General features: G+C 60.5%; 437 protein-coding genes, 10 tRNA genes and 6 pseudogenes (1 of these 453 running past the window's edge). 251 read left to right on the forward strand and 202 right to left on the reverse strand.

Annotated elements, in window-relative coordinates; translation table 11 throughout:
- Position 1 precedes the first annotated feature (1 nt).
- The 8 genes from BMZ57_RS02850 to BMZ57_RS02885 all read left to right on the forward strand — a co-directional run bounded on the left by BMZ57_RS02850 (position 2) and on the right by BMZ57_RS02885 (position 8,005).
- A tRNA-Glu gene (locus BMZ57_RS02850) sits at positions 2–77 on the forward strand.
- A 182-nt stretch (positions 78–259) separates the two neighbouring features.
- A complete protein-coding gene (locus tag BMZ57_RS02855) occupies positions 260–799 on the forward strand; it encodes a TetR/AcrR family transcriptional regulator (protein ID WP_010209050.1) in 540 nt (179 codons plus the stop codon).
- A 15-nt stretch (positions 800–814) separates the two neighbouring features.
- Positions 815–1,648, forward strand: a complete 834-nt coding sequence (locus BMZ57_RS02860; protein WP_069672480.1) for an alpha/beta hydrolase — start codon at positions 815–817, stop codon at positions 1,646–1,648.
- Between the two features lie 39 nt (positions 1,649–1,687).
- Positions 1,688–2,122, forward strand: coding sequence for an acyl-CoA thioesterase (locus BMZ57_RS02865; RefSeq protein ID WP_042571801.1), 435 nt, complete (start codon positions 1,688–1,690; stop codon positions 2,120–2,122).
- A gap of 55 nt (positions 2,123–2,177) precedes the next feature.
- Positions 2,178–3,155, forward strand: a complete 978-nt coding sequence (locus BMZ57_RS02870; protein WP_010209053.1) for a tRNA dihydrouridine synthase — start codon at positions 2,178–2,180, stop codon at positions 3,153–3,155.
- A 564-nt stretch (positions 3,156–3,719) separates the two neighbouring features.
- A complete protein-coding gene (locus BMZ57_RS02875; protein WP_074900387.1) occupies positions 3,720–4,982 on the forward strand; it encodes a hypothetical protein in 1,263 nt (420 codons plus the stop codon).
- Positions 4,983–5,251: 269 nt separating this feature from the next.
- Positions 5,252–6,013, forward strand: a complete 762-nt coding sequence (locus tag BMZ57_RS02880) for a hypothetical protein (protein ID WP_069672438.1) — start codon at positions 5,252–5,254, stop codon at positions 6,011–6,013.
- Between the two features lie 66 nt (positions 6,014–6,079).
- Entirely contained in the window at positions 6,080–8,005 is a 1,926-nt protein-coding gene (locus BMZ57_RS02885; RefSeq protein ID WP_069672439.1) for a hypothetical protein, read from the forward strand.
- Here the strand turns inward: BMZ57_RS02885 and BMZ57_RS02890 are convergent.
- Both BMZ57_RS02890 and BMZ57_RS02895 read right to left on the reverse strand, forming a co-directional pair.
- Positions 8,002–11,298: an EAL domain-containing protein gene (locus tag BMZ57_RS02890; RefSeq protein ID WP_010209058.1), complete on the reverse strand. Its 3,297-nt coding sequence runs from the start codon at positions 11,296–11,298 to the stop codon at positions 8,002–8,004. The two genes, BMZ57_RS02885 and BMZ57_RS02890, sit on opposite strands and share 4 nt — an antisense overlap.
- Before the next feature lie 66 nt (positions 11,299–11,364).
- A complete protein-coding gene (locus BMZ57_RS02895; RefSeq protein ID WP_021491201.1) occupies positions 11,365–12,255 on the reverse strand; it encodes a LysR family transcriptional regulator in 891 nt (296 codons plus the stop codon).
- Positions 12,256–12,395: 140 nt separating this feature from the next.
- Between BMZ57_RS02895 and leuC the strand changes: the two genes are divergently transcribed.
- From leuC to BMZ57_RS02990, 19 genes are all read left to right on the forward strand, one after another.
- A complete protein-coding gene (gene leuC, locus BMZ57_RS02900) occupies positions 12,396–13,814 on the forward strand; it encodes a 3-isopropylmalate dehydratase large subunit (protein WP_010209060.1) in 1,419 nt (472 codons plus the stop codon).
- Positions 13,815–13,824: 10 nt separating this feature from the next.
- A complete protein-coding gene (leuD, locus tag BMZ57_RS02905; RefSeq protein ID WP_069672440.1) occupies positions 13,825–14,469 on the forward strand; it encodes a 3-isopropylmalate dehydratase small subunit in 645 nt (214 codons plus the stop codon).
- 162 nt (positions 14,470–14,631) lie between these two features.
- The gene (locus BMZ57_RS02910) at positions 14,632–15,396 is read left to right on the forward strand and encodes a class I SAM-dependent methyltransferase (RefSeq protein ID WP_069672441.1); all 765 of its coding nucleotides are present in this window, start codon (positions 14,632–14,634) and stop codon (positions 15,394–15,396) included.
- A 53-nt stretch (positions 15,397–15,449) separates the two neighbouring features.
- Positions 15,450–16,532 (forward strand): 3-isopropylmalate dehydrogenase, encoded by a 1,083-nt coding sequence (gene leuB, locus BMZ57_RS02915; RefSeq protein WP_017530190.1) that lies wholly within the window; start codon positions 15,450–15,452, stop codon positions 16,530–16,532.
- A 64-nt stretch (positions 16,533–16,596) separates the two neighbouring features.
- Positions 16,597–17,709, forward strand: a complete 1,113-nt coding sequence (gene asd, locus BMZ57_RS02920) for an aspartate-semialdehyde dehydrogenase (RefSeq protein ID WP_021491198.1) — start codon at positions 16,597–16,599, stop codon at positions 17,707–17,709.
- Positions 17,710–17,960: 251 nt separating this feature from the next.
- Positions 17,961–18,971 (forward strand): aspartate-semialdehyde dehydrogenase, encoded by a 1,011-nt coding sequence (locus BMZ57_RS02925; protein ID WP_021491197.1) that lies wholly within the window; start codon positions 17,961–17,963, stop codon positions 18,969–18,971.
- A gap of 162 nt (positions 18,972–19,133) precedes the next feature.
- Entirely contained in the window at positions 19,134–21,695 is a 2,562-nt protein-coding gene (locus tag BMZ57_RS02930; protein ID WP_069672442.1) for a FimV/HubP family polar landmark protein, read from the forward strand.
- Between the two features lie 141 nt (positions 21,696–21,836).
- A complete protein-coding gene (truA, locus tag BMZ57_RS02935; RefSeq protein WP_010209068.1) occupies positions 21,837–22,661 on the forward strand; it encodes a tRNA pseudouridine(38-40) synthase TruA in 825 nt (274 codons plus the stop codon).
- 64 nt (positions 22,662–22,725) lie between these two features.
- Positions 22,726–23,358 carry a phosphoribosylanthranilate isomerase gene (locus BMZ57_RS02940; RefSeq protein WP_044287553.1) on the forward strand — a complete coding sequence of 211 codons (633 nt, stop codon included), beginning with the start codon at positions 22,726–22,728 and terminating at the stop codon, positions 23,356–23,358.
- Positions 23,359–23,602: 244 nt separating this feature from the next.
- Complete coding sequence (gene accD / locus BMZ57_RS02945; RefSeq protein ID WP_016976632.1) at positions 23,603–24,523, forward strand: acetyl-CoA carboxylase, carboxyltransferase subunit beta; 921 nt, start codon at positions 23,603–23,605, stop codon at positions 24,521–24,523.
- Complete coding sequence (folC, locus tag BMZ57_RS02950; protein WP_010209071.1) at positions 24,520–25,827, forward strand: bifunctional tetrahydrofolate synthase/dihydrofolate synthase; 1,308 nt, start codon at positions 24,520–24,522, stop codon at positions 25,825–25,827. Before accD ends, folC begins: the two co-directional genes overlap by 4 nt.
- Positions 25,811–26,473 (forward strand): SPOR domain-containing protein, encoded by a 663-nt coding sequence (locus BMZ57_RS02955; RefSeq protein ID WP_010209072.1) that lies wholly within the window; start codon positions 25,811–25,813, stop codon positions 26,471–26,473. The genes folC and BMZ57_RS02955 overlap by 17 nt, the downstream gene beginning before the upstream one ends.
- Before the next feature lie 257 nt (positions 26,474–26,730).
- Complete coding sequence (locus BMZ57_RS02960; RefSeq protein WP_003192538.1) at positions 26,731–27,288, forward strand: CvpA family protein; 558 nt, start codon at positions 26,731–26,733, stop codon at positions 27,286–27,288.
- 41 nt (positions 27,289–27,329) lie between these two features.
- Positions 27,330–28,835, forward strand: a complete 1,506-nt coding sequence (gene purF, locus BMZ57_RS02965) for an amidophosphoribosyltransferase (RefSeq protein ID WP_021491193.1) — start codon at positions 27,330–27,332, stop codon at positions 28,833–28,835.
- Positions 28,836–28,900: 65 nt separating this feature from the next.
- Complete coding sequence (locus BMZ57_RS02970) at positions 28,901–30,112, forward strand: O-succinylhomoserine sulfhydrylase (protein ID WP_069672443.1); 1,212 nt, start codon at positions 28,901–28,903, stop codon at positions 30,110–30,112.
- A gap of 11 nt (positions 30,113–30,123) precedes the next feature.
- Entirely contained in the window at positions 30,124–30,888 is a 765-nt protein-coding gene (locus tag BMZ57_RS02975) for an SDR family oxidoreductase (RefSeq protein ID WP_021491192.1), read from the forward strand.
- A 107-nt stretch (positions 30,889–30,995) separates the two neighbouring features.
- Positions 30,996–31,071 (forward strand) — tRNA-Val (locus BMZ57_RS02980).
- A 55-nt stretch (positions 31,072–31,126) separates the two neighbouring features.
- Positions 31,127–31,203: transfer RNA gene (locus tag BMZ57_RS02985), tRNA-Asp, on the forward strand.
- 105 nt (positions 31,204–31,308) lie between these two features.
- A tRNA-Asp gene (locus BMZ57_RS02990) sits at positions 31,309–31,385 on the forward strand.
- A 197-nt stretch (positions 31,386–31,582) separates the two neighbouring features.
- On the opposite strand, the gene BMZ57_RS02995 is transcribed toward BMZ57_RS02990, so the two are convergent.
- Positions 31,583–32,866 (reverse strand): NAD(P)/FAD-dependent oxidoreductase, encoded by a 1,284-nt coding sequence (locus tag BMZ57_RS02995; protein ID WP_010209080.1) that lies wholly within the window; start codon positions 32,864–32,866, stop codon positions 31,583–31,585.
- Between the two features lie 184 nt (positions 32,867–33,050).
- Between BMZ57_RS02995 and BMZ57_RS03000 the strand changes: the two genes are divergently transcribed.
- Positions 33,051–33,127 (forward strand) — tRNA-Val (locus tag BMZ57_RS03000).
- A gap of 258 nt (positions 33,128–33,385) precedes the next feature.
- Entirely contained in the window at positions 33,386–33,847 is a 462-nt protein-coding gene (locus BMZ57_RS03005) for an anti-virulence regulator CigR family protein (RefSeq protein WP_010209082.1), read from the forward strand.
- On the opposite strand, the gene BMZ57_RS29440 is transcribed toward BMZ57_RS03005, so the two are convergent.
- Positions 33,844–34,005: a hypothetical protein gene (locus BMZ57_RS29440; protein WP_010209083.1), complete on the reverse strand. Its 162-nt coding sequence runs from the start codon at positions 34,003–34,005 to the stop codon at positions 33,844–33,846. The genes BMZ57_RS03005 and BMZ57_RS29440 overlap by 4 nt on opposite strands.
- Positions 34,006–34,307: 302 nt before the next feature.
- On the opposite strand from BMZ57_RS29440, the gene BMZ57_RS03020 reads away from it, so the two are divergent.
- Genes BMZ57_RS03020 through pcp form a run of 3 tightly spaced genes read left to right on the forward strand, consistent with a single transcriptional unit; the run spans position 34,308 to position 36,620 of the window.
- Positions 34,308–35,024, forward strand: a complete 717-nt coding sequence (locus BMZ57_RS03020) for a DUF969 domain-containing protein (RefSeq protein ID WP_010209084.1) — start codon at positions 34,308–34,310, stop codon at positions 35,022–35,024.
- Positions 35,021–35,971 carry a DUF979 domain-containing protein gene (locus BMZ57_RS03025; protein WP_010209085.1) on the forward strand — a complete coding sequence of 317 codons (951 nt, stop codon included), beginning with the start codon at positions 35,021–35,023 and terminating at the stop codon, positions 35,969–35,971. The genes BMZ57_RS03020 and BMZ57_RS03025 overlap by 4 nt, the downstream gene beginning before the upstream one ends.
- Positions 35,972–35,978: 7 nt before the next feature.
- Positions 35,979–36,620 carry a pyroglutamyl-peptidase I gene (pcp, locus tag BMZ57_RS03030; protein ID WP_047540622.1) on the forward strand — a complete coding sequence of 214 codons (642 nt, stop codon included), beginning with the start codon at positions 35,979–35,981 and terminating at the stop codon, positions 36,618–36,620.
- A 15-nt stretch (positions 36,621–36,635) separates the two neighbouring features.
- On the opposite strand, the gene BMZ57_RS03035 is transcribed toward pcp, so the two are convergent.
- From BMZ57_RS03035 to BMZ57_RS03055, 5 genes are all read right to left on the reverse strand, one after another.
- On the reverse strand, positions 36,636–36,860 hold the full coding sequence (locus BMZ57_RS03035; protein ID WP_042571793.1) for a hypothetical protein: 225 nt from the start codon (positions 36,858–36,860) through the stop codon (positions 36,636–36,638).
- 126 nt (positions 36,861–36,986) lie between these two features.
- Positions 36,987–38,387, reverse strand: a complete 1,401-nt coding sequence (locus BMZ57_RS03040) for a heavy metal sensor histidine kinase (protein ID WP_042571792.1) — start codon at positions 38,385–38,387, stop codon at positions 36,987–36,989.
- Positions 38,384–39,055 (reverse strand): heavy metal response regulator transcription factor, encoded by a 672-nt coding sequence (locus BMZ57_RS03045; protein WP_010209090.1) that lies wholly within the window; start codon positions 39,053–39,055, stop codon positions 38,384–38,386. The genes BMZ57_RS03040 and BMZ57_RS03045 overlap by 4 nt, the downstream gene beginning before the upstream one ends.
- Before the next feature lie 42 nt (positions 39,056–39,097).
- The gene (locus tag BMZ57_RS03050) at positions 39,098–39,343 is read right to left on the reverse strand and encodes a DUF2790 domain-containing protein (protein ID WP_010209091.1); all 246 of its coding nucleotides are present in this window, start codon (positions 39,341–39,343) and stop codon (positions 39,098–39,100) included.
- Between the two features lie 111 nt (positions 39,344–39,454).
- The gene (locus BMZ57_RS03055; protein WP_044287548.1) at positions 39,455–40,225 is read right to left on the reverse strand and encodes an alpha/beta fold hydrolase; all 771 of its coding nucleotides are present in this window, start codon (positions 40,223–40,225) and stop codon (positions 39,455–39,457) included.
- 207 nt (positions 40,226–40,432) lie between these two features.
- On the opposite strand from BMZ57_RS03055, the gene BMZ57_RS03060 reads away from it, so the two are divergent.
- A complete protein-coding gene (locus BMZ57_RS03060; RefSeq protein ID WP_010209096.1) occupies positions 40,433–41,110 on the forward strand; it encodes an HAD family hydrolase in 678 nt (225 codons plus the stop codon).
- Positions 41,111–41,129: 19 nt separating this feature from the next.
- On the opposite strand, the gene BMZ57_RS03065 is transcribed toward BMZ57_RS03060, so the two are convergent.
- The 3 genes from BMZ57_RS03065 to csrA all read right to left on the reverse strand — a co-directional run bounded on the left by BMZ57_RS03065 (position 41,130) and on the right by csrA (position 42,164).
- The gene (locus tag BMZ57_RS03065) at positions 41,130–41,423 is read right to left on the reverse strand and encodes a DUF1652 domain-containing protein (RefSeq protein ID WP_010209097.1); all 294 of its coding nucleotides are present in this window, start codon (positions 41,421–41,423) and stop codon (positions 41,130–41,132) included.
- Between the two features lie 95 nt (positions 41,424–41,518).
- Positions 41,519–41,758 carry a hypothetical protein gene (locus tag BMZ57_RS03070; protein WP_029529087.1) on the reverse strand — a complete coding sequence of 80 codons (240 nt, stop codon included), beginning with the start codon at positions 41,756–41,758 and terminating at the stop codon, positions 41,519–41,521.
- 211 nt (positions 41,759–41,969) lie between these two features.
- Positions 41,970–42,164 carry a carbon storage regulator CsrA gene (gene csrA / locus BMZ57_RS03075; protein WP_003192511.1) on the reverse strand — a complete coding sequence of 65 codons (195 nt, stop codon included), beginning with the start codon at positions 42,162–42,164 and terminating at the stop codon, positions 41,970–41,972.
- A 262-nt stretch (positions 42,165–42,426) separates the two neighbouring features.
- Here csrA and BMZ57_RS03080 point away from each other — a divergent pair, with 262 nt between their 5' ends.
- The gene (locus BMZ57_RS03080; RefSeq protein ID WP_021491190.1) at positions 42,427–42,792 is read left to right on the forward strand and encodes an SPOR domain-containing protein; all 366 of its coding nucleotides are present in this window, start codon (positions 42,427–42,429) and stop codon (positions 42,790–42,792) included.
- A 30-nt stretch (positions 42,793–42,822) separates the two neighbouring features.
- Here BMZ57_RS03080 and BMZ57_RS03085 read toward each other — a convergent pair whose 3' ends face one another.
- From BMZ57_RS03085 to BMZ57_RS03095, 3 genes are all read right to left on the reverse strand, one after another.
- Positions 42,823–43,512, reverse strand: coding sequence for an endonuclease (locus tag BMZ57_RS03085; protein ID WP_010209100.1), 690 nt, complete (start codon positions 43,510–43,512; stop codon positions 42,823–42,825).
- 4 nt (positions 43,513–43,516) lie between these two features.
- Entirely contained in the window at positions 43,517–43,768 is a 252-nt protein-coding gene (locus tag BMZ57_RS03090) for a DUF1654 domain-containing protein (RefSeq protein WP_010209101.1), read from the reverse strand.
- Between the two features lie 171 nt (positions 43,769–43,939).
- Positions 43,940–45,028: an asparaginase gene (locus BMZ57_RS03095; RefSeq protein WP_010209102.1), complete on the reverse strand. Its 1,089-nt coding sequence runs from the start codon at positions 45,026–45,028 to the stop codon at positions 43,940–43,942.
- A 553-nt stretch (positions 45,029–45,581) separates the two neighbouring features.
- Between BMZ57_RS03095 and BMZ57_RS03100 the strand changes: the two genes are divergently transcribed.
- Genes BMZ57_RS03100 through BMZ57_RS03130 form a run of 7 tightly spaced genes read left to right on the forward strand, consistent with a single transcriptional unit; the run spans position 45,582 to position 52,545 of the window.
- The gene (locus BMZ57_RS03100; protein WP_010209103.1) at positions 45,582–46,538 is read left to right on the forward strand and encodes a sugar ABC transporter substrate-binding protein; all 957 of its coding nucleotides are present in this window, start codon (positions 45,582–45,584) and stop codon (positions 46,536–46,538) included.
- A gap of 57 nt (positions 46,539–46,595) precedes the next feature.
- The gene (locus tag BMZ57_RS03105) at positions 46,596–48,149 is read left to right on the forward strand and encodes a sugar ABC transporter ATP-binding protein (protein ID WP_069672444.1); all 1,554 of its coding nucleotides are present in this window, start codon (positions 46,596–46,598) and stop codon (positions 48,147–48,149) included.
- Positions 48,146–49,123 carry an ABC transporter permease gene (locus BMZ57_RS03110; RefSeq protein WP_010209107.1) on the forward strand — a complete coding sequence of 326 codons (978 nt, stop codon included), beginning with the start codon at positions 48,146–48,148 and terminating at the stop codon, positions 49,121–49,123. Before BMZ57_RS03105 ends, BMZ57_RS03110 begins: the two co-directional genes overlap by 4 nt.
- A 3-nt stretch (positions 49,124–49,126) precedes the next feature.
- Positions 49,127–50,149: a LacI family DNA-binding transcriptional regulator gene (locus BMZ57_RS03115; protein ID WP_010209108.1), complete on the forward strand. Its 1,023-nt coding sequence runs from the start codon at positions 49,127–49,129 to the stop codon at positions 50,147–50,149.
- A 23-nt stretch (positions 50,150–50,172) separates the two neighbouring features.
- Complete coding sequence (gene rbsK, locus BMZ57_RS03120) at positions 50,173–51,090, forward strand: ribokinase (protein WP_010209111.1); 918 nt, start codon at positions 50,173–50,175, stop codon at positions 51,088–51,090.
- Positions 51,087–51,491: a D-ribose pyranase gene (gene rbsD, locus BMZ57_RS03125; protein ID WP_010209113.1), complete on the forward strand. Its 405-nt coding sequence runs from the start codon at positions 51,087–51,089 to the stop codon at positions 51,489–51,491. Before rbsK ends, rbsD begins: the two co-directional genes overlap by 4 nt.
- A 25-nt stretch (positions 51,492–51,516) precedes the next feature.
- Positions 51,517–52,545, forward strand: a complete 1,029-nt coding sequence (locus BMZ57_RS03130) for a nucleoside hydrolase (RefSeq protein WP_021491189.1) — start codon at positions 51,517–51,519, stop codon at positions 52,543–52,545.
- A 33-nt stretch (positions 52,546–52,578) separates the two neighbouring features.
- On the opposite strand, the gene BMZ57_RS03135 is transcribed toward BMZ57_RS03130, so the two are convergent.
- On the reverse strand, positions 52,579–52,791 hold the full coding sequence (locus tag BMZ57_RS03135; RefSeq protein WP_010209115.1) for a hypothetical protein: 213 nt from the start codon (positions 52,789–52,791) through the stop codon (positions 52,579–52,581).
- 170 nt (positions 52,792–52,961) lie between these two features.
- Here BMZ57_RS03135 and BMZ57_RS03140 point away from each other — a divergent pair, with 170 nt between their 5' ends.
- Together BMZ57_RS03140 and BMZ57_RS03145 are read left to right on the forward strand one after the other, a co-directional pair.
- Positions 52,962–53,270, forward strand: a complete 309-nt coding sequence (locus tag BMZ57_RS03140; RefSeq protein ID WP_029529088.1) for a hypothetical protein — start codon at positions 52,962–52,964, stop codon at positions 53,268–53,270.
- Positions 53,271–53,414: 144 nt separating this feature from the next.
- Positions 53,415–53,732, forward strand: coding sequence for an I78 family peptidase inhibitor (locus BMZ57_RS03145; protein WP_010209117.1), 318 nt, complete (start codon positions 53,415–53,417; stop codon positions 53,730–53,732).
- A gap of 73 nt (positions 53,733–53,805) precedes the next feature.
- Here BMZ57_RS03145 and BMZ57_RS03150 read toward each other — a convergent pair whose 3' ends face one another.
- A complete protein-coding gene (locus tag BMZ57_RS03150) occupies positions 53,806–54,018 on the reverse strand; it encodes a cold-shock protein (RefSeq protein WP_003234260.1) in 213 nt (70 codons plus the stop codon).
- Positions 54,019–54,307: 289 nt separating this feature from the next.
- Entirely contained in the window at positions 54,308–54,622 is a 315-nt protein-coding gene (locus BMZ57_RS03155) for a hypothetical protein (RefSeq protein ID WP_021491187.1), read from the reverse strand.
- A 367-nt stretch (positions 54,623–54,989) separates the two neighbouring features.
- Here BMZ57_RS03155 and thrS point away from each other — a divergent pair, with 367 nt between their 5' ends.
- From thrS to BMZ57_RS03200, 9 genes are all read left to right on the forward strand, one after another.
- Complete coding sequence (gene thrS, locus BMZ57_RS03160; protein WP_010209120.1) at positions 54,990–56,912, forward strand: threonine--tRNA ligase; 1,923 nt, start codon at positions 54,990–54,992, stop codon at positions 56,910–56,912.
- Positions 56,912–57,463: a translation initiation factor IF-3 gene (gene infC / locus BMZ57_RS03165; protein WP_169850653.1), complete on the forward strand. Its 552-nt coding sequence runs from the start codon at positions 56,912–56,914 to the stop codon at positions 57,461–57,463. Before thrS ends, infC begins: the two co-directional genes overlap by 1 nt.
- Positions 57,464–57,523: 60 nt before the next feature.
- Positions 57,524–57,718 (forward strand): 50S ribosomal protein L35, encoded by a 195-nt coding sequence (gene rpmI / locus BMZ57_RS03170; protein ID WP_002553160.1) that lies wholly within the window; start codon positions 57,524–57,526, stop codon positions 57,716–57,718.
- A 30-nt stretch (positions 57,719–57,748) separates the two neighbouring features.
- A complete protein-coding gene (gene rplT / locus BMZ57_RS03175; RefSeq protein ID WP_002553161.1) occupies positions 57,749–58,105 on the forward strand; it encodes a 50S ribosomal protein L20 in 357 nt (118 codons plus the stop codon).
- A 108-nt stretch (positions 58,106–58,213) separates the two neighbouring features.
- Positions 58,214–59,230: a phenylalanine--tRNA ligase subunit alpha gene (gene pheS, locus BMZ57_RS03180; protein ID WP_010209123.1), complete on the forward strand. Its 1,017-nt coding sequence runs from the start codon at positions 58,214–58,216 to the stop codon at positions 59,228–59,230.
- 26 nt (positions 59,231–59,256) lie between these two features.
- A complete protein-coding gene (pheT, locus tag BMZ57_RS03185) occupies positions 59,257–61,635 on the forward strand; it encodes a phenylalanine--tRNA ligase subunit beta (protein WP_010209125.1) in 2,379 nt (792 codons plus the stop codon).
- Positions 61,636–61,638: 3 nt separating this feature from the next.
- Complete coding sequence (gene ihfA / locus BMZ57_RS03190) at positions 61,639–61,941, forward strand: integration host factor subunit alpha (protein WP_002553164.1); 303 nt, start codon at positions 61,639–61,641, stop codon at positions 61,939–61,941.
- Positions 61,922–62,278: a MerR family transcriptional regulator gene (locus BMZ57_RS03195; protein ID WP_010209127.1), complete on the forward strand. Its 357-nt coding sequence runs from the start codon at positions 61,922–61,924 to the stop codon at positions 62,276–62,278. The genes ihfA and BMZ57_RS03195 overlap by 20 nt, the downstream gene beginning before the upstream one ends.
- Positions 62,279–62,368: 90 nt before the next feature.
- A tRNA-Pro gene (locus BMZ57_RS03200) sits at positions 62,369–62,445 on the forward strand.
- A gap of 79 nt (positions 62,446–62,524) precedes the next feature.
- Here the strand turns inward: BMZ57_RS03200 and BMZ57_RS03205 are convergent.
- The 4 genes from BMZ57_RS03205 to BMZ57_RS03215 are packed head-to-tail and all read right to left on the reverse strand — an operon-like array spanning position 62,525 to position 64,583.
- The gene (locus BMZ57_RS03205; RefSeq protein ID WP_254668478.1) at positions 62,525–63,688 is read right to left on the reverse strand and encodes a tyrosine-type recombinase/integrase; all 1,164 of its coding nucleotides are present in this window, start codon (positions 63,686–63,688) and stop codon (positions 62,525–62,527) included.
- On the reverse strand, positions 63,574–63,960 hold the full coding sequence (locus BMZ57_RS30100; protein WP_254668475.1) for a helix-turn-helix transcriptional regulator: 387 nt from the start codon (positions 63,958–63,960) through the stop codon (positions 63,574–63,576). Before BMZ57_RS30100 ends, BMZ57_RS03205 begins: the two co-directional genes overlap by 115 nt.
- A 2-nt stretch (positions 63,961–63,962) precedes the next feature.
- A complete protein-coding gene (locus BMZ57_RS03210; protein WP_069672446.1) occupies positions 63,963–64,181 on the reverse strand; it encodes a hypothetical protein in 219 nt (72 codons plus the stop codon).
- A 42-nt stretch (positions 64,182–64,223) separates the two neighbouring features.
- On the reverse strand, positions 64,224–64,583 hold the full coding sequence (locus BMZ57_RS03215) for a hypothetical protein (protein WP_010211486.1): 360 nt from the start codon (positions 64,581–64,583) through the stop codon (positions 64,224–64,226).
- Positions 64,584–64,764: 181 nt separating this feature from the next.
- Between BMZ57_RS03215 and BMZ57_RS03220 the strand changes: the two genes are divergently transcribed.
- Positions 64,765–64,956 carry a hypothetical protein gene (locus tag BMZ57_RS03220; protein WP_254668476.1) on the forward strand — a complete coding sequence of 64 codons (192 nt, stop codon included), beginning with the start codon at positions 64,765–64,767 and terminating at the stop codon, positions 64,954–64,956.
- Between the two features lie 33 nt (positions 64,957–64,989).
- Here the strand turns inward: BMZ57_RS03220 and BMZ57_RS03225 are convergent, their stop codons facing one another.
- Positions 64,990–66,084: a DNA-methyltransferase gene (locus BMZ57_RS03225; protein ID WP_069672448.1), complete on the reverse strand. Its 1,095-nt coding sequence runs from the start codon at positions 66,082–66,084 to the stop codon at positions 64,990–64,992.
- A gap of 169 nt (positions 66,085–66,253) precedes the next feature.
- On the opposite strand from BMZ57_RS03225, the gene BMZ57_RS29695 reads away from it, so the two are divergent.
- On the forward strand, positions 66,254–66,559 hold the full coding sequence (locus BMZ57_RS29695; protein ID WP_074900392.1) for a hypothetical protein: 306 nt from the start codon (positions 66,254–66,256) through the stop codon (positions 66,557–66,559).
- A 371-nt stretch (positions 66,560–66,930) separates the two neighbouring features.
- On the opposite strand, the gene BMZ57_RS03240 is transcribed toward BMZ57_RS29695, so the two are convergent.
- Together BMZ57_RS03240 and BMZ57_RS03250 are read right to left on the reverse strand one after the other, a co-directional pair.
- Positions 66,931–67,569, reverse strand: coding sequence for a hypothetical protein (locus tag BMZ57_RS03240; protein WP_021491178.1), 639 nt, complete (start codon positions 67,567–67,569; stop codon positions 66,931–66,933).
- Between the two features lie 580 nt (positions 67,570–68,149).
- On the reverse strand, positions 68,150–70,243 hold the full coding sequence (locus tag BMZ57_RS03250; protein WP_069672449.1) for a DNA cytosine methyltransferase: 2,094 nt from the start codon (positions 70,241–70,243) through the stop codon (positions 68,150–68,152).
- Positions 70,244–70,332: 89 nt separating this feature from the next.
- Here BMZ57_RS03250 and BMZ57_RS03255 point away from each other — a divergent pair, with 89 nt between their 5' ends.
- A complete protein-coding gene (locus BMZ57_RS03255) occupies positions 70,333–70,890 on the forward strand; it encodes a hypothetical protein (RefSeq protein WP_021491176.1) in 558 nt (185 codons plus the stop codon).
- Between the two features lie 14 nt (positions 70,891–70,904).
- Here BMZ57_RS03255 and BMZ57_RS03260 read toward each other — a convergent pair whose 3' ends face one another.
- The 5 genes from BMZ57_RS03260 to bet all read right to left on the reverse strand — a co-directional run bounded on the left by BMZ57_RS03260 (position 70,905) and on the right by bet (position 74,420).
- Positions 70,905–71,216 (reverse strand): hypothetical protein, encoded by a 312-nt coding sequence (locus BMZ57_RS03260; protein WP_021491175.1) that lies wholly within the window; start codon positions 71,214–71,216, stop codon positions 70,905–70,907.
- 69 nt (positions 71,217–71,285) lie between these two features.
- The gene (locus BMZ57_RS03265) at positions 71,286–71,756 is read right to left on the reverse strand and encodes a hypothetical protein (RefSeq protein WP_069672450.1); all 471 of its coding nucleotides are present in this window, start codon (positions 71,754–71,756) and stop codon (positions 71,286–71,288) included.
- Positions 71,753–71,995, reverse strand: a complete 243-nt coding sequence (locus tag BMZ57_RS03270; RefSeq protein WP_069672451.1) for a hypothetical protein — start codon at positions 71,993–71,995, stop codon at positions 71,753–71,755. The genes BMZ57_RS03265 and BMZ57_RS03270 overlap by 4 nt, the downstream gene beginning before the upstream one ends.
- Complete coding sequence (locus BMZ57_RS03275; protein ID WP_069672452.1) at positions 71,992–73,617, reverse strand: YqaJ viral recombinase family protein; 1,626 nt, start codon at positions 73,615–73,617, stop codon at positions 71,992–71,994. Before BMZ57_RS03275 ends, BMZ57_RS03270 begins: the two co-directional genes overlap by 4 nt.
- Positions 73,614–74,420, reverse strand: a complete 807-nt coding sequence (gene bet / locus BMZ57_RS03280; protein WP_069672453.1) for a phage recombination protein Bet — start codon at positions 74,418–74,420, stop codon at positions 73,614–73,616. Before bet ends, BMZ57_RS03275 begins: the two co-directional genes overlap by 4 nt.
- A gap of 135 nt (positions 74,421–74,555) precedes the next feature.
- On the opposite strand from bet, the gene ykgO reads away from it, so the two are divergent.
- On the forward strand, positions 74,556–74,717 hold the full coding sequence (gene ykgO / locus BMZ57_RS03285) for a type B 50S ribosomal protein L36 (protein WP_069672454.1): 162 nt from the start codon (positions 74,556–74,558) through the stop codon (positions 74,715–74,717).
- On the opposite strand, the gene BMZ57_RS03290 is transcribed toward ykgO, so the two are convergent.
- Positions 74,718–74,909, reverse strand: coding sequence for a hypothetical protein (locus tag BMZ57_RS03290; RefSeq protein WP_069672455.1), 192 nt, complete (start codon positions 74,907–74,909; stop codon positions 74,718–74,720).
- Between the two features lie 207 nt (positions 74,910–75,116).
- Between BMZ57_RS03290 and BMZ57_RS29445 the strand changes: the two genes are divergently transcribed.
- Positions 75,117–75,275, forward strand: a complete 159-nt coding sequence (locus BMZ57_RS29445; protein ID WP_167337371.1) for a hypothetical protein — start codon at positions 75,117–75,119, stop codon at positions 75,273–75,275.
- Here the strand turns inward: BMZ57_RS29445 and BMZ57_RS03295 are convergent.
- Genes BMZ57_RS03295 through BMZ57_RS03310 form a run of 4 tightly spaced genes read right to left on the reverse strand, consistent with a single transcriptional unit; the run spans position 75,267 to position 76,351 of the window.
- Positions 75,267–75,482 carry a hypothetical protein gene (locus tag BMZ57_RS03295; protein ID WP_044287520.1) on the reverse strand — a complete coding sequence of 72 codons (216 nt, stop codon included), beginning with the start codon at positions 75,480–75,482 and terminating at the stop codon, positions 75,267–75,269. The genes BMZ57_RS29445 and BMZ57_RS03295 overlap by 9 nt on opposite strands.
- Positions 75,479–75,916 carry a hypothetical protein gene (locus BMZ57_RS03300; protein ID WP_069672456.1) on the reverse strand — a complete coding sequence of 146 codons (438 nt, stop codon included), beginning with the start codon at positions 75,914–75,916 and terminating at the stop codon, positions 75,479–75,481. The genes BMZ57_RS03295 and BMZ57_RS03300 overlap by 4 nt, the downstream gene beginning before the upstream one ends.
- Before the next feature lie 18 nt (positions 75,917–75,934).
- Positions 75,935–76,132, reverse strand: a complete 198-nt coding sequence (locus BMZ57_RS03305; protein WP_069672457.1) for a hypothetical protein — start codon at positions 76,130–76,132, stop codon at positions 75,935–75,937.
- 21 nt (positions 76,133–76,153) lie between these two features.
- Positions 76,154–76,351 (reverse strand): hypothetical protein, encoded by a 198-nt coding sequence (locus tag BMZ57_RS03310; RefSeq protein WP_074900400.1) that lies wholly within the window; start codon positions 76,349–76,351, stop codon positions 76,154–76,156.
- A 797-nt stretch (positions 76,352–77,148) separates the two neighbouring features.
- Between BMZ57_RS03310 and BMZ57_RS03315 the strand changes: the two genes are divergently transcribed.
- Positions 77,149–77,460 (forward strand): DUF1654 domain-containing protein, encoded by a 312-nt coding sequence (locus tag BMZ57_RS03315; RefSeq protein WP_069672458.1) that lies wholly within the window; start codon positions 77,149–77,151, stop codon positions 77,458–77,460.
- A 49-nt stretch (positions 77,461–77,509) separates the two neighbouring features.
- Here BMZ57_RS03315 and BMZ57_RS03320 read toward each other — a convergent pair whose 3' ends face one another.
- From BMZ57_RS03320 to BMZ57_RS03350, 8 genes are all read right to left on the reverse strand, one after another.
- The gene (locus BMZ57_RS03320) at positions 77,510–78,013 is read right to left on the reverse strand and encodes a hypothetical protein (protein ID WP_069672459.1); all 504 of its coding nucleotides are present in this window, start codon (positions 78,011–78,013) and stop codon (positions 77,510–77,512) included.
- 65 nt (positions 78,014–78,078) lie between these two features.
- Positions 78,079–78,297: a hypothetical protein gene (locus tag BMZ57_RS03325; protein ID WP_010211456.1), complete on the reverse strand. Its 219-nt coding sequence runs from the start codon at positions 78,295–78,297 to the stop codon at positions 78,079–78,081.
- A gap of 197 nt (positions 78,298–78,494) precedes the next feature.
- Positions 78,495–79,082, reverse strand: coding sequence for a hypothetical protein (locus BMZ57_RS29050; protein ID WP_139136433.1), 588 nt, complete (start codon positions 79,080–79,082; stop codon positions 78,495–78,497).
- Between the two features lie 6 nt (positions 79,083–79,088).
- On the reverse strand, positions 79,089–80,153 hold the full coding sequence (locus BMZ57_RS03330; RefSeq protein ID WP_069672460.1) for a hypothetical protein: 1,065 nt from the start codon (positions 80,151–80,153) through the stop codon (positions 79,089–79,091).
- 171 nt (positions 80,154–80,324) lie between these two features.
- Positions 80,325–80,543, reverse strand: a complete 219-nt coding sequence (locus BMZ57_RS03335; protein ID WP_069672461.1) for a hypothetical protein — start codon at positions 80,541–80,543, stop codon at positions 80,325–80,327.
- A 22-nt stretch (positions 80,544–80,565) separates the two neighbouring features.
- Entirely contained in the window at positions 80,566–80,874 is a 309-nt protein-coding gene (locus tag BMZ57_RS03340; protein ID WP_069672462.1) for a hypothetical protein, read from the reverse strand.
- 76 nt (positions 80,875–80,950) lie between these two features.
- Entirely contained in the window at positions 80,951–81,178 is a 228-nt protein-coding gene (locus tag BMZ57_RS03345) for a hypothetical protein (RefSeq protein WP_069672463.1), read from the reverse strand.
- A 4-nt stretch (positions 81,179–81,182) separates the two neighbouring features.
- Positions 81,183–82,016, reverse strand: coding sequence for an XRE family transcriptional regulator (locus BMZ57_RS03350; RefSeq protein ID WP_069672464.1), 834 nt, complete (start codon positions 82,014–82,016; stop codon positions 81,183–81,185).
- A 106-nt stretch (positions 82,017–82,122) separates the two neighbouring features.
- Between BMZ57_RS03350 and BMZ57_RS03355 the strand changes: the two genes are divergently transcribed.
- The 9 genes from BMZ57_RS03355 to BMZ57_RS03400 all read left to right on the forward strand — a co-directional run bounded on the left by BMZ57_RS03355 (position 82,123) and on the right by BMZ57_RS03400 (position 87,658).
- The gene (locus tag BMZ57_RS03355; RefSeq protein WP_074900406.1) at positions 82,123–82,350 is read left to right on the forward strand and encodes a helix-turn-helix transcriptional regulator; all 228 of its coding nucleotides are present in this window, start codon (positions 82,123–82,125) and stop codon (positions 82,348–82,350) included.
- A 50-nt stretch (positions 82,351–82,400) separates the two neighbouring features.
- The gene (locus BMZ57_RS03360; RefSeq protein WP_042570966.1) at positions 82,401–83,015 is read left to right on the forward strand and encodes a DUF8585 domain-containing protein; all 615 of its coding nucleotides are present in this window, start codon (positions 82,401–82,403) and stop codon (positions 83,013–83,015) included.
- A 69-nt stretch (positions 83,016–83,084) separates the two neighbouring features.
- On the forward strand, positions 83,085–83,885 hold the full coding sequence (locus BMZ57_RS03365) for a Rha family transcriptional regulator (protein WP_042570965.1): 801 nt from the start codon (positions 83,085–83,087) through the stop codon (positions 83,883–83,885).
- Positions 83,885–84,679: an LvrA C-terminal domain-related protein gene (locus tag BMZ57_RS03370; RefSeq protein WP_069672465.1), complete on the forward strand. Its 795-nt coding sequence runs from the start codon at positions 83,885–83,887 to the stop codon at positions 84,677–84,679. Before BMZ57_RS03365 ends, BMZ57_RS03370 begins: the two co-directional genes overlap by 1 nt.
- Positions 84,676–85,389 (forward strand): replication protein P, encoded by a 714-nt coding sequence (locus BMZ57_RS03375; protein WP_069672466.1) that lies wholly within the window; start codon positions 84,676–84,678, stop codon positions 85,387–85,389. Before BMZ57_RS03370 ends, BMZ57_RS03375 begins: the two co-directional genes overlap by 4 nt.
- The gene (locus BMZ57_RS03380; protein ID WP_010211443.1) at positions 85,386–85,706 is read left to right on the forward strand and encodes a hypothetical protein; all 321 of its coding nucleotides are present in this window, start codon (positions 85,386–85,388) and stop codon (positions 85,704–85,706) included. The genes BMZ57_RS03375 and BMZ57_RS03380 overlap by 4 nt, the downstream gene beginning before the upstream one ends.
- Before the next feature lie 262 nt (positions 85,707–85,968).
- A complete protein-coding gene (locus BMZ57_RS03390) occupies positions 85,969–86,484 on the forward strand; it encodes a hypothetical protein (protein WP_010211442.1) in 516 nt (171 codons plus the stop codon).
- Positions 86,481–87,116 (forward strand): recombination protein NinG, encoded by a 636-nt coding sequence (locus BMZ57_RS03395; RefSeq protein ID WP_069672467.1) that lies wholly within the window; start codon positions 86,481–86,483, stop codon positions 87,114–87,116. The genes BMZ57_RS03390 and BMZ57_RS03395 overlap by 4 nt, the downstream gene beginning before the upstream one ends.
- Positions 87,113–87,658 carry a hypothetical protein gene (locus BMZ57_RS03400; protein ID WP_044287502.1) on the forward strand — a complete coding sequence of 182 codons (546 nt, stop codon included), beginning with the start codon at positions 87,113–87,115 and terminating at the stop codon, positions 87,656–87,658. The genes BMZ57_RS03395 and BMZ57_RS03400 overlap by 4 nt, the downstream gene beginning before the upstream one ends.
- A 137-nt stretch (positions 87,659–87,795) precedes the next feature.
- Here BMZ57_RS03400 and BMZ57_RS03405 read toward each other — a convergent pair whose 3' ends face one another.
- Entirely contained in the window at positions 87,796–89,571 is a 1,776-nt protein-coding gene (locus BMZ57_RS03405; RefSeq protein ID WP_069672468.1) for a sensor domain-containing phosphodiesterase, read from the reverse strand.
- Between the two features lie 387 nt (positions 89,572–89,958).
- On the opposite strand from BMZ57_RS03405, the gene BMZ57_RS03410 reads away from it, so the two are divergent.
- From BMZ57_RS03410 to BMZ57_RS03445, 8 genes are all read left to right on the forward strand, one after another.
- Positions 89,959–90,192 carry a hypothetical protein gene (locus tag BMZ57_RS03410; RefSeq protein ID WP_044288146.1) on the forward strand — a complete coding sequence of 78 codons (234 nt, stop codon included), beginning with the start codon at positions 89,959–89,961 and terminating at the stop codon, positions 90,190–90,192.
- A 102-nt stretch (positions 90,193–90,294) separates the two neighbouring features.
- The gene (locus tag BMZ57_RS03415) at positions 90,295–90,534 is read left to right on the forward strand and encodes a hypothetical protein (RefSeq protein ID WP_044287500.1); all 240 of its coding nucleotides are present in this window, start codon (positions 90,295–90,297) and stop codon (positions 90,532–90,534) included.
- A 326-nt stretch (positions 90,535–90,860) separates the two neighbouring features.
- On the forward strand, positions 90,861–91,199 hold the full coding sequence (locus BMZ57_RS03420) for a hypothetical protein (RefSeq protein WP_010211438.1): 339 nt from the start codon (positions 90,861–90,863) through the stop codon (positions 91,197–91,199).
- Positions 91,196–91,540: a hypothetical protein gene (locus BMZ57_RS03425; protein WP_069672469.1), complete on the forward strand. Its 345-nt coding sequence runs from the start codon at positions 91,196–91,198 to the stop codon at positions 91,538–91,540. Before BMZ57_RS03420 ends, BMZ57_RS03425 begins: the two co-directional genes overlap by 4 nt.
- Before the next feature lie 162 nt (positions 91,541–91,702).
- Positions 91,703–91,912 (forward strand): hypothetical protein, encoded by a 210-nt coding sequence (locus BMZ57_RS03430; RefSeq protein WP_069672470.1) that lies wholly within the window; start codon positions 91,703–91,705, stop codon positions 91,910–91,912.
- Complete coding sequence (locus BMZ57_RS03435) at positions 91,909–92,130, forward strand: hypothetical protein (protein ID WP_069672471.1); 222 nt, start codon at positions 91,909–91,911, stop codon at positions 92,128–92,130. The genes BMZ57_RS03430 and BMZ57_RS03435 overlap by 4 nt, the downstream gene beginning before the upstream one ends.
- Positions 92,127–92,318, forward strand: a complete 192-nt coding sequence (locus BMZ57_RS03440) for a hypothetical protein (protein ID WP_069672472.1) — start codon at positions 92,127–92,129, stop codon at positions 92,316–92,318. The genes BMZ57_RS03435 and BMZ57_RS03440 overlap by 4 nt, the downstream gene beginning before the upstream one ends.
- Complete coding sequence (locus tag BMZ57_RS03445) at positions 92,315–92,569, forward strand: hypothetical protein (RefSeq protein ID WP_069672473.1); 255 nt, start codon at positions 92,315–92,317, stop codon at positions 92,567–92,569. Before BMZ57_RS03440 ends, BMZ57_RS03445 begins: the two co-directional genes overlap by 4 nt.
- Before the next feature lie 29 nt (positions 92,570–92,598).
- Here BMZ57_RS03445 and BMZ57_RS03450 read toward each other — a convergent pair whose 3' ends face one another.
- Positions 92,599–92,799, reverse strand: a complete 201-nt coding sequence (locus tag BMZ57_RS03450; protein ID WP_069672474.1) for a hypothetical protein — start codon at positions 92,797–92,799, stop codon at positions 92,599–92,601.
- Positions 92,800–92,872: 73 nt separating this feature from the next.
- On the opposite strand from BMZ57_RS03450, the gene BMZ57_RS03455 reads away from it, so the two are divergent.
- The 22 genes from BMZ57_RS03455 to BMZ57_RS03560 all read left to right on the forward strand — a co-directional run bounded on the left by BMZ57_RS03455 (position 92,873) and on the right by BMZ57_RS03560 (position 109,695).
- Positions 92,873–93,496, forward strand: a complete 624-nt coding sequence (locus BMZ57_RS03455) for a putative metallopeptidase (RefSeq protein WP_069672475.1) — start codon at positions 92,873–92,875, stop codon at positions 93,494–93,496.
- Positions 93,497–93,527: 31 nt separating this feature from the next.
- On the forward strand, positions 93,528–94,004 hold the full coding sequence (locus BMZ57_RS03460) for a DUF2280 domain-containing protein (RefSeq protein WP_069672476.1): 477 nt from the start codon (positions 93,528–93,530) through the stop codon (positions 94,002–94,004).
- On the forward strand, positions 93,979–95,304 hold the full coding sequence (locus tag BMZ57_RS03465) for a phage terminase large subunit family protein (RefSeq protein ID WP_069672477.1): 1,326 nt from the start codon (positions 93,979–93,981) through the stop codon (positions 95,302–95,304). The genes BMZ57_RS03460 and BMZ57_RS03465 overlap by 26 nt, the downstream gene beginning before the upstream one ends.
- Positions 95,304–96,764, forward strand: coding sequence for a DUF4055 domain-containing protein (locus BMZ57_RS03470; RefSeq protein ID WP_069672478.1), 1,461 nt, complete (start codon positions 95,304–95,306; stop codon positions 96,762–96,764). Before BMZ57_RS03465 ends, BMZ57_RS03470 begins: the two co-directional genes overlap by 1 nt.
- Positions 96,682–97,794 carry a minor capsid protein gene (locus BMZ57_RS03475; RefSeq protein WP_437436579.1) on the forward strand — a complete coding sequence of 371 codons (1,113 nt, stop codon included), beginning with the start codon at positions 96,682–96,684 and terminating at the stop codon, positions 97,792–97,794. The genes BMZ57_RS03470 and BMZ57_RS03475 overlap by 83 nt, the downstream gene beginning before the upstream one ends.
- Positions 97,795–97,802: 8 nt before the next feature.
- Positions 97,803–98,288: a DnaT-like ssDNA-binding protein gene (locus tag BMZ57_RS03480; protein WP_044287486.1), complete on the forward strand. Its 486-nt coding sequence runs from the start codon at positions 97,803–97,805 to the stop codon at positions 98,286–98,288.
- Between the two features lie 53 nt (positions 98,289–98,341).
- Positions 98,342–99,085 (forward strand): hypothetical protein, encoded by a 744-nt coding sequence (locus tag BMZ57_RS03485; protein ID WP_044287484.1) that lies wholly within the window; start codon positions 98,342–98,344, stop codon positions 99,083–99,085.
- A gap of 87 nt (positions 99,086–99,172) precedes the next feature.
- Positions 99,173–99,910 (forward strand): hypothetical protein, encoded by a 738-nt coding sequence (locus BMZ57_RS03490; RefSeq protein WP_044288145.1) that lies wholly within the window; start codon positions 99,173–99,175, stop codon positions 99,908–99,910.
- 3 nt (positions 99,911–99,913) lie between these two features.
- Entirely contained in the window at positions 99,914–100,891 is a 978-nt protein-coding gene (locus tag BMZ57_RS03495; RefSeq protein ID WP_044287483.1) for a major capsid protein, read from the forward strand.
- A 56-nt stretch (positions 100,892–100,947) separates the two neighbouring features.
- Positions 100,948–101,253 carry a HeH/LEM domain-containing protein gene (locus BMZ57_RS03500; protein WP_044287482.1) on the forward strand — a complete coding sequence of 102 codons (306 nt, stop codon included), beginning with the start codon at positions 100,948–100,950 and terminating at the stop codon, positions 101,251–101,253.
- Between the two features lie 10 nt (positions 101,254–101,263).
- The gene (locus tag BMZ57_RS03505) at positions 101,264–101,641 is read left to right on the forward strand and encodes a hypothetical protein (RefSeq protein WP_044287481.1); all 378 of its coding nucleotides are present in this window, start codon (positions 101,264–101,266) and stop codon (positions 101,639–101,641) included.
- Positions 101,642–101,643: 2 nt separating this feature from the next.
- The gene (locus BMZ57_RS03510) at positions 101,644–102,036 is read left to right on the forward strand and encodes a hypothetical protein (protein ID WP_044287480.1); all 393 of its coding nucleotides are present in this window, start codon (positions 101,644–101,646) and stop codon (positions 102,034–102,036) included.
- Between the two features lies 1 nt (position 102,037).
- Positions 102,038–102,682 carry a hypothetical protein gene (locus BMZ57_RS03515; RefSeq protein ID WP_044287479.1) on the forward strand — a complete coding sequence of 215 codons (645 nt, stop codon included), beginning with the start codon at positions 102,038–102,040 and terminating at the stop codon, positions 102,680–102,682.
- Positions 102,679–103,107 (forward strand): phage tail terminator-like protein, encoded by a 429-nt coding sequence (locus BMZ57_RS03520; RefSeq protein ID WP_044287477.1) that lies wholly within the window; start codon positions 102,679–102,681, stop codon positions 103,105–103,107. Before BMZ57_RS03515 ends, BMZ57_RS03520 begins: the two co-directional genes overlap by 4 nt.
- Before the next feature lie 39 nt (positions 103,108–103,146).
- Positions 103,147–103,806 carry a phage tail protein gene (locus BMZ57_RS03525; RefSeq protein ID WP_044287476.1) on the forward strand — a complete coding sequence of 220 codons (660 nt, stop codon included), beginning with the start codon at positions 103,147–103,149 and terminating at the stop codon, positions 103,804–103,806.
- Positions 103,807–103,815: 9 nt separating this feature from the next.
- Positions 103,816–104,196 (forward strand): phage tail assembly chaperone, encoded by a 381-nt coding sequence (locus BMZ57_RS03530; RefSeq protein WP_044287475.1) that lies wholly within the window; start codon positions 103,816–103,818, stop codon positions 104,194–104,196.
- 17 nt (positions 104,197–104,213) lie between these two features.
- On the forward strand, positions 104,214–104,519 hold the full coding sequence (locus BMZ57_RS03535; protein WP_044287474.1) for a DUF1799 domain-containing protein: 306 nt from the start codon (positions 104,214–104,216) through the stop codon (positions 104,517–104,519).
- Between the two features lie 27 nt (positions 104,520–104,546).
- Positions 104,547–107,603 carry a phage tail tape measure protein gene (locus BMZ57_RS03540; protein WP_069672481.1) on the forward strand — a complete coding sequence of 1,019 codons (3,057 nt, stop codon included), beginning with the start codon at positions 104,547–104,549 and terminating at the stop codon, positions 107,601–107,603.
- Positions 107,603–107,941 carry a phage tail protein gene (locus BMZ57_RS03545; RefSeq protein WP_042572020.1) on the forward strand — a complete coding sequence of 113 codons (339 nt, stop codon included), beginning with the start codon at positions 107,603–107,605 and terminating at the stop codon, positions 107,939–107,941. Before BMZ57_RS03540 ends, BMZ57_RS03545 begins: the two co-directional genes overlap by 1 nt.
- Before the next feature lie 11 nt (positions 107,942–107,952).
- Entirely contained in the window at positions 107,953–108,705 is a 753-nt protein-coding gene (locus BMZ57_RS03550; RefSeq protein ID WP_042572021.1) for a phage minor tail protein L, read from the forward strand.
- A 2-nt stretch (positions 108,706–108,707) separates the two neighbouring features.
- Positions 108,708–109,469, forward strand: coding sequence for a C40 family peptidase (locus BMZ57_RS03555; protein WP_042572022.1), 762 nt, complete (start codon positions 108,708–108,710; stop codon positions 109,467–109,469).
- A 25-nt stretch (positions 109,470–109,494) separates the two neighbouring features.
- Entirely contained in the window at positions 109,495–109,695 is a 201-nt protein-coding gene (locus BMZ57_RS03560) for a hypothetical protein (RefSeq protein ID WP_042572023.1), read from the forward strand.
- On the opposite strand, the gene BMZ57_RS03565 is transcribed toward BMZ57_RS03560, so the two are convergent.
- Complete coding sequence (locus BMZ57_RS03565; RefSeq protein ID WP_042572024.1) at positions 109,679–109,903, reverse strand: hypothetical protein; 225 nt, start codon at positions 109,901–109,903, stop codon at positions 109,679–109,681. The two genes, BMZ57_RS03560 and BMZ57_RS03565, sit on opposite strands and share 17 nt — an antisense overlap.
- Before the next feature lie 462 nt (positions 109,904–110,365).
- Between BMZ57_RS03565 and BMZ57_RS03575 the strand changes: the two genes are divergently transcribed.
- From BMZ57_RS03575 to BMZ57_RS03625, 10 genes are all read left to right on the forward strand, one after another.
- Positions 110,366–110,581: a hypothetical protein gene (locus tag BMZ57_RS03575; RefSeq protein WP_139136434.1), complete on the forward strand. Its 216-nt coding sequence runs from the start codon at positions 110,366–110,368 to the stop codon at positions 110,579–110,581.
- A 79-nt stretch (positions 110,582–110,660) separates the two neighbouring features.
- Positions 110,661–111,011, forward strand: coding sequence for a hypothetical protein (locus BMZ57_RS03580; protein WP_042572026.1), 351 nt, complete (start codon positions 110,661–110,663; stop codon positions 111,009–111,011).
- Positions 111,012–111,072: 61 nt separating this feature from the next.
- Positions 111,073–111,684, forward strand: coding sequence for a tail assembly protein (locus BMZ57_RS03585; RefSeq protein WP_042572027.1), 612 nt, complete (start codon positions 111,073–111,075; stop codon positions 111,682–111,684).
- 58 nt (positions 111,685–111,742) lie between these two features.
- The gene (locus BMZ57_RS03590) at positions 111,743–115,306 is read left to right on the forward strand and encodes a TipJ family phage tail tip protein (protein WP_069672482.1); all 3,564 of its coding nucleotides are present in this window, start codon (positions 111,743–111,745) and stop codon (positions 115,304–115,306) included.
- A gap of 1,024 nt (positions 115,307–116,330) precedes the next feature.
- Positions 116,331–117,371 (forward strand): pyocin knob domain-containing protein, encoded by a 1,041-nt coding sequence (locus tag BMZ57_RS29700; protein ID WP_052806514.1) that lies wholly within the window; start codon positions 116,331–116,333, stop codon positions 117,369–117,371.
- A complete protein-coding gene (locus BMZ57_RS29055; protein WP_139136435.1) occupies positions 117,371–117,751 on the forward strand; it encodes a hypothetical protein in 381 nt (126 codons plus the stop codon). Before BMZ57_RS29700 ends, BMZ57_RS29055 begins: the two co-directional genes overlap by 1 nt.
- On the forward strand, positions 117,738–117,941 hold the full coding sequence (locus BMZ57_RS03610; protein ID WP_139136436.1) for a hypothetical protein: 204 nt from the start codon (positions 117,738–117,740) through the stop codon (positions 117,939–117,941). Before BMZ57_RS29055 ends, BMZ57_RS03610 begins: the two co-directional genes overlap by 14 nt.
- Positions 117,942–117,995: 54 nt before the next feature.
- Entirely contained in the window at positions 117,996–118,529 is a 534-nt protein-coding gene (locus BMZ57_RS03615; RefSeq protein ID WP_044287463.1) for a glycoside hydrolase family 19 protein, read from the forward strand.
- Positions 118,526–119,044, forward strand: coding sequence for a lysis system spanin subunit (locus BMZ57_RS03620; RefSeq protein WP_021491118.1), 519 nt, complete (start codon positions 118,526–118,528; stop codon positions 119,042–119,044). Before BMZ57_RS03615 ends, BMZ57_RS03620 begins: the two co-directional genes overlap by 4 nt.
- Positions 119,045–119,111: 67 nt before the next feature.
- Positions 119,112–119,906 carry a DNA adenine methylase gene (locus tag BMZ57_RS03625; protein WP_021491117.1) on the forward strand — a complete coding sequence of 265 codons (795 nt, stop codon included), beginning with the start codon at positions 119,112–119,114 and terminating at the stop codon, positions 119,904–119,906.
- Here the strand turns inward: BMZ57_RS03625 and BMZ57_RS03630 are convergent.
- The 5 genes from BMZ57_RS03630 to baeS all read right to left on the reverse strand — a co-directional run bounded on the left by BMZ57_RS03630 (position 119,903) and on the right by baeS (position 123,537).
- Positions 119,903–120,583: an SOS response-associated peptidase family protein gene (locus BMZ57_RS03630; RefSeq protein ID WP_044288141.1), complete on the reverse strand. Its 681-nt coding sequence runs from the start codon at positions 120,581–120,583 to the stop codon at positions 119,903–119,905. The genes BMZ57_RS03625 and BMZ57_RS03630 overlap by 4 nt on opposite strands.
- Before the next feature lie 27 nt (positions 120,584–120,610).
- Positions 120,611–120,973, reverse strand: coding sequence for a hypothetical protein (locus tag BMZ57_RS03635; protein ID WP_044287462.1), 363 nt, complete (start codon positions 120,971–120,973; stop codon positions 120,611–120,613).
- A gap of 263 nt (positions 120,974–121,236) precedes the next feature.
- Positions 121,237–121,392, reverse strand: a complete 156-nt coding sequence (locus tag BMZ57_RS29450; RefSeq protein WP_156046228.1) for a hypothetical protein — start codon at positions 121,390–121,392, stop codon at positions 121,237–121,239.
- A 72-nt stretch (positions 121,393–121,464) separates the two neighbouring features.
- On the reverse strand, positions 121,465–122,148 hold the full coding sequence (locus BMZ57_RS03640) for a response regulator (RefSeq protein WP_010209128.1): 684 nt from the start codon (positions 122,146–122,148) through the stop codon (positions 121,465–121,467).
- A 3-nt stretch (positions 122,149–122,151) separates the two neighbouring features.
- A complete protein-coding gene (gene baeS / locus BMZ57_RS03645) occupies positions 122,152–123,537 on the reverse strand; it encodes a sensor histidine kinase efflux regulator BaeS (RefSeq protein ID WP_010209129.1) in 1,386 nt (461 codons plus the stop codon).
- Between the two features lie 144 nt (positions 123,538–123,681).
- Between baeS and BMZ57_RS03650 the strand changes: the two genes are divergently transcribed.
- From BMZ57_RS03650 to BMZ57_RS03665, 4 genes are all read left to right on the forward strand, one after another.
- Entirely contained in the window at positions 123,682–124,866 is a 1,185-nt protein-coding gene (locus BMZ57_RS03650; protein WP_010209130.1) for an efflux RND transporter periplasmic adaptor subunit, read from the forward strand.
- A gap of 2 nt (positions 124,867–124,868) precedes the next feature.
- A complete protein-coding gene (locus BMZ57_RS03655; RefSeq protein WP_069672483.1) occupies positions 124,869–128,003 on the forward strand; it encodes an efflux RND transporter permease subunit in 3,135 nt (1,044 codons plus the stop codon).
- Entirely contained in the window at positions 128,000–129,394 is a 1,395-nt protein-coding gene (locus tag BMZ57_RS03660) for an efflux transporter outer membrane subunit (protein ID WP_010209133.1), read from the forward strand. Before BMZ57_RS03655 ends, BMZ57_RS03660 begins: the two co-directional genes overlap by 4 nt.
- An 85-nt stretch (positions 129,395–129,479) precedes the next feature.
- Positions 129,480–130,181: an MlaA family lipoprotein gene (locus BMZ57_RS03665; protein WP_050544792.1), complete on the forward strand. Its 702-nt coding sequence runs from the start codon at positions 129,480–129,482 to the stop codon at positions 130,179–130,181.
- A 136-nt stretch (positions 130,182–130,317) separates the two neighbouring features.
- On the opposite strand, the gene BMZ57_RS03670 is transcribed toward BMZ57_RS03665, so the two are convergent.
- Positions 130,318–131,358: a zinc-dependent alcohol dehydrogenase family protein gene (locus BMZ57_RS03670; RefSeq protein WP_010209137.1), complete on the reverse strand. Its 1,041-nt coding sequence runs from the start codon at positions 131,356–131,358 to the stop codon at positions 130,318–130,320.
- Between the two features lie 184 nt (positions 131,359–131,542).
- On the opposite strand from BMZ57_RS03670, the gene BMZ57_RS03675 reads away from it, so the two are divergent.
- Complete coding sequence (locus BMZ57_RS03675; protein WP_010209139.1) at positions 131,543–132,025, forward strand: Lrp/AsnC family transcriptional regulator; 483 nt, start codon at positions 131,543–131,545, stop codon at positions 132,023–132,025.
- A gap of 55 nt (positions 132,026–132,080) precedes the next feature.
- Here BMZ57_RS03675 and BMZ57_RS03680 read toward each other — a convergent pair whose 3' ends face one another.
- The 10 genes and pseudogenes from BMZ57_RS03680 to oxdA form a co-directional block, all read right to left on the reverse strand.
- Positions 132,081–132,656, reverse strand: coding sequence for a TetR/AcrR family transcriptional regulator (locus BMZ57_RS03680; protein WP_085989253.1), 576 nt, complete (start codon positions 132,654–132,656; stop codon positions 132,081–132,083).
- A 46-nt stretch (positions 132,657–132,702) separates the two neighbouring features.
- A complete protein-coding gene (locus BMZ57_RS03685) occupies positions 132,703–134,343 on the reverse strand; it encodes an AMP-binding protein (protein ID WP_010209141.1) in 1,641 nt (546 codons plus the stop codon).
- Positions 134,344–134,421: 78 nt separating this feature from the next.
- Positions 134,422–134,706 (reverse strand): annotated as a pseudogene (locus BMZ57_RS30105) (methyl-accepting chemotaxis protein); the annotation flags it as partial.
- A pseudogene (locus BMZ57_RS29965) lies at positions 134,707–135,705 on the reverse strand (PAS domain-containing protein); the annotation flags it as partial.
- An 18-nt stretch (positions 135,706–135,723) separates the two neighbouring features.
- Complete coding sequence (locus tag BMZ57_RS03695; protein ID WP_010209143.1) at positions 135,724–136,983, reverse strand: GTP-binding protein; 1,260 nt, start codon at positions 136,981–136,983, stop codon at positions 135,724–135,726.
- Entirely contained in the window at positions 136,980–137,642 is a 663-nt protein-coding gene (gene nthB / locus BMZ57_RS03700) for a nitrile hydratase subunit beta (protein WP_010209144.1), read from the reverse strand. The genes BMZ57_RS03695 and nthB overlap by 4 nt, the downstream gene beginning before the upstream one ends.
- 41 nt (positions 137,643–137,683) lie before the next feature.
- Positions 137,684–138,277, reverse strand: a complete 594-nt coding sequence (gene nthA, locus BMZ57_RS03705) for a nitrile hydratase subunit alpha (RefSeq protein WP_029529092.1) — start codon at positions 138,275–138,277, stop codon at positions 137,684–137,686.
- Between the two features lie 73 nt (positions 138,278–138,350).
- Positions 138,351–139,865, reverse strand: coding sequence for an amidase (locus tag BMZ57_RS03710; protein ID WP_010209147.1), 1,515 nt, complete (start codon positions 139,863–139,865; stop codon positions 138,351–138,353).
- 189 nt (positions 139,866–140,054) lie between these two features.
- On the reverse strand, positions 140,055–140,921 hold the full coding sequence (locus BMZ57_RS03715) for a transporter (RefSeq protein WP_069672484.1): 867 nt from the start codon (positions 140,919–140,921) through the stop codon (positions 140,055–140,057).
- An 83-nt stretch (positions 140,922–141,004) separates the two neighbouring features.
- Positions 141,005–142,063: an aliphatic aldoxime dehydratase gene (oxdA, locus tag BMZ57_RS03720; RefSeq protein ID WP_010209150.1), complete on the reverse strand. Its 1,059-nt coding sequence runs from the start codon at positions 142,061–142,063 to the stop codon at positions 141,005–141,007.
- A 563-nt stretch (positions 142,064–142,626) separates the two neighbouring features.
- On the opposite strand from oxdA, the gene BMZ57_RS03725 reads away from it, so the two are divergent.
- Positions 142,627–143,562 carry an AraC-like ligand-binding domain-containing protein gene (locus BMZ57_RS03725; RefSeq protein WP_010209152.1) on the forward strand — a complete coding sequence of 312 codons (936 nt, stop codon included), beginning with the start codon at positions 142,627–142,629 and terminating at the stop codon, positions 143,560–143,562.
- A gap of 12 nt (positions 143,563–143,574) precedes the next feature.
- On the opposite strand, the gene BMZ57_RS03730 is transcribed toward BMZ57_RS03725, so the two are convergent.
- From BMZ57_RS03730 to bamA, 12 genes are all read right to left on the reverse strand, one after another.
- Complete coding sequence (locus BMZ57_RS03730; RefSeq protein WP_010209154.1) at positions 143,575–144,573, reverse strand: helix-turn-helix domain-containing protein; 999 nt, start codon at positions 144,571–144,573, stop codon at positions 143,575–143,577.
- Positions 144,574–144,645: 72 nt separating this feature from the next.
- Complete coding sequence (locus tag BMZ57_RS03735) at positions 144,646–146,124, reverse strand: aldehyde dehydrogenase family protein (protein ID WP_069672485.1); 1,479 nt, start codon at positions 146,122–146,124, stop codon at positions 144,646–144,648.
- A 70-nt stretch (positions 146,125–146,194) separates the two neighbouring features.
- On the reverse strand, positions 146,195–147,043 hold the full coding sequence (locus BMZ57_RS03740) for a VOC family protein (protein WP_069672486.1): 849 nt from the start codon (positions 147,041–147,043) through the stop codon (positions 146,195–146,197).
- Positions 147,044–147,065: 22 nt separating this feature from the next.
- Positions 147,066–148,712, reverse strand: coding sequence for a bifunctional 3-(3-hydroxy-phenyl)propionate/3-hydroxycinnamic acid hydroxylase (locus BMZ57_RS03745; protein ID WP_021491098.1), 1,647 nt, complete (start codon positions 148,710–148,712; stop codon positions 147,066–147,068).
- 21 nt (positions 148,713–148,733) lie between these two features.
- Entirely contained in the window at positions 148,734–149,552 is an 819-nt protein-coding gene (locus BMZ57_RS03750; RefSeq protein WP_010209161.1) for an IclR family transcriptional regulator, read from the reverse strand.
- Positions 149,553–149,555: 3 nt separating this feature from the next.
- Complete coding sequence (locus BMZ57_RS03755) at positions 149,556–150,407, reverse strand: fumarylacetoacetate hydrolase family protein (RefSeq protein ID WP_010209162.1); 852 nt, start codon at positions 150,405–150,407, stop codon at positions 149,556–149,558.
- 230 nt (positions 150,408–150,637) lie between these two features.
- Positions 150,638–152,083 (reverse strand): carotenoid oxygenase family protein, encoded by a 1,446-nt coding sequence (locus tag BMZ57_RS03760; protein WP_010209163.1) that lies wholly within the window; start codon positions 152,081–152,083, stop codon positions 150,638–150,640.
- A 35-nt stretch (positions 152,084–152,118) separates the two neighbouring features.
- Positions 152,119–153,300 carry an MFS transporter gene (locus BMZ57_RS03765; protein WP_010209164.1) on the reverse strand — a complete coding sequence of 394 codons (1,182 nt, stop codon included), beginning with the start codon at positions 153,298–153,300 and terminating at the stop codon, positions 152,119–152,121.
- 15 nt (positions 153,301–153,315) lie between these two features.
- Positions 153,316–154,308, reverse strand: a complete 993-nt coding sequence (locus BMZ57_RS03770) for a SphA family protein (RefSeq protein ID WP_021491097.1) — start codon at positions 154,306–154,308, stop codon at positions 153,316–153,318.
- A gap of 218 nt (positions 154,309–154,526) precedes the next feature.
- Positions 154,527–154,946 carry a DUF6691 family protein gene (locus tag BMZ57_RS03775; RefSeq protein WP_010209166.1) on the reverse strand — a complete coding sequence of 140 codons (420 nt, stop codon included), beginning with the start codon at positions 154,944–154,946 and terminating at the stop codon, positions 154,527–154,529.
- 2 nt (positions 154,947–154,948) lie between these two features.
- Positions 154,949–155,383, reverse strand: a complete 435-nt coding sequence (locus BMZ57_RS03780; protein ID WP_010209167.1) for a YeeE/YedE family protein — start codon at positions 155,381–155,383, stop codon at positions 154,949–154,951.
- A 78-nt stretch (positions 155,384–155,461) separates the two neighbouring features.
- Positions 155,462–157,828, reverse strand: a complete 2,367-nt coding sequence (gene bamA / locus BMZ57_RS03785) for an outer membrane protein assembly factor BamA (RefSeq protein ID WP_042571772.1) — start codon at positions 157,826–157,828, stop codon at positions 155,462–155,464.
- 187 nt (positions 157,829–158,015) lie between these two features.
- Here bamA and BMZ57_RS03790 point away from each other — a divergent pair, with 187 nt between their 5' ends.
- From BMZ57_RS03790 to gspD, 24 genes and pseudogenes are all read left to right on the forward strand, one after another.
- Entirely contained in the window at positions 158,016–158,699 is a 684-nt protein-coding gene (locus tag BMZ57_RS03790) for a response regulator transcription factor (RefSeq protein WP_010209170.1), read from the forward strand.
- The gene (locus BMZ57_RS03795; RefSeq protein WP_069672487.1) at positions 158,696–159,979 is read left to right on the forward strand and encodes an ATP-binding protein; all 1,284 of its coding nucleotides are present in this window, start codon (positions 158,696–158,698) and stop codon (positions 159,977–159,979) included. Before BMZ57_RS03790 ends, BMZ57_RS03795 begins: the two co-directional genes overlap by 4 nt.
- Before the next feature lie 57 nt (positions 159,980–160,036).
- Positions 160,037–160,478, forward strand: a pseudogene (locus BMZ57_RS03800) (hypothetical protein).
- 278 nt (positions 160,479–160,756) lie between these two features.
- A complete protein-coding gene (locus BMZ57_RS03805) occupies positions 160,757–161,425 on the forward strand; it encodes a GntR family transcriptional regulator (protein WP_042571771.1) in 669 nt (222 codons plus the stop codon).
- A gap of 77 nt (positions 161,426–161,502) precedes the next feature.
- Positions 161,503–162,309 (forward strand): ABC transporter substrate-binding protein, encoded by an 807-nt coding sequence (locus BMZ57_RS03810; RefSeq protein ID WP_069672488.1) that lies wholly within the window; start codon positions 161,503–161,505, stop codon positions 162,307–162,309.
- Between the two features lie 11 nt (positions 162,310–162,320).
- Positions 162,321–163,097: an amino acid ABC transporter permease gene (locus BMZ57_RS03815; protein WP_010209179.1), complete on the forward strand. Its 777-nt coding sequence runs from the start codon at positions 162,321–162,323 to the stop codon at positions 163,095–163,097.
- A 2-nt stretch (positions 163,098–163,099) separates the two neighbouring features.
- Positions 163,100–163,879, forward strand: a complete 780-nt coding sequence (locus BMZ57_RS03820; protein WP_069672489.1) for an amino acid ABC transporter ATP-binding protein — start codon at positions 163,100–163,102, stop codon at positions 163,877–163,879.
- 36 nt (positions 163,880–163,915) lie between these two features.
- A complete protein-coding gene (locus BMZ57_RS03825) occupies positions 163,916–165,526 on the forward strand; it encodes a gamma-glutamyltransferase family protein (protein WP_044287450.1) in 1,611 nt (536 codons plus the stop codon).
- 84 nt (positions 165,527–165,610) lie between these two features.
- Entirely contained in the window at positions 165,611–168,001 is a 2,391-nt protein-coding gene (locus BMZ57_RS03830; protein WP_010209184.1) for a TonB-dependent receptor, read from the forward strand.
- A gap of 230 nt (positions 168,002–168,231) precedes the next feature.
- Positions 168,232–169,146: a Fe(3+) dicitrate ABC transporter substrate-binding protein FecB gene (locus tag BMZ57_RS03835; protein ID WP_373422424.1), complete on the forward strand. Its 915-nt coding sequence runs from the start codon at positions 168,232–168,234 to the stop codon at positions 169,144–169,146.
- A gap of 2 nt (positions 169,147–169,148) precedes the next feature.
- Positions 169,149–170,138 (forward strand): iron-dicitrate ABC transporter permease FecC, encoded by a 990-nt coding sequence (gene fecC / locus BMZ57_RS03840; RefSeq protein WP_010209187.1) that lies wholly within the window; start codon positions 169,149–169,151, stop codon positions 170,136–170,138.
- Complete coding sequence (locus BMZ57_RS03845) at positions 170,135–171,103, forward strand: iron chelate uptake ABC transporter family permease subunit (protein WP_010209189.1); 969 nt, start codon at positions 170,135–170,137, stop codon at positions 171,101–171,103. Before fecC ends, BMZ57_RS03845 begins: the two co-directional genes overlap by 4 nt.
- 4 nt (positions 171,104–171,107) lie before the next feature.
- Positions 171,108–171,899 (forward strand): Fe(3+) dicitrate ABC transporter ATP-binding protein FecE, encoded by a 792-nt coding sequence (fecE, locus tag BMZ57_RS03850; RefSeq protein ID WP_044287447.1) that lies wholly within the window; start codon positions 171,108–171,110, stop codon positions 171,897–171,899.
- A gap of 316 nt (positions 171,900–172,215) precedes the next feature.
- The gene (gspE, locus tag BMZ57_RS03855) at positions 172,216–173,907 is read left to right on the forward strand and encodes a type II secretion system ATPase GspE (RefSeq protein ID WP_069672490.1); all 1,692 of its coding nucleotides are present in this window, start codon (positions 172,216–172,218) and stop codon (positions 173,905–173,907) included.
- Positions 173,904–175,100 (forward strand): type II secretion system inner membrane protein GspF, encoded by a 1,197-nt coding sequence (gspF, locus tag BMZ57_RS03860; RefSeq protein ID WP_069672491.1) that lies wholly within the window; start codon positions 173,904–173,906, stop codon positions 175,098–175,100. Before gspE ends, gspF begins: the two co-directional genes overlap by 4 nt.
- Positions 175,101–175,113: 13 nt before the next feature.
- Entirely contained in the window at positions 175,114–175,503 is a 390-nt protein-coding gene (locus tag BMZ57_RS03865; protein ID WP_010209194.1) for a type II secretion system protein GspG, read from the forward strand.
- A gap of 7 nt (positions 175,504–175,510) precedes the next feature.
- On the forward strand, positions 175,511–175,936 hold the full coding sequence (locus BMZ57_RS03870; RefSeq protein ID WP_021491084.1) for a GspH/FimT family pseudopilin: 426 nt from the start codon (positions 175,511–175,513) through the stop codon (positions 175,934–175,936).
- On the forward strand, positions 175,933–176,265 hold the full coding sequence (locus BMZ57_RS03875) for a type II secretion system protein (RefSeq protein WP_021491083.1): 333 nt from the start codon (positions 175,933–175,935) through the stop codon (positions 176,263–176,265). The genes BMZ57_RS03870 and BMZ57_RS03875 overlap by 4 nt, the downstream gene beginning before the upstream one ends.
- Complete coding sequence (locus BMZ57_RS03880) at positions 176,262–176,831, forward strand: prepilin-type N-terminal cleavage/methylation domain-containing protein (RefSeq protein WP_021491082.1); 570 nt, start codon at positions 176,262–176,264, stop codon at positions 176,829–176,831. The genes BMZ57_RS03875 and BMZ57_RS03880 overlap by 4 nt, the downstream gene beginning before the upstream one ends.
- The gene (locus tag BMZ57_RS03885) at positions 176,828–177,529 is read left to right on the forward strand and encodes a hypothetical protein (RefSeq protein WP_010209198.1); all 702 of its coding nucleotides are present in this window, start codon (positions 176,828–176,830) and stop codon (positions 177,527–177,529) included. The genes BMZ57_RS03880 and BMZ57_RS03885 overlap by 4 nt, the downstream gene beginning before the upstream one ends.
- On the forward strand, positions 177,526–178,518 hold the full coding sequence (locus tag BMZ57_RS03890; RefSeq protein WP_021491081.1) for a PilN domain-containing protein: 993 nt from the start codon (positions 177,526–177,528) through the stop codon (positions 178,516–178,518). Before BMZ57_RS03885 ends, BMZ57_RS03890 begins: the two co-directional genes overlap by 4 nt.
- A complete protein-coding gene (gene gspM, locus BMZ57_RS03895) occupies positions 178,493–179,095 on the forward strand; it encodes a type II secretion system protein GspM (protein WP_010209200.1) in 603 nt (200 codons plus the stop codon). The genes BMZ57_RS03890 and gspM overlap by 26 nt, the downstream gene beginning before the upstream one ends.
- Positions 179,092–179,610: a type II secretion system protein, XpsN-like gene (locus BMZ57_RS03900; protein WP_010209202.1), complete on the forward strand. Its 519-nt coding sequence runs from the start codon at positions 179,092–179,094 to the stop codon at positions 179,608–179,610. Before gspM ends, BMZ57_RS03900 begins: the two co-directional genes overlap by 4 nt.
- Positions 179,611–179,615: 5 nt before the next feature.
- Entirely contained in the window at positions 179,616–181,727 is a 2,112-nt protein-coding gene (gspD, locus tag BMZ57_RS03905; protein WP_021491080.1) for a type II secretion system secretin GspD, read from the forward strand.
- Positions 181,728–181,894: 167 nt separating this feature from the next.
- Here the strand turns inward: gspD and BMZ57_RS03910 are convergent, their stop codons facing one another.
- Positions 181,895–182,272, reverse strand: a complete 378-nt coding sequence (locus tag BMZ57_RS03910) for a c-type cytochrome (protein WP_106119372.1) — start codon at positions 182,270–182,272, stop codon at positions 181,895–181,897.
- Positions 182,273–182,503: 231 nt separating this feature from the next.
- Here BMZ57_RS03910 and BMZ57_RS03915 point away from each other — a divergent pair, with 231 nt between their 5' ends.
- Positions 182,504–182,896, forward strand: a complete 393-nt coding sequence (locus tag BMZ57_RS03915; protein WP_069672492.1) for a DUF4398 domain-containing protein — start codon at positions 182,504–182,506, stop codon at positions 182,894–182,896.
- Positions 182,897–182,906: 10 nt separating this feature from the next.
- On the forward strand, positions 182,907–183,680 hold the full coding sequence (locus BMZ57_RS03920; protein ID WP_069672493.1) for an OmpA family protein: 774 nt from the start codon (positions 182,907–182,909) through the stop codon (positions 183,678–183,680).
- 45 nt (positions 183,681–183,725) lie between these two features.
- On the opposite strand, the gene BMZ57_RS03925 is transcribed toward BMZ57_RS03920, so the two are convergent.
- Positions 183,726–184,550 carry a 5'-nucleotidase, lipoprotein e(P4) family gene (locus BMZ57_RS03925; RefSeq protein ID WP_010209208.1) on the reverse strand — a complete coding sequence of 275 codons (825 nt, stop codon included), beginning with the start codon at positions 184,548–184,550 and terminating at the stop codon, positions 183,726–183,728.
- A gap of 96 nt (positions 184,551–184,646) precedes the next feature.
- Positions 184,647–186,575 (reverse strand): DUF8600 domain-containing protein, encoded by a 1,929-nt coding sequence (locus BMZ57_RS03930; RefSeq protein WP_069672494.1) that lies wholly within the window; start codon positions 186,573–186,575, stop codon positions 184,647–184,649.
- Positions 186,576–186,672: 97 nt separating this feature from the next.
- Here BMZ57_RS03930 and BMZ57_RS03935 point away from each other — a divergent pair, with 97 nt between their 5' ends.
- Complete coding sequence (locus BMZ57_RS03935; RefSeq protein ID WP_069672495.1) at positions 186,673–187,245, forward strand: hypothetical protein; 573 nt, start codon at positions 186,673–186,675, stop codon at positions 187,243–187,245.
- On the opposite strand, the gene BMZ57_RS03940 is transcribed toward BMZ57_RS03935, so the two are convergent.
- Together BMZ57_RS03940 and BMZ57_RS03945 are read right to left on the reverse strand one after the other, a co-directional pair.
- Positions 187,224–188,432, reverse strand: a complete 1,209-nt coding sequence (locus BMZ57_RS03940; protein WP_042571760.1) for a DUF1835 domain-containing protein — start codon at positions 188,430–188,432, stop codon at positions 187,224–187,226. The two genes, BMZ57_RS03935 and BMZ57_RS03940, sit on opposite strands and share 22 nt — an antisense overlap.
- Before the next feature lie 180 nt (positions 188,433–188,612).
- On the reverse strand, positions 188,613–189,326 hold the full coding sequence (locus tag BMZ57_RS03945; protein WP_010209214.1) for a hypothetical protein: 714 nt from the start codon (positions 189,324–189,326) through the stop codon (positions 188,613–188,615).
- Positions 189,327–189,489: 163 nt separating this feature from the next.
- Between BMZ57_RS03945 and BMZ57_RS03950 the strand changes: the two genes are divergently transcribed.
- The 6 genes from BMZ57_RS03950 to BMZ57_RS03975 all read left to right on the forward strand — a co-directional run bounded on the left by BMZ57_RS03950 (position 189,490) and on the right by BMZ57_RS03975 (position 194,604).
- Positions 189,490–190,167: an ABC transporter ATP-binding protein gene (locus tag BMZ57_RS03950; protein WP_069672496.1), complete on the forward strand. Its 678-nt coding sequence runs from the start codon at positions 189,490–189,492 to the stop codon at positions 190,165–190,167.
- The gene (locus BMZ57_RS03955; RefSeq protein ID WP_045791849.1) at positions 190,164–190,958 is read left to right on the forward strand and encodes an ABC transporter permease; all 795 of its coding nucleotides are present in this window, start codon (positions 190,164–190,166) and stop codon (positions 190,956–190,958) included. The genes BMZ57_RS03950 and BMZ57_RS03955 overlap by 4 nt, the downstream gene beginning before the upstream one ends.
- 190 nt (positions 190,959–191,148) lie before the next feature.
- The gene (locus BMZ57_RS03960) at positions 191,149–191,769 is read left to right on the forward strand and encodes a glutathione S-transferase family protein (RefSeq protein ID WP_047540679.1); all 621 of its coding nucleotides are present in this window, start codon (positions 191,149–191,151) and stop codon (positions 191,767–191,769) included.
- Between the two features lie 18 nt (positions 191,770–191,787).
- On the forward strand, positions 191,788–192,708 hold the full coding sequence (locus tag BMZ57_RS03965; protein WP_010209220.1) for a LysR family transcriptional regulator: 921 nt from the start codon (positions 191,788–191,790) through the stop codon (positions 192,706–192,708).
- The gene (locus tag BMZ57_RS03970) at positions 192,708–193,592 is read left to right on the forward strand and encodes a LysR family transcriptional regulator (RefSeq protein WP_069672497.1); all 885 of its coding nucleotides are present in this window, start codon (positions 192,708–192,710) and stop codon (positions 193,590–193,592) included. Before BMZ57_RS03965 ends, BMZ57_RS03970 begins: the two co-directional genes overlap by 1 nt.
- 79 nt (positions 193,593–193,671) lie before the next feature.
- Positions 193,672–194,604 (forward strand): pyridoxamine 5'-phosphate oxidase family protein, encoded by a 933-nt coding sequence (locus BMZ57_RS03975; RefSeq protein ID WP_044287438.1) that lies wholly within the window; start codon positions 193,672–193,674, stop codon positions 194,602–194,604.
- Here BMZ57_RS03975 and BMZ57_RS03980 read toward each other — a convergent pair.
- Both BMZ57_RS03980 and BMZ57_RS29455 read right to left on the reverse strand, forming a co-directional pair.
- Positions 194,579–195,055, reverse strand: a complete 477-nt coding sequence (locus tag BMZ57_RS03980; RefSeq protein WP_069672498.1) for an Sbal_3080 family lipoprotein — start codon at positions 195,053–195,055, stop codon at positions 194,579–194,581. The genes BMZ57_RS03975 and BMZ57_RS03980 overlap by 26 nt on opposite strands.
- Before the next feature lie 309 nt (positions 195,056–195,364).
- Positions 195,365–195,571, reverse strand: coding sequence for a DUF6124 family protein (locus BMZ57_RS29455; RefSeq protein WP_302622379.1), 207 nt, complete (start codon positions 195,569–195,571; stop codon positions 195,365–195,367).
- 466 nt (positions 195,572–196,037) lie between these two features.
- Here BMZ57_RS29455 and BMZ57_RS03985 point away from each other — a divergent pair, with 466 nt between their 5' ends.
- Both BMZ57_RS03985 and BMZ57_RS03990 read left to right on the forward strand, forming a co-directional pair.
- Positions 196,038–197,378 (forward strand): PQQ-dependent sugar dehydrogenase, encoded by a 1,341-nt coding sequence (locus BMZ57_RS03985; protein WP_069672499.1) that lies wholly within the window; start codon positions 196,038–196,040, stop codon positions 197,376–197,378.
- Between the two features lie 88 nt (positions 197,379–197,466).
- Entirely contained in the window at positions 197,467–197,889 is a 423-nt protein-coding gene (locus tag BMZ57_RS03990) for a RidA family protein (protein WP_010209228.1), read from the forward strand.
- Here BMZ57_RS03990 and BMZ57_RS03995 read toward each other — a convergent pair.
- Positions 197,864–199,351, reverse strand: coding sequence for an aldehyde dehydrogenase family protein (locus BMZ57_RS03995; protein WP_069672500.1), 1,488 nt, complete (start codon positions 199,349–199,351; stop codon positions 197,864–197,866). The two genes, BMZ57_RS03990 and BMZ57_RS03995, sit on opposite strands and share 26 nt — an antisense overlap.
- Positions 199,352–199,587: 236 nt before the next feature.
- Between BMZ57_RS03995 and BMZ57_RS04000 the strand changes: the two genes are divergently transcribed.
- The gene (locus BMZ57_RS04000; protein ID WP_021491066.1) at positions 199,588–200,757 is read left to right on the forward strand and encodes a p-hydroxyphenylacetate 3-hydroxylase oxygenase component; all 1,170 of its coding nucleotides are present in this window, start codon (positions 199,588–199,590) and stop codon (positions 200,755–200,757) included.
- 58 nt (positions 200,758–200,815) lie between these two features.
- Positions 200,816–201,295 (forward strand): annotated as a pseudogene (locus BMZ57_RS04005) (flavin reductase family protein); the annotation flags it as partial.
- A gap of 32 nt (positions 201,296–201,327) precedes the next feature.
- Here BMZ57_RS04005 and BMZ57_RS04010 read toward each other — a convergent pair.
- Positions 201,328–202,650 carry an alginate export family protein gene (locus BMZ57_RS04010; protein WP_069672501.1) on the reverse strand — a complete coding sequence of 441 codons (1,323 nt, stop codon included), beginning with the start codon at positions 202,648–202,650 and terminating at the stop codon, positions 201,328–201,330.
- Positions 202,651–202,867: 217 nt separating this feature from the next.
- On the opposite strand from BMZ57_RS04010, the gene BMZ57_RS04015 reads away from it, so the two are divergent.
- The 3 genes from BMZ57_RS04015 to feaR all read left to right on the forward strand — a co-directional run bounded on the left by BMZ57_RS04015 (position 202,868) and on the right by feaR (position 206,024).
- Positions 202,868–204,367, forward strand: a complete 1,500-nt coding sequence (locus BMZ57_RS04015; RefSeq protein ID WP_069672502.1) for an APC family permease — start codon at positions 202,868–202,870, stop codon at positions 204,365–204,367.
- Positions 204,330–204,896 (forward strand): DUF3156 family protein, encoded by a 567-nt coding sequence (locus tag BMZ57_RS04020; protein WP_021491063.1) that lies wholly within the window; start codon positions 204,330–204,332, stop codon positions 204,894–204,896. Before BMZ57_RS04015 ends, BMZ57_RS04020 begins: the two co-directional genes overlap by 38 nt.
- Positions 204,897–205,082: 186 nt before the next feature.
- On the forward strand, positions 205,083–206,024 hold the full coding sequence (feaR, locus tag BMZ57_RS04025) for a transcriptional regulator FeaR (RefSeq protein ID WP_010209242.1): 942 nt from the start codon (positions 205,083–205,085) through the stop codon (positions 206,022–206,024).
- A gap of 5 nt (positions 206,025–206,029) precedes the next feature.
- Here feaR and BMZ57_RS04030 read toward each other — a convergent pair whose 3' ends face one another.
- From BMZ57_RS04030 to BMZ57_RS04050, 5 genes are all read right to left on the reverse strand, one after another.
- Positions 206,030–206,782 (reverse strand): SDR family oxidoreductase, encoded by a 753-nt coding sequence (locus BMZ57_RS04030; protein ID WP_392397726.1) that lies wholly within the window; start codon positions 206,780–206,782, stop codon positions 206,030–206,032.
- On the reverse strand, positions 206,775–207,575 hold the full coding sequence (locus BMZ57_RS04035) for an SDR family NAD(P)-dependent oxidoreductase (RefSeq protein ID WP_069672503.1): 801 nt from the start codon (positions 207,573–207,575) through the stop codon (positions 206,775–206,777). The genes BMZ57_RS04030 and BMZ57_RS04035 overlap by 8 nt, the downstream gene beginning before the upstream one ends.
- Entirely contained in the window at positions 207,568–208,389 is an 822-nt protein-coding gene (locus BMZ57_RS04040) for a molybdenum cofactor biosynthesis F family protein (protein ID WP_045791852.1), read from the reverse strand. The genes BMZ57_RS04035 and BMZ57_RS04040 overlap by 8 nt, the downstream gene beginning before the upstream one ends.
- Before the next feature lie 13 nt (positions 208,390–208,402).
- Entirely contained in the window at positions 208,403–208,768 is a 366-nt protein-coding gene (locus BMZ57_RS04045) for a cupin domain-containing protein (RefSeq protein WP_010209249.1), read from the reverse strand.
- 136 nt (positions 208,769–208,904) lie between these two features.
- On the reverse strand, positions 208,905–210,203 hold the full coding sequence (locus BMZ57_RS04050) for an NAD(P)/FAD-dependent oxidoreductase (RefSeq protein WP_069672504.1): 1,299 nt from the start codon (positions 210,201–210,203) through the stop codon (positions 208,905–208,907).
- Between the two features lie 207 nt (positions 210,204–210,410).
- Between BMZ57_RS04050 and hpaR the strand changes: the two genes are divergently transcribed.
- Positions 210,411–210,839: a homoprotocatechuate degradation operon regulator HpaR gene (hpaR, locus tag BMZ57_RS04055; RefSeq protein ID WP_069672505.1), complete on the forward strand. Its 429-nt coding sequence runs from the start codon at positions 210,411–210,413 to the stop codon at positions 210,837–210,839.
- Positions 210,840–210,930: 91 nt separating this feature from the next.
- On the opposite strand, the gene hpaI is transcribed toward hpaR, so the two are convergent.
- From hpaI to BMZ57_RS04095, 8 genes are all read right to left on the reverse strand, one after another.
- Positions 210,931–211,731 (reverse strand): 4-hydroxy-2-oxoheptanedioate aldolase, encoded by an 801-nt coding sequence (gene hpaI / locus BMZ57_RS04060; RefSeq protein WP_069672506.1) that lies wholly within the window; start codon positions 211,729–211,731, stop codon positions 210,931–210,933.
- Positions 211,732–211,747: 16 nt separating this feature from the next.
- Complete coding sequence (gene hpaH / locus BMZ57_RS04065) at positions 211,748–212,551, reverse strand: 2-oxo-hept-4-ene-1,7-dioate hydratase (protein WP_010209253.1); 804 nt, start codon at positions 212,549–212,551, stop codon at positions 211,748–211,750.
- Positions 212,552–212,562: 11 nt separating this feature from the next.
- Entirely contained in the window at positions 212,563–213,867 is a 1,305-nt protein-coding gene (locus BMZ57_RS04070) for an MFS transporter (RefSeq protein WP_010209254.1), read from the reverse strand.
- Between the two features lie 63 nt (positions 213,868–213,930).
- On the reverse strand, positions 213,931–214,344 hold the full coding sequence (locus tag BMZ57_RS04075; RefSeq protein ID WP_021491057.1) for a tautomerase family protein: 414 nt from the start codon (positions 214,342–214,344) through the stop codon (positions 213,931–213,933).
- Between the two features lie 15 nt (positions 214,345–214,359).
- Positions 214,360–215,217, reverse strand: coding sequence for a 3,4-dihydroxyphenylacetate 2,3-dioxygenase (gene hpaD / locus BMZ57_RS04080; RefSeq protein ID WP_010209257.1), 858 nt, complete (start codon positions 215,215–215,217; stop codon positions 214,360–214,362).
- Between the two features lie 49 nt (positions 215,218–215,266).
- The gene (gene hpaE, locus BMZ57_RS04085) at positions 215,267–216,727 is read right to left on the reverse strand and encodes a 5-carboxymethyl-2-hydroxymuconate semialdehyde dehydrogenase (RefSeq protein ID WP_044287430.1); all 1,461 of its coding nucleotides are present in this window, start codon (positions 216,725–216,727) and stop codon (positions 215,267–215,269) included.
- A 5-nt stretch (positions 216,728–216,732) separates the two neighbouring features.
- Positions 216,733–217,503 (reverse strand): fumarylacetoacetate hydrolase family protein, encoded by a 771-nt coding sequence (locus BMZ57_RS04090; protein ID WP_010209259.1) that lies wholly within the window; start codon positions 217,501–217,503, stop codon positions 216,733–216,735.
- Positions 217,500–218,165 carry a fumarylacetoacetate hydrolase family protein gene (locus BMZ57_RS04095; RefSeq protein ID WP_021491054.1) on the reverse strand — a complete coding sequence of 222 codons (666 nt, stop codon included), beginning with the start codon at positions 218,163–218,165 and terminating at the stop codon, positions 217,500–217,502. The genes BMZ57_RS04090 and BMZ57_RS04095 overlap by 4 nt, the downstream gene beginning before the upstream one ends.
- 128 nt (positions 218,166–218,293) lie before the next feature.
- Here BMZ57_RS04095 and hpaA point away from each other — a divergent pair, with 128 nt between their 5' ends.
- The 8 genes from hpaA (at position 218,294) to BMZ57_RS04135 (ending at position 227,468) form a co-directional block, all read left to right on the forward strand.
- Positions 218,294–219,154 (forward strand): 4-hydroxyphenylacetate catabolism regulatory protein HpaA, encoded by an 861-nt coding sequence (gene hpaA / locus BMZ57_RS04100; RefSeq protein ID WP_021491053.1) that lies wholly within the window; start codon positions 218,294–218,296, stop codon positions 219,152–219,154.
- A 206-nt stretch (positions 219,155–219,360) separates the two neighbouring features.
- Entirely contained in the window at positions 219,361–221,913 is a 2,553-nt protein-coding gene (locus BMZ57_RS04105; RefSeq protein ID WP_069672507.1) for a putative mucin/carbohydrate-binding domain-containing protein, read from the forward strand.
- Positions 221,914–222,062: 149 nt separating this feature from the next.
- Positions 222,063–222,293, forward strand: a complete 231-nt coding sequence (locus BMZ57_RS29645; RefSeq protein ID WP_010209264.1) for an HD domain-containing protein 2 — start codon at positions 222,063–222,065, stop codon at positions 222,291–222,293.
- A gap of 869 nt (positions 222,294–223,162) precedes the next feature.
- Positions 223,163–224,020 (forward strand): McbB family protein, encoded by an 858-nt coding sequence (locus tag BMZ57_RS04115; RefSeq protein ID WP_010209265.1) that lies wholly within the window; start codon positions 223,163–223,165, stop codon positions 224,018–224,020.
- Entirely contained in the window at positions 224,017–224,823 is an 807-nt protein-coding gene (locus BMZ57_RS04120; protein WP_044287427.1) for a SagB/ThcOx family dehydrogenase, read from the forward strand. The genes BMZ57_RS04115 and BMZ57_RS04120 overlap by 4 nt, the downstream gene beginning before the upstream one ends.
- A complete protein-coding gene (locus tag BMZ57_RS04125; protein ID WP_029529098.1) occupies positions 224,810–226,003 on the forward strand; it encodes a YcaO-like family protein in 1,194 nt (397 codons plus the stop codon). The genes BMZ57_RS04120 and BMZ57_RS04125 overlap by 14 nt, the downstream gene beginning before the upstream one ends.
- An 8-nt stretch (positions 226,004–226,011) precedes the next feature.
- On the forward strand, positions 226,012–226,755 hold the full coding sequence (locus tag BMZ57_RS04130) for a hypothetical protein (RefSeq protein WP_010209269.1): 744 nt from the start codon (positions 226,012–226,014) through the stop codon (positions 226,753–226,755).
- Entirely contained in the window at positions 226,755–227,468 is a 714-nt protein-coding gene (locus BMZ57_RS04135) for an AAA family ATPase (RefSeq protein WP_010209270.1), read from the forward strand. Before BMZ57_RS04130 ends, BMZ57_RS04135 begins: the two co-directional genes overlap by 1 nt.
- A gap of 188 nt (positions 227,469–227,656) precedes the next feature.
- Here the strand turns inward: BMZ57_RS04135 and BMZ57_RS29970 are convergent, their stop codons facing one another.
- The 3 genes from BMZ57_RS29970 to pmrG all read right to left on the reverse strand — a co-directional run bounded on the left by BMZ57_RS29970 (position 227,657) and on the right by pmrG (position 230,289).
- A complete protein-coding gene (locus BMZ57_RS29970; protein ID WP_275671812.1) occupies positions 227,657–227,785 on the reverse strand; it encodes a hypothetical protein in 129 nt (42 codons plus the stop codon).
- A complete protein-coding gene (gene arnT, locus BMZ57_RS04145) occupies positions 227,785–229,440 on the reverse strand; it encodes a lipid IV(A) 4-amino-4-deoxy-L-arabinosyltransferase (protein WP_044287426.1) in 1,656 nt (551 codons plus the stop codon). The genes BMZ57_RS29970 and arnT overlap by 1 nt, the downstream gene beginning before the upstream one ends.
- A 174-nt stretch (positions 229,441–229,614) precedes the next feature.
- Entirely contained in the window at positions 229,615–230,289 is a 675-nt protein-coding gene (pmrG, locus tag BMZ57_RS04150; RefSeq protein WP_010209274.1) for a lipopolysaccharide core heptose(II)-phosphate phosphatase PmrG, read from the reverse strand.
- A 276-nt stretch (positions 230,290–230,565) separates the two neighbouring features.
- Here pmrG and BMZ57_RS04155 point away from each other — a divergent pair, with 276 nt between their 5' ends.
- The 6 genes and pseudogenes from BMZ57_RS04155 to BMZ57_RS04180 all read left to right on the forward strand — a co-directional run bounded on the left by BMZ57_RS04155 (position 230,566) and on the right by BMZ57_RS04180 (position 237,752).
- Positions 230,566–231,234 (forward strand): ABC transporter ATP-binding protein, encoded by a 669-nt coding sequence (locus BMZ57_RS04155; protein ID WP_010209278.1) that lies wholly within the window; start codon positions 230,566–230,568, stop codon positions 231,232–231,234.
- Between the two features lies 1 nt (position 231,235).
- A complete protein-coding gene (locus BMZ57_RS04160) occupies positions 231,236–233,698 on the forward strand; it encodes an ABC transporter permease (protein ID WP_044287424.1) in 2,463 nt (820 codons plus the stop codon).
- Entirely contained in the window at positions 233,688–234,749 is a 1,062-nt protein-coding gene (locus BMZ57_RS04165; protein ID WP_069672508.1) for a lipocalin-like domain-containing protein, read from the forward strand. Before BMZ57_RS04160 ends, BMZ57_RS04165 begins: the two co-directional genes overlap by 11 nt.
- 137 nt (positions 234,750–234,886) lie before the next feature.
- Positions 234,887–235,828: pseudogene (locus BMZ57_RS04170) on the forward strand (hypothetical protein).
- Positions 235,829–235,830: 2 nt separating this feature from the next.
- Complete coding sequence (locus tag BMZ57_RS04175; protein ID WP_069672509.1) at positions 235,831–236,184, forward strand: hypothetical protein; 354 nt, start codon at positions 235,831–235,833, stop codon at positions 236,182–236,184.
- Positions 236,185–236,309: 125 nt separating this feature from the next.
- Positions 236,310–237,752, forward strand: coding sequence for a PPC domain-containing protein (locus BMZ57_RS04180; protein WP_069672510.1), 1,443 nt, complete (start codon positions 236,310–236,312; stop codon positions 237,750–237,752).
- A 48-nt stretch (positions 237,753–237,800) separates the two neighbouring features.
- Here BMZ57_RS04180 and BMZ57_RS04185 read toward each other — a convergent pair whose 3' ends face one another.
- Both BMZ57_RS04185 and BMZ57_RS04190 read right to left on the reverse strand, forming a co-directional pair.
- The gene (locus tag BMZ57_RS04185) at positions 237,801–238,901 is read right to left on the reverse strand and encodes an SMP-30/gluconolactonase/LRE family protein (RefSeq protein ID WP_044287420.1); all 1,101 of its coding nucleotides are present in this window, start codon (positions 238,899–238,901) and stop codon (positions 237,801–237,803) included.
- Complete coding sequence (locus BMZ57_RS04190; RefSeq protein WP_044287419.1) at positions 238,898–239,575, reverse strand: sterol desaturase family protein; 678 nt, start codon at positions 239,573–239,575, stop codon at positions 238,898–238,900. Before BMZ57_RS04190 ends, BMZ57_RS04185 begins: the two co-directional genes overlap by 4 nt.
- A 294-nt stretch (positions 239,576–239,869) precedes the next feature.
- Between BMZ57_RS04190 and BMZ57_RS04195 the strand changes: the two genes are divergently transcribed.
- From BMZ57_RS04195 to BMZ57_RS04220, 6 genes are all read left to right on the forward strand, one after another.
- A complete protein-coding gene (locus BMZ57_RS04195; RefSeq protein ID WP_069672511.1) occupies positions 239,870–240,793 on the forward strand; it encodes a substrate-binding domain-containing protein in 924 nt (307 codons plus the stop codon).
- 63 nt (positions 240,794–240,856) lie between these two features.
- Positions 240,857–242,365 carry a sugar ABC transporter ATP-binding protein gene (locus tag BMZ57_RS04200; RefSeq protein ID WP_010209288.1) on the forward strand — a complete coding sequence of 503 codons (1,509 nt, stop codon included), beginning with the start codon at positions 240,857–240,859 and terminating at the stop codon, positions 242,363–242,365.
- On the forward strand, positions 242,331–243,323 hold the full coding sequence (locus BMZ57_RS04205; protein ID WP_069672512.1) for an ABC transporter permease: 993 nt from the start codon (positions 242,331–242,333) through the stop codon (positions 243,321–243,323). The genes BMZ57_RS04200 and BMZ57_RS04205 overlap by 35 nt, the downstream gene beginning before the upstream one ends.
- Before the next feature lie 28 nt (positions 243,324–243,351).
- The gene (locus BMZ57_RS04210) at positions 243,352–244,431 is read left to right on the forward strand and encodes an alcohol dehydrogenase catalytic domain-containing protein (protein WP_069672513.1); all 1,080 of its coding nucleotides are present in this window, start codon (positions 243,352–243,354) and stop codon (positions 244,429–244,431) included.
- 3 nt (positions 244,432–244,434) lie between these two features.
- Positions 244,435–245,967 (forward strand): FGGY-family carbohydrate kinase, encoded by a 1,533-nt coding sequence (locus BMZ57_RS04215; protein ID WP_010209292.1) that lies wholly within the window; start codon positions 244,435–244,437, stop codon positions 245,965–245,967.
- Between the two features lie 140 nt (positions 245,968–246,107).
- Entirely contained in the window at positions 246,108–246,833 is a 726-nt protein-coding gene (locus BMZ57_RS04220) for an SDR family oxidoreductase (protein ID WP_021492873.1), read from the forward strand.
- On the opposite strand, the gene BMZ57_RS04225 is transcribed toward BMZ57_RS04220, so the two are convergent.
- The 14 genes from BMZ57_RS04225 to BMZ57_RS04290 all read right to left on the reverse strand — a co-directional run bounded on the left by BMZ57_RS04225 (position 246,830) and on the right by BMZ57_RS04290 (position 263,437).
- Complete coding sequence (locus tag BMZ57_RS04225; RefSeq protein WP_069672514.1) at positions 246,830–247,834, reverse strand: LacI family DNA-binding transcriptional regulator; 1,005 nt, start codon at positions 247,832–247,834, stop codon at positions 246,830–246,832. The genes BMZ57_RS04220 and BMZ57_RS04225 overlap by 4 nt on opposite strands.
- A gap of 58 nt (positions 247,835–247,892) precedes the next feature.
- The gene (locus BMZ57_RS04230; protein WP_010209295.1) at positions 247,893–248,756 is read right to left on the reverse strand and encodes a LysR family transcriptional regulator; all 864 of its coding nucleotides are present in this window, start codon (positions 248,754–248,756) and stop codon (positions 247,893–247,895) included.
- A gap of 941 nt (positions 248,757–249,697) precedes the next feature.
- Positions 249,698–251,101: an amidase gene (locus BMZ57_RS04235; protein WP_069672515.1), complete on the reverse strand. Its 1,404-nt coding sequence runs from the start codon at positions 251,099–251,101 to the stop codon at positions 249,698–249,700.
- Positions 251,098–252,366 (reverse strand): Zn-dependent hydrolase, encoded by a 1,269-nt coding sequence (locus BMZ57_RS04240; RefSeq protein WP_069672516.1) that lies wholly within the window; start codon positions 252,364–252,366, stop codon positions 251,098–251,100. Before BMZ57_RS04240 ends, BMZ57_RS04235 begins: the two co-directional genes overlap by 4 nt.
- 13 nt (positions 252,367–252,379) lie before the next feature.
- Positions 252,380–253,075 carry an ABC transporter ATP-binding protein gene (locus BMZ57_RS04245; protein WP_042572037.1) on the reverse strand — a complete coding sequence of 232 codons (696 nt, stop codon included), beginning with the start codon at positions 253,073–253,075 and terminating at the stop codon, positions 252,380–252,382.
- Positions 253,075–253,824: an ABC transporter ATP-binding protein gene (locus BMZ57_RS04250; protein ID WP_010209301.1), complete on the reverse strand. Its 750-nt coding sequence runs from the start codon at positions 253,822–253,824 to the stop codon at positions 253,075–253,077. The genes BMZ57_RS04245 and BMZ57_RS04250 overlap by 1 nt, the downstream gene beginning before the upstream one ends.
- A complete protein-coding gene (locus BMZ57_RS04255; protein ID WP_042572038.1) occupies positions 253,821–254,831 on the reverse strand; it encodes a branched-chain amino acid ABC transporter permease in 1,011 nt (336 codons plus the stop codon). The genes BMZ57_RS04250 and BMZ57_RS04255 overlap by 4 nt, the downstream gene beginning before the upstream one ends.
- Before the next feature lies 1 nt (position 254,832).
- The gene (locus BMZ57_RS04260; RefSeq protein ID WP_021492866.1) at positions 254,833–255,693 is read right to left on the reverse strand and encodes a branched-chain amino acid ABC transporter permease; all 861 of its coding nucleotides are present in this window, start codon (positions 255,691–255,693) and stop codon (positions 254,833–254,835) included.
- A 57-nt stretch (positions 255,694–255,750) separates the two neighbouring features.
- A complete protein-coding gene (locus BMZ57_RS04265) occupies positions 255,751–256,953 on the reverse strand; it encodes an ABC transporter substrate-binding protein (protein WP_010209304.1) in 1,203 nt (400 codons plus the stop codon).
- Between the two features lie 223 nt (positions 256,954–257,176).
- Positions 257,177–257,944, reverse strand: a complete 768-nt coding sequence (locus tag BMZ57_RS04270) for a FadR/GntR family transcriptional regulator (RefSeq protein ID WP_010209305.1) — start codon at positions 257,942–257,944, stop codon at positions 257,177–257,179.
- 107 nt (positions 257,945–258,051) lie between these two features.
- Positions 258,052–258,795, reverse strand: a complete 744-nt coding sequence (locus BMZ57_RS04275) for an alpha/beta fold hydrolase (protein ID WP_010209307.1) — start codon at positions 258,793–258,795, stop codon at positions 258,052–258,054.
- Positions 258,796–258,899: 104 nt separating this feature from the next.
- Positions 258,900–260,303 carry an efflux transporter outer membrane subunit gene (locus BMZ57_RS04280; protein ID WP_045791864.1) on the reverse strand — a complete coding sequence of 468 codons (1,404 nt, stop codon included), beginning with the start codon at positions 260,301–260,303 and terminating at the stop codon, positions 258,900–258,902.
- A complete protein-coding gene (locus BMZ57_RS04285; RefSeq protein WP_021492863.1) occupies positions 260,296–262,266 on the reverse strand; it encodes a MacB family efflux pump subunit in 1,971 nt (656 codons plus the stop codon). Before BMZ57_RS04285 ends, BMZ57_RS04280 begins: the two co-directional genes overlap by 8 nt.
- A gap of 1 nt (position 262,267) precedes the next feature.
- On the reverse strand, positions 262,268–263,437 hold the full coding sequence (locus BMZ57_RS04290) for an efflux RND transporter periplasmic adaptor subunit (RefSeq protein WP_010209313.1): 1,170 nt from the start codon (positions 263,435–263,437) through the stop codon (positions 262,268–262,270).
- A gap of 365 nt (positions 263,438–263,802) precedes the next feature.
- Here BMZ57_RS04290 and BMZ57_RS04295 point away from each other — a divergent pair, with 365 nt between their 5' ends.
- From BMZ57_RS04295 to BMZ57_RS04310, 4 genes are all read left to right on the forward strand, one after another.
- A complete protein-coding gene (locus BMZ57_RS04295) occupies positions 263,803–264,285 on the forward strand; it encodes a sigma-70 family RNA polymerase sigma factor (protein WP_021492862.1) in 483 nt (160 codons plus the stop codon).
- A gap of 119 nt (positions 264,286–264,404) precedes the next feature.
- Positions 264,405–265,742: a lysine N(6)-hydroxylase/L-ornithine N(5)-oxygenase family protein gene (locus tag BMZ57_RS04300; protein ID WP_010209316.1), complete on the forward strand. Its 1,338-nt coding sequence runs from the start codon at positions 264,405–264,407 to the stop codon at positions 265,740–265,742.
- 77 nt (positions 265,743–265,819) lie between these two features.
- Positions 265,820–267,040 (forward strand): putative DNA modification/repair radical SAM protein, encoded by a 1,221-nt coding sequence (locus BMZ57_RS04305; RefSeq protein WP_010209318.1) that lies wholly within the window; start codon positions 265,820–265,822, stop codon positions 267,038–267,040.
- Positions 267,037–267,867 carry a TIGR03915 family putative DNA repair protein gene (locus BMZ57_RS04310; protein ID WP_010209319.1) on the forward strand — a complete coding sequence of 277 codons (831 nt, stop codon included), beginning with the start codon at positions 267,037–267,039 and terminating at the stop codon, positions 267,865–267,867. Before BMZ57_RS04305 ends, BMZ57_RS04310 begins: the two co-directional genes overlap by 4 nt.
- A gap of 3 nt (positions 267,868–267,870) precedes the next feature.
- Here the strand turns inward: BMZ57_RS04310 and BMZ57_RS04315 are convergent, their stop codons facing one another.
- The 7 genes from BMZ57_RS04315 to ctlX form a co-directional block, all read right to left on the reverse strand.
- A complete protein-coding gene (locus BMZ57_RS04315) occupies positions 267,871–268,368 on the reverse strand; it encodes an Lrp/AsnC family transcriptional regulator (protein ID WP_010209320.1) in 498 nt (165 codons plus the stop codon).
- Positions 268,369–268,373: 5 nt separating this feature from the next.
- The gene (locus tag BMZ57_RS04320; RefSeq protein ID WP_010209321.1) at positions 268,374–269,204 is read right to left on the reverse strand and encodes an ABC transporter ATP-binding protein; all 831 of its coding nucleotides are present in this window, start codon (positions 269,202–269,204) and stop codon (positions 268,374–268,376) included.
- A 3-nt stretch (positions 269,205–269,207) separates the two neighbouring features.
- On the reverse strand, positions 269,208–269,921 hold the full coding sequence (locus BMZ57_RS04325; RefSeq protein WP_010209322.1) for an ABC transporter permease: 714 nt from the start codon (positions 269,919–269,921) through the stop codon (positions 269,208–269,210).
- On the reverse strand, positions 269,918–270,619 hold the full coding sequence (locus BMZ57_RS04330) for an ABC transporter permease (protein ID WP_010209323.1): 702 nt from the start codon (positions 270,617–270,619) through the stop codon (positions 269,918–269,920). Before BMZ57_RS04330 ends, BMZ57_RS04325 begins: the two co-directional genes overlap by 4 nt.
- Positions 270,620–270,691: 72 nt before the next feature.
- The gene (locus BMZ57_RS04335) at positions 270,692–271,468 is read right to left on the reverse strand and encodes an ABC transporter substrate-binding protein (RefSeq protein WP_010209324.1); all 777 of its coding nucleotides are present in this window, start codon (positions 271,466–271,468) and stop codon (positions 270,692–270,694) included.
- A gap of 244 nt (positions 271,469–271,712) precedes the next feature.
- On the reverse strand, positions 271,713–272,759 hold the full coding sequence (gene ocd, locus BMZ57_RS04340; protein WP_069672517.1) for an ornithine cyclodeaminase: 1,047 nt from the start codon (positions 272,757–272,759) through the stop codon (positions 271,713–271,715).
- 16 nt (positions 272,760–272,775) lie between these two features.
- Positions 272,776–273,702, reverse strand: coding sequence for a citrulline utilization hydrolase CtlX (gene ctlX, locus BMZ57_RS04345; RefSeq protein ID WP_010209327.1), 927 nt, complete (start codon positions 273,700–273,702; stop codon positions 272,776–272,778).
- A gap of 195 nt (positions 273,703–273,897) precedes the next feature.
- Between ctlX and BMZ57_RS04350 the strand changes: the two genes are divergently transcribed.
- A complete protein-coding gene (locus BMZ57_RS04350) occupies positions 273,898–274,791 on the forward strand; it encodes a GNAT family acetyltransferase (protein ID WP_074900420.1) in 894 nt (297 codons plus the stop codon).
- A 73-nt stretch (positions 274,792–274,864) separates the two neighbouring features.
- Here the strand turns inward: BMZ57_RS04350 and BMZ57_RS04355 are convergent, their stop codons facing one another.
- The 5 genes from BMZ57_RS04355 to BMZ57_RS04375 form a co-directional block, all read right to left on the reverse strand.
- On the reverse strand, positions 274,865–275,884 hold the full coding sequence (locus BMZ57_RS04355) for a branched-chain amino acid aminotransferase (RefSeq protein WP_021492858.1): 1,020 nt from the start codon (positions 275,882–275,884) through the stop codon (positions 274,865–274,867).
- Between the two features lie 124 nt (positions 275,885–276,008).
- Positions 276,009–277,388 carry a dihydrolipoyl dehydrogenase gene (gene lpdA / locus BMZ57_RS04360; RefSeq protein ID WP_010209331.1) on the reverse strand — a complete coding sequence of 460 codons (1,380 nt, stop codon included), beginning with the start codon at positions 277,386–277,388 and terminating at the stop codon, positions 276,009–276,011.
- A 3-nt stretch (positions 277,389–277,391) separates the two neighbouring features.
- Positions 277,392–278,651 (reverse strand): dihydrolipoamide acetyltransferase family protein, encoded by a 1,260-nt coding sequence (locus BMZ57_RS04365; protein ID WP_021492856.1) that lies wholly within the window; start codon positions 278,649–278,651, stop codon positions 277,392–277,394.
- Positions 278,652–279,710 (reverse strand): alpha-ketoacid dehydrogenase subunit beta, encoded by a 1,059-nt coding sequence (locus BMZ57_RS04370; protein ID WP_010209333.1) that lies wholly within the window; start codon positions 279,708–279,710, stop codon positions 278,652–278,654.
- Position 279,711: 1 nt separating this feature from the next.
- A complete protein-coding gene (locus tag BMZ57_RS04375) occupies positions 279,712–280,947 on the reverse strand; it encodes a 3-methyl-2-oxobutanoate dehydrogenase (2-methylpropanoyl-transferring) subunit alpha (protein ID WP_044287408.1) in 1,236 nt (411 codons plus the stop codon).
- 195 nt (positions 280,948–281,142) lie between these two features.
- Here BMZ57_RS04375 and bkdR point away from each other — a divergent pair, with 195 nt between their 5' ends.
- Positions 281,143–281,628: a Bkd operon transcriptional regulator BkdR gene (bkdR, locus tag BMZ57_RS04380; RefSeq protein ID WP_010209335.1), complete on the forward strand. Its 486-nt coding sequence runs from the start codon at positions 281,143–281,145 to the stop codon at positions 281,626–281,628.
- Here bkdR and BMZ57_RS04385 read toward each other — a convergent pair.
- Positions 281,625–282,488 (reverse strand): MBL fold metallo-hydrolase, encoded by an 864-nt coding sequence (locus BMZ57_RS04385; protein WP_010209336.1) that lies wholly within the window; start codon positions 282,486–282,488, stop codon positions 281,625–281,627. The two genes, bkdR and BMZ57_RS04385, sit on opposite strands and share 4 nt — an antisense overlap.
- A 94-nt stretch (positions 282,489–282,582) precedes the next feature.
- On the opposite strand from BMZ57_RS04385, the gene BMZ57_RS04390 reads away from it, so the two are divergent.
- The 5 genes from BMZ57_RS04390 to BMZ57_RS04410 all read left to right on the forward strand — a co-directional run bounded on the left by BMZ57_RS04390 (position 282,583) and on the right by BMZ57_RS04410 (position 288,179).
- Positions 282,583–282,918, forward strand: coding sequence for an ArsR/SmtB family transcription factor (locus BMZ57_RS04390; protein WP_005789341.1), 336 nt, complete (start codon positions 282,583–282,585; stop codon positions 282,916–282,918).
- 50 nt (positions 282,919–282,968) lie between these two features.
- Positions 282,969–284,213, forward strand: coding sequence for an NAD(P)/FAD-dependent oxidoreductase (locus BMZ57_RS04395; RefSeq protein ID WP_010209337.1), 1,245 nt, complete (start codon positions 282,969–282,971; stop codon positions 284,211–284,213).
- Positions 284,214–285,020: a sulfite exporter TauE/SafE family protein gene (locus BMZ57_RS04400; RefSeq protein WP_044287406.1), complete on the forward strand. Its 807-nt coding sequence runs from the start codon at positions 284,214–284,216 to the stop codon at positions 285,018–285,020.
- A 131-nt stretch (positions 285,021–285,151) separates the two neighbouring features.
- The gene (nosP, locus tag BMZ57_RS04405) at positions 285,152–286,297 is read left to right on the forward strand and encodes a nitric oxide-sensing protein NosP (protein WP_021492853.1); all 1,146 of its coding nucleotides are present in this window, start codon (positions 285,152–285,154) and stop codon (positions 286,295–286,297) included.
- Positions 286,239–288,179: a PAS domain-containing hybrid sensor histidine kinase/response regulator gene (locus BMZ57_RS04410; protein ID WP_042572084.1), complete on the forward strand. Its 1,941-nt coding sequence runs from the start codon at positions 286,239–286,241 to the stop codon at positions 288,177–288,179. Before nosP ends, BMZ57_RS04410 begins: the two co-directional genes overlap by 59 nt.
- 146 nt (positions 288,180–288,325) lie before the next feature.
- On the opposite strand, the gene BMZ57_RS04415 is transcribed toward BMZ57_RS04410, so the two are convergent.
- The 6 genes from BMZ57_RS04415 to BMZ57_RS04440 form a co-directional block, all read right to left on the reverse strand.
- Positions 288,326–288,991 (reverse strand): response regulator transcription factor, encoded by a 666-nt coding sequence (locus BMZ57_RS04415; protein ID WP_010209341.1) that lies wholly within the window; start codon positions 288,989–288,991, stop codon positions 288,326–288,328.
- Positions 288,992–289,006: 15 nt separating this feature from the next.
- Positions 289,007–289,555 carry a PQQ-dependent catabolism-associated CXXCW motif protein gene (locus tag BMZ57_RS04420; protein ID WP_021492852.1) on the reverse strand — a complete coding sequence of 183 codons (549 nt, stop codon included), beginning with the start codon at positions 289,553–289,555 and terminating at the stop codon, positions 289,007–289,009.
- Positions 289,556–289,663: 108 nt separating this feature from the next.
- Entirely contained in the window at positions 289,664–290,455 is a 792-nt protein-coding gene (locus BMZ57_RS04425) for an ABC transporter permease (RefSeq protein WP_021492851.1), read from the reverse strand.
- Positions 290,452–291,192 carry an ABC transporter ATP-binding protein gene (locus BMZ57_RS04430; RefSeq protein ID WP_021492850.1) on the reverse strand — a complete coding sequence of 247 codons (741 nt, stop codon included), beginning with the start codon at positions 291,190–291,192 and terminating at the stop codon, positions 290,452–290,454. Before BMZ57_RS04430 ends, BMZ57_RS04425 begins: the two co-directional genes overlap by 4 nt.
- On the reverse strand, positions 291,189–292,148 hold the full coding sequence (locus BMZ57_RS04435) for a YVTN family beta-propeller repeat protein (RefSeq protein ID WP_042572087.1): 960 nt from the start codon (positions 292,146–292,148) through the stop codon (positions 291,189–291,191). The genes BMZ57_RS04430 and BMZ57_RS04435 overlap by 4 nt, the downstream gene beginning before the upstream one ends.
- 30 nt (positions 292,149–292,178) lie before the next feature.
- Positions 292,179–293,351, reverse strand: a complete 1,173-nt coding sequence (locus BMZ57_RS04440; RefSeq protein ID WP_021492848.1) for an ABC transporter substrate-binding protein — start codon at positions 293,349–293,351, stop codon at positions 292,179–292,181.
- A gap of 186 nt (positions 293,352–293,537) precedes the next feature.
- Between BMZ57_RS04440 and BMZ57_RS04445 the strand changes: the two genes are divergently transcribed.
- Both BMZ57_RS04445 and BMZ57_RS04450 read left to right on the forward strand, forming a co-directional pair.
- On the forward strand, positions 293,538–294,800 hold the full coding sequence (locus BMZ57_RS04445; protein ID WP_031291170.1) for a HAMP domain-containing sensor histidine kinase: 1,263 nt from the start codon (positions 293,538–293,540) through the stop codon (positions 294,798–294,800).
- A complete protein-coding gene (locus tag BMZ57_RS04450; protein WP_010209351.1) occupies positions 294,797–295,423 on the forward strand; it encodes a response regulator transcription factor in 627 nt (208 codons plus the stop codon). Before BMZ57_RS04445 ends, BMZ57_RS04450 begins: the two co-directional genes overlap by 4 nt.
- A 38-nt stretch (positions 295,424–295,461) precedes the next feature.
- On the opposite strand, the gene BMZ57_RS04455 is transcribed toward BMZ57_RS04450, so the two are convergent.
- Together BMZ57_RS04455 and exaA are read right to left on the reverse strand one after the other, a co-directional pair.
- Positions 295,462–296,109 (reverse strand): pentapeptide repeat-containing protein, encoded by a 648-nt coding sequence (locus BMZ57_RS04455; protein WP_010209352.1) that lies wholly within the window; start codon positions 296,107–296,109, stop codon positions 295,462–295,464.
- 78 nt (positions 296,110–296,187) lie between these two features.
- A complete protein-coding gene (gene exaA / locus BMZ57_RS04460; RefSeq protein WP_021492845.1) occupies positions 296,188–298,080 on the reverse strand; it encodes a quinoprotein ethanol dehydrogenase in 1,893 nt (630 codons plus the stop codon).
- Between the two features lie 255 nt (positions 298,081–298,335).
- Here exaA and pedF point away from each other — a divergent pair, with 255 nt between their 5' ends.
- The 10 genes from pedF (at position 298,336) to BMZ57_RS04510 (ending at position 309,398) form a co-directional block, all read left to right on the forward strand.
- Complete coding sequence (pedF, locus tag BMZ57_RS04465) at positions 298,336–298,797, forward strand: cytochrome c-550 PedF (protein ID WP_042572089.1); 462 nt, start codon at positions 298,336–298,338, stop codon at positions 298,795–298,797.
- A 3-nt stretch (positions 298,798–298,800) separates the two neighbouring features.
- Positions 298,801–299,676, forward strand: a complete 876-nt coding sequence (locus tag BMZ57_RS04470) for a substrate-binding periplasmic protein (RefSeq protein WP_010209356.1) — start codon at positions 298,801–298,803, stop codon at positions 299,674–299,676.
- A gap of 9 nt (positions 299,677–299,685) precedes the next feature.
- Positions 299,686–300,435 (forward strand): quinoprotein dehydrogenase-associated SoxYZ-like carrier, encoded by a 750-nt coding sequence (locus tag BMZ57_RS04475; protein ID WP_044287402.1) that lies wholly within the window; start codon positions 299,686–299,688, stop codon positions 300,433–300,435.
- A 16-nt stretch (positions 300,436–300,451) separates the two neighbouring features.
- The gene (locus BMZ57_RS04480; protein WP_010209360.1) at positions 300,452–301,384 is read left to right on the forward strand and encodes a quinoprotein relay system zinc metallohydrolase 1; all 933 of its coding nucleotides are present in this window, start codon (positions 300,452–300,454) and stop codon (positions 301,382–301,384) included.
- Positions 301,385–301,510: 126 nt separating this feature from the next.
- A complete protein-coding gene (locus BMZ57_RS04485; RefSeq protein WP_010209362.1) occupies positions 301,511–303,286 on the forward strand; it encodes a PQQ-dependent methanol/ethanol family dehydrogenase in 1,776 nt (591 codons plus the stop codon).
- 121 nt (positions 303,287–303,407) lie between these two features.
- Entirely contained in the window at positions 303,408–304,928 is a 1,521-nt protein-coding gene (exaC, locus tag BMZ57_RS04490) for an acetaldehyde dehydrogenase ExaC (protein ID WP_010209363.1), read from the forward strand.
- Positions 304,929–305,124: 196 nt separating this feature from the next.
- Entirely contained in the window at positions 305,125–305,196 is a 72-nt protein-coding gene (gene pqqA / locus BMZ57_RS04495) for a pyrroloquinoline quinone precursor peptide PqqA (protein ID WP_010209364.1), read from the forward strand.
- 126 nt (positions 305,197–305,322) lie between these two features.
- Complete coding sequence (ercA, locus tag BMZ57_RS04500) at positions 305,323–306,486, forward strand: alcohol dehydrogenase-like regulatory protein ErcA (protein ID WP_010209365.1); 1,164 nt, start codon at positions 305,323–305,325, stop codon at positions 306,484–306,486.
- Entirely contained in the window at positions 306,470–307,840 is a 1,371-nt protein-coding gene (locus BMZ57_RS04505; RefSeq protein ID WP_021492841.1) for an ATP-binding response regulator, read from the forward strand. Before ercA ends, BMZ57_RS04505 begins: the two co-directional genes overlap by 17 nt.
- A 79-nt stretch (positions 307,841–307,919) precedes the next feature.
- Positions 307,920–309,398: a DASS family sodium-coupled anion symporter gene (locus tag BMZ57_RS04510; RefSeq protein WP_010209367.1), complete on the forward strand. Its 1,479-nt coding sequence runs from the start codon at positions 307,920–307,922 to the stop codon at positions 309,396–309,398.
- 184 nt (positions 309,399–309,582) lie between these two features.
- On the opposite strand, the gene BMZ57_RS04515 is transcribed toward BMZ57_RS04510, so the two are convergent.
- Entirely contained in the window at positions 309,583–310,371 is a 789-nt protein-coding gene (locus tag BMZ57_RS04515; protein ID WP_010209368.1) for an SDR family NAD(P)-dependent oxidoreductase, read from the reverse strand.
- A gap of 177 nt (positions 310,372–310,548) precedes the next feature.
- Between BMZ57_RS04515 and BMZ57_RS04520 the strand changes: the two genes are divergently transcribed.
- The 3 genes from BMZ57_RS04520 (at position 310,549) to BMZ57_RS04530 (ending at position 314,038) form a co-directional block, all read left to right on the forward strand.
- Complete coding sequence (locus BMZ57_RS04520) at positions 310,549–311,136, forward strand: TetR/AcrR family transcriptional regulator (RefSeq protein ID WP_010209369.1); 588 nt, start codon at positions 310,549–310,551, stop codon at positions 311,134–311,136.
- A 116-nt stretch (positions 311,137–311,252) separates the two neighbouring features.
- Positions 311,253–312,896 (forward strand): MFS transporter, encoded by a 1,644-nt coding sequence (locus BMZ57_RS04525; RefSeq protein WP_042572092.1) that lies wholly within the window; start codon positions 311,253–311,255, stop codon positions 312,894–312,896.
- Positions 312,893–314,038 (forward strand): HlyD family secretion protein, encoded by a 1,146-nt coding sequence (locus BMZ57_RS04530; protein WP_010209371.1) that lies wholly within the window; start codon positions 312,893–312,895, stop codon positions 314,036–314,038. The genes BMZ57_RS04525 and BMZ57_RS04530 overlap by 4 nt, the downstream gene beginning before the upstream one ends.
- A gap of 110 nt (positions 314,039–314,148) precedes the next feature.
- Here the strand turns inward: BMZ57_RS04530 and BMZ57_RS04535 are convergent, their stop codons facing one another.
- From BMZ57_RS04535 to BMZ57_RS04580, 10 genes are all read right to left on the reverse strand, one after another.
- Positions 314,149–315,009 (reverse strand): aldose 1-epimerase, encoded by an 861-nt coding sequence (locus BMZ57_RS04535; protein WP_083266228.1) that lies wholly within the window; start codon positions 315,007–315,009, stop codon positions 314,149–314,151.
- Positions 315,009–316,289 (reverse strand): TRAP transporter large permease, encoded by a 1,281-nt coding sequence (locus BMZ57_RS04540; protein WP_038453403.1) that lies wholly within the window; start codon positions 316,287–316,289, stop codon positions 315,009–315,011. The genes BMZ57_RS04535 and BMZ57_RS04540 overlap by 1 nt, the downstream gene beginning before the upstream one ends.
- 1 nt (position 316,290) lies before the next feature.
- Complete coding sequence (locus BMZ57_RS04545; protein ID WP_010209377.1) at positions 316,291–316,818, reverse strand: TRAP transporter small permease; 528 nt, start codon at positions 316,816–316,818, stop codon at positions 316,291–316,293.
- A gap of 64 nt (positions 316,819–316,882) precedes the next feature.
- Positions 316,883–317,845 (reverse strand): TRAP transporter substrate-binding protein, encoded by a 963-nt coding sequence (locus BMZ57_RS04550; RefSeq protein ID WP_010209378.1) that lies wholly within the window; start codon positions 317,843–317,845, stop codon positions 316,883–316,885.
- A gap of 51 nt (positions 317,846–317,896) precedes the next feature.
- Complete coding sequence (locus BMZ57_RS04555) at positions 317,897–318,772, reverse strand: SMP-30/gluconolactonase/LRE family protein (RefSeq protein WP_010209380.1); 876 nt, start codon at positions 318,770–318,772, stop codon at positions 317,897–317,899.
- A gap of 3 nt (positions 318,773–318,775) precedes the next feature.
- Complete coding sequence (locus BMZ57_RS04560) at positions 318,776–319,600, reverse strand: NAD-dependent epimerase/dehydratase family protein (protein ID WP_069672519.1); 825 nt, start codon at positions 319,598–319,600, stop codon at positions 318,776–318,778.
- Between the two features lie 232 nt (positions 319,601–319,832).
- Positions 319,833–321,095, reverse strand: coding sequence for an OprD family porin (locus tag BMZ57_RS04565; protein ID WP_010209383.1), 1,263 nt, complete (start codon positions 321,093–321,095; stop codon positions 319,833–319,835).
- A gap of 257 nt (positions 321,096–321,352) precedes the next feature.
- Positions 321,353–322,210: a copper homeostasis membrane protein CopD gene (gene copD, locus BMZ57_RS04570; RefSeq protein WP_010209384.1), complete on the reverse strand. Its 858-nt coding sequence runs from the start codon at positions 322,208–322,210 to the stop codon at positions 321,353–321,355.
- Positions 322,211–322,213: 3 nt separating this feature from the next.
- Entirely contained in the window at positions 322,214–322,579 is a 366-nt protein-coding gene (gene copC, locus BMZ57_RS04575) for a copper homeostasis periplasmic binding protein CopC (protein WP_010209386.1), read from the reverse strand.
- Positions 322,573–323,040: a GNAT family N-acetyltransferase gene (locus BMZ57_RS04580; protein ID WP_010209387.1), complete on the reverse strand. Its 468-nt coding sequence runs from the start codon at positions 323,038–323,040 to the stop codon at positions 322,573–322,575. The genes copC and BMZ57_RS04580 overlap by 7 nt, the downstream gene beginning before the upstream one ends.
- 143 nt (positions 323,041–323,183) lie before the next feature.
- On the opposite strand from BMZ57_RS04580, the gene BMZ57_RS04585 reads away from it, so the two are divergent.
- Complete coding sequence (locus tag BMZ57_RS04585; protein WP_010209389.1) at positions 323,184–323,804, forward strand: TetR/AcrR family transcriptional regulator; 621 nt, start codon at positions 323,184–323,186, stop codon at positions 323,802–323,804.
- Positions 323,805–323,922: 118 nt separating this feature from the next.
- On the opposite strand, the gene preA is transcribed toward BMZ57_RS04585, so the two are convergent.
- The 3 genes from preA to hydA form a co-directional block, all read right to left on the reverse strand.
- Positions 323,923–325,197: an NAD-dependent dihydropyrimidine dehydrogenase subunit PreA gene (preA, locus tag BMZ57_RS04590; RefSeq protein ID WP_010209390.1), complete on the reverse strand. Its 1,275-nt coding sequence runs from the start codon at positions 325,195–325,197 to the stop codon at positions 323,923–323,925.
- Positions 325,197–326,564: an NAD(P)-dependent oxidoreductase gene (locus BMZ57_RS04595; RefSeq protein ID WP_069672520.1), complete on the reverse strand. Its 1,368-nt coding sequence runs from the start codon at positions 326,562–326,564 to the stop codon at positions 325,197–325,199. The genes preA and BMZ57_RS04595 overlap by 1 nt, the downstream gene beginning before the upstream one ends.
- Positions 326,565–326,725: 161 nt before the next feature.
- Positions 326,726–328,165, reverse strand: a complete 1,440-nt coding sequence (gene hydA, locus BMZ57_RS04600; protein WP_069672521.1) for a dihydropyrimidinase — start codon at positions 328,163–328,165, stop codon at positions 326,726–326,728.
- 591 nt (positions 328,166–328,756) lie between these two features.
- On the opposite strand from hydA, the gene BMZ57_RS04605 reads away from it, so the two are divergent.
- Together BMZ57_RS04605 and BMZ57_RS04610 are read left to right on the forward strand one after the other, a co-directional pair.
- Entirely contained in the window at positions 328,757–330,244 is a 1,488-nt protein-coding gene (locus tag BMZ57_RS04605; protein ID WP_069672522.1) for an NCS1 family nucleobase:cation symporter-1, read from the forward strand.
- A 158-nt stretch (positions 330,245–330,402) separates the two neighbouring features.
- On the forward strand, positions 330,403–331,686 hold the full coding sequence (locus tag BMZ57_RS04610; RefSeq protein WP_021492832.1) for a Zn-dependent hydrolase: 1,284 nt from the start codon (positions 330,403–330,405) through the stop codon (positions 331,684–331,686).
- Positions 331,687–331,816: 130 nt separating this feature from the next.
- Here the strand turns inward: BMZ57_RS04610 and BMZ57_RS04615 are convergent, their stop codons facing one another.
- From BMZ57_RS04615 to BMZ57_RS04635, 4 genes are all read right to left on the reverse strand, one after another.
- On the reverse strand, positions 331,817–332,026 hold the full coding sequence (locus BMZ57_RS04615) for a DUF6124 family protein (protein ID WP_021492831.1): 210 nt from the start codon (positions 332,024–332,026) through the stop codon (positions 331,817–331,819).
- Between the two features lie 596 nt (positions 332,027–332,622).
- On the reverse strand, positions 332,623–334,041 hold the full coding sequence (locus BMZ57_RS04625; protein WP_069672523.1) for an efflux transporter outer membrane subunit: 1,419 nt from the start codon (positions 334,039–334,041) through the stop codon (positions 332,623–332,625).
- Complete coding sequence (locus BMZ57_RS04630; protein WP_010209401.1) at positions 334,025–335,194, reverse strand: efflux RND transporter periplasmic adaptor subunit; 1,170 nt, start codon at positions 335,192–335,194, stop codon at positions 334,025–334,027. The genes BMZ57_RS04625 and BMZ57_RS04630 overlap by 17 nt, the downstream gene beginning before the upstream one ends.
- Complete coding sequence (locus tag BMZ57_RS04635) at positions 335,184–338,405, reverse strand: efflux RND transporter permease subunit (RefSeq protein WP_010209403.1); 3,222 nt, start codon at positions 338,403–338,405, stop codon at positions 335,184–335,186. Before BMZ57_RS04635 ends, BMZ57_RS04630 begins: the two co-directional genes overlap by 11 nt.
- Positions 338,406–338,603: 198 nt before the next feature.
- On the opposite strand from BMZ57_RS04635, the gene BMZ57_RS04640 reads away from it, so the two are divergent.
- Positions 338,604–339,014 (forward strand): PA0061/PA0062 family lipoprotein, encoded by a 411-nt coding sequence (locus BMZ57_RS04640; RefSeq protein ID WP_010209405.1) that lies wholly within the window; start codon positions 338,604–338,606, stop codon positions 339,012–339,014.
- On the opposite strand, the gene BMZ57_RS29460 is transcribed toward BMZ57_RS04640, so the two are convergent.
- A complete protein-coding gene (locus tag BMZ57_RS29460; RefSeq protein ID WP_021492829.1) occupies positions 339,011–339,172 on the reverse strand; it encodes a hypothetical protein in 162 nt (53 codons plus the stop codon). The genes BMZ57_RS04640 and BMZ57_RS29460 overlap by 4 nt on opposite strands.
- Positions 339,173–339,457: 285 nt before the next feature.
- Here BMZ57_RS29460 and BMZ57_RS04645 point away from each other — a divergent pair, with 285 nt between their 5' ends.
- Positions 339,458–340,120, forward strand: coding sequence for a C39 family peptidase (locus BMZ57_RS04645; protein WP_031291166.1), 663 nt, complete (start codon positions 339,458–339,460; stop codon positions 340,118–340,120).
- A 156-nt stretch (positions 340,121–340,276) separates the two neighbouring features.
- On the opposite strand, the gene pbpG is transcribed toward BMZ57_RS04645, so the two are convergent.
- A complete protein-coding gene (pbpG, locus tag BMZ57_RS04650; protein ID WP_010209408.1) occupies positions 340,277–341,200 on the reverse strand; it encodes a D-alanyl-D-alanine endopeptidase in 924 nt (307 codons plus the stop codon).
- Positions 341,201–341,407: 207 nt separating this feature from the next.
- Complete coding sequence (gene folD, locus BMZ57_RS04655) at positions 341,408–342,262, reverse strand: bifunctional methylenetetrahydrofolate dehydrogenase/methenyltetrahydrofolate cyclohydrolase FolD (RefSeq protein ID WP_010209410.1); 855 nt, start codon at positions 342,260–342,262, stop codon at positions 341,408–341,410.
- A 279-nt stretch (positions 342,263–342,541) separates the two neighbouring features.
- Here folD and BMZ57_RS04660 point away from each other — a divergent pair.
- The 11 genes from BMZ57_RS04660 (at position 342,542) to BMZ57_RS04710 (ending at position 352,575) form a co-directional block, all read left to right on the forward strand.
- A tRNA-Arg gene (locus BMZ57_RS04660) sits at positions 342,542–342,618 on the forward strand.
- Between the two features lie 32 nt (positions 342,619–342,650).
- Positions 342,651–342,726, forward strand: a tRNA-His gene (locus BMZ57_RS04665).
- A 56-nt stretch (positions 342,727–342,782) separates the two neighbouring features.
- Positions 342,783–342,867: transfer RNA gene (locus tag BMZ57_RS04670), tRNA-Leu, on the forward strand.
- Between the two features lie 77 nt (positions 342,868–342,944).
- A tRNA-His gene (locus tag BMZ57_RS04675) sits at positions 342,945–343,020 on the forward strand.
- Positions 343,021–343,421: 401 nt separating this feature from the next.
- Complete coding sequence (tig, locus tag BMZ57_RS04680) at positions 343,422–344,732, forward strand: trigger factor (RefSeq protein WP_010209411.1); 1,311 nt, start codon at positions 343,422–343,424, stop codon at positions 344,730–344,732.
- 91 nt (positions 344,733–344,823) lie between these two features.
- A complete protein-coding gene (gene clpP, locus BMZ57_RS04685; protein ID WP_021492827.1) occupies positions 344,824–345,459 on the forward strand; it encodes an ATP-dependent Clp endopeptidase proteolytic subunit ClpP in 636 nt (211 codons plus the stop codon).
- A 112-nt stretch (positions 345,460–345,571) separates the two neighbouring features.
- A complete protein-coding gene (clpX, locus tag BMZ57_RS04690) occupies positions 345,572–346,855 on the forward strand; it encodes an ATP-dependent Clp protease ATP-binding subunit ClpX (protein ID WP_010209414.1) in 1,284 nt (427 codons plus the stop codon).
- Positions 346,856–347,029: 174 nt separating this feature from the next.
- Positions 347,030–349,426 (forward strand): endopeptidase La, encoded by a 2,397-nt coding sequence (gene lon / locus BMZ57_RS04695; protein WP_010209415.1) that lies wholly within the window; start codon positions 347,030–347,032, stop codon positions 349,424–349,426.
- A gap of 148 nt (positions 349,427–349,574) precedes the next feature.
- Positions 349,575–349,847: an HU family DNA-binding protein gene (locus tag BMZ57_RS04700; protein ID WP_003174819.1), complete on the forward strand. Its 273-nt coding sequence runs from the start codon at positions 349,575–349,577 to the stop codon at positions 349,845–349,847.
- Positions 349,848–350,076: 229 nt separating this feature from the next.
- On the forward strand, positions 350,077–351,951 hold the full coding sequence (locus BMZ57_RS04705) for a SurA N-terminal domain-containing protein (protein WP_042572097.1): 1,875 nt from the start codon (positions 350,077–350,079) through the stop codon (positions 351,949–351,951).
- Positions 351,952–352,050: 99 nt separating this feature from the next.
- The gene (locus BMZ57_RS04710; protein WP_074900423.1) at positions 352,051–352,575 is read left to right on the forward strand and encodes a GNAT family N-acetyltransferase; all 525 of its coding nucleotides are present in this window, start codon (positions 352,051–352,053) and stop codon (positions 352,573–352,575) included.
- Here BMZ57_RS04710 and BMZ57_RS04715 read toward each other — a convergent pair.
- Complete coding sequence (locus BMZ57_RS04715) at positions 352,522–353,727, reverse strand: MFS transporter (RefSeq protein WP_021492825.1); 1,206 nt, start codon at positions 353,725–353,727, stop codon at positions 352,522–352,524. The genes BMZ57_RS04710 and BMZ57_RS04715 overlap by 54 nt on opposite strands.
- Positions 353,728–353,846: 119 nt before the next feature.
- Between BMZ57_RS04715 and BMZ57_RS04720 the strand changes: the two genes are divergently transcribed.
- Both BMZ57_RS04720 and BMZ57_RS04725 read left to right on the forward strand, forming a co-directional pair.
- A complete protein-coding gene (locus BMZ57_RS04720; RefSeq protein ID WP_010209419.1) occupies positions 353,847–354,746 on the forward strand; it encodes a LysR family transcriptional regulator in 900 nt (299 codons plus the stop codon).
- Positions 354,747–354,835: 89 nt separating this feature from the next.
- Positions 354,836–355,609: a DUF2242 domain-containing protein gene (locus BMZ57_RS04725; RefSeq protein WP_010209420.1), complete on the forward strand. Its 774-nt coding sequence runs from the start codon at positions 354,836–354,838 to the stop codon at positions 355,607–355,609.
- A 1-nt stretch (position 355,610) separates the two neighbouring features.
- Here BMZ57_RS04725 and aceE read toward each other — a convergent pair whose 3' ends face one another.
- Positions 355,611–358,271: a pyruvate dehydrogenase (acetyl-transferring), homodimeric type gene (gene aceE / locus BMZ57_RS04730; protein ID WP_069672524.1), complete on the reverse strand. Its 2,661-nt coding sequence runs from the start codon at positions 358,269–358,271 to the stop codon at positions 355,611–355,613.
- 146 nt (positions 358,272–358,417) lie between these two features.
- Here aceE and BMZ57_RS04735 point away from each other — a divergent pair, with 146 nt between their 5' ends.
- Positions 358,418–358,888, forward strand: coding sequence for a MarR family winged helix-turn-helix transcriptional regulator (locus tag BMZ57_RS04735; protein WP_010209424.1), 471 nt, complete (start codon positions 358,418–358,420; stop codon positions 358,886–358,888).
- 41 nt (positions 358,889–358,929) lie between these two features.
- Here BMZ57_RS04735 and BMZ57_RS04740 read toward each other — a convergent pair whose 3' ends face one another.
- The 3 genes from BMZ57_RS04740 to BMZ57_RS04750 all read right to left on the reverse strand — a co-directional run bounded on the left by BMZ57_RS04740 (position 358,930) and on the right by BMZ57_RS04750 (position 362,435).
- A complete protein-coding gene (locus BMZ57_RS04740; protein WP_010209425.1) occupies positions 358,930–359,946 on the reverse strand; it encodes a transketolase-like TK C-terminal-containing protein in 1,017 nt (338 codons plus the stop codon).
- 333 nt (positions 359,947–360,279) lie between these two features.
- The gene (locus BMZ57_RS04745) at positions 360,280–361,308 is read right to left on the reverse strand and encodes an AraC family transcriptional regulator (protein WP_042572100.1); all 1,029 of its coding nucleotides are present in this window, start codon (positions 361,306–361,308) and stop codon (positions 360,280–360,282) included.
- Positions 361,305–362,435, reverse strand: a complete 1,131-nt coding sequence (locus BMZ57_RS04750) for a carbon-nitrogen hydrolase family protein (protein ID WP_021492821.1) — start codon at positions 362,433–362,435, stop codon at positions 361,305–361,307. Before BMZ57_RS04750 ends, BMZ57_RS04745 begins: the two co-directional genes overlap by 4 nt.
- A 212-nt stretch (positions 362,436–362,647) precedes the next feature.
- Between BMZ57_RS04750 and BMZ57_RS04755 the strand changes: the two genes are divergently transcribed.
- Both BMZ57_RS04755 and BMZ57_RS04760 read left to right on the forward strand, forming a co-directional pair.
- Positions 362,648–364,687, forward strand: a complete 2,040-nt coding sequence (locus tag BMZ57_RS04755; RefSeq protein ID WP_069672525.1) for an NADPH-dependent 2,4-dienoyl-CoA reductase — start codon at positions 362,648–362,650, stop codon at positions 364,685–364,687.
- A gap of 57 nt (positions 364,688–364,744) precedes the next feature.
- Positions 364,745–365,629 (forward strand): 1-aminocyclopropane-1-carboxylate deaminase/D-cysteine desulfhydrase, encoded by an 885-nt coding sequence (locus BMZ57_RS04760; protein ID WP_042572102.1) that lies wholly within the window; start codon positions 364,745–364,747, stop codon positions 365,627–365,629.
- Here the strand turns inward: BMZ57_RS04760 and BMZ57_RS04765 are convergent.
- The 3 genes from BMZ57_RS04765 to BMZ57_RS04775 form a co-directional block, all read right to left on the reverse strand.
- The gene (locus BMZ57_RS04765; protein ID WP_021492818.1) at positions 365,619–366,176 is read right to left on the reverse strand and encodes a cytochrome b; all 558 of its coding nucleotides are present in this window, start codon (positions 366,174–366,176) and stop codon (positions 365,619–365,621) included. The two genes, BMZ57_RS04760 and BMZ57_RS04765, sit on opposite strands and share 11 nt — an antisense overlap.
- A gap of 114 nt (positions 366,177–366,290) precedes the next feature.
- A complete protein-coding gene (gene phnX / locus BMZ57_RS04770; RefSeq protein WP_069672526.1) occupies positions 366,291–367,118 on the reverse strand; it encodes a phosphonoacetaldehyde hydrolase in 828 nt (275 codons plus the stop codon).
- A 28-nt stretch (positions 367,119–367,146) separates the two neighbouring features.
- The gene (locus BMZ57_RS04775; protein WP_044287389.1) at positions 367,147–368,256 is read right to left on the reverse strand and encodes a 2-aminoethylphosphonate--pyruvate transaminase; all 1,110 of its coding nucleotides are present in this window, start codon (positions 368,254–368,256) and stop codon (positions 367,147–367,149) included.
- Between the two features lie 113 nt (positions 368,257–368,369).
- On the opposite strand from BMZ57_RS04775, the gene BMZ57_RS04780 reads away from it, so the two are divergent.
- Positions 368,370–369,230, forward strand: coding sequence for a LysR substrate-binding domain-containing protein (locus BMZ57_RS04780; protein WP_010209434.1), 861 nt, complete (start codon positions 368,370–368,372; stop codon positions 369,228–369,230).
- On the opposite strand, the gene BMZ57_RS04785 is transcribed toward BMZ57_RS04780, so the two are convergent.
- Positions 369,200–370,096, reverse strand: coding sequence for a LysR substrate-binding domain-containing protein (locus tag BMZ57_RS04785; protein ID WP_010209435.1), 897 nt, complete (start codon positions 370,094–370,096; stop codon positions 369,200–369,202). The genes BMZ57_RS04780 and BMZ57_RS04785 overlap by 31 nt on opposite strands.
- A 255-nt stretch (positions 370,097–370,351) precedes the next feature.
- Here BMZ57_RS04785 and BMZ57_RS04790 point away from each other — a divergent pair, with 255 nt between their 5' ends.
- Entirely contained in the window at positions 370,352–371,677 is a 1,326-nt protein-coding gene (locus BMZ57_RS04790; protein WP_010209437.1) for an MFS transporter, read from the forward strand.
- 109 nt (positions 371,678–371,786) lie between these two features.
- A complete protein-coding gene (locus tag BMZ57_RS04795) occupies positions 371,787–372,494 on the forward strand; it encodes a YebC/PmpR family DNA-binding transcriptional regulator (RefSeq protein ID WP_010209440.1) in 708 nt (235 codons plus the stop codon).
- A 116-nt stretch (positions 372,495–372,610) separates the two neighbouring features.
- Here the strand turns inward: BMZ57_RS04795 and BMZ57_RS04800 are convergent, their stop codons facing one another.
- On the reverse strand, positions 372,611–373,903 hold the full coding sequence (locus tag BMZ57_RS04800; protein WP_021492815.1) for a protein kinase: 1,293 nt from the start codon (positions 373,901–373,903) through the stop codon (positions 372,611–372,613).
- Positions 373,904–373,942: 39 nt separating this feature from the next.
- Positions 373,943–375,037, reverse strand: coding sequence for a cell division protein ZapE (gene zapE, locus BMZ57_RS04805; protein ID WP_021492814.1), 1,095 nt, complete (start codon positions 375,035–375,037; stop codon positions 373,943–373,945).
- A gap of 215 nt (positions 375,038–375,252) precedes the next feature.
- On the opposite strand from zapE, the gene BMZ57_RS04810 reads away from it, so the two are divergent.
- The 7 genes from BMZ57_RS04810 (at position 375,253) to BMZ57_RS04840 (ending at position 381,557) form a co-directional block, all read left to right on the forward strand.
- Entirely contained in the window at positions 375,253–375,750 is a 498-nt protein-coding gene (locus BMZ57_RS04810; RefSeq protein WP_010209444.1) for a Csu type fimbrial protein, read from the forward strand.
- Positions 375,744–376,286: a Csu type fimbrial protein gene (locus tag BMZ57_RS04815; protein WP_010209445.1), complete on the forward strand. Its 543-nt coding sequence runs from the start codon at positions 375,744–375,746 to the stop codon at positions 376,284–376,286. The genes BMZ57_RS04810 and BMZ57_RS04815 overlap by 7 nt, the downstream gene beginning before the upstream one ends.
- An 18-nt stretch (positions 376,287–376,304) precedes the next feature.
- Entirely contained in the window at positions 376,305–376,847 is a 543-nt protein-coding gene (locus BMZ57_RS04820) for a Csu type fimbrial protein (protein ID WP_010209446.1), read from the forward strand.
- Positions 376,848–376,849: 2 nt separating this feature from the next.
- On the forward strand, positions 376,850–377,338 hold the full coding sequence (locus BMZ57_RS04825) for a Csu type fimbrial protein (RefSeq protein WP_010209447.1): 489 nt from the start codon (positions 376,850–376,852) through the stop codon (positions 377,336–377,338).
- 25 nt (positions 377,339–377,363) lie between these two features.
- Positions 377,364–378,152 carry a fimbrial biogenesis chaperone gene (locus BMZ57_RS04830; RefSeq protein ID WP_021492811.1) on the forward strand — a complete coding sequence of 263 codons (789 nt, stop codon included), beginning with the start codon at positions 377,364–377,366 and terminating at the stop codon, positions 378,150–378,152.
- A 115-nt stretch (positions 378,153–378,267) separates the two neighbouring features.
- On the forward strand, positions 378,268–380,586 hold the full coding sequence (locus BMZ57_RS04835; protein ID WP_069672527.1) for a fimbria/pilus outer membrane usher protein: 2,319 nt from the start codon (positions 378,268–378,270) through the stop codon (positions 380,584–380,586).
- Positions 380,583–381,557, forward strand: a complete 975-nt coding sequence (locus tag BMZ57_RS04840) for a Csu type fimbrial protein (RefSeq protein ID WP_029529105.1) — start codon at positions 380,583–380,585, stop codon at positions 381,555–381,557. The genes BMZ57_RS04835 and BMZ57_RS04840 overlap by 4 nt, the downstream gene beginning before the upstream one ends.
- Here BMZ57_RS04840 and BMZ57_RS04845 read toward each other — a convergent pair.
- On the reverse strand, positions 381,554–382,291 hold the full coding sequence (locus BMZ57_RS04845) for an anti-sigma factor family protein (RefSeq protein WP_021492809.1): 738 nt from the start codon (positions 382,289–382,291) through the stop codon (positions 381,554–381,556). The genes BMZ57_RS04840 and BMZ57_RS04845 overlap by 4 nt on opposite strands.
- Positions 382,288–382,794, reverse strand: coding sequence for an RNA polymerase sigma factor (locus BMZ57_RS04850; protein WP_010209455.1), 507 nt, complete (start codon positions 382,792–382,794; stop codon positions 382,288–382,290). The genes BMZ57_RS04845 and BMZ57_RS04850 overlap by 4 nt, the downstream gene beginning before the upstream one ends.
- A gap of 167 nt (positions 382,795–382,961) precedes the next feature.
- Here BMZ57_RS04850 and BMZ57_RS04855 point away from each other — a divergent pair, with 167 nt between their 5' ends.
- Together BMZ57_RS04855 and BMZ57_RS04860 are read left to right on the forward strand one after the other, a co-directional pair.
- On the forward strand, positions 382,962–384,044 hold the full coding sequence (locus BMZ57_RS04855) for a catalase family peroxidase (RefSeq protein WP_021492808.1): 1,083 nt from the start codon (positions 382,962–382,964) through the stop codon (positions 384,042–384,044).
- Positions 384,041–384,580 (forward strand): cytochrome b, encoded by a 540-nt coding sequence (locus BMZ57_RS04860; protein WP_010209458.1) that lies wholly within the window; start codon positions 384,041–384,043, stop codon positions 384,578–384,580. The genes BMZ57_RS04855 and BMZ57_RS04860 overlap by 4 nt, the downstream gene beginning before the upstream one ends.
- Here the strand turns inward: BMZ57_RS04860 and BMZ57_RS04865 are convergent.
- Entirely contained in the window at positions 384,482–385,753 is a 1,272-nt protein-coding gene (locus tag BMZ57_RS04865) for an MFS transporter (RefSeq protein ID WP_021492807.1), read from the reverse strand. The genes BMZ57_RS04860 and BMZ57_RS04865 overlap by 99 nt on opposite strands.
- Before the next feature lie 99 nt (positions 385,754–385,852).
- Between BMZ57_RS04865 and BMZ57_RS04870 the strand changes: the two genes are divergently transcribed.
- Complete coding sequence (locus BMZ57_RS04870; RefSeq protein WP_021492806.1) at positions 385,853–386,305, forward strand: winged helix-turn-helix transcriptional regulator; 453 nt, start codon at positions 385,853–385,855, stop codon at positions 386,303–386,305.
- On the opposite strand, the gene BMZ57_RS04875 is transcribed toward BMZ57_RS04870, so the two are convergent.
- Together BMZ57_RS04875 and BMZ57_RS04880 are read right to left on the reverse strand one after the other, a co-directional pair.
- A complete protein-coding gene (locus BMZ57_RS04875; RefSeq protein ID WP_021492805.1) occupies positions 386,302–387,453 on the reverse strand; it encodes a M14 family metallopeptidase in 1,152 nt (383 codons plus the stop codon). The genes BMZ57_RS04870 and BMZ57_RS04875 overlap by 4 nt on opposite strands.
- A gap of 465 nt (positions 387,454–387,918) precedes the next feature.
- Entirely contained in the window at positions 387,919–388,269 is a 351-nt protein-coding gene (locus BMZ57_RS04880; RefSeq protein WP_047540811.1) for a DUF6124 family protein, read from the reverse strand.
- A gap of 132 nt (positions 388,270–388,401) precedes the next feature.
- On the opposite strand from BMZ57_RS04880, the gene BMZ57_RS04885 reads away from it, so the two are divergent.
- Positions 388,402–389,034 carry a LexA family protein gene (locus BMZ57_RS04885; protein WP_021492804.1) on the forward strand — a complete coding sequence of 211 codons (633 nt, stop codon included), beginning with the start codon at positions 388,402–388,404 and terminating at the stop codon, positions 389,032–389,034.
- On the opposite strand, the gene BMZ57_RS04890 is transcribed toward BMZ57_RS04885, so the two are convergent.
- The 4 genes from BMZ57_RS04890 to BMZ57_RS04905 form a co-directional block, all read right to left on the reverse strand.
- A complete protein-coding gene (locus BMZ57_RS04890; protein WP_069672528.1) occupies positions 389,031–390,956 on the reverse strand; it encodes an acetyl/propionyl/methylcrotonyl-CoA carboxylase subunit alpha in 1,926 nt (641 codons plus the stop codon). The genes BMZ57_RS04885 and BMZ57_RS04890 overlap by 4 nt on opposite strands.
- Positions 390,953–391,759, reverse strand: coding sequence for a gamma-carboxygeranoyl-CoA hydratase (locus tag BMZ57_RS04895; RefSeq protein ID WP_010209466.1), 807 nt, complete (start codon positions 391,757–391,759; stop codon positions 390,953–390,955). The genes BMZ57_RS04890 and BMZ57_RS04895 overlap by 4 nt, the downstream gene beginning before the upstream one ends.
- A gap of 61 nt (positions 391,760–391,820) precedes the next feature.
- On the reverse strand, positions 391,821–393,428 hold the full coding sequence (locus BMZ57_RS04900) for a carboxyl transferase domain-containing protein (protein ID WP_010209467.1): 1,608 nt from the start codon (positions 393,426–393,428) through the stop codon (positions 391,821–391,823).
- Between the two features lie 11 nt (positions 393,429–393,439).
- Positions 393,440–394,603, reverse strand: a complete 1,164-nt coding sequence (locus tag BMZ57_RS04905; protein ID WP_010209468.1) for an isovaleryl-CoA dehydrogenase — start codon at positions 394,601–394,603, stop codon at positions 393,440–393,442.
- 151 nt (positions 394,604–394,754) lie between these two features.
- Between BMZ57_RS04905 and BMZ57_RS04910 the strand changes: the two genes are divergently transcribed.
- Positions 394,755–396,389 carry an AMP-binding protein gene (locus BMZ57_RS04910; protein ID WP_010209469.1) on the forward strand — a complete coding sequence of 545 codons (1,635 nt, stop codon included), beginning with the start codon at positions 394,755–394,757 and terminating at the stop codon, positions 396,387–396,389.
- A 681-nt stretch (positions 396,390–397,070) separates the two neighbouring features.
- Here BMZ57_RS04910 and BMZ57_RS04915 read toward each other — a convergent pair.
- From BMZ57_RS04915 to BMZ57_RS04925, 3 genes are all read right to left on the reverse strand, one after another.
- The gene (locus tag BMZ57_RS04915) at positions 397,071–397,970 is read right to left on the reverse strand and encodes a hydroxymethylglutaryl-CoA lyase (protein WP_069672529.1); all 900 of its coding nucleotides are present in this window, start codon (positions 397,968–397,970) and stop codon (positions 397,071–397,073) included.
- Positions 397,971–397,986: 16 nt separating this feature from the next.
- Positions 397,987–398,379 carry a MerR family transcriptional regulator gene (locus tag BMZ57_RS04920; protein WP_010209471.1) on the reverse strand — a complete coding sequence of 131 codons (393 nt, stop codon included), beginning with the start codon at positions 398,377–398,379 and terminating at the stop codon, positions 397,987–397,989.
- Positions 398,380–398,459: 80 nt separating this feature from the next.
- Positions 398,460–399,395, reverse strand: coding sequence for a LysR family transcriptional regulator (locus BMZ57_RS04925; protein WP_010209472.1), 936 nt, complete (start codon positions 399,393–399,395; stop codon positions 398,460–398,462).
- A gap of 151 nt (positions 399,396–399,546) precedes the next feature.
- On the opposite strand from BMZ57_RS04925, the gene BMZ57_RS04930 reads away from it, so the two are divergent.
- Positions 399,547–400,776, forward strand: a complete 1,230-nt coding sequence (locus BMZ57_RS04930; RefSeq protein WP_021492800.1) for an acyl-CoA dehydrogenase — start codon at positions 399,547–399,549, stop codon at positions 400,774–400,776.
- Between the two features lie 130 nt (positions 400,777–400,906).
- On the opposite strand, the gene BMZ57_RS04935 is transcribed toward BMZ57_RS04930, so the two are convergent.
- On the reverse strand, positions 400,907–402,238 hold the full coding sequence (locus tag BMZ57_RS04935; RefSeq protein WP_010209475.1) for a substrate-binding domain-containing protein: 1,332 nt from the start codon (positions 402,236–402,238) through the stop codon (positions 400,907–400,909).
- 188 nt (positions 402,239–402,426) lie between these two features.
- Positions 402,427–403,239, reverse strand: a complete 813-nt coding sequence (gene xthA / locus BMZ57_RS04940) for an exodeoxyribonuclease III (RefSeq protein ID WP_010209477.1) — start codon at positions 403,237–403,239, stop codon at positions 402,427–402,429.
- Positions 403,240–403,407: 168 nt separating this feature from the next.
- On the opposite strand from xthA, the gene BMZ57_RS04945 reads away from it, so the two are divergent.
- The 3 genes from BMZ57_RS04945 (at position 403,408) to BMZ57_RS04955 (ending at position 409,521) form a co-directional block, all read left to right on the forward strand.
- Complete coding sequence (locus tag BMZ57_RS04945; protein ID WP_010209479.1) at positions 403,408–404,058, forward strand: GNAT family N-acetyltransferase; 651 nt, start codon at positions 403,408–403,410, stop codon at positions 404,056–404,058.
- A 64-nt stretch (positions 404,059–404,122) separates the two neighbouring features.
- Positions 404,123–405,850, forward strand: coding sequence for an autotransporter assembly complex protein TamA (locus BMZ57_RS04950; protein WP_021492798.1), 1,728 nt, complete (start codon positions 404,123–404,125; stop codon positions 405,848–405,850).
- Positions 405,850–409,521: a translocation/assembly module TamB domain-containing protein gene (locus BMZ57_RS04955; protein WP_069672530.1), complete on the forward strand. Its 3,672-nt coding sequence runs from the start codon at positions 405,850–405,852 to the stop codon at positions 409,519–409,521. The genes BMZ57_RS04950 and BMZ57_RS04955 overlap by 1 nt, the downstream gene beginning before the upstream one ends.
- An 80-nt stretch (positions 409,522–409,601) precedes the next feature.
- Here the strand turns inward: BMZ57_RS04955 and BMZ57_RS04960 are convergent, their stop codons facing one another.
- The 7 genes from BMZ57_RS04960 to BMZ57_RS04990 all read right to left on the reverse strand — a co-directional run bounded on the left by BMZ57_RS04960 (position 409,602) and on the right by BMZ57_RS04990 (position 421,496).
- A complete protein-coding gene (locus BMZ57_RS04960) occupies positions 409,602–412,088 on the reverse strand; it encodes a fimbria/pilus outer membrane usher protein (protein WP_047540843.1) in 2,487 nt (828 codons plus the stop codon).
- A gap of 85 nt (positions 412,089–412,173) precedes the next feature.
- Positions 412,174–412,923, reverse strand: coding sequence for a fimbrial biogenesis chaperone (locus BMZ57_RS04965; RefSeq protein WP_069672531.1), 750 nt, complete (start codon positions 412,921–412,923; stop codon positions 412,174–412,176).
- Between the two features lie 60 nt (positions 412,924–412,983).
- The gene (locus BMZ57_RS04970) at positions 412,984–413,574 is read right to left on the reverse strand and encodes a fimbrial protein (RefSeq protein WP_010209484.1); all 591 of its coding nucleotides are present in this window, start codon (positions 413,572–413,574) and stop codon (positions 412,984–412,986) included.
- Between the two features lie 84 nt (positions 413,575–413,658).
- The gene (locus tag BMZ57_RS04975; RefSeq protein WP_010209485.1) at positions 413,659–414,303 is read right to left on the reverse strand and encodes a response regulator; all 645 of its coding nucleotides are present in this window, start codon (positions 414,301–414,303) and stop codon (positions 413,659–413,661) included.
- 22 nt (positions 414,304–414,325) lie between these two features.
- Positions 414,326–417,484, reverse strand: coding sequence for a hybrid sensor histidine kinase/response regulator (locus tag BMZ57_RS04980; protein WP_044287376.1), 3,159 nt, complete (start codon positions 417,482–417,484; stop codon positions 414,326–414,328).
- A 51-nt stretch (positions 417,485–417,535) separates the two neighbouring features.
- The gene (gene pvrR / locus BMZ57_RS04985) at positions 417,536–418,723 is read right to left on the reverse strand and encodes a response regulator cyclic di-GMP phosphodiesterase PvrR (protein WP_010209487.1); all 1,188 of its coding nucleotides are present in this window, start codon (positions 418,721–418,723) and stop codon (positions 417,536–417,538) included.
- On the reverse strand, positions 418,710–421,496 hold the full coding sequence (locus BMZ57_RS04990; RefSeq protein WP_010209488.1) for an ATP-binding protein: 2,787 nt from the start codon (positions 421,494–421,496) through the stop codon (positions 418,710–418,712). The genes pvrR and BMZ57_RS04990 overlap by 14 nt, the downstream gene beginning before the upstream one ends.
- Before the next feature lie 169 nt (positions 421,497–421,665).
- Between BMZ57_RS04990 and BMZ57_RS04995 the strand changes: the two genes are divergently transcribed.
- Genes BMZ57_RS04995 through BMZ57_RS05010 form a run of 4 tightly spaced genes read left to right on the forward strand, consistent with a single transcriptional unit; the run spans position 421,666 to position 426,331 of the window.
- Positions 421,666–422,136 carry a MarR family winged helix-turn-helix transcriptional regulator gene (locus tag BMZ57_RS04995; RefSeq protein ID WP_045791922.1) on the forward strand — a complete coding sequence of 157 codons (471 nt, stop codon included), beginning with the start codon at positions 421,666–421,668 and terminating at the stop codon, positions 422,134–422,136.
- Positions 422,136–423,587 (forward strand): efflux transporter outer membrane subunit, encoded by a 1,452-nt coding sequence (locus BMZ57_RS05000; RefSeq protein WP_069672532.1) that lies wholly within the window; start codon positions 422,136–422,138, stop codon positions 423,585–423,587. Before BMZ57_RS04995 ends, BMZ57_RS05000 begins: the two co-directional genes overlap by 1 nt.
- A 15-nt stretch (positions 423,588–423,602) precedes the next feature.
- Positions 423,603–424,802, forward strand: coding sequence for an HlyD family secretion protein (locus BMZ57_RS05005; protein WP_010209492.1), 1,200 nt, complete (start codon positions 423,603–423,605; stop codon positions 424,800–424,802).
- Positions 424,802–426,331 (forward strand): DHA2 family efflux MFS transporter permease subunit, encoded by a 1,530-nt coding sequence (locus BMZ57_RS05010; RefSeq protein WP_010209494.1) that lies wholly within the window; start codon positions 424,802–424,804, stop codon positions 426,329–426,331. The genes BMZ57_RS05005 and BMZ57_RS05010 overlap by 1 nt, the downstream gene beginning before the upstream one ends.
- A gap of 149 nt (positions 426,332–426,480) precedes the next feature.
- On the opposite strand, the gene lpxH is transcribed toward BMZ57_RS05010, so the two are convergent.
- Positions 426,481–427,230, reverse strand: coding sequence for a UDP-2,3-diacylglucosamine diphosphatase (gene lpxH, locus BMZ57_RS05015; protein WP_069672533.1), 750 nt, complete (start codon positions 427,228–427,230; stop codon positions 426,481–426,483).
- Entirely contained in the window at positions 427,227–427,730 is a 504-nt protein-coding gene (locus BMZ57_RS05020; RefSeq protein ID WP_010209496.1) for a peptidylprolyl isomerase, read from the reverse strand. Before BMZ57_RS05020 ends, lpxH begins: the two co-directional genes overlap by 4 nt.
- Positions 427,731–427,978: 248 nt before the next feature.
- Here BMZ57_RS05020 and BMZ57_RS05025 point away from each other — a divergent pair, with 248 nt between their 5' ends.
- Positions 427,979–429,679 (forward strand): glutamine--tRNA ligase/YqeY domain fusion protein, encoded by a 1,701-nt coding sequence (locus BMZ57_RS05025; protein WP_010209497.1) that lies wholly within the window; start codon positions 427,979–427,981, stop codon positions 429,677–429,679.
- Between the two features lie 42 nt (positions 429,680–429,721).
- Positions 429,722–431,110: a cysteine--tRNA ligase gene (gene cysS / locus BMZ57_RS05030; RefSeq protein WP_042572124.1), complete on the forward strand. Its 1,389-nt coding sequence runs from the start codon at positions 429,722–429,724 to the stop codon at positions 431,108–431,110.
- A gap of 211 nt (positions 431,111–431,321) precedes the next feature.
- Here cysS and BMZ57_RS30110 read toward each other — a convergent pair.
- From BMZ57_RS30110 to BMZ57_RS05040, 3 genes and pseudogenes are all read right to left on the reverse strand, one after another.
- A pseudogene (locus BMZ57_RS30110) lies at positions 431,322–431,453 on the reverse strand (DUF6124 family protein); the annotation flags it as partial.
- A 22-nt stretch (positions 431,454–431,475) separates the two neighbouring features.
- The gene (locus BMZ57_RS05035; protein ID WP_069672534.1) at positions 431,476–432,066 is read right to left on the reverse strand and encodes a Type 1 glutamine amidotransferase-like domain-containing protein; all 591 of its coding nucleotides are present in this window, start codon (positions 432,064–432,066) and stop codon (positions 431,476–431,478) included.
- A 123-nt stretch (positions 432,067–432,189) separates the two neighbouring features.
- The gene (locus BMZ57_RS05040) at positions 432,190–432,753 is read right to left on the reverse strand and encodes a dihydrofolate reductase family protein (protein WP_042572126.1); all 564 of its coding nucleotides are present in this window, start codon (positions 432,751–432,753) and stop codon (positions 432,190–432,192) included.
- 112 nt (positions 432,754–432,865) lie between these two features.
- Between BMZ57_RS05040 and lepB the strand changes: the two genes are divergently transcribed.
- Together lepB and BMZ57_RS05050 are read left to right on the forward strand one after the other, a co-directional pair.
- Positions 432,866–433,534, forward strand: coding sequence for a signal peptidase I (gene lepB, locus BMZ57_RS05045; protein ID WP_029529106.1), 669 nt, complete (start codon positions 432,866–432,868; stop codon positions 433,532–433,534).
- Between the two features lie 192 nt (positions 433,535–433,726).
- A complete protein-coding gene (locus BMZ57_RS05050; protein ID WP_047540868.1) occupies positions 433,727–434,509 on the forward strand; it encodes an SDR family oxidoreductase in 783 nt (260 codons plus the stop codon).
- On the opposite strand, the gene BMZ57_RS05055 is transcribed toward BMZ57_RS05050, so the two are convergent.
- Complete coding sequence (locus BMZ57_RS05055) at positions 434,506–434,835, reverse strand: winged helix-turn-helix transcriptional regulator (protein WP_047540869.1); 330 nt, start codon at positions 434,833–434,835, stop codon at positions 434,506–434,508. The two genes, BMZ57_RS05050 and BMZ57_RS05055, sit on opposite strands and share 4 nt — an antisense overlap.
- Positions 434,836–434,936: 101 nt before the next feature.
- On the opposite strand from BMZ57_RS05055, the gene BMZ57_RS05060 reads away from it, so the two are divergent.
- Positions 434,937–435,395: an HIT family protein gene (locus tag BMZ57_RS05060; RefSeq protein ID WP_010209505.1), complete on the forward strand. Its 459-nt coding sequence runs from the start codon at positions 434,937–434,939 to the stop codon at positions 435,393–435,395.
- A 126-nt stretch (positions 435,396–435,521) separates the two neighbouring features.
- Here BMZ57_RS05060 and BMZ57_RS05065 read toward each other — a convergent pair whose 3' ends face one another.
- From BMZ57_RS05065 to BMZ57_RS05095, 7 genes are all read right to left on the reverse strand, one after another.
- Positions 435,522–435,860 (reverse strand): Na+/H+ antiporter subunit G, encoded by a 339-nt coding sequence (locus tag BMZ57_RS05065; RefSeq protein ID WP_010209506.1) that lies wholly within the window; start codon positions 435,858–435,860, stop codon positions 435,522–435,524.
- A complete protein-coding gene (locus BMZ57_RS05070; protein WP_010209507.1) occupies positions 435,857–436,135 on the reverse strand; it encodes a K+/H+ antiporter subunit F in 279 nt (92 codons plus the stop codon). Before BMZ57_RS05070 ends, BMZ57_RS05065 begins: the two co-directional genes overlap by 4 nt.
- Entirely contained in the window at positions 436,132–436,620 is a 489-nt protein-coding gene (locus BMZ57_RS05075) for a Na+/H+ antiporter subunit E (RefSeq protein ID WP_010209508.1), read from the reverse strand. The genes BMZ57_RS05070 and BMZ57_RS05075 overlap by 4 nt, the downstream gene beginning before the upstream one ends.
- Positions 436,617–438,299: a monovalent cation/H+ antiporter subunit D gene (locus BMZ57_RS05080; protein WP_010209510.1), complete on the reverse strand. Its 1,683-nt coding sequence runs from the start codon at positions 438,297–438,299 to the stop codon at positions 436,617–436,619. Before BMZ57_RS05080 ends, BMZ57_RS05075 begins: the two co-directional genes overlap by 4 nt.
- Entirely contained in the window at positions 438,296–438,640 is a 345-nt protein-coding gene (locus BMZ57_RS05085) for a Na+/H+ antiporter subunit C (protein WP_003192163.1), read from the reverse strand. The genes BMZ57_RS05080 and BMZ57_RS05085 overlap by 4 nt, the downstream gene beginning before the upstream one ends.
- Positions 438,640–441,561, reverse strand: a complete 2,922-nt coding sequence (locus BMZ57_RS05090; protein WP_038453379.1) for a monovalent cation/H+ antiporter subunit A — start codon at positions 441,559–441,561, stop codon at positions 438,640–438,642. Before BMZ57_RS05090 ends, BMZ57_RS05085 begins: the two co-directional genes overlap by 1 nt.
- A gap of 210 nt (positions 441,562–441,771) precedes the next feature.
- Positions 441,772–442,701: a DMT family transporter gene (locus tag BMZ57_RS05095; RefSeq protein ID WP_010209516.1), complete on the reverse strand. Its 930-nt coding sequence runs from the start codon at positions 442,699–442,701 to the stop codon at positions 441,772–441,774.
- A gap of 92 nt (positions 442,702–442,793) precedes the next feature.
- On the opposite strand from BMZ57_RS05095, the gene BMZ57_RS05100 reads away from it, so the two are divergent.
- Both BMZ57_RS05100 and BMZ57_RS05105 read left to right on the forward strand, forming a co-directional pair.
- Positions 442,794–443,357, forward strand: a complete 564-nt coding sequence (locus BMZ57_RS05100; RefSeq protein WP_044287368.1) for a helix-turn-helix domain-containing protein — start codon at positions 442,794–442,796, stop codon at positions 443,355–443,357.
- A 154-nt stretch (positions 443,358–443,511) separates the two neighbouring features.
- Positions 443,512–444,272 carry the 5' portion of an SfnB family sulfur acquisition oxidoreductase gene (locus tag BMZ57_RS05105; RefSeq protein ID WP_021492785.1) on the forward strand. Its footprint extends 436 nt past the window's final position, so 761 of the gene's 1,197 nt are visible here — the first part of the coding sequence; its start codon is at positions 443,512–443,514; its stop codon lies beyond the right edge, outside the window.

Genomic DNA, 444,272 nt, shown 5'->3' on the forward strand with positions numbered 1-444,272 from the left:
TGTCCCCTTCGTCTAGTGGCCTAGGACACCGCCCTTTCACGGCGGTAACAGGGGTTCGAGTCCCCTAGGGGACGCCACGATTACCCGCTCTGCGGGATTTTTAAGGGTCATTCAATTATTGAATGGCCCTTTTGTTTGTCTGGCGTTTGGCCAATTCTCTCCTCTTTCCCATTCTTCTCCTCTGACCAACGGTCGCGCGGGTGGCTTGCGGAATATTATTATGGTAATAATATTCAACCCATGAGCATCGGAGGCAATGATGAGCGATAAAAAAGCGCAAACCCGCGAACGCATTTTGCAGGCCGCCAGCGCCGCGTTGATCCAGCGCGGCCCGGCTGAGCCGAGTGTGGGTGAAGTCATGGGCGCGGCGGGGCTGACCGTCGGTGGTTTCTACGCGCACTTCGAAAGCAAGGACGCACTGATGCTGGAGGCCTTCACCCAGTTGCTGGCCAAGCGTCGTGCGTCGATTGATGACATGGACGCCCAGTTGACCGGAGAGGAGCGCAGAAGCCTTGTGGCGGCGTTTTATCTGTCACGCAAACACCGTGACTCAACTGCCCAGGCCTGTCCGATCCCGGCAACTGTCGGCGAGATGAGCCGCCTGCCAGATGAATTCCGCCAAGCGCTGAACGAGCATTGCGAGCTGATGGCCGCGCAACTCGCCGCCAGCCCTGAAGACACCGACAAAGCCCTGGCTGACATGGCGCTGATGATCGGTGGCCTGGCCTTGGCCCGCGCCTTGGGGCCCGGTGAGTTGTCTGACCGTGTGCTGCGCGCCGCCAAGTCGGCCGTGCGCTAGAAGAGGGTTGTCATGATGGGCACATTAACCTGGATTCGTCGCTTCAACGGCACCCTGGGGCACCTGGCGCCGCAAACGGTGGCCGGCAAGATGCGCCGCGCCTTCATGACACCCCGCGACCTGCCGCCGCGTGACTGGGAGCTGCCGCTGCTGGCGCAATCGGAGCGCATCACCTTGCGTTTCGGTTTGTCCGCCTTGCGTTGGGGCCAGGGGCCCGCAGTATTGTTGATGCACGGTTGGGAAGGGCGGCCCACTCAATTCGCCAGCCTGATCACGGCGTTGGTCGATAACGGTTATTCAGTGATTGCGCTCGACGGCCCTGCCCATGGTCGTTCGCCAGGGCGTGAAGCCCATGTGCTGCTGTTCGCCCGTGCCATGCTCGAGGCCGCTGCCGAGTTGCCGCCGCTGCACGCGGTGATCGGCCATTCCATGGGCGGCGCCAGTGCGATGTTGGCGGTGCAGTTGGGCTTGCGTACCGAGGCGCTGGTCAGCATCGCTGCACCGTCACGCTTTCTGGATGTGCTGCGTGGCTTCACCAAGATGGTCGGTTTGCCGGCGCGGGCACGCTTGGCCTTCATCCATGAGGTCGAAATGACCTTCGGCATGCCGCTCAAGCATTTGGATGTGGCCCACTACCAGATGAACATTCCTGGCCTGATCGTGCACGCCGAAGACGATACCTTCGTCCCGGTCAAAGCCTCCCAAGCCATTCACGAAGCCTGGTTTGACAGCCGTCTGCTGCGCCTGGAGAAGGGCGGTCACCAGAAAGTACTGGCCGATCCGCGCGTGATCGACGGTGTGCTGGCGCTGCTGGCCGGCCGTCGTTTACAGGAGCGGCAAACTGCCTGATACACTGCCCCGGTTAAGTTAATCGACCGGGAGCAAGGCATGGGCTGGGATTTGGCAACGCCGTTTATCATCGATCTGCAGGTCGCCCCTGAAGACATCGACGGCCTGGGGCACGCCAATAACGCGGTGTACGTGTCCTGGCTGGAGCGCTGCGCCTGGCGCCATTCCCAGCGGCTGGGCCTGGACCTGACCGAATATCGCCGCCTGGACCGTGCCATGGCGGTGGTGCGTCATGAGATCGACTACCTCGCCGCAGGCTACGAAGGCGATGAGTTGCAACTGGCCACCTGGATCGTCGACTGGGACCAGCGCCTGAAGATGACCCGGCGCTTTCAACTGGTACGCCCGCGTGACGGCGCGACCCTGCTACGCGCGCACACCACCTTTGTCTGCATCGAGCTGTCCACCGGCAAGCCCAAGCGCATGCCCGCGGAATTTCTCGACGGTTATGGCCCCGCCCTGACAGGGGGTTAACGGTTGCTGTGGGAAACCCAGTAAACTGCGCCACGATTTTTGTTGAGTGTTTTCCATGCAAATTGCTTTGGCGCCCATGGAGGGGTTGGTCGACAACATCCTGCGGGACGTTCTCACCCGTGTCGGCGGTATTGACTGGTGCGTGACCGAGTTCATCCGCGTCAACGACCGCCTGCTCACCCCAGCGTATTTCCACAAACTCGCCCCGGAACTGCTCCACGGTGCCCACACCGCTGCGGGTGTGCCGTTGCGTGTGCAATTGCTCGGCTCCGACCCGGTGTGCCTGGCGGAAAACGCCGCGCTGGCGTGTGAGCTGGGTTCGCAGGTCATCGACCTGAACTTCGGCTGCCCGGCCAAGACCGTCAACAAGTCCCGAGGCGGTGCGGTGCTGCTCAAGGAGCCGGAGCTGCTCAACCAGATCGTCGAACACGTCCGACGCGCAGTGCCGGCCCACATTCCCGTCACCGCGAAAATGCGCCTGGGTTTCGACAGCCCGGATGGCGCTCTGGTCTGCGCCACGGCCCTGGCCGAAGGCGGCGCGGCGCATATCGTGGTGCATGCGCGTACCAAGACCGACGGCTACAAGCCGCCTGCCCATTGGGAATGGATCCCGCGCGTACAGGAGGTGGTCAAGGTCCCGGTGTTCGCCAATGGCGATATCTGGAGTGTTGAAGACTGGAAGCGCTGTCGCGAAGTCAGTGGCGCCGAAGACATCATGCTGGGCCGTGGCCTGGTAGCGCGTCCGGACCTGGCGCGGCAGATCGCTGCGGCGCGGGCAGGGGAGGAGGTGGTCGAGATGACGTGGGCAGAGATGCAGCCGATGCTCCAGGAGTTTTGGACCCAGTCGGTGGCGCAACTGACTGAACGTCAGGCGCCGGGGCGTTTGAAGCAATGGCTGGCGATGCTCACCCGCAATTACCCTGAGGCGGTGGAATTGTTTACGCTGATGCGCAGGGAAACCGACCTGGAGCAGGTCGGGCGTTTGTTGGGTATGCCCAGTCGGTGCGAACAGTCTGTGGCGCTGCAAGATTAGGTTTACATATATAAGTGTTTCATCTGTTGCTGTAAGGGGCGCCGAAAGGTGCCTTTTTTTTGTCTGAAAAATATGTTTGGCATCGCCCTGTGCTGGCTGGGCCTGGCTTGGGTTTTTTATTTGTTTTGGGTGGTTGTTGTGGTGTTGCGAGATATATGCAAAGGCGTATGAATGTTTGGCTCAACTGCTACTGAAGTTTAATTTTTTAATGTTCTCGGGTGGTAGGACAGGTACTTGCGCGTGCGCCAATTAACATAGCTTTTGTTTTTTAAATAGCGTTGTTGTTTTCATTAAGTTGCTTTGTTCATGGGGTGTTTCCTCAAGTTTCCACTCTTGGGTGGATGCGAGGCGCGTGCAGTCTGGGTTTTTCTGCGAATGTCCATAGGCGAACGTCTCGGGTGCCCAATTGGTTTCCTTATATAAGCCACGATTATTCGGAACTCATCTCCGTTGCGCCCCACGAATCTTGCGAGTTTGTCGAACTCACCGTTGTTTCACACTTAATGTCAATCGTGGTCTCTCTCCTGCCGGTGCGGGGGTGGGCACAGATTCAGGAATAAAAATATGTCTAATGTCTCGGCCAAGCAGTTCATGCCAACGAACACACATTATCCACAGCTTAACCAGACTTCCGTGCACGCTGATAAATCGCTCGAATTGTCGCCGTCTATGGACAGTATGAATAAGTTTCTAAAGGACAGTAGTCCGACACCAAAAGAAAACAATGTGCCGATGAATAAGGAGTCCCTGGAAAAGTTATTTGCCATGTTTGAGTTCGCGGTCAAAGCGATGCGTAGCATGCTCGCGGGCATGGGGGTGTTGCCCCGCCTGCCTAGTGACCTTGATGCCCAGCCCCCGGTGAAGCCTGGTACCGATGGCAAGAACGTTCCGGATATGAAGGCCGAACACAAGGTCGCACCGGGGGTGGATACCAAGAAGACCGTGCTACCTGGCACCGATACCAAGAACGTGCCGGATGGGAAGGTCGAGCATAAGGTCGCACCGGGGGTGGATACCAAGAAGACCGTGCTACCTGGCACCGATACCAAGAACGTGCCGGATGGGAAGGTCGAGCAGAAGGTCGCACCGGGGGCGGATACCAAGAAGACCGTGCTGCCTGGCACCGATGCCAAGACCGTTGTGGATGCGAAGGCGCAGGACAAGGTTGCACCCGAAGCGGATACCAAGGCACGGGTGAAGCCGGACCCGGAGGTTAAAGTCATGCCGGATGGTCGTACCCAGGTGAGCATTAGGCCTGACGGCAAACTCGATACTCAGCAGGCAAAGCCTCCTCTCACCCCTGTGGATTATAAAAATAAGCTGTCGTCTGATATCAACGTGACGGTGCAGGTCCAAAACTGTCATTGCCCGCATACAGATGAAAAAGTAGCGCCACAACCTCCGGTGACGCCGAGGCTTGATAAGCAGCCGTCTCCACAACCCCCGGTAATGCCGAAGCCCGACGGACAGCCGTCGCCACAGCCTCCGGTCATTCCGACCCATGTGAATCCCAAGCCTGTTACCCCGACCAACGTGAATCCCAAGCCTGTTACCCCGACCAATGTGAATCCAAGGCCGGACATCCCGACCAACGTGAATCCAAAGCCTGATACCCCGATCCATGTGAATCCAAGGCCTGTTACCCCGACCAACGTGAATCCAAAGCCTGATACCCCGGCCCCTGTGAATCCAAAGCCTAATACCCCACCCAATACGGACCTTACATCCCCCGCACCGGATGACTTGGTTGATGATTGCAGCAGCCAATCCCATAAGCGTTTCGACAACCACCGAGCTAACAAGCCTGGCCTCCGTCCACGTTTTTGAGCCCGTTATCTTGACGCGTTGAACATAAATGCTGGTCCTCTGGTCGTTTCGGCCAGGGGGCACTCAATGAGACTTAAAACATGTTATCGATAAGCCATAACCGTGTTGTATCGCCAACTATTGAGCCTTGCCGGACACCAGACCATTCAGTTCGTGCATCGCTCCACTCTGTGCCCAGAGAAAACGTTCGTACTGCAACAGCTGTTCCTCGCTCAGAGGTAAAGTCCGATAGTTTCAGTAATAACGCGGACACTTCGGCCTTGCTCAGCATGTTGGGAGAAGTGTTCAAGCAGTTTTTCACTCAATTGCAAAGCCTCTTGCGTGGAGACGTGCATCCGGTTGAACCGAAAAACAACGATGTACCTGCACCGTCGCCACGCGTACAACCCACTCCCGATACGAGGCTCACCGATAAACAAAACGAACCTATCCCCGAGCTTTCCACTCAGCGTCGAGGTGCAAAGCCCAAAGATATCTTCAGTGGTTTTCGTCAGGGCAGAAATGGTAACTGTGTGACAATCTCCGCTATCAAGGCGGCGATGGCAAAGTTTGGCCAAAGCCCTAAGGATATTTACAAGTCTGTCGAGAAAGGCGTGGATGGATTTAAAGTTGTCATGCGTGACGGCATGACGGTAGAACTCAGCAAGGCGGAGTTGGACAGTGCCATCCGCGGCTCCAACTTTGTTGGAATAAATGATCCTGGCATGCTCAAGGATGCACATTTCCTGTTTGCAGTTTCTGCCAAGCGGGCGCAAATGGAGAACAACGACGGACGGGCAGGCAAAAGTTATGAAGCCGCCATAAGAAGCCTCAACGATGGTGAAGATGAATGGGGCCCTGGGGAGGGGTTCAAACGTCTGGGGCTAAAAGACCATATGAAGCGTGTATCGGTGCGTGAATTCGCTGACAAGTCATTGATTGGCATGGTCAACCGGCGCGGGCACTCAGTGGCTATCGTGGACGGAATTGAAGAGAACTATGGGCGCAAAGGCGGCCGGCCCACAGGCGGCCAAGCCATCGCGTTGATGTGACAACAACGTTTGATCTGATTTTCTTGTCACGAACTCGTCCAACTAATTAATAAAAGAGTTAACGATATGAGTACGTTTGCAATTGGATCTTTCGTGCGTTCTAACCCCATGGCTGCGCAGTTGTCGAGTGCTTTAGGAATATCTCGCACTCCCCCTGTTGATGTGCCGGAGCGTGGCTTCGGTGAGCATTTCAATGCCAGTTCGCACAGCGCCGTCATTAATCTGATGATGCTCACGTTTGGCCCGCGTCCTGCGGATTTTTTCAACGAAGTAAAGGGCAGTAACGATGGGTATGACGTGACCATGAAAGATGGTTACACGCTGCATGTTTCCAAACAGGAGTTGCAGCAGGCGGCGTCCGCGTCGCGTTTTACCGGCCATCACAACGATGCACTGAGCAGTGCCCATTTTGCGTTGGCTGTGTTTATCAAGCGCAAACAATCAGCCAGCGGTAATGCGGCTGATCGGCCTGGTTTTGAGTCGGTCTTGACCCAGTCGTTGCAGGGTGAAACGGCGTTCAACATGCTCAAAGGCATGGGGTTGTCCGGCCATCTCCAATACCGCCCCACTGCAACGGCTATGTCGGAGGGGCTTGCGGGGGTTGCAGACAGCTATGACTCTGGCTCGTCGTTAATTTACGCTGACAAGGCGCATCAGTTTGGTCGGCAACGTTCTCCCGATCGAAGCTATATGTATACGTTGGTGAGCGACAGTGTGCCAACGCCCCGTATTGCCCCTGCCCCCGAAACGCCGACGGTCGTCCCCGAGGTTGAACTGCGCAACAAAAGTGTCCGTCCCGGCGTTGCAGAGGTGTTGCAGGGATTTGCGCCGGTCTCGCGTAGTTTCGGCGAAGTGTTTGATCTGAGCAGCCATGCTGCTGTCATCAAGATGATGATGCTGCGGTTTGGCCGCTCGCCCTCCGACATGTTTGAAACGGTCGAGGCCACGAAAACGGGTTACCGCATCACCATGAAAGATGGGTTTGAAGTGACGCTGTCAGCGCAGGAGTTGCAACGCACCTGTGGAGCCTCACGATTGACCGGCCCTGACGCGCCAATGGGCGCCGATGCCAATTTCATGCTGGCCGCCTTTGCCAAGCGCAAGCAGGTCGAGGGCAATGTTGAGTTTGATGCAGCGCTATCGAGCACCTTGCGTGGGGAGCACACCTATCGCGTGTTGAAAGGCATGGGCCTGATCGGCTTCATACGCGTTGTGCCCCCCGATAAATTGCGTGAGCCAGGCAGCGTCGGCGTTATCAGCACCTTTAACTATTCGGGTGCATTGGTCGCGGATGGCATCAAGCATGATAACGGTGGGCAAGCGGCTGTCAGCAAGGATTATGGCTACCAGCTTGCCGCAGACGTACCGGTCGAACCCAACGGTAAGCCTGCGCAGTTCTCGGCGGTGCCCGTCGGCACAAAGCCTGTCGATATCTGGAACGGTTTCTATCAAGGCGTCGAGGGTAACTGTGTCACGGTGTCGGCAATCAAGGCTGCGATGATGAAGTATGGGCAGAACCCTATGGGGATCTTCAAGCATGTCACCGAAACGCCCGAAGGTTTCACCACCATCATGCGTGATGGTTGCACGGTGCGCTTCACTCACGTCGAGTTGCAAAGGGCGCGAGCGGCTGCCAACTTCCATGGCGAGGACAAGGGCCTGGTTGACGATGCGGTATTCCTCTACGCGGCGAGCGCCAAGCGTGCCCAGCTGGAAAATCATGAGTTCCGCGCCAGTGCAAGTTTTGACGCCGCCCTGAAAACGCTGAACGACGGTGAGATTCCGGGCGATGCGTTGCGTCGCCTCGGCTTATACGCTTTTACCCGCCCCAGTAGCGTGCAGGAGCTGGCATCAGGCGTGCCAGGCACCTTGGCGAACTTCGGGCATTCGGTGGTCGTTGTGGAGGGGGCCATTGATGAATATGGCATCAAGCGCGAGTTGCAAGGTTCGGACTGGATGCAAAAGGAAGGTCACGCCTTGAAACTGGTTTAACCCCGGCCTTCTCCCGCGAGTAAACGCTCGCGGAATCCGATCATGGGCAGCGGTCGGCTATGCAAATACCCTTGGTACAAATGGCAGCCCAGGCCCTGCAGGAAGGCCAGTTGGTCCTGGGTTTCCACCCCTTCGGCAATCACCTCCAGGTTCAGGCTGCGGGCCATGGCGACAATGGCGCGGATGATCTCGGCATCGTTGGGGTCATGGGTGGCGTCACGCACAAACGACTGGTCAATCTTCAGGGCATCCACCGGCAGGCGTTTGAGGTAAGTGAGCGATGAATAGCCGGTGCCGAAGTCATCCATCGCAAAGCTCACGCCGAGTTTTTTCAAGCGACGCATTTTGCTGATGGTGTCGTCCAGGTTCTGGATCACGATGCCTTCGGTAATTTCCAGTTTCAACAGGCTGAACGGCAATTTGTGCTGCTTGAGACTGCGCTCCACCCGCTCCACGAAGTCGTTCTGGCGGAACTGCCGAGGGCTGATGTTCACGCACAGACTGAAATTCAGCGGGTCGACCAGGCCTTCCGCAATCAGTTGTTGGAAGGCCGCACAGGCTTCATCCAGGATCCAGGTGCCGACTTCAAGAATGAGGCCGCTGTCCTCCAGCACCTTGATGAATTCGGAGGGTGACTGCGCGCCCAATTGCGGATGCTGCCAACGCACCAGGGCCTCGGCGCCGACGATGCGGTTGCCGCGCGCATCCACTTGCGGTTGGTAATGCACGCTGAATTCACCGCGCGACAGGGCCAGGCGCAGGTCAGTCTCCATGCGCAGGCGTTCGCTGGCGGTTTTTTGCATGCTGTTGTGGAACATCTGGGTGGTATTGCGTCCTGAATCCTTGGCGCGGTACAGGGCGATATCGGCACGCTTGAGCAGGTCCGCCGGCGTGGAGCCGTGATCGGGAATCAATGCCACGCCAATGCTCGGTGTGACCTGTAAACGATGGCCGTCCAGAAACATCGGCTCGGAAAGCAGCTCACGCAACGTGTCGGCCAGCTCCTGTACCTGGTTGCTGACCTCCGTGCGCGTGCCATCCAGGCCGCTGAGCAACACCACGAACTCATCGCCACCCAGGCGCGCCACGGTGTCTTCCATGCGCACGCTGGCTTCCAGGCGGGCCGTGACGATCTTCAGCACGGTATCGCCCACCGGATGGCCCAGGGAATCGTTGATGTGCTTGAAGTGGTCGAGGTCGAGGAACAACAGTGCGCCGCGCAGGTTATGCCGCTTGAGCAGGGCGATCTGCTGGCTCAGGCGGTCCATCAGCAGGGCGCGGTTGGGCAGGTTGGTCAGTGGGTCGTGGTAGGCGAGGTGGCGGATCTGTGCCTGGGCGTTTTTCAGCAGGCTCACGTCTCGTGCGGTCAGCAGCAAGCACGGGGTTTCGTTCAAGGTGATGGGCTCTACCGAGACTTCCACTGCCAGTAACTCACCGCGCTTGTTGTGCCAGAGCATTTCCAAGTAATTGATACGGCCCTTGATCTGCAATTCGGCCAGGAGCGCGGCGCGTTGGTTCTCGTCGGCCCAGATGCCGATCTGGTAAAGGGTCAGGCCGATGGCCTCCTCGGCGCGATAGCCGGTCAGGCGGCAGAAGCCGTCGTTGACCTCCACATAACGGCCGGTGTCGCGCTCGGTGATGGAAATGGCATCGGGGCTGGAATGGAAGGCTTTGGCGAACTTCTCTTCGCTGGCCTTGAGCGCCGCTTCCGAGCGTTGCTGCTGAGTGATGTCGCGCAAGGTGGTGACGATACACGGCTGGTCACCCACTTTGATCAGTCGGCTGGAAATCACGCAGGTCAGCGCCTGACCGTTCTTGTGATGCGCCACGATCGCCACATTGCTCAACGCCTGCTCGCGGATCACCCGCTCGATCCGTTGCAGACGCTTGCTGGATTCGTCCCACAGGCCGATCTGTTCGGCGCTCTTGTCGATGACTTCGGCGGCCGTCCAGCCAAACGTCTGGGTAAACGCGGGGTTGATCTCGATAAACGTGCCGCCGTCCAGACAGGTGACGCAGATCGGGTCGGGGCTGACCTGGAACAGGCTGGCGAATTTTTCCTCGGAGGCGGTCAGGCGCTGTTCGCGTTCCACCTGGTCAGTGATATCCAGCAAGGTGCCGGCCATGCGCAGCGGTGCGCCCTGTTCGTCACGGTACAGGCGCGCGCGGCTTTCGAGGTAGCGCGAACTGCCGTCTTCCATCGGCACGCGGTAAGTCAGTTGATAGTTGCCGGCTGGGCCTTCGCGCAGGGTCCGATAGGCGTTGCGCATGCTTTCGCGCTCGTCATCGGGCATGCCTTCGAAGAAGGCGTCGAACGACTCATGGAAGGGTTCCGGCGGCAGCCCGTGCAATTGGGCGGCGCGGGCCGAGCCATAGAGCATGCCGGTGGGGATGTGCCAGTCCCAGGTACCCAGTTGCGCCGAATCCAGGGCCAGGTCGAGGCGCTCCTGGCTGTCCTTGAGGGCCTGCTCGGCGTTTTTGCGCTCGGTGGTGTCGAGAAAGGTGCTGATCAGGTAGGCCTCGCCCTCCAGCTCGACCTTCTGTGCACTGAGGGTACCATCGTGGATTTGGCCATTACTGGCGCAAAACTGCACCTCCATGGTGATCGGCTCGCCCTTGCGCTGGGTGGCTTTTACCAGCTGCGCGCGTTGCTCCGGGTGGCGCCACAGGCCGAGGTCCAGGGTGGTGCGGCCGATGGCGTCGGCGAGCGGCCAGCCGAACAGCATTTCAAAATACTGGTTGGCTTCGCTGATCAGGCCGTCGGCCTGGCGGGTCAGCAGGACCATGTTCGGGCACAGGTGGAACAGCGTGGCGAAGCGTTTCTCGGAGTGGCTGAGGGCGTTTTCGCGGTCGCGCTGGTGGGTGATTTCGCGGATCACCCCGATCATGCGGCGCCGTCCGGCCTTGTCCGGCGCCAGGCTGCCGTTGATTTCCAGCCAGTGCAGGCTGCCATCTGGCCATTGGATATGGTGATGCATGGCCTGTTCGAACGGCTCGCCCGCCAGCACCGCATGGAATGCCCGCACTACGCGGGCGCTGTCTTCGGGGGCCAGCAGGTCCAGGTAGTCCAGGTCGTTGGGCAGCGGCTGGCGTGGGTCAAAGCCAAACAGTGCCTGGGTGCCCCGTGACCAGCTGATACGTCCGCTGTCGATTTCCCAACACCAAGCCCCTAGCCGGGCAGCATTGAGCGCTGCCAGCAATTGCGGGGCGCTGTCCCAGCTTTGTTCCGCCGCTTGGGGATCCAGGGCGTAGATGCGGGGCAGGGGTGGCACGGAATCGACGGGGTTGCGCATTATCAAAGGGCCTTGGCTCAATGGGCGTTCAGCGCGGTTCTGTTCAGACCTTGAGGCCGCACGGCTTCATGCCGGTATCCCTGGCAGATCGACCTGTGCATCCAATAGGCTCATGAAAGCCCGCGCAGCGTTCGACAGCGTCCTTTCGGTGTGCACGATATAGCCTAGCTGGCGACTGAGCTGTATGCCCGGTAAAGCGATACTTGCCACCTGATCATCGAGCATGGTGCGTGGCAGCACGCTCCAGGCCAGGCCGATGGACACCATCATCTTGATAGTTTCCAGATAGTTAGTGCTCATCGCGATGTTCGGGGTGAGGCCCTGGGCCTCGAACAGGCGGCTGACGATATGGTGGGTAAAGGTATTACCTCCAGGGAAAACCGCCGGGTGGCCGGCAATATCGGCCAGGCTGACGCTGCCGTTGCTGATCAGGCTGTGTTCCGGCGCCACCACGAAATCCAGCGGGTCATCCCAGACCGGGGTGGCGCGTACCAGGTTGTGAGGATCGGGCGCCAGGGTAATCACCGCCACTTCGGCGCGGCCATGGAGGATTTCTTCGTAGGCCACTTCCGAATCGAGGAACTGAATATCCAGCGCCACATTCGGGTATTCCCGGGTAAAGGTACGTAGCACCGGCGGCAAGCGATGCAGGCCGATGTGGTGACTGGTGGCCAGGGTCAGCCGGCCGCTGACTTCGCCGGTGAGGTTGGTGAGCGCGCGGCGGGTGTCGTCCAGCACGTTGAGGATCTGATAGGCGCGCGGCAGCAAGGCCCGTCCGGCTTCGGTCAAGCCGACTTCACGGCCCAGGCGATCGAACAGGCGCACCTTTAATTGTTGCTCCAGACCGGCGATGCGTTTGCTGATGGCCGGTTGGGTCAGGTGCAGGCGCTCGCCGGCGCCGGAGAAGCTGCCAGTCTCGGCGATGGCAATGAAGGCATTGAGGTTGGCCAGATCCATGGATGTATTCCAGTTGGTAATCCAAAGCATAAAAAATATGAATTTGAGTTATTTAATGTAGCGCCATACCATCAGCCTCACAAGCCAAAGGGTTATTGAAAAGCCCGGCATAAAGAAATACCGCTGATGAGGACCGACTGATGGCCGGCAAAACGCTTTACGACAAGCTTTGGGATTCCCATGAAGTGAAACGGCGCGACGATGGTTCGTCGCTGATCTATATCGACCGTCACATCATCCATGAAGTGACCTCGCCCCAAGCGTTCGAAGGCCTGCGTCTGGCCGGGCGCAAGCCTTGGCGCGTCGACTCCATCATCGCCACCCCCGACCACAACGTGCCGACCACTCCCGAGCGCAAAGGTGGCATCGACGCGATTGCCGACCAGGTTTCGCGTTTGCAGGTTCAGACCCTCGACGATTACTGCGACGAATATGGCATTACCGAATTCAAGATGAATGACGTGCGTCAAGGCATCGTGCACGTGATCGGCCCGGAGCAGGGCGCCACCTTGCCGGGCATGACCGTGGTGTGCGGTGATTCCCACACCTCCACCCACGGTGCATTCGGCGCCTTGGCCCACGGCATCGGCACCTCCGAGGTGGAACATGTGTTCGCCACCCAGTGCCTGGTCGCCAAGAAAATGAAGAACATGCTGGTCAAGGTCGAAGGCACATTGCCATTTGGCGTGACTGCCAAGGACATCGTCCTTGCGGTGATCGGCAAGATCGGCACCGCTGGCGGTAACGGCCACGCCATCGAGTTCGCCGGCAGTGCGATTCGCGACCTGTCTATCGAAGGCCGCATGACCATCTGCAACATGTCCATCGAAGCCGGTGCCCGCGTCGGCATGGTCGCGGCCGACGAAAAAACCGTCGAATACGTCAAGGGTCGCCCATTTGCTCCGCAAGGTGCGGATTGGGACGCCGCTGTTGAAGCCTGGAAGGACCTGGTCTCCGACGCCGACGCGGTGTTCGACACCGTGGTCGAGCTCGACGCTGCCCAGATCAAGCCACAAGTCAGCTGGGGCACTTCGCCGGAAATGGTCCTGGCCGTCGACCAGAACGTGCCGGACCCGGCTAAAGAAACCGACCTGGTCAAGCGCGGCTCCATCGAGCGCGCCTTGAAGTACATGGGCTTGCAGGCCAACCAAGCGATCACCGACATCCAGTTGGACCGCGTGTTCATCGGGTCCTGCACCAACTCGCGGATCGAAGACCTGCGCGCTGCGGCGGTGATCGCCAAGGGCCGCAAAGTGGCGTCGACCATCAAACAAGCCATCGTGGTGCCGGGTTCGGGCCTGGTCAAAGCGCAAGCCGAAGCCGAAGGCCTGGACAAGATCTTTCTTGAAGCCGGTTTTGAATGGCGTGAGCCAGGCTGCTCGATGTGCCTGGCGATGAACCCGGACCGTTTGGAATCGGGCGAGCATTGCGCCTCCACCTCCAACCGTAACTTCGAAGGGCGTCAGGGCGCCGGTGGGCGTACCCACTTGGTCAGCCCGGCCATGGCTGCTGCAGCTGCCGTCAACGGTCGTTTCATCGACGTTCGCGAATTGATCTGAGGAATACCCGATGCGTGCTTTTACCCAACACACCGGCCTTGTCGTCCCATTGGACCGTGCCAACGTCGACACCGACCAGATCATCCCCAAGCAGTTCTTGAAGTCGATCAAGCGCACCGGTTTTGGCCCGAACCTGTTCGACGAGTGGCGTTACCTGGACGTGGGCTACGCCTACCAGGACAACTCCAAGCGCCCGCTGAACAAGGACTTCGTGCTCAACGCCGAGCGTTACCAAGGCGCCAGCGTACTGCTGGCCCGGGAAAACTTCGGTTGCGGCTCCAGCCGTGAACACGCGCCGTGGGCCCTGGAAGAATATGGCTTTCGCAGCATCATCGCGCCGAGCTATGCCGACATCTTCTTCAACAACAGCTTCAAGAACGGCCTGTTGCCGATCATCCTGACCGACGAAGAAGTCGACGAGCTGTTCAAGCAGGTGGAGGCCGAAGAGGGCTACCAACTGACCGTCGACCTGGCTGCGCAAACCGTGACCCGTCCGGATGGCAAGGTGTATCACTTTGAAGTCGATGCGTTCCGTAAGCACTGCCTGATCAACGGCTTGGACGACATCGGCCTGACCTTGCAGGACGGCGATGCGATTGCAGCGTTTGAAGCCAAGCACCGGGCGAGCCAGCCTTGGTTGTTTCGCGATGCTTGATTTTATATAAGCCGGACAGGCCCCTTCGCGAGCAAGTCGAATCGTCGCACCGCCGCTCCCACTTTTGATTGCATTTCAACTGAAGAAACTCGGTCAAATGTGGGAGCGGGCTTGCTCGCGAAGGCGGCAGCAAAAACAACACACGTCCCAAGGAAAGCCACCATGACCACCACCGCCCACACCCACATCGTGCAAAAACAATTCGGCGAACAGGCGTCTGCCTACCTGAGCAGTGCCGTGCACGCCCAAGGCACCGAATTCGCGCTGCTCCAGGCCGAACTGGCCGGGCAGGGCGATGCACGGCTGCTGGATCTGGGCTGCGGTGCCGGTCATGTGAGTTTCCATGTGGCGCCGCTGGTCAAGGACGTGGTGGCGTATGACCTGTCCCAGCAGATGCTCGACGTGGTTGCAGCCGCTGCCAAGGATCGTGGCCTGGGCAACATCACCACCGTGCACGGCGCCGCCGAACGTCTGCCGTTCGCCGATGGCGAGTTCGATTTCGTGTTCAGCCGTTATTCGGCTCACCACTGGAGCGACCTCGGCCTGGCCCTGCGCGAAGTGCGCCGCGTACTCAAGCCGGGCGGCGTGGCGGCGTTCGTCGACGTCTTGTCACCGGGCAGCCCGCTGTTGGACACTTACCTGCAAACCGTCGAAGTGCTGCGCGACACCAGCCACGTGCGCGATTATTCCGCCGCGGAGTGGATGCAACAGCTCAGCGAGGCCGGTCTGCACGTGCGCACTAGCAGCCGCCAACGCTTGCGCCTGGAATACACCTCCTGGGTCGAGCGCATGCGCACGCCAGAGGTATTGCGCGCTGCAATCCTTGAGCTGCAGAAGGCCATGGGCCAGGAAGTGCGCGATTATTACGAAATTCAGGCCGACGGCACCTTCAGCACCGACGTACTGGTGGTCTTCGCCGAACGCTGATCGATTTTTCCCGACCTGCCCACGGGCGGGTCGCTTGATGAAATGAGGAACGCATGAGCAAGCAGATTCTGATTCTCCCTGGCGACGGTATTGGTCCGGAAATCATGGCCGAAGCGGTCAAGGTGCTGGAACTGGCCAACTCCAAGTACAGCCTGGGCTTCGAGCTGAGCCACGACGTGATCGGCGGCGCGGCCATCGACAAGCACGGCGTGCCCCTGGCCGATGAAACCCTGGACCGCGCCCGTGCGGCCGATGCCGTGCTGCTCGGCGCCGTGGGTGGCCCGAAATGGGACAAGATCGAACGTGACATCCGTCCTGAGCGCGGCCTGCTGAAAATTCGCGCCCAACTGGGCCTGTTCGGCAACCTGCGTCCGGCGATCCTCTACCCGCAACTGGCTGACGCGTCGAGCCTCAAGCCGGAAGTGGTCGCGGGCCTGGATATCCTCATCGTGCGTGAGCTGACCGGCGGCATCTACTTCGGCTCGCCACGCGGTGTGCGCGAGTTGGAAAATGGCGAGCGCCAGGCCTACGACACCCTGCCGTACAGCGAGAGCGAAATCCGCCGTATCGCCCGTGTCGGTTTTGACATGGCCCGCGTGCGCGGCAAGAAAGTCTGCTCGGTGGACAAGGCGAACGTCCTGGCCTCCAGCCAACTGTGGCGCGAAATCGTCGAGGAAGTGGCCAAGGACTATCCGGATGTCGAGCTCAGCCACATGTACGTCGACAACGCTGCGATGCAACTGGTGCGCGCACCCAAGCAGTTCGACGTGATCGTCACCGACAACCTGTTCGGCGACATCCTGTCCGACCAGGCATCGATGCTCACCGGTTCCATCGGCATGCTGCCGTCGGCGTCCCTGGACACCAATAACAAGGGCATGTACGAGCCTTGCCACGGTTCGGCGCCGGACATCGCGGGCCAGGGCATTGCCAACCCGCTGGCGACGATTTTGTCGGTCTCGATGATGCTGCGTTACAGCTTCAACCTGAGCGACGCAGCCGACGCGATCGAGAAAGCTGTGAGCCTGGTGCTGGATCAGGGTTTGCGCACCGGCGACATCTGGTCGCAGGGTTGCACCAAGGTCGGTACGCAAGAAATGGGCGACGCAGTAGTCGCCGCGCTGCGGAATCTGTAATCTCTCGGGCCCGCTTGCAGTTCTTGCTGCAAGGCGGCCCACTTTTTAACAAGGTGTAGTTGCGATGAAACGTGTAGGTCTGATCGGTTGGCGCGGTATGGTCGGTTCCGTGCTCATGCAGCGGATGCTGGAAGAGCAGGATTTCGATCTTATTGAGCCGGTGTTTTTCACCACTTCGAACGTGGGTGGCCAAGGGCCGTCCGTGGGCAAGGACATTGCCCCGCTCAAGGACGCCTACAACATTGAAGAGCTGAAAACCCTCGACGTGATTCTGACCTGTCAGGGTGGCGACTACACCAGCGAAGTCTTCCCCAAGCTGCGTGAAGCCGGTTGGCAGGGTTACTGGATCGACGCCGCGTCGAGCCTGCGCATGCAGGACGATGCCGTCATCATCCTAGACCCGGTGAACCGCAAGGTCATCGACCAGCAGCTGGACGCGGGCACCAAGAACTATGTCGGCGGCAACTGCACCGTCAGCCTGATGCTGATGGGCCTGGGTGGCCTTTTCGAAGCGGGCCTGGTCGAGTGGATGAGCGCCATGACCTATCAGGCGGCCTCCGGTGCCGGCGCGCAGAACATGCGTGAACTGATCAAGCAGATGGGCGCGACCCACGCGGCTGTGGCCGATCAACTGGCTGACCCGGCCAGCGCGATCCTCGACATCGACCGCCGTGTGGCCGAGGCCATGCGCAGCGAGGCCTACCCGACCGAGAACTTCGGCGTGCCTTTGGCCGGCAGCCTGATCCCCTGGATTGACAAGGAACTGCCGAACGGCCAGAGCCGTGAAGAATGGAAGGCCCAGGCCGAGACCAACAAGATCCTCGGTCGCTTCAAGAGCCCGATCCCGGTGGACGGCATCTGCGTGCGTATCGGCGCGATGCGCTGCCACAGCCAGGCGCTGACCATCAAACTGAACAAAGACGTGCCGATCGCCGATATCGAAGCGTTGATCAGCCAGCACAACCCTTGGGTCAAGCTGGTGCCGAACAACCGCGACATCAGCATGCAGGAGCTGAGCCCGACCAAGGTCACCGGCACCCTGAATGTACCGGTGGGCCGCTTGCGCAAGCTGAACATGGGCACCCAGTACCTGGGCGCGTTCACCGTGGGCGACCAACTGCTGTGGGGCGCGGCCGAACCACTGCGTCGCATGCTGCGGATTCTGCTGGAGCGTTGATCGCGTAAAGCAAGATGAGAAACCCGCGTTCTGGTGACAGGCGCGGGTTTTTTTATTGTTCTTTCGGGCGCTATCGCAGGCAAGCCAGTTCCCACATTTGATTGCATTCCAACTGACGAAACTCGGTCGAATGTGGGAGCGGGCTTGCTCGCGAAGATGCCATCAGCCACACCACAAAAGCCGGGTTAATTGCCTCACCCCCCACCACCCGGTAAAGTGCCGCTCCCCCCGCAATGCCCGAGGCAGCCCCCATGACCCAGACCTTTGATATCGCCGTGATTGGCGCCACCGGCACCGTTGGCGAAACCCTGGTGCAGATCCTCGAAGAACTGGGCTTTCCGGTGGGCACCCTGCACCTGCTGGCGGGCAGTAACTCTGCCGGTGCATCGGTGCCGTTTCGCGGCAAGAACGTGCGGGTGAGGGAGGTCGATGAGTTCGACTTCAGCAAAGTCCAGCTGGCATTCTTTGCGGCGGGGCCGGCGGTGACCTTGAGTTTTGCGCCGCGTGCCACGGCGGTGGGCTGCTCGGTGATCGACTTGTCGGGCGCGCTGTCGGCCGAACAGGCACCGCAGGTGGTGCCGGAAGCCAATGCCCATGTGCTCGACGGCCTGGAAAGACCCTTCCAGCTCGGCAGCCCAAGTCCATCGGCGACCCACCTGGCAGTCGTCCTGGCGCCATTGCGGGGCCTGTTGGATATCCAGCGCGTGAGCGTCACCGCCAACCTGGCAATGTCGTCCCAGGGGCGTGAAGCCGTCAGCGAATTGGCCCGGCAAACCGCCGAGCTGCTGAATATGCGCCCACTGGAACCGAAGGTGTTTGATCGGCAGGTCGCCTTCAACCTGCTGGCTCAGGTCGGTACACCGGACGCCCAAGGTCATACAGCCCTGGAGAAACGCCTCGTACACGAGCTGCGCGCAGTGCTGGAATTACCTTTGCTAAAGATTTCCGCAACCTGCGTTCAAGCCCCGGTGTTTTTTGGCGATAGCCTGACAGTGTCTCTGCAACTGGGTGCACCGGTCGACCTCGCCGCCGTGAACCGCCTGCTCGACGCAGCGCCGGGAATAGAGCGGGTTGAGGAGGGGGACTACCCAACGGCGGTGGGCGACGCGGTTGGCCAGGACGTGGTCTATGTAGGACGGGTCCGCGCAGGTGTGGATGACCCTGCGGAACTAAATCTGTGGCTGACGTCAGATAACGTACGCAAAGGCGCGGCACTGAACGCCGTACAGCTGGCGCAGTTGTTGATAAAAGGCCTTGCGTAAAAGATACTTGGCGGCAATTTGTAGATTGATTCTAGCCAAGCGCTATGCTTGGCCCCAGGCAGGAAAAGTTGCGCGTCGGTGACCTATCGGCTCGCCATGCCTTATGGCAGCGGTTACCAACCTTCTCGCAGGCCGGGGAGTGTTCAGACAAAGGATGAGGCTATGGTTCAAGTTCGCAAACTGGTGTTAGCAATAGCGGCCGCCTCGGCGCTGTCCTCCGGTATGGCGCAGGCGCTGCAGCTGGGGGAGATGACCCTCAAGTCGAAGTTGAACCAGCCGTTGGCGGTGGAAATCGAATTGCTCGATGTCGGTGGGCTCACCGCCTCCGAGATCACGCCAAGCCTGGCTTCGTCCCAAGCCTTCGTGGATGCCGGCGTTGATCGCCAGGCGTTCCTCGACGACCTGACGTTTACCCCGGTGGTCAATCCCAGCGGCCGCAGCGTGGTGCGTGTGACCTCCAGCAAGCCATTGCCGGATTCCTATGTCCGCTTCCTGTTGCAAGTGCAATGGCCCAATGGCCGTTTGATGCGCGACTACAGTGTATTGCTTGACCCGGCCAAGTTCGACCAGCCGGCACCGACGACCGCCGCGCCTGCGCCGCGATTGGCGGCACCGGCCAGCACCGCGCCGGCCGTGAGCAAGCCGGCACAACACACCACGACGTCTCGCGACACGTTGTGGGAAATTGCCGCGAAGAACCGCAATGGCGGCTCGGTACAGCAGACCATGCTGGCAATCCAGGCGCTGAATCCCGACGCATTTATCGACGGCAACATCAACCGTTTGAAAACCGGCCAGGTCCTGCGCCTGCCGGATCCCGTGCAAAGCACCTCGCTGCCACAACCCCAGGCGATCGCCGAAGTCAGCGCGCAGAATGCGGCCTGGCGCCAAGGCCGACGCGCCGCCAACAATCCCGCCGCGGGCAAGCAGCAACTGGACGCCACCAAGCGCACCCAGGCCGGCAATGCGCCAGCGAGCACCGGCGCCAAGGACAACCTGAGCCTGGTTTCCGCTGAGGCGGCCAAGAAAGGCGTCAAAGGCAAGGCGGGCGATAGTGCGGCGTTGAGCGACAAACTGGCGATGACCCAGGAGCAACTGGACACTACCCGTCGCGACAACGAAGAGTTGAAAAGTCGCGCAGCAGACCTGCAAAGCCAGTTGGACAAGCTGCAAAAGCTGATTCAACTGAAAAATGATCAGCTCGCACGTCTGCAGGCCGAAAAGGGCACCCCGGCCGCTCCGGCCACGGCGGCGATGCCCGCGCAGTTGGCAGGTGAGCCGGTGGCCGCTCCGGCAGTGCCCGACGCCGCCACTGCTACCCCCGCACCTGCCGCGCCGGCGCCTGAGCCGGTCAAGGCGGATGCAACGCCGGCCAGCGCCGAAGGCAAGTTCAATGACCTGCTGACCAACCCGGTCGTGCTCGGTGTGATCGGCGGTGCCGCAGGCCTGCTGGTGCTGTTGCTCCTGCTGTTGTGGGTGCGCCACCGCAATGCGCGCCGCGAGGAGGAAAAACACCTGCGCATGGCGCGCGCGCTGGCTGAAGAGCCGGTATTTACCTCGAACATCGACCAGGATCTGCCACCAGACAGCTTCGAAGGCTTGGAAGTGCCGCCGCCGAACGTCAAATTGGCCGCAGCTCCAACTCCAACGCCTACGGTTGAGCCGGCAGTCGCTGTGCCGACTGTCGCCTCGGTGCTGGCGCCGCTGGCGGTTGCCGTGGCTCCGGTGAACGCCAGCGATGCCCTGGCCCAAGCGCAGTCCCTTGTCGACCGTGGTCACCTGAACCAGGCCGCCGATGTGCTGGAGCAGGCGATCAAACAGGAGCCCAAGCGCAGCGACCTGCGTTTGAAGCTGATGGAGGTCTACGGCCTGCAAAACAACAAGGACGGCTTCGTGACCCAGGAGCGTCAACTGGTGGCCAATGGTGAGAACCATGCCCAGGTCGAACAGCTCAAGAGTCGCTTCCCGGCCATGGCCGTGCTGGCGGCGGGTGTCAGTGCTGCGGTGGCCGCGGCTGCCTTGGACGCTCAGTACGTCAAGGATTTGTTGGAAGACAAGCCAGCGCCTGCGGCTACAGAGCCGGAAGCGTTCGACACCGATTTCGACTTGAGCCTGGACGACCTGGAAGAAGCCTCCCCGGCTGAGGCCAAGGACGATCAGCAGACCTTCGAATCGCTGCTGCAACAGCAGACCGAAGCCAAGGCCGCGCCGGATGACCTCTCGGACTTCGACCTGGACCTGCAATTGGATGGCCCGGCATCGGCGCAATCCGATGACGACTTCCTCTCCGGCCTGGAAGAGCAGATGAAGGATGTGCCGGCCGTCGAGCCGCCCACCCTGGCCCCGACGGCGCTGGATGACTTCGACCTGCCGGAAGATTTCGACTTGTCCTTGGCCGATGAGCCGGAAGCGGCGGCCAAGCCTGATGCATTTGCGTCCGAGCTGGACGATGTCAACGCCGAGCTGGACCGTTTGTCCCAGAGCCTGGAGCATCCTTCCATCGAGCCATCCTTCACCGCAGAAGACGCGGCGCAGGGCGACGATGAGCCGGAATTCGACTTCCTCTCCGGTACGGACGAAGTGGCGACCAAGCTCGACCTGGCCCAGGCCTATATCGACATGGGCGATGCGGACGGCGCGCGGGATATCCTCAGCGAAGTGCTGACCGAAGGTGATGAAGCTCAGCGTGGCGAGGCCAAGGAAATGCTCGGCAGGCTGGTCTGACCGTCAATCGTCAAGGCAGCGGCGACCTTCGGGTCGCCGTTTTGCTTTTGTGGGCACTCACACAAATCGGCATAATGGCCGCCTTTGCGCAACTCATCAGGCTCTCAGTTCTTGGCAAATATAGATAACGCGGCCGCCGAAATGGCGGCCGCAGGCTTTTACCGCATCGCCCTGGGCGTGGAATACAAAGGCTCGCGCTATCGCGGCTGGCAGCGTCAGGCGTCCGGCGTGCTGACGGTGCAGGAAACCCTGGAGAACGCACTGTCGAAAGTGGCTGATTCGCCGGTGTCGCTGATGTGCGCCGGGCGTACCGACGCGGGCGTGCACGCCTGTGGCCAGGTGGTGCACTTCGACACTCAGGCTGAACGGTCGATGAAGGCGTGGGTGATGGGCGCTAATATCAACTTGCCCCATGACGTCAGCGTCACTTGGGCCAAGGTCATGCCAGCGCACTTTCACGCGCGCTTCAAGGCCATCGCCCGGCGTTATCGCTACGTGATCTACAACGACCAGATCCGTCCGGCGCACCTTAACGAAGAAATCACCTGGAACCATCGCCCGCTCGACGCCGAGCGCATGGCCGAAGCCGCACAGCATCTGGTCGGCGTGCATGATTTCAGCGCCTTTCGTGCCGGCCAGTGCCAGGCCAAGTCGCCGATCAAGGAAGTCCATCACCTGCGGGTGACCCGTCACGGCAAGATGATCGTGCTGGATATCCGTGCAGGGGCGTTCCTCCACCATATGGTTCGAAACATTGCCGGGGTGCTGATGACCATCGGCACCGGCGAGCGTCCGGTGGAGTGGGCCAAGGAAGTACTGGAGAGCCGCGTCCGTCGTACGGGCGGAGTCACGGCGCATCCGTTTGGCTTGTACCTGGTGGATGTGGAGTACCGTGACGAGTTCGAATTGCCGGAGCGTTTCATCGGGCCACACTTCCTCACAGGTTTCAGCGAACTTGGCGGCTGACGCCCGGAAAAGCTTTTGTTACCATCCGGGACTTTATCGGTCCAATCCCTGGGGTTTCCACGACATGTCAGCCGTTCGCAGCAAGATTTGCGGGATTACCCGCATAGAAGACGCGCTGGCGGCGGTCGAGGCGGGGGCGGATGCTCTCGGTTTCGTGTTCTATGCCAAGAGCCCGCGGGCGGTGAGTGTGGTGCAGGCGCGGGCGATCATCGCTGCGTTGCCGCCATTCGTGACCACTGTGGGTTTGTTCGTCAATGCCAGCCGCTGCGAGCTCAACGAAACCCTGGATGCCGTACCGCTGGATATGCTGCAGTTCCACGGCGACGAAACGCCGGACGAATGTGAAAGCTACCAGCGTCCGTACCTCAAGGCGTTGCGTGTCAAGGCGGGGGACGATATCGCTGCGGCGTGTGCGGCCTATGGCAGCGCCCGCGCAATCCTGCTCGACACCTATGTCGAAGGCGTGCCCGGCGGTACCGGCGAAGCGTTCGATTGGTCGCTGATTCCCGAGGGCCTGAGCAAGCCGATCATCCTGGCCGGCGGGCTCAACCCCGGTAATGTCGGGGCGGCGATAGAGCAAGTCCGGCCTTATGCCGTGGATGTCAGCGGCGGCGTGGAGCAGGGCAAGGGCATCAAGGATCACAGCAAGATTCGCGCATTCATGCAGGCCGTGCGCAACAGCAGTGACCGGATGTGACGGCTGGCAGTCTGCCGCCGTCCATAACTACCACTGTGTAAAACAGCCCGGCGCCGCCTGAGGGTGGCCCGGAAACGAAGTGGCAACCCTGCGCTGGCAGGTTGTCTGGAAGGCTGAGGATACAGGCGGGAAAAGGCCGGTCGAACGTCTGACCCCGTCCAGCTTGTGTCATCGCCACATATGAATTTAGCTCAAGGGCATACGCGGGGCTGTGTTCAAGCCACCGGTACTGGAGAAAGAAAGCATGAGCAACTGGTTAGTAGACAAACTGATCCCTTCGATCATGCGTTCCGAGGTGAAAAAAAGCTCGGTTCCTGAAGGTCTGTGGCACAAGTGCCCATCCTGCGACGCGGTGCTGTACCGCCCGGAGCTGGAAAAGACCCTGGACGTTTGCCCCAAGTGCAACCACCACATGCGTATCGGCGCTCGCGCTCGCATCGACATCTTCCTGGATGCCGAAGGTCGTAACGAGTTGGGTGCCGACCTGGAGCCGGTTGACCGTCTCAAGTTCCGCGACAGCAAGAAGTACAAGGACCGTCTGGTCGGCGCGCAGAAGCAGACTGGCGAGAAGGACGCGCTGATTTCCGTCAGCGGTAAGCTGCTGGGCATGCCGGTCGTGGTGTCGGCCTTCGAATTCTCCTTCATGGGCGGCTCCATGGGTGCCATCGTCGGTGAGCGCTTCGTTCGCGCCGCCAACTACGCCCTGGAAAACCGTTGCCCGATGATCTGCTTCGCCGCCTCCGGTGGTGCGCGCATGCAGGAAGCGTTGATCTCCCTGATGCAAATGGCCAAGACCTCTGCGGTATTGGCGCGTCTGCGCGAAGAAGGCATCCCGTTCATCTCCGTACTCACTGACCCGGTCTACGGCGGCGTTTCCGCCAGCCTGGCGATGCTGGGTGACGTGATTGTCGGCGAGCCAAAGGCATTGATCGGCTTTGCCGGCCCACGTGTGATCGAGCAGACCGTGCGTGAGAAGCTGCCGGAAGGTTTCCAGCGCAGCGAATTCCTGCTGGAGCACGGTGCTATCGACCTGATCATCCCGCGCGGTGAGCTGCGTCCACGCCTGGGTAACCTCCTGGCACAAATGATGGGCCTGCCTACCCCTGTGTACGTCGCGCCTAAAGTTGAACCGATCGTCGTGCCGCCGGTGCCTGCAAACCTATGACCCAGCGTACCCTGGGCGAATGGCTCGCTTACCTTGAGCAGTTGCATCCGTCCGCCATCGACATGGGCCTGGAGCGCTCGCAACAGGTAGCGGCCCGCCTCGGGTTGGGCCGTCCGGCACCGCGTGTGATCACGGTGACCGGTACCAACGGCAAAGGCTCTACCTGTGCCTTTGTCGCGGCGCTGCTGCAGGCCCAAGGGCTGAAAGTCGGCGTCTACAATTCCCCGCACCTGCTGCGTTACAACGAGCGGGTGCAGCTCAATGGCGTCGAAGCCACGGATGAGCAACTCTGCGAAGCCTTCGCCGCACTCGATGCCGGCCGTGGCGAGATTTCCCTGACTTACTTCGAGATGGGCACCTTGGCGGCGTTCTGGCTGTTCGAGCGTGCGCAACTGGATGTGGTGGTGCTGGAAGTCGGCCTGGGCGGGCGTCTGGACACGGTCAATGTGGTGGATGCCGACCTGGCATTGGTCACCAGCATTGGCGTGGACCATGCCGACTACCTGGGCAATACGCGCGAATCCGTTGCCTATGAAAAAGCCGGGATCTTCCGCCAGGGCAAGCCTGCGCTGTGTGGTGACCTGGATCCGCCGCACACCTTGCTCGACAAGGTGCGCGAGCTGGATTGCCCGTTTTTCCTGCGCGGTCGCGACTTCAATCTCGAGATCGGTGCGCAGCACTGGCAATGGCGTGGGCGCGATGCCCGCGGCCAGGTTGTAGAGCTGTGCGACCTGCCGCTGCTGAATCTGCCGATGGAAAACGCTGCGCTTGCGCTGCAGGCCTATCTGTTGCTGGACCTGCCGTGGAATGCCGAGCAGATTGCCGCCACCTTGTTGTCGACACGTGTGGTCGGGCGATTGGATCGTCGTGAGTTCCAATGGCAAGGCAAGCGCCTGAACCTGTTGCTGGATGTGGGCCATAACCCCCATGCGGCCGAGTACCTGGCGCAACGCCTGTCGCGTACGCCGCCGGTCGGTCGTCGTCTTGCAGTCTTTGGCTTGCTGGCCGATAAGGACCTGGACGGTGTTGTCGCGCCGTTGCTGGGCAGCGTCCAGGCTTGGGCGGTAGCGCCATTGGATACCTCGCGCAGCCGTCCGGCCGCCGAGCTGGAAGTGGCCTTGCAGAACCTTGGTGCGCCGGTAGCGTCGTATGCAAGCGTGACCGATGCCCTTGAAGCACAGTGCGCCGTTGCCACCCCCGACGATGAGATTCTGTTGTTCGGGTCATTTTATTGTGTTGCCGAGGCGCTCGAGTGGTTGGCCCGGCGCTCCACGGAGGAAGCTGCACATGGCATTACTGGATAGCGCATACAAGCAGCGAATGGTCGGAGCCCTGGTTCTGGTGGCGTTGGCGGTGATTTTCCTGCCGATGCTGTTTTCTCGCCAGGATGAAGAGCGTCAAGTGGTCGTCGAGGCGCCGGCTGCCCCACAGGCCCCGGCGGTGCCGCAAGTACAGGTTGAGCCGGTGGTGGTGCCTGAGCCCCAGGCCTTGCCGGAAGAAGAGCCGGTGCCGACCGATGCTGAAGTGGCTGCCCAGCAAGCCCCGTCGATGCCGGTTCAGCCGAGCGTACCGGTGGTCAAGCCGGCACCCGCTGCACCGGTTGCTGCCGCCAAGCCCGCTGCGCCCGCACCTGCACCCAAGCCGGTAGCGCCGCAACCTGCCGCGCCGGGCAAGCCGGACGTGGGGCAAAGCCGTATCGATCCGAATGGGTTGCCGATCAGTTGGTCGATCCAGGTGGCCAGCCTGGGTAATCGCGAAGGCGCTGATGCCTTGCAGAAAAAGCTGCGTAGCCAGGGCTATAACGCTTACATCCGTAGCGCTGACGGCAAGAACAGGGTGTTTATCGGTCCGCTGATCGAGCGTGCCGAGGCGGATCGCCTGCGGGACCTGCTGGATCGCCAGCAGAACCTGAAGGGGTTTGTCACCCGCTTCCAGCCTGAGCGCGGCTGATACCGCCAGCCTCTGGTTGGAATGCAGGCCAAGTGTGGGAGCTGGCTTGCCTGCGATGACGGTGGGCCAATCAACAGGGATGTTGAATGTGCCCGCCCCATCGTAGGCGAGCCAGCTCCCACATTTGTTTTGTGGTGGGCTTGAGATCGGATTCGCTCGCCCCAACTGACTGATTTGCAAGGCACTGACAATCACAGCTTACCGACAGCCCGACGCTCTGCTAAAATGCGCCGCCTTATCTGTCCGTAGGCTCAAACGTGCCATTTACCTGGGTTGACTGGGCGATCGTTGCAATCGTCGCCATCTCCGCTTTGATCAGTCTAAGCCGCGGCTTCGTCAAAGAAGCACTGTCGTTGCTGACCTGGATCATCGCAGGAGTCGTAGCCTGGATGTTCGGCGGTTCATTGTCGGTCTACCTGGCCGGATACATCGAGACACCTTCGGCTCGCGTCATCGCGGGCTGCGCCATCATGTTCATCGCCACGCTGCTGGTGGGAGCAATGGTCAATTATCTTATTGGCGAGTTGATACGTGTCACCGGCCTCTCCGGGACCGATCGATTTCTCGGCATGGCCTTCGGCGCCGCGCGTGGCGCGTTGCTGGTGGTCGTGGCGGTCGGGCTGTTGAGCCTGGGGCCGGTACAGCAGGATTCGTGGTGGCAGGAGTCGGTACTCGTGCCAAAATTTCTATTGGTTGCAGATTGGTCCAAGAACCTCATTCTGGGGTGGAGCAGTCAGTGGCTGGCCAGCGGAATCAGCGTACCCGCTGATCTTCCGTTCAAGGAACACCTCTTACCGGCCAAAACGCCTCAGTAAGCTGTGTTCAGTCAAGATTCATTAAGTAGGGGTTGCGTCGCATGTGTGGCATCGTCGGTATCGTCGGTAAGTCGAACGTCAATCAGGCGCTGTATGACGCGCTAACCGTCCTCCAGCACCGCGGCCAGGACGCTGCCGGTATTGTGACCAGCCACGACGGCCGGTTATTCCTGCGCAAGGACAATGGTCTGGTGCGTGACGTGTTCCACCAACGTCACATGCAGCGCCTCGTCGGGCACATGGGCATTGGCCATGTGCGTTACCCGACTGCCGGTAGCTCGACGTCGGCCGAAGCTCAACCGTTTTACGTCAACTCGCCTTACGGCATCACCTTGGCGCACAACGGTAACCTGACCAACGTTGAACAGCTGGCCAAGGAGATTTACGAATCTGACCTGCGCCACGTCAACACCAACTCCGACTCGGAGGTGCTGCTCAACGTGTTCGCCCACGAGCTGGCCCAGCGCGGCAAGCTGCAGCCGACCGAAGAAGATGTGTTCGCTGCCGTCACCGACGTGCATAACCGTTGCGTCGGTGGTTATGCGGTAGTGGCCATGGTCACCGGTTATGGCATCGTCGGCTTCCGTGACCCCCACGGCATTCGTCCGATCGTGTTCGGCCAGCGTCATACCGACGAAGGCGTCGAGTACATGATCGCGTCCGAAAGCGTGTCCCTGGACGTGCTGGGCTTCACCCTGATCCGCGACCTCGCGCCAGGCGAAGCGGTTTACATCACCGAAGACGGAAAGCTGCACACCCGTCAGTGCGCCGTGGCGCCGAAACTCACCCCGTGCATCTTCGAACACGTCTACCTGGCGCGTCCGGATTCGATCATCGACGGTGTTTCGGTGTACAAGGCGCGTCTGCGCATGGGCGAGAAGCTGGCCGAGAAGATCCTGCGCGAGCGTCCTGAACACGACATCGACGTGGTGATCCCGATCCCGGATACCAGCCGCACCGCTGCGCTGGAGTTGGCCAACCACTTGGGCGTCAAGTTCCGCGAAGGCTTCGTGAAGAACCGCTACATCGGCCGTACCTTCATCATGCCGGGCCAGGCTGCGCGCAAGAAGTCGGTGCGCCAGAAGCTCAACGCCATCGAGCTGGAGTTCCGCGGCAAGAACGTGATGCTGGTGGATGACTCCATTGTGCGCGGTACTACCTGCAAGCAGATCATCCAGATGGCCCGCGAAGCCGGTGCTAAAAACGTGTACTTCTGTTCCGCAGCGCCTGCCGTGCGTTACCCGAACGTCTACGGCATCGACATGCCGAGCGCCCATGAACTGATCGCTCACAACCGTTCGACCCAGGACGTGGCCGACCTGATCGGCGCCGATTGGCTGATCTACCAGGACCTGCCGGACCTGATCGAGGCGGTTGGCGGTGGCAAGATCAAGATCGACCAGTTCGACTGCGCCGTGTTCGACGGCAAGTACGTGACCGGTGATGTCGACGAGACCTACCTGAACAAGATCGAGCAGGCGCGCAACGACTCCTCGAAGATCAAGACCCAGGCGGTCAGCGCGATCATCGACCTGTACAACAACTGAGTGACAACCGGCCCTGAGGGGCCGGTTTTGTATCTTAAATAAAGAATTGAGTAAGGAGTCGCAGCATGAGTCAGGAATGGGATGCCGGTCGGTTGGACAGCGACCTCGATGGCGTAGCTTTCGATACCCTGGCTGTGCGCGCTGGCCAGCATCGCACCCCGGAAGGTGAGCACGGTGATCCGATGTTCTTCACCTCCAGCTACGTGTTTCGTACCGCTGCCGACGCCGCTGCGCGCTTTGCTGGCGAAGTGCCGGGCAACGTGTATTCGCGTTATACCAACCCGACTGTGCGCGCGTTCGAAGAGCGTATCGCAGCGCTGGAAGGCGCTGAGCAGGCAGTGGCCACGGCCACCGGCATGGCGGCCATCCTGGCGGTGGTGATGAGCCTGTGCAGTGCCGGCGACCACGTGCTGGTGTCGCGCAGCGTGTTCGGTTCGACCATCAGTCTGTTCGAAAAGTACTTCAAGCGTTTCGGCATCGAAGTGGACTACGTGCCCCTGGCGGACCTGTCTGGCTGGGATGCGGCGATCAAGGCCAACACCAAGTTGCTGTTCGTCGAATCGCCGTCCAACCCATTGGCCGAGCTGGTGGATATCTCCGCATTGTCCGAAGTGGCACATGCCAAGGGCGCCATGCTGGTGGTCGACAACTGCTTCTGCACTCCGGCGCTGCAACAGCCGTTGAAGCTGGGCGCGGACATCGTCGTGCACTCGGCCACCAAGTTCATCGACGGCCAGGGTCGTTGCATGGGCGGCGTGGTTGCGGGGCGCAGCGAGCAGATGAAAGAAGTCGTCGGCTTCCTGCGCACGGCTGGCCCGACCTTGAGCCCGTTCAACGCCTGGATCTTCCTGAAGGGCCTGGAAACCCTCAGCCTGCGGATGAAGGCCCACTGCGCCAACGCTCAGGCCCTGGCCGAGTGGCTAGAGCAGCAGGACGGTATCGAGAAGGTGCATTACGCCGGCCTCAAGAGCCACCCGCAACATGAGTTGGCCCAGCGCCAGCAGCGTGGTTTCGGTGCCGTCGTGAGCTTTGAAGTGAAGGGCGGCAAAGAGGGCGCCTGGCGCTTTATCGATGCGACCCGTCTGATTTCCATCACCGCTAACCTGGGTGATAGCAAGACCACTATTACCCACCCGAGCACCACCTCCCACGGGCGCCTGGCGCCGCAGGAGCGTGAAGCGGCCGGTATCCGTGACAGCCTGATCCGCATTGCAGTGGGCCTGGAAGACGTCGCTGACCTGCAAGCTGACCTGGCTCGTGGGCTGGCGGCCTTGTGATCGAGTGGTCCATGGAAGCCGCGGCAGCCAGCAATGGGCGCGTCGCGCTGGTGACGGGGGCGGCGCGGGGCATTGGCCTCGGCATTGCCGCGTGGCTGATCAGCGAAGGCTGGCAGGTGGTGTTGACCGACCTGGACCGCGAGCGCGGCTCCAAGGTGTCCAAGGTGCTGGGCGAAAACGCCTGGTTCATCAGCATGGACGTGGCCGACGAAAAACAGGTGGCCCAGGGGGTCGCCGAGGTATTGGGGCAGTTTGGGCGCCTGGATGCGCTGGTCTGCAATGCCGCGGTGGCTGACCCTCGCAACATCACCTTGGAAAGCCTCGACCTGGCTTACTGGAATCGGGTGCTCGCCGTGAACCTCAGTGGGCCCATGTTGCTGGCCAAGCATTGCGCGCCTTACCTGCGTGCCCATGGTGGTGCCATCGTCAACTTGGCATCGACCCGGGCTGGCCAGTCTGAGCCGGACACTGAGGCCTATGCGGCAAGCAAAGGTGGCCTGCTGGCGCTCACGCATGCCTTGGCGATGAGTCTGGGGCCGGAAGTGCGGGTCAATGCGGTCAGTCCCGGCTGGATCGATGCGCGCGACCCTGCTGCGCGCCGCGCTGCGCCGTTGAGTGATGCCGATCACGCTCAGCATCCGGCGGGCAGGGTGGGGACTGTAGAAGACGTGGCGGCGATGGTGGCGTGGCTGCTGTCGCGCCAGGCGGGGTTTGTCACCGGGCAAGAGTTTGTCGTGGACGGTGGCATGAGCAAGAAGATGATTTACAGCGAGTAGGGTGGGTAGCCGTCTTGAAGCAATTTTGTCTTTTTCAGAAAAACTTCAAGCAGGCTATTGACTTAGGTCCGTTACCTGCGTAAATTTCGCGGCCTCAACGAAGCAAAGGGTGATTAGCTCAGCTGGGAGAGCATCTGCCTTACAAGCAGAGGGTCGGCGGTTCGATCCCGTCATCACCCACCACTTCTTGAGAGTTTTGCCTCAGGGCAAGACGCAACGTTAAAGGTTGCACCGACGCGCAGCGGTAGTTCAGTCGGTTAGAATACCGGCCTGTCACGCCGGGGGTCGCGGGTTCGAGTCCCGTCCGCTGCGCCATATTTTCCAGGTCTGATTCGTCAGGCTTGAGATTGAACAGTCAAGGCTGAACGATCAGATGTTTAAAGACGGTTGAGGCTTTACGCACAGCCGGTCAAGCGATACGCAGCGGTAGTTCAGTCGGTTAGAATACCGGCCTGTCACGCCGGGGGTCGCGGGTTCGAGTCCCGTCCGCTGCGCCATATCTGCCTCAAGGCCCACTGAACGCCTTGAAGCACAAAGCAAGCCTCTGGCTACTTTGATCCGATAGCAAAGGCCCTGGTCGAAAGACCGGGGTTTTTTGTGCCTGCGATTTGATAATGCGACCCGTGGGATCCTGATTGCGGGCGATGGCGTCAGTTAAATCGCCATCGACCGCAAGCGGGCTACCGGTTCCGAGTCAGAATCCCAATTTGTCGCGTAGCCCGTAATACCAGGCACCCATTGCCGCAAAGGGCGTGCGCAGCAGTTGCCCGCCCGGGAACGGGTAGTGCGGCAGGTCGGCAAACGCATCAAAGCGCTCTGCCTGGCCTCTGAGCGCTTCGGCCAGTACCTTGCCCGCCAGGTGTGTGTACGTTACGCCATGACCACTGCAGCCCTGTGAGTAGTAGATGTTGTCGCCCAGGCGTCCCACTTGCGGCAAGCGCGACAGGGTCAGCAGGAAATTGCCGGTCCAGGCGTAGTCGATCTTCACATCCTTGAGTTGCGGAAAAGCCTTGAGCATCTTCGGACGGATGATCGCCTCGATATTGGCCGGGTCGCGCGCGCCGTACACCACGCCACCGCCGAAGATCAGGCGCTTGTCGCTGGTGAGTCGGTAGTAGTCGAGCAAATAGTTGCAGTCTTCGACGCAGTAATCCTGCGGCAGCAGGGTTTTTGCCAGTTCGTCACCCAGAGGAGCGGTAGTGATCACTTGCGTGCCGCAGGGCATCGACTTGGCCGCCAGCTCCGGCACCAGGTTGCCCAGGTAGGCATTGCCCGCGACGATGATGAACTTGGCCCTGACCTTGCCCTGCGCGGTGTGTACCACTGGATTTGCGCCGCGCTCGATCCGCACTGCCGCCGATTGTTCGTAGATCGTACCACCCAGGGATTCCACGGCCGCGGCTTCGCCGAGTGCCAGGTTGAGCGGGTGGATATGCCCGCCGCTCATGTCCAGCAAGCCACCTACATAGTTGTCACAGGCCACCACTTCGCGGATACGGCGTTCGTCCAGCAGCTCCAGTTGAGTGTGGCCGTAACGCTCCCACAGACGCTTCTGCGACTCCAGGTGGCCCATGTGCTTGCTGTTGAGCGCGGCGAATACGCCGCCGTCCTTCAGGTCGCACTGGATCTGATATTTGGCTACTCGCTCGCGGATGATCTTGCCGCCTTCAAACGCCATTTGGCCCAACAGTTGCGCTTGCTTGGGCCCGACGCTGCGCTCGATCACATCGATATCACGGCTGTAGCTGTTGACGATCTGCCCACCGTTGCGGCCCGAGGCGCCAAACCCCACCTTGGCGGCTTCCAGCACGGTGACGCGAAAACCGTTCTCCAGCAGAAACAGGGCACTGGAGAGGCCGGTATAGCCGGCACCGATCACACACACATCGGTTTCGACTTCGCCTTGAAGTACCGGGCGAGGCGGAACGGCATTCGCGGAAGCGGCGTAATACGACTGGGGGTAGGGGGTGTTCGCCATCCTGGAACCTCTGTTTTATATTTTTTACGAGTGCGTCGATCCTACCTGAGTTGAAAATTGCCTGCCAGCCACCCGAAATTCACGGGTGTGCTCCCCGCAAATAAAAAATTCGCATATTCATAGGGTTAGCTGCAAAAAAGATGTTGACACCCCTCCGGAATTCCGTAGAATGCCGCCTCACAGCAGGCACGTAGCTCAGTTGGTTAGAGCACCACCTTGACATGGTGGGGGTCGTTGGTTCGAGTCCAATCGCGCCTACCAAACAAAATCCGCTCTGCTGGGCGGTCTAGAAGGGCTCACCGAAAGGTGGGCCCTTTTTTGTTGTCCTGGATTTCTTCAGAACGTTTGCAAGACACCCCTCTCAGAACGCCAAAGTAAAGAACACGACGTGCAGGATGATCTGCAGTCAGGCGCTGCCCTCCGGTTGCCGGACGCAGCGAATAGGGTCGGAAATGCGGAACTAAAATCGGCAATCCCGTCTACATTTCAAGGGGGAGTTCCCTTTCGGAGAAGACGATCATGTTTAAAGCTCGCTCGCTTGTATCCGCGGTTACCTGTCTTGTATTGGCCGTGGGTTCGGTGACGGCCCTGGCCGATCCTGGCAACGGTAAAGGCCAAGGCAATGGGAAAGGCAATTCACAAGGCGGCCAAGGCCATGGCAACCAGGGCAACAAGGGGAAAGGTTCCAGCGCAAGTGATTGGGATCACGGGCCCAGCATTGACCGGGGCGGTGTGCTGGGCGTGATCGGTGGCTATCGTGACTATTGGCGCCCAGGCCCTTCACTGCCACCCGGAATACAGAAGAATCTCGCTAGAGGAAAGCCGCTTCCACCTGGCATCGCCAAAAAGCTGGATGGCCGGTTGCTGGGCAGGTTGCCCCATTACGACGGCTACGAGTGGCAACAAGCGGGCACTGATTTGATACTGGTAGCCATCGCCTCAGGCATCATTTACGAGGTGCTCAACGGAGCGTTCGATTAAGTCGATAAGGGTTCGATTCTCTCCTCGCCAGGGTCTTTCTGGGTGGCGAGCAGGCTTTTATTACGGAATTCCCGCGCCACGTTGTCGGGTGTCTCACCTTCGTGGCGCGGGGGCTTGAGCCAGCTGGACAGCGGTTTGAAGATTGCCACGGCAAGCATGCGGGCAGTGATGCCGACGCACCCCGAAGGACGAGGCCCCTTTTGGTGGGGCGGCAGCCTCAGCCGCTTCCCTCCAGAACAATCCATAACGCTTCAATCACCGACAAAATTTATTGGTTCGCAGCAACAATTTTTCTTGTTGGACACCTCCCGCCCCAGGCAGCAAAGTTGCCGCCACTGACGCTCGACCTTTCGGGTCAACAATAAAAAACCGAGCCGACTGCACGCCCATTCTTGCTGTGAACCCGTTGTTCACATCCTGCTGTAATGGCGCCGCAGCGCGCATTTAAGGACCTCACGCCATGCAAACTGTTGTGAACTTATGGCCGTTGATCGGCGTACTTGTGATCGTGGTTGGCTTTGTCTTGCGCTTCAACCCGCTGTTGGTGGTCACCGCCGCCGCTATCGCTACCGGGCTTGCTGCCCATTTCCCTCTAGAAAAAATTCTCGCGACCATGGGCGATGGCTTCCTTCAGACCCGTGCCCTGCAATTGATCCTCCTGTTGCCCCTGGCGGTCATCGGCCTGCTGGAGCGTCATGGGCTGCGCCTGCATGCGCAGAACTGGATTGCGCGGTTCGAGCGCGCCACGGTGGGGCGTTTGTTGATCATCTATCTGTTTGTGCGCGAGTCCACGGCCGCCATGGGCTTGACCAGCCTGGGTGGACACCCGCAGATGGTGCGGCCACTGTTGGCTCCGATGGCCGAGGGCGCGGCGGAAAAACGCTACGGCAAGCTGCCGGACAAGTTGCGTCACAAGGTGTTGGCCATGTGCGCCGCGACGGACAACGTCGGCCTGTTCTTTGGTGAAGACATCTTTGTCGCCTTTGGCGCGATTGCCTTGATGCACACCTTCCTGCTTGGCTCGGGGATTGATGTGGAGCCACTGCACATTGCGGTATGGGGGATTCCGACGGCAATCTGCGCTTTCATCATCCACGCAATCCGCCTGCATCGGTTCGACCGAAGACTCACCCGTGAGATGACGCCTGCCGCCGCCTCGGTGGAGGCTGTGCAATGATTATTTCCATTCAATACCTGTACTGGCTGGCTGGCGTTCTGCTACTGATCACGGCGGGCATGATTGTGATGGACCGAACCCATCCAAAGCGCTGGTCCACTGCGCTGTTCTGGCTGTTGTTCGCCATTCCGTTCCTGATCGGTGAGCGTCTGCCGTCGGTGGCTATCGGCGCAGGCATCGTGGTAATGGCACTGATCGCCGGCATGGGCGGCGTCGGTCGTGGCAAACATGTCGAACTGCATGACAAGGCATCCCGTGCCAGTGCCGGTCGCCTGGGTCATAAGCTGTTTATCCCGGCGTTGGCCATTCCCCTGACCACCGTCATCGGTTCGGTGTTGCTCAAGCACACAGAGATCGGCGGTGTCCCGCTGCTGGACCCGAAAAACACCACCTTTGTGTCACTCGGCATCGGCTGCCTGATCGCTCTCGGCCTGGCCTGCTGGCTGACCCGTGATACGCCGGTGCAAGCCTTGCGTGAATCCCGTCGTCTGACTGAGGCACTTGGCTGGGCTATGGTGCTTCCGCAAATGCTGGCAATGTTGGGCTTACTGTTTAACGAAGCTGGGGTCGGTACGGCAGTCGCGCATGTCACCACCACCTATATCAACCTGGATTTCAAGTTGGTGGCGGTGATGGTCTATGTACTGGGCATGGCGTTGTTTACGGTGATCATGGGGAATGGCTTTGCGGCTTTCCCGGTGATGACGGGCGGCGTCGGCGTGCCGGTGCTGGTCGGTATCTACGGCGGTAACCCGGCGGTGATGGCGGCGATCGGCATGTTTTCCGGCTATTGCGGTACCCTCATGACGCCGATGGCCGCCAACTTCAATATCGTGCCGGCGGCATTGCTCGAGCTGCCGGACAAGAACGCGGTGATCAAGGCGCAGTTGCCGACTGCGTTGATGATGCTGGTGGTCAATATTGTACTGCTCTACCTGTTGATGTGAGGCCAGGATGCGAATTGTACTGCTGACGGGTTTCGAACCCTTTGATCAAGACCAGGTGAACCCCTCCTGGGAAGCTGTGCGCCAACTGGATGGCGTGCAGTTGGGAAGCGACGTGAAGATTGTTGCGCGCCGGCTGCCTTGTGCATTTGCCACGGCGGGTGAATGCCTGACCCGGCTGATCGACGAGTTGCACCCGGCGATGGTGATCGCCACCGGATTGGGGCCGGGGCGTAGCGATATCTCAGTCGAACGGGTGGCGATCAACATCAATGATGCACGCATCCCCGATAATCTGGGTGAGCAGCCTATCGATACGGCAGTCGTGGCTGACGGCCCGGCGGCTTTTTTCACGACGCTGCCGATCAAGGCGATGGTCAAGGCCGTGCGTGAAGCGGGAATCGCGGCCTCGGTATCGCAGACGGCAGGGACGTTCGTGTGTAATCAGGTTTTTTATCTGCTGCAGCATGCGCTCGCAGGGTCTGGGGTACGCAGTGGGTTTATCCACGTACCGTTTCTGCCGGAACAGGTGGCGGGTTCGCAGCGGCCCTCGATGGCACTGGATGCAATGGTTGCGGGATTGCAGGCGGCTGTACTGACAGCTTGGCATACACCGGTGGATGTCAAAGAAGCGGGCGGGCAGGTCAGCTGACCGGCCCGACGCGTCTCACATTGCAAACAGTCGGGTGAGCCCGAAGGTGATCGTGCAGGCTAGGCCTGTCATTGCGCATGCGGTGGCCACGTACCATTTGATAAGGTTCGTTTCAGTGGTTGCCAGGTCTGCCTTGGACGCGAAGTGCTTATCCATGGCGTCTGCCTTGCTCGAAACGCTGATCAGCTTTTCATTCATTTCAGCCAGCCCCTTTTCCAGTAAACCTAATCGTATTTCCATTCCCGAATCTCCATTTTTTGGCGGTTGCCGGCTCTGCCTTGAGCCCCTTGGGAAGAAAGATTAGTGCGGCTTCAGTCAAACAGTAAGCGACAAACTTTTGCAAAATAACACCGGGCGTTTTGACGCTCAGTCTTCCCGTTTCGGAAAGAATAACTCAAAACATGTCACCCCTGCCTCGCTGCTCACGTCGTAACGTCCATTGTGCAGCTGCATGATGGTCGCCACGATCGACAAGCCCAGCCCATTGGACTGCGCCGAACGTTCTCGTGACTCATCCACCCGGTAAAACCGTTCGAACAGTCGCAGTAAGTGCTCGGCGGCGATGGTTTCGCCTCGATTGCTGACCCTCAGGTGAATGCCCTCGGCACTTGGAACCGCACGGATCTGCAGCACAGTACCCGGCGCACCATATTTGATGGCGTTGGCGCACAAGTTCGCCAGGGCCCTGCGCAGCAGCATCGGCTCCGCCCAGATTACCCCGTCGCCTTCAGCATGAATGCTGATATCCACATCCCCCGCCAGGCCTTCAAAGTACTCGGCGATGCGTTCCACTTCGTCCGCGGCATTCAGTTCCTGGCGTTGACGCAGGGCACTGGCGGGGTCAGTGCGGGCCAGGAACAGCATGTTGTCGAGCATCCGTGCCAGGCGTTCAAGTTCTTCGACGTTGGACGCCAACAGTTGCTGATAGCTCTCGATGCTGCGGTTTTGTTGCAGGGCGACCTGGGTTTCTCCCAGCAGGTTGTTGATCGGCGTGCGCAGTTCGTGGGCCATGTCGGTGGACACCTGGCCCAGCTGTACAAAGCCCTTGGCCAGCCGTTCCAGCATGGTGTTGAACGAATCAATCATCGGCAGCAGTTCTTTTGGCGCGCCGTGACTGTCGAGGCGTTCGGCGAGGTTGCCGACGCCGATGCCCTGGGCGTGTCGGGCCAGACGGCGCAGCGGCAAAAGCCCACGATGAACCAGCAGGTAACCGACCACGGCCAGGATGATTGCGGCAATGCTCGCCAGGATATAAACGCTCAAGCGGTAGCTGGCGAGCACGGCGGTGCGCTCGGTCATCAGGCGCCCCGTGGTGACCTGCAGGCTGCCCAGGTCGCCGGAGTCGATGGACGCGGCGACGGTCGCGAAGGGCACGCCATTGATGCCGGGAAAGTGGTGCACATCGGCAAACGTCAGCTTGTGGTTCTTCGGGACGGGGGGCACGGAGGGCAGGTTGATATTGCCGGGGTTGACCGTCAGCAACGGTTGTTGCCCTGGCGCGGCGATGCTCAGCACTGATTCACGGTTGCCCAGCATGTTCTGGAACAGTTCCGGCTTGGTCTTGATCAGGTCCAGGGTGTTGCTGTCATTGAGCAGGTTGCGCAGTTGGTCGATGCGATAGATCAAGGCGGCATCGTCACGCATGATCAGCTCGCGCTCCAGCTCGCGGTACAACGCCACACCCAGGGTTGCCAGCAAGGCGAAGGCGAGCAGGGCAAAGATCAGCGCCAGGCGCAGGGTCAGGGAGTAATGGCGACGTGTGTTCATGGCTGGGTATCGAAACGGTAGCCGATGCCGCGCACGCTGTGGATCAGCTTGAGTTGGAACGGGTCGTCGATTTTCAAGCGTAGGCGCCGCACGGCGACGTCCACCACGTTGGTGTCGCTGTCGAAGTTCATGTCCCACACCCGCGAGGCGATCAGCGAGCGGGACAGTACCTGGTCCTGGTGGGTTGCGAACAGATGCAGCAGGGCGAACTCTTTATTGGTCAGGGTAATGCGCGTGCCGGCGCGGGTAACGCGGCGCTTCAGCACGTCGATTTGCAGGTCGGCGATCTGCAGCTGTTCCTCGTCCCGGCTCGGGCCGCGACGGGTCAGGGTACGCAAGCGTGCTACCAGTTCGGCGAAGGAGAACGGCTTGATCAGGTAATCGTCGGCGCCCAGTTCGAGTCCCTTGATACGATCGGCAATGTCATCGCGTGCAGTCAGAAAAAGTACTGGCGTGTCAGCTTCCTTGCGTAGGCGGCGCAGCACTTCCCAGCCGTCCATTTTTGGCATCATCACATCCAGCACGATCACGTCGAACGGGGTTTCCAGGGCCTGGTGCAGACCGTCCACGCCGTCGCGGGCGAGACTCACGGAATAGCCCAGTTCCTGCAGGCCATTGAGCAGGTAATTGCCGGCCTTGGGTTCGTCTTCGACTACGAGAATGTTCATGGGAAATGCCCTGTCTCAATGCGTGGCGCAAGTGTAGCCCGATCAATTGTCACTGGCGCAACCGATGCCCTGCACCTGGTAGTCCAGCACGTGTTCGCGGCCTTGGCTGTCGAGGTAGTTGAGGCGTGCGGGGACGATGCCGCATTGGCCGTAGGTGTCGGTGCTCGACAGGACTTTTGCCACGTCCAGGTGGACGAAAAAGCCGGTTTTATCGTGGATCACGGGCTCGGCGGCAAACACGGAACCGGTAGCGAGCAACGCGGCAACGCCGAAGATAAACAGTTTCATGGCGGTATCTCTCTTAATGGGTTGGCTGCCAGGTCATGGCAGTGAGTTCACAGTAACCAGGGGGCCCGAACAGCCAACCAACAGGATGATGACAAGTGTGTAATGCAAGGCTTAAGGCTGGCGGCCCGAGGCTTCGAGGATCAGGTCGGTGATTTCCTTGGCGTGGGATACCAGCGACAAGTGGCTTGATGGCAACTCGATGGTGGTGGCGTTCATGCGTTTGGCAAGGAAGCGCTCCAGGTCCGGGTTGATAGTCTGGTCATTCGCCGACACCGCGTACCAAGACGGCTTGGTGTGCCAGGCGGCATTGACGGTGCGGCCGCTGAAAAGCGTCTTGGTGATGGGTTGCTGCACGGCATACAGCTGCATGGCTTTGGCGCGCGGCACGTCGGCGGCGAAATACTTGAGGAAGGCGTCCTGGTTCAGGGTGAGGTAGCCGCCGTGATCTTCGACGCCGGCGCGCACAGGCATGGTCGGGTACTTGGCCGAGAGTGCAACGAAGTCTTCGTTGGCATCTGGAGCCCGGGCGGCCACGTAGACCAGGGCGCTGACGTTCGGGTTGACTCCGGCGTCGCTGACCACGGTGCCTGCGTAGGAATGGCCGACCAACACGGTAGCGCCGTCTTGCTGATCCAGCACACGGTTGGTGGCGGCGACATCGTCGGCCACCGAGGTCAGTGGGTTCTGCACGGCAGTGACGTGCAGCCCAGCGGCCTGGAGGCGGGTAATCACCTCGGACCAACTCGAGCCGTCAGCCCAGGAACCGTGCACCAGTACTACATTATTGGCTTTGACCGGCGCGACAGTGCCGGCCATGGCGGTGCCAGTGCCCAGCATCAGCAGCGTGGCGGCGATCAGGCAGAGTTTGCTTGCAGGTTTCATGGTGAAGACCCTTTTCATCAGTAGGAAGTGGCGTCATCCGGTGTGGGTGACTGACGACTCCACTGTATGAAGTGAGGGTGGTGACAAGACTTACCGTTTGATTACAAAGCTGTAATGCAATCGGGTCGGGAGCGTTTACAAGCGACGAGGTGATCCGTAGATTGCGTTGGGCCCATCATTTGTCTCCGTCCATGAGGAAGCCGCGCAGTGTCCATCCGAGGTTCAGCCGTATACAACCGCCGTTACCGTGCCTTTCTGTTCGATATGGATGGGACGTTGCTCAACTCCATTGCTGCCGCCGAGCGAGTGTGGAGCATCTGGGCTGAACGCCATGGTCTGGATGTGCGGGCGTTTTTGAAGACCATTCACGGTGCCCGCGCGATCGATACCATCACCCGCCAGGCACTCCCCGGCGTCGATCCCGAGGCTGAGGCGCGGTGGATCACCGAGGCGGAGCTCAATGATGTCGAGGGCGTTGTCGCGATTCCCGGTGCTGTCACGTTTCTGAACAGCCTACCGGGCGATCAATGGGCACTGGTTACTTCAGCACCCAGGGAGCTGGCCTTGCGTCGCCTGCAAGCGGCGGGCATTGCGCCGCCGGCGGTACTGGTGACGGCCGAAGATGTTGCCATCGGCAAGCCGAACCCCGCCTGCTACGTGCTGGGCGCGCAACGCCTGGGCGTGCCGGTGCAAGAGTGCCTGGTGTTTGAAGATGCGACGGTAGGCATCCGTGCGGGAGAGGCCGCAGAGGCGGATGTGATGGTCGTGACCTCGACACATCACACACCAATGGTTACCGAGCATCCATCGATTGACGGGTACGAGCAGCTAAACGTACGGCGTGACGCACAAGGATTGTTGTACGTGCAGAACGCGGCGGGCTGACGCGAAAAGGCCGAGCCCGTTAACGGTCTCGGCCGTGTTCTGCGCTGGATGGATCGGGCGGCTGCATCCGGTCATTCCTCATGCTCTTGCGTGACTGCACCATCTCCCTGAGTATTTCATTGGCCAGCCCTGCGATCGCTTCGGCTCCGCGGTAATGCGCGCGCACGATCCCGGTAATTGCAAAATGGTCGGTTTCCGGCCCGCTGAGCACGACCGAAAGGGTTCCATCCGCATGTAACGTACAGGTCACCTGATAGCTGGGCAGCCGTGCTGCCAGTGCGGATTCGATCTGGGATTTGCTCAGGGTATCCATCTTGCGTCAGTGCCTTTTCCTGATCATGCACGCCCAAGCATAGGTCGTGTTGTGGTGCTGTAAATACCGGCGATCTGATAGCGAATGGTGCCGCTTCAACGGGCCGCTTGCCGGCACAACTTACGCTGCACGGCTTTCTGGATGGGTTGGAGGCAGAACAGCAGCAGGTAGCCGCCGAGCAGCAGTGTCAGGTTCAGCCAGGAGTGGGGGGTGTTGGAGTCGGTGCCTTCGATTGCATGCCTCACGCCATACGCCAGGCCCACAACGATCAACCCGATCAATAGGGCAATTATCCAAGAAATGTAGGAAAAAGGCGGTGCGGTCGTGGGCCTCATCGACGTGCTCCTGAATGCACATGGATGGCTGAGTGTCAGTCAGGGGATTCGGCCGCGAATGAAACAACTAGTTCCAGGCGTGAAGACAGTTTCATCTTTCCACGAAGATGAACACGTTGGCGACGTCTATCACGCAACAAAGATCAGAGCAATCCGAAGAAGTTTTCGCCAGCCATTACAGTGAACGAAAAGGCTGGCTACTGAGGGCGCTTCAAGGCGTCTGGTTTTTGTCCGGTGCAGTCAGGCCAGCCTGGATGCGCTGGTAGATCTCCTCGCGATGCACGGCAACATCTTTGGGGGCGTTGATGCCGATTCGTACTTGCTGGCCGCTTACGCCCAGGATGGTGATCGTTATGTCATCACCGATGTTTATGCTTTCACCGACTTTGCGGGTGAGTATAAGCATGGACTTCTCCTTGATTACTTTTAAGGACACATGTTTCAGACAGGGCAGGTGTCGGATGTGTGTAGCTTACTGCTAAGCGCTTCCCTGTGACTGCCTCTTTTAGGACGCATAGAGGCGACATTAATTCCCATGGCGGCATCATACAGGTCTGCGATACATGATTCGCATTGTTTAAGCCAACGTTTATGACGGCCAGAATAGACAGTGAATGATAAAGTCGCCTCTTTATCTTTTAAGGAGCAGGGCAGTGCGTAAAGTAGCGATGGCAATTGCGGTGTTGGCATTGGCCGGTTGCGGTGAAGGCAAAAGCGTCGATGCGCCCAAGCCCAAGCCTGCCGTGACCGAAAGCCAGCCCCAGACCGGTGCGATTGCCGCCCAGGAATGGGACGTTCGGGTAGGCCCGCCGGACCACAAGTTGCAGGCGATCACCGACCTCACGGCCTGGCTGCTGGAGCATGGTTTCAATTTTTACATCGTGAAAGTGGATGGCAAGGACGAAGTCCTGCTGGGGCCTTTCGCAACCAAGGCTGAAGCCGAGGCGAAACAGACCCTGCTCAACGAGAAAATGGCCCGCGCCAAAAAAACCGACACTGTGTCAGAAATCATTGAGCACAGTGCCGCCCAATAAGGGCCACGTGGGCGGGCGCCCCGCCCACGTTCAACCGCAGGCTTTGAGGTTTACCGGGCCGACAAATTCATTGCCACGCCCCATCACGCACGCCACGGTCTGGTTGCGTTGACGCTCCCAGGCCTGCACCGGGTAAGTCTTGTTCCAGGCTTCATATAGCTGGCGATCCTGTTTTGACAGGCGCAAGCCGTACTGCTTGCTCATGTAGAAATACGTGCGGGCGATCATCCCCCGAATGGAAGGGCGCGGCATGACCTTCTTGGCCTTGAAGTCCACCTGGGTCAGACAAGAGCCGTATTGCCCGTTTTGCACCGGCAGCCAACCAAAGCTGAAGTTGTTACGGTCCCCATTGACCTCGCCGATGCTCGGCACCAGGTTGTGCAGGTCGGCTTCGGCGCGCTTGAACACGTCGTCGTGACGCGTGCAGTTCTTGCGCCCGCCATCCTGCCAGCACTGACGCTGATGCCCGATCTGCCACGCTGGAACGATGTGCTCCCATTCGATGCGTGCGGCGCGGTTGGCGTTTTTGCGTGGGATGTAGCCACAGCCCTTCAAATCCACACGGTTGCCGGTGTATTTGCAACCGCAATAGAACTCGGTGGATTGTGGGGCGTAGAGCTTCCAGGCGACTTTCTTGGCTTCACTGAAGGTTCGGGGCGCCTGGGCGTGGGCGGTGAAGGTGAGAAACAGGCAACACACAGCGATAAAACGGACACTCATTGAATCAATCTTCCTTCGGTACAACCCAGAAAATCTGTACACCGCCGTCGTCCCGATAGGCGAGGGTGACGTTGTCGTTTTCAGCGATTTCCTCCAGCAAGCGCGCCCACTCATCCTCAGGCTCTTCCGGCAAACGGAAGATCAAGGCCGCCTTGGCTTTCTGCGCGTTGGTCGAATTGATGATCTTTTGCACACGAACAGCCAGGCGTTCGTAGGCATCGGGCGGGGTTGGCGCTGCGGAAGAGGACTTTGCCACGGAGTATTCCTTAATATGCTGTACGCACATACAGTATTTAACTGTAGGCGTTTTCGCAACTGCTTAAACTTCAAGAAGTCCGTCTGACAGCAAATCAGGCAATTTCGTGTAGGGCGGGGGCGGGGATTTGTAGGAGCGAGCAGGCTCGCTCCTACAGGACGCGGCTAGGAATCAGTATTCCCAGAACATCCGTTGCAGCTCTTTGCTGTCCTGGGTCTTGGTCAGGGCGACCATTGCCAGGATGCGGGCTTTCTGTGGGTTGAGGTCGAGGGCCGCGACCCAATCGTATTTGTCGTCAGGCTGTTCGGCGTTACGCAACACCATGCCGCCGGCATTCACGTGGGAAGAACGAATGATCTGCACACCTTGTTTGCGCAGTTCTACCAGTGCGGGCACGACTTTGGAGGACACAGAGCCATTGCCGGTGCCAGCGTGGATGATCGCTTTGGCGCCGGCTTGAGCCAGTGCCTTGTAGGCGGTATCGCTCACATTGCCATAGCCATAGGCAATCTCGACATCGGGCAGGCTCTTGATGTTCTTGATGTCGAATTCCGAATCCATGGTGTGGCGCTTGGCAGGCAAGCGGAACCAGTAGGACTTACCTTCAACCACCATGCCCAGTGGGCCCCATGGGCTCTTGAACGCTTCGGTCTTGATATTGATCATCTTGCTGACGTCGCGACCCGACTGGATCTCGTCGTTCATGGTGACCAGCACGCCCTTGCCGCGTGCATCTTTGCTGCCGGCCACGGCCACGGCGTTGTACAGATTGAGCATGCCGTCTGCCGACATGGCGGTGCCTGGGCGCATGGAGCCGACCACCACGATTGGCTTGTCGGTTTTTTCCACCAGGTTCAGGAAGTAGGCGGTTTCTTCCAGGGTGTCGGTACCGTGGGTGATCACGATGCCGTCCACGTCCTTGCTGTCGGCCAATTCGGCGACGCGGCGACCCAGCTGCAGCAGGTTTTCGTTGTTGATGCTCTCGGACGCAATTTGCATCACTTGCTCGCCGCGCACGTTGGCGATCTGGCTAAGCTCAGGAACACCGGCGATCAATTGCTCGATGCCGACCTTGGCCGCCTGGTAGGTGGCACTGTTGGCCGCGCTGGCGCCGGCGCCGGCAATGGTGCCGCCGGTGGCGAGGATCACCACGTTGGACAGTTTGGTCTTGGATTCAACTTCCTTTGCCTGGGCGGCAACGGGGAACAGCAGCAGGAGGGCTAACGCGCCCGGAACAAAGTTTTTCAGTGCAGATTTCATTATTTTTCTCTCTGGTTTTTGATGAGTGCTGTAGCAGGTTCATCTAGAACACCCGGGCGATACTGAATGCCGCGAGGTAACGGGGTAGAGCAGGATTTGTACCATGCTGAGCGTGAATCCATTTACAAATTAAATCTTTGATTTATAACAAATTATATTGAAATTTAATGGCGATTTACCCGGTGGGCGTCCGGCTTTCCGAACATCAGACGACATTGCGTTCGGTTGTCCGAAAGAGCTGGCGCTCGCCGCGTGAAGGTTTGCAGGCGTGACGCAGCACAGTCTGTCGTTTTAGAGAACGATCAAGCGCGCACTATGTTTACAGACGTGATTGTTTGTCGCGGGGGAAGGGTGAGATGAAAGGCTATTTTCAACCGTTGACAAATCTCGACAAGGTTCTCATAGTTTGAATAACGCAAACGTTTGCGAGATGTTTCACGGAACACTCCTGGAGTATCGTGACAGCTCGTTTCAGCCACCCGGGTGGGAAGGCTGCCGAAGTGCCCTTCGGTGCAAGCGTTGCTCACAATAATCATAAGATCGGAGTGAACCCATGAAGCTGCCATTCGCTGGACGTCTTCTTGCTGTCGCTGTGCTTGCCGCCGCATCCGCTGCCCTGCCTCTCTCCTCTGCATTCGCTGATGACGCCGCCAAACCCAAGGTCGGCCTGGTCATGAAATCCCTCGCCAATGAATTCTTTGTCACCATGCAAGACGGTGCCAAGACGTACCAGAAAGAACACGCCGCCGATTTCGACATGATCACCAACGGGATCAAGAACGAAACCGACACCAGCGCGCAGATCGATATCGTCAACCAGATGATCCTCGCCAAGGTCAACGCGATCGTCATCGCACCCGCTGACTCCAAGGCGCTGGTCACCGTGCTGAAGAAGGCGTCCGATGCGGGTATCAAAGTCGTCAACATCGACAACCGCCTCGACCCGGACGTGCTCAAAAGCAAGAATCTCGATATCCCGTTCGTAGGTCCGGACAACCGCAAGGGCTCAAAGCTGGTGGGCGACTACCTGGCCAAGCAACTGGCTTCGGGTGACAAGGTTGGCATCATCGAAGGTGTGCCGACGACCACCAACGCCCAGCAGCGCACCGCAGGCTACAAGGACGCGATGGACGCTGCAGGCATGAAGATCGTTTCCACTCAATCCGGCAACTGGGAAATTGACCAGGGTCAGAAGGTTGCCTCCGCCATGCTGAGTGAATACCCGGACCTCAAGGCGCTGTTGGCCGGTAACGACAACATGGCGCTGGGCGCCGTCTCCGCTGTGCGAGCGGCAGGCAAGGCCGGCAAAGTACTGGTGGTCGGCTACGACAACATCGAGGCCATCAAGCCGATGCTGCAAGACGGTCGTGTGCTCGCCACCGCTGACCAGGCAGCTGCCCAGCAAGCCGTGTTCGGTATCCAGAACGCGCTCAAGCTGGTCAAGGGTGAGAAAGTCGACTCCAAAGACGGCGTGATCGAAACCCCGGTCGAACTCGTCCTCAAGAAGTAATCCTGGCAGTACCCAACAGCGCCCGCTCGTCCTGAGCGGGCGCCTGGAGATTTTCCTATGTCATCTTCCGCCCCGAACGCTGTCCTCTCGGTCAGCGGTATCGGCAAGACCTATGCCCAGCCGGTTCTGTCCGACATCACCCTGACGCTCAATCGCGGGGAAGTGTTGGCGCTGACCGGTGAGAACGGCGCAGGCAAAAGCACCTTGTCGAAGATCATCGGCGGGCTGGTCACACCGACCACCGGGCACATGCAGTTCAATGGCCAGGATTTCCGCCCTGGCAGCCGCACCCAGGCCGAAGAGCTGGGCGTGCGCATGGTCATGCAGGAGCTCAACCTGCTGCCGACCCTGACCGTCGCCGAGAACCTGTTCCTGGATAACCTGCCCAGCCACTGTGGCTGGATCAGCCGCAAGCAACTGCGCAAGGCTGCGATCGAGGCCATGGCCCAGGTCGGCCTGGATGCTATCGACCCGGATACACTGGTCGGCAGCTTGGGGATTGGCCATCAGCAGATGGTCGAAATCGCCCGCAACCTGATCGGCGACTGCCATGTACTGATCCTCGACGAACCCACGGCCATGCTCACTGCCCGCGAAGTCGAGATGCTTTTTGAGCAAATCACCCGCCTGCAGGCCCGGGGCGTGGCGATTATCTACATTTCACACCGGCTGGAAGAGCTGGCGCGTGTGGCCCAGCGCATTGCGGTGTTGCGCGACGGCAAGCTGGTCTGTGTCGAGCCGATGGCCAACTACAACAGCGAGCAACTGGTCACCCTGATGGTGGGGCGTGAGCTGGGCGAGCACATTGACCTGGGCCCACGCACCATCGGCGGCCCGGCCCTGACGGTGAAAGGCTTGACCCGCTCGGACAAGGTCCGCGACGTCTCCTTCGAAGTGCGCGCAGACGAGATCTATGGTATCTCCGGCCTGATCGGCGCGGGGCGGACTGAATTGTTGCGCCTGATCTTCGGCGCCGACCTGGCCGACAGCGGCACTGTGGCGCTCGGTTCGCCGGCCCAGGTCGTGAGCATCCGCTCGCCCGTGGACGCGGTAGGTCATGGCATTGCCCTGATCACCGAAGACCGCAAGGGGGAAGGCTTACTGCTGACCCAGTCCATCAGTGCCAACATTGCCTTGGGCAACATGCCGGAGATCTCTGGCGGGGGCGTAGTCAACAGCCGCGACGAAACCGCCTTGGCCAAGCGTCAGATCGACGCCATGCGCATCCGCAGTTCCAGCCCGGCGCAGTTGGTCTCCGAGCTGTCCGGCGGTAACCAGCAGAAAGTGGTGATCGGCCGCTGGCTGGAGCGCGATTGCTCGGTAATGCTGTTCGATGAGCCGACCCGTGGCATCGACGTCGGTGCCAAATTCGATATTTATGCCTTGCTTGGCGAATTGACCCGCCAGGGCAAAGCGCTGGTGGTGGTGTCCAGTGATCTGCGTGAACTCATGCTGATCTGCGACCGCATCGGCGTGTTGTCCGCCGGTCGCTTGATCGAGACCTTCGAGCGCGACAGCTGGACCCAGGACGAATTGCTCGCCGCCGCCTTTGCCGGCTATCAGAAACGTGATGCGCTGCTCAACGATGCAGTGCTTAGGGATACCCCATGAAAACCACAACTTCCCCCGGCAAGACTGGCGGCAACTTCTACGGCCTCGGCACCTACCTGGGCCTGGCGGGCGCCTTGCTGGCGATGATCGCTCTGTTCTCGGTGCTCAGCGACCACTTCCTGTCCTATGACACCTTCAGCACCCTGGCCAACCAGATTCCAGACTTGATGGTACTGGCGGTGGGCATGACCTTCATCCTCATCATCGGCGGCATTGACCTATCGGTGGGGTCGGTACTGGCACTGGCGGCGTCGGCCGTCAGCGTGGCGATCCTCGGCTGGGGCTGGAGTGTGTTGCCGGCTGCCGTGCTGGGTATGGGCTGTGCAGCCTTGGCCGGTACCATCACCGGCTCGATCACCGTGGCCTGGCGCATTCCGTCGTTTATCGTGTCCCTCGGCGTGCTGGAGATGGCCCGTGGCGTCGCGTACCAGATGACCGGCTCGCGCACTGCCTACATCGGTGATTCGTTTGCCTGGCTGTCCAATCCGATTGCCTTTGGTATCTCGCCGTCGTTCATCATCGCCTTGCTGGTGATCATCGCCGCACAGCTTGTACTAACGCGCACCGTATTTGGTCGTTACCTGATCGGTATCGGCACCAACGAAGAGGCCGTACGCCTGGCGGGGATCAATCCCAAGCCCTACAAGATCCTGGTCTTCAGCCTCATGGGCCTGTTGGCAGGTGTGGCTGCGCTGTTCCAGATCTCGCGCCTGGAAGCGGCGGACCCGAATGCCGGCTCCGGCCTTGAGCTGCAAGTGATCGCGGCGGTGGTGATCGGCGGTACCAGCCTGATGGGCGGGCGCGGTTCGGTGATCAGTACCTTTTTTGGTGTATTGATTATTTCGGTATTGGCGGCAGGCCTGGCGCAGATCGGCGCCACGGAACCCACGAAGCGCATCATTACCGGTGCCGTGATCGTGATTGCCGTGGTCCTCGATACCTACCGCAGTCAGCGCGCCAGTCGGCGAGGCTGAACCATGGCAACGATCAAGGATGTGGCAGCGCTTGCAGGTATTTCCTACACGACGGTGTCTCATGTGGTGAACAAGACGCGCCCGGTCAGTGAGCCGGTGCGCATCAAGGTCGAAGCGGCGATCAAACAGCTCGACTACGTGCCCAGTGCCGTCGCGCGTTCGCTCAAGGCCAAGACCACAGCCACCATCGGTTTGTTGGTGCCCAACAGCCTCAACCCGTATTTTGCCGAGTTGGCCAGGGGCATCGAGGATTACTGCGAGCGTAACGGCTATTGCGTGATCCTGTGCAACTCCGACGACAATGCCGAAAAGCAACGCAACTATTTGCGCGTGTTGCTGGAAAAACGTATCGACGGCTTGATCGTAACTTCGGTGGGCGGCGATGACAGCGGCCTTGCCGCTGGATTGAGCGCGGTACGTACGCCCATGGTGATTGTCGACCGGGCGCTGGATGGCATCGACGTGGATTTGGTGCGTATTGACCACGAGGAGGGCGCCTACCTGGCGACCCGACACTTGCTCGAACTGGGCCATCGAGACATCGCCTGCATCGGCGGACCTGCCCATACCCGTGTCGCGCAAATGCGCTTGGCGGGCTATCACCGTGCGCTGCGAGAGGCAGGCGTAACGGTGGCAGCCAATCGCACCCAGGAAAGTGACTTCACCAGCACGGGCGGTTATACCGCCGCCGTGCAATTGTTGACGGAAAATCCGCCCAGCGCGATTTTTGCCAGCAACGATATGATTGGTTTCGGCGTGTTGCGCGCAGCAGCGGAGCGTAACATCCGCGTGCCGGGCGAGCTGTCGGTGATCGGTTTTGATGACATTCAAATGGGCCGTTATGTCTACCCGGCGTTGACCACGGTCGGGCAATCGATCGTGCAACTCGGCGAGACGGCGGCCGAACTCTTGCTGCGAAGAATTGCAACACCCCACATGCCGATCGATCAACGTATCGTGACGCCGAGCATTGTGTTGCGCGAGTCGACGGCGCCCGTCGCCGGTACATTTGCCCAATACCGCTGAATCGAATTGATGAGTACTGATGTATGCCAGCAAAAGTAGTGGTAGTAGGCAGCTTGAACATGGACCTGGTGACCCGCGCCAGCCGGCTGCCGCGTGCCGGTGAAACGCTGATCGGCCAAACGTTTTCCACGGTGCCTGGCGGTAAGGGCGCGAACCAGGCTGTAGCTTCGGCACGCTTGGGGGCCGATGTTTCAATGATTGGCTGCGTTGGCAGCGATGCCTATGGCAGTCAGTTGCGCGAGGCATTGCTGGTGGAAGGCATCGATTGCCAGGCCGTTAGCACCGTGGACGGCTCCAGTGGCGTGGCCCTGATCGTGGTCGATGACAGCAGCCAGAACGCGATTGTGATCGTGGCGGGCAGTAACGGCGAACTGACGCCTGCGTCGTTGCAGGCGTTCGACGCAGTATTGCAGGCGGCTGACGTGATCGTCTGCCAGCTGGAAGTCCCGATGAATACGGTGGGCTATGCGCTCAAGCGCGGCCGTGAGCTGGGTAAGACGGTGATCCTCAACCCGGCTCCGGCCAGCGGTCCATTACCGGCTGAGTGGTATGCATCGATCGACTATTTGATCCCCAATGAAAGTGAGGCCTCCGCACTCAGCGGCGTGACAGTCGATTCGATTGACGCTGCCAAAGTGGCTGCGACCCAATTGATTCAGGCGGGCGCCGGCAAAGTCATCGTCACCCTGGGGGCTCAGGGCGCGCTGTTTACCGACGGCCAGCGCTTTGAGCATTTGCAGGCGCCGAAGGTCAAGGCAGTCGACACCACGGCTGCGGGGGACACCTTTGTTGGTGGCTTTGCCGCGGCGTTGGCCAACGGCAAAAGCGAGGCCGAGGCCATCCGTTTTGGCCAGGTCGCGGCGGCACTGTCGGTCACCCGTGCCGGTGCACAGCCCTCTATTCCAACGCTGCACGACGTACAAGGTTTTGTGCCCTCATGAAAAAGACACCTCTGCTCAATATCGCCCTGTCGCGCGTGATCGCCTCTCTGGGGCACGGTGACATCCTGGTGATCGGTGATGCCGGCCTGCCGGTGCCGCCGGGCGTCGAGCTGATTGACCTGGCGTTGACCCAGGGCATCCCGGATTTCATCAGCACCTTGCGTATCGTGCTCAGTGAAATGCAAGTGGAGAGCCATGTGTTGGCCGAAGAAATCCTGCTCAAGCAACCGCCGGCACTGGCTGAACTCAACGCACTCACAGAACAGACCGCCCTCGGTGAGCGGCGCCTGGTCAGCCATGAAGAATTCAAACAGCTCAGCCGCAAGGCACGCGCCGTGGTGCGCACTGGCGAATGCCAGCCTTACTGCAATATCGCGCTGGTGTCCGGCGTAACGTTCTAGCGTTCTCAACGACAAGGAGTGTTTTATGCAATGTAGTCTTCCAACCCTGAAAAACCTGTTCCGGAGTGTTCTGCTTTTGTCCGCACTCACTGCTGCAAGCGCCCAGGCGGCGGAAAAGATCGATCTGATCATCGACACCGACCCCGGCGCTGATGACGTGGTGGCCTTGCTGTTCGCCATGGCCTCTCCGGATGAGCTGAACATCCGCGCGCTGACCACCGTCGCCGGCAACGTTCGCCTGGACAAGACCTCCCGTAACGCCCGGCTGGCCCGTGAGTGGGCAGGGCGGGAAGAAATCCCGGTGTACGCCGGTGCGCCGGCACCTCTTCTGCGCAAACCGATCTACGCCGAGAACATCCATGGCAAGGAAGGTATTTCCGGTGTCACCGTACATGAGCCCAAAAAGGGCCTGGCGGACGGCAATGCCGTTGATTACCTGATCAAGACCCTCAGCACCGCCAAGCCTCACAGTATCACCATCGCCATGCTTGGCCCGCAGACCAACCTGGCGCTGGCATTGACCCAGGCGCCGGAAATCACCCAAGGCATCAAGGAAGTGGTGGTGATGGGCGGTGCGCACTTCAATGGCGGCAATATCACCCCGGTGGCGGAGTTCAACCTGTTCGCCGACCCGGTTGCAGCCGAGATTGTGCTCAAGAGCGGCGTAAAGCTGACCTATCTGCCGCTGGACGTGACCCACAAGGTGCTGACCAGCGAAGCACGCTTGAAAAAGATCGCCGACATCAAGAACAACGCGAGCAAGGTGGTGGGCGATATTCTTAACGAATACGTCAAGGGCGACATGGAGCACTACGGCATTCCTGGCGGCCCGGTGCATGACGCTACCGTCATCGCCTACCTGCTCAAGCCTTCGCTGTTCAGTGGTCGTCAGGCCAATATGGTGGTGGATAGCCGTGAGGGCCCGACCTTCGGCCAGACCATCGTCGATTGGTACGACGGCCTGAAGCAGGACAAGAATGTGTTCTGGGTTGAGAATGGCGACGCGCAGGGCTTCTTCGATCTGTTGACTGAGCGCCTGGCGCGCCTGAAGTAAGGGGTTGACCGGTCGGCGTTCGCTGGCCGGTTCTTATTCGCGCTCGGGGTCGTGTGCCCCCATGTGATCGGCCGGATACTTTTCGAATATCTGGCCGATAAACGCTTGCGCCGCCTGCGTGCCCAGTTCCTTGACCAGTAGGTCGATACCAATGATTGCCAATTCCTCTGGGCTGCCAGGACTGTAGGAGCTTTGTCCTTGTGGCCACTTGGCTTTGATGTCGGCTTGGAGCGTTACGGTGGTCATGACTGTCTCGCGGGGTTGAGAGTACTGGGCAATGCGCTGGAACGCGGTTCTTACCGGGCCAGTTAACCATTTTGTACCGCGTTTGGCACTGATACTTAGGCATGAGGCGATTCGGAATGACGGCGACGCTGTGCGACACTGTTCGCCTGTTTAATTGCCGGGGACACCACGTGCAGATCGATTTGAACAATCCCGAGAACCTGACATTGGGAAATGTGCGCCTGCTGCTCGCCAGTGCCAGCGACGACGAACATACCCAGTTGCGCGTGACCAAGGCCGGAATCGCCTATATCTCCTCTGGGAGGGTGGTAGGTGGTGTGGATATCGACGGGCTGCTGTTCCGCCTGGAGACCTGGGCAAAAGGCTCTGGATACGTAGGTAATGTGGCCGCCAGCGATGAAGTCTGGGTGACGCAGATTTTCAATGCGCTGAAGGAAAACTGGCCGAAGCCGGCGTTCGACTACATCGACATCTACTGAACACATTCATATCTGGTCACGATTGACCGGGCGAATGCCTGCCCAGAGTCAGGCAGACTTGCCCAGCGGCGGTTTACGTCTTGAAACCAATCCGCCCAATCGCTGTCGCACGATCTCTGTCCATTTTTTATCATAGGAGGCTTCATGCCTTGGAAGCTCGCATCATTCGGTACTTTGTTGGCAGCGCTCGCGTTGGCGGGTTGCAGCACCCAGGGCGCCTCTGAGCCAGCCAAAGACGCCGTGGCCGATGCCGGTCATAGCCGCTGTGAGTCGAAGGCCGCCGAATTCACCATCGGCCAGAAAGCCTCGCCCCAGTTGCTGGAGCAGGCCCGTACCCGTGCCGGTGCCCAGAACGCACGCATCCTCAAGCCTAACGATATGATCACGCTGGAGTACCGCTCCGACCGCTTGAATCTGAACACCGACGATAACCTGGTGATCACGCGGGTCAATTGCGGGTAAACCGCTCCAGGCTTTAGCAGCGCCCATAAAAAACCCCGTCACATGGACGGGGTTTTTTTAGCTCAGCGGAGAATTACTCGCCGCGAACCTGTGCAGCTTGCATACCCTTTTGGCCTTTCTCAGCCACGAAGGAAACGGTTTGGCCTTCTTTCAGGCTTTTGAAACCGTCGCTTTCGATAGCTTTGAAGTGTACGAACAGGTCGTCACCGCCACCTTGAGGAGTGATGAAGCCGAAGCCTTTTTCATCGTTGAACCATTTAACGGTGCCGGTTTGGCGATTAGACATGGTGTATCTCCAAGAAACATATATTTTCAGTAGTGCTGTGCTGCTCAGGCCAACTGGGCACACCGGGCTATCATAGTCGAAATGTTCGACTTGGGAGCCCCCCCAAGGCATTGTTTGCTAATCAATAGCGTCGCATTAAGTGCTTTGGTCGGCTGAAAGCCCCGAATTACGGGGCTTTGGCTCGAAATATCAGCTAGTAAAAAAAGCCGTAAAAGCTGTGTAATTTGTGCGAAATGGCAGTTTTCGGGCCATTTTTTCGGCAAAACAGCTGTGTGATCAGCCGCAAATCTTACTTTTTCTTCACCACTTTGCAGGACGAAATAGCCGCGACCGCTTTGTTTTTAAGCTCCGGGCTGGCGTTCTGATTGGTCATCAGTTCCTTGATTTCGGCAGTGCTCAATTCGGCGTTGATCTTGTCGGCGCCACATTCGCAGTGGGCTTTGGCAGTTTTGACGTCTACGTTCTGGCTGGCAGCTGCGCTGCAATCGCTGACGAAGCTATCGCGAGCACCGGCTGGCCAGTTGGACGGGGCTGCTGCCTGCGCGCCCAGGGAAAGAACAGTCAGGGAAGCGGCGAGAGCGAGAGTAGAGGTAAAACGCATCATGAGGATGCTCCTTTGGGTCGAGGACGAACGGCGATTCTCAGTGGGTTTGAGGTAGTGCGTACAGCTCAAGTTCACTTTTGCAGCTATAAAGGCCGGATTTTGTCGTTACGCAAGATAGCAGCGCCGCGATGACCGTTCATCTGTGCTAGGATCTTGCGCTTGGCTATTTCCAGGCGCGCCAATTGCCGCCTTGCCATATTCTTTTTAGCTCACTCCAGTCACTCTGGTTCGATTATCGGTTGGCCGAAAGGCTCCTGCCGCTGTAAGGCAGGCGTTCATTACTGAGCGGCCTGGTGTTGGATCTTGTACTGGCTCATCCCAACCCACGTGACCTTTGGTAGGGGTCACCACTAGGAGAGGAGGCGCCATGCCAACTATTACTCTTCCCGACGGCAGTCAACGTTCATTCGATCATTCGGTTTCCGTAGCCGAGGTCGCCGCATCCATTGGTGCTGGCCTGGCCAAGGCCACCGTGGCTGGCAAGGTTGACGGCAAGCTCGTCGACGCCAGCGACCTGATCACTCGCGACGCCAGCCTGCAAATCATCACGCCCAAGGATCAAGAGGGGCTGGAGATCATTCGCCACTCTTGCGCGCACCTGATTGGCCATGCGGTCAAGCAGCTGTACCCAACGGCGAAGATGGTGATCGGTCCGGTCATTGAAGAAGGCTTCTATTACGACATCGCCTACGAGCGTCCTTTCACCCCGGACGACCTGGCAGCCATCGAGCAGCGCATGCATGCGCTGATCGAGAAAGATTACGACGTGATCAAGAAAGTCACGCCGCGCGCCGAAGTGATCGACGTGTTCACCGCCCGTGGCGAAGACTACAAGCTGCGCCTGGTGGAAGACATGCCGGACGAGCAGGCCATGGGCCTGTACTACCACGAAGAATACGTCGACATGTGCCGTGGCCCGCACGTGCCGAACACGCGCTTCCTCAAGTCGTTCAAGCTGACCAAGCTGTCCGGCGCCTACTGGCGTGGCGACGCGAAGAACGAGCAACTGCAACGGATCTACGGCACTGCCTGGGCTGACAAGAAGCAGCTGGCGGCCTATATCCAGCGCATCGAAGAAGCCGAGAAGCGCGACCACCGCAAGATCGGCAAGCGCCTGAACCTGTTCCACCTCCAGGAAGAAGCGCCGGGCATGGTGTTCTGGCATCCGAACGGCTGGACCCTGTACCAGGTGCTTGAGCAGTACATGCGCAAAGTACAGCGCGAGAACGGTTACCTGGAGATCAAGACTCCCCAGGTCGTTGACCGTAGCCTCTGGGAAAAGTCCGGGCACTGGGCCAACTACGCCGACAACATGTTCACCACGCAGTCGGAAAACCGCGACTACGCCATCAAGCCGATGAACTGCCCTTGCCACGTGCAGGTGTTCAACCAGGGCCTGAAAAGCTACCGCGAGTTGCCGATGCGCCTGGCCGAGTTCGGTGCCTGCCACCGTAACGAGCCATCGGGTGCGCTACACGGCATCATGCGCGTGCGTGGCTTTACCCAGGACGACGCCCACATCTTCTGCACCGAAGAGCAGATGCAGGCTGAATCCGCCGCGTTCATCAAGCTGACCATGGACGTTTATCGCGATTTCGGCTTTACCGACGTCGAGATGAAGCTGTCCACTCGTCCGGAAAAACGCGTCGGTTCCGATGAGCTGTGGGATCGCGCCGAAGCTGCACTGGCCGCTGCGCTCGACAGCGCGGGCCTTGCGTACGATCTGCAGCCGGGCGAGGGCGCTTTCTACGGTCCGAAGATCGAGTTCTCACTGAAAGATTGCCTTGGCCGCGTCTGGCAGTGTGGTACCCTGCAGCTCGATTTTAACCTGCCGATCCGTCTGGGCGCCGAATACGTGTCCGAAGACAACAGCCGTAAACACCCGGTCATGCTGCACCGGGCGATCCTCGGCTCGTTCGAACGGTTCGTCGGGATCCTGATCGAGCACTACGAGGGTGCATTCCCTGCGTGGCTGGCTCCGACCCAGGCAGTGATCATGAATATCACTGATAAACAGGCAGATTTTGCCGCTGAAGTTGAAAAAACACTCAACGAAAGCGGATTTCGTGCCAAGTCCGACTTGAGAAATGAAAAGATCGGCTTTAAAATCCGCGAGCATACTTTGCTCAAGGTTCCCTATCTTTTGGTTATCGGAGATCGGGAAGTCGAGATGCAGACTGTCGCTGTGCGTACTCGTGAAGGTGCTGACCTGGGCTCGATGCCCGTCGCCCAGTTCGCTGAGTTCCTCGCGCAAGCGGTTTCCCGGCGTGGTCGCCCAGATTCGGAGTAATTATTATTAAGCGTGAAATGAGACAAGATAAACGAGCTGCACCGAAAGCCCCGATCAACGAGAATATCTCGGCACGCGAGGTTCGGTTAATTGGCGCTGACGGCGAGCAGATTGGCATCGTCTCGATTGATGAAGCGCTTCGTATCGCTGAAGAGTCCAAATTGGACCTGGTGGAAATCTCCGCCGACGCAGTCCCGCCTGTTTGCCGGGTGATGGACTACGGCAAGTCGATCTTCGAAAAGAAGAAGCAGATTGCTGCGGCGAAGAAGAACCAGAAGCAGATTCAAGTAAAAGAAATCAAGTTTCGTCCAGGGACGGAGGAAGGGGATTACCAGGTAAAACTGCGCAACCTGGTACGTTTCCTGAGTGATGGGGACAGGGCCAAGGTATCCTTGCGATTCCGCGGCCGTGAGATGGCCCACCAGGAGCTGGGGATGGAACTCCTCAAGCGGGTTGAAGCTGACCTGCTGGAGTACGGTTCCGTCGAGCAGCATCCTAAGATGGAAGGACGCCAGCTGATTATGGTCATCGCCCCGAAAAAGAAGAAGTAATCAACAGGGCACGGCAGGCCTTCTGATTATGTTTATCAACTGAATGCGGAGTATCCGAACATGCCAAAGATGAAGACTAAAAGTGGTGCTGCTAAGCGGTTTCTGAAAACTGCTAACGGTATCAAGCACAAGCACGCTTTCAAGAGCCACATCCTGACCAAAATGTCGACCAAGCGTAAGCGTCAACTGCGCGGTAGCAGCTTGCTGCATCCGTCTGACGTGGCAAAAGTCGAGCGCATGCTGCGCCTTCGTTAATTTTTGGATCAAGAATAGAGGAAGTAACTCATGGCTCGTGTAAAGCGTGGCGTCATTGCCCGTAAACGTCACAAAAAAATTCTGAAACTTGCTAAAGGCTACTACGGCGCGCGTTCACGCGTATTCCGTGTTGCCAAGCAAGCGGTAATCAAGGCAGGCCAATACGCCTACCGTGACCGTCGTCAGAAAAAACGTCAGTTCCGCGCTCTGTGGATCGCTCGTATCAACGCTGGTGCACGTGTTAACGGTCTGTCCTACAGCCGTTTCATCGCTGGCCTGAAAAAAGCGTCCATCGAGATCGACCGTAAGGTTCTGGCTGATCTGGCAGTGAACGAAAAAGCGGCGTTTGCTGCGATTGTCGAGAAAGCTAAAGCCACCTTGGCTTAAGTACCCCCGACAGTCACCTTGGGTTACGCTGTAGCCCAAGGTGTTAAACGTCATAAATAGGGGAAGAGCCTTCAAGCTCTTCCCCTATTTTGTATCTGGAGTCTGTACATGGAAAACCTGGACGCGCTCGTCGCCCAAGCCCTTGAGGCTGTGCAAAGCGCTGAAGATGTAAATGCCCTGGAGCAAATCCGGGTTCACTACCTTGGCAAAAAAGGTGAATTGACTCAGGTGATGAAGACCCTGGGGAATTTGCCGGCTGAAGAGCGTCCGCAAGTCGGTGCGCTGATCAACGTCGCCAAGGAGCGTGTCACAGAGGTGCTCAATGCGCGCAAGGCGACCATGGAGGAGGCCGATCTCGCGGCCAAACTCGCCGCCGAGTCCATTGATGTAACCCTGCCTGGTCGCGGCCAGGCCTCGGGCGGTCTGCATCCGATCACCCGGACTCTGGAACGTATCGAGCAGTTCTTCACCCACATCGGCTACGGCATTGCCGAAGGCCCTGAGGTCGAAGACGATTATCACAACTTCGAGGCGCTCAACATCCCAGGCCACCACCCGGCCCGGTCGATGCACGACACCTTCTATTTCAACGCGAACATGCTGTTGCGCACCCATACCTCGCCGGTACAGGTCCGCACCATGGAAGCGAACAAGCCGCCGATCCGCATTGTCTGCCCAGGCCGTGTGTACCGCAGCGACTCCGATATCACCCACTCGCCGATGTTCCACCAGGTCGAAGGCCTGCTGGTTGATCGCGACATCAACTTCGCCGACCTCAAAGGCACCATTGAAGAATTCCTGCGGGTGTTCTTCGAGAAGGAGCTGGCGGTGCGGTTCCGTCCATCGTTCTTCCCGTTCACCGAGCCATCCGCTGAAGTCGACATGGAATGTGTGATGTGCAGCGGTAAAGGCTGCCGCGTCTGCAAGCAGACCGGCTGGCTGGAAGTGATGGGCTGCGGCATGGTTCACCCTAACGTGCTGCGCATGTCCGGCATCGATCCGGAAGAGTTCTCGGGCTTTGCCTTCGGCATGGGCGTTGAGCGTCTGGCCATGCTGCGTTACGGCGTGAACGACTTGCGTCTGTTCTTCGACAACGACTTGCGGTTCCTCGCGCAATTTCGCTAGTCGTAACGAATCTTTAGGAGAGCAGGATGAAATTCAGTGAACAATGGCTGCGTGGCTGGGTAAGCCCGCAGGTAGATCGTGACGAGCTGGTTGCTCGTCTGTCGATGGCCGGTCTTGAGGTCGATAGCGTTACCCCGGCCGCCGGTGTCTTCAGTGGCGTGGTGGTGGGTGAGGTGCTGAGCACCGAGCAGCACCCTGACGCCGACAAGCTGCGTGTATGCCAGGTCAGCAATGGCGCGGAAACCTTCCAGGTCGTGTGCGGAGCGCCCAATGTGCGCCCGGGCCTGAAGATCCCGTTCGCCATGATCGGTGCCGAGCTGCCGGGCGACTTCAAGATCAAGAAGGCCAAGCTGCGCGGCGTCGAGTCCAACGGCATGCTGTGCTCCCAGGCAGAGCTGCAGGTAGGCGAGGGCAACGATGGCCTGATGGAACTGCCGGCCGATGCGCCAGTGGGCCAGGACATCCGTGTTTACCTGGAGCTGGAAGACGCCAGCATTGAGGTCGACCTGACCCCGAACCGCGGTGACTGCCTGTCCCTGGCTGGCTTGGCCCGTGAAGTCGGAGCGCTGTATAACGCCCCGGTCACCCGCCCAGTCGTCGCCGCCGTGCCTGCGGTGCACGACGAAGTACGCTCGATCGAAGTGCTGGCGCCCAACGCTTGCCCGCGCTACCTGGGTCGCGTGATCCGCAACGTCGACCTGTCCAAGCCAACCCCTCTGTGGATGGTTGAGCGCTTGCGTCGCGCCGACGTGCGCAGCATCGACGCTGCCGTCGATATCACCAACTACGTGATGCTGGAGCTGGGCCAGCCGCTGCACGCTTTTGATCTTGCCGAAATCAACGGCGGCATCCGCGTGCGCCTGGCCGAAGAAGGCGAGAAGCTGGTGCTGCTCGATGGCCAGGAAGTCAGCCTGCGTGCCGATACCCTGGTGATTGCAGACCACTCCCGCGCCCTGGCGATTGCCGGCGTGATGGGGGGCGAGCACAGCGGCGTGTCCGCGACCACTCGCGATATATTCCTTGAGAGTGCGTTCTTCGACCAGATCGCCATCGCCGGCAAGGCCCGCTCCTACGGCCTGCACACCGATGCATCGCACCGCTATGAGCGCGGTGTGGACTGGAAGCTGGCGCGTGAAGCCATGGAGCGCGCCACTGGCCTGCTGCTGGAAATCACCGGTGGCGAAGCCGGCCCGATCACCGAAACTGTGAACGAGCAGTACCTGCCGTCTGTTGCGCCGATCACCCTGCGTGCCAAAAGTGTCGAGCAGATGCTTGGCCTGGTGATCGAGCCGGCTGAAATCGAACAACTGTTGTCCGCCCTCGGCCTGGGTATTTCCGCAGGCGGGGAAGGGCAGTGGACCGTTGAAGTGCCAAGCCATCGCTTCGATATCAGTCTGGAAGTTGACCTGATCGAAGAATTGGCTCGCCTCTACGGCTACAACCGTCTGCCGGTTCGTTACCCGCAAGCGCGCCTGGCGCCACAACCCAAGGCCGAGGCGCGTGCGCACTTGCCCGAGTTGCGTCGTCTGCTGGTTGCCCGTGGCTACCAGGAAGCGGTGACCTACAGCTTCATCGATCCCAAGCAGTTCGAGCTGTTCAACCCAGGCGTCGAGCCGCTGCTGTTGGCCAACCCGATCTCCAACGACATGGCGGCCATGCGTTCGTCCCTGTGGCCAGGTTTGGTGAAAGCGCTTTCCCACAACCTGAACCGTCAGCAAGACCGTGTGCGCATGTTCGAAAGCGGCCTGCGCTTCGTCGGTCAGTTGGACGGCCTGAAGCAAGAGCCGATGCTGGCTGGCGTGGTTTGCGGCAGCCGTCTGCCGGAAGGTTGGGCACAGGGTCGCGACGCTGTGGACTTCTTCGACGTCAAGGCTGACGTGGAAGCGGTGTTGGGTTTTGCGGGTGCTCTGGATGCCTTCACCTTCGTACCGGGCAGCCATCCTGCATTGCACCCTGGCCAGACTGCGCGCATCGAGCGCGAAGGTCGCCTGGTAGGCTTCGTCGGTGCCATTCACCCTGAGCTGTCGAAAACCCTCGGTCTCGACCGTCCGGTCTTCGTGTTTGAGCTGGTTCTGGCTGAAGTGGCCTCTGGCAAGATGCCTAAATTCAGCGAGTTGTCGCGCTTCCCTGAAGTGCGCCGTGACCTGGCCCTGATCGCCGACCGTGAAGTGGCCGCCACTGCCGTTCTGGAGGTAATCCGTGAAAATGCAGGGGAATGGCTGACAGACCTCAGGCTATTTGACGTCTATCAGGGTAAAGGTATTGATCCGCATAGAAAAAGCCTTGCAGTTGGCTTGACCTGGCAGCATCCATCGCGCACTCTTAATGACGATGAGGTGAATACCACGACACAAAATATCCTCACCTCGCTCGAACAAAGGTTGAACGCCACGTTAAGGAAGTGACGTATGGGGGCTTTGACGAAAGCTGAGATGGCGGAACGTCTGTACGAAGAGTTGGGTCTGAACAAGCGCGAGGCCAAGGAATTGGTCGAGCTGTTTTTTGAAGAGATCAGACACGCTCTGGAAGACAACGAACAGGTCAAATTGTCCGGTTTCGGCAATTTTGACCTGCGGGACAAACGCCAGCGGCCTGGCCGCAATCCAAAAACGGGAGAAGAAATCCCGATCACGGCTCGCCGTGTGGTCACCTTTCGTCCAGGGCAGAAGTTGAAGGCCCGAGTTGAGGCTTATGCTGGAACCAAGTCATAACGACGAGCTACCCGTCATCCCAGGCAAACGCTACTTCACCATTGGTGAAGTCAGCGAGCTCTGTGCGGTAAAACCGCACGTACTGCGCTATTGGGAGCAGGAGTTTCCTCAACTCAACCCCGTCAAACGCACCGGGAACCGTCGGTATTATCAGCGCCAGGATGTGCTGATGATCCGACAGATCCGTGCGTTGCTGTACGATCAGGGGTTCACCATCAGCGGCGCGCGCCAACGCATGTCCGGTGATGAAGCCAAAGACGACACCACCCAATACAAACAAATGATCCGCCAGATGATCGCCGAACTCGAAGATGTGCTGGTGGTTCTGAAAAAGTAATTCCGGCTTTTAAAATACTTCCACATTTCAAAAGCTTGCGGTATATTCCGGATCGCTTCGTCAAGAAGCGTACCCAGTAACACGCCTAGTCGGGGCGTAGCGCAGTCCGGTAGCGCACTAGCATGGGGTGCTAGGGGTCGAGTGTTCGAATCACTCCGTCCCGACCATATTTTTCAATGACTTAGGCCAATGTTCACAGCATTGGCCTTTTTCATGTGCGTGACTTTTGCGTGACTTCTCTATTTTTCACGCCTGCTTCCTCTTCAAAATTGTCAGGACCGGTCCGCGAGAATCGGTTGCTGATACCATGTTCGCAGCTTCGATCAGATGCCCGAGTTCAGCGCCCGAGTAGTGACTGGTGATGCTGCCGTTCTTGTGCCCCAGCAGGGCCTTGCGATCTTCTTCGGTTACGCCTGCTGCACGCAGGCGGCGGCCAAATGTGTGCTTGAGGTCGTGAATCCTTATGGATGCATAACCTGGGTGAGCGGGGCGAAGGTTTTCCTCCTGCCAGAGTTTCGCCGCTCTCACCCGCGCCTTCTTCCAGGCCGAGTCGTTCATACGGTGCATCGCGGTACCGTTGTAAGGGAAAACCCATTCCTTGCTGATACCGCGCTGCTTTTCAATGATCGACCTGGCCACGCTATTCAGCACCACCAGCCTCTCGTCACCGTTCTTGACGCCGGAGCGCTCATGCCGGCCACCGAAGTCGGCCGGTATCAGAAATACGCTGGTGCCCAGTTCCGGTACCGCGATCTCCCAATCCCACCTCAGCTTGCAAACCTCCTGCTCCCGCGTCCCAGTGTTCACCTTGAACAGCGCCATCGTTTGCAGGTGTGCCGGCAACTCTCCAAAAAGAATCGATTGCTCCGGCCACGACATTGGGTACGGCTTGCGGCTCGACTTCTTCTCTTCCAGTTTCGTGAGCATCGGCACGCTATCCAGCCACGGCCTACGCTCATCATCTCGCCACTTCCTGGCACACAACGACAAAACCCGAACAACACGCTCGATCGAGATATTCACCGTTCTGTTGCTGACACCTTTCTTCACCTTTCCGCATTCCAGCTTCTTTGTCGCCAGCCTGTCCTTGATGAAAGGCACAAGGGCCTGGTCATCAATGTGGGTCAGCGGCATGTCGCCAATGAAAGGATCCAGCTGTGAAAGGTGATGGGCAGATAGCTTGATTGACGGCTGGTCTTTGAACTCCAGCAGGAAGCGAGTTGCCGCCTCCCGCCACGTCCTTACCTTCTTTACTCCATACACCTTCTGTTGCCGGATCTGCTCCAACCTATAAATCAGGTAGCGCTCCGCTTCTTCCCGGTCACCAGTTCCAGTGCTTTCGTAAAGTCGTTCTCCGTTGATTTTCTTGTCGATATGCCAGATACCTTTCCTTTGGGAGAGGCCTGTGATCGATTTTCGCGCCATGATTTATCTCCTTTCTGGCGCTCGCTGCGGGGCGATTGTTGCTCCGTTGCGCCTTTTTTATCAATCGCCTTGGCCTCGACATACGCCGTGGCCCAGTCGTCCAGCTCTTGCCGATCAAACCCGACACCTCGGCCACCGATAGGGAATTCACTAACGTAGGGCCGGACGGTCTCGTCGAAAATTGCCCTGCACATACCCAGGTACCCAGGCGCTTCCTTTGCTCGAATGAATCGCGGTATCAGTTGTTGCGCGCCCATGCCTACCTCCCGCCGGCCGTGGGCCGCGCTGTTTTGATGATGTGAACGGCCAGGCCGAAGGTGATGAGCAGCCAGACGCATGTGCCGGCGAAGGCGTAGAGCAGCGCCTCGGTTGTGCCGGTGCCGAGCAGGTCAGGACCGAGCCAGAAGAACCAGCCGATGGTTCCGACCAGGTACAGCAAAGCGCCCAGTACAATCAGGGTGAGTTTCGTTGCGAACATGGGGTGTCCTTGCCGCGCTGGGCGGCAGAAGGTGGTTTAGGATTACGCCGCTTTTCGGGCTTCTGATGCAGCCATGCGCCGCCGCGTGATATGCAGCTGCAAGCGGTACGCTTTGAAGCGTCGGCCGTCCCCGGCACGAATCTCTGGCGCCAGGTACGAGAGGTCTTCTTCCAGCTGGCCGAAGTAGTAGAGGTGCTCACCATCCCCACCCCATTCAGGCTGGGCGGTTGCCCAGGAGCGTGCGGCTACGCAGGACGAGCAAGTTTTGAAGGTGGCCATGTCGCCCTCCCAGCATCCGCTGATGAGCTGGTACTGCTGGCCAGGTTGGATCGGGCCGTAGCATTCGCAGCATTGGTGCTGCTTGCGCGCTACGGGCATGGTTTCCGTTTGAAAGTCGGACATACGAATACCTCGCCCGCCGCTAACCGGCAGGCATGTAGGGGGATGGAGTAATAGCGTTTTGCCTAGATATCTGTGTCGTTCGGATGGGTGTAAAACGAGTATTCATTCCATCCAGCCGCCAGGAGGGCGCGTGCCACACCAACTAGATCTTCCGATCGCACACGCGTACCGGGGGCACACGATGATTCTCAAGTTCGATTGGCGACGTCCGAACGACGACGCACCGGTAGCCGCGAAGATCATCGAGCTCGCACCAATTGACGGCCTTGGCGAAGTTGCTGCTGAGTTGACCGGGCCCTGGCCGGACTATCCAGCCGCACTTGATGAAGCGATGGCCGCTGCTGAGCGCTGGATCGATAGCCAGTTGCCATAGGCCTGCGGCGGCAGGCATTTAGGGGGATTGGGGTTAGGCTGCTGGGTGTTGCGCTGTATCGCGGAAAACATCCATCTGCGCCGCGCCGTCGAGCCAAGCGGCCGCAATCCGGCGTTCAGCCATTGCGGCATATTCCGGGTTCAGCTCGCACAAGATCGATTTGCGACCTTCCTGCATGGCGACCACCGCTGTAGTGCCGGCACCGCCGAAAGGGTCAAGCACGATGCCGCCGAGTGGCGCGCCGGCCAGGATGCAAGGTCTAATCAGGTCCGGAGGGAAGGTCGCGAAGTGCGCCCCCTTGAAACCTTGCGTCGGCACCGTCCACACACTGCGCTTGTTACGAGTGTCCAAGGGCCACGCACTTTCCTCGCGCTCTGGCCGGTGTGTTCCCAGTGACTGCCCTGGGATAGGTTGCTCTCGCTTTGAATCATCGCGCTTGAAACTATCCCGCTTGCTGCGCACCGCTTTCATTGGGCCGTTTGACTTTCCGGGCACTCGATCACTGCCGCGCTGTTGCTCGAGATCCTGAGCCATTCGTGTGATCGAACTCAGCGCTACAGGCTCCCTGATCGCATCTTGGTCATAGTAATAGCGCGGTGACTTGCTCAAGAGAAACAGGTACTCGTGCGATTTTGTGCACCGGTCCCTGGTGGACTCAGGCATGGGGTTCGGCTTGTGCCAAATGATGTCCTGGCGCAGGTACCAGCCATCATCTTGAAGGGCGAATGCGAGGCGCCAGGGGATACCCATCAAGTCTTTCTGTTTGAGCCCTACGGGCGGTGATCGTCGCGTGCCCCGCAGCACCGCGCCGCGCGTAGACTGAGAAACCATGTCGTGCTTACCTGCTGAACCACCAGGTGCGTATCCGCCTGCGATTGATGCGTATGTGTCGCCCATGTTCACCCAAACTGTCCCGTCATTGCGCAGAACCCGGCGCACTTCGCGGAACGCTTCAACCAGGCGCTCGATAAATTCAGCGGGTGTTTCCTCCAGGCCGATCTGGCCGGCCATGCCGTAGTCCCGTAGCCCGTAGTAGGGCGGGCTGGTCACGCACATCTGAACCGACTTGTCTGGCAGCGTCCGCATCGACTCAATGCAGTCGCCGATCAAAACGCGATGTTGTTTCATGGGCGAGTTCGTCCTTGCCGCTATAGCGGCTGAAAGTTGTACATAAAATTTTTGTTCGTACAGATGTTGCGACCAGTTATCAGATACCGTTTCCACACGGTTGCACTTCGTTTGCACGGGTCTAGTTTTGTTCTCTACTGACCATCACATGATTGGGCGGGAGGGCCCTATGAGACTTCGAGGCGATATTTTTTGGGAGTGGGCAGACCCCGAGATCCACAGCCGAACACACGATGAAACTTTCAATGATGGGACTCACATCGATGTGCAGGTCAGACTATCGCGCACCGGTGAAACACAAATGTTCATCGGGATATATGGTCCTGACGGAATGGCTTTGCATGAAGAGGCTGATGACTCACACCCACGCGAATCGATGACCAGGGCATTGGCTTGGGGTGTCGGTCGAGCTCGTAAACTGGCTGCTGACGTAGGCGCTATTTCAAGCCCAGCTCGTCGTCGAAGCAGCGGCTGACCTTGAAGGGGGCGGCTATTCGTATCTAACTACCGGAGTCGGTGACATACTCAGTGCATAGGAATAGCGGCTCGTAGCTCCGAGCCAGCACCTCTCGGGACTGCGTGTCCAAAATGCATACCAGTGATGATTTTCGATTCAAAGCCCATCAACACCTACTTGATCTAGACGCAACCACAAACCAGCTGATGATGCTGGTGGTTGCAGCGGAGGTTTCAGGTCCACGATGGAGCGAAGCTTTGATGCGGCAGAAATTGGCTTATGAAGCTTGGGCTTCGATCCTTACCGGAGTTCAGATAGATCCGATGCCAGCGTTTGATGGCCGACCGGCCGAATCGTTAACACCCTCCTCCGACTAAGGGGGAGGCGAGTTATTGCGTAGCGGAGTACGGATGTACTCCTAATCGGGATTTGGCGCTTCGCTTACGGAACTCGTAAACCATGCTGCGCAGATCCACCAGCGATTCCTGCAGATCGCCGCGGGCGGTATCGATCGCTTCGAAAAACTCGTCTTTGCCGTCGTCGCCACCCTCATCTACGGCCAAGAGGGCCAGGCCATATGCCTGGAACTTCGCTAGGACGTCATCGGCTGACTTGGCCATGTACTCGGCGTGCTCGATGGCATAGGCCTCTGGTGATCGATCGGCCTGCTCGGCGCTCAGCGGGTTAGGCGAATAGCGCAGGGCTGACTTGTATGCGGAGTCGAGCGCGTCATCCAAATCACCGCCCGCCTTCTTGGCCTCGTTGAAGGCAATGATCATCTTTGCCCGAACGTCGTAGCAGCGTTCAACCGGCATATGTGCCACCGGCTCGCCCTCGGGCTGGGCGGCTGGCACGAGGAACGGCACCCACACATAGCCGTCACGTTCTGCACGCTCAATCGCCTTTTTGTCAGGCGGATATGCCACCGCCTGGTGGCCCACGACAAAGCCGTCATGCTTGCGTGTCAGGTTCCAACCTTGTGACAGGCCGGTTGGCTTTGGATCAGCCGGTTTGTTTTCTGTAGGCATGGGGAGTCCTTGCCGGGCCAAGCCCGGGTGTTGGAAGGAAGACAGAGAGCGGTTAAAGTTCAGCGATTACCGGGGAGGGTAGTCATGAGCTGCTATATATGCGGGTATAACGTTGCGCCTATAGTGCTACCGGACGTTGAGGAGTATTCGTGCCCGGCCTGTGGACACTACCGGATTACCGGCACAGCAATTGAGTTGCTTAAGCTGCATCCTTGGGAGTTCGATATATACCTGGCACGTCGGTGGATAGCTGATCAGCAGGATGAGTCCTGCCCCCCATTAATCAATTCGGATATTGTCACCAGGCTTTTATACGTTTAAGCCGATCTCCTATCGACAACTGCGCGTTTCCGTAGACATTGGAAGTCCTTGCCGGGCCATGCCCGGGCGGTGGAGCAGATTGATTTGAACTGCTGATTCCACCGGGTGCCGAAACAGCTACCACCCAGAGGACATAGCAATGACTGAAGAAAAGAGTAAAGAACCCGAGCAAGAAACCCCGGCGCACTCGACTGAGGAAGAGCGGGAGCGTTTGAAGGACTTCAACAAGGACGGAATTCCGCCTGGTTCAAGCTAATCATCAAGCCGCTTGCGATCGGCGTTGTTCCGTTCGCCATGGGTCGTTGGCCCGTGCCAGCGCTGCCATCGGCGGCGGGCTGACGCTGTTGCCGCACATGTGCACCTGCTGAGTCTTGGTGAACGGTTTGCCGTCGGCGCCGTGGCTGATGATGTAGTCCGCCGGGAAGCCCTGTGCCTTGTACAGTTCCGACGGCTTCAGCATCCGCAGGCAGATGTCGACGATCACGTAGGGCGTGCCCTTGACCATCACGGTGACCATCGCCAAGCGGTCCTTGGTGGTGATCGTCGGCGCCGGCGAGTCGCAAGCGCTGATGTTCTCCGTGCCGTAGTAGCTGATCAGGAACGCAGCAACGCGGAGGGCGCCGGCTTCGTGTTCTGGCGAGAGCGTGAGCGATACCAGTGAGCTCTTGCCCCCGCCACCAGCAGTAATGGTTGGTGCTGGATGATCCAGGCCCTGGCCCACGCTGCCGCCGAATGCCCGCTCCATGAAAGCGCTGACCAGCCCGTGGTGCTGGCCGCTGGCGCTTACGGTGTGTAGCGGGTCGTTCACGTCCCGTGCATCGCAGTTGCCGCGCAGGTGCACCAGGTTCGCCGCCACTAGTTGCTGCTGGCTGCCGGTGTTTGTGACCGTGGTCATCGGGTCTTCGATGCTCTTGGCGTCGGTGGTGTTGAAGCCGCCATTCATCTGGGCCATGAACACCGTGGAGATGCCCATAGCGTGAGCGGCACCGGCCGGGCGCTGATAGTTACCGCCGCTGGTGATGGTCGGCAGAGGCTCGTCCAGCGCCTTGCCCGCATCGTTGAATCGGAACTTCACCAGGTGCGCGGCTGCGAGAGCGTGCTTCACGCCGCCAGCGACCACGGTGCCCAGTGGTTGATCCAGACCAGGCACTCGCGGCACCTGGCCAGGCCGCTCGCCGTACCCCGACTGAATCAGTGTGGGGCTGATCAGCGTCAGCTCGCCGCGATTGGCGCAGGTCACCGTCGGCAACGGGTCGAGCGGGTCGTTGATTCGGTCGCTGCCCTGGTGCGTGGCCGGCGCGATGATTGGGCTGACCACCGAGAAGGCGCCGCCCTTCGGGTAGGAAGTGACGGTGCGCAGCGGCTCATCGGCCGACTGCACCGTTTCCCCTGACCAGTTGGCGATCGGCACGATAAATGGCGCCGCGCTGTCGATGACGAACTTCTTCATACCCTTGGCAACTCGGCGCAGGGTGGCCGGGGCCAGGTCTTTCTTGCGGCCGAAGATGCTTTTGCCCAGGTCGCTGAAGTCGATGCAGTCAGCAGCCGTTTTCCACTTCTGCTGGCCCTTGGTGGGGTTCTTGGCGTGGGTCGGCTTCGGCCAAACGATTGGCTGGCCGTCGCACCGGGCGATCATGAACAGGCGTTCCCGGCTGGTCGGCGCGCCGAAGTCGCAAGCCTTGATGACTTTCCACTCAACCACGTAGCCCATGCCTTCCAGCAGGGCCACGAATCGGCGCCAGGTCCGGCCGCGCTGCTTGGGGTCCGGCACCAGAAATTGATTGGAGACGGGAACCTGTTCTCCGGGAGACGCAATTCGATTAGTGGTTTTTCCTTTCTTCGTCGGATGGGGAACCTTATCCAACGTTACGACGCGGCCGGTGGCCTTGTCACGCTTGGCGATCAATCGGCCCCATTGAAGAATCTGCTTCACGTTTTCTAGGCTGATCACTCGCGGACGCTTCATGCCTGCCCACTTGATGCCGATCCATGAAAGGTTTCGGATCTCGCGCTTGCGCGGCTGGCCGCCAGCGGCCTGGCTATGATGTGTGCAGTCAGGCGACATATGGAACCAGCCACAAGCCTTGCCACCGCACTCGGTGTCCGGATCACCGTCGAACACGTCAGTGGTGAAGTGTCTGGCGCTTGGATGATTCACGGTGTGCATGCTGATCGCTTGCGGACTGTGGTTCTTCGCCACGTTTACCGTGCGGCCCAGGCCCATTTCCAACCCGGTACCGGCGCCGCCACCACCACAGAAGAAGTCGACAACGATCTCATCGTCCTGAGGGGTGAAGCCGAGTCCGTATTGGGTTTTGAAATCGAAGGGGTGTTTCTTCTGTTGTGCGGACATAGGGGATCCTCGCCGGCTGGCGTGATTCGTTGATATGGGGTATTACGGGTGACCGGCATGGAGCCGGATGAGTGAATTAGGAGCAGGTAATGGATGGGTGGTGGTGGAACGCACTATCGGCTGTAGGAACTCTTGCGGCAGTGGTAGTTGCGCTGTGGTTTTCCGTTCAGTCTGTCAGGTCAAATGGAAGGTCAGAAAAGGATCGCTCAGAATTGGCTGCTGCGAAGATGCTCAGCCCGCTTATGACGTTAGAGCGTAAAGCGGCTGCCCTATACGCGCACTTCAGTTTCGAAGGAGAAGACTTCGTCGATCAGCATCCGAATGTTCTGCTGGAAATTCAGATGCTTGAGGTCATGGCGAGGTCTATTTCAGTAGAAGATCTGTACCCGCTACTTCATCTCGAAGGTCACGCTGCAAAGAGGTCCGCAAGGGCTTTGGGGTTGATTCAGACTTTCTCCGACGATGCAGTCGCCATACTTCTGCATCCCTCCTGGGACCCTTCAAGAGGGCGTAAAATTATGCACAAAAGGTGGGCTGGAATGCTGGCCGAAGTCAACGATCATCTCTCGATTGCTGTTACGGTTTGCGCAGCGGCAGCTTCGACCGGAGCACCTAGACCTATGGCCGAAGAAACACGTAGCCCTTAATGCTTACGCCCCCGTTATGCTTCTTCGGCGTCGAGTCTTGATGCTTGGCGCTGGCCGATGGCGTAGAGTTCTGCCGCCACATTTTCGTTAACGACGATTTTGTGGCGCGAACGAAGCGCCTCCCGTGCGCCATCGCGGCCGAGTGAGTGGACGTAGCGCAGGGTTCCGGCCATTACCGATGCTTGCTCAGTGTCTTCAGTCCATTCCATCAGGTCGGCGAGCATCTGCTTTTCGCCAGCCCGAACCCGGTGCCGAAGCTCTTCCTCGCCAAGCTCCTTCCGTTTCGCCGCGCTTTTTGCAGATCGCGCTTTCTGATCCATGGCCATGGCCTACCTCTTCTATTCCGCTGGCCGGCAGTGCAGGCCAGGTTTGACGTTTGCGTTGCTGGGTACGGGCTACGCGGCGCATGAATCGACCTTCACCTGGCGCCAGGCGCCGACCGCTTCGAAGATTTGCGCCGCATGGGCTTCGTCCAGCGAGATCGCTTCAGGGATTGCAATCCAACCCGAGGCCACCATCTGGCTTTGGTTTGCCTCGTCGCGCAGCTTCTTGTAGCAATGCTCGATCACGTCTTCCAGGTGGTCGGAGAGGTAAACGCCATCGGGCGCTACCTCCACTGACTTGCTGTAGCGGTCGCCGCGGGCGTCGATGCAGAGGGCGCTGAGGTAGATCGTCCACCGATGGGGAATGCCGCAGACAGCCTGGCCGATCTTCCCCGGCGCGATGTTCTTCAGCGACTTGTAGTTGATCATCCCCTGGCGGCCGCTGGGGTCGATATTGACCACTGCGACGTGGTTGGCGGCCAGCAGCGACCGGCATGACCGGTCAATGCGGGCTTTTAGGTTGTGGGGTTTGCGCTTGCTCATAATGCCTCCGCGAGTTTGCGCAGCGCTTCACGCTCGGCCCGGGTGATGGGCGGCTTGCGGCGCTTGAGGATGGTTGTCGGATTGATGAATTCCGAACGCTTCGCCGGCGCTGGATTGATCGCCGGGCTATCGCCGATGGTGAGCTTGCCGCCGTCGGCCAGGTGCCGACGGACCTGACTGGAAAGCTCCACCGCTTTCTCACGCCGGAACTCGATATCTGATCGGAGGTTGCTGATCATGCTGCCGCCTTGGCCAGCGTCACCCCGGCCATGCTGAAGGTTGATCCCTGCGCCGCGACCATCGCGTCTAGCGCTTCCCAGTTGACCAAGAGGACGGTGATCGGCGCCTGACCATATGCCACGGCTTTCACCAGGGCCTCGAAGTCTGTCACGTTGGCCTGCAGCGCTACCTGCTCCACGGTGTGGCTCGCCGCAGGCTTTGTGGCCTGGCCGACGGGTGCCGCCTGTACCGGAGCGGTGCGGACAGGCTCTGGTGTCGCCACCTTCTCCACGACCGGCTCTGGCTTGATAGCTGCCAGTCGCTGGGCTTCCTGCTCTTCGGCGATGCGCTTCGCGTCGGCCTTTGCCTGCTCCGCCTTCTGGTGTTCGGAGATTCGGAATTTGATCAGCGTCACCAGATCATCGTTGGCCTTGGTGACCAGCTGCTGCACGTCGCTGAACAGGAAGGCATGATCAACGGCGAGCTCTGCCAGACTGGTCAGGTTCAAGCGGATGCTGTCAGCGGCCTGACTTGCATCGATCTTCGCCCGGGCCAGTTCGGTATCGACTGCGTCCTGGAGGCTGGCGATGGTGCGCTTGTTCTTCATGGCGCCGGCGAAGTCCGAAACGACATGAGGCAGAGTGACGTTGCCCAGCGTTTTGTTGATTCCGGCGATGTGATCCGCCAGCGCCAGTTCGGCTTTTTGCTTGATGTTGGTCTTCACCAGCAGCTCTTGGGCCTTCACAAGTTTGTCGACTTTCAGGCGCGTCTCGCGGGCATGGGCACTGATGCGATCCAACGACGAAAACAGTTCGTCGATGCTCTGGGTCTGCGACAGGGCCTGCTTCTTGGCGACGGCGACAGCCTCTTCAACATCGCCGCACCACTTGACTGCTTTCTTCGCGTCGGCGAAGTCCTGGTCGGTAGAGAGTGTGGTTTTCACCGAGTCGATGACAGCCAGCGCCGAGTCTTCAAACACTTTCAGGTTGCTGGCGGTGACCATGCCGGTCAGCTCGATGCGCAGGGCTGGCAGCTCGTCGGGTGCCTTGCCGACGACGATTGAAGGCGCGTCGGCCAGCTCGAAGTTGACCAGGTCTGCCTCGAACTGTTTCCAGCCTTCAATCAACTGGGCTGCGCGCCCGGCGACTGGCCGGTACTCCATGTGCACGAAGTTCTCCGGCGTGCCGTCCGAGCAAACAAAGATGACCCGCTCAGCGCCGCTCACGAGCAGTTGCTGCTCAAGCTGCCAGTAGTAGTGCGGAGCCAGGTCGCCAGCTTTCACCTGGGCCACGACCGACTCATTCCACAGTTTGTGCTCGAACAGTGTCTCGCCGAGCATCGTGGCGCCGTCCATGGAGGCCAGCAGGTTGCCCTCGGTCGCAACGATCGGATAAAGCTCTTCGCCGATCAACGCCTCAGTCAGTGGGCGGGCCAGGGCTTCAGTGGCGTGGCCTTTGTCGAAGATAAACTGCTGAGAAGGCGTGACGTCCGGCGTGATGCCGGTCTTTTTGGCCGCCAGCAGATCGGTGCGGGTCTGGTACTTCGAGACGCCCATCATTGCTGGTGCTTCTGAAGCGGTGCGGTACTGAGCGCGGAGGGCAAGCCACTCGGCGGAGCCCTGAGCTACGTTGTGAATTTTCATACTGCGTCTCCATCGAGAGCTTTGAGGTTCGTGATTTTTTCAATCTGCGCCGGGCTCAGCGTGTACTTGCTGCTGATGGTCGCAATGAGGTGTTCAGGGCTGGTGCGGTTCGAGTCGATCAATGGCTGCCACTTCACGATGTTCTCGGTCAGTAGGTCGTCGGAGTAGGCGGGCAGCGCTTCCGGTTCAGACTGGGCTTGCTGTCGTGGGCTGACATCGCGCGCCGGTTCCTCGAATGCCTTTCCCTCCATCTCATCCGCCGTTGGCGCCGATCCAACTTCAGGGAATGCTTTACGCAGGGCCTGCGCCTCGGCGCATTTGGCGAGCTGGGCAAATGCTCGACGCTTCCACATGGCGTTGGGCGCCGCAGTGTCCTTGCTGGCTGTTGCGTAGTTTTCGATCCAGCGCTCGTTGGCTGTGTATTCGGCCACCATGCCGTTGCTCATCTGCCGCTTGACGGTCACGCGGCACCATTCGGGATACGTGACTTCTACGCCGCTCAGCTTCGCCGTTACTGGAGGGCCATACTCAGGCTCGCTGATTCCGGCGTACTGGCCGGTGCGTGCCGCTTGGATGCGGTACAGGCCGATGCCAGGCATCACTGTGTCCTGCATCTTTTTCGTCTTCGAGTTCCAGATCGGGACGATGTGCACCGGCTTCAACATTGGGTCCAGGTGGGCCGCCTGGCAGTAAGCCAACACCATCACTACAGAGTTCTTTTCTGCGCCGGGATAGAGGCTGCTGCTCAGCACTTCAACGAGCGCGGCCTCCGACATCGCAGGCGTGTTGTCGTCCTGCTTCATTACTGCGGACATGGGGATTCCTTGCCGCGATGCTCGCAGCGATGAAAGGGGTAGGGGAAATATGAGTTGATAAACGTTCTTATTCGTATTTAAGATACGTAATAACATATCGACTCAATGCAAGGAGCCTCACCTATGAAAGTGCTGTCCTCACTCAAAGAAGCTAAAAACCGTCATCGCGACTGCCAGATCGTGAAGCGCCGGGGCCGGATCTACGTGATCTGCAAATCCAATCCTAAATTCAAAGCGCGGCAGGGCAGTGCGAAGAACAAGAACAAGAACAAAGGGAAAGGTTGATCATCTCTGCTGCTCAACCCTATAGCGCAGGACCTGGAGGACGCGACCGCCGTAACCAGGTTCTGCATATTGCTCAATTGGTGCACCGTAGAAGCCGCGGCGCTCTGCCAGGCTGTACGCCTCGCGTAGGTTGTGAGCGCTGATATCCTCAAGCTGCTCGTCGATCAGTGATTGGACTGGTGCAGTAGTCATGGCCTTCTCCTTGTATATGCGCCGCTGATTCTGATGTGCCCGCGAATGGTTTTTTCGACGAGTGACGTGTCTAGATCAATGGTTCTAAGGACATTAGGGGTTGTCACCTCAGAATTTGGTGTTTACTCTGAAAATGTTCGAATTGTTACGAATAATTTCGGAGGCGCCTGTTTGTGAGGCGCGATACTTCAGGACGAGGAACGAAACATGTTTTCACACGAAGGTCCCGCAATAGAGCTGATGGTGTTGGTTTTTTGCCTGGCTGGGCTGCTTCTGGTTGCTTGGTTAATTCACCATCTGTACGAGCGTAAAAATGGGAAAGGCGTTAAAAAACAACAAAATCGTAACGCAGGTCGTTCAACTTAGGATCGTTGCAGTTCTATCCATTTGAGCCAGCCGCTTCCGGCTGGCTTTCAGTAACCAAGCGCTGTAGTGGTGAAATTCATCCGCTGTGAAGGTGCCGCTGGTGAAGTGACACACTATTAGTTCTTCAACCAGTGCCTCTGCAAAAACTGTGGAGTCGGGATGATCCAAGGCGAGCAGGGCGGTCGAAACTTCGACGTGCGGGCTCATAACTCGTCATCCACATCGTCTTCTGCCTCTTCCCGTTCCGCTGCTACAGCGTCTTCGGCGTATGGCCTGAGCAGCGCGATAGCGATCTTCTCGACCGCCTCAATGGGGCGCTGCTGGCCCAGCAAGTCGGCGGCGTGGGACCGGGCGTCACCCTGGCTGCCGAGCATGGCCGACAGCAGCAGCCGGGCAAATGAATCGCGCTGATCCAGGCCGTCGATCTGGCGCTGGTTCAGGTGGCCTTGCAGCACCGTGCAGAACCGGTCGAACGTCACCACCTGCGGCTGGCCGTAGCGGCGCTTCCACTTGATGTCCATGCCGCACACTAACTGTTCCGCCGAGTGTTCCAGCCACTCCTGCTCCGCGCTCGCCTCGCTGACCTCTGGAGGCAACTGAGCGTCGTAACGCTCCTGGCATATCTTCAATGCTGCGTTCATGTTTGCCTCCAGGGGTCGTTATTCGGTGGGGATCGGCTTGAAAAGCTCAATCTCGTCGATTGGGTAGGCGCCGTTTTGCTCGCCGTAAAACCAGCGCTTGCGGTCGTTCGGCCTGGTGACCTCGACGCAAGGTTGCTCAACGCCATCCAAAATCATCAGGTATGAGGCGCCCGGCTTGGCGTCTGGCAGATCCTCAACCTTGATCCAATCGCTCATGGCGACCTCCAGTGTTTGGGGTTAGGCGGATGCGGCGTTGGGCACAGCTTCACGAAAGCGCGACGGGCTCCAGTCGCAAGCCTCATCAGCAGGGATGTGGCCGAACATCGCGGTGCAGCGACGGCAATGCACGCAGTCGCCGCAAGTCTTGCCCTCGGGTAGGTTCATCTGGTCAGCGTTATCCGCCGACCGTGGGAAAGGCACTCTTTGCTCGCTCATGAATGTCTCCGTTGATTCGTTGGTTCACCTGTATTCGTCAACACTCATGCCTCCCGCTGGTTGCCGATGGGCGCGGGGGAGGAGTGCTGACGTAATAGAGGTGGGGAAGAGGGCCCAGGCCCGCTACTGGCGACGGCCTGGGTTTGATGCGTCAGCGGTGTGGCCCGTTGCCCGCTGCTGATTGCAGGGCTGGCCGGTCGTCTTCGGTGTGGGCTTCGAGCTTCCTACTCACAGCGTCAAACAGCATCTGTTCGCCGTGGATCACAGGTCCTTACAACATGCACGCTACAGCTCTGAATGCCCTGGCTGAGTGGGGCAGGGTGCATGAGGTCCGGCGTTCCCAGCCGAGGCTATTGGGATCGCTAATTCAAATCTTTTGGGGCTGGCCGTGACCCGCTACTGGCGTCGGTCACCGGCTTGAATCAAATGTTCTTCCAGCCGCGGGCCTTTCGGCTTGTTCTCCCGCTGGATAACTGTTCTTGGCGCTTTACGCTGCACGCCCGGGTCAGTTGCCAACCCTCTGAACCGTTTAGGCCGGTTCATCGCTGCCTTTGAATCTGGGCCGGTGGTGATCCGGCAAGGGGTGTAACCAAAGAGCGGCGGGCGAAGGCCCTTCGCAGTGGCTGTGTGTCGCTGCGATGGATGAACTATCACGCATCGTGTTTATTTAGTCAACACGATGCGTGATTTATTTTTGCGAATTAACACGGCAGGTCTCGGTTACGTTTTCGGGAAACGTGGGATATGATTCGTTTAAGACTGTATGCATATACAGTATTCAATCGGGAGGTGATTTCATGGCGAAACAGCAGGCGGCACCGGCAGCACGGCAGGAAATGAGTGGCATGGAGCGCCTTGCGCTGCGCGTCTCATCGATGATCAATCACCCGGTAGCGCAGGCGCAGCGCTGGGTGACGATTCATCGCCTGGACACGGACGGGGATCGAGAGTGGGAGCAGGTGCTGAGCGTGATCGCCGAAACTGACGAGCTTGAGTTGACGCTCAATGACGACGGCAGCGTGACGGTGAGGTGGGAGCAGCAGGAGGTCGAGGCGACGGGAAGGGGAGAGGTCAAGTTTGAGCCAGAAGAAGAGGCGGCTCCTTTTTGACAGGCGTGAAAAAGCCCGCACGTAGCGGGCTTAGATATTTATGGGAGGTCTAGTTTGAGAACTTCACCTCGGTCGCTAGGGCCTCTTTGGCTGCCTGGTATGCGGACTTAGCCTGTTGATCTGTGGTGCGGTAGGGACTCATGGTGGTTAGGTAAGCCGACCATTTTGCATACAGGTCTTTGCTCAACTCAGCTTGCCTAGCTGGCAACTTAGCTGTCTTCAGACGGTTCACTGCCTCATCGCCCTGAGCCCTGGCATGCTTGAAGCACTCAATTAGCGAGTTGCTGTACTCAGCTATCGCCAGGCGGTTGTTATATCGAACCGCATAGCTACCTGTCGTTGCCTCGAGGTCACACTGCCATACTGGAAGATCCAACTGGCGAGAGAAGTTAATGGCCTCCGGCGATTTCGGGTCGTACTTGAAATCAATAGGCTTAAACACGTGGGGATACTTGGATGGAGCCGTAGGTGCTGGGCCCTTTTGTTGGGGCGCCACGCAGCCAGCCAAGGTCATCGTCAATGCAGAAAGTAAAGTGCAGGTTTTTAAATGCATGGTATCCCTCCCATAATTGAGCCCGCACCTTACCATTCGTGGCGTGCAGCCACCATTGTTGGGCCTCAATCCGGGCCTTGGGCTTTCAACCTGGCTAAGCCCTGTTTGATGTGCCCGGCATTCTCGCCGATCGTCTCCAAAGCGCCACGTACGTTGCCGCCGACCTCAGCATTGCCTTGTCCTTCGACGAGCAGCGTAAACTCCATTAGTGCAGCCTCCAGGGCGAGTTGGTTCTCATAGATTCGCTCAAGGGTGTCTGGGAGTGAATATTCGGGATGGGGCATAGCTTTGGCTCCAGTCATTGATGCTGGAAGAGTAGTCGACGGCTGCTTGGGAGCGCGAGCAAATCGCAGACAAAGAAAAGCCCGCGATGGGGAGGGCGGGCTTAAAGGGATGATCGCTAGGAGCTGTGGTAACCGTAAGCGATCAACTGTGAAAAAATCTTGAACAGGTTTATCAATACTTTCTTAACGCGATAGCGCTACTTCGGCTGATCAATTATTTCGCCATAGCCCGGGGGTATAATGGGTGCCAATGACCCAGCGCTAGCTTGGATGGCAGCTTTTTTTTCGATAGCTGCTCTGTTTGCGGCATCAAGAACTAACTGCGCTCGTAGGTTATGCAATGAGAGCATTCCGTCAAACAAACCTATCATTTTTATTAATACAAAACTAAAAGTTGCAGCAATTAAAAAGCAACAAATACTTGAATATGTCATTCCGTGCCATTCGGTCGAAATTTTTTCAAGTGGAGATTTTAATGCAGAGCTTATAATTACAACTAGCAATGCAGCTACGGTGGCACTGAGCAGACCAATCCAATAGTGCTGCTGCCTCGTTAGTGATGCCACAATCCTCTTGGCGTCATTCGGAGTAAGTCGATCTGCCTGCACAAAATTTGCTGTTATCGGCATGACTTGCATTAAAGATGCCGCTAGAAATCCGAGAAATGCAATTAATCCTTCTTTCATGTCAAACCAAAATGAAAGCGGCGTGAAGTACGCTGCTGCAACTCCTGATAAAAGTGGTAGCAATAGCGATGCTATCATTCTCTTTGTAGGTTGCCGCATATTAATTTACTCGATGATTTTTCCATTGGCGACAAAGGTTGAATAAGCTTCAATTGTAGCACGTAAAACGTCAGTAGGGTCTAAGAGCGATCCTATTATCTCATTGTTACCGTCCATGGAGGTTATTAGCTTTACTGATGCATTATGATGAAGCTTGATAGTTCCATCACTGCCGATTTTTCCGCCTTTAGCTCTAACCTGTAACTGACTATCCGGCAGATTGCGTAGTCCTGTCTCCAATTGGGTAAGGGCTACACGATCAATTCGACGCTTCTTGGTTTTGAATCCGATGTGGACTTGAACGTCCAACTCCGCATCTGGAGGCACAGACTGCATGAGAGACGCTACGTTGGCTTCCCCCCCTAAAAGTTCAGCGAGAATTTTACGAGCGGTAGCCCACCCAGTAGTTCTTCCTGTATCGATTTGGCCGTGCTCAGTGACTTCGCTTATCTTGTCAATGGTTTCAGGCTGCTCTCTATTGTTGTCAAATTTCAGAGGTGGAGGTGTAGCAACGCCACCTATGATAATTTCCTGGATATCAGCTAAATCTCCACCCATATCGCCAATATCAAATTTTGATGTCAGAGTTACTTCATTTTCCGAGCCAAGAGTTGTGGACTTAGTCTTTAACAACCACGCTAAATATCCCTCAAGGTCAGCAGTTTTTAGCGACATACTTTGAACAACGAATGCATGATCGTCTTTGATCATCCAGAACATTTGAGAGTGTACGTATTCCGACTGTTCAGGCGCTTTCAGTTGCTGAACTGGGACAGATTGTGCTTTCTGATCAGCTGTCTTGGCCAATGCCTGCAAATGGCCTTTTGAAAAATGAAGTATATCCCCAAATACGAAACCTAAACTTTGAGAGGAGTCTTGATACAAGTTTATAAAATAGTTGTCTGTTCCCTCTTCGCGAAGGCGCTCTAAATATCGATGTTTTAGCTGTATCCCGCCGTCCACGGGGTAGTCCATTGCAGACCTTATCATCTCTTCTAAGCTGTATTTAACACCTGAAGGACGTACAAATTTTCGATACTGTATTGTGATTTGTTTTCTTGCGTTTGACATTGCTAACTCTCCCTGTATTAGATGTTGCAAGCTTTTTGTGTTTTTGTGATTTTTTGTAAGAAACTAATTTTGTGTCAATCAAGAAATTGCTTTTGTATTTTTATTCGCGTCGCTTTTCGTGTTCGCATTCATCTTTATCACGCACTTGCTTCAGTTCAGCTCCACTCATCTTTATTCGCGGAGCCCATATAAGTAGTTCAGCGCTATCAGCTCAAATACAGCCACAAAGGTGCAGGCCACAATGAAACCAGGGCTGAAGACTCGCTTGCGGCCGTATGAGCTTCCATCAAGCCCGGCCGCGTCGGAATAGCCGGGTATCATCATAAGCAGCGCCAGCCAAGCAATGACCCCGACCTTGCTCCAGAAGCTCTGCACTCGCCATGCAGTCATTGGCTCATCCTGGGCAGCCGCATCAGGAAAACCAGCCATACCCAGGACACTTCATTGCTCGGAGGCGATGCAACAGCCCGTTAGATTCGGGAAAATCATAATCCGAAGTGCCGAGCTTGGAACGCTGTGCGTATTGCAAAAAGTCCTCAGCCTGCTGGCGATCTGCGGCAAGCTTGAAGGTACGACATTGCTCCAGACGCTCAGCTTCTGTCACAGGCATCGGTACTGCGTCGATCTGTTTTTCGTACTCAGTTTTTTCTTTAGGCGTGCTGTAGCAGCCGGAGATAAATAGCGGCGCGACTATCAGTGTCGCGAGCCGTAAGGCATTCATTTCACATTCCCTTGTGCACACGAGCGCTACTCAGCTCGCATTAGTTTGATTTAGGTTGCCGCGTAAGACCATGCGCCTACTCGGGCTTGCTCCGGATTATTTGCCCCGCCTTTACCTCATTCGCATATCCCACCAGCCTGTCGGCTTCCTCATAAAGCGTACCCACAAGACCCATCAGGGCAATGGCGTCGGCATCGCTGAGCTTTTTCGCCAGTTTGCCCAGGTCGACACAGGACTGTTCTAGGTTGAATGCGATCGCCTTGAGGTCGCGACGTAGATGCTGGTTGGGTTTGGTCAGAGCCATGGCGTTATACCGGTTGTCCGTTCCACACGTAGAGCACCCGGGCCAGGATGTGGGTGTCGTCCACCCGGATGTCTTCGGGATCGTGGTGCTTGTTGTCCGAAATCATCTTGAAGCGATCCTTGCCTTTCTTTTGCAGGCGCTTCACGTACAGCATCTCATCGTGGGAGAAGAGGTAAATGCCATCACCCGTGAACTCCCGGATAGTGATGTCGACCAGTAGCGGGTCGCGATCCTTGATGGTTGGGGCCATCGACTGACCCCACCCAGTGATCATCTTTAGGTGGAAGTGCTCTTTGAACGTGACGCCGAGGTCACGCAGGTGCTTTGGGCTGACCCTGATGTCCTGGAGCATTTCCGGATATTCGTGCGGGATCTGTCCGCCGCCCATCGCTGCGCGCACGTCGTAGTGCGCAATCCAAACCTCATCGCCAACCTGGCCTGGGCGGGAGAAGTCGACCGTGATTACGTTGCTCGAACCAAGCTCCCGCGCGGTCTCGTTGACGGCGTCCTCAATCATCCTGCGTGCGTCATCAGTAAGATTCTTGCCGTGCTTTGCCAGCATCAGATTCACGATTTCAGCAGTGGACGAGCGAGCAGCCTGATCAGCTGAATGGTCTGGTACGCCTGGCGGCTCATTTTGCGTATCTAGCAGAAGCTCGGACTTCTCGACGCGTAGCGCCTTAGCCATCAGTTCTATATCTGCAAAAGACGGCTCTCGCGTCCCGGCCTCGTAGTTTCCCACCCGGGATTGCGACCAGCCGCAAGCCTCAGCCAGTTGAGCCTGTGATTTTCCAGCATTTTTACGTGCGCGTTTGATGCGCTCAGCTAATTCGGTCATGCGCGGGATTCAATCACGTATTGAAATACCCGGCTTTCACTTATTGTGTTTGCCTTTAACACGATGCGTGTTTATCCTTGGGCCAAGAGCTATAGGAGCGATTTCCATGAACCACGTCCGAAACATTCGAGAGAAAGCCGGGATTACCCAGGCTGCCCTTCGGCGGTCGCTTGGGTGGAATCAATCTCGCCTTGCTAATTACGAGTCCGGCCTTCGCTGTCCGGGGCTCAGCGAGGCACGACTGATCGTGTCTGCATTGAACGCCTTGGGTGCCAAGTGCGTTCTTGATGAGGCATTTCCGCCTGCGGGCGTTTCATCCCAGTCCGCCGCCTGACATCCCTGTTCGCCGTTCAATTGAAGCCAGATTAAAAGAGAGCAGTCCCCATGCAAACGTCCAGTTCCAGACACACCGTACAAACCCGTGATCAGGTGCTGGTCGCCCACGCAGCAAACCAGATCGCACGCACCAGCCTGAGCCAGGACGACTTCGCCCAGGCGCTAAGCCGCGAGCTGTACCTGTCGATCCCTGATCGCGCCAAAGAGAAGGTCGTCCCTGATTTCAATTCGCCCCAACTGACCGGCGACGTGAGTGAGTTCGTGAAGGCGACCGGCCGCTGGCTCAAGCGTGTACAGCGCTGGCTGAACGGCGATCAGGAAATGCCGTCATGGCTGGAAGAGTCGTGGGTCAACGCCCTTGAGCCTGAATTCCGCGATCACTGCCTGAACGAGCTGGCGAGCCGACACGGCTTGACCGGTGCCCGCCAGATGACCAGCGAACAATGTGCGAACAAAAGCTTTGGTGCTTTGATCCGTGCTCTGGGTGATGTGATTGACACCGGCAGCGAAGTGTTTGACGACCAAGTCATGTGCGAGCAAGACCTGCCGCACTTACCGGCCTTCGCCAAGCAGTGCCGTCAGGTTGAAGCGAAGGCAGGGGAGTTGCGCCGCAAGGCTGAGGCATTGATCAACGGCAAGCCTGCACTGAAATCCATCGCCTGAATTCCAGGCACAAAAAAGCCGACGTACGAGGTCGGCTTTTTCTACAGCGGTAAACAACTGGAGCGAATCATGCACCAACACACTGAATCGATCAATACCCCCAACAATCTCGCGCCACGTTTTTCGCAATCTGAAAACGTGGCGCGCACAACGATGTCGTCCCGTGAGATTGCAGATTTGACGGGCAAGCGTCATGACCACGTCATGCGTGACATCCGCAACATGCTCTCAGAGCTGAAAATCACTGACCCCAAATTTGGGGGCACCTATATGGACGGCTCCGGGCGCTCAATGCCTTGTTTTCATCTGGATCGCGAACTTACAGAAACCCTGGTGACTGGCTATAGCATTCCGCTTCGCCACAAGGTCATCCGCCGACTTCATGAGTTGGAGGATGCTCAGGCCGCCAAGCCTGTTGCAATGCCGTCCTACGCAGAGGCTTTGAGGCTATACGCCGATCAGATCGAGCAGACGGCGGTTCTGCGCGTCGAGAATCACCAACAAGCCACAAAGATCCATTCGCTTGAAAACCTGTTCAAGGAAGGCATGACCCACACCCAGTTCTGCAAGGGCCTCAATGGCGTCAACGTAATGCAGGTGGGGAATTACCTGGAAGCACGGAGTTGGCTCTACAACGAGAGCAAGTCCGGCACCCGCCACCGTGTTGGCTCGTACGCCCGCGACAAGTACATGACCGAACACCAGGTTGAGGTCACCCCTCACGGCAAAAACCCCTTCATCTCCTACACGCCAACCCTGCTGAAGAAGGGTGCCGCGCGCCTGTACGACCTGTACCTGGCCGGCGAACTACCCATGAAGAAGACCTGGGACGGCCTGTTCACCCACGACAAAGCACAGAGGGCCGCGTAATGGCCGGGGACTGGATCAAAATGCGAATCGACCTTCAGACGCATCCGAAAGTATTCCGCATGGTGTCCGCATTGAAAGCGGACAGGTTGCGGATCATTGGCGGACTGCACATCGCTTGGAGCATCTTCGACACCCATTGTGATGATGGGGTGTTGGTCGGTTACACCGTGGACGCAATGGATGCTGTGGTGGGGTGGCCAGGCTTTACCCAGGCCATGATTGACGTGGAATGGGCGGGCATTCAAGACGACGGAAGCCTCGTAATGCCTCGCTTTGAAGAGCATAACGGGGCCAGCGCCAAGCGCCGCGCCAATGATAACGAGCGCAAGCGCAACGACAGAAAGGCGAAGAATGTCCGAAATGTGTCCGCTAGTGATGCGGACAGTTTGCGGACCAGAGAAGAGAAGAGAAGAGAAGATAAAGAACAAAAGCCTTATGGCGATGATGAGGTAGATCACGCTGAGTCGTTCGCGCAGTTCTGGGCCCTGTACCCGCGCAAGGTGGGCAAGGAGGCTGCGCGCAAAGCGTGGGACAAGCTTAAGCTGACCAACGAGCTTTTCGATTCATTGGTTCAGGCCCTGGGCGCGCAGTGCCTCACGACAGACTGGATCAAGGACGACGGCCGGTTCATCCCGCACCCATCGACGTGGATCAACGGCAAGCGCTGGGAAGACGAAGTGCCTGATCCGTCGCCGGCCGGTAGCAACGTCCACCAGTTCACGCCGCGCCCTCAGTCTGGCGAACCAGACTTCAACAGCAACGCGTGGGCTGACGGCCTTGTGGCTCGCCCATGAAGCCAGTCAACCAACTGATGGCGATCATGGGCAACCTGCCCGCTGAAAGCCATGTCCGGCCGCTCGACATCACGCCGCAGACGGTCGAGGTAGTTAACGACTTGTTCCGCCGGCTACGCGGGATATTCCCTGCATGGCGCCAGGCGTGGCCGTCCACCGAAGCACTGGACGCTGCAAAGGCCGAGTGGATCAAGGAATTCGCCGACGCGGGCATCCGCACCCTGGAGCAGATCGAGTTCGGTATCCAGAAGTGCCGCAAGCTCAAGAAGCCGTTCGCCCCGAGCGTTGGTGAGTTCATCGCCATGTGCGCACCCGGGCCGGAAGACCTCGGCATGCCGGCTGTTGGTGACGCCTGGATCGAGGCGCTGATGACCACGTACAGCCACGAAGCGGTGAAGCTGGCCGCCGAGGCTACCGGTCTTTTCGATCTGCGCGGCGCGCGCCAGGAAGACAAGGGCTTGCGGGCCAGGTTCGACCGCAACTACGAAATCATCCTTCGTCGCGCCCAGGCCATGCAACCGCTCGACGGCCGGATCGCCACCGGCATCGGCCATGACAGCCAGAAGACCGAATTCGAGCTGGCCAACGAACTGGCCGACCAGCAGACCCAGGCGCGAATCCTTCAGCAGGGCATCCCTTCCGATGGCATGTCTGCCCGCGCCCAGCTGATGGCCAAGTTCGGCAAGAAGACCGCGGAGCAACGAGCATGACCATCGACAAACAAAAACTTCAGAAACTGCTCTGGGCCGAAGCCGCGTCATACCGGGCTGACTGCGCCGACTGGAAGCGCAACACCGAGGCGCTGGATGAGTTCCTGGGGGAGAAAACTGTGGGCGAGGTGGCGCTGGAGCTGCTGGCCGAAAACGAGGCGCTGCGCAAAAGTTCAGGGCGGTATGAATGGCTGCGTCAGTCCCGTAGCGGATACATCGAGGTCGTGGAATGGATTGGCCCCCATGCAACCGGGATGACCGGTGAAGACCTAGACGCGCTGCTCGACACCGCCATGGGCAAGGGAGAGCAGTCATGACTGACTTGAATAAACTCTCGCCGGCGGCTCGATCTGCCGCAATGCGTGGCGGCACTTCCGGGTGGGGTCAAGTCGGCGGTTTGGCTGAACACATCCGGTACATGGAGTTGCGGCCCAAGCGCCCAGGCCGTAAGCCGAAATGCAACTGCGGCTGTGGCATGCCGAAAACACACACCGGGTTTGCCAACGGTGTCTGCTTAACGAGTGGCTGCGAGCTTTACGTTCGCCGCTGGGTGACGGCTGCAGGAGTGAGGGTGAAGCCATGACAAAGCCAGCCAAGCCCCGCCCAATGCCCGTGTACTTGGTGCTGCGCCGCCTGGTAGATCCTGCCACCGGCAAGGAGGTGGCAGCGTTCGTGCCGTCCTCCGACGCAGACCGGTCGATCCTTCGCGAGCGGGATTTCCGGATCAACACGAAGATCCGCGCCGACCTCAAGCAGCCACGCAACCCACGGTTCAACGGCTTGGTCCACGGCCTGGGCCGGGTGCTGAGCCAGAACATCGACCGGTTCTCTGGCAAGCATTCCCACGACGCTATCAAGGCCCTGCAGCTGGAGTCGGGCGTGTACTGCGATGAGGAACTGTTCGACATCCCGGGCCTGGGCCAGCTCACCCGCAAGACACCCCGCAGCCTTTCCTACGACTCAATGGGGGAGGAGACATTCCAAGACTTCTGGCGCCAGTGCTGCGCGTACCTGGTGCTCCATGACTGGCCAACGCTCACGGAAGAGCGACTGACCGAAATGGCCGAGTTCGAAGCATTCAAGGAGGCCGCATGAAGCGCACCCCACTACAGCGCAAAACCCCACTTCAATCCGGTCCACCGCGGCGTAAACGTTGCCCTTCCTGTCGGGTGATGTTCACTCCGGCCCGCGCCACGCAAGCTGTGTGTGGGGAAATTGAGTGCGCCATCGCTCACGGCAAGTCCGAGAAGGGACGAGCTATTGCTGGAAAAGCATTGGCAGAATTGGGGCGCCGCGAGATCAAGGTGCGCAAGGAGACGCTGAAGACTCGGGCGGATCACCTGCGCGAAGCCCAGGCCGCGGTGAACGAGTACGTGCGCCTGCGTGACGCTCACCTACCGTGCATCAGCTGCGACTCGACGCCGAACGACAACGACCTCATGACCGGCAGCCGGTGGGATGCCGGGCACTACCGATCCGTCGGCGCCTGCCCGGAGCTGCGCTTCGAGCCGCTGAACATCCACCGCCAGTGTGTGAAGTGCAATCGCAACCTTTCCGGCAACGCCGTGGAGTACCGCATCCGCCTGGTGCTGCGCATCGGCGCCGAGAAGGTGGCTTGGCTGGAGGGGCTACACCCGCCTTGCAAGTACACCGTGGAAGAGATCAAGGCCATCAAGGCCAAGTACCGGGCAAAGACCAGAGAACTGAAAAAAGGTGAAGCCGCATGACCTATCGCAACGTTGTTTCAGCAGTAGTTCGAGCCCTCGCGGCCGAGACCATCAGTTCCGCCGGCGGCTGCGACTTTGAGCCGAAGGTGCAATGTGCCAAGCAGAAGGGGGAGATTGTCGGCAAGGAGGCAGCATTTCTGCAGGACTGCTGGGTGTTCGGTCGGCTACATAAGACGTTGACCCCGGCTCACTGGCGGGTGCTCGTTGCGAAGTACTCAACGCATCAGGAGCACAAGCACGACGCCATTCTTGAGCTGCTTAACTCGGTGTGCACGCCGGCGCCGAAACGCTTCCGGGAATGCGCTGTGCTGACCTGGGCCATTCCGCAAGTGGCAGGGGCCGAGGGCAAGCGCTCCGCCGCGGTGCTGCCGGCTGCCTGGTACGACATAGCCAACTGGGATAACGACGGCAAGCCGGAATCGACTCGTTATCGGTGGCGGTCTTCCATACGAAAAGCTTTGGATCGTCAGATGAATGAGGCGCTGGTGGCCGCTCAAGAGCTCCTTGACGCGGAGGGGCTAATTGAGACGTTCGCTGCATAATAAATTGCCGCGGCGATGAACTGGAAAGGTGGCCTATATGACCCCAGCTTTGTGAGATGGGCGGGAGCTGGAAACGAGCTTCCCGCCGACAAGTTCTAATGAATTAAAAGGACTCAGTACCTGGCTCTGTAGTCCGATCACATGGCCGCGTTGAAACCACCTTGCTCCAGCCATTCTTCTAGTGGTTTCGCTTTCAGTGGGGGTGTGAACAGGTATCCCTGCGCCTCTGAACACCCCCAGGGCGTAATTAGATCTAAGATACTTTTGGTCTCGACTCCCTCTGCTACGACTCGATACCCTAACCCTCTCGCAAGCTCGATTAGTGTCTTAACTAACCTCTTATCTTTTTCGTTTGTGTCCAGATTGCTGATCAGTGACTGGTCTAGTTTTACCGTACTGACCGGAAGTTGCCTTAGGTATGTCCAGTTGCTGTAGCCAGTGCCGAAGTCGTCCACGGAAATATCAATGCCTAGCCCACGGGCGCGCTCTAGCTGAGTAATAACTGCCTTTGGGTCTGACATGTGCATACTTTCAGTGAATTCAAGTTCTAGATTTTTGGGTAGGAGTGCGCCGTCGTTTATGTACTCTGTGATTTTGTTTACGAATTTTGAGTTTTCAAGATCACTGACAGTCACATTCATGGAGATTCGTAACTCAATACCTTTGCTCCTCCATACTTTCGCTTGGGAAACTACGGCATGAAGTACCCAAAAGGTAATCGAATGCATCAATGCAGTTTTCTCTGCCAATGGTATAAATTCTGCAGGGCTGATAGGTCCGAGCGTAGGGTGATTCCACCGGATCAAGGCTTCAACACTTTCACATGCTAGGCTAGGTAACCTGATTTTCGGCTGGAAAACTAGGCTCAGTTGATTTCCAGATCGAACGGCGTCAGGCAAGGAACTCAGTAGCACAAATGCTCGCTGCTGAGCTGCGTCCAACTCAGGCTGATACATTGTCCATCCCAAGTTACGAACTCTGGCGTCGTCGGCAGCGCCTACCACCAGGCGTAGCCAGTCCCTCTCTTCTGCATCAGCGATCTTCAAAACTCCAATGCCTGGCTGCATAGGTATTGGAATTCCTTGACAATCAACCGGTTCGCAAAAGTTAGAAAGAATGTCAAGGCAGAGGTGCTCGACCGGCTCGCCAGCTTTCAAAAGAAACCCAAAACGTGTGGGACTAATTTTGTACAGAAGATAATCTTTAGGTAGTAAAGACTGAAGTCTAGTCTTTACGTCGAGCATTAATTTTTGAGAAAAGCTGTAACCAAGTGCTTTTACTACGTCATTCAAAAATTTCGGTGATATTACGTCCACCGCAAAAAGGTCATGCTGAATGCCGCTGGAGCTTGCCATACGGATATCTTCTTCCAATCTAAGTCGATTGAAAAGTCCAGTAGGCTGATCAATGAAGTTCCGTGAGCGTAAGCTTGTAATCCTCATTACAACGAGTTGAGCAAAATAAACGAGCATTCCCGCATCTCGCTTGCTCATTGGTTCTCGAGCTGAAGTATCTATTATGCATAGGCTGCCCAAGGAGAAACCATCACTTGTGAGAAGTGGTGCGCTAGCGTAGTAGCGAATGAAGGGCGGGCCGGTGACCATAGGGTTATCTTTGAAGCGCTCATCATCTCGCGCGTCCAAAACCTCTAAGGGCTTTCTGTCGCGTAGCGAGTGGGCGCAGAACGAAACGTCCCGTGGTGTAGTGTGTTCTTCAATCCCAATCCGAGCCCTGAACCATTGGCGGTGCTTATCGACAATAGAAATTAGCGCGATGGGAGCATTGAAGTATTCTGAAGTCATCGAAATCATTTTCTCGAAGACTTCATCGTCTTGTTCATTTTGCGGGCAGAGGGCCTCAACGCGTTTTAAGCGTTCTGCTTCGTACTCAGGAAAATGGGCGTTTACGTCCATAATTAGCCTCGTGTATCACGACCATATGGCTAAACGGTATCAGATCCCCTGCAGACCTACGACTTCATTTACCTATCGCTCCAATAGGTTAGACCCGGTCACACGTATGGCGCATACCCCGGATACGACCGTTTTACCGTTCGAAAGGATGTAGGCAAAAATCTGGAAAGCCCTGGATAGGTTTTAATCGGCGGAGCTACAAGCAAAGTTCGGATACCCAAAAAATGTTGCACTGAGTGAGAAAATGAGAGATTATTTATTCATCCTATCGATCTTGCGCGTTAGGAAGTTGCACTGCGAAGCCCGGCTAATATGTCGGGCTTTTTGTTGCTCTCAGTCTGTCCAGAGACGAAAATAGAGATTCCGACTATAAACTGGGAGAGCGTCATGGTTTTGCGTGGCATGGCACAGATGCATGTCGACGACTTGGCGGAACGGTTCAAGAAGTTGGTTGTAGGGCAGGCTGGCAACGCGGATATTCAGTTTGCGTGGGTTGTTTTTTATCAGGGCAGAATGTTCGGAGCTTATTCAACGGCCGAGCTTGCACTGAAGAAAATAACGGATATTGAGCACTGCATCAGCATCGACGAGGCCCCAGTCCCTCAAACTTCAAGCGACTAAAGTTTTTATGAAGCCCCGCCTAGAGCGGGGTTTTTTATTGCCAAAATGCAGGCGAAAGACCGGAAAGACCCTCCTGCTCAATCGACGTTCGAGGATCTACCGATGACCTACATCACCCGCTGCAAAATGACTCTTCGCTCCAAAGGGCCTGTTCAGGGCTCGACGGAATCACTGACCCGCCTGCACTTCGGCGCCGTGTGGTCTGCCAATCCTGCGGAAGAGGATGCGATCTACGGCAAGTACACCCCGTACGGCGAATACGTCGTGAATGTGGCTGCCGACCGGGCCGAGCATTTCGAGGAAGGGAAGGACTACTACTTCGATATCTCGCCGGCTTTCTGATTCACCTGTAGCCAGGACAGCCTTCGGGAAGGCCTGGGCGTCGATAGCCGGTAGTGCGACATACGGAATCAACACCGGCAGCCCGTGCACCCTGACCTCACTGTGCTTCCAGGGTGGCGCGAGACACTAACGGCGCGATCGATGCATTGGGGCGTCGACGCTGGGATTGTCTTTGGCTGGCAGCGTGGGAAGACACGCGCACCTATTCAGGGCCTCGACATTGATCGGGGCCTTTTCGTTTTCGGCTCCACCACACCCTTCGCTCTGAGCAGGGAGTGCCGCTGGAGCCGATTCAATTCCCAAACATGCCCCACGGAGTCGAGCGCATGGAGTACTTACAGCGCCTGCTCGACAAGATCGATAGGTTCGAATTGTTGATTGCGGGCCTGATTGGGGCCGTTGTTGCGAGCTGGTGGCACAAGGACGACTTGTCCGACTGGCGCGCCTGGATGGTGTTCTTGATCACTGGGGTTGCCTGCTCGCTGTACCTAACGAGCATGGTCAGCGCCTACCTGAATGTCACAGAGCCAAAGATCGTCGCCGGGATTGGTTTTCTCCTGGGTACGTTCGGCGGCTCGCTCCTGGCAGCAATCAACCGAGCCATCAAAGCCGCTGACCTCTGGGCGCTTATTCGCCAGCGGTTCGGGGGAGGCAATCCACCATGAATCTTGAACTGATCAACTCCATCGCCTGCGGCCTTATCGCACTGTGGGCTACCTGGTGTGTGCTGAGCGGGAAGGTGAGGGACGGCATTCTCGGCAAGCTGATTTATTCGGCGATCGCCATCAGCGGTTTCGTCGTTATGGCGCGCAGCCAGAATATCTTCTTCGGCCCGAGCAGTGCCGGCCTGACGCTGCATGTGTCCCTGGCTCTGGCCGGCGCCCGTCACATCTTCATGGTCACGTACTGGCAGCCGGTTAAAGCCTGGCTGTGCCGTACGCTGAACTGCGAGCACTGCATGAGCTGCCCTAAGGCGCCTGAAGGCATCGACCGGCGGAAGCACTAATCCGCGCCACGTTTTCGTAACTCCAAATCTGTGGCGCGGAATGCGCCGAGGGCACCGCCATGGCTTCGAATGCCAACTCCTCCAAGACTGTCACCCTGTTCGGCGGGATCGCGCTTGTGATCATCGTCCTGGCAGTGGCGGCATTCAGCTTCGTGTGACGCCATGAAAGTAATCGTAACCAAGCTCCTGGGTTCGGCCGAGGTCGAGTTCCTGCGTGAGGGCGTGGTCGTTCACCGCGAGCGGTTCTTCGGCAAGGTCACCACCGAGTACCGACGCACCATTGCGTTCAATGAGACGTTCGACGCTCACCGGTGCCGGTTTGTGACGGCCATACCTGCTGATCGGGCTTTCCAGTATGAGGTTTCACCATGAGCGACCATTCAGGCGAGCACGTCCATTGGGCGGATGATGGCCGGGGCCAGCGAGAAGTCTTCCTCGACGGGAAGCGCATTGATTGCGTGACCTATTGCGACACGAAGGCCGGCATCGCCGTAGTGGCGGATATGCCTTTGCGCAGTACTGACGGCAAGCACATCGACTACCGCCCTGTATGGGGTGAGATCACTGTGCTGACCCTGGAGGCATCATGAGCAAGGTCACCCGCCTGCGCCACGCGCTACCGATGAGCCCGGACATCAACAACGCATTGAGCGCTCTCGACAAGGCTATTGCCGATGCTGTGGACGCTGCCAAGCAAGCCGGGCTGCCCCAGGGCCTGATCGTTGGATTGCTCCACGGGCACGCCCATGCACAGACGCACCAGATGGTGACCGTATGACCGTCAAGGTTCTGCAGTTCAAGCGGGAGGACTGGCGCGACGCCGCCAAGACCCTTCGCAAGATTGCCGACGACCTCGACGCGGGTGAGCACCCCGAGTGTACGGTAGGCGCCTTGACGCTGATCGGAGCGAAGGGAGAGGTAACCGTGTTCGGCCTCGGCCCTAAGTGTGATGACCTGCAATGCCTCGGTGCGATGCGCCTGGGCGAGCAGAAGCTGATTGATGTGCTGCTGGATAGCGCAGAGGGGTAGGTGTGCCGCAGGTGAGTGCGGCACTTGCATTATTGCTTGTCGCCAAGCGCCTTTTGGATCTCGTCCGCATAGGCGGAAAGATTTCCCATGGCATGTGTGAGTTGGTTTGCATCAGTCGAGTGAGAAACGCTTAGTGCAATCACTTCAAGTGCGGCAGCTACTGCTGTGGCCCGCTTGACCGAGTCCGGACGAGAGACGACCTCTACGAGGTGGTCGATAGATTTGCCCATTTGAAGATCCTTCCGTTGAGTTGATCTTTACCAATACCGGCAACGCGCCACTATTTCAAGTTCAAGGTTATCCATGGACAGGCCATACCCTCCATCGTCACTGCTTGAACTGTCCGACCTGAGCGACTTCGGCATCCGCCTGACCCCAGCACCTGAGGTGTGGGAATGGCTCCAGGCTGAGATCCTTGCCGACACCGGCAGCATTCACAACGAAGACCATGCCCATCTACTGGATGCAGACATCCGGGTGATGTGGGCATCGTCGAGCTTCGAGAAGCAGGGCAGAACAGTCCTGGGCCAGGCCGAACAGGTAGCGTTCCGCGCTGGAGGTTGGCAGAAAGCCCGGATGGAGCAACAGATGCGTGATTGGTTCGGCGATGTGCCAGCCTTCATCATCACCCTGGCTGCCGACTACTGCGCCCAGTGCAGCGACCTTGAGTTCTGTGCGCTCTTGGAGCACGAGCTGTATCACCTGGCTCACGCGACCGACAAGTACGGTCAACCAGCATTCACCCAAGACGGTGCACCGAAGATAAAGCTTCGGGGACACGACGTCGAAGAGTTCGTCGGTGTGGTCCGCCGCTACGGTGCAAGCCCTGACGTTCAAGCGTTGGTGGATGCTGCAAACAGTCCTGCTGAGGTGGGGAAATTGAACATTGCGAGGGCCTGCGGAACCTGTCTGCTGAGATCGGCCTGATTCTTGACAGGCTCTAGACGGATGAGAATTTATGGCAGCCCTGAAAAATGAGGTGAAGAGCTTCATCGTTCAGGCGCTGGCGTGCTTTGACACCCCATCCCAGGTGGTGGAAGCCGTCAAGAACGAATACGGGGTTGTGGTGAGCCGCCAGCAGGTGGAGACGCACGACCCAACCAAGTCCGCGGGTAAGGGGCTGGCGGTGAAGTGGGCGACCCTTTTCCACGACACCAGGAAGCGGTTCCGAGAAGAGACCGCAGAGATCCCAATTGCCAACCGCGCCTTCCGGCTTCGTGGCCTGGGGCGAATGGCTGAGAAGGCCGAGAACATGCGCAACCTGGCGCTGACCGCTCAGCTGTACGAGCAGGCCGCCAAAGAGGTGGGCGATGTTTACGTGAATCGTCGCCTCGAACCTGAAAAACCTCTGGGCTCCCAAGCGGACCAGCAGCACGCCGTTGCTGAGTACACCTTGGAGCCTGATGAGAATGTCCCCGCTACCCCGTACCTTTGACCCGCCGGTAAAGCTGACGCCCAAGCAGGCGAACATTTACTGCTGGGGCTTCCAGCCTGAGGCCCGCTTCCGCGATGCGGTGTGTGGTCGCCGGTTCGGCAAGACGTTCTTGGGCAAGGCTGAGATGCGTCGCGCGGCACGACTGGCTGCCGAGTGGGGCGTGAGCGTCGAGGATGAGATTTGGTACGGCGCGCCGACCTTCAAACAGGCCAAGCGCGTGTTCTGGCGTCGGCTGAAGCAAGCCATCCCCGAAGCGTGGCGTGCACACCGCCCGAACGAGACTGAATGCTCGATCACGCTCAAGTCCGGTCACGTCATGCGCGTGGTGGGGCTCGACAACTACGACAACCTGCGCGGCTCCGGTTTGTTTTTCGTCCTGGTGGATGAATGGGCGGACTGCCCGTGGGCTGCCTGGGAGGAGGTGCTGAGGCCGATGCTGTCGACCTGTCAGTACACGATTCCGGGTGTCGGGGTGCGCAAGGGCGGCCATGCGCTGCGAATTGGTACTCCGAAGGGCTTCAACCACTGCTACGACACGTACTTGGACGGCAAGCCAGGTGGCGAGCCTGATCACAAGAGCTGGCAGTACACGTCATTGCAGGGTGGCAACGTTCCTCCTGAAGAGCTTGACGCTGCCCGCCGCAAGATGGACCCGCGTACGTTCCGGCAAGAATACGAAGCCGGCTTTGAGAACTACGCGGGCGTCGTCTACTACACGTTCAATCGTACAGATTGCCGCACCAGCGAGCGAATCAAGCCAGGTGAGGCGCTGCATATCGGTATGGACTTCAACGTCATGAAGATGGCGTCCGTTGTCTATGTCGTGCGGGACGACCTGCCGCTGGCCCTGGATGAATTCCACGGGGTGCGCGACACGCCGGAGATGATCGAGAAGATCCAGGCGCGGTTCCCTGGTCACTCGGTGGCGGTCTATCCCGACGCCAGCGGGCAGAACACCAGCAGCAAAAACGCGAGCGAGTCCGACCTGTCGCTACTGAAGAAGGCCGGGTTCACAGTTGTCGTTGATTCAACCAACCCTGGCGTTAAGGATCGCGTTAACTCAGTGAACGCCATGTTCCTGAACACTTATGGTGAGCGCCGCTTGAAGGTCAATATTGATCAATGCCCACAGCTAATGCTGTGCCTTGAGCGACAGACCTACACCGACAAGGGTGAGCCGGACAAAGACCCGAAGAAGGGTCACGACCACATGAACGATGCCGCCGGCTACTTCATTGCCAAGCGCTACCCGATCAAAACACGCACAGGCGGAACACGCCGAATTGGAGGCTTGGCCTGATGCCAGTGCAATCGACAAACCCCGACTACGACGCGCACATCGCCGAGTGGGAGATGATGGACGACGCGCTCGAGGGTGAGTGCGCCGTGAAGGGCAACGAGCGCAACCTGCCTAAGCCGAGCGGTATGGTCGAAGCCGAAAAGATCGACGGCGCCGGCAACAAGTACCTCTACGAGAACTACACGAACCGGGCTCAGTACGAGCAATGGGTGCGCGACTCGCTGCGTTCGATGATGGGCCTGGTCTCTCGGTTGATCCCGGAGATCGAGTTGCCCACCGGCCTGAAAGGGCTGGAGGATAACGCGACAGCCGACGGCTTCGGCCTGAAGCAGTTGTTCTTCCGTATGGTGCGCCAGGCGATCTCTCACGGCCGAGTGCCGTTAGTGGTGAACATCGACGAGAGCGGCGAGCCATATTTCTCGACGTATGCCACCCGTAACGCGATCAACTGGGACACCGCTGACCAAGGCGGCCGGCAGGACCTGGTGCTTTCTGTGTTCCGCGAATTCCGCAAGAAGGGCGGCGATCGCTACAGTCACGACTGCGACACGGTGTTTCGCGAGTTCTTCATGCTCAACGAGGTCTGCTACACGGCCGTGCGCAATGAGGGCGGCGAGTTGGTCGAGGACGAAAAGCCGCTGGGCACAACAGGAACTGACAACCGTCTGGTCAAAGGCCTGCCATACCTGCCCGTGATCTACTGCGGTTCCACCGACAACTCCCCGGATGTCGATGAGGTGCCGCTGCTCACCATGGCGCGGGCGGCGCTGAAGTCCTACCAGTTGAGCGCTGACTACTTCACCTCGCTGCACCAGACCAGCCACCCGCAGCCGTGGGTCTCCGGTCTGGATGAGGCGGTCGAGTTGAGCGTCACCGGGCCATCGGCGGCTTGGGATCTTGGGCCTAGCGGGTCCTGCGGTTACCTGGAATTCCAAGGCGCCGGTATCGAAGCTGTGCGCAAGGCCATGGATGACCAGAAGAACGCCGCGCTTGAGGCGGGCGCCAAGGTCATGGACGTCGGCGGTACCGAGTCGGGCGAGGCGCGGAAGACGCGCCAGAACGATCAGCACGCCACGCTCCACAGCATCGTCATTACCGTGGCCGAGGCGGTGGAGCAGGGGCTGCGTTACGCCGCCGAGTGGAAGGGATACGACCCTAAGCAGGTCAAGTTCAAGGTGAACCCTGAGTTCGTGACCCCGGTGGTCGACGCCCAGGTGCTCGCCGAGCTGCTGAAAGGCGTGATGGCCGGCACGATCAGCGCCGACACCTACTGGCAGTACCTCACTACCGGCAAGTTGCCGGACCGCCCATATGACGAAGAGGCCGACCTGATCAGCGATGAGCGCGAGTCGGCCGGCATCAACTTGGACAAAGACGATGCCATCGACAAATCTGGTGCGGGCGGACAGCCAACTGCTGGAGCAGACGACTCGCCACTCGGTAATGCTGGAGCGGCTTAAGGCCGGCGAGGTCAAGAAATTTGAAAAGTACCTGCGCCAGATCGACAAGCTGGTGCGGGAGCAACTCACCCGCAAGGAGCTGACCACCTACAGCCGGGACCGCCTTGAGCAGTTCCTGGCCCGGGTGGACAGCAAGCTGCTGGAGATCTACAAGGCCTACGGTGATCTGGTGCAGGCTGATCTGGTCGACATCGCGCTTTACGAGTCGAGTTTTGAGGCCAAAAGCCTCAGCAATGCGCTCTCCATCGACGCGGTGGTGCCGACCAACACGGTGATCCGCGCGGCGGTATTCTCCTATCCGCTGCAGGTGAAAGGTATCGACGGTGGAAAGCTGCTGAAGAGTTTCGTCAGCGGCTGGACGCGCACGGAGACGATGCGCGTCACGAACACCATCAGGCTCGGCTTCGGCCAGGGCCAGACCAATGCGCAGATCATCCAGGCGATTCGCGGTACCGCGGCGCAGAACTTCACGGACGGCGTCCTGGCTGTGAGCAACCGCAATGCTGCCGCTGTGGTGCAGACGGCAATCCAGCACGTAGCCACCACGGCACGAATGGAGACGTTGAAGGCCAACAGTGACGTGGTGCTGGGCTATCGCTGGGTGTCGACGCTCGACCGCAAGACCTCGCAGCAATGCAAGGGCCTGGACGGCAGGCGCTTCGATCTGGGCAAAGGACCGCTGCCGCCGGCGCATATTAACTGCCGGTCAACCACGGTGCCGACCACCAGGCTTTCGGAGATGTTCGCCAAGGACGCCACGCGCGCCTCGGTGGGCGATAACGGTGGGGCTCAGGTCGACGCTGGCCTGAATTATTACGAGTGGCTGGCAACGCAACCGGCGAGCTTCCAGGATCATGCCCTCGGGCCAGTCCGAGGCAAGTTGTTCCGTGATGGCGGGCTGACGCCGGAGAAGTTCGCAAAGCTGCAGCTCGACAAGTCATTCAAGCCACTGACGCTGGCGCAGCTGAAGGAAGCAGAGCCTGACATGTTCACCCGAGCAGGCGTTACACTCGGCGCTCCACCAGGTTGAGATAGCCGATGCAGATCATCGTTGAGGACGGGAAGGGCAGGCCAGACGCGAATAGCTTCGTGCCGCTGGAGAAGCTGACCTTCTACCGCGACTACTACGGGTTCCGGATACCTGAAGCTGAGGCTGAGCAGGTCGAACTGCTGCTGCGCGCTGCGGCCGACATCAACAGTCGCCAGTGGAAGGGGCGCAAGGCCAATCCTGACCAGGCAATGGCCTGGCCCCGGCGTGACTGCAAGATCGAATACCAAACGCTTTCCGAGACATTCGTGCCCTTTGAGCTGGAATGGGGGCAGGTACGGCTGGCCGTCGAGTTATACGCTGTCGAGCAGGGCTTCCAGATCGAGGAGCCAACGTATTGCACTGAGCCCAATGGCCGGCGCACGCGGCTCAACCGAGATACGCCAGGGCTGCGCATGCGTCCGCCGCCCTATGCGCCGAGCAGGGCGCAGTTCGCCGATTACTTAGTGATGCGAGGTTTTTACGTCGTTCGATAACTGTAATGCGTAGAGGCACTAGGCTATCATTCAAGCTATCACAAGGAGGATTTATGAGTGAGCGCTTGATTAGTAGTTTTGCAATGGTCTTGATTTCTTTCACGCTGGGCATGGTTGTAGGTGTAGTCAACGTTGACTGGCTTGCCAATCATGTCTCCGTTACTGGAACGATTGGGGAATGGTTCGCGGGCCTGGCTACATTCTCTGCGGTGGTATTTGCTCTGTGGCAATCCTACGAGCATAGACATAAAGAGCGAATGAAAGCTCGGGTTCTTGATAACAATGCAATTGAGGACTGGTCCCTTAGCGTTGTTTCTGAGGGGTTGATTCCTGTTACGGTTGTTGATGTGGATTTGATTGTTGGTAAAGGATCCTACAAGTCGAAGCTTGAAAAGAAGAAGAACTTACAGCTAAGTTTTCCGCATAAGCTTGAGCGTGGCGAGGTTCTTCAGCTCATCGCTATGGAGAAGGAGAGTCTGTCAGGCTTTGCTGATTGGCTCCTAGCACCCTTTGTAAGTGAACTTAGCTCGAAAAATATCAATAAAGGGCGACTTGACTGTCAACTAAATGATGATTACTTTGATGCTTTAAGTTCGCTGTCTAAGTCTCAGTTAAAGATTGTAATTCACTTTGCTCATGAAAGTATTACTCATGTTGTCAGTAGTAGTCTGTTGAATAGGCTTGTTTGGGATCTGAGCGAGCGACATAAGGCGGATCAGCTTGAAAAGCTGCGAGAACGACAAGAGGGATACGACGAAGTTGACAGAATGCTAGGGCCGGATTTTTTTTCGAAGTAGTAATGAATAGCGAGTTTCAGAACCCAGCGAACGCTGGGTTTTTTTATGCCTGCAAAGCGGGCCGACCAAACCCAAGGGGTGCACCAAGTGGCAGACGAAAACCAGATTGATCTTGAAGACCCGGCAGTTCAGACCGCCATTGCTGCAGCCGTTGAGGCTGCAACCCTGGGCCTCAAGAACAAAAACACCGAGCTTCTTGGCTCGCTCCGGACCACGAAGACCGAGCTGGACGGCTTCAAGTCCCAGTTTGAAGGCCTGGACATCGCTGCCGTGAAAGGGCTACTGACCAAGGTTGGCCAGGATGAAGAGACCAAGCTGATTGCCGAGGGCAAGCTGGACGAGGTCATCACCCGCCGTACCGAGCGCCTGCGCACCGACTACGACACCAAGTTGGCCGCCGAAAAGGCCCGTGCCGATAAGGCAGAACAATTTGCCGCCAAGTACAGCGACAAGGTCCTGGCCGACTCCATCCGCGCTGCTGCCATCAAGGCCGGCGCGCTCCCTGAGGCTGCCGAGGACATCATCCTGCGCGCCCGGGGCACTTTCAAACTCAGTGAAGACGGCGAGGCGATTGCCACCGACCGTGACGGCGAGGTCGTTTACGGGAAGGACGGGAAAACCCCGCTGTCGCCGCTCGAATGGGCGGAATCTCTGCGTGAAACAGCAACACACCTGTGGCCAAGGGCTCAGGGTGCCGGGCAGACCGGCGACAACGGTGGCAAGGCCACGAAAAAGTGGGGCGAGTACACGGAAACCGAGCGCGCTGGGATCGCCCGTGACAACCCCGAGCTCTTCAAGAAAATCCAGGCCACCAAAGGAACCTAATCCATGGCAACTACCCAACTGACCGACATCTTCGTCGGTGACTACTACGCCTCCCTGGCACCGGTTAACAGCCCGGAAAAGACCGCTGTGTACGAGTCGGGCATTGTGACCCGCTCGCCTGTGCTGGATGCGATCGCCTCCGGCAGCCAAGGCACCGCCGAGATCAGCTACTGGCAGGATCTCAACGCCGATGAAGCCCCGAACATCAGCAACGACGACCCGAACGACCAAGGCGAAGTCGGCAAAGTCACCCAGGACAGCATGCGTGCCCGCGTTCTCTACCTCAACAAAGGCTACGGCGTCACCGACCTGACCGCTGAGCTGGCAAACAGCGAGCCTCAGCAGCAGATCCGCAACCGCTTCGGCACCTACTGGACCCGCCAGTGGCAGCGTTACACCCTGGGCGCGGCTCGCGGCATCATCGCGTCGAACATCGCGAACAACGGCGGTGACATGGTCATTGACGCGGGCGCGACCATCAGTGCGAACGCTTTCCAGGATGCCGCGTTTACCGCCGGCGACGCGGCTGACCAGTTCGGCGCGATCGGCGTGCACTCGGTGGTGATGAACCAGATGGTCAAGCAGGACCTCATCGAGTACCTGCGTGATTCTGACGGCAAGATCATCCTGGCCACCTACCTCGGCAAGCCAGTGTTCATGGACGACGCTCTGGTCTACGGCGCGGGCAAGTACCTGTCCGTGTTCTTCGGCCAGGGCGCTTTCGGTTACGGCGAAGGCACACCAAAGGTTCCGGTAGAACTGGAGCGGAAGCCCAGCGGCGGTAACGGTGGTGGTGCCGAAGTGCTGTGGGAGCGGAAGACCTACATCCTCCAGCCCGCAGGCTTCAGCTGGAAAGGCTCCGAGGCTCAAAACCTCAGCCCAACCGCGACTCAGTACGCAGCTGCTGCAAACTGGCAGCGCGTGTTCAGCCGCAAGCAAGTTCCCTTCGCTGCTGTCATCAGCGGTACCACCACGCCGTAATCCGGCCCACACAACCTGGCGTCTTTATCGGCGCCGGGGAGCTTTTGAGGTGACTCATGAAAGTGATCTACACGGACAAGCCGGGCAAAGAGCGCGGCGTGTGCTACCGCCTGCTGAGCGAATTCTTCGGTGTCATCGGCTCCGCTACCGAGGTGGTGGTCGATGGCGATGCCCCGGATATCTTCGATGCCTACCAATCGGCCGGCATCAAGGTGTCAGACGGCAAGGAGCCAGAGAGCAAAGAAACCGACCCTCTGAAAATGAAGGTCCCCGAACTGAAAGAATGGCTGACCGAGAAGGGTATTGCCTTCGACCCGTCCGCCAAGAAAGAAGACCTGCAGACCCTGGTGCCAGCGGAATAAGGACAAGCACATGACCGATTACATCACCGTCGCCGATGTTGACGCCCAGCTCGGTCCTGACTGGGCCGGCACCGGTGATCCGGTCCTTGCTGTGACCATGGCCAATGCCTGGCTCATGGCCAAGATTAAGCGGGCTGTTCCTGATCCGGTTCCGGCTGAGATCAAAACAGCCGGCGCCCAGGTTGCCAAAGAGGCGGCGGCGGGCAAGCTGTACACGGCCACGCAGAAGGAAGTGCAGAGCAAGACGGTCTCGGCCCAGTCCGGCACATCGGTGAGCAAAACCTACGTGGCGGGCTCAACCGATCAGTCGGCGGGGGTCAACTTCGCCCTGGCGCTGCTGGCTCCGTGGATCACGCGCTCCGGCGTGATGATGCTGAAGAGGATCTGACCGTGGGCATGCGCGAAGAGATCCAGGCCGAACTGGCGGAAGCATTCGACGATCCCGATGGCCTGGCCGACGCAGTCAAACCGGTGACAGGCGTGCGCAACGTTGCGGGTGAGTATGACCCCGACCTGGGTGGAGAAACGCCGGAGACCACCGTCACGTACTCGGGCCGCGGCGTTCTTGGCAGTTACTTGTCCAAAGAAATCGACGGCTCCCTCATCCAGACCAGCGACAAGAAGCTGCTGGTGCTGCAAAACGAGCTGTTCGTGTTGGAGGCCGGCGTTCCGACGGCGGTACCGGCTGCCCCGGCCATTGGCGATATCGTCAACGGGCTGCGGGTGATGAACGTGTCTGCGGACCCTGCTGATGCAACGTGGACGGCGCAACTGAGGAAATGACATGGCGACCCAATCCGGCAGCTTCGCCCTGAGCCTGGCCGAGTTCGCCGCCCAGGCCAGTGAAGCAATCGACGCGAGCCTGCGTGAAATCATCATCGAGATTGGCAGTAGCCTCATCCGTATGTCGCCGGTGGGCAACCCAGAGATATGGGCCGCGAACGTCGCTCACCGCGAATCCAATGCCCGCGCTGCCGATGACTACGACTTCAACGTCGCCGTCCGCAACACGCTCATCAACCTGACCGAATCGAACTTCACGAATGCGGGAAGTCTCAAGCGCGGCGTCAAATACGCCAAGCCGCTGACAAAGACTGAGCGCGACCAGAATTTCAACGTGAATGGCCTGGTGGCCGGTCAGGACTATGTCGGCGGCCGCTTCCGGGCGAACTGGAATTTCTCTATTGGCTCTGTCGACAACAGCTTCCGCATTCACCCGGACCCGACAGGGGCTGAGGCGACTGCGCGGCTTGTGGCGGGCGCCATTGAGTTCAAGGCCGGAGAAACGGCTTTCATCGTAAACAACTTGCCCTACGCGATTCCGCTGGAGTTCGGCCATTCAACCCAGGCTCCCGGCGGTATGGTGAGGGTAACCGTGGCTCGCTTTCAGCAGATCGTGCTGGAGGCTATCAGGAACAACAAGGTATGAGTCACGCACGAGCCCGTCAGGCCATCGAAACGAAGCTGGCTGCATGGGCGGCTGAGCGCCCGATACGAGTGGCCTACCCAAACCAGCCTTTTACACCAAGCGCTTCTGAAACGTATCTGCGAGCCTTCCAACTGCCGGCCAGCACAACCTGCCGCTATCTCAGCGGGGAGGCTTACGAATACGCCGGTGTTTATCAGGTCAGCATCGTCTGTCCCTCTGCGCAGGCCATGGTCACCGCCGAAGCGCTTATTGACGAACTGACCCGGCTGTTTCGCGTCGACACGCCACTGGCCCGCAATGGTTTCGAGGGCTTGATCACTGAGCCAGTAGATCAAGGTCCAACTATTACCGAGTCGGCGACCTACACGGTCCCGGCCAGCTTCACCTATCTGGGTGTCGCAGACCAACCGCCCGCTGGGGCATAACCTACCGCCGTCAGGCGGGCACTCAAGAGGAAATACACCATGGCCGCACGCTTCCCGCTGCCGAACGGCGCTGTGCTGGAGATCGCCAGCGTTTTGGGATCTGCTGTCCCATTCACCGCCTTGACCAATGCCAAACCTCCAGTCGCTGCATCTGTTGGACACAGCATTGAAATGGGCGACATCTTGCTGGTCAACTCTGGCTGGGCGCTCATCAATGACCGCGCTGTAAAAGCATCCGGGATTACTGCCGATGCCTTTTCCTTGGCTGGCCTCAATACCACCAACACCGACAAGTACACCCTCGGCGCAGGTGCCGGCTCAGTGATTCCTGTATCCGGCTGGACGCAGATCTCGAAGGTCACGTCCTTCACATCTTCCGGCGGCGAGCAGCAGTATCAAACTGTCGGCTACCTGGAGGATGATGACGACAAGCAGTTCCCCACCAACCGCAACCCGACCACGATCACTATCGTGGTGGAGGATCAACCCACGGCGCAGTACGTCGAAACCGTCGAAGGCTACGACGACACCAAGGAGTTGGCGGTGGTCCGCATGAAGCTGCGTAACGGCGATCAGATCCTCTATCCGGGCTATGTGAGCATCACACCCGACCCGACCATGGAGCGCAACAACGTCATGACGCGCACCATCAGTATCGGGCTTTCGGCTCGTTCGCTTCGCTACCTGGCTGGCGCATAAGGACTTCTCATGGCAAAGATCAGGATCGCCCAGAACCCAACATTCAAGGCATTCGTGTTGATCCCGGTAGTTGGGGAGGAGCCCGAGAAAATCGAGTTCACCTTCAAATATCGGGATCGCCCGGGACTTGCAGCCCTGTTCGATGATTGGAGCGCAAAGGGAAAGGAGATGCGCGCCAGTTTCGGTGAAGGCACCACTCTGTCTGATGTCGTTTCGGCCGAGACCGAGCTTCAGGTGCAGCAGATCAAGGATCTCGTTGTTGGCTGGGGCTTTGATGACAAGTTCGACGACAAGAGCATCCAGGCTCTTGTTAAGTCGTGCTATGGCACCGCCGAAGCGGTCGTGAGCGCCTATCAGAGCGCTTTTAGCCAGGCCCGCCTGGGAAACTGATATCGGCAGCCAAAGCCATGTACGAAAGTGGCCCATCTGCTGAGCAGTTGGGTGTTCTCGGGCTGACGGCTGCCGACCTTGATGATGAAGATGTCGAGGTCTGGCCCTGCAACTGGCCGGCCTTCCTGCTTTTCAACCGCATGTCCACCCAGTGGCGAGCAGGCTCGGGCGGCGCTATCGGCCTCGACTACAGCAGCATCCGCGACGTGGCCGGCTTCCTCGGCATCAAGAAAAATAAAATCGCTGAAATCTTCCCTGACCTTCAGGTGCTGGAAGGCGAAGCCCTGCGCGTTATGGCGGAGGAAAGGGAAAACAGCCCGTGACCATGGGCACTTATTCAAGGTGAGTCGATGAACATTGCAGAACTCGGCGTCAAGATCGACTCGGCCGATGCAATCCAGGCGAAAACAAGCCTGGATGAGATGGCGAAGGCCGGCGGCCGGGCCGAGCAGTCCGCCGTTTCGCTAATGAACGAAATGCAGGCCCTGGAAAAGTCGCTGTCCACTAGCGCAAAAACCACCCAGGACCTGGCAAAGCAGCGTGACGCCCTCGCCAAGCTGACCAAGACCGGCGCCTATGGCGAGGCAGAGGCGGCGAAGATCTCCGCTCAGTTGGACAAGCAGCAGATCGCCCTGGCCAAGTCGGCCATGGACGAGCAAAAGGCCCTGAATAGCCTGTTGGGTGCCATCGACCCGGCCCGCGCTGCGCTGGCGAAGCTGGATACTCAGGTCGAGCAACTGGGCAAGCATCTCGACGAAGGTCGAATCAGCCAGGACCAGTACAACAGCGCCCTGGCGAAGATCGACAAGGATTATGGAAAGCTCGAAAAGACCACCACCGGTTTCGACAAACTGCGACTCGGCACCCGCCAGGCGCAGGAAAACGTTGTACAGCTGGGTAACGCGCTGTCGTCGGGTGACTGGGGGAGTGGTGTTCGTGCCGTGGCTCAGTTGGGCGCCGGCGCTGGTGTAGGTGCGGCGGGGTTGCTCGCCATCCTGGCGCCTCTAGCGCTTGCCACAGCAGCCGTGGGCGGCCTGGCATATGCGTACCACAAAGGCAGCGAAGAGCAGGACAGCTACAACAAGTCGCTCATCCTTACCGGCAACTATGCAGGGGTTAGCGCTGGGCAGTTGGGCGACATGGCGCGCCAAGTCAGCGCGACCGTGGGCACCACAGGCCAGGCCGCTGCGGTACTGGCGATGCTGGCGGATAACGGCAAGATCGCCGGCGAGAGTTTTGCGGGCATCACCCAGGCCGCCGTTTCGATGCAGGAGGCGACCGGTAAAGCCGTCAGCGAGACAGTCTCGGAATTCGTCAAGCTGGCCGACGACCCCGTAAAGGCATCCGCAGCGCTGAACGAGCAGTACCACTACCTGACTGCGTCTGTTTACTCGCAGATCGCAGCCTTGGAAGAGCAGCGCGACCACGCCGGTGCGGTGAAACTGGCCACCGAGTCCTATGCAGACGCGATCAACGAGCGGACGCCGAGGATTCTGGAAAACCTGAGTTTCTGGGAGAAAGGTTACAACGCAGTCGCGCGGGCTGCCGATAGCCTTAGCAATATCGGGCGCCCGGATATCGGCGCCGACATTGAGCAAGCCCGCCGAGACCTGGCTAGCGCGCAATCCGGCGACGTTGGCTTGTTCCAAAACAAGCAGGAGATGATCGATCTCTATCAAAACCGCTTGAATATGCTTGAGGACCAGAAGGCGGCTCAGGCCGAAATCGCCAAGCTGGAAGGCGACCAGGCGAAGGCTCAGCAGTCTGCAATCACTTCGATGCAGAAGGTTGATGCTCTCACCAAGTCTTCATGGACGAATGAGCAGAAGCGGGCCGACGCACTCAAGGACTACAAAAAACAACTCGACGATATCCGCAAGGTAGCGCCGAACGACCCTCGCCTGGCCCAGGCAACGGTCGATGAAAACATCGCGAACATCAACGAAAAATTCAAGGATCCCAAAGCCGCCGGTACGCAGGTCGATCTGGCCAGCTTCAACAGCGCCAAGAACGACCTGGCGGCGATCACTGACACCTACAAAAACTACCAGAAGGAACTGGAGGCGGCACAGAAGGCTGGCCTGCTGTCTGAGGAAGACTATCTGCTGCGGCGCCAGGCTCTGATCGGCAATCAGCTCGACCAAACAACGGCAGCATACGAGGCTGAGATTGCTGCACTGGAAGCGGCCAAGGGCAAGAAGTCCACGTCGGCTGCGCAAAGCATCCAGCTGGACCAGAAGATCGCCGACGCGCGCGCAGGAATGGTTAAAGCGCAGAAGGATGCCGACAGCCAGCTTGAAGTGCTCGCCACCAACGAAACCGGGCGCCTGGCAAAGCAGGAGCGGGCGATCAGCACGTACGTGCAGGCGCTGGGGCAGCAACAGCGGGCTTTGGAACTGGCAGGCCAGCGCGCAGTGCTCGGCGTGGGGCAGGGCGATCGACAGAACGCGCTCAGCGGCGAACTGAACAGCCAGCAGGATCGGTTTGCTCAGCAGTCGCTGGAGCTTGCCAACCAGAAATCCGACCCGTCGCGGAACATGTCGGAGGAAGAGTTTAAGCGCAAATCGCAGGCGCTCGCAGACGCGAACAAGGCCGCGACGGACCAGATCCGGCAGAACTATGCGGATGTGGAGAATGCCCAGGGCGACTGGACGAAGGGCGCGACTGCGGCGTGGGACAACTACCTTGATTCGGCGCGCAACATTGCCGGCCAGACAAAAAGCCTGTTCGGTAACGCCTTCAGCTCCATGGAAGACTCGGTCGTCAACTTCGCAATGACTGGGAAGCTTTCCTTTGCGGACTTCACCAAGTCGATTTTGGCGGATATGGCGCGTATCGCGACCCGTCAGGCGAGCTCGGCATTGCTGGGCAGCTTAGTGGGGGCAGCGGCGAGCTACTTGGGCGGCAGCGCCGCGGGTGGAGGCAACGGCATGGCCGCCGGGTCTGCTGGTGCCGCGTCGTCAAACCTCGGGGCATCATCTGCCGGATACTCCAGCACCTACTTTCCGCAAGCCAAGGGCGGCGCATGGTCGGGCGGTGTGCAGATGTTCGCCGACGGCGGCGCGTTCACCAACTCCATCGTCAGCAAGCCCACGGCGTTCGGCATGGCCAACGGCAAGACCGGCGTCATGGGCGAAGCTGGGGAAGAGGCGATCATGCCGCTGACCCGGACATCCAGCGGCAAGCTTGGCGTTATGGCAATGGGCGGCAGCGGCGCCGGTGCAACTCAGATCAATGTAGAGGTGCACATCGACGGTGAAGGCAACGCATCGTCTACCTCTGACGCTCCCGGCTATGACCTGTTCGGCAAGGAGCTTGCGACGTTTGTAGAGCAGAAATATCAGGAACTGCGGAGCAGGGACATGCGCCAGGGCGGCGTCATCAACAACGCAATCAAGGGGCGATGATGGCTATCGAACGATTCACCTGGGCGACGGAGAAAGGCGCGGAGGGCGATATTGCCCAGCGCGTCCGCTCCAAGAAGTTCGGAGATGGCTACGAGCAGTCGGTCGAGGATGGCCTCAACAACCGATCGCAATCCTGGCCGGTGACCTTCACCGGTTTGAAGGGGCGCATCAAGGAGATCATGGCGTTCCTCGACCGGCACAAAGGGGCGAAGGGGTTCCTCTGGGAGCCGCCCATGGGTGAGCTTGGCCTCTACAAGTGCAACGGCTACAAACCAGTGCACCGCGGCGGCCAGGTATACGCCATCACTGCGACTTTCCAGCAAACCTTCCATCCCTGAGATAACCGCACATGGCATTGATCACGGACATCCAGAAACTGGAGCCCGGCGGCGAGATTCGCCTGTTCGAAATTGACGGGACTGAATACGGCGCCGATTACCTGCGCTTCCACGGTCACGCCATCCCGCATACGCCGGAGGAATTGCTGGCCTACGAGGGCTCCGAAGAGGACCTGCCCGCCAAGTCCATTATTTGGCAGGGCCAAGAGTACGCGGCCTGGCCAGTGCAGATTGAGGGTATTTCCTCCAGTAGCGATGGCACCGCGTCTCGACCGACATTCGCCGCTGGCAACGTCAACGGGCGTGTCACTGCGCTTTGCTTGGCCTTCGAGGACATGCTCAAGTTCAAGCTGACGGTCCGTGAGACGCTGGCCCAGTACCTGGATGCGGCGAACTTTCCGGAAGGCAACCCAACTGCCGATCCTGCCCAGGAAGCTTTGGAAATCTGGTACATCGACCAGAAAACCAGCGAGGACGGCGAGGCAGTGGTCTGGGAGCTTTCTTCGCCGGGTGAGATCGATAACCACGGGATTCCTGGCCGGCAGATGACCACGTTCTGCCACTGGGCTATGACCAATGGCTACCGGGGGCCGGATTGCGGCTACACCGGGGCAGCAATGTTCGATGACGAGGACAACCCCACGGATGACCCGACTCTGGATCAGTGCAAAGGGTGCCTGTCGTCCTGCAAGCTGCGCTTCGGCGAGAACAACGAACTGTCCTTCGGCGGATTCCCCGCCGTTTCCCTGATTGCTCGGAGCTGATCATGCGTAAGCACATCATCGCGGCCATCCAGGCGCACGCGAAGGCGGAATATCCGCGCGAATGCTGCGGCCTGCTGCTGGCGGTCGGCCGGGCGCAGAAGTACTTCCCGTGTCGGAACATCGCCACCGAGCCGAACGAAGAGTTCCGGCTCGACCCCGAGGACTTCGCCGTGGCGGAGGACTTGGGCGAAGTGATCGGCATCGTTCATTCGCACCCGGACGCCACAAGCAGGCCGTCACCCCATGACTTTGCCATGTGCGAGGCCACGGCCTTGCCCTGGCATATCCTTAGCTGGCCCGAAGGCGACATGCGCACGATCACGCCAACAGGCAGCACGCCGCTGCTCAAGCGCCCGTTCGTGCATGGCGCCTGGGACTGCTGGCAGGTCTGCGCCGACTGGTACCAGCGTGAATGGGGGATTGAGTTTGAGGCCTTCCAGCGCGTCGATGGATGGTGGGAGAGGGCGGAGAACACCAGCCTGTACGAGGCGAACTACGAGGCAGCGGGCTTCGTGCGTGTCGACCGGCCGCAGCGCGGCGACATGATCGTCATGCACGTCGGGCGGACGGTTCACCCGAACCATGCCGGGATCTACCTGGGCACCGATCCGTCGCTGCCTGCTGAAGAGTCGGGCACCTTCGGCCCCGGACCGTTCCTACTGCACCACCTGTACGGCAGACCGTCCGAGATCATAATTTTCGGCGGCCCTTGGCACGACCGAACGCGCCTGATCCTCAGGCATAAAGATGCAAAACAACCATGACGCGGCTGCGCCGCAGGAGCAGTTTATGAAACAGCATGTTGAAATACACGCCGATAACGCTCGTATTGCCGAAGCGGCTGTTTTTGATGCGAAACGATTCGTCAGTGTCGAGATCGGACTGCCTGAGGGGTCTACGGATAGTTCGGAGCGGGTTGCCGACCTGTTGCAGCGCCGGCTTTCTCGGTTGGAGCGCAGGCTAGGATTTGATCCTATTTGTGACCATTAAAAAATTTGGTTATCGCTTTAACATCTGGAGCAACGCCCGGCGCAGATGGATACACCTTGGCTACCTCTAACGCAAACTCATGAGCAGCCTCAACGGCTGCTGTTCCTTGACCGGCTTTTAGTTGGCTGGCCAACCCCGAAACTATGCAGCTAAGGGTGATGATTGACGAGCCGGCGTAGTTCAACGCGTCTTGCAGATCTTTACTCATTTCACTCTCCTTGCGATGTGCGCGCCGACATTGGCGCAACCCGAGTCCTTGGGCTTGCAGGCGTAGGACTGGGTGATTTTCAGCTCGTCTTTGTCCTGACAATCAACTGCCATAGAACTTCAACAGAGGTGTCCGCATGTTGATGCCTGTTTTGTGGTGGGAAAGGCTGGCCAGCATTTGAAGTAATTTCATCGCCACACCCCTGACACCGATATATGCCAGAGACGGGAACCGTGTCTCCGATTTCATAAAGCGTGGTCCAGTGGGCGTGACCTGGTGAATTCGTTGTTGAAATAAATCGACGAGTGAATTCGGTTACGTAAGCCATTGCGCTCTCCTTGTGCTAAGAAGCACAACGCTACTACGCTGAACGCCTGCCCAGTTACTGGCTTTCCATCCACGCTGGATGCCTGGCCAGGTACTTGCTGGAGCGTTTTGTTGGCGCCGAAACGGTGCGCTATGATGATCCGCAACCTGTCCGCAGAATTGAGGCGTCATATGACGAAAGATAACGAGTTAGTGATTGTGAACCCGCTGCTCGGCACGCCGTTTAAGCAGGCACCAGATGGGACCCCTATGGAAGGCCTGACGTTTAAAACCAGAGCCGAGATGGATGCTTTTATTGCTGAGCACTGGTCCGGTGGTGTGGTTGAAATGGTAGAAGTACCAGTCAAGTGAGCAATAGCCCAGCCCCGCGCTGGGCTTTTTGCATTCAGCCCTCAGTGCTACAGTCCCGCCAAACCAAAGAGGGAACGACATGCGGATTTTGATAGCGGCGGTAGCGGTGGCGATGTTGGCGGGGTGTATGGCGCCAACCATGAACGAGGCTCGCCAATCTGGCCCGTACAAGGTTCTCACTTCCAAAAAAACGGACGCTGCGCTGGCTAAATGCGTCCAGTACGAATGGCAGAACCAGTCGATCTTCGGCGGCACGCCTGGCGCAACTCTTCAGCCTGGCCGCGATACGGGTTACACCGTGTTCACCGAGGGATCCCAGTACTTCGTTGACATCCAGCCTAAAGGCTCGGGGGCCGAAGCGAAGTATTACGTGGTGGTCGGAAACTGGATTGCGAATAAGCGATTGGCTGCGCTGCAGGGCTGCCTATAGTCAGCACCACTTCACCAAAGGCTCGCTTCGGCGGGCCTTTTTATTGCCCGGAGAAAAGTTAATGGCAGCACTCGCTATAAATTATCAGCCCATGACCACGATCTTGCTCTACGGTCAACTTCGACAGTTTGGCCGGTCCTTCCGCATGTCTGTGAATTCACCAGCAGAGGCGATCAAGGCGCTGTGTGTGCAGATCCCCGGATTTGAACGTTTCCTATCGAACGCCAAATCACGGGGGATTGAATTTGCCATATTCCGAGGAAAGACGAACCTGGCAGAAAAGGAGCTTGGGTTTGCGGGTGGCGGCGATATTCGAATTGCCCCGATCGTCACCGGCAGTAAGCGCGGCGGGGCGTTGCAGACCATCATCGGCGCTGTGTTGATTGTTGTCGGCCTTGTCATCACCGGTGGCACCTTCGGCGCCGGCGCACCTTTCGGTTCAGCTCTGATCATGATGGGCGGATCGATGGTGCTGGGCGGTGTTATCCAAATGCTCAGCCCCCAAGCTGGCGGCCTGAAGACCAGCGCGGCACCAGAGAACACTCCCGGTTATGCCTTCGGCAGTGCCAAGAACACCACGGCGTCGGGTAATCCGGTCCCGCTCTGCTACGGAAAGCGCCGGGTAGGCGGAGCGATCATCAGCGCCGCTATCTACGCAGAAGATCAGATGTAACGAAACCCGCACCACCACAGCCGGCCATGAGCCGGTTTTTTATTGCCTGGAGAAACGCATGGGCGCAGCACAGAAGCTCGACATCTACGGTGCCAAGGGCGGCTCCGAGAAGCCAAAAAACCCAACCGAGGCGCCGGACAGCCTTCGCTCTGTTGCTATCGCCAAGATGCTGATTGCTGTAGGGGAAGGTGAGTTCGAAGGAACGCCTACCGCGAAGGACATCTATCTCGACAACACCCCACTGCAAGACCCCCAGGGCAACATGAACTTCCCGAACGTGAAGTGGGAGTGGCGCACCGGTGCCGTGGACCAGAGCTATATCCAGGGCATCCCTTCGATCGAGAACGAGACCACGATCAGTACCGAACTGCGCAGCGGGACGCCATGGGTTCGGGCCATCACCAATACCCAGCTTTCGGCTGTGCGCGTGCGTTTCGCCTGGCCGGCGCTCCAGTCGGTAGATGCCAGTGGCAACATTAACGGTTACGCGATCGGCTACAAGGTCGAGCTGGCTACTGATGGCGGCGCTTATCAGGAGGTTCTGAATGAGGCCGTGTCTGGAAAGACCACCAGTCTTTACGAGCGCACCCGCCGAATCGATTTGCCTAAGGCAACCACCGGCTGGCTGATGCGCATCACTCGCCTGACGCCCAACCAGAACAACAACAAAATCTCCGACACCATGCAGATCGCCGGCTTCACGGAGGTGATCGACGCGAAGATCCGCTACCCAAATACTGCGTTGCTCTACATCGAGTTTTCAGCCGAACAGTTTCGCAGCATCCCAGCGGTGACCGTCGAGACCAAGCTGAAGAAGATGCAGGTGCCGAGCAACTATGACCCGGTGTCACGCACCTACTCGGGTGTTTGGGACGGCACATTCAAACAGGCCTGGACCGATAATGCGGTTTGGATGACCTACGACATCACCACCGCAGACCGCTTCGGCCTTGGCCGTCGCATCAAGCCGTGGATGGTGGACAAGTGGGAGCTGTATCGCATCTCGCAGTATTGCGACCAATTGGTACCGGACGGGAAGGGTGGCCAGGAGCCTCGTTTCATCTGCAACTTGAACCTGCAGAGCAAGGCTGACGCCTGGTCTCTGCTGCGTGACATCTCCACGATCTACCGGGGCATGACTTACTGGGCCCAGGGCCAGGTCTTCACTCTGGCGGACATGCCACGGGCTACTGACTTCGACTTCGCCTATACCCGGGCGAACGTCATCGACGGCAAGTTCACCTACTCAAGCGCATCGGAGCGCACGCGCTACACCAGGGCACTGATCAGCTACGACAACCCGGGGAACAACTTCGACACCGACGTCACAGCTGTGACCGATGCCAAGTTGCAGCGGCGCTACGGCGACAACCCGCTGGAGATAAGCGCTATTGGCTGCACCCGCGAATCTGAGGCCCAGCGCCGGGGCAAGTGGGCGCTGCTCACGAACTCCAAGGATCGGGCGGTTACCTTCAAGGTCGGCCTCGACGGGCGCATCCCGCTGCCTGGATACGTGATCCCCATCGCAGACGAACTGCTGGCCGGCCGGCCGGTGGGCGGGCGTATCTCGGCGGTGAACGGCAAGGTCATCACCCTGGACCGCGATACCCAGGCCAAGCCCGGCGACCGGCTGATCCTCAATCTGCCCGACGGCAAGTGCGAGGGCCGCACCGTGCAATTGGTCAGTGGGCGCCAGGTCACCGTGACCGTTGCCTACTCCGTGCCGCCTGAGCGCGAACTGGTGTGGGCGCTGGACGCTGACGACCTGGCCATCCCGCTTTATCGCGTTGTGAGCGTGGCGCGGCCGGAGCCTGGGGTGTTCGAAATCTCTGCTGTGCAGTACGACCCGAGCAAGTTCGATCACATCGACACCGGCGCCCGGCTGGAAGAGCGGCCAATCAGTGTTGTGCCCATCACTGTCGTACCGGCACCGGCAAGCGTCGACATCACGTCGAACTACTCCGTGGATCAGGGCTTGGCAATCAGCACCATGAACATCTCATGGCCGGCTGTGGCGGGCGCTGTCGCGTATGACGTGGAGTGGCGCAAGGATAGCGGCAACTGGATCAAGCTGCAGCGCACAGGCGCGACAAGCGTGGACGTCACCGGCATTTACTCGGGCGCCTACCTGGCCCGCGTTCGCTCGGTGAGCGCCTTCAAGATCTCTTCGATCTGGAAGAGCTCCAATCTGACCAGCCTGGAAGGGAAGGTCGGCTTGCCGCCGGCGGTGGCATTCCTGTCCACCACCAGCGAACTGTTCGGTATCGGCATCAAGTGGGGCTTCCCCGCCGGCGCCGAGGATACCCAGCGCACCGAGCTGTGGTATGGCCCCGCGAACGACCTGGGAGCGGCGACCAAGCTGGCCGACCTGGCTTACCCGCAGGCCGATTACCGGATGCAGTCGCTTCTGGCGGGCGCAACCTTGTTCTTCTGGGCGCGCCTGGTGGACCGGACCGGCAACGTCGGGCCGTTCTATCCGGTGGTAGACGGTGTGGTGGGCCAGGCCAGCTCGGATGCTGGTCCGATCCTTGGGATGCTTGCCGGCAAGATCAGCAAAACCGAGCTTGGCCAGGACCTGCTCAGCGACATCGAGAAGATCCCGGACTTGCAAGCCCAGATCGACGCACTGGACGGGCTCGGTGCATACGTTTCGGGTCAGGTCTACCTGAAAGGGCAGATGGTGGTGGCAGGGGATCGAATCTACCAGGCGAAAGTAGAGGTGCCGGTCAACAACCCTCCACCGAACACCACCTATTGGCTGGATGTAGGTCAATCGATTGAGACGGCCAATGGCTTGGCACAGCAGGTCTCCACCAACACCGCCGACATTACCAAGTTCGACGGCGTGGTCACCGCCCAGGCCAGCACCACCAACGTCCTGCGGGCTGCGGCGCGTGATGACAGCGGGAACGGAGCGAAGGCTGACGCGCTGAAAGGTTGGGCCAGCACGGCCGCGATCGTTCAGGAGAGCAAGGTCAGGGCGTCAGAAACGGAGGCCAGCGCCGAGCGAACCACGATCCTTGACGCCAAGGTCAACCAGAACGCTGCGAACGTCACCTTGCTGGAAAGCACGGTAGCCAACAACAAGCAGGCCTCGGCACAGCAAATAGCTCAGGTCAGCGCGGAGGTGGCGGACAACAAAGCAGTGATTCAGCAGACAACGTCAGCCCTTGCCGACACCAACAACAAGCTGTCGACAATCTGGTCGGTGAAGATGGAGACCACGGCTGGCGGCCAGAAGTATGCCGCATCGTTCGGCCTGGGCCTGCAGGTTGACCCGTCCGGTGTTTCTTCGCAGTTCGTCGTCAGGGCTGACACGTTCATGCTTTTGAACCTGACCAATGGCACACCGGTGTCTCCGTTCTCGGTGTCTGGTGGACAGACCTTCATCCGGTCCGCTTTCATCCAGGACGGCACGATCACCAACGCCAAGATCGGCAACTACATCGAGTCGAATAACTACGTGGAAGGCACCAGCGGCTGGAAGTTGTTCTTCGATGGTACCTTTGAAATCAACGGCGCATTCGGTGGGCAGGCGCGCCAGGTGATCAATAACAGAGGCGGCAAAGTCTTCGATGAAAACGGCGTGAAACGCTACCAGTGGGGAGATCTGTCCGCATGAGTTTCGGGATAAGAATCTGGGGCCCCACTGGTGCCCTTGAACTGGATGAGACCTCGTTTACTGTGAGGGTGGTGTATTCGGCTGTTGTGGCTTTCGTTACCGGCGGGAATCGGTCTCAAACAATTCCAATTGCTGGAGTTTCTCCCGCAACGCACTCAGCTGTATGCATTCCAATCGGGGCCTACCCTCAAGATCCAAATGCGCAAAACCTATCTGCCATTCAATATGAGCCACAGGTTTACGATGGGGGCGTCATTGTTTGGTTCGGAAACCGTGCGCAGCCGAGTGGAACAGTTGGGATTGGTCCTCAAAGACTTTTAGTTATGAGGTATCGATAGATGAGCTATGGCGTACAGTTCACTAATAACAATGATGTAGTGACACTTGATTCCGAGTTCTCGCGGTTAGTGGTTTTGCAGCGGGGGAGGTACCAAGGGGGCGCGTCATTTAGCGCACCTATAACCAGCGCGGAGCCGCCACTGGTATTCGTAAGGCCGGACGCCACCACTACGTTCAGCTACGCCACGATCGCCGGAAGCCCGGGAAACTGGACTGGGTTTTCGTTTCTTGGTGGAGGAGCGGGAAACTTTTTTGTTGCTGCCTATAGCTCAACCCCTACCGCAACTTATGGGATCAGGATATGGGACGGATCGACAAAGTTGCTTTTTGACAGTGGCACCCCCTGCGCCCAGTTCACTCGGACTATTTCAGCGTGGACCTATCTCGGCTCTAGCTCTACCGGCCAGGGGACCACGCGTAGCAATTGGACGGCAACTAGTCCTTTAGATACGGGTGACTTCATGCTCATCAATAACATAGGCATGGACGTAGCCGGAGCAAGCACGCGCGCCGCAAAACTGTATTGCACTTGGGACTATGGATCAAACAGATTATTGATGTGGGTGGTCGGGGTAGCCAACTCCACGTCTTTCTTCATACCAGTTGTATTTGCAAAGCCAATAAGCTGAATTAATGCCAACCACCTATGCCGCCTAGAGCGGTTTTTTATTGCCTGGAGAAAACTATGGTTTGGCAAAGAGCCGGAACAGTCGCCGTACAGAACGGCAGCAGCACAGTCATAGGCACGAACGTAGATTTCGCAGCCAGCAGCAGGATTGGGGATTCGTTCGTTGGTCCTGATGGTGCGACATACGAGCTGGCCAACGTCGCAAGCTCCACTGTTATCTCTATTCTGCCTGCTTACAAAGGACCGACCGTAAGCGGTGCGGCCTACGCTATTATGCCCGTGCAGGGCTACGACAAGATGCTGTCGGATGCCTTCAACAACCTGAATAACCAATTTGGGGCTAAGCTGGCTGCGCTGGGCACGACGGGTAACTATGACATCCTGCCAGAGACAAAGGGTGGAACCGGAAGAACAGCGGTAGGGACGGCTATATCAGCTAATGTCGCCATAAGTTCATCTGACGCTACATCGGGTCGCTTGCTAGCGGTCGGACATGCTGGATTTAACGGCGGTGGCGGGCTGGTTCAGCCATCAAGCGTAGATGCAAATTCATTAATAACGTCCGGGGTATATATATTCTCAAACGGAGGAAACGCAAATACCCCTACAAACTTGGGTTACATGATTGTCCTCACGCACCCCTCAGCTGGTTATTGCCGCCAGGTATTCAAGAGTTTCAACACAAATGCGTACTTTGAGCGCTTCCAGTCAACCGGAACCTGGAGTGCCTGGGATCAGGTTTACGGAGCCACATCATCAGTTCTTGATCCGCAAACTGCCGGCGGACTCATGTCCATGACTGCGGTTAGTGGATTCACCGTATTCAAGTATGCAAACGGTCAAATGATTGTTCAAGGGCCGGTGCCCACAACTGCAATTATTGCGGCTAACACTCAATTTGTAGTTAGCGTTTCAATTCCCGTCAGTTTTCCCGTCGGGTTCGTAACATTGGTTGGCACCCTTTACCCATCAGTTGGCAATGATTTTGCCATACGGAACACCCAGGCCCCTGGGACGACTGCGTACCTGTTTTGTGCCAACGGCACCTCAGCTCAATCTTTTTCGGGGAACATAGCCCTTTTTGGTAGGTGGAAATAATGAAAATTAAGCTGTGGGCCTGCTTAATGGACGGGCATTTAGAGGCCTCGATTAGTGGTGACATCATCACTATCAATGGGGAGGCCATTGATCTATCCGGTATTCCGTCGGGTTTTCGGCTTCCGGGTAGCGCGGTCGGCAATAGGTTTTTTGTCGAGTCTGACTACGTTGAGCGGATAGGAAAAACACTTCACCTAACTTTACGTCTTCCAGTGGCTTGGGATAGCCCGGAGGAGTTTCGAAACCCAGCAGAGCCTATTGTAATTGATGCTCGCAGTGGGCCTGTGAAGTTTCCCGACACGTCGCCGGCAACCCCCCGACCTGTACAACATCCGGAAATATTTGAGGTATCAGAAAATGGTGGACTTGAGCAAGCTTGAGCCGATCAAAACCGCGCAGGACGAATCTGATCAAATCAGCCTGGACCAGGCGCGCGCATACCTGAACGAAACCAATTGGCATGCCTTCGCCTTACTTGAAGATGGCACGCCGATACCCGACGACATTAAGCAGGCGCGAGCCAATGCCAGGGATACTATAAATCGTCTCGGACCACCGACATCGGCTTGATCCAAAAAAACACCGACACCGCCTAGAGCGGTTTTTTTTCGTCTGGAGAAAAGCATGCCGATCACTGAGCAGCAGTTGCTGCAGATCCTCCCGAACGCCGGCCACCAAGCCGGCGTTTTTGTTCCTGCCCTGAACACGGCCATGAACCGCTATGGCATCGTGGGCACCGCGCGCGCTGCTGCATTCATCGCCCAGGTTGGGCACGAATCCGGCCAACTACGCTACGTGCGCGAGATTTGGGGGCCCACTGCGCAGCAACTCACGTACGAAGGCCGTGTCGATCTGGGAAACACCGTTAAGGGTGACGGCTCGAAGTACCGTGGGCGCGGACTGATCCAGATCACCGGGAGAGCCAACTATGCCGCATGCGGGGAAGCCCTGGGCCTGGACCTGATCAACAGGCCCGAGCTGCTCGAGCTGCCCCAGCACGCGGCGATGTCTGCGGCCTGGTTCTGGTCCACCAAGGGGCTGAACACGCTGGCGGATCAGGGGGAGTTCACGAAGATCACCCGCCGCATTAATGGCGGTCTCAACGGCCTGGAAGATCGCTTGCAGTTGTGGGAGCGGGCGAAAAAGGTGCTGGCATGACGCCGGTACAGAAGCTGGCCGGTTTGGTGGTGCTGATCCTGGTGCTAATGGCGACCGCCGCCGGCGTCACCTGGCAGGTGCAGGACTGGCGGATGGGCGAGAAGCTTTCCGAGCAGGCCGGCCTGCACAAGGACGACCTGGCGGCGATCAGCAGTGCCGCCGCCGCCCAGACCAGAACTGAGCAGGACAAGCGCCTGGCCGCAGAACAGAGAGCGGCCGCCGCAGACCAACAACACTCCCTGGAGCTTTCCAATGAACAACGCAAGCAAGCTGCTCTGCGCGATCGCCTTGCCACTGCTGATGTACGGCTGTCAGTCCTTCTCGACGCCACGGATTCAGCCAGTGACTGCAACGTGCCTACCACCCCCGGCGCCGTCGGCGTGGTTCATGCAGCCCGTCGAGCCCAACTTGACCCAGCGCATGCTCAACGAATTATCGCCATCACCGACGCCGGCGACCAAGGACTGATCGCGTTGAGGGCTTGCCAGTCGTACGTCAGAACCATTAGGCCCTGATCAACACTCCAGATCGCAAAATTAACACGACCCAAAATGAACACTCACCTTGCAAAGGATTGCAAAAATGACAAACCCAATCGTTCCATGGATGGGTGGCAAGCGCCGCCTGGCCGACCGTCTGATTCCTCTATTCCCTCCGCATGAATGCTATGTTGAGGTTTTCGCTGGCGGCGCGGCGCTCTACTTCATGCGGCCCCAGGCTGCACCAGTTGAAGTCCTCAACGATATCAATGGCGACCTGGTGACGTTGTATCGGGTGGTGCAAAACCACCTGGAGGAATTCGTGCGCCAGTTCAAATGGGCGCTCAGTTCCAGGCAGGTATTTGAGTGGCAGAAGATGACTCGGCCGGAAACTCTTACCGATATTCAGCGGGCTGCGCGATTTTTCTACCTGCAGCACCATGCCTTTGCCGGGAAGGTCAGCGGCCAGACTTTCGGCACAGCCACAACGGGGCCGGCTATCAATCTGTTGCGGATTGAAGAGAACCTTTCCGCAGCCTGGCAGCGCCTTTCTGGAACCTATGTCGAAAACTTGGGATGGCTTGAATGCGCTGAGCGCTACGACCGCCCCCACACTTTCCACTATATGGACCCGCCGTACTGGCAGACCGCGGGCTACGGGGTGGACTTTCCGTTCGAAAACTATGAGCGGATGGCCGACTTCATGCGCCGCTGCAAAGGCAAGGTCATGGTGAGTATCAACGACCACCCTGATATCCGGCGGGTATTTGAGGGGTTTCACTTTGAAACGCTGGACATCCGCTACAGCACCACCAATCAGCGCCAGGGAAAAGCCGAGATCAGCGGCGAGCTTGTGATCATGAATTGGAAACCCTCTGACCTCGGTGGGCTGTTTTAGGGTACAGGCTGTATCAGGTGGGGCCCCTTGTTCCGGACGTTACCCACGGCCGTATCGACCTTGAACCATTCGAAGGCCTCGGCTGGCTCGCCCTGGTGCAGCACCATCTGCTCGGCGCGCTCCTTGGGCGTGGTCGGGTCCAACCATTCCAGGGCTAGATCGGGTGTAAGCACCACGGGCCGCCGATCGTGGATGTCCACCATGCCGCCGGCGCTGTCGGCGGTAATGATGACGAAGCCGTCATGCTCACCTGGGCCTTCATCAGCATCCGGTAGCTGACCGATTGCGGCACAGAATATAGGTTCACCATCCCGCCGGCGGATCAGGTAGGGCTGCTTCTTTGCCCCGCCTTCATCCACCCATTCAAACCAGTTATCGATTGGCGTGATCGCCCGGTGCGGCCAGATAGCCCGAAAGAACGGGCCGTGGGCGACTTTCTCCACGCGTGCATTGATTGGTGCTGCACGATCTTTCGCCCAATGCGGTCGCCAACCCCAGCGAACGGGATCCGCATGGAGCATGTCCCCCTGCATGTGCAGCAGCGCAACTGCGGTTGTCGGTGCAACGTTGTAGCGCTCAATTGGCTGATCTCCCACGGAGTTAGCCAGGGCATTGGGCATGCTCAGAGCCGCGACAAAATCGTGGATTCCTCGATACTGTGAAAGCCTTCCACACATGATCTTCCCTCCCGCCGTCATTTCAGCCTAGCTTGCGCTGGAGGATTGAGCTTGACGAATCTCGCCCAGCAATCGTTGATTTTCCCTGAGCAGGTGGTCTCGCTGGCTGGTAATGAGATCGATGGGGCGAAAGCTTCCGTTGTCAGAAGGCTCATTGCTCATCGCCGCAATTTGATCAAGGGCCCTTCTTAGCGCAGCCTCCGCCGAAGCCTTGCCAGTGGCGAGCAGGTCATTCATCTGCACCAAGCCGGCCACATTGGCCCGGGCCTTTCGCAGCATCGCCTCGGTTTGGATGAGCTCGTCCTCGAGCAGGGCGCACTGGTGTTGGTACATTTCCAGGGGCGTGGGGCAGCCAAGCCACTCAGAGGTGTCTTCGTCGATGTCGTTCATGGTGCTTATCCGATACTGTATGTGCGTACAGTAATCGAGGTGTTGCGGATTGGGGAGTGGTGTTCGTCGGCAGGACGCCAGGGGAGGGTGCGTGACATTTGCGTGACTCTCTCACGCACTCGTAAGCTCTTGTAGGCATTCGATTGCAGCGAGCGCCAATAAAAACAGCCACTTAACAAGGTCTTACAGAGGTACTGCGTGCATGGGGTGCTAGGGGTCGAGTGTTCGAATCACTCCGTCCCGACCATTATTCCTGAGTAAAATCAGACACTTAAGCCGATCAGATAGATCGGCTTTTTTGTGCCCGCGCGAAACTGCCTGGTGATGTCGCTGGTATTCGGCTCAAGGGCTGTGTTCTGCTCAGTCGGGTTGCCACCTTCAGCTCTGGCAATTGCTCTGAAAATTTCCAACCGATTCATGTCTTTTTGTCGTCGGCCAGCGGGGCAGTCGGTTGGGCTTTCTCTTCGAATCAGCCTTGTCCCTTCAAGCCCTCAGGCGTTGGACAACTGAAACCGATAGCCCACGCCGTACAATGACTCGATGGGTGTTTCCCCTGGGCACGCCTGCTCCAGCTTGCGCCGTAGGTTGCGGATATGACTGTCTACCGTACGGTCGGTGACCACGCGGTGGTCGGAGTAGAGCTTGTCGAGCAGTTGGTCGCGGGAAAATACCCGGCCGGCGGAGCGTGCAAAAGTGCTCAGCAGGCGTAACTCCAGAGGCGTGAGGTCCAAAGCGACGCCGTCGAGTGATGCGCGGTACTGGGCTTCGTCGATCAGCAGTCGCGGTGGGGTGTTGCTCAGCAATTGGGGGCCACGGCGCAGGATGGCCTTGACCCTGGCAACTACCTCCCGGGGGCTGAAGGGCTTGCAGATGTAGTCGTCGGCGCCCAGGTCCAGGCCCAGCAGGCGGTCCACTTCTTCGACGCGGGCGGTGATCATGATGATCGGCACGGCACTGAAACCGCGCAGGTCCTGGCACACTTGCATGCCGTCGCGCCCTGGCAGCATCAGGTCGAGCAAAATCAGGCGAGGGGGGCGGGCGCGCACGGTCGGTACCACCTGAAGGCCATTGTCCAGGCACAGGGTCGGGTAGCCCGCTGCGGCCAAGTAATCCTGCAGCAATGCGGCCAGTTTCGGTTCGTCTTCAACGATCAGGATCGGGCGTTCTTCGCTCATGGGTCAGGTATTCCGTGGGAGGCGCAGGCTCAGCCAAAGGCCACCGAGGGGGGAGTGAGCGGCGCTGAGGCTGCCGCCGTGGGCGAGGGCGATGCTGTGGCAGATCGCGAGCCCCAGGCCGGCCCCGCCACTGGCACGGTTGCGCGAGGATTCGCCGCGATAGAAGCGCTCGAACAGGCGCGGCAATTGCTCGGCCGACACACCAGGGCCGGAGTCGAGGATGTCGATGCATACGTCAGCGCGATCCAGGGCGACGCGGATACGTATTAGCCCATTCGGGTCGGTGTAGCGCACCGCATTTTCCAACAGATTGGAGAACAGTTGCTGCAAGCGACCGGCATCGGCCAACAGTTCCACGGGCGGTGCTGGCAAATCCAGTTCGAGGCGCAGGTGGCGCGCGTTCAAGCGCTCCTGGAACATCGACACACTGGCGCGCAGCAGTGGCTCCAGTGCGCAGGCGCTCTTGCGGTAGGTCAGCGCCCCAACATCCGCCAGGGACAGTTCATACAGGTCATCCACCAGCTTGCTGAGCATGCTCACTTCGCCCTGCAAGGACTGCATCGAGCCTGGGTCGAGGGTGCGTACGCCATCCTCGATAGCCTCCAGCTCGCCGCGCAAGACCGACAGCGGGGTACGCAGTTCGTGGGACACATCGGCCATGAATTCGCGGCGCATCTGCTCATTGCGCTCCAGGGTGTAGGCGAGTTGGTTGAAGTCACGGGCCAATTGGCCGACTTCGTCATTGGAACTCACTGCCACCCGGCTGCTGAAGTCGCCGCTGGCCAGGCGATGTGTTGCCGCAGCCACCCGCTTGACTGGCTCCAGCAGCGTGCGGGCGATCCACCAGGCAATCAGCATCGCCAGCAGCAGTGAGAAGGCGCCCATGACCAGGCTGGTGCGTAACTGGTATTGCTGGAATCGTTCGCCGCCGGCTTCGGTCACGCTCTGGAACGGGGTCACGGCCAGCCAGCCCACGGTTTCATCGGCCACCACAATCGGGCGTAGCAGGGCGTCCGTGCCGATGTCCGGGTAGCCGTTCACGCGCTTTTTATATTTATCCAGCAGGGCGATCCGAAACAGGGCGCCCGTCAGGTCCGAAGCCATGGGCGAGCGCAAGTCGTTCTTCGCCGGGTCTGCGCCGAGTTCGGGCCGCATGATCTCAAACCAGCGATCCGGCTGGTTACGCAGGAACTCCCAATTGCCCTCACGCGCGTAAGCACTGGCCAGACGTGGCAGCACGGGCGCCATGCGCTCCAGTGCCTGCTCATTGAGGTACCCGAGAAAGCCGCGTCCAAAACTCCAGCTCGTCGCCAGGCCCATGCTCAGGATGACCAACAACACACCGGCCAGTACCGCAATAAACAGTTTGGTGGAGATACTGAACTTCATGCAGATGGGCCGTTAAAAATAGGTGGGACCATTTAGGCCCTAGTGAGGGATAGATTCAACCCGGCTGGGCAATCTTCAATTTTCCTGCACATTTGCCTCGCAGGATGGCGCTGACTCAAGCCATTCCGTGTCGCAGAGGCTGCTATGTCCACGAAAGTAATCGCCAAATACCTGGTAACCGCCGCAGTTTTCCTGTCCTTGATCGTTCTGGCCATGCTGGGCGGCTGCTCCGGTGGCGAGCCACCTCCTGAGGCGGTCACCCCCAAAGTCTCGGTCATCAGCATAAAACCCCAGAGCCAGGTGCTGACCACTGAGCTGGCGGGGCGCACCCAGGCCTTCATGGTGGCGCAGATTCGTCCTCAGGTTGGCGGTATCGTCCAGCGTCGACTGTTTGTCGAGGGGGCGGATGTCAAGGTTGGGCAAGCGTTGTACCAATTGGATGCAGCGTCCTACACCGCCGCGCTGGCGCAGGCCGAGGCTAGCCTGGCCAAGTACCGCGCCACGCTTAAATCGGCGCAGGCCACCGCCAGGCGCGACGCCGAACTGGTGAAGATCAATGCCATCAGCCAGCAAGATAACGAAGACGCCCAGGCGACCTTGCTGACGGCCGCCGCCGACGTGCAGGGCGCCGAGGCCGACGTTCAGACCGCGCGGATCAACCTGGCTTACACCCGTATTACCTCTCCGGTCGGCGGGCGCATCGAAACCTCGACCGTGACCCCTGGGGCGCTGGTGGTGGCCAATCAGGACAGCGCTTTGACCACGGTGCAGCAACTCGATCCGATCTATGTGGACGTGACTCAATCGACCACCGAATTGCTCAAGCTCAAGCGTGACCTGGCCAGCGGCGCATTGCAGTCCAACGGCGATGGCCAGGCACGGGTCAGCCTGAAGCTGGACGATGGCAGTGCCTACAACCAGCAGGGGCGGCTCAAGGTCAGTGGTGTCAGTGTCAACGAGGGGACGGGCACGGTCACCCTGCGTGCGGAGTTCGCCAACCCGGATCACCTGCTGCTACCGGGCATGTATGTCCGCGCGGTGCTCGAACAGGCTCGCAACGAGCAAGCCATTCTGGTTCCGCAAAAAGCTGTGAACCGCAGCGCCAGTGGCGTGACCACCGCGTTGCTGGTGGTTGACGGCAAGGTCGAACAACGTGAGCTGACCATCGATCGGGCGGTGGGGAATCAGTGGTGGGTTACGGCAGGTCTGCAGGCAGGTGACCAGTTGATTGTCGAAGGCGGACAAAAAGTCCGTGCCGGTGCCGCGGTCCAAGTGCAGGAAGCCAATGCTCAGGCGGCCACACCCCGCACCCCAGCGAAGGAGGGTTGAGCGTGGCGCACTTTTTTATTGATCGACCGATTTTCGCCTGGGTCATTGCCATCGTGATCATGCTCGGTGGCAGCCTGTCCATCAGCCAGTTGCCGTTGGAGCAATACCCGGATATTGCACCACCCACGGTGAAAATTTCTGCCACCTACACCGGGGCCTCGGCCAAGACCGTCGAAGACTCGGTGACCCAGGTCATCGAACAGCAGATGAAAGGCCTGGATAACCTGACCTATATGTCGGCCACCAGCAGTTCGGCAGGCAGTGCCAGCATCAGTTTGACCTTTACTGCCGGCACCGACCCGGACGTCGCCCAGATGCAGGTGCAGAACAAGCTGCAACAAGCCGAGTCGAGGCTGCCGCAGTCGGTACAAAGCGAAGGCCTGACCGTGACCAAGGGCGGTTCGGACTTCTTGATGATTGTCGCCCTGGCATCGGACGACCCCAGCGTCACCGGCACTCAGATAGGTGATTACATTTCCACCACCTTGCTCGATTCCATCAGCCGAATAGACGGCGTCGGCGATGTGCAGACGTTGGGCTCGGGCTACGCCATGCGCATCTGGCTGGACCCCGCCTTGCTGGAAAAATATGCGTTGATGCCATCGGACATCAGCAGCGCCCTGGAAGCGCAGAACACCGAAGTCTCGGCTGGACAGCTCGGCGCCTTGCCCGCGATCAAGGGGCAGCAACTGAACGCTACGATCAGCGCCCGCAGCAAACTGCAGACCGTGGACGAGTTTCGCAAGGTCGTGGTCAAGTCCAACAGCGACGGTGCCGTGGTACTGCTGGGCGATGTCGCGACCCTGGAACTGGGCAGTGAAAGCTACGACATCAGCACCGCCCTCAACGGCAAGCCTGCGGCGGCCATGGGCGTGCAGTTGGCCGCCGGCGCCAACGCGCTGAACGTCGGCAAGGCGGTCAAGGCCAAGCTCAAGGAGATGGAGCCCTTCTACCCGACGGAAATGCAGCTGAAAAATGTGATCGCCTACGACACCACGCCCTTTGTCAGCCTGTCCATCGAAGAGGTGGTCAAGGCCCTGGGGGAGGCCATCGTGCTGGTGGTGTTGATCATGTTCCTGTTCCTGCAGAGCCTGCGTGCAACGCTGATCCCGGCGATTACCGTGCCGGTGGTACTGCTCGGCACGTTCGGCGTGTTGGCGCTGTTCGGCTACTCGATCAATACCTTGACCATGTTTGCCATGGTCCTGGCGATCGGCTTGCTTGTAGACGATGCCATCGTGGTGGTGGAAAACGTGGAGCGGCTGATGGGCGAAGGGCTGTCGCCCGTGGCGGCTACGCGTCAATCGATGCGTGAAATCAGTGGCGCACTGGTCGGGATCACCCTGGTGCTGAGTGCGGTATTTATCCCTATGGCGTTTTTCGGTGGTTCCACCGGGATCATCTATCGGCAGTTCTCCGTGACCATCGTCTCGGCCATGGTCCTCTCAGTGTTGGTGGCGATGACCCTGACACCCGCGCTGTGCGCGACGTTGCTCAAAGCGCGCAATGGCAAGGGGCATGGCGCTCAGCATGGGTTCTTTGGCTGGTTCAACCGCACCTTCGAGCGCGCCAGCGCCGGTTATGAGCGCTGGGTGGGCGTGGTGTTGCGGCGTTGGGGGCGCAGCCTGCTGCTGTATGGGCTGGTGCTGGTGGTCATGGCGGTGGGTTATGTCAGCCTGGCCACTTCGTTTCTGCCGGACGAGGACCAAGGGATTCTGCTGGCACAGATCCAGTTGCCGGTCGGCGCGACGGACAGCCGCACACAGGCGGTGATCAAGCAGTTCGAGGACTACATCCTGCAACAGCCCGAGGTCGAAGCGATGATCAGCATCAGCGGCTTAGGCATGGGCGGTAACAGCCAGAACACCGCACGGGCGTTTATCCGCCTCAAGGATTGGTCCGAACGCGGTGGCTCTGGTCAGGGTGCAGCCGCGATTGCCCAGCGGGCGACCCTGGCACTGTCCAGCATCGGCGATGCCGATGCGTTCGTCATGCAGCCGCCGACCGTGCGTGGCCTGGGCCAGAGCTCGGGGTTCGACCTGCAGCTCAAGGACCTCGGTGGCCTGGGCCATGATGCGTTGGTGGCCGCCCGCGAACAGTTCCTTGAGTTGGCCAGGAAAGACGCCCGCTTGCTGGGCGTGCGCAGCAACGGCCTGGACGATGCACCGCAGCTCAAGGTCAGCATTGACGACCGCAAGGCCGGGGCCCTGAGCCTGAGTACCAGCGATATCAACAGCACCCTTGCGACGGCCTTAGGCGGCACTTATGTAAACGACTTTCTCAACCAGGGCCGGGTGAAAAAGGTCTATGTACAGGGCCAGGCATCCTCGCGCATGCAGGCTGCGGACCTTGATCATTGGTTTGTGCGCAACAGTAACAATGAAATGGTGCCGTTCTCGTCCTTTGCCAGCAGCACCTGGGGCTACGGCTCGCCGCTGCTGGAACGCTACAACGGTAACGCCTCCCTGGAGATCGTTGGCGATCCGGCGCCAGGGGTGAGCTCCGGCGATGCGATGGCCGCCGTGGAGGCCATTGTCCGGCAGTTGCCCCAGGGTATTGGCTACGAGTGGACCGGGCAGTCCTATCAGCTGCGCTTGTCCAGGTCCCAGGCGCCGCTGCTCTACGGCATTTCCGTGTTGTTTGTATTCCTGTGCCTGGCCGCGCTCTACGAGAGTTGGTCGGTGCCGTTTTCGGTGATCCTGGTCGTGCCCCTGGGGGTCATCGGTGCAGTGCTGGCGACCCGTGTCGCCGGGCTGAGCAACGACGTGTATTTCCAGGTCGGGCTGTTGACCACCGTGGGCCTGGCCGCAAAAAACGCGATCCTGATCGTTGAGTTTGCCAAGCACTTGCAAGAGCAGGGCAGCAGCGTGATCGACGCGACGCTGGTCGCGGTGCGCCAACGCCTGCGGCCGATCCTGATGACCTCCCTGGCCTTCATGTTCGGCGTATTGCCGCTGGCCTTGAGCACCGGTGCAGGCTCCGCCGGACGCCAGGCCATTGGTACGGGAGTACTGGGCGGTATGTTCAGCGCCACAGTGCTGGGGATCTTCTTTGTACCGTTGTTTTTCGTGCTGATCCGCGGTCGTTTCGGCCGCGTGCGCAGCGCTAATCAATCTGCCCCGACAGGTGATGCATGATCAAGTCACACTGGCCTCTGCTGGCCGCCATGGCCCTGGGCGGCTGCGTCAACCTGGCGCCGCAGTACGAGCGCCCTGAGGCCCCCGTCTCCGAGCAATGGTTGCCGGCGGCCAACCTGCCCAAAGGAAAGGTTGGGGCTGATATCAAGTGGCAGCAATTTTTTACCGACCGCCGCCTGGCGCAGTTGCAGCAATTGGCGCTGGCCAATAACCGCGACCTGCGCCTGGCCAGCCTCAACGTCGAAAAGGCCCAGGCGCAGTACCGCATCAAGCGCGCTGACCTGTTTCCTACCGTCGACGCGGGCGTCAGCGGCACCCATAGCCGTACGCCGGGGTCGTTGTCCAACACCGGCACGGCAGTCACCACACACGACTACAGCGCTCAGTTGGGGCTGAGCAGCTATGAACTGGACGTGTTTGGCAGGGTTCGCAACCTGCGCGATGAGGCGCTGGAAGACTACTTGGCGTTGACGGAAACCCGGCGCAGCACGCAAATCAGCCTGGTGGCGGAAGTTGCCACCGCCTGGCTGACCTTGGCCGCCGACAACGAACGGCTGCTGCTGGCCCAGGAAACCCTGACCAGCCAGTTGGCCACCTACGACCTGACCCAGCGCAGCTACGCCTTGGGTGGCTCTTCCGCGTTGTCGGTGGCGCAAGCCCAGACCACCGTCGAATCGGCACGGGGCGATGTAGCGTCCTATGAGAGCCAGATCCTGCAGGACCGCAATGCTTTGCGCCTGTTGGTGGGCAGCGATCTGCCCGAGGCCCTCTTGCCGGGCACGCGCCTGGAGTCGGCGGCAGTGCTGGTGGATATTCCAGCAGGCCTGCCCTCCAGCCTGTTGCAACAACGCCCGGACGTGCTCTCGGCCGAGCATACGCTCAAGTCCGCCAACATCGATATTGGCGCGGCCCGTGCGGCGTTTTACCCGAGCATCAGCCTGACCGCCAACGCCGGCTCTTCCAGCTCGGCATTGGCCGGCCTGTTCAAGTCCGGCAGCGGCGCCTGGACCTTTGCCCCGAGCATCAGCGTGCCGATTTTTGACGGGGGCAGTAACCGCGCAACCCTGGATTCGGCTAAGGTCGAACGCGAGATCCAGTTGCAGACCTATCAGCAAACCCTGCAAACCGCATTCCGCGAAGTGGCCGACGCACTGGCGGTGCGCAGCACCCTGGATCGCCGTATTGCCGCGCAACAGGCGCTGACCGACGCCAGCCGCAAAAGCTTCGAACTCTCGGATGCCTTGTATCGGGGCGGCTCCCAAAGCTACCTCGAAGCCCTGGATGCGCAACGCTCGCTCTACAGCGCACAACAGGACCTGATCACGCTGCGCCTGACCGAGCAGAGTAACCGCATCACGTTGTACAAAGTGCTGGGTGGCGGTTGGAATTAACGGCGCTGGCACATGCACACATCACCGCAGCAATGGAACGGCTTGCGCGGATTAAATCGGCTAGTTCATTCAACGGGGAATCAACATGTGTGCTTTTCGTTCCACTTTAAGCGGTTGCGTCCAGGTGCTGGGCTGCGCCTGTTTCATCATGATGTCACCGCTGTGTCTTGCGAATTCCGACGCGGACCCATGGGAAGGTGTTAACCGACCGATCTTCGCATTCAATGACGTACTGGATACCTATGCACTGAAACCCCTCGCCCAGGGCTATCAACTCATCACGCCCGGTGTTGTCCAGGACGGCATTCATAATGTGTTCAACAACCTCGGGGAGGTCAAAAACCTGGCTAACGATGTCCTCCAGGTGAAGTTCCACAGCGCTGGCGTCGACACAAGCCGCTTTTTGCTCAACAGCACGATTGGCCTGGTGGGGTTGATCGACGTCGCGACCCCCATGGGGCTGCAGCGCAGTGACGAGGATTTCGGGCAAACCCTCGGTTACTGGGGGGTCAATAGCGGGCCTTACCTGGTGCTGCCGTTCCTGGGGCCCAGCACACTGCGCGATGCACCGGCCATCCTTCCCGATGCCTACGCCAATCCGGTTCGCTACATGGGCGACGTGCCTACGCGTAATAGCCTGTACAGCGTGGGCGTGATCGACGGGCGTGCTCAATATCTGGCATCTGAAAAGCTCATGACGGGCGATAAATACACGTTTATTCGCAGTGCCTATCTGCAAAACCGAGCGTTCAAGATCAACGGCGCAAACGTAAAGGATGACTTCTGACCGGCGCCCCTGCGTGCTCTTCCCCAACCCGCTCGGCACAGAAGATCAATATCGTTCGTCACTCTCCAGTTGGAACGCAACACTAACGTTGCGCTTACTCCAGCACTGCCGGTTGTACGGCTGCGTCCTGTGCGATCTAAAATTCGGTCACGACGGTTACGCCAGCGGTCTCGAAACGATCCATGTTCATCAACGCGTCGATGGACTGCTCCAGGCTGATGGTTTTACCCACGAGTTTTTCCGGTGCCAGTTTTCCGCTGGTGATCATCTGGATCATGGCGTCATAACGATGTGCTTGCATGCCGTGGCTGCCGTAGATCTCAAGCTCGTGCGCGATGACCTTGCTCATGGGGATCGCCGGCTGTGCGTGGTCGGCGAGCATCAGGCCTACCTGGACGTGCTTGCCTCGACGGCGCAGGTTGTTGATGGAGTTGAAGCAGGTGGTGGGATGGCCCAATGCGTCCAGCGATACGTGGGCGCCCCCCTGGGTGATTTCCAGCACGGCTTCGGTGACGTCCGCCACGCTGTGTGCGTTCAGGGTGGCAACGGCGCCGAGCGTGCGTGCCAGTTCGAGTTTTTCCGGCGAAATATCGATGGCGATGACATTCGCGCCAAGGGCCTGGGCGATCATCACGGCGGACAGGCCCACACCTCCGCAGCCATGCACCGCGACCCACTGTCCGGCGCTGACCTTGCCTTGGTCAACGACGGCGCGGAATGACGTGGCGAAGCGGCAGCCCAGGCTCGCAGCAGTGGCGAAGTCCATGTTCTGCGGGAGTGCGACGAGGTTCAGGTCGGCCTGGTGTATACCGACGAATTGCGCAAACGACCCCCAATGAGTGAAGCCCGGTTGAAACTGCGTATTGCAGACTTGCTGGTTACCGCTGTTGCACTCGGGACACGCGCCACACCCGCCGACAAAGGGCACCGTTACACGGTCGCCGACCTTCCACCGGGTGATGTCCCTGCCAACTTCCGTCACGATGCCGGCAAGCTCATGCCCGGGAACATGCGGCAGTTGGATGTCCGGATCATGCCCCTTCCAGCCGTGCCAGTCGCTGCGGCAGACGCCGGTGCCCCGCACCTGTACGACCACGCCGTGACGCTCCGGCGTCGGGTCTTCGACGTTCATCAAGCGCGGCGGTTGGGAAAAGGCTTCGTAGACAACTGCTTTCATGAAAATCACCTCTGCTCGGATAGACACGACGTTGTATTCGTTCGATTTCTTGCGCGGGGCGGCTCGAATCAACGCTGATCCATTATGTGCGAATGCCTTGAAATTGCTTTTCAGATTCCAGTTGATAGTGGGCGATAAATGAAATTAATCTCCGTTATCCGGCACATAATTGAAAGGATCAACCATGTTTGAGCGTTTGGATAAGGTGGATATTGCGATATCGGAGCGACTGCAGCGAGATGGGCGACTCTCGAATGTCAAGTTGGCGGAGCAACTTTCCCTCAGTGAAGCATCGTGTTGGCGTAAACAGAAACGCCTGGAGGAGTGCGGCGTGATCGAGGGGTATCAAGCCATCCTGAATCGCAGAAAACTGGGCCTGGGGGTGATGGCTTTCGTGCAGATTTCCTGCAGTGATCACAGTGAAGAAGCCACGGAAAAGTTTGAGAAAATCATAGCGTCGGCGCCGCAGGTACTCAGTTGTCACAACACAACGGGCGAGGCGGATTTTTTACTTCAAGTGGTCGCGAGAGATTTGGACAGCTACAGCCGATTCGTTGAAAAAGTGCTGAGGAAGCTGCCGGGTGTATTGAGTATCCGGTCGAACCTGTCACTGCGAGAAATGAAGACCACCCATCGTTTTCCCGTGGCCGAACTCCTGAGCATCTGAGGACCTTTGAATCAGGGCGACGGCCTGATCATCAGGCGCCCAGGCGCTACCTGGTTCAAGGCAGGGCCTTTATCGCCTGGACGACAGCATTGACGATGGCCTGGGCGATGACCCGACGCTGGGCTTTCTCCATCCTGGGGCTCAGCCATGCAGGCAGGCTGTTCAGCATGGGCACGATTGCCTGCAGTGCGCCTTCGCGCAAGGGGCCACCAGGCTGATGGCATAGCTGCCCGACCAAGCTCAGTATTTCCGACTCATAAGCCTCCCTCAATCGCCGTACACTTTCTTCCATCGGCGCGTTCAGGCAGCCGGTGTCCATGACGGCCAACTTAAACTGCCCGGCCATGTGTTCATGCAATCGAAGGTGGCCTTCGATCAGTTTTGTCAGACGTTGCGCGGGCGTCAATCTTCGTTTTTTGATCAGCTCAACGTGCGACAACAACGTCTGATACAGCTCCATCAGCCACTCGAAAAGCAGTGCTTCCTTGCTTTCTACATGGTGATAAATCGCCCCCGGAGTGATGCCGATATGCGCCGCCAGTTCACGCATGCTGACCTGACTGAAACTGCGCTGCTGGAACAACTCCAGGGCTCTGCGCTGGAATTCAGAGCGGCTTAGCACAGTGCGCACGCTGTGTTGCGCACACGCAGCCACACCCGACGGCCGTAGCCTTGAGTCATGTGTCGAACGCCTGCTGCTTCGCGATTTCCTGGTTGCGCAGAATGAACCGCTGCAATTTGCCACTGGGTGTTTTGGGCAGGTGTTCGACGAACTCGATTTCCCTCGGGTACGCGTGCGCGGCCAGGCGTTGCCGGACATGCAGGCGCAGGACTTCCGCCAACTCGGTGCTTGGCAGGCTTTGACTGTTCAGTACGACGAACGCCTTGATCAACTCGGTGCGTTGCGGGTCCGGTTTGCCAATCACGGCGGCTTCAACCACCGCAGGGTGTTCGATCAGCGCACTTTCCACATCGAAAGGTCCGACGCGATAGCCGGAGGTAGTGATCACGTCGTCGTTACGGCCCACGAAGCTGATGCTGCCGTCGTCATTCAACTCCACGATATCGCCGCTCAAATAATAACGGTCGACAAAAGCCTGGGTGGGCATTCCGAAGTAGCCCTCGAACCAACACAGGGGCGACCGCTCGCGATCCACCGCCAGCACGCCTGGCCGGCCCGGCGGCAGTTCCCGATGAGCATCATCCAGCACGACAATCCGGTACCCCGGAACCGCATAACCAGCTGAACCCTCACGTACCGGGTGACGCAGGCCGTGGTGGTTGCACAGCACCATGCCGATTTCAGTCTGGCCATAATGGTCGTGGATGACCACGCCGAGTTCGTCGGCAAACCAACGGATGACCTGCGGGTTCAGCGGCTCGCCGGCACTGCTGATGACACGCAGGCGACCACGCACGGTGTCGGCGAACGCAGCCCCCGCCGCGATCAGCAGGCGGTAGGCGGTCGGCGAGCCGGCCAGGTTGGTGATCGCATACTTGGCAATGATCCGGCAGGTACTGTCCACCGCGAACGGGCCGTCATAGAACAGCGTGGCACGGCCACATGCCAGCGGGCCGGTCACCGCGTAATACAAACCATAGGCCCATCCGGGGTCGGCGAGGTTCCAGAAATGGTCGTCCTCTCGCAGGTCAATCGAATCACGCATATAGCCCTTGAAGGCCAGAATGGCGCTTAAGGGCACCTCCAACGGCTTGGCCGGCCCTGTGGTGCCTGACGTACACATCAGCAGGAACGGCGCACTGGCGTCCAGCAACTCGGGTACACAATCGGCCTGTTGGCGATCCAGAACGGTCCAGAAGTCGTAATCGTCCGGGTTGCGTGGGCCTGCGCCGGTCACGATGATGCGTGGGCAGTCAATGACGTCGTCCAACTTGGGGCGATTATGGGCATCGGTCACAATCCAGCGCGCCTCGGAGCAACCCAATCGCTGCTCGATTGCCTTGGGGCCGAATGCGGTGAAGAGCGGTTGGTAGACCGCGCCGATGCGCCAGGTCCCCAAAATGGCAATCAACAGTTCAACCGTGCGTGGCATCAGGCCCGCTACACGCTCTCCCGGCTTGACCCCTTGCTCGCGCAAAAAGTTGCCGAAGCGCGCAGCGTGGGCCTGCAGTTCGCTGAACGTGTGGTGCGTGGCGCGGCCATCCGGCGTTTCGCAGTACAACGCCACGGCATCACCCAGGGCGTGCCGGTCGCAGCATTCGATGCAGGCGTTCATGGCCGCCAGCTCGCCGTGCAAGTCCTGGGTGGCCAGTTGTCGATAATTGAAAGAGGTCACTGCCGAGTCGTAATCACGCATAACGTACCTGATTGTTATTGTTGGTAGATGTTCGGTGTGCACACGCCCAGTGCGCGCGCTTTGATGTGGCTAGCTGTCCATCATTTCGGCCGCTTGCTGTGTGGCCTGGCTGGTCCGAGTGGCCAGCTTGCGGACTTCATCAGCGACCACGGCAAACCCGCGCCCGGCCTCGCCTGCGCGCGCCGCCTCAATGGCGGCGTTCAAGGCGAGCAGGTTGGTTTGGCTGGCAATGCCCTGGATGGTGGCGACAATGTGCGTCAACTTGCTGAGCGTTTCCTGCATCACGCGATGTTGTTCCGCCTGCGCCTCACGCATCGTGCTTTCTTCATGGTGGGCATGGATATCGGTAATGGCACCCACCACTCGCTGCGGGGAGCCGTCCGATGCGCGGCGCGTTTGCCCCCGGCCGCGGAACCAGCGGTAAGCGCCACTTTTATGTTTGAGTCGGTAATCCACATCAAACGGTGTTTTGCCGCTGCGGTCTTCAACGTGGGCAACAAACGCTGCGATCGCCCGTTCGCTGTCGTCGGGATGCAGGCGCGAGGTCCAGCTTTCCAGGGTGTTGGGGAACTCTTCAACCGTGCTGCACCCCAGCAGTCGGCGCATTTGCGACGACCACCAGATGGTATTTTTCGGGTTCGCAGGGTCGCCGGCCACGACCTCGATGTCCCAGAGCCCGTCGTGCAGCATTTCCCGGGAAATGTCGAAACGTGTGGCCGCCAGTTCAAGTGTCTCGTTGTGCAGGTGTTGTTCGTGAATGTCACGAAGGGTTCCACCGATGGCGAGAGGTACGCCTTGAGGATCACGACTTGCGTTACCGCTGACCCTGCACCAGCGATAGTCACTGCCTGATGCGGACTTCAGGCGCACATCGAGCGCAAAGGGCGTCCGCCCACTGCGATCGGCAAGATGCCGGGCAAGCGCTTCCAGGTGCGGTTGCCGGTCAGCGGGGTGTAACTGTTCGCTCCAACGGCCGAGCTGATCAATACCTTGGGCCTGGATTGACGCCGACCCCGACCACTCCATTGCGCACTCCGGCACCGGGGCGGCGGTTGCAGCCAGATCCAGTGTCCAGAACAGTTCATCTGCACCCTGGGTGATCAGTGCCCAGCGCGTCTCCACATGACGCAAATGCTTGTCGCGGCAGGCCAGGCGTTCGTCCAATTGACTGACTTTCAATGTCAGTGCGCGTGCTTGCTCCTCCAAGGCACGCCGCTCCTGTAGCAATTGATCGACGCCTGACAGAATGCGGCGCAATAACGGGTTGTTCGATGATAACGGCATGCTCGACTGGTCTGGCTGCTCCAGCCTCTCGGCGAGCGGCGCCAGTACCCAACGGGTGGTTCTGCTGAAAAAAAGCATGGAGCACCTCTACCTCGTTCAAAGGGGATCCGCCTGCAAGAGGGGGGACGGGCATGCCGACAAGGCCCGGGTGTCAAAGTCTGTCGCTCCCGGCAGGGTTTGCCAGGCCGACGGGCCTGCGGCGATTTCCTGAGCACTCAGCAGGCAGTTGTCGAGCTCGTGTTGCAACCTATGGGTATCCAGATCCTGGCCGATGAAGACCCATTCCTGCCGGCAATCCCCGACAATGCTGTCCCACTTGGCCATGATGCTTTGCAACCGATATTCATCCCGTGGCCATTGCGACGGCTCAATGAAGGTCCACCAGCGCCCGACATAGTCCCACTGGAACTGCTTGCCGCTTTGCACCAGCAGGCCGATTTCAAGGTGGCGGCTGGCCAACCAAAAGTAACCTTTGCTGCGCAACAGGCGCCCGTTGCACCAGGGTCGCAGGAGGAAATCGAACAATCGCTGCGGATGAAAAGGGGCGCGCTCGCGGTACACCCAGGACGTCACGCCATAGGTATCCGACTCGGAGGCCGGTGCGTCGCTGGCCTCCATTGTCTTCATCCAGCCCGGCGACGCCGCAAGGCTGGGTAAATCAAACAGATGGGTGCCGAGGATGTGGGATAGCTCAACGTTACCCTGAGTCATTGGCTCGATCCGCGCGGACGGGTTAAGGCCTGCGAGGATTCCGTGCAAGGCCTGGTAGCCAGGCTCATCGATCAAGTCCATTTTGTTGACAAGAATGACGTTGGCATACTCCACTTGCTCGATCAGAAGGTCGGTTAGAGGGCGCTGGGGCGTGTCCTCCTGTGCGTCGTCGCGGGGCACGGTGTCCGGTGACTCAAGCAGCGCCTGGAAACGGCTGCCATCGACCACTGTCACCAAGGTATCGAGCCGTGCCAACTCGCTGAGGCTGAAGCCTTCGGCGTCCAGGAAGGCGAACGTCTCCGCGACCGGCATCGGCTCAGAGATCCCGGTGGACTCAATGAGCAGGTAATCGAAACGCTGCTGGCGCGCCAGCGCACTGATCTGCTCAAGCAAATCGGCGCGCAGCGTGCAGCAAATGCAGCCGTTGCTCATCTCGATCAACTCATCGCTGCCACGGTGCAGTGACACATCGCGCTGCACCTCCTGGGCATCAATGTTGACCTCGCTCATGTCATTAACGATGACCGCCACCCTGAGGCCTTCGCGATTGCGCAGGATATGGTTGAGCAGGGTGGTTTTGCCGGCGCCGAGGAAGCCGGAAAGCACCGTCACCGGCAGTCGGCCTGTCAGGGCGCCGTCAATCATGCTTTCACCGCTTGAGCGACATCGGCGTGGTCCAGGTAGCTTTCGAAAAGATCGACCACCACCAGCCCATCGTCTGCCGCATCACCCCAGAGATCCTTTACGCGAAACTCGACATGGTAGGTCGGCTGGTGCGCCGCGCTCACGTCGCCATGGCCAATCGCGTCCGGGAACGGCCACTGCTCCGATGTGCGGTGCAGCACCACGCCTGCCTTGCCACGCACATAGGCTGGCATGCGGGTATGCCCGGCCACGTACTCGTCTCGCACGACGACCCGGTCGCCCACCTCAAAATGCGGTCGACCGGTGATCGCCGGGCGACCTTCGGCATGAGCAGGGTTCGCCAGCTTGAAGGGGGAGCCCAAGGCCTGATCGAGTTCTGCCTGGGTGATGACGCCTGTTTCGACCAGCAGGGTGGCGGTCGCAATGACATAGCGTTCGTAGTACTGGGTGCCGACATGTTGGCGGACATCCAGGCGTTCGACGGCGTGGCGCACTTCGTCCACGCTGAACTTTTTCAAGTGATCGGCACCGATAAACATCAAGCTGTAGGCCAGGTGTTCCCAGTCCTGCTTGAATACCTGTTTGTAGTCCAGACTATTGATGGTGTGAGGGACCTTGCCAAAGCCCTGAAAACCACCGAGATCGTGAAAACCATCCATTGTGAATACCTCTGAAAAGTGAAAGAAACAAAGCGCCCCGGTTACGCGACGTGCGGTAGCGCCACGCCGATAAGGACATCCTTGGTGATCAATTTTCGAAGCGCCTCTTCATCCATGGACTCGCTCCCTTGCGGCCGTACAGGCAGCACCAGATAGCGGCTTTCGGCGCTGGTGTCCCACACCTTGATGGTGACGTCGTCCGGCAGTTGCGTGCCCAATTCCCGCAGGACAGTGCGCCCTTCGCGCACCAGCCGGGCACGAAATTCGAAGCCCTTGTACCACTCCGGTGGTAAGCCGAGGACGGGCCAATTGGTGCAGGAGCAGAGGCTGCACACAATCACGTTTTTCAGAGTGGGCGTGTCTTCCAGGGCAACAATGTATTCACCCTGCGGGCCGGTGTAGCCAAACTGGGCACACGCTGCGGTGCCATCCCTTAGCAACAGTTCACGAAACTGCGGGTCTACCCAGGCCTTGGCCACAACCCGCGCACCATTTTCCGGGCTCCATTCGTGGGCCATCAGTTGCGTCATGTGCTCGATGTAACCGTCGGGGATCAGGTCCTTCTGCTTGAGCACTTGCAGTAACGCTTGTGCTCGTTCGCCCGGGGTTGATGTGTTTCTCTCAGGAGTGGTCATCGGTTTATTCCTCATCATTGAGCGTCTAGGCAGCGCCTGGCGGCTTGGTCTTTTTTGCGCTGCGGGGGGCCGGCTAACAGTTTTTCCAGTCGACAGCCGCCTCGAACGCTGCGGCAGCCTGATAAATCGTGCCTTCGGCATAGTGCTTGCCCACCAACATGAGCCCGACAGGCAGACCGTCTACCAGACCGCAGGGGATCGACATCGCCGGGTGGCCCGTGATGTCCTGGGCGGAGGCATTGCCGATCATTTCCAGTGCTCGCGCCACGTACTCAGTGATCGAGCAATCCGGTTCCGGGTGCGGCTGGGCAATGATCGGGACGGTAGGCATCACCAGCAGGTCATAGCGCGCCAAGGCCGCGTCATAGGCCGAGCGAGCCAGGCGCCTGAGGTTTTGCGCCTTGGCGTAGAAACGCCCGTTGTAGCGCTCGACACCGTATTGGCCGACGAACATGCACAGCTTGAGAGAGGCGGACAGGTCATCCGCCTGATCGCGCCATCCGGCTTGCTTGTCCAGCAAGCCCACGTCATACAGCCCTTTCCAGTTAAAACCCGCCCCATTGCCGTGCATCATCTGCATCGTCAGACCCTCACAGCCGATGGGGTGCCACAGCGCCCCGGCGATCGCGTGCTCAGGCACCGACACCTCCTCGACCTGCGCGCCCAGTTGCGAAAACCGTGCGATGGCATTGCGGACCGACGACGCAACGCGTGGATCCTGGTTGGCCAATTCGAAGCCTTCGCGCAGGACGCCAATCTTCAGACCGCTCACACCGCGTGCCAGGTAATCGCTGTACGTGTCGACCTGGGGCGCGGCTTGCCGGGGATCAAGCCCGTCCGCGCCGGCCATGACCTCCAGCATCAAAGCGTTGTCTCTCACATTGGCGGTGATGGGGCCGGCATGATCGATGGTCGCTTCGATGGCCATGATCCCGGTGTAAGGCACCAGACCGTGCGTAGGTTTCATCCCGTAAGTGCCGCAGAATGCGGAAGGAATCCGGATCGATCCGCCCTGGTCACCGCCGACTGCGAGGTCGACCTCGCCCGCGGCGACCAGCGCCGCGCTGCCGGAAGACGATCCACCCGAGGCAAACCCATGGCGATAAGGGTTGTGAACCGGTGCGGGATCGGAAGTGTGACTGCCACCTGACAGGCAGTAATGCTCGCACGTCGCCTTGCCGAGGATGGTTGCGCCCGCGTCCAGTAACCGAGTGACCACAGTGGCGTCGAACGATGGAACGTGGCCTTCCAGTGGCTTGGCACCATTCATCATGGGCACGCCAGCCAGTGAAATGTTGTCTTTGAGTGCGACCGTTTTACCCGCCAGTTTGCCGTCACGGGCACCGCTGACTTCCGTTCGCACGTACCAGGCGTTGAGTGGGTTGTGTGCAGCCGATGGACGATAGCCCGAGCTGCGTTCGTAACGTACCGGTGGAATGAAATCGGGCAACTCGTCAATCAGGTCGTAGGCGTCAAAGCTCGCCTGCATAAGCGGCAAGTATTCCCGCGCATGCTCGGGGCTGAGCTGCATGTGCAGGCGGCTGGCGATATCCAATAACTGCTCAAGGGTGGGGCGAACGATTGCCATGGTGGGGCTGTCCTTATCGTCTGTGGCCGAAGAGCACTGCATGCTCATCAAGGTCAGTGGGCCTGGTGCTCAAGATAGTCCGCGCCTCCAGTCGAAGGCTTGGTTGAAAAAGACAGCGACTTGGCTGAGCCGGACAGCCCTGCGCCAAGGCAACAGAGGGCTGGGGCCGCTGTCCGGTGGACGCTTGCGTCAAAATACGCGGGCGTAGCGCAGGTTCATGCGGAAGTCTTCCTTGGCGCCGTTGTCCACTGACAGATCCTTGCCCAACTGCAGCTGGATCTGGTCTTGGGGGGTGACGAATTTGGTCGCTGTCAGGCGGAAGTTGGTTGTACCCAACTCGTTATCCTGATTGACGTGCTCGACGTTGGTCTCACCTCCCCAGGTGCGCCCGAAGCCGATACCAAACGCTGTGGTAGCGTCAGGCATGTAACGCCCCATGATCTGTGCTGCATAGGAAACGTCTTGCTTCAGACGGTCAGCATTTGCGCCATAGTCGGGGTTGTCGCCATACCAGGTTGCGCCGCCGACCAAGTCCATTGCCCATCTTTCTGTGAAGTGCTTGACGTAGGCACTCTGCAGTTCGAACTTCCAGCGGTTCTCACCGATATTGAGCGCGTCATCCTTGTCATAAGTGCCAGTGGGTACATACAGATAGGGGGCGATACTGAGGGTGTCGCGGGCTTCGTTGAGCCGCCACTTGACCGGCGCGGTCAGGATCAAGTCGCCGACGCCGCGGGTACTGCCCAGCGTCGAGGCGTCACCGCCACTGGAGACGTGCCCGAAGGGCAGCAGGAATTGCGGGTCGATGGTGACTGTGTCGCTGAGTGCGTAGACGTGGAGCAGACGCAGAATGCCGACGTCTGAGCTCAACCTGTAGTCGGAGCTGACCTTGTGCCCGTTGGCGTAAGCCGAGTCCGTGGTGGAGTGCTGGTAATAAATCGCACCGATGGTCGCGCCGACCGGGTATTGCTCATAGTCGCCAGGGGCTACTTCACCGGCGTTCGCGTGAAGTGCGGGCAACAGGGTGGAAAGTGTCAGCAGGCGGATCTTGTTCATTTTTTTATTCCTCGCACAGGAAACCACGCCACCCGGGGAGGGTGGCAAGGAAGTAGGAAGTGGGGGGGAAGTGCCGACGGCACTCAGGCGGTTGGCGACAGCGCGTCGCGCAACATGCCGGTCTGCGAGTGACAGTTGATGTACTCGAATACCTGGCTCTTGGCGTCTGACACCGACACTTCGTGGTACAGCCGTAACTTTTTCAAACCCGCGGCCACCCGGAAGAACGTCACGAAAATACGCAGGTGGGTAGGGTGCGACTCTGCCCAGCGTTCGAGTTTTTCCACCGAGCGCCAGTGACCGATGTTGTAGCTCACGTCGAGAAAGTTACCGTCGATATCGATATTGCGCACAAACCTGTTGCTGTAGCAGCCCAGGGGTTGCCCGTTGTCACGCAGGAAGTCCATGCCGTCCTGCAAGGTCGGCAAAATTTCATCCAGGTACAGCGAGCGTTCGTCCGCCTCGGCATCCGCCCAGTCCTGGCCTGAACGGATCAGCGTGAGGTTGTCATGCCCCATGACCACGACCCGCCCACCCTTGGCAGGGTCACCCGCGACCACTTTCAGCTCACTGGTAGGTTTCATCCAGTCCGTCTGAGAGATCGGGAAGCGGTCGCGCATCGAGCCCCAGTAACCGTGTTCCTCGATCTCGCCACTGGTGCTATCCATGACCGCGCCGACACCGGGCAAGTTTTCCTGGAAGGCGTACAAGGTTTCGAACTGCTCGGCGCGTGGGGCGGTGATTTCGCGGAAATAGCCCAGGCCGTCACTGAGCCGATCCGGCGAATTCCACCAGTCATTTACCTGGGGTGAGCGCAACCAGCGACAGTGGGCGGCAGGGTCTTTCCAGTACCCGACCACAATCAAATTATCAAACCCACTGCTGTCGGTGTGGTGGGTCAAGTCATGGGTCTGCGGGCCATCGGCCAGACTGAAACTGCCGACGATGTGGCGCATTGACTGCAACGCGGCCTCGCGCTGGGCGTCGCCGCGATATTGCACGCCGAGGTAAGCCATCACCACTTGTTCCAGTTGCTCGTCAGCGCGCGCGACCCACATCGGGAACGGCGGTTGATATTCGTCGGGCACCCGGCGTGACAGGGTGCGTGGGCATTTGAGATGTGTGTCGATTGCAGATTCCATGGTGAGCTCCTCGTTATTTTCGTTCAGGCCTACGGGTGGGCATCAGCGCTTCGGCGGCAGGTCGCGTTTGACGACTTGCCGTCGGTGCAGCAGCGTCATGGCTCCCCATTCAATCAACCAATACGCCGACTCTTCAGGGACCAGGTCGCGCCTCTGCAGAAACCAGGAGGAATCAGCCCGTCGTTGTGAATAGTGTCGATACATGGCGTGCCTCATCAGCGGGGTATGAGCTGCTGTGAGGTGGAAATTAGGCTGGGTGGCGAGGGGGCGCTTTGTTCGACGGGACAACCGTTTGGTTGGAAAAGACACTGCAGAAACTGACGTTGCGCCGTGGTCCGCGTTGGTGCACTTGGGCCGACCGCGTGACGGGCTGTGCCTCTAAATGGGGATAACGGCACAGGCAACCGCCTGCGGCCTGAGGCGCGTTGCGAGGGGCATCGCACGGCAGTGTGACTGGACGGCCTGCAGCGGTGTTTGGCCTGCAAATTGCTTTTGATGGGGGACAGTTGACCGCAAGTTACACCTTATCGAGCGCCTTTTGCATTGATGTCGAGGTCAGTGACATGAACCCGAGCACGCAGTATTCGACCCTTGCAGTGTCGGCCCCCCGTCGCTTTGATTACTGGAAGGAAGTGGTGTGCCGCCATTGCCTGGCAGCAGACAGCAAACCCTTGTCCCAGAGCAGTTTTGATGGCGCGCTCGCGATCAATACGCTCGGCGACCTGGACATCTGTTCGCTGTCTTCGCCGCTGCATTACTGGGAGCGCTCAGAGCGTCACCTGCGCAGCGGCCCGGCTGAAGATTTATGGTTGGGCTTCTCCCGAAATGGCCATGGGCAAATTGAGCAAGGAGGAAGAAAAGCCAGCCTGGCAGCTGGAAATCTGTTTCTTTATGACGCAACACAGGCGTTTCGATTCAGTTTCGGTGGTACCGAAAACCACTTGGTCCGTATTCCGCGAGCCTTACTGACCGAGCGTCTGCCACGAATCGCCGATTACACGGCGATGGTCCTCGACGACCGCCGCCCCGGCGTCGTGCCCTTGCGTGAAATGTTGCGTCAGGCCGCGAGCTCGCCGATGTCGTTGCAGGATGAGCACATCTCGAATCGTTATTCCGGCGCATTGATCGACCTGCTGGTGATAAGCCTGGAACTCCAGGACCTGAAGACAACCCACCAGGAACTCGACCTCTACGGTCGTATCATGCAGTACATCCAACGGCACTTGACCGAGCCGGACCTATCCATTGACGTCATCGCGCAGGCTCATAATGTGTCCACGCGAACCGTGACGCGCGCGTTCGCGCGATACCAGAAGACCCCCGTTGCCGAGATCTGGAAAGAGCGCCTGAATGCGAGCCGTGAAGCGATCGAGCGCGGTCAGGTGCGCAGCGTGTCCCAGGCGGCGCTGGACTTCGGGTTTTCCGACTTCTCCCACTTCAGCCATGCCTTTCGCAAGGCCTTTGGCGTTGCGCCGAATACCCTTTTGCGCCGCAATTGAGAGGCTTCGCGCTCAAACGGCTGGCGATTGAGTGCGGTTGTCGCTGGCCGTTTCCCGGAACAGTCGTGGTGACATACCGAATGTCGATTTGAAGTGCCGGCTGAAATGTGAACTGCTGCCATAGCCCCAGGCATAGGCGATCTCGGTGAGTGAGCGATGGGCCTGTTCGCGGTTGCGCAGGTCCTCGGCGCATCGGGACAACCGACGCTGCCAGATATACTCGCTGACGCTGCAGCCCAATTCATCCTGAAAGGCCCGGTGCAAGCTGCGCACCGAGCACTGTTCAGCATTGGCGATGCGCTCAATGCTGAGGTCGCGGTCCGCCAGGTGGCGCTCAATATAGGCCTTGAGGCGATTCTGTTTGAAGAACCGGAAGTCGTGGTCCAGTTGCTTTTCATCTTGCTTGTTCTTCAAGGCATTGTTGAGCAACCCGGCGATGCTGTCGCCGATCAGCCCGGCCGACTGGCTGTTGAGCAAGGGGTATTGATGGTAAGCGTCGCTGATCAGGTGCATCAGCATGCGCCCCAGCCCGTTGCGGCCACTCAAGTGCATGTCGCCGGTCTGTGTCAGTTGGCCGGCGGCGCCTTGGAACAGCAGGATAAAGTGTTCGCAACCCTGGGTACTGGTAACGCTGAAGGGCTTGCCACAATCGACCAGGAGCATTTCGTCCGGTGCGACGGTACTGCTTTGCTGTCCTTGCTCGAAGTGGCTGACACCGGCAACTTGCAGGATCAACATGCGCGGCGTGTCGACGACATCGAGTGCTTTGCTCAAGTGGCGTGAATAGCGATGGGCACTGGCGGTCATGCGGCAGAAACGCAGCTGGCCCAGGTCGCCATATTCCAGCCGCCCCTGGAAGTTACCGTTGTGCAACGGGTCGATATGGGTGGCTTCCAGGCGCTTTATATACTCAGGCGTGCGGCCCAGGTGATCGCTCATGAACTCTTTCCACTTCATCAGCCGGTCAGAGCGAACGACCTGATCGGTGGACACACAGGCTAGGTTGTTCATTGGTTTCGCCTTCTGTCTTTTTGTTATGGCTGAAGGGGCAAGGAGGGCGCCTTGCCCGATTCTGGCATGCGATCAGAACGGGTAGCGATGGCTCCCCGCTTGCCAGGTGACCCAATGGGCCCGGGTAAACTCATCCAAGGCATAGTGACCGTTGAAGCGCCCTAGGCCGGAGTTCTTCTCGCCACCGAACGGTGCATTGGGTTGGTCGTCGACGGTGATGTCGTTGATATGGGTCATGCCCGCCACGATGCCACGCGCAAAACTCAGGCCGCGCGCCATGTCCCGGGTGAACACGGCACTGGATAGACCGTACTCGCTTGCATTGGCCAACTCCAGGGCGTGGGCCTGATTGTGTGCAATCATCAATGGCAATAACGGGCCGAAGGTTTCATCGCGGGCCAATGCCTGCTCGGGGCCCACTTCGCCGAAGACATGGGCTGGCAGCACGAGCCCTTGCGCCTGGCCACCACACAGTTGCTTGAGACCGGCACGCTCGGCTGCGTCGATCTTCCCCAGCAGGCCATCGAGCTGACTCTGGTTGACCACCGGCCCGATCACCGTATCGGGCTTGGCCGGGTCACCGGTCTTGAGGTTGAGCACGCGCTCCACCACCAGCGCCGCGAAGTCGGCATACCGCGAACGATCGACAATGACGCGGTTGACGCTCATGCAGATCTGGCCCTGATGCAGGAAGCGCCCGACCACGGCGGCATGCGCCGCGATCTCGATGTCCGCATCGTCCAGGACCACCAGCGGTGCGTTGCCGCCCAGTTCCAGCGCCACGCGCTTGATGTGCTTACCGCCGATGGCGATGCGTCCGACATTGCGGCCCACGTCGGTGGAACCGGTGAAGGAGATCAGGCTTGGTATCGGGTGCTCGACGAATGCATCACCAATCTCCGAGCCCGCGCCGACCACCACATTCAGCGCACCCGCGGGGAACCCGGCTTCTTCGAACAGGTGCGCAATCAGCAGGCCTCCGGTGACCGCCGTGTCACTGGCGGGCTTGAGCACCACGGTATTGCCCAGCGCCAGGGCCGGCACCACCGAGCGCATGCTCAGGTACAGTGGAAAGTTCCAGGGGCTGATGACACCGACCACGCCCAGCGGCTCGCGAAACACGAAGCTCTGTTCGCCAGGCTTGTAACTGCTCAGGATTCGCCCCTCAACCTGCATCGGCAGCGTTGCGCACTCGCGAACCAGGTTGAGGGTGAACTGCCATTCCATCCCTGCCTTGATACGGGTACTGCCGGACTCACGGATCAGCCAGTCGATGATTTCTTCGCTGCGGTCCTGGATGACCTGAGCGAGTTTTTCCAGCTGCGCACTGCGCTGGGTCGGGTGCAGCGCTGCCCAGTCGGTCTGTGCGCGCTGGGCCGCCTGGTAGGCGTCATCCAGGTCAACCACCGAGGCCAGCGGCATCTCCAGCAAGCGTTCGCCGTTGAACGGGTTACGGTCATCCAGGCGTCGTGTCGAACGACCTGTGCGCCAGGTGCCGTTGATGTATTGGTCGCCGCTGATGGCGTAGGTCGCGAAGGTTGGAATTGTCATTGTCTTACCTTAGGCAGGTAGCCGCGTTGATTGAGGGTAGGTGAGGGCAGACCCTTTGAAGTGTGTCTTTTCAGCTGCGTATCCAGGCGCGTCCCCAGGAGTTGAGGGTGTATTCCTCTTGGGGCCAGACGCCTGGCGCGCGGCTGGCTTCGGTGATTTCCAGCTCCGCCGAGAACTCCAGGCGATTGCGATCGGCATCGACCACCATGAAGAACAGGTTATTGCCCGGACCGTGGCGACCTGGGCCAAAGAACAATGTAATCCGCTCCTTGGCGAAACGGTCGCCCCAGTCGCGAATGTCATTCCACTCGTTGGTTTCGTAACAGTGATGATCCCATTCGTTTTTCGAACCGCGGAAAAACGCCAGCGAGTGGTGCTCGTCGTCTGAACGCAGGAAGCAGGTCGTGAGCTGGCTGCTCTGCTCATCGACAACATTGTCCGAGACCGTGAACCCCACCGTGTTGACGTAGAAGTCGATCATCGCTTCCAGCTCCGTGGTCTGGAACACCACATGCTGCAGGCGGCCCGGCATGCCCTTGCGGTCGGTGGCGACGGCGCCAAGAGACACGCCAAACACGGTTTGCCGGCCCTGGGGGTCGCGGATTTGAAAGGCGCCGGCTTCCAGCAGTGGCGAGTCGAGCGCTTCGACGCTACAGCCCTTGCTCACCAGGCGCGTGCGCAGTTTACTCAAGCGCGCTTGGCTGCCCAGGTCGTACGCGGCCGCGAGCAGGCCGCTGTGGTCGGCGGGCGAGATTAGCATGGCCCGTTGCGGGCCTTGGAGCAGCCAACTGCCGTCTGCCTGCGCCAGGCAGTTCATGTCCAGCAGGCGCCGATAGAAATCAACTTGTTGCTGGGGCGCTTTGCTCGCCAGGTGCAGGTAACACAGGCGTGCGGGGGTAGAAGTCTGCAAGGTTTGCATAAACACCTCGGTGGCTGAAGGTTCAGGGGTAGACGGGGGCCATGGCCGGTTGATCCGCACAGGCGCTTGTCGAGGGGATGCCGAACAGCGCCTGCAAGGCGGCGGCAGCCTGGTCTTGGGTGGTCTTGTCGAAGAGGGCGGCGACATAGCGATCGGGGCGCAGCAACACAAACGTGTGGCTGTCGCCCAGCAGGTCCTTGAGCGCATCCTCATGGTCTTGAAGTACGGTGCAGCCAGGCAGCGATGGCAGGGCCTGGAAGTGCGCAGGCAGGATCAGGATGCGCTTGGCCTCCAGGTGATCCCAAAGACCGTGGCGCAGTTCATCAAGACGCTGGCGAGCAGGGTCGCCATATTGAATCAGGGCAAAGCCGGCACCGATGCTCGCGTCCAGCAACTGGGCGTGGCCTTGGGCGTCGGTCAGCAGCGGCTGAGGAAACATTTGCCCACAGGCCAGCTTTCCGGCCTTGCCGTCGGGCAGCACCAGGCCTTGGGTAAAGCGTGGTTTTGGCTTGAAGCGCATCTGCAGGAAATAGTCGCGCAGCGGCGGCACCAGGCCGACCAACGCGAATGCCGCACTGATCAGGCGAGCCCGCAGCACGGTAGCCGGCGCCATGACCACGCCCAGGTTCAGGGCCAACTTGATCAAGGCCCAGGCATGCCCGCGCCGCTCGCTTTCGTAGGACTGCAAGGCGGTCGCGGCCAATTTGCCGTTGAGTACGCCGATCAACTTCCAGCCCAGATTATGAGCATCGCGAACGCCGCTGTTCATCCCCTGTCCGGCGTAGGGCGGGGTCAGGTGCGCGGCATCACCGGCGAGCAATACGCGGCCCACCTGCCAGCGCTCTGCAACGCGGGCATGAAAGGTGTAGACCGTCTTGCGCACGATCGAAACCGGCGCATCGCCCTTGAACGGACGCAACAGCACGTGCAGGCTTTGCGGGCTGAGCACCTGCTCCTCGGTTTCGTCCGGCCGGAGCATGAATTCGAAACGCCGCGTACGGTGCGGACCGGGTACTTCCACCACCGGGCGCCGGGCGTCACAGTACACGCGGGTCTGCCAGAACGGGTCGTCGTCCTGGTCGGTATCGACCACCAGCCAGCGCGAGGAGAAGCTCGACCCGACCATCTCGATTCCCAGTTGCTTGCGCACCGGGCTGCGGCCGCCGTCGCAGGCGACCAGGTAGTTGGCCTTGACGTCGAGCAATTGGCCATCGGTGTCCTTGATCAAGGCACGCACACCGTGCGCGTCTTGAGTGAACTCCAGCAGTTCGTGATTGAAGCGTGCAGTCACGCTCGCAAAGCGCTCAAGGCCGGTCTTCAGCGTGTGTTCGAACAGTGGCTGGCGAAAGGCATTGCGTTTGGGAAAACCATACACCTTGCCGGTGGGCTCGACCTTGCCAAAGCAACGCCCGCCCGGGCGGGTGAAGTAATGCACGCCGTAGCCCGGCACCACATCGTGTAGCACGGCGGCATCCAGCCCGATCGCCTGCATGGTGCGCAGGGATTCATCGTCGATCGAGACAGCGCGGGGCTCGGTCACGGTGCCGGCCTTGCGGTCGATGATCAGGGTATCCACCTGACCCTGGCCAAGCAGGTTGGCCAGAGTCAGTCCGGTGGGGCCGGCGCCGATGATCAGGACTTGAGTGCTGAAGCTGTTGAGGGTTGTCATTGTTATTCCCTTCCAAAGGTTTCAGTCCGGCTGCGCGGGGCGTTGAGTCAGGGCCGCCATGCGTTGCGAGAGTGTCTGTGCGAGGGTCAGCATCTGTTCCCCTTGTTGCGCTTCCTGGGTGTTGTCACGCTCCTGGATCGGACGCACGCAACTGATGCTGCCCAGCACCTTGCCGTCGCTGTCGAAAATCGGTGCCGCGAGGCCGTAGACGCCGGGATCGATTTCCGCCGCACTGGCGACATAGCCCTGGCGACGCAGTTGCTGCAGCGCGCGGCGGAACTGTTCCCAGGTTTGGCCCAGGTGGCTGGCGCGCACTTCATCCGGGTTTTCCAGGAACAGCTGGCGGTGCTGGCGCGAGGTCATGTTGGCGAGGATCGCTTTCGATGTCGCGCCGAGGAACAACGGCCTGGGCGAACCCCGGGAGTAGCTGACCTCACTGAACAACTCGCCATGCTGGTGGATACATACCACCTGGTCCTTGAACAGCCGACAGATCAGCCATACCTGTTGCTCGCTCCAGCGTGGCAGAGCCTGTTCCAGCGACTGTGCCGCGCGCACCAGAGGGTCGCTCAGGCGCAGCTGGCGGTCCCAGGTGATGATCCGTGCGCCCAGTGCATAGCGTCCGGCTTCGACCTGAAACAACAGGCTCGCCTCGGCCAGTTCGCGTACGTAGCGGTAAATGGTCGAGCGGGTGTAACCCAGTGCGGCGCCCATTTCGTCCACCGCCCAGATCGGGCTGGCCTCGGTGAACAGGTCCAGCACCCGCAGCATGCGTTCCAGGCTGGAGCCTTTGCTATCGGCTTCCAGCTCCGACGGGCGTTCTGATTCAAGTAGATTCATGACTCACTGCTCGTCGGCGATGCTGTTGCGCAGGCGGCCGATGCCGGTTATCTCGACTTCGACGGTGTCGCCGGGCTTCATCCACACCGGCGGTTCACGGAAGGCACCGACGCCACCAGTGGTGCCGCTGACAATCACGTCGCCGGGGGCCAGTTCGGTGAACGTGGAGCAGTACTCGATCAACTGGCGCACGTCGAAAATCATGTCGCTGGTGCGGGTGTGTTGCATCACTTCGCCGTTCAGGCGCGTGGTCAGTTCCAGCTCCTGCGGGTCGTTGATCTCGTCGTGGGTCACCATCCAAGGGCCGAATCCACCGGTTTGGGGGAAGTTCTTGCCGGGCACGAACTGGAGGGTGTGCTTCTGCCAGTCGCGCACACTGCCATCGTTGTAGCAGGCATAACCGGCCACGTAGTCCAGCGCGTCCGCTGCGTTGACGTGCCTTGCGGTTTTGCCGATGACCACTGCGAGTTCGCCTTCGAAATCCAGTTTGTGCGACACCTTTGGACGAATGATCGGCTGCAGGTGCGCGACCTGGCTGTCGGCGAAACGCGTGAAAATCATCGGATAGGTCGGCATGTCACGCCCGGTCTCCCGCACGTGGGTGGCATAGTTGATGCCGATGCACAGCACTTTCCCGGGATTGGCGATCACCGGCAGGAAGGTGACGTCGGCCAATGGCACGCGGGGCAGTGGCGCGAGCACGGCCGGTGTCAGCTCCCCCAGGCGATTGGCGGCAATGGCTTGCTTGAGGTCAGCGCCAAAGGTTGATTTGACCGATTCCAGGTCAATCAGTTGATCACCTTCGACCACACCGTAGGTCGTGCGACCGTGAACAATGAAGCTTGCAAGTTTCATGAAGTGTCCTCTCGAAAAGGAAGCGGGAGATGGCAGCAATGGGTTTAATCTAGTCTTGAGCATTTATCCTGTAAAGTGGGATTTTTGTATAAATCCTGCATTGCGAAATAAACGTGAGTTTTCTGTTCGATCATCGGATCCAGCCCTGTAACGCCGGGCAGCCCGCGCCCTTCCAGCAAGTGGAGGGCCACGGGCGTGTCGCATGGAGAGAGGGGGAGCGGTGGCGCGACTTAGTGCGGTGCCCAGCAGCCGTGCAGTGACATGCGCATGCGGAACGGGATTTTGATGCGTGCGAGGGGGCCGGCGGCCATGGCGGTGGCGTCCAGCACCACCAGTTCGCTGCGGCCTTCGGCAATCAGGTTGAGCAGGCAGACTACGTAGCCGTCGCCTTCCTTGGCTTGCGCGGAGCGCGGAATGAAGATGGGTTCCTGGAAACAGCCGCTGTCCCCGGGAAACCAGGCATCGGTGACACCGGTCGTGAGGTTGAGGTGAACCAGCAGGTTGAAAAACTGGAATGGCATCGGCCCGTTCGACGGGTTGTACGGGCGCTCTGGATCGAAGGCGAGCATGAATCCATGTTCATACTTGCGGCCGATGTAGCGGTCATCGCAGCGGGGAAACTCGCAGGGATAGTCCGTCAGCGCCTGGGGTTGTAGTTCATCCTGCGCACTGTTCAGGTCGAATATCCAGCGCATCAGACTGGCGGCCAGGGTCTCTGGCGGCGGTACGAAACCGTCCGCCTGGGGGAAGAAGTAGAAGATGTTGCCGCCGGTGACCGGCATGTCCAGATACACTTTGCCGTCTTCATCGAACGCATTCAGGGTATGGCCCTGGAAGCCGTCCTTAGGTCCTTTGAACCAGCGCACGTCGCGCGCATGGCCGTAACGGGGCACCACGGCAAACAGCTGGGGCAACTCGGGCTGCCACTGGAAATGCTGGCCGCCTTTTTTCATGCGTTCGACGTCCACTGTCAACGGGATCAGTGGGAACACCACATACCGTTCGGTGACCGCGAAGTCGTGGACCATCGCGGCGTAGGGCGCCTGGAACCAGATTTCATGCAGCAGCTTCCCCTCTGGCGATATCTCGAAATAGGCCATGTCCGGTGTACCGTCGCCTTTGGCTTCGTAACTGAAGGCCAGCAGGTTTCCCGTGACGGGGTCGAGCTTGGGGTGGGCAGTGAACGTCGCAGAGTCAATCTGCCCGTCGAAATTCCACTCGCCGAGAGTCTCCAGGGTCTGCGGGTCCAACGCCCAGGGCATGGCATCCTCCTTGAGAGCCAGCAGGACGTTGTTGTGCGGGATCACAGACGTGTTGGCGGTGGTGTTGTTTTTGGCCGCCAGCGGGTCGTTGGTGTAGACGTTGCGGTACACACCATTGAGCGAGCGCCCTTCACGGCGCTGAGCGACCAGGCGATCGGTCAGCACATAGCGGCGGCGCAGCGAGACCTTGCCATCAGCAAAATAAAAGCCGCTGACCAAGGCATCGCCATTGAAGAAAATATCGTTGCCGAGCATGGGCGGGTATTGCGGGTCGGGTGACACCTGGTAAAAGGCCCCACGGATCGCCTCGGGAAGGGCGCCTTCGATTTCAAGGTCATACACGTCGCCCTCGACGCGGCTCGGCGCATACAGCGCTCCGGAAAATTCCGGGGTGTTTGGGAATGGCGTATTCATCGCGTTATCTCATTGATCGGTTTGGGTGGCGTCGTTCAGGCGGATTGGGCTGACAGGGCCTGCCCGCCGGGCTTAACGCCGCGACGGAAGCGAGCCACCACCAGGCACGAGATGATCAAGGCCAGCCCATAAGCGCAGGCGGCCAGCCAGCCCACCGCGCGGAAATGCCCTTCGCCCACTACCAGCGCGGCGCCAAAGGGGCCAAGCCCTTGCCCGACGAATATCGCGGCGTTGCCCAGTCCCGCCAGGCGCCCGGAGGGATCCAGTTCGGCGGCCATGGAAAGCAGATAGGGCAAGCTGAAAAACCACACCATATGGATCAGGCACGCCGTGGTGGCAAAGGCAACGGTACTGTCGCCATACACCATGATCAGGGTCGCCACTAACGCAGCACCGAAGCTCAACAGTTGCGGGAACAGTAGGCCAAGCCGCCGTCCGATGAGCCCGGAAAGGCCTGCACCCAGGGCACCCGCCAGGATGCTGCCGCCGAGGATAGCCCCGATCTGTTGAGGTTCCAGGCCCAGGCTTTTACCGATTCGTTCCTGGTACACCCATAGAGCGGAATGCCCGAAGAATAGCAGCGCAAACAGCGCGATCAGCAGCAGTGAGGTCACCCCGAACGGTCGGGCCGCGCCATGGGCGATGCGTTGGGCGTCCGGGTAATGCCTGGGGATTCTCCCGCAACCCAGTGCGGCAAGCAGGCTGGTGATGGCCAGCAGGCCAAAGGCACCCCGCACGCCAAATACCTGCAGCAGCAGAGGCATCGAGGTGACCAGCAGCATGCCCCATAACAAGTTGCCGATATTGATCACTGCAAACGTTGCATCTTTGGACCGGCGCAGTGCCGCGGTCGCATACACCACCGCCATGACCGCGCCACCGCTGGCGCCGCAGATGATCCGCAAGACCACCAGCCACGTCTGGCTGTGAACCTGAGTGCTGATCAGGTTGCCGACGGCCAGTATCAACAAGGCCACCCGTGCAAAGCGGCGGCGGTCGACACGGGCCATGAGCAGGGCACATACGCCGCAGGCGATGGCCATCGCGATTAGCTCGGCAGCGAAGATCACGCCGATGGCATTGAGCGGCACCCCCAGTTGGTCAATCAGCGCGCCGCCCAGAATCGGCTGGATCTGCAGCGTTCCCAGGGAAATGACCATCATCAGGCAAATAGCGCCCAGTGATTGCTTGCTGTCGATGGAGTCGAGCGCATTCATCACACATCACCTCAGTCAAAACTTATGAACGTAGCGAACTTGCACGGCGTAATCGGTCTTGCTGCGATTCTCTACGCCGGTTTCTTTATAGGTATTGAGCCAGAACGCCTTGTCCTCAGTGATCTTCCAGAACAAACCGGGGCCAATGCCAAGGACTTTCTCGCGAGAGTTGCTCAGGCGGTCGCCGTTGACCCGGTCATCGGAAATCTGCCGGAAGTAATAGCCGTTGATCCCGACCGAGATTTTCGGGTACACCTCGTAGGAGGCCGTAAAGTTGGCCCAGGCCGATTGCCCTGATTGGGTGTCGCGCACGGGGCGCCCTTCAAAGAACTGTGCCGAGCTGCTCGCGGGATCGTCGTTCTTGAAGTTGTACAGGTAATTCAAGCGCCAGCTCACTTCCCAGCGCGGTGCCGGCATCAGGGTCGCGGCCCAGTAGGGGTTGACGGAAAAGTAATGGGAACCGGGGTTCAAGTCCTTGTGTTTGTCGTACTTACCTGTGGGCAGGATCGTATCGAAGGCCACGCGTTGCACGAACACCGGCCGGCCTTCGGCGTTGAGGAGCGGATCGAACTGGATTTGCGGGCCAACAGTGACGTCGCCCAGGCCGACCCCGTTGTCCTTGAGTTTGACGCCGTTGTCGCCGAAGTCGCCGTCCAGGGAAACCACCGGGACCAACAGGCTCCAGCCCAGGTGTGCGCCGCCGCCGATGGTGTCCGGTGAGTAATAGCTGAACTGGTTGATCAGGGTAATGACATTGATCTTCGGGTTATCGAAGTTGCGGTTGTCCTTGCCACCATTGTCACGAATGCTGCTGGACGTACTGAACTTCAAATAGGTCTGATGCGTCAGCCCCGGTGGCCCGGCGAACCCGTCGAAGAAGCTGGTGCCGCCCAGGTTGATACCGCTGGGTTGGCTGACGGAGGGCGGTGGGGGGCCTTCGGCAGCAAAGGCGGCAAGTGATACGCAACTGAGGGCCAGGCACGCTGGCAAGGATGGTGTCAGTCTCATTGACGTCGCTCTATTATTGGAGTTGTGAGCTGGGGTAGCTTCCCCTGGCACTTCAACTTTAATTCTCGAGCGTTGCTGTTACTTGTACACAGCGGTCAGAGTTGACTGAGAGCGTCATGTCACGCCGGTTGATTTACCCTATCCACGGATAGAGAAGGGGGTGTTCGCAGGATGATGGCGCTTGCGCAGCCATCGTAGTGTGTCCCCATTCAGCGGATTTAACCCCTGCGCCGGTTCTCCAGTACCGTAAACAACAGCATGCCGCCCAGCATGGCCACCGTGAACAGGATGACCTGCCACTGCCCTGTCAGCAGAATGGCCACGGCCGGACCCGGACAAACCCCGGCAATACCCCAACCGATGCCGAACAACAGGCTGCCGCCCACCAGGCGCCGGTCCAGCCCGCGCTTGGCGGGCAACTGCATGGGCGCGCCCAGCAGTGAACGGGAGTGCCGGCGGGCCCAGGTCAGCGGGCCAATCGCCACGGCAATGGCGCCAATCATAACCAGTGCCAAGGACGGATCCCAAGCGCCGGCTATATCCAGGAACGCCAGTACTTTTGTCGGGTTGGCCATGCCCGCCAGAAGCAAGCCCAAACCGAACAGCAACCCGGCGATGAATGCCGTGACCTTGATCATGTTCAACTTCCCAGTAGATGACGCAGCACAAACACCGTAACGAAACCGCTGGCCATGAAGCAGGCAGTGGCGACCATTGAGCGTGGCGAAAGTCGCGATAAGCCGCACACTCCATGGCCACTGGTGCACCCTGAACCGTACCGCGTGCCCACCCCTACCAGGAAACCGGCAAGGATCAATGCGGGCCAGCCGCTCTGGAATTCAATCAACGGTAGCGTGGCGAACGCACCCCATAGCAGCGGGGCGACGAGCAGGCCGAGCAGAAACAGTGCTGTTTCACTCACGCCCTTGCCCTCTCGCTGCAGAAGATGGCCGATCAGGCCGCTGATGCCGGCGATACGGCCGTTGCTGACGACGAACACGCTGGCCGCCAGGCCAATCAGTGCGCCGCCTGCCAGAGACGACCAGGGTGTGAAGTTGAGCCAGTCGACAGTCATGAAGCATTGCTCCTGAGTGATTCGGCGCTATTGTGCTTCAGCGTCGCCACTGATAGTGGAAAAAGTCGATCAGGCCCTTTAAAACGTCTGCCCCATGGAAAACTGGAAGACCTGCTTGTCTGCGTTCTCAGGTGTGCGAATCGGATAAGCCAGGTTGACACTCAACGGCCCCAGCGGGCTGTACCAGGTCACTCCCACCCCCACGGAACTGGCCATCTGGCTCAGGTCCACGCCGCCGCAGCCTTGGGTCGTGCTCAGGTAGCACTTGTCCGAATACACCGAGCCCACATCCCAGAACAGTGAAGTGCGCACGGATTTGTTGTCCTTGATGAACGGCACGGGGAACAAGTACTCCGCGCCGCCGGTAATCAGGATATTGCCGCCCAGCGCCTCTGTATCCCGGTCCGAATAGTACGCCTGGCCGGCACTGGCATACGTTCCGGTCGCCGGCGTGCTGCGTGGGCCGAGCGTGCCGCTCTCAAAGCCGCGCACTGTGCCTTCACCGCCGGCCGTATAGCTTTCGTAGAAGGGTAAGCCGTCGGTGGAACCGTAGCCGTTGCCGTAACCGAGCTTGGTATGCAAACGCAGGGCGGTGTTATTGCTGACCGGTAGGAAGGTTTGCCCCGTGTAATCGATTTTGTAGAAACTCAGGTCGCTGCCGGGCACCGTCACCGTCAGGTTGAGGTTTTGTGCGTGCCCACGCGTCGCCAGCACGCCTTTGTTCAAGGTCGATTCCGACCAGCCCAGGTTGGCTTTGAAGTTGGTGAACTGTTTGCCTTCGCGCTCGATGAAGTCGTAGATCTCGTCGGCGCTGTAGGTGCCCGGTTCGATACTGTCGTGTTGGGCGGTCAAGCCGAAACTCAGGCGCGACGTCTCATTGATCGGGTAGCCGAGGCTGGCGCCCAGGCCATAACTGTTAATGGCGTAATAGGACACTCCGTCATCGTAGTATTTGTTGTAGTCGGTCTTGTTATAGAACGCGTTGTAACCCAGGCTCACCCCATCACGAGTGAAGTAGGGATCGGTGAAGCCGATGTTGTACTTGCTCTGGTAGGACGACCGGGTCAGCCCCAGGCTGGCAGAATTGCCGGTGCCGAGAAAGTTGTTCTGGGTAATTGACCCGCCGAGGATCAGCCCAGAACTTTGGGCGAAGCCGACGCTGGCCGTGATCGAGCCGGATGCTTGCTCTTGCACGGCGTAGTTCACATCCAGCTGGTCATCCAGCCCGGTCACCGCTGGCGTCTCGACGTTCACTTCCTTGAAGTACCCCAGCCGCTCCAGGCGCACCTTGGACTGGTCGATCAAGTAGGTCGAGGCCCAGCCGCCCTCCATCTGGCGCATTTCGCGACGCAGCACCTTATCATCGGTCTTGGTATTGCCCCGGAAGTTGATGCGGTTGACGTAAGCCCGCTTGCCGGGCTCGACGCTGAAGGTGATATCGACCGTGTGATCCGCTTCATGCACCTGCGGCGTGCCGCTGACGTTGGCGAACGTGTAACCGTCGTTGCCCAGGCGGCGGGTGATCAGGTCCGACGTGGTGGTCATCAATTTGCGCGAAAACACTTGGCCTTTTTTCACCAGTAACAACGCCTGCACCTGATCCTGCGGGACTTTCAGCTCGCCACTCAACTTCACGTCGCGCACCGTGTATTTCTGGCCTTCCTGGATATTCACGGTGATGTACACGTGCTTTTTGTCCGGGGTCATGGAGACCTGCGTCGAGGCGATATCCATGTTGATGTAGCCGCGGTCCAGGTAAAAGGAGCGTAGGCGTTCAAGGTCGCCGGAGAGTTTCTCCCGTGCGTATTTATCGTCGTTCCTGAAAAAGGAAAGCCAGTTGCTGGTCTTTAGCGTGAATTGGTCGAGCAAGGCGGCGTCGGCGAATACCGTATTGCCGACCACATTGATGTGCTGGATCGATGCCACTTCGCCTTCGTCGATCTTGATCTTCAGGCCCACGCGGTTGCGCGGTTGGGGCACGACCTCGGTGTCGACCGACGCCGAATAGCGGCCCTGGGCCACGTACTGGCGCTGCAGTTCATTGCGCAAGCCCTCCAGGGTGGCGCGCTGGAATATCTCGCCTTCGCTCAGACCTGATTGCTTCATGCCTTTCATCAGGTCATCGGTGGCGATCGCTTTGTTGCCCTCGAACTCGATACTGGCAACCGAAGGGCGCTCGACGACGTTGATAATCAGCACGTCGCCTTCGCGGCTCAACTGGATGTCCTGGAAGTAACCGGTCTTGAACAATGCTCGGGTGGAATCCACCAGGCGCCGGTCATCGGCTTCATCGCCAACGTTCAGCGGCAATGCACCGAAAACGCTGCCTGCCGAAACCCGTTGCAGGCCATTGATTCGAATATCCGAGATTTTGAAGCCTTGGGCGAGTGCCAGTGAGGCATTGAGCAGCAGCGCAACCGAGCAGAGCAGGCGCGAAAAATTCATCAAGATCTTTTCCAGAACACATCGACGAGCAGCGCCGGCGCGCTTGGTTCACTCGCCGACCGGTGAAGAGCCAGCATAAGAGTGCGCGGCGTTTGGTGCGGTTAACTGAATGTCAAGTTAGGTAAAGGTTGGCCCGGATTCCGGCAGCAAGGCTGATAATGCGCGCCCACCCCCGGACGAGCCCGTCATGATCTCCGTACTGTTAGTCGACGATGACCAGGAATTGACTGAAATGCTGCGCCAATACCTGGAGTGCGAAGGCTTCGAGGCCACGGCCGTGCATACGGGCGAGGCGGGTGAGGCCGAGGCGCTGTCGGGTCGCTACAGCATCGTAGTGCTGGATGTGATGTTGCCGCAGCGTTCGGGCATTGAGGTACTGCGGCGTATCCGTGCCGTCAGCCAAGTCCCGGTAGTGTTGCTCACCGCCCGTGGCGACAACATCGACCGCATCACTGGCCTGGAGCTCGGTGCTGATGACTACGTGCCCAAACCCAGCTCCCCAGGCGAGTTGGTGGCGCGCCTGCGCGCCATCATGCGCAGGGTGCAGGCAGTCGGTCAGCCCACCACCGAGGTGATCAAGACTGGTTCGCTGGTGTTATGGCCCGGCAAGCGCCAGGCCGTGTGGAATGGTGCAGAACTGGGCGTGACCAGCACCGAGTTCAGCCTGCTCGAAGAACTGGCCCGCTGCGCCGGCCAAGTGGTGAGCAAAAAGGATCTATCGCTCAATGCCCTGGGTTGCCCGCTGACCCGCTATGACCGGCGCATCGACGTGCATATCAGCAGCATCCGGCAGAAGCTGGGGCCGCGCCCGGACGCCAAGGCCTGGATCCAGAGCGTGCGTGGCCTGGGCTACCTGTTGATTGCCGAATGACCAAGCCCAGCCTGCTGTTCTGGAAACTGTTCCTGGCGTTCTGGCTGGCGACCACCTTGACGTTCCTGGTCGGGGTCGGTGTGCTGGAGCTGAGCCGCTTCCGCCCGGGCGACCCGCATGTGGGCGCCATCCTCGCAAGTGAGCAAAAGCTGCTGGAACAATTTGGTGTCCAGGCCGCTGGCCAGTTCCTGGCGGTATGGGAGCGTCCGCCGGACGAAGTTATCGGCATCTATGACCGCACCGGCCAGTTACTGGCTGGGTCTGCGGTTGCGGAGCCAGCCTTTGAGCGCGCGGTGACCAGCAAGGAAGGCCTGGCGCTTTCACTGCGCTCGAGTCACGCCCCCGGTGAGGACGGCGGCAGGCCCTGGCAACAGGTCCCGCTGATCATCGGCACGCTGATGAGTGCGCTGTTCAGCGGGTACATGGCGTACTACCTGGCCTGGCCGTTGGCGCACTTGCGCCGGGCGATGAGCGAGGTGGCCCAGGGGCGTTTCGAAACCCGGGTCAAGCCCTCCATGGGCAAGCGCCGCGATGAAATCGTCGACCTGGCCGAAGACTGTGACCGCATGGCCAACCAGTTGAAGGTGTTGGTGCAAGCCCAACACCATCTGCTGCACGACATCTCCCATGAACTGCGCTCGCCATTGACGCGCATGCAAGCGGCCATCGGCCTGTTGCGCCAGGACGCCGCACGCCTGGAAATGCTCGAGCGCATCGAGCGCGAGTGCGAACGCATGGACACGCTGATCGAGGCGTTGCTGACCCTGGCCCGCCTGCAGGGCCGCCCTGAAAGCATCGAGCGCGAGCCGGTGGATATCGTGGAATTGCTGGCGATGATTGTCGACGATGCGCAATTCGAAGCGGGTATCAAGGACTGTCGCGTTCACCTGCAGGCTTGCCCGCCGTTTATCGCCTGTGTCAGCGGTGAGTTGCTGTACCGCTGTTTTGAAAACGTGATTCGCAACGCCGTACGCTATACCCGTCCGGGAACGACCGTGCAGGTGTCGGCGCAGGTCAATCGCGAAGCTAATCGCTTGAGCGTACGCATCAGCGACCTTGGGCCTGGGGTGGCGCCTGACCGACTGAGCACCATCTTCCAGCCGTTCGAACGCGGTGTGGGTGATGCCACTGTCGGCTTTGGCCTGGGCTTGGCCATTGCGGCGAGGGCGGTGCAGATGCATGGCGGCCATATCGAGGCGCGCAACGAGTCGGGGGGCGGGCTGACCGTGGAGATCAACCTCCACAGTGCGCGATCTTTACACGACATTACATTGGCTTGACCGCCCTGTACGTCGCCCCTCATTAGACTGGTCGCCAGTGATTGAGCGGAGGTGACAATGTTTCAGGTGCATAAAAAGGGCTTTGTACCCGGTAGGAAAATGGTCGACGGCCTGGTCCCGTATGATTTTTTTTTGCGAAGACAATCCGGCGATCAATCTCTTCGTGTTTACCGGTGCCGCCACCCCAGGCGCGGCGGTCAAGGAGCAGACGCTATGGGGGTTTACGCGGCTGGAACGGTTCGAGGCGATGACCTGTGCGCTGCTCGGCAACAAGCAGCACAGCGGCTGGTTCCAAAGCGTCAGCGTGTTGACCGGGCCTAACCAGAACGGTACGCAAAGCATGAAGTTCCAACGCGTGCTGAAAATCATCAAGCACGCAAGCAACACCCGCAACGTCGACTACGAGATCCTTACCGACGAAGGTGACACCTACTTCACACGCCCGCCCGTCACTGAAAACAGTGCGCAGACCATCATCTACTCGGCCGAACCCGGTTGAAAATGGCCGGTTGCCTTCAATCCTGATCTGAGGCCAGGGGCCGTGTTTAGACATCTGCCCCGACGTGGCCCGCGACCTGTTACGTGTGCCCACTCACGGGGCAATTTATGTGCTGTTTGGTAGCAAGCACCTGCAACGTCATTGCGCACCCTCTGTCGACAAATCCCCCGCTGTTTCATCCAAATCAACCATTTGGCACACCTTTGCATAATCTGGCACGCAAACTGCTTTTTTGTATTCATGGATAATTGGATACAAAAATACAAAAGGTGCTGCCAATGCAATTCGCCCCCGCTTACGTTGACCGTCAGCCCCTCACCGCCGAGGAGGAGGCCTACAACTTCCTGCTCGACGCCATTTGCGGTGGTCGCTACCGCAAGGGCGACCGGCTGATCGCTGAAGACATCGCCAGTGAGATTGGCATGAGCCGCATGCCGGTGCGCGAAGCCTTCCGCCGCTTGGATGCCCAAGGTCTGGTCACCTTGCGACCCAACCGTGGTGCCGTCGTCAGCGGCCTGGATATCGATGAATTGCACGAAGTATTCGAGATGCGCAGTGCCCTCGAAGGCCTGGCAGTGCGTGTGGCAGTCCCACGCATCGGCGAACGTCAATTGGCCGCACTGGAGCGCATGCTCGACGAGATGGACGACTACCGCGACGAAAGCGCCGCTTGGGTCAGCCGCCACCGCGCTTTTCACGAATACCTGTGCAGCCTCAGTGGCCGTCCACGCTTGATGAAGCAGATCTCGGCGCTGTACTCGCTGGTGGAAGCGCCCATGCGCCTGTGGTTGCAGCATGGCGAGAAACCCCTCAGCGCCCGCCAGGAACATGCGGTGATCCTTGATGCCATCCGTGCCGGTGACGCCGCCCGCGCCGAGGGCGTGGTGCGCGAGCATATCGAGGGCACCGTGCCGGCGCTGATCCAGTTCCTGCAAGCGGAAAAATAACAAGAGGCGGGCCCAAGCCCGTCCGTGTGTTGACTTTGAGTCCTGCCCCGTTAAACAACGAACTGGAGTGTCTGGTCATGCATAAACGCCGCGCCTTGTTGATGGCTGTCTCCCTCGGCTTCTGTACCCAATGGGCTTCTGCCGCGCCCCAGGTGCCGGAGCGCCTGAAGACAGTCGATAAACTCGTCTACTGCTCCGGGATGGATTCACCGCCCCTGGTGTCCTTCGATGAAGCGCAGAAACCGCGCGGTCTCACCGTCGACCTCGGGCTTGAAGTTGCCAAGCGCCTGGGCGACAAACAGGTGCAATGGCGGGTCATTCCGTTTTCCGGCCTGGTGCCTGCGTTGCTTGCCCAGCAATGCGACATGATCGTTGACCAGCTGTTCGACAAACCCGAACGGCGCCAGGTGATCGACATCGTTAACTACATGTATTCCAGCCAGTCGGTGGTGGTGCCCAAGGGCAATCCAAAAGGCATCAAGGCCCTGGATGACTTGTCCGGGCACAAGGTCGCAGTGCTCAACGGCTCCACCATCAAGACCCTGCTGGACGCGCAAAACGACAGCCTGACCAAAGCCGGCAAGCCGCCGATGAAACTGGTGGTGTACAACAGCGACACCGATGCCTTCCAGGCCCTGCGCATCAGCCAGGTCGACGCCTACGGCACCACGGTGGAAACCGCCGGCTACTACGCCGCGATGGCCCCGGACCTGTTCCAGGAAGGCGTGCCGGCATTCAGTCGCATCCTTACCGGCCTGGGCATGCGCAAGGATGACCCGCAACTCAGCGCCACCGTGCAGCAAGTGATCAGCGACATGCGCAGTGATGGCAGCTATGTGGCATTGCTCAACAAATGGCATGTCAGCAGTGACACTCTCGACTGAGGTTTCCCGCAATGAACTTCAATTGGGATGTGTTCTGGCAGTACCTGTTGCAGCCCAGCGGGGTGTACCTCACCGGGCTCTGGCTGACCTGCCTGATCGCGGTGTCGGCGATGCTGCTGGGCTGTGTGCTGGGCTTGGCGGCTGCACTGTTGCGCCTGTCAAAGAACCCGCTATTGCACCTGCCGGTGCGTTTTTATGTGTGGCTGATGCGCGGCACGCCGTTGCTGGTGCAGATCGTGTTCCTGTACACGGCGCTGGCGGCGGGCGGGATTTTCCGCTTTGAGGATATCGACCTGTTCGGTCTGGTGGTGCCTGGCAATATCCAGGCGGCGATCATCGCTTTGGGCCTCAACGAAGGCGCCTATATGGCCGAGATCATCCGCGCCGGCATTGGCGCGGTCGACAAGGGCCAGTACGAAGCCGGGCGCTCCCTGGGCATGGGCTTTGCCAAGCTGATGCGGCGTATCGTGCTGCCCCAGGCGTTCCGCGTGATCGTGCCGCCGCTGGGCAACGAGTTCAACGTGATGCTCAAGAACACCACCCTGGTCAGCGTGATCGGCGTGCAGGAATTGTTGCTCAGCACGCAGATGGTCACCTCGGCGACGTTTCGCGTGTTCGAGTTGTACCTGGTGGTCGCGATCTACTTCCTGATGCTCACCACGCTCTGGGGCTTCTTCCAGCGCTGGCTGGAGGCACGTTTCGGCCAGTCCGACCGGCCTTCCGCACCGCCACCGGCGTCCAGCCGCATGTTCGGGCGCAGCACCTTGAAACTGCTGAGGGGACGATAACCATGGCGCATCAAAGTGAAGAGCTGATTATCGAAGCGTTGGATATTCATAAGTCGTTCGGCGCACTGCAGATCCTCAAGGGGATCTCCCTGCAAGTGCGGCGCGGTGAGGTGGTGGTGCTGATCGGCGCCTCGGGTTCGGGCAAGACCACGTTTATCCGCTGCATCAACCTGCTGGAGGACATCCAGGGTGGACGCATCCGCGTCAACGGCCGCGCCATGGGCTATCGCGAGCGCAGCGACGGCAGCCTGGTGCGCGACTCGGAGCGCAACATCGCCCGTCAGCGCCGCGACATCGGCATGGTGTTCCAACGCTTTAACCTGTTCCCCCACATGACTGCGCTGGAAAACATCATCGAGGCGCCGATCCAGGTGCTTGGCACGCCTCGCGCCCAAGCCTTGGAAAAGGCCCGTGGATTACTAGCGCGGGTTGGCCTGGCGGACAAGGCCAGCCACTACCCGGCGATGCTCTCCGGCGGGCAGCAGCAACGGGTGGCCATCGCCCGTGCACTGGCGATGAAACCCCAGGCCATGCTGTTTGACGAACCCACCAGCGCCCTCGACCCGGAAACCGTCGGCGAAGTGCTGCAGGTGATGAAGGAGCTGGCCGAGGAGGGTATGACCATGGTGGTGGTCACCCACGAAATGGGTTTTGCCCGTGAAGTGGCCGACCGCGTGGTGGTGCTCGATCAGGGTGAACTCATCGAGCAAGGGCCGCCGGAACAGATTTTCAGCCACCCCAGCCATCCGCGCACGCGTGCGTTCCTTAGTCGTGTGTTGTGAGTCTTCCCATCACGCTTGTGTTGACGAGTCTTAGCCATGTTGAAATTTTCTGCTCACGAGTACCCTTATCCCTCCCAACGCCAGAGCGTGTTTGCCCAGCGCGGCATGGTCGCGGCGTCCCAGCCCCTGGCCGCCCAGGCCGGTATCGAGGTCATGCAGAAGGGCGGTAACGCCATCGACGCTGCGATTGCTACGGCGGCCGCTTTGACGGTGGTGGAGCCCACCGGCTGCGGCATCGGCGGCGATGCGTTTGCCCTCGTCTGGTGCAAGGGCCAGTTGCACGGTTTGAATGGCAACGGCCATGCGCCGGCGGCCTTGAGTATCGAGGCGGTCAAGGCAGCGGGGCATGATCAGATGCCGCTGTATGGCTGGACACCGGTCACGGTGCCAGGCTGCCCGTCGGCTTGGGCCGAGCTGTCGCAACGCTTCGGCAAATTGCCGTTTGCCGAGTTGCTGCAACCGGCCATCCGCCTGGCGCGCGATGGTTTCCCGCTGTCGCCGGTGGTCGCCCATCAATGGCAGCTTACCCTGGAAGAATTCAGCCCCCATCGCGACGCTGCGCTGGATGCCTGGTTCGACACCTTCCTGATCGACGGCCGCGCGCCACGGGCCGGGGACATGTTTCGCAACCCGGCCCAGGCCCGTACCCTCGAAGAACTGGCGGCCACCCGCTGCGAAAGCCTGTATCGCGGAGCCCTGGCCGAGCGCCTGGATGCGCATTCCAGGGCGAGTGGCGGCTACCTGCGCGCCAGCGATCTCCAGGATTACCGCGCTGAGTGGGTGGAGCCGATCCACGTCAACTACCGGGGCGTGGATGTCTGGGAAATCCCCCCCAGCGGCCAGGGCCTGGTGGCGTTGATGGCGCTGAACATCCTCGAAGGTTTCAGCTTCGATCACCGCGACAGCCAGCAGACCTGGCACCGCCAATTGGAGGCCATGAAACTCGCCTACAGCGACGGTCTGCACTACATCACCGACCCGCTGCACATGCGCGTGGCCGTCGCCGATCTGCTCAGCGATGACTACAGCAGCCGTCGCCGTGGGCAGATCGGTGAACAGGCCCAGCCCCCCAAACCCGGTGATCCCCACGCCAGCGGCACGGTGTACCTGGCCACGGCCGACGCCGAGGGCAACATGGTTTCGTTTATCCAAAGCAACTACCACGGCTTTGGTTCCGGCGTGGTGCTGCCCGACAGTGGCATTGCCCTGCAGAACCGCGGGCAGGAGTTCAGCCTCGACCCGACACACGCCAACTGCCTGGCGCCAGGCAAAAAAACCTTCCATACCATCATCCCCGGCTTCCTCACCCAAGACGGCCAGGCGCTCGGCCCGTTCGGCGTGATGGGCGGCTACATGCAGCCCCAGGGCCACGTGCAGATGGTGATGAACCTGGTGGATTTCGGCCTCAACCCGCAAGCGGCATTGGACGCGCCGCGCTGGCAATGGCTGGGCGACATGAAGGTCGGTATCGAACAGGGTGCCTCCCGCGACTTGGCCAATGCCTTGGCGCGGCGCGGGCATCAGGTGCAGATGGCCAGCGACCTCACCGACTACGGGCGTGGGCAGATCATTCTGCGGGACCCGGTCAGTGGTGTATTGTGCGGCGGAACGGAGCCGAGGGCGGATTCAACGATCGCAGTGTGGTAAGCGAAAAAATTGGCTGAAGCCTGTCCCCTTTTTTCATCTCGCCTGTCATTCCAGGCAAGTGAACAATATTGAGAGCTTCCGCCAATGCCTGTAGTCCGCCCCTTGCTGAAACTCAGCCTGCTGCTGAGCCTCAGCGCCAGCCCGTTCTTCGCTGCTGTCAGCTACGCCGAAGACACCGCCACTCGCCGCAGCTATCAGGTGCCCGCCGGCAGCCTGAGTGCGGCGCTCACCCGCTTTGCCGGGTTGGCGGGCGTCAATCTGTCGGTGGACCCGGCGTTGGTCAGTGGGCGCAGCAGCAGCGGTTTGTCCGGCGAGTATGCGGTCGAGGAGGGCTTTGCCCGCTTGCTGCAAGGCTCTGGCCTGCAACTGCAGCCGATGGGTGCACAGGCCTATATGCTGGTGCCGGCGCCGGAGGGCAGCAGCCTGGAATTGGCCCCGACGTCGATCCTCGGCACCACCGGCCTGTATGACGGCGACACCTACGCCGGGGGCCAAGTGGCGCGCCGCACGGCCCAGGGCCTGCTCGGCACGCGGGACTTCATGGAAACCCCGTTCAGCATCACCACCTACACCGCTGACACGGTGAAGAACCAACAGGCCCGCACCCTGGGCGACCTGATCGCCGCCGACCCGTCGGTACGCGCGACCAACCCGGCCGGTGGGCGCTACGAGCAATTCACCATTCGCGGCTTCAGCCTGTTCAACAGCGACGTGGCGTACAACGGCTTATACGGCGTGCTGCCGACTTACACCATCGACATGGAAATGGCCGACCGTGTCGACATCCTCAAGGGGCCGAGCCAGTTGATCAACGGCATTTCGCCGCGTGGCAGCGTGGGCGGCGGGATCAACGTGGTGCCCAAGCGCGCCACCGACAAGGACATCAACTCGTTTACCGGCAACTGGGCTTCCGACAGCCAGGCCGGCGGCGCAGTGGACATCGGTCGACGCTTTGGCGAAGACAACCAGTTCGGCATTCGCTTCAACGGCGTGAAGCAGTCCGGCGATACCGAGTGGGATCACCAGAGCGTCGACCGCGAAATGGCCGTGCTGGGCCTGGATTTTCGTGGCGAACGCTTGCGCCTTTCCACTGACATCGGCCACACCGAGCGCGACACCGATGCGCCGCAAGAGCGCGTACAGGTGGCGGCCGCAGCGCCGGTGCCCAGCGCCAATGACGTGCGCCGCAACTATGCGCAATCCTGGAGCAAGGCCCGAACCAACGACACCTTCGGCACGGTCAATGCCGAGTATGACCTCAGCGACAACGTGATGCTCTACGGCGGCATGGGGGCGCGCAAAAGCAACCACGATTTCCTGCGCCACGCGGTGTCCGTATCCAACGCAGCCGGTGACTTCAGCGTGCAGCCACGGGATTTCACCCGCGATGAAAACGTGCGCACCTACACCGCCGGCGTGCGCAACTGGTTCCAGACCGGGCCGGTGAGCCATGAGGTCAACCTGGCCGCCAGCTACTTCGACATGGACTTCACCAACGGAGGCGCGCGTTATACGTCGCCGTCGAGCAATCTCTACAACCCGGTGCAAACCCCCACGCCTTCGCGGCCGACGCGGTTTGATCCCAAGGTCTACACCGAAAACAAATTCAGCGGCGTGGCCTTGTCCGACACCCTGGGCTTCTTCGATGATCGCCTGTTGCTCACCCTCGGTGCGCGCTGGCAGCGCGTGAAGGTCGATGACTGGAGCGACGGCATCAAAGGTGATACCGCCTACGACGAAGAAAAGGTCTCGCCATCCGGCGGCATCCTGTTCAAGGCCACCGACAGGTTGTCGCTGTACGCCAACTACATGGAAGGCCTGAGCCAGGGCAAGATCGCGCCGTCCACCTCGATCAACGAAGACCAGATCTTCCCGCCGTTCATCAGCCGCCAGGTCGAAGTGGGCGCCAAGTACGACGCCGGGGCGTTTGCCGTGACCGCTGCGGTGTTCCGTATCAAGCAGCCGGCCTATGAAACCAATGCGACCACGCGGCTGTTTGGTCCCAATGGCAAACGCGAGAACTCAGGTGTGGAACTGAGTGTGTTCGGCGAACCGCTCAAGGGCTTCCGCCTGCTCGGTGGTGTGATGTACATCGACAGTGAGCTGAAGGACACCACCAACGGTACCTGGGACGGCAACCGTGCCCCGGCCACGCCCAAGTACAACGTCAACCTGGGTGCCGAATGGGATGTGCCGGGCCTCGAAGGCCTGACGCTGACCAGCCGTGGCATTTACTCCAGCTCGCAGTACCTGGACCAGTCCAACGTCAAGGAAATCGACGCCTGGAACCGCCTCGACGTAGGGGCGCGCTACGCGTTCAAGGTGGACGACAAACACATCACCTTGCGGGCGAATGTGGAGAACGTCGCCGATAAGCGCTATTGGAGTTCGGCCGGGGCTTCGGATGACAGTGAGCCGGGGCTGACCTTGTCGACGCCGCGTACCTATCTGCTGTCCGCCACCGTCGACTTCTAAGGGGGGACACCGATCAACCTGTGGGCGCTGGTTTGCTTGCGATAGGGAGGGGCGCCAGTCACAGCGCTATTTGCTGATGTAGCGTCATCGCAGGCAAGCCAGCTCCCACACCTGATTTTGGCGTTAATGAGAATGTTTTTTGATCACGCCGCGTCGATATGGAATAGTACCCGCCGTTTTCCCCGGCCTGTCTAGCGGGGTGTTTTAACGCCGAGGTCCTTGTCATGCGAATGCTGCGCTCCATCCCCACCCTTGCCGCCTGCGTGTTGGCGTTCTCTTCAAGCCTGCTGAGCGCCGCCCCCATCGACCTCAACGACGGCCAGCACGCGGTGCATCTGCCGGATGCGCCCAAGCGCGTGGTGGTGCTGGAATTCTCCTTTCTCGACAGCCTGGCTGCCGTTGACGTCACGCCCGTTGGGGCCGCCGATGATGGTGATGCCAACCGCGTACTGCCCCGTGTGCGCCAGGCCATCGGCCAATGGAAGTCGGTGGGCCTGCGCTCGCAACCGAGTATCGAGGAAATCGCCCGGCTCAAGCCAGACTTGATCGTCGCCGACCTCAATCGTCACCAGGCCTTGTACAGCGACCTGGCGAGCATCGCGCCGACCTTGTTGCTGCCGTCACGCGGCGAGGACTACCAGGGCAGCCTGAAATCCGCCGAGTTGATCGGCAAGGCGTTGGGCAAAAGCGCGCAGATGGAAGCGCGGATCCAGAAGAACCGCGAGAACCTCAACGCCATTGCGCAACAGATCCCGGCCGGCGCCAGTGTGCTGTTCGGTGTGGCGCGTGAAGACAGTTTCTCCGTACACGGCCCGGACTCCTACGCCGGCAGCGTGCTCGAAGCCATCGGCCTGAAAGTCCCTTCGGTACGCGCCAACGCTGCACCTACCGAGTTCGTCAGCCTGGAGCAACTGCTCGCCCTCGACCCCGGCTGGTTGCTCGTCGGCCATTACCGTCGCCCCAGCATCGTCGACAGCTGGAGCCAGCAGCCGCTGTGGCAAGTGCTGGGAGCGGTGCGTAACAAGCAGGTCGCCGAAGTGGACGGCGACAGTTGGGCGCGCAACCGCGGCGTACTGGCCTCGGAGCAGATCGCCGAAGACGCGCTGGCGATTCTCAAAGGCGGTAAAGCCGTACTGAGCCAATAAGCATGGGGCGCAGTCTCGCGGCGGCAGGCATTGTGCTGCTGGGTGCCGGCTTGTTCTGGCTGTCGCTGTACAGCTGGTCGCCGTTCACGATCACGGCGACGGATGCGTGGAATGGCCTGGTTCATCAAGGCCGCGTGGGCGGCAATATGGCCTACATCGTCGCCCAGCTGCGTGTGCCACGCGCGCTGTGTGCCGCCTTGGTCGGCGCCTGCCTGGGCTTGGCCGGTGCGTTGATGCAGGGCATTACTCGCAACCGTCTGGCCTCGCCGTCCTTGTTTGGCGTGACGGCAGGGGCGGCGTTGGGCTTGGCGTTGTTTTCCACCGGGCTGGTTGCGTTGCCGTTTGCGGGCGGTGCGTTGTTGATGACCTGCCTGGGGGGCGCGCTGGCCTGGATCACCGTATTCAGCCTCGGCGGCGCCTGGTCGCCGACTACGGCCCAAGGCCGCCTGGTATTGGCTGGCGTCGCGGTGGCGGCGTTGTGCGCGGCATTGACCCGGCTCACGGTGATCCTGGTCGAGGCCCAGGCGCAAAGCGTGCTCAACTGGCTGGCCGGTTCCCTGGCCAATGCCGGCGCCGCGCAAGTGCAATTGCTCTGGCCGTGCACCTTGATCGGCGGCCTGTGGGCGCTCTGGTGTGCGCCGCGACTGAACCTGATCAACCTCGGCGAAGACGCCGCACGCTCCCTGGGCGTGGGCATTGCCAGCCTGCGTTTGCAGGTGTTCATCGCCAGCCTGTTGCTGGTGGGGGCGAGTGTCTGCGCGGTGGGGCCGATCGGATTTGTGGGGCTGATCGCGCCGAATATCCTTCGTCAGTTCCTCGGGAATGACTACCGCTGGTTGATTCCGCTGAGCGCTGCGTTGGGCGCGGTGATCGTGCTGGCCGCCGACCTGCTCAGCCGCGCCGTGGCGTTTCCGGTGGAGACCCCGGCCGGTGTGGTCACCGCGCTGATCGGCGCGCCGTTCTTCCTCTTTCTTGCCAGGCGTGCCCTATGACCCGGCCACCATTGCGCTTATGGCTGCTGCTGGGCCTGTTGCTGCTGGCGACGTTAATCAGCCTCAGCGCCGGCACTGTGTGGCTCACGCCTGACGCTGTGTTGGACCGCTTGTTGGCCCACGACGCCCTCGACTTCGACGTCTGGAACCACCGCCTGCCACGCAGCCTGATTGCGATCCTCGCCGGATGCGCCTTCGGCCTGGCCGGGGCGATTGTGCAGGGTGTGATCCGCAACCCGCTGGCCTCGCCGGAGATCCTCGGCGTGACCCAGGGTGCGGGCCTGGCGCTGACCGTAGCGATCATCAGTTGGCCGCATATGCCGATTGCGTGGTTGCCGTTGGTGGCGTGCCTGGGTGGAGCAGGCGGTGCGTTGCTGCTGGCGCTGTACAACGCCGGGGTGAGTTTTTCCGGAGTGCGCTTTGCACTGTCCGGGGTGGCGATTGCGGTGACCTTGTCCAGTGTCACCGAGTTTCTGATCCTGTCCCATCCGTTGGATATCAACACGGCCTTGCTCGCCCTCACTGGCAGTTTGTGGAGCCGTAACTGGCACCATGTGGCGCTGGTATTGCCGTTCCTGGTGCTGATCCCCGTGGGCCTGTGCCTGGCCAAGCCGCTGAACCTGATTGCCCTCGGCGACGAAGCCGCCCACAGCCTCGGCACGGCACTTGGCCGCACTCGCTGGCTGGCCATGGCCTGCGCGGTGGTGTTGACCAGCCTGGGCGTGGGCGTGATCGGGCCGATCGGTTTTATCGGCCTGGTCGCGCCGCACATGGCACGTCGCTTGGTGGGCGGGCATCACCAGTATTTGCTGCCGGCGGCGATGCTGACGGGTGCGCTGTTGCTGGTGCTGGCCGACACGTTGGGACGCACGTTGATCGCGCCCAGCGAAATCCCCGCCGGGGTGCTCACGGCGGTGATTGGCGCGCCGTATTTTCTTTGGTTGCTGGCACGGTTCAAGGGCTGATCACATGAGTATTCTTCAAGCACGCGAGCTGGATATCGGCTACGGCACCACGCGTATCGTGCAGGGGTTGTCCTTTGTGCCGCCGACCGGAAAGGTCACCGCCTTGATCGGTCCCAATGGCTGTGGCAAATCCACCTTGCTCAAGGCCTTCGCGCGCATCCTCAAGCCGACCCAGGGTGAACTGACCCTGGATGGCCAGGCTTACACCAGCTTGTCCGCCCGCCAATTGGCGCGGCAGATCGCATTCTTGCCCCAGGTGTTGCCAGTGCCAGAAGGCGTCAGCGTGCGCCAGTTGGTCGCCTATGGCCGCAGCCCGCACAACTCATTGTGGGGACGCCTGAGCGGCAATGACCAAGCCCATGTCACCCAGGCCATGCAACGCCTGGAACTGGACACCCTGGCCGACCGCGCCCTGGCGGACCTGTCCGGCGGCCAGCGCCAACGCGCCTGGCTGGCCATGGTGTTGGCGCAGAACGCGCCGGTGGTACTGCTCGACGAACCCACCACGTACCTCGACATCAGCCACCAGGTCGAACTGCTCGACCTGATGGGCGAACTGGCTGGCGAAGGCAAGACCGTGATCACCGTGCTCCACGACATCAACCAGGCCTGCCGCTATGCCCACCACCTGGCGGTGATGCACGGCGGCAAGCTGGTGGCCGATGGTGCGCCGGGGCAGGTGATCACTGCCGAGTTGATGCGGCAGGTGTTTGAGGTGCAGGTGCAGGTGATGAGCGAGCCGGTGGCAGGCACGCCGATGTGCCTGATCGAAAAAAGCACCCGACCTCATACCTGACGTGGTTGAACGTGTGGTTTTGCTTCTTGTTGATAATGAAGTAACCCGGTTGAATGTATTGAAAAACCGTTTAATTGCGCGAGAAAACGCATAAGTGGCTAATTGCAACTAGTGAAAGGATGGCTATTAGCTTCTAAGGCTCTGGCACAAGGGTCTTGGCCATTATGTTTATTTTATTCCCGGTCTTCAGGAACTAGGGCTATAACTTCCAGTCGATAACCCCGGCTTACTCTCGCTTGGGTTATGGCTAACTAATGGCATGTTGCTGTAGTTCCAAATAGCCATACTTTCTCGCAACACTAGATACCTGAACATTATGTCGTCAGCGCCTATCGATGCCTGCCAGATGCAGATCCCGCACACCGAACAGGTGTGCGCGTGGCTGATGCAGCATGCCGGGCTGAAAACGGTGGACCTGGAGCGCGCCCGACGCTTGTCCACGGACGACCTGCTGAGCCTGCTGACACGTCTGGGCCTGGTCTCTGAAGTCGAATTGGCCCGCGCCTGGGCGGCGTTAGTCGGCGCGCCGCTGTTATTGGCCGATGCCGCGCCGCCGTTGCTCGATCCCTTGCCCGTCTTGACCGAACGCTTCATGCGTCACTACCAGGTAGTGCCCATGGGCTGGACCCAGGGCGGCCTGCGGGTGCTCGCCGCCAACCCGGCGCAACTTTATCCGTTCCAGGCCTTGGCTTATGCGTGCCAGGTGCCAGTGTGGCTGGCCATCGGCCCGCGCAATGAAGTCGACACCCTGATCGAGCGCTACTACGGCCAGGGCCGCTCGGCCATGGGCACGCTGATCGAAAACCTCGATGAGCAGGGCGGCGCCGAGGAAGATATCGAACACCTCAAGGACATGGCCTCCGAAGCACCGGTGATCCGCCTGGTCAACCTGATCCTGCAGCGCGCCGTGGAACAACGGGCCTCGGACATCCATATCGAACCCTTCGAAAACCAGCTCAAGGTGCGCTACCGCATCGACGGCGTGCTGCACGACGCCGAAGCGCCGCCTGCCAGTTCATCGGCGGCGGTGATCTCACGGGTGAAGATCATGGCGCGGCTGGACATCGCCGAACGTCGGCTGCCCCAGGATGGGCGCATCATGCTGCGCATCCAGGGCAAGGAGCTCGACCTGCGCGTGTCCACGGTGCCCACCAGCTTCGGCGAGTCGGTGGTGCTGCGCTTGCTGGACCGGCAGACCGTGCAGTTCGATTTCCCGAGCCTGGGCTTTGACGGCCAGCGCCTGGCAAGCTTCCTCGATCTGCTGGAGCGCCCCCACGGCATCCTGCTGGTCACCGGGCCCACCGGTTCCGGCAAGACCACCACGCTCTACACCGCGCTGTCGCGGCTCAATACCACCGAGCGCAAGATCATCACCGTGGAAGACCCGGTGGAGTACCAACTCGAAGGCATCAACCAGATCCAGGTCAAACCTGCCATCGGCCTGGACTTCGCCGGGGCGCTGCGCTCCATCGTGCGCCAGGACCCGGACGTGATCATGATCGGCGAGATCCGCGACCTGGAAACCTGCCGCATCGCCATTCAATCGTCCCTGACCGGGCACCTTGTGCTTTCCACTCTGCACACCAACAGCGCCGCAGCCAGCATCACGCGGCTGATGGACATGGGCGTGGAAAGCTACCTGATCGCTTCGACCGTCAGCGGCATTCTCGCCCAGCGCCTGGTGCGGCGCCTGGATCCGGTCACCCGCGTGGCCTTTGAAGCGCCGCCGGAACTGATCGCAGAACACGGCCTGGATCGCCTGACCGAACAGCGCCCGATTCTGCTTTATCGCGGGGACTATCACGGCCGCAGCGCCCTGACCGAGCTGTTGGTGATGAACGACGAACTGCGCAGCCTGTTGATGCGTCACGCCGATGCCGCCACGTTGGAGCAGGCGGCTCGCCGCGCCGGTTTGCGCACGTTGTATGAAGAAGGACTGCGCCAGGCCTTGGCGGGTATTACCTCGTTGGAAGAGGTACTGCGCGTCACCCGTGGAGAGGGCGCGTGAGCCTGTTCAAGTTCCGCGCCCTGGACAGCCAGGGTGTGCCGCAGAACGGTACGCTGGAAGCGGTGGATCAAGTCGCCGCCGTCGCGGCCCTGCACAAGCGTGGCCTGTTGTTGTTGCATATTGAGGCGGCCGGCAGCCCGCTCCTGCGCAACCCACGCGGGCAGTTGAAGGGCGCGGCGTTGGTGAGTTTCACCCAGCAGTTGGCGACGCTGCTGGGGGCTGGTCAGCCGCTCGAACGTTCGTTGAGCCTGTTGCTCAAACAACCCGGTCAACCCCAGGTGCGTGCACTGATTGGGCGCATCCGTGATCACGTCAAAGCGGGTAAACCACTGTCCGCCGCTTTGGAAGAAGAAGGCGGCAGCTTCTCACCGTTGTACCTGAGCATGGTGCGCGCCGGTGAGGCGGGTGGCGCACTGGAGAACACCCTGCGCCAACTCAGCGACTACCTGGAACGCAGCGAGCGGCTGCGTGGTGAAGTGATCAATGCGCTGATCTATCCAGCCTTCCTGGTGGTGGGCGTACTCGGGTCCCTGGCGCTGTTGCTGGCTTATGTGGTGCCGCAATTCGTGCCGATCTTCCAGGACCTGGGCGTGCCGATTCCGTGGATCACCGAGGTGATTCTCGCCTTGGGTGAGTTCCTGGGCGCCTATGGCCTGCTGGTGTTGGCCGGGCTGATCGTGAGCGGTGGGTGTTGGGCGGCACGCCTGCGTAATCCGGCGTTTCGAGAACAATACGATCGGCGCCTGCTCGGTGTCCGTGGGATCGGCCCGCTGCTGCAACGTGTCGAAGCGGCCCGCCTGACGCGCACCCTCGGCACGCTGCTCAGCAATGGCGTGGCGTTGCTGCAAGCCTTGGTGATCGCACGGCAAGTCTGCACCAACCGCGCGCTGCAGGCCCAGGTCGGCAGTGCGGCGGAATCGGTCAAAGGCGGCGGCACCCTCGCCAGCGCGTTCGGCAGCCAGCCGCTGCTGCCCGAGCTGGCCCTGCAAATGATTGAAGTCGGCGAACAGGCCGGCGAACTCGACAGCATGTTGCTCAAGGTGGCCGACATCTTCGACGTCGAAGCCAAGCGCGGCATCGATCGCCTGCTCGCCGCACTGGTGCCGTCCCTGACCGTGGTCATGGCGGTGCTGGTGGCGGTGATCATGTTGGCGATCATGCTGCCGTTGATGAGCCTGACCAGCAATATATGAAGGAGCTGAACCCATGAGAAAACCACGCCGCCAAGGCGGTTTCACCCTGTTGGAAATGCTCGCGGTGATCGTGCTGCTGGGCATTGTCGCCACCATTGTCGTGCGCCAGGTCGGCGGCAATGTGGACAAGGGCAAGTACGGCGCGGGCAAGGCGCAACTGGCCAGCCTGAGCATGAAGATCGACAGCTACGCGCTCGACGTCGGCGCGCCGCCCACCAGCCTGCAACAACTGGTGGACAGACCCGGTGGCTATGCCAAGCCGTCGGACCTCAAGGACCCGTTCGGGCATGCCTTCGGCTATCGCTTCCCCGGTGAACACGGTGCGTTCGACCTGATCTTCTACGGCCAGGATGGCCAGCCGGGCGGCGAAGGTTATAGCGCCGACCTGGGCAATTGGGAGTAACGCGGCTATGTTCCAGCGCGGCTTTACCCTGCTGGAAATGCTGGTCGTGATCCTATTGATCAGCCTCGCCGCCGGGTTGCTGGGGATGGGCGTGCGCCAGGGTCTGCAGGCGGCGAAGGAGCGCCGCGCGGTCGGACAGATGGTGGAGGCGTTGCGCACCACGCGGGCGGGGGCGATTGTCAGCGGGCAGTCCGCACGTACTGCGTTCGACCTGCGCGCCCGCACGTTCCAGGCGCCGGGCCGTGCGCTGCAACAGTGGCCGTCCGAGCTGCAAGTGACACTGCACACCGCCGAACAGGTGGGCCCCGCCGTCGAGTTCTATCCGGACGGCAGCTCCACCGGCGGCAATCTGCTAGTGGCCAACGGCACCCGGCGTTGGCGCATCGATATCGGCTGGCTCACCGGCAGCGTGCAATCCAAGGCGCTGCCATGAAGCACCAGGCCGGGTTCACGCTGCTGGAAATGCTCGCAGCACTGACGCTGATGGCGGTGTGCAGCACGGTGCTGCTGGTTGCGTTCGGCCAGAGCGCGAGCTCGCTGTCCCAGGTGGCCCACAGTGACCGGCTCACTCATGCGGCGCTGACGATTTTCGATCAAGAGGCCGCAGGGCGATTGAGCAACGGCGTCAGCCAGGGCGAACTCGATGGTATCCACTGGCAACTGACCTGTACCCGTCAGCAAACGCATATTTTTCGTCTCGATCTGGTCGTTGGTGAGGGCCCGCACCAGGCCCGTTTCAGCACGTTGAAGGCGCGCCTGTGAAGCGCCGCGAACAGGGCTTTACCTTGCTGGAAATCCTTGTGGTACTCAGCTTGCTGGGCGTGCTGCTGGTGTTGGTCGGCGGCGCGTTGCTGGGTGCCAATCGTGCCGTGTCCAAGGCCCAGGCATATGCAGTGAGCCTGGATGAAATGCGCGCCGCTCAACAGTTTTTGCGCACGGCGATCAGCGAGGCGTTGCCCCTGGCGGTGGGTGAGGGCGATGGATTTTTCGTCGGCACGGCACAGCGCCTGGAGTTCGTCTCGACCTTGCCCGGTGTGCTCGGTGGTGGGATCCACCGGTTCAGCCTGCAACGGGTCGAACAGGGTCTGCAGGTCGGGTTTTCCCAGCGTGAACCCCAGGTGCTGCTGAACAATATCGAGGGTCTTCAATTCAATTATCGCGGCACGTCACCGCTGGGCCAGCCCACCGGTTGGGTCAGTGACTGGCCATGGTCCAGGCGCTTGCCTGCGGCCGTGCGCATCGCCGCCCACGTCGACGGCCCGGTGCCCTGGGTCACCCAGGTGATTGCCCTGCGCTTGAACCTGTCCAGCGGGAGCGTGGAAGAATGAGACGCCAACGCGGCGCGGCCCTGCTGCTGGTGTTGTGGGTACTGGCGTTGCTCAGCGTGTTGCTCGGCGGCCTGGCGGGCTGGGTGCAACTGGAAAGTCGCCAGGCCCTGTGGCTGCGCCAACATACCCAGACTGTTTTGGCCGCCGAAGCCGGCATCGCGCACGTCTTGGTCGACCGACGCTGGGTTGCCGATGGCCGCGATATCGCCCTGGCTTTTGACGACGCCCAGTTGCACGTCAGCTTGCGTAGCGAACGCGGCAAGCTCTACCTGATCAATGCCCAGGCACAGGATTTCACACGCCTGGCCCTGGCCTGCGGTGCCACTCCGGCCCAAGCGACACAGTTGGCCACGGCCCTCGACGCGCGACGTCACCAGGGCCTGGCGCCGTTCCGGGTGCTGGAAGAAGTGCGCCAATTGCCCGGCATGACGCAAACCCTCTACAGCCAATTGCTGCCCGAGATCACCTTGTGGAGCGACCTGGACCGCCCCGATCCCGCCTTCGCTAGCCCGCTGATGCGCAAGGCGCTGAACCTGCCGCGTCAGAACGCCGAAGGTGCCGACCCTGGCGAAGTGCTGGTGGTCGACAGCCGCGCCGAGCGCCCCGGCGGTTATCAGGCGCGGCTGCAAGTCACTGTTTTATTGAGCCCATCGGAGGACAGCGCACAACCCTATCGGGTGTTGCGTTGGCAAGAATGAATCGATTGGAACCCATTGCCCGGCACTGGCGCGGCAGCCTGCTGCAACAGGGTTGGCGCGTGTGGCTTGCGGAGTTGCGCGCCTGTGTGCCGAGTTGGTTGGCACGGCCGGAACCGCCGGAGCAGATCCACCACTGGCCGTTAGCGGTGCCGGTCGTGTCGAGCAGCACACGCCAAGTGCTGATGCTCGGCGCGGATGCCGTGCTGCTGCAACGCGTACAACTGCCTCTGGCCGCCGGGCGCAATCTGGAGGCCGTGGTCGGTTATGAACTGGACCGCTACACCCCGTTCGAGGCTGACCAACTCTACTGTGTCGCCCGCCAGGAGCGGCGCACGCCCAGCCACCTTGAGGTCACGCTGGTGGCGATCCTGCGCGAGCGCCTGGACCAGATGCTTACCGACTGCGCCGCCCTCGGCCTGCATCCCCATCGCGTGGACGCGGCAAACCTCGGTATCGACCTGCTGCCCGCACCGCTGCGCCCCCGTCAACGCCGGCCGGGCATGGGCTTGCAGCGTAGCCTGCCGTGGTTGTGCGGGGCCTTGCTGATCGCGGCGATGGTGCTGTGGCTCAACGACCGCCAGCGTGTCATCGACGCGATGCACACCAGCGTCCAACAGCAAAAAGCCCAGGTCGCCGAGGTGCATGCCCTGCGCCAGCAACTGCTCAATACCCGCGGCGCGGCGCAGTACCTCACCCGGCGCAAACTGGCGCAACCGCCGCTGGCCGCGCTGCTCAATGACCTGACCACCTGCTTGCCCGCCGACACCTGGCTGGATCAACTGGAGGTGAAGGACGGTGAGATTTCAATCTCCGGCCAAAGCGCCAAGGCCAGCGCATTGATCACCCGTATCAAAGGCTGCCGCAGCCTGGAAAACGCCCAGTTCGAAGGGGTGATCCAACCCGATGCCCGCACCGGCAAGGACCAGTTTGCCTTGCGTGCACACCTACGCCAGGAGGCTGCCGATGCGCCGACCCCTCACACCCCGTGAACGCCGTGGTGCTGCCTTGCTGGTGCTGGCGTTGGTGCTTGGCACGGCCTACTGGCTGTTGATCGACAGCTGGTTCGCCGGCCCCCTGCGCGACATGGGCGAACAGGCCGAACAACTGCGCGAGCAACAGCAGCGGTATGCCGGCGTGTTGCGTCAACGCGATGCACTGCGCCAACAGCTTGAGCAAGCCCGGCAGGATCCCGCCAGCAGCACCAGCCTATTGCCGGGGGATGACCCCGATGTGGTGGCCGCCGACCTGATGCAGCGTCTCGCCGACCTGATCAACAGCCACGCCAACCTCGGCGGCGGTTGCAGTTTGACCCAGCGCAAGCCCATCACCCCGGAGCAGGACGACGGCGAGCCGTATCGCCAGGTCAAGGTCAGCCTGACCCTCGATTGCGCCATCGAACCTCTGGAAGCCCTGCTGCATGAGTTGGAGTACCAGCCGCCGTTCCTGTTCGTGGATGAACTGCGCATCCGTCGCAGCCAGCAGGCGCCGGCCAATGGCGGTGCGGGCAAGTTGGTGGTGCATCTGTTGGTGCGCGGCTATCTGCAACCGGCGCGGGTGACGCCATGATCGGCAGACTACGCCCCGTGGAGTGGGGCCTGCTCGGCTTGTCGGGCTTACTGGGCGTGTTGATGGCGGTGATTCTCAGCAGTATCGGCGATGAACCGCAGTGGCTGCCTGAAGCGCCCACGCGCGCCCATCCTACCGCTCAGGTCCAGGTCGCGCCGAGTGTCCCGCTGGAAAACCTCGCCGCCACTTGGCAAACGCCGCTGTTCAGCCCGGACCGCAGCCCGGATCGCGTCGTGGGCAAAGCCCAAGGCGCCAGCCTGGCCAACCTGACCCTCAGCGGCATCATGATCACCGGCAACCTGCAAATGGCCATGCTCAAACAGGCCGACGGCCGCGCCCTGACGGTCCGTCTCGGCCAGGCCCTGCCCAACGGCTGGCGCCTGGACCACCTCACCCCGCAATACGCCCGATTCAGCCTGGACGGCCGCACGCAAACCTTGAGCCTCTACGCCAAGCGCCTGCCGCCGCCGTCCAGCAGGCCCCCCATTACTTTGCCCCGCGAGCCTCTCCCTTGATCGACATGCGCACCTCAACGTTTTGCCTGGCCACCGCCCTTGTCCTGGGCGGCTGTGGATCTTTTCCCGACCGTCTGGAACCGGATGACGATCTGCTGCACGAAGCCATGCAGGGCACGGGCTCGCAACGCCCGCCGACCGAGCAGGCCGCAGCGGAAACTCCGCCGCCGTCGGTGCAACCGCCAGCGCAGCGCCAACTGATCCGTGGCAACCAACAGTTCGTGCGCGCGCCGGCAGCGCAGCCGGTGGCGAAAGAGAAGGGGGGCGATATTGTCTTCAACTTTGCCGACCAGCCCATCGAAGCGGTGATCAACAGCGTGATGGGCGACCTGCTGCACGAAAACTACAGCATCGCCCAGGGCGTGAAGGGCAACGTCAGCTTTTCCACCTCCAAACCGGTGGACAAACAACAGGCTCTGTCGATCCTTGAAACCCTGCTGTCCTGGACCGACAACGCGATGATCAAGCAGGGCGATCGCTACGTGATCCTGCCCGCCAACCAGGCGGTGGCCGGCAAACTGGTACCGCAGATGAACGTGGCGCAACCGTCCAGCGGCCTGTCGGCGCGGTTGTTTGCGTTGCGCTACATCTCCGCCACCGAGATGCAAAAACTGCTCAAGCCCTTCGCCCGCGAGAACGCGTTCTTGCTGGTGGACCCGGCACGCAACGTACTGAGCCTGGCGGGTACCCCGGACGAGTTGGCCAACTACCAGGACACCATCGACACCTTCGACGTGGACTGGCTCAAGGGCATGTCGGTGGGCGTCTTCGGTCTGCAACGGGCTTCCGTGGCCGAGTTGATGCCCCAACTGCAAAGCATGTTCGGCCCTGACAGCGGCATGCCCCTGGCCGGCATGCTGCGCTTTTTGCCGATTGAACGGACCAACTCGGTGGTGGCGATTTCTTCCCAGCCGCAGTACCTCAGCGAAGTGGGCGACTGGATTCGCACCATCGACGAGGGCGGCGGTAACGAGCCGCAGATGTACGTTTACGACGTGCGCAACATGAAGGCCGCCGACCTGGCCAAGTACCTGCGGCAGATCTACGGCACCGGCGCAATCAAGGACGACACACCGGCCAAGGTCGCGCCGGGTCTGCGCACGACCACCCTGTCGTCGCTCAATTCCGGCGGCTTGCAGAACAACCCGCCTGCGGCCGAAGAGTCGGAGCCGCAAGAAAAGGAAGTCGCCCCCACCAGCGCGCTCGAAGCCGGCACCCGCATCACCGCGCAAAAGAGCAGCAACCAGCTGCTGGTGCGCACCCGACCGGCACAGTGGAAAGAGATCGAAGCGGCGATCAAACGCCTCGACAACCCGCCGCTGCAAGTGCAGATCGAGACGCGCATCCTTGAGGTCAAGCTCACTGGTGAACTGGACCTGGGCGTGCAGTGGTACCTGGGGCGCCTGGCGGGGAATTCCTCCAGCACCACCGTGGCCAATGCCTCTGGCAGCCAGGGCGCGCTGGGCGGGGGTGGGGCGGGGTTGGGGGCAACGGATTCGTTGTTCTATTCGTTTGTCAGTTCGAATTTGCAGGTGGCGTTGCATGCGTTGGAAACCAATGGCCGCACCCAGGTACTGTCGGCACCGTCGCTGGTGGTGATGAACAACCAGCCGGCGCAGATTCAAGTGGGGGACAACATTCCCATCAACCAAACCACGGTGAACACGGGGGATGCGGATACCACCTTGAGCAGTGTCGAGTATGTGCAGACGGGGGTGATTCTGGATGTGGTGCCGCGGATCAATCCGGGTGGGTTGGTGTACATGGATATTCAGCAGCAGGTCAGTGATGCTGAGAATCAGAGTACGAATAGCGACACGCCGGTGAATCCACGTATTTCCACGCGTTCGGTGTCGACGCAGGTGGCGGTGCAGAGTGGGCAGACGGTGTTGCTGGGGGGGTTGATCAAGCAGGACAACCAGGAGAGTGTGAGTGCGGTACCGTATCTGGGGAAGATTCCGGGGTTGCGGTGGTTGTTCGGCAGTACCAGCAAGTCGAAGGATCGGACGGAGTTGATTGTGCTGATTACGCCTAAGGTGATTACCAGCAGCGGGCAGGCTCGGCAGGTGACGGATGATTATCGGCAGCAGATGCAACTGTTGCGGCTGGATAAATAGGTGTACCTATCCGTTTCTTCGGTAACGGCAGCTTAGGGTCCCGCTGTTGCAGCGGGTCACTTTTGGAAGCGCCAACAGTAAGCAAAAACGCTTCGCGCCCCAACACGGCTTGCGCCAGCAAGGCCTGGACCTGGGCGATCAGGACCGCGTGATCGATTGACCGCCCATCATTGATGCTTGGCAATCACACCGCTCATGTACTGATTCAAATCGCGGAAGTCGTTAACCCTCCAAGCGAACGGCGGTAGTTTTACGCCGTTCTCTCGCAACGTTCTTGGGATCAAGTCGCCATTGGGGCGAAGTATGATCGAAGAGACGATAACGCCCGGATAATCATTCAGGCGTTTTTTAAAGGCAGCGGTGGTCAGGTCTGGTGTAGGCGGGTTGCTTTTTTTGGCCAACGGCCCTGTTCCCTTGATATCCGCGCCGTGGCACATGGCGCATCGCTGCATATAGAGATTTTTTCCGTTGGCGTTATCGGCGAACGCCAGCGATGTTTGGGTCAGCGACAAGATGCCGAACGCAGCGATCAACACTCTTTTCATTTCCATATGCCTTATTGTGTCCGTCGGCGGACAACTTATTGATTAAGTGAACAAATACTACACTTGGTGGTGGTTGTTTTTCTGAGAAAAATCCTACAACCAGCCAGGATTTTTCATTCTTCTAGTCTGCATTTTTCCTCCTAGGATGGCGCGATCGCTTGAACACAAGCGAGACGGCAAGGGCTGTTCCCATCGCCCGGCAGCCGTAAGAACATGCTTAGGAGTCAACACATGAAGATGACCAGTGTGAGCAAACGCCTGCGCCGCTCGGCCTGGGCCGTGATCGCCGCTGGTGTACTGGCAGGTTGTGCCACGGCGCAGCCACCAGCGGTAAAGATCTCCCTGGCCCGTGATGCGGTAGGGCGTGCCTTGGCAGCGCAAGCGACCCAGTTCGCGCCACTGGAAATGAAAACGGCCCAGGACAAACTGGCGCGTATGGACCAGGCCATCGGTGAAATGAAGTACGTCGAGGTCGACGCACTGGCCGATCAGATCGAAGCCGATGCCAGCCTCGCCGAAGCCAAGGCCAATGCCGTGCGTAAACAACAAGTCTTGAAGCAGGCGCGAGAGGGCATCCAGGTGCTCAAGCAGGAAATGCTCAACGCCCCCGCGACTACCCACTGAGGATCTTGCCATGCGTGCCCTTTTTTTCATTCCTGTTCTTTCGGCCCTGAGTCTGGTGTTTGCCGGTTGCGCCACGCCGCCGGAAAACCCGCAATTGCTGCAAGCGCGCAGCCAGTTCTCCAGCCTGCAGGAGAAGCCGGAGTCCAACACCCTGGCGGCGGTTGAAACCCGTATCGCTTCCAACGCGCTGGACCGCGCCAACCAAGTGTCCCTGCACGACCGTACCGACCCCCAGATCGACCAGCTCGCCTACCTTGCCACGCAAAAAATCGCCCTGGCCGAGCAGACCATCGTCGGCCGCAAAACCGACGCCCAGCTCGACAACATCGCGGTCGACCGCACCCAGGTGCAACTCGACGTGCGCACCGCGCAGCTCAAGGCGTTGCAGGCGATGAAAGCCCAGCCGACCGAGCGTGGTCAGGTCATCACCTTTGGTGACGTGCTGTTCGATACCGGCAAGGCCGATTTGAAAGCGGGCAGCCAACGGGACTTCCAGGGGGTGGCGAACTTTCTGGTGCAGAACCCGGAGCGTCAGGTGCGCGTAGAGGGGTTCACTGACAGCGTCGGTGGTGATGCCTACAACCAGAGCCTGTCCGAGCGACGTGCCCAAGCAGTCGCCCGTGGCCTGCAACGGCTTGGCGTGGGGATCGAGCGTATTGCGGTAATCGGCTACGGCAAGCAATTCCCGGTCGCCGATAACCAGAGCGCGCAGTCACGCCAGTTGAACCGCCGTGTGGAAGTGATCGTGTCCAATGACGCTTCGGCAGTCAGCGCACGTCGCTGAGGAATCGGTATACGGCAGCATCCCAGGCCCGTTCAGTCGCGCGGGCTATTCCTGCAACTGCAACGCCTGCTGCTTGAGCGTGCGCTTTTGCTCAAACGGTAACTTCTCATCATCCCCATACGGCGCGCTGTACCAGCTGCCATAGGTCGGGTTGGGCAGCAGAAACCAGCGCTGCCCCAGCCAGTTCACATAGGGCGCCACGGCCTTGCGTTGATCCGCGACGGTGTTGTGCTCGGCCTGGACGAAATCCCCAAGGGAATCACCCGCCATCAACAACACCCGAGCATGGGCAGCGACCCATTGGCGGCGGCAGTTCTTGCCATAGCCGGCGCTTTCGCAATGGCCGGTAGGTGTGCTGGCGGCGAGGACGTGTTCGTCGCTTTCCACCGGAAAGCCGCGCAGGCGCAGGTTTTTCACCGTGGCGGTGACCTGGCTGTGTTCGCGGTTGGTCAGGTAGTAGACCGCGATGCCTTTTTGCTGGGCCGCTTGCAGGAAGGCGACTGCGCCAGGCAACGCCTGGGCCTTGGCCTGGTCGACCCAGGTGTTCCAGCGGTCGTAGGAGTAGACCTGGTTGTTGACCACATCCCGCGCGTTGAGCGGCACGTTGTCCAGCAGGGTTTCGTCGATATCCACCACCACGGCCGGCGGCAAGCCCGTCAGGTTGCGCGGCGGTAAGGGCAGGGCGTCCCAGGTGGGATCAGCCAGGGCCACGTCGAGTTGGCGGGTGGCATTGGCAAAGAGCTGGCGGTAGATCAGCTCATGCTCGATGGAGGTCTGGGTCCAGAGCACGGCGTCGAGCTGGTCGTTGGCGGGTGGCGTTTGTTGGCAGCCGGCCAACAGGCAGAGGCTGACGAAGATCAGGTTGCGCATTGAAATAATCAACCTTGGAAAAGGCGCACCGCGTGGCAGGCGTAGAGTTTGATGGATGCCGCACCATACGGCCCTGAGCAGCTTTGTGGCAAACGCTCAATAGGATTCACCGGCACGTGTGCAAGCGATCAGAGCGGGTATTGCCCGTCGCAGCAGACTCTCCGTAGATTTCCTCATCCGCAGCTCCATTGAGCCGTCCGGTTGCAGAATGATGATGCCCGCCAGCTTGTCGTGATAATTGCGTTCTTCATGAAATCCACCGCTGTCCGTAAACAGCATCAACAGGCCACGTTCTTTTTGGGTGATGTCGTAGACCCCCTTGGGTCCGTTGACGGTTTTTTCGAACAGCGACAGCATGGCGTTACGCGTTGGCTGGCCGGGACTCACGGGTTCCGGGTAGTGCCGGTTAAGTATGAGCCCCATGCCCGAATCAGCAATGCGCTCGGCAGTGGTTGGCCAGCTATCCAAGGCTTGAGTATTCAGCACTCCACCCATTGAACTGGACAGGTCGACAATCAGGCGGGGCAGAGGTAACGCGTACTCGGTGAGTGCACGACGAAAATGCTGGCGCAATAGGTGCGTTGACATCGCGTTGATGGGGGTGACGCCTGCAAATGCCTGGCAACGCTCACTCACGTTTTCATCGCCATTCTGCGCGCACAGGTCCACCAGCTTTTTCGGCTGACTGGCGGGCACCGGTCCGTAGTTTGCGAGGGCTACAAGGGCGTGTGTGTTGATCTTTGCGTAGTCGCGCAGGGCTTCATTGAAGTTTCGAGTGTTGGCGCGGGCGTACTGCTTTGCTTCCAGCACATAGACAACTTTTTCGGTTTTATCCGGCAGGCGCTGCAGGAGCGAATAGTCAGGTTGAATGTTCTGGCTACGGCCTGCACCTGCCAACTTAATGTCTTTGGAGGCGACGCGAAGCTCCGCCATCAGCTCGAGCACATCGTTGCCGACATGCAGCTTGGCAATAAGAGTAGGCCTGAAGGCGAATGTGAGGCCGTTGTCTTCGGCCATCAGTTGAAAACGTTCACCTGACTGTTTGAGTTCGCGCTTCAGCAGCGTAATAAGCCACACCGAATAGAGCTGTGAACGTTGTTTCCAGATGGGCAGGTCCAGCAGGTCTTCCAGCTCACGTGACAAGGGTTGGGGCGGGACGAACTGCGAATGGGCATTGATGAGTGCTTCAATTTTTTCTGCGAAATTGTCCCTGTGTGACAGGGGGACAAGCTGTTGGCAATACCAAAGTCTGGGTAAGAGCTGAAAACGCGCGATGTGATCGTCCTGAACGTGCGCTAACTGGGATTCACTCCATTGATGGATGGGCGCTCTCTCTGATGGGCATGGTTCGTCATCACGGCGGGCGCTGCGCAGGTCATTCTGGCTGGTATAGCGGCTTGTACGTTGGCACAGCTGCTGGATCAGGGTCGCCAGTGGTGCAAGTGCCTGGGTCAGTGAGTCATTGGGCGCACCATCGGGCAGCGGCACAGGCGTTTGATAAGGCCATTCGTGGCCATCAATCCAGCTTTTTGCAGCCATATCCACGAGAGAAGGGGGCCTGGTAGTGTCCACCCCCGGCGTTTCTCTCAACGCACGGAACACGCCGTTGCTGATGAGCCTCAAGTCCTCTGCACAATAGGCGCGCTGGGCAACTGCGTGGCTGAGGTTTTCCATTATCGCGCGGGCGCGACGAAACGCATCGACGTCGAAGGGCACTTTGTCGCCCTGACCAAAATCGAACTCGATCAGCAGTCGCTCATTGCTCTGGGACACACCGCCCTCGGCGAACATCTCATAGATGTCGTTGAGCATCATGCCGAAAGGCTGCAAGGCATTCAGTACCGCGATGAGGAAAGACGTGGCATCGACGGTGTGACGTTTCAGATAGGCGCCAATGTCTTGAGATGGCGCAATCTGCAACGCCGCGCGCAGGTCTGCGACGAACTGTCTGTCATGGCTCCTGGGCGCCAGGCGGTCCGCTGAGTTCAGGCTGTTCCACAGGTCAGCTGCTGTTCGAAGGGTCACAAATCTTCCTTGATAAGAATAGGTGGCTATTAGCCATGTGGTGCGAAGTGTGGGATGTTATCTCACTCAAGGAAATCATGCGCTGGTCAGGAACATCATGAACGCACAGCAAGGTCTTTACGAAAACATCACGCTTATCGACGTCCAGTTGGCGTCCGTCTATTACCCAATTCTGGTTGATCTGGCCAAGCACAAACATTGCCTGACGTACTCCGAACTGGTCGATCGTGCCCAGTGTGAGAACCCTGACCATCCGGTCGTTCAAAATGCTATTCCCGTTTCCACCGGGCGGCGGCTGGACGTGGTCAGGCTGTTCACCAATGAGCGAGGGCTGCCAGACCTGACGTCGTTGGTGATCAGTAAAAGCTCGGGGGAGTGTGGCAGTTTTTTTTCTCGACACTTCGATCCGGTGGCTGCGCGTAAGCAGGTCTTTGAGTTTGACTGGAGCGTCGCGACAGCGGACTTCGATGGTTTCGTCAGTGTGACCACGCAGGCAGTGAAACCTCGCCAAAAGGTCAAAAAGCCGCAAGCTATCCAGTGTATGGCGGCTTATTACCAGACGAACAAGGCGACCCTGCCGGTGAAGGTCAGTGAATACAGAGAGGCTATCATCGACCTCATCATGGAGGGGTTCTCGGCTGAAGAAGCCTACCTGATAGCCCTGCGCTGAAAGACGGGTTGGTTATCCTCATCAATCGTCCAGTGAGGTTGGCCGGGTTGGATGCACGTTCCACCGACCCAGCGTTCATGGGAGCAATGGTCGGGCCAATAGGCTCGGCCTTTGAGCACGTCTTGGCCCAATGCCGTCAGCGTCAACCCTCTTTGCGGCCATGCTTTTTGGGCTTCTGCTTCTAGGAGCAAAGGGTTGTCGCCATCGATCAGCGGCCGCAAGAGCGCATGAAACATCATGTCCCCCAGAAACGGCAGCGGTTCACGCTTGGCCATCAGCTCGGCAAACACCCGACCGAAGGGGGTTGGCCCAGCTTCAGCAAGGTACGTCAGGGCCAATCGCTCGGTCAGCGACAGGCCATCGCGCACCCCAGGCAACTCCTGCAATTGACGCAACAGCGCCGGGGCGAGCAACGGTAAGGCGGGATGGCTGTCATGGGCCAATTGCGCCCATTTGACTGGCGAGCTATCGCAGTACGCCGACCAGGCCCGTTTGGCCAATTGCACGGCATCATTATCGATCAGACGCCGTTGCGGCCACAGCCACGCCAGCACATCCGGCGCCAGTTGGCCGATGCCGATAAAGCGTTGCACGCCGGGAATGTGGTCTACCTCGATCAGTTCCAACTTACGCGGTGCTTGTTCGAGGCCGGCAAGCGCACGGACCAGGAACAATTGGTCATAGGCATCCGCTTCGCACCACAGCACGCTGTGATCGGCGCTGGCCAATGCGTCGAGGTGGCCGTATTCAACGTCTACGCGACGCGCTGCGTCTGCTTCATCGATGGAAAAGGCCTGGCTGATAAATGCACTGCGCATGGCGCGGAAGTCTTGGCCGGGCAAGTCGCGGACCGGCCCCATGCACAGCGGGTCGGCGAGCATCCGGAACTGCCCTTTGAACCCCGCCAGCTGGAGGGTGTGGGCAATGTCATTGCCGCAGCGCCAGTGGGTGGTGCGGGCTTCATCACTGGCGGCAAAGTCGGGGTGGCGGGCGGCGAAGTCGATGGCGTCGATATGGGCCTTGAGCTTGGGCCAACTGCTGAAACCCAGCTGCTTGGCGATCGTCCACTGGGCCACGGACAAGGTAGCGTTCGGGTCCTGGGTTTTCAGGTGTGGCAGCAGTTCCTTGGCGCGCTTGCGCTGCTGCTCAAGGTTGAGGCGGCCATCGGTGTTGAATGGATGGGACATACGATCTCCTTGCACAAACCTTTTCCGCTTCAAGGTTGGGAGTCGTAAAAAAAGAGGGTGTTGCAGGGTCTTGGGCGCAGCCCTTTCCGCGGAAGGTGGCGTAGAGAGCGCCAGGCGGGAAATATAGGCAGTGCCGCGCTCGATTGCAAATCAGTCTCTTGTGTCCGGCTCCCACAGAGGTCAGTCGGGTTTTTTCAGCACCGTGGTGGGACCTGTGGTTGAGCGAACACTGTCTTTGGGAACTCGGCGTTTCTGAAACTGGATTTCGCCGCCCTCCCTGTGTTTTTCCACCAGATACAACATATCGTCACTTTCGCCGACGATACAGGCCGTGACCACATCGAGGTTGTTGAGCTGGAGAATTGATGGCTTGCAATCACGAATCTCTTCGTAGGCTCTCAGCTTGCCATGTGCCATCGACTGCGCGTACGCCAGCGACCAGATGATCCAGGCGAAAAATGCCAGCAGGCTGATCAGCAGTGCGCCGGATATCGGCGTCGTGGCTTTCCTGTAGCTCTTCTCCAGCCTGCGCAGCATTCGATAGCGACGTGTGTGGATCCCCAATTCCCGAGTGGGTAAAACACGGTCAGGGTTTTCGGTGAAGTACATCAGGCAGGCGAAAACCAGGACCGCTGCGGTGAAGATAAGCAAGGCCGCCAGTTTGACCAGAATGTCGTTTCCGCCGTACACCACGTAGTGATAAGTGTCGTAGCCGAGACGGTTAACGGGCACGCCGAGCACCTTGTTATAAGTCTCCAGATAGGCGTAGCCGTTTGAGTAAAACAGCGCAAACAGCAGCAGCATGATCGGCAGGCTTTGACGCTTTAGCAGTCGCCATAACCACGCTGCGCTCAAGCGGGAAGCGGGGGTATTGGATACTTTCTGTTCGTCCATGAGGGTTCCTTTTTATAGGACTGCGAGTCTAGCGAGCACAATGGGCCTTGCCCAGGCCAACTGCGCGCTTCTGCTCGTGCACATGAGTTTGAATGTTTTGCATGAAATCCCGACGAGTGTGCTTCACCATTGCACCATCCAGATTGAGAGGAACACCGCGTCCATGAGCGCACTGATCGAAACCCGCGCCCTTACGCGCATGGACGAGCGCCGCCACGTGGCCTTGCTCCAGCCCACCGATTTCACCTTGAATGCCACCGATCGCGTGTCGATCACCGGCTCATCCGGCTCGGGCAAAAGCGTGTTCCTGCGCGCACTCGCCCTGCTGGACGCGCCCAGCTCCGGGCAGATCCTGTGGAACGGCCAGCCGATTAACAACGCGCAGATTCCTCACTACCGCTGCCACATCAGCTACCTGTCGCAACGCCCGGCGCTGCTCGACGGCACAGTGGAAGACAACCTGCGCTTCCCGTTCAGCCTGAAGACGTCGCGCAAACGCCGCTTTGACCTGGCGACGGTGACCACGCTGTTGGGCCACGCGGGTAAGACTCCGGATTTTCTGGCCAAGCGCGCCGCCGACCTGTCGGGCGGTGAGTCCCAGGTGGTTTCGCTGATCCGCACCCTGCAGCTCAACCCCGAAGTGCTGTTGCTCGACGAGCCCACCGCCGCCCTCGACCCCACGTCTTCCCGCGAAGTGGAAGCGCTGATCGACGCCTGGTTTGCCGTGGATCGCTCCCGCGCCTGTGTCTGGGTCTCCCACGACCTCGAACAGGCCCGGCGCATGAGCGACATCCATTTGCAGATCAGTGCCGGTGTATTGAGTGGAGTGGCCCAGCCATGAACTATCAGAACCTTACCGCGCTGGACATGGGCATCGCCGCCTCGCTGATCCTGATCAACGGCGCGCTCTCCCTGCTGTTGCGCCTGGGCCTGGAGCGTCAGTTGTTCTGGGCGGCTGTGCGCACCGTGGTGCAACTGCTGGCCATCGGTTATCTGCTGGGCTGGGTGTTCGAGTTTGCCTATTGGTACGTGGTGCTGCCGCTGATGTGCGCCATGACGCTGATTGCCGGTATCTCGGCGGCGGGGCGCGGGCGGCGCACGTATCGGGGGCAGCGCGTGGACAGCATCCTGTCGGTGTGGGGCAGTTCGTGGCTGGTGACGGCGGTGGGCTTGTTTGCGGTGATTCGCATCCATCCGTGGTACGAGCCGCAGTATGCGATCCCGATCCTTGGCATGATTCTGGGCAACACCCTGACTGGCGTGTCGCTGGGGATAGAGCGCATGACCCAGGAGCTGACATCGGGCCGCAACACCATCGAAATGATCCTGGCCCTTGGCGGCTCGCGCTGGGAAGCGGCGCAGGAAGCCATCCGCCAGGCGGTGCGCGCCGGTATGATCCCGACGCTGAACCAGATGACGGTGGTGGGCATCGTCAGCCTGCCCGGCATGATGACGGGGCAGGTACTGGCGGGGGAGAGTCCGGTGGACGCGGTGCGGTATCAGATCGTGATCATGTTTCTGATTGCCGCATCGTCGGCGTTGGGCACGGTGGGGGCGGTGCTGCTCACGTATCGGCGGTTGTTTTCGGTGAGCCATCGGTTTTTGCGTGATCGGCTGCAAGAACGTGCCTGATCGAGGTCTTGGCCTGGATCGCGTTGGACAGCGTGGTGATGACCACCGTGTTCAACCTGATCGTGGGTATTATTCGACGAGTGATTGTTTCACCGGATGAAATGCTGGATTGTAAATCCTGGTGATTCCAACGGCCGGGGCAGCGGCGGAACATGCGGGGCGTCGATACCTCACTCTGTTGGAGCCTTTCATGATCAAATTCTACGGTTTCCCGTTGTCCGGCCACTCACACCGGGTCGAGCTGATGCTGTCGCTGCTCGGCCTGCCTACGGAGTTTGTGCAGGTTGACCTCAAGCAAGGCGCTCACAAAGCCCCCGAGTTCATTGCCTCCATCAACCCGTTCGGCCAGGTGCCGGCCATCGATGACAACGGTGTTGTGCTGGCGGACTCCAATGCGATCCTGGTTTACCTGGCGAACACCTATGGCAACGGTCAATGGCTGCCGAGCGACCCGGTGGGGCAGGCTCGCGTGCAGCGCTGGCTCTCGGCCGCTGCCGGCCAGTTGCACGCCGGGCCTGCGTCTGCACGACTGGCCACGGTGTTTGGTGCCGAGGTCGACACCGCCGTCGCCATTGCCCGTTCCCATGCGTTGCTGAAACTGGTGGAGGCGCAATTGAGCCAGAGCCGTTTCCTGGTCGGCGAGCAACCCACTATTGCCGATGTGGCGTTCTACACCTACACCGCTCACGCGCCGGAAGGCAATGTTTCGCTGGCCGACTACCCTCAAGTGCGCGCCTGGCTCGCCAGCATCGAGGCGTTGCCGGGGTTCGTGGGCATGCCGCGAACGGCGGTGGGCTTGCAGTCGCAATAACTTTCTAGAGGCGTGCCGATGGACCGATTTCATGAGATGCAGGTGTTCCTGGCCGTGGCCGAGGAGGAGGGCTTCGCCGCTGCGGCGCGCCGCCTGAAAACCTCGCCGCCCAGTGTGACCCGGGCCATCGCCGCCATGGAGCAACGCATCGGCACCCAATTGCTGGCGCGTACCACACGCAGCTTGCACCTCACCGAAGCCGGCCAGCGTTACCTGGAAGATTGCCGGCGTATCCTGGCGGAGCTCGATGAAGCCGAGGAAGCTGCGGCGGGCAGTTATTCCATTCCTTGCGGCCATTTGACGGTGACCGCGCCGGTGCTGTTTGGCGAGCTGTATGTGGCACCGGTGCTGGGGGAGTACCTGGACCGGTTCCCGCTGGTGAATATCAACGCCTTGCTGGTCGATCGCGTGGTCAACATGACCGACGAAGGTGTGGATGTGGCGGTGCGTATCGGTCACTTGCATGAGCCGGGGCAGCAGGCGATCAAGGTCGGTGAAGTGCGCCGAGTGGTGTGTGCATCGCCGGCCTATCTCGAACAGCACGGGCGGCCTACGCATCCGTCGCAGTTGCGTGAAGCCAAGATCGCCACGTCGTCGTCCAGCCGGTTGGTGAGTGGCTGGGAGTTCGTCGACGGCGGCCAACCCTTGACCGTGTCCATCGAGCCACGTCTGGTGGTCACGGCGAACAATGCCGCGATCAACCTGGCGCGGTTGGGCTGGGGCATGACGCGTGTGCTGTCCTATCAAGTCGCAGCGGCGGTGGCGGCGGGTGAGTTGGAGATTGTCCTTGAAGCCTATGAGTCGGCGCCGTTGCCGATCCAGGTGGTGTTCCAGAAAAGCGGCCGGGTGCCGGCCAAGATCAACACCTTTGTCGACTTTCTCACCCACCGCCTGGGTCAGGACGCCGCGCTGAACCCGGCAATCAAGCGGCGCAGCTGATGGAGCGTTATCGCGATATGCAGTTGTTCGCCGCGCTGGCCGGGCAGCCTAGCCTGGCCTCGGCGGCGCGTGATGCACAGGTCTCCGGCCCGACCCTGGTACGCGCGATTGCCCGCCTGGAGGCGCGTTTACGCGTGCCGTTGCTGGCGCGCAGCACGCGTGGCGTGAGCCTCACCGACGCCGGCAGCGCCTACCTGGCGGACTGCGTGCGCCTGCTCGCCGCGGTGGACGCCGCCGAAGCCTCCGCCAAGGGCCTGCATGTGCAGGCCCAAGGCAATCTGCGGGTGTTTTTGCCGTTCCTGTTCAGCCGCTATGTGATGGCGCCGGTCTTGGCCGACTACTTGGACCGCTATCCCGAGGTGAACCTGGTCGTCAGCTACCACGACTATTACCCGAACCTGCACGAAGAAGGGCTCGACGTCGCCATCCTCGTCGGAGAACTGCCCGATTCGTCATTGATTGCCCGACCGCTGGGGCACGTGCGGCCTATCCTCTGCGCCAGCCCCGACTATCTTGCTGTTCACGGTGAGCCTCAACGCCCGGATGACCTCAAGCAGCATCGACTGATCGCCAGCACCGATCAGGTGCATTGGGATTTTCCGGGCTATCAACTCAAGGCCCGCGCCCGACTCGGCTGCGCCACGGTGCAGGGCGCGATCAATGCGGCGGTGCATGGCGCGGGGTTGATTCGCTGCTTGAGTTATCCGGTGCACGACCACCTGCAGACCGGGCAGCTGCGTAGGGTATTGCCGGACTTTGAGCCGCCGCCCCTGCCGGTGCAGGTGGTGTACCGCGAAGGCCGCAACGCACCGATGCGCGTGCGCAGTTTTGTCGACCACTGTGTGACGGCGTTGCGCGACTACCCGGCATTTCAGCTGGCGTAACAGTGGATTGCCTGGCGTGGTGATTCTCACGCCGGCTGACAGGGCGCAGCATCGACACATCCAACATGAGGTGCTCGCCATGAACCTGATCGAACAATCCCCCTGGCATGCCGGTGAACGGCACATACAAGCAGCGGTGGGCGTGGCCGACCGTATGGCCGTGGTCGGGCCCAAAGTGATCCGCGATCACCTGCCGGAACAGCACCGGGATTTCTACCCTTTATTGCCGTACCTGATACTGGGTGCGGTGGACGAGCAGGGCATCCCTTGGGCGACGATGATTGAAGGCGCGCCAGGCTTTGTCCACTCGCCGGATCCGCAGACCCTGCAGATCGACAGCCTGCCGTCCGCGACTGACCCGGCCCGCAACGCCTTGCGTAGGGGAGCAGCCGTCGGCCTGCTGGGCATCGACCTCAACACTCGGCGCCGCAATCGCATGAACGGCCGAATCGGTGCATTCGATCACGAAGGTTTTTCGGTCGACGTGGTGCATACCTTCGGCAACTGCCCCAAGTACATCCAACTGCGCCCGGTCGACGGCATCGCCCGCAGACCCGGAACGGTGGTCGAGCGCTTCAACGACCTGGACGATGCCGCGCAAACCCTGATCCGCAACGCCGACACGCTTTTCGTCGCCAGTTACGTCGAGGTCGATGGCCAACGTTCGGTGGACGTTTCTCATCGGGGCGGTAACTCAGGTTTTGTGCGGGTCGAGGGCAACGTGCTGACCATCCCCGACTTCGCCGGCAACCTCTTCTTTGCCACCCTGGGCAACCTGCAAGCCAACCCGGTGGCGGGTTTGTTGTTCATCGACTTTGAGTCGGGGGATGTACTGCAAGTGGCTGGGCGGACCTCGTTGATTCTCGACGGCCCGGAAGTGGCGCTGTTCGAAGGCGCCCAGCGGCTGTGGACGGTGACAGTGGAACACGTGGTGCGCCGCCCAGCGGCGTTGGCGTTGCGGTGGCAGTTCGCGGAGTTTTCGCCGTTCAGTCTGGCGATGGGGAGTTGGTAGCCAGGCCCGGACCATAGGAGGCATTCGGGAACAACTGGTTGGTCATCTCGATGATCTTGCTTTGTGCATCGATAAACTTGCCCATTCGAGCGCCACCCGAGGTCGAGTCATACAGCGCCTTGCCCACCTGGCGGCCATTTTCAAACACCTGGATATCGGCATAGCTCATGTAAAGCGCCAGGTCCCAGCTCCATTGACCAATGTAGGTCGTCGACAGGGCGCAACTGGCCGGTGGGGTGCCGGGCCGCAGCTCACGAGTCTGGAACCCTTTGCTGCGCAACTGCGCGGTGTAGGTGGCATTGAACCCGGCACGCAAGCCTTCGGCGGGGATCATGCAGATCTCAGGCGCCTGGGCGCCGCTGAAGGCAACCGGCGTGACGGTTTGCTTGATGCTGCAGCCAACCAGGGTTAAGGCGGCCAGTAAACAAGCGGGAGCTGTTATCAGGCGCATAGCGACGTCCATTTCTTCAGTAGTGGTTTGATGATAGCAGTGAAGGCCTGATGCCGAGCGCAGCATTTCAGACGCAGGGGGGCGTCTGTATGGGAGCTGGCTTGTCGGATCGCCGCACTGCTATCGGGGGCAAGCCCTTATGCCAGTCAGTTAAGACAAACACTGTAACTGTGGCGAGGGAGCTTGCTCCCGTAGGGTCGCGAAGCGGCCCCAGTTCTATGTTTGAACAGACTGGGACTGCTGCACAGTCAGCGGGGGCAAGCTTTCTCGCCACAGGGATTGCTTTTTATGATGGAATTACGTGTTTGATCAGGCTACCGGGCATTCCCGGTTCAGCGCTTCATCGACCAACAACTGCGCAATCTCGACTATCTGCACCACCGCCAGCACCTTTTTCAGGCTTGGCCCATCAAGGTGTTCGGCACAGTCATAGGCGCAGACAGCTGCTGACTCAAGCATCTCGCTGGCATTGTTCAAGGCGGCTTCGGTACTGAGTCCGGGACGGACGGTGAAAATGACATCGGGAGGAAGTTGCGGATTGTCATCCGAGGTGGATGGCGGGGATTGGGGGTGACGTTTGTCAGGGTGAAACGCCTATGAATGAGCACCTCCATTTCGCTACCACACGAAGTAAGGAGGCGACTGTACACGGGGTGGTAGACCGGTCATAGAAACCCGGAAGGCCGAAGCCTCCCATGCACAGCCGCCACAAAGCAGCCCGCACAAAAAAACGCCCATGAGCGTTTTGGGGTCTATGAAAGAACTGGGCTACCACACCCATTCGCTGAATTTGCAGCGACCCGCGAAGGTTAGCGGCGAGGTTCATCGGACGCAACCCGAAAGTTATTCAGGAACGGTCCGATAAAAAGGGCCTTCTATACCATTCGTGCCCCCCGGTTAACATTCAATTGCGCCATGCCCGGTGGTGACCCGTGCTTTTTGAGGCAATACTCCCTCACGTTTCTGCCTTGAGGTTCCAACCATGAATGTACCGAGCCGTCTTGCGCTCCTGATTGCCGCTGCCGCTGTCCTCAGCGCTTGTGGCGAAGCCTCCAGACTGCCTTTCCAGGCGGGTGTCGGGCCTGCGCCGCAACTGCCCGAGCCCAGCACTTCTTTGATCCCTACGCTCAAGGTCTCCAAGGCCGTGGGCTGGTCTGACGGTGTGCAACCCACCGCGCCTCAGGGCTTCACCGTCACGGCCCTGGCCGACAATCTCGACCACCCGCGGTGGGTCTACACCTTGCCTAACGGCGATGTGCTGGTCGCCGAAAGCAACCACCCGCCCATGCCCGAAGGTGCCACCGACGGCGGCACCGGCTTGATCGCCTGGGCACGCCGCACGGCAATGGGCGTGGTGATGGGCCGCATCGGCGCCGATGCACCCAGCGCGAATCGCATCACGTTGCTACGCGATGCCGATCACGATGGGCATGCGGAGGTACGCACCGAATTCCTGACTGGCCTGATGTCACCTTTCGGCATGGCGCTGGTGGGCAACGATTTGTACATCGCCAACGCCGACGCGGTGGTCAAGGTGCCCTACACCCCGGGCCAGACTCACATCGACGCAACTCCGGTGAAGGTCACCGACCTGCCGGCGGGCATTAACCATCACTGGACCAAAAACCTGCTGGCCAATCCCGAGGGCACCCGGCTGTATGTGACGGTTGGATCTAACAGCAATGTCGGCGAAAACGGCCTCGACGCAGAGGAGGGGCGTGCGGCTATCTGGGAACTGGACCCGGCCAGCGGCGAGAAACGGTTATTCGCCAGCGGCTTGCGCAACCCCAACGGTCTCGCTTGGAAACCGGGTTCTACCCAGCTGTGGACGGTCGTCAACGAGCGCGATGAAATCGGCAGCGACCTGGTGCCCGACTACCTCACCTCGGTGCAGGACGGCGCGTTCTACGGCTGGCCGTGGAGCTATTACGGCAGCCACGTGGATGTACGCGTCCAACCGCCGCGCCCGGACAAAGTCGCTCAGGCCATCGCGCCGGACTACGCCCTGGGTACCCACGTCGCCCCCCTGGGCCTGACGTTCTCCGACGCACGCGGCATGCCGGCCGCTTTTGCCGATGGAGTGTTTGTCGGTGAGCACGGCTCCTGGAACCGCAATCCGCAAGCGGGCTACAAGGTGGTGTTTATCCCGTTCAAGGACGGCAAACCGTCGGGCGCACCGGTCGACTTCCTCACTGGGTTTCTCAATGCCGAAGGCGAAGCGCAAGGTCGGCCGGTGGGCGTGACCCTGGATGAGCAGGGCGCCTTGCTGGTGGCGGATGATGTGGGGAACAAGGTGTGGCGGGTGGCGCAGAGCAAACCCTGACCGTCGATATGTTGCGGGATGTTGAACTGCCAGATTGAACGATGCCTTTGGGTTAGCCTTGTTTTCCTACCGACAACAAGGAAGCGTCATGCAACGAAAGGTCATCAATCCCACGACGGTATTCAACTCCCTGCAATACGGCTTCAGCCAGGCGCTTGAGGTGCCACAGGGGCGACGTATCATGCTTTCCGGCCAGGTGGGCGTGGATGCTGACGAGCGCACGGTGGGCGGAGGCATTGCCGAGCAGGCCGCCAAGGCGCTGGACAATATCGACAAGGTGCTGGCCGAAGTCGGGGGTGACCTTTCCGATGTGATCATGCTGCGGCTGTACATCGCCGAGTCCGCTCGTGACCAGCAGGAGCCGATCGCGCAGGCGCTGCGCCAGCGCTTCCCACATAACCCGCCGCCGTCTTCGTGGATTATCGTCAGCGGGTTGTCGTTGCCGGAATGGTTGATCGAGATCGAGGCCGAGGCGGTCGTTCCATTCAGTACCGAATCATCACCGATTTGAGTTCGGTGTAATCCTCGATAAACGCACTGCCGAACTCCCGCCCAACCCCCGAAGACCTATTGCCCCCAAACGGCACCGCCGGATCGAGCAGCGTGTGCATGTTCACCCACAAGGTGCCGGCCTGGATGGCCGGCACCATGCGCAAGGCCTTGCCCAGGTCGTTGGTCCATAGGCTGGCGCTGAGGCCGTAGGGGCCGTTGTTCATCAGCGCGAGCAGTTCGTCTTCGCTGTCGTAGGGCAGGAAGGTGGCGATGGGGCCGAAGGTTTCTTCGTTGAGCAGGGTGTCGTTGATGCTGTTGGCGAGGATCACCGTGGGCTCGACGTAGCAGCCGGGGCGGTCAATGAGGGTGCCGCCATGGATGATCGTGTTGTTTTCGGCGCGGGCCTGGTTGAAGTAACCGAGCAATTTGAGTTGGTGCTGGTGGTGGGTGACGGGGCCGAATTCGGTGCGTTCATCCAGTGGCGAGCCGATGTTCAGGCGACTAAGGCGCTGGCTGAGTGTGTCCAGCACCGCGTCGATCTGCGAACGGTGCACGAAGAAGCGCTCGGCCGCCGCGCAAATTTGCCCTGAGTGCAAAAAGCCCGCTTCGATGATGCCGTTCACCGCCGTGTCCACGTCCACATCGCGCAGGAAACCGGCAGCATTCTTGCCCCCCAGCTCCAGGGTTGCACGGGTAAGGCCGGCGCCCATGGCGCTGCGGCCGACCGCAATGCCCGTAGGCACTGAACCGGTGAAGGACACTTTGTGGGTGCCAGGGTGTTCCACCAGGCCTTTGCCGACATGGCCGCCGCCCGTCAATACATTGAGCACACCCGGTGGCAACCCGGCCTCGACGGCCAGCTCGGCGATGCGCAGAACGGTCAGCGGCGTGAATTCGCTGGGCTTGATGATGATGCTGCAGCCGGTTACCAGCGCGGAGGCGAGTTTCCAGATGGCGATCATGGTGGAAAAATTCCACGGCACGATGCCCACCACCACGCCCACCGGTTCACGCAGGGTGAATGCGGTGTAGCGTTCGCCGTTGAACGAGGGCAGCGACGGAGTGAGGGTCTGGCCGCTGAGCTTGGTCGCCCAGCCCGCGTAGTAACGCAGGAAGTGCGCGGCTTGGTCGACCTCGAATGCGCGGGCAATCTGGATGATCTTGCCGGACTGGCAGGTCTCGATCTGCGCCAGTTCTTCGCGATTGCGCTCCAGCAGGTCGGCGAGCTTGAGCAGTACATTGCCGCGTGTCGCGGGTAAAGCCTGGGACCACACCTGGAAGCCGCGGTTGGCGGAATTCACCGCCGCGTCGATATCCGCCAGGTCCGCATCGGCCACCTGGGCGATCACGTCACCGGTGGCCGGGTTGGTCACGGCCAGTGTCTGGCTGGAATGGCTGCGGATGTTGACGCCGTCGATGAACAGCCCATGGGGCCGACGCAAAAAGGCTTCGACTTGAGGCAGCAGCGGGATATCACTCATGGCGGGTTCCTGGCAGGTCACAAAGGAAAAACCGAGGGTAACCAAGCCACCGGGCCATGGCTTGACTCTGCCTGCCGTGCGAGATGTCTGTGGCTGCCAGCCCTATGAAAAGTACAATCTTGCCTGTGGAACGTGCATTTTCCAGCCGTGCCACCCCACCGATACTGGCCCTGCATCAGGCGCCGTTCCTCAACCCGGAGCGCGCGCCGGACTTCCAATAATAAGCAGGGCCGTCCATGAAAAAGCCAAACCCGCTCCTTGAAGACCTCAAGCCCCTCCTGCCTATCATCGCCGCGAATGCCACACAGGCTGAACAGCAGCGTCAGGTGCCGGATGAAAACATCGCCTTGCTCAAAAGCATTGGCCTGCACCGCGCTTTTCAACCCAAGGCCTTTGGTGGCCTGGAACTCTCGCTGCCGGAGTTTGCCGATTGCATCGCCTTGCTTGCCGGCAGTTGCGCGAGCACCGCCTGGGCCATGAGCTTGCTGTGCACCCACAGCCACCAACTGGCGTTGTTTTCGGCCCAGTTGCAGCAGGAGATCTGGGGCGAAAACCCGCATGCCACCGCCAGCAGCAGTATTGCGCCATTCGGTCGTGTGGTGGAGGGCGAAGGCGGCGTGCACTTCAGCGGTGAAATGGGCTGGAGCAGCGGTTGTGACCATGGTGAGTGGGCGATTGTCGGCTGCCGTCGACAGAACGCCGAAGGCGGCCAGGATTACTGCTTCGCCGTGCTGCCGCGCAGTGACTACCAGATTCGTGACGATTGGTACGCCGCCGGCATGAAAGGCAGCGGCACCAAGACCCTGGTCATCGACAACGTCTGGGTGCCCGAACACCGGATCCAGAAAGCCAAAGACATGATGGAAGGCAAGTCCGCAGGTTTCGGCCTGTATCCCGACAGCCAGATTTTCTACGCGCCGTACCGGCCATATTTCGCCAGCGGGTTTTCCACCGTCAGCCTCGGCGTGGCCGAGCGCATGCTGGAGGTGTTCCGCGAAAAAACCAAAAACCGCGTGCGCGCCTATACCGGTGCCGCCGTTGGCGCGGCCACTCCCGCCTTGATGCGCCTGGCCGAGTCCACCCACCAGGTGGCCGCCGCCCGCGCATTCCTTGAAAAGACCTGGCAAGACCACGCCGAACACAGCGCCGCGCACCGTTACCCGAGCCGCGAAACCCTGGCGTTCTGGCGCACCAACCAGGCCTACGCGACAAAAATGTGCATCGAAGCCGTGGACCGTCTGTTCGCCGCTGCCGGCGGCAACGCCTGGTTCGAACATAACGAGATGCAGCGCCTGTTTCGCGATTCCCATATGACCGGCGCGCATGCCTACACCGACTACGACGTCTGTGCGCAGATCCTTGGCCGCGAGCTGATGGGCCTGGAGCCGGACCCGAGCATGGTGTGACGCGTTCTTCCCCCCACAACAATCAGGGCGCCCGTTCGACGGCGCCCGGGAGTCTTGCATGTCTGACAGCAGCCTTTTCGACCCACGGGCCTTTCGCCGTGCCCTGGGCAACTTTGCCACCGGCGTGACCGTGGTCACCGCCGCCACCGCATCCGGGCGCAAGGTGGGTGTGACCGCCAACAGTTTCAACTCGGTATCTCTCGACCCACCGCTGGTGCTGTGGAGCATCGACAAACGCTCCAACAGCCATGAGGTGTTCGAGGAGGCCAGCCATTTTGCGGTGAACGTGCTGGCGGCCGACCAGGTGCACTTGTCGAATAACTTTGCGCGCCCCCGTGAAGACCGCTTTGCCTTGATCGAATACGAACCGGGGGAGGGTGGCTCGCCGGTATTCGCCGATTGCTCGGCACGGTTCCACTGCGAGAAGTACCAGCAGGTGGACGGCGGCGATCACTGGATCATGATCGGCAAGGTGGTCGCCTTTGATGACTTCGGGCGTGCGCCGCTGTTGTATCACCAGGGCGCTTATGCCGAGGTCCAGGCGCTGCGTCCCTGCGCGCCCGAGACGGTTCAGAACGGCACGGCAACCACCAACTGACTGTAGACGTTGGTGCCGTTGCCCCCGACCTGATTGCCGCCGGTCTCTGCAGCCTGGTTGGGCTTGTAGAGACCCAGCAGCGGCGTGATGATCAGGTGATCGTTCACCGCCCACTCGGCGTACAGGTCCAGCTCACGGCCATCCAGGTTGCGTTGGCCACGGGTGCTGACGGTGGTGTAGTCGAAAAACAGCGCGCCGAGGGTGACGTTCTCCAGCGGCTTGACCTTGAGCGCCACGTGTTGCACTGAGGTGTTGGTGTTGTAGGGGCCGGAGTAGTTGCCGGCGACTTCACCCTGCACCCAGGTGCCGTAGCCCCGGCTGAAACCGGAGAACATGGCGTCCCAGTTCTTTGAATAGCGCGCGTAGCGGTAGGTCAGGTCCGGCGACCAGGGCAGGTCGGCGAAGGTGTAGCCGGCTTCGGCGTAGCCCGCATTTTGCTGGCTGTCGCGGCGGTCCTGGCGGGCCAGTTCGAAGGCGAAATGCGCGTTGTCGATACCCGCATTGCCCGCGCCACGCAGGCTATAGAGGTTCATGCCCTTGCGTTGGCGCTGTACGTCGCTGGCGAAGCGTTCATCCACGTCGATTCCGTGAATGTAGGTGAGCCCGAGCGTGCCCGGTGCCGCGCTGTATTCCAGGGTGCCGGCGGCCATTTCAGTCATGGCCTGGGCGGGGTTGTCGGACTTGATCCACATCAGGCTGCCATGTACGCCGTCTTTGCCGCCCAGGCGGATCACGGCGGTCTTGTCGAAAGCATGCCGAGCGGCAATGTAGTAGGCGCCGCCACGGTTGAAGTCCCCATCGCCCACGCCCTTGCCGAGGTTGGGACCGTCATCATTGATGAGAAAGCCGTCGCCCAACAGGATGATTTGCCGGCCGAACGACAGGTCTAGACCGTCCTTGCCCAGGGCCGGGAACAGGTCGCCGGAGCGCCAGCCGGCGAAGGCTTCGTCAAACTTGGTGGTGCGCTCCTTGCCCGTCGTGACCCCCGACGCATCGCCATCGCCCCAGGTGCCGGAGCTCACCAGGTTGGCCGTGCCATACACGCCGCCAAAGGCGCCCAGGCTCTGGTCCACGCTTAGGCCGTACTTGATAAACGCCTCGCGCCAGGTGGAACCGCCGCTGCGCCCATCGTAGTTCTTCGGACTGTTGAACATACCGTACACGGCGAGGAAATTGCCGGTGACCTGAGTGTCGGCATCGGCATACAACTCAATGGCCTGGGCCTGGCCCACCAGCAGCGCAATGCCCAGGCCGACCGCCTGGCGCAGGCGGCGATTTTTCAGTGTGTGCTCCATTGTTATTGTCCCCATCTTGGTTAAGAGTGAGGGCGCATTAGGGCGAGCGTTGGAGGCCTGAGTCTTTTCTCTGCGTGCCAGGGAATTGACCCAGGCCGCCACGCCATACGTTGTGGCAGGGAGCAACAAAACCGGCGGCAGACAGGGGCAAGACGATCAACTCGAGTGGGGCGCAGAGTGCTGACACATTAAAAAAACCGCTTTCGAGGACCCCAACATGTCGATCAACGACCGGCTCACCGCGCACCTCAACCGGGGCACGGTAGGTTTCCCCACCGCTTTGGCCAGCACCATTGGCCTGATCATGGCGAGTCCGGTGATTCTCACCGCCACCATGGGCTTCGGCATCGGCGGCAGCGCGTTTGCCGTGGCAATGCTGATTGCCGTAGTGATGATGCTGGCCCAGGCCACCACCTTCGCCGAGGCCGCCTCGATCCTGCCCACCACCGGCTCGGTGTACGACTACATCAACTGCGGCATGGGTCGTTTTTTCGCGATCACCGGCACCTTGTCGGCGTACTTGATCGTGCATGTGTTCGCGGGCACCGCTGAAACCATCCTGTCCGGCGTCATGGCCCTGGTGAACTTCGAACATCTCAACACCTTGGCAGAGTCGGCCGGCGGTTCATGGTTGCTGGGCGTCGGCTTCGTGATCGTCTTTGGTGTGCTGAACGCATTTGGCGTCAGCGCGTTTGGCCGTGCGGAAATCATCCTCACCTTTGGCATGTGGACGACCCTGATGGTGTTCGGCGTGCTGGGGCTGATCGCCGCGCCCGCCGTGCAGTTGGACGGCTGGTTCGGTGAGTCGCTGGTGGGCACCGACCTGATCACCGTGCTGTCATTGGTGGGCATGGCGATGTTCATGTTTGTCGGCTGCGAATTCGTCACGCCGCTGGCGCCGGACCTGCGCCAATCGGCCAAGGTGATGCCACGCGCCATGATGCTGGGCCTGATGGGCGTGGCCACGTGCATGTTCATCTATGGCGCCGCAATGAAACGCCAGGTGGAAAACGTGGTACTCGATGCCGCCTCCGGCGTGCACCTGCTGGACACGCCCATGGCGATCCCCAAGTTCGCCGAGCAGGTGATGGGCCAAATTGGCCCCCTGTGGTTGGGCATCGGCTTTCTGTTCGCCGGCGCGGCCACTATCAACACCTTGATGGCCGGTGTGCCACGGATTCTGTATGGCATGGCGGTGGATGGAGCGTTGCCCAAGGTTTTCACTTACCTGCACCCACGTTTCAAGACGCCGCTGCTGTGCATCCTGGTGGCGATGCTGATTCCCTGCCTGCACGCGCTGTACCTGGGCGGCAACACCGACAACATCATGCACTTGGTGCTGGCGGCGGTGTGTGCGTGGAGCTTTGCCTACCTGCTGGTGACGATCTCGGTGGTCAGCCTGCGTATCCGTCGGCCGGATTTGCCGCGGGCGTATCGTTCACCGTGGTTCCCGCTGCCGCAGATCGTATCGAGCATCGGCATCCTGCTGGGCATGTGGTTTATCACGCCTCCGGGCATGAACCCGGCGGACATCTATGTGCCGTTTGGCGTGATGCTGGGCGGTACGGCGGCGTACGCGCTGTTCTGGACCCTGGTGGTGCAGAAGGTCAACCCCTTCAAGCCGGCTTCCGTGGAGGAAGTGTTGGCAAAGGAATTCAGTCATCAACCGGAGCAGGCCGATGAGGGTCATGGCGACTTTGCGGCAAAGACTGTTTGAACTGTTTCGCACCGGTCGTGCCCCGGCGGGGTATCGGCCAGGGGTGACCCTGGCGCACCTGCGGCGCAACCTCGGGCTGGCGACGCTGGACGTGGAGGGGGTGGCGTTCGAGATTGTCGAACGCACCGAGTCGCAGTTGTTGATGCACCTGGTGCTGACTGAATTCGTCCTGCAGGTACCCGCTGCGACAGCGGGCACGGCGAGCTTCGAGGTGCACCATGGCGGCGCGATCCGCCGCACGGGCCTCCGTGTGAGGTGCCGTTCCGGCGACCAGGCGCTGGGTCGTGAGTTGCAGGTGCGATTGCTGGCCGACACAGCGCTGTTCCAGGCGCTGATGCCGCTGGATTTCAAACGCCTGCGCATCCAACTGCAAGACCAGCACTGGTGCGTGCGCCTGGAGCATATGGGCGGCAGCGAGGTGGTCAATCGCCTGCCGGCGTTTCGGCGTTACATCGCGCTGAGCCCGGTGCAACGCACCCACCTCCTGGCTTCCCTGACAGGCCTGCAGCGGGTACTGTCACACCTCTAAAAAACGACCCACGCTGCGAAGCGCTACTCATCGTGGGTGCGCGGACCCGCAGGAGCCGGCGCCTATCCTTCCCATTGGCATCAATAGTGCTACTCCAGCAGCACACCAGATGTTGTTGCGTGCATATAGATAACATGTTAACTATTGCGCCAGAACAACAAAAAGAAGCCATTGCGGAGACACCCCATGAGCATCCCACAGCATGCACACGACGGGCTGGACACCTGGAACCGCGAGCTACGCGCCGCGTGCGGGTATTTCGACACAGAACTGGCCTTCAACCGCTCGTTGTTCATCGGCGAGATCAGAGACCTGCCGCGCGGCCTGGCCCTCTTGCGCACCAATGCCGGGCTGATCAAACGCCCGGCGCACCACGCCGACCATGACAACGACCAGGACTGTTTCCTGATCAGCCAGCGCAGCGGCTACTCGCAGATCGTGCAGAACGGCCAGGCCCTGCAACTGGCCCCCGGCGAGATGCTGCTGATGGACTCGGTGGGCTCCATCGAAATCACCCCCTTCGGCCTGATCGAACACGCCTCGCTGTCATTGTCGCGCCCGCAGGTGTGCAAGCACCTGGGCGGCGACGCACGGGCCTTCGGCAAGATCTCCTCGACCAAAGCCTGTGGGCGCATGCTGCATGTGCTGATGGACCAATTGTGCAAGGACGACACCGAAGACGGCGCGGGTGAAGTGGAGGCGCTGCAAAGCGCTTTTGTATCGCTGTTGGGCTCGGCCCTGGAGCAGGGCGACGAGTGTCGCGAAGGCTTGGCACTGCTGCAGGGCAACAACCTGCGCAGTTATGTGCAGAAGGTTATTGATGAGTCCCTGAGCCAGCCTGGCCTCAGCCCGATCGGCCTGGCCAACCGCCTGAACATTTCGGTACGCCACTTGTACCGTCTGTTCGAAGAGCAGGACGACAGCGTTTGCCGCTACATTCAGCGCGCGCGGCTCAAACGCAGTGCGGATGACTTGACCAACCCGTTCCTGCGCAGTGAGTCGATCACCTCGATAGCCTACAAGTGGGGTTTTACCGATTCGGCGCATTTTAGCCGGTCGTTCAAGAAGCAGTTCGAGGTGTCGCCCAAGGATTTCCGTTCGAGCCGCATGCAGGCGGTGGGGGCGTAGGAAGGTCAGACTTCTGGCAGGGTGGACCCGCCGTCCACCACCAGGGTCTGCCCGGTGATGTAGCCGGCGAGGTCGGAGGCAAGAAACAGCATGGCGCCGGCAATATCCGCCGCTGTTCCCAAACGCCCCAGTGGCACGCGACTGGCGATGGTGACGTTCAGCGCGGTATCGCCCAGGTTGGCCATCGCCGGCGTGGCGATCATGCCCGGTTCCACGCCATTGACCCGCACATTCAGCGGCGCCAGTTCCAGCGCTGCATTGCGGATAAAACCGTTGACGCCGGCCTTGGACGCCGCGTAGTGGCTGAGGCCCGGATAACCGACACGGTTGCCGGTCACCGAAGAGGTCACCAGCACGCAGCCCCGGCCTTGTGCGCGGAACGCCGGCAATGCGGCCTGGGTCAGCCAGAACAACGCCGACAGGTTAACCGCCAGGGTGCGCTGCAGGAGGTCCGGGGTGATGTCTTCAAAAGCCGTCAAAGGAAAATACCCGGCGTTGTGCACCAGAATATCCAGCTGCGGCAGCCCTTGAACGCACTCAAACACAGCCTGGGATTCGGCCAGGTCGACGCCCACCGCTGTAACTCGGCAACCCTGCGCGGATAACTCAGTCGCCACCGCCTGAGCCTGTTCCCGCTGCCGATCGGCGATTACCACCCGTGCGCCACGTTGGGCAAACGCCTTGACGATGCCTCGGCCAATGCCCTGGGCGCCGCCCGTGACCAGCACCACTTGCCCGCTGAAATCCAGGTCATTCATGGGCATTCTCCAAGTGAGCGAAAGCCAGCGTGGGCACATCGACAATGCTGGAACCGCCATCGGCCACCACCGTAGCCCCGGTAATGATGGACGCATCACTGGAAGCCAGGAAGCGACACACCTTGGCGATCTCGTCGGCACTGGCGGCCCGTCGCAGCGGCACGTCGGCGCAGACCCGGTCATAGGCTTGCTGCAACGTGTCGCCAAAAGCCTCCATCAGCGGCTGCATCTCCGCATCGGCCATAGGTGTACGTACCCAGCCGGGGCAGACCGCGTTCACCCTTACGCCGTGCGGCCCATAGTCGCGCGCCAGCGAGCGACTAAGCCCGAGCAACGCGTGTTTGGCCGTGGTGTAGCCGCACACCTCAGGCCCCGCCGCCAACGAGGCAATGGAGCCGATCAACACGATATTCCCCGCACTTTCCTGCAACAACGGCAAGCAGGCGCGGGCGCTGTAGAACGCGCTGTCCAGGTTGCTGCGCAGGGCGCTTTCCCAGGTGGTCGGGCTGGTCTGGGTCGCGCTGCCCAGGCCATGCCCGCCAGCACAGGCGAGCAGCACATCGAGGCGCCCGTGTTGCTCGCGGATCTGGTGGATAAACCCGTCCCAGGTCTGCGGGCAGGCGGCATCACCCACCAGGATCAGGCCGCCCGTGTCCTGCGCAACCTGTTCCAACGGCGCTCTGCGCCGACCGATCAGCACCAGGCGTGCACCTTCCTGCGCATACAGCCGGGCACACGCTGCGCCGATGCCTGTGCCGGCGCCGGTAATCACCACCGTGCGCGGCTCAGTCATCGGGATACTCCGTGCGGTTGAGCACCTGGCAATACGAGCTGATGGGGAAGTTCGACAGCGCATCGAAGGACGCACCCGCATAGCCGAAGATCTTGCCGTCGCTGCGGTGTTGTTGCAGGTCGATCAGCACCAGGCCGAGGGTCGGCACGATCTTCTCCTGCCATACGAACAGATACAGCTGCTCGGCGATCTTGTAGGAGTGGCAGCGGTCGGTGTCGCACAGGCCTTGTTCTACACCTTTGAGGCATTGCCAGGCGTAGAAGCGCTCGTTGAGGTAGATGTGTTCGTAGACTTCGCTGGGGCTGTAGCGGTAGTGGTTGCGCAGGCCCACCAGTTCATCGGTGGGCGCATGCAGGCAGTGGCCGGCCTGCCACGGGCGGTCGAGGCTGCCATGGAGGAAGTCGACTTCGACCGAGGTCAGCGGTTTCCCGGCGAGGGCCCGGTGATAGAGGCCTTCGTGAGTCTCGGCGTGGTCCGGCAGGCGCCCGATCACCGCCGTGAATGAGGCGTTCGGTGCGTCCAGCACCAGGCTGATCGACCAACTGTGCCCGGCCTCGTGCTTGATGAAGTCCACCAGATACAGCCCTGGACGGATCGAGGTGGCGCGGTACGGCGCACTGCCGCTGGAGTGCCCGTCAGCGGCGTGCCAGGCCAGGCGGTCCTGCTCGAAACGGTGCTCGATCTGCCAGCCGTTGGCGAAATGCAGGGTGAAGGTTTGGCCCGCCAAGTCGGCGAGGTTGGGCAGGATGAAAGCGTCCGGGGCGAAACCGTCGGCCAGCGCACCGACGGTGATCCAGTCAGAAGAGCTCGTCATGGCAATGTCTCCTTTATACGACGGCGAAGTAGTGTTTGACGAAGCTTTCGGTGAGCACTTCCCACAACACTGGCGTGCCCTTGGTCACGAACCAGCTGTCACCGGCTTTGTAGTGCGTGGATTGGCCGGTGGACTCGTCGGTGAGCCGCACTTCGCCGGTCACCACCGTGGCGTGTTCGGCGAAGGGGTAGACCATGCGGAATTTGCCCTGGGTGGTGCCAAAATAGGCGCTGCTGACCGGGTCGGTGGGCGCGCCGAAGGTCATCTTGCCGAAGGCACGCACTTCGCCTTCGAGAATCTGCGAGCCGAGGTCGGCCACAGTGCCCCAGGCGTCGAGTTCCGACAGCGGGATGTTGTGCTTGAGGGTCGTGAGAGTCATGGCGTTGCTCCTGATGAGGAAAAAATGTAGGAGCGAGCGTGCTCGCGAAAAACGCAATGGCACCGCGATCAATCGGAATGCCCGCGTTATCGTTAACGATTTTCGCGGGCAAGCCCGCTCCTACAGGGGGGGGGGGTTAGCGGCGCCCGTTCCAATAACCGGACAGTTGGTGCCAGGATTTGCCCGCCGTCAGCAGCAAGGGGCGGATCGCGTCCTTGCCGATGATGGTCGGGCGATGAATCGAGCTGACTAGGTCATAGCGCACCGAGCCTTCGCTCATGCCTTCGGCCAGGACCTTGCAGATGATGTGGCTGGGCGTCACGCCGAAGCCGGAGTAGCCCTGCACGAAAAACGCGTTGCTGCGCCCCGGCAAGGTGCCGACCTGCGGGAACAGGTTGGGGCTGCACGCCATGGGGCCGCCCCAGGCCAGGTCGATCTTCACGTCCTTGAGGTAGGGGAAGATCTTCAGCATGAGGGTGCGGTTCCAGGCCTTGAGGTCGCCGGGAATATGCTCCACCAGCGGCGTGGCGGCGCCGAACAGCAGGCGGTTCTCGTGGGTGACGCGGTAGTAATCGATCACCGGGCGAATGTCGCTGTAGGCCCCGCGAATCGGGCTGATGCGCTGGATCAGTTCCTCGGACAACGGCTCGGTCATCATCTGGAACGCGTAGGTGTTGATGGTCGAGCGGTGCAGCTCCGGCTCCAGCTTGTTGAGGAAACTGTCGCAGGCCCACAGCAGCTTGCTCGCGCGCACCGAGCCGCGGCCGGTACGCACGGTGATGCGTTCGCCATAACTGACTTCCAGCGCCGGGCTGTTCTCGAAAATCCGCACGCCATGGCTGGCCAGTGCGGTGGCTTCGCCCAACAGCAGGTTCAGCGAGTGCACATGCCCGCCGCCCATGTGCAGCAGGGCACTGCTGTAGGCCTTGGAACCGATGATCTGCTGCACGTCCGAGCCGCCGAGAAAGCGGATCTCGTGCTGGCTGTTGACCGACTTGAAGTCCTTTTCCCAGGCGCGCAGGGTTTTTTCCTGGCGGGCGTTGAAACCCATGTAGCCGTAGCCGTGGCAGAAGTCAGCGTCGATGTTGTACTTGGCGATGCGGTTCTTGATGATGTCGGCGCCCAGGTCGCTGATCTCGAACACTTGGCGCAGACCGTCTTCGCCCACGTCCTTCTTGATCTTTTCCAGATCGTGGCCGATGCCCGCCATGATCTGCCCGCCATTGCGTCCGGTGCCGCCGAAACCGAGGTAGCGCGCTTCGAGCACCACGATATTGGTGATGCCTTTTTCCGCCAGTTCCAGGGCCGTGTTGATGCCGGAGAAACCGCCGCCGATTACCACGACGTCGGCGTCGATGTCCTGTTCCAGGGTCGGGAAGCTGAGGTTGTATTTCTTGGTGGCGGTGTAATACGTCGGGGTTTCGATGTTGATCATGGCGCAGCCTGAAAAGGTGAAGGAAGGCTCTAAAGCGGATGCCTCCATTAGGGGCCCTGGCGGGATGGAAGTCTTGATCCTGCGTGCCCAGGCTTTTGATTCTGCGCGCCATGGGCGGTGCGATAGACAAGTTATAGCGCGCTCGCTGGCAGGGAATGCTAGAGTTTCGTTAAATTATTAACTAAATACGTCGTGACCCTGATTCCTATGCTCAAACCTCGCCAGTCCCTGACCCTGACCCTGCTGCAAGCCCGCGAAGCCGCGATGAGTTTCTTCCGCCCGTCCTTGAACGAACACGGCCTGACGGAACAGCAATGGCGGATCATCCGCATCCTTGAACAGTACGGTGAGCTGGAGATCTACCAGCTGGCGGAACTGGCCTGCATCCTCAAGCCGAGCATGACCGGCGTATTGGTGCGCATGGAAACCGCGGGTATGGTGCACCGGCGCAAAGCCGAGCAAGACCAGCGCCGGGTACTGGTGACCCTGGCCGACAAGGGCAAGGCCAGTTTCGAGTCCATGAGCCAGTGCATGGAGGCCAACTACGAGCGTTTGCAGGATCAGTTGGGCGAAGAGAAGTTGCAGACCCTGTTGGGTCTGCTGGATGACTTGAAGAACATCAACATCAAGCGTTGAGTCAGCACCGCACAACCCTATGTAGGAGCAGGCTTGCCGGCGATAGCGTCTTCAAGATCGCCATCGCCGGCAAGCCGGCTCCTACAGGGGGTTAATACACGCTACCGGCGTGGGTTGGCGTGGGAACGCTTTTGAACTTGCCGGCCAACGCCTGCAACCCGCGCATCAACACCGTGGTGTCCACGCCGACCGCCACAAACGTCGCGCCCAATTCGATACAGCGCCGCGCCAGGTTTTCATCGGCACTCAGAATCCCTGCCGCCTTGCCCGACTGCACGATGCGCCCGATGGCGTCTTCAATCGCTACCTGCACCTCGGGATGCCCAGGATTGCCGCGATGCCCCATCGACGCGCTCAAATCCGCCGGGCCGATAAACACACCGTCCACGCCCTCGACGACGGCAATCTCATCCAGGTTCGCCAGGCCCTCAAGGTTTTCGATTTGCACCAACAGGCACATCTGATCATCCGCCTGGTCGAGGTAGCCCTGGATACTGTTCCAGCGCGACGCCCGCGCCAGCGCGCTGCCCACTCCACGAATCCCCTCGGGCGGATAGCGCATGGCTCGCACGAGCTCGCGGGCCTGGGCGGCGCTTTCGACCATGGGCACCAGCAGTGTCTGGGCGCCGATGTCCAGCAGTTGCTTGATCAGCGCGCTGTCGCCGATCACCGGGCGAATCAGCGCCTGGCTGGGGTAGGGCGCCACGGCCTGTAGCTGGGCGAGCATGCCTTGCAGGTGATTGGGCGCGTGTTCGCCGTCGATCAGCAACCAGTCGAAACCAGCGTTGGCAGCCAGCTCCGCGCAATAGGCATCGGCCAGGCCCAGCCACAGGCCGATCTGTACCTCGCCGTTGCGCAGGCGTTGTTTGAAGCGGTTGACGGGCATGTCCATGACAATCCTCCAGGGTTCAGACGAAGCGGCAGGCGATCGAGCCGAGCAGGTCGTAGTCGACGTGGAATGTATCGCCAGGGCGGGCGGCGACCGGGCGCGTAAACGAACCACCGAGGATGATTTGCCCTGGTAGCAGGGTTACGTCATGGGGCGCCAGTTTGTTCGCCAGCCAGGCCACGCCCTTGGCCGGATGGTTGAGCACGGCAGCCGAAACGCCGGACTCTTCGATCACACCATTGCGGTACAGCACAGCCGGCACTTTGCGCAAGTCGATCTCGGTTGGCCGCACCGCGCGACCGCCCAGCACCACACCGGCATTCGCGGCATTGTCGGAGATGGTGTCGAATACCTTGCGTGTTGCGTTGGTCTGCGGGTCGACCTGCTGGATGCGTGCGTCGATGATTTCCAGCGCCGGGATCACCCATTCGGTGGCGTCGAGCACATCGAACACCGTGCAGTTCGGGCCCTTGAGGGGTTTGCCGAGGATAAACGCCAGCTCGACTTCCACGCGCGGCACGATGAAGCGTTCGAAGGGAATGTCGCTGCCTTCGTCGAAGAACATGTCATCGAGCAACGCGCCGTAGTCCGGTTCGGTGATGTTCGACGACACCTGCATGGCCCGCGAGGTGAGGCCGATCTTGTGGCCCTTGAGCGTGCGCCCGTCCTTGATCTTCTGCGCGACCCAGGCGCGCTGGATCGCGTAGGCGTCTTCGATCGTGATGCCTGGATAGTCGAGGGAAAACTGGCGTACTTGTTCGCGGCTGCGTTCGGCGCGGTCCAGGTTGGCAGCGGCCGCAAGAATTTGCTGGGAGTCGAGCATGGCAAGGGTCCTTAACGGGGATTTACGATGGCAGCGTGGGTGCGCAGCACCAGCAGGCCGCCGAGGGCGATAAATACAGCGAGTACGTACAGGGCCAAGCTGGCGCTCTGGGTGGCGTCACGCATCCAGCCGATCAGGTAGGGCGCGAGGAACGCGGCGATGCTGCCGAACGAGCTGATCATGGCGATACCCGCTGCCTGGGTGGTGTTGGAGAGAAACGCCGGCGGCAGTTGCCAGAACATCGGCAATGCGGCGCTGGCGCCCATGCCGGCGACGATCAGCCCACCCATCACCAGCAGCGGATTACCCGGCGCCAGGCCCGCCACGGCGATACCGACGGCAGCCATCAGCAGCGGCACGCACAGGTGCCAGCGACGTTCGCGGTGGCGGTCGGAAGAACGCCCGCAGCCGATCATGAAAAAGCATCCGGCCAGGTACGGTAAGGCGCTGAGCAGGCCGACCTGGCTGTCGCGGCCGATACCAGCGCCGTGGATCAGCGTGGGCATCCAGAACGCCAGGGTGTTCACTGCCAGCATCACCGCGAAATACACCGCCACCAGCAGCCAGACCTGCGGGTCACGCAGGATGCCGCCGAACGAGGTGATGGTCTTGCGCTGTTCCTCACTGCGCAGTTGGGTCTGCAACTGGCGCTTTTGCTCGGCCGTCAGCCAGTGCACCGAGTCGAAGCCGTCCGGCAACCACTTGAGCACCACCAGCCCGAGCAGCACCACCGGCAGACCTTCGATCAGGAACATCCACTGCCAGCCGCGCAGGCTGCCCACATCATGGAAATGTTCGAGGATCGCTCCCGACAACGGCCCGCCCAGCACGCCCGCCATGGGCACGGCAATGGCAAACAACGCGGTGACCTGGGCACGACGGCGTGCCGGGTACCAGCGGTTGAGAAACACCAGGATCCCCGGGAAAAATCCGGCCTCAGCCATCCCCAGCAGAAAGCGCAGCACATAGAAACCACGGGCGCTCTCCACCCACAGCATGCCGGTGGACAGCAGCCCCCATACCACCATCAGGCTGGCGATCCAGCGCCGTGGGCCGACGCGGTCCAGCGCCATGTTGCTGGGCACGCCAAACAACGCATAGGCGATAAAGAACAACCCGGCGCCGAAGCCGTACACCGTGTCGCTGAAATGCAGGTCGCTGCTCATCTGCATCTTGGCGAAGCCGATGTTGATGCGGTCCAGGTGGGCGAACAGGTAACACACCAGCAACAGCGGCATCAGGCGCCAGGTCACTGAACGATGGGTGCGGTCGTGCTCGGCCAGCACGCGGCTGGCAGTCGATTGGGCTGTGCTCATGATGTTGTACTTTTTGTCTGAGAGGCCGTGGGAGGAGGCCCGTAGGCGCTGGCTTGCCAGCGCCTACGGGGTTGCGTGATCGGTGGAGACCGTCGGGTTGTTCAGGAACGCATGCACATTGTTCTGCTTGAAATTGAGCTGCGCGTGCAGCTCGACCATTTCGAACGACAGCGCCAACAGGCGTTGCGCCTGCAGCTCGGCGAAGTGCGTGGTGATCACCGCGAACACGGCCTCGGCCACTGCTTGGCGCGTGGTCAGGTCGCGACCGTGGCCGACCTTGAGGGTCATGTGTACGAAGGCGTAATCGTGCTTGCCGTCGGCCATGCGCCAGGTGTCCAGGCGCACGCCGCGGCTGCGGATACCGCCCAAGGGAAACACGCCACTGTCTCCCAGCACGCGGTGGACCTTTTCAAACAGGCCGGGCAGGTCGGCCTGTCGTTCGATGTTGTCGGTGTACTCGGCGATGAAGTGCGGCATAGGTTTCTCCCAGGTTTACAACGGGAAAATCGCGTTGATCTGGCCGGTGCCCGAACTGCCGAACGGCGGCGTGATGATCTCTGCGGGCTTGGCATAATCCGGTCCGCCGAGCAGCCCCAGGAGCATGGCGGTGTCGTGCATCTTGCCTTCGCCGAAGCAGTGCTCGGCGTAATCCGGCAGCATCGCGCAGAACGCCTTGAAGCGGCCTTGCTTCCACATCTCCACCACATGCAGGTCCATCTGCTTGTCGAACTCGCGGGTCCAGTTGTGGATGTTTGCTTCGGCCTGGCGGTCATCCGAGAAGCGGTGCGACAGGGAACCGGACGCCAACACCAGCACCTTGCGGTCGCTCTTTTCGATGGCCCGGCGCACGGCGGCGCCAAAGGCAAAGCTGTCTTCCAGGCGATGCCAGGCGCACCACGCGGCGATGGAAATGACCTTGAATTTCTCGTCCTCCGGCACGCCCATGTGCATGTAGCGCATGGGCACCAGCGTGCCGTATTCCAGCTCCAGGCTCGGGATGTTATGGGCCATGCTGCGCACGCCGGCCCCGTTGGCCTCGGCGGCGATCAGTGCACCCAGCTCGGGGCAACCGGGGTAGGCGTAGTCCATGTTCTTGATGAAGTGCGGCAGCTCGTTACTGGTGTAGGTGCCCTGGAATTGCTCGCCGCAGTTGACGTGATAACCGCTGTTGACCAGCCAGTGCACGTCGAACACCACTGCCGTGTCGGCGCCCAACTCACGGGCGCGGCGGCCGATTTCCTTGTGGCCGGCAATCGCCGCTTCGCGACAGCCGTGATGCTTGCCGGGCAGTTCCGACAGGTACATCGACGGTACGTGGCAGATCTTCGCCGCCAGGACCACTTCGCCCATGATGATTCTCCTGAATAGTTGTTTTTATTAGAGTGCGCATTGTTGCGGGTTACACACCCCAACGCGGGATGTGATGGCTGCCCATGGAAATGCACACGTTCTTGATCTCGGCAAACACTTCGAAGCTGTACTGGCCGCCTTCACGCCCGGTGCCGGAGCCTTTGACGCCACCGAACGGCTGGCGCAGGTCGCGCACGTTCTGGCTGTTGATAAATACCATGCCGGCTTCAATCCCGCGCGCCAGGCGATGAGCCTTGCCGATGTCCTGGGTCCAGATGTAGGAGGCCAGGCCGTACTCGGTGTCGTTAGCCAGTTGCAGGGCCTCGCCTTCGTCCTTGAAGGGGATCAGGCACACCACCGGACCGAAGATTTCTTCTTGGGCAATGCGCATTTTGTTGTTCACATCGGCAAACACCGTTGGCTGGATGAATTGGCCTTTGCTCAGGTGCGCCGGCAGATTGGCCGGGCGGTCCAGGCCACCGGCGAGCAGGGTAGCGCCTTCCTCGATACCAATCTTGATGTAGCCGGTGACCTTGTCGTAATGCGCCTGGGTGATCATCGAGCCGACTTGGGTCTTCGGATCCTGTGGGTCACCGACGATTAGGCGCTTGGCACGTGCGGCGAATTCGGCGACGAACTGCGGGTACACGCTTTCCTGGATAAAGATGCGGCTGCCGGCGGTGCAGCGTTCGCCGTTCAGGGAGAAGATGGTGAACAGCGCCGAGTCGAGGGCGCGTTCCAGGTCGGCATCCTCGAAGATCAGCACCGGCGACTTGCCGCCCAACTCCATGGAGTATTTTTTCAGGCCCGCGGTCTGCATGATCTTCTTGCCGGTGGCGGTGCCGCCGGTAAAGGAAATCGCCCGCACGTCCGGATGGCGCACCAGTGCATCGCCGGCCGTGGCGCCGTAGCCCTGGATCACGTTGAGCACGCCGTTGGGGATCCCGGCTTCCACTGCCAGGCGCCCCAGTTCATTGGCGGTCAATGGCGACAGTTCCGACATCTTCAATACCGCTGTGTTGCCCAGTGCCAGGCACGGTGCGGTCTTCCAGGTGGCGGTCATGAACGGCACGTTCCACGGCGACACCAACCCGCACACGCCCACCGGTTGATAGAGGGTGTAGTTGAGCATCTGGTCGTCCACCGGGTAGCTGTGGCCGTCCATGCGCGTGCAGACTTCGGCAAAGAAATCGAAGTTGTGCGAAGCGCGTGGGATCAACACGTTTTTGGTCTGGTGGATCGGTAGGCCGGTGTCGAGGGTTTCCAGCTCGGCCAGGTGCGGCACGTTCTGCTCGATCAACTCACCGAGCTTGCGCATCAAGCGTGCGCGCTCCTTGGCCGGGGTGTTGGCCCATTTGGGGAAGGCTTCCTTGGCCGCGGCGACGGCCAGGGCGACTTCCTCGGCGCCGCCGCTGGCGACTTCGCCAATCGCCTCGCCGGTGGCCGGGTTGTAGTTGATGAAGGTGTCTTTGCTCTCGACCTCACGGCCGTTGATCCAATGTTTGATCATGCTGATTACGCCTCTTTCCGGGCGGAGAAGAAGTCCGCCTCGCTGACAATCCGGTTGACTAGGCGGCCCACGCCTTCGACTTCCACTACCACTTCATCGCCGGGCACCACATCGGCCAGGCCCTCGGGCGTGCCGGTGGCGATCATGTCGCCGGGTTGCAGGGTCATGAAGCTGGACAGGTATTCGATGAGGTAGGGGATGTCGAAAATCATGTCGCGGGTGCTGCCTTCCTGGCGCAGTTCACCGTTGATCCAAGTGCGCAGGGTCAGGTTGCCTGGGTCGGGCACGTCGGCCACGTCGACGATCCACGGGCCGACCGGGGTGGTGGCGTCGCGGTTTTTCACGCGCAGGTTGGGGCGGTAGTAGTTTTCCAGGTAGTCGCGGATCGCGTAGTCGTTACACACCGTGTAGCCGGCCAGGTAGTCCAGGGCGTCGGCACGCTTGACGTTGCGCGCGGCCTTGCCGATGACAGCTACCAACTCGCACTCGTAGTGCATGTAGGCGACGTTGTCCGGGCGCCAGGTGACGTGGCGGTGGCCGGTGTAGGTGCCGACGGACTTGATGAAAGCCAGCGGTTCCGTGGGCGGGGTGAAGGCCAGTTCGGCGGCATGGTCGGCGTAGTTCAAGCCGAGGGCGAACATGTTGCCGGTGGCCGGGGGCAGCCACTCGACCTGATCCTCGGCGAGCAGGCGTCCATCGTCCAGGCGCACGGCGTTGTCGGCTTCGACCTGTACCGCGTGGATTTCATTTTCAAAGCGAATGCGCGCGCGTTTCATGCTGGGGTCTCCGCTTGAATATGATTGACCAGGCGGCCCACACCACTGATCTCGACTTCAACTTTGTCCCCCGGCAGCACGTCCACACGGCCTTCGGGCGTGCCGGTGATCAGCACGTCGCCGGGGTGCAGGGTCATGAATTCGCTGATTTCGGCGATCAATTGCGCAATATCGCGGACCCAATGGGCGGTGGAGTTTTCCTGGCGCAGTTCGCCGTTGACCCACAGCTTGAGGCTCAGTTGATTGGGGTTGGCCACCTGGTCGCGCGGGATCAAATGCGGCCCGAGTGCGCAGAATCCATCGCGGCATTTGGCTTTGACGGCGGGGCGGTAGTAGCTGTCTTCCGGCAGGCTGAACTCGTTGACCACCACATAACCAGCCACATGGGCCATGGCATTTTCCAGGCTGACGCGGCTGGCCCGCAGGCCAATCACCACGCCTAAAGCAGGGCCGGGTTGCAGGCGTTCACCCTGGGGATGCAGCACCACCGCGTCGTGCTGATTACGCGTATTCGGGGTCTTGATAAACAATACCGGCTTGGTCGGCGGCTTCTGGTAGGGCGCCTGCTGGAAGGCGGCGAGATGCTGGTCCAGCAAACCCTGATAGTTCAGCGCAACGCCGAACAGGGTGCCGCTGGCAACATCATGCAGGGTACGGCTCATGCGTTTCTCCTGACGGTGGCGACTGCTGCATAGGCAGTTCGTTAAGTTGTTAACGTTATAATTAATATGTTAACTACCGTCAAGCGTGGCAAAATCGGTCAGCCTCAAAACAACAAGAAGAGAGCCACGTGAAGCCGATCCCCAACATCAACATCGGACAGGTCTACGACCAGCGTTACAGCGATGCCGAGGTGCATTACGACAAGCTCGGCAACCTGGCGGGCTTTTTCGGGCGCAACATGCCGGTGCATCGGCATGACCGGTTTTTCCAGGTGCATTACGTGAAAAGCGGCGCGGTGCGGGTGTACCTGGACGACCGCCAGTACGTGGAGTCCGGGCCGATGTTCTTCCTGACGCCGCCCACGGTGCCCCACGCTTTTGTCACTGAGGCGGATGCCGACGGGCATGTGCTGACGGTGCGCCAGCAGTTGGTGTGGGGATTGATCGATGCCGACCCCAGCCTGGCCTCCGGCGCCGCCTGTGTGGCGCTGACGGCGGGTGACCAGGGGCTGGATCGGTTGTTCGAAGAGTTGAACGAAGAGATCAACGGCGCGAGGGCAGGGCGTGCCGCCGCGCTGGACAGCCTCACGCGGCTGATCATGATTCGCCTGCTGCGCCTGTGCGTTCACTCACTGCCCGCGCAGCCGACCCGCCATGAAGACCTGCGCATCTTCCATCGCTTCAACGAACTGATCGAGGCCCACTACCTGGAACACTGGCCGCTGGCACGCTATGCCGAAGGAATTGGCGTGACCGAGGCACGCCTGAATGATGTGTGCCGGCGCCTGGCCGACCTGCCCTCCAAGCGCCTGATCCTGGAAAGGCTGATGCAGGAAGCCAAGCGCCTGCTGTTGTTCACCGGTAGCTCCGCCAACGAAATCTGCTATCAGCTGGGCTTCAAGGATCCGGCGTACTTCAGCCGGTTTTTCCTTCGGTATGCGCAGGTGACGCCGGGGGAGTATCGGCTGCGGCAGTCGGGCTTGCGCTGACTTGCAACGCGCCGCCCAACTCAACGGCGCCGCTGAATCTGACGGTTTAAGTGCGGTCCCTGTGGGAGCACCCTTAAACCATTCTTTAGATGCTTTTCTTTTAAGGGGGCAAAGAACTAATTATAAAAAACTGTCATTTATAACAGTCGCTGCGCAGTTGATTTCGGCTTAAGTTTGGATGGGCGAATCACTGTGCGAGTGTTGAAATGATCGAGTTAAAGGATAGTGTGAAAACGTACAAGCCTTATACGTTAGAGTATCCGTCCTGGTTGTTTGGGACCGGCTTTAGCAAAGGTATTTACCATGATCGCCAGTCGCTGGGCATTGCGTTGCCTGCCGGTGCCAGCTTTTCAATTCGTCGATCGAGTCCAATGGACACCGTGTTAGAGTTGGATATGCTGAATGATAGCGGATCGACGGAAACCTACGTTAGGATCACTGGAGAGTGGACGACACTTACTGTGACTAGCGCATCGGTCCCCTTTATTCGTACACCCTATATTCCCATCGATGTGCAAATTGAATATTCGGCGGTGGGTGAGCATGTATTGCCGACCTATCGCGCGGGTGATGATGCTGACTTGTTTTTTCGGCAATGGGATGAAACTGACTCGGCGTTTACACTTGTTCAAACAACGTATGCAAATTTGCTGGTGCCGGCAGTTGATAAGTCAAGGCTCAAGGAGCTGCATCAGGCGGAAGGTCTGGGCGCCCTTGAAGCCTATTATGTGAATGTGTTTGAATATTTTAATCGGTTGGCGGGTATTTCGCTTGATGCAACAGTGCCTACGGATAAAAATATTCTCAATCGTTATTTTATCAAGGCTGATAAGGACGGAGGAGGGTCAGCGTATTATGGTCAGTATTGGACCGCCCAAGTGGCAGCAACTATCGCGCCTTGTTGGCTGGATACCCGCCCCGATAATTGGTGTGCGCTGCATGAGATCGCTCACGGTTATCAAACGTTAGCGATGTATAATAGTTCGATACCGACCGGTGAGGTTTGGAATAATATATACGCAACGTACTATCAGCATAAGATGATGGGCGACAGTGTGTATGAGCGTGGTTGGATGTATGGGGGAAATGCTCAGGCTACCTTTGATGCCGTGCGTAGTCGTATTGATAGTGACGTCCCCCTTTCGATGTGGCCCCTGAGTGAGTTGCTTTTCATATTTATGCTTGTCATTGATAAAGTCGGTGAGCCTGCATTTACCGAGTTTAATCAGTATTATCGACGACTCGCCAACGCTGAAGGGTTTAATTACCTCACCTTTCCTTTGGAAGATATCTTCGTCACACGCTGGGCTGAACGAACCAACCTGGATGTCGGCCCGTTCATGACGCAAGTGGGGGCCAACGTCACGAATGCGGTTAGCTTCAACACTGCCTATGCCAATTATCAACCCTGTTGCCCCTTGTACAGGGTTGTTCCTCCCGAACAGCTGGCCTCCATTCAACGACGCCTGAAGTTAAAGACGCCACTGTCTCTTGTTGATTGCAAATCCCTCCTGGAGACCGACCTCAAGGGCGACGTGACACTGAGAATGACAGAGCGAGCCTATTTCGAAAATAAAGGCAAATCCCTTGTCATTCGGACGGGTAGCAATATATCAAGGGTCGTTAAGGTGATTTCACCAACGTTAGAAGTAAAGGGGCTGCCAATCGGTGTTTATACCTTGCAGCCCCCGGCGATGACCAGTGGGAATCTCATCAAAAATTACACGTACGTGGAAGTGGCCGCCAATATGAACAATCTCGTTGAGTTAGATAGCGTGCTGGCGAAGGGGACTTCATTGGCTTCCCAAACAATTGACTTTTTGGGACTTGGCGATGGGAAAATTGCAACGTTATGTATTGATATGGAATCGTGCAGGGCTTCGTTCAGTGTTGTCAGTACCACGCCACACTCTTACTTTGGTTCTGCGACGTATGCAAGTGTTCTTGTTAGGGATTTGAATGGCTTTATGTTGTGCGATGTGGTACTTCCGGGCGTGGGTGCGCTCGTGGGCGTGTATGAGTTTCCGATAGCCCCGGGTTGTACTGTCAACGTTCACCACCAGGAACCTGTTCGGCTGAGAGAAGTTCCGAGGTTGCAGCCATTTATTGACCTCAAGGCAATAGATAATTTTTTAGAAGTTACAACGCAGGGTTTTAAAAATATCAAGATGGGCAGCTGGCCCGCGGATAACCTCAAGACCAGAATTGCAGCCGCGGCCGATGAAATCAGAAAAACACCGCATGTATTGCTCCATGCTGGATCAGCACCTGTGATGGATGTCTTCGCAGCGATCCATACGTTCGACGGCGCCGAAAAAGACACGCTTATCGGCCTGTATAAGGACTTGATCATTTCTTACGCGGACACGGGGGGACCAGTCGTTTCGGGTAACTATTTTACCTGGAGTCAGCCTGGACTTGAAAATAGGTCGGTCGCGGAAATCAATATTAATACAGCGACTCAGCAAGTGGCTATCCAAGTGCACCCCGGTGCGCCGCACTATTATTTTTCAACGATCTATATTGCCGTATGGGTGAGGACTGCGACAGGTGAAGTTCTGTTCTCTCAGGAACTACGAGGTACTGCGCCTGCTGAGGCCAGTTATGTAAGTCTGCCGTTTGTCAAAGGGTCTACGGTCAGCGTTCTGCACGTGGAGTCGGTACGCTCTGAATTGGTGAATACCGATACTCAAGCGCGATATCCGGTGAAACAGATACAGGTTGTTCGAGCGCTCGGCGACGGGAAGTTACAGGTCTGATCGCCCTCGATGGATTACGTCTTGCTGGACGACGTTGCTCACCCCAGCGCTTGTCCGACCTGTAACGGGTGACCAACCGCGCGATTGTGTTGCAGGAGGACGAGTGACCAGCGACCTGAGTTCCTGACACTTGCTGAGTACGGCGTACCTTGTTTGAGGATGTGGTCGAGCATCCGACGGTGCAGGCGCTGGTGGCAGGTTTGCGAGTGGACACGGCCGAGGCCGGTATGTCGCGCATGAACGGGTTCAATCCTGGTTTCGACTACGGATTCAACCTGACCTACGGAAAAGGCTACACGGATGCCGATCCTTTGTTTGAAAGGCTCCACGGTCTTATTGATGCGGGGACCCGCGAGAAGATCGACCTGTCGGGCCGATGAAACCTCTGTCTATCGAAGCGTTGGCACAAACGCCACGCTTCCATCCTCACGCTTATGAAACCACCGCTCGTCATTATCTGGTTGGGTGGTTATCACCCCATGATCTTCGCCTAAGTACGCCAGAGGCTCCCCCACATGTGGTACTGCTGCCACGGCGCGCGTTTGGCCGCTTCTGTTCGCACATCCTCGGCGAGCGCAGTTACTACGCGGGTAAGCAGCCAGTATTAGCGTCGCGCAGATAGCAAACCCTTAGAGACAAGCAGCGCCACTTGTCGGATTTATTCTGCACACCTGTCGAGAAAAGTTCTGTTTTGCAAAAAAAATCGATATTGGTGTTGGCTGTTGCTTTTGGTTAGACGATTTGCAACGTATTAATTTTATTTAGATTGATTTTTTAATGCGTGGGTGGCGACGGTTTTTATATTTTTGGCAATTGTTTGGATTCCGAAATTCATGAATGAATTTTCCTAAAATTATAAGTTATATGTCCTACATAAATTTTTTATTGTTGTTGCGAGATTCTCCAGTCGGACTAGATTTGATTTTGTTGCTTGTTGATGAGCGACCTAAAGTCAATAGCTTCACAAAGCTGGAGATCCGACATGAACAATGAAGCGTTTGGGGAGTTTGTTTTTAGCTTTGAAAGTGAGGAAGGGTTCAACCCGTACGCGGGTAACGCCGGAGCCTCGGGAAGTCAAGGTGGGTGCGGGGGTAGCGGAGGATGTGGTGGAGGCGGCGGGTGTAATGGGGGGAGCGGGGGGTGCCATAACTCGATAATAGAGCCCCCACCGGCGGATGAGTAGATTCAGTATTCACTCACCTAATGAGGTTTTCTGGTTTTCCAGAAAACCTCTACAGGAGATCGTGCAATGAATATCATCATACCCAATTACGAAATCCTGAACTTTGAAACCGAAAGTCTTCTGGTTTCCGATATTGGGATTTCAAAAATCCATTCTCAGCCATTGTTAAAGGCGCTTCGGAAACTAAAGCTTTCGAAGGTGATGACGAAGGTCGAGTTGGATGAGGTGTTGGCAGAAAGTGGGTTGAATCAAAGTGATGCCTTTGCATTTTTAGAGAGAGTAATCCCGCTGAGGTCGGTTGAGGAAATATATTTTGAGAAAACTATTGTTATCCATGATTGGGGAGGTCAGGTTGATATAGAAAGTCTATTCAGGGGCGAGCTGTCCACGTCTTTGGAGTTTAGATCATTCTCAAGTGAATCGGTTGAAGCGGTCCGGAATTTAAGGTGTTTTATTGTACTGTTGTGCTATGTGTATGATTATGATCGTGTTAAGAGCTTGTATTTCGATCTCGTACGTGCGTCTCCTAAAAGTGCCATTAGCGTTTGTTGGCAAATGGGTAGTGTTTTTTGCATCGGGCAGCCTTATATCCCGGAGATAGGGAATCCGTGTCATTTTTGTAGCGTTGACAGGTTTATTCCCAATCAGTTGGTGAAGACTTCAAGGAACGACTGGGCAAGTATTTTGGCGTTTTGTAAAAACAAGCATGTAGGTGTGCCAACCAAGGCGCTCAGTCTTTATCAGGAGATGATTGTTGTCGGTGCGGTTATAAAAAAGATTAAATTCTTCACCGAGTATAACGATGGGCATAAGTATCAGGATGACGTTCTGCATAGCTCACATCTTCGGCTAATGGATGGTCACATTTCAGAAGAGCCTAATTCGCACTGGTATATGTGTGATTGTTTGAGGGCGCGTGAATGAAAAATATTCCGCACGATTACTATCTAAGGTTTATAGAGTCCTCGGTTTACGGTGAGGTGCTTGAGTTTCATAATAAGGGTAATTTTGTATTTCATGGGGCGATCAAAGGCCGCACGAGCCTCCATCGATTAAATGAAAAAAACCTTGAACAACTGACAGGGAATGAATTGGCCCTTTATCCCGATATGGATCTTACGCTGACGATAAACGTCTCCCAAGAGGAAAGAGAAAAAACGCTGTACAGAAATGAGTCATGTGAGCACTTTTCGCCTCACTTGTTAGCGTTCTCGGATGTAGAGATGCTTATGTGGCCATTATTATCAAGGAGTATTGAATCCTGCAAAAGAGGGTATCCGAGCGGTGGCGCACTGTACCCTGCCGAAGTTTTCCTCTGCTCAATGACTGAGGACAACCCCACCTGGCCCTGTCCCGGGAAAGTACTCCATTTGCTTCCGAGATCCCGAAAATTTGAGGTGATGCAGATTCAGGTTGATGTAGAGGAACTCAAGGCGGCACTGCTGTTTTCGTCTAATAGTATTGGGACGCCCAGTCTGGCGATAGTCTACGCGGTCTATATGCCTAAAAATCTCTTCAAGTATCGGTATCGTGGGTATCGAATGGCTCTGATGGAGATTGGCTCAATTTACATGCTTGTCGAGCTGCAAGCCAAGTCCTTGGGACTGTCATCTCGGCTATGGTCTGCGTATACGGACCTCATGCTGTGTAAAGTCCTGGGAATTAACCCGGCTCTGTTTTTACCAATGTGTGTTCATTTTATAGGTAAGCGGCATGAAGCTTATTAATGAAATGCATAAGCCGGATCTCCCCGGAGTACTTCTTTTTCAGCCTGCGGGGATGCTCGGCCTGCCAAGCGCCGTAGAAATATCAGATTTCCTCTCGGTGAATGGATCTGGTGTAGGAGGAGGTTCAAACTCGATCAAAACTGCTATAGGTGAGTATTTCGAACGCCGACATTTTTATAGGGAGGTTTTTTCAAAAAAACGCGGGTTTCTTAGTGAGACTCTGTCAGAAAGTGAAGCTCTCGGTTTCGCGGAGGCGTTCGTTCAGACGTCGAATAAGAAAGTCTCTCTTGCAGATATCGGTGGATATAAGTTTGCTTTAAGCCAGGTGGTCAGGGCTTCTGACTTCTCTACGTGTTTTATCCCGACTGCCTGTATTTCGCTCTCGTCCTATAATCTCGGTGATGATAGCGTGCTCTACCCTCTTCGGGATACATGTGGGTGCAGCTTCCATTGGTGCGCAGATATAGCTTTCTTAGGAGCGATAAAAGAATATCTTGAACGCCAGTTTCTTGTCAGGTTCTGGTTAACGAAGACGTGTCGTTCGCGGATTTCTTCTAAACAAGTGGTGCAGTTATTGGTGAGGCGGGACGTTCTACACCTATACAATGCGCTATCCATGTCGGGGGAGATAACCTTTTTAGATATATCTGATACTAGATTTCCGGGGTTTTGCATATTGGTTGTATATGGGCAAGAGAAAGACGGTCGGCACGTAAAATATTGTGCTGGGATGGCTTATTCGTCGGATATGTCTATTGCGTTGGAAAAATCTTTGCTTGAGTTGTGGCAGACTTTTCGCTTCATGAATGTGTTCAGGGCTACTGGTTCTGAAGAATCAAAGCTTGAAGATTCATATATACGTTATTTTTTAAGTTGCAATGCTTATGAGACCTATCAAGATGTTGTTGATGTGCTGGAGTGTGGAGGGCGTAGGTCTCTGCAGGATTTTACAGTGCCTGATTTTTTGTCAGTGCTAAAGCAATTGGGTATCTCTGGCTATTTCTACTCAAAAATTGAGGAGGTTAATGGCGTGGTGGGGGTTTTCGTCAAATTCGTCTCCCCTGATTTGTTTCTTCACATGAATAACTCGAAGAATTTCAATTTGATAAATCAGTATTCCAGAGCGTTTGAGTTATCGATACTCGGCTCCAGATTAGCAGTGATGGTCCCGTTTCCGTGAGGTGAGTGATGGTTTTTTATTGTGTGTCGAGACCGGTCTCGTTAGCGGCGTTATTTATAAAAGAACAGCTCAGAGAGCCTGTTGCATTGTTTTGGACGGTGATATCTCCAGTGGTGACCTACTATTTGATTACCTACGTGCGTGCGCCACTGAATAGTTCGGCTGTGGATTATCTCTCCAGTACTTCGTGGTTCTATGCTTTTGTGTCATCGAACGTGGCATTGTTTGGGCTGGCGTTTTATATGGTCGGTCGGAGGGAAAGTGGTTTTCTTCGGTCTTTTGTTTATACGGGGCGTACTAAGGTTGTCTTTTTGGTTGGGCAGTTTTTCGCATATACAGTTGTGTCGATATTGTATGGCTCTGTGTTTTATTTACTTACCCGTATTTTTTCAGGGCGTGTGGATGTTGCCGAGTATCTCGTGATTATTGGACGGTTTTACGTTTGTTTTCTTGTTTTTTCTATTCCCTCGCTGTTGCTGACACTGGTCCCGTTAGGTTTTCAAAATACGAGTACACTTTTTTCTATTGTGTCCCTCACGATGTTAGCACTTGGAATTCTGAGTGTGGGTCCAGTAAGTCCGGCATTAGGGGTTATCAGTTTTTTTAATCCGATGTGGTGGGCGAATAGGATTATGTTGGACGGAGTGATGGAATGTGGGATGGTTGTCTTGGTGGTTATTATTTCACTTCCGTTTTTGTTTTTAGTGATGTGCCGGTTTTTACTGATTAACCCTGTTTGGAGCCGTTACTGATGGCGGGACTTCTTGTAGATTCTCTTGATGTCAGATATGGAACTCATATCGTGTTTCATAAGGCTTCTCTGACAGTCGAGGCCGGCTCCATATCAGGCCTTCTCGGTCCAAATGGCTCCGGCAAAACCACCTTCTTTGATGTGCTGTGCGGCCTGAAGAAAATGGATGGCGGCGCGATAAACAACGCCTTCTCAAAGCTGCTCTACCTGTCGCAGATCATCAGCACACCCCCTGTATTTCGCATGTTCGACATCTTCAAAATGACCATGCTGTTTTGCTCTGACACCAAGGTCACCCAACAACATGCGCTTGATAAAATCGAAAAATGGAGCCCAGGCATCGCAGAGCGTTACGGCGAGATCTGGAACAAAAAATCTGCACTCTGCAGCTACGGGGAAAAACGCTGGTTTTTTACGTTGTCCCTGCTCTGCGCCAGCCCGGACCTTGTGATATTGGATGAACCCACTGCGGGTGTGGATCCAGAGTTCCGTTATCACATCTGGCGTTGTCTGGAGGGGGCCGCGGCAGGAGGTGTCGCGGTGTTGGTTTCATCACACAATGTCGATGAGATCGTTGCGCATTGCGATGATTTCTACATGTTGAGTCAAAGACAATTCAACCGTTTCACTGATGCGCAAGGCTTCATGGATGCATACAGCGCTAATAGCTTGGATGAGGCATTTATTCACGCCGCCAGCCTGCCAAAAGGATAAGACCGCCTCATATTTGGGCTGCGGAATGGACACCACGCTCCCACAGCGCGCTTTAGGGCGCCGCGGTTCGAACGTCTTCGGCAAAGCGCGGCACACCGCCATTTCCGTTGCTCCACGGGTAAACCACGCCCAGTATCAGCAGCATCAGCACAGCAGCTGTTCGTTGATCAGATAGATCCGCCACACGCTCAGCCAGGCGCCGATCCCGTACGGAAGACGCAGTGACCAGGACCGAGGCCACCCAGCAAGTGGGCATTGGCAATGATCAACCAGTTGCAGGACAGCGCGCCGCGTTCGGTCTTCCAGAACGTAGCCATCAAGGCGATTGCGGATAGATGATCAGTTCAAGGGAGCCTTTGTAGTAGCGTTTGCCTCCTGGCGGTAGTTGCCCGGCTTCGCGCATTTCACGGGTGCTGTTGACGCGCATCAGTACGCCGACCGAGCCGATAAGGCGCTTCTCCTTGAGCCAGGCCTGCACGTCTTCCAACCCCACTTTGCGATGTACTGACCCCGCGTATTGCAAGCCATAACGCAACTCGCCCTCGGTGTCATACAACGCGACTTCCGGGCGTTTCAGGCGCCAGGCCAGGGCGCTGGCATTCCCCAGTTCGTTGCTCAGCAGGGCTTGGGTCTGTTGCAGTTCTTCCAGGTGTTCGAGCACAAACTGGTCGGGCATTTCGTTGTCTGCGATCCACTCCGGCATGCTCGCCGGCAGCAGGATAACCAGCACGCCAATGCCCAAGGTCGGCATCGCCCACAGCGTCAGCGGGCGGAAGGCTTGCAGCAGGTTAGTGAGGATCCACACCAACAACACGATAAACGCCAGGGACAGGCTGAACATCTCCGCGTGGCTGTTGCTGTACAGCGGCCGGGCGATTTGCAGGTAGATCAGCGCGATCATGGCGGCCATGCCGATCAGGAAATTGAGCAGGCCATTGAGGCAAAGGGTGCGGGCGCGGCCGTTGTTGATCAGGTTGACCAGCGTATGCCCCATCAACAAGGCCAGGGGCAGCAGGCACGGCATGATGTAGGTCGGCAGCTTGCCTTTGCTCAAGCTGAAGAAACCCAGCGGCAACAGCAGCCACAAGGCGAGGAAGGCGATCGCCGGTTGGCGCTTTTCCTGCCAGGCCTTGCGCAGGGTGGTCGGCAGCAACCCTGCCCAGGGCAGGCAAGCCACTGCGATGATCGGCAGGAAGAACCACCATGGCCGCACGTGTTGCGCGTTGTCGGCGCTGAAGCGGCGGATGTGTTCATTCCAGAAAAAGAACCGCCAGAAGTCCGGTTCCTGCAGATGGACCGCCAGTGCCCAAGGCAGGCACACCAGCAAGCACACCAGCATGGCCAGTGGGCCATAGCACAGCAGTTCGCCCAGGCGGCGTTGCCAGAGCATGTAAGGCACTGCAATCAGCACCGGCAACGCCAAGGCCAGGAAACCCTTGGTCAGGAAACCCAGGGCGCAGGCCAGGCCCACGACGGCCCAGGCCCAAAGACGGCCGCGCAATGTGCTGCTGTCGAACGCAAACCACAGGGCTACCAGGCTCAGATTGACCCACAGGGTGAATTGCGGATCCAGGTTGGAATAACCCGCTTGCCCGGCCACCAGGCCGAAGCTCAGGTAGAGCAGCGCGCAGGCGAAGCTTTTGCGAGGGTCTTTCCACAGGCGACGGGCGATCAGATAGGCGAGCAGCACGCTCAATCCGGTGGTAAGGGCCGAGGCGATGCGCACACCAAACAGGTTCTGGCCGAACACCGCCTGGCCCAGGGCGATCAACCAGTAGCCGCCGGCAGGCTTTTCGAAATAGCGGATGCCCATGAAATGCGGCGCTATCCAGTTGCCGCTCTGGAGCATTTCCTGGCTGATCTGGGCGTAGCGGGTTTCGTCCGGGGTCCACAAGCCGTGCAGGCCCAGGGGAAGCAGGTAAAAGGCGACAAAGGCCAGTAATAATATCGGCAGGGGTTTTAATCGAGTCATGCAAACGTCGCTCCCTGACGTTTAGTTGCGGGGCTTTCAAGTAATGAAGTAGAAGAAAAAATCACAGCGCTCACTGAATTACGGGAAATAGTCATGATGTCCTTAGTTAAAAGGCGCAACTAAACATGCCAGAGCAGGGCTGTCTTTTTGCTGAACAAACAGACAGGAAAGTGTCTAGAGTTGTTTTAAGGCGGCGGGCCAGTCCTGGCTGTTGACGATGCCCAGCGTGTTGAATTTTCCGTTGGGCAATACCTGCACGAACAAGGCGCTGCCGTATTTGGGGAACGCGGCACGGGGAAAACCCAGGGTGCTTTCGAAGTCGGCGATGCAACCGCTGTGGGTGACGAAGACCAGGTTGCGTCCGGGGGTTTTGTGACTGAGCAATTCTTCGCCCATGGCCGCGCCGCAGACGGCTTGCTGGCCGGAGGTCAGTTCATTTTTGCCGAACATGAAGCGTAAGGTCTGGGCGGTGCGGATGGTTGGACTGGCCAGCACGTCGCTGCCCTCCATACCCAATGTTTTAAAGGCTTTTCCCAGGGCTTCGGCGTTCTGGCTGCCGTTGATCGTCAGGCCTTCCACGGGCCCCAGGCAAGGGTTGGTCGAACGGTCGCAACGTTCTTCGTGGCGCACCAGCACGATCAGGTCGCCGTCGCGCCACAGGGGCAGCATGTGGGAGGTCAATAGGCGATTGCCGATGCCCAGGTCCTTTGGCGATGCGTTCCACAGCAGGCTGGCGGCGAACAGCAAACCCACCACGAAGAGCCCCAGCCACAGGCGTCGCAGGCGCTTGATAAAGACCCATCGCGAGCGCGGTTTGGTCAGGGTAAAGTCAACCACTTCAGTCACCATGGGCAGTGTTGGCAAAGTTGTATTAGTTAGGTGCAACGTGTTGGCGTATGCCCACAGTGAAGCCAGAGGCTGTCACACGGAGGCTGTCTTTTGGCTGAACATGCTGCGGTTAAAAAGTTGTCAGGCGGGGCAACTAACAAGTTGCCGGCGAACGACCCATGGCCGGTAATCTAAAGTGTGCTGGGTGGTTAGCCGGTGAAATCCATGTGAAAAATTTGCATGGCCTGGATCGGCAGCCGTTATTCTCGATTGCCCCCCTATCAAACGAGTGTCGTCATGCTGCAGGTGCAAGGTGTGTTCAAAAGCTATGCCACCCCCCAGGGACCTCTGGCGGTGTTGGCCGGTGTGGATCTGCATTTGGCCGAGCGCAGCAGCCTGGCATTGATGGGCGAGTCGGGCAGCGGCAAGAGCACCTTGCTGCATTTGGTGGCCGGGCTGGACCGCGTGGACGGTGGCAGCATCCAGGTCGGCGAGCAGCGCCTCGATCAGCTCAGCGAAGCACAGCTGGCCCACTGGCGGCGCACGGACATCGGGCTGGTGTTTCAGCAGTTCAACCTGATCGGCAGTCTGCGGGTGGATGACAACCTGGCGTTTCAGGCGCGATTAGCGGGGCGGTTTGACCCGCAGTGGCAGGCCCAGTTGGTGGAGCGCCTGGGCCTGGGTGATCTGCTCAAGCGCTATCCGGAACAGCTTTCCGGCGGCCAGCAGCAACGGGTCGCGGTGGGGCGGGCATTGGCGTCACGGCCGGGTCTGTTATTGGCCGACGAACCCACCGGCAACCTGGACGAAGCCACCAGCGACGAAGTGCTGCAACTGCTGCTGGACTTGCTGCGTGACAGCCCCACCAGCCTGCTGATGGTCACTCACAGCCCGCGCATCGCCGCCCGGCTGGACCAGCAGGTGGTGCTGCACCGCGGTCGTGTCGTGCCCGCGGGCGTCGCCTGACATGGCGGTCTTTCATTGGACCCTGCGCGCGTTGCTCAGCCACTGGCGGCGGCATCCTGTGCAGTTTTTCAGCGTGCTCACCGGCTTATGGCTGGCCACCGCGTTACTGGTCGGCGTGCAAGCCCTCAACAGCCAGGCGCGTGATAGCTATGCCCGCGCCAGCCAATTGATCGGCGGCGAACCCCAAGCCAGCCTCGGTACGCCGGACGGCGCCAGTTTCGCCCAAGAGGTCTTTGCCCAATTGCGCCGTGCCGGATGGCCGGTGTCGCCGGTGGTACAGGGGCGGGTGCAGCTCGAGGGACAGCCAGACGTGCGCCTGCAACTGATGGGCATTGACCCGGTGTCGTTGCCCGGCAGCGGTGCGGTGGCGGGGCAGCGTTTGAGTCAGGCGCAGATGCTGGCGTTTTTCGATCCGCCGGGGCGTACCTGGATTGCACCGCAGACCTTGCAGGCCTTGGGGCTGCATGAAGGTCAACAGCCAACCACCCTGAGCGGACACACCCTGCCGCCGCTGCAAATCCAAGCGGATATGGCTCCCGGTCTATTGCTCACCGATATCGGGTTTGCCCAACCGGTGCTGGAGATGCCGGGTCGCCTATCGCGCCTGCTGGTGGACAAGGCATTCGCTGCCGGCCAGCCCACGGCGCCCGCCGGGCTGCAACTCAAGCAGGGCGAGGATAATAACCTCGCACGCCTCACCGAGAGCTTTCACCTGAACCTCGACGCACTGGGCTTTTTGTCCTTCGTAGTGGGGCTATTTATCGTGCATGCCGCCATCGGCCTGGCACTGGAGCAACGGCGCGGACTGCTGCGCACCCTGCGGGCCTGTGGCGTCAGTGTGCGGATGTTGATTGCCAGCCTCAGCGTGGAACTGGGCGCGCTCTCATTGCTGGGCGGTGTGTTAGGCGTGGCCAGCGGCTACCTGTTGGCCAGCCTGTTGTTGCCGGATGTGGCCGCCAGCCTGCGCGGGTTGTATGGCGCTGAGGTACCGGGGCAGTTGAACCTCAGCCCCTGGTGGTGGGGCGCGGGGTTGGGTTTGAGCCTGCTCGGTGCCTTGCTTGCCGGCGCCAGTAGCCTGTGGCGGGCGGCGCGTTTGCCCTTGCTGGCGCTGGCCAATGCACAGGCCTGGCATGAAGCCCATGGACGCTGGTTGCGTCGCCAAGGCTGGGTGGCCAGTGCGGCGCTGTTGATTGCGGTGCTGGCGCTGTGGTTGGGCAACAGCCTGGCTGCTGGTTTTGTGTTGATGGCGGCGTTGCTGCTCGGCGCCGCCCTGGGGTTGCCGGTGGTGCTCAATGGCCTGCTCAAGGCCGTGTTGGGGCGCAGCCGTTCGGTGCTCGGCCAATGGTTTCTGGCTGATTGCCGCCAACAATTGCCGGCATTGAGCCTGGCGTTAATGGCACTGTTGCTGGCCCTGGCTGCGAACATCGGGGCGGGTTCGATGACCTCGGGGTTTCGTTACACCTTCAACAATTGGCTGGAGCAACGCCTGACCGCCGAGCTGTACCTCAACCCACAAACCCCGGCTCAGGCACAGCAACTCAGCACCTGGCTGGCGCAGCAACCGTTGGTGCAAACCGTGCTGCCCACTTGGCAGGTCGCCGTGCAACTGCAAGGTTGGCCGGCGGACCTGTTTGGCGTGGTCGACGACCCGACCTATCGCCAGCATTGGCCCCTGCTGGAAGCGGCCAATAAACCGTGGGACCAGTTGCAGCAAGGCGACACCCTGATGCTCAGCGAGCAACTGGCGCGCCGGCTCAACGTGAGGCTGGGCGATAGCGTAAACATTGCCACGCCCCAAGGCGTGTGGGCGCCGAAGGTGGTGGGGGTCTACGCCGACTACGGCAACCCCAAGGGGCATATGTTGGTCAATTCCACGCACCTGTTGACCCACTGGCCGACGCTGTCGCCGGCGCGTTTCAACCTGCGGGTTGCGCCGGAAAATGTGGCGCCACTGGTGCGCGAGGTGCAACGCGCCTTTGCCCTGGATGACAGCCGTATCATTGATCAGCAACAACTCAAAGGCTGGTCGAGCCAGGTGTTCGAACGCACCTTCGCCGCCACTGCCGCATTGAACAGCCTGACGCTGGGCGTGGCCGGTGTGGCGCTGTTCATCAGCCTGTTGACCCAGAGCCAGAGCCGCCTCGGTCAACTCGCGCCGCTGTGGGCGTTGGGTGTCACGCGACGGCAATTGATGCTGCTCAACCTTGGCCAGACCTGGCTGTTGGCTGTGCTCACGCTGATCCTGGCGTTGCCCCTGGGCCTGCTGCTGGCCTGGTGCCTGGATGCGGTAATCAATGTGCAGGCGTTTGGCTGGCGTCTGCCGTTGCAGGTGTTCCCGTGGCAATTGGCGCAATTGCTCGGGCTGGCAATGCTCGCCACGTTGCTGGCTTCGGCTTGGCCGCTGTGGCAGTTGTACCGCAGCCGTCCGGCAGACTTGTTGAGGACGTTTGCCCATGAAGATTAAGTGCCTGCTGTGGACGTTCCTGTTACTGGCCGCTTGCGACAAAGTGCCCGCGCCACAGGAGAGCTTCGCCGGCTTGGGCAGTGATGCGGCCGACTTCGCCCAAGTGGTACCTGGCAAGGTGTTCAGCTTCCCCGAGGATCATGGCCCCCACGCGGGGTTTCGGATCGAGTGGTGGTACGTCACCGCCAATCTCAGGGATGAACAAGGCAACGTATTCGGTGTGCAATGGACGTTGTTCCGCAATGCCCTCAAGGCCGGGCCGACACAGGCTGGCTGGCGCGATTCGACCATTTGGCTTGGCCACGCCGCCGTGACTTCCGCCACCCAACACTATGCCGCTGAGCGCTACGCGCGCGGCGGCGTGGGCCAGGCTGGAGCCCAGGCGAAGCCATTCAACGCCTGGATCGACGACTGGCATTTCGTCACCCGCCCCGGCGCCGCGAGCAGCTTGGCGGACATGCAACTCAAGGCCAGCGGTGCGCAATTCGCCTACGACCTGCATCTGACTTCCAGTCGCCCGTTGGTGTTGCAGGGCGACAATGGCTACAGCCGCAAGTCCGACCAGGGCCAGGCATCGTACTACTACAGCCAGCCGTTCTTCAGTGCCAGCGGCAGCGTCACTCTCGACGGTAAGGTGTATCAAGTCACGGGCCCGGCCTGGCTCGATCGCGAGTGGAGCAGCCAACCGCTGAGCGCCAGCCAGACCGGCTGGGATTGGTTCTCCCTGCACCTGGACCGTGGCGAACAGTTGATGCTGTTCCGAGTGCGACAAACCAACGGCACCGGGTATCTCACGGGCACCTGGATCGACGCGCAAGGCCAGACACAGACGCTGCACAACGCTGATATCCAGCTCGTACCGTTGGAAACCAGCACGATTGACGGCCGCAAGATTCCCACGCGCTGGTCGCTGAAAATTCCCGCAAAGCAGCTGGACATCACCACCCAAGCAGCCAATCCGAATGCCTGGATGAACCTGAGTATTCCGTACTGGGAGGGGCCGGTGCAGTTCGAAGGTGGGGTGGGTTACCTGGAAATGACCGGGTACTAGCGCGGTTTCCGTAGGCTCCTTTTCTTCGCTGTGTAGGCCGATTCCCAAATGTAAATCTGCCCCCCTGGACTTGTGTCCGGGGCGTAGGCGCTTGCTTATATTTCGACGCCATCTTCATCGCATCGGGAATGTGAAGCATGGAGCAGAGCTTTATCAATGACCGCGCGACGGACTATCAGAGTTTGAAAAATCGAGTGATGGGCGGCGCCCTGAGTCGACCGCGCTCCGATCATTTTGACGTGTTGAACCGGCACCTGCGGCCCGGCCTGGTGGCGCCGGGGCAACTGTGATTGTCCCCGACGGCCACAGCGTGAATTGTTCGGTCGAGGAAGCGTGGTTGATGCGTCATGCCGAAGAGGTGCGTCGCCACCTGGAGATGAGTGCAGCGGGCGGCGCAGCGGTGATCGACAACTATGACTTGCTGCAGAGTTTCATGGCGAATGGCTCGATTGGCATCGGCAGCGTGACGTCGGCGTGGGCGCGGCACCTGAATGAAGTGGCGCAAACGCTGGAGGACATCGAGCGGTTGCATCAGCGGTTGAAAGCCGGCGGCCTGGACAGGGCGGCATTTATCCAGCAGCGCCAGGCGTTGTTCCGGGGTTGCAGGGCAATGAGTCGTTGAAGAAAGTGCTGGGGATTTCGACCAAGAGCTATTTGCACAAGGGGGAGATCGCGGGGTATGCGAAGCGGATTCGGGAGACGGCGCAGACATCGAAGTGGTTGGGCAGAGGGACTTATGTGGGGTTGGCCTTGGACGTGGGCGTGGCGGGGTTGGAGATCAAGGAGGCGTGTGTGACGAGGCGGGAGGCACAGTGTCGAAGGGCGAAGTATGTGGAGACGGGGACGTTTATGGGGGGCGTGCAGGGGGAGGCGTGTTGGGTGCTGAGCTAACTCGTCGTGCATGCACCATTTTTTTAGGTGTCGCGACGAGAGGAAGCGGTGCTCTGACCTGCGCAATCGTTGGGGGCGCTGCTGGCGGGTATGCAGGAGGCAATCTAGGTGGCGACGGTGGCAAGTTCCTAGGCGGCAAGGTCATCGAGATGGAGGGTGATTTGATCTTTCAACCAGAGGGGGCTTAACAATGTCATGGTTTTTTGCCTACACCATCGTGATGGTGATTGGGACGTTTGTTGTTGTGGGACTGGTGCGTTATGCCACGCGCACAAAACTCGACGAGTTGGAAAGTTACTTCAGTGAAAACGCAGAGGTACGCAAACTTCTGCAACGCTGGGAAAACCAGCGGTTTGCTAGATTTAATCGCATGTGCCTCATGATCAGTATCCTCACAACGCCAAAACGACATGTGAAAGACAGGTTCGTGACTGAGGCAGAGTTGGCCTCCATACCCATAGCACTCAAGCGGTGGGCGGTAGGGTTGTATCGTCTTGCGATTTTTTTGGCTGCCTACTGGGGGCTCTGGTTCACTTGGCTCTAGATTGCCCTTTCGGCGACACATTTATTTGAAATAGTGCTGTACATCCATCCAGTACTGTCCTACATTCCATCCCAGGTGACCGGATGTCACCTGAGCTTCACTTTTTAACTATGGATGGATAAAAAATGAAATCGAAAAACGCCTTTATGCTGGGCGCAGCCATGGCAGCCTCCTGCTTCGTTTCGGCCTTTGCCCTGGCCGAGCAAACCCCTCAGAAACTCAGCGCCGAAGCGGTCAAGCAGGCCGTGGACAAAGCGCTCAAATCCGGTGGCAAGCTGGACGCGGCGAAGGTCCCGGCCAGCCTCAAGCAAAAACTCCAGGCGGCCAAGACCGGCCAGTCCAAGGCTGTCACTCAGTCCGTCAAATCCGCGCCTTTCAACACCGTGGTCGGCGAGTTGAAAAAGCCCGGCCAGGCCGAGCTGAAAAGCGCTGCCGTTGCGGCCTTCGTACCCCTGTTCCCGACTCTGGATATCAACACGCTGTACACCATCACCGGGGTGGCTCAAGGTGAAGAGTTCGCTTATCACTTCAATCTGCCTGAGAACGCGCGGATCCAGGTGCAACTGGTCAACCAGAGTGCGGGCAGCGACATGTCGTTGACCCTGTTTCAGGACGACGGCCAGGGCAACCTGAGCGTGGTGGGTTCCTCGGATGCGGCGGGCAATGCCGACGAGTATCTCAACGGTGTGCTGCCGGCCGGTGACTACTACTGGTACATGGTCGCCAAGGTTGCCAATAACTCGCAGTTCAGCTTTGGCGTGGCGGTGGACACCAACATCGACGCCTACGAGCCCAATGACTCGCCGCAAACCGCCTTTGTGCTGCCGGACTCGATGAACAAGGTGACCGGCAACCTCGACAACGCTAACGATGTCGATTACTTCGACTTCAAGGCGGTGCGTGGCCAAAGCGTGAGCATGTACCTGGCCGGTGACGCGAGCGGCAGTCGCAACCAATGGATCTTCGACCGTTTTGACGGCGTCAATTGGGTCACCATCCCTGCCGGTTCGACCTCCACCTACCCGAGTGTCACGCCGGGCACTACCGTGAAGGTGCGTGTGCGGGCCAACCCGGCGGCGGTACAAGACCCGACCAAGCAGTACCAGTTGAGCTTGGGCTCTACGCCGCGGCTGAACACATCGGATGTGAAGGGCGACAATATCGTGCGTGTACCCGCGTCGATTTTCTGGATGGCGACCCAGGCCGCACGTACGGTGAACTGGACCACCAACTGGTCCGACTCCACGGGCGCACCGCTGTTGGGTGTCACGCCGGTCCTGCGCATCGACAAACGCTTCGACGGTGCCGAGTTCCACTGGACCGACTTCAAGGCCACCACCAACAGTGCGGGCACATCCCAGGCGAGTGCCGGTATCGGTGAGTGCTTCGGCGATAACCGTGTGCAGTACCCGGACAGCAGCACCGGTGTCACCTACACCTGGGACACCACCTTCAACTTCGGCGGCTGGCGTATCGAGCTGGACGAGTTCCCGGGTGTGGGCGTGGGGGGCGAGAACGTGCCTTACGTGACCTTCGGGCACATCTGCACCCAGAACATCGTCCACTGATTCAACGGTGTAAGTAAGCAGGGGCAGCCTGACGAGGCTGCCCCTTTTTTATTCACCCGCCAATGCCAGGTCCAACGGCAGGCGCGCCATGCTCGTGCTCGTCAGCGAGCCCAGGTACAACCAGTTTCCGTACTCCCTCGCGGTGGTGATCGGCGAGTAGTTCCCCGCGCTGCCATCCTGCAGGTTGGCGATGACCTTGCCTTCGGTATCCAACCCCAGCACAAAGGCTTTGTGCTCGATAGGCTTGGGCACCACCATCAGCGCCCGCACCATCACTTTGCGCAGCGATGGATAGCCGGCAAATCTGTCCAGCAAGGGATTGCGTGGTGAGTACAGCGCTACCCAGAAGCGGTCCTGGCCGTTGAAGCTGAGGTTGTCCGGCAGTCCGGGCAGGTTGTCGAGAAACAGGTCATGGGTACCGGCGCGCTCGCCTTTGAGCCAGTAACGGCTGATGCGATAGGCGCCCGTTTCATTCACCAGCACAAAGTTTTCATCCGGGCCCAAGGCAACGCCGTTGGCGAATTGCAACTGGTCCAGCAGCACCTCGGTCGTGCCGTTGCTGAAGTCATAACGCAGTAGCCGACCATCGCCGCCATGTTCGATCACCGCTTCACCGTCCTGCCCATAACCCCAGCGGCTCGACGCGTCGCTGAAGTAGGCATAACGCCCGCTCGCGTCTACGGTGACGTCATCGGTAAAGCCAAAGGGCACGCCGTTGGCGCTGGTACTCAAGGTGGTGAGCTGGCGCTTGGCATCCAGGGCGAGCAAGCCCTTGATCCCGTCGGCAACGATCAAGCGTCCATCCGGGTGCATCGCCAGGCCCAAGGGCCGCCCACCGGTATTGACCAATACTTCCAGGCTGCGGCTGTCGGGCGAGGTGCGGATGATGCGTCCGTCATGCAAACCACTGATCAGGTAGCCCTGAGTATCCAGCAACAAGGCCTCGGGGCCGGCGATGTCCTGGGCGCCGATTCTCTGCACGCCCTTGAGGCGCAGGTTTTCGGCGTAAGGGCCGCTTTTCATCGACGGAGCCTTGGGCGGTGTCCAATTCACCGGTTGCACCTTAGTGGGCATCAACAGCAGGAAGGCGATCACCGCCAGAAACAGTACAAACAGCAGATGACGCAGTTTTTTTGGACGGGTGCTCATGACGATTCCTGGTTGTCCGGGGTGCTCGGTTCCCAGTGCAGGGTACCGAAGAGGTAATCCATCAAAGGGAGGACGATATTGAAGTTGCGCCCCTGCATCAGTTCACGACGGTGATGCAGGGCGTGCAGTTGGTGCATCTGGCGGATCCACGGCAAGCGCGCCACCGGATGCTCGGCGGGCAGGTGCTCGCAGGCGTGAAACACTTCGTAAAGTAAATACCCGAGGATCATGCACCCGGCGAACAGCCCTGCAACGTTGGGGCTCAATTGATTGAGCAACCACCAGGCGGGCAGGGTGATTGCCAGGCTGTGCAGCACGATCAGCCAGGCCGGGAACAGGATGACTCGCCAGTCGCGGGGGCTGTCGTAGGTCATGTGGCCGGGGGTGAAGAAACTGTGATGGTCGCCGGTGTGGCGTGCGTAGAACAGGCGGGCCAAGGCGTGTTTGTGGTGGCCGAGGTGGCGGTGTACGAGGTAGATGCAGAGGTTGAAGAACACCAGGGTCGCGGGCACGGTCAGCCATTGCAATGCGGATATATGGGCAGTGGATGACCAGGCCAGGGTGATGCAGGCAACGCCGTAGCCGAACACGAAACTGGCGTGGAGCCAGGGGTTGTAGTGGGGCGCGACGTTGGCGCGGTAACGGGCGCGAAAGGTCTCGGTGGGGTGGGCCATGGCGGGCAGCTCAGCGGCTTTTTGTTGGAGAGTGAGCTTAGTTGGTACTCGAATTTGTGCGAGTTTTTGCGTGGTACACCAATCTAATGTGGGAGCGGGCTCGCTCGCGAAAACGGTGTGTCAGGCACTCCATTGGGTGACTGGCTTACCGCATTCGCGAGCAAGCCCGCTCCTACATTTCGATCGCGACCGACCAGTGGCCCCTTGCGCCTGCCGAATTTACTTGTTAGCTTTTGGAAAAATGTTAACGATAACATTTGCTCTAACAATAAAAACAAAACAGAGAACCACGCCATGAAAATGCTTCCGAAAACCCTGTGTTTATTGGCTGTAAGCATCACCCTCGGCACCGCTGCTCCTGCTTTTGCCGACGCTGCCAAGCCGATTCGTATCGGCGCGTCCTTCCAGGAAATCAACAACCCTTATTTCGTCACCATGAAAAACGCCCTTGAAGAAGCCGGGGCGACCATCGGCGCGAAACTGATCATCACCGACGCCCGCCACGACGTGTCCAAGCAAGTCAGTGACGTTGAAGACATGCTGCAAAAAGGCATCGATATCCTGCTGATCAACCCCACGGATTCGGTCGGCGTGCAATCGGCAGTCAAGTCTGCCCACGCTGCGGGTGTGGTGGTCGTCGCGGTGGACGCCCAGGCGGACGGCCCGCTGGATTCCTTCGTCGGCTTGAAGAACTTCGACGCCGGCTTCCAGGCCTGTGAATACCTGGCCAAGAACATCGGCGACAAAGGCAATATCGCGATCCTCGACGGCATCGCCGTGGTGCCCATCCTCGAGCGCGTGCGCGGCTGCAAGGAGGCCGTGGCGAAGCACCCGGACATCAAGATTGTCAGCATCCAGAACGGCAAGCAGGAACGTGACCAGGCGTTGACCGTCACCGAGAACATGTTGCAGGCCCAGCCCACCCTCAAGGGCATTTTCAGCGTGAATGACAACGGCTCGCTCGGTGCGCTCTCTGCCATCGAAGCCAGCGGCCTGGACGTGAAACTGGTCAGCGTCGACGGCGCACCGGAAGCGATCGAGGCGATCCAGAAGCCCGGCAGCAAATTCATCGCCACCTCGGCGCAATACCCCCGCGATCAGATCCGCCTCGCCCTGGGCATTGCCCTGGCCAGGAAGTGGGGCGCGCAGGTGCCGGCCACCCTCCCGGTGGACATCACCCTGATCGACCAGGCCAAAGCCAAGGATTTCAGCTGGTAAATCACCCAGGCCCCACACAATCCGTGGGGCCCAGGTCATCCTTCTGAATACGAGGTCGGCGGTATGAGCAGTCTTCTGAAGCTGGAAAACATCTGTAAACGTTACCCGGGGGTACAGGCCCTCAAGTCCATCAACCTGCAAGTCGAGCGCGGCGAGATCCATGCCTTGCTCGGCGAAAATGGCGCGGGCAAATCGACCCTGATGAAGATCCTCGGCGGCGTCGAGCATCAAGACGAGGGCCAGATCCTGATCGATGGCCAGGCGCAGCAGTTCGCGACCTATCGCGATGCGATTGCCGCCGGTATCGGCATCGTGTTCCAGGAATTCAGCCTGATCCCCTACCTCACGGCGGTGGAAAACATCTTCCTCGGCCATGAGCTGAGCAACCGCTTCGGCCTGCTGCGCAAGCGCGAAATGGTCGAGGCCAGCGAGGCCTTGTTCAAGCGCCTGGGCGTGACCATCGACCTGCAATGTGCGGTCAAGCACCTGAGCGTGGCCGAGCAGCAGTTTGTCGAGATCGCCAAGGCCCTGGCCCTGGATGCGCGCCTGCTGGTGCTTGACGAACCCACCGCCACCCTCACGCCCAGTGAGGCGGAACTGCTGTTCGAGATCATGCGCGAGCTCAAGCGCCAGGGCGTGGCGGTGATTTTCATCTCCCATCACCTGGAGGAGATTTTCCAGGTGTGTGACCGCATCAGCGTGTTGCGCGACGGCGGCAATGTCGGCGTTACCGATGTGGCCGACAGTGATATCGATCACTTGGTCGAGATGATGGTCGGGCGTCGCCTGGCATGCAGTTTCCCGCCCAAACCGACCCGCGAACGCGGCCCGCTGTTGCTGGAGGTCAAGGATATCCAGCTGGTGCGCAACGGGCCCCACAACCGCTTCCAACTGCACAAGGGCGAGATCCTCGGCTTTGCCGGACTGGTCGGTTCCGGTCGCACCGAACTGGCCCTGGGCATGATGGGCGCGCTGCCGTCTGTGAGCAAAGACGTGTGGCTGCGCGGCGAGAAAATCACCCTCGACGACCCGGCCCAGGCGCTGGCCCATGGCATCGGCCTGCTGCCGGAAAGCCGCAAGAGCGAAGGGCTGATCACCGACTTCAGCATTCGCGAAAACATCTCGCTGAACAACCTGCCCAAATACCAGAACGCTTCGGGCCTGATCGACAAAAACCGCGAATGCGCCAGTGTCGAGGGCCTGATGAAGCAACTGTCGATCAAGGCTCCCAGCAGCGAAAGCCGGGTGTTCAACCTCAGCGGCGGCAACCAGCAAAAGGTGGTGATCGCGCGCTGGATCAACCACCACTGCGATGTGCTGGTGTTCGACGAGCCCACCCGTGGCATCGACGTGGGGGCCAAGGCGCAGATCTACGCGCTGATGCGCAGCCTTACCGAGCAGGGCTACGCAATCATCATGATTTCCTCCGAGTTGCCGGAAATCATCGGCATGTGCGACCGGGTCGCCGTGTTCCATAAGGGCGCCATCGTCAAGCTACTCGAAGCGTCCGCCGTCAATCCTCAAGAGGTCATGCGCCATGCAACAGGGGGCTCAAGTGAATACGTCCATTAGTACCGGCGACAGCAGCCGGCTGCGCCTCAACCTGGCGCGGCTGGTGCGCTCGCCGGCCTTCTATCCGTTCGTGGGGCTGGTGGTGGTGACCTTGGTGATGATCCTTGCCAGCGACACCTTCCTCACTGCCAGCAACCTGTCGAACATCGCCCGCCAGGTGTCGATCAACGCGATCATCGCGGTGGGCATGACCTGCGTGATCCTCACCGGCGGCATCGATTTGTCGGTAGGGCCGGTGATGGCCTTGTCCGGCACGCTCACGGCCGGGTTGATGGTCACGGGGCTGCCGCCGGGCCTAGCGATTGGCGCAGGCATGTTGATCGGCGTGGCCTTCGGCATCGGCAACGGCTTGTTCGTGGCCTACCTGCACATGCCGCCGATCATCGTCACCCTGGCGACCATGGGCATCGCCCGTGGCCTGGGCCTGATGTACACCGACGGATATCCGATTTCCGGTTTGCCGGACTGGTTTGCGTTCTTCGGCCGCGAAAGCCTGTTCGGCATCCAGGTGCCGATCCTGATCATGCTGCTCACCTACCTGGTCGCCTATGTGCTGCTGCAACACACACGCATCGGCCGCTACATCTACGCCATCGGCGGCAATGAAGAAGCCGTGCGTTTGTCCGGCGTGCGCGCAGCGCGCTTCAAGCTGCTGGTGTATGGCATCAGCGGCCTGACGGCGGCGATTGCCGGGCTGGTACTCACCTCACGCCTGATGAGTGGCCAGCCGAATGCCGGCGTGTCGTTCGAGCTGGATGCGATTGCTGCGGTGGTGCTCGGCGGCGCCTCGATTGCCGGCGGGCGCGGCGTGATCGTCGGTACGTTGCTCGGCGCCATGCTGCTCGGCGTGTTGAACAACGGATTGAACATGCTTGGTGTTTCGCCCTACGTCCAAAGCGTTATCAAGGGCGGGATCATTTTGCTGGCGATTTTTATCAGCCGTCAGCGCCACAAATAAACTCCTAACAAGAACAGGACTCGACACCATGGACAAGCACACCGAAATGCAAGCCGTCGTCTGCCACGGCCCCAAAGACTATCGCCTGGAACGCATCGGCAAACCCCAGGCACGCGCCAATGAACTGGTGATCCGCATCGCCGCCTGCGGCATATGCGCCAGTGACTGCAAGTGCCACTCGGGCGCAGCGATGTTCTGGGGCGGCGACAACCCTTGGGTCAAGGCGCCGGTGGTGCCGGGCCACGAGTTTTTCGGCTATGTGGTAGAAGCGGGCGAGGGCGCCGAAGAGCACTTCGAAGTCGCGGTGGGCGACAAGGTGATCGCCGAACAGATCGTGCCGTGCAGCAAGTGCCGTTTCTGCAAGTCGGGCAAGTATTGGATGTGCGAAGTGCACAACATCTTCGGCTTCCAGCGTGAAGTGGCCGAAGGCGGCATGGCCCAGTACATGCGCATTCCCAAGACCGCCATCGTGCACAAGATCCCCGAGTCGGTGTCGCTGGAAGACTCGGCGCTGGTGGAACCGATGGCCTGTTCCATCCATACCGTCAACCGCGGCGATATCCAGCTTGATGACGTGGTGGTGATCGCCGGTGCCGGCACCCTTGGCTTGTGCATGGTCCAGGTCGCTGCATTGAAGACGCCGAAGAAACTGGTGGTGATCGACATGGTCGACGAGCGCCTGGAACTGGCGAAGAAGTTCGGCGCCGATGTGGTGATCAACCCGTCGCGGGACAACGCCCGCGAGATCATCAATGGCCTGACCGACAACTATGGCTGCGACGTGTACATCGAAACCACCGGCGTTCCGGCCGGCGTGACCCAGGGCCTGGACCTGATCCGCAAGCTCGGGCGTTTTGTCGAGTTCAGCGTGTTTGGTGCCGAGACCAGCGTCGACTGGTCGATCATTGGCGATCGCAAGGAGTTGGACGTACGCGGCGCCCACCTCGGGCCGTATTGCTACCCGATCGCCATCGACCTGTTCGAGCGCGGCCTGGTCACGTCCAAGGGCATCGTTACCCATGACTTCCCGCTGGACGACTGGGCCGAAGCCTTCGAGCTGGCGAACTCGACCAAGTCGATCAAGGTGCTGTTGAAGCCGGTGGTCTGAAAAATGAACTACGTGATGGGTGTCGATATAGGAACCCAGAGCACCAAGGCGCTGCTGGTGGATGGTCAAGGTACGATCATCGCCCAGCACAGCCAGGGGTATCGTGTGGATACCCCGAAAGTGCGCTGGGCCGAGCAATGGCCTCAGGTCTGGCTGGATGCGGTCGAGGCCTGTGTGGCGCAGTGCATGGCCAAGGCCGGCGTGGCGGCGGAACAGGTCAAGGCATTGTGCATCAGCAGCCTGTACGGCGGCTCGGGGATTGCGGTGGATGCGCAGATCACGCCGCTGCACCCGTGCCTGATCTGGATGGATCGCCGCGCCGGCGAGCAGGTAGCCTGGGTACGCGAGCAGGTTGACCTGGACCGGCTGTTCGCGATCACCGGCAATTCGGTGGACAGCTACTATGGCTTCACCAAGATGCTCTGGCTCAAGCAGCACCAGCCTGAGGTGTGGGCGAACACCCGCTACCTGTTGCCGCCCAACAGCTATATCAATTGGTGCCTCACCGGGGAGTTGGCGGTGGACCATAGCAGCGCCGGCAATATCGGCGGTGTCTACGACGTGAAGGCGCGTGACTGGTCGGGGGAGATGCTGGATGCGCTGGGCATTCCCCAGACAATGATGCCGCAGCGGCTAGTGTATTCAGGGGAGGTGGTGGGTGGCCTGCTCGACACCTGGGCAACACGCCTGGGCCTGCAAGCTGGCACGCCGTTGCTTGCCGGTGGCGTCGATGCTGCCATGGCCACGCTGGCCGCAGGGGTCACCCAGCCGGGCAACCACGTGGCAATGATCGGCACCAGCATGTGCTGGGGTTACCTGAACCAACAGGTGGACGCCCATCACGGCTTGGTCAGCATGCCCCACGTCTACAACGGCCACCGCGACCTGTACATCTTCGGCGGTGCGATCACGGCCGGTGCCTCGGTCAGCTGGTTTCGCGAGCAGTTCTGCCAGGCCGAAGAGCAACAAGCCAAGGTTACCGGCCAGGACAGCCTGGTGCTGCTGGAGCAGCGTGCGATGAACCTCCCGGCGGGCAGCGAAGGCCTGTTGTTCCTGCCGTACCTGATGGGTGAACGCAGTCCGGTTTGGGATGACCGTGCCAGTGGCAGTTTTGTCGGCTTGAACCTTTACCACGGCCGCATTCACCTGTATCGCGCGGTGCTGGAGGGCGTGAGTTTTGCCTTGCGGCACAACATCGAAGCGGGCACCCGTGGCGCGCATTCCCTGGACCCGCGCTTGATTGTGGTGGGTGGGGCAAGCCATTCGGATTTGTGGATGCAGATCATCGCGGATATTACGCAGTACCCGGTGTACACCATCGTTCAGGAGGTGGAGGCGGCGTTGGGTGCGGCGTTGTTGGCGGCGCATTCGGTGGGGTTGGTGAGTGATGGGGAGATGGACAAAGGGTGGGTGCAATTGGCGCTGCGGGCGGAGCCCAAGGTTGAAAACGTCGGGGTTTATGACCGGGCGTTTGCCGAGTACTTGAAGCTGTATCCCGCGCTGAAACCGATCATGCATAACCTGCAAACCAACTGATTCAACACAGTCCAAAAATGTAGGAGCGGGCTTGCTCGCGAATGCGGTGTGTCAGTCAACAGATTCATTGGCGGATCCACCGCATTCGCGAGCAAGCCCGCTCCCACAGGGGATCTTCATTGCTTTTGAGATGTGTATTCATGAACGCAGCCTTCGACTTCACCCACCACCGTATCCTCGTCACCGGCGCCAGCAGCGGCATCGGTCGCGAAATCGCCCAACAGCTCATCGCCAGCGGCGCTGAAGTCTTCGCCCTGGGTCGCGACGCGCAAGCTCTGGCCCAACTCGGTTGCCACACCCTCTGCCTGGACATCGCCGACAGCGCCGCCCTCGACAAAGCCCTGCACGACCTGCCGCCGCTGCATGGCCTGGTCAACTGCGCCGGCATTTCGCGCCTGGAGCCCGCCGCTGCCATCAGCGCCGAAGCCTTCGACCAAGTGATGCAGGTTAATGCCCGTGCCGCCGCGCAAGTCGCCAGCCGCGTGGCGGCCAAGATGATAGAAGCGCAGATCGCCGGTAGCATCGTCAACGTCTCCAGCCAGGCCTCGCTGGTGGCCCTGGACGATCACCTTGGCTATTGCGCGTCCAAGGCCGCGCTGGATGCGATCACCCGTGTGCAATGCGCCGAGTGGGGTCGCTTTGGCATACGCGTCAACAGTGTCAACCCCACGGTGACGCTCACGCCGATGGCAGCCATGGCCTGGTCCGAGCCGGCCAAGCGTGACCCGGCGCTGGCGGCCATTCCATTGGGGCGCTTTGCGCAAACCGTGGAAGTGGCCTTGCCGGTGCTGTTCCTGCTGAGTCGCGCCGCCAGCATGATCAGTGGCGTCAGCTTGCCCATCGACGGCGGTTACACCAGTCGCTAGCCGTTTTCCAACTGGCCGGCGATCACCACCTTGTCCCGTGGCTTGAACGGGTCTTCCAGGCGGTCGAGCAGCAGGCGCACCGCGCTGCTGCCGGCCAGGGACGCATCGTGGGCCACGCAGGCGATGGGCACGCCAAAGATATCGGCGAAGGGCAGGCGGTCGATGCCGCAGATGGTCAGGCTGTCGTGGGCGATGTTGTGCATGCGCAGTGCGCGTAGGGCGCCGAGGGTGATCAACTGGTTGAAGCCCATGATCGCGTCTGGCGCCGAGTGTTCGGCCAGGTAGTCGAGGGTGTGCAGGTAGGAGGGCATCAGCGTGTAGTCGCCGGCCTGCACCGCGACCTCTACCTGCGGGTGTTCGGCCAGCACTTCGCGCAGGCCCTTGAGGCGCTCGACGGTGATACGTGAGTGCTCGGGGCCGGTCAGCACCAGCAGGCGCTTGAGATTTGGTGTCTGGCGCAGCAGGTAATGCGCGGCCTGGATGCCGTTGTGGTAGTTGTCGAGCACCACGCGGCTGAACGGGCTGTCATGGATCGTGCGATCGAGCAGCACCACCGGGGTCTTGCCGTTGGCCAGGCGTTCAAGGTAGTCGGGCTGATAGCTCGGCTCATCCGAGACCGGCGACAGGATGATCCCCGCCACACGGTAGCCCAGCAGGGTATCCACGGCCTTGCTTTCCAGTTCTTCCAGCTCATCGGTGTCCACCAGCATGATGGTGTAGCCGTGCTGTTTGGCCTCGCGGGAAATCGCCTTGATCATTTCGCTGTAGAACGGGTTGTCCACCGATGCGGTGATCACGCCGATGATCAGGCTCTCACTGCGCTTGAGCCCGCGTGCGAAGGCGTTGGGCACGTAGTCCATCTCCCGTGCCACTTCAAGGATGCGCGCCAGGGTGGCCGGCTTGACCAAGTCGGGTTTGCTCAACGCCCGGGACACCGTGATGGTGGTCATGCCGACGCGTTTGGCGATATCGCTGATGGTGACGGACTTTTTCTTGTTCATCGGTAAGGCTGCAAAAGGAAACACTCGCAGGCTAGCATGCGCGCAGGGGGAGGGTGATTCAAATCAATGGGTCCCAGCGCTGCGACCAGTCACTTTCAGCCTTGACCACTTCGCGCAGCAACCCCAGTGCCTGTTGCAACACCGCCGAATCCCGCGCCCGTGAATACACCAGGTAAGTGGGGAAGCTGAACTCCGGCGCCTTGGGCACGCGCTGCATCACGCCATTGTCCAGGTAGCTCTGCACCACGCGGGTACGGAAGTAGCCGGCGCCACCGTTTTCCAGGATGTACTGCAACGCCAGCGGGCCGAGGTTGAAACTCAGCGCGGCGCGGGCCTTGTCGGGCAGGGCGGCATCGTGCTGTTGGCGAAAGCCGGGGCCCCAATCGATATACACGTAGGGGGCCGGATTGCTCACCAATTGCACCAGGATCAGTTTTTCTTCCAGCACTTGCTCCACCTGCAACCCCGGCCAGTACTGCGGCTGGAACACCAGCGCGGCGTCGAGCACGCCCAGTTCCAGCTGGCGCAACAGGTACTCGCCTTCGCGTACTTCGGTGCGCAGCGCATGGCCGGGGAGATGCTGACGCAGGGCCTGGGCCCAGCCGAGCATCAATGGGTTGCACAGGCTGACCTCGCCGCCGATATGCAGCACGTTGCGGTAGCCATCGGGCAGCGGCAGGTCGCGTTTTGCCGCTTCCCAGGTTTGCAGCAATTGGTTGGCGTATACCACGAAGGCCTCGCCGTCGGCGGTCAGCCTGGCGCCGGCGCGGTTGCGCACGAACAGTGTGCTGCCTAGCTGGCTTTCGAGGCTTTTGACTCGCGCGGTGATGGCGGTCTGGGTGACGTGCAGTTTCTCGGCGGCTGCGGCCAGGCTGCCGCAGCGGGTGATTTCGAGGAAGGTGCGTGCCAGTTCGATGTCCATGAAGCCCCCCGGGGTTGAATGGAGGGCATTGTAGTGGATGGCGGCCTGACAGCCGACGACAATCTCACTGTGGCCCCACGATCCAAATGTGGGAGCTGGCTTGCTCGCGAAGGCGGCCCGACAGCCGACGACAATCTCACTGTAGCCCCGCGATCCAAATGTGGCAGCTGTCTTGCCTGCGAAGGCGGCCTGACAGCCGACGACAATCTCACTGTAGCCCCACGATCCAAATGTGGGAGCGGGCTTGCTCGCGAAGGCGGCCTGACAGCCGACGACAATCTCACTGTGGCCCCACGATCCAAATGTGGCAGCTGGCTTGCCTGCGAAGGCGGCCTGACAGCCGACGACAATCTCACTGTAGCCCCGCGATCTAAATGTGGGAGCTGGCTTGCTCGCGAAGGCGGCCTGACAGCCGACGACAATCTCACTGTAGCCCCGCGATCCAAATGTGGGAGCTGGCTTGCCTGCGAAGGCGGCCTGACAGCCGACCTGGATGTTGGATCTGCCCGGGTACATATCCGTTATTTAGGTAACGACTACTATTGGTTCCGCCCTTACGGCGGGTCACTTTCGAAAAGCGCGAAAGTAACCAAAGCGCTCTTGCCCCAACACTCGGCACCTCGCCTAGGCTCGGTGTGCCCGTAATCCGACAGGTATTTGGGGGGCCGCCGCTACGCGCCATCCATGGCGCGGGGCGGCTAAACCGGCATCCCTGCCGGTTTACCCCCCAAATCCCTGTCGAATTCCGGCCAGCGTGTTTGACGGGGCGCTTAGGATCAAGATCAAGATCAAGATCAAGATCAAGATCAAGATCAAGATCAAGATCAAGATCAAGATCAAGATCAAAAGCAAGAGCACGGCGGCCTGATAGCCGGCCTGAGTGGTTGAATCAAAAGCCGGTAGGTGTAGGCGCCGGCAAGCCGGCTCCTACAGGGGGTATTTCAGGTTGGGGTTTGCGGGGCTTGGAGGTGCTGGGTCGGGAAGGCCTTCGCGTAGGCGTGGCACACCCGCAACACTTGTTCGTCGGCAAACCGCGCGCCCACTACATGCAAGCCCACCGGCAAGCCATTCGTCGCCAACCCACACGGCACCGAGGCCGCTGGCTGTTGGGTCAGGTTGAAGGGGTAGGTGAACGGTGTCCACTGTGTCCATTCCTCCAATCCGGAGCCGGGCGGTACGTCGTGCCCGGCGTCGAATGCCGTGATGGGCATCATCGGCGACACCAGTACATCGTAGTGCTCATGGAACGCCGCCATGCGCGCCACCAGGGCTGCGCGGGCTTCGAGGGCTGCGTTGAAGTCATCCAGGCTCAAGCGTTCGCCGCGTTGTGCAATACGCAGCAGGCCTGGGTCCAGCAGCTGTTTTTGCGCATCGTTCATGGGTCTTGTCAGGCGTGCGGCGCCGGCCGCCCACAGGGTGCTGAAGACTTCCAGCGGGTCGCTGAAGCCGGGGTCGATTTGCTCGACATGGGCGCCCAGTTGCACCAGCCCTGCCACCGCTTGAGCGACGACCTTGGCCACTTGCGGGTCGACGTCCACGTAACCGAAGTTCGGGCTATAGGCGACACGCAAACCGTTCAGATCCGTACCCGGTGTGAGCCACGGCGTGGTGCGTGGCGCGCCGATCAAGCCGTCGCGCGTGTCCGGCTGGGCGATGGTCTGTAGCATCAACACGCTGTCTTCCACCGTACGGGTCATCGGCCCCAGGTGCGAGAGAAGGGTCATGGCGCTGGCCGGCCACTGCGGCACATAGCCAAACGTCGGTTTGATCCCGAAGGTGCCGGTAAATGCACAGGGAATCCGGATCGAACCGCCGGCATCGCTGCCTTGGTGCAGCACGCCCAGGTTCAGCGCTGCCGCGGCCCCCGCGCCGCCGGATGAGCCGCCCGCCGTGGTGCGTGTGTCCCAGGGGTTGCGGGTAATGCCGTACAACGGGTTGTCGGTGACGCCTTTCCAACCGAATTCCGGGGTAGTGGTCTTGCCCAGAAGCACCGCACCGGCCTTGCGCATAAAGGCGGTGAAGGGCGCGTCGACGTCCCACGGGCCCTCGGCCGATGTGGTGCGCGAGCCCTTGCGGGTCGGCATGCCGACGGTCAGCGTCAGGTCTTTGATCGACGCCGGCACACCGTCCAGCGCGCCGCAAGGTCGGCCGCTGAGCCAGCGTTGTTCCGACGCGCGCGCGGCGTTCAGCGCGCCTTCCGGGTCCACGTGGCAGTAGGCATTCACCACCGGGTTATAGCGTTCGATACGCAGCAGGGCGTCTTCGGTGACGTCCACCGGTGACAAGGTCTTGTCGCGAAAATGCTGCAACAGTTGCACTGCCGTCAGTTGGCCGATCTCGCTCATGCCGTTTCCCCCTGGGCTGCATTGACCATGGCGCGCAGCAATACCGCGCAGCCCGCCGCCAGGTCGTCCGGCGCCGCGTTTTCGATTTCGTTATGGCTGATGCCGCCTTCGCAAGGCACAAAAATCATCCCGGCCGGGCCGAGTTCGGCGACGAAAATCGCATCGTGCCCGGCGCCGCTGACGATATCCATATGGCTCAAGCCCAATACAGCCGCGGCGTCGCGCACAGCGTTGACGCAGACCGGGTTGAAGTCCAGCGGCGGAAAGTCAGCCGTCGGCGTCAGCGCGAAGGTAAGGCCGTGCCTTTTAGCGGAGTCTTCGATCACGCCGCGCACTTCATCGACCATGGCTTGCAGCTTGTCCGCATGCAGGTGGCGCAGGTCGATGGTCATGTGCACTTGGCCAGGAATCACATTGCGTGAACCGGGGTGCAGGCTCAGGCAACCGACCGTGCCGCAGGCGTGCGGTTGTTGTTGATGGGCGATACGGTTGACCGCGCTGACCACCTCGGCGGCGCCGACCAGGGCATCCTTGCGCAGGTGCATCGGCGTCGGGCCGGCGTGGGCTTCGACGCCGGTAAGGGTTAGGTCGAACCACTTCTGGCCCAGGCAGCCCATGACCACGCCAATGGTGGTGGCCTGGTCCTCCAGCACCGGGCCTTGTTCGATGTGTGCTTCGAAGTAGGCGCCCACCGGGTGGCCGAGCACGGCGCGGGATCCGGCATAACCGATGCGCTGCAATTCGGCGCCGACCGACAGACCCTGGTCATCGAGCTTGTCGAGGGTGTCCTGCAAATCGAACTTACCGGCAAACACCCCGGAGCCCATCATGCACGGCGGAAAACGCGAGCCTTCTTCGTTGGTCCACACCACCACTTCAATCGGCGCGGCGGTTTCGATGTTCAAGTCATTCAGGGTGCGGATCACTTCCAGCCCGGCCATCACCCCGTAGCACCCGTCGAACTTGCCGCCGGTGGGTTGGGTGTCGATATGGCTGCCGGTCATCACCGGGGGCAGGGCGGGGTTGCGCCCGGCACGGCGTGCAAAGATATTGCCGATGGCGTCGACACTGACACTGCAGCCGGCGGCCTCGCACCATTGCACAAACAGGTCGCGGGCCTGGCGGTCCAGGTCGGTCAGCGCCAGGCGGCACACACCACCTTTGACGGTGGCACCGAGCTGGGCCAGGTCCATCAAGGATTGCCAGAGGCGGTCGCGGTTGATCAGCGGGGCGTTGCTCTTGAGCGGTTGCGCAAAACTATTCATGTGCAATCTCCGGTCAGGCACTCAGGGCCAAATAACGGTTTTTGATGGTTGGGTCGGCGCGGAAGGCTTCGGCGCTGCCCTCGTAGACCACGCGGCCCTGTTCGAGCACGTAGTGGCGGTCGGCGAGCTTGTCGCAGACCATCAGGTTCTGTTCCACCAACAGCACCGGCAGGCCGTCGTCCTTGACCTTGCGCAGGATCTTCACCAGTTCGTCGACGATCACCGGCGCCAGGCCCTCGGTGGGTTCATCGAGAATCAGCAGCTTGGGATCGTTGAGCAGGGCGCGGGCGATGGCGAGCATCTGTTGCTCGCCGCCGGACAGCGCATGGCCGGCGTTTTTGCGGCGTTCCTTGAGACGCGGGAACATGCCGTAGACGTCCTCAAGCTGCCAGCGGCTGGTCTTGCGCGTGGCGATGCGCAGGTTTTCCTCGACCGTGAGCAGGCGGAAAATCCCACGGTTCTCCGGCACCAGCGCCAGGCCCTGGCGCGCGATTTCGAAGATTTTCTGGCCCACCAGCGCCTGGCCGTTGAAGTGGATCTGGCCCTGGCGCGGGCAGATGATGCCGAGGATGCTGCGCAGAGTGGTGGTCTTGCCGGCGCCATTGCGTCCCAGCAGTGTCACCAGTTCGCCAGGGTTGACGGTCAGCGACACGCCTTCCAGCACATGGCTCTTGTCGTAGTAGGAATGGATATTCTCGACGATCAGCATCAGGCAGCCTCCCCAAGATACGCGGTGCGCACGCGTTCATCGGCACGCACGAATTCCGGCGTGCCTTCCACCAGGATCTGCCCGTGGCTCATCACCGTGATGCGTTGGCTGATGGACATGACAATGCTCATGTTGTGTTCGATCAGCAGCACCGTGTGGTCACGGCCTAGGTCGCTGATCAACTGAGTCATGATCGGGATGTCATCGATGCCCATGCCCGAGGTGGGCTCATCCAGCATCAACAGTTTCGGTTTGGAGCAGATCGACATGCCCACCTCCAGCACCCGCTGCTGGCCGTGGGACAACTCGCCGGCGAGGGTATCGGCGCGGGCAGTGAGTTGCAGACGCTCCAGCACCTGGTCGGCCATCTCCAGGTGTTCGCGCTTGCTGTCGACGCGACGCCAGAAATTCAAGGCACGCGCACCGTCGCGGCCTTGGGCGGCCAGGCGCAGGTTTTCGCGCACGCTGAGGTTCTGGAACAGGCTGGTAAGCTGGAACGAGCGCGCCATGCCCAAGCCGACCCGGCCGTGGGCGGGCTTGCGCATCAGGTTCTTGCCGTCGAAATGAATCGCCCCGGCGGTGGCCTGGCGTTCGCCGGTAAGGCAGTGGAAAAGGCTGGTCTTGCCCGCGCCGTTGGGCCCGATGATGGTGTGGATGGTGCCGGCCTCGACCTTGAGGTTCACGCCGTTCACCGCATGGAACGCGCCGTAGGCCAGTTCCAGGTCTTTGGTTTCCAGCAGGATGCTCATAGCCCTTCCTCCTTGGCGACAGCGGCGGCCTTGCGGCTGCCACGCACCCGTTCAAACAGCGACACCAGGCCGCCCCACAAACCACCGCGCATGAAGATCACCACCAGGATCAGAATCACCCCCAGCAGCATCAGCCAGCGCGGCCACAGGTCGGAGAGGAAATCCCCCAGCAACACGATGGAACCGGCGCCCAGCAACGAGCCGAACAACGAGCCCGTGCCGCCGACGATGGTCATGATCAGGATGTTTTCGGACATCATCAGGTCGATATTCGACAGCGGCACAAAGTGCAGCAGCATCGCGTAGAGCGCGCCGGCGATGCCGGTGACGGCGCCGGACAGCACAAACACCAGGATTTTGAAGTGGCGTGTGTCATAGCCGATGGCTGAGGCGCGGGTTTCGTTTTCGCGGATGGCCATCAGCGTGCTGCCGAACGGCGAAGCGATCACCCGGCGTGCGCCGATGAAGATCAGCAGGAACAGCACCGCGACAAACGCGTAGAAGGCGCGGGCGTCGGCCAGTGACAGCAGCACGGTTTCACCCAGGCGGATCTCCGGGCGTGGCACGCTGAGCAGGCCGTTGTCGCCACCGGTCCAGTCGCTGAGGGTGTAGGCGACAAAGTAGGCCATCTGGCTGAATGCGAGGGTCAGCATCACGAAGTAGATGCCGGTGCGACGGATCGCCAGGGCGCCCACCAGCAACGCCAGGAAGCCACCCGCGATGGCGGCGCCGAGCAATGCGGTGAACAGGCCCAGTTGCAGATGAATCATCAGCAACGCCGCACAGTAGGCGCCGGCCCCGAAGAAGATGCCTTGGCCGAACGACAGCAGCCCGGTGTAGCCCAGCAACAGGTTGCAGGCGAGGGCGGCCATGGCAAAGATCAGGATCTCGGTGGCCAGGGTCGCCGAGGGCAATATCAACGGCAGGCCGATCAGTACCGCCAGCACCCACAGCAACATGGCCTTGGATTGGGTCTTGGCGAACGGCAGGGGATTTTTCTCGCTCATCTCAGGCTCTCCCGAACAGGCCGTAAGGACGTACCAGAATCACCACGGCCATTGCGCCGTAGATCATCAGGCTCGCGCCTTGGGGCCAGAGTGTGGTCATCAGGCTTTGCACCACGCCCACCAGCAAACCGCCGACCAGCGCACCGCTGAACGAACCCATGCCGCCGATCACCACCACCACGAAGGCCACCCCGAGAATCTCCGGGCCGACAAAGGGCTGGGCGCCGCGCAACGGGGCGAACAGTACGCCGGCAACGCCGGCCAGGGCCACGCCGAGGGCGAAGGTCATGGAGAACAGGCGGAAAATATTGGTGCCCAGCAGCGACACGGTTTCGGTGCTTTCACTGCCGGCCCGCACCAGGGCACCGAAGCGCGTGCGTTCCAGCAGCAGCCACAGGCCCAGGCCGACCAGCCCGGAGAACACGATGAGGAACAGGCGGTAGTAGGGGTAGACGAAGTCACCCACCACCAGCACGCCGCGCAGCAGTTCTGGCACGGCGACGCTCTTGCCCACCGGGCCCCAAATCATCACGCTGGCTTCCTGGATGATCAGCGCGATCCCTAAGGTCACCAGGATCTGGAACATGTGCGGCAAGTGATAGATCCGCTGGATCAACACTCGCTCGATGACCCAGGCCAGTGCGGCCACCACCAGCGGCGCGATCAGCAGCGCCAGCCAGAAGTTGCCGGTGAGGCTCACAGCGGTGTAGCAGATGTAGGCACCCAGCAGGAAAAACGCGCCGTGGGCGAAGTTGACGAAGTTGAGCAGGCCGAAAATGATCGTCAGCCCGACCGCGATCAGGAAGTAGATCATCCCCAATCCGAGGCCGTTGAGAATCTGGAACAGGTAAAGATTAAGCATGCAGGAACCCTCTGCAGGAGGCCGCTTGCACGGCCCTGCGCTACCAAATTCAGGGGATCAGCCGAGCGTGCAGCCCGTGGCTTCCACGGGTGGAAACGACTGGCCGGCGCTGAGCACCTTGGCCAGGTCATCCTTGTCGGCCATGTCGGCAGTGGCCTTGCCGATCAGCAGGTAGTAATCCTTGATCACCTGATGGTCGCCGGCGCGGATCGATTCCTTGCCGGTCGGCCCTTCGTAGCTCAGGCCCTGCATGGCCTTGGCCACGGTGGGCCCGTCGAAGCTGCCGGTGGCGATGATGGTGTCGAGCATGATCTTGGTGCTGATGTAGTCGGCGGCCAGCGGATAGGTGGGGTTGATGCCGTATTGGGCCTGGGTGAGCTTGACCAGTTCACGGTTGAGCGGGGTGTCGACCTGGTGCCAGTACTGCGCGCCAAGGTACACGCCTTCCAGCACGTCGCTGCCCAGTTCCTGGAACTGGTCGAGGCCGGCGGACCACACCAACAGCACTTTCATGCGTTCCTTGATGCCGAAGTTGACCGCCTGGCGCAGGGTGTTGGACGACTGGCTGCCGAAGTTGAGCAGTACCAGCACATCGGGCTTGGCGGCGATGGCATTGGTCAGGTAACCGGAGAACTCCTGTTCCTGCAGTGAGTGGTAGCTGTTGCCGATGTGCTCCAGGCCGTTTTCCTTGAGCACATTTTTTGCGCCTTCGAGCAACGCTTCGCCGAACACGTATTGCGGGGTGATGGTGTACCAGCGCTTGGCGTCCGGCAGCAGCTTGATCAGCGGCACCATGGTTTCGCGGATGGCACCGTAGGTGGGCACCGACCAGCGGAAGGTCGCGAGGTTGCAGTCCTTGCCGGTGACTTCATCGGCGCCGACCGGGGTCATGAACACGCCACCCACCTTGTCGACTTCCTTGGCCACCGCCAGTGCCGACGACGACAAGGTGCAACCCTGGAAGAACCGTGCGCCGTCCTGCTGGATGGCTTCCTGCACCTTGCGCACCGCCTTGCCGGCGTTGCCTTCGGTGTCGATGACCTTGTAGTTCAACGCGCGACCTAGCACCTGCGGGTGCTGTTGCACCGCCAGGCGCGAACCCATGTCGGCAAACTTGCCATAGCTGGCAAAGGCGCCAGACATGGACTTGAGGCCGTAAAAGGTAAAGGGCTCGGCGGCGAATGCAGACCGAATGCTCAGCGGGAGGCTGAGGGCGGCGGCTGCAGTAAGACTGGCTTTCAACAACGTACGACGCTGCATGGGGTGACTCCCTGGTTTAGTTATTGGCAGGAGTGGCAATGGCGATACGGTGGAGCAAGGGCCTGTGGGCAGGCCTGTTATTGGGATAACGCGGTTTTGGTTGGAATAGGGTCAAACTGTGGGAGCGGGCTTGCTCGCGAATGCGGTGTATCAGTCACCGGGTGCATTGCTGACCCACCGCATTCGCGAGCAAGCCCGCTCCCACATTGGATTCGTGGTGTCCTTAACGATGATCGAACTCCAATAGAAAATGCGGGCTGACTTCACCTTCCAGCGCCGTCATATGGTGTTCGGCGTCGCACATGTGTTCATGCATCAGGCTGCGCACTGCGCTTTCATCCCCGGCCCGAAACGCGATCAGCAACTGCTTGTGATAATCCAGGTTGGCCGCATCGAACTGCTTGCGCTTGGGCTTGTAGGCCTTTTTCAACACCACCAGGTCACGCAACAGGTCGTTGAGGAACTGCGCCATGAAACTCAGCAACGGGTTGGGGCAGGCCTTGGCCAGCAGGTTGTGAAACTCCAGTTCTGCCAGGCGCTGTTCACGCTGGCCAGCCTCGCTGTCTTCGGGCGCGCTGCAAAAATCCACGTTGTCTTGCAGGGCTTGGTAGTCGTCTTCGCTCAAGCGTCCGAGTACCGACACCGCCAGTTCCACTTCGATGACTTTGCGCAGTTGGTACACCTGCTCGCCGTCCAGGTGCTGGAAGTGCAGGTAGTTGCGCAACGCCCGGCTGGCCGGTTCGGTGCCGGCCTGGTTCAGGTAGGCGCCGCCGCTGGGCCCGGTACGCGTGCTCACCAACCCTTCGACTTCCAAGGCCTTGAGCGCTTCACGGGCCGAGCCTTTGGAGCACTGGAAGCTTTCCATCAGCTCGCGTTCGGTGGGCAAGCGGTCGCCGGGCTTCAAGGCATCGGTGACGATGGAGCGCTTGACCGACTCGACAATCACGTCGGACAGCTTCTGGCGTTTGCGTCGTAGCGGGCGGCTTAGCATAAGTTCGATTTATCGTATTAATGCGGATAAATAGCACTTAATAACGATCGGGGGGCAGCGTCAACGGCGGGTGTCGTTTTCGACGGCAAAAGGTCGCAATCGGGTGGTTACTCCCCGTTGCCTGAGTCCAGGCATCGGGTGGACGGCGGCGGCTGCTTGCCGAAGACCAGGAAATCGCCCACCCAACGGTTGATGCAGCTGCTGGCGTCCTGTTTGGTTGTTTCTTTCAGGCGCAGTTGTTCGACGTGGGGCGCTGCCGATTCGGGCTGCTGCGCATTGACCAGCACCATGCGCGCTACCCGTTCGGGAAACAGGGCCGCGTAACGGTTGCCCAGGCGGGTGGCATCGGCATTGCCCAGGTAGAACAGTTGGGCCTCGCCCAGTTGGCTGCGCACATACTCAAGGTCTTGAGCGGCCTGTTCGACTCCAGTCTCGTTGTCGAGGTCGCGAGGGCTGAGCTCGATGACGTCGTAGCGGTTGACCAGTGTGCGATACGCCGGGTTGGAGTAAGAACCCCAAAGGCTGGTCAGGTGAATGACGAAGGTGCCGCCCTGATTCCTTTTAGGCGCGTCGCCGGCCTGGGCGAACACCACGCCTTCCCGGTTCAGTGGGTCTCGGGCGCCGACGCGGGTCAGGTAGAGGCGCAGGTTGCCTTGCCGGGGGGCTGCGTAATTGCGCGGTACGCTCACGACGCCGCATTGGGTGCGCTGCAGCACTTCGGGGTCCAGGCGTTCAACGGTCGGCAGGGGGCAATCCAGCAGCCAATCGATGGCGGTGGGGGCAATCAGGTCTTGGGCAGCGCTTGCTGTCATCCAGAGACAGGCGCACGTCAGGTATTTTGCGACAGTCATCAAGAGGTCCTGGGCAACCGTGTGAGTGCGGTTTTTTTACCAAGGACCGTTGGTCGAAGAATGTAGGGCGAGAAGACAGCTGGCGTACGAAAACGGAGTTTTGTTTATCGGATCTGAGTCTGCCAGCCGCCGCCTAATGCTTTGTACAGCGCGATGCTGGCCTGTAGGCGCGACAGCCGCAGTTGCACGTTCTGGTCCTGGGCTGTGTACAGGGTGCGCTGGGTTTCCAGTACCGTGAGCAAGTCTTCGGCACCCGCCTGATAGCGGCTTTCTGCAATCTGGAAGGCGGTCTGGGCCTGTTGCAGTTCTTCGCTTTGCCATTCGCGCTGCTGGTCGAGACGCGTGATGCTGCTGAGGGATTTTTCCACGTCGGCAAAGCCGTTGATGATCGCACCGCGATAGGTTTGCAGCAGTTCATCCTGGCGCGCGCGGGCCTTGTCGCGTTCAGCACTTAAACGGCCGTTGTTGAAGATCGGCGCCACCAGTCCAGCGGTAAGCGTGTAATAAGGGCTGCGCAGCACATCCACGGCTTTGTAGGCGTCGGAACCCAGGGTGGCGCCAAGGGTGATGGCGGGCAGCATGGCCGCGCGAGCCACCGTGACGTCGGCCTGCGCTGCCGCCAGCTGTGCCTCGGCCTTGGCGATATCGGGGCGACGGCTGAGCAACTGGCTTGGCAAGCCGGCGCCGATTGCAGGCCAGGTCAAGGCTTGGAACGGTTCGGTGCCTAGGTTCAGAGCCTGTACCGGCTGGCCGAGGAGGGCAGCCAGCGTAATCCGCGACTCTTCGGCCAATTGCTGGATCAACGGCAGTTGGCGTTGCTGGCTGGCCACCAGGCTTTTTTGCTGGGCCAGTTCCAGGGCAGTGGCGGAGCCGGCGTCATAGCGAGTCTGTACAAGGTCGAGCACATTACGCGCATTGGCCAGGTTCAACTCGGCAATCTGCTGGCGTTGCTGCGCGGCCAGGGTTTGTGCGTAGCGGTCGGCCACGCTGCTGAGCAAGGTCAGCTCCACGGTGGCCTGGTCAAACTCGCTGGCGCGCACGTTGTGCAGGGCGCTGTCGCGAGCGGCGGCGCGACCGCCCCAGAAGTCCACTTCGTAGCTGGCGGTGAGGTTGGCGCCGAAATTGTCGACGGTGTCATCGCTTTGTGATGCGTCAAGATCCGGTCCACCCGGACCACGCAACAGTTTCTGACGGCTGGTGGTGAGGTTGAGCTTCACCTCCGGCAACAGCGGCGCGCCGGCGATCACTGCACTGGCTTGGGCTTGGCGCACGCGCGCGGTGGCGGCGGCCACGTCGAAGCTGTCACGCCGGGCCTGGTCGATCAGACGGTTGAGCTGCGGGCTGCCAAACTGTGTCCACCATTGCTGATTGGTGGCTTGGGCGGCGTCGCGTTCGGCAAATTGCCAGGCGGCAGGCGGTGCAATCCCGCTGTCGACCGCTGGCGGGTTGCCGGTGCAGGCGCTGAGTAATACGCACAAGGCGGGCAGGTAGAGGGATCGTTTATTCACTGGTCAACGCCTTAACCGGATCGAGCCGGGCAGCTTTACGGGCCGGCATGAAGCCGAATACGACACCGGTGACGAGTGCGCAACCAAACGCGCCAAACACCGCCAATAGGGAGAACTGCACCGCCACCTTGGCCAGCACCAGCACCCCGCCGACCAACAATGCTAGGGCGATGCCGCACAAACCGCCGACCACCGAGAGCATCACCGCTTCCGTGAGGAACTGGCGCAGGATGTCGCGCTGGCGTGCGCCGGTGGCCATGCGAATGCCGATTTCGCGGGTACGCTCGCGCACGGTCATCAGCATGATATTCATCACGCCGATCCCGCCCACCAGCAGGGAAATTGCCGCAATCGAACCGAGCATCAATGACAGCGTGTTCTGAGTGCGGGCCTCGGCCTGGATCATCGCGGCGTTGTTGGTCAGCTCATAGTCGCGCTTGCCGTTGTGCAGCTTTTGCATCAACTGGTCGATGGCCACCTCGGTTTCGCGGACCTTGCGCGCATCGGCCGCCGCGATCACGACATACTCGGGGTTGTAGTTGCCGAACAGACGCACGCTGGCGGCGGTGTAAGGGATGGCAACGCGGTCGTCACTGTCCTTGTTGCCGGAGGCGGCGCCTTTTTCCGCCAGCACACCGATTACCTGGAATGGCACGTTTTCAATCAGGATGTACTGGCCGATCGGGTTGACCTCGCCCTTGAACAGCTTCTCGCGCACGCGATGACCGATCACCGCCACCGTGGCGGCGGCACGCTCGTCGGCGGCCGTGAAGTAATTACCCTCGACCACCGGCCAATTAAAAATCTCCGGGAAGTTGGTGTCATTGCCCCCCACGTAGGCCATGTAGTCGACGTTGCTGAAGCGCACCCCGACTTCGCTGCCGTTGACCGGCATGATGCGCTGGACCTGGGGTAACGCCGCCAGTGCGTGGACGTCGTCGAGGGTCACGATACCCAGGGGCGTGCGCGGGTTGGGCGATGTTCCACTGAGGTAGATAATGTTGGAACCGAACGCCCCCATCTGCGCCATGACCTGGCGCTTGCTGCCCTCACCGACGGCCAGCATCACCACCACCGAGGCCACGCCAATGATGATCCCCAGCAGGGTCAGTGCGGTGCGGAAGCGGTTGATCCACATCACCCGCCAGGCGGCTTGCACCGCGTCCACCAGCTCGGCTTTCCACGCGCCATTGTGCTCGGCGCCGTCGGCCAGGCGCTGGCGCAGATCCACGGCTTGCAGGGCGCCGTTCGCTAATGCTGGCGCAACGTCGCTGCTGTCCGCCGAGTCGCTGATGATCAAACCATCGCGAATCTCGATGATGCGATTGGCCCGCGCCGCCACTTCGCGGTCGTGGGTGATCAGGATCACCACGTGGCCCTGGCTGGCGAGTTCATCGAGCAGGGTCATGACCTCGGCGCCACTGTGGCTGTCGAGGGCGCCGGTGGGTTCGTCGGCGAGGATGATATGCCCGCCGTTCATCAAGGCTCGGGCAATGGATACCCGCTGTTGCTGGCCCCCGGAGAGTTGGTGCGGACGGTTGCCGGTGCGTTCGGCCAGGCCCAGGCGCGTGAGCAGGGCGTTGGCGCGGGCATGGCGCTCGGCGGCGCTGATGCCGGCGTAGATCGCCGGCATCTCGACGTTCTCCTGGGCCGAGCCCGACGGGATCAGGTGGTAGCCCTGGAACACGAACCCGAACGCTTCGCGGCGCAGCCAGGCCAGTTCATCGCTGTCCAGGTGGGCGACGTTTTCCCCGGCGAACAGGTAGTCGCCTGTGCTGGGGCGGTCGAGACAGCCAAGGATATTCATCAACGTGGACTTGCCGGAGCCGGAGGCGCCGACGATGGCGACGAACTCCCCGGCATGGATCGACAGGTCGATGCCGCGCAACACGTCGACCTGCGGACTGTCGCCGCCGCCGTAGGATTTGCGGATGTTCTTGAGTTCGATCAGGGGCGTGGTCACCTCAACCCCCGTTGCCGTCGGCGGGGCCGATCAGCAGGTGATCGCCTTCGCTCAAGCCGTCGAGCACCTGGACGCGCAGGCGGTCGCTGATGCCCACCTGCACCTGGCGCTGCTCGATACGGCCGTTCTTGCCCACGACCTGGGCGATCTGCTGGTTGGCGTTCGCCGTGCCCGATAACGCGGCAACCGGCGCGGTGAGCGCATCCTTGACTTGGCTGGCGACGAAAAATACCTGGGTGGTCATTTCGGCCATCAGCGCGTTGTCGCTGTTGTCCACGTCCAGCAGCACGGTGTACAGCACCACGCGGCCGCTGCCGCTTTTACTGGTGCTGTTGGGGCTGCCGCTGCCTTGGGTTTCATTCAACGGCTTGGGCGGGATCGGCAGGATCTGCCGCACGGTGCTGGTCCAGCGTCGGTTACCGCCGCTCAAGGTAGTGAAGTACGCGGTCATGCCGGGTTTGACGTGGCCAATATCGGCCTCCGAGACTTCTGCCCACACCGTCATCGGCGACAGCTTGGCGATGCGCAGGATCAACGGCGTCTGCTGCTGGGCATTGAGGGTTTGGCCAACCCGCGCGTCCACCGCGACCACGGTGCCGGTCATGGGCGCGTAGATGCGTGTGTAGCCCAATTCCGCTTCGTCACTGCGCAGGCTGGCCTGGGCTTGCAGGATCTGCGCCTGGAACATGTCGACCCGGGCCTGGGTAGCGCTCAGTTCGGCCTTCGCGGTTTGCACGTCTTCCTCACGGGTGGCGTTTGCGGCGGTCAGGCGTTGCTGGCGCTGGTACTTCTGGCGTGCCAATTCGTGCTGAGCCTTTTGTTCCTGCAACTGGGCCTTGAGGTTTTCGATGGCGTAGCGGCTGGCGTCCAGCTTGGCTTTTTGCGTGGACGGATCGATCTCAACCAGCAATTGGCCTTCCTCGACCTGGTCGCCGGCTTCGACGTGGATTTTGCGGATCTGGCCAGAGGCCTGGGCACCGACGTCCACATAGCGACGCGGTTGTAGGGTGCCCAAGGCGGTCACGCTGTTTTCGATACTGCCGCGGGTGACGGTGACGGTGGTGAGAGTGTCACGCCCCGGCGGCAGCACCTGCCAGGCCGCGACGGCGATAAAAGGGATCAGGCACGCGATAACAAGCAAGGCGCGTCGGGCAGGTCGAGGGCGTTTCATGCTTTGGTTCCAGCCAGGAAAGTTCGGACCGCAGTTGCGGGGAGCTGACAAGTAAACGAGGGAATTGCGCGGGGATTTAGGCGGTTACATAAGCAGTTACAGCTCCCTTGAAGAAAAAAATCGTCCGTTGATGCAAGTCTGCTTTAAAAGTAGATGAGAATTACTATAAATTGCACGCACTCAAACTGCCATCACCGAACGGGTTGATTTAAGTGTAGGAGCGAGCTTGCCCGCGAGGGACGTTCAGGCGCTGCGTTTATCCTGAATGCTCGCGATATCATTAACGGTCTTCGCAAGCACGCTCGCGTCTACAGGCTGTTTTTTGCACCCAGGGACCAAATGCCGCCACCCGGCGGTCGGGAGTCATGTTGGAAAACTACTATCGCGAGCTGGTGTGTTTCCTCAACGCCAAGCTGGGCAACCGTCAGGTGGCCGAGGATGTGGTGCATGACGCTTATGTCCGGGTGCTGGAGCGTTCCAGCGACACGCCCATCGAACAACCCCGTGCCTTTTTGTACCGCACCGCATTGAATCTGGTGATCGATGGACATCGGCGCAATGCCTTGCGCCAGGTTGAACCCCTGGACGTGCTGGATGCCGAAGAGCGCTTCGCCAGCAGTTCGCCTCACTCCCACCACGATCACGGCCAGCGCCTGGAACTGCTCGAACGCGCCCTGGCCGAGCTGCCGCCGGCCTGTCGCGACAGCTTCCTGCTGCGCAAACTCGAAGGCCTGACCCACCTGCAGATCGCCGAACGCCTGAGCATTTCCCGCGCCATGGTGGAGAAACACATCGTCAATGCCATGAAGCACTGCCGGGTGCGGATGCGCGAGTGGGAAACGCACTGATCGAAGATCAGTTAAATTTTATTTCATTGTCCTCGTTTCCTATCAACACACGACCTGTTGTTCAGGTCTTGAAGGTATTCCCGCCCCACCGCCAAGGGGCTTATCCAGAGGACACTGGAATGACACAGGCAATTGCTTCGCCCGCGGTTCACGACCTGATCGGTATCGGTTTCGGCCCTTCGAACCTGGCGCTGGCCATCGCCCTGCAGGAGCGCGAAAAGGCCCAGGGCAAACTGGATGTGCTGTTTCTCGACAAACAGGCCGACTACCGCTGGCACGGCAACACCCTGGTGACCCAGAGCGAGCTGCAGATTTCATTCCTCAAGGACCTGGTGACCCTGCGCAACCCCACCAGCCCGTATTCCTTCGTTAATTACCTGAAAGCCCACGACCGCTTGGTGGACTTCATCAACCTGGGCACCTTCTACCCGTGCCGCATGGAGTACAACGACTACCTGCGCTGGGTCGCCGGGCAGTTTCAGGCCCAGGCGCGCTACGGCGAGGAAGTGCTGTCCATCGAGCCGATCCTGCACCAGCAGCAGGTTGAAGCGCTGCGTGTGATTTCCCGCGATGCGCTGGGGGAGCAACATGTACGCACCACCCGTTCGGTGGTGGTCAGCGCCGGGGGCACGCCGCGTATTCCCGAAGCGTTCAAGGCGCTCAAGGGCGATAGCCGGGTGTTCCACCATTCCCAATACTTGGAGCGGATGGCCAGCCAGCCATGTGTCGAGGGCAAGGCCATGCGCATCGCCATCATCGGCGGTGGCCAGAGCGCGGCAGAAGCCTTTATCGACCTGAACGACAGCTTCCCGTCGGTGCAGGTCGACATGATTCTGCGCGGTTCGGCGCTCAAACCCGCCGATGACAGCCCGTTCGTCAACGAAGTGTTCTCGCCGGCCTTCACCGACCTGGTGTTCCAGCAAGAGGGCGCCGAGCGTGAGCGCCTGGTCGCCGAGTACCAGAACACCAACTATTCGGTGGTGGACCTGGACTTGATCGAGCGTATCTACGGCATCTTCTACCGCCAGAAGGTCTCCGGCATCGCCCGCCAGGCGTTCCGCACCCTGACCGTGGTCGAGAAGGCCACACCAGGCCCGTTGGGCATCGAACTGGTGCTGCGCAACAACGCCAACGGCGACACCAGCGTCAACCACTACGACGCGGTGATTCTCGCCACCGGCTACGAGCGCCAGACACACCGCGCGCTGCTGGCGCCATTGGAAGACTACCTGGGCGACTTCGACGTGGCGCGCGACTATCGCATCGTCACCGACGAGCGTTGCAACGCCGGTATCTACATCCAGGGCTTCAGCCAGGCCAGCCATGGGTTGAGCGATACCCTGCTGTCGGTACTGCCGATTCGGGCGGATGAGATTGCGGCGTCGCTGTATGCGCTGGACCGTGGGCGCGGCAAGGGTCGTTCGGTGCAGGATTTGTTGCTCGCCACCGCGAGCTGAAACGCGCTCCTACAAACGGCACTTGTGGCAACGAGTGGCTATTGGTACTGTACAAAAAACCAGTATCGGTAGCCCCCATGCAGTTGATCGAAAAACTCAGCATCCTCGCCGACGCCGCCAAGTACGATGCCTCGTGCGCCAGCAGTGGTGCGCCCAAGCGCAGCTCCGAGGGCAAGGCGGGGCTGGGTTCCACCGATGGCATGGGCATCTGCCACAGCTACACGCCGGACGGGCGTTGTGTGTCGTTGCTCAAGGTATTGCTCACCAACTTCTGTCTCTACGACTGCCAGTATTGCGTCAACCGCCGCTCCAGCGACGTGCCCCGCGCGCGTTTCAGCCCGGAGGAGGTGGTCACCCTGACCCTGGATTTCTACCGACGCAACTGCGTCAGCGGGCTGTTTCTCAGTTCCGGCATCATCCGTTCGTCCGATTACACCATGGAGCAATTGGTGCGGGTCGCCAAACTGCTGCGCGAAGAGCATGACTTTCGCGGCTATATCCACCTCAAGACGATTCCTGATGCCGACCCGGCACTGATCGCCGAAGCCGGACGCTATGCCGATCGCCTGAGCGTGAACATCGAACTGCCCACCGAGGCCAGCCTGCAGACCCTGGCGCCGGAAAAGAAGATCGTGTCGATCAAACAGGCCATGCAGACCATCTACACCGGCGAGCAGACGGTACGCAACGAGCCACGCGCACCGCGTTTTGCCCCGGCCGGGCAGAGCACGCAACTGATCGTCGGCGCCGACGACACCGATGACAGCACCATTCTCCACGGTGCCGAGGCGTTGTACGGCAACTTCAAGCTGCGCCGCGTGTATTACTCGGCGTTCAGTCCCATCCCCAATAGCCCGAAAACCGTGCCCCTGGCCGCGCCGCCGCTGATGCGCGAGCACCGTTTGTACCAGGCCGATTTCCTGTTGCGCAGCTATGGGTTCAACGCCAATGAGCTGTTCAAAGGTCCTGGTCACCTGGCGCTGGATATCGATCCCAAGCTGGCGTGGGCGCTGGATAATCGCGAAGTCTTCCCTCTAGACCTGAATCGCGCGGAACCGACCTTGATAGCGCGCATTCCGGGCATTGGCCTGCGTACCACCCAGCGTCTGGTGGACCTGCGCCGTGAACGCAAGATCCGCTTCGAAGACCTGGCGCGCATGCGGTGCGTATTGGCCAAGGCCAAGCCGTTTTTCATCACCAGCGACTACCACCCGCAACAGGCCGACAGCACCAGCGTGTTGTTGCGCGAACAACTGCGCGACCGTCCTCAGCCGCAGCAAATGGGGTTGTGGGGATGATCAGCCTGGAATGCAACAACCTGTTCAGCACTTGGCGCGATCAGGCGCGCTGGCTGCTCAGCCATCAGGTCGACCCCAGCCAGGTGAGTTGGGGCGAGGCCGAAGTGGCGGACCTGTTTGCCACCGACGAACCGATTCCCGAGGGGATGGGGCCTTTCCAGACACGGGTGCCCAAGGCCCTGCTGGAATTGTTGGAGTCGGCCGCCTGTTACCACGGCGACCAGCGCTGGAGCTTGTTGTATGAAGTGCTGTGGCGCGTCAGTCATGGTGACCGCACGGCGATGCTGGCAGGGGACAAACTGGGCAGTGAGTTGCAACGGCGGATCAAGCAGGTCAGTCGCGAGGCACACCATCTGCACGCGTTTGTGCGGTTCATCGCGTTACCCGCCGAGGCCGGGCTGGAATTGCCCGAGTACGTGGCCTGGCACGAGCCGGCCCATGACATCTTGAAATCGGCCAGCCAGCATTTCATCGGGCGCATGGGGCGTCACCGCTGGATGATCGCCACACCGTTGGACGGTGTGTACTACGACGGTGAGCAGTTGATCCATCAGCGCGAATGCCCCGAGGCCTGGCGGCAATTGGCGCAGAATGTCGAGGATCCACACAGTGCGATGTGGCTGACCTACTACAGCCACATCTTCAATCCAGCACGGTTGAACCCCAAGGTGATGGAAGGGCATTTGCCCAGCCGGTTCTGGAAGAATCTGCCAGAGGGCAAGTTGATACCGGGGTTGATCAGTGAGGCGCGTACCGGCAAGCAAAAGGATGGGCAGGCGAAGATGATCGGGGCAAAGCTGGGCAAGCGAATCGCTCGCGCCTTTTAAGGCTCAGCTGAGTTCCGTCGCTGTGTTCTTTACCACCGCCAACTCCGGATGCGCGACCAGCTTATCGATGTGCAATTCGTCGTTGTTCAACCAGGTCTCCGTCAGCACCCGGTAGTGCTCCATATCCCGGCAACGCATGCGCAGGCTGTAGTCAAACGGACCGCTGATCAACTGGCATTCGAACACCTGCGGGCAAGCCTTGACGCAGGCTTCGAAGGCCTTTTGCGCCGAGCGCCCGCTCTGGTTGGACAAGGCTACCAACACCAGCAATGACAGCCCTGGCGAGACCATCTGCACATCGATGATCGCCCCATACCCACGGATCACCCCGCGTCGCTCCAGCTTGCGCACCCGCTCCAGGCAGGGCCTGGGCGTGAGGTGCACCAGCGACGAGAGCTTTTCGTAGGTGATACGCCCCTGATGCCGCAGCACTTCGATGATGGCTTCATCAATGCGGTCCAGCGTGGGGGAGGAATGGGGTCCGTTGGCCTTGGTATCCATGGGGTTCACTTCAAACGGTTGGAGAGAAATTGCTGCAAGCGCTCGCTATTGGGCTGGTCGAGAATCCTGGCATCGCCGTGTTCCTCAACCCGGCCCTGGTGCAAGAACAACACTTGGCTGGACACCTGGCGGGCAAAGCCCATTTCGTGGGTGACCATCAGCATGGTACGACCTTCCTCGGCCAACGTCTGTATGACTTTGAGGACTTCTCCTACAAGTTCTGGGTCGAGTGCGGAAGTCGGCTCATCGAACAGGATGATCTCCGGCTCCATCGCCAAGGCCCGGGCAATCGCCACGCGCTGTTGTTGGCCGCCGGAGAGAAACGCCGGGTACTGATCCGCCACGCGGCTCGGCAGGCCGACCTTGTCCAAGTACATTCGCGCGCGTTTTTCCGCCTCCGCAGCGCTTACGTCCAGTACCCGGCGCGGCGCCATGGTGATGTTTTCCAGCACGGTCATGTGGCTCCACAGATTGAAGTGCTGGAACACCATGGCCAGGCGTGTGCGCAGGTTCTGCAATTGATCTTGGTGCGGCGCACGGGTGCCGGCGCGGCCCTGGCGCATTTCAATGCTGATGCCGTCCAGGGTGATCACCCCGGCGTCCGGCTGTTCGAGGAAGTTGATGCAGCGCAGCATCGTGCTTTTGCCAGAGCCGCTGGCGCCGATCAGGCTGATCACATCGCCCTGGCGCGCATTCAGGGAAACACCCTTGAGCACTTCGTGCTCGCCATAGCGTTTGTGGATGCCTTCGACTTGAAGCTTGATGGCCGCGGTGACGGGTTGGGCAACGGGTTCATCAACGGGATAAGCGGCCAGGGCCTGCGCGGACTGATTCATGGGTTAGCCTCGGGTAGGAACAAGAAAGCGCATCCAGCGACGTTCGGCCAGTCGGAACAGGCCCACCAGTGCAAAGGACAGCAGCATGTAGAGCAGGGCAGCGATGCCGAACGCCTGGAACGTCAGGAACGTTTCGGCATTGGCGTCGCGGGCCACCTTGAGGATGTCGGCGACGGTGGCGGTAAAGGCCAGCGAGGTGGCGTGCAGCATCAGGATCATTTCGTTGCTGTAGGCCGGTAACGCACGACGCAGCGCGGCGGGCACCACCACGAACAGGTTGAGACGCCAACCGTGCAGGCCGTAGGCGCGGGCCGCTTCGATTTCGCCATGGGGGATATTGCGGATCGCCCCGGCGAAGATCTCCACGGTGTAGGCGCAGGTGTTGAGCACGAAGGCCAGCAGCGTGCAGTTCAGCGCATTGCGGAAAAACTGGTTGAGCAGGGCGTTATCCTGCACGATTTCCAGGCTGTACAGCCCGGTGTAGCAAATCAGCAGTTGGATATACAGCGGCGTGCCGCGAAACAGGTAGGTGTAGACCTCCACTGGCCAGCGCAGCCAGACGTGCTCGGAAACACGCGCGAGCGCCAACGGGATCGACAGGAAAAAACCCAACACCACCGAGATGATGAACAACCACAGTGTCATGGCCACGCCGGACAATCCTGCGCCATCGCTGAACAGATAGGCCAGACCGTATTGCTGGAACAGTTCGATCATCGCGCCATCCCCTTGATGCCGAGGTTATAGCGCCGTTCGAGGCGCTTGAGGACGCGGTTGGACAGGGTGGTGATCACCAGGTACATCAGGCCCGCGAGGATCAGGAAGTACAGCGGCTCATTAGTGGTTTTGCCGGCATTTTGTGCGGCCTTGACCAGGTCCGACAAGCCGATGATCGACACCAGCGCCGTGGATTTGAGCAGCACCAGCCAGTTATTGCCCAGGCCCGGCAGGGCAAAGCGCATCAGTTGCGGGAACAGCACCAGGTGAAAGCGCTGCCAGCGGCTCAGGCCATAGGCGGTCGCCGCTTCCAGCTGGCCCACCGGCACGCTGAGGATCGCGCCTCGGAAGTTCTCGGTGAAATACGCGCCGTAGATAAAGCCCAGGGTGATCACCCCAGCGGTAAACGGGTCAATTTCAAAATAGTCCCAGCCGAACACTTCACTCAGGTCGTTGAGCCACAGTTGCAGGCTGTAGAAAATCAGCAGGATCAGCACCAGGTCCGGCACACTCCGGATCAAGGTGGTGTAGAGCGTGGCCGGCACACGCAGCCATTTGGCGCTGGAGAGCTTGGCAGCGGCGGCGATCAGGCCCAGGGCGAGGCTCAGCGCCAGCGCGAGGAAGGCCAGCTTGAGCGTCATCCAGGCACCCTGGGCCAGCATCGGGCCGTAGCCGTGCAGATTCAGGAATTCGTTCATGGGGAAGGAGATCTCTTTTATGCAGGCGCGAGCTCGCTCGCGCCTACAGGGGACTTTTGCCTGGCTCGGACATCACTCGTGGTAGATGTCCTGATCGCCGAAGTACTTCTTCTGGATCTGTGCGTAGGTGCCATCCGCCTGCACAGCGGCGATGCCTTTGTTGATCAGCGCCCGCAGTGCCTGATCGTTCTTGCGCAGGCCCATGGCGATGTCCAGGGGCAGGGTCGGGTCCTTGAAGGCAGGGCCGGTCTTGAAGTCGCTGCCTTCGGGTTTGGACAGGAAGTTGAGCTGGGCTTCGAGCTTGTCGGTCAGGGTCGCGTCCAGGCGGCCGTTCTGCAGATCGGCGTAGTTCTGGTCCTGGGACTGATACGCCTTGATCTGCGCGCCGAGCTTGGCCAGGTGGGCACGGGCGTAGGCCTCCTGCAACGAGCCTTGCAGTACCCCGACTTGCTTGCCCATGAGGGATTCCGGGGTGTCGCCGAAGTCGGCGCTCTTGCGCGTGATCACGGAGGTAGGGCTGAGGAACAGGCGGTCACTGAAGTCGATGATCTTTTCGCGGGCCGGGGTTACAGCCATGGAGGACATGATCGCGTCGAACTTGCGGGCGCGCAGGGCCGGGATCATGCCGTCGAATTCGTTGTGCACCCAGGTGCATTTCACTTCCAGCTTGGCGCAGATCGCGTTGCCCAGCTCGATATCGAAGCCTTGCAGGCTGCCGTCGGCGGCAACGGATTCGAAGGGGGGATATTCGGGGAACACGCCGAAGCGGATTTCTTTCCATTCCTGAGCGTGGGCGGTTGCGCAGAGTGGCAACAGCAACGCAGCGAAGAGTGATCGCAGTGGAGTCATGTGTAGTCCCTATATTTTGTAATTGATGTCAGGGCAGTCATTGAGCTGAAACAAATCGTTCTTATTGGCGCAGAGAATGCTCCATGGTGGTGCGTTTTTTGTGTCGTTTACCCCGTGCTCAAAGCGCGAATTGCGCTGTTAAAACGGGCAATGCAGCGGAATCGGCTGTGCCACCCGCTGAATCGGCTTTTCACCCACCCAAATCTGGGCCGCCCTCGACGCAGAGCGGCAGGCCAGAGCGTTCTCAGGCGCGCTTTTTCTGCTGTGCGCGAGGTTGTTGTGCCAGGCGTGCGAACAGGTCTTTCGGGTCGGCCAGGTCCGGCACCAGCTCCAGGTCGCTGCCCACATCCAAGGCCTTGGCCACGTCCAGCACATAGCGCAGGGCCGAGTAGTCTTCGATGGCAAAACCTACCGAGTCGAACAGGGTGACCTGGCGCGCATTTTCGCGGCCGGGTTGTTGCCCGTTGATCACTTGCCAGAGTTCGGTGACCGGCGAGTCTTCCGGCATGTGCTGGATTTCACCTTCGATGCGGCTTTGCGGTTCGTACTCGACGATCACCCGGGCGCGCTCGACGATACGTCGGTCCAGCTCGGTCTTGCCGGGGCAGTCGCCGCCGACGGCGTTGAGGTGCATGCCGGGTTCGATCATCTCGTCCGTCAGGATGGTGGCGTAGGCCTTGTCGGCCGTGACGGTGGTGACGATGTCCGCGCCTTTTACCGCTTCGGCGACGCTGCCGGCCAGGATCACCTTGATCGCCGGGAAAGCTTTGAGGTTGGCGGCCAGCTTGGCGGTGGCCTTGGCGTCGATATCGAACAGGCGGATCTCAGTGATGCCGAGCATGGCGTGGAAGGCCAGGGCCTGAAATTCGCTCTGGGAGCCGTTGCCGATCAGCGCCATGCTGCGGCTGTTGTCGCGGGCCAGGTAGCGGGCGACCAGCGCCGACGTGGCGGCGGTGCGAATCGCAGTGGTCAGCGTCATTTCCGCCAGCAGCACCGGCAAGCCGGTGTCCACGTCCCCCAGCGCGCCGAAAGCCATCACGGTGAGCATGCCGGCCAGGGTGTTTTTCGGGTGGCCGTTGACGTATTTGAACGCGTACAGCGATGCGTCGGAGACCGGCATCAGCTCGATCACACCGTCCGGCGAGTGGTTGGCCAGGCGCGCGCATTTTTCGAAATCCTGCCAGCGCAGGTAGTCGGCACGGATGTACTCGGCCATCTCGGTGATGCAGGTTTGCAAGCCTTTTTGCGAGGCCAGGTAGCAGAGATCGTTGACGTCGATATAGCGGGTCATGACAAGACTCCTTGAGTTATTGGACGGTGGCGCGGGCGGGCAGGTGCACTTCCGCCAGCATGCAGCGGGCACTGCCGCCGCCGATGCGTTCGATGTTGTCGATGTTTACCACCACCGGCCGCGTATGGCGTTCCACGTGCTGGCGCTGGGCGGGTTGCAAGGCGCCCCAGGCGCTGGCGGACATCACCAACAGGGGCTGCCCGTCGCGGTCGTGGATTTCGAGCATGTTGCCGGCGAAGCCCTCCAACTGATCGAAATCGAGCGCGAGGATGTCCTTGCCGGTGTCGCGCAGGGAGCGTTCCAGGCCCTGGCGTTCGCTGGCGTCCGGCAGGGCTTGCAGGCACACCACCGAGAGGTCGCGACCGACGCTCATCATCACGTTGCTGTGGTAGATCGGCGCGTGATGGCGGTCGACGGCGTGAAAAACGCAGAGCTGGTAGTCGAGGCGTTCGGCGAACTGGCGCAGGGCGTCCTGGTGAGTGCGCCCGGAGTGGCAGGCGTAGCTGATGCGGTGTTGGCGGTCGAGCACCATGCTGCCGGTGCCTTCGAGGAAGATGTTCTGCTGTTCCAGGTGGCTGAGATCAATGGTGCTGTTGATCGCAAAACGTTGCTCCAGCACTTGCAGCACGCCTTTGTTGCGCTCCAGTCGTCGGTTCTGGCCTTCCATCGGGTACAGCACCAGGCTGCCGTCGGCGTGGCTGCTCCACCAGTTGTTGGGGAATATCGAGTCGGGGGTGTGGGGCGCCGGCGTGTCCTGCACCACCAGCACTTCCACGCCGTGCCGGCGTAGGGTGTCGACATAGCCGTCGAACTCTTCCAGCGCTTTCTGCTGTGCGCCGAGTGGGTCGAGGGGTTGGCGTTGGAAGCGGTTGTTGATCGCGGTGTCCGGGTTGAAGGCAAAGCGCGCCGGGCGAATCATCAAGACGGTATTGGTGGTTTGCATGGGTGCACGAATCCATGGGTTGAACTGTGGGGCTATTTTGTGGGTTGTGCGGGGTGAATCCCGGCTGAAACCGGGAAGCGGGTCAGCCGGGAAAGCTGAAGAGTGGGGTGAGGCAGCCGAATCGGCTGTTCGGGCGAGCGCAGGTCAAAATTGCTATTGTGCGGGTTGTTCAAACGCAGTCAGCCAGGAGGAATCATGTCTACCGCCGTTCGCCTCGCCCAGGCAGCCGATGCCGAGGGCATCAGCCAGGTCATCCTGGCGGCCTTGCATAGCAGCAATGCGCGGGATTATCCGGCGGATGTGATTGCGCGGGTGGCCAGTAACTTCACACCGGATGCGGTGCTGGCCTTGCTCAAGCGTCGCCAGGTACTGGTGGCAATTCAAGATCATGTGATCGTCGCCACCGCCGCCCTCGACGGTAATGTGGTGCGCTCGGTGTTCGTCAATCCAGCGCTGCAAGGGCAGGGGATCGGTCGCCTGCTGATGATCGAGATCGAACTGCGCGCCCGCGAGGCTGGGGTGACGGTATTGAGCGTGCCTGCTTCGCTGACGGCCGAGCCGTTCTACACCAAGCTGGGGTTTAACACCGTGCGTGACGTTTACCACGGCAACGAACGTACATTGGTGATGGAAAAAGCGCTGCTGTCCCGGCATCCCATCGGTCCGTATCGCGACCGTCAGCATCGGGCGCAAGTGGTTGCGCTCTGGCAGCAGGCCTTTGGCTATGACACCGCCCACAACCTGCCAACGCTGGCGATTGATAAGAAGCTGGCCGTCAACGATGGGCTGTTCTTCGTAGCCATGGATAAAAAAGCAGTGATCGGGACGATTCTTGCCGGCTACGACGGTCATCGCGGCTGGCTGTATTCGGTGGCGGTGCACGCCGACTATCGGCGCCATGGCTTGGGGTCTTCGTTGGTACGCCACGCGGAACAGGCATTGACCGCGTTGGGGTGCATGAAGATCAACCTGCAGATCACCGGCGGCAACGACGCGGTGGTGGGGTTCTACGAGGCGTTGGGGTATGGGGTGGAACCGAGGATCAGTATGGGCAAGAAGATTGTAGGGAATATTCCCAAGGACTTGTGAGAACACCCAAATAAACTGTGGGAGCTGGCACGCCAGCTCCCACATAGGCTTTGTGGTGGGGCTCGTTGCAGAGTTAGACCTTGACGATCCAGCCTTGCGGCGCTTCAACGTCGCCGGTCTGCACGCCGGTCAGCTCTTTGTAGAGCTTCTGGGTGATCGGACCGACTTCGGTCTCGCTGTGGAACACGTGCAGCTTGCCGTTGTACTGGATGCCGCCGATTGGCGAGATCACTGCAGCCGTACCGCAGGCGCCGGCTTCCTTGAACTGGTCGAGCTTGTCGATGAACACTTCGCCTTCGACCACTTCCAGGCCCAGGCGGGTCTTGGCCAGTTCGATCAGCGACAGGCGGGTGATGCCTGGCAGCACCGACGGCGACTTCGGCGTGATGAACTTATTGTCGTGGGTGATCCCGAAGAAGTTGGCCGAGCCGACTTCTTCGATTTTCGAATGGGTCATCGGGTCCAGGTAGATCGCGTCGGCGAAACCGGACTTCTTCGCTTCGGAACCTGGCATCAGGCTGGCGGCATAGTTGCCACCGACCTTGGCGGCGCCGGTGCCTTGTGGTGCCGCGCGGTCGAAGGTGGAGATCTGGAAGTTATGTGGTACCAGGCCACCTTTGAAGTAGGCGCCGACGGGGATGCAGAACACGGAGAAGATGAACTCCGGGGCGGTCCGCACGCCGATGTTGTCACCGGTGCCGATCACGAACGGGCGCAGGTACAGCGCGCCGCCGCTGCCGTATGGCGGGATGAAGTGCTCGTTGGCCTTGACCACTTGCTTGCAGGCGTCGATGAACACGTCGGTCGGCACATGCGGCATCAGCAGGCGGGCGCAGCTGCGTTGCATGCGGGCGGCGTTCTGGTCCGGACGGAACAGGTTGATCGAACCGTCCTTGCAGCGGTAGGCCTTGAGGCCTTCAAAGCATTGCTGGCCGTAGTGCAGGGCAGTGGAGCCCTCGCTGATGTGCAGCACATTGTCATCGGTCAGGGTGCCTGCTTGCCATTCGCCGTTTTTCCAGACCTGGAGAAACCGCTTGTCGGTCTTGATGTAGTCAAAACCCAGCTTGTCCCAATTGATGCTTTCGTTACCCATGACACCCTCTATCTCTGGTCAACCGCCTGGTCGAAGGCAGGCTTGTCGGTTTTTTTCTGGATGGGCACAACAATACTTCATTCTTGGCCGGTGTGGGAGCGGGTGGGTGGGCCCTGCCGCGCTTTTACAGGTGCAGGGCGTGGCCCAACGCCCTTAACGCGGCTTCCTGAACGGCTTCGCCGAGGGTCGGGTGGGCGTGGATGGTGCCCGCCACATCTTCCAGACGTGAACCCATTTCCAGGCTCAGGCCAAAGGCGGTGGACAGCTCGGAGACACCCACCCCCACGGCCTGCCAGCCGACGATCAGGTGGTTGTCACGTCGCGCCACCACCCGCACGAAACCGGTCTTCGACTCCAGGGTCATGGCCCTGCCATTGGCCGCGAACGGGAAGCTCGACACGATGCAGTCCAATCCGGCGGCCTTGGCTTCGTCGGGTGTCTTGCCGACGACCACCAGTTCCGGGTCGGTAAAACACACGGCCGGGATCGCGGCCGGGTTGAATTCACGGTGTTTACCGCTGATCAGTTCGGCCACCATCTCGCCCTGGGCCATGGCGCGGTGCGCCAGCATCGGCTCGCCGCTCAAGTCACCGATGGCATACACGTTGCGCATGCTGGTCTGGCAGCGGCTGTCGATCTTGATCGCCGCGCCGTTCATCTCCAGGTTCAGCGCCTCGAGGTTCCAGCCTTGGGTGTTGGGCTTGCGACCCACAGCAACCAGCACCTGATCAGTTGCCAACGACACGGTGTCGCCATTCGGGTCGCGTACTTGCAGGCTGCCATCGGTAAAACCGGTGACACTGTGCTTGAGGTACAGCTTCACCCCCAGGTGCTTGAGGGATTCGTTCACCGGCTGCGTCAGCTCAGCATCATAGGCCGGCAGGATACGATCCTGGGCCTCGACTACGCTGACCTCGGCACCCAGCTTGCGGTAGGCAATGCCCAGCTCCAGGCCGATATAGCCGCCACCCACCACGATCAGGCGCTTGGGCACCCGCGTGGGCGCGAGCGCCTCGGTGGACGAGATGATCGGCCCGCCAATCGGCAGCATCGGCAGGTTGACGCTCTTTGAACCGGTGGCCAGCAGCAGGTGTTCGCACTGGATGCGCTGGTCGCCGACCTCGACGGTCTTTCCGTCTACGACCTTGGCCCAGCCGTGGATCACTTGCACCTTGTGCTTTTTCAGCAGCGCGGCGACGCCGGTGGTCAGGCGGTCGACGATGCCGTCTTTCCATTCCACGCTTTTGCGGATGTCCAGGGTCGGCACATCCACTTCGATGCCCAGGTGCGAACCCTGGCTATGGTGGATGGTTTGCTGGAACTGCTCGGCCACATGGATCAGGGCCTTGGACGGGATGCAGCCGATGTTCAGGCACGTGCCGCCCAGCGCCTGGCCTTCCACCAGGATGGTCGGGATGCCCAGTTGGCCGGCGCGGATCGCCGCCACATAACCGCCAGGGCCGCCGCCGATAATCAGCAGCGTGGTATTCAACGTCTGAGTCATGCGTTACTCCAGGAACAGGCTGGCGGGTTGTTCGAGCAGGCCGCGAATGGCCTGGATGAATTGCGCCGCGTCCATGCCATCGACTACACGGTGATCGAAGGAACTAGAGAGGTTCATCATCTTGCGCACCACGATCTGACCCTTGATCACCATCGGCCTTTCGACGATACGGTTGACGCCCACGATCGCCACTTCCGGCAGGTTCAGTACCGGCGTGCTGACGATGCCGCCCAAGGCACCCAGGCTGGTCAGGGTGATGGTTGAACCGGACAGCTCATCGCGACTGGCCTTGCCATTGCGCGCAGCAGTGGCCAAGCGGGCGATTTCTTCGGCGTTGCCCCACAGGCTGCGAGCTTCGGCGTGACGCACCACCGGCACCATCAGGCCTACGTCGCTTTGGGTGGCGACACCTACGTGCACCGCGCCAAGGCGGGTGATCACCTGGGCTTCATCGTCGTAACGCGCATTGATCTGCGGGAAGTCCCGCAGTGCAACCACCATGGCGCGCACGATAAACGGCAGCAGGGTCAACTTGCCACGCGTGGCGCCGTGCTTCTCGTTGAGGTGCACGCGCAACTCGTCGAGGGCGGTGACGTCGATCTCTTCTACATAGCTGAAATGCGCGGCACGACGGGTGGCGTCCTGCATGCGCTGTGCGATCTTGCGGCGCATGCCGATGACGGGGATCTGTTCTTCGGTGTTGCGTTCGGCGTAGGGATTGGTGGCTGTTGAAGGCTTTGACGCGCCTTGTTGCAGGTAGGCGTCGAGGTCCTCATGCAGAATCCGCCCGGCCGGACCGGAGCCCTGGACCAGGCGCAGTTGAATCCCCGCGTCCAATGCGTGCTTGCGTACGGCGGGGGAGGCCAATGGGCGTTCGTCGGCGGCACGCGCCACAGGCGCCTGGGCCGCGACAACCGGCGCTGGTTTGCTTTCAACCGCCACCGGCGCAGGCTTGGCTTCAACCACCGGTGCGGCTATCGGCGTCTCCTTCGCTGCCGGCGCTTCCTTGGCGTTGCCCGCACCTTCCACTTCAATGCTGATCAAAATACTGCCCACGGCCATGACTTCACCTGGCTCGCCGCCGAGGGAAATGACCTTGCCATGCACCGGCGAGGGAATGTCCACCATTGCCTTGTCGGTCATCACATCCGCCAGCACCTGGTCTTCGACGACCATGTCGCCGACCTTCACATGCCACACCGACAATTCAACTTCTGCGATGCCTTCACCAATGTCCGGCATCTTGATAACGTGCGTGCCCATTCAGACCTCCATGACCCGTTTCAACGCCGCGCCCACTCGGGACGGCCCTGGGAAATACGCCCACTCCTGCGCGTGCGGATAGGGGGTGTCCCAACCGGTGACGCGTTCGATCGGCGCTTCCAGGTGGTGGAAGCAATGCTCTTGCACCAGCGACACCAGCTCGGCACCAAAGCCGCAGGTGCGGGTGGCTTCATGTACCACCACGCAACGGCCGGTCTTTTTCACCGACTTGACGATGGTTTCCAGGTCCAGCGGCCACAGGCTGCGCAGGTCGATGACTTCGGCGTCGATGCCGGTCTCTTCGGCAGCGACTTGCGACACATACACCGTGGTGCCGTAGGTCAGCACCGTCACGGCCGAGCCCGGACGCACAATGGCGGCCACGTCCAGTGGCACGGTGTAGTAGCCGTCCGGCACTTGGGCTTGCGGGTGTTTCGACCACGGGGTCACCGGACGATCGTGATGGCCATCGAACGGGCCGTTGTACAGGCGTTTTGGCTCCAGGAAGATCACCGGGTCATCGTTTTCGATGGAGGCAATCAACAGGCCTTTGGCGTCATAGGGGTTCGACGGCATGACCGTGCGCAGCCCGCAGACCTGGGTGAACACCGCTTCGATACTCTGGCTGTGGGTCTGGCCGCCGTAGATGCCGCCGCCGCAAGGCATGCGCATGGTCAATGGCGCGGTGAACTGGCCGGCCGAGCGATAACGCAGGCGCGCTGCTTCGGAGATGATCTGGTCGGTGGCAGGGTAGACATAGTCGGCGAATTGGATCTCGGCCACCGGGCGCAGGCCGTAGGCGCCCATGCCCACCGCCACGCCGACAATGCCGCTTTCGGAGATCGGCGCGTCAAACACGCGAGAGCTGCCGTATTTGGTCTGCAAGCCTTCGGTGCACCGGAATACTCCGCCGAAATAGCCGACGTCCTGGCCAAATACCACCACGTTGTCGTCGCGTTCGAGCATCACATCCATGGCCGAGCGCAGGGCCTGGATCATGGTCATGGTGGTGGTGGTCATGGCGGTTTCCACTTCAATGCTGTTGTTGTGATCGTTCATGTCAGATCCCCAACTCTTGACGCTGGCGCTTCAAATGCTCCGGCATCTCTTTGTAGACGTCTTCGAACATCGTTGCGGCGCTTGGAATCTGGCCGCCGGCGAGGGTGCCGTACTGTTCGGCTTCTTTCTGTGCCTTGACCACTTCGGCTTCAAGTTCGGCACTGACCGCCGCGTGTTCCTCTTCGGACCACTGGCCCATCTTGATCAGGTGCTGCTTGAGACGGGCAATGGGGTCGCCGAGGGGGAAGTGGCTCCAGTCGTCGGCTGGGCGGTATTTCGAAGGGTCATCAGATGTGGAGTGCGGCCCGGCGCGGTAGGTGACCCACTCGATCAGCGTTGGCCCCAGGTTGCGGCGCGCACGCTCGGCAGCCCAGGCGGAAGCGGCGTACACCGCAATGAAGTCGTTGCCGTCCACGCGCAGGGAGGCGATGCCGCAACCGACGCCGCGTCCGGCGAAGGTGGTGGCTTCACCGCCGGCAATCGCCTGGAAGGTGGAGATCGCCCACTGGTTGTTGACCACGTTGAGGATCACCGGCGCGCGGTATACGTGGGCGAAGGTGAGGGCGGTGTGGAAGTCGGATTCGGCGGTGGCGCCGTCGCCGATCCAGGCGGAGGCGATCTTGGTATCGCCCTTGATCGCCGAGGCCATGCCCCAGCCCACGCCTTGTACGAATTGGGTGGCGAGGTTGCCGGAAATGGTGAAGAAGCCGGCGTCCTTGACCGAATACATGATTGGCAACTGGCGGCCCTTGAGCGGATCTCGCTCGTTGGACAGCAGTTGGCAGATCAGGTCCACCAGTGGCACTTCACGGGCCATCAGGATGCTTTGCTGGCGGTAGGTGGGGAAACACATGTCGTCGATGTTCAAGGCAAGGGCCTGGGCGCTGCCGATGGCTTCTTCGCCGAGGCTCTGCATATAGAACGACATTTTTTTCTGACGCTGGGCGACCACCATGCGGTTGTCGAAGATCCGCGTCTTGAGCATGGCGCGCATGCCTCTGCGCATGATTTCGACGGAAACACCTTCGGCCCACGGCCCCAGGGCCTGGCCCTGGTCGTCGAGCACGCGGATCAGGCCCTTGGCCAGGTCGGCGGTGTCGGCGGGTTCTACGTCGATGGCGGGTTTGCGCACGGTACCGGCGTCGGTCAGGCGCAGGTAAGTGAAGTCGGTCTTGCAGCCTGGGCGGCCCGAGGGTTCAGGGACGTGCAGGCGCAGTGGTTCATACTGCTGGGTCATGGCTTTCTACGCTCTATCTTGTGAATTTCTTGTAGTGGGCGCGCTAGCTGACAGTCAGCCTCCGGATAGGAGAAATCTTGTCCTACAACAATCATAGGCGGGGCGTAGAAGAATATTTATCTGTGTTTCATTGCGCTCACGATCATTTGCGGATAAAAAAACTGCATAAACATAATAAACAGGTGATTTTGTCTCATGCGCAAACTGGACCGTACCGATATCGGCATTCTCAACGCCCTGCAGGAGAACGCCCGCATCACCAATGCCGACCTGGCCCGCTCGGTGAACCTGTCGCCCACGCCGTGTTTCAATCGGGTGAAAGCGATGGAGGAACTGGGCTTGATCCGTGACCAGGTCACGCTGCTCGACGCCGATTTGCTGGGGCTGCACGTCAACGTGTTCATCCACGTCAGCCTGGAAAAACAGAATGAGTTGGCGTTGCAGCAGTTCGAAGGCGCGATCTCCGACCGGCCCGAAGTGATGGAGTGCTACCTGATGGCCGGTGACCCGGACTATCTGATCCGGGTGCTGGTGCCGACGATCCAGTCGCTGGAGCGTTTCATGATGGACTTTTTGACCAAGGTACCGGGGGTGGCGAACATCCGGTCGAGCTTTGCGTTGAAGCAGGTGCGCTACAAGACTGCGCTGCCGTTGCCGGCCAATGGTATCAACCTCGGTTAGAGGTGGTTGATCGGGATCTTCAGGTACACCACTCCATTGTCCTCAGCCGGCGGCATATTCCCCGCCCGCACATTCACCTGGATCGCCGGCAGCAACAGCGTCGGCATCCCCAGCCCGGCATCGCGCTGGGTGCGCATCTCGACAAACGTGGCTTCATCCACGCCATCATGCACATGGATATTTCCTGCGCGCTGCTCCGCCACCGTGGTCCGGCACTTTGCCTTACGGCCGTCGGGCGGGTAGTCGTGGCAGACGTACAGTTCGGTTTCCAATGGAAAGGCCAGCAACTTGCGCATCGACGCATACAACTGCCGCGCATCCCCTCCGGGAAAGTCACAGCGCGCCGTGCCGACATCCGGCATGAACAGCGTGTCGCCCACCAGAATCAGTCGGCCATCGATCAGGTAGGCCATGTCCGCCGGGGTATGCCCAGGCACATGCAGGGCCTGGGCCTTGAGGGTGCCGATGTGGAACACCTCATCCGGCGCAAACAGATGATCGAACTGCGAGCCATCCACGCGAAACTCCGGCTCCAGGTTGAACAGGTTCTTGAACACGCCCTGCACTTTGCTGATCGACTGTCCGATGGCGATCTTGCCGCCCAGCGTCCGGCGCAGGTAAGGCGCGGCAGACAAGTGATCGGCGTGGGCGTGGGTTTCCAGCAACCATTGCACCTGCAGGCTGTGCTCGCGCACAAAGGCAATGATCTTGTCTGCCTGGACGGTCTCGGTGCGCCCCGAGGCCGGGTCGTAGTTGAGCACCGAATCGACGATGGCACAGGGGCCGCCATCGCCTTCATAAACGACGTAGGTGTAGGTCGATGATGCCTCGTCCAGAAAGGCTTGAATCAGCGCTGGCATGGCGTTTGTCCCGGGTGAAGAAAAAAGTAGTTACAATCAGTTTATGTTTTCACATAATGTTTCGAGCTTAAGTGACAAAAAGGACCCGAAGCAAATGGAATCTACTCTGAGTGAGGGCGAAGTCGCCCAGCTGCGCGCATCGGCGTCCAAGGCCTGTTCCTTGCTCAAGGCCCTGGCCAATGAGGACCGCTTGTTGATCCTGTGCCAACTGACCCAGGGCGAGCGCAATGTCGGCGAACTCGAAGCCCTGACCGGCGTGCGTCAGCCGACGCTGTCTCAACAGTTGGGCATCCTGCGTGACGAAGGGTTGGTCGCCACCCGTCGGGAAGGTAAATACATCTTCTACGGGCTGGCCAGCCACGAAGTGATTCAAGTCATGAAGACCCTGTCCGGGCTGTACTGCGGCGCGGTCATAAAAAGCTGGGCGTGACGCCATCTGGCAGCGACCCTTGTGTGCATGTATGACAAAGGCGATAGACCATGACCGACCAACACTGGGGACCGACCATCAGTGGCGACATCGTAGTCATCGGCGGCGGCTCGGCAGGCATTGGCCTGCTGGCCAGTCTGCTCAAGCGCGACCCGAATCTGAACATCATCCTGATCGAACCGAGCGACCACCATTGCTACCAGCCCGCGTGGACCTTGGTGGGTGGCGGCGCCTACGACCTGAAAAAAACCCGCCGCCCGCTGGCGGATGTATTGCCCAATGGCGTTACCTGGGTGCAGGCCGCCGTCAGCGAAATACTGCCCGACGAGCAGACCCTGATCCTCGACAGCGGCCAGCGCGTCAGCTGGCAACACCTGATCGTATGCCCCGGCCTGAGGCTGGCGTGGGAGAAGATCGAAGGCCTGCAAGACACCCTCGGCAAGCATGGCGTCACCTCCAACTACAGCTACCAACACGCCGCCTATACCTGGCAACTGGTCCGGCAACTCAAGGGCGGCAAGGCGATCTTCACCCAGCCGGCCATGCCGATCAAATGCGCAGGCGCGCCGCAAAAAGCCATGTACCTGTCCTGCGATCACTGGCTCAAGCGGGGCGTGCTGAAAAACATCGACGTCGAATTCAACCTGGCCGGCGCCGCGCTGTTCGGCGTGGCGACGTTCGTGCCGCCGTTGATGAAATACGTAGAGAAGTACAACGCGCGCCTGGCGTTCAATGCCAACCTGGTGAAAGTCGACGGCCCGGCACGCAAGGCCTGGTTCGAAGTGAAGGACGTCGAAGGCAATGCTCGCATTGAAGAAAAATCCTTCGACTTGCTGCACGTCGTCCCACCGCAAGTCTCCCCGGATTTCATCCGCCAAAGCCCTTTGGCCGACGCCGCCGGCTGGTGCGAAGTGAACCCCCACAGCCTGCAACACCTGCGTTACCCGCACATCTTCGGCCTGGGTGACGTGTGCGGCACCACCAACGCCAAGACCGCCGCTGCGGTACGCAAGCAGATCGTGGTGGTTGCCGAGAACCTGCTGGCCCTGCGCAAACAGGCGCCGCTGCCGCTCAAGTACGATGGTTACGGCTCCTGCCCATTGACGGTGGAGAAGGGCAAGGTGGTGTTGGCCGAGTTCGGCTACGGCGGCAAGTTACTGCCGACCTTCCCCCTGGACCCGACCCAGGCACGTCGCTCGATGTGGTTTCTCAAGGCCACGCTGCTGCCATGGTTCTACTGGAATGGCATGCTCAAGGGCCGCGAGTGGTTGACCCGTCTGAGCAAGGTGGACTGAATGCTGCTGGCCAGTGTGTTGGGATTATTGATGGGCGTGGTCATGGGGTTGACGGGCGCAGGCGGCGGCATCCTTGGGGTGCCGGCGCTGGTGCTGGGCCTTGGCTTGAGCATGACCCAGGCGGCGCCGGTGTCGTTGCTCGCCGTCGGTGCGGCGGCAGCGGTGGGGGCGATCGACGGTTTGCGCCATGGTCTGGTGCGTTATCGTGCTGCGTTGCTGATCGCGTTGCTCGGCGCGCTGTTCTCCCCGGTGGGGGTGTTTGTCGCCCACCAATTGCCGGAACCGCTGTTGATGGGCTTGTTCAGCGCGTTGATGGTGCTGGTCGCCTGGCGCATGTTGCAGCGCGAAAAAAACCAGCCGGGACCCAGTGACCATGGCAGCGCGTCCTGGGGGCAGAAGAACTGCATGCTCAACCAGCAGACCGGGCGCTTGGCCTGGACCGCCAAATGCAGCGCCACCCTGGCCGCACTGGGCGCGGTGACGGGGGCGGTCTCGGGTTTGCTCGGGGTGGGCGGCGGCTTTTTGATCGTACCGGCGTTCAAGCAACTCACCGACGTGCAGATGCGCGGCATCGTCGCCACGTCGCTGATGGTGATCAGCCTGATTTCGCTGATCGGCGTGGCCGGCGCGTTGCATGCCGGGGTGCGCATCGAATCCGTGGGCTGGGTATTTATCGCGGCGAGTATCGTCGGCATGCTGATCGGCCGGCGCCTGTGCTCGGTGGTTGCCGCACGCACGTTGCAGGTGGGGTTTGCCAGCCTGTGTGTGGTGGTGGCTATCGGCATGCTGGTCAGCGCCTTGCTTTGAACGTAATCGTTCCTACGCGGCGGGAACGATCAAGCGCCCTCATCCCATCGCATCCCCCTACCCAGTACCCAAGTAGCATAGGTCCCAACCCCCGCTCTTCGTAAACTCATGCCTCAGAGGGGGAGGCAACGATGCATAACGGTGAAGGCGTAGTCAGTGCCATGTCCCAGGCCACCGATGCCGGGCAGGCCGCCGAGGAGTTGGCGCGGCAACTGCTGCATCCGTACCTGGGCTTCGTGCTGTTTTTCTGCTCGGCGTCCTACGACCTGCAGGCCCTGGGCCAGGCCCTGCAAGCGTGTTTCGGCAACGTGCGCGTGGTGGGCTGCACCAGCGCCGGCGAGATCACGCCCGAGGGCTACGGCCGCAATTGCGTGACGGCAATGGGCTTTAACCACGCGCACTTTTCCATCGCCACGGAGCTGATCGACCAGGTGGAACACTTCAGCCTGATCGATGCCCAGCAGATGGTCGAACGTCTCGTCGGCGGTTGCCGCAGCAATACCCTGGCACCGATCAAGGGCAACACCTTCGCCCTGACCCTGCTCGATGGCTTGTCCAGCCGTGAAGAGGTGGTGCTCGCTGCCCTCAGCGCGGCGCTTGGCGACATTCCGCATTTCGGCGGTTCGGCCGGCGACGACAATTTCCTCACCCACACCCACGTGTATTTCAACGGCGCTTTCCACAGCGGTGCGGCGGTGGTGGTGCTGGTCAATACCTGGCTGGATTTCGAGGTGTTCACCACCCACCACATCCTGCCGCGCAGCGAAAAACTGGTGGTCACCGGCGCCGACAGCCCGTCGCGCCGGGTCTTCGAGCTCAATGCCGAACCGGCCGCCGAAGAATACGCGCGGCATATCGGCGTGGCAGTGGCCGACCTCGATCACCGGGTCTTCGCGGCGCATCCGTTGGCGGTACGCATCCACGACCAGTACTACGTGCGGGCGATCCAGCAAGTGCACGACGACCTCAGCCTGAGTTTCTACTGCGCGGTGGAAAACGGCATCGTCCTCACCGTGATGAAGCCCGGGCTGATCCTGCCGAACCTGCAAACCCTGTTCGACGGCTTGCAAGCGCGCCTTGGCGACCTGCTGTTGACCATCGGCTGCGACTGCTTCCTGCGCCGCCTGGAGTTGGAAGACAGCGACAATCTGGAACAGATCGGCGGTTTCCTGCGTGACCAGCGGGTGATGGGCTTCAACACCTACGGAGAACAGTTCAATGGCATGCATATCAACCAGACCTTCACTGGAGTCGCCATTGCCCGAGGTCGGCGCTGAACTGCTCGCCCAGGTTGCCCAGCTGCAACAGGACAACCACAAGCTGGCACGGATCAACGCCGCGCTGATCGAACGCATCGAGTCCGGCATGGCCCAGGGCAATAACCCTTACACCACCTTTCAGCATTCCGTGGTGCTGGCCGAGCAAGTGCGTGAACGCACCGACGCGCTGAACCAAGCGATGGCCGAACTCAAGGCCAGCAACCACTTGCTGATCAACGCCCGGCTGCGCGCCGAAACCCTGCGCGGCGAACAGGTCGCGGCACAAAAGGCCCAGGAAAGCGAACGCTGGATTCGCCTGATCACCGATAACGTCCCGGCCCTGATCGGCTACCTGAACGCCGACCTGGTCTACGAGTTCACCAACAAAGTCTATGAAGAATGGTATTGCTGGCCGCGCGGCATGATGCTCGGCCAGAGCCTGCGCGAGGTCCACAGTGAGCAACACTGCCAGCGCCTGGACGCCTACGTCGCCCGCGCCCTGGCGGGGGAGAGCGTGACCTTTGAATTCGCCGAGACCAACATCAATAATCAGGAGCGCTACATGCTGCGCTCCTATGTGCCGAATACGCTGGCCAGCGGCGAAGTGGTAGGGATCTTCGTGCTGATCCGCGACATCACCGAACGCCGCCGCACCGCCGAAGCCCTGCATCAGGCCTATCAGCACCTGGAGCAACGCGTGGCCCAGCGCACCTCGGAACTGACCGCGCTCAACGACCAGTTATTGCAGGAGATCGACGAGCGCCGCCGTGTGGAGGCGCGCCTGCGTGAAGCCAAGCTGGAGGCCGAGCAGGCCAACCTGTCAAAAACCAAATTCCTCGCCGCCGTCAGTCATGACCTGCTGCAACCTTTGAATGCGGCGCGCCTGTTTACCAGCGCGCTGCTGGAGCGGCCCAGCGAAACGTTGGTGCGCAACGTGAGCAACTCCCTGGAAGACGTGGAAAACCTGCTGGGCACCCTGGTGGATATTTCCAAGCTGGATGCCGGGGTGATCAAGGCCGACATCGCGCCGTTTGCCCTGAGTGAACTGCTCGACAACCTGGCCGCCGAGTACACCGAGTTGGCCCGCAGCGAGGGCCTGGCGCTGCATTTTGTCGGCTGCTCGGCGTTGGTGCGCAGCGATATTCAGCTGCTGGCGCGGATTCTGCGCAACCTGTTGAGCAATGCGATTCGCTACACCTACAACGGGCGTGTGGTGCTGGGGTGTCGCCGCCAGCATCAGCGTTTGTTGATCCAGGTGTGGGACAGCGGCATGGGCATCGCCGAGGAGCGGTTGGAGGAGATTTTCCAGGAGTTCAAGCGCGGTGATGTGCAGCGGCCCGACCAGGACCGGGGGTTGGGCCTGGGGCTGGCGATTGTGGAAAAGATCGCCGGGATCCTGGGTCATCGTATCAGCGTCAAATCCTGGCCGGGTAAAGGCTCGATGTTCTCGGTGGAGGTGCCGTTGAGCGCCACGGCGCCCAAGTCGCTGCCAATACTGGCCATGAGCGAACCGATGCTCGAACGCCTGCAAGGCGCGCGGGTGTGGGTGCTGGATAACGACGCGGCGATCTGCGCGGGCATGCGCACCTTGCTGGAAGGCTGGGGCTGCCAGGTGATCACGGCGTTGTCGGAGCAAGACCTGGCACGACAGGTGGATAACTACCATGCCGAAGCCGACTTGCTGATCGCCGACTACCACCTCGACGACGACCAGAACGGCGTCGACGCCGTCGCCCGCATCAATGGACGACGCGGCCGCGCGATACCGGCGTTGATGATCACCGCCAACTACAGCAATGAGTTGAAGCAGCAGATCCGCGAGTTGGGACACACCCTGATGCACAAGCCGGTACGCCCGATGAAACTCAAGACCGCCATGAGCCACCTGCTCGGCAAATGAACGGCGAAATACCCACAAGTGGAGATCAAAATGTGGGAGGGGGCTTGCGCCCGATAGCGGTGGGTCAGTCGACATCATAACTGACTGATGCACCGCCATCGGGAGCAAGCCCCCTCCCACATTTGACCGGTGTGGTGTGAGGCGGGTCAGCGGCGCAGGTAAGAGCCGAAATCGATATCCCCGGCGCTGAGGATCGCCTGCACCCGGTTATGCACATTCAATTTGCGCAGGATCGCCGACACGTGGGCCTTTACTGTGGTCTCGGCAATCTCCAGCGTGTACGCGATCTGTTTGTTCGACTCGCCCTTGGTCATGCGTTCCAGCACCAGCAATTGCTTGCGCGTCAGGGCTTGCAGCAGTTCGGGGGCGAAGCCGGGGTTTTCGTTGAGGCGCCGGTGGGTGCCAGGCTTCTGGGTGCGGATGATGTCCGGCGGCAGGTACACGTTGCCGTTGAGAATCTGCTGGATCGCCTCGGTCATTTGCAGGCGCGGCGAGGATTTGGTGATAAAGCCCACGGCGCCATAGGTGATGGCTTGCAGCACGACTTGCTTGTCCTGCTCGGCCGAGACGATCACCACCGGAATGGTCGGCGCCTCGTTGCGCAGGTTGATCAGGCCATTGAGGCCGTGCATGCCGGGCATGTTCAGGTCGAGGAGGATCAGGTCGAGGTCGTCGTGTTCCTGGGTCAAGGCAAGGGCGCTGTCGAGGTCGGCGGTTTCCATCACTTCGCTGCCGGGAAAGCCGTCGCTGATGACGTTATGGATCGCTTCGCGAAACAGTGGGTGATCGTCGGCAATCAGGATTTTGTACATGGCCGTTCACCTTGCTTATTGTGATGTTTGAAATGGCTCGGGTTGGGCGACCGTCACCGGCAGCTTCGCCGCTTCCCAGGCATCCAGTCCGTCGCGATACCAGTACACAGAGGTATAGCCGAGGTTGGCGGCACGTTTTACCGCGTTCCAACTCAGCCAGCAATCGGAGCGGCAATAGAAGACCAACGGTCGCTTGAGGTCGCCGCCGCTGTAGGCATACAGGTGGCGCACGAAATAGCTTTGCCACTCCGGCGTCAGGTCGCCGTCGCCCGTATTGGCCAGCCAGTGGCTGCCGGGCAGGTTGGCGTGGGGCTGGTCTTCGATGAAGCGACCTTGCAGCCACTGGCGGCGGTACACGTCGATCAGCACGGGCGCGGGTGTTTGGCTGAGCAGGGTTTGCAGCGCCGCAGTGTCGACAATCGTGGCACCGGGCAGGTGGTCGGGCGTGGGGCTGCGGTACAGGCTGATGCGGTAGCCGTCGGCGGAAAACAGAGGGGCGTCAGCCTGGACGTTGGCGACGAACAGGCACAGCAGTGCCAACAGAGGCAGTCGGGCGTACAGCATGGCAGGGCGATCCTTATCGTTATGCGCGCATTACACGTGAGTCCCGAGCCCTTGGGAATGCGACGATAGACAGGAAAACCAGTACTAAAGTAGTAGTTTTTGCCGCCGTCAGCCCTTTTTGCGCAACGCCGCATGCTGGGGATTGAAGGTCAGCACCGCCAACACCGCGAACAGCACGGTCAAGCCCAGGCACACCGCCAAGGCCAGGCCGGCGAAGCGTTCGTACAGGGCGAAGCGCACCAGCTCCACAGCGTGGGTAAACGGGTTGATCGCACACAGCCAGTACAGCCATTCACTGGAGTCGCGCATCTTCCACAGCGGGTACAGCGCCGAAGAAAGGAAAAACAGCGGGAAGATCACGAAGTTCATCACCCCGGCAAAGTTCTCCAGTTGGCGAATCGCGTTCGACAGCAACAGGCCCAGGGCGCTCAACATCAAGGCCACCAGCAGCAACGCCGGCAGGGCGATCAACAGCCCCATGGCCGGTGGTTGCACGCCGTACACCCAGGCAATCGCCAGGAACCCATACACCTGCAACAGTGAAATCAGCGCGGTGGCCAACAGCTTGCTGCACAGCAAAAACGTGCGCGGCAACGGGCTGGTCAGCAGCACGCGCATGCTGCCCATCTCGCGGTCGTAGACCATCGACAGCGAGCCTTGCATGCCGTTGAACAGCAGGATCATGCAGGCCAGCCCCGGGATGATGTACACCTCGTAGGGGATGTAGGTGTCGTAGGGTTCGATCACCGAGATGCCCAACGCGGCGCGGAACCCGGCGGCGAACACCAGCAGCCACAGCAATGGGCGCACCAGCGCACTGAGAAACCGCGTGCGCTGCAACACAAATCGCAGCCACTCGCGCAGCACGATGCCGCGCAGGCATTGCCAGTAAGCGTTCATGCCGCTGCTCCCGTCGTGGTGGGGCGAGTCAAACGCGCGAACACACTGCCGAGGTCGCCGCCTTGTTGCGCGATCAAGGCATCGACTTGCCCACGGGCCACCAGACGACCCTGATGCAGAATCATCAACGCATCGTCGGCCTGCACTTCGTCGAGCAGGTGGGTGGTCCACAGTACGCTGATGCCGTGTTCGAGGCACAGGCTGCGCACGTGCTGGTTCAGCGCCAGGCGGCTGGCCGGGTCGAGGCCGACGCTGGCTTCATCCAACAGCAGCAAGCGCGGCTCATGCAGCAACGCCCGGGCGATTTCCACCCGGCGCCGGTGTCCGCCGTTGAGCTCGCGGACTTTTTCGCGGCGCCGTTCCGTGAGGGCCTGGCGTGCCAGTTCGGCGGCTACGCGCAGGTCGGTCTGGCGCCGCGATAAACCATGCAGCGCGGCGTGGTAGCGCAGGTTCTGTTCCACGCTCAGATCCAGGTCCAGGGTGCTTTGCTGGAACACCACACCCAGCTGGGTGAGGGCCGCACGCGGTGCCTCACGCAGGGAGTGACCGCCCACGCGGATGTCGCCGCTTTGCAGGTCATACAGCCGCGTGAGCAGGGCGATCAAGGTGGATTTGCCGGCGCCATTGGGCCCCAGCAGCGCCGCAAAGCGCCCCGGTGCAAGGCTGAAACTCACCTCGCACAAGGCCTGCCGTGCGCCGTAGGCGAAACTCACGTCGCGCACCTCCAGGGCGTTCATGGTGTGACCACCACGCCCCACGGGTAACGCCCGACCTTCACCGACTTGATCACCTTGAGGCTGTCCACATCGATCACCGACACATCGCCGCTCACGCCGTTGGTGACCAGCAACTGTTTCTCGTCCGGGGTAAATGCCATCTGCCACACGCGGCGGCCCACCAACAGGTAGTCGAGGACCTCGAAGGTCTTGGCGTCGATCACGGCCACATGGTTGGCCGGGCCGAGGGCGACAAAGCCGTACTTGCCGTCGGCGCTGAGCTTGATGCCGACCGGCTGGACTTTGTCCGGGTGCACGCCCTTGATGCTGAAGGTCAGGGTCTTGAGGATCGCGCGGCTGGCTACGTCGAGGATGGTCACGGTGCCGCCGATTTCCGCCGAGGCCCACAGCTGCGAGCCATCGTGGTTGAACTCGACGAAGCGCGGGCGCTGGTCCACCAGGGTGCTGTCGGCCAGGGTCTGGGTGCTGGTGTCGATCCAGTGCAGCATGTTGGTGGTTTCGCTGGTGTTCACCGCCCACTTGCCATCCGGGCTCACGGCCATGCCTTCGGGTTCGACGCCGACGTTGATCTGGCCGAGCACCTTGGCGGTCTCGGTGTCGATCACGGTGACCAGCGCGTCGTCTTCGTTGGACACATACAGCCAACGGTTATTGGGGTGCAGGGCGAACTGCTCGGGGTCTTTGCCGGAGGGCAGTTCCTTGATGATCTTGCGCGTGGCCACGTCCATCACCTGCACGCGGTCCGAGTCGCTGGCGCAGATGTACAGCAGCTTGTTGTCATGGGACAGCAGCAAGCCTCGCGGACGCTGGCCGACCTTGAGGGTGTCGGTGACTTGCAGGGACTGCATGTCGATCAGGCTCAGGCTGTTGTCTTTCTCGTTGGAGACCCAGGCGGTACTGGCCACGGCGTGCCCGGCGGCAAGCAGCAGGGCGCATGAGAGCAGGGTGCGGCGCATGGCGGAGTCCTTATTATTGTGGGTAGGTGATCAAGGGAAGCGGCAGGTCACCTCGGGTTTGTCATAGCCCAGGCTGTCCATTTCGTTGGTGGGGTGCAGGAAGCCGTCCTGGGGCGAGGTGCTGACCAGCGCGCGGGGCTGCACGATGGGAATCGGTTGGCGCAGTTGGCCGTTCCAGGGGCGGTAGCTAAGCTTGCGGCCCTTGAAACCATCCAGGGGCAGTTGCTCGCTGATTTCCAGTTGACGGATCGCCATGGGCTCGACCTGGCGCAACTTGCTCACTGCACTGGCGATGCTGCGCACGGCCATCCAGGCGGCGAAGTCGCGGTCGTTCATCCAGCGCCCGGCCAGGGCCTCGAAGCGTTTCTGCAATTGGGCAGCGCCGTAGGTCTCGACGGTTTTGTGCCAGCCAGTGGGCGTCAGGCCCTGAGTGCCGGCGACGGGGCGCGGGTACCAGGTTTGGTAGGGCACGTACTCGCCGAAGTCGCCGCGCTCGTCGGCCACCAACACCACGTCGTATTCGGCGGTCTGGGTGAACAGCGGCATATCCGCCTGGGCGCTGCGGCGTTGGTCGTTATCGAAGCGCCAGGCCTTTTCCGCCACCCACTGCACGCCGAAGCGTTTGGCGGCGCGACGCAGGGCGGCGGCGTAGGCCTGGTCATCCTCGGTGGGGCCGACGATCAACAGCGCTTTCTGCCATTTGCGCACGACCAGGAACTGCGCCAGCGCATCGGCGAGCATCGCGCGGCTGGGCAGCGTATGCAGCACGTTGCCCAGGCAGGCGGTGCTGCGCAGGCTGTCATCCGGGCTGCCGGCATTGAACAGCAGGCTGTCGGGCAGCGCCGCGCTGAGTTGGCGCAGGCTGGCGGCAGGCGCGTTGACCACGAACAGGCGCAGGCCTTGGGCATGCTGGGCTTGGGCGGCGGCGAGCAGGGCGTCTGGGGTGTCTACCGTGGCGGTCGTCAGGCTATAGCGCTGGTTGAGAAAGGCGCCGGTGCTGTTGCTGTCGAGGATCGCCAGTTCAGCGCCGCGCTGCCCGGCATCGGCAGGCTCGGGAATGACGTTCGACAGCAGCGGGCCCGGATCGGGCCGATAACCCAGGTAGCCGATCTGCACCTGCAAGGGCGCTTCAGCGGCCTGGCCGTTGGCGGCCCAGGCGATTGCCAGCAGGCAGATCACGGCGTAGGGGGCGAGCTGGCGCATAAGGCACTCCATGACAGGTAGCGCCAGCATAGGAACCCTGAACGTCGCTGCAAATATGCAGAAAGTAGCGCTGGGGCAGTACCAAGGTAGTAGCCCCGCGCAGCGAGTGCGGTCTTAGCATGGATCCCTACCGGTCTTATTCACAGGAGTGACACGAGCATGCGCGTCTTCACCACCCGGCCCGGCCTGTCGGCCCTGTGGCGCATCAACCTGTGGGTGTGCGGCTTCTTCGCCCTGGTGACCTGCGCCTGCACCGCGCTGTTGCTGCACCAGGCCCTGGCCGATGTGGAGCACGAGCTGCAATCGGCCGAAGCGGTGGTGCACTACCTGAGCGAAACCGCCGAGCGCGACCCGGCCAGCCTGCAACCCCACCTCACCGCGAGTTTGCGCCATGTACGTGTGCACTGGCTGGCGAGCGGCGACAGCGCGCAAGCGCCGGCCCCGGACGGGCTGGACGCCTGGCTCGGGCGCCTGCTGTTTGCCGAGGCACGACGCAGTGCCCAGGTGCTGGACTTGTCGGACGGTCGGCGCGTGTCCATCGCCGTCGACCCTCGGGATGAGATCGATGAGGTCTGGGATTCCCTGCAACAACTGCTGGGCCTGTGCGCCCTGGCCCTGGTGTTGAGCCTGTTGACCATCCGCTGGGCGGTGCGCCGTGGCATGGGCGTGTTGGATGAATTACTGCGCGCGCTGCAACAGGTGTGCGCCGGCCAGCTCAACGTGCGCCTGCGCAGTAAAGGCGCGCCGGAAGCACGGCAGTTGGCGCTGCACTTCAACCGCATGACCGACGCCCTGGAGCAGGCGCGTACCGATAACACCCGGCTCACCCAGACCCTGCTGGCGGTGCAGGAACAGGAGCGCACCCACCTGGCCCAGACCCTGCACGATGACCTCGGTCAATACCTGGCCGGCATTCGCGCCCAGGCCTGCCTGTTGCGCCTGGTCACCGACCAGCCGCATCTGCTGGCGTCCACCGTGGCGCAATTGGAGGATCACTGCGAGCACTTGCAGCAAGGCTTCAGGGCGCTGGTCCACGATCTCTATCCGGTGGCCCTGCAACACCTGCCGATGGCCGAGGCGTTTTCGATGCTGGTTACGCAGTGGCAGGCCAGCCACGGCATTCCCTGCCACCTGCAAGTCAGTACGGACCTGCCGCTGTTGCCCGGCGCCAGCAAGACCCATCTGTACCGTCTGCTCCAGGAAGCCCTGACCAACATCCTGCGGCATGCCGACGCCAGCCAGGTGCACGTGCGTCTGCAACATCGCGGTTCGCGCCTGCGCCTGTGGGTGCGTGATAACGGTCGCGGTGCAGACACGCCCCAGCGGCCCGGCGTGGGCCTGTATTCGATGGCCGAACGCGCCCGCTGCCTGGGCGGCGAATTGAAGATCATCAGCCAGCCCGGCGCCGGCTGGGCGTTGGCGTTGAACGTGCCGTTGGAGGCTTCATGAATATTCTGTTGGTGGATGACCACGCTGTGGTGCGCCAGGGTTATGCCAGCCTGCTGCGCGCGCTGCTGCCGGCCGTTGAAGTGCGCGAGGCGGCCAGTGGTGAAGAAGCGTTGAGCCGGGTCCAGGAAGCGCTGCCGCACCTGGTGATCATGGACTTCGGCTTGCCGGGCATCAGCGGCCTGGAAACCACCCGTCGCCTGCGCCAGCGCCTGCCGCACCTGCGTGTGCTGTTTTTCAGCATGCACGACGAGCTGCCCCTGGTGCGCCAGGCCCTGGACGCCGGGGCCTCAGGCTACCTGACCAAAACCTCGGCCCCCGAGGTGTTGATCGAAGCGGTGCGGCGCATCCTCGACGGCCACGCCTACATCGAGCAGGCCCTGGCCACCGAACTGGCCTATACCCCCAGCGATCAACGCTTGCAGGGCATGACCCCGCGTGAACTGGAGATTTTCCTGATGCTGGCCAGGGGCACGCCTACCCGAGCGATTGCCGACCAGCTGAATATCAGCAGCAAGACCGTGTCCAATCACCTGACCTTGCTCAAGAGCAAATTGCAGGTGAGTTCCCATGCCGAGCTGGTGCACCTGGGGATCGACATGGGGGTGGTGCGGGTGGTTGGATAACCGGGCGTGCACAAAACCCACATTTCAATGGCGTCGTTTCAGCGATCCCAGGTCGTTGGGCAATCCTGGCAGCCCTCCATATTGGCATCCTGGAAGTTCGCATAGTGCTGGCGACTGCCGGTGAGGGTGGCCTGTTCCAGGTTGCTCTCGCCGAACTTGGCTTCCTGCAGGTTGGCGTCGCTGAGGTCGGCACCTTGCAGGTCGGCCTTGCTCAGCCAGGTCATCTCCAGGTCGGCCGCACGCAGGTTGGCCTTGTGCATTTTTGCCCCGGACAGCCGCGCAAACTGCAGGTAGGCCGCACTGAGGTTGGCGTTTTCGAACTGCGCCCCCTGGGCAAACAAGCCCCAGCCCTGGATCGCCATCAGCGTGGCGCCGCTGAAGTTGGCCAGGCGCAGGTTGGCCTGTTGCAGGCTGGCGCGGGTCAGGTTGGCGCCTTGCAGCTGGGCTTTTTCCAGGTTGGCCAGGTCGAGGTTGGCATGGCGCAGATCCGCCTCGCGCAGGTCGGCGCCGGCCAGGTTCATCTTGCTCAAGTCCTGGTTGCGCAAATCGGCGCCCTTGAGGTTGGCGCCGGGGCATTGGCTGCGTTCGGCGAGGGTGCAGCCGTTGATGATCAGCGGGGCGTCGTCGCCATCGTCGGCGTGCGCCAGGGGCAGGGAGAGCAGGAGTAACAAGGGCAGGTAGTTCATCGTGCAACCTCTAGGGATCCTGTGGTGAGCGGGGCAAGCCCGCTCATCACAAAAGGCGGTCCGGTCATCTCGCAAGGGTTACTTCTGGGCGGTCTTGTTATCCCAGCTCGGGATCTTGAACACCCAGAACGACCCGCCCTGTGCCACCGGCTTGGTCAGCTCGGCCATGTCGCCGCCCCACAACGGCACCGCGCCGCCATAGCCGACGGTTACGCCGACATATTGTTCGCCATCCTGCTCCCAGGTGATCGGCGGCGAGACGATGCCGCTGCCGGTCTGAAACTTCCACAGCTCCTTGCCGGTTTTGGCGTCGAAAGCCTTGAAGAAGCCATCGCCGGTGCCGGTAAACACCAGGTTGCCCTTGGTGGCCAGCACGCCGGCCCACAGCGGCAAGGCTTCCTTGTGCTCCCACACCACCTTCCCGGTGGTTGGGTTCATCGCACGCAGGGTGCCGACGTGGTCGTCATACATGCGCTTGATGCGAAAGCCCATGCCCAGGTACGCCGAGCCCTTCTTGTAGTTGACCTCTTCGGTCCAGTATTCCTCTTTCCACTGGTTGCCGGGGATGTAGAACAGCCCGGTGTCCTGGCTGTAGGCCATGGGGTTCCAGTTCTTGCCACCCAGGAACGGCGGCGAGACTTCCACCGGTTTGCCTTTGGTTTCACCCGGCAATGGCTTGGCCGGACGCTGGCCTTCATTCTCCACCGGACGCCCGGTCTTCAGGTCGATATGGCTGGCCCAGGTGATGTTGTCGACGAAGGGGAAGGCGTTCTGCAGCTTGCCGTTATTGCGGTCCACCACATAGAAAAAACCATTGCGGTCGGCGTGGCCGGTGGCCTTGACCACTTTGCCGTCCTTGTCCTTGTAGTCGAACAGCACCAGCTCGTTGTTGCCGGAGAAGTCCCAGGCGTCGTTCGGGGTGTGCTGGTAGAACCACTTCACTTCGCCGGTGCTGGGGTCGACGCCGACCTGGCCCGAGGTGTAGAGGCTGTCGAAGTCGTGGGGGTTGCCGTCCTTGGCGGTGCGCGCCCAGGTGTTCCACGGGCCGGGGTTGCCGGCGCCGACGATGATCGTATTGGTCTCGGCATCGAAGCTTGCGCTCTGCCAAGGGGCGCCGCCGCCGTGGCTCCAGGCCTCGACCTTGCCGGTTTCGGTGGTCGGGTCATCCGGCCACGAAGGGGCCTTGACGTCGCCGGTCGGCGTGCTGTCCTTGCCGTTCAGACGGCCCATATGGCCCTCCACGAACGGGCGCATCCATACTTCTTCGCCAGTGTCCGGGTCGCGGGCAAACAGCTGGCCGACCACGCCGAATTCATCGCCGGAGCTGCCGTGGATCAGCAGCACCTTGCCGCTGACCTTGTCTTTGATCAGCACCGGAGCGCCGGTCAGGGTGTAGCCGGCGGCGTGGTCGCCGAACTTCTTGTTCCACACCACTTTGCCGGTGTTCTTGTCGAGGGCGATCAGGCGCGCGTCGAGGGTGCCGAAGTAGATCTTGTCGCCGAAGATCGCCGCACCCCGGTTGACCACGTCACAGCACGGGCGAATGTTGTCGGGCAGGCGGTGGTTGTAGGTCCACAGGCGCTTGCCAGTCTTGGCGTCGAGGGCGAACACGCGGGAGTAGGAGCCGGTGACGTAGACCACGCCGTCGCTGACGATGGCCTGGGACTCCTGGCCGCGTTGCTTCTCGTCGCCGAACGAGTAGGACCAGGCCGGGGTGAGCTTGAACACGTTCTTGTCGTTGACCTGGGCCAGCGGGCTCCAGCGCTGGGCGTTGGTGCCCATGCCGTATTGCAGCACGTCCTGGGTGGTCAGGTGGTCGTTGGCGATGTCTTCCCAGGTGACAGTGCGCGTCGGCTTGGCGGGTTCGGCGGCCGCGAACGTTACAGCACTGAGGGACAGGCTGCCCACCAGCACAAAGGCTTGCACGGCAAGGCTTAAAGGTGAGCGGGCGGGTAGCGATCTTATTGTCATGGTTGCAGTTCCCAGTGGAGGTTTTGGCCTGCACAGGGTGGAACGCCGGGGCGCCGGGCGGATACGGAAAAAGTCCCGCTGTGGCCGGGAAGACTTCCCGGGGCGCCGCTGTTTTAGGCGTGCCCCACAAGCCCTACTACCAAGGGAGGAGAGGGCGGCCACCAAAGCAGCATACGGCCCATGTCCCGGGGTTTCTAAGATGGTTGCCATAGCCTCTGCAATGAGGTTTTGCGTGCAATCCTGAGGGCAAAAATAATGACAACAAAACACAATGCCTTGCTCGTCGCCGGGCTGTTGGTCGGTGTGATCGCCGCGGGCTCCGCCTGGGCCCATGGTGACGTGGTCCCGCAAGCGGTGGAAACCCAGGGCCTGACCTCGATCAAGGACGCCGGCGTGCCGGTCAACGAAGACGGCTGGGCGGCGGTCAATCCGTACCGCACCTCGCCTGAACACGATCGGGCCGTGGAGATTGGTTCGTCCGCCTACAACCAGAACTGCGCCGCCTGCCACGGCCTGGAAGCCAAGTCCGGCGGCATCGCCCCCGACCTGCGCATGCTCGATGTGGGCGAAGCCGGTGATGAGTGGTTCGTCGAGCGCGTGCGCCATGGCGCGGTGCGTGACGGCCGCGTGTACATGCCGAAAATGGCCGACTACCTGAGCCAGGAAGCCTTGTGGGCCGTGCGCACCTACCTGGATACCGTGCACGTCGAGGAGTAAGCCATGCGCCTGTTCGCTTATGTGCTTGGCCTGGCCCTGCTGTGTTGCCAGCCGGCACAGGCGCAGGTGCGCAGCTATGACCAGATGATCGCCGCCGGCGACATCAACGTGGCGGTGTACAAGGACTTTGCCCCCTACAGTTTCGAAGACGGCGCCACCGCGCGCGGGGTCGACGTGGAGCTGGCCCAGGCCCTGGCCACGGCGCTGGGGGTACGGCTCACGTTGATCTGGGCGCCGGCCGGCGAGAAGCTCGACGACGACCTGCGCGACTACATCTGGCGTGGCAGCCAGTTGCACAACCAGCAACTGGCCGACCTGATGATGCGCGCGCCCTACGATCGCGATTACGCACAGAAGCGCAACGACCAGGGCGAACTGGAAAACGGCCATGTGGTGATGTTCGGGCCGTATCAGAACGAACAATGGCAGGTGGCTTACGACCGTCGGCGCCTGGACAGGGTTGCCAGCGTGGCGGTGTTCGAGCAGCACCCGATTGGCGTCGAAGTCGACAGCGTGCCGTCGTTCTACCTCACCTCGGTGTTCAACGGCATGCTCGCCGCCAAGACCCATCACTACCCCGACGTCCCCCAGGCCTTTGCGGCGATGAAAGCCGGTGAGGTCGATGCGGTGATGGCGATGCGCGGCGAAGTCGATTGGCAGGTGCATGAAGCCCACGACCCGCAACTGGCCCTCGCCGAAAACGCCTACCCGAACATGGGCAAGCAGCGCTGGGAGATCGGCATGGCGGTGCACGAGAGCAATCGCCAGTTGGCCTACGCGGTGGAAGAGGCGCTGGAAGGCTTGATCCGCGACGGCGCGGTGCAAGCCATCTATGCCCGTTACGGCCTGCAGTATGAAGTCCCCGAGATGTATCAATAGGAGCAGGCGATGAACTGGCGACTGAGCTGCATCTTGGCGTGCTGGCTGCCGCTGGCGGCTCACGCCGTGGAGGTCGACCCGGTACCGTCGGTGATGTGGGCGTTTTATCACAAGCAGTTCCTGGCCGAGGCGCCGTTCGTGTTCGACGACCGAGTCAAGCTGCTCGCGCCGCCGTTCGCCGAAGATGCGCGCCAGGTGCCGCTGGAAATCGACGCCCGCGCCTTCAACGGCCATGTGGTGAAAATCCTCGCCTGGGCCGAGCTCAACCCATTGCCGAAAATCGTCGACTTCCAACCCAAGACCGGCGTGCTGCCGTGGCTGTCGCTGCGGATTCGTATCGAGCAGGCCACGCCGTTGCGGGCGGCGGTGCTCACCGATGACGGGCTGTGGCATGTGGGCTCGACCCTGATCGACGCGGCCGGTGGCGGCTGCACCGCGCCCAGCGTGGTACGCACCCAGCCGGGCTGGGAAGAGCACATCGGCGAAGTGCTCGGCGGCCGTTACCCGCGGGGCGAGTTCAGCCGCGTACGTGTGCAGGTGGCGCACCCGATGGACAATGGCATGGTCAGCGGCATCCCCGAGTTTTTTATCAACCATGCACAACTGCTTGGCCGGGACGGCCAGGTGTTGGCTGATCTTGAGCTATTCCCGGCGGTCAGCGAAAACCCCAACCTGGCCTTCGACATCGACGCGCCGGGGCCTACCCGGCTGGTGCTGCGCGACAACAGCGGCAATGAGTTCGACGCGGCCATACCCTGACCAGAAGGAGCGCGGCATGCGCTGGATTCTATTGTTATGCCTGGGCCTGAGCCTGCCCGCCCTGGCGGACCTCGACTACGCCCTCAAGCCCCGATTGATCGCCGATGACACCTGGCTGCTTGAAGGCAGCACCGACAATTTTGCCAAGGCCAATGGCGGCAATATCGTCAACACCGCCTTCATTGTCACCGAGGCTGGCGTGGTGGTGATCGACACCGGGCCGTCGCGGCGCTATGGCGAAGCCATGCGCGAGGCCATCGCCCGCGTCACCCCCAAGCCGGTGACCCAGGTGCTGATTACCCACCATCACCCCGACCATGCGCTGGGCAACCAGGCCTTCAAGGACGTGCCCATCGGCGCCCTGGCCGAGACCACGCGGCTGCTGCACGAGCAGGGCGACGGCATGGCGGAAAATCTCTACCGCATGGTCGGCGACTGGATGCGCGGTACCGAGGTGGTATTGCCGACCCAGGTGCTGGAACCCGGTGTGCTGAGCGTCGGCCGCCACGACTTGCGCTTGCTCGCGCTCACCGGCCACACCGGCGCCGACCTGGCGATCTTCGACCAGAGCACCGGCGTGCTGTTCGCCGGCGACCTGGTGTTTTACCAGCGCGCGCTCACCACCCCCAACAGCCCGGGGCTGGCGGTGTGGCTGGCCGACCTCGGCACCCTGCAAGCCTTGCCCTGGACCCTGATCGTGCCCGGCCATGGCCCGGTGGCCAGCGACGCGCAGCCCTTCACGCAGATGCGCGACTACCTGACCTGGCTCGATCAACTGCTGCGTGACGGCGCGGCCCACGGCAGCGACATGGCCGAGATGATCCGCAGCCCCATCCCTGAACGCTTCGCCACGATCAGCCTGAGCCGCTATGAACTGATTCGCAGCGTCAGCCACCTGTACCCGCGTTACGAGCGCGAACGGATGCAACGCGTGGATTCGGCGCGCTGACCCGCTACTAAGGAACTAGCAAACTCGATACTGCGGTCAATTGTGACAACTGCCCCTGCGCCCAAGAATCTGCTCCAGACCGGGAAAATTTCCCGGGTATAACAAAAAACCGCAGAGGTAGCCGTCATGACCCAACCCGCACGCCGCCAACCCTTCGCCTTGAGTGTGTTGCTCGGTGCCATCCTGTTGTCAGGCCAGGCCATGGCCTCGGTGACCGATGAGGAAATTCTCCAGGACCCGAAAAACCCCGGGCAGATCGTCACCAACGGCCTGGGCGTGCAGGGCCAGCGCTACAGCCCCCTCGACACCCTGAACGTCGATAACGTGAAGGAACTGCGACCGGTCTGGGCGTTTTCCTTTGGCGGCGAGAAGCAGCGTGGGCAACAGGCGCAGCCGATGATCAAGGATGGGGTGATGTACCTCACCGGTTCCTACTCGCGGGTGTTCGCGGTGGATGCGCGCACCGGCAAGAAGCTCTGGCAGTACGATGCGCGTCTGCCCGATGACATTCGCCCGTGCTGTGACGTGATCAACCGTGGCGTGGCGCTGTACGGCGACCTGGTGTTCTTCGGCACCCTCGACGCCAAGCTGGTGGCGCTGAACAAAGACACCGGTAAAGTGGTGTGGAGCAAGAAAGTCGCCGACCACAAAGAAGGCTACTCCATCAGCGCCGCGCCCCTGGTGATCAACGGCAAGCTGATTACCGGTGTGGCCGGTGGCGAGTTCGGCGTGGTGGGCAAGATCGAAGCCTATGACCCGAAGAACGGTGAACTGCTTTGGAGTCGCCCGACGGTCGAAGGCCATATGGGCTACGTCTATAAAGACGGCAAGGCGGTTGAGAACGGTATCTCCGGTGGCGAGGCGGGCAAGACCTGGCCCGGAGATCTGTGGAAAACCGGCGGCGCCGCACCGTGGCTGGGCGGCTACTACGACCCGGAAACCAACCTGCTGCTGTTCGGTACCGGCAACCCGGCGCCGTGGAACTCGCACCTGCGCCCTGGCGACAACCTCTACTCGTCCTCGCGCCTGGCGCTGAACCCGGACGACGGCACCATCAAGTGGCACTTCCAGACCACGCCCCATGACGGCTGGGACTATGACGGCGTGAACGAGCTGGTCTCCTTCAACTACACGGAAGGTGGCAAAGAGATAAAAGCTGCCGCCACAGCCGACCGTAACGGCTTCTTCTACGTGCTTGATCGCACCAACGGCAAGTTCATTCGTGGTTTCCCGTTTGTCGACAAGATCACCTGGGCCACCGGCCTGGACAAGGACGGTCGGCCGATCTACAACGACGCCAGCCGCCCTGGCGCTCCGGGCAGCGAAGCCAAGGGCACCTCGGTGTTCGTCGCACCGGCGTTCCTGGGCGCGAAAAACTGGATGCCGATGGCCTATAACCGCGACACCGGGTTGTTCTACGTGCCGTCCAACGAGTGGGGCATGGACATGTGGAACGAAGGCATCGCCTACAAGAAGGGCGCGGCGTTCCTCGGTGCGGGCTTCACTATCAAACCATTGAACGAAGACTATATCGGCGTGCTGCGCGCCATTGACCCGAAGACCGGCAAGGAAGTCTGGCGCCACAAGAACTTCGCGCCGCTGTGGGGCGGAGTGCTGACCACCAAGGGCAACCTGGTGTTCACAGGCACGCCGGAAGGCTTCCTGCAGGCGTTCAACGCCAAGACCGGCGAGAAAGTCTGGGAATTCCAGACCGGCTCCGGCGTGCTCGGCTCGCCTGTGACCTGGGAAATGGACGGCGAACAGTACGTCTCGGTGCTCTCGGGCTGGGGCGGTGCAGTGCCGTTGTGGGGCGGTGAAGTGGCCAAGCGCATCAAGGACTTCAACCAGGGCGGCATGCTCTGGACCTTCAAGCTGCCCAAAGAGCTGGTCGCCAAACACTGAATCTACGACCAAATGACAAGCGCCCCCCTGCCAACGGCGCATTCGCCCGGGAACGGGGGCTCTTTAACATCGGGTCATCGCCTGTTGACCGACAGGCCCGGACCCAGACAGAGGCTTTAACATGATCTACGCACAACCTGGCACCCCTGGCGCCATCGTCAGCTTTAAGCAGCGCTACGGTAATTACATCGGCGGTGAGTTCGTCGCCCCGCTCAGCGGTGAATACTTCACCAACACTTCGCCGGTGACCGGTGAAGTGATCGCCGAATTCCCGCGCTCCAACGCCGCCGATATCGACAAGGCCCTCGACGCTGCCCATGCCGCCGCCGACGCCTGGGGCAAAACCTCGCCTCAGGATCGCTCCCTGGTGCTGCTGAAAATCGCCGACCGTATCGAGCAGCACCTCGAAGTGCTGGCCGTGACCGAAAGTTGGGACAACGGCAAGGCCGTGCGCGAAACCCTCAACGCCGACGTGCCTCTGGCCGCTGACCACTTCCGCTACTTCGCTGGCTGCATCCGCGCCCAGGAAGGCGGCGCCGCCGAGATCAACGAACACACCGCGGCCTATCACTTCCATGAGCCATTGGGCGTGGTCGGGCAGATCATTCCGTGGAACTTCCCGCTGCTGATGGCCGCCTGGAAACTCGCCCCGGCCCTGGCCGCCGGTAACTGCATTGTGCTCAAGCCGGCCGAGCAGACGCCGCTGTCGATCATGGTGTTTGCCGAATTGATCAATGACCTGCTGCCACCGGGCGTGCTGAACATCGTCCAGGGCTTTGGCCGCGAAGCCGGGGAGGCACTGGCCACCAGCAAGCGCATCGCCAAGATCGCATTCACCGGCTCGACCCCCATCGGTGCGCACATCATGCATGCCGCCGCCGAGAACCTCATTCCCTCCACCGTGGAACTGGGCGGCAAGTCGCCGAACATCTTCTTCGAAGACATCATGCAGGCCGAGCCGCAGTTCATCGAAAAAGCCGCCGAAGGCCTGGTGCTGGCGTTCTTCAACCAGGGCGAAGTGTGCACCTGCCCGTCGCGGGCGCTGGTGCAGGAGTCGATCTACGACGACTTCATGAAAGTGGTGATGAAGAAGATCGTCAAGATCAAGCGCGGCAACCCGCTGGACACCGAAACCATGGTTGGCGCCCAGGCGTCCGAGCAGCAATACGACAAGATCCTCTCCTACCTCAAGATCGCCCAGGAAGAGGGCGCCGAGCTGCTCACCGGCGGCGCAGCCGAGCGCCTGGAGGGCGACTTGTCCAGCGGTTACTACATCCAGCCGACCTTGCTCAAGGGCCACAACAAGATGCGCGTGTTCCAGGAAGAAATCTTCGGCCCGGTGGTGGGCATCACCACCTTCAAGGACGAAGCCGAAGCCCTGGCGATTGCCAATGACAGCGAGTTCGGCCTCGGCGCCGGGCTGTGGACCCGCGACATCAACCGTGCCTACCGCATGGGCCGGGCGATCAAGGCCGGGCGCGTGTGGACCAACTGTTATCACCTGTACCCGGCGCATGCGGCGTTTGGCGGCTACAAGAAGTCGGGCGTGGGGCGTGAGAACCACAAGATGATGCTCGATCACTACCAGCAGACCAAGAATTTGCTGGTGAGCTACGACATCAATCCGCTGGGTTTCTTCTAACCCTCTGACTGCAATGCGGTCTCCTGTGGGAGGGGCGGTGCGACGATTCGACTTGCTCCCTCCCACATTTTGCTCCCTGTACATTCGCGACTAATGCAGTGCGGCATTTACTTCGAAAGTAGCATTCGCCCCCCCATCCCCCCCATGCATTAATGCCCATACCGGAATCTTCCGGCACAACAAGAGGACTCTCCCTATGTGGACCAAACCCGCCTTCACCGACCTGCGTATCGGCTTCGAAGTGACCATGTACTTCGCCAGCCGCTGATCCATCTCCGGCCAGCCTTGTGCTGGCCGGTGCGGTATTGGGAATGACCCTTTGGTCTGATTGCATTCGCCTGTGAATGGGTTAGTGTGAAGCGCATCTACCAAAATAATAACAACAGGCTTTCCAATGAGCCCAAATCTGAGCCTCCTGCGTAAATTCGTCTCGCCTGAAATCATCTTTGGTGCCGGCTGTCGGCATAACGTCGGTAACTATGCCAAGACCTTTGGCGCGCGCAAGGTGTTGGTGGTCAGCGACCCCGGGGTGATCGCCGCCGGTTGGGTCGCCGATGTGGAAGCCAGCCTGCAAGCCATCGGCATCGACTATTGCCTGTACAGCGCCGTGTCGCCCAACCCGCGCGTTGAAGAAGTGATGCTCGGCGCCGAGGTGTACCGCGAAAACCACTGCGACGTGATCGTGGCCATTGGCGGCGGCAGCCCCATGGACTGCGGCAAGGCCATCGGCATTGTGGTCGCCCATGGGCGCTGCATCCTCGAGTTCGAAGGCGTGGACACCATTCGTGTGCCGAGCCCACCGTTGATCCTGATCCCCACCACCGCCGGCACGTCGGCGGATGTCTCGCAGTTCGTGATCATTTCCAATCAGCAGGAACGCATGAAGTTCTCCATCGTCAGTAAGGCGGTGGTGCCGGATGTGTCGCTGATTGACCCGGAAACTACGGCGAGCATGGACCCGTTCCTGTCCGCCTGTACCGGCATCGACGCGCTGGTGCATGCCATCGAGGCGTTCGTGTCTACCGGCCACGGCCCGCTGACCGATCCCCATGCGCTGGAAGCCATGCGCCTGATCAACGGCAACCTGGTGCAGATGATCGCCAACCCCGGTGACATTGCCCTGCGCGAGAAGATCATGCTCGGCAGCATGCAGGCCGGCCTGGCGTTCTCCAATGCAATCCTCGGCGCGGTGCATGCCATGTCTCACAGCCTCGGCGGGTTTCTCGACCTGCCCCACGGGCTATGCAACGCAGTGCTGGTGGAGCATGTGGTGGCGTTCAACTACAACTCGGCGCCGGAGCGCTTCAAGGTGATCGCCGAGACCTTTGGCATCGATTGCCGGGGCCTCAGCCATCGGCAGGTTTGCGCGCGGCTGGTGGAGCATCTGATTGCACTGAAACACGCCATCGGCTTTCACGAAACCCTCGGTTTGCATGGGGTGCGCGTGGCGGATATTCCGTTCCTGTCCCGGCATGCGATGCACGACCCGTGCATCCTCACTAACCCGCGCGAGTCCAGCCAGCGTGACGTCGAGGTCGTGTATGGCGAAGCGCTCTGAAGATCAGCAACAGGCCCTGGCCGGGCTGCTGGGCCTGGGCAATCACTCGGCGCGCAAGAGCCACTACCCGGAACTCACCGCGCGTCTCGACGAACTGGAGGCCGAGCGCAACCGCTATATCCGTCTCAACGATGAGCTGGAGCAGCGCGTGGCGGTGCGCACCGATGAACTGCTGGAAGCCAACCGTAACCTGCAACAGCAGATTGCCCAGCGCGAGCAGGTCGAGCAGGAGTTGCGCGATGCGCGCGACGCCGCCGAGGCTGCCAACCGCAGCAAGGATAAATACCTCGCCGCCGCCAGCCACGACCTGCTGCAACCGCTTAACGCGGCGCGGTTGCTGATCTCGACCCTGCGCGAACGCAACTTGCCCAGCGTCGAGCAGGTGCTGGTGGAACGTACGCACCAGGCCCTGGAAGGCGCCGAGGATTTGCTCACCGACCTGTTGGATATTTCGCGGCTCGATCAGGCGGCGGTCAAGCCCGACGTGGCGCTGTATCGCCTGGATGAGCTGTTTGCGCCGCTGGTCTCGGAGTTCCAGTCGGTGGCGCTGGCGGCCGGCCTCAACCTGCGCGCGCGCACCGGCCATTATGCGATTCGCACCGACTTGCGCCTGGTGACGCGAATCCTGCGCAACTTCCTCAGCAACGCCTGCCGCTACACCGACGAGGGCTGCATCCTGCTCGGCGCACGCCGCCGTGGCGATTGCCTGCGCCTGGAGGTGTGGGACACCGGGCGCGGCATCGCGGCCGACCGGCTCGACGCGATCTTCCTTGAATTCAACCAGCTCGATGTCGGCCGTGCTTCGGACCGCAAAGGCGTGGGGCTGGGCCTGGCGATTGTCGAGCGCATCGCCGAGATCCTCGGCTACCCAGTGGCGGTCCGTTCGTGGCCGGGGCGTGGCTCGATGTTCAGTATCGAGGTGCCCATCAGCGAAGAGATGCCCCTGGCGATCAGCCAACTGCCGGTGCTACCGACCACGGGCAACCCGCTGCCGGGGCGGCGCCTGCTGGTGATCGATAACGAGGTGAGCATCCTCGACAGCATGCGCGCCCTGCTGGCGCAGTGGGGCTGTGAGGTGATCACCGCCACCGACCAGGCCGGGGCGTTGCTGGCGTTGCAAGGCAGGGCGCCGGAGCTGATCCTCGCCGACTACCACCTCGACCACGGCGTGGTGGGCTGTGCGGTGGTCAAGCACCTGCGCGAGCATTTCGCGCAGAACATCCCCGCCGTGATCATCACCGCCGACCGCACCGACCAGTGCCGTCGCGTGCTGCGCCGCCTGGACGCGCCGTTGTTGAACAAACCGCTCAAGCCCGGCAAGTTGCGGGCGGTATTGAGCCAGTTATTGACCTAGGGTCTTGATACCCGTCAACACCCGTTGCGGCGCTTTGCCCCATGCTGCGGGCCTGATTCAGAGCCCGACGGAGCCCGCCATGAACGCCCCCGCAACAACCGCAGCATCCTTCAAGTTGCCCCTGGGCCTGGTGATCGGCGTACTGGTGATGGTCGGCGTGCTGCTGTTGCCGCTGCCCGCCGACCTGCCGGTAGCCGGGCAGCGCATGCTGGCGATCCTCGCGTTTGCCGTGGTGGTGTGGATCACCGAGGCGGTGTCTTATGAAGCCAGCGCGATCATGATCACCTCGCTCATGGCGTTTTTGCTCGGCACGGCGCCGTCGCTGCAAGACCCCACGCACCTGATCGGCTCCAGCCCGGCCATCAGCATGGCACTCACCGGCTTTTCAAATCCGGCGCTGGCGCTGGTGGCGGGCGCGTTGTTCATCGCGGCGGCGATGACCCACACCGGCCTGGACCGGCGCATCGCCCTGGTGACCCTGACCCGCGTCGGCACCAGCACCCGCGGCATTCTGCTGGGGGCGATTGCGGTGACGATCCTGCTCAGCCTCGTCGTCCCCAGCGCCACCGCGCGCAGCGCTTGTGTGGTGCCGATCATGATGGGCGTGGTCGCAGCGTTCGGCGTGGACAAACGCTCCAATATCGCCGCCGGCCTGATGATCGTGGTGGCCCAGGGCACCAGTATCTGGAACGTCGGTATCCAGACCGCCGCCGCGCAAAACCTGCTGACCGTGGGCTTTATGGACAAGATGCTCGGCCAGCGCGTGTCGTGGATCGACTGGCTGATCGCCGGCGCACCGTGGGCGGTGATCATGTCGGCGGTGTTGCTGTTCCTGGTAATCAAGCTGTTACCGCCGGAAACCGACAGCATCCCGGGCGGCAAGGAGGCCGTGGCCCAATCCCTGGTAGACATCGGTCCGATGACCGGGCCGCAGAAACGTTTGCTGACAGTGTCGGTGCTGTTGCTGTTGGCGTGGGCGACGGAAGGGCGCCTGCACCCTTTCGACACCACCTCGACCACTTACGCCGGGCTGGTGTTCCTGCTGCTGCCGGGGGTTGGAGTGATGACCTGGAAGGACGTGCAATCGCGCATTCCATGGGGCACCGTGATTGTGTTCGGCGTTGGGATCAGCCTTGGTACGGCGCTGCTGACCACTCAGGCCGGGCAATGGCTGGGCTCCCAGGTGGTGGCGCACACCGGCCTTGATCAGGTCGGGCCGCTGGGGGTGTTTGCGATCCTGGGGGCGTTTCTGATTGTGATCCACCTGGGCTTTGCCAGCGCCACGGCGCTGACTTCGGCGCTGTTGCCGATCCTGATTGCCGTGCTGCAGACCTTGCCGGGGGAGTTCAACCGGTTGGGCATGACCATGCTGTTGGGGTTTGTGATGAGCTACGGGTTTATCCTGCCGATCAATGCGCCGCAGAACATGGTGTGCCTGGGGACCGGGACGTTTACGGCACGGCAGTTCGCCAAGGTGGGGATTTTGGTGACGTTGATCGGGTATGGGTTGATGTTGGTGTTTGCGGCGACTTACTGGAGTTGGCTCGGTTGGATCTGATTGGGAATGCGTTTCTGGGTGCACAGGAGATCCAATGTGGCAGGCGGCTGAATCTCCGACTTAGCGCTGTCGCACAGCAAACTGGAAGCCCCAAAACCAGCCACTGCGCAATATCGGGTACACCGCATTCGTCCTGCATTGGGGGCGCTTCGCACCCCAACAGTTCTTATGGTTCGCGTGACTATCACACCTTGGCTTGATAGCGCTCGGCGACGGCCGATTGGCGGATCTCTGACAGCAAACCTTGGCGGGCGGCCTGCAGAGCATCCCAGCGGGCGGCGTCTTGCAATGGCGGAATGGTCACTGGCTCGCGACGATCAAAACCGACCAGCGCAGCATCGACCAGCTCGTCCACGCTCATGATTTCGCTCAGGGTATTGATGTCGATGCCCGCGCGATCCCAGATTTCCGTGCGGGTGGCGGCTGGCAGGACAGCTTGCACGTAGACGCCTTTGGGTGAGAGCTCAAGGCTCAGCCCCTGGGATAGAAACAGCACAAACGCTTTGGTTGCACCGTAGACGCTCATGCCGAATTCCGGTGCCAGCCCCACCACCGAGCCGATGTTGATAATCGCGCCGCTACCGGCGTGTGCCAGGCGTGGCGCGATGGCGCTGGCAAGTCGCACCAAGGCGGTGGTATTGAGCGCGACCAGGTTGGTAACGCTGTCGATGGATTGCTCGATGAAGCTACCGGAGAGGGCGGCGCCCGCATTGTTCACCAGGATGCCGATACTGGCGTCATCACGCAGGCGTGCTTCGACGCTGGTCAGATCGCTGGTTTGAGTCAGGTCGGCCTGGATCACGTCAATGGAAACCGCGTGTTTCTCACGCAGCCGGGAGGCCAATGCGTCTAGCCGGCCTTTGTCGCGGGCAACCAGCACCAGGTTATGCCCACGCTGGGCAAAACGCTCGGCGTAGGTCGCGCCAATGCCTGTTGAGGCGCCGGTAATCAGTACGGTTTCTGGGGTGCTCATAAGTAGATGCTCTTGAGTGTTCAGGATGGTCAGAGACGGCGATCCGCGCCGTACCGTCGCAGAGACATGCGCTGGTGGTTTTATGATGTCGATCATAATCAAAGCTGTCAACAATTTTGATTATGATCGACATCAGAGTATAGTCAGACCATTGTTCAGGAGTTCCAGGGGCGCGAAATGAAGATCACCAAAACGCAATCACTCGCCAACCGAGCGCATATTGTGGAGACGGCGTCAGAGCTGTTTCGGGAGCGTGGCTATGATGGTGTGGGTGTGGCAGAACTCATGGCGACTGCGGGTTTTACCCAGGGGGGCTTCTATAAACACTTCGGCTCCAAAGCCGACTTGATGGCCGAAGCGGCCGAAAACAGCCTGGCAAAGTCCCTGTCGAGTACGTGCGATCTCGACGTGCCGGGATTTGTAAACCTGTACGTGTCCAGGGATCACAGAGACGGCAGGGGAGAGGGGTGCACCCTGGCAGCCCTGTGTGGTGACGCCGCCCGTCAGTCGGATGATCTGAAGGCGACCTTTGCCAGTGGCGTTGAAAATACGCTGGCAGCCCTTGAGGACAAGTACACGGCGGGTGTGGATGTCACCCGCCAAGAGGTCCGCACGAAAATGATCAACCTGCTGGCCCACGCAGTCGGTGCGGTCATGCTGTCGCGGGCGTGTCCGGATGACTCGGAACTCGCGGATGAGATCCTGCAAACGTGCCGCGCTGAGATAATCGCATCGCTGCCATCGAGTAAAGAAAACAGCGCATGAGTGGCAAGATGGGCGTTAACCGATGCGCCCAAGATGGCAAGATGAACCCCGCTCAGGTTTACTACTCTGAGTAATGGTTTTACCGACGTCACCCGTCGGGTCATCTAGGTCATCGAATGGATAAATACACCCCCCACACCTGGGAACCCCACGAGCGCCCGAGCCTGCCCGGTTCGCCGTCGACGCCGTGGCACCCCACCCACAAGCGCTGGCTGTATGCGCTGGTGGGCGTGCTGGTGGCGATCACCGGTGGCCTGGGCAACGCGCTGGTCATCGCCAACCTGCAATACCTGCAAGGCGCCCTCGGGGCGACCACTGCGGAAATGGCCTGGCTGCCCGCCGCCTATGTGATGACTAACGTGTGCATGAACCTGCTGCTGGTGAAGTTTCGCCAGCAATTCGGCCTGCGTGCGTTTACCGAGGTGTTCCTGGTGCTCTACGCGCTGGTGACCTTCGGCCACTTGTTCGTCAACGACCTCAACTCGGCCATCGCCGTACGGGCGGCCCACGGCATGGTCGGCGCCGCGCTGAGCTCGTTGGGCTTGTACTACATGATCCAGGCGTTCCCGGCCAAGTGGCGGTTGAAGTCGCTGGTACTGGGGTTGGGCACCGCGCAACTTGCTTTACCCTTGGCGCGCCTGTTCTCCGAAGACTTGCTGCAAATCGCCGAGTGGCGTGGTCTGTACCTGTTCGAGCTGGGCATGGCACTCATCTGCCTGGGTTGCGTGTTCCTGCTTAAACTTCCACCTGGCGACCGCTTCAAGACGTTTGAAAAACTCGATTTCCTCACCTTCGCCATCCTCGCCAGCGGCGTGGCCCTGCTGTGCGCGGTGCTGTCCCTGGGGCGCATAGACTGGTGGCTTGAAGCCCCTTGGATAGGCATTGCCTCAGCCTGTTCCCTGGTGCTGATCATGGCGGGCCTGGCCATCGAACATAACCGCGCCAATCCGATGTTGATGACCCGTTGGCTGGGCAGCGGTGTGATGATCCGCCTGGCGCTGGCGGTGATCCTGATTCGCATGGTGCTGTCCGAGCAGTCCACTGGCGCGGTGGGGTTCATGCAGATGTTGAACATGAGCTACCAGCAGATGCACACCCTTTACGTGGTGATGCTCGCCGGGGCGATTGCCGGGTTGGTGGTCAGTGCCTTGACCATCAACCCGGCGCACCTGTTGATGCCGCTGGTAATTTCCCTGGCGCTGATGGCCACCGGCTCGGTGATGGACAGTTTCTCCAGCAACCTCACGCGCCCGCAGAACCTGTACATCAGTCAGTTCCTGCTAGGCTTCGGCGGAACGTTCTTCCTTGGCCCGACCATGGTATTGGGCACCAAGAACGTGCTGACCAACCCGCGCAACCTGGTGAGTTTTTCGGTGATGTTCGGTATCTGCCAGAACCTCGGCGGCTTGATTGGCGCGGCGTTGCTGGGCACCTTCCAGATCGTGCGCGAGAAGTATCACTCCAGCATGATCGTCGAGCACCTGACCCTGCTCGACCCACGTGTGGCCGCACGGGTGCAGAGCGGTGGCTCGGCCTACGGCGGCGTTGTCGCCGACCCGGAACTGCGTAACCTCATGGGCATCCGCAGCCTGGCCACCGCGGCGACCCGTGAGGCCAATGTCATGGCCTACAACGATGTGTTCATGCTGATCGCGATTATCGCGATCCTGACCATGATCTGGATCTTTATCCGCAGTCTGTGGCTGATGAGCACCACTAAAGCAGCCACTCCCGTTCAACCCAGCGGCGCACCTTCATGACCGAATCGACCACCACGACCACCAACGCCATCGCCGCCACCCCGGAAGGCACCACGCCGCCCGGCGCCACGGTCACCGAGCCGCGCTCACTGCGCGTGCGCATCCTCTCGTCCCTGGGCTTTGCCGCGATTGCCATCGTCGGGGTGCTGATCGTGCTGTATGCCTGGCAATTGCCGCCGTTCAGCAGCGCGGTGGAAACCACCGAGAACGCCCTGGTGCGTGGCCAGGTGACCATCATCGGCCCACAGCTCAGCGGCTATGTGTTCGAAGTGCCGGTGCAGGACTTCCAGTACGTCAAGGCCGGCGACCTGCTGGTGCGCCTGGATGACCGCATCTACAAGCAGCGCCTCGACCAGGCGCTGGCGCAACTGGCCGTGCAGAAGGCCGCACTGGCCAATGTGGTGCAGCAACGCAACAGTGCCGAAGCCACCATCAAGCTGCGCCAGGCAGCCTTGGCGGACAGCCAGGCCCAGGCGCGCAAGAGCACCGCCGATTTGCGCCGCAATGAAGAACTGATCAGCGACGGTTCGGTGTCCAAGCGTGAGCTGGACGTAACCCGCGCGGCCAACGCGCAGACCATCGCCGCCGTGGCGCAAGCCCAGGCCAGCCTGGAAATCGCCCGGCAGGACCTGCAAACTGTGATCGTCAATCGCGGCTCCCTGGAAGCGGCGGTGGCGAGTGCCGAGGCGGCGGTGGAGTTGGCGCGTATCGACCTGTCCAACACCCGCATCACCGCGCCGCGCGATGGTCAGCTCGGGCAGATTGGTGTGCGTCTGGGGGCCTACGTCAACTCCGGCGCACAGTTGATGGCGCTGGTGCCGCCGCAGTTGTGGGTGATCGCCAATATGAAGGAAACCCAGATGGACAACGTGCAGGTCGGCCAGCCGGTGACCTTCACGGTGGATGCACTGAACCATCGCAAATTCCATGGCACGGTGCAGCATATTTCCCCGGCCACGGGGTCGGAATTCAGCCTGTTGCAGGCGGACAACGCGACGGGCAACTTTGTGAAGATTGCCCAGCGCGTGCCGGTAAGGATTACGGTGGACCCGGACCAGGCCGAGAGCGAGCGGTTGCGGCCGGGGTTGTCGGTTGTCGTGAGTATCGATACCGCCGGCCGCCTCAAAAACTCACCACCTTGAGCATGGCGCTGATCCCTGCACGAGCGAGCTTGCTCGCGAAGATCGTCAACGATAACGCGGGGCGCCTGATGCCCGCGTTGCCCTGAGGTTTTTCGCGAGCAAGCTCGCTCCTACAGGGGGGTGTATTTCAGGTTGAAATTGAGTTGGACCGACTGATTGTGTTCCAGCAGTTTCAGGCCCGGTCGTCCCGCCAGGTGATGAGCGTTCACTGGATGACTCACCGGCTCGACGCAAAAGAACCCCAGCCCCGGCGGGCAGTACAGCAGGAAGTAGTCGGCCCCGCTGGCCTGGCATTCCAGCGCATAGCCCAGGTCCGGCTGTTCGATCCGGCAGTACCCATCCCACTGGCAAAAGCCGTTGTCCACCAGGCCTTCGGGCAGGGTATTCAATACCTGGAAATCCCATTCGCCCGGCACCAGCGTCAACCCGGTCGGCAGCTTGGACGCGTCACTCATCCACACCCGCGCGGCGCTGGCCTGCAACCGGGTACCTGGCCGGCGCGGAAAGTATGGATGCAAGCCCACGCCATGCCACGCCGCTGTTTCGGCCAGGTGTGTCACCCGCAGCTCGACACTCAACGCCCCGTCGTTCAAGCGAATCCGCTGCTCGGCGCGATAGGCAAACGGCGTGTCACAGCGCACTTCCAGCACCACTTCATCCGCTGTGTGGCTGACCACCTGCCACGCCTGCTGCCAGGCCGAACCATGAATCGGCAGCGGGTCGGTCAGGCTGTTGGGCGTGAGCGCGAGCCAACCGTCGGGGTTGTCGAAACCGCCGTGGGCAATGCGGTTGGACCAGGGCACCAATGGATAGCACCCCAGCTTGCCCGGCAAACCGGTATCGATCGCCTGCTGATCGTTATGGCGCAGCAACGGCTGCCCGGAGGCGCGCACCGTCCAATTGACAAGGCTGCCTCCTGTGGCTGGCGCGAGGGTGAGGTGGGTCAGGTTGTCCTGCAGTTCAATCAGCATCAGAGCACCACGCTTGGCAGCCACAACGACAGCGCCGGAATGTAGGTCACCGCCATCAGCACCAGGAACAGCACGCCATAAAACGGCAGCAGCGCTTTCACGGTCTTCTCGATACTGACCTTGCCCACCGCCGCGCCCACGAACAGCACCGCGCCCACCGGCGGGGTGATCAAGCCGATACCGAGGTTGACCAGCATGATCATGCCAAAGTGCACCGGATCGACGCCGATACCCAGCACCACCGGCAGCAGGATCGGCGTGAGGATCAGGATCAACGGCGCCATGTCCATCACCGTGCCGAGCAACAGCAGCATGGCGTTGATGCACATCAGGATCACGTAGCGGTTGTCCGACAGGGTCAGGAACAGCGTGGTGATCTTCGCCGGGATCTGCATCAGGGTCATGATGTAGCCGAAGCTGGCGGCGAAGGCGATCAGGATCATCACAATGGAAATGGTGCGCACCGTGCGGTGCATCAGCTTGGGCAGCTCGCTCCATTTGTAGTCGCGGTAGATGAACATGGTCACGAAAAACGCCCACAGCACCGCAATCGCGGCGGACTCGGTGGCGGTGAAAATACCCGAAAGGATACCGCCGAGGATGATCACCATGGCCATCAGGCCCCAGAGCGCATCGGCGCAGATTTTCAGCGCCTGCTTGAGCGGGATGACTTCACCCTTGGGGTAGTTGCGCTTTTTCGCGAAGATCAGGCACAGCACCATCAGGCACGCGCTCATCAACAACCCAGGCACCACGCCGGCCATGAACAGCGAGGCGATGGACACCGAGCCGCCCGCCGCCAGGGAGTAGAGCACCGAGTTATGGCTGGGCGGGGTCAACAGCGCCTGCACCGAACCGCTGACGGTCACCGCGGTGGCGAATTCACGCGGGTAGCCACGGCGCTCCATTTCCGGGATGAGCACTGAGCCGACCGAGGCGGTGTCCGCCACCGACGAGCCGGAAATCGCGCCGAAAAACGTCGAGGCCATGATGTTCACCAGCGACAGGCCACCGCGCACAAAGCCCACCAGCACGCCGGCAAACGCGACCAGCCGCCGTGACATGCCACCTTCGGCCATGATCGCGCCAGCCAGCACAAAGAACGGAATCGCCATCAGCGAAAACTTGTTCACGCCGCCAGCCACCTGGATCATCAGGGCCTGGAACGGGATATCGATCCACCACGCACCGATCAGCGCTGACAACCCCAGGGCGTAGGCCACGGGCATGCCGATCAAGATCAAGGCGATAAAGCTGCCCAACAGAATCAATGCGTCCATATCAGGCAGCCCCTTCGCTTTCTTCAACCAGGTCGAAGCGCACGACCCGACGGTTGCTCTGATCACCGAGCAAGAGTTTCTCCACCACGAAAATCAAGGTCAGCAGCCCGCCAATCGGGATCGGCATGTAGGTGATGCCCACGCGCAGGGTAGGAATCGCACTCATGAACTGGTTCCAGGTGGACAGGCACAGTTTGGTGCCCCAGATAGTCATGAACAGGCAGATGGTGCCCATCAGCAATTGCGAAACGACGCCGATGATCTGGCGTTGGCGGGGCGGCAGGCGGTCGGTGACCATGGCCACCGACATATGCGCGCCGGCGCGGTAACTGGCGGCGGCGCCGATAAAGGTGAACACCAGCATCAGCAGGATGGCGGTGGGCTCCGGCCAGCTGGAGCCGGTGCCGAGGACGTAGCGGGCGAAGATGCCCCAGGGGATGATCAGCGCGACTCCCAATACCGAGAGGCCGGCGACCCAGATACAGGTCATGTAGATGCGGTCGTTGATGCGCAGCAGTAAATTCTTCATGGCGTTCACCGTAACCGGGCGCGTCGATGCCGACCGCGCCGGGCCTTGCTAGAGAAGGAGGGCGTTACTGAACGGCGTCGATACGCTGGATGATGTCGGCGTACGCCGCCCCGTACTTGGCGCGAACCGGTGCGGTGGCGTCATAGAAGGGTTTTTTGTCGACGGTGATGAACTCCACACCGGCGGCCTTGAGCTTGGTTTCACTGCTGGCGGACTTGGCGTCCCACAACACACGCTCGTCAGCCTGGGCGGCCTTGGCGGCTTTTTTCACCATATCCTGTTGCGCGGGGGTGAGTTTGTTCCAGGTGATTTTTGACATCACGATGGGCTCGGGCAAGATCAGGTGCTCGGTGAGGGTGTAGTACTTGGCGTTCTGGAAATGGTTGTGCTCAAGCAGGGTCGGCGGGTTGTTTTCCGCGCCGTCGATCACGCCGGTCTGCAGGGCGCTGAAGATCTCGCCGGTGTCCATGGCGATGCCATTGGCCCCCATTTCATTGAACGCTTCGATGAACAAGGGGTTGCCTTGTACGCGGATTTTCATGCCCTTGAGGTCTTCGATCTTGCGCACGGGTTTCTTGGTGTAGAGGTTGCGCGTGCCGCCGTCCATCCAGGCCAGGGCGACCAGGCCGAATTCGGAGTCGGTGATCTTGGCAAGGATTTCGTCGCCGATCTCGCCGTCGATGACCTTGCGCATGTGCGCCTGGTCACGGAACACGAACGGCAGGTTGAACACGTTCACGTCCGGCACCACCGGGCCGACGATGCCCAGGCTGACGCGGGTCATTTGGATAGCACCGACTTGCGCCTGTTCGACCACTTCTTTCTCGGACCCGAGGACACCGCCTGGGAAATACTTGAAGGTCAGTTCGCCGTTGCTTGCCTGGGTCAGGGCCTTGCCCATGTTCTCTTCAGCAACGACGGTGGGGTAGCCGGCGGGGTGGATGTCGGCAAATTTGATTTCCAGCGCATGGGCGGCGCTGCTGAGGGCGAAGCATGCGGCGGCGAGCAAGGTGCGTTTGAAGTCCATGGGAGGTCTCTCCTGTCTTGTTATTGTTGTATTCAAGGCACAGCGATGCAGCTAGAGGGTGAACGTGGGCTCCGGCAATCCGACAACGCCGGGGTTGAGGGCGAACACGCCGCCGGACAGTGACTGTTCACTCTGGTCATCGCGGATCGAGGTGACGAACAAGGTGTCCAGGCGACTGCCGCCAAACGCGCACATGGTGGGTTTTTTCACCGGTACGGTGAGGGAACGATCGAGGCGACCGTCGGGGCTGAAACGGTGGATCAGCCCGGCGTCGTTGGCGCAGATCCAGTAGCAGCCATCGGCATCCACGGCGGCGCCGTCGGGGCGGCCGAGGTGCTTGTGCATATCCACGAACACGCGGCGATTGGAGGGCGTGCCGGTGTCGATGTCGTAATCGAACGCCCAGATCTGCTGCACCAGCGGGTGTGAGTCCGAGGCATACATTGTGCGGCCATCGGGGCTGAAAGCCAGGCCATTCAAGGTGATAAAACCGTCCAGTTGCGCATGGGGCGCCGCACCTGATGTGTAGCGATACAGGGTGCCCTCGGCTGCATTCAACCCCATGTTCAGCACCATGCTGCCGGCCCAGAATCGGCCCTGGCGGTCGCAGCGGCCGTCGTTCAGGCGCATGTCCTGGCGTGGGTGCTCGACAGCCGCCAGTAGCGTGGTGTCGAGGCTGCCGTCGTTGTGCGGGGTGAGCTGGAAGAAGCCGGTTTCCATGCCGGCGACCCAGTTGCCCGCATCGGTGCGGGCGATGCAGGCAAGCATCTGCGGGGCTGTCCAGGCGGCCACGTGGCCGGTGGCAGCGCTCCAGCGTTGCAGGCCACCCTTGGGGATGTCCACCCAGTACAGGGCGTTTTCCCCAGGCACCCACACCGGGCATTCACCCACGGCATTGCGCGCGTCGACAATCAATTCAGCGTTCATGGGTCAATCACCGAACGGGCCGGCCGCGCAGAACGCGCCGCCCTGGTAGACCTTGGCCGGGTCATTGTCGGACACCGGTGGCTGGGTTTCGACCTGGGCACGGAACACTTCGGAGCTGTCCTTTGGCGCAAAGCCCAGGTGGGCGGCGTAGCGGTTGTCCCACCAGGTGTCGAGGTTATCCGACATGCCGTAGACCACGGTGTGCCCGACGTTGGGGGTGTACAGCGCGCGCTCGAGCAACTGAGTCAGGTCGTCGAAGCTCAGCCACGTGTGCATCATCCGACGATTCTGCGGTTCCGGGAACGACGAGCCAATGCGGATGCTGACGGTCTCGATGCCATAGCGATCAAAGTAGAAGCTGGCCATGTCTTCGCCGTAGGACTTGGACAAGCCGTAGTAGCTGTCCGGGCGGCGAGGGGAGTGGGCGTCGAGTTTTTCACCTTGCTTGTAGAAGCCGATCACGTGGTTGGAACTGGCGAAAATCACGCGCTTCACACCGTGGCGGCGCGCGGCTTCATAGACATGAAAAATGCCGCTGATGTTCGCGCCGAGCACTTCTTCGAAAGAACGCTCCACCGAGACGCCGCCGAAGTGCAGGATCGCGTCGACGCCTTCCACCAGGTGGTGCACGGCTTGTTTGTCGGCGAGGTCGCAAGGTTGCACTTCTTCGGACGCGTCGGCAGCCGGGGCCATATTGGCGATGTCCGACAGACGCAGTACCTGGGCATAAGGGCGCAGGCGCTCGCGCAGGACCTTACCCAGGCCGCCAGCGGCACCGGTGAGCAGCAGGCGGTTGAATGGAACGGGCGTGGTTGGGGTAGTGGTCATGAGGGTTCCATTGTTGTTGTAGGTTGTCGTATGACTATGCCGAAGTATCGTTAGGGATTCCCTTGGTTGTCAACGTCCTTGCGGTCAGGTGATGGCCGGAAATGTGGGAGCGGGCTTGCTCGCAAATACAGTGTGTCAGTCGACTCATCCGCGGCGGATGTAGCGCATTCTCGAACAAGCCCGCTGCCACAGGGGTATGCGTTGACGGGAAGTTTCCGCTCGATCCGAAACCCTACAGCAGTGAGATCGGGTAGCTGATAAAGAGGCGATTTTCATCGAACTCGTTATTGCTGAAATCCCGACGCATGGTCGAATTGCGCCAGCGCACATTCAGATCCTTCAGTGCGCCGCTTTGCACTGTGTAGGCCAGTTCCGACTCCCGACCCCATTCCTTGCCATCGGTGATTGCCCCGGTGTGTACGTTACTGCCGCTGATATAGCGGTTCATCAGGGTCAACCCCGGAATGCCCAGTACCACGAAGTTGAAGTCATGGCGCACCTGCCAGGATTTTTCCTTGGCGTTATCGTAGCTGGCGTTGTAGCTGTCGTTGGCCAGGGTCCCGCCGCTGGTGCCGTTGACCCGCATCCACACGCTGTCACCGGTGAGTTTCTGCAGGCCCACATAGAAAGTGTTGCCGTTGTATTTGGCTGAGAGCAGGGCGAAAGCGGTTTTGTTGTCGAGGTCGCCGGCCAGGGCGCTGCCGTCTTCCTTACCGGTGAAAAAACCGAGGTTGGCGCCCAGGGTCCAGTCGCCGACAGGTTGGCTGTGGGTCAAGTTGAAATACTGCTGCTGGTAGATGTCGCTGAGTTCGGCGTACCACACACCGACCTGGGTGCGTTTGTCGTTGAAGCTGTATTCGCCGCCACCGAAGTTGAAGCGGTCGGAGGTGAACGCGGCTTTGCCGTTCATGAACATGTCTTCCATGCTCGCATCGTTGCGCGGGCTGTTACCGCGAAACTGCCCGCCGTAAAGCGTCAGGCCGGCGATTTCATTGGAGGTGACCTGGCCTCCGCGGAAGGTCTGGGGCAGGGAGCGGCCGTCGTCGGAGCGCAGGATCGGCAGCACTGGCATCCATTCGCCGACCTTCAATTCAGTCTTCGATAATTTGGTTTTCAGCGCCACGCCAAGGCGCCCGAAGTTATCGGCCGGGCGGCCATCGCTGTGGATCGGCAGCAACTGCGTACCGCCGGTGCCTTTACCGCCATCGAGCTTTTGCGAATACAGGCCCAGCACATCAATGCCGAAGCCCACCGTCCCTGTGGTGTAGCCGGACTTGGCGTCGAGAATGAAGTTCTGCGTCCATTCTTCGGCCTTGCCCTGGGGGTTGGTCGGGTTGGTGAAGTTACGGTTGAAGTAGGCGTTGCGCAGGTTGAGCGTGGCCTTCGCGTCTTCGATAAAACCGTCGGCCTGAACGCTGAGGGGGAGGGTAAATGCCAGGCTGCCGAGACCGAGGAGGCCGATACATGAGGACGAATTGCGGGCGAATTGACTCACAGTGGAACTCCCTTTTTTGTTGTTTTTATTATTTGTCATACGTCGTCGTACAACATTGAGCGGGATATTTGCGAGGTTTTCGAGGGCTGTCAAGCAGAAGTTATACGATGACTCGGGGCGGGTTGATCAAAAGCGGGCACCGCCACTGTGGGAGCTGACTTGCCTGCGATGGCATTGCCGCGGTGTTCCTGCCAGACCGTGTTGTCTCCATCGCAGGCAAGCCAGCTCCTACAGGGATTGCATTTCAACCTCTGTTTTTAGCCGGCCATAACCATTGGCGGGAGGGTACCCAACAGCGAGACGGCGGCTACCGCTGAAACACCCAGTAACCATTCCAGCATCACGCTGGCCTTCAAAGTGCCCAATCGCGCTTCACAACGTTCGATACGGAGCCGGTTCAGCAAGGCCAGCGCCAACATCCCCAGCACCAGCAGCACCTTGATCAACAGGATCAACGCGAACCCCTGGAACAAAGGCGTGGGCCACAGTTGCCCGGTAAGCACACGCACGTTGATCAAACCGGTGACCAGCAAACCGGCGACCAGGCCATAACCCACACCGCTGAACCGCCGCAGGATCGGCTCCAGCGCCAAGGGGGGCGAGTGCCTGAGGATCAACACCAGCAGGAGCAATCCGCCTAGCCAGGCACCCACACACGCCAGGTGCACCACCTGATTGAGGATCAGTAATTGCCCGCTGAGCCCATCGAGCATGGCGCCATGGCCGACCGGCGCCAAGGTCCCCAGCAACAACGCGATGACCGCCAAGCGCAGTGCCCGCCAGGGTTTGATCAGCACGATCAGCAGCAACAGGTTCAATAGCAGGTGCCATACCCACACCTGGCCAAAGAAGGTCTTGCCCAGTACCAACTGCACGGTGGCCGGTTGCAGCGCCGCGTCCCAGCGACCTGCCATGCTGGCGGTAATCAACAGCAACCAGGCCACGCCGGAAAACACCCCCAGCCAGGCCAGCCCACGGGTGATACGGTCAAGTTGCCGGTCCAGTACCGGTTGCGTTTCAGCGCCCAGCAGCCAGGGCCTGAAAGCGCAGGACCCGAACATCAGCAGCACGACGATGAAATGCAGGAAGCGGCACAGCACCAGCAGCGTCGCCATGGGTTATTGGCCGACCTTGAAGCTGTACTCACCGTTGCTCTTGTGGGTGTCGACCGAAACCGCGTTCCACACCACTGTGTAGTTACCGGCGGCCAGTGGTGCGGCCGGGGTGACTACCAGGACTTTCTTGTCGGCTCCTAAGGTTTCCAGGCCCTTGATCGCAACTTCGGTGCCGTCCTTGCTCAGGGACACCTTGGTAAAGGTGGCCTCGACGCCTTCGCTGAAGGTCAGGCGCAGGTCTTTAGGCGCGGCGACGCTGCTGTCGGCCGCCGGTTCGGCGCTTTTGAGGTGCGCGTGGGCGAATGCGGCAGATGCACCCAGCAGGGAGGCGAGCAGGGCGACGGTGGTGAGGCTTTTCTTGATCAACATTGTTCAATACCTTCGGGGTCAGGAGTCGGTAAAGCCATGTGCAGCAACGGAAAGGGCTTGCCTTCGCCATCCAGCGGCGAGCGCGCGACCTGGATAAAACCATAATGCAGATAGAAGCCCACGGCTTGGGGGTTTTGTTCGTTCACGTCCACCGTGAGCGTGTCGTGACGGGCGCGGGCGTGGTCCAGCAACTGGCGGCCGATGCCCTGGCCACGGCGGTCGGGCTCGATGAACAGCATTTCCACGTTGTGCCCACCGGTGCCGATGAAACCGGCGATGCCGTGTGGGTCTTCATACACCCACACATCCAGCGCGGGCATTGGCAGGTAGGTGTCGCGCACCAGGGGCAGCAGACGTTGGATGTCATCCTCGGGGAGGAAATCATGGGTGGCGCGTACCGAGCGCTCCCACAGTGCTCCCAGCACGGGGTCGTCGGTGGGCACGCGAGGTCGAATAGTCATTGCGATGATCCTTCATGGGGACCGCGATCCTAACCAATCCGATTTCCAGGGGAAAGGTTCGCGTCAGAAGTTTCATTATGGGCTGTCGCCGCGATCTAGAGCCGATGGTAGTCTTTAAGCCAAGTTGTTGTCAGGGAGCCCTTATGGGCAATCACAAGATCGGAATTCGTCGGGTCAACGTCGAGAAAATCCTGCTGGCGGCGGAGAAAATCTTCGCCGAAAAAGGCTATGGCAGTACCGCCATGGCGGATATCGCCGAAGAAGTGCAACTGCCGCGCTCCAACCTGCATTACTACTTCACCACCAAAAGCGAGCTGTACAGCGCGGTGCTGTTCGATCTGCTGGAGGTGTGGAAGCAGGACGCCTTGAGTTTTGAGACCTTCGATGACCCGCGGGTGGTGCTCAGCAGTTACATCCGCGCCAAGATGCAACGCTCGCGGACCCGGCCCTATGGCTCGAAAGTCTGGGCCAATGAAATCATCCACGGCGCGCCGACGCTTGGTGAGGCATTGGATGAAAGCCTGTACGACTGGGCCAAGATGAAGGAAGCGAAAATTCGCCAGTGGGTGGAAGACAAACGCATCCTGCCGGTGGAACCGTCGAGCCTGCTGTACATGATCTGGGCCTCGACCCAGCACTATGCCGACTTTGATCATCAGGTGAAGATCCTGAATGAGCACCAGCCGTTGTCGGATATGCAGTTTGAGAAGGCAATACAGACGGTGACGAGTGTGATCTTGCGGGGGATTGGGCTGGAGCCTTGACGGGTCGAGGCTGATGGCCTCTTCGCGAGCAAGCCCGCCCCCACATTCGACTGCATTCTATCTGGAGGAATGCGGTCGAATGTGGGGGCGGGCTTGCTCGCGAAGGCGGCCTGAAGGGCTACACAGCTTCGCGGTAGGGATTCCTCGGATCCTGCGTCCAATTCAAGAACGGCTTGCCTGTGTCCATCGGCACCATCTCGATACAGTCCGCCACCGGGCAGGTGATCTGACACAGGTTGCAGCCCACGCACTCATCATCGATCACCTCGTATTTATGCGTGCCATCCGCCTGTTTCAAACTGGCGATGGCCTGGTGCGACGTGTCCTCACAGGCAATGTGGCAACGTCCGCAGCCAATGCAGGCTTCCTGATCGATCTTCGCAATGACTTGATAGTTGATATCCAGGTACTTCCAGTCCGTCGTGTTGCCCACCGCACGCCCGGAAAAGTCCTGCAGGCTGTTGTAGCCTTGGCTGTCCATCCATCGCGATAGTCCGTCCTTCATCTCCTCCACAATCCGAAACCCATGCAGCATCGCCGCCGTGCACACCTGCACCGCGCCGCAGCCCAGGGCTACAAACTCCGCCGCGTCACGCCAGTTGCCGATGCCACCAATGCCGCAGATCGGCAGGCCCTGGGTCTGCGGGTCGCGGGCGATTTCGGCGACCATGTTCAGCGCGATCGGCTTGACCGCCGAACCGCAATAACCGCCGTGGGTACTTTGGGTGCCCACCACCGGCAGCGCGACCATGCGTTCCAGGTCGACGCTGGTGATGGAGTTGATGGTGTTGATCAGCGACACCGCATCCGCGCCGCCGCGATACGCGGCCCGCGCCGCCACGCGAATGTCGGTGATGTTCGGCGTGAGCTTGACGATCACCGGCAGCGAGCAATAGGTTTTGCACCAGCGCGTCACCTGTTCCACATACTCCGGCACCTGGCCTACCGCCGCGCCCATGCCGCGTTCGGGCATGCCGTGGGGGCAGCCGAAGTTCAGTTCGATACCGTCGCAGCCGGTGGCTTCCACCAGCGGCAGGATTGTTTTCCAGGACTCCTCGACGCACGGCACCATCAGCGACACGATCAGCGCGCGGTCGGGCCAATCCTTTTTCACCTGGGTGATTTCCCGCAGGTTGATCTCCAGGGAGCGGTCCGTGATCAGCTCGATATTGTTGATGCCCATCACTTCACGGTTGGGACCGTAGTGCGCCGAGTAGCGTGACGACACGTTGACCGCTGCAGGGTCTTCGCCAAGGGTTTTCCAGACCACGCCACCCCAACCGGCCTCGAAGGCGCGCACCACGTTGTAAGCCTTGTCGGTGGGCGGCGCGGAGGCCAGCCAGAACGGGTTGGGGGCTTTGATACCGGCAAATACAATCGAGAGATCGGCCATTACGCAGCCTCCACATTCAACATGAGTTGGGCGTGCATGGCCTCGGCGGCCAGCTTGCCGTGTTGCACGGCCTGCACGGTGAGGTCCTGGCCGAGGCTGACGCAATCGCCACCCGCGTACACACCGGGAATGCTGGTGCGCAGCTGTTCGTCGACGAAAATCCTTTCACCGACACGGTGCAGCTGCTGGGCCAGCGGATCGTGCAGTGCCTCGTTGTCGAAACCCTGGCCGATGGCCTTGAAGATCGCATCGGCAGCCAGGTCGAAGGTTTCGCCGGTCGGGAGCAGACGGCCGTTTTCCATGCGCGTGCGCAGGAAGCGCATGCCGCGCACATGGCCCTGATCGTCCAGCAGCACCTCCTCTGGCTGGGCCCAGGTCAGCAGGCGTACCTGGTTGGCCTTGGCGATGTCCTGTTCATGGTGGGTGGCGCCCATGTCCGCCAGGCCACGGCGGTAGACGAGGTTCACATCGTGGGCACCGAGACGGGCCATCTGCACGGCCATGTCGATGGCGGTGTTGCCGGCGCCGAGCACGATGCAGCGATTGGCCAGGGGCAGTTGGGTCAGGTCGTCGGCCTGGCGCAGTTCGCGGATGTAGTCGGTGGCGGCGAGCAGGCCGGGGGCGTCTTCGTGGGGCAGGCCGAGCTGTTTGCTCGCGGCCAGACCGAGGCCGAGGAACACCGAATCGAATTGCTGATGCAGTTCGCTGAGGGTCAGGTTATCGCCGAGGCGCTGGCCGTGACGAATCTCGATGCCGCCGATTTGCAGCAGAAAATCCAGCTCCTTCTGCGCGAAGTCATCCACCAGTTTGTACTTGGCGATCCCGTATTCATTCAGGCCGCCGGCTTTTTCCCGGGCCTCGAAAATCACCACGTCATGGCCGTGCAAGGCGCTGCGGTGGGCGCAGGCCAGTCCCGCAGGGCCTGCACCCACCACGGCGATACGCTTGCCGGTCGAGGCTGCGCGGTGGAAGGGGTGCTCGGTGAAGTGTGTATTGTCGACAGCATAACGTTGCAACAGACCGATCAGCACCGGCGCGCATTCTTCAGCGTTGTTACGCACGCAGGCTTGCTGGCAGAGGATCTCGGTGGGGCAGACCCTGGCGCAACTGCCGCCGAGAATGTTGGCCGAGAGGATTTTTTGCGCCGCGCCTTGTACGTTTTCGGTGTGGATGTTGCGGATAAACGACGGGATGTCGATTTCGCTGGGGCACGCATTCACGCACGGCGCGTCGTAGCAATACAGGCAGCGCGAGGCTTCCAGTTGTGCCTGGCGGGCGTTGAGAGGCGGTGCCAGGTCGGTGAAATGGCTGGCGAGGGTGGCCCCGTCTTCGTGGGGATGGGGGAGGTGGGTCAGGGTCTGGATCACGGTTTTGGCCTCACGGTGATTGAGGTGCTGCCTCTGATGGGCATTGGTTTTTTTGTTGCCTGTGCTGGCCTCTTCGCAGGCAAGCCAGCTCCCACATGCATCGGGTTCACAGGGTTAAAATGTGGGAGCCGGGCTTGCCCGCGACAGGCCTAAGGCCGTTTTCAGCGCTTCACAGCAGTGCGCCTGGAACGCTCTGCGCGCTTGCTCAACTGCTCGAACACCGGCGGGTACGTCGGCCGCTCTACATACCGCCCGGCCCCGCGCTCGGCGCGCAGGTCGCCATCGGCCCAGACCAGCTTGCCCTGGCTGATGGTATGGCTCGGCACGCCGCGCACGGTCTTGCCTTCGAAGATGTTGAAGTCGACTTTCTGATGGTGGGTCTTGGCGGAAATGGTCCGCGTCCCCTCGGGGTCCCACAGCACCAGGTCGGCATCCGCGCCCACGCGGATCGCACCTTTGCGCGGGTAGAGATTGAAGATCTTCGCAGTGTTGGTGGAGGTCAGCGCGACAAACTCCTGCATCGACAGGCGCCCGGTGTTGACCCCTTCATCCCACAACAAGGCCATACGGTCTTCGATGCCGGCGGTGCCGTTGGGGATTTTGCTGAAGTCGTCACGGCCGGCGGCTTTTTGCTCGGCGCAAAAGCAGCAGTGGTCGGTGGCAGTGGTGTGCAGGTTGCCGGATTGCAGGCCGTGCCACAGCGCTTCCTGATGCCCGCGTGGGCGGAACGGCGGGCTCATCACGTAACCGGCGGCGGTCTGCCAGTCCGGGTGCTGGTAGACGCTGTCGTCCAGCAGCAGGTGACCGGCGAGGACTTCGCCATAGACCGGTTGGCCTTTGCTGCGGGCGTAGGTGATTTCATCCAACGCCTCTTTGGTGGACACATGCACCAGGTAGAGCGGCGTGCCGATGGTCTCGGCGATGCGGATTGCGCGGCTGGCCGCTTCGCCCTCGACTTGCGAAGGGCGCGACAGCGGATGCGCCTCGGGCCCGGTGATGCCCTGGGCCATCAGCTTGCGTTGCAGGTGGTACACCAGCTCGCCGTTTTCCGCATGCACGGTGGGCACCGCGCCCAGTTCCAGGCAGCGTTCGAAGCTGGCGACCAAGGTGTCGTCCGCCGCCATGATTGCGTTCTTGTAGGCCATGAAGTGCTTGAAGCTGTTGATGCCGTGCTGACTCACCAACTCGGCCATTTCTTCACGTACCTGTTCGCTCCACCAAGTGATCGCTACGTGGAAGCCGTAGTCTGAAGCGGATTTTTCCGCCCAGCCGCGCCACTGGTGAAACGCTTCCAACAGCGATTGCTGTGGGTTGGGAATCACAAAGTCGATGATCGATGTGGTGCCGCCCGCCAGACCTGCCGCCGTGCCACTGAAAAAGTCTTCACTGGCCACGGTGCCCATGAAGGGCAGTTGCATATGGGTATGAGGGTCGATGCCGCCGGGCATCAGGTATTGGCCGCTGCCATCGAGTATTTCAGTACCGGCGGGAATATCCAGATTCGTACCAATAGCCCGAATTAGACCGCCCGCGCATAACACATCGGCGCGATAACTTTCATCATGGGTAACAAGGGTGGCGCCACGGATCAACAGCGACATGTCGAGTTCCTCACAGGCTTGACCGGCTTGTGCCAGTTCTAAGTGTTGTAATGCTGCTTACCGATGATCGATTAATTCCTGTCATCGGTGACAGGAATAGAAACTAGCCCGAGTTTTTCGATTGAGCAAGAAGATTTTTCATAAGCTTATATCAATGATAACTAGTTGATTATTAACGATAAAAAACGAAATTCACCAAAATGTAGCGTGCACTCACCATTTTGACGCACTTGACAGGTTCTTAAATTGAGCAACATTTCTTATTGCAAATCAGACGCTTGAGACTTGCCTCTTGACGGGGCGGGGAAATAAAAATAATTGTGTTGCACCAGATTGAGTCCTGATGGTTCGGCCAACTTTCGCTTTAGTTAGCCTGAGTAAAGCGGCAAGTTCCGAAGGCTCACTCGGAAAGCTGATAAACATCAGCGAGTTATATAAGCGGTGTGGGTGCGGTAACGGTTGTCGGCACGGATATTGAGTGCAGTGGCGGCTGGCCGGGCCCGTGATGTCATGTTGTTTACGAGGTACTCCGGCCACCTGCACACACCTTGCAGGCGAGCAACAATAATTCGAAAAAACCGTGGAGCGGCCATGCAACAGAACAGATCGCAAGTCATTGAGCGCAACGGCCTGTACGAACTCGACGCCGGCCCCGACGTCCTCGACAGCCCCCGCTATAACCACGACATGGCACCGACCAAGGTGCATGAACGCACCTGGAACAAGTGGCACATCACCGCGCTGTGGGTCGGCATGTCGATCTGCGTGCCCACCTATACCTTGGGCGGGGTACTCACCGCGTACTTCGGTCTGTCGGTGGGGGAAGCGCTGATGGCGATCCTGCTGGCGAATATCGTGGTGCTGATTCCGTTGACCCTCAACGCCTTCCCCGGCACCCAGTACGGCATACCCTTCCCGGTCTTGTTGCGCTCGTCGTTCGGCATCCTGGGTTCCAACGTGCCGTGCCTGATCCGGGCGCTTGTGGCCTGTGGCTGGTTTGGTATCCAGACGATGTTTGGCGGGCTGGCGATTCACCTGTTCCTGGGCTCGATTTTCGAGGGCTGGAAGTCCCTCGGCGGCAGCGGTGAAGTGATCGGTTTCATGATGTTCTGGTGCCTGAATCTGTGGGTGGTGCTGCGCGGCGCCGAGTCGATCAAGCGCTTGGAAACCCTGTCCGCGCCGCTGCTGGTGGCGGTGGGCATCGGCCTGCTGGTATGGGCGATGCCCAATGTGTCCATCAGCGAGCTGATGGCCATCCCGCCCAAGCGTCCAGAAGGTGCGAGCCTCACGGGCTACTTCATGGCTGGCCTGACGGCGATGGTGGGGTTCTGGGCTACCTTGTCCTTGAATATTCCTGACTTCAGCCGCTACGCCAAAAGCCAGAAGGACCAGATCCTCGGGCAGATCTTCGGTTTGCCGCTGACCATGTTCCTGTTCGCCGCCCTCGGCGTGATCATGACTGCTGCCTCGGTCAAGCTGGTGGGGGTGAGCGTGTCCGATCCGGTGACCCTGATCGGGCATATCCAGAGCCCGGTGTGGGTGGCCGTGGCCATGGCGCTGATCATCGTCGCGACCTTGTCCACCAACACCGCGGCGAACATCGTCTCGCCCACCAATGACTTTCAGAACATTGCGCCGAAGCTGATCAACCGCACCACGGCGGTGATCCTCACCGGTTTGGTGGGGTTGGTGCTGATGGGCCATGAACTGCTGAAAAAACTCGGCTTGATCGTCTCGGATGTGAGCCTGGAAACCGTGTATTCCAACTGGTTGCTGGGCTACTCAAGCCTGCTGGGCCCGATCGCCGGGATCATGGTGGTGGACTACTTCATCACCCGCAAACAGCAACTGGACCTGGCCGGTCTGTACCGCGACGACGTGTACCCGGCGTGGAACTGGAGCGGCTTTATCGCCTTTGGCGTGCCGGTGGTGCTGACCTTGCTGTCGCTGGGCAGTGATGCGTTCAGCTGGTTCTACAGCTATGGCTGGTTTACCGGTTCGGCCTTGGGCGGGTTGTTGTATTACGGCCTGAATGCCAGGCGTGGCATCAGCCCCGTTGCCGCCAAGTCACCTCTGTAAACACGGCCAATGTGGGAGCTGGCTTGCCTGCGATTGCATCACCTCAGTTCGGCAGAAATACCGAGCCGCCTGTATCGCAGGCAAGCCAGCTCCCACACACGCCAGCTCTCACAGTTGAGTGAGTCAATTCATAAGAAATGTAGCCTGAGGAGATCCCCATGAACGCTGCCCTCGACGTTCTGCAATCGACCCATCAGCACATCAACCGCGACCGCTTGTGGCAGTCGCTGATGGACCTGGCCAAACTTGGCGCCACCCCCAAGGGCGGCGTGTGCCGCCTGGCGCTTACCGACCTCGACCGCAAAGCCCGCGACCTGTTTGTAAAGTGGTGCGAAGAAGCCGGTTGCACGGTCACGATCGATGGCATCGGAAATATCTTCGCGCGGCGCCCCGGCCGCAATCCCAACCTTCCACCGGTGATGACCGGCAGCCACATCGACACCCAGCCCACCGGTGGCAAGTTTGACGGTTGCTTTGGCGTACTCGCCGGCGTGGAAGTGCTGCGCACCCTCAATGATTTGAAGGTAGAAACCGAGGCGCCGCTGGAAGTGGTGGTGTGGACCAATGAGGAAGGCTCGCGCTTTCCGCCGTGCATGATGGGCTCGGGGGTGTTTGCCGAGAAATTCACCTTGGCGGACACCTTGGCCAAGGTGGATGTGGATGGCGTCAGTGTCGGCGACGCGCTGAATGCGATTGGCTATGCGGGCTCGCGCGCGGTAAGCGGTCATAAAGTGGGTGCGTATTTCGAGGCGCACATCGAACAGGGTCCGATTCTTGAGGACGAGCAGAAAACCATCGGCGTGGTGCTCGGCGCACTCGGGCAGAAGTGGTTTGACCTGAAACTGCGTGGAGTTGAGGCGCATGCGGGACCAACGCCGATGCACCTGCGCAAGGATGCCTTGGTGGGCGCGGCGGCAGTGGTAGCGGCGGTGAACGCAGCGGCACTGGGGCACCAGCCTCATGCGTGCGGGACGGTGGGTTGCCTGCAGGCTTATCCGGGATCACGCAACGTCATTCCAGGCGAAGTGCGCATGACCTTGGACTTCCGGCACCTGGAACCGGCACGTCTGGATTCGATGATTGCGCAGGTGCGCAAGGTCATTGAAGACACCTGCGCCAAACATGGACTCAGTTTCGAGATGGAACCCACCGCTGACTTCCCGCCGCTGTATTTCGACAAAGGCTGCGTAGACGCTGTGCGCAATGCGGCGAATGGCCTGGGCCTGTCGAACATGGACATTGTCAGCGGGGCAGGGCACGACGCGATCTTCGTTGCCGAACTCGGTCCGGCAGGGATGATCTTTGTGCCGTGTGAGGGTGGCATCAGCCATAACGAAATCGAGAATGCCGCACCTGATGACCTGGCGGCAGGGTGTGCGGTGCTGCTGCGCGCCATGGTCGCCGCCTCGGCAGCCATCGCCAACGGCAAACTCGCTGCCTGAAACCCGGCGGTTCAGTTAGGTGTTTACTGATTGGTCCACTGCAATCGCAGGCAAGCCAGCTCGCACATTTGAAAGGCTTCACAGCTTAAAAATGTGGGAGCCGGGCTTGCCGCCCTGATAGACGATGCTGTTACTGGGAGATTGCCTCGTTGGTGCCATCTGCGACTCGATCCACCAACAGCTGCACGCCCTCCACCCTCCGACAAATCCCCCGCACCACACTGCGTTGCGGACCATCGACTTCAAAAACCGGGTTCGCGGCAATGGCATTGATGGATTCAAGATCCTGAGAGGCATTGACCAGCAGGGTTTCGTTGTCGAGGGCGGGCCCGAAAGACATGTCCCAAACCTTCGTATGCCAGATTCAGGAACTACTAAAAAGTCGCTTTACTCAATCGTTACCACGATCCTGCTGGCGCTATGCTTGGTGTATATCGGCGGCGGCTGGCTTCTTTCGCCAAGTCGCCCGCAATTGACAGAGGTTGTACTCTGCACGCCTCTGAGCAATGACGCGTCCGTCTAGGGTGTGAAGGATGATCGTGGAGGGGCAACTGTTCCGTTCACCTACCGATACTACGTCTATCGCACCTTTGGGACTGACACAGAAGTATTGTCTGCTTTGGAAGGTGCCAGTCCATTTTTGATTACGCGTGACGCATCGGCAAAGATTGAGGTGCAAGGCCAAACGATCACTGTCTCGGTGGCGGGGGATGTTTCGGACTACCACAGCCGTACGCTGTATCGACATGCCAATGGCGGCGATTGCACGGTGGTCAGTGTTTATCTTGATAGCCGGCCGCAAGTGAGCGAGTCAACGTTGACTCCTTGATTCCCCGCAATCAGGAAAGTGTGAGCTGGCTTGCCTGCGAAAGGGGGCATCAACCCGTTGATTCGGCGACTGGCTCACCGGCATCGCAGGCGAGCCAGCTCCCACATTTAAGTCGATGCGTGCCAACCCCCGCCGAGCGCAGTCACCAACCCTACACTGGCTTGCAGTTGCCGTGTCTGCACCGCCTGCAAGGTCCGTTGCGCCTGCAGCGCTGCCGTCTGCGCGGTCACCACGTCCAGGTAGCTCACGGCCCCGGCCTGGTAGCTGTTCATCGCCAGCGATTGAGTGTGCTGTGCCGCATCCGCCGCTGCCTGCTCATCCTGTGCCTCTTGCTGCAAGTCGCGCAGCTGAGCCAGGTTGTCCTCCACTTCGCGCACGGCTTTCAGCACCTGGCTGCGGTAGTGCGCCGATGCCTCTTCAAACTCGGCCTTGGCTTGGCGTTCGTTGGCACTTAGGCGACCGCCATCGAAGATCGGCAAGTTGACCAATGGCCCCAATGCCCAATAGCGATTGCCGGCGGACAGCAGGTTGCCGACCCCTTGCGTCTGCCCGCCAATCAACCCCGTCAGACTGAAATCCGGGTACCACGCCGCCTTGGCCACGCCGATGTTGGCGTTGGCCGCAAACACCCGTCGCTCTGCCGCTGCAATGTCCGGGCGGCGTTGCAGCAGGTGGCTTGGCAATTGCGAGGGTATCCCCGGCAAGGAGATCAATTGCGGGCTCGGCGACAATGAAAAATCACTGGCGGCCACACCCACCAGCTCACCAATCGCATGCTCGGTCAGGTTGCGCTGCCCGCGTATTTCATCCCATTGCGCCTTGGCTTCGGCCAGTTGATTCTGCGCGCGTGTAAGGTCCAGCTCCGAGGCAATCTGGCCTTCATAGCGGCTACGGGTCAGCTGTAGCGCCTGGCGGAAATCATCCAGCGAACGGTCGAGAATCCGCGCCTGCGCATCCAGCCCATTGAGCTGCACATACAACGTCGCCAACTGATGCTGAAGGCTCAGGCGTGCCACCGCCAAGTCATCGCCGGATGCCTGCGCCTGGGCATCGCCCGCCGCGACCTGGTTGCGGATTTTGCCCCACAGGTCCAGGTCGTAGCTCAGTGAAAAGCCCGCGGTATTGCTGTTGTACACCGAGGGTTGCGTATCGCCCCTCAGCGGTCGCGAATCCGATTGCCGCTGGCGCAACGGTTGCGCGCTGGCAGTGATCTGCGGGAACAGCCCGGCATGCAGTTGGCTGGCATACGCCTGGGACGCATCGAAATGCGCCAGTGCCGCGGCCAAATCCGGGTTGGCCTTGAGCAGTTGCTGTTGCAGGTCGTTCAGGCGCGAATCGTTGTAGAGCGTCCACCACTCGGGAGCCAGTTGGTCGGACGGTTGCGCGCTGTGCCACGGGCCGTCGCTGGTCTGTTCGCGGTAGCCGGCGGGCAGGTCAACCGCAGGCACCTGGTAGGTTGGGGCCATGGAGCAACCCTGCAATGCCAGCAGCATCAAGGCCGCGAGAGGTTTAAGCCTTGGGCGCATGCGCACCTCCCGAGGCATCGGCCAGTTGCACCGGGTCACCTTCACGCAGGGCGTCGGGCGGGTTGTCGACTACGCGATCGACCGGTTTCAGGCCTTGGTCGATCACCAGGCGTTCACCGAGATCCAGGCCGATGTGGATGGTTTGCAGATGCACATGATTGTGCGCGTCAAGCACAGCGACCTGAGTACCTTGGGCGCGAAAAATGAGGGCGCTGGCCGGGATGCTCACGCCATGGGTGTCCGCCGGAATCGGCAGCGTCGCTTCGGCGTAGTCACCGGGCAGCAATTCACCGTTGGGGTTGTCCGCAACGAACTGCGCAAGCAGGGTGCCGGAGCGGCGGTCGATGGCGGTGGAGTCGCCGATCAGGCGCGCCTTGAAGTGCTCGCCGGGATGCTCGGGCACCGTCAGTTCAGCTTCAAGGCCGGGGTGGATGACCGCCGCGTAGTTCTGCGGCACCGGTACGTACAGACGCAATTGATGGGTGTCGGCAATGTTGAACAATTCCGGGTCACTGTCGGTATCGGCCTTGATCAACTGGCCGATATCGGTGTTGCGTGCGGTGATGGTGCCGGCGAATGGTGCGCGGATGGTTTTGTAGCTTTCCAGTGCGGACAGCCGCGCATAGTCGGCAGCGGCGGCTTCGGCATTGGCCTTGGCGGCTGCAGCGTTGGAGGTTTTCTCATCGGCTTCCTGGCGTGATACCGAGTGGCTGGCGAGCAGGTTTTGCCAGCGCGTGGCGGTGGTTTGCGCCAGGCGTGCGTTGGCCTGTTCCTGAATCAGCCGGGCGTGGGTTTGCGCCATTTGCTGGTCCAGGTCCGGGCTGTCGATTTCGGCCAGGATTTGCCCGGCTTTCACCTGCGTACCTATGTCGGCTTTCCAGTCCTTCAGGTAGCCGCTGACGCGGGCATGGATGGGCGCCTTGCTCCAGGCTTCCAGGTGCGCCGGCAAGCGCAGGGTGTCGCCGGCGGCGTTCTGTTGCGGTTGGAACACCCGCACTTGCGGGATCGCTGCAGTCTCTGTCCAGGCGGTGACCGATTGTTCGTGCAGCGTGCGGGCATGCAGGCCATTGGCGACCAACAGGGCGGCCAGGGTCAGGCCGCCGACACCCATGAGCATCAGACGCTTGCGCGAGGGTTTGTGATCAGACGACATGTGGGGTTTCTCCTGCAACAGCGCGAGTAGGGTGACGCCCGTGGATCAGACTGAAGACCACGGGTACAAACAGCAGGGTGGCGATGGTGGCGAAGATCAACCCACCGATCACAGCCCGGCCAAGGGGGGCGTTTTGTTCCTCGGAAATGGCCAGGGGCAGCATGCCGATTATCATTGCCAGGGCGGTCATGCACACCGGGCGGAAGCGCGTATAACCGGCCTCCATCGCGGCTTTGAGTGCATCGCCGTGTTCGGCCAGGCGTTCACGGCAGAAACTCACCACCAGGATCGAGTTGGCGGTGGCCACCCCCATGCACAGGATGGCGCCGGTCAGTGCCGGCACCGACAGCGAGGTGCCGCTGAGGAACAGCATCCACACGATTCCCGCCAGTGCGGCCGGTAACGCCGTGATGATCACGAACGGATCGGCCCAGGACTGGAAGTTGACCACGATCAGCAGGTAGATCAGCACCACAGCACCGAGCAGGCCGAAGCTCAAGCCACTGAAGGCTTCATGCAGCGCATCGATCTGCCCATGCAGGCTGATCACTGCGCCTTTGGGGCGCATGGCCGCGGTGTCATCCAGTACCTTTTGCACATCGCGGGCCACGCCGCCGAGGTCGCGGCCTTGCACGTTGGCGTACAGGTCCAGGGTCGGTTCGATGTTGTAGTGGGTCACTACCGCGGGGCTTTCCACCCTGGAAATACTTGCCACACCGCCGAGGATCTGCGACTGACCACCCGCGCCGGTCACCGGCAAGGCTTCCAGTGACGGCAAGCTGTCGAGACGGTATTGCGGCGTCGCGGCGACGATTGAATACGACACGCCGTTGGCCGGATTGAGCCAAAAGGTCGGGGCCACTTGGGAGCTGCCGGCCAGGGAGGCGACCATGCTGTTGGTCACGTCACGCTCGGTGATGCCCAGGCCATTGGCGCGCAGGCGGTCGACGTTTACCTGCAGGGACGGATAGCCGGTGGACTGCTGGATTCGCAGGTCGGCAATGCCCGGTACATGTTGCAGTCGTCGCTCCAGTTCCACCGCATAGGCCCGGTTTTCTTCATCGCTGCGCCCGGATATTTTCACGTCCAGCGGGGCCGGGGCGCCGAAGTTGAGGATCTGGCTGCTGATGTCTGCCGGTAGAAACGCGAAGTGGCTGCCGGGGAAACTTTGCGGCAGGGCTTCACGCAGCTTCTTCACGTAGTCGGCGGTGGGCGCGTGGTCTTTTTTCAGCGTGACCTGGATATCGCCGTCCTGCGGGCCGATGGTGCCGCTGCTGCTGTAGGCCATGTCGATGCCGCTGAGCGGGATGCCGATATTGTCGACGATAGTGTCGAGTTCCTCGGCAGGAATCACCTCTCGAATCCGCGCTTCGATACGGTCGAACGCGGCTGCGCTTTCTTCAATGCGCGTGCCCAGCGGCAACCTCACGTGAAGGGCCAGGGCGCCGGCGTCGGTGGCCGGGAAAAAGTCTTGGCCCAGACTGGGTAGCAGCAGGAACGACGCGAGCACGCAGGCGAGGAAACCGACGATAAAGCGCTTGCGATTGCCCAGCGCCAACGTCAATAGGCCATGGTACGTGTCGCGGATATTCGAGAAGTGCCGCTCGAAGCCCTGCTGGAAGTTCAGCACCCCTTGCAGCACGGCATTGCGTTGTTGGGTGTGCTGCTCGCCCTCGTGGTGGTTGATAAATTCATCTTCCGGGTGATGGCCCGCGCCTTGCTCCGGTACATGGGGCTTGAGCAGGAACATCGCCAGGGTCGGCACCAGTGTGCGCGAGAGAATGAACGAGCTGGCCATGGCAAAGATCACCGCCAGGGCCATCGGCCGGAACAGGTAGCCGGCGATGCCTTGCAACAGGAACATCGGCACGAACACGATGCAGATACACAGCAGCGAGACGAACGCCGGTCCGACTATCTGCGCGGCGCCGTCGAGGATCGCGGTCTTCACCGCCTTGCCTTGCTCCAAGTGCCAGTTGATGTTCTCGATGGTCACCGTGGCATCGTCCACCAGGATCCCCACTGCCAACGCCAGTCCGCCGAGGGTCATCACGTTGAGGGTTTGCCCGCTGACCGCCAGCAGCGCGATGGCCGACAGCACTGCCAGGGGAATCGATGCGGCGATAATGATCGTGGAGCGCCAGCTGCCGAGGAACAGCAGGATCATCGCACTGGTCAGCAACGCCGCGATGATGCCCTCCTGGGCCACGCTGCCCACGGATTGCTTGACGAACACCGAGGCGTCACCCAGCAACGAGGTCTTCAGCGACGGCGGCAGGGTTTCGTTGATACGCGGCAGCATCTGGCGGATGCCGTCGATAATCGACAGGGTGGAGATGCTGCCGTTTTTCAGTGCCGGCATCAGTACCGCACGGTGACCGTCGACGCGCACGATATTGGTCTGTGGCGGCGAACCGTCCCGCACGTGGGCGACTTGGCCGATGGTGATCAGCGCGCCGTCGACGGTCTTGATCGGCAGGTCATTGAGCTCATCAATGGCCTTGGGGCTGTTGTTGAGCAGGATCGTGTATTCGTTGGGGCCGAGTTTGGCGGTGCCCACCGGGATGATCTGGTTCTGCAACGCCAGGGCGTTGCCCACGTCCTGGGCTGACAAGCCTTTGGCAGCCAACGCCTGCGGGTCGAGGTCCAAGGTGATCTGGCGTTGCTTGCCACCCATTGGTGTGGGCATGGCCAGACCGGGCAGGGCGCTCAGGGGCAGGCGAATGTTGTTCTGCACCAAGTCGCGGATCTTTGCTTCCGAGAGGCTGGGGCTGGAGAACGCCATTTGCAGGATTGGCACCGTGGAGGCGCTGTAGTTGAGGATCAGCGGCGGCGTGATGCCTGGCGGCATCTGCTTGAGCACGGTTTGTGACACCGCCGTCACCTGGGCGTTGGCGGTGCGGATATCCACGCCGGGTTGGAAGAAGATCTTGACGATGCCCATGCCGGGCAGGGATTGTGACTCGATGTGTTCGATGTCGTTGACGGTGGTGCTCAGGGAGCGTTCGTAGGTATAGATCACCCGACCGGCCATGGCGTCCGGCGACAGGCCGTTGTACTGCCAGACCACGGCAACCACGGGGATGCCGATGTCCGGGAAAACGTCAGTGGGGGTACGCAGGGCCGCCATCGGCCCGATGATGCAGATGAATATGGCCAACACGATAAACGTGTACGGCTTTTGCAGTGCGGTCTTTACCAGCCCGAGCATGCGTGAAACCTCCGAAAGGAGCAGGATTGCAAACCCCGGCAGTCTCACGCGACCCACCTAACACGCACCTTTCAGTCAGGTGAAGGAACATTTAGGAAGGGGCTGAAGATCGTTTCATATGTATTCATTTGTTCTACACAGGGTGGCTCCTCAAGCTTGTAGCCCACCGGACACATAGTCCTTCTTTGGAGCCCTGCCATGTCACTCAAACCTCTTTTGTTGATCCCCGCCCTCGGTGCTGTGCTGTTGTTGTCGGCGTGCGCCGGCCCGATCCCCAAGGCGGACCCGAGCGAAGCGTGGATCGGTTTGAAAGAAGAAGCCCCCAACGACCTGATGGCTGAGCGCGTGGACGGTCATCGCGTGGATGACGGACGTTTCTTCGAAGTGACGCCGGGAGACCATCGCCTGGATGTAACGCTGTTCGAGGAAGAGCCAGGCGACGACAACCAGCAGGACTGCCAAGGGCGGGTCGAGTACAAGCACTTCAAGGCGGGTGAGCACTACACCCTGGTGGAGTCGAGCCTGGGCACCACCGTGCGCGCATCCTTGATGGATGGTCACGGCAAGGAAGTGGCGGCGACTCAGGACTTCAATTGCATGCCTGGCTAGGCGTGATGCGCTGCCACCTTATGGGGTTTGGCGGGTGCAGCGGGTCTGACGTGGGGGGGATGGTGCCGACGGGTGATGCGCAGCACCCCCCACAACATGGCGCCGGCCACCGCCAGCCAACCGCAGATCAACAGGACAATCGTTGTTGCAAGGCTCATTCGGGCCTCCTTTCGCCCCCTCGGGGCACACACAGTCTTCTCAATGGACAGTCTAGCTACCTGACGGTTGCCTGCTATTGACCAATGGTCGTGTCTGTCCAACTTCTTTGCTATATCCACGACCTTTGTAGGCACGAGCTTGCGCGTGAAACACGTCAACGGTAAGGCGGGCTATCTGGATTGACCCGGCACCCTCAGGTTTTTCGCGAGCAAGCCCGCGCCTACTTAAACGTGATTGGGCTATGATCAGGCCCCTTACCGGCAGTTGATCAAGAGAGTCGAAAATTGCGGTTACGGTCGAACCTTAAAACATCCTTGTTCCTCGCGTGTGCCCTGGGCCTTGCGGCGTGTTCCTCCACCCCGTCGAGACTGGCGGGCCTGCCGGAGCGTGTCGAGCTCACCGGCGTGCCGACTTTTCGCAGCGAGGCATATCAGGGCGGTCCAACGTCTTTAGCCAGCATGCTGTCGCAACAAGGCATTGTCATGACACCGGGGCTATTGGATAAACCGCTGCATTTGCCGGGCGGCGAAGCGGACCTGGAGCGCAACATGCAGGTGTTGGCGCGTGAGTACGGCCTGATGGTGTATCCGCTGGATGCCAAGCTGACGGCAGTGCTGGCCCAGGTGGCGGCGGGATATCCGGTGATGGCGCGGGTTGGCGGTGGGTTGTGGTCGGATGCGCACTATGTGGTCGTGGTGGGGTTCAACCAGCAAAAAAGCACAGTGTTGCTGCGATCGGGAATGGATCGGCGTCTGTTGATGAGCTTCAGCGACTTTGAGTCCAAATGGAAAAGCGCCGGCAGTTGGGCAATCCTCACCCAGCGCCCGAGCCAGTTGCCAGCCAATGTGGATGCACAACGGTGGCGGGACTCGGCGAATGCGACGGCTCAAGCCGGTCAGGAGCGGGCGGCGGCGCAGGCGCTGAAGGTGTTGGCGGAGAAAAAGTAACAGCCAGCCCCGAGGTGCCAATGTGTGCACCGGAACCTGTGGGAGCCGGGCTTGCCCGCGATGCAGGCACTGGGGTGGTTCAGTTACACCGCGGTGATGCTATCGCAGGCAAGCCAGCTCCCACACAAGCCAGCTCCTGCATTAAGGTGGCTGCGGTTAGCGGCGTACTTCGGCGGCGTTGGGACGATTCTTCAGGTTCTTGTCAGCCTTGTAGCGCAGCGCCACATCCGGCACCGAACCGCTCTTGCCGGTCTCGACCCAATTGCGGATACGGCTGGCATCGGCAAAGTGGGTGAATTTGCCGAAGGCGTCCAGGATTACCAAAGACACCGGGCGGTTGCCCATGTTGGTCACCAGCACCAGGCAGTGGCCGGCTTGGTTGGTGAAGCCGGTCTTGGTCAACTTGATGTCCCAGTTGGCGCGGTTGATCAGGTGGTCTGTGTTGGAGAAGCCCAGGGTGTAGTTGGGCTTGCGGAACGACACGGTCTTTTCCTTGGTGGTGCTCAACTGGCTCAGCAACGGGTAGTGACGCGCGGCGGCGAGCAGTTTGCTCAGGTCACGGGCAGTGGACACGTTGTGGATCGACAGGCCAGTGGGCTCGACGTAATGGGTGCTGGTCATGCCCAACGCCTTGGCTTTGGCATTCATCGCCGCGATAAATGCCGGGTAACCACCCGGATAGTGGTGCGCCAGGCTGGCGGCGGCACGGTTTTCCGAGGACATCAGCGCGATCAGCAGCATCTCTTTGCGCGGCATCTCGCTGCCGATCTTCACGCGGGAAAACACACCTTTCATTTCCGGCGTGTCCTTGATGTTGATGTCGATATATTCATCCATGTTCTGCTTGGCTTCCAATACCACCAGACCAGTCATCAACTTGCTCACCGAGGCGATGGGGACGACCACGTCCGGGTTGCTGGAATAGATGACCTTGTTGGTTTGCAGGTCCACCAGCATGGCGCTGCCGGAAGCGATTTGCAGTTTGGACGTGTCACGCGGGGCCTGGGTGGTTTCGGCGGCGTGCGCAAAGGTGCCTGTGAAAGCAAATAATAGGCTGACGAGAGAAAGACGAATTTTCACGCGGATGAACTCGCTAAAAAGTAAGGAAATACCGTTCGGGAACGGTTTTTTGATAAATGCCGTTACATTTTAGGAGTATGGATCAGAAACTGTCGAATGTTCTTCTAGAACCCGATGAAAGTTCTTAAAAACTAAGAAAAAACAGGATTTATTGCGGGCAATAAAAAGCCCTGCGATAAAGCAGGGCTTTTTCAGTACGGCTGGTTATTAAGCGTGCAGCGTCTCTGCGGCGTACAGAGTGTTTTCCAGCAGGCAAGCGCGCGTCATCGGGCCGACACCACCGGGTACCGGGGTGATCCAGCCAGCGCGGGGCAGGGCGGTGTCGTACACCACGTCGCCCACCAGCTTGCCGTCATCCTGGCGGTTGATGCCCACGTCGATGACGATCGCACCTTCCTTGATCCATTCACCTTTGACCAGTCCGGGCTTGCCGGCGGCAACCACGACCAGGTCGGCGCGGCCGACGTGGCCTGCCAGGTCTTTGGTAAAGCGGTGGGTGACGGTCACGGTGCAGCCGGCCAGCAACAGCTCCATTGCCATCGGGCGGCCGACGATGTTGGAGGCGCCGACCACTACTGCATCGAGGCCATACAGGTCGACACCGGTGCTTTCCAGCAGGGTCATGATGCCTTTTGGTGTGCACGGGCGCAGCAGCGGAATGCGCTGGGCCAGGCGGCCGACGTTATAAGGGTGGAAACCGTCGACGTCTTTGTCGGGCCGAATGCGCTCCAGTAATTTGGAGGCGTCCAAATGCTCGGGCAATGGCAGTTGCAGCAGGATGCCATCGATCTTCGGGTCGTCGTTGAGGCCGTCGATCAGGTCGGTAAGGGCCTGCTGGGTGGTCTCGGAAGGCAAGTCGTAGGCCTTGGAAATAAAGCCGACCTCTTCACAGTCTTTACGCTTGTGCGAGACATAAACCTGAGAGGCAGGATCGCTGCCGACCAGGATCACCGCGAGGCCCGGCGTGCGCAGACCTTGCTGGCTGCGCTCGGTGACTCGTTTGGCGATCTGCTGGCGCAGGCTGGCGGCGATTGATTTGCCGTCGATAAGTTGTGCAGTCATTACGCGTGATTAACCATCGAGAGGGGGAAGAAAAGTGCGCGCATTCTCGCATGCCAGGACGTTAGGGCAAAGGCGCTTGGTCTGCAAATTGCCCTAACCCCTTAAATAAAATGAATTTTTTTCAAAAAAGATTTGACGGGTTTCGAGGGCGTCTATACTATTCGTCGCACTTGTCGGGCACAGCCTAGCACTGGTTAAGAAGGTCGAGCAGAATAACGTGTTGTTCTGTAAGGCTGGAAGCACTTAGTTTGTAATCCTCCAAGAGTACAGATTAATAAGGCGCCCGTAGCTCAGCTGGATAGAGCATCCGCCTTCTAAGCGGATGGTCGCAGGTTCGAGTCCTGCCGGGTGCGCCATTAGGCAGCTTTGGCACAAGTAGCGCTATATGGTGGGCGTAGCTCAGTTGGTAGAGCACGGGATTGTGACTCCCGTTGTCGAGGGTTCGATCCCCTTCGTCCACCCCATATTTTAAAAGGCGCCAGATTAATCGTCTGGCGCCTTTGCTTTAAGAGCTTCAAGCGCGGATGTGGTGGAATTGGTAGACACACTGGATTTAGGTTCCAGCGCCGCGAGGCGTAAGAGTTCGAGTCTCTTCATCCGCACCAAATAAAGCCTGGCCCTGTCGAAACGCAGGGTAGGGCTCAACAAAGAAGTGGTTTGGTTTCTTTGTTAACGCAATATGGTGGGCGTAGCTCAGTTGGTAGAGCACGGGATTGTGACTCCCGTTGTCGAGGGTTCGATCCCCTTCGTCCACCCCATATTCGAAAGGCGCCAGATTTAACAGTCTGGCGCCTTTTTTGGTTTCAGCGGTTCGAAATATCCAGCGGCTGCAGGTAATGAGGCGCGACGGCAGGGCGTTTCGTCGTATTTATGTATCTCGATGATGCTGCGCTGCCTGCCAGCCCTGTTTGCGGGGTTGGCCGTCAGGGAGATGCATGACGACTTCTTCTATATATAGAAGGGGCGGCGCAGAGCCCTGGCGTGATGGGTTGTATTTGTCACCGGGGCGAGGTGCAGCAGTGCCTTCGTACCGATAAATTGCCGGCTGTTTTCGGGCGTATTTCCAGTAGGGTGACTTCTTGAGTTTGACCCACTAGAATGCATGCCCTTGATTGGGGTCGGAAATGGCCGGCTAACGTCTGTGCAACGAGGAATATCCATGCAAGTTTCTGTTGAAAATACTACTGCTATCGAGCGTCGCCTGAGCATCACCGTGCCGGCCGAGCGTATCGAGACTGCGGTCAACAAGCGTCTGCAGCAGACTGCCCAGAAGGCCAAGATCGCTGGTTTCCGTCCAGGCAAAGTGCCAATGAGCGAAATCAAGCGCCGCTTTGGTGCCGATGCGCGCCAGGAAGCTGTAGGTGACGTGATCCAGGCTTCTTTCTATGAAGCCGTTGTTGAGCACAAGCTGAACCCAGCGGGTTCGCCTTCGATCGAACCTAAGTCCCTGGAAGCTGGCAAGGACCTGGAATACGTTGCAACGTTCGAAGTGTTCCCTGAATTTGAAGTGGCCGGTTTCGACGGTATCGAAATCGAGCGTCTGAGCGCCGAAGTGGCTGATTCGGACCTGGACAACATGCTGGAAATCCTGCGCAAGCAGAATACCCGTTTTGAAGTGGCCGACCGTGCTGCCCAGAACGAAGACCAGCTGAACATCGATTTCGTTGGCAAGGTTGACGGCGAAGTATTCGCTGGCGGCTCGGCCAAGGGTACTCAGCTGGTGCTGGGTTCCAACCGCATGATCCCCGGTTTCGAAGACGGCCTGGTTGGCGCCAAGGCCGGCGAAGAGCGCGTTCTGAACCTGACGTTCCCTGCTGACTACCAGAACCTGGACCTGGCTGGCAAAGCCGCCGAGTTCACCGTGACCGTCAACAGCGTTTCCGAGCCTAAGCTGCCAGAGCTGAACGAAGAGTTCTTCGCTCAATTCGGCATCAAGGAAACCGGCATCGAAGGCTTCCGCACCGAAGTTCGCAAGAACATGGAGCGCGAGCTGCGTCAGGCCATCAAGTCCAAGGTCAAGAACCAGGTCATGGACGGTCTGCTGGCCGCCAACGCGATCGAAGTGCCTAAGGCTCTGCTGTCCAACGAAGTGGATCGCCTGCGCGTACAGGCTGTTCAGCAGTTTGGTGGCAACATCAAGCCTGATCAGCTGCCGGCTGAACTGTTCGAAGAGCAAGCCAAGCGCCGCGTCGTGCTGGGCCTGATCGTGGCTGAAGTGGTCAAGCAGTTCGACCTCAAGCCTGACGAAGACCGCGTTCGCGAAATGATCCAGGAAATGGCTTCGGCCTACCAGGAGCCTGAGCAGGTCGTGGCTTGGTACTACAAGAACGATCAGCAGCTGAACGAAGTGCGTTCGGTTGTGCTGGAAGAACAAGTTGTGGATACTGTTCTGCAGAAGGCTAAGGTGACCGATAAAGCGGTCTCTTACGAAGAAGCAGTCAAACCGGCGGAAGCAGCGCAAGCCGACTGATTGTCCAACTCGTTGGAAATTCAACCATAAGCCAGCCTCGCGCTGGCTTATGCGTTTTCAAGACATGACTATTTGGGAGTAACTGCAGAGCATGTTCCGTAATTCCTATATTCAGCAGAACTCTGATATCCAGGCCGCTGGCGGCCTGGTCCCGATGGTTGTCGAGCAGTCCGCTCGTGGCGAACGCGCCTACGACATCTACTCGCGCCTGCTTAAGGAGCGAGTGATCTTTCTGGTAGGCCCCGTAGAGGACTACATGGCCAACCTGATCTGTGCGCAGCTGCTGTTCCTTGAAGCGGAAAACCCGGACAAGGACATCCATCTCTACATCAACTCCCCAGGCGGTTCGGTGACCGCAGGCATGTCGATCTACGACACCATGCAGTTCATCAAGCCGAACGTGTCGACCACCTGCATTGGCCAAGCCTGCAGCATGGGCGCATTCCTGCTGACCGCCGGTGCCCAAGGCAAGCGTTTCTGCCTGCCTAACTCGCGCGTGATGATTCACCAGCCACTGGGCGGTTTCCAGGGCCAGGCGTCGGACATCGAAATCCATGCCAAGGAAATCCTGTTTATTCGTGAGCGTCTCAACACGCTGATGGCCAAGCACAGCGGGCGCACCCTGGAAGAAATCGAGCGCGATACCAACCGCGACAACTTCATGAGTGCCGAAGCCGCGCAAGCCTATGGCCTGATCGACGCAGTGATCAATCAGCGCCCCGCTTAATATAAGCCGCTCAAAATAGGGCTGGTCGGCATGTCCGACCACCGGCGGGCTTGAAAAAGCCCGCATAAGCCTTCATCTTGTGTTGCAAGCCTATCGGATTTGGATCGAACGAATGACTGACACCCGCAACGGCGAGGACAACGGCAAGCTGCTCTATTGCTCCTTCTGTGGCAAGAGCCAGCATGAAGTACGCAAATTGATTGCCGGCCCCTCGGTCTTTATCTGCGACGAGTGCGTCGACCTGTGCAATGACATCATCCGTGAGGAGGTGCAGGAAGCCCAGGCCGAAAGCAGCGCGCATAAATTGCCTTCGCCTAAAGAAATCAGCGGCATCCTTGATCAGTACGTGATTGGTCAAGAGCGTGCAAAGAAGGTTCTGGCCGTAGCGGTGTACAACCACTACAAGCGCTTGAACCAACGTGACAAGAAAGGCGACGAAGTTGAACTCGGCAAGAGCAACATCCTGCTGATCGGTCCTACAGGCTCGGGTAAGACCCTGCTTGCAGAAACCCTCGCTCGCCTGCTGAACGTTCCGTTCACGATCGCCGACGCCACCACCCTCACCGAGGCTGGCTACGTGGGCGAAGATGTCGAGAACATCATTCAGAAGTTGCTGCAGAAGTGCGACTACGACGTAGAGAAAGCCCAGATGGGTATTGTCTACATCGACGAAATCGACAAGATTTCGCGCAAGTCGGACAACCCGTCGATCACCCGGGACGTTTCCGGTGAAGGCGTGCAGCAGGCCCTGTTGAAACTGATCGAAGGCACGGTCGCTTCCGTACCACCACAAGGTGGTCGCAAGCACCCGCAGCAGGAATTCCTTCAGGTCGATACGCGCAACATCCTGTTTATCTGTGGTGGTGCGTTCTCCGGTCTGGAAAAAGTCATCCAGCAGCGTTCGACTCGCGGCGGCATCGGTTTCAGTGCCGAAGTCCGCAGCAAGGAAGAAGGCAAGAAGGTTGGCGAATCCCTGCGTGAGGTCGAGCCCGACGATCTGGTCAAGTTCGGTTTGATCCCGGAGTTCGTGGGTCGTCTGCCGGTCCTGGCCACGTTGGATGAGCTGGATGAGGCTGCTCTGATTCAGATCCTCACCGAGCCGAAAAACGCCTTGACCAAGCAATACGCCAAGCTGTTCGAGATGGAGGGTGTAGACCTTGAGTTCCGTACTGACGCTCTTAAATCGGTGGCCAAGCGGGCACTGGAGCGCAAGACCGGTGCACGTGGCCTGCGTTCGATTCTGGAAGGCGTGTTGCTCGACACCATGTACGAAATCCCCTCGCAGTCCGAGGTGAGTAAAGTGGTGATCGACGAAAGCGTCATAGAAGGTAAGTCCAAGCCACTGTATATCTACGAAAACAGTGAGCCGGCTGCCAAGGCTGCGCCCGACGCGTAAGCGTCTCGCAGTTTCGGTATAAACAAGGGGCCTTCAGGGGCCCCTTTGTTTTTACAACGTTTTTTGCCCCGAAGCGTTTACTGCGTTTAACTGCTGGCAATAAGCTTGTTTTTTTTGCATGCAGCCCCCATCTTGGCTTCAAGCTTATTTTTCATCTGTCATAGAGGCGAAATCATGAAGACCACCATCGAATTGCCTCTCCTGCCGTTGCGTGATGTCGTCGTCTATCCGCACATGGTTATCCCGCTGTTCGTGGGGCGCGAGAAGTCTATCGAAGCCCTCGAGGCCGCGATGACGGGCGACAAGCAGATCCTGCTGTTGGCCCAGAAGAATCCTGCTGATGATGATCCAGGCGAAGACGCCCTGTATCGCGTTGGTACCATTGCTACCGTGCTGCAATTGCTCAAGCTGCCTGATGGCACCGTCAAGGTGCTGGTGGAAGGTGAGCAGCGTGGTGCGGTTGAGCGCTTCATGGAGGTGGATGGCCACCTGCGCGCTGAAGTGGCGCTGATCGACGAAGTCGAGGCCCCTGAGCGCGAGTCAGAAGTGTTTGTACGCAGCCTGCTCTCGCAATTCGAGCAGTATGTGCAGTTGGGCAAGAAAGTCCCGGCTGAAGTCCTGTCGTCCCTCAACAGCATCGATGAGCCAAGCCGCCTGGTCGACACCATGGCGGCGCACATGGCGCTGAAAATCGAGCAGAAGCAAGACATTCTCGAAATCATTGATCTGTCGGCGCGTGTTGAGCACGTGCTGGCGCTGCTGGATGCCGAAATCGACCTGTTGCAGGTCGAGAAGCGCATCCGTGGTCGCGTGAAGAAACAAATGGAGCGCAGCCAGCGCGAGTACTACCTGAATGAGCAGATGAAGGCCATTCAGAAAGAGCTCGGCGACAGCGAGGAAGGCCACAACGAAATCGAAGAGCTGAAAAAGCGCATCGATGCCGCTGGCCTGCCGAAAGATGCCCTGGCCAAAGCCACTGCCGAGCTGAACAAGCTCAAGCAGATGTCGCCGATGTCGGCCGAAGCCACCGTGGTGCGCTCCTATATCGACTGGCTGGTGCAGGTGCCGTGGAAGGCCCAGACCAAGGTGCGTCTGGACCTGGCCCGGGCTGAAGACATTCTCGACGCCGACCATTATGGCCTCGAAGAAGTCAAAGAACGCATCCTCGAATACCTCGCCGTGCAAAAGCGCGTGAAGAAGATTCGTGGTCCGGTGCTGTGCCTGGTCGGGCCGCCTGGCGTGGGTAAAACCTCCTTGGCTGAGTCCATTGCCAACGCCACCAACCGTAAATTCGTGCGCATGGCCCTCGGCGGTGTGCGTGATGAAGCGGAAATCCGTGGTCATCGCCGGACTTACATCGGTTCGATGCCAGGAAGATTGATTCAAAAGATGACGAAAGTCGGCGTGCGCAATCCGCTGTTCCTGCTCGATGAAATCGACAAAATGGGCAGCGACATGCGTGGCGATCCGGCGTCGGCGTTGCTCGAAGTGCTCGACCCCGAGCAGAATCACAACTTCAACGACCATTACCTGGAGGTCGACTACGACCTGTCCGACGTAATGTTCCTGTGCACCTCCAACTCCATGAACATCCCGCCAGCGTTGCTGGACCGGATGGAAGTGATTCGTCTGCCGGGTTACACCGAAGACGAGAAGATCAACATCGCCGTCAAATACCTTGCGCCCAAGCAGATTTCGGCTAACGGCCTGAAGAAGGGCGAGATCGAGTTCGAAGTTGAGACGATCCGTGACATCGTGCGCTACTACACCCGCGAGGCCGGTGTACGGGGCCTGGAGCGCCAGATTGCGAAGATCTGCCGCAAGGCAGTCAAGGAGCATGCACTGGAAAAACGCTTCTCGGTGAAGGTGACGGCCGACTCCCTGGAACACTTCCTGGGCGTGAAGAAATTCCGCTACGGCCTGGCTGAGCAGCAGGATCAGGTAGGGCAGGTGACTGGCCTGGCGTGGACCCAGGTGGGCGGCGAATTGCTGACCATCGAAGCCGCGGTGATCCCTGGCAAAGGCCAACTGATCAAGACCGGTTCCCTGGGTGACGTGATGGTCGAATCCATCACCGCCGCGCAGACCGTGGTGCGCAGCCGCGCCAAGAGTCTGGGGATCCCCCTGGACTTCCACGAGAAGCACGACACCCACATCCACATGCCGGAAGGGGCGACCCCGAAAGACGGCCCTAGCGCTGGCGTAGGCATGTGCACGGCCCTGGTGTCGGCATTGACTGGCATTCCGGTGCGTGCCGATGTCGCCATGACCGGGGAAATCACCCTGCGCGGCCAGGTATTGGCCATCGGTGGTCTGAAAGAGAAATTGCTTGCCGCACACCGGGGTGGTATCAAGACGGTGATCATTCCTGAAGAGAATGTTCGCGACTTGAAGGAAATTCCTGACAATATCAAGCAGGATCTGCAGATTAAACCCGTTAAATGGATTGACGAGGTCCTGCAAATTGCGCTGCAATACGCGCCGGAGCCCTTGCCGGATGTGGCTCCGGAGATAGTTGCTAAGGACGAAAAACGCGAGTCTGATTCCAAGGAAAGAATTAGCACGCATTAATGTGTTAAAGCCTGGGAGCTTCCTTGACAGCATTTTAGAGCCCTTGTTATAAAGCGGCTCTTAAGTGTCTGTAGGCCATTCAGCACTGGTTTTTGCTTTCATCAAAAAACTTAGAATCATACTCAATAGATATATAAGGGGACTTAGAGTGAACAAGTCGGAACTGATTGATGCTATCGCTGCATCCGCTGATATCCCGAAAGCTGCTGCTGGCCGTGCGCTGGATGCAGTAATCGAATCCGTCACTGGCGCTCTGAAGGCCGGCGACTCCGTGGTACTGGTAGGCTTCGGTACTTTCTCTGTGACTGACCGTCCAGCTCGCACTGGCCGTAACCCACAGACTGGCAAAGCACTGCAAATCGCTGCTGCCAAGAAACCAGGTTTCAAAGCCGGTAAAGCCCTGAAAGAAGCTGTTAACTAAGCTTCGATCCAGCCTTACCTACCCGGGTCGAACGTAGGTTCAACCTGGGAGCGGAGCGGCAGCAGACCCATGTATGCATCGGGTCGCCAAGCCGGGGGGAGAACCAAAGCCCCCGTCCGCTCCGCCAGTTGCGAGAAGGCGCATCCTTGGATGCGCCTTTCTTATATCCGTACTCTACCCACGCTCCACGGTTGCCTATTATTGAAGTTCAACCGTTTCTGGGGGACGCATGCTGCAAAATATCAGGGACAATTCACAAGGCTGGATTGCCAAGACCATTATCGGGATCATCGTCGCATTGATGGCGTTCACCGGTATCGAGGCCATTTTCCAGGCTTCGGGTAACAGTAAGCAGGACGTGGCCAAGGTCAACGGTGAAGAAATCACCCAGACCGAGCTGAGCCAGGCCGTCGACATGCAACGTCGTCAGCTGATGCAACAGCTGGGCAAGGATTTCGATGCCTCCCTGCTGGACGAAAAACTGCTGCGCGAAGCGGCCCTCAAGGGGCTGATCGATCGCAAGCTATTGCTGCAAGGTGCTGCCGACTCCAAGTTTGGCTTCTCTGAAGCTGCACTGGACCAAGTGATCCTGCAGACGCCGGAATTCCAGGTGGACGGCAAGTTCAGCGCCGAACGCTTTGACCAGGTGATCCGTCAACTGGGCTACAGCCGTATGCAATTCCGTCAGATGCTGACCCAGGAAATGCTGATCGGCCAGGTTCGCGCAGGTATTGCCGGCAGCGGTTTCGTCACTGATTCCGAAGTGCTGGCATTCGCGCGTCTGGAAAAACAGACTCGCGACTTCGCCACCGTCAACATCAAGGCCAACCCTGCCGCGGTGAAACTCACCGACGACGAGGTCAAGGCTTACTACGACCAGCACGCCAAAGAATTCATGACCCCGGACCAGGTGGTCATCGACTACCTGGAACTGAAGAAGTCTTCCTTCTTCGACCAGGTCAGCGTGAAGGACGAAGAGCTGCAGGCGGCCTATCAGAAAGAAACCGCCAACCTCGCTGAACAGCGTCGTGCGGCGCACATCCTGATTGAAGTCAACGACAAGGTCACCGACGCGCAAGCCAAGGCGAAGATCGAAGAAATCCAGGCGCGCCTGGCCAAGGGTGAAAAATTCGAAGCCCTGGCCAAGGAGTTTTCCCAGGATCCTGGTTCGGCCAACACTGGCGGCGACCTCGGTTTTGCTGGCCCTGGCGTCTACGATCCAGACTTCGAAACCGCCTTGTACGCGTTGAACAAGGACCAGGTCTCGGCACCGGTACGCAGCACTTTCGGTTGGCACTTGATCAAGCTGTTGGGCGTTGAGGCACCGCAAGTGCCGACGTTCGCTAGCCTGAAAGACAAGCTGACCAAGGAGCTGAAGACCCAACAGGTTGAGCAGCGTTTTGTTGAAGCGACCAAGCAATTGGAAGATGCGGCGTTCGAAGCTTCCGACCTGGCCCAGCCGGCGTCCGACCTGAAACTGACCGTGCACACCTCCGCGCCGTTTGGCCGTGAAGGTGGCGAAGGTGTTGCGGCCAACCGTGCCGTGGTCACCGCTGCGTTCAGCCCGGAAGTGTTGGATGAAGGTGCCAACAGCACCGCCATCGAACTGGATCCGGAAACCATCATCGTACTGCGTGCCAAAGAGCACCTGAAACCTTCGCAACTGCCGCTGGAAAGCGTCAGTGCGGCGATTCGTACGCAGATGGCCAAGGAGCGCGCCAGCGCGGCTGCCAAGGCTCATGCTGACGAACTCATCGCCAGCCTGCGTGATGGCAAGACTCCACTGAACCAGCCGGTCGACGGCCAGGCATGGAAGGTCACTGAAGCGGCTACCCGTAGCCAGGAAGCGATCGATCCTGCCGTGCTGCAAGCCCTGTTCCGCATGCCCAAGCCTGCGGCCAAGGACAAGCCGACCTTCACCACGGTGACTCTGGCGGATGGTAGCCTGGTGATCGTGCGCTTGAACGGCGTCAATGAAGCCGCTGCCCCAACGGACGAAGAAAAGGCGCAATATCGCCGTTTCCTCGCCTCCCGTGTCGGTCAGCAGGACTTCGCGGCTTACCGCAAGCAGTTGGAAACCAAGGCTGACATCAAGAAGTTCTGATGGCGGTTTGAAAGAGAAGCCCCCGGCCTGAAAAGACCGGGGGTTTTTTTATGTGCGCTAGACTGCGCGTACGTTATCGCCGATCAGGGAGTTTCAAGCGTGTCTATTCATGGAAGAGAGGACTGGATAATCCGTCGCGCCAGCGCAGCGGACGCCCCGGCAGTGCTGCAAGTGTTTGACGAGGTGATTGCCTGGTTTGTAGGGATAGGGAATACCGTCCAATGGGGCACCGAGCCCTGGTCGGCATTGCCCCGGCGAGTGGCGCAAGTCACAGAAGCGTGTGCGATGCCGGATGCGTGGGTGGTCGAGGCTCCCGAGGGGCGGGTCCTGGCGGCACTTGTGCTGGGCGAACCCATGCCTTACGTGCCGCCAGCGTCCGGGCCGGAGGTCTATGTGCGATTGCTGATTGCCGCGCGTGATGCGCGTGCGCGTGGGTTGGGCCGGCATCTGTTGGCCTTCGCCGATGAGCGGGCCCACGCTGCCGGGGTGGGGCGCCTGCGCGTGGATTGCTACGCCGGCGGCACGGGTGACCTGGTGCGTTTTTATGAGGCTTGCGGGTATCAGCGTATTTCAACGTTCGATCTTGAAGGGTGGCCGGGCCAGTTGTTGGGGCGCTGTCTGTAACCCACCGGCCACAGCCAGTAGCATCAGCAATACAACGGCCCAGGCAAATGCGCAGGCCCCCCAGCCCTGAAGTAACACGCCACCTACCAGGCCGCCGCCTGCGATGCCCAGGTTCCAGACGGTCACCAGCATCGATTGCGCGGCATCGGCCGACTCGCCCGCCGATTGGGCCAGTGCCGTTTGCAGCAAGGCAGGTAACCCGCCGAACGCCAGGCCCCATAACGCCACGGCGACGTAGATGACCGCTGGCAGGTTGATCCAGAACGCCAGCGCCAAGGCGATCAGGCCAAACATCGTGCAACTGATCAGCAGCAGTACGCGCAGCCATCGATCAATCAGCACACCGGCCATCCAAATGCTCAACAACGCTGTAAGGCCGAACACCAGCAGCACCTGATCAATGTCGGCAGCAATCCCTGCCGGCACCAGCAGCGGTGCGATGTAGGTGTAGAGAATGTTGTGGGCCAGTACATAGGTGAAGGTCACCCACAGCACCGGACGAATCCCCGGCAAGGTCAGCACTTGATGCAATCCCAGGCGTTTTCCTGCCGGCTCGCCCGCAAAGTCCGGGAGTTGCCAGCGCGCCCATGCCAGTAGCACCAGTGTCAGTCCAGTCATGATCGCAAAGCTCAGGCGCCAGCCAACTGCGGCCCCGAGGAAGGTGCCTGCTGGTACACCCAACGACAGCGCCAGCGGTGCGCCAAGCATTGCCACCGCAATTGCCCGGCCTTGCAGGTGTGGCGCAACCATCCGGCTGGCATAACCGGCCAGCAGCGCCCACAGCAGTCCGGCCCATACACCGGCTAAAAAGCGCGCCACCAGGGTCAACCCGTAATGACTGGAAAGGGCGGTCACGCTGTTGACCAAGGCGAAGCCGCCAATGGCTAACAGCAACAAGGGGCGTCGTCGCCAGCCACGGGTCAGCAGCGTCAGTGGAATGGCTGCCAGCAGTGACCCCAGGGCATACACCGTGACCATTTGACCGACTAAAGCGGGTGATACGCCCAGCCCTTCGCCTATTTGCGGCAGGAGCCCGGCGGGCATGGCTTCGGTGAGGATGGTGATAAAACCGGCGCTGGCCAAGGCCAGTAAGCCGCTCAACGGCAAGGTGTCCCGCCGGTCTGTCACTGCGGGGTCGGTAAGGGAGGTCATCGCGCTCTATCCAAGCAAAAGGGTAAGCAGGCAGGGTAGGGGGCTGTGCTCAGCGGAAAAACAGGCTAAGGTTCCGGACTTATCGGACTTAAACGTCCGCAATCATCAAGGACCCTTCCATGGACAGTCTGGGCAGTCTTTCCGTATTCGTGCAGGTGGCGGAGACCCGTAGCTTCACCGCCGCCGGGCGGGTGCTGGGCGTCTCGTCGTCGGCCGTGGGCAAAAGCATCGCGCGGATGGAAGAGCGCCTGGGTGTGCGGTTGTTTCATCGCAGCACCCGCAGCATCACTTTGACCAGCGAAGGCGCGCTGTTCCTTGAGCGTTCGCGGCGCATCCTGGCCGAGGTCGAAGCTGCCGAGCAAGAACTGAGCGACGCCAGCGCAACCCCTCGGGGCAAGTTGCGTATCAGCGTGCCGCAAGTGCGCGGCTTGCTGATGCCGGTCCTCAGCGACTTCATGCGCGCCTACCCGGACATCGAGTTGGATGTGGATTTTTCCGACCGCATGGTGGATGTGATCGAAGAAGGGTTCGACGCGGTGATTCGTACCGGCAAGCCGGAAGATTCGCGGCTGATGGCCCGTCATCTGGGGCATTACCAGTTGGTGCTGGTGGGTACGCCGGGTTATTTTCGCGAATATGGCACCCCGCAACAGCCGCAGCACCTGAGCGACCATGCCTGCCTGCGCCACAAGTTCTGCGCGACCGGCAAGCTGGAGCCCTGGCCTTTGCGGCGAGCACCGGGCGCCCCCGAGTCCATCTTGCGTGGGCCGTTCGTCAGCACCACCATCGAGTCCCTCAACCATGTCGTGCACGAAGGCTTGGGCATTGCTTGCCTGCCGGACTATATGGTCAACCAGGCTGTCGCCGAAGGGCGTCTGCAGAGGGTGCTGGATGATTACCTGGAGCATCGCGGCAGTTTCTGGATGCTCTGGCCATCAAGTCGCCACGCCTCGGCCAAACTGCGCGTGTTTATTGATCATATGTGCGCAGGGCTGTTTCCTACAGGTGGCGTCGTGTAAGGCTGTGACGTTTTACCGACAGGAATGCGCGCGCCAAGGCAGCGTTCTGTTGCACAATACCGCCCGGACTGTTTTCCTCAGGATTTTCAATGTCGACATCATTTCACTTGCGTAGCCTCGGGCTGGCGCTGGTGCTGGCGGGCGCCGCGGGCTGCTCGTCACCCAAGACCGCCATTTATGAACATGAGAATTTCGACGACTCCGGTACGTTTTCCCGGGATTACCCCGTCACTGACGTCGCCGCGTGCGAAGCCGCGCGACGCGCCTTGCTGAGCCAGGGCTACATCATCACCAGCAGCGATCCGAAACTGGTGGTGGGTAACAAGAGCTTCCAGCAGACCGGCGAGACCCATCTGCAGATCAGCTTCAACGTGGTGTGTGCCGATGATGGCAAAGGCACCAACCATTCGACGATGTTCGCCAACGCCTTGCAGGATCGCTACGCGCTGAAGAAGGTCAACAACTCCGCGAGCCTGGGTGTGGGCGTGCTGGGCTCGGTGTCGATGCCGATCGGTTCCACCGATGACTCCATGGTGAAAGTAGCGAGCGAGACCGTGTCCGCGCCGAAGTTCTACGAGCGTTACTTTGCGCTGGTGGATGTGTTCCTACCGCAGGAAGTGAAGAAGGCCGAGCATATTCCCGAGCAGCCGAAAGCCGAGCTGGGGGTGCCGGAACCCAAGGCAGCTCCGGCTGCCGAGAAGGTTGAGCCGCCGAAGGAAGAGCCTGCGGTCTCCCAGCCTGTCGCTCCACCTGCCGAGTCCGCGCCAATTGCGCCGCAGGCAGAGCCCGCTCCAGCCACCAGCAACCCGGACCTGCCACCGCCGACAGAAGCGATTCCGCCCCTACCGGCGCCGTCGCAGTAACTTAGACCGCTACGGGGTTGGCCTTGTCGACGTTGATCCCGTAGCGGCTGATGGCTTCACTGACTTTCTCGCGTCCGATCACGCCGTCATCCGCCAAGGCCTTCAAGGCCGCCAGCACGATGAAATGCCGGTCCACTTCGAAGAACGCCCGCAGGGTTTCACGGGTATCCGATTGCCCGAAGCCGTCCGTGCCCAGCGCCACAAAGCGCCGGCCGGGTACGAAAGGTCGGATCTGATCGGCGAACAGCTTCATGTAGTCCGTCGCCACCACCACCGGCCCCGTTTCACCGGCCAGGCATTGCTCCACGTAGCTCACCCTTGGCTCGCTCTGCGGGTGCAGCAGGTTCCAGCGCTCCACTGTATGACCGTCACGGCGCAATTCGGTGAGGCTGGTTGTGCTCCACACATTACTGTGCACGCCGAAGTCCTCCTGCAGCAGCTCAGCCGCCGCGATCACTTCGCGCAGGATGGAGCCACTGCCCATCAATTGCACCTGGGCCTGCTGGCTGGTACTGAGCCGGTACATGCCCTTGAGAATCCCGTCTTCCACGCCTTCGGGCATCGCCGGGTGCGGGTAGTTTTCGTTGAGCAGAGTGATGTAGTAGTAAATGTCCTCTTGTTGCTCATACATCCGCCGCATGCCCTCGCGAATGATCACCGCCAACTCGTAGGCGAACGTCGGGTCGTACGACACGCAGCACGGGATCACCGACGACAGGATATGGCTGTGCCCATCGTCATGCTGCAAGCCTTCGCCCATCAACGTGGTGCGGCCGGCCGTGGCCCCCAGCAGGAAGCCGCGCGCGCGTGCATCGCCTGCTGCCCAGGCGAGGTCGCCGACCCGCTGGAAGCCGAACATCGAATAGAAGATATAGAACGGCACGGTCATCAGGCTGTGGTTGCTGTAGGACGTACTCGCCGCGATCCACGAGGAAATGGCGCCGGATTCATTCAGGCCTTCCTGCATGATCTGTCCGTCCTTGCTTTCCTTGTAGTAGCTCAATTGCCCCGCGTCCTGTGGAGTGTAGAGCTGGCCTACGGCGGAGTGGATGCCGATCTGACGGAACAGGCTTTCCATACCGAAGGTGCGCGACTCATCCGGTACGATGGGCACGATCAGTTTGCCCAGGTGCGGGTCCTTGAGCAGGGTGCCGAGGATGCGCACGAAGGCCATGGTGGTGGAAATCGCCCGTTCGCCGGTGTCCTTGAGCTGTGTGGCGAAGGCGGCCAGTTCGGGAATCTGCAAAGGCTCGACCGCACTGTGGCGCGCAGGTACGTAGCCGCCCAGGGCCTGGCGGCGTGCGGCGAAGTAGCGGGCTTCTTCGCTGTCGGCGGCGGGCTTGAGGTAGGGGATGTCGGCGAGCTGATCGTCCGCGACGTCCAGGTCAAAGCGATCTCGGAAAGCTCTTACCGCATCGGCGCCCATTTTCTTCAGTTGGTGATTGATGTTCTGGCCTTCGCCTGCTTCACCCATGCCAAAACCCTTGACGGTTTTCGCCAGGATCACGGTGGGCTGGCCGTTATGGCGCACGGCCGCCGCATAGGCGTTGTAAACCTTGTCCGGGTCATGCCCGCCCCGCGAGAGTTTCCAGATTTCGTCGTCGGACATGTCCGCAACCAGTGCGAGTAATTCCGGGTATTTGCCGAAAAAGTGTTCGCGCACATAGGCGCCGTTCTGCGACTTGTAGTTCTGATAGTCGCCGTCCACGCATTCCATCATGCGTTGGCGCAGCAGGCCGCTCTGGTCTTTGTCCAGCAGGGCGTCCCAGCCACTGCCCCAGATCACTTTGATCACGTTCCAGCCGGCAGCGCGGTACAGGCTTTCGAACTCCTGGATCACCTTGGCATTACCACGCACCGGGCCGTCCAGGCGTTGCAGGTTGCAGTTGACCACGAAGATCAGGTTGTCGAGTTTCTCGCGCCCGGCCAGGGAAATGGCGGCCAGGGATTCCGGCTGGTCCATTTCGCCATCACCGAGGAAGGCCCAGACCTTGCGCCCTTGGTGCTGTTTGAGGCCGCGCAATTCTAGGTAGCGCATAAAGCGCGCCTGATAAGCGGCGGTGATGGGGCCGAGGCCCATGGACACGGTAGGGAATTGCCAGAAGTCCGGCATCAGCCTTGGGTGTGGGTAGGAGGAAATACCGTCGCCACCGGCCTCGCGGCGGAAGTTGTCGAGTTGCGCTTCGCTGATGCGGCCTTCCAGGTAGGCGCGGCCATAAATGCCGGTGGAAGAGTGGCCTTGGATATACACCAGGTCGCCATCAAAGCTGTCGGTGCGGCCACGAAAGAAGTGATCGAAGCCTACGTCGTAAAGTACTGCGGCTGACGCATAGGTCGCGATGTGCCCACCGACCCCCGAGTGTTTGCCTGCACGCAACACCATCGCCATGGCGTTCCAGCGGATAAACGCGTTGGTACGCCGCTCGATAACGACGTTGCCGGGGTAGGGCAACTGACGGTCCACCGGGATTGTATTGACGTAGGGCGTGGTCACCCGCCCGTAGAAATCGCCATGCCGCGCCACGTCGAAATCCAGCAACTGATCGATCAGGTAGTGGGCGCGCGGGCGGCCTTCGGTGGACAGCACCGATTCGATGGACTCCAGCCACTCGCGGGTTTCCTGTGGATCGTCGTCGCGTCTGACTGCGTTGTTCGGGGTCATGTGAGGCTCCAGGGTAGGCGGATTTCAAGCGGCGTGCTCCTTGTGGGAGTGCCGGCAAATGTAATTGCAATTGCAACTACATGGCCGAATCTAGCGCGGGATGAGCTACTATTGCAACCTTCTTGAAATTGCCCGGATGGTGTTGCATGTCGTCGAAAGAGCCTGATGTCTGGTTTCGGTTTGTCAGGGCCCACAGGACGGTCATCCGCGAGATCGAGCGGCGCCTGGCAGAGGCGGACCTGCCGCCCTATGCCTGGTATGACGCGTTATGGGGCCTGGAAAGCGGCCCCGACGGTACTCGCCGCATGCACGAATTGGCTGATGTGCTGGCCATCGAGCGCTACAACCTCACGCGCTTGGTCGACCGCCTGGAAAAGGACGGCCTAGTGGTGCGCTCCCGCTCCGACGGCGACGGCCGTGCGGCATTTGCCTCGATCACCGGATCGGGCCGGGAGCTGCGTAAAAAGATGTGGAAGATCTACGAAAGCACGGTGGATGAGCTGTTCCTGTCACAGATCGAGCCTGAGCAGCGCCAGGCTTTCGCCGACGCGCTGGAGCGCACCGCCGGGCTGGCGATGGAGGCGGGCGCCCAGACCCGCAGCCGCCGCAAAGTCTGAAGGCCCTCGACAAAACCTTGTAGGCGCCGGCAAGCCCGCGCCTACAGTCCATTGCATTCCAATGCATAGCGATTCATCGCTGCCTCCACTTGCAGTGCATCGATGCACCCTTCATCCGCCAACGCCCTGAGCGCAGCCACCACAATCCAATACCGACTCGGCGCCGACGCCTGCACCGAGCCCGCGCCCAACGCTACGAACCGCGCATCCACGTGTGCCCCTAACTGGTCGACAATCGCTTGCGGATAGCCGGTCACCGCAATCACCGGTGCTGCACTTCCGGCCAGACAATTGCGCAAATGACAGCTGCGCTTGGGCACTCCGGGGTGCAGGCGATTCCAGCGTTCAACCGCAGCAGCCTCGCGGGCCAGTCGTGTGTAGCTGGGGCAGCTCCACAGTTGCGCGGTGATGTTCCAGTCCTGTGCCAATAAGCGCTTGGCCTGCACCACCTCTGCAAGCGCCCGGCCTGCGCCGAGCAATCGCACATCCCCCCGCGTGTCCTGCTGCAGCGGGTACATGCCCTCGAGCACGGCTTCACGGTCCTGCTCGCTCAGGGGCGTTGCGCCTTCATGATCATGCAGGGCCAGGTAATAGAACCCGGGCTTGCCGTCGACGTACAGGCTACGCAACGCCGCCAGCACAATCGCACGGGCCTCTTCGCCCGAGGCCGGGTCATACGGCGTACAACACGGGTGGGTGGCCAGCCACAACGGTAAGGAAGGTTGCGCACCCTTGGGCCAGCGGGAGGGCTGGTTTTCAATGTCGTTGCACAGAATGCCGCGCTGTTGGGTGACGTCCGACAGCGCACTCAGTTGCGCGGACGATTGCGCACTGTGCAGGTACAGCAAAGGTTTTTCGGTGGTATTACGGGCGAACCAGCCAGGCCAGTTACCCATGCGCCGGGAGCTTGACTGGCCGCGGATCACCCAGGCCTGGCGGCTGAGTTCAAGGGTATTGGCCATGTTGATGACGGTGTACAGCGGTGAGTGGCGGGTGGGGGCGGCTGTGCTCAAGGCGTTGATGCAGAGCTGCGCGGCGTGTGCGGTAGCGGCGGTCATGGAGAGGATCACCTGGCGACGAATGTCATTACCTTAACGGAAACTTACATATGATTGCAATTGCAATGATTGCAATAGTTCCTCTAAGGCCAAGTGCTAAATCCATATGGCGCTGCTACGTTTAATCCTTGAGTGCAGGAACGTCATGACGTCGACATTTTTTCGTCATCACGGCACTTTAGGCTGGTGATGCAGGTCATTTATCTGCAGCCACTCTTAACTCAAAAAGGAGTCCACCATGGACGATTACCAGGAAGAACTGCTCGAGTACCACGCGATTGAGTTGGACCCGCTGGAACCGGCTGACGATGCCACTGAGCTGTAAGACCGACTTCAGGCGGAATGCCGCTGACTGCGGCGAAATTCCCCTGGGGTCTGGTTGTTCCACCGCCTGAAGGCCCGTTGAAACGCCTGGGCCGAGGCAAAACCGAGCAAGTAGGCGATCTCGCCGAATGCCAGTTCCGTATCGCGAATGTAGGTCATGGCCAGGTCGCGGCGGGTGTCGTTGAGAATCGCGCGGAACTGAGTGCCTTCGTCGGCCAGTTTGCGGCGCAGCGTCCAGGTGGGCAGCTTCAAGCGTGCCGCCACTTCTTCCAGGTCGGGTTCCCGGCCGCCATTGAGCATAGGCCCGAGCAACCGGGTAATGCGCTCGCGCAGGCTGCGGGTGCGCGTCAATTGCTCCAACTCTCGCTCACAAAGTTGTAACAACAGGTTCCAGGTACTCGGGCAGTGCTGCGGGTTGCGCAAAGCCAGGGTCTGCTGGTTGAGGCGCAACTGGTTGGCCTCGGCACCGAAGTGGACGTCGCCCAGCACGCTGTATTGATCGCTGTACTCCGGTGCTTCAAATTCGATGTCGATGCGCTGCGCCTCCACCGGTTGCTGGGCCAGGCTCGACAACTGGTGCAGCCAGCCGGCGATGATCGAGTCCACCACAAAGCGGTTGTAGGCGTTGTAGGGGCTGATGGAATAGAAGCGCAGCCAGGCGCCTTCGGCATCTTCGACAAAGCTCGACTGCCCGCGATAATTGGAGCCGTACAGCGCTTCGAAGCGGGTGAGCGCGCGCGCAGCTTCGCGCACGTTGGGGGCTTGAGCGGCGGTCACGCCCGCCAACCCGCCTTGGCTCAAGCGGCTGAGCTGGCCCATGCGCAGACCCAGGCCCGGGTCGCCGGTGAGTTGGATAGCGGCATGGCCAAGACGCATGTAGCGCGGGATCGACAATCGTGCACCGGCCTCGGCCAGGCGCGCCGGGTCGAGGCCGTATTGCAGCAGCAGTGGCTGCGGGTCCAGGCCGTGGCTGTGGATGGCGTCGGCCAGGGCGTGCACGAAGCCCACCGACAAATCCCCCAGCCGTACGGGCTTCACAGCCAGATATTCAACAAGCGCGCGCCACGGGCTTCGCCATCGGCGCTGACTTGCCCGTTGCTGCTGAGAAAGCTGTGCCCGGCAGTGCCCAGGTCCCAGAACTGGCCGCGCAGGAACACGCTCATGCCGGCGCTGGCCTGGCTGATGGGGGGCTGGCTGATCAATGTAAGACGGCGCCAAGCCTCGCCCTCGCTGAGTTCTTCGGGCTTGAGGCTGATTTCTGTCGGGGTGGACACGCTTTTGAATCCACGCCAAGGACGGTCCCAGGTATCACGGCCAAGCACGAAGGCCGGTACCGCGATCAATTGCGCGCCTTGTTCGTTGAGTTTGCGGTAGTTGTCCGGGTACCAGCTGTCGCTGCCTACCAGTACACCCAGTCGACCAGCCGGCGTGTCGACCACGCTGACGACGTTTTCATCACCGGGCTCGATAAAACCGCGTTCATCGTAGATCGGGTAGAGCTGGCGCTGCGGATCGCCGATCGGCAAGCCATCGGCGGCAAACACCACGCTGGCGTTATACAAGGCACCATGGCCGACGTGCAGCTGGCCTTGGCTGACACTTGGGTTGGGCAGGGTGATGGAGCCCGCCACCAGCGTGACGCCGAACTCCTTGGCGAGGCCACCGAACAGCACTTGGTAATCCCGTGCCATGCCGTCGGCTTTCATGCGCAGGTAGGCATCGTCGGTGCGGTTGTCGCCAGTGGCGCTGATCCAGGCGCGGGCGAACAGCAGCGGATTGCTCACCGACAGCCAGTTCATCGCATCTTTAGCGTGGAGAGCCTGGTACACCTCGTTCTTTTCGCCGGTCAGCATCAGCCAGGTACCGATGTGCTCAGGTAGCACCACGATGGTCTTGTCGTTGATCAGCCCCTGGTCGCGGGCGTTTTGCAGGTAGGCCGCAAGCTTCAGGTGCAGGCGTTCCAGGCTCTGGTAGTCGGCGGGGAACAGCTCTGGCTGGATGCCCAGCAAATTGCCACGGTCGGCAGGCAGGCCTTCGTTGACGGCAAGGGTAATACGCAGGTCCGACAGGTAATGCGCCACGGGGCGCTCCTGGGTCCAGACCAGATACGCGGCGACGGCGGCAACCAGGGCCATGGTGACGGTAAAAGCTAGAAGTTTACGCATGGGGGAACAGACAACAGACCGGGTGCAGGGTTCGCCGACTAGGGTAGGGCCCATGGGCCGGCTTGCCAAGGGGGGCTGTGCATTTGGATCAATAACTTGTCAGTTTCAGTCATTGAGCCGTTGTCCACCGCCTCTTAGTCTGTGGGACATAAACCGATGGCAGGCCATTCGAGCCTTCCACGTCCCGTGATGATCCGTTGTGGAGCTTGACCATGACCGCTGTTGCCTACCCGCACCTGCTGGCCCCGTTGGACCTGGGTTTTACCACCTTGCGCAACCGTACCCTGATGGGGTCGATGCACACCGGCCTGGAAGAAAAGCCCGGCGGTTTCGAGCGCATGGCGGCCTACTTTGCCGAGCGCGCCCTGGGCGGCGTCGGCCTGATGGTCACCGGCGGCATCGGCCCGAATGACGAGGGCGGTGTGTATGCCGGTGCGGCCAAGCTGACCACCGACGAAGAAGCACAAAAGCACAAGATCGTGACCAAGGCCGTGCACGAAGCGGGCGGCAAGATTTGCATGCAGATCCTCCACGCCGGCCGGTATGCCTACAGCCCCAAGCAGGTTGCGCCCAGTGCGATCCAGGCGCCGATCAACCCGTTCAAACCCAAGGAGCTGGACGAAGAGGGCATCGAAAAGCAGATCCAGGATTTCGTCACCTGCTCGTTGCTGGCCCAGGTCGCCGAGTACGACGGCGTGGAAATCATGGGGTCCGAAGGCTACTTCATTAACCAATTCCTGGCAGCTCACACCAATCATCGCACCGACCGCTGGGGCGGCAGCTACGAAAACCGTATGCGCCTGGCCGTAGAAATCGTGCGCCGTGTGCGTGAAGCCGTGGGCCCGAACTTCATCATTATCTTCCGTCTGTCGATGCTCGACCTGGTGGAAGGCGGCAGCACCTGGGAAGAAATCGTGCAACTGGCCAAGGCCATCGAGGGCGCCGGTGCGACCCTTATCAACACCGGGATTGGCTGGCACGAAGCACGCATCCCGACTATCGCCACCAAGGTGCCCCGTGGTGCGTTCAGCAAAGTCACCGCCAAGTTGCGCGGTGCGGTGCAGATTCCGCTGATCACCACAAACCGTATCAACACCCCGGAGATCGCCGAGCAGATCCTCGCTGAGGGCGATGCCGATATGGTGTCCATGGCTCGCCCATTCCTGGCCGATCCGGACTTCGTCAACAAGGCCGCCGCCGGGCGCGCCGATGAGATCAACACCTGCATCGGCTGCAACCAGGCCTGTCTGGACCACACCTTCGGCGGCAAGTTGACGACCTGCCTGGTCAACCCTCGAGCGTGCTACGAGACTGAACTCAATTACCTGCCCGTCAAACAGATCAAGAAGATTGCCGTGGTGGGTGCCGGCCCTGCGGGCTTGGCGGCGGCCACTGTGGCGGCAGAGCGCGGACATCAAGTGACCCTGTTCGATTCCGCCAGTGAAATCGGGGGCCAGTTCAACATTGCCAAACGTGTACCGGGCAAAGAAGAGTTCTTCGAAACCCTGCGCTACTTCAAGCGCAAATTGCAGACCACTCACGTCGAGCTGTGCCTCAACACCCGCGTTGATGTGGCGCAACTGACAGCAGGCGGTTACGACGAGATCATCCTGGCCACCGGTATCGCACCGCGTACCCCGGCGATTCCAGGCGTCGACAACGCCAAGGTGCTGAGCTACCTGGATGTGATCCTCGAACGCAAGCCCGTGGGCAAGCGCGTCGCGGTGATCGGCGCGGGCGGTATCGGTTTCGACGTGTCGGAATTCCTTGTGCACCAGGGCGTGTCCACAAGCCTGGACCGCGAAGCGTTCTGGAAGGAGTGGGGCATCGACACCCAACTGCAAGCCCGTGGCGGCGTGGCGGGGATCAAAGCCCAGGTGCATGCTCCGGCGCGTGAGGTGTTCCTGCTGCAACGCAAGACCTCCAAGGTCGGTGACGGCCTGGGCAAGACCACCGGTTGGATCCACCGCACCGGTTTGAAGAACAAACAGGTGCAGATGCTCAACAGCGTCGAGTACCTGAAGATCGACGATGAAGGCCTGCACATCCGCATCGGTGCCGAGGGCGAGCCTCAGGTGCTGGCGGTGGACAACATCGTCATCTGCGCCGGCCAAGACCCACTGCGCGAATTGCAGGACGGCCTGGTGGCGGCCGGCCAGAACGTGCACCTGATTGGCGGCGCCGACGTGGCGTCCGAACTGGACGCCAAGCGCGCCATAAACCAGGGCTCGCGACTCGCGGCCGAGCTGTAAGATCCGAAGCGGGGCGGTGTTAGACTACCGCCCCGTTTATCATGCAGATTCCTCCCGATGGGTCCCTTCGATTGGCTTCCCCACGCCCCGCTTGAACCTTTGCGCCTGGACTGGCTGAGCGGTGTCGAGTTGGCCGTGCTGCGCCTGGACCGCATCGACCCGCTGATCAGCGGCAACAAGTGGTTCAAGCTCACCGGGCATCTGGCGCAGGCGCAAAATGCTCGCGGCATCATTAGCCTGGGGGGCGCGTACTCCAACCATCTGCACGCGCTGGCGGCGGCGGGAAAGCGGTTTGGTTTTCCTACCGTCGGCCTGCTGCGCGGACATCCCCAAGACACCCCGACCGTTCTTGACCTGAAAGCCTTCGGCATGCACCTGCATTGGCTGGGTTATGGCGGCTATCGTGCGCGGCATGAGCCGGCGTTCTGGCTACCTTGGCGCGAGCACTATCCGCATCTTCATCCCGTGCCCGAAGGCGGTGGCGGGCTTGCCGGCGCGAGTGGCTGTGGTGTGCTGGTCGAACAGGCTCGCGCGCAGTTGCAAGCGCTGGGCTGGGCTGATTACGACGCTTGGTGGTTGGCGGCGGGTACGGGGACCACGTTGGCGGGGTTGGTGCTTGCAGAGGCGGGGGCGCATCCGGTTTACGGCGCCTTGGCCGTGCCGGATGATCACGGTGTGGCACAGAACATCGGTGCCATCGTACAGGCGGGCTATGAGTTGCTGGACGCCAGCCGAGGTGGCTTCGCCAAAGTCGATCCCGTGCTGCTCGACTTCATCGACACCACGCAGCAAACGTGTGGCCTGCCCTTGGAGCCGCTCTACACCGGCAAGGCGTTAATGGCCTTGAAGGCGCAGGTCGAGGCCGGGCGCTTCACCCCCGGCACTCGCCTGATCTTCGTTCACACCGGCGGCCTTCAGGGCCGTCGAGGCTTCACGGGTTAGCGCGCTTGCCCGGCATCATGCGCAATGCCGTGTTGTCCCGCAGGATGTAGTGGTGGGCGATCCCCGCCAGTGCATGCAGCCCGATCAGCCAATAACCGACCTTGCCAAACCACACATGCCACCCCTCGATCTGTTTGGCCAGGTCCTTGTTCTCGCCGATCAACGGCGGCAATTCCATCCCGTAGAACATCACCGAATGACCCTCGGCACTGACAATCAGCCAACCCGCAATCGGCATGCCGATCATCAACGCGTACAGCGCAACGTGCATCAGGGTCGCCAACAGGGTTTGCCATTGCGGCGGCGCCGGCACGATCTTCGGCGCCACGCCCAGGCTGCGTGCGAACAACCGCAGCCACACCAGCACAAACACGGTGAGGCCGAACATGAAGTGCATCTCCACGATCAACGTTCGCGCACCGCTGCCTTTGGGAAACTGGCCGCGTAATTCAATGCAGGCGTATACCACCGCCAGCAGCACCACCATCAACCAGTGCAGCGCGATCGACATGCTGCTGTAGCGTGTATCGGAGTTTTTCCACGGCATCGCTGGGTTCCTCACTCATCAGGGCAAACCTCCATTCTTGGGTGATGGAGTCCTTTTACTGTATGCCGGTTTTGAGCGGTTTGCCTGGCGTAAGTGGCGTAGTTTTGACCTCGATCAGTAGCTCTGTGGCATTTCTCCACGGGCCAGCCGTGCATTGATGTCGAGGATGACCGCAGGCAGGTCATTGATCGTGTCGATCAGGTAATGCGGGCGCGAGCCTTCGAACATCGCCACGATACGCTTGCGTTCGCTGGCCAGGGCGCCGCCGTCCAAGGCACGGAACTGCTCGTAGGTCAGGCCCAGGGCATTGCCGGAGCAGGTCAGGGCCACGGTCCACATCCCGGCGCGGCGGCCTTCGAGGATACCCGGCACGGTGTCGTCGACCTTCACGCACGCCGCCACATCGTCAATACCCAGCGCAATCACGTTGGCCAGCGCCTGGGCTGGCCATGGGCGGCCATTGGGTACTTCGTCGGTAGCGACCACATGGTCGGCGATATAGCCGTTGGTGGCCGCCAGGGCGACGACTTTATCCATGACTTGCTTGGGGTAGCCGGAGCAGGAGCCGATCTTGATGCCTTGCACGCGCAGCCGGGCAATGGTGTCGAGGGCGCCGGGGATCAGCGCCGAGTGTTCGGCGATTTTCTCGATCTGCAAGGGCATGAAGCGCTGGTAGATGGCAGTCACGTCGTCATCCGTGGGCGTGCGGCCGAAGGCTTTGCGGTAGCGTTCGGCGACCTGTGGCTGGTCGCAGAGGGTGCGGATGTGGTCCCACTTGCCCATGCCCATCGGGCCACGGGCTTCTTCGATGGAAACCTGTACGTCGAACTCGGCAAAGGCCTCGACAAAAATCTGCGTGGGGGCGAATGAGCCGAAGTCGACCACGGTGCCGGCCCAGTCAAGGATGACGGCCTGGAGGGTGTTGGGGTTTTGATAGTTCATCATTCAGATCCTGTGGGTTATGGGGAAATCAAACGTCCAACACTTCCATTTCTTGCAGCACGTCGGCGATCGCCTTGACCGCCGCTCGCATCCCTGCCGCGTCGACATGGCCAATGCAGCCCACGCGGAAGGTTTCCACCTGGGTCAATTTGCCGGGATACAGAATGAAACCCTTGGCCTTGACCCGCTCATAGAAATCCTTGAACTGATAGCGCGGGTCCCTCGGTGCATGGAAGGTGACGATGATCGGCGCCTGGATGTCAGCCGGCAGGAAGCTGCGCAGGCCCCGTTCGGCCATGCCGTCGAGCAACGCCTGGCAGTTGCTGGCGTAGCGTTTATGCCGCGCGATCAGGCCGCCTTCCTCCTGGTACTGCAGCAGCGCTTCGTGCAGGGCGGCGACTACATGGGTAGGAGGGGTGAAGCGCCACTGACCGGTCTTGGCCATGTAGCTGTGTTGGTCGAACAGGTCCATCGCCAGGGAGTGGCAATTGCCTTGAGCGGCGGCCAGCGCCTGTTTGTTGGCGAAGACGAACCCCATGCCCGGCACGCCTTCCAGGCACTTGCCGGAGGCGGCGACCAGCGCGTCGAATGGCACTTCGCGGGCGTCGATCGCCAGCGCGCCAAAAGAACTCATGGCGTCGATGATCAAGCGTTTGTCGTGGGCTTTAACGACCTGGGCAATCTCCGGCAATGGGTTGAGGATGCCGGTGCTAGTTTCGCAGTGGATGAGCGCGACGTGGGTGATGGCCGGGTCGGCGCGTAGCAGACGGTCCACATCGGCGGCGGTCGTGGGCTCATCCTCGGCGGTTTCAAAGGTGCTGAACGCGCGGCCCAAGACTTCGCAGATTTTCGCCAGGCGCTTGCCATACGCGCCGTTGATCAGCACCAGCACCTTGCCGTCACGCGGGACGAGGGTGCCGATGGCGGCTTCGACGGCGAAGGTGCCGCTGCCCTGCAAGGGGACACAATGGTGGCTGCCTTCGCCGTTGAGGATCGCCAGCAATTGCTCGCACACGCTGGCCGTGAGTTGGTTGAAGCGGTCGTCCCATGACCCCCAGTCCACCATCATGGCTTGGCGGGTGCGGTTCGATGTGGTCAGGGGGCCAGGGGTCAGCAGGATCGGCGCGGCAGTGGTCATCTCAAGTCCTCGCAAGGCATCGGGGGGTGAAGCTACGGCGCTTAAATTGCAGTTTGGCTTGTTATCAATCAAATTGTTTGTTGTTATGCGAGCTATCAGTGAGGCCGATAGCCATGAATTTGTTCCAACTGCGTGCATTCGATGCCGTGGCCCGCGAGGGCAGCTTTACTCGTGCCGCCGCACGGCTGTTCATCAGCCAGCCGGCGGTGACCGGGCACATCAAGGCCCTGGAGGAGTACTACCAGATCCCGTTGCTGCGGCGCACCGCGCGACGGGTTGAGTTGACCGAGGAGGGCGCACGCCTGGCGTCAATCACCCGGGCGATCTTTGGCCTGGTGGACGAAGCGCAGACGATGCTGGAGGCCAACCGTCAATTGCTCACCGGGCGGCTGGAAGTGGCAGCGGACGGCCCGCACCTGGTGATGCCAATGATCGCCAGCCTGCGAGCGCGTTACCCGGGGATCACCGTGAACCTGCGCCTGGGCAATGCCCAGGAAACCCTGGCGGCGCTTATGTCCGAGCATGCGGATGTGGCGGTGCTCACCGAAGTGGCGCCGCGCAATGGCCTGCACCTGCAACCGTTGAGTGAGTCGCGGATCTGCGCGCTGGTGCCGGCTGCGCATCCGTGGGCGATGCAATCCGGGGGCATTCGCTTGGCGCAATTGAATGAGGTGATCATGGTGCTGCGCGAACCCAGCTCGATCACCCGGCGTACGTTCGATGAAGCGTGTGCCGCGACCGGTGTAAAACCCAAGGTGCTGCTGGAACTCGACAGCCGTGAAGCGGTGACCGAGGCCGTCGCCGCCGAGTTGGGCGTCGGTGTGGTCTCGTCCATGGAGGTCAGCCAGGACCCACGCGTGCGGGCGGTACCGCTGCTGGGTGATGGCCTGGTGAACCGGCATGTGCTCGGTTGCATGGAGCGGCGCCGGTCGCTGCGCCTGATTCAGGCGTTCTTCGAGCTGGCGCCGGGCTGAAGACTCTCGCGCATGATGTCGAGGAACGTCGCCACCACCCGCCGTGAGCTCTGCTCCTTGAGGCACACCAGGGTTTCTTTCATCCGCTGGCTGCAATCGCGGATCGGCATGGCGTAGACCCGTGAGTCCGCGCCGAACTCCGCCGCCGAGACCACCCCCACGCCAATCCCCACCACCACCGCTTCTCGTGCGGCTTCACGGCCTTCGACCTGGATCGCCGGGCGAATGCGCAGCCCGGCCTGGCTCATCTCCTGCTCCAGGGTCTGGCGGGTGACAGAGCCCGTTTCCCTGAGCACCAGGGGCGTGTCGTCCAGGTCGGCCAGGCAGATAGATTCGCGCCCGGCCCACGGGTGGTTGCGCGCGACAAAAGCCAGTAGCTGGTCGTCGGGCAGGGGCAACGACAAGAGCCGTTCGTCATCGACATCGCGCCCCAGCAAGGCCAGGTCGGCCTGGTAGTTGTACAGGCGAAACAGTGATTCGTCGGTATTGCCGGTTTCGATCTTCACGCTGATGCCCGGGTAGCGCTCGCAAAAACGCGCGATCTGCGGCAGCACGTGGACCGGTGCGTCCACCGCCAGCGTCAGGGTGCCGGTGAGCAGGGCGCGCGAGTCTTGCAGCAGTTCCTCGGCTTCGGCCTGGATCACGAACAGGCGTTGGGTGATGGCGAGCAGGCGTTCACCCAGGTCGGTCAGGCGCACTGCACGTTTGTTGCGATGAAACAGCAACACCCCAAAGCGCTCTTCAAGTTTGCGCACCTGGTCGGAGATCGCCGGTTGCGTGAGGAACAGCCGTTCGGCGGCCTGGGTAAAGCTGCCGTGGACCGCTACGGCGTGAAAGGCTTTGAGTTGCGCATGAGACACCGACATGAACAGACCTCCTACAAGCTCAGCTTATATTTGAAATACGATAAATCGATTTTACCTATTAGTCTGCCGTTGCTTTTATACGCCTCAGTCGCCGTAGGTTGAGTCCTACAACCGCGGTGGCCATGAGCCCTGGCAAACAGCGCTCATCTGACCAATGCCGTTCCCCAGGGACCGGTGTTGCAGTGCTCAACAATAAAAAAACAGGCATTTGCTTCGCGATTCTGCCGGCACACTCAACCTGAGGTCAGAACCACCATGAATATCCCTATGGGTAGCATCAAGCGTTGGCGCGTGCAGATTTTCGCCATCACCTGGCTGGCGTACGCCGCCTTTTACTTCACTCGCAAAGCGTTTTCGGTGGCCAAGCTGGGCATTGGCGACGACCCGAGCTTCCCCCTCGATAAAATGATGATGGCCAACCTGGACGGTCTCTACCTGGCGGCGTATGCCGTCGGGCAATTCACCTGGGGGATGTTGGCCGATCGCTTCGGGCCACGGGTCGTGGTGCTGGGCGGCTTGTTGATTTCCGCTGCCGCCGCCCTGGTCATGGGCACGTTCGCGACCTTGCCGATCTTTGTCACATGCATGTTGATCCAAGGCCTGGCGCAGTCCACCGGCTGGTCGGGGTTGTGCAAGAACCTCGGTAGTTTCTTCCCGGCGCAACAGCGCGGACGGGTACTGGGGTTGTGGAGTTCGTGCTACGCGTTCGGTGGCTTGGTAGCCTCGCCCTTTGCAGGGTGGTGGGCCTACACCTTGATAGGCAGCTGGCACGCGGCGTTTATCTCCAGTGCGGTGGTGGTGGCGCTGGTGGCGCTGCTGTTCTTTATCTTCCAGCGCAACACGCCGCAGGATGTGGGCTTGCCCGCCGTCGAACCGGAGCCGGCGTTGAGTGCGGAGGAGGCCGCCGCCGAAAAACGCATCAGCGTGCTGGAGCCATTACGCGCGATCTTGCGCAACCGCACGGTGCTGACCCTGGGGCTGGCGTATTTTCTGTTGAAACCGGCGCGTTACGCGATCCTGTTGTGGGGCCCGGTGATCGTCTACGAACAGATGCCGTCGGTGGGCAAAGTGGGGGCGGCGATCGTGCCCACGGCGTTCGAGCTGGCGGGCTTGCTCGGTCCGGTACTGATCGGCCTGGCTTCCGACAAACTCTTTGGTGCCCGCCGCATGCCCGCCTGTGTGCTCAGCCTGCTGGCCCTGACCGTGGCCCTGGCCTTGTTCATGGGGGCGCTGCATACCGGTAGTGTGGTGCTGGTGATGGCCTTGCTGTTTGTCATGGGCCTGACCCTGTACGGGCCGGACTCGATGATCAGCAGCACCGCTGCCATCGACTTCGGCACCGCCAAGGCCGGTGCCACCGCCGCGGGCTTTGTGAATGGCTGCGGCTCGGTGGGCGCGATCCTCGGCGGGCTGCTGCCGGGGTACTTCGATACCGTAACGGTGTTTATCGTGTTTGCCGGGGCTGCGTTGTTTTCTTCGCTGGTGTTGATGCCGTACTGGAACGCCCGGCCGGCAGTGCTGGCCCAGGTCGGGGATTTCGTGCCGGACTGTAACGTGGCGGTCAAACCCTTGCGAACCTGAGGGGTATGGCCGGTTTTTTGGTGGATTAGAGCGTTTTTGCCCTATAAACTCTGCCCCCAAAGCGCCGGCCAGTAGACGTTTCGGCGCGATGGATAGAAGAGAGTGAGTCATGGGCGCACAGTGGAAAGTCAAACATAAAGAAGCGGCAGCGAATGCCAAGGGCAAGATCTTCGGCAAGCTGGTGAAAGAAATCACCATCGCCGCGCGCAACGGCGCCGATACCTCGACCAACGCTCACCTGCGTCTGGTGGTGGAACAGGCCAAAAAGGCCTCGATGCCCAAGGAAACCCTGGACCGCGCCATCAAGAAAGGCGCCGGTCTGCTCGGCGAAACCGTGCAGTACCATCGCGTGACCTATGAGGGGTTCGCCCCGCACCAGGTGCCGCTGATCGTCGAGTGCGTGACCGACAACATCAACCGTACCGTGGCGGAAATCCGCGTGGCATTCCGCAAGGGCCAACTCGGTGCTTCCGGCTCCGTGGCCTGGGATTTCAACCACGTCGGCCTGATCGAAGCCTCGCCGGACAGCCCGGACGCCGATCCGGAAATGGCAGCCATTGAAGCCGGCGCCCAGGATTTCGAAGAGGGTGAAGAAGAAGGCACCACCCTGTTCATCACCGAGACCACCGACCTCGACGCCGTACAGAAAGCCTTGCCGGAGCAGGGGTTCACCGTGCTGTCGGCCAAGTTGGGCTATATCTCGAAGAACCCGGTGAGCGGGTTGAGCGATGAGCAAATGGCGGAAGTCGAAGCCTTCCTCGAAGGCTTGGACAACCATGATGACGTTCAGGACATGTTCGTCGGTCTGGCGGGCTAAAACACGCTAACAAATGTGGGCGCTGGCGTGCCTGCGATGAAGTCGTGTCATTCACTTTTTCAGTGATCGATACACCGCTATCGCAGGCACGCCAGCGCCCACATTTGGATTGGGTTTCAGCCCCGGCTCAGCAGTGATTCGATTTCGTTGAACCCCGGTCGTGCCAGCACATCAGGCTGACAGCAGCTTTTTTGCAACGCTGCCAGTCCATCACTCAGCTGTTCCTCAACCCGCTCCAACAATTCCCCCAACAACACCCCAAACGCCCGCACTTCAATCCGCTGCAAGGCCCTGGTTTCCACGCCATCGGCCGTGGCATGGAACGACGCCGCGCCAAAATCCCCCAGCAAACAGTCTCCCGCCTCATTCCACAGAATATTGTGGCCATACAGGTCGCCATGGGTGATGCCGTGGCGATGCAGATGCGCCGCGACCGACGCGATGCCCCTTGCAATGCGCAGCGCCACATCAAGGCTGAAGCGCGTACCCGGTTCATAGATGTCGCGGGTGCACGAAGCCAGGCTGGGCAGGGCTGCGAGGTTGCGGTAGCTCGGGTCGATCAGGTCCATCACCAGCGCGGCCTGGTCATCCGGGTGGCCGACAACGCGGCCTTCTACCTTGATCAGGTTAGGGTGCAGCCCGGCGGCGATGCAGGCCTGCATTTCGTGCAGCGGCGAACCATCGCTGGTGATGCTGCCTTTATACAGTTTGACTGCGACCGGTTTGCCTGACGGTTTCCACAGGGCCTTGCGGATAACGCCGGAGGCGCCTTCGCCAAGGACTTCGGCCAGTTCCAGCTGGGCCCAGGGAATATCCGGCGTGGCGACATCACCTGTCACCTCCACCGCCATTTCCACCGGGTTACCGGCATAGGCCAGCCAAGTCAGGCTTGGCAGGGCCAGCAACCACGCCGGCAACTGGGTGAAACGGTTGGAGGCGATGCGCAGCAATTCGAGGCTGCGGCAGTTGGCCATGCTCTCCGGCAGCTGCGACAGTTGATTGCCGGCCAGCATCAGCTTTTGCAGCAGCGGGCGTTTGCCCAGTTCATCGGGCAAATGGTGGATGCGGTTGTCGGTCAGGATCAGCCAGCGCAACAACGGCGGCAACGCGGCGGCGGGCACGTGGCTGATCTGGTTGGCCTTGAAGCCGATCATGCTCAGCTTGGCGCACAGGCCCAGGCAAGTCGGCAGCTCGGTGAACAGGTTGTCTGAACAGAACAGCACACGCAGGTGGGGCAGGCGATGCAGGTCGTCGGGCAGGCTGCTCAGGGCGTTACCGCTGAGGTTGAGGATCTCCAGGGAGTCGGCCAGTTCGAAGATTTCCTGGGGAAATTCGGTCAGCCCGCAGGACAGGTCCAGGCGCGTGATACCGGCCAGTTGGCCGGCCTTGAGTTGGGCGAGAGTATTCATGAACGCAGCGGTTACTCGGTAAAGGGGCGCAAATGGCGCTCATGATACCGGGTCGTGTGCAGGTTGCGGGTCAGCCTGTTGCAATTGGCCGAGACGGCTGGCGGTGCGGGCGAGGTCGATGGCCTGGCCACTCAGGGCCAGGTCGAGGGGTTGCTCGCCGATCAGGATCAGGTGCTTGTCCCGGTCGTAGAGCACATCCACCAGGTTGATAAAGCGTTGCTGTACGGCAATCGGGCAATCGGCCAGTTGCGGCAGGCCGTCGATGATCCAGTGATCATAGTCTTGGCACAGCAGCAGGTAGTCCATCACGGCGGTCAACTGTTCACAAAGATCGCTGAAGGTGAAAGCAATGGTGCGGCCTGCGTGGTGGCGGCAGATCAACGTCCGGTTGCCGACGGCCAGAGGGCGCGGCGGGCAGTCGGCGGCGGGAAGCCCCAAGGCTTGGCGCTGGCTTGCGTTTGCGGGCCAAACGTACCGACCGCTGGTAAAGCGTTGTGCGCTCTGGGCTTGAGGCAGGCTGCGAAAATCCTGGGGCGAGCTGACTTCCAGCACCGCCATGCGCGCATCGATCAGGTCGATCACCGGCTTGAAGCGCTCGTGGTACAGCGGATTGGGCAGCAGCCCCTGCGGCGCATAGTTGGACGTCACCAGCACCAGCACACCGCGCTCGAACAAGGCTTTGAACAGCCGCGTGATCAGCATGGCATCGCCGATATCGTGGACGTGGAACTCGTCAAAACACAGGACACGGCAGTCCGTCAGCAGTTCATCGAGGGTCACAGCCAGGGCATCGTCCTGCTCACGGTGCGTGAACATACCGCGATGCAGGCGCGCGAAAAAATCATGGAAGTGCACGCGCTGCTTCTCGGCAATCGGCAGCGCTTGGAAAAAGCCGTCCAGCAACCAGCTTTTGCCGCGCCCCACCGGCCCGTGCAGGTACAGGCTGCGGGTAGGTTGGCCGGCGAGCAGGTGCTGGGTTTCTCGGGCCAGGGCAGCAATGGCTCGGGTTTGACCGGCACTGAGGGTATAACCCTGTTGCTCGGCTTTTTGCTGAAAGAACGCGGGGATAGGCGAGGCGTCCAGGGCGTCGGTTTTCTTACCGAGCAGGCGACGGATCAGGGAAAGCGCGGCCAATGCAAGTCACTCTGTATTTCAGTGGTCGCTCACTTTAGGGCGCCCGCCGCGTTTTGACCAATAGAGAAGGGCACTGCCAGCTATCTCGAAAAAGCATGTCACGAGGGTAATCCTGTCCAGACTGGCAGTTTCTCGTTGAGTGACTAACCTTCTACACAGCAGTCACCCCTGTAAAAGGATCTGGGGCAGTGAAGGGACGAGCAGTATTGGCAGTCATGGGCGCGATGCTCTGCAGCACGGCTTACGGTGCACAGCTTCAGGTGGAGGTGCGTATCGACGTGCAGCGGGGCTGCCAACTGGTGGGCACGACCCGCCAAGCGGGCATCGAGCAGCTTGGCGTATTGGATTTCGGCAGCGGCCCGCGTCTGGATGACCCGGCCGGGCCCCTGAGTGCGGCACTGATCAGCCAGCGCCAGCCGCGCCTGGAGTGCAACCCTGACACGCCGTATCAAGTGCGCGTGGATGGCGGCCTGCATGGCGGCACCGGTGAACTTCGTTACCTCAGCGCCACCCCTTCGACCCGACCCATTCCCTATCGCATCTATGCCGACGCCGCGCGGCGCGTGCCGTTGCCGGTGGATGTGCCGCTGAGTGGCCGGGTGCCTGACGCCGGTTTCGTCGACCTGCCGCTGTATGGCCGCATCGAGCCGCTCAAAGACATACCCGCCGTCGGCCGCTACACCGACCTGCTCAAGGTGACGGTCACGTGGTAAGCCGCTATCTGGCCGCGGTGGCCATGGGCGGCCTGCTGGTGCTGGCGGATGACGCGCAGGCGGCTGTCGCCACCGGGTTTATCCAGGCGCGGCTGGTGATCACCGCCAGTTGCGAAGTGAGCAAAGGCGTCGAAAGCGCACCGGTCAACCCCACGGGTGGCACGGCGATGCTCGACTTTGGCAGCCAGGGCCCGACCTGGAACAGCACGCTGGGCGCAGCGGTCTCCGACGGCGACAAGGCGCCGCTGGCGGTGTCGTGCAACCCTTCGGTCTCGAGCTTTACCGTGACCATCGACGGCGGCACCAATGGCGATGGCACTACACGACGCCTGAGCAATGGGCGCCAGATGATTCCGTATCGGCTGTCTGCCGACCCGCAGGGCCGCAGCGCTTACAGCATCGGCCAACAACGCAATTTTGTCGTGGCCAGGGGCACCCAGATACCGATTCCGGTGTTTGGCTCCGTGGTGGCAAATACCAGTGCCTTACCGGCAGGGATCTACACCGACACGTTGACGGTGACACTGGACTGGTAACTCAAGAGGATGAAAACCATGCATGTACTTGTTTCGCGATTAGGTGTCTGTGCACTGGGCCTGGCCATGGCCTCCAGCCTCAACGCGGCGACCACCGTGACCGGGCAGATCACGTCCAGCCTGATATTGATCGCCAGCTGCCAGGTCAACGGCTCTGGAGCCGCCAGCGGCCTTAACTTTGGTAGCTTGAACTTCGGCACCACCAACAGTCTGTTCACCAACGCCGATGCCCAGTTGCTCGGCGGCACCGGCACCGGTGGGGCGCTGTCGATTCTGTGCTCCAGTGGCACCACCCCAGCGGTCAAGGTGCGCGCCGGTGCCCATGACGGTGCGTCTCCGGGCGGCAGCCGTGCGTTGGCCGACGGTGCAGGCAACTTCGTGCCCTACGACTTCTATACCGACAGCGGCCACTCCGCGCTGTTGGCGATTGACGACGTGATCACACTCGCCACCAGTACCGGCGTAGCGCAGACCGTCAACCTCTACGGTCGAGCGGTGGGCAAGGCGGGGCTGCCAGCCGGCACCTACACCGACACCGTGGCCGTGGAACTGACGTTCTAGCGATGTGGCTCAGAGCGTTGCTGGCCTGTGGGCTGGCGGTGCCGCTGCCGTTATCGGCGGTGACCAGCCAAAGCTTCCAGGTGAGCGCGACTATCACACCAGGTTGCCTGGTTGTGGGCGCAGGCTCCAATTATGGCGCGCTGACCTACGGCAGTTACTCGGCCCTGGCTACCAGCACGGTCACGGCGGCGCTGACGGGGGGTGTGACTTTGCAATGCACGCCTGGGGTGACGCTGAGCATGAGCGTCAACGGCGGCCTGCACAGCGGCACCGGGCGCAATTTGCAGCTCAACAGCGGCAGCGCGCGAGTGGCTTACCAGTTGTTTCGGGATGCGGCGTTCAGCCAGAGCCTGGGGATTGGCCAGAGCGTCAACGTGGCCTACAGCGACGCGAATAACATCAACCTGCCCATCTACGGGCGGGTGCAATTGCCGGGCAATCAGCCTGGGGGGACATACAGCGACACGCTGCAGGTGCAGCTGACGTGGTAAGGCTATCGGTATAAGGAGTGGGGTTATGCGTTCACCTTCCCGGCGGTTGTGGGCCGCGGGTATTGCCTTGAGTGCGGTGTGCACGGCGGGGGTCGTACAGGCGGCCAGCTCGGTGCTGATCTGGCCCATCGATCCAGTGCTGGAGGCCGACCAACAGGCCAGCGCGCTGTGGCTGGAAAACCGTGGGACCGAAACCGCGAGCCTGCAGATACGCGTGTTCGCGTGGAGCCAGAGCGGTTTCGATGAGCAATACCAGAACCAGCGCGATGTGATCGGCAGCCCGCCGGTGGCGCGAATCGAGCCAGGGCAAAAACAACTGGTACGCCTGACCCGCACCCGCGAAGTGCCGCCGGGACAAGAGTTGGCCTACCGCATCATCATTGATGAAATCCCTTCGCCGCTGCAGGTGCCGGCGCCGCCAGAGGGCAAGAATACGGCGGCGGCTATTCGCTTCCAGATGCGTTACTCGGTACCGCTGTTTGCCTACGGCGCGGGCCTGTGGAGCAAGGAAGACAGCACACGCCAGCGTGATCCCAAGGGCGCCGGCAAGCCGGACTTGAGTTGGCAGAAAGTCACGGTGGCGGGGCGCAATTACCTCGAAGTACGCAACCAGGGCGCCGTGCATGCGCGCCTCACCGATGCTTCATTCAAGCAGGGCGGGCAGACACGGCCCTTGGTGGACGGTTTGCTTGGCTATGTCTTGCCGGGCGCGACCATGCGCTGGCCGGTGCCGGATGGGCTGTCGGCTGACCAGCCCCTGCAGGTCAGGATCAACGGCGCGCAGCAGTTGGAGAACCTTGCGCCGACACGGTAACCGGGTGTAACGGGGCGGGAAGCTCCGGGATTTAAACGGATGGAGATGTCCATTGAAGGACACAACGCCATGTGTGAGTCGTGGTTGGACTCGAGGTCTATGGCCGTCGGTAGCAATGGTAAGCGGGCTATGGGGCGCAATGATTGCGCCGCAGGGCGTGGCTGGCGACCTGCCACCGCCCCCGAGCAGTATGGAGGCTGTCGCCGATGCACAGTTGTTTCTGGAACTGGTGGTCAATCAGATGGACACCGGCCGCGTCATCGCGGTCGATCAACGGGCCGGGCAGCTCTATGTGCCGGCCAGTGCGCTGCAGGATGTGGGCATGAAGCTGCCCGGTGAACTGAGTGGCAGCGTGGCGTTGGACACGCTCCCGGGTCTGCACAGTGACTACGACAGCAACGCTCAGCGCCTGCTGCTGGATGTGCCGCCTGCGTGGTTGAAAGAGCAGTTCATCGGTAACCGCAACGCCTATCCGCGCACCCAGGCGATGAGCAGTTTCGGCGCCTTGCTCAACTATGATCTGTATTTCAGCGACACCGACGAAGGCGGCAGCTACCTCGCCGCCTGGAACGAAGTACGGCTGTTCGACAACTGGGGCACCTTGTCCAATACCGGCCAGTATCGCCAGACCCTGGCCGATGGCGTGAGCAGCAGTACGTTCAACAATGGCTATCGGCGCTATGACACCACCTGGCGTTTCTCCGATGACGAACGGCTGCTGACCTACGAGGCCGGTGACGTGATCAGCGGCGCCTTGCCCTGGAGCAGTTCGGTGCGCCTGGGGGGGGTGCAGTTTTCCCGTGACTTTGCCGTACGCCCGGACCTGGTGACCTACCCGCTGCCGCAATTTGCCGGTGAAGCCGCTGTGCCGTCGTCGGTTGACCTGTTCATCAACGGCTACAAATCCGACAGTGCGCTGCTGCAACCGGGGCCTTACACCCTGACCAACGTGCCGTTTATCAACGGTGCAGGCGAAGCGGTCGTGGTGACCACCGACGCCCTGGGCCGCCAGGTGTCGACCACGGTGCCGTTTTATGTAACGAGTACGCTGCTGCAAAAAGGCCTGACGGATTTCTCGGTGGCTGCCGGTTCCTTGCGCCGGGAATACACCTTGAAAGATTTCGCCTACGGGCCTGGCGTTGCCAGCGGTACCTTTCGTTATGGTTATTCCGACAACCTGACCCTGGAAAGTCACGCCGAAGCCTCCAGTGACCTGACCCTCGGCGGACTGGGTGGCAACCTGCGGCTGGGCAACTTCGGCGTGCTCAATACCGCCGTCAGCCAAAGCCAGTTCGAAGGCCGCGGCGGCCAGCAACTGAGCCTGGGCTATCAATACAACAGCATGCGCTACAGCCTGTCGTACCAGCGGGTCGAGCGGCGCGACGAGTACGCCGACCTGACCCTGGTCGACACGCCCTATGCCAGCCTCAGCAAACGCAGCGAGCAAGTGACCTTGAGCCTTAACCTTGAGCGCTTCGGCAGCCTGGGCGTAGGTTACTTTGACGTGCAGGCAGCGGACGATTCTCGAACGCGCTTGCTCAACCTCAGTTGGAGCAAGCCGCTGTGGCGCAACACCAGCTTCTACCTGTCGGCCAACCGTGAGATCGGCGACAGCAACTGGGCGATGCAGGCGCAGTTGGTGATTCCGTTTGATCTCAACGGCAGCCTGGCCTTGAGCACCGAGCGCAGCAAGGATGGCGCCAGTCGCCAGCGCCTCAACTACAGCAGTGCGGTGCCCAGCGAGGGCGGGGTGGGTTACAACCTCGGTTATGCCCAGGGTGATGGCCCGGCGTACCGGCAGGCCGATCTGACCTGGCGCTTGCAGTCGGTGCAGTTGCAGGCCGGTGTGTACGGCAGCAGCGACGCCGAGACGCGTTGGGCGGATGCCAGTGGCTCGCTGGTGTGGATGGGCGGCGACACTTTTGCTGCCAACCGTATCAATGATGCCTTTGTGGTGGTGAGTACTCAGGGCTTCGCCGGGATTCCGGTGCGCTATGAAAACCAACTGGTGGGTGAAACCGACCGCAACGGTCATCTGCTGGTGCCGTGGAGCAGCGCGTATTACCGCGCCAAGTATGAAATCGATCCGCTGAACCTGCCGCTCAACGTGCAGAGCCCGAATGTGGAGCAGCGTGTATCCGTGCGGCGCGGCAGCGGTTATCTGCTGGAGTTTCCGCTGCGCCGGGTGCTTGCGGCCAGCGTCACGCTGGTGGACACCCAGCACCAGGAATTACCCCTGGGCAGCCTGCTGGTGCACGAGCAAAGCAACCAGCAGGCGGTGGTCGGCTGGGATGGCCTGGTGTACCTGGAAAACCTCTCGGCGCATAACACCTTGCAGGTCACACTGGGGGACGGGCGCACGTGTCAGGCGCGATTCGATATCGACGAGCAGCAGCAGGGCATGCCGTTGATCGGGCCGTTGGTGTGCCAATGAGAGGTTTGGGATGGCTGTCGCTCATCGGGCTGTTGTGTTCGGGGCAGGCGATGGCGCTGTGTTCGACGGTGGCGACTGCTCCGGTGAGTTTTGGCTCGGTGAGTTCGATCAACGTGCGCACCGCGACGCAAAACAGTTCGACCCTCAATGGCGGTTTGAGCTGCACGGCCTCATTGATCGCCCTCGGCACCAATGACCACTTCTATGCCACGATCACTTCAACCACCAGCGGCATGGTCGGCCCCACGGGGGATGTGATCGGTTATACGATTTATGGCAATAACACCACCACGTTCCCGATTAACCGGGGGATCCAGTTCGATTTCGGTCCCAATGGCATTGCGACCAGCGCGGGGCTTTTGACGGGGCCGGGCAGCAAGAACCTGCCGCTTTACGTGGGCAGTATTACTGGGACGAATGTAGCGGCCGGGGTGTATACCGAAGTCTTGAGCGTCGCGTGGACCTGGGATTATTGCATCGGCCTGGGCGTTGGCAACTTGTGCATATTGCGTGACAAGAACCTCACCCCCCAAGTCAAGCTCCTGACCGTGAGCATGACCGTCACCAACGACTGCCAGATCACTGCACCCAATATCAGTTTTGGCAGCGCGCCCGTCATCAGCGGCTTTACCCCGGTCACCGGCCAGACCATCAGCATTTCCTGCACCAAGGGCAGTGCTTACAGCGTAGGTTTGAGCGATGGCCAGAACGCCGTCAGTGTGGGCGGGCGACGCCGGATGGTCTCAGGCAGCAACTACTTGGCCTATGACCTCTTCAAAAGCGCCGGTACCACGCGCTGGGGCAGTGTCGGCGCTGCGCGTCGCGACAGCTCCACCGCCGAGATCAACCCCGGCAATGGCCTGGGCATCGGCAGCCAGGTGTTCAACTATAACGCCCGGATCTACACCGACCAGCCCACCCCGCCCGCGGGCACCTACCTGGACAACGTGGTGCTCGACGTCGGCTTCTAGAATTTCAGCAGCGGCGGGCCGGGCTGATCCACCGGGCTGACCAGCGCATAGTTATAGCCGGCACCGGACCAGTATTGCGCTTGCAAACCATCGGCGCTGCGGCTGCCCCGAGGCAGGAAGCCGTTTTCCGGGCCTGGCGGGCGGATATAGAAACTGATGCGCCGGCCTTGCGGGTCCTCGTACAACACCATGGCGGCGGCGCCTTGCTCGGTGGTGAGCAGGCGCCCGCTGACCGGGGTGAACCCGGAGGTGCTCAAGTCCGGCAGGCGGTGTGCCTGGTTGAAGTAGCGATCGAGCCAGGCCTGCATCGTGCCGCCGCCCTGCACCTTGTAGTCGGCGGGCATGATGCCGTCCTGGGCAAACAAGCGGAACGCCTGCATGGCATCGGCCATGGGCAGTTGGGCGGGCTGGGTGGCTTCACGGGCGTGCCAGCCGCCGATACCGCCGAGGCTGACGGCGAGAAGCAGCACGGCGGCCGTAGCAAACTGTCGACGCGATTGGCGCTTCAGGCGCTGGCGGATCATGGCCGGGTCCAGGTCCGGGTTGGCCGGCTGCTGCAGGGCGCCGCCCAGCGCTGCACGCAGCAACTGCGCGTCGTGTTGCCAGGCATGGACCTGCGCGGCGACGTCCGGGTGCGCCGCCAAATAGGTCTCAAGCACGCGGCGATCACTCTCCAGCAGTTGGTGATCGACGTAGGCATGCAAATCGCGTTCGCTGGGGGGCAGGCTGATCATTTGAGTATCCGCAGGGAAGGGCTGGCAATTTCGCCATCACTGAGTAGACGCAGGGCTTGGCGCGCACGGGACAGGCGCGACATCACGGTGCCGATGGGCACCTCAAGGATCTCGGCGATTTCCTTGTAGCTCAGGCCTTCGACCGAGACCCACAGCAGCAGCGCACGCTGCTCGGTGTTGAGTTGATCGAAGGCTTGCAGGGTCGACTGGGCGATCACCGTACGTTCCACCGACGGCTGCGCATCGTCGCGTCCGGTGAAAAATTCGAGCATGCGAGCGTAGCGCCGGGTACGGCGGTGGGCATCGAGGAACTGCCGGTAGAGGATCGAAAACAGCCAGGCGCGCAAATCGCCTTCGACGCGTTTGTCGGCCCAACTGATGATTGCCCGTTCCAGGGTCGACTGCACCAGATCGTCCGCGCTGCTGGCGTTACGGGTCAGGGACACGGCAAAGCGCCGCAGCCTGGGGATGAGTTCACGTAACTGTTCGTCGAGTTCATGCATGGGTATCTGGCTGGTCACTACGCTGGGACTAGAGAGACGTGCGGCGTTGACGATTATTCCGCGTGCCAGGAAATAAATCCGAGGCCGGGGAATAGAGCCGATCGGCGTTCGTCTTAATGCTCCGACCTTATGTTCATCCCTAAGGCCTTTGGCCCTGGAGTTCCTTCATGGTAGATCACTCATCACCGCCCCGTCCTCCGCTGAGCACTGCGAGCCTGATCGCGCGCCTGGCGGGTATCGGTGCCGTGGTTGCGGTTGTGGCGGGGGCTTTTGCCTACGTCAATGGCACCCTCGACCCGCAGCGCCTGCGCCCTAAAACCCTGGTCAATGCCTTGGAAACCAACAATGGCGTGCACCCTGGGTTCCGCCGTAACCACGCCAAGGGCGTGTGCGTGGCCGGGTATTTCCAGAGCAGCCCCGAAGCCCGTGCCTACTCCAGTGCCCAGGTGTTCAGTGAGGCCAAGACCCCACTGATTGGCCGATTTGCGCTGCCCAGCGGCAACCCCTATGCGCCGGACAGCAGTGTACCGATCCGCAGTTTTGCCGTGCAGTTCAGCCAGGCCAACGGCCAACAGTGGCGCACCGGCATGAACAGCATGCCGGTGTTCCCAGTGGGCACGCCTGAGGCGTTCTACCAACTGCTCAAGGCCGGTGCGCCGCAGCCCTCCACCGGCAAACCGGACCCGGCGAGCATGCCGGCATTCTTTGCCGCCCATCCCGAGACCGCGCCGTTCCTGGCGTGGGTCAAATCCGCCAAGCCTTCGGCCAGCTATGCGACCGAAACCTACAACGGCATCAACGCATTCTTCCTGGTGGGGGCCGATGGCAAGCGCCAGGCCGTGCGTTGGGGCGTAGTGCCGCAGAGTCAGGACGCAGCGGGCGATACTGCGCCTGCCGGCAGTGATTTCCTGGAAAAGGACCTGGTACAGCGCCTCGCTACCGGTCCGTTGCGCTGGCAGTTGAACATGACCCTGGCCAACCCCGGTGATCCCTTGGACGATGCAAGCAAAGCCTGGACCGGCGAGCATAAAGTCATCAACGCCGGCACCCTGGTGTTGCAAAGCAGCCAGCCGCAAGCGGACGGGGATTGTCGCGATATCAACTTTGATCCACTGATTCTGCCCAGCGGCATTGAAGCCTCCAATGACCCGTTGCTGGCGGCACGTTCGGCGGCGTACGCCAGCTCGTACCTGCGTCGCGCCGGTGAAGTCAGCCCGTTGCACAGCGCCCCTCAGGAGTTGAAGCCATGAATGTCCAACCACGGTTTTTTGCCCCTCTGGCGCGCCTGCTGCATTGGCTGATGGCGCTGATGGTCATCGCCATGCTGTTTATCGGCGCGGGGCTGGCGGCTTCTGTTTCGCAGCGGCATGAGTGGCTGATCCACCTGCACAAGCCGTTGGGTATCGCGATTCTGGTATTGGTGATCGTGCGCTTGGTGGTGCGCTTTTCTACTCGCCAACCGCCGTTGCCTGCCGACTTGCCGCTGTGGCAAGTGCTGGCGGCCAAGGCCTCCCACCTGGTGTTGTATGCCCTGATGCTGGTCTTGCCGCTGCTGGGCTGGGCGATGATCTCGGCGGCGGGTGATCCAGTGATGCTCAGCAGTTCGGTGCAGTTGCCAGCGCTGGTGGGAGCGAACGCGCCACTGTTCGCGGTGCTGCGCAGGGCCCATGGGTTCCTGGCCTATCTGCTATTCCTGACGGTGCTGTTGCACCTGGCGGCGGCCTTGTTCCACGGGTTGATCCGTCGTGACGGCGTGTTGCAAAGCATGACCGGCAGCCAGGACTGAAACAGGTTTCGGGGGCAGTGTGGCCAGCCAGTAGACCAGCGCCAGCAGGTTGATGGCTGCGCCGAGGACACACACCCCGATCCAGCCGCCCCAGGCATACATGGCCGTTGCGCTGATGGAGCCCAGCGCACTGCCCACCGAGTAAAACAGCATATATCCGGCCACCAGCCGACTCTGGGCATTGGGGCGCACGGCGTAGATCAGGCTCTGGCTGGTGACATGCACGGCTTGCAGGCCCAGGTCGAATACAATCACGCCGAGCAACAAGGCCCACAACGAGGATTGGGTGAAGCCGATTGCGACCCATGACAGCAGCATCAGCAGCAGGGCTGTGCCACTGGTCCATTGGGCCAGCCCTTGGTCGGCCAGGCGCCCGGCGCGGGCGGCACCTAAGGCTCCGGCGGCGCCGGCGAGTCCGAACAGGCCGATTTGCGTGTGGGAAAGCGACAACGGCGGGGTGCTCAGGGGCAGTACCAGCGGCGTCCACAAGACAGTGCCGGCGGCGAAAATCAACATCGCCAGCACGGCGCGGTCACGCAGGACTTTCTCCTCCTTGAACAAGCTGAACACCGAGCGGATCAATGCGCCATAAGTGCCGCTGGCGCGCGGTGGCTCGGTGCTTGGCAATACACGCCACAGCAAGATCGCCATCAAGAGTGTCAGGCCTGCCGACAACAGGTAGACCGAGCGCCATCCCGCCAGGTCGGCCATCGCGCCGGAAACCGAGCGGGCCAGCAACAAACCGACCACGATACCGCTGGTGACCAACCCCACCACATGGCCGCGCTGTTCAGGCGATGCCAGATGAGCGGCCAGTGCCACCAGCACCTGGGCGACCACTGCCAGCAGCCCGGTCAGTGCCATGCCGGCCAGCAGCCAGAAACTGCTTGACGACAATCCCACCATCAGCACGGCCAGGGTGGAAAGCAGCAGTTGGCTGACGATCAGTCTGCGCCGGTTGAGCAGGTCCCCCAGTGGCACCAGCAACAACAGGCCCACCCCATAGCCAACCTGGGTGAGGGCGATGATGATGCCGACAGTGGCGTGGTCCATGGCAAAGGTTTCAGCCATGGCGTCGAGCAGCGGCTGGGCGTAGTAGACATTGGCCACCGACAGGCCACAGGCGACGGCGAGCAGCAATACTACGGCGCCGCTCAAAGGGGATGACGACATGCGAATAATCCTTGTGTGGTTTCAAAATGAAACTCGTTGTACGGTAAGAATTCTGGTTTTATATTGCAACTATATAAATGGTCGACGACAGGCAGCCCGATGGTCAAGCTCACCCGCTTTGAAAGCGCCGAATGCCCGGTGGCGCGCTCGTTGGACGCAATTGGCGATGGCTGGTCGCTGCTGATCATTCGCGATGCATTCGACGGGATTTGCCGTTTTGGTGAGTTTCAGCGCAGCCTCGGAATGGCCAAGAACATCTTGTCCACGCGCTTGCGCAGCCTGGTCGCCCATGGGGTGCTGGAGATCGTGCCGGCGTCGGATGGCAGTGCGTATCAGGAGTACGCCCTGACGGAAAAGGGTCGAGGCCTGTTCCATGTAATCATCGGATTGCGGCAGTGGGGCGAGGGATTTTTCTATGGGGCAGAGGAGAAGCATTCGGTGATGGTGGACCGCGCCAACGGCGAGCCGCTGCGAGCGCTGGAGTTGCGCTCGGCGGATGGGCGCTTGCTGGGGCCCGAGGATTGTCGGCGGGTGCCCGCCGACTCGGTTTAGCGTAAGACGTCGACGATATCGGCTACGCTGCTCAACACATCCTTGCCCAGTTGCATCGAACGTTTACCTGACCAACCGGTGAGCAGGTTGGGGGCGTCGTCGTTGTCCTTGAAGGGCATTTCCAGGGTCAGGGACAGGCAGTCGTACTGCTGACCGACTGCATTGCACGCCAGGGTCATGTTGGCTTCGCCCGGCAGGTCGCGGGTGTAGCCGTAGGTGGTCTGGAAGTCGCGGGTCAGGCTGCTCAAGTGGCTGCGGAAGTGTTTTTCCAGCGTCTCGATGCGCGGCGTGTAGCCGGGGTTGCCTTCGCATCCGGCGGTGAAAACGTAGGGGATTTCCTCGTCGCCATGGATATCGAGGAACAGGTCTACGCCGTATTTCTCCATCTGTTGTTGCACGAACAACACTTCCGGGCTGATCTCCTGGCTGGCGCTCTGCCACGCACGGTTGAGGTCCTGGCCCGCGGCATTGGTGCGCAGGTGGCCATGGAACGCCCCGTCCGGATTCATATTGGGCACCAGGTACAAGTCGGCGACTTTCAGCAGTTTTTTCAGCTCGGCGTCACCGTCCTGTTGCAGGCGTTCGATGATGCCTTCCATAAACCATTCGGCCATGTGTTCGCCGGGGTGCTGTTGGGCGATGATCCAGACCTTGCGGCGGCCTTTGCCGCCTTTGCCGCGACGCAGCAGTTGGATATCACGACCTTCGACACTTTTACCGGTCGCCAGCAATTGGGTGCCGGCGCGAGTCAGGGCCTGCTCGATCAGCCAGTCGTGGCGCTCACGGCTGTAGGGTTCGAAATAGGCAATCCAGGCGTGCTTCTCGCGGGTCTCAAGGCTGATATGCAGGATTTCCCCATCAAAGCGCGAGGGCACCCGAAACCAGTTGATATTGTCGTAGGAGGCCACGGCGTTGTAGCCGCTCCACGCGTGCGGGTAGGACGACTTGCCCGCATTGCTCAGGCGAAACGTGTGGGTGTGGCCCACGTGCATGCCTTCGGCCTTGAAGTGAAACCACTGGTAATGTTGGCTACGGGTGTCGGGTTTGATTGCCAGCAACAACTGATGGGAATCGTGGGCATCCAGTACCTGGATATTGCCACTGTCGAAGTCGGTGCTGATCTTGATGGAGGTCAAGGCCACGGTCATAGTCTGGTTGCCTGATTATGAGTGTTGTGGCGGCTATATTACACAGGAGTCCGGTAAAGACTGGATGCAAAATTGTTGCACGGGGGGAGGGGGCGTCATCCTTGACGCCGCAGCAGCTTAGAATCTATGAGATTGATTCTCAAGCGCTATTTCGCAAAGATCTGGGCTAGAGCGGTCGACTGGCTTTCTTTTGACGATGGTCTTTTGCTACCATGCGCGTCATCAAGCAACACACAGTCTTCATTAGCCTGAAGCCATGCCAGGGAAACTGGCAAAAAAAAGACCCGGCCAAAGAGCCGGGTCAAAAACCGTGATTAGCCTGATGAGGAGATATTCCAAGAGTCCGACCTAAGGTCCCTTGGTCTATCGACTGATCTCGCGATCAGCTAGGTCCAATAATAATCATTATCATTTGCAAGTCAAATGTTTTTATCCGTCAGATAGAAATATTTTTCTCTGTGCCTGTTATCCGTTCGCGTGAGCCGCTGGCACTTGCAACGACCGCTCCACCATCGCCTTCGCCATATCAATCAAATACACCACCGAAAACGCCAGGTCGCGATGATTGCCCTGATGGTTGTTCGCTGATTCATAGGCCGTGGCTGCGGCACTGCGCAACAAGTCCGAGGCGTGCACCAGGGCTTCCTCCTGGCTGATGCCTGGCTTGATGGCGAACAGGGCGTCGTCAGGGGCTGCTGCCGACATCTCCTCTTTCAAGTAAAAGTCCAATGCGCGCCGGGCGGCACCGCTGCTGCGTAGCACGTGCAGGTCGTGTTCTTCTGGGGGTTCGGGTAGCAGATGCGGGCTGGTCGTCATAAGGGGCGGTACTCTGTTGTGGGTGTCGAAAACCTTATGTCCGATGATAGTACGTATCGTATTTGTGTCGTTTTATGGATTACTACAAACTGTTTATTGCCCTGAACACTGCATGACGTATTGTCAGCTCCTATGGATAACTGGATAGCGTTGGTCAAGGCCAACATGGAAGACCGCAAGGTCACGCAGGGTGAATTGGCTGAACGCCTGGGCATGTCCCAGGGCGGCGTTGGCCACTGGCTCAACAAGCGCCGTGCGCCGAACCTGACGGACATGAACCGGGTACTGACGGCGCTGGGGCTGGGGTACCTGGAAGTTGCGCTGGATATTCGCGAGCGGGCCGAAGAAGCGCTTCCGGAGAAAAACTACAACCCGTATTTCCGCTACCCGGTCAGCGATTGGAAAGGGCTGTGCGAGGTCCGCGAAGAGCGGGCGACCTATGGCGCGGCCCGTTTCGAATTGAGCGATTATCATGCCCAGGGCGACGCTTTCTGGCTGCCGGTCACAGGCGACGCCATGACCGCGCCCAGCGGCCTGAGCGTCAGCGCGGGCATGATGATCCTGGTCGACCCGGCCATCAAGGCCGAGCCCGGTAAACTGGTGGTCGCCCAAGGAGCTGCGAACCCCCAGGCGACCTTCCGCCAGTTGCTGGAAGAAAGCGGCCAGCTCTACCTGGTGCCGCTCAATCCCACCTACCCAAAGCAGCCCTTCACTGACGACTGCCACATCCTTGGCGTCGTGGTTCAGGCCATGGCAAAGTTCTAACCGGCCGGTTCGAGTTCCACCAGCGCGCAACCTTCTGCAACCATTTCACCTTCCTGGCAGAACAACGCCTTGACCACTCCAGCCTGGGGCGCGCGAATGCTGTGCTCCATCTTCATGGCCTCCAGCACCACCAGTTGCGTGCCGGCGTCGACGTGTTGGCCCACCTCCACCAGCACACGTACGATGCTGCCGTTCATCGGTGCCGTCAGGCCGCCCTGGTGCGACTGGTTGGCCTCAACGGCCGCAATCGGGTCGAACAGCGTCACGCCGTGCATCTCGCCGTCCCAGCGCAAAAACACACTGCCTTCGCTGCGCACTGCCAGGTGGCTGCGACGTACGCCCTGTCGCTCGATCAGCAGCTGCTCGCCGCGCAATGGCGGCGCATCCGCGGCCAGCGTCACCAATCGATCCTGGCCAGTGCAGCTCAAGTGCAACGACACTTCGGCAGGTAACCCAGCACGAAATCCGCGCTTATCCCCCCAAGGCCCATCTTCCGGCGGCAAACTCTGTATGAATGCCGATCCGGCCGCCTGCCAGAATTCATTACTCAAGTCCCCTGGGGCCGGCAGCAACTCCTCCTGATAGCGCGGAATAAACCCGGTATCCAATTCGGCTGCCCCAAACGCTGGATGCCCGATAATGCGCCGCAAAAAGCCCAGGTTGGTCTTGAGTCCGCCGATGGCAAACTCATCCAGCATGGCCAGCAACCGCAATCGCGCCTGCTCACGGTCTTCGCCCCAGGCAATCAGTTTGCCGAGCATGGGATCGTAGAACGGCGACACGCTGTCGCCTTGTTCGACACCGCTGTCCACACGACGCCCCGGCCCCGGTGCGAATTCGCGGTACAGCGCCAGGCGTCCGGTGGCGGGCAGGAAGTCATTGGTCGGGTCTTCGGCATACAGCCGCACTTCGATCGCATGGCCCGTCAGCGGCACTTGCTCTTGAGTGATCGGCAACGCCTCGCCCTGGGCGACACGGATCTGCCAGGCCACCAAGTCCAGGCCGGTGATCGCCTCGGTCACCGGGTGCTCCACCTGCAGCCGCGTGTTCATCTCCATAAAGAAGAATTCGCCACGCGCGTCCAGCAAGAACTCCACGGTGCCTGCGCCGACATAGCCGATGGCCTGGGCCGCACGCACGGCGGCTTCGCCCATGGCCTTGCGTTGTTCACCACTCAATCCCGGTGCCGGGGCTTCTTCGACGACCTTCTGGTGGCGACGCTGGATCGAGCAGTCTCGCTCATTGAGATACAGGCAATGCCCGTGCTGATCGGCAAACACCTGTATCTCCACGTGACGTGGCTTGAGCAGGTACTTTTCCACCAACATCTGCCCGTTGCCGAAGGACGACAGCGCCTCGCGCTGTGCCGAGGCCAGGGCCTCGGCCAACTGGCTGACATCCTCCACCACCTTCATGCCCTTGCCGCCACCACCGGCCGTGGCCTTGAGCAGCACGGGGTAGCCGATGCGCTCGCAGGCTGCGCGGAAGGTTTCCAGGTCTTGGGCTTCGCCGTGGTAACCCGGTACCAGAGGCACGCCGGCGGTTTCCATCAGTGCTTTGGCGGCCGATTTGCTGCCCATGGCGTCGATGGCCGAGGCGGGTGGGCCGAGGAAGATCAAACCAGCCGCTTCAATCGCGCGGGCAAAACCGGCGTTCTCCGACAAAAAGCCGTAACCCGGATGAATCGCCTGGGCGCCGCTGGCCTGGGCTGCGGCGATCAGTTTGTCGATTTGCAGGTAGCTATCAGTGGCCTTGCTGCCGCCCAGGTCGACACGGATATCCGCTTCGCGGCTATGGCGCGCATCGCGGTCGATGGCGCTGTGCACCGCCACGGTGGTCAGGCCCATGGCCTTGGCGGTGCGCATTACCCGGCAAGCAATCTCGCCACGGTTGGCCACCAGCAGAGTTGTCAACGTGCTCATGAACGCGGCTCCTGGGATTGCCAGCTGGGTGGACGTTTTTGCAGGAAGGCACGCAGGCCTTCCTGGCCTTCAGGGCTGACACGTATGCGCGCAATGGCATTTTCGCAATAGCGGCGCAGGGCCGGGGTGAGGGCGCCGTGGCCCACTTCGCGCAGCAAGTCCTTGCTGGCGCGCATTGCCGCCGGGCTGTTCTGCAGCAGGTTGGCGATCCATTGCTCGACTTGTTGATCCAGTTCGTCGACTGGATAGCTTTCTGCCAACAAACCGATCTCCCGTGCCCGCTGGCCGCCGAAGCGCTCAGCGGTCAGCGCATAGCGCCGCGCTGCACGCTCGCCGATGGCCTGTACCACGAACGGGCTGATCACCGCCGGTGCGAGGCCGATACGCACTTCCGACAGGCAGAACTGCGCATCGTCGGCGCCAATCGCCATGTCGCAGCAACTGATCAACCCCAGCGCACCGCCATAGGCCGCGCCTTGCACCACCGCGAGGGTGGGAATCTTCAGCTTGGCCAGGTTGTACATCAACTCCGCCAGTTCGCGCGCATCGTCCAGGTTGGTGTGGTAATCCAGCTCGGCGGATTGCTGCATCCAGGCCAGGTCGGCCCCGGCACTGAAGTGTTTGCCGCGCCCGCGCAGCACCAGAAAACGCAATGATGAATCACCTTGCACCTGGTCGAGGGCGATGATCAGTTCGCGGATCATTTCGGCGTTGAACGCGTTGTTCTTGGCTTCGCGACTGAGCCACAGCGTGGCAAAGCCACGACGGTCGGTGATCAGTTCGAGGGTATTGAAATCGCTCATGCAGGGAGCTCCATGATGATAAGAGGTCTCCTGTAGGTGCGAGCAAGCTCGCTCCTGCAGGTTACATGCGGAACACGCCGAAGCGGCTCGGCTCGATGGGGGCATTCAGCGAAGCGGACAAGGCCAGGGCCAGCACGTCTCGGGTCTGCAGCGGGTCAATCACACCGTCGTCCCACAGGCGTGCGCTGGAATAGTAGGGGTGGCCCTGGGTTTCGTACTGGTCGAGGATCGGCTGCTTGATCGCGGCTTCTTCTTCGGCGCTGAAACCCACGCCGACGCGCTCAGCCTGCTCACGCTTGACCTGCACCAGCACGCCGGCGGCCTGTTCGGCGCCCATCACGCCAATGCGTGCATTCGGCCACATCCACAAGAAGCGTGGGTCATAGGCGCGGCCACACATGCCGTAGTTACCGGCGCCAAAGCTGCCGCCGATGATCACGGTGAACTTTGGCACCTTGGCGCAGGCCACTGCGGTGACCAGCTTGGCGCCGTGCTTGGCGATGCCACCGGCTTCGTATTTCTGGCCGACCATGAAGCCGGTGATGTTCTGCAGGAACAGCAGGGGAATCCCGCGCTGGCACGCCAACTCGATAAAGTGCGCGCCTTTTTGCGCGGCTTCGGCAAACAGGATGCCGTTGTTGGCCAGGATCGCAATCGGGTAGCCGTGCAAGTGCGCAAAGCCGCATACCAGCGTGGTGCCAAACAGCGCCTTGAACTCATCGAACACCGAACCGTCCACCAGCCGCGCGATCACTTCGCGCACATCAAAGGGTTGCTTGGCGTCGGCGGGGATCACGCCGTACAGCTCTTCGCTGCTGTAAAGCGGCGCCACGGGCGTACGTTGCAGCAACCCGCCCTGTTTGCGCCAATTGAGGTTGGCCACGCTGCGCCGGGCCAGCGCCAGCGCGTGTTCATCGCTGTCGGCATAGTGATCGGCCACGCCGGAGATCTTGCAGTGCACATCGGCACCGCCGAGGTCTTCGGCACTCACGACTTCACCGGTCGCGGCTTTCACCAGTGGCGGCCCGGCGAGGAAGATGGTGGCTTGCTGGCGCACCATGATCGCTTCATCCGCCATGGCCGGCACGTAGGCGCCACCGGCGGTGCACGAGCCCATCACCACCGCAATCTGCGGAATGCCCTGTGCACTCATGTTGGCCTGGTTGAAGAAGATCCGCCCGAAGTGCTCGCGGTCGGGGAACACCTCGTCCTGACGCGGCAGATTGGCGCCGCCGGAGTCGACCAGGTAGATGCATGGCAGGCGGTTCTGCTCAGCGATGGTCTGGGCGCGCAGGTGTTTTTTCACGGTGAGCGGGTAGTAGGAGCCGCCTTTCACCGTCGCATCGTTGGCGACAATCATGCATTCGACGCCTTCCACCCGGCCGATCCCGGCAATCACTCCGGCGGCGGGTACGTCCTCGCCATACACCTGATGGGCGGCCAATTGGCTGAGTTCAAGAAACGGCGAGCCGGGATCGAGCAACCGATTGATACGTTCACGAGGCAACAGTTTGCCGCGTGAGGTGTGCCGCTCCTGGGCCTTGGCGCCGCCGCCTTGTTGCACGTGGGCAAGCAGGCTGTGCAGGGCGTCGACCTGTTGGCGCATCGCCGCGCTGTTGGCGGCAAACTCCGCCGAGCGCGGGTTGAGTTGGGTATGCAAGGTGGCCATGGTGCGCTCCTTCAGCGGGTTTCGTTGAAGAGTTCGCGACCGATCAGCATCCGGCGGATTTCACTGGTGCCGGCGCCGATCTCATACAGCTTGGCGTCGCGCAACAGGCGCCCGGCCGGGAATTCGTTGATATAGCCATTGCCACCGAGGATCTGAATCGCATCGAGGGCCATTTGCGTGGCGCGCTCGGCGCTGTAGAGGATCACCCCGGCCGCATCCTTGCGCGTGGTCTCGCCGCGCTCGCAGGCCTGGGCCACTGCGTAGAGGTAGGCACGGCTTGCGTTGAGTTGGGTGTACATGTCGGCAACCTTGCCCTGGATCAGCTGGAATTCGCCGATGCTCTGGCCGAACTGCTTGCGGTCGTGGATGTAGGGCACGATCAGGTCCATGCACGCCTGCATGATCCCGGTAGGGCCGCCGGACAGCACCACGCGTTCGTAGTCCAGGCCGCTCATCAGCACTTTGACGCCGCCATTGAGCGTGCCGAGGATGTTTTCCTCCGGCACCTCCACGTCATCGAAAAACAGCTCGCAGGTGTTGGAGCCGCGCATGCCCAGCTTGTCGAACTTGTTACTGCGGCTGAAGCCTTTCCAGTCGCGCTCGACGATAAAGGCGGTGATGCCGTGCGGACCCTTTTCCAGGTCAGTCTTGGCGTAGATCACATAGGTGCTGGCGTCGGGGCCGTTGGTGATCCAGGTCTTGCTGCCGTTGAGCACGTAATGGTCGCCGCGTTTGTCGGCGCGCAGTTTCATCGAAACCACATCGGAGCCGGCATTAGGCTCGCTCATGGCCAGGGCGCCGACGTGTTCGCCGCTGATGAGTTTGGGCAGGTACTTGAGTTTCTGTGAGTGGTTGCCGTTACGGTTGATCTGATTCACACACAGGTTGGAATGCGCGCCGTAGGACAACGCCACCGACGCCGAACCCCGGCTGATCTCTTCCATCGCCACCACGTGGGCCAGGTAGCCCAGGCCGGCGCCGCCGTATTCTTCCGGGACGGTGATGCCCAACAGGCCCATGTCGCCGAATTTCTGCCACAGGTCGGCGGGGAACAGGTTGTCACGGTCGATCTGTGCCGCGCGCGGCGCGATTTCCTTGCTCACGAAGGACTGCACCTGGTCGCGCAGCATGTCGATGGTTTCACCGAGGGCGAAGTTCAGGGACGGGTAACTCATGGACAGGCACCTTAATGTGAGCTTTGTTTTTGTGTGGAGGGCGCGCCAGGGGAGGGCGCTCACCTTTACGTTAACGTAAACTTGCGTTACGGCGGTGTCAATCGTAGTTTACGTTTACGTCAACCTACAAAAAAGACAAACAGGGGTCGTTATGGATCAACCGAACCAGAGCTACAGCCGTGGCTCCCAGGACAAGACCTTGCTGGCCATGACGATTGGCCAAGCCTTTGATCGCACCGTCGCGCAATTCCCCGATGGCGAGGCCCTGGTGGTGCGACACCAGCAGCGTCGTTACACCTGGCGGCAATTGGCCGAAACGGTCGATTTGCACGCCCGTGCCTTTCTCGCCCTGGGTATGCAGACCGGCGACCGCCTGGGTATCTGGGCACCCAATTGCGCCGAGTGGTGCATCAGCCAGATCGCCAGCGCCAAGCTCGGCGTGATCCTGGTCAATATCAACCCGGCGTACCGCAGCAGTGAACTGGAATACGTGCTCAAGCAGTCCGGCTGCCAGTGGCTGGTGTGCGCCGGGTCATTCAAGACCTCCGACTACCACGCGATGCTGCAGGCACTGAACCCCGATCTGCGCGGCATGATCAGCCTAGACCCCAGCCCGCCCCCGGGATTCCTGCCCTGGGCGCAATTGGCCGCGCTCGGGACAGGCATCCCGCTCGAACAGTTGCACAGCCGCCAGACCAGCCTGCACTTCGACCAGGCGGTGAATATCCAGTACACCTCCGGCACCACCGGTTTCCCCAAAGGCGCCACCCTCAGTCACCACAACATCCTCAATAACGGTTACATGGTCGGTGAAAGCCTGGGCCTGACCGCGCAAGACCGCCTGGTGATCCCGGTACCGCTGTATCACTGCTTCGGCATGGTCATGGGTAACCTGGGCTGCATCACCCATGGCACCACCATGATCTATCCCAATGACGGCTTCGACCCGCTGCTGACGCTCACCGCCGTCGCCGAAGAGCACGCCACCGGCCTGTACGGCGTGCCCACCATGTTCATCGCTATGCTCGATCATCCACAGCTGGGCGGCTTTGACTTGTCCAGCCTGCGCACCGGCATCATGGCCGGCGCCACGTGCCCCATCGAAGTGATGCGCCGGGTGATCAGCGAGATGCACATGAGCGAGGTGCAGATTGCCTACGGCATGACGGAAACCAGTCCGGTGTCCTTGCAGACGGGGGCGGATGATGACCTGGAGCGCCGCGTGACCACGGTCGGGCGCACCCAGCCGCAGTTGGAAAACAAGATCATCGATGCCGACGGCAATACGGTGGCGCGAGGCGAGATCGGCGAGTTGTGCACCCGTGGCTACAGCGTGATGCTTGGCTACTGGAACAACCCCGATGCCACCCGCGAGGCCATCGACGACGCTGGCTGGATGCACACCGGCGACCTGGCGAGCATGGACGCCCATGGCTACGTGTGCATTGCCGGGCGCAACAAGGACATGATCATCCGTGGTGGCGAGAACGTGTACCCGCGTGAGCTGGAGGAGTTTTTCTTCACCCACCCGGCAGTGGCGGATGTGCAGGTCATCGGCATTCCGGATGAGCGTTACGGTGAAGCCATCGTCGCCTGGGTCAAGTTCCATCCAGGCCATGTGGCCAATGAGCTTGAGCTGCAAACCTGGTGCAAGGGCCGCATTGCGCACTTCAAGACGCCCAAGCATTTCAAGTTCGTGGAGGAGTTCCCGATGACGGTAACGGGCAAGATCCAGAAATTCCGCATGCGCGAGATCTCAATACAAGAGCTGAAGAACGCGCTCTAGCTAATGACGCAAGACCAATGTGGAGCGGACTTGCTGCGAATGGGGTGCCTCAGTCGCCACCTGTATCGACTGAACCACCGCATTCGCGAGCAAGCCCGCTCCTGCATTTTTTGACGCGTGCCAGGCCAGGGTTTATCAATTCCCAGAAAGCACAAAGGGGACCCGAGGGTCCCCTTTAATTTGTCGTTGCGTGCTCTTTTTTTATTATTGAGGGGCGGTCTATTGTTGTTTTTGGCAACCGTTACCCTTTACCGCTGTTTTTGGCGACCCCCATGCGGGGTCAAGAGCAAACGTATTTTTTTGAGCGCTGATCTGCTTCTTCGTTATCGATCCAACCAGTGGGTAGCTACCTGAGGTAGTTTTATTTTTCTCTAACCGGTTGCGGGTTTCGGCATGCCGTACCCTGCGAAGCACATCTTCTCCAAAAAAATCTGTTAGCTGCGTCTCTGCCGTGTTGTTTTTGTTATGTCAGAGTCGTTTCGTCTTATTTTTATTAGGTTTGGCGCTTTTTATTCTTGTTATGCCATAGAGATAGCAGAAGCCGTGCCAACTTTTAAAAATGCTTTAAAATCAATAACATAATTTTTATGTAGGGATTGGCCTACGGCAAATACGACAAAATATGTTCCCGTGTTACTCGATGTGTAGCAGGGCGGTAACACATTCTTACCGCTAAGCTACTCAACCGGCGTTACGCGCCTCCGCCACGCGCGACCCGGTAGGCCTACCCAGCACGCTGCTGATTTGCTGGCCCGCGCCGATCAAGGCCTCCAGGTCGATACCGGTCTCGATACCCAGGCCATTGAGCAGGTACACCACATCTTCGGTGGCGACGTTACCGCTGGCACCTTTGGCGTAAGGGCAGCCGCCGAGGCCCGCGATAGAGCTGTCGAACACCGAAATCCCTTCCAGCAGGCTGGCGTAGATGTTCGCGATGGCCTGTCCATAGGTGTCATGGAAGTGTCCCGCCAGCTTGTCCCGTGGCACCTGCACACCGACCACCTCGAACAGGCGACGCGTGGCGCCCGCTGTGCCGGTGCCGATGGTGTCGCCGAGGGACACCTCGTAGCAGCCCATGGCATACAACTCCCGTGCGACCGCCGCCACTTGCTCTGGCGCGATCTGACCTTCATAGGGACAACCCAGCACGCACGAGACATAACCCCGCACGCTGACCCCATTCTGCTTGGCCGCCGCCATGATCGGCGCGAAGCGCTCCAGGCTTTCGCTGATGGAACAGTTGATATTGCGCTGGGAAAACGCCTCGGATGCCGCCGCAAACACCGCCACTTCCTTCACGCCGGCCGACACTGCGTCCTCGAAACCGCGCAGGTTCGGCGCCAGGGCACCATAGGTCACGCCAGGCTTGCGCTGGATCTGCGCGAAGACCTCGGCGGAACCGGCCATCTGCGGGACCCACTTGGGCGATACAAAACTGCCGACTTCGATATAACTCAGGCCCGCCGCGCTGAGGGCGTCCACCAACCGGACCTTGTCCGACACGCTGATGGGCTGGGCTTCGTTTTGCAGACCGTCGCGTGGGCCGACTTCCACCAGGCGGACGTGTGAGGGGAGTGACATGGCAGTTACCTTCTGATCAATGGCCGGCCTGGCGCATGGTGTGGGCCAGGGCCTGGGTGCAGCGTTCTTCGGCGGTGTCCAGTTCCAGCTTCATCTGTTCGATGTCCAGCAGTTGCTGTTCCAGCTGTTCACGGCGCTCGGCAATTTTTGCGAGCATGCTGTTGAGTTGCACATGGTTGCCGCTGGTGGGGTCGTAGAGTTCGATCAACTCACGGCATTCCGCCAGGGAAAAACCGATCCGTTTGCCGCGCAGGATCAGCTTGAGGCTGACCTTGTCCCGCGCCGAGTAGATGCGCTCCTGGCCCCGGCGTTCCGGAGCCAGCAGGCCTTGTTCCTCGTAGAAGCGAATGGCGCGGGTGGTGATGTCGAGCTCGCGGGCGAGGTCGGAGATGCTGTAGGTAGTGCTCATGGCGGCGCTCAAGAAGGTCTTGGCGCTAAGCTAATGGCAGGTTGACGTAAGCGTCAAGCTCAACCCTGTAGGCGCTAGCCTTAGGGTTGTTGCTTGTCGAGCTTCTTTTCGTGCGCCGTGACCTGCTGGCACAACTCGATCATCTGCTCACGCATCCAGCGGTTGGCCGGGTCCTGGTCGGTGCTTTCGTGCCAATACAAATGGGTTTCCACCGGCGGCACGTCGTTGACCGGCAGGTTGAACCAATGCAGTTCGTGGCGGCGGGCGAAGCGCTCGGGCACGGTCATCACCATGTCGGTCTGCTGCAGCACCTGCGAGGCCATCAGGTAGTGCTGGGAACGCAGAGCGATCTTGCGCTGCAGGCCCATCTTGCCCAGTGCCAGGTCCACATGGCCCAGACCGTTGCGCCGGCTGGAGATATGGATGTGGGTCAGCCCCAGGTAATCATCCAGGGTCAGCTTGTCCTTGCCCGCCAGCGGATGACCCTTGCGCATGGCGCACACGTAGCGGTCTTCCATCAGCTTGACGTGGCGCACCTGCGGATCGGTGTTGAGCGGCGCGTCCACGGCAAAGTCCAGGCGCCCGGCGGCCAGTTCCTTGGTGGTTTCGCGGCGTTTGGACAGGAAACTCTCGATCACCACGGTAGGCGCCAGGCGGCGCAGACGCTGAAACAGCAGCGGCAGGATCACCGCTTCGGTGAGGTCGGTCATGCTGATGCGGTAGGTCTTGGCCGCCTGTTGCGGGTTGAAGATGCGGCTTTCCTGCACCGACACCCGCAGCAACGACAACGCATTGCGCACCGGGCCGATGATGTTCTGCGCCATCGGCGTGGGCACCATGCCTTGGGCGGTGCGCACGAACAGCGGGTCGTTGAAGGTCTCGCGCAGGCGTGCCAGAGCGTTGGACACCGCCGGCTGGGTGATGCCGACAATCTGCCCGGCGCGGGTCAGGTTGGCTTCGGTGTAGATCGCGTCAAAGACGATAAACAGGTTGAGGTCGACCTTGCTCAGATTCATTTCGTAGCGCTCTTATTGTTAGGTGGCCATACGTCGATCATATATCGGTGATGAATGTTAATACACGCCGAGAATAGGCTAGGTAAATTATCAACGCTGTTCTAGCATCGATTGCATGACCTAAACAACCTCTCAGAGAAGGGAGCTGCTCATGGATTTCGCCTATTCGCCCAAGGTTCAGGAACTGCGTGAACGCGTCACTGCGTTCATGGACGCTTACGTGTACCCGGCCGAGCCGGTATTCGAACGCCAGGTCAGCGAAGGCGACCGCTGGCAGCCCACCGCAATCATGGAAGAGCTGAAGGCCAAGGCTAAAGCTGAAGGCCTGTGGAACCTGTTCCTGCCGGAGTCCGAACTGGGCGCCGGCCTCACCAACCTCGAATACGCACCGTTGGCTGAAATCATGGGCCGTTCGCTGTTGGGCCCTGAGCCGTTCAACTGCTCCGCCCCCGACACCGGTAACATGGAAGTGCTGGTGCGCTATGCCAACGAAGAGCAAAAGCAACGCTGGTTGGAGCCGTTGCTGCGAGGCGAGATCCGCTCGGCCTTCGCCATGACCGAACCGGATGTGGCGTCCTCAGACGCCACCAACATGGCCGCCCGCGCCGAGCGCCAGGGCGATGAATGGGTGATCAACGGCAAAAAGTGGTGGACCTCCGGCGCCTGCGACCCGCGCTGCAAAATCCTGATCTTCATGGGCCTGAGCAACCCGGACGCACCGCGCCACCAGCAACATTCGATGATCCTGGTGCCGGTGGACACCCCCGGCGTGAAGATCGTGCGCCCGCTGCCGGTGTTCGGCTACGACGACGCGCCCCACGGCCATGCCGAAGTGCTGTTCGACAATGTGCGGGTACCCTACGAAAACGTGCTGCTGGGTGAGGGGCGGGGCTTTGAGATCGCCCAGGGCCGCCTTGGTCCGGGCCGTATCCACCACTGTATGCGCTCCATCGGCATGGCCGAGCGCGCACTGGAACTGATGTGCAAGCGCTCCGTCAGCCGGACTGCATTCGGCAAGCCACTGGCGCGCCTGGGCGGCAATATCGACAAGATCGCCGACTCACGCATGGAGATCGATATGGCACGCCTGCTGACCTTGAAGGCGGCGTACATGATGGACACCGTGGGTAACAAAGTCGCGAAAAGCGAAATCGCCCAGATCAAGGTGGTCGCGCCGAATGTGGCCTTGAAGGTGATCGACCGCGCGATCCAGATCCATGGTGGTGCCGGTGTTTCCAACGATTTCCCGCTGGCCTACATGTACGCCATGCAACGCACCCTGCGCCTGGCCGATGGCCCGGACGAAGTACACCGGGCGGCGATCGGCAAGTTCGAGATTGGCAAGTATGTGCCTAAAGAGCTGATGCGCGGCGGGCAGTAAGACCGAGCCGCCTGCATCACGGGCAAGCCCGGCTCCCACATTAGATGGCGTTTACATGAACGACTCGATCCACTGTGGGAGCCGGGCTTGCCCGCGATGAGGCCGGCCCGAACACCACAACGCTCAAGGTTCAGTAGACCCAAACCTCCACGCGCCGATTCTTGATCCGGCCTTCATCCGCCGTATTCGCCGCCACCGGCATCTGCGCGCCAAACCCTCGGATATCGCGCAATACCACGCCGTTCTTGACCAATTCCCGGCGCACCGCCATTGCCCTGAGTTTCGACAGCAATGCCGCCCGCTGCGGGTCATTCTTGGCATCTCCAAACCCTACCAGCGTCACCTGTTTATCCAGCTTGTCGTGGCTTTTGAGATACGCCACCACCCGCTGCAGATCCTGGCGTGCCTTGTTGTCCAGGCTGGCGCTGCCTTCCTCGAAACGAAAATTCACCGTCAGGCGCTGAGCATCACGTGCGATCGCTTGATAGTCCTCAGGCATCGACGCGCGCGGCTCCACGGCGATCGCCTGCACCTGCTGCGCGATAAAGCCGTTGGCTGCCACAATCGCCTGGCCCTTGCTGCTCTGGCTGAAGTCCACGAGCGCCTTGGCCCATGGATTGCGACTGGATGGCGGCAAGTAAAAGAACAGTCGACGTGAGAGTGGATAATCCTCGGTAGCAATCAGGCTGTTCAGCGGCAGCATGGGGTGCGAGTCGCCATCCACAATCGCCACCGCCTTGGCCTGGCGTACGTAGGGCAGGCCGATGAAACCGATGCCTTGGGGGTCCTGGCTGACCGAATCGGACAACTGCTCGCTGGACTCGAAACGTGTGGCGCCCGAGGCGAGCGACTTGCCACGCAGGCGCAGTACCAGTTCCTTGAAGGTGTCATAGGTGCCCGACTGATCATCCCGTGCGTACACGTGAATCGGCCCACCCACGCCACCCAATGCCTCCCAGGTGCTGATCTCGCCATTGAAGACCTGCGCCAGTTGCTCGGTATTCAGGGTGTTCAGCGGGTTTTGCGGGTGGAGGATGATGGCCAGGCCATCGATGGCGATCACCTGTTCGGCTTCGGGGCTTTTCAGGTCGCCGAGGGGTTCGAGGTCCACCAGTTCGCTGTCCTTGATCGGGCGCGATGAGGCCGCCAGGTCGGCAGTGGATTTCTTTAGGGCAGTGAAACCGGTGCTTGAACCATGAGCGGCGATTTCGATGATCACCGTCTTGCCTTGGCGGGTCTTGCCGATCACGCGCTGTTCATTGGCGCCTTCCGCCGGTTCACCGTGCACCGCCTGCAAACCCTGATGCTCCATCAAGCCCTTGACCAGCGCCGGGCCCAACGCCGCGCCAATGGTATTGGAACCCTGGATGCGCAAAGCAGGGCCTTGATCGGGAGCGGGTAGGGGGGCGGAAACAGCGTAGAGAGGAAAGAGTGCCAGCAGAAACAGAACGCGCAGCATCATGCCGGCACCTTCTTAAGCCAAAGGGAGTGCCGCGAGAATAAGTCAGGCCGGTTGCAGAAATATGACTGATAAGCCAAGGATCCAATTGTGGGAGCTGGCTTGCCTGCGATAGCGGTGTATCAGCAAACCAATCTTTCACTGGCCCACCGCTATCGCAGGCAAGCCAGCTCCCACATTGAATGGTGGTGTCAGCTCAATTCAAGCCAGATCGGCGCATGGTCCGACGGTTTTTCCAGCCCCCGCAGTTCGTAGTCCACCCCGGCATCCTTGACCCGCGACAGCAGGCCATTGGAGGCCAGGATCACGTCGATGCGCAGGCCGCGCTTGGGCTCGTCTTCAAACCCACGGCTGCGGTAGTCGAACCAGCTGAAACGATCGGCAACGTCCGGGTTGAGGTGGCGGAAGCTGTCCACCAGGCCCCAATTCTTCAGGCGCGCCATCCACTCGCGCTCTTCCGGCAGGAAGCTGCACTTGCCGGTCTTCAGCCAGCGCTTGGCGTTGTCGGCGCCGATGCCGATGTCGATGTCTTCCGGGGAAATATTGATGTCGCCCATCACCACCAGTGCCTGGTCATTGCTGAACTGGCTTTCCAGCAGTTGCTGCAAGTCTTCGTAGAAGCGCTGCTTGGCCGGGAACTTGGTGGGGTGGTCGCGGCTTTCGCCCTGGGGGAAGTAACCGTTCATGATGGTGACCGGGTGGCCGTTCTCGTCGGCGAAGGTGCCCCAGATAAAGCGGCGCTGGGCATCTTCTTCGTCACTGGCGAAGCCTTTGTGCAGGCTCAACGCCGGCTGGCGCGAGAGCAGGGCGACACCGTAGTGACCTTTTTGGCCATGGTAGTACACGTGGTAGCCAAGGGCCTGTACTTCGGCGAGTGGGAATTGGTCATCGTGGACCTTGGTTTCCTGCAGACCGATCACATCGGGCTGGTGCTTTTCAATCAGCGCCGCCAGCTGATGAGGGCGGGCGCGCAGCCCGTTGATATTGAAGGAGACGATTTTCATGGTCGGCAGTCCAGTCCTGGCAAAAGGGCGATGCTAGCGGACAAGACGGACGGGGGCCAGCGTGGCGGTAGGACAGATGCACTGCTAATGTCTGGGAACGACTGATGCTGTGTAGGTTCGTACCATAAGAGCGCCATCCTTTCAGTGGCGCCCAGGGAGATTGACGGTATGCCGGACACTTCAACTGCAATCGCTGAAATTCGCCTGCTCAACAGCGGCTATTCACGCGAAGCCCGTTCCTTGTTGTACCAGGCTTATCGGCATGAGCCGACGTTCGCCTACATCTTCGAAGCCGAACGCCCTGGCTATGAACAGCGGGTACGCGCCACCGTGCGCGAACTGGTCAAGCAGCACTTCTTTCAGAAACTTCCGGCCATCGGCCTGTTCGTCAACGACCGGCTGATCGGTATCGCCCTGATCGCACCGCCGCAGCGGCGCCTGGGCATCACCGAAAGCTGGGCCTGGCAACTGCGCATGTGGCTGAGCACGGGTGTGCGCGGTACGCGACGTTACCTCGACTACCATCACGCGGTGCTGGCGTGCCTGCCCACTGAATCAGTGCATGTGCTGCCGTTGTTGGGTATTCACCCGCAATTCCAGGGCAAACACTACGGCGAGCAGTTGCTGGAGGCCGTGCACAATTGGTGCGCCGAAGACCCGCATTCGTCTGGCGTGGTACTGGACACGGGCAACTCGCGCTATCTGGAGTTCTATAAGCGTCAGGGCTATCAGGAAATCGGTGAAGTCGCTGTAGGCCCCATCCTGGAGCATGTGTTTTTTCACCCCAATCCCCAGTCGTTACATGCTGCAACGGCTTAATACAGAATTATTCAGACATTTCCGAGTTCAAAGAGGCTCCCCAGGTCGTGTAGCATCCGCGCCTATGAAGTTTCCAGGAAGATTTACCAGCGGCTTGATTCTGCTGTTCACAAGCTGCGGCGCCTTGGCGCAAAGCGAATTGGACGTGCGAGTCAAACCTTCAAACGACGCGTTGAAAGCCAACATCGAAGGCTATATCGGCGGGGTGGGCGATCGTGATGAAGAGGCCTTGCTACGGTTCAGCCGTGGCGCGGAGGAGCAGGCGCGCAAAGCCGCCCAGGCCCTAGGCTTCTATCAGCCACGGATCGAGAGTGACGTGAAGGGCGGCAACAACCCGCGCCTGATCCTCACCATTGACCCCGGCGAGCCGGTGCATTTGCGTAACGTGACCATTCGGGTCGACGGCCCGGCCGCCGACCTCAAGGCCTTTCGCGTGCCCGTCAGCAACGACCTCAAGTCCGGCGCCGTGCTCAATCACGGCCATTACGAAGACGCCAAGCGTCTGATTCAGAACCAGGCCTCGCGCTACGGCTTTTTCAGTGGGCGCTTCACCCGTCAGAAATTGGCAGTAGACCCGCAGGCTGGCGTCGCCGATATCGAGCTCATCTACGACAGCGGTCCGCGCTATACCCTCGGCAAAGTGAGCTTTGCCGGCGATACGCCATTTGACGAAGAACTGCTGCACCGCATGGTGCCGTTCAAAAGCGGCACGCCCTACGACTCCGAACTGATCGCCGAACTCAACCAGAACCTGCAAGCCAGTGGTTTCTTCGAAGGCGTGCGCGTGGACGCGGCCCCGGCCGCTTCGACCAACGACATCATTCCGGTGGCTGTGCGCTTGGAAACCCGCAAGCCGCGCACCATGGGGCTCGGCCTGGGGTTTTCCACCGACGTCGGTCCGCGTGGCAAAGCCAACTGGACCCGCCACTGGGTCAACCCCCAGGGCCACAGTTATGGCTGGGAAGCCGAGCTGTCGGCGCCCCGGCAGAACGTCGGCCTGTGGTACGACATCCCGCTCGACCCGCCGTTGACCGACAAGCTGCGTTTCGCCGGGGGCTACCAGAACGAAGAAATCGCCAACACCGATACGGTCAGTAAATTGCTGACCCTCGGCCCTGAATGGCATAGCAAGTTGCCGAGCGGCTGGACGCGTGTGATTTCGCTCAAATACCAGCGTGAGGAATATCGCCTGGGCAATGACTCCGGCCTGAGTAACCTGGTGATGCCGGGCGTCAGCTATTCCTACCTGCGCAGCGATAATCGCATCGACCCGCACAACGGCTACCGCCTGCAATTCGACACCAAGGTCGCCAAAGAGGGCCTGGGCTCCGATACCAACCTGCTGTATGGCACGGCCCTGGTCAAAGGCCTGACCACGTTGTGGGACAACCACCGCTTCCTGGCCCGCGCACAGGTGGGTGGCAGTGCCACCAACGGCTATAAATCGGTGCCGCCGTCACTGCGATTCTTTGCCGGTGGTGACCAGAGTGTGCGGGGCTACGAGTATCAGACGCTGTCGCCCGAGAACGACCGTGGCGACCGCATCGGTGGCCGCTACATGGTGGCCCTGAGTGCCGAGTACCAATATTCCATTGCCGAGAAATGGCGGATCGCAACCTTCATCGACCAGGGTAATTCCTTCAACAACCTGGACCTGCCGAGCCTGAAAACCGGCGTGGGTGTCGGCATCCGCTGGGTTTCGCCGGTCGGTCCGATCCGTCTTGACCTGGCCCATGCCCTGGAAGACCCGGGCGGTATTCGATTGCACTTTTCCATGGGGCCTGAGCTGTGATGCGTGGTGTAAAAATAGCGGGGCTGGCGGTGGTGGCCATCCTTGTCGTGCTGTTGCTGGCACTGTGGGCGGTGCTCGGCACCCAGGCGGGCAGCCGCTGGGCGTTGGGCCGCGTGCCGGGTTTGACCCTGGAAAATTTCCAGGGGCATTTGGGCGGCCAGTGGAGCGCCGACCATGTGCTGTGGCAGCAGGACAGCAGCCGTGTCGAACTCAAGGCGCCCACGTTTGATTGGTCGCCGGCATGCCTATTGCGCATGACCCTGTGTATCGAGACGTTGGATGTGGAGCAGGTCAGCCTGCAATTTCCTCCGAGCACCGAAGAAAGCAGCGGGCCGATTCAACTGCCTGACTTGAAACTGCCGCTGGCCATCCAGTTGGGCGACGTTCGCGTCGGCAGCCTGCTGTTCAATGGCAGTGAGGAACTCAAGGGCCTGCAATTGGCGGCGCATTGGACCGCCGCCGGATTGCAGATCGACTCGGTGCACCTGCAACGCGATGACCTGGTGCTGGACCTCACCGGGCTGCTGCAACCCACCGGCGACTGGCCGTTGAACGCTACCGGTAACCTGAGCCTGCCTTACGCGCCGGGCGGCGCTTCGTGGAAGGTGGCGCTCCAGGTCGATGGCGACCTGCTCAAGACCCTCAAGCTTGACGCTGACAGTACGGGTTACCTGCCGGCCAAGCTCACGGGCGAACTGCAACCCCTGGTGGAAAATCTACCGGCTCAATTGCACATCACTGCCGACGGCTTCAAACCGAGCGCCGATCTGCCCGATACCCTGCAACTCAATCAACTGGACCTCACCGCCAAAGGTGACTTGAACCGCGGCTACCAACTGCAGGGCAAAGCCGTATTGCCGGCGGAAAAAGGTCCGGTGGATCTGCTGCTGCAAGGCCGGGTCGACGCCAAGGGTGCGCAGATCGCTGGCCTGGACCTGAATGCCGGTGACAAACAAAGCCTCAAGTTGACGGCCCAACTGGATTGGCAGCAAGGCTTCAGCGCCGACGCCAAGATCGACTGGCTGGATTTCCCCTGGCATCGCCTCTATCCGGTGATCGACGAGCCGCAGGTCGCCCTGCGAACGTTCAACGGCGAGATTTCCTACAAGGACGGCAACTACCTGGGTAATCTCAAGGCCGACCTCGACGGCCCGGCGGGCACGTTCAATGTGGTCACGCCCTTCAGTGGCGACCTCAAGCAGATCTTCCTGCCCGAGCTGAAACTCGCCGCCGGCCAGGGCAAGGCTGAAGGCCACCTGAACCTGCAATTTGCCGACGGCATTACCTGGGACACCGCGCTGGACCTGTCGGCGCTGAACCCGGCGTACTGGGTCGCAGAACTGCCGGGCACCCTGGCGGGACCGCTACGCAGCAAGGGCGAGTTCAAGAATGAGCAACTCAAGCTGAACGCCGACCTCGACCTCAAGGGCCGCCTGCGTGGGCAAACCGCCGTGTTGGCGGCCAAGGCTGAAGGCGCTGGCGAGCAGTGGACGTTGGCCAACCTGGATATTCGCCTGGGTGACAACCGCATCAACGGCAGTGGCAGCCTGCAACAGCGTTTGGCCGGGCAGATCGATATCAAGCTGGCGCGCCTGGCCCAGCTCTGGCCGCAATTGCGCGGCCAGGTCAACGGCCGACTTGACGTGGCCGGCAGCCTCAAGGCTCCCCAGGGCAAACTCGACCTCAAGGGCCAACAACTGGCGTTTGCCGACAATCGCCTGCAAAGCCTCACCCTCGATGCCACCCTCGACAATGCACAGCGCGCCAAGATCGACCTGAAAGGCAGCAGCATCCAATCCGGCGACACCCAGGTTGGCACCCTGACCGCCAGCGCCCAGGGCGATATCAAAAACCAGAAAGTCCAACTGGACCTGGCGGGACCGCTGGTCAAGCTTGCCCTGGCGTTGGATGGCAACCTCGACAAAGGCAACTGGCGCGGGCGCCTGGCCAGCGGCGATGTACAAGCCGGTGGTCAGGACTGGAAGCTGCAAGCCCCGGCGAAGATCGAACGCATGGCCGATGGCAAGCTGACGTTTGCCGCGCACTGCTGGGTGTCCGGCCCTGCCAGTCTGTGTGGCGAAGACCAGCGCCTGATGCCCGAGCCGAAACTGCGCTACCACCTCAAGCAATTCCCCATCGACAGCCTCGCGGCGTTCCTGCCCAAGGATTTCGCCTGGCAGGGCACGCTCAACGCCGACGTGCAACTGGACTTGCCCGACAGCGGCCCCAAAGGCGTGGTCGCGGTGGATGCCAGTGGCGGCACCTTGCGTGTCAAGGACAAGGACCAGTGGCTGGACTTCCCCTACGACACCTTGAAGCTGGAAACCACCCTCAATCCCAAGCGAATCGACACGCAGTTGAATTTTCGTGGCGGCAAGCTTGGCGAATTGATGGTGCAGGCGCAGATCAACCCGCTGCCGAAGAACAAACCGATCACCGGCAATTTCAGCCTGGTCGGCCTGGACCTCGCGGTGGCGCGACCGTTTGTGCCGATGGTGGAAACCCTCAGCGGCAAGCTCAATGGCAACGGGCGTATTGCTGGTGGCCTGTTGGCGCCCCAGGTCAACGGCAACGTGAACCTGGTGGGCGGCGAGGTTTCCGGTCCGGAACTGCCCATCAGCCTGCAAGGTTTGAACGTGCAAGCAGTGATTGCCGGCGAGAGCGTGCAGCTCAACGGTGGCTGGCGCAGTGGCAAGGCCGGGCAGGGCAGCCTCAAAGGCCAGATCGAATGGGGGCAGGCGTTGGCGGTGGATCTCAGCCTGCAAGGCTCGCAACTGCCGGTGACGGTGGAGCCCTACGCGGTGCTGGAAGTGGCGCCCGACCTGAAAATCAGCCTGAAGAACGACAAGCTGGCCGTCGCCGGCAAAGTGCACATCCCGCGCGGCGATATCACGGTGCGCGAATTGCCGCCGTCCACCGTCAAGGTCTCGGATGACACGGTGATCATCGGCAGCCAGACCGAAGAGGGCAAGCCGCCGATGGCGATGGCCATGGACATCGACGTGGTGGTGGGCGAGGACAAGCTCAACTTCTCGGGCTTCGGCCTCACCGCCAAGGTGCAGGGCCAGGTGCATATCGGCGACAACCTCGACACCCGTGGCGAGCTGTGGCTCAACGATGGCCGTTACCGCGCCTACGGGCAGAAGCTTGATGTACGCCGTGCACGACTGCTGTTCGCCGGCCCCCTGGACCAGCCATACCTGGACATCGAAGCGATTCGCAAGACCGACGATGTGATCGCCGGGATCCGCCTGAGCGGCAGCGCCGAGCAGCCCACCACGCAGATCTTCTCGGAGCCGGCCATTAGCCAGGAACAGGCGCTGTCCTACCTGGTGCTGGGGCGTCCGCTGAGCACCACCGGTGAAGACAACAATATGCTGGCCCAGGCCGCGTTGGGCCTGGGTTTGATGGGCAGCGCCGGAGTGACGTCGGACCTGGCGAAGAACTTGGGCATCCAGGACTTCGAACTGGATACCCAAGGCAGCGGCAACAACACTGCCGTCGTGGCCAGCGGCAAGATCACCGAAAAACTCAGCCTGCGTTACGGCGTAGGGGTGTTCGAACCGGCGAGTACCATCGCCTTGCGTTATCTGTTGAGCAAGAAGGTGTACCTGGAAGTGGCGAGCGGTGTGGCCAGCTCCCTGGATATCTTCTACAAGCGCGACTTTTAAGTCCGACCACTCGGCACCTCGCCCGGCTTAGCGTGCCCATACTTCGACATGGATTTGGGCCAGCGTGTTTGACGAGGTGCTTACGGGTTCGGCGCGCAGGTGAGTGCTACCCGCTCGTAGTTCAGCGCCTTGTTGCGTTCGCCCAACGCATAAGGCGCCTGGCAGTGCTGGTCGGCCCATTTGATCACCAGCGTACCCGTATCTTCTTCCACCAAGGCCAACGCCTTGCCACCCGGATCGGCGATCGCCATCTGCTTGCCCGCCATGCTTTCCAGCGACGCGCCAAACGGGATCGGCCGATGTTGGGCGTCGAACAAGGCGAACTGCACGCGGCGCCCGCTCTTGCTGGCATAGCGCGCCAAGACCACGGCCCCGCGCCGAGGGACAACTTGCTGGGTGGCGTTATCGATTTCGATATCAGCGCCCAGGTCGCGGGTGTCCAGGCTGATCCAGTTAACCCGATAAGGCTGCGTATTGGGGATCACTGCATAGCCGTTGCTGCCAGTCCTGGCGCCGGAGAAACTGCTGATCTTCACACCGGGCACGCCTTCGACTTGCGCCAGCGCAAAGGTCTCGCCCACGGTCTGTCCCAGGTTGATACCGCCCGCGTGGGCCACCACTGACCCGGCCACATTGAGGTTCTGTGCGCTGTACCCACGGCCCTGGCTGTAGCCACCGCTGATGTCCATCAGCGCCGTGCGGGTGCTGAGGTTGGCCGAACCGGTGCTGCCGCCCGTGCTGCTGTTGCCGGCTTGCAGCGAATAATAGGTGTTGCTGTCTTCCGTCAGGTAGCCGTTGACGCCCATTTGCGTGGTGTCGTTGTCTTTTTGCGTGCTGGCAGAAACGAATGCCCTCGGCGCACGGGGCTTCGAGCCCAGCGGAAACGACAGTGACAGGTTAATCAACGTGTCGTTGTTCGACGGCCCGTAGTTGCCCACATCCTTGGTGTGCGTGGCGCTGAGGTTGTAGGTCACGTCTCTCCAGTAATTGCTGTAGCCCGCCGACAAGCTTTGCGCGCCGCCGCGTCCCCAGTAGCGCTGGTCGCTGGCGTTCAGGTACACACTGCCGAACTGCTGGTTGCGCCCCAGGCTCTGGTTGACGGTCAGGTCGGTGCGGGTTTTCGAGTTGCCGAGGTGTGTCCGGCCGTCGCTGCTCAATTCCTCGACATGTTCGGTGAGGGTGCGATAGCCCTCGGTCGAGTACCTATAGGCCGCTAGGGTGAAGTTGGTGTCGGTGCCGGTAAAGGTCTTGGCATACAGCGCGCGCAGGCTGTTGCCCGTGACCTGCCGGCCGAAGGTACGGCTGGCGGAGTGGGTCATGTCCAGCGACACCGCACCAATCGATGTGTTGCGCCCGGCCCCGACCGACAGTGCCTGGAAGTCCTGCGTGGCCTGCACCCCGACGATCCCCGACAGGTTGCTGCTGATGCCATAGGCCAGGGTGCTGCTGACAAACTGCGGGGTTTTCTGCCCGTCACTGTTGCTGTTGTACTGACCGGCCGAGAGGCTGTATTTCACCTGGCCTTCACGCACCATGATCGGCAAGCTGGAAAACGCCTGCACCGTGACCCGGCGACGGCCGTCCGCCTCGATCACCGTCACTTCAAGGTCGCCGTTGGAGCCGCTGGGGTAAATGTCGCTGATTTCGAACGGCCCCGGCGGCACGTTGGCGGTATAGAGGATGTAGTTGTTCTGGCGGATCTCCACGGTGGCGCTGGACTGCGCAACGCCCCGGATGATCGGCGCGTAGCCGCGTTCGCTGTCGGCGCGCATGCCGTCATCAGAGGCCATCTTTAGGCCGCGATAGCGCACGCTGTCAAACAGGTCGGCATCCGAAAAAATGTCCCCGGCGCTGAACTGCCCCTTCAAGGCGGTCAGGTCATGTTGCAGGTAGCTACGGTTGCTCTTGAACGTGCTGGAGCGGCCGGTGCTGCTGCTGAAGTTCGACTCGTTGCGCAGGCGCCAGCCCCCGAGGTTGATACCGTTGCGCAGGCCCAGGTTGTTTGAAAGCGTGGTGTTGGCGTCGGTGCTGCTGCGGTTGCTGCTCAACTGGTAGTTCATGAACGCGGCGGGTACGCCATCGTCCCACAGGGCCGGATCGACATAACCGCGGCGCCCGCGCTCCATGGCGCGTTGCGGCACACTGACCAGCAAGCGCAGGCGCGGTACGTCGTAGCGAACGCTGGCGTGTTCGATCAGTGCGGGCAGGTCGAGACAGGCGTTGGGATCGGTGTCGACGAGTTTCCCGTTGGCCTGTAAGGCGCCGATATCGACGCCCACTTGTTGCAGCATCTCCAGGGTCAGGCAGGCCTCGACCCGGCCGTTCGAAGGGTTGCGGCGAAAGTCGATATCGCGTCGGCCTACCAGGGTGTCGTTACCATACAGGTCAACCCGGTAATTGCCGGGGAGCACGCTGCTGCTGGCGAGCAACGACTGCAGGTCGACCGACGCCGCTGCGCCCTGTAAAAACGAAGTATTGAAGTGTTCATCGCCGTCGGCGTGACAGACCGAGCTGAAGCCCACGGCAATCAAAAGTGGCGCCAGACTATCGCGCTTGAATAAAAACATGCAGGAACCCTATATCACCTCCGATACGAACTAACGGAGCGAAGAGAAATACAGTGAAAGTGCGGCTGCGCGAAGGGCAGGCGCGTTATGGTGATTCTTTGTTCAAACTGGCGCTTATTTGAGCGCTGTTGGAAATTCGCGCGCTGTAGGGATCTTGTGCGCCATAGTCATTAATACTGCTGAACTTCAAGTGCGCTGCGTTAGTGACCGGAAGTTGTTTGAGGACGAACTCTTTTTGTTCGCCTGGCGCAATCATCATCGTATCGAATGGGTGTTCGCTGACGGCACCGGCCTGCAGGGTAATGTCGGCAATCGACACGTGATAAGCCCCAGGGTTGCTCACCCGCAGCACAGGCTTGCCGCCGTGCTCGGCCAGTTGCCAGCGCAGTTCGGTCGGCGCCAGGTAGGCGTTGTTTTTCATGCCGGCTGGGCGAAAGAACACCTTGATGCGCTGGCGCACGGCAAGCTGCAAGGTGTTCTCGGTTTTCGAGGCCTTGGGAATTTCCTGCACGTTGAGCCAAACGACGGACTCGCGGTCGGTGGGCATGCCCGTGCCTTCGTAGATCACCCGCAACAGTTGTTGCTCATTGCTGGTGACCCGCGCCAGCGGCGGGGTGACGGCGAACGGTACGGAGCTTGCGTCGGCGTCGTCCGTGTCGACCCAGGACTGAATCAATATGTCCTCGCCGCTGTTGCGTACGGTGATACCGGCTTCTTTGTGCTGGCCGTCGAACACCAGGCGTGTGCTGCTCAACGAAATGCCGGCTGTGGCCTGGCCGACCGCAAACAGGCCGAGCAGACCCGCACAGAGGGACAGTGAATAGCGAAAAAACATAATGGCTACCGCTATGTTTGAGAGGTATGCGAGGCCCGCAGGCCCCGCAACAGGTTGGGCTTATTCGTACTGCAGGGTGAATGGCAGGGTGGCATCGGCGCGACCGGCCACGGCGGAGGCGGCGTCAGCGGTGGTGACGTAGGCAGCCGAGAATTTCAGCGTGGTATTGCTGTCTTGCAGGGTGTTCTCGACCTTCGCGGCGGTCGGCGAGCTCAGGTCGATCAGCGCGCCATTGGAGTCGAGCAGGGCGATACCGATGTTCTTGGCGGCGCCCAGGCCGTCGGTCAGCTTCAACACTTTGGTGCCGGTCACGATGCCGGAGCCGGCGCCTTTGGTCGGTTGGAAGATCATCGCCACCTTGGTGCCAGCGTTGCAGTTGATCGTCATGCCGAAGTTCTCGGCGCTCAGGGTGCCGTTGCCTTTCGGTGCGGTGGCTGTGCCTATGTCCTTGATCGACACTTCGCCCATGCTGACCGAGATAGTTTTGTTCTCACCGATGCCTTCAACAGAGCAAGCATCATTGTTGATGCTGCCGGTGAAGTTGATGGTGCCGCTACCGGCTTTGGTAGGGGTTGCCGGTGGGTCGGCGGCAAACGCATTACCAGCGGCGAAGATCGACAATGCCAGAAGTGTGCGAGACAGCTGTTTCATGTTGTTTTTTCCATGTTGGGGTTAAAACAACACAATAAGGCTGCAGCGGTGAGTGGGACATCAGACGATCCCTAGAAACCGGTGTTAGTTGAACAAGTTGCGCTCTATGCAATAAGCCAACAAGTCCTGATCGCTGCCGACTTCCAACTTGCGCATGGCCGAGACTTTTTGTGTGCTGATGGTTTTGGCGCTGCGGTTCAAACCTCGCGCAATTTCATTGACACTTTGTCCTGAGATAAACAAACGCAGGATCTCATGTTCCTTTGGGGATAACCGAGTGAAGCGCTCATCGAGATCGGACGATTCCAGTACCGAGGTCGGTTGCGGGCCCTTGCTGCGTACCGGGATGCCCCGGGCGATGGCCTTGAGCACGGCCTGAATCTCATTGTGCAGTTGGTTTTTCTGGATCACGGCCAGCACGCCCACTTCCTGCAAGCGCGTGAGGATCAGCGGATTGGAGATCATCGTCAGCACCAGCACGCGTACCTTGGGGAAATGCCGCACCAGGTATTCCACTAACTTCAGGCCATCGCCGTAGGGCGAGTCCGCCGGCATATTGAAGTCGGTGATCACCAGGTCCACTGCAGTGTTTTCCAGTAGCGTCACCAGTTCGTTGGAGCACACGGCTTCGCCCACCACGCGAAAACGCTTGTCGCGCTCGACCAGCTCCCGTACCCCGACCAGCACGATGGGGTGATCGTCTGCAATGACTACGTTGAGGGTTTCCATGGGTTGATTATCCAGAGTGAAATTATTCAAAGGAGTCGAGCAATGCCGTGAGGCGAGCCAGGTTGCGCCGTACTTCCAGGGCAAGCGTGGGCGTGATGGCCATGCCGGTCAGGCGCAGTTCCAGTTCGACAAAGGCGTTGGCCAAATCAACGAGCTGCACCGCGCCGAGGGCTCCGGCCATGCTGTGCAATTGTTGCGCCGTGCCGCTGGCGTCCTGGTTGTCCAATGCGGCCAGGGTGGTGTGCACATCCTGACGCAGCGTGGTGACAAACAGTTCGCGCATCTTGGGCGACAGCGGCGGCATATCGACGACGGCGGGCACTTCGATCTTGCAGTGTTTTTCCAATTGCGCACGCAAGGTGGCGAGGTTCAGCGGCTTGACCATCCACCCGTTCATGCCAACAGCCGTACAGTGTTCGCCTTCTTCGCGCATGGCATTGGCGGTTATCCCGATAATCGGCAACGTGGCATCTTGTCGGCGCAATGCTTCGGCCAACTGATAGCCGTTCATTACCGGCATATTCACGTCGGTCAGCACCAGGTCGAAGCGTCCGGGCAACCATTGGGTCAGTGCCTGTTCGCCGTCGGAGGTGAGTACCACCGAGCAGCCCAGGGCTTCCAGTTGCTCCTGGATGATGGCCGCGTTGATCACATTGTCCTCGGCCACCAGTACCTGCAGGTTCAGCGGGCGTGCCTGGGTGGGTGGCGCGGGGCGATGGTCGGCCTCGGCACCGTGCTGCGCCAGGTAGACCGCCCAGGCGATGGCGCGAACATCGTTGGCGTCGACCGCCCAATCGCTGCCGTACGGTTGCGCCGGGCTCGGCCCTCCGGCGCTGGCGATGATGCGTGTGCCGGGCCATGCCGGGTCATGGGTGAAATCCACCAGCAGCGCGGCGGCGGGTGTGTCGGCGGCACATACGCGGCTGTCGAGCCCCAGGCGTTTGAGCCAGTCGATCATGCATTGCGTCCGCTCCGCTTCCGGCGCGCGCACGTAGACAGCCGGCGTGTCGGGTCTGAAGACGGGGCAATCGGCCAAGGTGCCGGGCACGGACTCCAGCGCGACTTGCAGGGTAAAGCTGCTGCCCAGGCCGGGTTCGCTGACCACGTTCAGTTGGCCGTGCATCAACTCGCACAGCCATTTGCAGATGGCCAGGCCCAGGCCGGCGCCGGCCTGTCGGGTGGCATCTTCGGCCTGGTAGAACGGGTCGAATAGTTGATGCTGTTGTGCTTGGGCAATGCCCACGCCAGAGTCGCTGACTTGCCACTGCAACTCGACCCGCCCATCGCTGGTTTCCAGGCCCCGCAGGCGCAGCACCACGCGCCCGTTATCGGTGAACTTGATCGCATTGCTCAGCAGGTTATTGAGGATCTGGCGGATACGCAGCGGGTCACCGCGTAACCTGTCCGGCAGGTTCGCGTCGATGCAGGCATACAGCTGCAAGCCCTTGGAGCGGGCGAATGCGCCGTAGGTGCGCACGCAGTCTTCCGTCAGTTCCAGGGGGCAGAAATCCTGGAGTTCGAGGGTCATTTGCCCGGCCTCGATCTTCGACACATCCAATACATCGCTGATCAACTGGAACAAGGTGGTGGAAGAACGCTGGATGGTCTGCAGGTAATCCTGCTGGCGTGGCGCGAGTGACGTCAGGCCAAGCAGCTCCAGGGTGCCCAGCACGCCATACAACGGCGTGCGAATTTCATGGCTCATAGTCGCGAGGAAACGGCTCTTGGCCTGGCTCGCCGAGTCTGCGGCCTGACGCGCTTCTTCCAGGGCGGCAGCGTCTTCGATATGCCGGGTCACGTCATGCACCACGCACAACCACGCGTCCTGGCTCTGATAGCGAGTGGGCACGAACGCCACGTGCAGATGCCGGCCGCGGCTTTCCAGGTCGGCCTGGCCCGGTGCGGTGTGAGGCTGTTGCTTGAGCAAGTCGTACAAGGGGCGAGCGTCTTGCCATTGCAGGGCGTGCTGGTTCTGCAGGAGTACGTGATGATCACTGCGACGGATCACGCACAAACCGATCGGGGCCGTGTCGATGAGTGCACGGCTGAAGGCCTCGCTTTCGGCGATACTGGCATGGGCCTGATGGGCGGGAAGGACCACCCGTACGGTGTACCAACGCGTGAACGCCCGACTGCACCCCAGCATCGCCAGCGCCACGGCCACCAGGCACAGTAATGGCCACATCGCATAGTCGAGAAAACGCTGCACGCTGATCACATAGATCGCCGTCCAGTGTTGCTCGCCCTGGCTGGTCAACTTGAACACCAGGCCATCACGGGTGAAGTTTATGCCCTCGTTCAGCACCTGGCCGGGCTTCGTCGCACCGGTCAGCACTACACCGGCGGGCGTGATCAGGGTGAAGTCGTCGTAGATCGACCATTGCATCAGCCGCTCGATGTTATTGACCTTGGCCAGGTCCAGCAACGAGGCCACCACCACCCAAGTACTGGCGCCGTCGATGGTCAGCGCGGTCGAGGCCAGGTTGATGTCGACATAGCCCAGCAGCACAGGGGCGCCCTTGTCATCGGACGCGGGATGGTAGGGTTCCCAGCGCACGGGATGATCTGGCAATGACGCGTTCTGCAGGTGCAGGCGCTTGTTCACTTGGGTTATCACCTCCACCAGTGCACCGATCTGCACGTGGCCGCCATCGCGCAGTCGGCCGGTGGCGGGCACGCTGATGTCGAAGTTGTCCGGGCCGTTGACCACCACCACTTGCGGGGATTGGTAGTGGGATGCCGCCCAGAAGGCACTGTAGTAGGCGGACAGGTAGGTGCCCAGCGCGAACACTTTGGGGTATTGGTCGACGGCGACCTTTTGCGGGTTGATCTTCAGGCTATAGGGCAGGGAAAACGGCAGCCCGCGGCCTTCATAGATATTGGCGCCTTCTTCAGGCAGGTGTTTTTGCACGTAGGGCGGCAGCATGGCCGAGGGGTTGAACTTACCCGTGCTGCTGCCCCGCGAGATATCGCCGAGGAACGCTTCCTGCTCGCGGATGTTTTCCATCAGCCGGGCGAAGTGGAACTGCAAGGTGTCGCGCTGCTCCTGAACCATGCGCTGCACCCCCAGATAGCTGATGCCCAGCAGCAACAGTACCAAGGCTCCCAGCACCAGCAAGCCTTTGTTCAGGCGCAGCGAGCTGCTGGTAAGTTTCTCCAGGAAGGCGTTGGGGTGATGCATGACGCGGTGACCTCGCAAGCTAACGGCGTTCGACCACACCCGGCCGGCGGGTCAATAGGCGCTCGCCGGACCGTCGTGGGTCAGCAATTGCTGGAACTGATCCGCAGACACGGCGTGGGAGATCAGGAATCCTTGGACCTGAGTGCAGTCGATTTTACGCAACAGCGCAAGTTCTTGCGCGGTTTCTACACCTTCAGCCACCACGATCAAACCCAGCTGGCGTCCCAGGCTGACGATGCTGGTGAGCGCCTGGGCCAGTTCCTCGTTGGCGTTGCAGCCTTGCACCAGTGCACGGTCGATTTTCAACTCGGTGAAAGGCGCCGATACCAGGTTCATGTACGAGCTGTAGCCTTTGCCGAAATCATCTTGGGACAAGCCAAAGCCCTTGATGCGCAAGCGACAGGCCCCAGCGTAGAAGTTGCTGATGTCATCCGGTACCGAGCACTCCATCAGCTCGAAACAGATGCGCGCGGGCAAGCCCTGGTGTTCCAGCACGAACGCCTGGATGCGGTCGGGCAGGTCGTGGCTGTTGAGCAGGTGAGTGGGCAAGTTGATCGATACCGGGATGTCGTAGCCTTGTTGGCGCCACGTGGCTTGGGCGGCCATCGCCTGTTTCAGCACGCACCACAACAGGCGTTCCTCCAGGTTGCAGGCAATCAATGCCGGCAGGAACACACCGGGCAATAACAGCCCATGCTCGGGGTGGGCCCAGCGCACCAAGGCTTCGGCCGCGACGATGCGGCCATTGCTCAGGGCCTTCTTGGGCTGGAACCAGGCTTGCAGGTCACCATTGACCAGGGCGTTCATCAGGCTTTGGCAATCAATACCCGGCTGGATCTCTGCCGGTGCGACCTGACGCAGCGCTTGCAACTGATCGGTCAGGCAGCGCAAAGCGGCGGCATTCACCGGCTTGGAGATCAGCCCGATCACCTTCACTTGCAGGTTGCTCGCCACCAGGCTCGCACCCATCAGCATGCGCCGCGACGCGGCGCTCATAATTGCCAGCGCCGGACGTGACGGTTGCGCAGCGAGGCCCTGGATAAATTGCACGCCGTCCATGCCCGGCATCAGCAGGTCGGTGAGCACCAGGTCGAAATCACGTTGTTTCAGGCAGGCCAGTGCTTCTTCACCGTCCCTGGCGCACACCAGGTCGAAATCGCCCAACTCGCTGAACAGGTTCTGCAAATACAGGTGCTGAAAGGGATGGTCTTCGACAATCAAAATGCTACAGGGCTTCATGGGTGGCTCGTTCGTAGGGAGCCAGGACAGTGGACAAGGCTCGCAGCGTAAAGGGTTTGACCAGGCAGTGATTCATGCCGGCCGCCAGGCACAAGGCCTCTTCTCCGCGCAGGGCGTTGGCGGTGGCGCCGATGATCGGGGTGGTACAGCCCAGCCGCCGGAGTGCTTCGGCCAGTTCGTAGCCGTTGAGCCTAGGCATGTTGACGTCGGTGAGGACGACGTCAAAGGTGCCTTCGTGCCAGCGTGCCAAGGCGTCTTCTCCATCACCGGCCAGTTCCACGCTGCACCCGAGTTCCTCAAGCTGGTCGCGCAGGATCAACTGGTTGATGACGTTGTCTTCGGCCACCAGGATGTGCAGGTGCAAGGGGCGCAGGTCGCGCGCTTCGCAGCGCGTCTGGGGTGGCACGACTTGGCCGTTCTGGGCGTGGCGAACCGCTTGTTGGATCGCGTCCAGGTCGTTCAGGTTGACCTGCCAGCCATCGCCGTTGAACTGCGGTTCGTGGGCTCCGTCATTGCTGGCCAGTACCCGTGGCCCCTGCCAGGGCAAGTCGAGGCGGCGTTCCATGAGTTCAAGCAATACACAGTGCCCCGCCAGCTGCGTGCTGGTCGGCAGACCGACCTGCGCGCGCGCGCCCCAGCGGCGCAGCCAGCCGCAGAGACTGTCGGCCAGTTCGCGGATCGGCGACAGCACATACACGATCTCCGGCGCCAGTGCCTGCAAGCTCTGCGGCGCGTTGCCGGAAGGTTGCTCCAGTGGCACGGTCAGTGAAAAGCTGCTGCCCAGTCCCGGCTCGCTGACCATGCGTAGTGTGCCGTTCATCAAGTGGGTCAGGCGCAGACAGATTGGCAGGCCCAGGCCGGTGCCGGCGATCACATGGGAGTTGCCTTCGCTCTGGTAGAACGGTTCAAAGATGAACGCCTGGTCGGCAGGGGCGATGCCTTTGCCGGTGTCGGAAATTTGCCATTGCAGGCACACCCGTTCGCCTTCGCGGCCGAGCTTTTTGACCCGCAGCACCACGCGACCGGAGTCGGTGAACTTGACGGCGTTGCTCAGCAGGTTGTTGAGGATCTGGCGCACGCGGCTGGCGTCGCCGATCAAGCGCCGGGGCAGTTGCGGGTCGAGGCAGGCATACAGCTGCAAGCCTTTGCTGTGTGCCGCTGCCGCATAGCCTTGCACCACTTCCTGTACCAGGGTCGGCACACAGAACTCGCTTAATTCCAGGGCCAGTTGTCCGGCTTCGATTTTCGACACGTCGAGCACGTCGCAGATCAGTTGCAGCAGCGTCGCAGACGATCCTTCGATGGCGTGCAGGTAGCTTTTCTGCTGGGCATCCAGGCGGGTGCGGGCGAGCAGTTCGAGGGTGCCGAGTACGCCGTACAGGGGCGTGCGGATTTCATGGCTCATGGTGGCCAGGAACAGTGTCTTCGCTTCGTTGGCTGCGTCGGCGGACTGGCGTGCCTGTTCCAGCGCCGCTTCGATCTGCGTGCGCGCGCTGATATCGCTGAAGGCGCAGAGCAACACGTCTTCGCCTTTGTAGCGGGTGGGCGCGCAGCTCAGGTACAGATGGCGGCCGTCGGCGGCTTCGAAGTAGTCGGTGAGGGACGGTGCGTCGGGGTCGAACGCCTGACGGATCCAGCCGGGACCGAGTTGTGCGCCACGTTCGCCGAGCCATTGTTGGGCAAGGGTGTTTTTCAGTACCTCTGCGCCATCGGTGCGACGTAGCACGCACAGCGCTACGGGGGCCGTCTGGATCACGTCGCGGCTGAACAGCTCGCTTTCCACCAGCGCCTGGATGCGGTGGATCGCCGGGGTGATGAAGCGGTGTTCCAAGCGGCGGGTCAGCAGGCACACCAGGCTGATGGTCAGCAGGCAGAACAGCAGGGCGCCGAGCATCTGCGGCCAGAGTGCCCAAAGGACCGCGCGCAGGTCGATGGAGTAGGTGAGCTGCCAGTCCGAAGACTTCAGTTGTTTGCGCAGCACAATTTGCTCGGGCAGCCAGCCATCGCCGACAAAGCCGAAGAAGTCCTGCTGGCGCAGGTGCGGCAGATTTTGTCCTGGTGGTGGTCTATGGCTGTTGCTGAATAGCGGCATACCCTGGGTATTGAACATAGTGAAGTCGCCAGCGCTGTGGTCACTCAAGGCGTTAGAGACTTCACGGTCGTCCATTTCCAGGCCGAGCCAGCCGGAGTTCAGGTCGCGTTCATCCAGGCGAATGAAGATGTACAGCTGTGAGTGTCCGTCCGTGGCATGGGTCAGCCAGAGTTCCTGCAGGGTTTTCTGCTGCTTGAGGGCGTGCAATTGCTCAAGCATGGCCGCGGGAAAATCCGCAGCCACGGGCGTCGCATCGTATAGCCGCAGCACCTGGGCATCCGTGCTGACATACAGCAGGTTGAGCTGCTTGGACTTCAAGAAGGCACGCATGCGTTCGGTCAGCCAGATACTCCATTGTTTGCCTGGGGTGTTTCCCAGCAACAGGCGGATCTCTTCATCGGAGACCGGCAGGTCCAGTTTGGCATTGCGTGTCGCCGACAGGCTGAGGCTTTCCAGCACGGCTTCACGGGTGGTGAAAAACGTATGCGCCTCGGCAATGGCGCTGCTCATGTAGCTGCGCCGCTGGGAGATCTCATTGTTGAAGGTGAATAGCAGGAAGCTGTACACACCGCCCAAGATGCCCACCAACAGTACCAACGCAAAAATGCGCAACAGGCGACGCGCGGCATTGGGCGTGGATAGTACGGGGCTGATCTGGTGCAGGTAGCTCTTTAATCTCATCCCGGCACTCTAGGGGTGGCCGAGCGCAGGAAAAATCAGACGATCCTTAGAACACCGCCACTCATCCGCCAGATACCAAGCAAGCTAATAATTCCATTTGACATTCGCTGCCTAAGCAGTAACATCTTATCATACATTCACTGCCTAGGCAGTAATAAGGTGACTTCCGATGCCCCACTTCACCCCTGACAGCTTTCGCAACTGCCACCTCGGCCTTCTCCTGGGCCGGGCGGCGCTGCTCAAGGACCGCATTATCGACACCCATATGGAGCCGCACGGCGTGACAGCCGCGCAGTTCAAGGTGTTGATCATCATCGCCCAGTTCGACGTGGATACCCCGGCGGAGCTGTGCCGCAACCTGTCCCTGGACAGCGGTTCCATGACCCGCATGCTCGACCGCCTGGAGCAGAAAGGCTTGCTCGCGCGCCAGCGTTCCGAGCAGGACCGGCGCCAGGTGCGGTTGGTGCTTACGGAAGACGGCAAGCGCCTGGCGGACATGCTGCCGTACATCGGCGCCCAGTCGATGAACGAATTGGCGGGTGCCCTGGAGCCCGGCGAGTTGCAGACCCTGGAGCGCATCCTCAAGAAAATTCTGGTAGCTGCCGGTGACGCCATCGTCATCCAGCGGGTAGGTAATTAATGAACACACGCGCCTTATGCCTGGTGCTCGTGGCCATGAGCATGGCCGGTTGCGCCAACTACAGCGGCCTCGACACCCAAGGCAAACGCCTCGACGCCAGCACCTTGCAAGCCGGTAAGTCCCTCAGCGGCATGACCTTGTCGAGCGCCGCCTGGCCCACCGCTGACTGGTGGAAAAACCTCGGCGACCCACAGCTGGACGGCCTGATCCAGGAAGCCCTGCAGAACAGCCCCGACATGCAAGTCGCCAGCGCCCGTGCCCATCAGGCCGAAGCGGCCGCTTACGCCGCCAATGCCGAGCGCATGCCGACTCTCGACGCCAGCGCGGGTGTGAGCCGCTCACGCCTGGCCAAGGATCAGGACCCGCGGGGGCAGGGCGATGCCTACTCGACCGTGCGCAACATCGGCGCCAGCTTCAACTACAACTTCGACCTCTGGGGTGGCCAGCGCGCTGCCTGGGAAGCCGCGTTGGGCGAGGCGCGCGCCGCCCAGGTCGATCAGCAGGCGGCGCGCCTGACCTTGGCCGCCAACGTCGCCAAGGCTTACAGCGACCTGGGCCAAGCGCACATCGTGCGCGACCTGGCCAACGACGACCTCAAGCGCACCCGGCAGATGCTTGACCTGAGCAAACGCCGCCTGGACTCGGGCATCGACAGCCACTACCAGTACCAACAGACCGAAAGCCTGGAAGCCAGCTCCCAGTCGCAACTGATTGATGCGGAAAAACAACTGCAGAGCGCGAAAATCGCCCTGGCGGTGCTGCTCGGCAAAGGCCCGGACCGTGGCAATGAGCTGGCCCGTCCCCACGTGCTGAAACCCAGCGCGGTCGCCGTGCCTTCAGTGCTGCCGGCTGAACTGCTGGGTCGTCGCCCGGACTTGATTGCTGCGCGCTGGCGTGTCGAGGCGGCGGGCAAAAGCATTGATGCGAGCAAGACCCGCTTCTACCCCAACCTCAACCTGAGCGCGAGCGCCGGGGCCGAGTCGTTGCTGGGTGACGCGATGTTTGGTTCGGCCAGCCGCTTCTTCAATATCGCACCAACAATTTCGCTGCCGATCTTCGACGGCGGCCGCCTGCGCGCCGACCTGGATGCGCGCGACGCCGACTATGACCTGGCCGTGGCGCAGTACAACAAGACCCTGGTGCAAGCCCTGGGCGATATCGGCAACACCCTTTCACAACTGCGCGACACCGGCCGGCAGATCCAGGCCCAGCAACATGCCGCTGACATTGCCCAGCAGTCCTACGACACCGGCGTGCAGCGTTATAGCGCCGGGATCGGTAACTACCTGGACGTGCTCAGCATCGAGCAGCAATTGCTGCAGGCCCAGCGCCAGCTGGCGACCCTGAATGCCGCGCAGATCGATCTGTCGATTCAACTGATGCAGGCCCTGGGCGGTGGCTACAGCGCCGACAACGTGGCAGCGACCACCCCAGCCACACGCACGGAATAATTTGAGGTATTTGTCATGGCCACTGCTGAAAACACCAACGCAACCGAACAACCTAAAGACAACAACCCACGCAAACGCAAAGTGATGCTGATCGGCCTGGCGCTGATCGTCGTCCTGGCGGTGGTGGGCGTGTGGGGCTGGTATGAGCTCTACGGCCGCTTCAACGAAAGCACCGACGACGCCTACGTGAACGGCAACGTGGTGGAAATCACCCCGCTGGTCACCGGCACCGTGGTCAGCATTGGCGCCGACGATGGCGACCTGGTCCATGAGGGTCAGGTGCTGGTCAACTTTGACCCGAACGATGCCGCCGTCGGCCTGCAAAGTGCCCAGGCCAACCTGGCGCGCACCGTGCGCCAGGTGCGTGGCTTGTACAGCAACGTCGACGGCATGAAAGCTCAGGTCAATGCGCAGAAAGCCGACGTGCAAACCGCCCAGGACAACTTCAACCGACGTAAAGCCCTGGCCCAGGGCGGGGCGATTTCCCAGGAAGAACTGTCCCACGCCCGTGACAGCCTGACGGCGGCGAAAAACGCACTGACCAACCTTGAGCAGCAACTCAAAACCACTAATGCCTTGGTGGATGACACCGTGATCTCGTCCCACCCCGACGTGCAAGCCGCCGCCGCACAATTGCGTCAGGCCTACCTGACCAATGCGCGCAGCACCCTGATCGCACCGGTCACCGGCTATGTGGCCAAGCGCACCGTGCAACTGGGCCAACGCGTGCAACCGGGCACCGCATTGATGGCGGTGATCCCGCTGAATCAGCTGTGGATCGATGCCAACTTCAAGGAAACGCAACTGCGCGACATGCGTATCGGGCAGCCGGTGGACATTGAGTCGGACATCTACGGCAGCGACGTGAAATTCAGCGGCACCATCGACAGCCTGGGCGCCGGTACCGGTAGCGCGTTTGCCCTGCTGCCGGCGCAGAACGCCACGGGTAACTGGATCAAGATTGTGCAACGGGTGCCGGTGCGTATCCATATCAACGCCGATGAGCTGGCCAAGCATCCGTTGCGCGTGGGCTTGAGCACCTTGGTCAATGTCGACCTGCACGACCAGAGCGGCCCGGTACTGGCGCAACAGGCGCCGCAGAAAGCCTCGTTCACCACCAACGTGTATGACCGCCAACTCGCTGAAGCTGACGCCATGATCAACCAGTTGATCCATGACAACAGCCTCGCCGCGCCTAAGGCTGTGCAACGCTGATGAGCAATAACGCCTCCTTCACGCCACCCAGCCTGTTGATGGCCACCATTGGCCTGTCGCTGGCGACCTTCATGCAGGTGCTCGACACCACCATCGCCAACGTGGCGTTGCCGACCATTTCCGGCAACCTCGGCGTGAGTTCGGAGCAGGGCACTTGGGTGATCACTTCGTTTGCGGTGAGCAACGCGATTGCCTTGCCGCTGACCGGCTGGTTGAGCCGCCGCTTTGGCGAGGTGAAGCTGTTCTTGTGGGCGACCCTGCTGTTTGTGTTGGCGTCGTTTCTCTGTGGTATTTCTACGTCGATGCCCGAACTGATCGCCTTCCGGGTCATACAAGGCCTGGTGGCCGGGCCGTTGTACCCGATGACCCAGACCCTGCTGATCGCGGTCTACCCGCCGGCGAGGCGCGGCATGGCCCTGGCGTTATTGGCGATGGTCACGGTGGTGGCGCCCATTGCAGGGCCGATCCTCGGCGGTTGGATCACCGACAGCTACAGCTGGCCGTGGATCTTCTTCATTAACGTCCCCATCGGCATCTTTGCTGTGATGGTGGTGCGTTCACAGTTGAAGAAGCGTCCGGTCGAAACCAGTTACCAGCCGATGGACTACGTTGGCTTGCTGAGCCTGATTGTCGGTGTCGGCGCCTTGCAGATCATCCTCGACAAGGGCAATGACCTGGATTGGTTCGAATCCAACTTCATCATCATTGGCGCGGCGATTTCGGTGATTGCGCTGGCGGTATTCGTCATCTGGGAAATGACCGACAAACACCCGGTGGTGAATCTGCGGCTGTTTGCCTACCGTAATTTCCGTATCGGCACCATTGTGTTGATTCTGGGCTACGCGGGTTTCTTCGGTATCAACCTGATCCTGCCGCAATGGCTGCAGACCCAGATGGGCTACACCGCCACCTGGGCGGGGCTGGCGGTAGCGCCCATCGGCATCCTGCCGGTCTTGATGTCGCCGTTTGTCGGCAAGTACGCGCACAAGTTCGACCTGCGCCTGCTGGCGGGGCTGGCGTTCCTGGCGATCGGCTTGAGTTGCTTCATGCGCGCAGGCTTCACCAATGAAGTGGACTTCCAGCACATCGCCCTGGTGCAGCTGTTCATGGGTATCGGCGTGGCGCTGTTCTTTATGCCGACCCTGAGCATCTTGATGTCCGACCTGCCGCCGCACCAGATTGCCGACGGCGCTGGCCTGGCAACCTTCCTGCGGACCCTGGGCGGTAGTTTTGCGGCGTCGCTGACCACCTGGATCTGGATTCGCCGTGCAGACCAGCACCATGCGTACATGAGCGAAAACATGACCACCTACGACTCGGCCACCCGCGATGCCCTGCAGGCACTGGGTGGGGCAGGGCAGAAGGCCTACACGCAGCTGGACCAGATTCTCACCAGCCAGGCGTACATGATGTCCACCGTGGACTACTTCACGTTGCTGGGGTGGATGTTCATGGGGTTGATGCTGCTGGTGTGGCTGGCCAAGCCGCCGTTTGGCGCGAAGGCCGGGCCGGAAGCTTCCGGGCACTGATCACAGGATGTAAGCGGTCAAAAATGTGGGAGCGGGCTTGCTCGCGAAGGCAGTGTGCCAGTCAACTCATGTATCGACTGAGTCACCGCCTTCGCGAGCAAGCCCGCTCCCACATTCAGATCTCGATCTACAGGGAGTCAGGGGGGAGGTCATGCGCCAGGCAACGCCAATTGCGGGTTCACAAAATCAAACGCCGCCAACTGAAACCCTTGCTCATCCACCTGCAACGCCCAGCCCTGCTTGTCCCAATCCCCCAGCACAATGCGCTTGGCCGCCTGATCGCCAATCTGCAACTTGTGAATGGCGGGGCGGTGCGTATGGCCGTGGACCAGGGTGCGCACGCCAAACTGCTGCATCACCCGTGGCACTTCCTCGGGGGTAACATCAACGATGTCGTTGGCCTTCATGCGGGTCTGCGCGCGGCTTTCACTGCGCAGCTTGCGTGCCAGTTTATGGCGCGTGCTCAGGGGCAGGTGCCGCAGGATAAACAGCACAATCGGGTTGCGCAGGATGCGTCGCAGCTTCATATAGCCGACGTCGCGGGTGCAGAGGCTGTCGCCATGCATCAACAGCACGGGCTCGCCATGGAGTTGCACGACACTCGGGTCCTTGAGCAAGGTGGCACCTGCTGCTTTGCAGAACGCCTTGCCGATCAGGAAGTCGCGGTTGCCGTGCATGATGAAAATCGGGGTGCCGCTGTCGCTCAGTTCGCGCAGGGCTGCGCAAATCGAGCGCTGAAAGGGCGTCATCCCATCGTCGCCAATCCAGGCTTCAAAGAAGTCCCCCAGAATGTACAACGCCTGGGCGCCACGGGCGCGGGTGTGGAGCAGATCCAGAAACGCCCGGGTGATATCCGGGCGCTCCTCTTCCAGATGCAAATCTGAAATCAGCAATATCACCCAACGATCTCGGCTTTCTCGACGATAACGTCTTCTACCGGAACGTCCTGGTGACCGGCTTTACCGGTGGTCTGCACGCCTTTGATCTTGTCGACGACGTCCTGGCCTTCGGTCACTTTACCGAATACCGCGTAGCCCCAGCCCTGTACGTTCTTGCCGCTGTGGTTGAGGAAGGCGTTGTCGGCGACGTTGATGAAGAACTGCGCGGAGGCCGAATGCGGCTCCATGGTACGGGCCATGGCGACGGTGTACTTGTCGTTGGAAAGGCCGTTGTCCGCTTCGTTCTGGATGCTTGGACGCTTGTCTTTCTTTTCTTTCATGCCAGGCTCGAAACCGCCGCCCTGGATCATGAAGTTGCCGATGACACGGTGGAAAACGGTGTTTTCGTAGTGGCCGGCGTTCACGTACTCGATGAAGTTGGCGACGGTGATCGGCGCTTTCTCGGCGTTCAGCTCGATGACGATGTCACCGTGGTTGGTGGTCAGTTTGACTTGAGTCATGTTCACTACTCTTTTCAGGGAATTCGTGGGTTTGGGTGCCTGGGCACCACGACCGGTATGGCGAAACTGCGGCCAAGGCGCGCAGTTTAGCGTGCCCTGCAGGAATTTCGAGGTGGTTTTTTACCGCCGATGCAATAAATGCAGCAGTTTTCGGCCTCGCTCTGTCAGGTACTTGACAGCATCAGCTATGATATCGCCTTTGTTTTGTCGGCCTAGCCCGGCCACGTACTCGTCTGTTCAAGGATCCTATGAGCAAGCCCACTGTCGACCCTACCTCGAATTCCAAGGCCGGACCTGCCGTCCCGGTCAATTTCCTGCGCCCGATCATCCAGGCGGACCTGGATTCGGGCAAGCACACGCAGATCGTCACCCGCTTCCCGCCAGAGCCCAACGGTTACCTGCACATTGGTCACGCCAAGTCGATCTGTGTGAACTTCGGCCTGGCCCAGGAGTTCGGTGGCGTCACGCACCTGCGTTTCGACGATACCAACCCGGCCAAGGAAGACCAGGAATACATCGACGCCATCGAAAGCGACATCAAGTGGCTGGGCTTCGAATGGTCCGGTGAAGTGCGCTATGCCTCCAAGTATTTCGACCAGTTGTTCGACTGGGCCGTCGAGCTGATCAAGGCCGGCAAGGCCTACGTTGACGACCTGACCCCGGAGCAGGCCAAGGAATACCGTGGCACCTTGACCGAGCCGGGCAAGAACAGCCCGTTCCGCGACCGCTCGGTGGAAGAGAACCTGGACTGGTTCGCCCGCATGCGCGCCGGTGAGTTCCCGGACGGCGCCCGCGTACTGCGTGCCAAGATCGACATGGCCTCGCCGAACATGAACCTGCGCGACCCGATCATGTACCGCATCCGCCACGCCCATCACCACCAGACCGGTGACAAGTGGTGCATCTATCCGAACTACGACTTCACCCACGGTCAGTCGGATGCCATCGAAGGCATCACCCACTCCATCTGCACCCTGGAGTTCGAAAGCCACCGTCCGCTGTATGAATGGTTCCTCGACAGCCTGCCGGTACCGGCGCACCCGCGCCAGTACGAGTTCAGCCGCTTGAACCTGAACTACACCATCACCAGCAAGCGCAAGCTCAAGCAACTGGTGGATGAAAAGCACGTACACGGTTGGGATGATCCGCGCATGTCCACGCTGTCGGGTTTCCGTCGCCGTGGCTACACACCTGCTTCGATCCGCAACTTCTGCGACATGGTCGGCACCAACCGTTCCGACGGCGTGGTCGACTTCGGCATGCTCGAATTCAGCATCCGCCAGGACCTCGATGCCAACGCTCCGCGCGCCATGTGCGTGCTGCGTCCGTTGAAGGTGGTGATCACCAACTACCCGGAAGACAAAGTCGACCACCTCGAACTGCCGCGTCATCCGCAGAAAGAAGAGCTCGGCGTGCGCAAGCTGCCGTTCGCCCGCGAAATCTACATCGACCGCGATGACTTCATGGAAGAGCCGCCAAAGGGCTACAAGCGCCTGGAGCCGAACGGCGAAGTGCGCTTGCGCGGCAGCTACGTGATCCGCGCCGACGAAGCGATCAAGGACGCCGATGGCAACATCGTCGAACTGCGTTGCTCCTACGACCCGGACACCCTGGGCAAGAACCCTGAAGGCCGCAAGGTCAAGGGCGTGATCCACTGGGTGCCGGCGGCGGCCAGCATCGAGTGTGAAGTGCGCCTGTACGATCGCCTGTTTCGCTCGCCGAACCCTGAAAAGGCTGAAGACAGCGCCAGCTTCCTCGACAACATCAACCCTGACTCCCTGCAAGTACTGACGGGTTGTCGTGCCGAGCCATCTTTGGCCGACGCACAGCCGGAAGATCGTTTCCAGTTCGAGCGCGAAGGTTACTTCTGCGCGGATATCAAGGACTCGAAACCCGGTCAGCCGGTATTCAACCGTACCGTGACCTTGCGTGATTCGTGGGGCCAGTGATGCAGCCGTGAGCGGCTTTGCATAGAGAGAAAAGGAAGCATCGTGCTAACGATCTACAACACGCTGAGCAAAACCAAAGAAGTCTTCAAGCCGCTGGATGGCAACAAGGTGCGCATGTATGTGTGCGGCATGACCGTGTACGACTATTGCCACATCGGCCACGGCCGCAGCATGGTTGCCTTCGACCTGGTGACCCGCTGGTTGCGGTTCAGCGGCTATGACTTGACCTATGTGCGCAACATCACCGACATCGACGACAAGATCATCAATCGCGCCAACGAAAACGGCGAGTCGTTCGACGCGCTGACCGAGCGCATGATTGCTGCGATGCACGAGGACGAGGCCCGCCTCAACATCCTCAAGCCGGACATGGAACCGCGTGCCACCGATCACATCCCTGGCATGCACGCGATGATCCAGACCCTGATCGACAAGGGTTACGCCTACGCCCCAGGCAACGGCGACGTGTACTACCGCGTCGCCAAGTTCATGGGCTACGGCAAGCTGTCGCGCAAGAAAATCGAAGACCTGCGTATCGGCGCACGCATCGAAGTCGACGAAGCCAAGCAAGACCCGCTCGACTTCGTGCTGTGGAAAGCCACCAAGCCGGGCGAACCGAGCTGGGAATCGCCATGGGGCGCGGGCCGTCCGGGTTGGCACATCGAATGCTCGGTGATGTCCACCTGCTGCCTGGGCGACACCTTCGACATTCATGGCGGCGGCAGCGACCTCGAGTTCCCGCACCACGAAAACGAAATCGCCCAAAGCGAAGCCGCCACCGGCAAGACCTACGCCAACGCCTGGATGCACTGCGGTATGATCCGCATCAATGGCGAGAAGATGTCCAAGTCCTTGAACAACTTCTTCACCATCCGCGACGTGCTGGAAAAGTACCACCCGGAAGTGGTGCGTTACCTGCTGGTGTCCAGCCACTACCGCAGCGCCATCAACTACTCGGAAGACAACCTCAAGGACGCCAAAGGCGCCCTGGAACGTTTCTACCATGCGTTGAAAGGCCTGCCCGCCGTTGCCCCGGCTGGCGGCGAAACGTTCGTGGCACGGTTTACCGAAGTCATGAACGACGACTTCGGCACCCCTGAAGCCTGCGCGGTACTGTTCGAGATGGTGCGCGAGATCAACCGCCTGCGCGAGAGCGATCTTGATGCAGCGGCGGGCCTGGCGGCACGCTTGAAAGAGCTGGCCAGCGTGCTGGGCGTGTTGCAGATGGAAGCCGATGACTTCCTGCAAGCCGGCGCCGAAGGGCGTGTGGATGCGGCAGAGGTGGATGCGTTGATCCAGGCGCGTCTGGCTGCGCGCACCAACAAAGACTGGGCCGAGTCCGACCGTATCCGTGACCAATTGACCGCGATGGGTGTGGTGTTGGAAGACGGCAAGGGTGGGACGACATGGCGGTTGGCTGATCAGGCTTGATCGGTAAACGCTAAATGAAAAACGCCCCGACTGGTTCGGGGCGTTTTTTTGCACACCGTTTAACGGCTCACTCGATCTACTGTGGGCGCTGGCTTGCCTGCGATGACGGAGTGTCAGTCACCGGAAATGTTGACTGACCTGCTGCAATCGCAGGCAAGCCAGCTCCCACATTTTTTACCGTGCGCACTTTGCGAACTCTTCGGTTTCAGATTTATGTGTGAGTCGAATGGTCTTTGAGGCTTAGTGTTTTATCCATCATTAGCTGGATCCCCTCCAGCATCCGACACATTCCCAAGGCCACGCTGCGAGGATTGCCGTCGATCTCAAAAGCCAAATGACTGCTGTCGGAAATTTCCTTGCTTCGCTTACTCGCCTGAAGTTTGCAATACCTGTGCTAGGTAGGGGGGCCTTGTACTGACTTTATAGGCGTTACTCGTTGCGTCGTTATAGATCGTCTCGTGGTACTTACCGTCCTTGAAATGCAAAGCGACGCCATCGTCGACCGCGTACGCGGGTTGTATCCCCTCAAGCTGAACAAGCTCGACAAACGAGGTTTCCCTTCCTGCTTCTGAGCTGAAATGCGGACACAGCGCTCCAGGCAGCAATCCCAGGCCCTGAACCAGCGCAAACGCTCCCCCTGAGTCGGAATGCCCATGCTCGAACCAGCAAATGGCGCCTGCACTGACACCGCATAGGACTTTGCCGTTTTCCCAGGCCTTCTTCAGATGGTCCACGACAGCAAATTCGTGCCAGACCGCCAACATGGCGCGGGTATTTCCGCCTGGTACGTAAATGATGTCGGCTTGCTCAAAGAGTGATGAAACATGATTGGCGTTGGGGAAGGGTGAAATAAAAAATGCCAGCGAGGTTACGCGACAGCCAGCGCTTTCATATTTGGCGGTGAAATCGGAAATCTTGATTCGGTCATCGCCATTGGCGGTGGAGATATAGAGCACGCTAGGGTGCGTTTTGCCTTATGACGCGACGATGTGTTTATCGATACGCGTCATGCGGGTCATGTCTTCGGTGGACTCGCCGCCAATGACAATAATGTGTTGAGTCATCCTGAACTCCAGTCCCTATTGCGCGGCGCGAGCGCCTGCCCTCACTTGATATTGGCTCTGAACAAAACCATTGTCCGACACGTAGGTTCCGACGTGGTGCAGCGCATGCTCACTGCCAAGCTGGTTGAACAGTGGAATACCTTGCCCCAGCACAACCGGGATACGCGTAATGATCAGCTCATTGACCAGGCCTGCTTCAAGAAACGTCTGAATCGTCTGGCCGCCGTCGATATAGACGTGCTTCATACCGCGTTCGGCTAGCGTTGCCATGAGTGAGGTGACGTCTCCCGCCATGACCTCCAACTTGCCCTCCAGATGCGCAGGGATCCGCAGAGGCTGATGGGAGAGCGCAATGACCGGCGTACCCTCATAGGGCCACTCGGGAAAAGACAGCACTTTCTCCAGGGTTTTGCGCCCCATCACCAGCGCATCCACCGTGGCGATAAAGCTTTCATAGGTCACGCCGCTCAACTCGCTGGCTTCATACTCGGGTCGATGCAACCAGTCGATATCACCGTCCGGACGGGCAATGAAGCCGTCGACGCTCGCTGCGATGAAGACTGAGCATTTGATATCCATGGCGGAAACTCCTTTTAGTGCGCTTGGACGCTAATGTTAATTTAATCCCCGCGTGCAACAACCGGGCGTCTAAGAAGCAGCCCTGACACCCCTTTCTGCAGTGCGAGGATGTATGCGAAGTTGGTTGATCCGTTACCGTTACGCAATCATTTTCTGGATGTGCTTCGGCGTTTTCCGTACGTCCCTGGCTGACTGGAACCCCATTCCTTCTGGCTCCATGCGCCCGACCTTGCTGGAGGGCGATGTGGTGCTGGTGAACCGGGTGGCGTATGACCTCAAGGTGCCGCTCACGGACATTTCCCTGGCCAGGCTCGATAACCCTCAGCGCGGTGACGTGGTGACGTTCTCGTCGCCCAAGGATGGCATGCGCCTGATCAAGCGCATTGTCGGCATTCCCGGTGACACCCTGGAAATGAAAGATGAAGTGTTGTGGGTCAACGGCGTGCCTGCTACCTACAGTGATGCGCAAGACATCAGCGAACCGATTGTTCCCGGCCATACGGTGCCGGGGATCAAGCTGAATGAGTGGGTGGCCAACCGTCAGCGCACGGTGCAGTTCATGCCGACGGTGCGCGCGTTGCGTGATTTCGGGCCGGTGGTGGTGCCGGCCGAAAGCTATTTCATGCTGGGGGACAACCGCGATAACAGCGATGACTCGCGGTACATCGGCTTCGTGCCACGTCGGCTTCTGATCGGGCGCGCACATCATGTGCTGGCCTCTGCGGACATCCTGGATCATTGGATGCCACGCCTGAACAGATTTGGTGCAAAGATCCTGTAACGGCGAGCGCATCGATTGCCACCCGATGCATCGCTAGGTGCTGACAAGCCGGCTCCTTCCGTTGGGTGTGTTGCGCAGGCCCCATGAATCCGGACACTTACTTTTGAGTGAGCCCATTACCTTTTCGTGCGTTCTTGTGGCCTGTTCGTCCCGTTCCTATCCTGGGTTTTCTTTTAACCAGGAGTAGGTTCCATGAGCTTTGATCTCGGACTAACAGGCCTTCGCGCGCTGGTCACCGGTGGCACCAAAGGTATCGGTGCGGCCGTGGTTGCCGTGTTGCAGGCGCAGGGCGCCCAGGTGGTTTCGGTCGCGCGTTCGGCGGTGGTTTCGCCACCCGAGGGTGTGCATTTCATCGCCGCCGACCTGGGCACTGCCGCCGGTTGCACCAGCGCTACCCAGGCGGTGAAGGAGCAATTTGGCGGCGTGGATATCATCGTCAATGTACTCGGCGGTTCGAGTGCGCCGGGCGGTGGTTTTGCGGTGCTCGATGATGAGCAATGGGCGAATGCGCTCAACCAGAACCTGATGGCGGCGGTGCGCGTGGATCGGGCGCTGTTGCCGGGCATGGTCGAGCGTGGGGCAGGTGTGATCATTCATGTCACGTCGATCCAGCGGGAGTTGCCGTTGCCGGAATCGACCACGGCGTATGCCGCTGCAAAGGCAGCGTTGGCGACGTACAGCAAGAGCCTGTCGAAAGAAGTGACGCCCAAGGGCGTTCGGGTCGTGCGGGTTTCGCCGGGTTGGGTGGAGACGGATGCGGCGGTCGCGCTGGCAGAGCGTCTGGCGGACGAAGCCGGAACCGATTACGCAGGTGGCAAGCAGATCATCATGCAGGCGCTGGGTGGCATACCTTTGGGTCGGCCTGCAAAGCCTGAGGAAGTGGCTGATTTGATCGCTTTCCTGGTCTCGCCCCGCGCTGCGTCGATCAGCGGTACCGAGTGCGTGATCGACGGCGGCACCGTGCCCACGGTCTAGCGTGTCGTTTTGGCGGCCTGCCATTTGAGCAGGCCATCCAGCACCGGGCACAGGCTCTGGCCCCACTCGGTCATGCGGTACTCCACTTTGGGCGGCACCACCGGGTAGACCGTGCGCTGCACCAGACCATCGGCTTCGAGCTGGCGCAATTGTTGAGCGAGCATCTTCTGTGAGATATCCGGGATCAGCCGTTCAAGGTCGGAATAACGCTGCACCTGGCCGCCGAACAGGTGAAACAGGATGATCAGCTTCCAGCGCCCGCCGAGCCAGGCGAGGGTGGTTTCGACATCGGCTGCGGCGGAGGCGGGGGTGTAGGTTTTGCTCATCGCATACGTCCTTGGGGCATTTCGGAAAATGCGCATTTATTTTGACGCCCGCCTGATCCTGGCTTTAGATGGTCGCCACGACCCAACTGGCGGTGATTCAAATGGAATGTATTTTCTGCAGCATCGTTAAAAAGACTTCCCCGGCGCACATCCTGTGGGAAGACGACCAGCATATGGCATTTTTGTCGATCTTCCCCAATACGCCGGGTTTCAGCGTAGTGATCCCCAAGCAGCATTACGGCAGCTATGCGTTTGCGCAGTCGGATGAAGTGTTGGCCGGGCTCGCGATAGCGGCGAAGAAGACCGCGTTGCAGATCGACCGGGCGTTTCCGGATGTGGCGCGCACCGGGATGATGCTGGAAGGGTATGGGGTGGACCACCTGCATGCGAAGTTGTTTCCCATGCACGGGACGGGGTGTGACAGTACCTTCAAGCCGATCAGCTCCAAGGTGGAGAAGTTCTTCGAGGCGTACGAGGGCTATATCTCGTCCCACGATTATGTGCGGGCGGATGATGCTGAACTGGCGGAATTGGCAGCGCACATCAGGTCTTATGTCTGATACACAACCCAATGTGGGAGCGGGCTTGCTCGCGAAAGCGGAGTATCAGTCACTGTATGTGTTTCTGACACACCGCGTTCGCGAGCAAGCCGCTCCCACATTTTTCAAGGGGGTTCGCTTGATGAATCAGCGGCGGCTGCTGACCTCGGCCGGCACATCATCACCGGCCATACGCTTGCGGAACAGTCCGGTGCGGGCCAATAGCAACGTGGTCACTGGCACCGTGATCGACAACAAAATCGGTATCAACCACCCGTGCAACACCGGCCCGGACTTGAGCACCGAAAAGTAGATGATCGACGCCAGCGCCACGCACCATGCGCCCAAGGTCGAGGCCAGTGCCGGCGGGTGCATGCGCTGAAAAAAGTCTTTCATCCGCAGCAAGCCAATCGCGCCAATCAACGCAAACACACTGCTCAATACCAGCAGCACGGCCACGATCACTTCCACCCATAACGGCATCATTCAATCACCTCCCCACGCAGCAGGAATTTCGCCAGGGCAAACGAGCCCACGAAGCCAAACAGCGCAATCAGCAGCGCCGCTTCAAAGTACGTGTCACTGGCATAACGAATGCCCAGCACCAGCATCATCAGCATCGCCAGGATGTACAAATAGTCCAGCGCCAGGACCCGATCCTGGGCCGACGGGCCTTTGAACAGGCGGATCAGTGTCAGCACCATGGCCAGCGAGAACAGGAACAGGCTCAACAGGATCGCATTGGAGAGCAGGGCGCTCATTCGAAGATCTCCATCAGGGGCCGTTCGTAGGTGGTCTTGAAGTGCTCGATGAAGGGCGCTTCGTCCTCCAGGTCAAACACGTGCAAGAGCAGGATGCTGCGGTCCAGCGCCAGTTCCGACCAGATAGTGCCGGGCACCACGGTGGTGATCATCGACAGCGCAGCCAGGCCGTTGGGGTCGCGCAGGTCCAGGGGAATCTTGACGAAGCGCGACCGCGGCGCTCGTGTGCCGCACATCAATACGCCCCAGGCCACTTGCAGGTTGGAGATGATTACATCGCGGCCGACCAGGAAGAACAGGCGAATGATCACCCCAGGGCGGCGAATGCGGATCGGCAAGGGGCGTAGCGGCGCCATCATCAATGGCGCAAGAAAGCCTAGCAAGGCGCCCAGCAGCAGGTTGCCGGGACTCACGGACAGGTTCAGCACCAGCCACAACGACCACAACGCCAGCGACAACCACGGGGCAGGGAACAGGCGCTTCATGGTTGCACCTCCAGCGCGGCGGTCTTGGCTTCAGGGCTTGGCACCGGACGCGTGGCCATCACCGCCATCACGTAGTGTTCCGGGTTGTTCAGGCTGACGGCTGTGTCCTGGGTGTAGCGCATCAGCGGCTCGGCCTTGAAGGTGAGCAGGATGCTCAGGCCCAGCAGGAAGAAGATCGGCAGGCACTCGTAGCGACGCAGCAGCGGCGAAGGGCGCTCTTCCGGGGTCCAGAAACGCTGGATGCCCAGGCGGGCGAAAGCGATCAGCGAGGCCAGGCCAGACAGGATCAACAGTGCGACCAAGCCCCAGGCAGCCGGGCGTATCGGCGCGTCAATGCTGACACCCAGGCCCAGCGGATTGACCAGCGCGCTCAACAAGCTGAGCTTGCCGATAAACCCGGACAGCGGCGGCATGCCGATAATCAGCAGTGCACAGGCAACAAAGCTCAAGCCAAGGAAGGCCATGGTCCAGGGAATCACTTGGCCGACCACGGCTTTCTGTTCATCGTCGAGGTTCACGCCGGGCCGTGGATGCAGGGATTCCATGGCCTTGGGCAACGCATCGATTTCCTCATCCAGTGGCAGGTCATTGGCCGAGCGCGAACGTTCGATCAGTTCAGCCAGCAGGAACAGCGCACTCAGCGCCAACGTCGAGCTGACCAGATAGAAAAGCGCTCCCGCCGTCAGGCTTGGTTGAGCGAAACCGACGGCAGACAACAAGATTCCCGCCGACACCAGAATGCTCAAGCTGGCCATGCGCTCCAGCCGCTGCGCCGCCACCATCGCCAAACCGGCGCAGAGGATGGTTGCCATGCCGCCATACACCAGCCAATCGCCGCCAAACAATGCCGATGCACCGGCCTGGCCGGAGAACAACAGGGTCCACAGGCGCAGCACGGTGTACACGCCGACCTTGGTCATGATCGCAAACATCGCCGCCACCGGCGCGCTGGCCGAGGAGTAGGCGGGGGCCAGCCAGAAGTTCAGCGGCCACATGCCAGCTTTGGCCAGGAACGCGGTCGCGAGGATAGCGGCACCTGCGTGCAACAGTCCGCGATCGGCCTCGGGCACCAGCGGGATTTTCAGCGCCAGGTCCGCGAAGTTCAGCGTGCCGGTGACACCGTAGATCATCGCCGCGCCAATCAGGAACAGCGACGAGGCCAGCAGGTTGATCGCAATGTAATGCAGCCCCGACGACACCCGCGCACGGCCGGAACCGTGCAGCATCAAACCATAGGACGCCGCCAGCAGCACCTCGAAGAACACGAACAGGTTGAACAGGTCCGCCGTGAGGAATGCGCCATACAAACCCATCATCTGAATCTGGAACAGTGCATGGAAGCTGGTGCCGGCACGGTCCCAACGGGCCATGGCGAACAGCAGCGCGCTCACACCGATGATCCCGGTAAGCACCAGCATCAACGCCGAGAGTTGGTCGACCACCAGCACGATGCCGAATGGCACCTGCCAGTTGCCCGGCAGGTAGACGCCAATCGAGCCGGGGCCGCCTTTTTGCGTCCAGTACAACAGCAGGATCGCGATGCCGAGGCCGATGACGCTGGAGAACAGGTTGATCTTGGCCTTCAGCGGACGGCGTTTTTCGCCGAGCATCAGCATCAGTGCGGCGGTGAGCAACGGCAGCAGGATGGGGGCGACGATCAGTTGGTTGACCCAATTCATTCCTTGGGCTCCCTGCCATCCACGTGGTCAGTGCCGGTCAGGCCCCGTGAGGCCAGCAGCACCACCAGAAACAGCGCGGTCATGGCGAAGCTGATCACGATGGCGGTGAGCACCAGCGCTTGGGGCAGCGGATCGGTGTAGTTGAGCAGGTCTTGTGGCACGCCGTCCTTGATGATCGGCTCCTTGCCGATAAACAGGCTGCCCATGCTGAAAATGAACAGGTTGACCCCGTACGACAGCAGGCACAGGCCCATCACCACCTGGAACGTCCGTGGCCGCAGGATCAGCCAGACGCCGGAGGCGGCCAGGACCCCAATGGCAATTGCGATGACTTCTTCCATCAGGCGGCTCCTTCCGTTGCGGCAACTACTTTGGCCTGGTTGCTCGGTTTATGGGCACGCACGGACTGGTGACCGAGGGCGGTGAGCATCAGCAGCGTGGAGCCTACGACCATGGCGTACACGCCGACGTCGAAGAACAAGGCGCTGGCGATGTGAATATCGCCGAGCACCGGCAGGCTGAAATGCCAGGTGTGGGTGGTGAGGAATGGATACCCGGCAAACAGTGCGCCGAGACCGGTCAGCGTCGCCGAGAACAGGCCAAAGCCCATCCAGCGCATCGGCCGCAGGCTCATCTGCGCCTCGACCCACTGCGTGCCGGCAACCATGTATTGCAGGATAAACGCCACGGACATCACCAGGCCCGCGACAAACCCGCCGCCTGGCTGATTGTGCCCGCGCATGAACAGGTAGAACGACACTACCAGCGCAATCGGCAGCAGCAGGCGCACCAGCACCGCCGGCACCATCATGAAGCCCAGGGCGGTGTCGCTGGCCTGGCGCGGGTTGACCAGGTCGGTGGCCACGTCCGGCGCCAACTGACGCTGTTGCGCGGGCAATTGCATGCTTTCCTTGGACGGGCGGAAGCGGCGCAGCAGGGCGTATACCGTCAGCGCCACGGCGCCAAGTACGGTGATTTCACCCAGTGTGTCGAAGCCGCGGAAATCCACCAGCATCACGTTCACCACATTGCTGCCGCCACCTTCGGGCAGGGCACGGCTGAGGTAGAACGAGGAGATATCGTTGGGCGTCTGGCGGGTCAGCATCGCATAGGACAGCAACGCCATGCCGCCACCCACCACGGTCGACAACAGGAAGTCGCGTACCCGTCGAATCCGCGCTTTGCGCAAGGTGTTCGGCAATGGCGACACCTCCTCTATCCGCCGGGGCAGCCAGCGCAGACCCAGCAGGATCAGCACGGTGGTGACCACTTCCACAACCAACTGGGTCAGCGCCAGGTCCGGCGCCGAGAACCACACGAAGGTCACGCAGGTCATCAGGCCGCACACGCTGACCATGGTCAGGGCCGCCAGCCGGTGGTACTTGGCTTGCCAGGCGGCACCCAGGGCGCAGGCAATTGCCAGCAGCCACAGGGTCACGAACACGATGGAGCCTGGGATTTTCGGGCGATCGCCCCAGCTCAAGCCACTGTTGAGCATCGGGATCATGCCGCCGATCACCGCCACCAATACCAGCAAGAAGAGTTGAGTCTGCAGGCGCTTGGTGCTGATGCGTTTTTCGATCTTGCGCACGCCGCGCATCATCACTACCAGGCTGCGCTCGAAGCCGCGCTTGCCGTTGAAGTAACTGATGATGGGCGGGTATTTGAAGCGACCGCGCTTGAGTTGCTTGCGCAGCAGCAGGTACAACACCACGCCGCCGGACATCGCCACCAGGCTCATGATCATCGGCGCGTTCCAGCCGTGCCAGATCGCCAGGCTGTATTCCGGTAGTTCACCGCCGACGACGGGCAGGGCGGCGGCAGCGAGGATCGAACCGACCACCTGAGCCGGGAAGATCCCCACCAGCAGGCAGGTGAACACCAGCAACTCGACCGGCGCGCGCATCCAGCGCGGCGGTTCGTGGGGCGTGTGCGGGAGATGGGTGGCAGGCGGACCGAAGAACACATCCACGGTAAAGCGCAGGGCATAGGCCACGCTGAACGTGCCGGCAATCGTCGCAATCAGCGGCAGGGCAATTTCGACCCACGCGGTCGATGAGATAAACACGGTCTCGGCAAAAAACATCTCTTTGGACAGGAATCCATTGAGCAGCGGCACGCCGGCCATCGAGGCACTGGCGACCATCGCCAGGGTCGCGGTAAACGGGATCAGCTTGACCAGCCCGCTGAGCTTGCGGATGTCCCGCGTGCCGCTCTCATGGTCGATGATGCCGGCCGCCATGAACAGCGAGGCCTTGAACGTGGCGTGGTTGAGAATATGGAAAACGGCTGCGACGGCAGCCAGTGGGCTGTTGAGACCCAGCAGCAAGGTGATCAGCCCGAGGTGGCTGATGGTGGAGTAGGCCAGCAGGCCCTTGAGGTCATTTTGGAACATGGCGCAGTAGGCGCCGAGGAGGAGGGTGAGCGCGCCGGCACCGCCGACGATCCAGAACCATTCTTCGCTGCCGGACAGCGAGGGCCACAGGCGGGCCAGCAGGAACACGCCGGCCTTCACCATCGTCGCCGAATGCAGATACGCCGACACCGGCGTGGGGGCCGCCATCGCGTGGGGCAGCCAGAAGTGGAAGGGGAACTGGGCGCTTTTGCTCAGGGCGCCGATCAGTACCAGGGCGAGCATGACCGGGTACAGCGAATGGGCGCGAATCTGATCGCCCGCCGCCAGCACCCGGTCCAGGTCATAGCTGCCGACGATATGCCCCAGCAACATCACGCCCGCCAACAGGCACAGGCCGCCGGCGCCGGTGACCATCAACGCCATGTATGCGCCGCGTCGCGCATCGGCGCGGTGGTGCCAATAGCCAATCAGCAGGAACGAGAACAGGCTGGTCAGTTCCCAGAAGAACACGATCTGGATCAGGTTGCCGGAGATCACCAGCCCGAGCATGGCGCCCATGAATGCCAGGAAAAACGCGAAGAAGCGCGGCACCGGGTCGTCCGGCGACATGTAATAGCGCGCATACAGCGACACCAGCGTGCCGATGCCCAGCACCAGCATCGAGAACAGCCAGGCAAACCCGTCCATGCGCAACACGAAGTTCAGCCCAAGGCTGGGCAACCACATGAATTCTTCGCGGATCACGCCACCGTGGGCGATCTGAGGGTAAAGCAGGGCGACTTGAATAGTACCGACCAGTGCGACAAGGCCGGCCAACAGGGATTCGGTGTTACGTGCGTTGTGCGGCAGCAAGGCCGCCAGACAGCTGCCAATAAACGGCAGAAGCAGTAGAACTATCAGGGACATAGGCTTCTAATCTGCGGAAGTTTGGGATGCATCATACGTGCCGCTTTCACGATCACCAAACGGCAAGATGTGGCAGGATCCTACAAGGTAGGCCGAAGCCGCTCATTTAGCTTTGTTTCAAGCGAGCCTGTTCCAGTGTCCACACCGCCCTATGTAGGCGCCGGGCTTGCTTGCGATGGCGATCTGACAGCCACTGCAAGCATTCGGACCTTATCCCTGCTGTTCCTGTTCCCGCTCATCGCGCAATTCGAGGGCCTTCTGCCCCTTGGTCTTCATCTCACTGACAATCACCGCCGCCACAATCAACGCCGCGCCCACCATCGCAATCGGCGGGAAGCGCTCCCCGGCGATTCGCCCCACCACGCCTGCCCACACCGGCTCACCGGCATAAATCAACGTGGCACGGGTTGGCGATACGCTTTGCTGGGCCCAGTTCATGGCGACCTGGATCACCGCACTGGTCAAGCCCAGGCCCACTGCGCTGAACAGCAACAGCCAGGAGAAACCCGGCAATGCTTCGCCCATCGGCACCACCATCAGGAACGACAGCAACGATGCCGTGGCCAGTTGCACCACGGTCACCCGGCGCACATCCACCTGGCCGGCAAAGGCACTGATCAGGATGATCTCCGCCGCAATCGCGACCGCCCCGATCAAGGTGGCGATTTCACCAGGGCTGAAATTCAGCGAAGCGCCCGCCGGCCCGGTCAGCAGCATCAGCCCGGTGAACGCCAGCATGATACCGATGCTCGGCATCAACCCCGGGCGCCGCCCTAGCACCAGCCATTGCAGCAATGGCACGAAGGGCACATAGAGCGCGGTGATAAACGCCGACTGGCTGCTCAGGATCGTCTGCAGGCCAATGGTCTGCAATCCGTAGCCAAACATGATCGCTACGCCGATAAACACCCCGGCCTTCAACTCGAACAGGGTCAGGTCGCGCAGGGTGCGCAAGGAAAAGAACCCCACCACGATGGCCGCCGCCGCAAACCGCAGGCCGACGAAAAACATCGGGCCGCTGACGGTCATCGCATGCTGCACCAGCAAAAAGGTGCCGCCCCAGATCATGGTGATCACCACCAGGATGCATTCGGCTTTGCTGAAGCGGTTGAAACGCGAAGGGGAGTTTGGGGTGGTCATGGCGGCTCGGTCTTGCAAGGGAAAGGCACGGACCGCACAATGCGCCGCACGCTGGGCAGTATACTGCGCACACCCACCCATTGAGCAATATAGTGCACAAAGAAAATCCACACCGGGCTTCGGTCCTGCAGCACGTCAGCCAGAACGTTCGTCGCCTGCGCCACGCCGCCGACCTGAGCCAGACCGCACTTTCGGAAAAATCCGGGGTCAGCCGGCGCATGCTGGTGGCCATCGAGGCAGGGGAAAAGAATGTCAGCTTGTCCACCCTCGACCGTGTCGCCGAAGCGTTGGACGTAGCCTTCAGTGACCTGATCCAGGCCCCGGATGCGCCTGACCACAGCCGCATCAACGAACTGGCCTGGGCGGGTGAAATTCCGGGGAGCAAAGCGGTGCTGTTGGCCAAGGCCACGGCGCGGCGTGAGGTCGAATTATGGGAAATGCAACTGGAGCCAGGTGATCGCTACAGTCCCGACCCCGACCCGGATGGCTGGAGCGTGCAGCTATTTGTATTCGAAGGCTGCCTCACATTGCTGGTGGGCGATGAAGAGAAGCGCGTTGCCGCGGGTGAGTTTTATATGTTCGCCAGCCGTCACGTCCATGGCTATCGCAATGACGGCGATGTGGCTGTGCGGTTTGTGCGCAACGTGGTGATCTAACTGTTCACCCGGCAACAGTGGATGGACACTTTGCTGGTTTGAACTACGCGCTACTGCGCTTAATTGCCAGCAACTCGCTGATTTTATTGGCGATTAGATTCAGGCACGACTCCTGCAATCACTCCAGTATCCCCTCGGAGCCTGGAGTCGGCCCATGTCAGCCCACCCTCAACACCCTGCCCATGTCATCCGCTCGGACGCGGAAGCCATCGAAGTCGCCACGCGCCTGGCCGCACGTTTTGCCGTCGACGCCAGCGCGCGCGACCGTGAGCGTCGCCTGCCGGTGGCCGAACTCGACGAATTCTCTGCCAGCGGCCTGTGGGGCATCACCATTCCCAAAGAGTACGGCGGCGCAGGAGTGTCCTATGTGACGGTCGCCGAGGTGATCAAATTGATCTCCGCCGCCGACCCGTCCCTGGGGCAGATCCCGCAGAACCACTTGGGCGTGGTGGACATCCTGCTGCAAACGGCCACAGAGGCACAAAAGCAGCACTACTTCGGCAAAGTCCTCCAGGGCTACCGCTTCGGCAACGCCTTCTCCGAAGCCAAGAGCAAAAACGCCGGCACCTTCGACACGCAGATTCGCTTCCACGGTGAAACCGCGCAAATCAACGGCGAGAAGTTCTACTGCACCGGCGCGCTGTTTGCCCATATCGTGCCGACGGTCGGCAATAACGAACACGGCCAGGCGTTCATTGGCTTTGTCGAGCGCGATGCACCAGGCCTGACCGTGATCGACAATTGGGATGGCTTTGGTCAGCGCACCACCGCCAGCGGCGGCGTGACCCTCGATGGCGTCACCGTGCCGTTGAGCGCGGTAGTCCCTGCGCACCTGGCCTTCGATCAACCCACGGCCGATGGCCCGATCTCGCAAATTATCCAGGCTGCCGTCGATACCGGCATCGCCCTCGGCGC

Source organism: Pseudomonas simiae, assembly GCF_900111895.1.
Classification (GTDB): domain Bacteria; phylum Pseudomonadota; class Gammaproteobacteria; order Pseudomonadales; family Pseudomonadaceae; genus Aquipseudomonas; species Aquipseudomonas simiae.

Excerpts from the sequence above, each read along its gene's own strand:
- BMZ57_RS02855 (WP_010209050.1), top strand. The coding sequence starts at position 260 with ATGAGCGATAAAAAAGCGCAAACCCGCGAACGCATTTTGCAGGCCGCC.
- BMZ57_RS02860 (WP_069672480.1), top strand. The coding sequence starts at position 815 with ATGGGCACATTAACCTGGATTCGTCGCTTCAACGGCACCCTGGGGCAC.
- BMZ57_RS02865 (WP_042571801.1), top strand. The coding sequence starts at position 1,688 with ATGGGCTGGGATTTGGCAACGCCGTTTATCATCGATCTGCAGGTCGCC.
- BMZ57_RS02870 (WP_010209053.1), top strand. The coding sequence starts at position 2,178 with ATGCAAATTGCTTTGGCGCCCATGGAGGGGTTGGTCGACAACATCCTG.
- BMZ57_RS02875 (WP_074900387.1), top strand. The coding sequence starts at position 3,720 with ATGTCTAATGTCTCGGCCAAGCAGTTCATGCCAACGAACACACATTAT.
- BMZ57_RS02880 (WP_069672438.1), top strand. The coding sequence starts at position 5,252 with ATGTTGGGAGAAGTGTTCAAGCAGTTTTTCACTCAATTGCAAAGCCTC.
- BMZ57_RS02885 (WP_069672439.1), top strand. The coding sequence starts at position 6,080 with ATGAGTACGTTTGCAATTGGATCTTTCGTGCGTTCTAACCCCATGGCT.
- BMZ57_RS02890 (WP_010209058.1), bottom strand. The coding sequence starts at position 11,298 with ATGCGCAACCCCGTCGATTCCGTGCCACCCCTGCCCCGCATCTACGCC.
- BMZ57_RS02895 (WP_021491201.1), bottom strand. The coding sequence starts at position 12,255 with ATGGATCTGGCCAACCTCAATGCCTTCATTGCCATCGCCGAGACTGGC.
- leuC (WP_010209060.1), top strand. The coding sequence starts at position 12,396 with ATGGCCGGCAAAACGCTTTACGACAAGCTTTGGGATTCCCATGAAGTG.
- leuD (WP_069672440.1), top strand. The coding sequence starts at position 13,825 with ATGCGTGCTTTTACCCAACACACCGGCCTTGTCGTCCCATTGGACCGT.
- BMZ57_RS02910 (WP_069672441.1), top strand. The coding sequence starts at position 14,632 with ATGACCACCACCGCCCACACCCACATCGTGCAAAAACAATTCGGCGAA.
- leuB (WP_017530190.1), top strand. The coding sequence starts at position 15,450 with ATGAGCAAGCAGATTCTGATTCTCCCTGGCGACGGTATTGGTCCGGAA.
- asd (WP_021491198.1), top strand. The coding sequence starts at position 16,597 with ATGAAACGTGTAGGTCTGATCGGTTGGCGCGGTATGGTCGGTTCCGTG.
- BMZ57_RS02925 (WP_021491197.1), top strand. The coding sequence starts at position 17,961 with ATGACCCAGACCTTTGATATCGCCGTGATTGGCGCCACCGGCACCGTT.
- BMZ57_RS02930 (WP_069672442.1), top strand. The coding sequence starts at position 19,134 with ATGGTTCAAGTTCGCAAACTGGTGTTAGCAATAGCGGCCGCCTCGGCG.
- truA (WP_010209068.1), top strand. The coding sequence starts at position 21,837 with ATGGCGGCCGCAGGCTTTTACCGCATCGCCCTGGGCGTGGAATACAAA.
- BMZ57_RS02940 (WP_044287553.1), top strand. The coding sequence starts at position 22,726 with ATGTCAGCCGTTCGCAGCAAGATTTGCGGGATTACCCGCATAGAAGAC.
- accD (WP_016976632.1), top strand. The coding sequence starts at position 23,603 with ATGAGCAACTGGTTAGTAGACAAACTGATCCCTTCGATCATGCGTTCC.
- folC (WP_010209071.1), top strand. The coding sequence starts at position 24,520 with ATGACCCAGCGTACCCTGGGCGAATGGCTCGCTTACCTTGAGCAGTTG.
- BMZ57_RS02955 (WP_010209072.1), top strand. The coding sequence starts at position 25,811 with ATGGCATTACTGGATAGCGCATACAAGCAGCGAATGGTCGGAGCCCTG.
- purF (WP_021491193.1), top strand. The coding sequence starts at position 27,330 with ATGTGTGGCATCGTCGGTATCGTCGGTAAGTCGAACGTCAATCAGGCG.
- BMZ57_RS02970 (WP_069672443.1), top strand. The coding sequence starts at position 28,901 with ATGAGTCAGGAATGGGATGCCGGTCGGTTGGACAGCGACCTCGATGGC.
- BMZ57_RS02975 (WP_021491192.1), top strand. The coding sequence starts at position 30,124 with ATGGAAGCCGCGGCAGCCAGCAATGGGCGCGTCGCGCTGGTGACGGGG.
- BMZ57_RS02995 (WP_010209080.1), bottom strand. The coding sequence starts at position 32,866 with ATGGCGAACACCCCCTACCCCCAGTCGTATTACGCCGCTTCCGCGAAT.
- BMZ57_RS03005 (WP_010209082.1), top strand. The coding sequence starts at position 33,386 with ATGTTTAAAGCTCGCTCGCTTGTATCCGCGGTTACCTGTCTTGTATTG.
- BMZ57_RS29440 (WP_010209083.1), bottom strand. The coding sequence starts at position 34,005 with ATGCTTGCCGTGGCAATCTTCAAACCGCTGTCCAGCTGGCTCAAGCCC.
- BMZ57_RS03020 (WP_010209084.1), top strand. The coding sequence starts at position 34,308 with ATGCAAACTGTTGTGAACTTATGGCCGTTGATCGGCGTACTTGTGATC.
- BMZ57_RS03025 (WP_010209085.1), top strand. The coding sequence starts at position 35,021 with ATGATTATTTCCATTCAATACCTGTACTGGCTGGCTGGCGTTCTGCTA.
- pcp (WP_047540622.1), top strand. The coding sequence starts at position 35,979 with ATGCGAATTGTACTGCTGACGGGTTTCGAACCCTTTGATCAAGACCAG.
- BMZ57_RS03035 (WP_042571793.1), bottom strand. The coding sequence starts at position 36,860 with ATGGAAATACGATTAGGTTTACTGGAAAAGGGGCTGGCTGAAATGAAT.
- BMZ57_RS03040 (WP_042571792.1), bottom strand. The coding sequence starts at position 38,387 with ATGAACACACGTCGCCATTACTCCCTGACCCTGCGCCTGGCGCTGATC.
- BMZ57_RS03045 (WP_010209090.1), bottom strand. The coding sequence starts at position 39,055 with ATGAACATTCTCGTAGTCGAAGACGAACCCAAGGCCGGCAATTACCTG.
- BMZ57_RS03050 (WP_010209091.1), bottom strand. The coding sequence starts at position 39,343 with ATGAAACTGTTTATCTTCGGCGTTGCCGCGTTGCTCGCTACCGGTTCC.
- BMZ57_RS03055 (WP_044287548.1), bottom strand. The coding sequence starts at position 40,225 with ATGAAACCTGCAAGCAAACTCTGCCTGATCGCCGCCACGCTGCTGATG.
- BMZ57_RS03065 (WP_010209097.1), bottom strand. The coding sequence starts at position 41,423 with ATGGATACCCTGAGCAAATCCCAGATCGAATCCGCACTGGCAGCACGG.
- BMZ57_RS03070 (WP_029529087.1), bottom strand. The coding sequence starts at position 41,758 with ATGAGGCCCACGACCGCACCGCCTTTTTCCTACATTTCTTGGATAATT.
- csrA (WP_003192511.1), bottom strand. The coding sequence starts at position 42,164 with ATGCTTATACTCACCCGCAAAGTCGGTGAAAGCATAAACATCGGTGAT.
- BMZ57_RS03080 (WP_021491190.1), top strand. The coding sequence starts at position 42,427 with ATGGCAATTGCGGTGTTGGCATTGGCCGGTTGCGGTGAAGGCAAAAGC.
- BMZ57_RS03085 (WP_010209100.1), bottom strand. The coding sequence starts at position 43,512 with ATGAGTGTCCGTTTTATCGCTGTGTGTTGCCTGTTTCTCACCTTCACC.
- BMZ57_RS03095 (WP_010209102.1), bottom strand. The coding sequence starts at position 45,028 with ATGAAATCTGCACTGAAAAACTTTGTTCCGGGCGCGTTAGCCCTCCTG.
- BMZ57_RS03100 (WP_010209103.1), top strand. The coding sequence starts at position 45,582 with ATGAAGCTGCCATTCGCTGGACGTCTTCTTGCTGTCGCTGTGCTTGCC.
- BMZ57_RS03105 (WP_069672444.1), top strand. The coding sequence starts at position 46,596 with ATGTCATCTTCCGCCCCGAACGCTGTCCTCTCGGTCAGCGGTATCGGC.
- BMZ57_RS03110 (WP_010209107.1), top strand. The coding sequence starts at position 48,146 with ATGAAAACCACAACTTCCCCCGGCAAGACTGGCGGCAACTTCTACGGC.
- BMZ57_RS03115 (WP_010209108.1), top strand. The coding sequence starts at position 49,127 with ATGGCAACGATCAAGGATGTGGCAGCGCTTGCAGGTATTTCCTACACG.
- rbsK (WP_010209111.1), top strand. The coding sequence starts at position 50,173 with ATGCCAGCAAAAGTAGTGGTAGTAGGCAGCTTGAACATGGACCTGGTG.
- rbsD (WP_010209113.1), top strand. The coding sequence starts at position 51,087 with ATGAAAAAGACACCTCTGCTCAATATCGCCCTGTCGCGCGTGATCGCC.
- BMZ57_RS03130 (WP_021491189.1), top strand. The coding sequence starts at position 51,517 with ATGCAATGTAGTCTTCCAACCCTGAAAAACCTGTTCCGGAGTGTTCTG.
- BMZ57_RS03135 (WP_010209115.1), bottom strand. The coding sequence starts at position 52,791 with ATGACCACCGTAACGCTCCAAGCCGACATCAAAGCCAAGTGGCCACAA.
- BMZ57_RS03145 (WP_010209117.1), top strand. The coding sequence starts at position 53,415 with ATGCCTTGGAAGCTCGCATCATTCGGTACTTTGTTGGCAGCGCTCGCG.
- BMZ57_RS03150 (WP_003234260.1), bottom strand. The coding sequence starts at position 54,018 with ATGTCTAATCGCCAAACCGGCACCGTTAAATGGTTCAACGATGAAAAA.
- BMZ57_RS03155 (WP_021491187.1), bottom strand. The coding sequence starts at position 54,622 with ATGATGCGTTTTACCTCTACTCTCGCTCTCGCCGCTTCCCTGACTGTT.
- thrS (WP_010209120.1), top strand. The coding sequence starts at position 54,990 with ATGCCAACTATTACTCTTCCCGACGGCAGTCAACGTTCATTCGATCAT.
- rpmI (WP_002553160.1), top strand. The coding sequence starts at position 57,524 with ATGCCAAAGATGAAGACTAAAAGTGGTGCTGCTAAGCGGTTTCTGAAA.
- rplT (WP_002553161.1), top strand. The coding sequence starts at position 57,749 with ATGGCTCGTGTAAAGCGTGGCGTCATTGCCCGTAAACGTCACAAAAAA.
- pheS (WP_010209123.1), top strand. The coding sequence starts at position 58,214 with ATGGAAAACCTGGACGCGCTCGTCGCCCAAGCCCTTGAGGCTGTGCAA.
- pheT (WP_010209125.1), top strand. The coding sequence starts at position 59,257 with ATGAAATTCAGTGAACAATGGCTGCGTGGCTGGGTAAGCCCGCAGGTA.
- ihfA (WP_002553164.1), top strand. The coding sequence starts at position 61,639 with ATGGGGGCTTTGACGAAAGCTGAGATGGCGGAACGTCTGTACGAAGAG.
- BMZ57_RS03195 (WP_010209127.1), top strand. The coding sequence starts at position 61,922 with ATGCTGGAACCAAGTCATAACGACGAGCTACCCGTCATCCCAGGCAAA.
- BMZ57_RS30100 (WP_254668475.1), bottom strand. The coding sequence starts at position 63,960 with ATGGGCGCGCAACAACTGATACCGCGATTCATTCGAGCAAAGGAAGCG.
- BMZ57_RS03210 (WP_069672446.1), bottom strand. The coding sequence starts at position 64,181 with ATGTTCGCAACGAAACTCACCCTGATTGTACTGGGCGCTTTGCTGTAC.
- BMZ57_RS03215 (WP_010211486.1), bottom strand. The coding sequence starts at position 64,583 with ATGTCCGACTTTCAAACGGAAACCATGCCCGTAGCGCGCAAGCAGCAC.
- BMZ57_RS03220 (WP_254668476.1), top strand. The coding sequence starts at position 64,765 with ATGATTCTCAAGTTCGATTGGCGACGTCCGAACGACGACGCACCGGTA.
- BMZ57_RS03225 (WP_069672448.1), bottom strand. The coding sequence starts at position 66,084 with ATGAAACAACATCGCGTTTTGATCGGCGACTGCATTGAGTCGATGCGG.
- BMZ57_RS29695 (WP_074900392.1), top strand. The coding sequence starts at position 66,254 with ATGAGACTTCGAGGCGATATTTTTTGGGAGTGGGCAGACCCCGAGATC.
- BMZ57_RS03240 (WP_021491178.1), bottom strand. The coding sequence starts at position 67,569 with ATGCCTACAGAAAACAAACCGGCTGATCCAAAGCCAACCGGCCTGTCA.
- BMZ57_RS03250 (WP_069672449.1), bottom strand. The coding sequence starts at position 70,243 with ATGTCCGCACAACAGAAGAAACACCCCTTCGATTTCAAAACCCAATAC.
- BMZ57_RS03255 (WP_021491176.1), top strand. The coding sequence starts at position 70,333 with ATGGATGGGTGGTGGTGGAACGCACTATCGGCTGTAGGAACTCTTGCG.
- BMZ57_RS03260 (WP_021491175.1), bottom strand. The coding sequence starts at position 71,216 with ATGGCCATGGATCAGAAAGCGCGATCTGCAAAAAGCGCGGCGAAACGG.
- BMZ57_RS03265 (WP_069672450.1), bottom strand. The coding sequence starts at position 71,756 with ATGAGCAAGCGCAAACCCCACAACCTAAAAGCCCGCATTGACCGGTCA.
- BMZ57_RS03270 (WP_069672451.1), bottom strand. The coding sequence starts at position 71,995 with ATGATCAGCAACCTCCGATCAGATATCGAGTTCCGGCGTGAGAAAGCG.
- BMZ57_RS03275 (WP_069672452.1), bottom strand. The coding sequence starts at position 73,617 with ATGAAAATTCACAACGTAGCTCAGGGCTCCGCCGAGTGGCTTGCCCTC.
- bet (WP_069672453.1), bottom strand. The coding sequence starts at position 74,420 with ATGAAGCAGGACGACAACACGCCTGCGATGTCGGAGGCCGCGCTCGTT.
- ykgO (WP_069672454.1), top strand. The coding sequence starts at position 74,556 with ATGAAAGTGCTGTCCTCACTCAAAGAAGCTAAAAACCGTCATCGCGAC.
- BMZ57_RS03290 (WP_069672455.1), bottom strand. The coding sequence starts at position 74,909 with ATGACTACTGCACCAGTCCAATCACTGATCGACGAGCAGCTTGAGGAT.
- BMZ57_RS29445 (WP_167337371.1), top strand. The coding sequence starts at position 75,117 with ATGTTTTCACACGAAGGTCCCGCAATAGAGCTGATGGTGTTGGTTTTT.
- BMZ57_RS03295 (WP_044287520.1), bottom strand. The coding sequence starts at position 75,482 with ATGAGCCCGCACGTCGAAGTTTCGACCGCCCTGCTCGCCTTGGATCAT.
- BMZ57_RS03300 (WP_069672456.1), bottom strand. The coding sequence starts at position 75,916 with ATGAACGCAGCATTGAAGATATGCCAGGAGCGTTACGACGCTCAGTTG.
- BMZ57_RS03305 (WP_069672457.1), bottom strand. The coding sequence starts at position 76,132 with ATGAGCGATTGGATCAAGGTTGAGGATCTGCCAGACGCCAAGCCGGGC.
- BMZ57_RS03310 (WP_074900400.1), bottom strand. The coding sequence starts at position 76,351 with ATGAGCGAGCAAAGAGTGCCTTTCCCACGGTCGGCGGATAACGCTGAC.
- BMZ57_RS03315 (WP_069672458.1), top strand. The coding sequence starts at position 77,149 with ATGGCGAAACAGCAGGCGGCACCGGCAGCACGGCAGGAAATGAGTGGC.
- BMZ57_RS03320 (WP_069672459.1), bottom strand. The coding sequence starts at position 78,013 with ATGCATTTAAAAACCTGCACTTTACTTTCTGCATTGACGATGACCTTG.
- BMZ57_RS03325 (WP_010211456.1), bottom strand. The coding sequence starts at position 78,297 with ATGCCCCATCCCGAATATTCACTCCCAGACACCCTTGAGCGAATCTAT.
- BMZ57_RS29050 (WP_139136433.1), bottom strand. The coding sequence starts at position 79,082 with ATGCGGCAACCTACAAAGAGAATGATAGCATCGCTATTGCTACCACTT.
- BMZ57_RS03330 (WP_069672460.1), bottom strand. The coding sequence starts at position 80,153 with ATGTCAAACGCAAGAAAACAAATCACAATACAGTATCGAAAATTTGTA.
- BMZ57_RS03335 (WP_069672461.1), bottom strand. The coding sequence starts at position 80,543 with ATGACTGCATGGCGAGTGCAGAGCTTCTGGAGCAAGGTCGGGGTCATT.
- BMZ57_RS03340 (WP_069672462.1), bottom strand. The coding sequence starts at position 80,874 with ATGAATGCCTTACGGCTCGCGACACTGATAGTCGCGCCGCTATTTATC.
- BMZ57_RS03345 (WP_069672463.1), bottom strand. The coding sequence starts at position 81,178 with ATGGCTCTGACCAAACCCAACCAGCATCTACGTCGCGACCTCAAGGCG.
- BMZ57_RS03350 (WP_069672464.1), bottom strand. The coding sequence starts at position 82,016 with ATGACCGAATTAGCTGAGCGCATCAAACGCGCACGTAAAAATGCTGGA.
- BMZ57_RS03355 (WP_074900406.1), top strand. The coding sequence starts at position 82,123 with ATGAACCACGTCCGAAACATTCGAGAGAAAGCCGGGATTACCCAGGCT.
- BMZ57_RS03360 (WP_042570966.1), top strand. The coding sequence starts at position 82,401 with ATGCAAACGTCCAGTTCCAGACACACCGTACAAACCCGTGATCAGGTG.
- BMZ57_RS03365 (WP_042570965.1), top strand. The coding sequence starts at position 83,085 with ATGCACCAACACACTGAATCGATCAATACCCCCAACAATCTCGCGCCA.
- BMZ57_RS03370 (WP_069672465.1), top strand. The coding sequence starts at position 83,885 with ATGGCCGGGGACTGGATCAAAATGCGAATCGACCTTCAGACGCATCCG.
- BMZ57_RS03375 (WP_069672466.1), top strand. The coding sequence starts at position 84,676 with ATGAAGCCAGTCAACCAACTGATGGCGATCATGGGCAACCTGCCCGCT.
- BMZ57_RS03380 (WP_010211443.1), top strand. The coding sequence starts at position 85,386 with ATGACCATCGACAAACAAAAACTTCAGAAACTGCTCTGGGCCGAAGCC.
- BMZ57_RS03390 (WP_010211442.1), top strand. The coding sequence starts at position 85,969 with ATGACAAAGCCAGCCAAGCCCCGCCCAATGCCCGTGTACTTGGTGCTG.
- BMZ57_RS03395 (WP_069672467.1), top strand. The coding sequence starts at position 86,481 with ATGAAGCGCACCCCACTACAGCGCAAAACCCCACTTCAATCCGGTCCA.
- BMZ57_RS03400 (WP_044287502.1), top strand. The coding sequence starts at position 87,113 with ATGACCTATCGCAACGTTGTTTCAGCAGTAGTTCGAGCCCTCGCGGCC.
- BMZ57_RS03405 (WP_069672468.1), bottom strand. The coding sequence starts at position 89,571 with ATGGACGTAAACGCCCATTTTCCTGAGTACGAAGCAGAACGCTTAAAA.
- BMZ57_RS03410 (WP_044288146.1), top strand. The coding sequence starts at position 89,959 with ATGGTTTTGCGTGGCATGGCACAGATGCATGTCGACGACTTGGCGGAA.
- BMZ57_RS03415 (WP_044287500.1), top strand. The coding sequence starts at position 90,295 with ATGACCTACATCACCCGCTGCAAAATGACTCTTCGCTCCAAAGGGCCT.
- BMZ57_RS03420 (WP_010211438.1), top strand. The coding sequence starts at position 90,861 with ATGGAGTACTTACAGCGCCTGCTCGACAAGATCGATAGGTTCGAATTG.
- BMZ57_RS03425 (WP_069672469.1), top strand. The coding sequence starts at position 91,196 with ATGAATCTTGAACTGATCAACTCCATCGCCTGCGGCCTTATCGCACTG.
- BMZ57_RS03430 (WP_069672470.1), top strand. The coding sequence starts at position 91,703 with ATGAAAGTAATCGTAACCAAGCTCCTGGGTTCGGCCGAGGTCGAGTTC.
- BMZ57_RS03435 (WP_069672471.1), top strand. The coding sequence starts at position 91,909 with ATGAGCGACCATTCAGGCGAGCACGTCCATTGGGCGGATGATGGCCGG.
- BMZ57_RS03440 (WP_069672472.1), top strand. The coding sequence starts at position 92,127 with ATGAGCAAGGTCACCCGCCTGCGCCACGCGCTACCGATGAGCCCGGAC.
- BMZ57_RS03445 (WP_069672473.1), top strand. The coding sequence starts at position 92,315 with ATGACCGTCAAGGTTCTGCAGTTCAAGCGGGAGGACTGGCGCGACGCC.
- BMZ57_RS03450 (WP_069672474.1), bottom strand. The coding sequence starts at position 92,799 with ATGGGCAAATCTATCGACCACCTCGTAGAGGTCGTCTCTCGTCCGGAC.
- BMZ57_RS03455 (WP_069672475.1), top strand. The coding sequence starts at position 92,873 with ATGGACAGGCCATACCCTCCATCGTCACTGCTTGAACTGTCCGACCTG.
- BMZ57_RS03460 (WP_069672476.1), top strand. The coding sequence starts at position 93,528 with ATGGCAGCCCTGAAAAATGAGGTGAAGAGCTTCATCGTTCAGGCGCTG.
- BMZ57_RS03465 (WP_069672477.1), top strand. The coding sequence starts at position 93,979 with ATGTCCCCGCTACCCCGTACCTTTGACCCGCCGGTAAAGCTGACGCCC.
- BMZ57_RS03470 (WP_069672478.1), top strand. The coding sequence starts at position 95,304 with ATGCCAGTGCAATCGACAAACCCCGACTACGACGCGCACATCGCCGAG.
- BMZ57_RS03475 (WP_437436579.1), top strand. The coding sequence starts at position 96,682 with ATGCCATCGACAAATCTGGTGCGGGCGGACAGCCAACTGCTGGAGCAG.
- BMZ57_RS03480 (WP_044287486.1), top strand. The coding sequence starts at position 97,803 with ATGCAGATCATCGTTGAGGACGGGAAGGGCAGGCCAGACGCGAATAGC.
- BMZ57_RS03485 (WP_044287484.1), top strand. The coding sequence starts at position 98,342 with ATGAGTGAGCGCTTGATTAGTAGTTTTGCAATGGTCTTGATTTCTTTC.
- BMZ57_RS03495 (WP_044287483.1), top strand. The coding sequence starts at position 99,914 with ATGGCAACTACCCAACTGACCGACATCTTCGTCGGTGACTACTACGCC.
- BMZ57_RS03500 (WP_044287482.1), top strand. The coding sequence starts at position 100,948 with ATGAAAGTGATCTACACGGACAAGCCGGGCAAAGAGCGCGGCGTGTGC.
- BMZ57_RS03505 (WP_044287481.1), top strand. The coding sequence starts at position 101,264 with ATGACCGATTACATCACCGTCGCCGATGTTGACGCCCAGCTCGGTCCT.
- BMZ57_RS03515 (WP_044287479.1), top strand. The coding sequence starts at position 102,038 with ATGGCGACCCAATCCGGCAGCTTCGCCCTGAGCCTGGCCGAGTTCGCC.
- BMZ57_RS03520 (WP_044287477.1), top strand. The coding sequence starts at position 102,679 with ATGAGTCACGCACGAGCCCGTCAGGCCATCGAAACGAAGCTGGCTGCA.
- BMZ57_RS03525 (WP_044287476.1), top strand. The coding sequence starts at position 103,147 with ATGGCCGCACGCTTCCCGCTGCCGAACGGCGCTGTGCTGGAGATCGCC.
- BMZ57_RS03530 (WP_044287475.1), top strand. The coding sequence starts at position 103,816 with ATGGCAAAGATCAGGATCGCCCAGAACCCAACATTCAAGGCATTCGTG.
- BMZ57_RS03535 (WP_044287474.1), top strand. The coding sequence starts at position 104,214 with ATGTACGAAAGTGGCCCATCTGCTGAGCAGTTGGGTGTTCTCGGGCTG.
- BMZ57_RS03540 (WP_069672481.1), top strand. The coding sequence starts at position 104,547 with ATGAACATTGCAGAACTCGGCGTCAAGATCGACTCGGCCGATGCAATC.
- BMZ57_RS03545 (WP_042572020.1), top strand. The coding sequence starts at position 107,603 with ATGGCTATCGAACGATTCACCTGGGCGACGGAGAAAGGCGCGGAGGGC.
- BMZ57_RS03550 (WP_042572021.1), top strand. The coding sequence starts at position 107,953 with ATGGCATTGATCACGGACATCCAGAAACTGGAGCCCGGCGGCGAGATT.
- BMZ57_RS03555 (WP_042572022.1), top strand. The coding sequence starts at position 108,708 with ATGCGTAAGCACATCATCGCGGCCATCCAGGCGCACGCGAAGGCGGAA.
- BMZ57_RS03560 (WP_042572023.1), top strand. The coding sequence starts at position 109,495 with ATGAAACAGCATGTTGAAATACACGCCGATAACGCTCGTATTGCCGAA.
- BMZ57_RS03565 (WP_042572024.1), bottom strand. The coding sequence starts at position 109,903 with ATGAGTAAAGATCTGCAAGACGCGTTGAACTACGCCGGCTCGTCAATC.
- BMZ57_RS03575 (WP_139136434.1), top strand. The coding sequence starts at position 110,366 with ATGATCCGCAACCTGTCCGCAGAATTGAGGCGTCATATGACGAAAGAT.
- BMZ57_RS03580 (WP_042572026.1), top strand. The coding sequence starts at position 110,661 with ATGCGGATTTTGATAGCGGCGGTAGCGGTGGCGATGTTGGCGGGGTGT.
- BMZ57_RS03585 (WP_042572027.1), top strand. The coding sequence starts at position 111,073 with ATGGCAGCACTCGCTATAAATTATCAGCCCATGACCACGATCTTGCTC.
- BMZ57_RS03590 (WP_069672482.1), top strand. The coding sequence starts at position 111,743 with ATGGGCGCAGCACAGAAGCTCGACATCTACGGTGCCAAGGGCGGCTCC.
- BMZ57_RS29700 (WP_052806514.1), top strand. The coding sequence starts at position 116,331 with ATGGTTTGGCAAAGAGCCGGAACAGTCGCCGTACAGAACGGCAGCAGC.
- BMZ57_RS29055 (WP_139136435.1), top strand. The coding sequence starts at position 117,371 with ATGAAAATTAAGCTGTGGGCCTGCTTAATGGACGGGCATTTAGAGGCC.
- BMZ57_RS03615 (WP_044287463.1), top strand. The coding sequence starts at position 117,996 with ATGCCGATCACTGAGCAGCAGTTGCTGCAGATCCTCCCGAACGCCGGC.
- BMZ57_RS03620 (WP_021491118.1), top strand. The coding sequence starts at position 118,526 with ATGACGCCGGTACAGAAGCTGGCCGGTTTGGTGGTGCTGATCCTGGTG.
- BMZ57_RS03625 (WP_021491117.1), top strand. The coding sequence starts at position 119,112 with ATGACAAACCCAATCGTTCCATGGATGGGTGGCAAGCGCCGCCTGGCC.
- BMZ57_RS03630 (WP_044288141.1), bottom strand. The coding sequence starts at position 120,583 with ATGTGTGGAAGGCTTTCACAGTATCGAGGAATCCACGATTTTGTCGCG.
- BMZ57_RS03635 (WP_044287462.1), bottom strand. The coding sequence starts at position 120,973 with ATGAACGACATCGACGAAGACACCTCTGAGTGGCTTGGCTGCCCCACG.
- BMZ57_RS29450 (WP_156046228.1), bottom strand. The coding sequence starts at position 121,392 with ATGAATCGGTTGGAAATTTTCAGAGCAATTGCCAGAGCTGAAGGTGGC.
- BMZ57_RS03640 (WP_010209128.1), bottom strand. The coding sequence starts at position 122,148 with ATGAGCGAAGAACGCCCGATCCTGATCGTTGAAGACGAACCGAAACTG.
- baeS (WP_010209129.1), bottom strand. The coding sequence starts at position 123,537 with ATGAAGTTCAGTATCTCCACCAAACTGTTTATTGCGGTACTGGCCGGT.
- BMZ57_RS03650 (WP_010209130.1), top strand. The coding sequence starts at position 123,682 with ATGTCCACGAAAGTAATCGCCAAATACCTGGTAACCGCCGCAGTTTTC.
- BMZ57_RS03660 (WP_010209133.1), top strand. The coding sequence starts at position 128,000 with ATGATCAAGTCACACTGGCCTCTGCTGGCCGCCATGGCCCTGGGCGGC.
- BMZ57_RS03665 (WP_050544792.1), top strand. The coding sequence starts at position 129,480 with ATGTGTGCTTTTCGTTCCACTTTAAGCGGTTGCGTCCAGGTGCTGGGC.
- BMZ57_RS03670 (WP_010209137.1), bottom strand. The coding sequence starts at position 131,358 with ATGAAAGCAGTTGTCTACGAAGCCTTTTCCCAACCGCCGCGCTTGATG.
- BMZ57_RS03675 (WP_010209139.1), top strand. The coding sequence starts at position 131,543 with ATGTTTGAGCGTTTGGATAAGGTGGATATTGCGATATCGGAGCGACTG.
- BMZ57_RS03685 (WP_010209141.1), bottom strand. The coding sequence starts at position 134,343 with ATGCGTGATTACGACTCGGCAGTGACCTCTTTCAATTATCGACAACTG.
- BMZ57_RS03695 (WP_010209143.1), bottom strand. The coding sequence starts at position 136,983 with ATGATTGACGGCGCCCTGACAGGCCGACTGCCGGTGACGGTGCTTTCC.
- nthB (WP_010209144.1), bottom strand. The coding sequence starts at position 137,642 with ATGGATGGTTTTCACGATCTCGGTGGTTTTCAGGGCTTTGGCAAGGTC.
- nthA (WP_029529092.1), bottom strand. The coding sequence starts at position 138,277 with ATGACCACTCCTGAGAGAAACACATCAACCCCGGGCGAACGAGCACAA.
- BMZ57_RS03710 (WP_010209147.1), bottom strand. The coding sequence starts at position 139,865 with ATGGCAATCGTTCGCCCCACCCTTGAGCAGTTATTGGATATCGCCAGC.
- BMZ57_RS03715 (WP_069672484.1), bottom strand. The coding sequence starts at position 140,921 with ATGAACAAGATCCGCCTGCTGACACTTTCCACCCTGTTGCCCGCACTT.
- oxdA (WP_010209150.1), bottom strand. The coding sequence starts at position 142,063 with ATGGAATCTGCAATCGACACACATCTCAAATGCCCACGCACCCTGTCA.
- BMZ57_RS03725 (WP_010209152.1), top strand. The coding sequence starts at position 142,627 with ATGAACCCGAGCACGCAGTATTCGACCCTTGCAGTGTCGGCCCCCCGT.
- BMZ57_RS03730 (WP_010209154.1), bottom strand. The coding sequence starts at position 144,573 with ATGAACAACCTAGCCTGTGTGTCCACCGATCAGGTCGTTCGCTCTGAC.
- BMZ57_RS03735 (WP_069672485.1), bottom strand. The coding sequence starts at position 146,124 with ATGACAATTCCAACCTTCGCGACCTACGCCATCAGCGGCGACCAATAC.
- BMZ57_RS03740 (WP_069672486.1), bottom strand. The coding sequence starts at position 147,043 with ATGCAAACCTTGCAGACTTCTACCCCCGCACGCCTGTGTTACCTGCAC.
- BMZ57_RS03745 (WP_021491098.1), bottom strand. The coding sequence starts at position 148,712 with ATGACAACCCTCAACAGCTTCAGCACTCAAGTCCTGATCATCGGCGCC.
- BMZ57_RS03750 (WP_010209161.1), bottom strand. The coding sequence starts at position 149,552 with ATGAATCTACTTGAATCAGAACGCCCGTCGGAGCTGGAAGCCGATAGC.
- BMZ57_RS03755 (WP_010209162.1), bottom strand. The coding sequence starts at position 150,407 with ATGAAACTTGCAAGCTTCATTGTTCACGGTCGCACGACCTACGGTGTG.
- BMZ57_RS03760 (WP_010209163.1), bottom strand. The coding sequence starts at position 152,083 with ATGAATACGCCATTCCCAAACACCCCGGAATTTTCCGGAGCGCTGTAT.
- BMZ57_RS03765 (WP_010209164.1), bottom strand. The coding sequence starts at position 153,300 with ATGAATGCGCTCGACTCCATCGACAGCAAGCAATCACTGGGCGCTATT.
- BMZ57_RS03770 (WP_021491097.1), bottom strand. The coding sequence starts at position 154,308 with ATGAGACTGACACCATCCTTGCCAGCGTGCCTGGCCCTCAGTTGCGTA.
- BMZ57_RS03775 (WP_010209166.1), bottom strand. The coding sequence starts at position 154,946 with ATGATCAAGGTCACGGCATTCATCGCCGGGTTGCTGTTCGGTTTGGGC.
- BMZ57_RS03780 (WP_010209167.1), bottom strand. The coding sequence starts at position 155,383 with ATGACTGTCGACTGGCTCAACTTCACACCCTGGTCGTCTCTGGCAGGC.
- bamA (WP_042571772.1), bottom strand. The coding sequence starts at position 157,828 with ATGAATTTTTCGCGCCTGCTCTGCTCGGTTGCGCTGCTGCTCAATGCC.
- BMZ57_RS03790 (WP_010209170.1), top strand. The coding sequence starts at position 158,016 with ATGATCTCCGTACTGTTAGTCGACGATGACCAGGAATTGACTGAAATG.
- BMZ57_RS03795 (WP_069672487.1), top strand. The coding sequence starts at position 158,696 with ATGACCAAGCCCAGCCTGCTGTTCTGGAAACTGTTCCTGGCGTTCTGG.
- BMZ57_RS03805 (WP_042571771.1), top strand. The coding sequence starts at position 160,757 with ATGCAATTCGCCCCCGCTTACGTTGACCGTCAGCCCCTCACCGCCGAG.
- BMZ57_RS03810 (WP_069672488.1), top strand. The coding sequence starts at position 161,503 with ATGCATAAACGCCGCGCCTTGTTGATGGCTGTCTCCCTCGGCTTCTGT.
- BMZ57_RS03815 (WP_010209179.1), top strand. The coding sequence starts at position 162,321 with ATGAACTTCAATTGGGATGTGTTCTGGCAGTACCTGTTGCAGCCCAGC.
- BMZ57_RS03820 (WP_069672489.1), top strand. The coding sequence starts at position 163,100 with ATGGCGCATCAAAGTGAAGAGCTGATTATCGAAGCGTTGGATATTCAT.
- BMZ57_RS03825 (WP_044287450.1), top strand. The coding sequence starts at position 163,916 with ATGTTGAAATTTTCTGCTCACGAGTACCCTTATCCCTCCCAACGCCAG.
- BMZ57_RS03830 (WP_010209184.1), top strand. The coding sequence starts at position 165,611 with ATGCCTGTAGTCCGCCCCTTGCTGAAACTCAGCCTGCTGCTGAGCCTC.
- BMZ57_RS03835 (WP_373422424.1), top strand. The coding sequence starts at position 168,232 with ATGCTGCGCTCCATCCCCACCCTTGCCGCCTGCGTGTTGGCGTTCTCT.
- fecC (WP_010209187.1), top strand. The coding sequence starts at position 169,149 with ATGGGGCGCAGTCTCGCGGCGGCAGGCATTGTGCTGCTGGGTGCCGGC.
- BMZ57_RS03845 (WP_010209189.1), top strand. The coding sequence starts at position 170,135 with ATGACCCGGCCACCATTGCGCTTATGGCTGCTGCTGGGCCTGTTGCTG.
- fecE (WP_044287447.1), top strand. The coding sequence starts at position 171,108 with ATGAGTATTCTTCAAGCACGCGAGCTGGATATCGGCTACGGCACCACG.
- gspE (WP_069672490.1), top strand. The coding sequence starts at position 172,216 with ATGTCGTCAGCGCCTATCGATGCCTGCCAGATGCAGATCCCGCACACC.
- BMZ57_RS03865 (WP_010209194.1), top strand. The coding sequence starts at position 175,114 with ATGAGAAAACCACGCCGCCAAGGCGGTTTCACCCTGTTGGAAATGCTC.
- BMZ57_RS03870 (WP_021491084.1), top strand. The coding sequence starts at position 175,511 with ATGTTCCAGCGCGGCTTTACCCTGCTGGAAATGCTGGTCGTGATCCTA.
- BMZ57_RS03875 (WP_021491083.1), top strand. The coding sequence starts at position 175,933 with ATGAAGCACCAGGCCGGGTTCACGCTGCTGGAAATGCTCGCAGCACTG.
- BMZ57_RS03885 (WP_010209198.1), top strand. The coding sequence starts at position 176,828 with ATGAGACGCCAACGCGGCGCGGCCCTGCTGCTGGTGTTGTGGGTACTG.
- BMZ57_RS03890 (WP_021491081.1), top strand. The coding sequence starts at position 177,526 with ATGAATCGATTGGAACCCATTGCCCGGCACTGGCGCGGCAGCCTGCTG.
- gspM (WP_010209200.1), top strand. The coding sequence starts at position 178,493 with ATGCGCCGACCCCTCACACCCCGTGAACGCCGTGGTGCTGCCTTGCTG.
- BMZ57_RS03900 (WP_010209202.1), top strand. The coding sequence starts at position 179,092 with ATGATCGGCAGACTACGCCCCGTGGAGTGGGGCCTGCTCGGCTTGTCG.
- gspD (WP_021491080.1), top strand. The coding sequence starts at position 179,616 with ATGCGCACCTCAACGTTTTGCCTGGCCACCGCCCTTGTCCTGGGCGGC.
- BMZ57_RS03910 (WP_106119372.1), bottom strand. The coding sequence starts at position 182,272 with ATGAAAAGAGTGTTGATCGCTGCGTTCGGCATCTTGTCGCTGACCCAA.
- BMZ57_RS03915 (WP_069672492.1), top strand. The coding sequence starts at position 182,504 with ATGAAGATGACCAGTGTGAGCAAACGCCTGCGCCGCTCGGCCTGGGCC.
- BMZ57_RS03920 (WP_069672493.1), top strand. The coding sequence starts at position 182,907 with ATGCGTGCCCTTTTTTTCATTCCTGTTCTTTCGGCCCTGAGTCTGGTG.
- BMZ57_RS03925 (WP_010209208.1), bottom strand. The coding sequence starts at position 184,550 with ATGCGCAACCTGATCTTCGTCAGCCTCTGCCTGTTGGCCGGCTGCCAA.
- BMZ57_RS03935 (WP_069672495.1), top strand. The coding sequence starts at position 186,673 with ATGAACGCACAGCAAGGTCTTTACGAAAACATCACGCTTATCGACGTC.
- BMZ57_RS03940 (WP_042571760.1), bottom strand. The coding sequence starts at position 188,432 with ATGTCCCATCCATTCAACACCGATGGCCGCCTCAACCTTGAGCAGCAG.
- BMZ57_RS03945 (WP_010209214.1), bottom strand. The coding sequence starts at position 189,326 with ATGGACGAACAGAAAGTATCCAATACCCCCGCTTCCCGCTTGAGCGCA.
- BMZ57_RS03950 (WP_069672496.1), top strand. The coding sequence starts at position 189,490 with ATGAGCGCACTGATCGAAACCCGCGCCCTTACGCGCATGGACGAGCGC.
- BMZ57_RS03955 (WP_045791849.1), top strand. The coding sequence starts at position 190,164 with ATGAACTATCAGAACCTTACCGCGCTGGACATGGGCATCGCCGCCTCG.
- BMZ57_RS03960 (WP_047540679.1), top strand. The coding sequence starts at position 191,149 with ATGATCAAATTCTACGGTTTCCCGTTGTCCGGCCACTCACACCGGGTC.
- BMZ57_RS03965 (WP_010209220.1), top strand. The coding sequence starts at position 191,788 with ATGGACCGATTTCATGAGATGCAGGTGTTCCTGGCCGTGGCCGAGGAG.
- BMZ57_RS03970 (WP_069672497.1), top strand. The coding sequence starts at position 192,708 with ATGGAGCGTTATCGCGATATGCAGTTGTTCGCCGCGCTGGCCGGGCAG.
- BMZ57_RS03975 (WP_044287438.1), top strand. The coding sequence starts at position 193,672 with ATGAACCTGATCGAACAATCCCCCTGGCATGCCGGTGAACGGCACATA.
- BMZ57_RS03980 (WP_069672498.1), bottom strand. The coding sequence starts at position 195,055 with ATGCGCCTGATAACAGCTCCCGCTTGTTTACTGGCCGCCTTAACCCTG.
- BMZ57_RS03985 (WP_069672499.1), top strand. The coding sequence starts at position 196,038 with ATGAATGTACCGAGCCGTCTTGCGCTCCTGATTGCCGCTGCCGCTGTC.
- BMZ57_RS03990 (WP_010209228.1), top strand. The coding sequence starts at position 197,467 with ATGCAACGAAAGGTCATCAATCCCACGACGGTATTCAACTCCCTGCAA.
- BMZ57_RS03995 (WP_069672500.1), bottom strand. The coding sequence starts at position 199,351 with ATGAGTGATATCCCGCTGCTGCCTCAAGTCGAAGCCTTTTTGCGTCGG.
- BMZ57_RS04000 (WP_021491066.1), top strand. The coding sequence starts at position 199,588 with ATGAAAAAGCCAAACCCGCTCCTTGAAGACCTCAAGCCCCTCCTGCCT.
- BMZ57_RS04010 (WP_069672501.1), bottom strand. The coding sequence starts at position 202,650 with ATGGAGCACACACTGAAAAATCGCCGCCTGCGCCAGGCGGTCGGCCTG.
- BMZ57_RS04015 (WP_069672502.1), top strand. The coding sequence starts at position 202,868 with ATGTCGATCAACGACCGGCTCACCGCGCACCTCAACCGGGGCACGGTA.
- BMZ57_RS04020 (WP_021491063.1), top strand. The coding sequence starts at position 204,330 with ATGAGGGTCATGGCGACTTTGCGGCAAAGACTGTTTGAACTGTTTCGC.
- feaR (WP_010209242.1), top strand. The coding sequence starts at position 205,083 with ATGAGCATCCCACAGCATGCACACGACGGGCTGGACACCTGGAACCGC.
- BMZ57_RS04030 (WP_392397726.1), bottom strand. The coding sequence starts at position 206,782 with ATGAATGACCTGGATTTCAGCGGGCAAGTGGTGCTGGTCACGGGCGGC.
- BMZ57_RS04035 (WP_069672503.1), bottom strand. The coding sequence starts at position 207,575 with ATGACTGAGCCGCGCACGGTGGTGATTACCGGCGCCGGCACAGGCATC.
- BMZ57_RS04040 (WP_045791852.1), bottom strand. The coding sequence starts at position 208,389 with ATGACGAGCTCTTCTGACTGGATCACCGTCGGTGCGCTGGCCGACGGT.
- BMZ57_RS04045 (WP_010209249.1), bottom strand. The coding sequence starts at position 208,768 with ATGACTCTCACGACCCTCAAGCACAACATCCCGCTGTCGGAACTCGAC.
- BMZ57_RS04050 (WP_069672504.1), bottom strand. The coding sequence starts at position 210,203 with ATGATCAACATCGAAACCCCGACGTATTACACCGCCACCAAGAAATAC.
- hpaR (WP_069672505.1), top strand. The coding sequence starts at position 210,411 with ATGCTCAAACCTCGCCAGTCCCTGACCCTGACCCTGCTGCAAGCCCGC.
- hpaI (WP_069672506.1), bottom strand. The coding sequence starts at position 211,731 with ATGGACATGCCCGTCAACCGCTTCAAACAACGCCTGCGCAACGGCGAG.
- hpaH (WP_010209253.1), bottom strand. The coding sequence starts at position 212,551 with ATGCTCGACTCCCAGCAAATTCTTGCGGCCGCTGCCAACCTGGACCGC.
- BMZ57_RS04070 (WP_010209254.1), bottom strand. The coding sequence starts at position 213,867 with ATGAGCACAGCCCAATCGACTGCCAGCCGCGTGCTGGCCGAGCACGAC.
- BMZ57_RS04075 (WP_021491057.1), bottom strand. The coding sequence starts at position 214,344 with ATGCCGCACTTCATCGCCGAGTACACCGACAACATCGAACGACAGGCC.
- hpaD (WP_010209257.1), bottom strand. The coding sequence starts at position 215,217 with ATGGGCGAAGTGGTCCTGGCGGCGAAGATCTGCCACGTACCGTCGATG.
- hpaE (WP_044287430.1), bottom strand. The coding sequence starts at position 216,727 with ATGATCAAACATTGGATCAACGGCCGTGAGGTCGAGAGCAAAGACACC.
- BMZ57_RS04090 (WP_010209259.1), bottom strand. The coding sequence starts at position 217,503 with ATGAAACGCGCGCGCATTCGCTTTGAAAATGAAATCCACGCGGTACAG.
- BMZ57_RS04095 (WP_021491054.1), bottom strand. The coding sequence starts at position 218,165 with ATGAGCCGTACCCTGCATGATGTTGCCAGCGGCACCCTGTTCGGCGTT.
- BMZ57_RS04105 (WP_069672507.1), top strand. The coding sequence starts at position 219,361 with ATGATCGAGTTAAAGGATAGTGTGAAAACGTACAAGCCTTATACGTTA.
- BMZ57_RS04115 (WP_010209265.1), top strand. The coding sequence starts at position 223,163 with ATGAATATCATCATACCCAATTACGAAATCCTGAACTTTGAAACCGAA.
- BMZ57_RS04120 (WP_044287427.1), top strand. The coding sequence starts at position 224,017 with ATGAAAAATATTCCGCACGATTACTATCTAAGGTTTATAGAGTCCTCG.
- BMZ57_RS04125 (WP_029529098.1), top strand. The coding sequence starts at position 224,810 with ATGAAGCTTATTAATGAAATGCATAAGCCGGATCTCCCCGGAGTACTT.
- BMZ57_RS04130 (WP_010209269.1), top strand. The coding sequence starts at position 226,012 with ATGGTTTTTTATTGTGTGTCGAGACCGGTCTCGTTAGCGGCGTTATTT.
- BMZ57_RS04135 (WP_010209270.1), top strand. The coding sequence starts at position 226,755 with ATGGCGGGACTTCTTGTAGATTCTCTTGATGTCAGATATGGAACTCAT.
- BMZ57_RS29970 (WP_275671812.1), bottom strand. The coding sequence starts at position 227,785 with ATGGCTACGTTCTGGAAGACCGAACGCGGCGCGCTGTCCTGCAACTGG.
- arnT (WP_044287426.1), bottom strand. The coding sequence starts at position 229,440 with ATGACTCGATTAAAACCCCTGCCGATATTATTACTGGCCTTTGTCGCC.
- pmrG (WP_010209274.1), bottom strand. The coding sequence starts at position 230,289 with ATGGTGACTGAAGTGGTTGACTTTACCCTGACCAAACCGCGCTCGCGA.
- BMZ57_RS04155 (WP_010209278.1), top strand. The coding sequence starts at position 230,566 with ATGCTGCAGGTGCAAGGTGTGTTCAAAAGCTATGCCACCCCCCAGGGA.
- BMZ57_RS04160 (WP_044287424.1), top strand. The coding sequence starts at position 231,236 with ATGGCGGTCTTTCATTGGACCCTGCGCGCGTTGCTCAGCCACTGGCGG.
- BMZ57_RS04165 (WP_069672508.1), top strand. The coding sequence starts at position 233,688 with ATGAAGATTAAGTGCCTGCTGTGGACGTTCCTGTTACTGGCCGCTTGC.
- BMZ57_RS04175 (WP_069672509.1), top strand. The coding sequence starts at position 235,831 with ATGTCATGGTTTTTTGCCTACACCATCGTGATGGTGATTGGGACGTTT.
- BMZ57_RS04180 (WP_069672510.1), top strand. The coding sequence starts at position 236,310 with ATGAAATCGAAAAACGCCTTTATGCTGGGCGCAGCCATGGCAGCCTCC.
- BMZ57_RS04185 (WP_044287420.1), bottom strand. The coding sequence starts at position 238,901 with ATGAGCACCCGTCCAAAAAAACTGCGTCATCTGCTGTTTGTACTGTTT.
- BMZ57_RS04190 (WP_044287419.1), bottom strand. The coding sequence starts at position 239,575 with ATGGCCCACCCCACCGAGACCTTTCGCGCCCGTTACCGCGCCAACGTC.
- BMZ57_RS04195 (WP_069672511.1), top strand. The coding sequence starts at position 239,870 with ATGAAAATGCTTCCGAAAACCCTGTGTTTATTGGCTGTAAGCATCACC.
- BMZ57_RS04200 (WP_010209288.1), top strand. The coding sequence starts at position 240,857 with ATGAGCAGTCTTCTGAAGCTGGAAAACATCTGTAAACGTTACCCGGGG.
- BMZ57_RS04205 (WP_069672512.1), top strand. The coding sequence starts at position 242,331 with ATGCAACAGGGGGCTCAAGTGAATACGTCCATTAGTACCGGCGACAGC.
- BMZ57_RS04210 (WP_069672513.1), top strand. The coding sequence starts at position 243,352 with ATGGACAAGCACACCGAAATGCAAGCCGTCGTCTGCCACGGCCCCAAA.
- BMZ57_RS04215 (WP_010209292.1), top strand. The coding sequence starts at position 244,435 with ATGAACTACGTGATGGGTGTCGATATAGGAACCCAGAGCACCAAGGCG.
- BMZ57_RS04220 (WP_021492873.1), top strand. The coding sequence starts at position 246,108 with ATGAACGCAGCCTTCGACTTCACCCACCACCGTATCCTCGTCACCGGC.
- BMZ57_RS04225 (WP_069672514.1), bottom strand. The coding sequence starts at position 247,834 with ATGAACAAGAAAAAGTCCGTCACCATCAGCGATATCGCCAAACGCGTC.
- BMZ57_RS04230 (WP_010209295.1), bottom strand. The coding sequence starts at position 248,756 with ATGGACATCGAACTGGCACGCACCTTCCTCGAAATCACCCGCTGCGGC.
- BMZ57_RS04235 (WP_069672515.1), bottom strand. The coding sequence starts at position 251,101 with ATGAGCGAGATCGGCCAACTGACGGCAGTGCAACTGTTGCAGCATTTT.
- BMZ57_RS04240 (WP_069672516.1), bottom strand. The coding sequence starts at position 252,366 with ATGAATAGTTTTGCGCAACCGCTCAAGAGCAACGCCCCGCTGATCAAC.
- BMZ57_RS04245 (WP_042572037.1), bottom strand. The coding sequence starts at position 253,075 with ATGCTGATCGTCGAGAATATCCATTCCTACTACGACAAGAGCCATGTG.
- BMZ57_RS04250 (WP_010209301.1), bottom strand. The coding sequence starts at position 253,824 with ATGAGCATCCTGCTGGAAACCAAAGACCTGGAACTGGCCTACGGCGCG.
- BMZ57_RS04255 (WP_042572038.1), bottom strand. The coding sequence starts at position 254,831 with ATGAGCGAGAAAAATCCCCTGCCGTTCGCCAAGACCCAATCCAAGGCC.
- BMZ57_RS04260 (WP_021492866.1), bottom strand. The coding sequence starts at position 255,693 with ATGCTTAATCTTTACCTGTTCCAGATTCTCAACGGCCTCGGATTGGGG.
- BMZ57_RS04265 (WP_010209304.1), bottom strand. The coding sequence starts at position 256,953 with ATGCAGCGTCGTACGTTGTTGAAAGCCAGTCTTACTGCAGCCGCCGCC.
- BMZ57_RS04270 (WP_010209305.1), bottom strand. The coding sequence starts at position 257,944 with ATGCTAAGCCGCCCGCTACGACGCAAACGCCAGAAGCTGTCCGACGTG.
- BMZ57_RS04275 (WP_010209307.1), bottom strand. The coding sequence starts at position 258,795 with ATGACTGTCGCAAAATACCTGACGTGCGCCTGTCTCTGGATGACAGCA.
- BMZ57_RS04290 (WP_010209313.1), bottom strand. The coding sequence starts at position 263,437 with ATGAAACGCCCTCGACCTGCCCGACGCGCCTTGCTTGTTATCGCGTGC.
- BMZ57_RS04295 (WP_021492862.1), top strand. The coding sequence starts at position 263,803 with ATGTTGGAAAACTACTATCGCGAGCTGGTGTGTTTCCTCAACGCCAAG.
- BMZ57_RS04300 (WP_010209316.1), top strand. The coding sequence starts at position 264,405 with ATGACACAGGCAATTGCTTCGCCCGCGGTTCACGACCTGATCGGTATC.
- BMZ57_RS04305 (WP_010209318.1), top strand. The coding sequence starts at position 265,820 with ATGCAGTTGATCGAAAAACTCAGCATCCTCGCCGACGCCGCCAAGTAC.
- BMZ57_RS04310 (WP_010209319.1), top strand. The coding sequence starts at position 267,037 with ATGATCAGCCTGGAATGCAACAACCTGTTCAGCACTTGGCGCGATCAG.
- BMZ57_RS04315 (WP_010209320.1), bottom strand. The coding sequence starts at position 268,368 with ATGGATACCAAGGCCAACGGACCCCATTCCTCCCCCACGCTGGACCGC.
- BMZ57_RS04320 (WP_010209321.1), bottom strand. The coding sequence starts at position 269,204 with ATGAATCAGTCCGCGCAGGCCCTGGCCGCTTATCCCGTTGATGAACCC.
- BMZ57_RS04325 (WP_010209322.1), bottom strand. The coding sequence starts at position 269,921 with ATGATCGAACTGTTCCAGCAATACGGTCTGGCCTATCTGTTCAGCGAT.
- BMZ57_RS04330 (WP_010209323.1), bottom strand. The coding sequence starts at position 270,619 with ATGAACGAATTCCTGAATCTGCACGGCTACGGCCCGATGCTGGCCCAG.
- BMZ57_RS04335 (WP_010209324.1), bottom strand. The coding sequence starts at position 271,468 with ATGACTCCACTGCGATCACTCTTCGCTGCGTTGCTGTTGCCACTCTGC.
- ocd (WP_069672517.1), bottom strand. The coding sequence starts at position 272,759 with ATGACCCGCTATATCGACGTCAACGATCTCTGCTACCTGGCCTCGCAA.
- ctlX (WP_010209327.1), bottom strand. The coding sequence starts at position 273,702 with ATGCAAACCACCAATACCGTCTTGATGATTCGCCCGGCGCGCTTTGCC.
- BMZ57_RS04350 (WP_074900420.1), top strand. The coding sequence starts at position 273,898 with ATGTCTACCGCCGTTCGCCTCGCCCAGGCAGCCGATGCCGAGGGCATC.
- BMZ57_RS04355 (WP_021492858.1), bottom strand. The coding sequence starts at position 275,884 with ATGGGTAACGAAAGCATCAATTGGGACAAGCTGGGTTTTGACTACATC.
- lpdA (WP_010209331.1), bottom strand. The coding sequence starts at position 277,388 with ATGACTCAGACGTTGAATACCACGCTGCTGATTATCGGCGGCGGCCCT.
- BMZ57_RS04365 (WP_021492856.1), bottom strand. The coding sequence starts at position 278,651 with ATGGGCACGCACGTTATCAAGATGCCGGACATTGGTGAAGGCATCGCA.
- BMZ57_RS04370 (WP_010209333.1), bottom strand. The coding sequence starts at position 279,710 with ATGAACGATCACAACAACAGCATTGAAGTGGAAACCGCCATGACCACC.
- BMZ57_RS04375 (WP_044287408.1), bottom strand. The coding sequence starts at position 280,947 with ATGACCCAGCAGTATGAACCACTGCGCCTGCACGTCCCTGAACCCTCG.
- bkdR (WP_010209335.1), top strand. The coding sequence starts at position 281,143 with ATGCGCAAACTGGACCGTACCGATATCGGCATTCTCAACGCCCTGCAG.
- BMZ57_RS04385 (WP_010209336.1), bottom strand. The coding sequence starts at position 282,488 with ATGCCAGCGCTGATTCAAGCCTTTCTGGACGAGGCATCATCGACCTAC.
- BMZ57_RS04390 (WP_005789341.1), top strand. The coding sequence starts at position 282,583 with ATGGAATCTACTCTGAGTGAGGGCGAAGTCGCCCAGCTGCGCGCATCG.
- BMZ57_RS04395 (WP_010209337.1), top strand. The coding sequence starts at position 282,969 with ATGACCGACCAACACTGGGGACCGACCATCAGTGGCGACATCGTAGTC.
- BMZ57_RS04400 (WP_044287406.1), top strand. The coding sequence starts at position 284,214 with ATGCTGCTGGCCAGTGTGTTGGGATTATTGATGGGCGTGGTCATGGGG.
- nosP (WP_021492853.1), top strand. The coding sequence starts at position 285,152 with ATGCATAACGGTGAAGGCGTAGTCAGTGCCATGTCCCAGGCCACCGAT.
- BMZ57_RS04410 (WP_042572084.1), top strand. The coding sequence starts at position 286,239 with ATGGCATGCATATCAACCAGACCTTCACTGGAGTCGCCATTGCCCGAG.
- BMZ57_RS04415 (WP_010209341.1), bottom strand. The coding sequence starts at position 288,991 with ATGTACAAAATCCTGATTGCCGACGATCACCCACTGTTTCGCGAAGCG.
- BMZ57_RS04420 (WP_021492852.1), bottom strand. The coding sequence starts at position 289,555 with ATGCTGTACGCCCGACTGCCTCTGTTGGCACTGCTGTGCCTGTTCGTC.
- BMZ57_RS04425 (WP_021492851.1), bottom strand. The coding sequence starts at position 290,455 with ATGAACGCTTACTGGCAATGCCTGCGCGGCATCGTGCTGCGCGAGTGG.
- BMZ57_RS04430 (WP_021492850.1), bottom strand. The coding sequence starts at position 291,192 with ATGAACGCCCTGGAGGTGCGCGACGTGAGTTTCGCCTACGGCGCACGG.
- BMZ57_RS04435 (WP_042572087.1), bottom strand. The coding sequence starts at position 292,148 with ATGCGCCGCACCCTGCTCTCATGCGCCCTGCTGCTTGCCGCCGGGCAC.
- BMZ57_RS04440 (WP_021492848.1), bottom strand. The coding sequence starts at position 293,351 with ATGCGCCAGCTCGCCCCCTACGCCGTGATCTGCCTGCTGGCAATCGCC.
- BMZ57_RS04450 (WP_010209351.1), top strand. The coding sequence starts at position 294,797 with ATGAATATTCTGTTGGTGGATGACCACGCTGTGGTGCGCCAGGGTTAT.
- BMZ57_RS04455 (WP_010209352.1), bottom strand. The coding sequence starts at position 296,109 with ATGAACTACCTGCCCTTGTTACTCCTGCTCTCCCTGCCCCTGGCGCAC.
- exaA (WP_021492845.1), bottom strand. The coding sequence starts at position 298,080 with ATGACAATAAGATCGCTACCCGCCCGCTCACCTTTAAGCCTTGCCGTG.
- pedF (WP_042572089.1), top strand. The coding sequence starts at position 298,336 with ATGACAACAAAACACAATGCCTTGCTCGTCGCCGGGCTGTTGGTCGGT.
- BMZ57_RS04470 (WP_010209356.1), top strand. The coding sequence starts at position 298,801 with ATGCGCCTGTTCGCTTATGTGCTTGGCCTGGCCCTGCTGTGTTGCCAG.
- BMZ57_RS04475 (WP_044287402.1), top strand. The coding sequence starts at position 299,686 with ATGAACTGGCGACTGAGCTGCATCTTGGCGTGCTGGCTGCCGCTGGCG.
- BMZ57_RS04480 (WP_010209360.1), top strand. The coding sequence starts at position 300,452 with ATGCGCTGGATTCTATTGTTATGCCTGGGCCTGAGCCTGCCCGCCCTG.
- BMZ57_RS04485 (WP_010209362.1), top strand. The coding sequence starts at position 301,511 with ATGACCCAACCCGCACGCCGCCAACCCTTCGCCTTGAGTGTGTTGCTC.
- exaC (WP_010209363.1), top strand. The coding sequence starts at position 303,408 with ATGATCTACGCACAACCTGGCACCCCTGGCGCCATCGTCAGCTTTAAG.
- ercA (WP_010209365.1), top strand. The coding sequence starts at position 305,323 with ATGAGCCCAAATCTGAGCCTCCTGCGTAAATTCGTCTCGCCTGAAATC.
- BMZ57_RS04505 (WP_021492841.1), top strand. The coding sequence starts at position 306,470 with ATGGCGAAGCGCTCTGAAGATCAGCAACAGGCCCTGGCCGGGCTGCTG.
- BMZ57_RS04510 (WP_010209367.1), top strand. The coding sequence starts at position 307,920 with ATGAACGCCCCCGCAACAACCGCAGCATCCTTCAAGTTGCCCCTGGGC.
- BMZ57_RS04515 (WP_010209368.1), bottom strand. The coding sequence starts at position 310,371 with ATGAGCACCCCAGAAACCGTACTGATTACCGGCGCCTCAACAGGCATT.
- BMZ57_RS04520 (WP_010209369.1), top strand. The coding sequence starts at position 310,549 with ATGAAGATCACCAAAACGCAATCACTCGCCAACCGAGCGCATATTGTG.
- BMZ57_RS04525 (WP_042572092.1), top strand. The coding sequence starts at position 311,253 with ATGGATAAATACACCCCCCACACCTGGGAACCCCACGAGCGCCCGAGC.
- BMZ57_RS04530 (WP_010209371.1), top strand. The coding sequence starts at position 312,893 with ATGACCGAATCGACCACCACGACCACCAACGCCATCGCCGCCACCCCG.
- BMZ57_RS04535 (WP_083266228.1), bottom strand. The coding sequence starts at position 315,009 with ATGCTGATTGAACTGCAGGACAACCTGACCCACCTCACCCTCGCGCCA.
- BMZ57_RS04540 (WP_038453403.1), bottom strand. The coding sequence starts at position 316,289 with ATGGACGCATTGATTCTGTTGGGCAGCTTTATCGCCTTGATCTTGATC.
- BMZ57_RS04545 (WP_010209377.1), bottom strand. The coding sequence starts at position 316,818 with ATGAAGAATTTACTGCTGCGCATCAACGACCGCATCTACATGACCTGT.
- BMZ57_RS04550 (WP_010209378.1), bottom strand. The coding sequence starts at position 317,845 with ATGGACTTCAAACGCACCTTGCTCGCCGCCGCATGCTTCGCCCTCAGC.
- BMZ57_RS04555 (WP_010209380.1), bottom strand. The coding sequence starts at position 318,772 with ATGAACGCTGAATTGATTGTCGACGCGCGCAATGCCGTGGGTGAATGC.
- BMZ57_RS04560 (WP_069672519.1), bottom strand. The coding sequence starts at position 319,600 with ATGACCACTACCCCAACCACGCCCGTTCCATTCAACCGCCTGCTGCTC.
- copD (WP_010209384.1), bottom strand. The coding sequence starts at position 322,210 with ATGGCGACGCTGCTGGTGCTGTGCCGCTTCCTGCATTTCATCGTCGTG.
- copC (WP_010209386.1), bottom strand. The coding sequence starts at position 322,579 with ATGTTGATCAAGAAAAGCCTCACCACCGTCGCCCTGCTCGCCTCCCTG.
- BMZ57_RS04580 (WP_010209387.1), bottom strand. The coding sequence starts at position 323,040 with ATGACTATTCGACCTCGCGTGCCCACCGACGACCCCGTGCTGGGAGCA.
- BMZ57_RS04585 (WP_010209389.1), top strand. The coding sequence starts at position 323,184 with ATGGGCAATCACAAGATCGGAATTCGTCGGGTCAACGTCGAGAAAATC.
- preA (WP_010209390.1), bottom strand. The coding sequence starts at position 325,197 with ATGGCCGATCTCTCGATTGTATTTGCCGGTATCAAAGCCCCCAACCCG.
- hydA (WP_069672521.1), bottom strand. The coding sequence starts at position 328,165 with ATGTCGCTGTTGATCCGTGGCGCCACCCTTGTTACCCATGATGAAAGT.
- BMZ57_RS04605 (WP_069672522.1), top strand. The coding sequence starts at position 328,757 with ATGCAACAGAACAGATCGCAAGTCATTGAGCGCAACGGCCTGTACGAA.
- BMZ57_RS04610 (WP_021492832.1), top strand. The coding sequence starts at position 330,403 with ATGAACGCTGCCCTCGACGTTCTGCAATCGACCCATCAGCACATCAAC.
- BMZ57_RS04615 (WP_021492831.1), bottom strand. The coding sequence starts at position 332,026 with ATGTCTTTCGGGCCCGCCCTCGACAACGAAACCCTGCTGGTCAATGCC.
- BMZ57_RS04625 (WP_069672523.1), bottom strand. The coding sequence starts at position 334,041 with ATGCGCCCAAGGCTTAAACCTCTCGCGGCCTTGATGCTGCTGGCATTG.
- BMZ57_RS04630 (WP_010209401.1), bottom strand. The coding sequence starts at position 335,194 with ATGTCGTCTGATCACAAACCCTCGCGCAAGCGTCTGATGCTCATGGGT.
- BMZ57_RS04635 (WP_010209403.1), bottom strand. The coding sequence starts at position 338,405 with ATGCTCGGGCTGGTAAAGACCGCACTGCAAAAGCCGTACACGTTTATC.
- BMZ57_RS04640 (WP_010209405.1), top strand. The coding sequence starts at position 338,604 with ATGTCACTCAAACCTCTTTTGTTGATCCCCGCCCTCGGTGCTGTGCTG.
- BMZ57_RS29460 (WP_021492829.1), bottom strand. The coding sequence starts at position 339,172 with ATGAGCCTTGCAACAACGATTGTCCTGTTGATCTGCGGTTGGCTGGCG.
- folD (WP_010209410.1), bottom strand. The coding sequence starts at position 342,262 with ATGACTGCACAACTTATCGACGGCAAATCAATCGCCGCCAGCCTGCGC.
- tig (WP_010209411.1), top strand. The coding sequence starts at position 343,422 with ATGCAAGTTTCTGTTGAAAATACTACTGCTATCGAGCGTCGCCTGAGC.
- clpP (WP_021492827.1), top strand. The coding sequence starts at position 344,824 with ATGTTCCGTAATTCCTATATTCAGCAGAACTCTGATATCCAGGCCGCT.
- clpX (WP_010209414.1), top strand. The coding sequence starts at position 345,572 with ATGACTGACACCCGCAACGGCGAGGACAACGGCAAGCTGCTCTATTGC.
- lon (WP_010209415.1), top strand. The coding sequence starts at position 347,030 with ATGAAGACCACCATCGAATTGCCTCTCCTGCCGTTGCGTGATGTCGTC.
- BMZ57_RS04705 (WP_042572097.1), top strand. The coding sequence starts at position 350,077 with ATGCTGCAAAATATCAGGGACAATTCACAAGGCTGGATTGCCAAGACC.
- BMZ57_RS04715 (WP_021492825.1), bottom strand. The coding sequence starts at position 353,727 with ATGACCTCCCTTACCGACCCCGCAGTGACAGACCGGCGGGACACCTTG.
- BMZ57_RS04720 (WP_010209419.1), top strand. The coding sequence starts at position 353,847 with ATGGACAGTCTGGGCAGTCTTTCCGTATTCGTGCAGGTGGCGGAGACC.
- BMZ57_RS04725 (WP_010209420.1), top strand. The coding sequence starts at position 354,836 with ATGTCGACATCATTTCACTTGCGTAGCCTCGGGCTGGCGCTGGTGCTG.
- aceE (WP_069672524.1), bottom strand. The coding sequence starts at position 358,271 with ATGACCCCGAACAACGCAGTCAGACGCGACGACGATCCACAGGAAACC.
- BMZ57_RS04735 (WP_010209424.1), top strand. The coding sequence starts at position 358,418 with ATGTCGTCGAAAGAGCCTGATGTCTGGTTTCGGTTTGTCAGGGCCCAC.
- BMZ57_RS04740 (WP_010209425.1), bottom strand. The coding sequence starts at position 359,946 with ATGACCGCCGCTACCGCACACGCCGCGCAGCTCTGCATCAACGCCTTG.
- BMZ57_RS04750 (WP_021492821.1), bottom strand. The coding sequence starts at position 362,435 with ATGCGTAAACTTCTAGCTTTTACCGTCACCATGGCCCTGGTTGCCGCC.
- BMZ57_RS04755 (WP_069672525.1), top strand. The coding sequence starts at position 362,648 with ATGACCGCTGTTGCCTACCCGCACCTGCTGGCCCCGTTGGACCTGGGT.
- BMZ57_RS04760 (WP_042572102.1), top strand. The coding sequence starts at position 364,745 with ATGGGTCCCTTCGATTGGCTTCCCCACGCCCCGCTTGAACCTTTGCGC.
- BMZ57_RS04765 (WP_021492818.1), bottom strand. The coding sequence starts at position 366,176 with ATGCCGTGGAAAAACTCCGATACACGCTACAGCAGCATGTCGATCGCG.
- phnX (WP_069672526.1), bottom strand. The coding sequence starts at position 367,118 with ATGAACTATCAAAACCCCAACACCCTCCAGGCCGTCATCCTTGACTGG.
- BMZ57_RS04775 (WP_044287389.1), bottom strand. The coding sequence starts at position 368,256 with ATGACCACTGCCGCGCCGATCCTGCTGACCCCTGGCCCCCTGACCACA.
- BMZ57_RS04780 (WP_010209434.1), top strand. The coding sequence starts at position 368,370 with ATGAATTTGTTCCAACTGCGTGCATTCGATGCCGTGGCCCGCGAGGGC.
- BMZ57_RS04785 (WP_010209435.1), bottom strand. The coding sequence starts at position 370,096 with ATGTCGGTGTCTCATGCGCAACTCAAAGCCTTTCACGCCGTAGCGGTC.
- BMZ57_RS04790 (WP_010209437.1), top strand. The coding sequence starts at position 370,352 with ATGAATATCCCTATGGGTAGCATCAAGCGTTGGCGCGTGCAGATTTTC.
- BMZ57_RS04795 (WP_010209440.1), top strand. The coding sequence starts at position 371,787 with ATGGGCGCACAGTGGAAAGTCAAACATAAAGAAGCGGCAGCGAATGCC.
- BMZ57_RS04800 (WP_021492815.1), bottom strand. The coding sequence starts at position 373,903 with ATGAATACTCTCGCCCAACTCAAGGCCGGCCAACTGGCCGGTATCACG.
- BMZ57_RS04810 (WP_010209444.1), top strand. The coding sequence starts at position 375,253 with ATGGGCGCGATGCTCTGCAGCACGGCTTACGGTGCACAGCTTCAGGTG.
- BMZ57_RS04820 (WP_010209446.1), top strand. The coding sequence starts at position 376,305 with ATGCATGTACTTGTTTCGCGATTAGGTGTCTGTGCACTGGGCCTGGCC.
- BMZ57_RS04825 (WP_010209447.1), top strand. The coding sequence starts at position 376,850 with ATGTGGCTCAGAGCGTTGCTGGCCTGTGGGCTGGCGGTGCCGCTGCCG.
- BMZ57_RS04830 (WP_021492811.1), top strand. The coding sequence starts at position 377,364 with ATGCGTTCACCTTCCCGGCGGTTGTGGGCCGCGGGTATTGCCTTGAGT.
- BMZ57_RS04835 (WP_069672527.1), top strand. The coding sequence starts at position 378,268 with ATGGTAAGCGGGCTATGGGGCGCAATGATTGCGCCGCAGGGCGTGGCT.
- BMZ57_RS04840 (WP_029529105.1), top strand. The coding sequence starts at position 380,583 with ATGAGAGGTTTGGGATGGCTGTCGCTCATCGGGCTGTTGTGTTCGGGG.
- BMZ57_RS04845 (WP_021492809.1), bottom strand. The coding sequence starts at position 382,291 with ATGATCAGCCTGCCCCCCAGCGAACGCGATTTGCATGCCTACGTCGAT.
- BMZ57_RS04850 (WP_010209455.1), bottom strand. The coding sequence starts at position 382,794 with ATGCATGAACTCGACGAACAGTTACGTGAACTCATCCCCAGGCTGCGG.
- BMZ57_RS04855 (WP_021492808.1), top strand. The coding sequence starts at position 382,962 with ATGGTAGATCACTCATCACCGCCCCGTCCTCCGCTGAGCACTGCGAGC.
- BMZ57_RS04860 (WP_010209458.1), top strand. The coding sequence starts at position 384,041 with ATGAATGTCCAACCACGGTTTTTTGCCCCTCTGGCGCGCCTGCTGCAT.
- BMZ57_RS04865 (WP_021492807.1), bottom strand. The coding sequence starts at position 385,753 with ATGTCGTCATCCCCTTTGAGCGGCGCCGTAGTATTGCTGCTCGCCGTC.
- BMZ57_RS04870 (WP_021492806.1), top strand. The coding sequence starts at position 385,853 with ATGGTCAAGCTCACCCGCTTTGAAAGCGCCGAATGCCCGGTGGCGCGC.
- BMZ57_RS04875 (WP_021492805.1), bottom strand. The coding sequence starts at position 387,453 with ATGACCGTGGCCTTGACCTCCATCAAGATCAGCACCGACTTCGACAGT.
- BMZ57_RS04880 (WP_047540811.1), bottom strand. The coding sequence starts at position 388,269 with ATGACGACCAGCCCGCATCTGCTACCCGAACCCCCAGAAGAACACGAC.
- BMZ57_RS04885 (WP_021492804.1), top strand. The coding sequence starts at position 388,402 with ATGGATAACTGGATAGCGTTGGTCAAGGCCAACATGGAAGACCGCAAG.
- BMZ57_RS04890 (WP_069672528.1), bottom strand. The coding sequence starts at position 390,956 with ATGAGCACGTTGACAACTCTGCTGGTGGCCAACCGTGGCGAGATTGCT.
- BMZ57_RS04895 (WP_010209466.1), bottom strand. The coding sequence starts at position 391,759 with ATGAGCGATTTCAATACCCTCGAACTGATCACCGACCGTCGTGGCTTT.
- BMZ57_RS04900 (WP_010209467.1), bottom strand. The coding sequence starts at position 393,428 with ATGGCCACCTTGCATACCCAACTCAACCCGCGCTCGGCGGAGTTTGCC.
- BMZ57_RS04905 (WP_010209468.1), bottom strand. The coding sequence starts at position 394,603 with ATGAGTTACCCGTCCCTGAACTTCGCCCTCGGTGAAACCATCGACATG.
- BMZ57_RS04910 (WP_010209469.1), top strand. The coding sequence starts at position 394,755 with ATGGATCAACCGAACCAGAGCTACAGCCGTGGCTCCCAGGACAAGACC.
- BMZ57_RS04915 (WP_069672529.1), bottom strand. The coding sequence starts at position 397,970 with ATGTCACTCCCCTCACACGTCCGCCTGGTGGAAGTCGGCCCACGCGAC.
- BMZ57_RS04920 (WP_010209471.1), bottom strand. The coding sequence starts at position 398,379 with ATGAGCACTACCTACAGCATCTCCGACCTCGCCCGCGAGCTCGACATC.
- BMZ57_RS04925 (WP_010209472.1), bottom strand. The coding sequence starts at position 399,395 with ATGAATCTGAGCAAGGTCGACCTCAACCTGTTTATCGTCTTTGACGCG.
- BMZ57_RS04930 (WP_021492800.1), top strand. The coding sequence starts at position 399,547 with ATGGATTTCGCCTATTCGCCCAAGGTTCAGGAACTGCGTGAACGCGTC.
- BMZ57_RS04935 (WP_010209475.1), bottom strand. The coding sequence starts at position 402,238 with ATGATGCTGCGCGTTCTGTTTCTGCTGGCACTCTTTCCTCTCTACGCT.
- xthA (WP_010209477.1), bottom strand. The coding sequence starts at position 403,239 with ATGAAAATCGTCTCCTTCAATATCAACGGGCTGCGCGCCCGCCCTCAT.
- BMZ57_RS04945 (WP_010209479.1), top strand. The coding sequence starts at position 403,408 with ATGCCGGACACTTCAACTGCAATCGCTGAAATTCGCCTGCTCAACAGC.
- BMZ57_RS04950 (WP_021492798.1), top strand. The coding sequence starts at position 404,123 with ATGAAGTTTCCAGGAAGATTTACCAGCGGCTTGATTCTGCTGTTCACA.
- BMZ57_RS04955 (WP_069672530.1), top strand. The coding sequence starts at position 405,850 with ATGCGTGGTGTAAAAATAGCGGGGCTGGCGGTGGTGGCCATCCTTGTC.
- BMZ57_RS04960 (WP_047540843.1), bottom strand. The coding sequence starts at position 412,088 with ATGTTTTTATTCAAGCGCGATAGTCTGGCGCCACTTTTGATTGCCGTG.
- BMZ57_RS04965 (WP_069672531.1), bottom strand. The coding sequence starts at position 412,923 with ATGTTTTTTCGCTATTCACTGTCCCTCTGTGCGGGTCTGCTCGGCCTG.
- BMZ57_RS04970 (WP_010209484.1), bottom strand. The coding sequence starts at position 413,574 with ATGAAACAGCTGTCTCGCACACTTCTGGCATTGTCGATCTTCGCCGCT.
- BMZ57_RS04975 (WP_010209485.1), bottom strand. The coding sequence starts at position 414,303 with ATGGAAACCCTCAACGTAGTCATTGCAGACGATCACCCCATCGTGCTG.
- BMZ57_RS04980 (WP_044287376.1), bottom strand. The coding sequence starts at position 417,484 with ATGCATCACCCCAACGCCTTCCTGGAGAAACTTACCAGCAGCTCGCTG.
- pvrR (WP_010209487.1), bottom strand. The coding sequence starts at position 418,723 with ATGAAGCCCTGTAGCATTTTGATTGTCGAAGACCATCCCTTTCAGCAC.
- BMZ57_RS04990 (WP_010209488.1), bottom strand. The coding sequence starts at position 421,496 with ATGAGATTAAAGAGCTACCTGCACCAGATCAGCCCCGTACTATCCACG.
- BMZ57_RS04995 (WP_045791922.1), top strand. The coding sequence starts at position 421,666 with ATGCCCCACTTCACCCCTGACAGCTTTCGCAACTGCCACCTCGGCCTT.
- BMZ57_RS05000 (WP_069672532.1), top strand. The coding sequence starts at position 422,136 with ATGAACACACGCGCCTTATGCCTGGTGCTCGTGGCCATGAGCATGGCC.
- BMZ57_RS05005 (WP_010209492.1), top strand. The coding sequence starts at position 423,603 with ATGGCCACTGCTGAAAACACCAACGCAACCGAACAACCTAAAGACAAC.
- BMZ57_RS05010 (WP_010209494.1), top strand. The coding sequence starts at position 424,802 with ATGAGCAATAACGCCTCCTTCACGCCACCCAGCCTGTTGATGGCCACC.
- BMZ57_RS05020 (WP_010209496.1), bottom strand. The coding sequence starts at position 427,730 with ATGACTCAAGTCAAACTGACCACCAACCACGGTGACATCGTCATCGAG.
- BMZ57_RS05025 (WP_010209497.1), top strand. The coding sequence starts at position 427,979 with ATGAGCAAGCCCACTGTCGACCCTACCTCGAATTCCAAGGCCGGACCT.
- BMZ57_RS05040 (WP_042572126.1), bottom strand. The coding sequence starts at position 432,753 with ATGGATATCAAATGCTCAGTCTTCATCGCAGCGAGCGTCGACGGCTTC.
- lepB (WP_029529106.1), top strand. The coding sequence starts at position 432,866 with ATGCGAAGTTGGTTGATCCGTTACCGTTACGCAATCATTTTCTGGATG.
- BMZ57_RS05050 (WP_047540868.1), top strand. The coding sequence starts at position 433,727 with ATGAGCTTTGATCTCGGACTAACAGGCCTTCGCGCGCTGGTCACCGGT.
- BMZ57_RS05055 (WP_047540869.1), bottom strand. The coding sequence starts at position 434,835 with ATGAGCAAAACCTACACCCCCGCCTCCGCCGCAGCCGATGTCGAAACC.
- BMZ57_RS05060 (WP_010209505.1), top strand. The coding sequence starts at position 434,937 with ATGGAATGTATTTTCTGCAGCATCGTTAAAAAGACTTCCCCGGCGCAC.
- BMZ57_RS05065 (WP_010209506.1), bottom strand. The coding sequence starts at position 435,860 with ATGATGCCGTTATGGGTGGAAGTGATCGTGGCCGTGCTGCTGGTATTG.
- BMZ57_RS05070 (WP_010209507.1), bottom strand. The coding sequence starts at position 436,135 with ATGAGCGCCCTGCTCTCCAATGCGATCCTGTTGAGCCTGTTCCTGTTC.
- BMZ57_RS05075 (WP_010209508.1), bottom strand. The coding sequence starts at position 436,620 with ATGAAGCGCCTGTTCCCTGCCCCGTGGTTGTCGCTGGCGTTGTGGTCG.
- BMZ57_RS05080 (WP_010209510.1), bottom strand. The coding sequence starts at position 438,299 with ATGAATTGGGTCAACCAACTGATCGTCGCCCCCATCCTGCTGCCGTTG.
- BMZ57_RS05085 (WP_003192163.1), bottom strand. The coding sequence starts at position 438,640 with ATGGAAGAAGTCATCGCAATTGCCATTGGGGTCCTGGCCGCCTCCGGC.
- BMZ57_RS05090 (WP_038453379.1), bottom strand. The coding sequence starts at position 441,561 with ATGTCCCTGATAGTTCTACTGCTTCTGCCGTTTATTGGCAGCTGTCTG.
- BMZ57_RS05095 (WP_010209516.1), bottom strand. The coding sequence starts at position 442,701 with ATGACCACCCCAAACTCCCCTTCGCGTTTCAACCGCTTCAGCAAAGCC.